Origin of the sequence: Shewanella sp. UCD-KL21, assembly GCF_001957135.1 — a bacterium.
Lineage (GTDB): Bacteria > Pseudomonadota > Gammaproteobacteria > Enterobacterales > Shewanellaceae > Shewanella.
In genome coordinates this window covers 115,343-456,582 of record NZ_MPHK01000001.1, presented here as the reverse complement: position 1 = coordinate 456,582, position 341,240 = coordinate 115,343, and the positions used below count along the sequence as shown (strand labels likewise).

Sequence of the window (341,240 nt, the reverse complement as noted above, 5' to 3'; positions counted from 1 at the left end):
GCAGACTTCTTTTATGGATTGATTACGGATTAATCCCATCCACAGCACGAGCCAGACGGCTTGCTGCGCAGGCAAACGACGATTACGGATACTTGCCTTGTTGGCTGAAAGTAATGATTGTTCTATCCACTGTGAATCGATAGCCTCCATTACAGAAGCATAATCTCCACTTTCTTCTACTGACTCATGAACTAACTCAAGCTCTTGCGCAAACATAAAAAAATCCCTACCAGAATACTGGTAGGGATTATCATTCATCTGCAGGATCGTTCAAGTGTTCTTAACCGATCGGCATTACTTCTTTGAAGTGCTTTTTTATTAGCAAATCATTATCACATTGCAGTTTTTTAATATTCTCAGCTGAAATAGCCCAGTCTTATCAAAGAAAGATTTTTCACGTCGAATAGCTTTTAACCAAGTTCAGTTAATATTTATTCGATACGTTTATTTATGCGGCAAACGCGCTGAAAACAACGAAAAAACTATAAAACTTCATTGACAGAATTGCTTAAAACAGTAAAAATGCATCCCGTAGTCAACGACAACACCTTGTTATTGATTCGGTAAAGCGACATTAGCTCAGTTGGTAGAGCGATACCTTGCCAAGGTATAGGTCATCGGTTCGAACCCGATATGTCGCTCCAATTCATTTAATGAATTACGGCGCGATGGCAGAATGGCTATGCTGCGGATTGCAAATCCGTCGACCTCGGTTCGACTCCGGGTCGCGCCTCCACAATTTTGTTTAGTTGTTATATTAACAATTAAAACAACACTTTTGCCCGAGTGGTGGAATCGGTAGACACAAGGGATTTAAAATCCCTCGCTTAATAGGCGTGCCAGTTCAAGTCTGGCCTCGGGTACCATTATTCTTAGTCTTTGCTTAGCAATGATGAGAACTTACATACGTAAGTATGGTGCGAAAAGCCTCAACATTAGTTGGGGCTTTTTTGTATCCAAAATTTGTTGAAATAAAACATATTACTCAAAATCCCTCGTCGTTTGTAAATAGACTACATCAGTTAAACTTTAACCAGTCTTTCTTTATTCGATGTACTCAATTAAGACTATCTGAAATAAAAAACACACAATACTGAACCATGAACTTAGTTAGAGTGCTTTTTATCAATAATATTTAGTTTTATGGGAATATTTTTAATGAATCTTTAAACTGTGATCTAATTATTACCAGAATGTCTTTTGTGACTACTTCCTAAAGTCATACAATGGTATAAATAGAAAAAAGTTGTTCACTTCAATAGTAGGAAAGATGTAATGATATTTTCTCAAATCTCTCAAGCGCCAGCAGATCCTATCTTAGGTTTAACCGATGCCTTTAAAAAAGATACTCGTACAGACAAAGTTAACTTAGGTGTTGGGATCTACAAAGATGAAGCAGGTCAAACTCCTGTACTGACATCGGTAAAAAAAGCTGAAGCCATTTTATTAGAGACTGAGAAAACAAAGAACTATCTTGGAATTGAAGGTGTAGAGCGTTATAACCAAGTGGTTCAAAGCTTATTATTTGGTAAAGACAGTGCCATCATCCGCGACAAAAGAGCATTTACCGCTCAAGCACCTGGCGGAACGGGTTCTTTACGAGTTGCTGCTGAATTTTTAGTAAACAATACTGACTCAAATACCTTGTGGGTGAGTAACCCGACATGGGCAAACCATCAAAATATTTTTCAAACAGCTGGTTTAGAGATAAAAGAATACGGTTATTACAAAGCTGAAACCCATGACATGGATTTCGATGCTATGGTCAGCGATCTAAACACTGCGCAAGCTGGTGACATCGTGCTTTTACATGGCTGCTGTCATAACCCTACCGGCATTGATTTGACTATCGAGCAGTGGCAAATCATCGGTCAACTCTGTAGCGACAAGCAATTGGTTCCTTTATTTGATTTTGCTTATCAAGGTTTCGGCGCCGGCATCGAAGAAGATGCACAAGGTTTACGTGCTGTAGCTGCTAAAGTGCCTGAATTATTGGTCGCTAACTCATTCTCAAAGAACTTCGGTCTTTATAATGAGCGTATCGGTGCAGTAACCGTTGTTGCTGAAACAGAAGTTGTAGCGCAAAAAAGTTTTAGCCAAATTAAAAAGACTATCCGTGCGAGTTACTCAAACCCTCCAGCTCATGGTGGCTTAATTGTGAGTACCATTTTATCTGATGATGGCTTACGTAAAGAATGGGAATCAGAGCTTAGTGCTATGCGTCAACGTATCGCTGAAATGAGAACCTTATTTGTAGATACCTTAAAGCAAGAAGGTGTATCACAAGACTTTAGCTTTATATCACGTCAAAACGGTATGTTTAGTTTTTCTGGTTTAAATAAGCAACAAGTCACTCGTTTAAAAGAAGAGTTTGGTGTTTATATTGTAGGCTCAGGTCGTATTAGCGTTGCAGGAATGACAAAACAAAATATCCCTGTGATTTGTAAAGCGATTGCACAGGTGCTTTAACGATAATGCATAATGGGCCTTTAAGGCCCATTATTTTTACTTAATCAGTTATCTAAACTTGATATAAAAAACCTTAAGATAGTACATTTTTAATCTCTATTATTGAAATATTTCAGTCTGTTAAAATAGCGATTAATCGCTTCAAGTCATCCCTTCTATTACGTGTAAATCTCGGTATAATCACTAAAAAAATTACATAAAGGCTTTTAATTGAAAACAGGTAGAATTGGAAAGTTTACCCTTGCTTTGGGGGTAGTCATCATGGTTATTTTTTTAATCAGAGCTTGGCTAGTACCAACGATTGAACAAATCTTGATAACCACTCCTGATATAAAAGAAAACCCACAGCTTTCAAATCAAGTGCCAGATTTTTCGAGCATTTCAGATATCCCGACTAAGAAGCAAACGTTTTTTGATTACATGACGCCTGCAGTCAAACATCAAAATGCAATTATTAGTGCAGAAAGAAAATTTTTGATCGTTATTCTCAATAACCTTAGTAATGGGCAACCGCTTACTGATGCTGAAATTTTTAAGTTACAAAAGCTAACTCAAAAATATCGATATCAAGTAAAAAAGTTTGATTTAATCACACTGACACCGTTACTTGAACGCGTCGATACTGTGCCAGTTAAAATGGTACTAATTCAAGCCGCCAATGAAACTGGTTGGGGCAGTTCGCGCTTTGCTACAGAAGGTAACAATTATTTTGGCCAATGGTGTTTTTCTAAAGGCTGTGGTTTGGTGCCGCAATCAAGAACCCCAGGGCTTAATCATGAAGTTGCATCGTTTGATACCCCAGAGGACTCAATAGCTGCATACCTGCTTAATCTGAATACTAATTCGGCTTACCATTTATTACGTTCAATCAGGGCTGATCTAAGAGCCCAAGATATCGAGCCTACTGCAGAAGAATTGGTCTTTGGCTTGTTACATTACTCAGAACGTAAGCATGAATATATCGACGAATTACTTCAAATGATGCGTCATAATAAAAATTATTTAGCTGGATTATAGTTAATGAAAATAATAACAAAATTAGCAATGGCCACAGTGGCTTTCTCGGTAAGCTTTTTTTCAATTGCCGATACGGTATCTATTCCTTATGCCGGTTTTTACGAAAGATTAAAGCAGGTCAACAAAGCTAATTATCAGTTAGTTGAGATTGTGTTTAGTGTTCCTAAAACTGAAGCTTGCACTATTTTAAGCGGGGATATCAGTACTGAAAAAAACCAATATCCATTAACTTTTAATAAGCAGCAGCGGCTTTTTTTACCTTATGATGCTCAGTTAAAATCTGATCGCGGTTTAATTAACTTAACCATGAAGGGTGATCCCACAGGATGTGGCGTGGCAATGCAGGTGAGGGCGAAGCAACAGCTTCAATCCTATAATCAGCAGCAAATCCTTGCCGTTAAAGATGATATGGATGCGTTATTGGATGGTCAGCAGGGTTTTCCGATGAAGTATTTTAGAAAACCAATATCTGGTGTTACTTTTAGTTTTAATGATACTGACTATCCGGTAACTGTTAGCATTGATAATAAACAGCAGCTTATTAATGAGCCGCTACAACTGGCTAACTTTACACTCAATGAATTAAATGACATTTCTTTTTCAGCTACTCCTGCAGTCATTAGCCCTTTTGTTGAGTAACACTTTTTAGATAGATTGAAAAAGCCCTCAATAGAGGGCTTTTGTATATCTACAGCACTTATTAAACTGCTGTATAATCAAACGTTATTCGATTACGGCTTGTAGGTACTCACAACATCAATTCTTGCTGCAGTATCAAGATTAATATGGCCGTTGTTATTCATATCAAGAAAATCAAATGCCGGTAGCTCTGATTCAGCCACAGCGCCAGACATCGGTGCGTCAGCATTTCTTTCAAGTGATAAGAAATCAAATTGGTTACGATCAACACCTTGCGACGGCGAGGTATTTTGCATCGCAGTGAAGATAGATTCGATTCTACCTGGAAAATCCACATCCCACTGTTTTAGCATGTCTTTAACTGCACCACGTTTTAAATTTTCTTGTGAGCCGCAAAGGTTACATGGAATAATCGGGAACTGTTTCAAGTCTGCGTATTCAGCGATGTCTTTTTCTTTACAGTAGGCCAATGGACGGATCACCATGTTAGCCCCATCATCAGAAAGTAATTTTGGTGGCATGGCTTTCATCTTGCCACCAAAGAACATATTTAAGAATAATGTTTCAATGATGTCGTCGCGATGGTGACCTAAGGCAATTTTAGTGGCGCCGATCCGCTGTGCGAAACCGTATAGGGTTCCTCTACGAAGGCGAGAGCATAAAGAGCAAGTGGTTTTACCTTCTGGGATCTTATCTTTGACTATCGAGTAAGTGTCTTTTTCTAAGATATGGTAGGCCACTTCTAAACTATCTAAATAGGCCGGTAAAATATCTTCTGGGAACCCAGGTTGCTTTTGATCTAAATTTACCGCGACAATTTCAAAAGAAATCGGTGCCCGTTTTTGTAAATTTAATAAAATATCAAGCATGGCATAACTGTCTTTGCCACCTGAAAGGCAACACATGACAATGTCACCTTCTTCAATCATTTGATAATCGCCGATAGCACGGCCAACTTCATGGCGGAGCTTTTTTTCGAGCTTATTTTGACGATCCAATTGTAGTTTGTTTTGTTGTTGCATTTGCGACATAAAAAAGCGCCCAGTAACCATTCGTTTCAGGGCGCGTATTATTCCAGCATTCTGGCTTAGGGTAAAGGATTTACTCTTCTAGAGGTGACTTATACCCATCTGGCTTGATAGCTAGTAAATCACAGTTGATGCTGTCAATAACATGCTCTGCGGTATTACCAATCAGTGCGGCAGAAAAACCAGTACGACCCACGGTACCTAAAATAACTAACTCAGCGTCTAACTTTGAGGCTAATTCAGGAATAATATCTTCAGGCAGACCTTCTTCAACATGGCAATTTTCTAATGGAATATCAAAGCTATGGGCGATAGATTGGATCCGTTGTTCATGCTGCATTCGCACCGTGTCGTTATAACTTGCGGCATCAAACTCGGGCAATTCTATGGCTAAATTGACAGGGGTGCCAGGATAGCCGTTAACCAAATGCACTTTGGCTGAAAACTTATCTGCTAAATTTAAGGCATTTTTAATGACTTTGGAATTAAGAGTCTGATGATCTTCATCTTCAGAGGCGACGTTTATTGCGCAAACAATATTACCTGCTACTGGCCAGTCGTGTTCTTTAACCATCAATACAGGAATTGGCGCTTTACGTAATAAATGCCAATCCGTAGGGGTGAAGATAATTGATTTAAGTTTGTCGTGCTCGTGGGTGCTTTTAACCAACAAATCGAAATTTTCATCGATAGCGTATTTGATAACACTTTCAAAAGGACGATTGTGCCAAACCACTTTCGCATCGATAGAAATTCCAGACTTGGTATAACTTTCAATGGCTTCATTTAACCAGGTTTCACGTTGATCGATAACGCCTTGGCGCATAGCTTCACGTTCATTACTGGATAAAATTGAGGTCATCTCGTAGGAGAAGTCAAAAATAGTGAGAAATGCAGTGATAGTTGCGTTGGACTTACTGGCTAGTTCTACAGCTCTAGCTAACGCAGGTTGATGGTCTGTCATAGGGTTTATGACAACGAGTATCTTATTATAATCCTTCATAAAACCTCCAAGCTAAAATGTTAAATTCTGTTAATTAACTATCACTGTTATTAGCATAAAATACCTTGAGAGAGATCAAACTTTGAAAAGTTAGTGAGCCTAGGTTGCAATCCGCGAATTACCCGCTAACTGACTCAGTGCTTTATGATCAACAATAGTGATGTATTTGCCTTTAACTTCAATAAAGCCTGACTTTTGAAAGCGCCCAAGTAAGCGGCTAATTGTTTCAACTGTCAGCCCAAGGTAATTACCAATATCACCACGGGTCATAGTTAATCTAAACTCATGTGGTGAGAAACCGCGGCTACCAAAACGGTTAGCTAGATTACTGATAAATGCGGCAAGACGTTCTTCGGCATTCTTTTTAGATAACAACAAAATCATTTCTTGATCGCTCATGATCTCATTACTCATGAGACGCATAATTTGCTGTCTAAGTTTTGGCATAGTGCCCGCTAAGGTATCTAAAGTATCAAACGGAATTTCACATACCATTGCTGTTTCTAATGCTTGGGCAAAACTCTGATGAATTTGAGAATGAATACCATCAAAGCCGATAACGTCACCAGCTAAATGAAAGCCAGTGATTTGTTCATCGCCTTGCTCTGTGATGGTATAGCTTTTAATGGTGCCAGATCGAATAGCAAATAAAGACTTGAGAGGATCACCAGACTTAAATATTTGGTCACCTTTTTGCACCGGTTTTTTACGCTCAATAATCTCATCGAGTCTATCTAACTCGTTGTTATTAAGCGAGAAGGGGATACATAATGATTCCATACTGCAATCATGACAATGTATCGCGCAACCTCCAGTTGATGCTCGAAGTTGTTTAGTTGGGTCTATAGGCATATGTACTCTCAATTAATTACTACTTAGCCATGTTAAACTAATAACAAAGTTACAGCTAGTTTAGCTGCATGATGGCGATATATATAGTTTGTAGCCCAAATACTACAATCAAGATCCCACTTATCATTCGGACCTGCTTTTTTTGTACCCATTGAGCTAACGTTTTCGCCGCTAAACCGGCACTGAGTAACGCGGGCAAAGTACCCAAACCAAAAGCGAACATGATTAAGGCGCCATCAAGGGCATTACCAGCCGCAACAGCCCAAGTTAAGGTGCTATAGACTAAACCGCATGGTAACCAACCCCATATTATACCAGCCATGACGGCTTGATGTTTATGTTTAATGGGTAACAATTTGTTAGCTAATGGCTTTAAAAAGCGCCATAACAGTTTGCCCACTTTTTCGATTTGCACAATACCAAACCAAAGTTGGGCGATGTAAAGCCCTGTGGCTATCATCATAATGCCTGCAAAAATACGCAGGCCGATAAGATAACTATCAAGGTCAAACATATAACCTAAGGCTGCGGTACTGGCACCAGCTAATGCTCCTGCTAGGGTATAACTGAGTATTCTTCCTAGATTGTAGCTTAATAAAAAACTCAACTGATTGGCGAGCTGATTCGATGCTGTATTGGGTAAGTTAGATGCAAATGCGCCAACTAAACCACCACACATACCGAAACAATGTGCCGCACCCATTAATCCGACTAAAAAAGCACCCCAGACATTGTATTCAATCAATTCTCTTTCTCTGATTTTGTTTTACTTGGTTTATCTTCATCAAATAAAATAGACACACTTTGACGGTCTAAATCGTCAAACTGCTCACTTTTTACTGCCCAAAAGAAGATAGCAACAGCAATAGCAACAAATAGCATTGCGATAGGAATTAGTACGTAGATGATACTCATATTTTTATCCTGAGTAAGCGTAAGCTGTTAGATACGACGATAATCGAACTAACTGACATACCAATCGCAGCGATATACGGTACAACATGACCGGTAACCGCTAGCGGTAGAATAATGACATTGTAAGCAAACGCCCAAATTAAGTTTTGTTTTATTATTTTATTTGTTAACTTTGAAACTGTAATCGCTTGATTAAACTTAGAGAGTTGATCACCAAGTAAAATCAAATCAGCACTATTTTTAGCGATAGCGCTGCCACTTCCCATCGCGACGGATAAATTGGCTCCGGCTAAAACGGGTGCATCATTAATGCCATCTCCAAACATTGCGACATCTTGTGTTTGTTGTAATTTGTTTATCAAATCTAGTTTATCTTTAGGATTAAGTCCTGCATAACTATTTTTAACATTAAGCTGTTGCGCGATAGCGTTCACATGGCTGGCACTGTCACCACTGGCAATACTGACATCGATATTTTGTTGTTGAAGTTGTTTTATGGTTGCTAGACTATCTACCCTGAGGGCATCCTTGAGGGAAAAACAGGCTGTAATAATGCCATTAACAGACAACCACAACAGTTTGCCGTTGCAATGATTGGCATCAACTCCCACAAAGTCAGCATTACCAATTTTAACGACATCAGTATTAATGTTACCCGATATGCCTAAGCCAACGTGATGCTGTATGTCGGTGGCACAAATATCAGTGTGAGCATGGGCTTTAAATGCACTGGCAATGGGGTGAAGTGAGCCAGTTTCTAATGCAGCGGCATAGGCTAAAACGGTTTGTTCATCTTGGCTATCGGTTAATACGATATTTTCAAGAGAAATAGTGCCGCAAGTTAAGGTGCCGGTTTTATCGAATACGACATGGTTGATACGAGGCAGTTTTTCAAACACATCAGCTTTTCGGGTGATAATACCCAGTTTGGTAAAAATAGCCGTCGCGCAAGTAATCGCGGTTGGCGTAGCAAGGGCGAGGGCACAAGGACAGGTTGCCACTAATACCGATAATGTCACCCAAAAAGCATCTTCTGGTGAAATTTGTAACCACACCACATAGGTTAACGACGCAATTGCTAAAATCGTACCTGAAAAATAACGCGCTAACCTATCGGCCAGTTTTGCAATAGCAGGTTTGGTGTTTGAAGCCACTTCTTGTAAGCGAATAATTTCAGCGACTAGTTGATCTTGCCCTAAAGCGGTGACTTTTACCGTAAGGGCTTGATCAATATTAATGGTGCCAGCAAATACACTGTCATTAATGGTTTTAATGAGCGGCATTTGCTCACCGGTGAGCATTGATTCATTAAGACCCGATTTTCCTTCAATAATATCCCCATCAGCGGCAACGATATCCCCCGGTCTAACAAGGATAATATCGCCTAATTTTAGTCGCTTAGCAGGTATTTCTGAAATATCGCCATCAAGATTTAAGTGAGCCGTTAATGGCACCAATTTATGAAGATTACTTGAATTGACGGATGCAGTTTGTTTGGCTTTTTGTTCAAAATAGCGGCCAAGTAATAAGAAGAAAGTAAACATGGAGACAGATTCAAAATACACTTCACCATTGCCATTAATCGTTGCAAAACAACTGGCAATATAAGCTCCGGCGATTGCAATCGATACCGATAAGTCCATATTGAGTTTGCCACTCAGTAAACTTCTTATGGCGCTGAAATAAAAAGGCTGAGCAGAATAAAATACCACTGGCGCGGCCAAGGTCATACTGACCCAGCGAAAGTAATCGCGCATTTGAGTATCTTGGAGGGTGAAGTAATCAGAGTACAAGGCCAATGCAAACATCATCACTTGCATGGTCGCAAAACCAGCTAAGCCTAAGCGCAATAAAAACTTTCTGCCTTCTGCTTTACTTTGCTTTTCTTGCTCATCTACTTGATAAGGCGCAGCTTGGTAGCCAATACGGCTTATCGCCGCAAGAATTTCACTGAGTTTGAGTGACTCTTCATGCCAACTAACTAAAGCGCGCTGAGTGGTAGAATTGACGCTTATGTTAGTAATAGCCGCTAATTGTTTTAGCTTATGTTCAATTAACCATGCACAAGCCGCACAGGTGATACCGTCAATCGAAACCGAAATGGTATTGATACCATCAACTTTATGGGTAAGGTCTTGTTGAACTTCAGGGATATCATAAGCTGAGTATTGGGCTAATTCAGCTGGGACCAGGGCAGTTTGTTTACTACCTGGTTCACTTCGATACTGGTAATAACTCGCCAGACCTGAATCAATAATAGCTTGTGAAACCGCCTGACAACCAGGACAGCACATAAGCTGATCTTGGTTGTCGATAAAAGTGGTGAATTCATTGCCAGTTAAAACAGGTTCATTACAGTGATAGCAGTTTTGCATTATAATTATTAATTCAACCAGTATTCGACATCATCATGAATTTCAATACGTTGCTGGATTCTCCAGCTTGCATCAAAGCCTTCAAGACGGACATTCCATGGCCCAGAAATCGCTTCTGATAAACCAATTCGATATGTGCCGTTACCATCAGCAGTGGCATTGATGTTGAAATCTTTTTCTTCAAGGGTTGGGTGAATAAAACTGACTTTCAATACGGCTTGGTACGCAGGACCGCCATGTTGCGATATTTTAAGTTCGTGATCGTCAACTTCAATTAAGTATTGCATGCCCAAGTTTTTAGCTTGCTTAATTTTACGCAAATCCATATTGATGGCTTTGCCTTCTTTGTAATAATCATCTGAAACCAACGAGTCAGCATTATCAATGGCGATACTCATCGCAACCATACTTTTAAGGACAACAACAAAAAGAAGAACAACGATAAACCAAGGCCAAAAGTGCTTATACCAGGGAAGAGGAGCAGACATAAAACGGTCCTAATTATTAACTTTTATTATTAATCTATTTTAACCTGAAAACCATTAATAATCACTTAAAAAAAAGGCCTCGTTTAAACGAGACCTTTTATGTTATCAAGCTGTAACTATTTGTTTGATAAGCTATAAACGTAAGCAGATACTACATGAACTTTTTCTTCACCTAAGATATCTTTCCACGCTGGCATAACACCTGAACGACCATTTGCAATTGATTGCATAACTTGTAAACGGCTTCCGCCATATAACCAAGCATCATCAGTTAAATCCGGTGCGCCCATAAACTTATTACCAGTGCCGTCCATACCATGACAAGCAAAACAGCCTTTCATGAATGAACCTTGACCTTGAGCTGCTAACGTAGCGTCATGATCACGTCCTGATAGTTTAAATACGTATTCAGCTAAGCCACGAATTTCACTATCTTCGATGGGTAATCCACCTTTAGGAGGCATCATGCCATTACGACCATTCATCAGCGTTGTCTTGATAGTTGCAGGATCGCCACCATATAACCAATTACCATCGGTTAAATCAGGGAAGCCAACACTACCACGAGCATCTGAGCCATGACATTGAGCACAGTTTTGTAGGAATAAACGCCCACCAACTTTAAGTGCTTCTTCGTCTTTAACTAGCTCTTCAATTGGCGTAGCTAAATAAGCTGCAAAGATAGGGCCGTATTGCTTATCGGCACTTGCGAGTTCACGATCGTACTGAGAAAGGCGTTGCTCTGCAGTAGCTAACTCAACCGCGGCTTTAGACTCTTCGATTGAACGAACACTTTGGTTCGAACTTGTCCAACCAAATAGCCCTTGATAGCTACCAAGACCGGGGTAAAGTGCTAGATAAATCAAACCAAACACGATACTGATGTAGAACATATAAGACCACCACTTTGGTAGTGGGTTATTGAGTTCTTCAATTCCGTCAAAGCTATGACCCATTGATTCACCTTCATCAATTCCTGTGTTGTTCTTAGAGCAAGCTCTAAGCAGGAAAAAACAACCGGCGATAACTAATAATGTTGGAAAAATAATCCAAACGTTCCAAAAGATACTCATTACTTATTATCTCCTGAATTATTAGCTTGAGTCGCGATTTCTTCTTCAGAAAAAATCAGATTGGCAGCTTCATCAAATTTGGCTTTGCTTTTTGAGCTATAAGCCCAATAGAAAATACCGGCAAATACCACCATAACAATAATGGTTAGAATGCCTTGTAATGTTCCATAATCCATAACTGCCTCCTTATTTCAGTGCATGACCTAAAGACTGAAGATAAGCGATTAACGCTTCAAGTTCAGTTTTGCCTTTAACAGCAGCTTCAGCACCTGCAATTTCTTCCTCGGTATACAAATTATGATCCGGGTGGAAATTACTTAAGATTTGCATTTTATTGCCCGTTAGTTTTCCATCTAATCTGGTATCTGCTAACCAAGGGTAAGCAGGCATATTAGATTGAGGTACTACACTACGTGGGTCGATTAAATGCACTTCATGCCATTTATCACTGTAACGACCGCCAACACGGGCTAAGTCAGGACCAGTACGTTTAGAACCCCACTGAAATGGGTGGTCCCAAACTGATTCGCCAGCAACAGAGTAGTGACCGTAACGTTCAGTTTCGGCACGTAAAGGACGGATCATTTGGCTGTGACAGTTATAACAACCTTCACGCACATAAATATCACGACCTTCAATCTGCAAAGCATTGTACGGCTTTAAACCTTCAACTGGTTCAGTAGTATCTTTTTGGAAAAGCAAAGGGGTGATCTGTACTAGACCACCGAAACTGATTGCGATTACTGTAAAAATACCAAGCAGACCGATGTTTTTTTCGATTATTTCATGATTAAATTTCATCGTTCTGCTCCTTATGCTTTGGCTTCAGCTAATGCTGGAAGAGTGTCTTTAGGGGCATAAACGGTACGTAACACGTTATACGCCATGATAAACATACCCGTTAAGAAGAACGCACCACCAATAAAGCGAACAAAGTAGAACGGATAAGATGCTTCTAAGCTTTCAACAAAGCTATAAGTCAAAGTACCGTCAGAGTTAACTGCACGCCACATTAGACCTTGCATCACACCAGAAATCCACATTGATACTATGTATAACACTGTACCGATAGTCGCTAACCAGAAATGAACGTTAACTAGACTAGTGCTGTACATGCGGCCATGACCAAATAGCACTGGAATTAAATGGTATAAAGAACCAATTGAAACCATAGCAACCCAACCAAGTGCACCAGAGTGAACGTGACCAACAGTCCAGTCAGTGTAATGAGATAAGGCGTTGACCGTTTTAATTGCCATCATTGGGCCTTCGAAGGTAGACATACCATAGAAAGATAATGAAACAACTAAGAAACGTAATACTGGATCAGTACGTAATTTATGCCAAGCACCAGACAGAGTCATAATACCGTTAATCATCCCCCCCCAAGAAGGAGCGAATAAAATTAGCGACATCACCATACCTAATGTTTGTGTCCAATCAGGTAACGCTGTGTAATGAAGGTGATGGGGACCAGCCCAGATATATAACGCAATCAATGCCCAAAAGTGAACAATTGATAAACGGTAAGAATATACCGGACGACCAGCTTGCTTAGGCACGAAGTAGTACATCATACCTAAGAAACCTGCTGTTAATAAGAAACCAACAGCGTTATGGCCATACCACCACTGCACCATGGCATCTACTGCGCCAGAATACATTGAATAGGATTTGAATAAGCTTACAGGTACCGCCATTGAGTTAACAATGTGCAATACTGCAACCGTAATGATGAAAGCACCGAAGAACCAGTTTGCAACGTAAATATGCGATGTTGTTCGTTTGATAATGGTACCAAAGAACACAATTGCATAACTCACCCAGACAATGGTAATGGCGATATCAATTGGCCACTCAAGTTCTGCATATTCTTTACCAGAGGTGAAACCCATTGGTAATGTAATTGCAGCAGAGAGGATAATGGCTTGCCATCCCCAAAACGTGAAAGCAGCTAATTTAGGTGCAAACAATTTGGTTTGACAAGTGCGTTGTACAATATAGTAGGATGTTGCGAAAAGGGCTGAAGTACCAAACGCGAAAATCACGGCATTCGTATGTAAAGGTCGTAAACGACTATACGTTAACCATGGAGTTTCAAAGTTTAGTTGTGGCCAGATTAACTGGGCCGCAATCAATACACCAACTGCCATACCAACGATTCCCCACAATACTGTGGTTAATGCAAATTGGCGAACAACGGTGTAATTGTAATCAGCGCCTGTAGGCTGGGAATGGTTCATCATAATGCTTCCACGGCTTATTACTTTTACTTTAAAATTAGTAAAGAAAGATCTTTACCTGTTTAGGGTGACAGTTGGTTAAAAAAGTATCTGTTTTAGAGTTGCTTTTTTAATTATTGTCAAGGTATTACCTCATATTTTTTATAACTATCACGAGGCAATTCAATGATACTTGAGCTAAGTCAAAAAAGATATATGTGAGCTAGGTGTAAACTTGATCTAGATCAATTTCCGAAAGATAATGTTATCAATATGAATCGAGAGGTTAAAAGTTGTGCGATTTTTAACAAAGTTGCTTGTAGGGTGTTTTTTTATCGTATATTTAGGGGGATGTAATCCACAATCAAACACTAAAACAGTAACAACTGATGTAATAGACAGCAGTTTATGCCAATTTCAACAAGGCGAATGTAAGTTAAATGTTAACGGTGTCGAGCTTGGGTTGATGATTAACCCGGTTTTTACCCCAAGTGAAAAACCTTTGAGTATTGATTTACATTTTTCCATCCCTGTCACTGATGTAAAAATGCGTATCGAAGGGCGAGACATGTTCATGGGGGTCATACCGGTAAATCTTACTGCAGAAAAAAACAGTAATAATAGCCACTTTAAAGGTAGTGCTATTTACGGTTCCTGTAGTAGCAATTATATGGTCTGGCGCGCACTGATTAACTATGTGGTTGACGGAGAGCCGCAATCAACTTGGTTTGACTTTTTAGCTGATAATAAATAATTGGCTTAAATCTTATTGATAATCATTCTCACTTAGTTATAATAGCCAAAAAATCAATTGAGAAAATAGTATGTCGCAATTAAACATTTCAATATCCATCGATAAACTTGCTGAGTTGATTCAATCAGGCCAATTATGCGTTGCTGACTTTAGAAGTTTAGACACCGAGACAAAACAACAGCTATGGCAGTTATGCCTGATCAGCTGCAAAGAGCGGATACACTGCAAGCATCCTGCCGATAACCCTAACAACTTAATCGAAATGTTTTCTGAAATCGCATGATTAGAGCCCTAAAAACCAAATAGCACGGTTAAGCAAGCTCGTAAACTTAGGCTGTTAACTGATAACGGCATTAGGCAATGAAGAGTAACATTCATCAAATGCCCGCATTAACAAGCCAACTGTTTAAGTCAGCGCATAAGGCTAAAATATCAGTTTGTTAATTTAGGTTTTGTTAGGCACCCAAATTGATGGTTGATAAAATACCCAATCAGCTATTTGATGCCGCCATAATCATTTTATTACGCAGCCACTTATTTGCCGGCTCTTTGTCGACATTCACATGCCAATATAAATGCACATCAATACCCGGTAATTCAACTGGCATGGGATATATATTGATATCGAATAATTGACTGTACATTTCTGCCGCTCTTTTGGGCAAGGTCAGCAACATATCGTTATTGGTGATAATGCGACATGCCGTAAAAGGATGTTGGCAGCGTAATGATATTTTACGATGTAAGCCCAAGCGTGATAATTCAAAATCTTCAAGTCCTGGCCCTGTTGAGCGCGAAGACACTAAAACATGCTGCAGATGTAAATATGTATCTAAGTCTAAGCTGCTATTAATAGAAGGGTGATCCTTGCGCGCCATTACCACTACTTGATCTAGTTCTAGTTGGGTATGCAGAATATTATTGCTAACAGGAATAAGTGCATCAATGGCTAAATCGATATCGCCACTGGCTAATTTATTTTCTAAATCACTACGCCTTACGCGTTTATTACTGCGTATATTTATCGTCGGAGACTCTTTAGATAAACTTTGTTGTAGTGGCGGTAAATAGTAGGGTTCTAATGAACCGTGCAATGACAGTGAAAAATTTTCACGGGAGGTTGACGGTTCAAATTGCCTTGATTGCACCAAGCAAACCTGCAGTTGATGTAAGGCTTCACGCACATCCGCAATAACATTCTTTGCCACCGGCGTTGGTCTCATTTCATTACCTTGCCGCACAAATAAAGCATCATCAAAGTGAGCACGCAACTTGCCTAAGGAATGACTGACTGCGGGTTGAGACAAATTTAGTACAGAAGCCGCTTTAGTTATATTTCCCTCACAATAAATGGCATCAAAAACGACAAACAAATTCAAATCTATTTTCATGCTGGCACCATTGCATCCTTGCTAAAAATCTACACTGCTAACGTTAATCAAAAAAATTCAACCGACACTGGCCAAATTTTATCAGTCTAACTATTTAAAATATAAATAGTAGGGTATAAGAACTATTCATTTGTTTAATCTAGGTTGTGACCTTAGCATAGTCAAGTCGATTTTAAACGGCTCGTTTACAAAGGTAACTGAACCACCAGCAATGGTTAGTCCTAAAACGTGCGGGTGGTAATTAAAAGCTATAAAACAAATTGAAGCATCAATAAACATTTTTTGTTTCGCTGCTTAAAACCGAATATCACACTGAGTATTTATATGGCTGCAATATATTTGATAAGGCATGGGCAAGCTTCTTTTGGAAGTGCTGATTACGATCAGCTGTCAAAAAAAGGCGAACAACAAGCACAGCTTCTTGGTGAATATTGGCGCGCAAGAGCCCAGCCAAGTAAGTTTTATTGTGGCGATCTGTTACGCCATGGGCAAACATTATCTGGATTTAGTGAAGGTTATCAAACCAGCACAGTACCAATGATTATTCACTCGGGCTTTAATGAATTTGACCATGTTGATATTTTAAAAAAACACCACCCTCAATGGCAAAACTTCGCCAAGATGAGTGAAGATATCAATAAACTACAAAACCCCAATAAAACCTTTCAAAAAGAATTCGCACTCGCGTTAGAACGCTGGATGTTCAGTGATAATCATGACGAATATAAAGAAAGCTGGCCGCAGTTCAAGTTACGTTGCATCCGTGCGCTACAAAATATAATAGATCAAGAGTTAGCCACTAAACGCCAGCTTAGTGCTAATGATGACAATGCAAAAAAATCAAAAGATATATTGGTATTTACCTCTGGCGGAACAATTTCAGTCATCATTCAGCATATTCTTAAATTAACAGACCAAGAATTATTAAAGATAAATCATCAGGTTAGAAATACCAGTGTCACTAAATTATTATTTTCAGAACAGATGCTAAGTATCGATTATTTAAATAACTATAGTCATTTAGAACAAGCAGGCGAAGATTGGGTAACCTTTAGATAACGCCGCCAAAAACAACTTAAAAATAGGTAGGGATTAAGCATGTCAGAGATTAACTTATTTGATTTAACAGGGAAAGTCGCATTAGTCACTGGCGCGAGTCGTGGTATTGGTGAAAGTATTGCTAAACTTTTAGGCCAGTACGGCGCGCATGTTATCGTTTCAAGTCGAAAACTGGATGCGTGTAATAAAGTGGTCGATGACATTGTTACCGCTGGCGGTAGTGCGGAGGCCATTGCATGCCATATTGGGGAGATGGAACAAATAGACTCGCTGTTTGCCACTATTACACAAAAGCATGGCAAGTTAGATATTTTAGTGAACAATGCCGCCGCTAATCCATATTACGGCCACATTATGGATACTGATTTAAGTGCCTTTCAAAAAACTGTCGACGTTAACATTCGTGGCTATTTCTTCATGTCTACCCAAGGCGCCAAATTGATGAAGCAAACGGGTGCAGGCTCCATTGTCAATGTGGCATCCGTTAATGGTGTTATCCCGGGTGATTATCAAGGTATATATTCGATAACCAAAGCTGCTGTCATTTCAATGACACACGCTTTTGCCAAAGAATGTGCCCAGTTTAATATTCGAGTTAATGCGTTACTACCTGGCGGCACAGATACTAAATTTGCATCAGCATTGGTAGATAACCCTGCAATTTTAAATAAATTAATGCATCACGTGCCAATGAAACGTGTGGCGCAGCCAGACGAAATGGCCGGCACAGTCTTGTATCTGGTCTCTAACGCTTCAAGCTATACCACAGGTACCGCGATTAATGTTGATGGTGGCTATTTAATCGGTTAATCAGCTCGATTATGGTTAAAGCCGTGATTAATAGCAGTCAATTGGAATCAAATAACCCATTACCAATTACCAATAACCAATAACAATAAAAAACCGTGTTAGGAAAAAATCATGAGCAGTCAAAACAGCACCATTGCAAACAACAGCAGCACGACTAATACCACTACCAATAGAGCTAATAGCACCAATAGCCCGAATAATAGTATCGATAAACTATTTGAATCTTTCAGCAGCAAAAGTTTGTCATTAAAAAATAAAACCGTTATGGCGCCAATGACACGCGCCTTTTCGCCAAACTATGTGCCTACTGCAGATGTTGCGGCTTACTATCGTCGCCGCGCAGAAGGAGATGTTGGTTTAATTATTACCGAAGGTACCTTTATTTCCCATAAAGCAGCTAACGGTTATGAAAACGTGCCCGCGATTTATGGAGAGAAGGCCCTTGCAGGCTGGAAACATGTCGTTGATGAAGTCCACGCCGTGGGTGGTAAAATTGCGCCGCAACTCTGGCACGTAGGTGCGGTTAGAAAACCAGGCATTGGCCCAGATAAAGACGCGCCAGCATACAGTCCATCTGGGTTATACAAACCTGGGGCTGAAAATGGTGTCGCGATGACTCAGGCTGATATTGATGAAGTTGTTGCTTCATTTGCCCAAGCAGCACTGGATGCGAAAAATATCGGCTTTGATGCTATCGAAGTGCATGGCGCTCATGGATATTTAGTGGATCAGTTTTTCTGGGAAGGCACCAACCAACGAGATGATCAATACGGTGGTTCTTTAGAAAATCGTACTCGTTTTGGTGTTGAAATTGTCAAAGCCATTCGCGCAGCTGTAGGTGAAGACTTTACGATTATATTCCGTTTTTCTCAATGGAAACAGCAAGATTACAGCGCCAAGCTTTGTCAGACTCCTGAAGAGCTAAACACTTTCTTGAGTTTACTTAGCAATGCAGGTGTGGATATTTTTCATGCCAGTACCCGCCGATTTTGGATCGCTGAATTTGAAGGCTCAGATCTCAACCTTGCTGGTTGGACTAAGAAACTGACCAATAAACCCGTTATCACAGTGGGCAATGTCGGTTTAGATGCTGACTTTATCGGTGAAGGTAACGCCGATCTTTCTCGCACATCTAACCCAACGGGTATTGATGAATTACTGATCCGTTTAAATAACGATGAGTTTGACTTAGTGGGCATTGGCCGCGCTTTACTTGTTGATCCGCAGTGGGTAAATAAGATTAAGTCCAATGCGATAGACGAAATTAAACCATTTAATAAAAAATCACTGATGTCGCTTAGTTGATTGTTAACTGACCATCTGCACCAGCGTACTGCACTGTTGTTATACACGGTTCGTAGTGAACGGTTTGTACTGCAATAAATAATGATCAGATTTAAAGGGGAATAAAATGGATTTTGAATACAGTCCTAAAGTTCAGCAGCTAATCGAACGTGTCAGCCAATTTATGGATTTGCATGTTTTTCCTAACGAAGAAGCAATGCATAAACAAGTTGAACTTGAACCTTGGTCAACCCCTCCTTTAATGGAAGAGCTCAAGGCAATGGCAAAAGCGGAAGGCTTATGGAATTTATTTTTACCGCTTACCTATGGCAAATATAGCGCAGGGTTAACCAACCTTGAATATGCACCATTGGCAGAGTTAATGGGTCGAGTCATGTGGGCGCCTGAAGTATTTAACTGCGCTGCACCTGACACTGGAAATATGGAAGTATTAGCCCGTTACGGTAACGAAGCCCAAAAGAAACAATGGTTAGAGCCATTACTGGAAGGCAAAATTCGTTCAGCTTTTGCGATGACAGAGCCAGAAGTTGCTTCAAGTGATGCGACCAATATTGAATTACGTATAGAACGTGACGGTGATGAGTATGTCATTAATGGTCGCAAATTCTATATCAGTGGTGCCTGTCGTAAACAATGTGAAATTATGATTGTGATGGGTAAAACAGATCCAACAAACAGTAATCGCTACGTGCAGCAGTCACAGGTGCTCGTACCAATGGATACCCCTGGTGTGACTTTAGTCAGGCCGATGAAGGTATTTGGTTTTGATGACTCACCAGAAGGCCACGCTGAAGTCACTTTTGACAATGTCCGTGTACCTGTTGCAAACATTATTGTGGGTGAGGGCAAAGGTTTTGAAATCGCTCAAGGTCGTTTAGGGCCTGGGCGGATTCATCACTGCATGCGCTCAGTTGGCATCGCCCAACGGGCATTAGATTTAATGTGTAAACGCGTCAGTGAACGTATTGTATTTGGTCAGCCGATGATAAAACAACAATCAGTACGTGAAGATATTGCAAAGTCAGCCTGTCAAATTGAACAAGCGCGTTTAATGACCTTAAAAGCAGCCCAAAAAATGGACACCGAAGGCAATAAAGCGGCTAAAGATTTAATCGCCATGATTAAAATCGTTGCCCCGAATATGTCCCTTGATGTCATTGACCGTGCAATCCAGTGCCATGGGGCTGTGGGGGTTAGCCAAGATACATTTTTAGCGCATGCTTGGGCAGGGCAACGTACCTTACGTTTAGCTGATGGACCCGATCAGGTGCATATGATGCAACTGGGACGTGACTTAGTTAAGAAAATCTCAAGTTAACATCAGGCATCACCCGACTGTAATTCAATGGGTGATGCGGTTTTAATTTGCCACACTAAATTAAGTTAACTGTTGACCCTTAAGTGGTCTGAAAGAGTATTGCCAATGTTAGACGATAATTTAATCGACCTTAATCAATTAACTCAGTATCTAGAGCGCCATATTACTGGTTTTCACGGTCCCATTACGCTTGAAAAGTTTGCCGGTGGTCAGTCTAACCCGACGTTTAAATTACAAGCGGCAACAGGTGTCTACGTGCTGCGCAGGCAACCACCAGGCAAGTTGTTAAAGTCTGCCCATGCGGTGGATCGCGAATATAAAGTGATCAAAGCATTGCAAGATACTAAGGTGCCCGTCGCTAAGGTATATCACTTATGTGAAGACCCAAGCATCATCGGCTCGATGTTTTACGTGATGGAGTATTGTGATGGCACTGTGTATTGGAGTGCATCTTTATCCGACATAGCCACCAATGGGCAACGTACCGAGATGTACGATGAAATGAATAAAGTCCTGGTTGCGCTGCATAGCGTTGATGTCGAGCAAGTAGGGTTAAGTGATTATGGTAAAGCTGGTAACTATTTTGAACGTCAATTAGCCCGTTGGACGTCACAATACCGCCAAACTGAGATGACCCCCATTAAAGCAATGGATGATCTAAGCCAATGGCTAGAAGCGAATTTACCTAATGATGACGGCCGTAGTTGTCTAGTCCATGGGGATTTTCGCCTAGACAATATGATGTTTGCCAAAGACTCAGCCAAGGTCATAGCACTGCTGGATTGGGAATTATCAACCTTAGGCCATCCCTATGCTGATTTAGCTTATCAATGTATGCAACTAAGAATGCCAGCAGGCATGGGCAGTATTGATGGCTTACAAGGCATTGATCGCGCTAGTTTAGGGATCCCAACTGAAGACGAATATGTCGCCAGCTATTGCCAGCGTATGGGGATTGAGCGCATCAACAATTGGACGTTTTATCTGGCATTTAGTTTCTTTAGGCTAGCAGCCATTGCTCAGGGGGTTGCAAAGCGTGCGACGCAAGGTAATGCATCCAATGAAAACGCTAACAAGGTGGGGGCATTTGTCGCGCCATTAGCTCAAATGGCGTTACAAATCATCAGTGCAGATAGCTGATAAGCGCCATTATTCACAGGTTTCATTTATATCACTCAGTACAATCAATAATTTAGAGGAAAGTTCTCATGGATCCATTATTAGATTTTAGCGGTAAAGTCGCCATCATTACCGGTGCAGCACAAGGTTTTGGGCAATTGCTCGCACAAGAGTTGGCCAAACGCGGCGCTAAATTGGTAATAAGCGATATTAATGAAGCCGGCGTACATAAAGTGGCAGATGACATTGCCGCTACCGGGGCTGAAATTCTCGCCATGAAATGCGATGTTTCAAAAATTGATCAATGTAAATTAATGGTCGACACCGCGATTGAGGTATTTGGACGTGTTGATATCGGCGTGAACAACGCCGGTGTTGCCCATGAATTTATGCCATTTCATGAAATAGATGAATCAATTATGGATAGCCAATTTGCGATAAATGTAAAAGGTGTGCAATTTGGCATGCGTTACCAAATAGAGCAAATGCTAACTCAAGGTGAAGGGATAATTCTTAATGTCAGCTCTATGGCGGGTATTGGCGGCGCGGCAAGAGGCAGTGCTTATTCAATGGCCAAACACGCGGTTATTGGCTTAACCAAAACAGCTGCCGTTGAATATGGTCGCGCAAATATTCGGGTTAATGCTATTTGTCCATTCTTTACGTTAACGCCTATGGTCACCAATTTTGCAGATGCAGAGCAGCAACAAAAAATGGGCCGCGGCGCACCTATGAAACGCCTCGGTGAGCCTAAAGAAATTGTCGCGGTGATGTTGATGATGTTATCGCCAGCAAATACTTATATGACTGGCCAATGTATCGCAGTGGATGGCGGAGTATCAGCCTTTTAAATGGCAACTTTTAGCCAGAGTGAGTCACTGTTTTACAGGATTGACAGCGAGTTTTTGACCAGTAAAGAGAACAAATTATGCCAGCTACTTTAATGAATCAACGCGATCTTGAATTTATGCTTTATGAACTCTTTGATAGTGAAGCTTTAATTAACCGTGAGCGTTATCAAGATCATGATCGCCAAACTTTTAATGAGGTAGTTAATACCGCAAAAGCCATTGCGGAAAAGCATTTTTTACCTATTCGTCAAAAACTTGATATTGAGCAACCGACTTTTGATGGGTCAAAAGTTCATCTGCTACCTGAGCTTAAACCTGCTATTGATGCGGTCAATGAATCTGGTATAGCGGCCGCCACAGCTGATTATGACCTTGGTGGTATGCAATTACCGCCTATTGTTGCCAGTGCTGCCAATGCTTATCTTAGTGTGGCAGGTGGGGTTGGTATGGGTTACAACATGCTAACGACGGCCAACGCCAACTTGTTGCAAGCCCATGGCAGTGACGAGCTCATCGACACTTGGGTAAAACCAATGCGAGAAGGGCGTTTTATGGGCACGATGGCCATGACTGAGCCTGGTAGTGGTTCAGGGCTAGGGGATTTAACCACTAAAGCGGTTAAAGCAGATGACGGCAGTTATCGAATTACCGGTAATAAAATATTCATTTCTGGCGGTGATCACGATCTTAGTGAAAATATCGTCCATTTGGTGCTTGCCCGTCTCCGTGGCGCACCGCAAGGGGTAAAAGGAATTTCTCTTTTTGTCGTCCCTAAATTTTTATTAAATGAAGACGGCTCTATAGGCGACGATAATGAAGTCGCGCTTGCGGGACTTTTTCACAAAATGGGTGGTCGTGCTCAAACGTCAACGGCATTAAGTTTTGGTGAAAAACAAGGTTCGGTGGGTTATTTAGTTGGCGAAGAAAACTGTGGCCTTAAATACATGTTTCATATGATGAATGAAGCGCGGATCATGGTAGGTACCAGTGGCGCAGTATTGGCCGTAGCAGGTTATCAATATTCAGTAGACTATGCTAAAAACCGTCCACAAGGTCGTTTACCTTCTTGCAAAGACCCGTTATCTCCAATGGTCAATATTATTGAGCATGCAGATGTAAAACGGATGCTATTAGCACAAAAGGCCATTGCTGAAGGGGCGTTAGCCTTAGTGCTTTATGGAACCCAATTAAGTGATGACGAACATACTGCAGCTACAATTGAGCAACGACAATATGCTCACACACTATTAGATTTTTTAACCCCTATCATTAAAACATGGCCATCTGAATATGGTCCCAAAGCTAATTCCTATGCCATCCAAGTACTCGGTGGGCATGGTTATACCAATGAACACCCAGTTGAAATGTTCTATCGAGATAACCGTCTAAACCCCATTCACGAAGGCACAACAGGCATTCAATCGTTAGATTTAATGACTCGTAAAGTGCCCATGAACAAGATGCAGGGCTATATAGCAACTTTGGATGAGATAACTAAAACCATCGCTGCAGCAAATATACACCCAAGTTTAAAAGTGTATGCGTGTCAGCTTAATGATGCTGTAAGACTATTAAGATTAACGACAGATTCAGTATTAACCGCGATGTCGACCCACAACATTGATTTAGCATTAGCCAATTCGGTTAAATATCTAGAGTTATTTGGCCACATTGTCATAGCATGGCTATGGTTAAAACAAGCGATAGTCGCCACTGAAGCACTCAGTCAAAAGCCGCATCAAGCAGATGAAAACTTTTATCAAGGTAAGCTGCAGGCTCAGCAATATTTTTATCGATTTGAACTACCGAAAATTGAGCACTGGTCAACCATTTTGTTAACGTCTGACAGTACAAGTTTTGATATGCAGCCTGATTGGTTTTAAAAGTTTTATTGTGTATGCGGCTGATTTCATATCTTAATTTATAAAATAATTTATAACACTCTTAAAAGCATGATTGATTTTATCAGTCATGCTTTTTTTATTCTCAGGGTTAATTCTCTTTCAAATTTTCTTTGTAACTCCCATAGCAACTATTCGCTAGGCTAATGTAAAGATATCAAAACTATTCATTTGTTTAATCTTGTTGCTCACATTAGCATGAGTTAATGCTTAATTTTTATTCATATAATTTAATGTGATGAGACAAGGGAATGACAACAAATGCCAACAGTAATTAATAGAGAAGATATTGCTCAGTATATTGGTTTCCAAGCTGAACCGACTCAGTGGCATACCATCACTCAAACGCAAATTAATCAATTTGCAGATTGCACATTGGATCACCAGTTTATACATGTAGATGAAGAAAAAGCCAAAGCGACGCCCTTTGGATGCACCATCGCCCACGGATTTTTATCATTATCAATGCTGTCTCATTTTGCTGAAGATTTCAGTGTCATTATTGACGGATTTTACATGGGGTTAAATGCCGGCTTCGATAAAGTGCGCTTTTTACAGCCTGTAACGGTTAATAGTCGCGTGCGAGCACATGCCAAAATTTTATCCATTGAAGAAAAGAAACCAGGCCAATTTAGATTATCCACAGAAGTGACTGTCGAAATTGAAGCTTGTGATACGCCAGCGCTAGTTGCCCAATGGATTTCAGTACAAATGGTTAAATAAAGACTCTTCTGTAACCACAATAACAAGAAAGAAATATAACAATTAGGAAATCATTATGACGATGAGTTTTGAAGGAAAAGTGGCAATAGTTACCGGCGCAGGAAATGGTTTAGGGCGTTCTCACGCATTAGAGTTAGCTAAAAGAGGCGCTAAAGTGGTGGTGAATGATCTTGGCGGCGCCCGTGATGGCAGCGGCGCTTCAAGTAAAGCCTCACAAGAAGTGGTTAGATTGATTGAGGACATGGGCGGTGAAGCCATAAGTCATGGTGCTAACGTGGCTAATTATAGCGAAGTGGAAGACATGGTGCAGCAGGCCATGGCTAAGTGGGGACGCATTGATATTCTAATTAACAATGCTGGCATCTTGCGGGATAAATCTTTTTCAAAAATGACCCTAGATGACTTTAAATTAGTCATGGATGTCCACGTTATGGGCTCAGTGAACTGCACTAAAGCGGTTTGGGAAATCATGAAACAGCAAAATTATGGCCGTATTGTGATGACCACATCTTCAAGTGGCATGTACGGCAACTTTGGTCAGTCTAATTATGGCGCGGCGAAAATGGCAGTGTTAGGTTTGATGAATACCTTAGTGTTAGAAGGCGCTAAAAATAATATTCGAGTCAATTCTTTAGCGCCAACAGCAGGCACACGTATGACGGAAGATTTAATGCCAGAAGAAATTGTAAAAGCGTTTGCACCTGAAGCCGTCACAGCCGGGATGCTGACCTTATGTGATGATGATGCACCGAATCGTTTCATCTTATGTGCTGGCGCTGGCGGGTATGCCAGTGCCAGTATTTTTGAAACCGATGGTTGCTTTTTACCACAATCTTCGCAATCACCTGAACAAGTCCGCGCTCATTGGGATGAGTTAACCGCGCAAGACAAGCAGGCAGAACTTGCCTCAGGTGCTAAACAAGGTGAAAAATTTGTCATGAAGGCAATGGCATTTATGAAATCTCAGCAGCAAGACTAATACTTGCAAGTGCCAATTTAAAAAATTGTTTACTTTCAATTAAATAAATACAAGCTAATAGTTATAAACGAGATTAATAATAGCTTACATTAATAATAAAAATAAGGGATTACCATGAGACAAGCCGTCATCGTATCTGCAGCAAGAACCCCCATAGGCAAAGCTTATCGTGGGGCGTTTAATGATTTGTCAGCGCCTACGTTATCAGCCGTTGCAGTAAATGCTGCCATCGACAGAGCTGGAATCGACCCCAATGAAATTGAAGATTGTATCTTTGGCGCCGCATTAACTCAGGGGAACCAAAGCATGAATTTTGGGCGTCAAGTTGCGATGGCGGCAAAACTACCAATTACGGTAGCAGGCATGACCATTGATCGCCAATGTTCATCAGGGTTAATGTCAATTGCCACAGCGTCAAACCAAATTGTGTGTGATGGCGCTCAAGTGATTGTTGCCGGTGGCTGTGACTCTATTAGCTTGGTACAGAACGACAAAATGAATATGTACCGTGCCGTCGATCCGAGCGTAAAAGATTATCGTCCCGCGATTTACATGCCAATGCTAGATACCGCGGAAATTGTGGCTAAACGCTATAACATCTCCCGTGAGGCGCAAGATGCTTACGCAGTTAAATCACAGCAACGAACCGCAAAAGCCCAAGCTGACGGTAAGTTTGATGACGAAATTGTCCCTGTGAGTTGCACTAAATTGGTTATGGATAAAGCCACTGGCGAGATCAATAAACAGCAAGTAACCCTCACTCAAGATGAAGGCAATCGCCCGTCGACAGACTACCAAAGTTTAGCCGCGTTAAACGCGGTAAAAGACAATGGCTCTATTACTGGTGGTAACGCATCACAGTTATCAGATGGCGCTGCTGCAGTGGTGGTTATGGATCGTGAACTGGCAAAGCAGCGTGGTATTGAGCCATTAGGTGCATATCTTGGTATGGTTGTTGTTGGCTGTGAGCCTGATGAAATGGGTATTGGTCCTATTTATGCGATTCCTAAATTACTCGAGCGTCACGGCTTAATCATGGATGACATCGGTTTGTGGGAAATAAACGAAGCTTTTGCAGTTCAAGTGCTGTATTGCGCAGAATACTTAAATATCCCAGAAGATCGTTTAAACGTTAACGGAGGTGCAATTTCTATCGGCCACCCGTATGGTATGAGTGGCACACGAATGGTAATGCATGCATTAATTGAAGGTAAGCGTCGTGGAGTTAAATACGTAGTCATAAGTATGTGTATTGGTGGCGGACAAGGTGCAGCAGGGTTGTTTGAAGTGCTTTAAGGTTTAACAATAATAAATAAGAGGCAAGTATTATGGAAAAGATTTGGCTTGAAAAAAGTTATCCACCTGGGGTTGCTCATGAAATTGATCCTGACAAATACAATTCATTAGCAGAGTTGTTTTTTAAATATACCCAGTTATATGAAGACAACACCGCATTCGTCAATATGGATGTTGCTATTAGCTATGCAGAACTTGAGCAACAGGCAACGGATTTTGCCGCATATCTACAACAAGATTTAGGTTTCGTTAAAGGTGACAAGTTTGCCATTATGATCCCGAATCTATTGCAATACCCTATAGCCTTATTTGGTGCGCTAATAGCAGGACTGACTGTTGTAAATGTTAACCCACTGTATACCCCACGGGAGTTAGAGCACCAGCTTAAAGATTCGGGTGCTAAAGCCATTCTTATTTTGGAGAACTTCGCCCATGTACTGCAAGCTGTTATTGATAAAACCGCTGTAGAACAAGTGATTATCACTGCTGTGGGTGACCGCTTAGGTACAATAAAAGGTGCGTTAATTAATACCGCGCTAAGACATGTAAAAAAACAAGTACCAGAATATAACTTACCTCAAGCAATAAAATTCAATAAAGCCTTAGCTTTAGGCAGTAAACTCACTTTCACTCCAGTTGACATTGTCGGTGCTGATTTAGCTTTTTTACAATACACCGGCGGCACGACAGGGCCATCAAAAGGCGCAATGTTAACCCATAGAAATATGGTAGCTAATATTGAGCAATCTAAAGCTGTGACTAAGAATGTTTATGAAGTAGGTAAAGAAATCATGATTACGGCTTTACCGCTTTATCATATCTTTGCATTGACTTCGAACTGCTTAGCCTTTATGCCTTTTGGCGGTAAAAATATTCTTATTACTAACCCGCGAGATATGGACGGCTTTGTTAAAGAGTTAGCTAAATATCCTTTTACTGCTATTACTGGGGTTAATACTTTATTCAATGGTTTATTACATACCCCAGGTTTCGACAAACTTGATTTTAGTTCGCTTAAAATGGGTTTTGGTGGCGGCATGTCAGTGCAACGACCTGTCGCAGAACTGTGGGAAAAAGTCACTAACACACGTTTGTTGGAAGGTTATGGATTAACTGAATGCGCCCCATTAGTCACTATGAGTCCATATAACCAACAAAGTTATAACGGCTCCATTGGCGTGCCTGCCTCATCAACGGATATCCGCTTAGTGGGCGCCGATGGTGAGGATGTTGCCAATGGTGAGCCCGGTGAGATGTGGGTTAAAGGCCCCCAAGTGATGAAGGGCTATCATAATCGCCAAGATGCTACCGATGAAATACTTATAGATGGCTGGTTAGCAACTGGTGATATTGCCACCATGGATGAAAATGGTTTCTTTACCATTGTCGATCGTAAAAAAGACATGATTATTGTCTCCGGCTTTAACGTGTTCCCCAATGAAATTGAAGAAGTACTGGTGAGTCATGAGGGCATATTAGAAGCCGCTGCTGTCGCTGCGCCAAGTGATGTAACTGGCGAAATGGTTAAAGTCTATGTGGTTAAAAAAGACCCTGATTTAGATGAAGCTGCAGTTTATGAACATTGCACCGAATTGCTGACGAACTACAAGCGCCCGAAAGAAGTCACCTTCTTAGATGAATTACCTAAAAGTAATGTCGGTAAAGTACTCAGAAAAGAGCTTCGATCATAGTCAATGTGTTACTAGTAAGTTTGTAATAGGACTGAAATAGTTAAATTTCAATACTTTATTAACAGATCAGGCGCATAATGCCCTGATCTGTTTTTACGCTCCCATGATTTAGCAATCATTATAGATATTCATTAATGACAAAGCTTAGTTTGTTAGCGTGACCCATTTGAAAATAACAAGAATTACAGGAACCAATATATGAAATTTAAAAAACTGCACATAAGCCAACTGTCAGTTTCTATTATGCTACTTTTAGCCGGCACAGTAACGTTACAAGCTAATGATTTAGAAGAAGTTGCTAATGAATTAGATGCAGCTAAACCTGCTATCAATATCAATGACGCCAGCTTTAGCTGTATCCGAGATATGACACCTGTAAGACATTTTTATGTCGATAACATACTGGGCGATCTTGATACCACGCTGGCAGTAGCCAGTGCCCCTGAGGGCGTAAAATATCCACCTGGCTCAGTAGTGCAGTTGGTTCCAACTGAAGTGATGGTAAAGGGCGAGGCGGGTTCATCTCCTGTTACCGGTGATTGGGAGTTTTTTGAGTTAGAAGTCAGTGAAGACGGCTCAAAAATCGTTAATCGTGGCTTTGTTGATGTCAATAACCGTTTTGGCGGCAATTGTTTTACTTGTCATTTACCAGCTCGCGATAAGTGGGATTTTATCTGCGAATCAGATCATGGTTGTGAACCGATTCCAATCGATCACAGTATGACGGGGGCGCTGCAACGCTCAGATCCTCGCTGCGGTGAAGAAGCACTTGAATCTGGCGACAGTATGGCGTTATTTAAATTAAAAACCATGGTTGTTATTGGTTCGGTTAAAAAGTGGTTTGAAGACCTTTTTTAACCACACAGCTATTAAAGAGTAAAGTGAATAAGCTTTGCTCTTTTTTATGGAAAAATTTTAAAAGTAAGATTAACCAAGTCAGGGATGAACATGAGTGAAGTTAAAACCCATTACCGAAATTGTAATATTTGTGAAGCCATGTGTGGCTTGGAAATTAAATATCAAGACAAACAAATCTTATCGATAAAGGGCGATCAAAACGATCCTTTTAGTAAAGGTTACAATTGCCCCAAAGCCACCGCGTTAGAAGACTTTTATTACGACGAAGAACGTTTAAAAACCCCCATTAAACGTACTGCATCGGGTTGGGTTGATATCTCATGGGAAGAGGCATTTGATGAAATAACCGAGAAATTCAAAGCGATTCAACATCAACATGGCAAGAACGCACTGGCAGTGTATTTGGGCAACCCTAATGCCCACAGCCTTGGCAATGCCATGATGCTAAAACCCTTTTCAAAGTCTTTGGGCACCATAAACCGTTTTAGCTCAGCTTCAGCTGATCAGCTGCCGCATCATGTAGCATCTAACTTCATGTTTGGTGCAGGCATGTTAATCCCAGTCCCCGATATCGACCGCACCGACTTTATGTTAATTATAGGCGGTAACCCTGTTGTGTCGAACGGTAGCATGATGACAGCGCCAAATGTGATCGGACGCATGAAAGCGATTCAAAAAAAAGGCGGCAAGGTTGTTGTCGTCGATCCTAAACGTTCCCGAACAGCCAAAATTGCCGATCAACATTTGTTTATTCGACCTGAAAAAGACGCTTTACTGCTATTTGCGCTGATCCATTGTGTGTTTGCCACTCAAAAAGTAAATTTACGCCATTTAGCCACCATGACGGATGGTGTTGATGAGCTTGAAGCTGTTGCTAAAGGCTATGCTCCTGAAGATGTGGCTGATTTTGTTGGTATTGATGCTGCAACTATTCGTCAGCTTGCTGATGATATGACCGCAGCCGATTCAGCGGTATGTTATAGCCGTATGGGCGCCTCCACACAAACCTTTGGTGGCTTATGCCTATGGTTAACTAATGCGCTAAATATCATCACAGGTAATTTTGATCGTGCTGGTGGCGCGATGTTTCCTCAGCCTGCTTTTGATTTACTCAGAAATCACGTAAAAGGCCATAAAACATCATTTGGCCAATACCAATCTCGAGTGAGAAAATTGCCATTCTTTAATGGTGAATTTCCAGTATCTACCCTAGCTGAAGAAATACAAACACCTGGTGAGGGGCAAATAAAAAGCTTAATCACTATTGCGGGTAATCCGGTGTTGTCAGCGCCCAATGGCAAGCAATTAGCCGATGCATTTAATGAATTGGATTACATGGTATCAGTGGATATTTACCTTAATGAAACCACAAAATACGCCAATATTATTTTACCCGGCACCACAGGTGTTGAAAATTCCCATTTTGATATCTTCTTTAACTCATTCTCAGTAAGGAACACGGTTAAATACTCACCACCGCTATTTGAAAAAAATGCTGATCAGCGTAGTGATTGGCAGATTTTAAAAGAAATATCGTCTCGTATGACCAATACGCCCATGGATCCTTATACTCCTGAGATGATCTTAGATATGGAATTAACCCATGGACCATACGGTGATCAAGGTATGAGTTTACAAAAACTGATCGAGAATCCACATGGAATTGATATCGGCCCACTGATGCCGTGTATTGAACAAAGGATTAAAACCGCAGCAGGTAAAATAGATTTAGCGCCGCAAATATACCTCGATGACTTATCACGCTTAAATGCCATTATCAACACTGCGCCCAGAGATAAAACATTCCCATTTGATTTAATCGGTCGCCGTTTAGTTAAAAGTCACAATACCTGGACACAAAACTCTGAGCGTTTAGTCAAAGGTAAAAATCCCTGCACTTTAGAAATCCATACCCTAGATGCACAAATGCTTGGTGTTAGCGCGGGGCAATTACTTAAAGTTAGCTCCAGTGTTGGTGAAATTGAAATCGAGGCAGCCATTACAGACGACATTCTCCAAGGCGTGGTGTGTATGCCACAAGGTTGGGGCCATAATCAACAAGGAACGCGTATGTCTATTGCCGCAAAGCAGCCCGGAGTGAGTATGAATGACTTAACGGATGCAAGTAAGGTCGACATGTTAACGGGTAATGCGGTACTTAATGGCATACCCGTTGCGCTTAAACTTGCGTAACTGTAGTGGAAACATGACAGATGAAATACTTTACACCGTTATTTGTTTTTATCGCTGGTTGGATACTGTTAATATTTAGTGATACGTTGTCGACAATTAGCATTGTTAATGGTTTGCTGCAATTACTCTTGTTTACCCTTGTGGTATGTATTCCTACATGGCGAACAGGCCGAATGTCCTACGTGGATATAGGCTGGCCATGGGGACTGACGCTTATTGGTATTATGACGTGGTGCTACAGTGACGGTAATTCAACCCGTGTTGCGTTAGTCAGTATGGCTTATATATTTGCTGGCAGCCGTATGGGGCTAGGGGCGTTAAAACTGTGGACATCAGGTCACCTGCAAACAGAGCTGCCACGTTATGAATACCAAAAACGTCGCTGGCAAAAAGTAGGTAAAACTAACGTCGCGTTAGCGCAGCAAATAGAGGCGATAATACAAGGTTTGGCCAATGCATCTTATTTGGCATTACCTGCATTTATTATTGCAACCAATACAGACTCACAAATTTCAAAATTTGAAATTATCGGCATTATTGTGTGGCTGGCGGCATTTGCGATGGAAACCATTGCCGATATGCAAAAGCTAGCTTTTTTGAAAGCGAAGAAATCGACAGGGGTTAACAATCAGGTTTGTAATGTAGGCTTATGGCGATTTAGTCGTCATCCAAATTACTTTGCAGAATGGATGGTGTGGAATGGATTGGTTATTGCCGCTATTCCATCGTGGCTAGCCTTATACCAACAAGAGACCGTGGTTGTGTGGGGATTACTAGGAGTAGGTTTACTGATTACCTCCAAAATAATGTACACCACTTTAGTCAGCTACACAGGCGCAGTCCCTTCAGAGTTTTATTCAGTTCAAAAACGCCCTGAATACAAGGCCTATCAGCAAACAACCAATATCTTTTTCCCGGGCCCGAATAAGACAGTAAATATAACTAAAAATAGCATTAGAACTAAAACTATCACCAATAGGTAAAAGCATGTTTAAAAGTACTGACAACTATATTGCTTCAAGTGATCTCACTATGGCTGTGAATGCCGCAATCGCATTAGAAAAACCGTTATTGATTAAAGGCGAGCCGGGTACCGGTAAAACTCAATTAGCGGAAGAGTTAGCTAAATCTTTAAATTGTAAGTTATATCAGTGGCATATTAAATCGACCACTAAAGCGCAGCAAGGCTTGTACGAATACGATGCGGTGTCGCGCCTAAGAGATAGTCAGTTAGGTGATGCACGCGTGCATGATATTTCAAACTATATCGTTAAAGGTAAGTTATGGCAGGCTTTTGAAGAACAGCAAAGACCCATCTTACTTATTGATGAAATAGACAAAGCTGACATCGAATTCCCCAACGATTTACTGCAAGAATTAGATAAGATGGAGTTTCATGTTTATGAAACTCAGCAAGTGATCAAAGCTAAACAAAGACCCATTATCATCATTACCTCAAACAACGAAAAAGAACTGCCAGATGCCTTTTTAAGACGCTGCTTTTTCCATTACATCAAATTCCCCACCAAAGTGGAAATGGAAAAAATCATCGATGTTCACCATCCTGATGTGAAACAAGAACTACTCAAGCAAAGCTTAGAGGTATTTTTTGAGCTACGAGAAGTGAATGGCATTAAGAAAAAGCCGTCAACCTCTGAGCTAATAGATTGGATCAAACTGTTAATATCAGATGATATTTCTCAAGCGAGTCTATTAGATAAAAATTCTGACGTCATTCCGTTATTTGGTGCGCTACTTAAAAATGAACAAGATGTGTCACTACTTGAAAAACTGGCTTTTATGAGTCGAAGAAATCGCTAATAGCTAAATAAAGGTAACAAAATCATGTTTATTGATTTTTTTCTTACGTTGAAAAAACATAACGTACCTTGCAGTTTGCGTGAGTTATTAGATCTCATTGCCTTATTAAAAAAAGGCGTCGTGTTTGCAGACGTTGAAGATTTTTATAATTTAGCCAAAATCGTGATGGTGAAAGACGAAATTTACTATGACAAATATGACAATGCTTTTGCGGAGTATTTTAAAGGTATAGAAAGCATTGATGTGTTTGATCAAATCTTGCCAGAAGATTGGCTACGTAAAGAATTTGAAAAGCATTTAAGTGCCGAAGAAAAGCAAAAACTCAAAGCCCTAGGCGGTCTTGAACAGCTGATGAAGGCACTAAAAGAGCGACTAGAAGAACAGAAAAAACGTCATGCTGGTGGTAATAAGTGGGTCGGCACCGGTGGCACATCACCTTTTGGCGCTTATGGCTATAACCCTGAAGGCATAAGAGTGGGGCAAGAGGGTAACCGTAATAACAGCGCGGTTAAAGTCTGGGATAAACGCGAGTTTAAAAACTTCGACCAAGACCGAGAGCTAGGTACCCGTAATATCAAGTTAGCATTAAAAAAACTACGAAAGTTCGCCCGAACAGGTGCCAGTGAAAAGTTAGATATAAACACCACTATTCGCTCAACCGCTCAAAATGGTGGCTTGTTAGATGTTCACATGGAGCCAGAGCGCCACAACGCGGTAAAAGTGCTGATGTTTTTTGATGTTGGCGGCTCAATGGATGATTACATTCAAACCTGTGAAGAGCTTTTTTCTGCAGCCCATACTGAATTTAAACAATTAAAATTTTTCTATTTCCATAATTGTTTATACGAAAAAGTCTGGCAAGACAACAGCAGACGCTATCAACAAACCATCGATCTCGAAGAAATTATCAGAACATACGGATCAGATTATAAAGTAATATTTGTTGGCGATGCGACAATGGGCCCTTATGAAATTGTCGCCCGCGGTGGCAGTGTTGAACACTGGAATGACAAACCAGGCAGTGATTACATGAATCGGCTATTAGGCCATTTCAATAAAGTGACGTGGTTAAATCCACAACCCGAGCAGCATTGGTCTTATCATCACTCGATATCGATCATTCAACAGCTAATGGATAACAAAATGTACCCTCTAACGGTTGATGGTATTGGAAGGGCGATTAAAGAGCTGAGTTAACTTAGTCTCTATTTCAAGTACCTTTCTTTATCTGGCTTGAACTGTAACCCTGACCTATCAAGACACTGTTGACAATTGTCTCGCGCCAAATACGGAATTTAATTTTTAAAAAGGACGCAAATATGGCGTATTTATACAGTATTTTAGGTTGGGGCTCGCCACTTGGTATTGGGTTGTTTTTGTTCTTTAGTGGTGCTGGCGCAGGGTTATTTTTTTGGGGGCTTGCTTGTTTAAAGAAAAGTCAGTAGCCCACATAACAAAACATTAAAATAAGCCGCTGGGCGGAGCTAAATCAGCACTTAATCGAGTTTATTAACCTCATTAAGTTAGGTCCACTTAAAAACTTGGATGGAACACAAAAGTGACAAGGGAATTTCAATAAAAATAGTACATATCAACGAATATTAACAATTTCAATCAGCCCAATAGCCCAGAGCCAGTATCAAAAAATCAAACCCCTATAGAATAAAGCACTGCCAACTAACGCTTATTTCGAAAATGGGCACTAGATTATCCTATAAAATCAGTAAACTTGGTTTATAATTTCAAAATTAATTGGCAAACTAACACTGAGTTTGGAGTGAATGTATGAATCGAACTTCGCCGTCTAAAGGTTTCACTCTTATGGAGTTAGTTGTTGTGATTGTTGTTTTAGGTTTGTTGGCAATAACGGCGCTCCCCAAGTTCATTAATCTAAGTGATTCAGCGCGTACGGCATCGTTTGAAGGCTTAACAGGGGCATTACATGCTGCTGCAGACATGGCCTATCTCCAGCAGCGTACCAAAGGCAAGCAACTCAATGATGATATTGTGATAGACGGTACTACAATCACCATGATTAATGGCTACCCCTCTCCTAGAAGCATGCGAGGCTTAGTTGTTGCTTCGGGGGGCAAATGGGAACTAGAGGACCCAAGTAACCCCAGCTCTTGGAGTGGAGCGGAAAATTTCGCTGAATACATGTGGGTGAAGTCTGATGGGACTTACAACAGAAAATGCCGTGTGTATTACTATATAGATGCAAATATGACCGAATATGTGGTTCAGATTGACGAATCGGGATGCTAAGAGTCCAAATGAAACCTTCGTTATAGAATCCAGCAATGAAGGATAGTCTGCGCGAAGTGGCATTGTTATCCCTTAGAACACCAGTAAGTTTACGAACATCAAATGCCAATGTCATCGCGCCGACTTATACTGCACTTTCTTTGCTCCTAAATCACATAAATATTGTTAAGTTATGAAAGATGAGTTTTTGTCAGTGCTATTTCTTCATAAGCTATGTCTGCAAGTGCTATACCTGCATAAGCTATAATAAAGTTATCATCTAAGGATTGGATATGAGTCATTTTTCTAAAGTTTGTTTTTGGATATCGTTAATCATCTTGCCGCTGTTAATTATCGGCGCTATTTACAATATTGGTTATTTAGTTGGCTATAATATTTATGCTGATGAATTTGGTTTACCTATAACATTCAACTCAATGGGGTTAATTGCTGCTGGAGTATGTTCATTTCAGCCATTTATTAACACGATTAAAGAGTTGCAAGAAAAAGCCTTCAAGTGTTCAAAAGGCTAAGTAACAGCAAACAACAAGTGTTACAAAGTAAATAGTGCTTGGTTTATTTCAATACGTCCAACATATAGCCAAGCACCAAGTTCTGTTTATCTGGCGTTAGCGTAATAAGCAAACTAAGGGGTGAAAGATGGAATTAGGTGCATTTTCAGTAAGTTTAGCGGTTAAGAATCTTGAAGAATCCAAACTTTTTTATCAAAAAATTGGATTTAAAGTCATTGGCGGAGAGCAATCGCAGCATTGGCTAATTCTCAGAAATGGCGATCATACTATTGGATTATTTCAGGGGATGTTTGAAGGCAATATGCTGACGTTCAATCCTGGTTGGGATAAAAACGGTAAGCCACTAGAATCATTTGCCGACGTTAGAGATGTCTTAAAAGAGTTCGAATCCCAAGGTCTGAATATAACCCAACACTCTATTTCCGGTGATACGGGGCCGTCGAGCTTTTCTTTACAAGACCCAGATGGTAATTCAATCCTAATCGACCAACATGTGTGAAGTCTTACAACTTTAAGTCGTTAACAACTTTATCAACTTAAACGTTTTCTGACTAAGGATAGATGTGTGAATACCTTACAAAAAATCGCTGGCGTTGCTGCACTTTTTGAAGCTGCCATTTACATATCAGCATTTATATTTTTTGGTGCATTTGGGGATTACCCAGTCAGTGCCGATGATACACAAAAACTCATTTATCTAACTCATCATCAATCAACGTTATCAATCATTAATTTTGCTATGTATGTCGCTTTTGGGCTTTTTTTAGCGATATTAGTTATAGCAATCCATCAAAGAATGAAAACCCGAGCGCCTCTTTTGTCACAAACGGCTGCAATCTTCGGTATCATTTGGGTTGGCCTTGTCATCGCAAGTGGAATGATTGCAAATGTTGGCTTAGCAGCTGTTATCGATTTGTCAGCCCAAAACCCACTGCAAGCAATGACCCTTTTATTGGTTATAAACACAATCGTTGAGGCTTTGGGGGGCGGCAACGAAATTGTCGGCGGCCTATGGGTACTATTATTGAGTGTTGCAGGCTTAAAAGCGATTGAATTACCGAAATGGTTACACTATTTCGGACTATTTATTGGAACTGTCGGTGTTCTTACAATTTATCCTGCTGAAATTCTGACAGAAATATTCGGCTTAAGCCAAATATTGTGGTTCTCTTGGCTAGGTATGGCAATGCTTGTAAAGCCTAACAGCGAATAGGGCGTTCAAACGGCTTAATCACCATTGCAGTCACTAAGTAAATTGCTATGGCGTTAACTTTAAAAATAAATATGCAAAAAATTGGGCACCTTGTAGTAAATAAAAATAGGCCGCCAGAAACTATGACTATTGTTAGCTTTACTTTATAAATAGAGCTGACTTATTTAGCTGCTATTAAGTAATAACAGTATTAATACCATTAGCCTTGTTACCAGTCCTTGACTATGGCTTTAATCATATTGGCAGTATTTTCTGGTTGCTCTAGGGGAAACATATGACCACCATTGGGCATCATAGATACTTCAATCTTGTTTAAGTTAGCAAAGCGAGTGAAATACTTAACCGGGAATACATCGGTTTTTTCGCCATAAATAAGCGCCGCTGGGATCTTAAGTTGGTTTTTATATCTGGCTAAGTTACAAGGTAAATGTCTGAAAATATCGGCTTCAACTTCCGGTAAAAAAGATAGCTCTAAGCGTTTGTTTTGCTGGGTTACACCATGATCAACGTAATCTTTTAAACACCTTGGGTCAAAGTTTTTAAAGAGTTTTTTCTGTGCGAAGTTACCAACTAAGTTGGTGTTTAGCGGCCAATGACGTTGACGGTTTTGCGCCCGACCTGCAGGAGACCACTTATCAATTAAACGGGTCTTTTTAACCACGTTGAGCACATGACTAAAAGGGCCTGTTACTACAGGCGGATCTAACATGACGACACCACGAAACAACTCTGGATGTTGGCATGCTGCAAGAAAAGACAGAATGCCACCAAATGAATGACCAATACATATCACTTTTTCATCTTGCTGTTTTAGATAATCAACCAACTCAGTAACCAAGTGCTGCCAATTAGTGTGTATAGGGTATTTATGATTATGCCCATATTGATCATGGGCTATGGTACTGAACTTTTCATTAAATTCACCGAGGAATGTTTTATAACTTCCAGCAGGAAATCCATTGGCGTGAACGAGGTTAATCAGTGGCTTAGTCATAGTTACTTCGATACCATCTTATTGATTACTTTTGGTTTAAAATCTTTTTATCAGAGTTTTGTTATGAAGGGTTATAAAAGACTATTGCCGCTTAAACATATTAAGTTAAACCAAGCGAGCAATAGCCTTATAGCCAGTTAGAATATTTTTGTATTATCAATGGGTGTGAGCTCTTGAAACTCAGGTGCTCGTTTTTGCGCTTTGGCAGTAAAGGTTTCCATCATGTCATTTTGTGGTTGGAACATGCCACTTTGCCAAGCTGCCATATAATTTAAGCTATCAGCGACTGAGTGGTCGCGGCCATAATTAATCATCTCTTTACAGCCGGCAATGGCTAGAGGCGAGCGCGCGGCGATTTCAGTGGCTATGGCCATTACGCCGACTATCATGCTTTGTTGATCTTCAAATACTTGATTGACCAAACCAGCATCTTTAGCCTCATTAGCTGGCATTCTGCGACCGGTATAGGCTAACTCTTTAACTAAGCCCATAGAGATTAACTTTGGTAAGCGTTGCAATGTGCCTAAGTCAGCAGTCATGCCCAATTTAGTTTCTTCAATACTGAAAAAGGCATCACTGGTACAATAACGGCAATCTGCAGCACTGACCATATCAACCGCGCCACCAATACAACCGCCTTGAACCGCCATTAGCACTGGCATTCTGCAATTTTCTAGTACATTAAAACAGTCTTGTAGTTTTAACACTAGGCGACGCAGTTGCTCATGTTTGCGACCTAACTCAATATTTTTATCACTGCTAGTTTGAGTAAATACCGCTAAGTCCATGCCAGCACAAAAATGCTTACCCGTTGATGAAATAACAATAACGCGGGCAGCTGCTTGATCATTTATTTGATGAATAACTTTTGGAAACTCCTCCCAAAAATCTATATTCATTGAATTTAATTCATTAGGACGATTAAGTTTTATATGAGCAACTTTGTTAGTTATCTCTAAGGTAAGGCTATTGAATTTTTCATCATTATTCATGTAATTACCTTTAAAACGTCAAGGTGCTTTGGGCATCGATTTCTATCGCTGCGTCTAAAGCTTCAAGGATTGATTGGCGCTCTTTTAGTTTAGTGCCGTGATGTGATTTCATATCAAGAGACTGCATATGTTTCGCCACACCATGAGCAGTTGCCATGAGGTGCTCAGCGTCTACGACTTGATCGAGAAATCCAGCAGTAACCGCTGTTTGAGGGGCAAAAAGTTCAGCAACTATCACTGAGCGAGTAAGATAATTACGTGGAATACGATTTCGCGCAAGCTCAATGCCAGCACTATGCATTGTCATGCCAATAGCCACTTCATTTAGACCAATTTTAAAATCGCCTGCACAACCGATGCGATAGTCGCAGCTGAGTAATAAAAATGCGCCTTTAGCGATGGCATGGCCGCTACATGCACCAATAATAGGGGTAGGGAACGCCAGCATTCTGCGTGCTAATTTAGAACCTGCGGTAACCAGCGCAATAGCAGCGTCTGAACTAGATTTCATGGTTTTAAGATCAAAGCCACCAGAAAATATGCCAGCTTGACCAGTTAAAATTACCACGGCTTGTTGCTGCTCAGCCGCATCTAAAGCTGTATTGATTTCAGTGATAATTTGCGGAGAGATTGCGTTTACTTTGCCATTATTAAGTGTAATAACATGTACGTTATTCTCAATGGCTACGTTGATAAGTTCCATTTACTACCTTTTGGGTCTGTTTTTGTTATTAGTAAGCTGTTATTTGCAGTTAACTTTGGTTGCCAGTTTGTTACTGCCTTTTGTTACTGTATACAGTATTTACTCTAAAAAAAAGTGTTATCCCTGTTTTGCTGCTAATTGATAGGCAGGTCTATTTTGCACTTTAGCTAAATAATTGACTATATGAGGTTTATCGTTGATTAGCTTTAAACTCATCGCTATCTCTAACATGATAGTCATCATGATATCTGCAGCACTAAAATTGTCTCCAGCAAAGTAACTATGCTGCGCTAGATATTGATTAATATAAGCAAAGTCCACCGCTAATTCTTTTGCAATATAGCCATCTAACGGGTAGTTAGCCTCACGGGGCTCCATTTGCAGTAATAAACTGGTGATTACGGGTAAAGCGAGTGAGCCTTCTGCAAAATGACTCCACTCAATATACTGGTAAAACTCAGCCGTATTGTCAGCTGGGCGTAATGACGACTCAGGGCTTTGGTTTAAGATATATTCCATAATGGCACCCGATTCGCAGATAGTTATGTCACCGTCCACAATGATAGGGGCTTTACCCAAAGGGTGAAGTTGTTTAAAGCTGTGTGGCGCGAGGTTTGTAAGTGGATCGCGATCATGACAGATTAACGAATAGGGCATGTTTAGTTCTTCCAGTAACCAAATGACTCGTTTTGAACGCGACTTTTTTAAGTGATGTACGGTGAGCATATGACATTCCTATTTATATGTAAGTTATTCCATTGGCGCAGCAGCAAGCTTGCGGTCTTCATGTTGATTTTTGAATTTCGATCCCAGTATTTTCACTAACACACCAGCGGTAAACAGCATAATTAGGGTATAAATAGCCGGGGTAAATGACATTTTATAATTGGCAAGTAGCGTTAATGCCATAAACATCGATAAGGTACTATTTTGCAAACCGACCTCAATGGTAATTGACGTGCGTTGCGCGAGGTTTAAGCCGAACCATTGACTTGAGTAATAACCCAGCGCCATGGTAGAAATATTTAATATTAATGATACTGGTCCGGTATTTATAAGCGCATCAATGACGATATCTTGTTGAATATATGTCAAAAATATAATCAGTAGCGTTAGAAAGAGTATGCCAAATTTTGATACATGAACTTGACTACTATCGGCGACTTTAGGCCAATATTTTTTGATAAGCATTCCAATTGTGATGGGAACTATGGTCAATTTCATTAAGCTGATCATGGTGCTGACAATGGGTAACTTAAATTCACTGCCTTCACCCATAAAATAAACTAGCGATAAATTAAGTACCACGGGGATAGTAAATACGGTGATCAAGCTGGCAATGGCGGTCATTGTGACTGACAGGGCCACATCACCTTTAGCAAGGTGGGAAAACATATTTGAGGTAGTGCCGCCAGGGCACAGCACCAGTAACATCACCCCAACAGCATATTCAGGTTCTAATGGCATAATATTAGCTAATGCAAAACCGATAATAGGCAGTAAAATTAATTGATTGGTTAATCCTATCGTCACAGCTTTGGGGTATTTAACCACGCGTTTAAAGTCATTGGGGACTAAGGTTAAACCCATTCCCATCATAATTAAAAAGATACAAACTGGAATAACTTGTGAGTTTACAAATGTCACTAATTCAATATTTTCCATAAACACCTCAGGTATAAAGGGCCATTCGTTGGCCTATAGATTGACAATAATGTTAGCTATAGCGAAACGATCTGCCCAACGGAGGGATCTGTTTTACCCGCTAATACCTGCTGATAAATAGTTTCCAGCTGATTGATGTTGTCAGTATGATTAATGGTTATCTTGCTGCGGCAAAATTCAATATATTGCAACAGTGACAAATTAATTTGCTGCATTGTTTGTGATGCTCCCCAATCAAGCGTGCGCTTTTTGATGTGAGTCGGAGCAAAAAAGAATGTTGGCACCGCGCCGGGTAAAGCATCATGTTTAAAATTATCATTGATATTAATGTCTTGGTGGTGTGTTGCACCGATAAGGCAAGAATATTTAATCTTGTCGGCAAAGTGCTGATGAATTGCGGTAAGTATTGTTTTACTACCCGCCATATCGACTAATATAGAGGCGGTATTTAGCTGTAAACTCGTTATTTGCTGGTAACTTATCACCTGATCGTAACAGCCCAAAGCTGCAACGAATTGGCAATTAGATTGCGAGGTGATCCCAATAGTTGGCAGATCATTTCGCCGCTTAATGGCAAAGGCAAGGGCGATACTGGTTTTACTTGATGCACTGGTGATTAGATATTGCTCAGCCCCAAAGTAATGATTATCAAACATGAAATCATCTACTAACCATGAAGTGGTAAATAAACCACGCAATAAAATATCAAAATCTTCATTGGTTTGTTTATAAAAAGGGTTGCTAGCAACTCGGTCAAAACGACTGTACACAGGTGCTAGGCCTTCACGGCATGGATTGCGATCTGAAAACCCAGAGGAATTAATATTTCCGGCAATAATTTTAAGGTGGCTAGCCATAGGAACAAATCCCCAGACGCGTTCACCCACCCGAATTTGTTGATTATTTGAAGCGACAACCTCAGCAAAGCCCATAACCGGAAGCTGGCCCCATTGTGCTTGCTCTGCGTTTTTTTCAGTAGGAAAAAATCGCCAGTAGCCCAGTGAGTCGCCAGTAATGCCATAACTAATGTTATTCGCTGTCAGGGCAAACTTATCTATTTTGAGTAACACTTCATCATCTGCCAAAGCTGTAGTGGTATTAAGCGATACAACTCGGGTCTTGGTTAACTTCGATTTAGCAACTTCAAATACGACTGCATGATTTAGCCTAGTGTGAGATTCCATTCTAGTAAGCCTTTTGGTAAGTACTTAGTTATGATTTAATGAAACAATTTATGGCTTGATTAACTTCATCAGGTCTTTCGTGTTGTAGCCAATGGCTAGTATTAGCAAAACGTTTAACCGTCACGTCTGCGACATATTGTTCGATGCCAGTTAAATTGTCATTTACAAAAGCAAGGTCTGCTTCGCCCCATAAAATCAGTGTTGGCACATTAATGCGTATATTGGGGATTTTGATACTCGATGTCGCTTTGACTGGGCTAGTCTGGTTTAGCTGTCTATTATTTAACTTGCTTTCATTTAACTGGGGATCTAGCTTAGTTTGATTATCCGTTTGTATAGGCTCTTCATTGGCTGCTAACTGCGGCATCGCGCGATAATATTGCAACATACCTGTAATCGCACCAGCTTGTTGCCATGCCTGTTGGTAGTCGGTCATTTTTTGGTGATCAAATACTTTATTGTTGCAACTCACCATTACATCATCTTTTAAGTACTTGAAGTTGTCACGGCTTAAAAACGACTCGCCCTGAGGACCGATTAATTGATGAATGTAAGCACTTTTTTGCCGCTGTAATGGGTTTGAAATCATTTCACGGGTAAATGTACTTGGGTGGGCGGCATTCAAAATAATCAACTGACTAACGAGTTGCGGCTTAAAGGCGGTTAATGGCCATGCGATAGCGCCGCCCCAGTCATGTGCCACTAAAATGACAGGCTTTGTAGGGCTAATAACCTTGATGAATTTTGCGATGAAATTAATTAAATTAGGTACGGCGTAGAAATCTAAATCAGCAGGTTTGTCGCTTAAGTTATAACCGGGTAAATCTGGTGCGATAACCCGATACTCCTTAGCGAAAAAATCTAATTGTTGTGCCCAGCTTCCCCAGTATTCTGGAAAACCATGTAAAAAAATCATTGTAGGCTTAGCATTATTCAAAGGATCATTGGCTAAGCCAGATTCAACATAGTGAATACGAACCTTGTCGATAATGGTGTAGTTATGCTCGAGTTTCATATTCTCCCTCATTTACAATGCTAATTAATGACCAGTGCAATAGGGTGGGTTAATCAAAAAAAGCCACAGCATTGTCAATCGATTCACGGCTGGTACGGGTGTTATTAGCTGCCGCTGTTTCATCGGCATAGCCAAATGACATGCCAAATAAAATGCCGCGTTCTTCTGGTAGGTTTAATACGTCTCTGACAGGATCTGGGAATTGCCCTAATGCACCTTGCATGCAGTTGGAAATACCATGCTCAGCGAGAATTAAAGACAGGGTTTGGGCATAAATCCCTAAGTCGACAGCGCCCATAATGTCCAAGTATTTATCCATAGTAAAAAATACCGCATGGGGCGCATCAAAGAACTGCCAGTTACGCAACATTGCCATTTGACGCGCTTGTTTATCTTCCCTAGCGATACCTAACTCAGTATAAAGCGCATTGGCTGAGCCAAACTGACGCTCACGATGAATACCACTGTATTGGGCTTTCCAATTAAAATCGGGATTAGGAATTGCTCCACTCATGAGCAATTCCACAAATTGATGCTGGAGTTTGTCTTTTGTTTTTCCTGAAACCACACAGGTTTGCCAAGGCTGAACATTACAATTTGACGGCGACAGTTGCGCTGTTTCAAAAATGTGTTTTAAGGTCTCTTGTGGCACTGGCTTATTGAGAAAAGCACGTGCCGAATAGCGTTGTTTTAATATGGATTCAATGGGCATATTGCAGACTCTTTGCTTAGTATAGAAATGTATCGTGTTAGTGATTCATTGCGTTAAACATTAAAGCCAATAGCGACAATGTGAATCATTGTTGCTATTGGCATCACTTATTTAAAATTCATAAGAAATGTTGGCGCCGAAAGTGCGAGGTTGATTTGGGTAGCCATTAAAACTACCTGCTTGAATAGGAGGCGGGAACGCTGACAATAAGTATTCATCATTGGTTAGGTTACGCACCCAAACCTGCAGATTAATACCATTGCTAAAGGCTAACCCGGTGCTGGCATTAACGGTATTAACTTCGCGTGTTAATGAATCAGGCACGTTTTCAGCTAATTTAGTGTCACTTTCATATAAGTAATCAACTCTAGCGAAACCATATATGTCATCACCTATCTCATAATTATAAGCAAGTCCTGCAGTGAGGCTTAAATCAGATATGCCTGCTGGTTTTTCCCCTGATAAATCTACAGGCCCCTCTAGGCCGGATGCGCCAACAAAGGAGTCGTATACAGGGTCAAGGTAAGTACCTGCAAGAGTGATAGACCAATCACTACTTAAATTATATTTAGAGTCAAACTCAATCCCTTGAGTACTTTGCTTACCCGCGTTAGCGAGCACAAAACCGGTACCGATAAAGTGATGATTGGAAGCCCTCAATGGTTTGATCAAACAAGGTTAGATTGAACGCACCATCTTCAAAACGTGTTTTAACACCAAGTTCATACACGGTTGCTTCTTCTGGTGATGCATAACGACCACCGTAGACTTGATTAGGTTGTGAGATCCCAGCTGTTTCTAATGCACCTTGATCTGCAGCAAAAGGGCTACTGTAACGGGATAAATTCCAAGATGTTGCTTTAAACCCCGTCGCTGCAGTGGCAAACACATTGACGTTATTATTGATTTCGTAAGCTAAACGAAATGACCAGGTTGTTTTGCTGTCATCTGTTTTATGGTTTTCAACCTCATTAGGTAATTCCATCATAGGCGGTAAAAACTGTAAGCCTTTCAATACTGGAACTGCAGGAGCTAATTGGGGGATCGAACCAATTGGCACACCAAACAAGGTAAGTTCATTATCTAAATCAATTGCAGAAAACACATCAGTATTAGTTTGTTCTATGGTGATGTCTTTTTGGTCATTGATATAACTGGCACCAAAAATAGCCGTTAGCAGTTCAGTGATATGGTAATCAAAGCTTGCGAACAATGAGTAAGCATCATTTTTTTGTTCAAACTCTGAGTTAATCGCAGATTGATTTGAGAAAAAGGTACCAGGTTCAAGCCCATACACTCCTTCAACACCACCTAATAACCCCGCAGCACCTCCAGCGGCGGTTAATACATCAAAGTAATTTCGAATATCATTACCGTAATATAAAGTATCGCCAGTAATCACTTCTTCATGGAATAGGTAGGCGCCTACCATCCATTCAAAGTCTCGTTCACCTGTTGAAGTTAAGCGTAACTCCTGAGTGATGGTTTCTATTTCAGTATGGCCGCCTTCAGTGAGAATATCTAAAGAAGTGTAATCAACATCATTCATAAATCCTGAATCATTACTGCGATATGCACTGATCGATGTTAATGCAAAACCATCAAAATCAACGTCGATTTGGAGTGATGCGCCGCCATCCTCTATGTTATTATCAGGATCTGAATTAAGGGCTGATTGATAAGAAAACGAATCATTTTCGTCAATAACAATGCCACCTAATGCGCGAACGGCTGCTGTTGTCGGGCCGTTAATTTCATCTTCAACAGCGCAACAGGCTTCTTGAATTTCACTGTAATCTGCTATTAATCGAAACTTAACATCTTCAGTGGGTTCATATAAAGCTTGCCCTCTGATGTTCCAACGGTCGCGATCATTCACATCTGAAAGACCAACAATACTTTCAGAATATCCATCACGAGCGTTATATCCGCCTGATAAACTCACGGCAAACGTATCAGACAGGCCATTAGTAATGTAGCCTTTAACAATTTGCTGATTGTAATTACCATAGCCCAATTCAACCATGCCCTCTAAATCATATGAAGGCTCCATGGTGGTTACGCTGATAACCCCAGCTGATGCATTTTTACCAAATAAGGTACTTTGTGGTCCGCTTAAAATCTCAATTTGTTGCACACGAGGTAGGTCACCTATTTGTGCCGCTGCACGAGAACGATAAACACCATCAATAAACACGCCAACAGAAGGTTCAATACCGGTATTATTGGTACCATTACCAAATCCACGAATAGAGAAGTTGGTATTGGTTGAGCGTTGTAATGGTGTAACTCGTAAAGTTGGTACCAATGTTTGCAGATCGTTTATATCTAAAGTATTTGATTGCTTAATGTCTGAACCGTCGACTACGGTAACGGCGACAGGTAGCTCTTGTAGGCTTTTTACACGTTTGGATGCCGTAACATAGATGACTTCAATATCATCTTTTTCTTCTTGTCCGTTGTTTACCTCTTCAGCCATTGCTGTAGAGTTCAGAACCCCAAAAACGGCTAAGGCGGTTAGCGATTGTTTAAACACTTTTTCTTTTTTTAAATTCATTTTTATCCCCAATACTGACTAATAGTTATTAAGTAACTGTGTCATCAAACTGATTTACTTATGACGCTTGTGCGCTCTAATTAATAACCGGTAAACATCTAGTTTTTTATTTGCGTTATTCAATAACAGCAAGGGGATAAATCAGAATCCAGCTTGATTCCTAAAATAACAAACTACCACTTTTCATGAACATGCAAACGCAGAATCATGCTATGACTAGTTTCAGTATTTAACCAATCAATTGTTTTAATAGATGACTATTCATTACGGGAATACAGGGCTATTTATATCGCTTACTTAAAGCGCTTGTAATCTCAAAAAAAACAACTATGACGAAAGTCTATATTCGTTGAAGGAGTGACATAGACAACTTTAAATCAAGGTATTCTCCATTTGAATAATGAGTCATAAGTAATATGCATTTGGATAATACCCTCAGTTCACATAGCATCGACTTAACGATAATGTTATTTGTGTGAATTATCATCCAAATACTCAGTTACCACATTATTTACCAATAACATATTTGGAGAATGACCATGCCAGAATATAAAGCGCCCATTCGTGATTTGAAATTTGTGATGCAAGAATTATTAGATTGTGAAAACCATTACCAACACCTTGGTTATGAAGATGCAAGTATAGATATGATTGATGCCATCATTGGTGAGGCAGCTAAATTAACTGAACAAGTCGTGGCACCATTAAACCAAATAGGTGACCAACAAGGCTGTACTTGGACTGACGGAAACGTCACAACGCCTGATGGCTTTAAAGATGCCTATAAGCAGTATGTAGAAGGTGGTTGGCCAACCTTATCCCAATCTTTAGAATTTGGTGGGCAAGGCTTACCTCATTCATTAAATATGAACATTGCCGAAATGTTCTCTAGTGCGAATCATAGCTTTGCCATGTATCCAGGCTTAAGTCATGGCACTTTGGCAACCATCGAAGCCCATGGCAGTGAAACGCAAAAGCAACAGTTTATGCCAAAACTTGTTGAAGGAACATGGACTGGCACCATGTGCTTAACTGAACCTCATTGTGGCACTGACTTGGGCATGTTACGCACTAAAGCCGAGCTTAACGAAGATGGCACCTATTCGTTATCAGGGACTAAAATCTTTATCTCTGCTGGTGAACATGATTTATCAGATAATATTGTGCATATTGTAATTGCGCGGATACCTAGTGCTCCAGCAGGTAATAAGGGCATTTCGTTATTTATCGTGCCTAAGTTTAATGTAAACCAAGACGGCAGTATTTCAGATCGTAATGGGGTGAACTGCGGTTCTATCGAACATAAAATGGGCATTAACGGTAATGCGACTTGTGTTATCAATTTCGACGGCGCAATAGGCCATTTAATTGGCGAGCCAAACCGCGGCCTTAAGTGCATGTTTACCTTTATGAATGCAGCCAGAATCGGTGTTGCCAGTGAAGGGGTTGCTGCAGCAGAAGCTTCATTCCAAGGCGCTTTAGCCTATGCCAAAGACCGCCTACAAATGCGATCAATTAGCGGAGTTAAAAATCCCCAAGGCCCAGCAGATCCTATTATTGTGCATCCAGATGTACGAAGAATGCTACTGACTCAAAAATCTATTGCTGAAGGTGGTCGCGCTTTATTATCATATCTTGCCCAATTGGTTGATATTGTTCATGCAGAAAAAGATGAAGCAATAAAAGTCGAAACTGAAACTAAATTGGCTTTATTAACCCCCATTGCAAAAGCATTTTTGTCTGAACTTGGTTTTGAAGCGACCAGCCACGGGGTGCAAATATTTGGTGGCCATGGATTTATAAAAGAGTGGGGCATGGAGCAACTCATGCGAGACACTAAAATTAGCTGTTTATATGAAGGTACCACCGGTATTCAAGCACTTGATTTATTGGCCCGCAAAATAATAGGCACTAAAGGCGAAATATTAAAACCATTTTCAAAAGATGTGACCCTATTTTGCCAACAGAATATGGATGATACTGCGATGGCTGAATTTATCCAGCCGATAATGGCATATGCTAAAGAGTGGCATCAATTGACCGTGACAATTGGCGCTAAAGCGGCGAAAAATCCAGATGAAATTGGTGGTGCATCAGTTGATTACTTAATGTTTGCCGGTTATGTCACCGTGGCCTATTTTTGGGCCAAGATGGCTAAAGTCGCTCAAGATAAACTGGCTAATGGTGCTGAAGATAAAGCCTTTTACGAGGCTAAAATTAAAACAGCACAATTCTTTATTCAGCGTATGTTGCCAAGAGCCAGTGGCCATGCTGCCTGCATTAACAACGGTGTAGATTCAATGATGTCTTTAGACAGTGAAGATTTTGCATTCTAACGACATTGGCCATTGTTAATAAAAAAAACCGTAACAGCAAACTGTTACGGTTTTTTATTGCGCTAACTTTTAACTTAAATCGGCGTAAGATAATATGTTATTTTTACCTGTTTATTGATCAAATTCTAAATAGTGTTGGAATAAGTCTTTTAAATAATACTCTGCTTACTTATTCGCTATTTGCTACACCAGTGCTGCCTCGAACAATTAAATCAGTCGCTAAAAAGTGAGGTTGCAATACTGTACTTTCATCAACATTTCCTTCAATGAGATCACACAGTAAAGCCATTGCGCAACTACCAAGCTCAATAGCGGGTTGGCGGATTGTTGTCAGCGGTGGATCACTGTATTTTGCAAATTCGATATCATCAAAACCCGCAACTGAAATATCCTCAGGCACTTTAATCCCTTTAGCTTTTAGCCCTTGAATTAGACCAATAGCCATTTTGTCGTTCATACAAAATATGGCACTTGGTCTTGGCATCATATCGGCAAATTTGTTCGCAGCACTTAGGCCACTGTCAGCTGAAAAGTTACCTTTAATAATGAGTTCTGGATTATAGGTTAATCCAGCTTTAGTTAACGCATTTTGGTAACCCAATTCTCGATATTGGGTTGCGTGGATAAAATCTAAGCCACCCTAGTGAACAAGGTGTAAAGCAAATACCTGACCCTTTCGTAGCACGCTTAAATCTATTATCAACTAATTAATTTAAAAGCAATATTTAAACTGTGCTGATAGCTGCACTTAATAGTTAAATTCATAAAAGTAAAAACCGCCAATAGCGAACTGATTGGCGGTTTTTTTGTTATGGCTGAATTACATCAGCCAATATAACAACTTTTAACTAGACTTTTTCATAAGGTAAGCCAACATATTGGGTCGCAATAACTGTCTGGCCTGCTTCATTATTCAGATAAAAATCCAGTTCAGAATTCATGAAGCGTTCGAATGTTTGACTGGTTTGGCTATCGACTTGTTCATCTTTAAATTCATGCAGCATGTTAGACATCCACCACGAGAAGCGTTCAGCATGCCAAACACGCTTTAACGCAATCTGTGAATAACGCTCAACTGCTGCATCATCGCTACCATCATAAACCTGACACAATAATCTAAATAATGTCGCTACATCAGATGCGGCTAGGTTAAGCCCTTTAGCGCCAGTAGGTGGTACGATATGGGCTGCATCCCCGACTAAAAATAAGCGCCCATACTGCATTGGCTCACAAACAAAGCTGCGCAGTGGGGCGATGCTTTTTTCTAAACTCGGGCCAGTCACTAAACGCTCGGCGGCATCTTGAGGTAAACGTTTTTTAAGCTCATCCCAAAAGTCAGCATCACTCCAATTTTCTACTTTATCGGTTAATCGCACTTGTAAATAATAACGTGAACGGGTGTTAGAGCGCATACTGGCTAAGGCAAAACCACGTTCTGTTTTACAATAAATAAGCTCATTGGCTACCGGTGGGGTGTCACTTAACAACCCAAGCCAACCGAAAGGATAAAGCCGTTCAAATTCAGTTTTATTCTCATCAGGGATGCTTTTGCGTGACACGCCATGAAAGCCATCACAGCCAGCGATATAATCGCAGTTTAAAGTAAATTGCTCACCATTGTGAGTAAAGCTAACTGAAGGTGTGTCGGAGTCAGCATCATTAATTTGCACATCACTAGATTCATAGTAGGTTGTTGCAGCTATATTTTCACGCGCTTGCATTAAGTCACGAGTCACTTCTGTTTGGCCGTAACACATCACAGCGCTGCCCTCAGTTAGCGTTTTCAAGTCAATGCGAAAACGTTTACCGTAATGGGCAATTTCAAAACCATCATGGAAATGACCTTGCTGCTTCATGCGCTCATCAACGCCAGCCTCGGCTAATAAGTCCACCAAGCCTTGTTCCAAAATACCAGCTCGAATGCGCCCCAATACATACTCGCCAGATACCCGTTCAATAATGATATTGTCGATACCTTTATTGGCCAGTAATTGGCCTAATAATAATCCTGATGGGCCTGCGCCAATAATTGCGACTTGAGTTGTTAATGTTTGCATATTTAGCTCGCTTGTTATACCAATCACGATAAATAAGTGATCAGAAATAGCGTAGAAAAAATGCTTGAGAACAAGGCATATTTTTTTATAAGTAGTTATTCTACAGTCAAAAAATATAACGCCGTTATCGAGTATTTCACAAGCTAGGGTGAACAGTTATTTATTACGATTGGTATTATTCATTATATCTAAATGATGCAAGCTAACTTAGGAAATATTAATTCACATTCTCGCTAACATATTGTACTTTTGAGTCACATTTCGGTTTTAATTTTCGGTAGTCCATGGCCAAATCTATTCCATTTTATGATTTATATGGTGACGCGTTTATTCGCAGTGAGCCGGAATTAGTCCATGTAGAAAACATCGCTCATCGTAGCAGTGGCTTACAATGGGAAATCGCCCCACATCGACACACTAAGTTAGCGCAAATGGTGATGGTGTTTGATAATGATTGGCAGGTTATGCTCGATGATAAAGTACATCGCTTATCGGGTAACTGGTTAACCTTGATCCCTGCTGGGATAGTACATGGGTTTCAATTTCAACCTTATAGCCAAGGTTTTGTGATCAGTATTAATAACGAATTATTCTCTGCCATTGACGGCATCGATGACGTAAACTGGCAGCCACAAGCGATTGAATTTAAGAGTGAAGTTCATTTGCGCCACTTAAGACATCAAATAGAGTTATTGATGTATGAACTTAATTATAATGAGATAGGTCAGGGCCAAGCTGTCAGTCAGCTAATCAGGCTGATATTAATTAATGTCCTGCGACAGCAAAAACGCCAAGATTTACAAGCCTCACCCAGTAATAAAGAGTCGCAAGTGATTATAAATTTCAGAGCGTTAATTGAAGCGGACTATAAACAGCATGCTAATGTGGCACAGTACGCCAAGAAATTACATGTTTCAGTGTCCAAACTAAATCGCTTATGTCAGCGTTTTTTTGCTGACTCTCCCAAAGCGATTATTCATAAAAGACTCATCATTGAAGCCAAACGGCGCTTACTTTATACCAGCCAAACGGTTGAAGACATTGCCGAGCAGTTGGGGTTTGCTGATAGCGGTTATTTTTGCCGTTTCTTTAAACAAACGACTGGCGTAACCGCTAATACCTTTCGTAAAAATGCCGATAATCTACCCTTGTTAAAATAAGCGTTAATTACCGATACTCTGCTCGGGAAATTTATCAATAATGTAGTTTATCAATGCCTGTGCTTAAGATGATAGGGGTTTTCTACGAGGATAAAGTAACCAGCCATGGCCTTGCTCCATTGGCTTATCTGCAAACACGCTGCTTATTTCGACCTGATGAGTCATCTGTTAGCCGTGTTAGACCGGTTTGTATGGCTGCGTTAACCACCATGCGGGGTATGTTGCCATTACTATCCGATCCATTCTTTATGTCAATGGCAGTCACAATTGTGTTTGGTTTAGGCTTTGCGACTGTATTAACGCTTATTGTGTTACCAGTGGCTTATACGCTGATTATTCAGAATAAAAGTAAACCGCATACTCTTTAATCGCAATCTTAAAAAACAACTCTCAGTTACACAAAAACGCGTTAGACACTGTAGTCTAACGCATTTTTTATAGTGATTGAGCGGCTAATTAGTCGAATATTCTTGAAACAATATTAAAGATACAGTATTCAAGACACAAATATCTTCAACATATCAAGTGTATATCGCCGTTTGCTGTTTAATAATGTGTAGAAATTGCGCCTGCATTTGCGTTGGCTGCCAGTTTTTACGTAGGGTTAAGCCAATACTGCGGTCGGTATCAGCCAACGTGATAGGGCAAACGGCTAATAAACCCGCAGCAACTTCAACTTCTACCTGTTTAGCCGGTAATAATGCCGCCCGTTCGCTATGCATTAAGATGCTGCGGATAGCCACTAACGAACTGCATTCAATGACATTGCTTGGTGGATTAAGGTTTCTCTCGTTAAATAACTGGCTAAACACATGCCATGCCGGTGTACTTTTATTAGGGGCAACCCATTGTAATTGCTGTAATTCGGTTGCTGAAAATATTGTCTTGTTAGCCAGAGGGTGTTTGGCTTTAACCACAATGCTGAGTTTATCGTTAAACAGTGGCACCTGACTGATATCAGTATTTTGCGAACCTGTACGTAATGCGCCGACGATTATATCGATTTCACCATGTAATAAGCTATGCAGTTGCTCTTGATAGGGGCCATCGATTAACGCCAAGTTAGCATCGGGAAACTCACTGTTTAACGCCAAAATTGCCTGAGGCACAATGGATGAGCGCGCCAGAGGCAAACAACCGACCTTTAATGAACCGTTCATTTTACCGTTAAATTCATTTAACTCTGCTATGCCTTGTTCAATCTCATTAAAAAATAACAATCCATATCTATACAGTTGCTTACCAAGCCATGTGGCTTCAATTCCTGCAGGCGAACGCATCACCAATTTATCATGACAAATTTGCTCGGCATCTTTAATGGTCTTGTGCAATGTGGGTTGTGATAAACCCAACACCGACGCTGCGCGGGTGTAACTGTTTTGCTGCACTAATGCCACTAAGCCCAATAATTGTTTAGTGGTAATAGAACGAGAAAATTGCCATTGGCGGGCTTTATCTTTGGTTAATGCCGTTACGGCAAATTCATCAAGGTAGCGAAAGGCTCTTTCAACCCGTGATAAAAAGCATAAGCCAACCGGTGTGGTTTGCATCCCTGATGGGGTTCTAACAAACAAACTGTAACCTAATTCGCTTTCAAGTTTATTTATACCTTGGGTAAGGGCAGACTGGGTTAAATGAATGGCGTTTGCGGCAAGGGTTAGTGTGCCAAGTTCCTTTATTTTAAGGGCGAACAACAGGTTTTTAATATTAATGTTCATTGTTTTTATTTATGCACTATCCAGTTGGTAAACTAATGCTATAGAAAAAACTAATGGCAATCGACAGTTTTTTAAAGTTATTTACTGTCATCGTTTTCATATACTCGAAGGACTGAATTTAACCCAGATTATGACAGAGGTAGATAATGGCGGTATGTATTACAGATATTGCGCGTCCGAGCCAAGAAATCTTAGCTATGTACGCTAACGCAGAAGTTGCGACAGTGCATGAAGCCCAAGGGCGGTTAGGGCTATTAGCTGATTACATGAAGCCGATTTATACACCTGCTCAAATTGCAGGTAGCGCAGTAACCTGTGAGGTTGCTCCAGGTGATAACTGGATGATCCACGTTGCAGTTGAGCAATGTCAGCCCGGTGATGTACTGGTTGTTACCCCAACCAGTGGCTGTATTGATGGATTTTTTGGTGACTTGCTGGCTACATCGCTACAAGCTCGCGGCGTTAAAGGACTCATCATAGATGGCGGTGTTCGCGATGTTGCGACCTTAACCCAAATGCAATTTCCTGTTTGGTCAAAAGCGGTATATGCCCAAGGCACAGTCAAAGAAACCTTAGGTAACGTTAATGTGCCTGTGGTGTGTGCGGGCGCGTTAATTTGCCCAGGTGACTTAGTGATTGCAGATGAAGATGGTGTGGTGGTCGTTAAGCAAGAACGCGCCTTAGAAGTGCATGACAAAATGCTTAAACGCATTGCCAACGAAGATGATAAACGTAAACGTTTGGCAGCCGGTGAGTTAGGGCTAGATATCTACGCCATGCGCGAACGCCTTGCAGCTAAAGGGCTTTGCTATGTAAAACAAGGCGAGGATAGCTAATATGCAGCGCGCCATACCTTGCTCAATTATGCGTGGCGGCACCTCTAAAGGCTTATACTTTTTAGCTGCCGATTTGCCCCAAGAGCCAACTCAGCGGGATCAGTTGTTATTAACGCTTATGGGCTCGCCTGATGAACGCCAAATTGATGGTTTAGGAGGCGCGCATCCGCTGACCAGTAAAGTGGCGATTGTCAGTCCATCAAGTCGTGATGATGCCGATGTTGACTACTTGTTTTTACAAATAACCGTAGATAAAGCCCAAGTTAGCGACAGCCAAAACTGCGGTAATTTGTTAGCCGGCGTTGGCCCCTTTTCCATCGAGCAAGGGCTAATTAATTGTACCGAACACGACGTAAGTAATGACTTTGCTGATATCCGTATTCACATGGTTAACACTGGCGCCATTGCTGTTGCCAGAGTCGCACTGCAGCAGGGCATGGTGACCTATCAAGGCGATGCGCGTATCGATGGCGTCCCCGGCACTAGCGCGCCCATCACCATAGATTTTTTAGATATTGCCGGTTCAAGTTGTGGGACGTTATTTCCAACCGGTAATGCCATTGATGACATTAACGGCGTGAATGTGACCTGTATTGATAATGGCATGCCTGTTGTGATCCTGTCTGCCAGTGACTTTGGCCTTAAGGGTGATGAAAGCCCCGCAGCGCTTGAAAGCAATCAACTGCTTAAACAACAAATTGAAGCCATAAGATTACAAGCGGGCTTAAAAATGAATTTAGGTGATGTGAGCAATAAAACCGTCCCTAAGATGTCATTAGTGAGCGCACCACAAAAGGCTGGCCATATTAATACCCGCACGTTTATTCCACACCGCGTACATGAAGCAATTGGCGTATTAGGTAGCGTCAGTGTGGCTACTGCTTGTGTGCTTAACGGCACTGTGGCAAACCAGTTTGCCTCGGCGCAATTTAGTGATGGCAATTTTGATGTGGTTGTTGAACACCCCACTGGGCAATTTAACGTTGAAATGCAAGTGACTGAAGCCAATGACATTAAAGGTTTTACTGTGCATCGCTCTGCGTTACTGCGCACCGCAAGATTATTGATGGTAGGCAGTGCAATGCTACCTGACTAGTGTTGGTTGTGAATACAAAAACACCAATAACAACATAATAAAAAACGCTTAACCCGACTTCAATTAAGCAAAGTGATTAAGACAAGTCGCTTAAGTAAAAGTTAAGCAAGGAGAATTCGATGATTATTGATTGCCACGGCCACTATACAACCGCACCTGAGCCATTACAGCTTTTCAGGCAAGCGCAAATTGAAGCACACAAGCAAGGTAAAGCTTTACCAGAAGTGCCATTTATTTCAGATGACCAAATTCGTGAAAGTATCGATAAAAATCAAATCAAGCTGTTAGATGAACGTGGTTTAGACATGACCATCTTTTCACCGCGTGCATCTGCAATGGCGCATCATATTGGTGACGAAGCCGTCTCAAAGCAATGGACATCAGCCTGTAATGATTTAATCGCCCGTGTAGTCGACTTATATCCAGAGCGCTTTATTGGTGTATGCCAATTACCGCAATCTCCTGGTGTGCCGATCCAAAACTCAGTGGCTGAGCTAGAGCGCTGCGTATTAGAAAAAGGCTTTGTTGGTTGTAATTTAAATCCTGATCCATCTGGCGGTCACTGGACATCAAAACCCTTGACAGATCCAAGCTGGTATCCATTTTATGAAAAAATGGTAGAGCTTGATGTACCGGCAATGATCCACGTATCAGGTTCTTGCAACCCTAACTTTCATGCCACTGGCGCACACTATATGAATGCCGATACCACGGCATTTATGCAGCTGTTAGAAGGCAACTTATTTAAAGACTTCCCAGAACTTCGTTTCATCATTCCCCACGGTGGCGGTGCAGTACCTTATCACTGGGGGCGATACCGTGGTTTAGCTGACATGCTAAAGCAGCCACCGCTGAACGAACATCTAATGAAAAATGTATATTTTGACACTTGCGTGTATCATCAACCTGGAATTGATTTGTTGTTTGAAGTTATTGATATTGAAAATATTTTATTCGGTTCAGAAATGATTGGCGCAGTGCGTGGCATTGACCCAACTACAGGCCAATATTTTGATGACACTAAACGTTATGTCGACAGCCTGAATTTGTCGCCACAAGACCGTGAAAAAGTGTATTCAGGTAATGCACGCCGTGTTTATCCACGTTTAGGTAAAAAATTACAGGGAATGGGACTATGAGTAAGTTTATAACTGACGCTGATTGGCTACATTGGCATCAATCACCAGTAACCCCCAGTTACCAGCCGCCTGCTGGCGCTGTTGATGCCCATTGTCATGTGTTTGGCCCTGCAAATGAATTTGGCTTTGCACCTGAGCGTAAATACACCCCATGCGATGCCTCTAAAGATCAACTATGGGCACTGCGCGATCACCTCGGTTTTAGCCGTAATGTTATTGTCCAAGCCACTTGCCATGGCGCAGACAACAGTGCCTTAGTCGATGCATTAAATAGTTCCAACGGTTTAGCTCGCGGTGTTGCCACCATCAAAGAGGATATCAGTGATGCTGAGTTACAAGCGCTGCATCAAGCGGGCGTGCGTGGCGTAAGGTTTAACTTTGTTAAACGTCTTGTTGATGCACTGCCTTTTGACTCGCTCACCAAAATTGCTCATCGGATCAAAAAGCTTGATTGGCACATCGTGATTTACTTTGAAAGCCAAGATTTACCTGAACTGTATGATTTTTTTACCAGCTTGCCCACGACCTTAGTGGTTGATCATATGGGACGCCCTGATGTGTCCAAGCCTATTGATGATGACGGTTTTCAACTGTTTTTGAAATTCATGGCTGAAAACCCGAATGTGTGGTCAAAAGTCAGCTGCCCAGAGCGCATCTCAGTCGTTGGGCCTGATAGCAATTATGCCGACGTAGTGCCATTTGCACGCACTGTAGTAGAGCAGTTTCCTGATCGAGTACTGTGGGGCACAGATTGGCCGCATCCAAACATGAAAAGTCACATGCCAGATGACGGCAAGCTAGTGAATATTATCCCGCAGATTGCGCCAACTGCAGCGCTGCAACAACAACTTTTAGTCGACAATCCAATGCGTTTGTATTGGTCTAAATAAGGGAAGGTTATGGCTATCGATAAACCGTATAAAAGTATCCCCGGCACCACCATATTTGATGCTGATATGGCAAGTATGGGCTTTCATTTAAACCAATTTTGCATGTCATTAATGAAAGCTGACAATCGTGCCCGTTTTAAGCACGATCAAAAGGCATATTTAGACGAATGGCCGATGACAGAACAACAAAAGCAATCGGTTATCGAACGTGATTACAACAAGATGATGAGCCTTGGCGGTAACGTGTATTTTTTAGCAAAAATATTTTCTAGCGATGGCATTAGTTTTCAACAGGCCGCCGCCAGCATGACCGGCATGACGCAACCTGAATACGCACAAATGATGCTAGATGGCGGCCGCTCACCGGATTGGGGCATGGATAAAAAGGAACAAAAATAACATGGCTAAAATTACTGCAGGTGTTGCTACCTCACATGTGCCAGCCATTGGCGCAGCAATAGACAATAACAAAACCCAAGATGACTACTGGAAACCACTATTTACCGGTTATGACTTCAGTAAAAAATGGATCAAAGAGGCTAAGCCTGATGTTGTTTTGCTGGTTTATAACGATCACGCCACAGCCTTTGATTTAAATTTTGTACCAACGTTTGCCATTGCCTGCGGCGATGAGTTTAAACCAGCAGATGAAGGTTGGGGCCCACGCCCTGTACCAAATGTAAAAGGTCATCCACAACTGGCATCGCATATTGCCCAGTCGGTTATTCAAGACGAGTTTGATTTAACCGTCGTGAATACCCTAGATGTCGATCATGGTTTAACTGTGCCGTTATCATTGATGTTTGGCGAGCCCGAAAACTGGCCATGTCAGGTGATCCCCATTGCCGTTAACGTAGTCCTTTTTCCGCCACCATCAGGTAAACGCTGTTATGCATTAGGCAAAGCATTACGTAAAGCCGTTGAAAGTTTTGATGACGACCTAAATGTACAAATTTGGGGCACCGGTGGCATGAGCCATCAACTACAAGGTCCAAGAGCAGGCTTAATCAACAAAGAGTTTGATAATGATTTTCTTGATCGCATTGTCGATGATGCCGACCAATTAGCACTAAAGCCCCATATGGATTATGTGCAACAGGCTGGTTCAGAAGGTATTGAGTTAGTGATGTGGTTAATCATGCGCGGCGCATTAAACGAGCAGGTAGATTTAAAACATCGTTTTTATCATGTGCCTGCATCGAATACCGCAGTGGGTCATCTTATTTTAGAAAACAAATAAATCTGGATAATGTTATGAAAGTTATAGTAGTAGGCCCAGGGGCATTTGGTATTAAACACCTTGACGGCATTAAAAATATCGATGGCGTCGAGGTTGTCGCTTTAGTCGGGCGCTCGTTAGAGAAAACCCAACAAGTAGCTGATGAATACGGCATCAAACAAGTCTTCACCGATCTAACCGAGGCACTAAAAATAGCCGCCGATGCAGTTATTTTATGCACGCCAACCCAGCAGCACGCCGCGCAATCAATTCAGTGCATGCAAGCAGGTAAGCATGTACAGGTTGAAATTCCATTAGCTGATAGCTGGGAAGATTCTTTAGCCGTTGTCGAAACCCAAAAGCAAACTGGTTTAACCTGTATGGTTGGTCATACGCGCCGTTTTAACCCGTCGCACCAATGGGTGAATAATAAAATTACTGCCGGTGAATTAAACATTCAGCAAATGGATGTGCAAACTTATTTTTTCCGTCGTAAAAACATTAATGCCAAAGGTGAGGCCCGTTCATGGACCGATCACTTGTTATGGCATCATGCGGCGCACACCGTTGACTTGTTTGCTTATCAAGCCAATTCAAAAGTGGTTAAAGCCAATGCGATACAAGGGCCAATTCACCCTGAGTTAGGTATAGCGTTAGATATGTCAATCCAGCTACAGGCAGAAAATGGCGCGATTTGTACACTGTCATTGTCGTTTAATAATGATGGCCCGCTAGGTACTTTTTTCCGTTATATCTGTGACAATGGTACTTATATTGCCCGTTACGATGACTTAGTTAACGGTAAAGAAGAGCCCATTGATGTGTCAAATGTTGCTGTGTCAATGAATGGTATTGAATTACAAGACCGTGAGTTTTTTGCCGCCATTCAACAAGGGCGCGAGCCTAATTCAAGTGTTGCCAAAGTGCTTGATTGTTATAAAGTACTGCACGATCTTGAATTACAGCTAACCCGTTAATTGCAAATAAAGAGGATGCTATGAGTAAACGAATGCTTAATGGTCAATCAGTCAACCCCATTGGACTCGGTTGCATGAATTTAAGTCATGCTTATGGTCATCCTCTTAGCGAGCAAGATGCCACACGCCTGCTACTCAGTGCCGTTGAGTTAGGCGTTGATCATTTTGATACTGCAGCCTTATATGGTTTTGGTAAAAACGAGCAATTAGTCGGTAAAGTGCTCAAACCGTATCGTGAAAAATTACTGTTAGCCAGTAAATGCGGCATGACAGGCGTTGATGGCAAAAAAGTCATTGATGGCCGTCCCGCCACATTACGACGTACCATTGAAAGTTCATTAACCAGCCTGCAAACCGATGTACTCGATCTGTATTATTTACATCGCTGGGACAAAAATGTACCCATTGAAGACAGCGTAGGTGAGCTGGGGTTAATGGTAAAAGAGGGTAAAATCAAATCTATTGGTTTGTCTGAAGTGTCAGCCACAACCCTTAAAAAAGCCCATGCAGAACATGCCATTGCCGCAGTGCAAAGCGAATATTCCTTATGGAGCCGCAACCCTGAAATAGCCGTGCTTGATACCTGTAAACAACTCGATATTGCCTTTGTGGCATTCTCGCCTTTAGCACGGGGCTTTTTAACCGATCAGGTGCCGTTAGCCCAAGTGTTAGTTGACGGCGATATCCGCCGTGGCATGCCCCGGTTTCAAAGCCCACATATCGAAAAGAATCGTTTATTGGTGGCTGAGTTAACTCAAATCAGTCAACAGCTCAATTGCAGTTTAGCCCAGCTAAACCTTGCATGGTTGTTACATCAATCCGACAACATTTTAGCCATTCCTGGTACAACTAATATCGCTCATTTACAAGACAACATGGGCGCAGATAAGGTGCAATTAAGCCAAGTCGTGCTAGCGCATTTAAACAAGGTGTTTGCCCCAAGTGCCATTAGCGGCGCACGGTATCCAGCCATGACCCAAACCGAAATAGATACCGAAGATTTCTAAACGGACTAAGCAGCATTGGACTTATTGCTTAACGAATTACTCAGCCCAACTATGGCCCTTGTATTAGTGATAGCCGCGTTTTTTAGCTCGTTTATCACCGCAGCAATGGGCGCTGGCGGTGGCTTATTGTTATTAGTTTTAATGGCATCATTACTACCTATGATGATAGTCATTCCGGTACATGGCTTAGTGCAGCTGGGCTCAAATGCTAATCGCGCACTGGCCACGATTAAGCATGTTGATCTGCCAATGTTACTGTATTTTTCACTAGGTGGCGTACTTGGCGCGGCGTTATCTACCACTGTGATTAGTCAAATTTCCCTTGAGCCAATGAAACTAGTGTTGGCTATTTTTATTTTATATTTGTTGTGGGGCAAAAAACCAACATTTATCGGCTCGTCACCCAGCTCTAGGGTCGTGGCAGGTGCGATTACCAGCTTTTTATCTTTTTTTGTCGGTGCTAGCGGGCCACTGGTCGGCAGCTATATGTATGTTAATTACCTTAATCAAACTGCACTGCAAGACAAACTGCGCTTTACCGCGACCTTTTCAAGCTGCATGACAATGCAACACAGCTTTAAAGCCATAATATTCACGCTACTGGGGTTTGGCTTCACGCAATGGTTACCATTAGTGTGTGCCATGGTAATAAGCGGCGCGCTTGGCACCTTTGCAGGACTGAAATTGCTTAATCGCATCACCACTACCAACTTTAGCAAGCTGTTTAAACTCACATTAAGTCTACTTGCATTGCAATTAGCCTATGTAGGAGCAGGGCACTTTATACATTAACAATGAAAATGAATTGAACTTAATTATTTTTTGTACGTACAAAGCTGTGGTCGCATTCTTGTCAAAATAGACTAAGTGCATAAAAAATTAGAATAATTACAATTGTAGAACGACCAGCATTAGTTTAAGTTGTATACAATTTATTTTAATAACATCCCCTAAGGAACAACAGCATGTACATGATGGTTAAGCATACCCACCTGACAATAATTGCGCTCACGTTTATCTTTTTTATTATTAATTTAGTATTAACAATGAAAGGTTCTGACAAGGTCAATAATAAGCTGCTGAAAACAGGGCCACACATCTTATATACGTTATTTATCGCAACTTTCCTTTACCTTGTTATTGTTAATCCACTGAATTTATACCCCTTCGTCAACGGTTGGGCATCGTCAAAACTAGCGGGGTTTGTGCTGTATGTACTTTCAATAACCTTTGCGCTTAAGTGGGCAAAATCAAATGTTTGGCGCATTGTCGGCTTTATCAGTGCCACATTTTGGATTGTAATGAGTGCCAGACTGGGGTTTGCTCACCATCTAAAAACCAAAGGGGTTGAAGATGCGAATGCCTACATTGAACTAGGTTACGTAATGTTAACAGCAAGCTGCTAGCTCATTGTTGCAAAAACTAAGCTAAGTAGACTCAGCAAAAAAGCTGCTTAGCTTTGGTGATTTTTAGGTTTTATGCCAGCCACCATTTTATTACTGCGTACATACAGTCCTTCACATAAGAATTAAAGATTAAAAAAAACAGCTAACCTCGGTTAGCTGATTTTTTGTATTAGATAAGTTTATGGGTAGGTACTTAAGAACCGGAATTACTTTTGGACAAAAATGGGTTAGAACGTTAGCTCTAATTGGCCTGATGTTGATTATAAAAAGTATCTTAATTCCCCCCAAAATCCCTTTTGAACCGTACAATCTGCCCACTCTTGATAAATTTTACACTGACCCTAATTACATCGAAGATACTAAGTTCATCGGCAATAGTTCTTCCGATTATGGTGGTGTAATCGATATATTAGGTTCAGCTGACTGCATAACCTCAACGGAACCACGGATAGTGGGGTGTAATCCATCACACGGAACCTTTATCAGTCCTGATTTTGATTTGGTTATTAAAAACTCAATATTTGATGGAAACTCATCACATCGAAGGGCTGCAATTTCATTGGCAAAAATACAGTTAGCACAAGGGTTTCAAAAAGGAAATGTATATCTAGAGAACACTACATTTAGGAATAATACTACCAAATCAAATCTCCCATCAAATGGTGATATTCCATACGATGAAGTAGAAACTAGTATTGTTGTTTCTGGTGGCGACTTAGAAGCTAAAGCATAACACTCGAAAATAACAGCGCTGATGTTATTTTCGAGTGTTAAGGGTAACCGAAGTTGTACGCCAAGTTGTTGATGTCCGTAATGTAAAACAGCAACAACTAAGTTCAGTTGTTGCTGTTTCTACACATCGTTTTTCAGTATAAAGATATTAAAATACAAGACTGCCTTAATCATGTGGTTCAGGTTGTGGACGTCTCGGAAAAGTAAAAGGGATTTGCGCATGAACTCAGAAAAGTAAAGTTCGTGATAAGTGTTTCGCTCCATCCCTTCGCGTGCAGGGTAAAAAGTGATTAATTGAGACGACTCTTTGTACGTATACTTGTAGTGAGCTATACCGTTTCTAATTTTGTTATCAATTGCGGACTCATTAAATCGAAAGAAAGAGTCATCGATGGCACCAGCTTTTCTTCCTAAGTCCATATTGGCGTAACTATCAATTGATTCGAATGCTTTGATTTTCTCTTGTTTTTTATTGAGCCTAACCGAGTCGTCAAATAAGTCGTAGTCGCCTCTTTTTATTAAGTTATTCAGGCCTGCGACCAGCGTCATCTGTCGAGCGTATACCTCTGCTAAGTCTTTATAGAAATTACAGCAAGCATCAAAGTCAGCGGTTGATATTCTCGCTGGCGTCTTACTTGTATCATCAACTTCTGCGTAGTCTTGATAAAACGTTGGTCTAAACGGGAGCTCTAACTCAATCATTTTTGGATAAAGACTTAGGCAGTCGTGATGAAGTGTTTTAATAAAGTCGTTGTCGATGACTTTGTTAAAGAACTCATTTGTTTTTTCTTGATGGTGACTATGTAGCCACCGAAGAATTTCAGGCATTTCTCTGCTCATCTCTTTATTTTGTTCGTAGATGGTGAACGGAGATGAGATGTTCGATGTTGTAGTATACAGAGCAGCTAAAACATCTTGCTTCTTATGGCTTTCAAGGGTTACTCCATCAAGTTTATTACAGGCTTGCTCAAAAGCGTCAATATCCCCTCTTTTGTATTGAGTTATTAGTCGCTGCAAATCGCGTTTCTTTGAATAAAGGTTGTTGAGAAGAGTTAACCTAAGATTCAAGTCACGAAAAGCTTCGTCACCTATTTCGTGGATTATCCTCATGAACGTCGTAACTTGCTCGTACGCTCCAAAAGAAACGGGAAAGTCTAAGTGCAGTTCAACAAAGGGGTTTTCACCGTTAAAAGGTCCCTTAAAGTCTAATATGTCAATAGCACCAGTTATGTCGCCTTCCTGAGTGCCAATGGTAAACGAGATAACTTCTTCGCAGTTTGGGCAAGCAAATTGAAATGGTTGAATATCACGGTTGGACATACCAATTCGGCAATCAATTAGTACTGTGCATGTTTCGCATTGAAAGCGTTTGCAGATATTCATTAACTAGAGGTCTTGCGTAGCGAGACTGGAAGAAATTTATCAATTTCTTCATCTGAGAAAGTAAGTTCTTCGTTTTGTTGTAGCGCTTCAGATGCCAACTTGTACGCTGAGCCAACATTGGTGCTTGGTGAGCCTTTATAGAGTTTGTGCAGACTTGCTTGTAGTGAGTCTCTTTTAGTTCTTGCCTCAGGCTCGTCAATGGACTTAGTGGTTAGGTCAGTTATTAGAGACAAATAGGATTCTCTAATATTCCAAAGCGAGGCCGCAGCGTCTCTGTGTTTTTGAGAGAGGCCACCCAAGTCGTACTTCTTCACGTATGTGGTCAATATTGTGAGAATTAATGAGATAACGGCTGAGATATACCCGATAAAAGGTTGGCTTCCAAATACGGCAGCGAAGATACCTGTTGTGGTTGCTGCTGATAGAATAATCTGGACTAGCTTTATCAGATTGTGACTATCATCAAGGATGTCAGCGCACTTCTCGTGGGTTTTATGGGTCCACACTACTCGGCCGTAGCATTCTCTAATTTGGTCGGTTAACTGGTTATGATGGGAATTTAGTTCCATAAATTTCTCGCCACTTTTGGTTCGCTGAGTAGGGCATACCGTTACTTTCATATTCGATAGCTTCAAGTGAGATATTGTAACAACGCAGGGCTTTATATTCAAAGCCACCAGTACGGTATACCTTTTGGTTACTACCAGGGGCGTACCAATATTTTTGGTCGCTATTTTGGTTTTTTACATATTCGAAAAAATCACGACTCATCCAGTCATAAAAGCTGAATGAGCCAGCTTTATGATTCCAATCTTTAAGGAAGTTATAGGCTAAAGTATCAATTAAGAGTCCACTAATCGGGACTTGCCACCTTTCTTTCCATGCCCTCGCCATCCTGCACAAACGTTTAAGGTTTTTATTGAAAGCGTTATTCGCATCGTTAATTGCTTTAATTTCATCTCGGGGCTTTGTTACTTTCCATGAGCCGCCATTATTGGTATCTGGGTAGGTATAAGACTTTAAGTCTTCGTTAATAAAAGCTGGAACAATTTCAAAACAGATACCATCAGAAAAGTTTAATTTTACTACTTGACCGTCACCACTGATATGAGTGGTTGAATAAGTGTTGGCGATTGATGTTCGAACAACTTGTAATAAAGCTGACTGGCCATTTGAGGAATAGGCGTTATATTTTTGATATTCTGAATATGGAAGCTGAACAATTAGATCAATATCACTTGTATGTATTTCTGTTCCGCGACCGTATGAGCCCACGAACAAACTATATTGAACTTCAGAGTTTAAATCTCGAAAGTCACTGTTTACACGTTTAGTTATTTGCTTTGTTCGATATGAAATTGTCGAGACAACCTGCTCCGACATTCGCAGATTGCTACAGAAATTGGAAAACTTGTCATAAACGCCCATTTTACCTCCACTACTAATTTCACTTAATGGATATATGGGCACCTGAATAAAAATCAACCACCAAAATACAATTATTTCATGCTGTTAACCGCTTCAGTTGTTAATTCTAGAGGAACGGGGTCAGGTCTTGTATTTTGCACCTCACATTAACTGAGATATGGAAAAAGCTGACAAACAGGATGTGAACAAACTTTCTCCCCAACTAATTTTGGGGCAAAAAAAAGCTAGGTAGGTTCTAAAACAGTGGCCAGTTTTCATTGGCCACTACGAGATGTAGTGGCTTATCACATATGGCCATTCTATTGGAGCTGGTATTACATTTTTGAGGGTGAATGCAACCACTTTTTCCTCAAGGGATATCAATCTTAAACACGTTTTGGGGCATAAATGAGTTACGGTTACCTACTATTTAATTAATTTATCTTTGCTCAGGAACTGAAGACCATAGCTTCAATCTAACCAATTGCTTGCCGCAGGCTTCCGTGCAAGGACGACTCTGACACGCTGCACTCTTTTATATAAATCAAAAGGTCCCTGAAAGCGCGGCCATGACGTCCATGTCATGGACGGTCACAGCCGCGCTTGCACTGGAATTATTACCTCTTCGATTTGACAGTAATTGTGGCAATTATAAAAAGCAAAAAGATAAGAAACCAATCAGCTAAAAGACTCAATTTGAATTGAGGACGTTGATGAAAATAGCGTGAGCCTGACAGGACGTCAGGCTAGCTTTCGCGGTGCAGGGATGCACCATCGAAAGCGTTAGCATTTTCGAATAAGGCCGAAGCGGTAATCAAACGAAGTCAGAAGCTGGATAAATCCCCATCGAAAACTATGCGCTTTTCAGCATTTTTCGTTAGGGGCGGCAGGGTGATCCAAGAGGGTATTGCTGTTGATACCCTTTTGGTCTGGTGTGGGCGAAGCACCACGACGTTTGTGGCCGCAGGCCATATTCCAAAGGTACTGTGGGGCATAAATGTGTTACGACTACTAACTTTATACTTTATTTTAATTGTCTCAGTTACAGCAGGCCATTACTTCAATCTAATCCGTTGCCTGCCGCAGGCTTTTATGCAGATACATCCAAGACACGCCGTAAACACATCCATGTGGGCTCTGCGAAAACGTCCCTGTTTTCGAAGGTCTTGAACGCATCTACACTGGGATTATAACCTCTTCGATTTAGCTTTATATATGGTGATAAGTAAAAGCTAAGAAGCTGAAAACTATTTGCTTCCGACTCAATATGGATTGAGGACGTTGATGAAAATAGCGTGAGCCTGACAGGACGTCAGGCTAGCTTTCGAGGTGCAGGGATGCACCATCGGAAGCGTTAGCATTTTCGAATAAGGCCGAAGCGGTAATCAAACGAAGTCAGAAGCTGGATAAATCCCCATCGAAAATCATGCGCTTTTCAGCATTTTTCGTTAGGGGCGGCTGGGTGATCCAAGAGGGTATTGCTGTTGATACCCTTTTGGTCTGGTGTGGGCGAAGCGCCACGACGTTTGTGGCCGCAGGCCATATTCCAAAGATACTTTGGGACATAAATGTGTTATACCCGCTAACTTTATACTTAATTAATATTGGCTCAATGATGGCAGACCATGACTTCAAACTAACCAATTGCTTGCCGTAGAAGTTGTATAAGGGGTTTGCATGTTCCTTTACTGCAATTTCCCTTATAAAGATCATAAAGGTCAGGGGGTTAGTTTTAGCGGCAATGGTCCAATCCTGTGAAAATGACGCCCCCATCGTCAATGCGCTTTACAACCAAGTTGTAGCGCATTGATGATGATAAATTATTAACCTGTTAATTCAGAAATAATGCGTCTAGCATGATTGGCACCGGTATCGACGTGAATATCAATTAATGGCTGCTCTCGGAAATGCTGCATATTTTTATATTGTGCTTCAATGACCACTTTGTCTTCGTTGAAAGTAAAGCTTGTTTGATCTATGACTTTTTGCTTAATTTCTTCAATATTATCAGTCGGATTTGTCGCAATTGTCCAAAAGTAATGGCACGTGGTTTCAGTTTCTGGTGTGATGCAATGTAGCCCACGCATATGAAAACCGCCACGATTAGCATCGGTAACTAACCCTGAGTTTGCATCAATGCCACCCGTCCAAATACGGATATGGGATGGATGAAATTCAATTTCTTGCCATCGGTCAATTTTGCCCTTAAATGGATAAGCAGCACAATAGGTAGGTGGAGGAGTCGAGTTAGGCATATAGCGTTTAACCGTAACCCTGTCGCCATCGCGTTCTACTTGCATTGCTGCATTCATGTGTGTTTTAGCATCACCACCAATGGTTTGTAGATGGACATAACCTAAATGACTTAAATCTAAAAGGTTGTCATGGATAAGTTGATAGGGCGCATCATAATGTACAACGTCGCCACCAAATACATAACCCGTTGCTGAATGAAATTCATAGCTTGGTGGATCGATATCCGGCGTTGAGTCATCTGTTTTGCCAAACCAAATCCAAATAAGCGAGTCTTGCTCTTTGATGATATAGGGGGACACTTTGGCTTTTCTCGGTATTTTAGCCTGCCCAGGAATGTCGACACACTTACCAACACCGTCAAATAACAAGCCATGATAGCCACAGCGAATTCCTCCCTCTTCAATAGTACCCATTGATAGCGGTAATTGACGATGACAACAACGGTCCTCTAAGGCATTTACTTGTCCGTCTGGCGTTCGATAAAGCACAATTTGATGACCCAATAAAGTACGTGCCACGGGTTTGTCGGTCAATTCTTTACTCAGTGCTGCTAAATACCACATATCAAGTGGGAATAGGTTTTTTGCAACATGTTCTTGACTAGATTGAGTTTGGCAGTCTTGTGTCATTTGACTCTCCTATTATTGTTATTAAGTCGTTTAAGTAACTGGTTAAAGTCTTATAAATCAACGGATAATGTGCTAGTTCGAGCTCGAGAACAACAAGGGGTAAATTGATCGTTTTTGGCTTTCTCTGTTGCAGTTAAAAACTCATCACGATGGTCGGGTATGCCATCAGTCACCTTGGTTAAACAAGTTCCGCACACCCCCATTTCACAAGATACTTCAATAAAAATACCGGCATCTTCAATCGCTTCTAGCGGCGTTTGATCGGCTGCGACCTCAATTTCTAAATTTGAACGCGTTAATATTAATTTAAAGGCTTGGTCTGCTGAAGTATCAACAGCGGCGGCTTTAAACACTTCTTTATGCAGATTGTTTTCATCCCAACCATGGGCTTTTGCACTGGAAAAAATGTAATCCATGTAGCCACCTGGGCCGCAGGTGTATAAATGACGGGTTGCGCTGAAGTTGGCTAGGGCATCATTAACCTTATTGGTGTCTAATTCTGGTTGGTCTTCAAAATAAAAATACACGTTTGAGGCAAAGGATGAATTTACAAGTTGTTGATAAAAAGCAGTATTAGATTTAGAACGGGTGTGGTAATGCAGTTCAAAGTCTTTACCTAGACTGTCTAGTTCAATGGCCATCGACATAATGGGCGTAATACCAATGCCACCAGCAAACAAGACGACTTTTTCACTCTCAAGATTAAGAGGAAATAAGTTACGTGGCGCGGATATTTTAATGACATCACCCACATTGACATCTTGATGCATAGCGATAGAGCCACCAGTGGAGTTGGCGTCTTTTAATACCGCAATTTTATAAAACTCTGCTGACTGCGGATGATTTATCAATGAATACTGGCGAACAATGTTGTCAGCGATATGGACATCAATATGACTGCCTGTGGTAAATGTTGGCAGGCTTGTTCCATTGACGGCGGCCAATTCGAAACTGGTAATGTTTGTGGTTTCTTGATTCTTATTTTTAATTACAACGTCAAACATAGTTATCTCACAATTCGTTAACATAAATATATGTTTGATCAATTTAGTTGATATATCAACTAAATTGTCAGTACATTTTATAAATTATTTATCGAATGCTGGATTGCGCTGCAGTGGCTAAGGGTTTGTCGTCAATAAATCGGAGTAGGCTAGGGTAGCCTGTGCATGTTCTTTCATCATATTTTCGGCTCGAGTGCCTTGACCTAATGTTAATGCTTCAACAATGGCGTGATGTTGTAAGTGTGCATAATTGAGCCGCTGATATTCTTTTTTCATATTATCAGGGTTAAATGTCAGCGCATTAACTGAAGCAAAAGGCAGGTGTTCACTTAATGCTAATGCTGCGTTAATCGCGCTATTATTGCTGGCAGATATAATCAATTGATGAAATCTAATGTTCATTTGCTGATATTTTTCAATATCTTGCTCAACTAAATAGCCTTTATCAAATAAATGGTCGCCTTCAGTTAAACATAATAACAGGGCATTTTTTGTGGCATCATCTAATCCTGTTTCGGCCGTTTGTCTGGCTGCTAACCCTTCTAATACACCACGCACCGCAACAGAGTCTGAGATTTGAGATAGGGTAATATTTCTAACGCAATAACCGCGCCGTGGTAGTTTTTGTAACAAGCCTTCATGCTCTAACGCCCGAAAAGCAATTCGCACAGGGGTGCGAGACACGCCCAAGTGTTCAGCGGTTGGAATTTCCGCTAAGCGTTCGCCTGCGGCAAACTCACCTGAGATAATTTTGTCTCTTAGTATGCGTATTACCGATTCTCTATCGCGGCTTATTTCAACTTCTGACACGTTATTACTCCTAATAGGGACGGTATCGTTACTGCGCCTTCAACAGCATAATGGATCCAAAACAATATTTCAGCAAAATCAAACAATCTAAATAGTCGTTATTAATCAGCGCTATTCACGCTTAACTAGGCTAATTATGGCTTAATTACAATAATATTGGATCCAATATTCGGTTTTAGCGTTGAAATAATCGCAGAGTTGTTACATATTGGATCCAATGTTAACGAATTGGGTTATTTTATGACAGCACAACACTTTTGCCTAAACACTTGGTATGTTGCGGCCACGCCAGATGAGATCACTGATAAGCCTTTAGCGAGAACCATTTGTAATATCCGTTTGGTTTTTTATCGTGATCAAGACAATCAAGCCGTTGCTTTGGAAGATTTTTGCCCACACAGGGGCGCACCTTTATCACTGGGAACAGTAGAAGATGGCAGGCTTGTTTGTGGCTATCATGGCTTAAAAATGGGCTCAAAAGGAAAAACTGAGTCGATGCCTAACCAACGTGTTGAAAAGTTTCCATGTATCACCGCTTATGCCGTAGAAGAACGACATGGTTTTATCTGGATTTGGCCTGGTGATCAATCGCAAGTGGACCGCAATCTTATTCCTGATTTGCTTTGGGCTAACAGTAACGATTGGGCTTATGGCGGCGGTTTGTATCATATTCATTGTGACTACCGTTTAATGATTGATAATTTGATGGATTTAACCCATGAGACCTATGTTCATGCCTCAAGTATTGGTCAAAAAGAAATTGATGAAGCGCCGGTATCGACCAAAATTGACGGTGAACAAGTGGTAACCAGTCGTTATATGGATGGTGTTTATGCGCCACCATTTTGGAAAATGGCATTAAGGGCAAATGACTTAGCTGATGATGTGCTAGTAGACCGCTGGCAAATCTGTCGATTTAATTTACCTAGTCAAATTTTAATTGAAGTAGGCGTCGCCCATCAGGGGCATGGTGGCTATGATGCGCCCAGTGATGTAAAAGCCAACAGTATTGTGGTTGATTTTATTACCCCTGAAACTGATGATTCCATTTTATATTTTTGGGGCATGGCAAGGCAGTTTAAAGCAGATGATCAAGCGCTTACAGATCAAATCCGTGATGGACAAGGTAAAATATTTGCTGAAGATTTAGAGATGCTTGAACAACAGCAACGTAATTTAACCTTATATCCCGATAAACAAATACTCAAACTTGATATTGATTCCGGTGGGGTTATGTCACGTAAATTAATCACTCGAGCGATTAAAAAAGAGCAATTAGCGAGCAGTTAGTGCTTTTTAACACTGCCTTAACAGCACAATACGTTCCAGCAATAACACTAAAAAAACGGCTAAATTTATTTAGCCGTTTTCTTCTGTCTACTGGCTTAGTAACATAGCGGCAAGATTCACTTGATGGATAACCGATGAAGAACCCAAAATCACTTGCCAATGGACATACACTTAATCTCAATTGTTATATCCCTGCCTTAATCACTTTTATGTCTAACAAATTGTCTAGTGGCGCTTCAGCATGTTACCGAGAGCAGTTTGGTGTGGGCGTGATGGAATGGCGCATAATGGCCACCTTAAAACTGCAATCGACTATATCGGCCAATCAAATAAGTCAGGTGATTGGCTTAGACAAAGCAGCCGTAAGCCGCACGTTAAAGCAATTACAGCAAAATGCGTTAGTGAGTTTTGTTAAAGATGAAAACGATGCGAGATCGACTTTAGTCACCTTGACCAATAAAGGGCAGGGCTTACATGACCGTATTTTAACGGTCGCATTAGCCAGAGAGTCTATTTTACTTGAAGGCTTAAGCAGTGAAGAAGTGAATCAACTTATTGGACTATTACAAAAAGTTAAAGCCAATATCCACGCGACTAATGCCTATCTACCTACACAAGGCGATAAGCCATTTGAAAATGCATAATCACCTCTGTCAGCCATATTGAATATCTAAACGCGCAGTGCTTTAGCTACAGATGACAGCTACAGATGACAGAGAGTGACTAAGGCTTAATATGCTTAAACGAATCGCATTTCAGTTACATTATCAGCAATCTGCAACTTACCGGCAGTTTTAGCGATAATTTCATCAATGCTTACGCCCGGTGCGCGCTCCAGTAACCAAAATGCGCCGTCTTTAATTTCTAAATAGGCCAGATCAGTCAGCACCTTTTTAATGCAACCTTTACCCGTTAACGGTAATGAACAATGACTCAGTAGTTTTGATTCACCTGATTTAGATGCGTGAGTCATAGTCACAATGATGTTTTCCGCACCGGCCACTAAATCCATTGCGCCGCCCATCCCTTTAATCAGTTTATTGGGGATCATCCATGAGGCGATATTACCGTGCTCATCCACTTCAAATGCGCCCAGTACGGTAAGGTCAACATGACCACCGCGGATCATGGCAAAGGATTCAGCCGATGAAAAGATAGACGCCCCTTTAATGGCAGTGACCGTTTGTTTACCGGCGTTAATCATGTCGGCATCTAGGTTTTCTTGGCTTGGGAAAGCGCCCATGCCTAACAATCCATTTTCTGATTGCAGCATCACACTGGTATTTTCAGAAATATAGTTTGCCACCAGAGTCGGGATGCCAATACCAAGGTTTACGTAAAACCCATCTTTTAATTCTTGGGCGACGCGCATCGCCATTTGTTCACGGGACAGTGCCATAGTGTTTTACCTTCTATTAGTTACCGCTGACGGTGGCTTGTTCGATGCGTTTTTCAAATTGACCCACAATAACCCTGTCAACATAAATGCCGGGGGTATGAATTTGCGTCGGTTCAAGCTCACCCACTTCAACCAGTTCTTCTACTTCAACCACGGTGATCTTGCCTGCGGTAGCCACTAATGGATTAAAGTTTTGCGCTGTGTGGCGATAAACCACATTGCCGTATCGGTCTGCTTTCCATGCTTTAACGATGGCAAAATCACCTTTAATGGCTTTTTCTAGTATGTATTCACGGCCATCAAACTGTTTCACTTCTTTGCCTTCTGCTATTAAGGTGCCGACACCTGTAGCAGTATAAAAGCCAGGAATACCAGCACCACCGGCGCGCAGTTTTTCCGCTAAGGTACCTTGTGGAGTCAGTTCAACTTCAAGTTCGCCACTTAATAGTTGCTGTTCAAATAAGGCGTTTTCACCGACATAGGATGAGATCATTTTTTTGATTTGTTTATTTTGCAGTAACAGCCCTAAGCCAAAGTCATCAACCCCACAATTGTTCGACACTATGGTTAAGTTAGTCGTCTGTTTTCGTTTGATTTCATTGATGAGATTTTCTGGAATACCGCATAGGCCAAATCCACCTGCTAACACGGTCATGCCATCTTCTAGGCCGTCTAATGCTTGTTGATAACTGCTGATGACTTTATCAAATCCAGCCATATTGATTACTCCTTAGTGATACCAATCAGCATGAATAACTGCACATTCTAGCGGGTGAAAACACCTGTTAGTGGCGTTTTTTATAGGCCACTTTGCGCACTTATTTACTGTGATTGGTATGATTACAAAACTTAAATCAGACGCTAAAGCTTGGTCGAAATAAGTTTCAAACAAAAAAATGGCCCGTAATGGGCCATATTATTTTTAATTAGCGTTAGCCTGTTGCTTTAGTATTTTGTGTGGCCAAACTCTTAGCACCACGCATTTTAATTAGTGCGAGTAATACACCGCTGAAACACAAAACAGCTAAAAGTAACAGCACGCTTGCAAGGCCTGACAGTGCATTTTGCAGCACTGTAATGATAATCGGTGCGGCGAATTGACCTAAAAAGAACACGCCGGTCCAAAGCCCTGTACCCTTACCACGTACTTTAGGAGGCAGAAGTTGTAACACCCAAGTCAACATGGTTGGCAGTAATATGCCAAAGCCTAAACAAGCGATGAATGCCGATATTGATGTCACAGTCAGTGATATTGTTTGAGATGCGCCAAAGTAACCAAGGGTGCTGAGTGATAAGCCGATAACGGTTAATAGTGGGCCGGAGTGCTGCTTTAATTTATTAAAGAGTAACGATCCAAGGGCGACGCCCACATTGGCCGCAGCACCAATCAAACCAATTTGTGCAGGGGTGACTTCGCTAGTTAACGCTAAAATTGCCCCGAGTTTAACGATCATCGAATAAAAAATTATGCCCACAAATAAGGTGGTTAGTAATAACGGTAGAATACGTAGCAGCGGGAATGTATGTAAATCTGGGATACTGGTATCACTATGATAGCTAGGTTCAAATAAGGTCGTTGCGACAAAATATGCCACTGGAATGGCAAGTACATATAATAGAAAAGGGCCACGAGAGCCTAAGGTTTCACCCAAAATACCGCCAATGGCAATCAATACAATGGCACTTAAACTGACGCTAGCGACTTGAATAGCAACCCAGCGTTCACGTTTTTTACCTTGAAAATAGTCAGCAATTAAGGCGGTTGCCACAGTCATAATTGCCGCTTCTGCTATCCCTAGCGCAATACGGGCAAATATAATATGAAATAAATCAGTTAAAAAATAGGGTAATACTCCAATAAAGCTATAAGCGATTAACGCATAAAATAATACCGGTTTGCGGCCGACCTTGTCAGATATCCATCCCGCTAATGGCGAAAATATAGCAACACACAAGGCTGGGATGGTCATGGCGATTGGCACTAATACTTCATAACCCTCCACCATTGAAAACTCCGCCATTAATAACGGTAAAACAGGCACTAAAGATATAATTGCCATGGCAGGCATCACGGCTGCAAGGATCAAAATGATCCCGTGCTTGGTTGATGCTGTCTGACTAATTGCTGTTGAATTTGCTTGCATGTGTTGTCCTTATTATTTTTATGATCACCATTATCTTGCCCCTAAGGTGATGGTTATTACAGTTGCGTTAATGTTGTGGATTAATGCAATAAAGGCAGAGTAGGTGTTTGATGTATTGTGACTAAAAGACATTGATCCCCAAAACCAAGGTCTCTTATTTAATGGTTAGTACCAGGGTAACGATACTAATAGTTTCGTTACGATTAACAGATATGGCTGTTTTAAAACTTGCTTTAATGCCAGCTTAAACAGCTTCGTCAATAACTAACCCCATTCTCAGAACTGCCATAAGCCCCCTTAACGATGTTATAAGAATGTAACACTTCCACTTATTGTGAAAATTGATTATTCCGATAGTAAATATCACTTAATCTGATGGTCTACATTAGTAGCGCTTATGTCGCTTTTTAGCTTTGTTGCCAATATTGTTTTTCAATTCAGTTTGGTTTTTTACAAAACTCTCGTTTATAAACCTTCAATAGTTTAGAGTAAAAACTCCTTATTTTCTGGCACTTGCAGCATCACTATAAGTCGTTGTTGTCTCTCAAAGTTATCTATTCAAACTTATTCTCTACTTATTAACTTCATACTTGACATTGTCACAAGGCATTGCAAAATACACGGCTTAAGTATTTACAAAACAGCTAGCTGGCATCTAAAAAATCAATTAACTCGATAGATTTAGATGCGCTACAGTAGATTTGTTGCGTAGTTGTTACTTCATTATTTGAAATAACCAAACACTTTTGGGGAAGTAGTTCGCAACTATTTAAAGAGGTCTTAGCTACTTTTTTAGCTGGCTTAGGCCGTTTGATTTGAATACATAATAATAAGGGAAGAACATGGAAAAAAAATCACTGCAATTTTGCGTGTTGACGGCCTGTGTTACACCGCTTTTAGTCAATGCTCAAACTTTAGAAGATGTTGTTGACACGACCGGTATCGAGCAGATTACTGTAACAGCACAACGAAAAACTGAGTCATTACAAGATGTAGCTGTGCCAATTGATGCTGCAACAGGTGAAGAATTAGCACGTTTTGGGGTAACAAACGCTAATGGCCTGAATAAAATATCACCCGCGTTAACTGTTGTTTCTGGTGGCGGTTCAAACAATGTGTTCTTTGTACGCGGTGTGGGTAACTTCGCCGTAAACGCTTACACAGATTCTGCGTTAGCATTTAACGTTGATGGTGTATTTTTAGGACGTCCAACGTCTACATCTGCATCTTTTCTTGATGTTGAACGTATTGAAGTACTAAAAGGCCCACAGGGTACTTTGTATGGACGTAATGCAACAGCAGGTGCAATTAACGTTATTTCAAAAAAACCAGAGTTGGGTGAAACCTTCGGGAAGGTGACTGCCAGTGTTGGTAACTTTGGTAATTTGGAAGGTTCAGCTGCCATCAATATTCCTCTAGGGGATGATTGGGCGACTCGACTTGTTATTGGTAAAACTAAAAATGACGGCTATAACGATGATGGCACGGCAGCCACAGACGATACTGCTTTTAGAGCACAATTTTACGGCGAGTTATCTGAAAACGTAAATCTTCGCATTGCAGGTGATTATTCCACCGTCAAAGGTAACGGTAATGCACCTAGCTTTTTAGGTAATTATGGTTTCCCTTTACAAGGTGACAACGGCAACCCAAATAATATCATTGGTTATAATTTTAACCCTGCACCTGACAATGTATCTGCGGCCCATACTGGTCCGTTTACTGATGCCGCAGTCAATTATTATACCTCTTTAAATACAACACCTGCTTTTACTCAAATTACACCCATGCTAGAACCTTATATCGACAATGTCTTTAAAGGGGTGTCAGCTGAGCTAAACGTGGCTTTACCTTTTGGTGATTTGGTTGTTATTCCGGCTTACCGTGAAAATGAAGTCGATTTCTTATTTAACAACCCGGGTTTCCAAGCGGCAATCAACCAAGAAAACCATTCTCAATCAAGTGTTGAAGCACGACTTTCAACCTCGACTGGCCCAGTTGATTGGATATTTGGTGCATTTTATTTCGATGAGAAAGTCGAAGGCCTAGCGTCATTTAACCAATATAGTTTGCAGTCAACTCAGCAAATTGATAATTCAAGTACTGAGTCAACCGCACTGTTTACTCAAGCTAAATACCACATCAGTGACGATTTACGTTTAGTGGGTGGTTTACGTTGGACGAATGATAAAAAAGAATTCCAAGGTCAAGCAAATGTATTTTTAAACCTTTGTATTCGTGATTTACCTGCTTATCCTGGTGGACCAGAAATTCCTAATTGTGAGGGCGCACCAGTCATTCCAGTTGGAACCACAGTAGAAGAAACACTTGCAGCAATGGATCCAGCAGATTTACCAGCTGGTGAGCCAGGTATTGGAACGGGACCTGTACCATATGGTCAAGTGCCATTATTCCCAGGTGCACCTGCAACATTAACCTCTAACTTGTTGTTTATTAATCCTACGGTTGTGGATCGTGAGCAAAAAAATGATGAAATAACCTATAGAGCGGCTATAGAGTATGATGTTGCTGATGCAAACTTACTATATGCAAGTTATGAAACCGGTTATCGTTCGGGTGGCTTTAGCCCAACGACAGGGCAAGAAGAGTTTCAGCCTGAATATATTGATGCCTTAACATTGGGTTCTAAAAACAGATTTCTTAACAATACTTTACAGTTGAATTTTGAAGCGTTTTACTGGGATTATCAAGATCAGCAAGCAAGTCACTTTGGTATCGATGGCCGCGGTAATTCAGCATTTTTTACTGAAAACATCGGTAAGTCTGATATCAAAGGTTTAGAAATTGATGCCTTGTACCAAGTTGCTCCTACCTTAAGGTTAACAGCGAACCTTCAATATCTTGATAATACAATTGAAGAGTTTAGCTACCTGCAAAAAACACCTGATGAAGCGGTACAGGTTGTCACCGGCTGTGACACTAGTGTTGTCTCAATGAATGATGACGGTGAGCCACTTTATTTAGTTGATTGTGGCGGCAAAGAAGGCCGTAACTCACCTAAATATACAGCTAACATTGGTGTAGAAAAAACTTTCGAATTCAACAATGGCTACGCATTAATGTGGTCAGTTGATGCACGTTACCGTGATGAACGTTGGATTGGTTTTGACTTCCTACCACATCAACGTGCTGAAGCAGTAACCACATTTGACAGTACGTTGCAGTTACTTTCACCTGATGCTGATTGGTCATTGCTCGCTTATGCAAGAAACATTTCTGATGAAGAAATTAAAGCAACGTCACAATTGTTTGCAAATGGTAGTAACTTAATGACAGCGACTTACGAGCAACCAAGAACCTTTGGTGTTCGACTAAATTACAACTTTTAACTGATGATGATTAAGCCACCTAAATACTCGGTGGCTTAATTTTTACTTTTACACAATGCCTATATCAGACTTTAAAGCACATCTTTTATAGGCGTTTAATCACAATAACGATAAGGGATATTTTGATGATGAATTTTAAATCAATAAGCAAATCCATGTTACTTTTGAGCAGTTTAGCTCTGTCTTCCATTACACTGACTTCAAACAGCGCCAATGCGGCAAATAATGAATGGATAACACTGGGGACTATGGCTGGACCCATTCCTGATGCGACTCATTCACAACCTGCAAATGCATTACTTGTTAATGGCAATACTTATGTTGTTGATGCTGGAGATGGTACCGCAGGTCAGTTAGCAAAAGCTGGATTAGATATTAAAAATGTAAAAGCTGTTTTTATTAGCCATTTACACTTTGACCATACAGGTGGTTTACCTGCGATTTTAAGTCTACGCTGGCAGACAAGTGCACAAAATGAGCTGGTTGTTTATGGCCCACCGGGTATTAAGGAAACCGTTGACGGTATATTTTCTTTCATGAATTATGGCGCAGCAGGAAACTACGGCGTACCGGGGCAAATTCCCAACCCTGCCAATACCAACGTTAAAGTGGTTGAAGTAGCAGATGGTACGACACTCAAGCTTGAAGATTTTACTTTTTCAGCTATTAGAAATACCCATTTCAGTTGGCCTGAAAATAGCCCTGAATGGAAAAAATTCCAAGCACTTTCATTTAAGTTCGAACTTGAAGATTATACCGTAGTCTTTACCGGTGATACTGGTCCAAGCAAAGCGGTTGAACAATTATCCCAAGGGGTAGATTTACTGATCAGTGAAATGATGGATATTGATCATACAGTCAATAAAATTAAATTAGCGAACCCTCGCATGCCAGAGAAACGATTTAAAGGCATTCATCGTCATTTATCTAAGCATCACTTAGCACCTGTTCAAGTGGGCGAATTAGCGGCCGCGGCTAACGTTAAAAAGCTGGTTATTACCCATATGGCGCCAGGTTTAAACACGCCAGAAGAGGTTGAGTTTTATAAAACGCAAGTGACTGCAGAATATAAAGGTGATACGACCTTAGCCAATGACTTAGATAGATTTGAACTGATTAGAAAATAGTAAATATTAGCGCGTAAAAGCACTGTTATTGATTAATAATAAAGCCCATTATCTTGTATTAATGGGCTTTTTTTATGGGCTTGTTTTATGATCGATTGTTAGCGCTATATTTGAAAATGACTTATAAAGCTTTAGCACTTGCGATGATTTTATCTCGCAACCAGCGATGCATGGGGTCATTATCTAAGGTTGTATGCCACATCATCGACATTTTCATTGTCGGTGCCTCAAAAGGCATGCCAACCACCTGTAGCATAGGATTATTGAGGTGTAACTCAACGAAACGCTTTGGCAGCATAGCGATTCTATTCGAATTAAGCATAGTGTGTAGCATGGTAGAAAAGTCATTGGTGATCACTTCGACTTTACGACTGATCCCCATGGTATCAACTAGCCAACGCTCGATACTTAAGTGACTCGCCTTAGCAAAACCCACTGATACATGTCCTAGGGTTTTAAATTTATCAATGGTCATTTCACCATCAATAAGAGGGTTATCTTTATTGGCGACACATACTAATTTATCACTGATAACCGGCACACTGGAGTAGTGACTTAACACCACTGTTTCTGGCGCAATCATCATGTCTGCACCGCCTCTATCAAGTATGTTGACCTCATGGGCAAACGGCGATAAAAATTCAAAAGTAATATTAGGCGCTACTTTTTCAAGCTCTGGCAGCACCTTCACCAGTAACGCTTGTATAACATAATCAGACGCAATCACCCTAAAATGACGATTACTTTGCTCGGGGTTGTTAATTTTTTTTCCGATGATTGCGCCGCGGATAGTGGCTAACACACCGGCGACAGGCCCCTGAAGCTCTAAAGCAAATGGCGTTGGAAGCATTTTTTTGCCGACTTGAACAAGCAGGTCGTCTTCAAAATATTCACGTAGTCTGGATAAAATACCACTGGTCGCAGATTGTGAAAGATGCAGCCTGGCTGCGCTTCGGGTGATATTTTGCTCTTCTAATAATATGTCAAGGGCGACAAGCAGATTTAGATCTAACTGTTCAAATCTCATTTTTATTCTCTTATTTTTATGTAATTTGTACGCTAATAAAAATCAAACCAACTATCAGTTTTGTGGATGCATTCTATCTAAACATTCAATTTCATCGATTGCAAGCAAGGTATTAGTATGTAACACAGTTGTTAACCATTTATTACTGGGTATTGTTTGTAAGCTTATGAAATTAGCATCATTAAAAACCAATCATCCTGATGGCGAATTAGTATTGATATCTCAAGATCAAGGCTCATTTATTAGCTTGTTAGCCATTGCGCCCACCATGCAAATCGCATTAGAAAATTGGGCTGAATGTTATCCCGCATTTGAAACTGTAAACAATCAACTCAATGATGGCCTATTAGCTGAAGCGTTACCGGTTTCAGGCTGTCAATTTACTGCGCCTTTACCTCGCACTTGGCAGTGGTTAGATGGGTCATTATTTTTGAATCATGGCCATTTAATGCAGCAAGCGTTTCATCTTGATCCTATTGCAGATGCTGATATTTATCCTTTGGTATATCAAGGCGCTGGTGACAATTTTATTGGTGGCAAAGATGATATTTGTGTCGCTGATTTAACTCACGGTATTGATTTTGAGGGTGAGTATGGAGTGATTGTTGATGATATCCCCCTAGGCAGTAGTGCTGAGTATGCCTTAAAACAAATCCGTTTAGTCGTGTTATTAAATGATATTAGCTATCGTGCCTTAGGGCCGCGAGAAATGAAAACAGGTTTTGGATTTGTACAGGCAAAGGGTGCAACCGCATTTGCGCCTTTTGCCATCACTCCAGACGAGTTAGGCGAATATTGGCAAGAGGGTCGTGTGTGTTTGCCATTAGAAGTTAAACGCAATGGCGCATTATTTGGTCAACCATCAGGTAAAGAAATGCACTTTGGTTTTCATGAGTTATTAGCTCATGTCGCGCAAACCAGAGCGATTAAACCAGGCTCTGTATTTGGATCCGGAACCGTATCTAATGCCGAGCCATCAGTAGGGCAAGCTTGTATTTCTGAATTGCGCGCTAAAGAAATGATCCAACACGGTAAACCTCAAACTCCTTTTATGGGCCAAGATGAAGTAGTCACTATAAATGTCGTTAATGCCGACGGCGACAGTGTTTTTGGTGTTATAGAGCAACGAATCACAGTGAGTAACTAATATGTTCAATCCTAAAAATTTTAACATTATTGATCTATCCGTAACCTTAGAAAATAACCCGCATTCGGACCCTAAACCCTTGTTACCGCATATTGATTACATGGATCACCAACAGGGTTGGCCAGAGATGGAAGCCATGTTCCCGGGGCTTAAGAAAGAGCAAATGCCTGGAGATGAATCATGGGCTGCAGAGCGTTTAAATATTACCACCCATAGCGGCACCCATATGGATGCACCTTGGCATTACGCCTCAACCACAGATGGCGGCAAACCTGCTTATGGTATTGATGAATTACCACTTGAATGGTGTTTTCAGCCAGGTGTAAAACTTGATTTTAGGCATTTACCTGATGGTTATGTTGTGACCGCAAAAGATGTTGAAAATGAATTAGCTAGAATCAACTATGAATTACAACCACTTGATATTGTAGTTATAAACACTAGGGCTGGTTCAGTATTCGGTAAGCCTGAATACCTTGATGCAGGTGTGGGCATGGGGCGTGAAGCAACCATGTATTTACTAGAACGTGGTATTAAAGTGGTGGGTACCGACGCTTGGAGTTGGGATGCACCGTTTAAATATACCCGTGAGCGTTTTGAGGAATCTGGTGACGCTTCCATTATCTGGGAAGGACATAAAGCCGGTAGAGACATTGGTTATGGCCAAATAGAAAAGCTCAGTAACTTAGAGTCATTACCTGCTTCGGGTTTCTTAGTGTCTTGTTTCCCCTACAAAATTAAACATGCTTCAGCTGGATTTATTAGGGCTGTTGCATTACTTGAAAAGTAATACATTTTAATAAAAGGGCATTAGCCCATGATAATAATAAGGAAATAATATGTTTAAGTACTTTCCAACCAATTATGTTTGGAACCTGTCGGTTGATTTAGCAATCGAAATGGGCGCCCGAATTGGCGAAATTGAAGAAATGTGTGCTCCGTTAAAGGACGCTGCAAATCAACCAGATAAAGAAGGCGTTCAAGCATTTAGAGATACTTGGGCCAAAATGGCTGACAAGCTATGTGTGTTGGCTGAAGAAGATGAATCTAAAGGACGTTTATTTTCAGCAGGTGAAAAATACAAGCGTGCGGCTTCTTATCTCATTACCTGTGAGCGCTTACAAGCACATAACTCTGAAGGGCGTTTAGATTTGTATAAACGCGAGTTAGCGTTATTCCAAAAATCAATTGAGCTTGGCCAAGAAAACTGCCAACGAGTTGAAATCCCTTATGAAGGTAAGCATCTTTCTGCCTTATATGTAAAAGCTGAAGGCGTAGACGGCCCCGCGCCAATTCTAATTCAGGTTAACGGCCTGGACTCAACCAAAGAGATGAAGTTTCGTGTTGGCTTACCAGAATGGTTAGCTAAGCGTGGCGTGTCATCGTTAATTGTTGACCAGCCTGGTACGGGTGAAGCACTGCGTTTACAAGGACTGCATGCTCGTTTTGACAGCGAACATTGGGCAAGCCCTGTTGTGGATTGGCTTGAAGCACATGATGAAGTAGACAACAGTCGCATTGGTATGGAAGGGGTGTCATTAGGTGGTTACTTCTGTCCTCGTGCTGTAGCAAACGAGCCACGTCTTGCTTTAGGTGTGTGTTGGGGGGCCAACCATGATTGGCGTGACGTGCAAAAACGTCGTTTAGAAAAAGAAGGTGACTTCCCTGTGCCGCATTACTGGGCGCATGTGCAATGGGTTTGGGGCGCTGACAACATGGAAGAATTTATGGCGCTTGCTGAGAATGTGCATTTAGATGGTCAAGTTGAAAAAATCAATGTGCCGTTTTTAGTTACCCATGGCTCTAAAGACTCACAAATTCCATTGAAGTGGGCACAACGAACCTACGATCAATTAGTCAATAGCCCTAAGCGCGAACTTAAAGTGTTTACCGAGCGTGAAGGCGGTGTACAACATTCAAGCTTCGATAACAGCATTAACGCAGGACACTATATTGCTGACTGGGTAGCTGAAACATTTAATGCTCGCACAGCATAAGAGGATAAATATAATGAAAATAATAGGTCCAGATAAATTAATCTTCGGTGTTGAAGACGTCGAAAACTGCAAGCAGTTTGCCTTAGATTATGGCTTACAAGCCCAAGACGAAATTAACTATGTTGCCCTTGATGGCACAGGTATTGAAATCCGCGCGAAGGACGATCCAAGTTTGCCCGCGCCATTGGCTTCTGGTGCGATGATCCGTAAAACCATTTATGGTGTTGCTGATCAAGTTAGCCTTGATGAAATTAATGCTGAACTTTCTAAAGATCGTCAAGTAAAAGTACTTGAAGACGGTAGTTTAGAAGCGGTTGACGATTTAGGCTTTGTTTTAGGTTTTCAATTAACCATTAGAAAGCCGCTTAATCTAGCAGCGGAAAAAGTGAATGCACCGGGTGATATTAACCGTGGTATTAACCAAGTTGGGGTAAATAAAGAAGGTAGCCCTGACGTTCGTTCATTATCCCATGTGGTTTATTTTGTTCCTGACTCAGTTAAAGCAGAAGCATTTTATAATCGTATCGGCTTTAAAACCACAGACAGATTTACCGGCGTTGGGCCATTTATGCGCCCAGCAGGTACAGAAGATCATCACACTTTATTCTTTATTCAAACACCGCCACATATGCAAGGTTGTGAGCACTTTACTTTCCATATGGGCGGGCCTACTGACGTGGTGCGTGCTGGCACTAATATGGTCAATAAAGGCTATCAAAGCTTTTGGGGCCCAGGTCGTCATATCTACGGTTCTAACTGGTTTTGGTATTTTAAAAGTCCATTTGGTTGCAACATGGAATATGACGCTGATATGGATCAACACGACGATGTTTGGCAAGAGCGTGAATCAATAATTGGTGCAGATAATTCCCAAGCATTTTTATTGCAATACCGTGAGAAATGGGCGCCTGCAGGCGGCCCACCACCAAAAGCATAACGATATGAAAAGGTTATTGTTAGGCAGCCTCGATGATATTGCCGATGGACAAGCAAAAGGGTTCGATCCTGATAACACAGGAAATGACACCTTATTTATTGTTCGTAAAGGGCGTGAGTTATTCGCTTATCGAGATATTTGTCCTCATTACAATGACACTTCATTACCGTGGAAACAGCACCAATATCTTGATGGTGCTGGTAACTACATAGTTTGCGCCGCACATGGCGCACTCTTTAATATCGATAATGGTGAATGTGTACAAGGTCCTTGTTTGGGGCAAGGCCTTGACAAAATACCCGTTCAAATTTCAGCTGAAAATGAAATATTTATTGAATCTACAATAATAAAGGAGTTCAAATTATGAACCCAAGTGTAAAGAATGTTTTGATTATCGGTGGTGGCTTTTCTGGAATGTCGGCTGCGATTGAATTAAGAAAGAACAATATTGAAACTGATTTGGTCGAAATCGACCCAAATTGGCGCACCGATGGTGCAGGGATCAGTATTGGTGGTGCGACTCTACGCGCGTTTAAAACCCTTGGGATTCTTGAAGAGTTCATTAAACAAGGTCATGCGCATAGTGGTCTAGATTTATATGCGCCTCACGGGCTGCATTTAGCGCATTTACCAACGCCTTTAATTGGCGACAAAGATATACCAAGTTCTGGTGCCATTATGCGTCCAGTTCTTGCCAAAATATTAGCTGATAAAACCCTTGAATCGGGTACGAATGTCAAACTCGGCTGCACTTATACTGACATGGTACAAACTGATGATGGCGTTGATGTTACCTTCACTGACGGCACTTCAAAACGCTACGATTTAGTCATTGGCGCCGATGGCGTATTTTCCCAAGTACGTAAAACCTATTTCCCTGAAGCCGCAGAGCCACAATATGTTGGACAAGGGGTTTGGCGCGCAGTGTTACCGCGGCTACCAGAAGTTGAAAATACCATGATGTGGGTGGGACCTAATTTAAAAGTCGGTGTAAACCCAATGTCAGCTGATGAAATGTATTTGTTTTTAACCGAAGACAAAAAAGAACGTCAACATGTTGAACCTGAAGAGTATGTTGAAAAGTTAACTGCGTTAATGTCTACCTTTCCTGCGCCGTTTATTCAGAAATTAACCGCGATGATTAACGAAGATTCGCTTATTGATTTCCGTGCCCTTGGTAATTTGTTAGTGCCAGCGCCTTGGTATAAGAATCGCTTAGTCATGATTGGTGATACGGTTCATGCCACTACGCCACATTTAGCATCAGGTGCCTGCATTGGTATTGAAAGTGCCATAGTATTAGCCGAAGAACTGGCTAAAGAAGTAACAGTTGAGCAAGCATTGGCGGCATTCCAAGCCCGTCGTTGGGACCGTTGTCGTATGGTAGTTGAAAACTCAGCACGATTAGCGCAAATAGAAATTGAAGGTGGCGATAAGCAAGAACACACCGAAATTATGCGCGACTCAATGAGACAACTGGCACAACCGATTTAATAGCATTTCCCCTATGCTAGCCCAGCGTTAAGCGCTGGGCTTTTTTTATGTTAATTAATGAGGTTGCTGTTATTTATGGCTAGCTAAAAGGATAGGGCATTGATATCTCCAGCCTTTTATTAATTTACAGCTTAACCTTTTATTGGCTTAGGTTTAAAAAGTAGGCCTTCACTTTCGAGTAATTTTGCAGCCTGTTCATCACGCGCTATGGCGCGCTGCACGGCAGGACGTTGTTCCATTTTTTTTGCGTGCTCACAATAGTTTGGAAATTTATCGACGTGATAACCAGCGCCTTGAACACGCCAAAAACACCAATACAGGTATGCGTCCATTGCTGAGTATTGTTCTTTATACCACCAGTCTTGATGGCTTAATCGGTCATCTATTAAGTGAAAAAACTCATCCATTGCATTGATTGCAATATCTTGCACCCGTTTAGCATTTTCATCTCCGGCAAAAAAACTTGGCATACGAATACGAGTCACGAGTGGATGCAGGGTTGAATTACAAAAACATAAGTCAGCAATTTGTTTTGCTGAATCGAGTTCGTTACCTGTTTCAGGTAATAGCTTGCCGTGTAATTTATTTAAATAAGTGATGATGGCAACATTTTCAGTGAGAGCCTGATCGTTATAAACCAGCGCCGGTACTTTACCTTTAGGATTATTTAGTTTGTATTGCGGCTGTTTATGTTCGCCTTTCATAAACCGCACCACCCGCGATTCAAATTCAAGACCAAGCTCTTCTAATACAATGGCGCTGACACGAGCGCAACTACCGGGCGACATATAAAGTACGATATTACTCATTGGTATTTCCCTGTTTAAAAAAAATTATCTGCTAAATCTAAATTTAACTTATGATTTAACAGCTTTTTTTATTCATTTTTGATAATAGAGCATAACGAATTAACATTGGAAACACTAAACGCCAATATCAATACCACCTATCTGAAATGCCAATAGTTTATATCAATTAAAGCAATTTTTAGCCTCAGCTTTAATAAAGTAACTTGTATTAATAACAGTATTTCTATGAGAAAAAATATGATTAAACTCTACCATAACGACATGTCGGTCTGCGCTCAGAAAGTACGCTTGGTACTCGCTCACAAAGGAATAGATTGGGAAAGCATTCATTTAAACTTGCGTGCAGGTGATCAATTTAAACCAGATTTTAGAAAAGTAAATCCTAAAGCCATTATCCCGGTGTTAACTCACGATGACCATGTCATCACCGAGTCAAATGTCATTTGTTATTACCTTGACGAAGTATTCATGCAGCAACCCTTAATGCCACAAAGCCCGCTGCAAAAAGCGGAATTAAGAGGGTGGTTAACCCGCTTAGATGCCGGTTTACATGAACAAATTGCCATTATTAGTTTTTGTCTGGCTTTTCGTCATCAAATATTAAATCGTCATAGCACTGAAGCCGCCTTAGAAGATTTTTTAGCTTCGATACCTGATCCTGCGAGGGCAATACTCATGCGGGATATGGTGACAAACGGTACCTCATCACCACGATTACAATTAGCGATTCTCGCTTATAAAAAGTTGATAAAAGACTTAGCTAATTCACTTGAAAATAGTGACTGGATCGTAAGTTCGGGGATTAGCTTGGCTGATTACTCGTATATCCCCTACATTGAACGTCTAGAACAATTGCAACTAAATGGTCTGTGGGAAGACTATCCTCAAATAGAGCAATGGATAGTAAGAGTCCGAGCAACTGATGCATACCAAACAGCAATGGTTGAATGGCATAATCAAGATTATATTCAACTAATGGCACAAGCAGATGAGTTACCACCTTTATCAATTAATCGATGAGGGGGTAATCAGCATTGAAGTTATCAGTCTCTAATATGTGATCAACTTTGCTGCCATGCAAAATGCCGTTCACTTAAGGTGAGCGGCATTAGTTTATATAAAAGGTTAACTTTAGTGCACCTCAACGTAACCGGTATCGCAAGCATGTACTGCTTCATTTTTATATCTTTACTCTAATTCCCGTTGATTGGCATATATGGCAATTACACTGACTGGTTAACCCATAGTTCCTGTTAGATATGTTCAATTTACATCATTTCCTTTTACGGTTTTAGTCAGTAATCTGCCTCATATATTCAACTTAATATTGTTGTTAATTCAGCTGTAGCCAGCAACACTGAGTTTAGCCAATTAACAGGCCATTTACTGCGCCAGATTGTGAGTTAGTCAAAGCCACTTTAACTGTAGAAGGCCCAGAGATAAGTGAAGATTTATACCTAGATGCAGTAAGTCTTAGACCACAAGCTTTAATGCCAAACACTGATAGTTTTGGAGATAGCCTTTTAGCTAACAGTGACTTTGAAATTGATGCTTCATGTTGGCATGGTTACGACACATCAGATGTTTCAATAACAACTAAGGTATTTGCAGGTACGCAAAGCTTAGTGGGTACTGCACGAACCCAAGAATACCAAGGTCCTTCAACAAATATATTGAGTCTGGTTGAGTCAGGCCAAACTTATCAATTGTTTGCTCAAACGGCAATTAGTGAAGGTTTAGCTCAAGTTAAAGCGACAATAAGTTCAACTTTTGAATCGGGGAAAATGGTTGGGCAACGTGGAGCAAATATTGAACAAAGCACTGATTTTGCGCATACCGGTGATAAGTCTGCGTTAGTTAATTCGCGCACCAATGATTGGCAAGGGCCTGTATACGACTTTTTTGGTCAAGGCGTTGCCAATACTACTTATGATATGAGCGGTTGGATAAGAGTTGCAGGTTCAGAAAGCGAAAATGTAAGTATTAACATCAAACAAACTTGTGAAGACTCAGAGGCAGTTTACACTGATGCAGGCCCTGCAGTTATAGTATCAGACAGTTATTGGACATTAGTAAGTGGCACATTTACCACCCCTGATTGTGAATTAACTGAGCTATCAGTTTATTTTTCTAACGCTACAGTTGGTGTCGATATATATTTAGACGACGCTGTACTTAAGTTGGCCTCTGTAGAATAAAATAGACTCTGTTTATATGCTAAATAAGTAAGCTAAAAATAATAATTAACATTAGTAAGCTAGTTTAGTTAATAACACCAAAATAAGCATGGGCTTATATCGAGTAGGGGGTATTAAAACAAGTTATGACCTCAGGCACTGTTTGTAGATTAATTGAAATCATCAGTTTTATTCTACATAACCTTTATAAGTCTATTTGTAATTTCATTAAAAGGAATGTTGATAATTAACCGTCAACATTCCTTTTATTTAAACTGGCAGCATTATGTTTTTATTAAAATCACATTATACTTGGTAAATATCGACATTAATCAAATGATAACAACGCAAAATATTCCATATTTTTAAATGATTAAAGCTATAGTGCTCGGGTTTTCATTCGTTACATTACGATTATTACCCAGTTTAACTTTATTATGCCGACCATAAATTTATTGTTTTTAGTTCTATTGTTTTCTGTGTGTTTACGAGATAATGGCGTTAAGTACTTAACAGAGAATTTATAATGGACAACCAGCAAGATAGTTACATGACTGAAGAAACTTTAATCGAAACAATCGAAAATCAAATCGTAGATGGTGAGCCCAAAAAGGTAAAAGAAACCTTAATGCGCTTAGTTATGACGGGCACACCACGTGAAGAAGCAGTTCAATGGATGGCCTGTGCCCTGGCGATTGAAGTATCTGATATTATGAAAAACAATAAGACATTCAATGGATTACGTTATATCCATTGAATGCGTTACCCAATTTGGATTGGATGACAGATGATTAGTATCAAAGCCTTATAAATACAAAATTAAATATAGCGGCCTAAATTGGGAACGTTAATATGCTCGATAAGCTTGATATAGTGCCCGGTTGACTCGGGGATGCTTAGCGTCTTGATAAGTTAACTTTGTAAAAAATGAGTGATACAGGCTCTAATCTAGTCTGTCATTTTCATTACCTTATAAATTTTTAACCATCTAATCATTAGGCTCCCAATAAGTTTATCTTCTATTGAGTATTCAAGGACACTTTACACAAATACAAGCGCATGTATTTTTTGCTAGTATTGTTAATTTTACTTTATGAAAATGTCAGTTAAATTTAATACTCAAATACTGTGCAAATAAAATGAACACGTATTATTTGTTTTTAATAGATCGTTCAGATGTAATAGATGAACATTATTCTAAAGTGTTTGTGAATTTTTAATTCATCAAGAAAAAATAGTTGTAGGATAGTAGAGGTTGTATGGTTGCGGTTAATAAATTATCTGACACGTTTTTACGAAAAATTTTGGGAAAACCCTATATAGGTAAATCTGTCATTGCTGATGGTGGTAGCTTATCTGTTCGTATTTCAAAGAAAGGTTTTATTGGTTGGGTATTTCGTTATAGGCTTGGTGGCCGAGAAACAAATCCTAAGTGGGTTAGTTTAGGGAAATATCCTGAAACGTCGATAAAGCAAGCTAGAGCTAAAAGGGATCAGTGTCGTAAATGGTTAGACAATGGTGAAGATCCAACTGTCGAGTTATCATTAGTTAAAGTTAAACGTAAAGAGGCTGTCACAGTTAAAGATGCGCTTGAATATTGGTTAGTGGAATATGCCACAGAAAATCGAAAAAATGTTGATAAACATAGAGCACAATTTTCTCGCCACTTATATCCTTATTTAGGTAAGTATCCATTAGAGAAAACAACCAAACCACAATGGCTGGAATGTTTTGACCGAATAAAAAAAGGTATTTCTAATGAACGAAAGGGAGCTCCTGTTGCTGCAGGTCAAGTCTTGCAAGCATCAAAACAAGCATTACTATTTTGTAGAAAAAGAGAGTATGCCAAAAGCTATGTTATTGATGACTTATCTATCACGGATGTGGGTAGAAAGCAGAATAAGCGGGATAGGGTACTTACTGAAATTGAATTACATGATGTTATTAACCAAGTTAAATGTGGATATTTTAAAGAATACTACAGCAACTTAGTTTGGTTGTTGATTGTATTTGGTGCACGAACACAAGAAATCAGATTATCAACATGGACTGAATGGGATTTCAACAAAGGACTTTGGACAGTGCCTAAAGTGAATAGTAAAACTTCAGAGTTGATTATACGTCCAATTCCAAAAAGTATTTATCCATGGCTTAAAACTTTGAAAGAAAAAAATCAAAAATCTGGGTATGTCTTAGGTGAGTTAAAACGATCAGAAGCAGTCAGCGCATATGGCAGTTCAATTTGGCAAAAATTAAATCATGAAACAAAGTGGACGCTTCATGATTTAAGGCGAACATTGGCAACTCGCCTTAGCGATATTGGTATAGCGCCACATATTGTAGAACACTTATTAGGCCATTCTATTAACGGTGTTGCAGGGATCTATAATCGCAGCCAGTATATAAATGAGAAAACAGTAGCACTTGAAAAATGGTTGAACATAATTTGTATATTAGAAGACTAACCAGTGATTATTCTGATCAAGCATAAACGGATATCTGACGTTGTCATTTTTCATAGTAAATTGGCATTTCTTTCCTGAATGTTACATGAAGTCGTTTATGCTTGTAATACTGGATATATTTTTAAATATCCACACTCATCATAATTTAGAATGGTAAAAATCATTCTACAACTGCGCTATTTAAACAAACACAAGGCTACTCATGCAATCGATTTTTCACTTATTCAGTAGCCGACACAATTGTACACTCGTATGGTGAAGTCTTGATCGTTATGGAACATTAATCCTGATTTTGGTTTTAAGCGATAAAGTAGTAGGCGAGTTGTAACGCAGAAAGCTGAATAACCTGGGTAGCGAATGCTAACGTTTGTGTTTTCAACTCAGTGGTATTAGTTTTGCTGACTCAATAATATATTCAGTTCTTTCACTTTTCTGTGTATAGTGACATTCTCATTATAGATAGGCCATAATGAGTGGGATCTATAAAGTCCTTTAATACTCTCAAAGCCCAAATATTGATCCAAAATCAAGTTGGAAGGTGTGTAGCAGCGTGTGTAGCACAACATTTCGATCGTATACATTTTCAGGTAAAATCTTATAAAATACAGTAAGTTAAAGTATCATAATTAGTTTATGAACAATGATCTAATTGATCCAGTTGATCTCATTACAATAGGGTTAGATCCTCTAAAAAGCTTAAAAAAGACTCTGAATAAGTTCTTCTAATAGATTTATGACATTCAAATATAGCGATTAAAAATCTCTCCTTTGACTTTAGATAATTTAAAAGACCACAAACTCTTTTTCAGCAGTAGTTAGTTTTAACCGCAGTTCATTTATAAGTCCATAACTGTAAACAAATCTCACGTTGACGTTCAAAATGTGTTTTTCACAAAATACATAACTCATTGAAATATGTGACAGTCAAAAGCCTGAGATTCTCAAGTTAAATGGCAGGTGTCACAATATGAAGTTGCGAATCCACAAAGATACACCTTATTTAACATAATATACATTGTGCGTAGTTATGTGTAGGAATATATGAAGGCTTTTAAAGCTACATTAGACAACTAACATAGCTTTTAAATATGCCCTTATTTTAAATTCTGAGCCACATAACCTTGATGACATCTTCAGATTTCACGTAGCGTTGCCTGTTAAATGTCCACATTTGATAACATTAATCAGCTAAATGATTAAATGGTTTATTTTGTGCACTTTGATCACGTTCAGTTTGACTAGTGTGCAAATATTGTGACGTGGTATCAATACTTTCATGGCCTGCATCAGCTTGAACATGTGATAATGGTCTTTGGTTTAAATTGATGTCATGAGTAATTCCGGTATGACGAATATTGTGTGCGGTCAGTTTTCTCATCAGTTGACTGTCATAATCAAAACCATCTTCAAACGCCTTATCTGCTGCGAGATTTATTAAGGTATTAATTTCTTCACGAATTTGTCTGATCCCTAGGTTAGCATTTAGCGTTCCAGAATCTCGACCATGACCCGCAGCTTTATGTCTAACAAAAATCGGATGCGTTTCATTGGCACTTGGTAATGCTGACAAGCCTAGATATTCTCTATAGGATTTAAGTCCTGTTAGTAACGATTTAGAAATAGCAATATTTCTTGCTTTGCCACTTTTAGAAAATGGTACATAAAAATACCAAACACCAGTATGCGGATTCTTTTTAAATTGACTCATTAATGGCGAGTATCCAGCTCTAGCGCTGATTTCAGAAATTCTAAGATAGCAGCTATATAGTAAATTAATTAAAAACAAGCTACGTTGATGTTTTTCTGGCTGTGATATTGCTAACTCAGAAACTGTTGAAACCACGTATGACCATTGTAGTTCAGTAAAAGCATGATGATTATCATCGTCATCTTTTATGTATTTTTTCTTAACTGCAAAACGACTGTGTTTGAGCCATAATTGTGCAGGATTTTTCTCAGTGTATTCTTCACTAATTAAATAACTATACATTGATGACACTATGGCTATTTTGGTTTTTAGTGCATTATCACTCAAACTATACGGTTGTGGTTTTCCTAGTATTTTTTTACCTACAAATGGCCGCCATTGTGGATTTGGAACTCTTTCATTTATGGTTTTTTCCAGCTTAAATTGTGGCACATTAAAATAACCGATTAGCTCATTGGGTGGCGTTTCGCAGTATGCAATATACCTGGCGATATCTTTTCTAGTTACCAGTATTGGCGATATAACAGCCACATCAAAACACCAATGTAGAAATGTGGTTAATTCACTTCGGTAGGCTTTATAGTTATTTTCGCTATGCCGTTGCTCATATAACCAATCGGAGCAATGTTCAATAATTAACCCGGCATCAGTTACATTATCAAGGGAAATTTGAGTGATGTACTGATTAACGACACTATTACCTTCAAGTAAGAAGTTAGCTGAGTCAAAAAGCGGTAAAACTGGTGGTAGAGTGTAATCCATATACTTTATATTCAATTAAAACATGTATTTATTCTAGCATTATCAAGATGCCGATAACGTTATTTATCGGCATTAAAATCAATTTTTTTACTACTAGAATCCCATGACGTACTTACGAATCTTTGATTTGTAAAATTCCACGTTTAACTAATAAGTCCTTTATTCTTAGTATTTCACTCTCAATTGTATGCAGTTTTTGTTTGATATCTTCAATGTTCGATGCGTTTTTCTCAATCCATTTAAACGTTTCCCCAATAACAGCAGCACCTGTCGAAAACGATATCCCTTTCAATGCATGTGCTCTGGTTCTTATCAAATCAGATTGCCCTTCCTCTACTGCTTCAACCAACTTTTTAGTGTCTTGGGTAACACTATTCCAATACATTAATAAAATTTCGTCAGTTATTGTTTTATCATTGGTACCAATAATTTTAATTAAGTGCTTAAAATCAATACTATCATTAGCCTTATTGCGCTCAGCACAATCTACAACCTCCCCTAAAGCTTGTGTATTTTTGTCCCGGCTCATATATTTACTCAGGGCAATTTTTAGCATTTTTAATTCAACAGGCTTAGCAATATAATCATTCATCCCTGCCCTAATACAATTTTCAAATTCACCAACTAGCGCATTGGCTGTGACGGCAATAATCGTCGTTGGGCTCAGCCCTTTACGACTTTCTTCTTTACGAATTTTTTTTGTTAGTGCAAACCCATCCATATTCGGCATATGACAATCAGTAAGTAATAAGCTGAACCTACCTGTTTTCCATAATTTATATGCAGCATTTCCATCTACTGCTATTTCATGTTCATAACCTAAACTTTCTAATTGATTGCTTAATACTAATCTATTGGTCGGTTGGTCTTCTGCGACCAAAATCAGCTTGTGATTCTGTTTTTTATGTACTTTAAGCGGTAGCTCTACCCTATGGGCTTCCTCGATTTCATCGTTTAGATCTAGCGTTGGGCTTTCAAGTTCACATAATACCGCTAAACCATGGATTAACTCGCTGGGTTTTAACGGCACACATTTGACCACATAGGTCAGTGGATCAATGTAGGCATTATTGTTTATCTGATGTGGATTCAAAATTAATGTTTTTAAGCTTGTTGATTCTAAAATATTATTTTTATCAGCTGCAGACGTAATCACTACAACTTGTTCATCTTTTATGGCGCACAAATTCTCTAGCTTATCAATTTCTATATGGCCAACATGCAAAGGGTTTAGTTGAGCGATTATGTCCTGACAACACTGGGAAAGTTCTTTCGATTCATGAACAATATAAAAACGGTATTCACTAAAATCTAAATGTTCAAATTCAGATTTCGCATTCTTATTTTTAGTGATGGGTATTGAAAGTCTAAAACAACTGCCCTTTCCTAATTGACTCGTTAATTTAATTTCACCACCCATTAATTCACTAAAGGATTTGCAAATACTTAATCCTAAACCTGTGCCACCGAATTTTCTTGTAGTCGATGTGTCAGCTTGAATAAAAGGTGTAAATAATTTTTCTTGCTGTAACTCTGAGATCCCAATACCGTTATCAATGACATCGACAACCAATGAAGTACTCATCCAATCAAATCTAGTTTTTAGAATTACTACTCCTTTTCTTTCTAAGCTAGAAAATTTTATCGCATTACCTACTAGGTTAAGAATTATTTGTCTGAAGCGTACGGCATCGATTTTTACCTTATCGGGGATTTTTAAGTCAGGACAAATATATAGCTGTATATTTTTTTTATTTGCATTGATACAGAGTGTATCTACCGTTCTTTCTATTAAAGAAAGAATGCTTACCGATGTCAGCTCTAGTTCGATTTGTCCTGATTCAATTTTTGAGAAATCCAGAATGTCATTAATAATATCTAACAATGAAAACGAGGAATCCTTTATCGTTGCCGTCATACGCTTTTGTTCTGTATCTAGGTGAGTTTGTCTGAGTAAATCAATCATGCCGATAACACCATTCATTGGTGTTCTGATCTCATGACTCATAGTTGCTAGGAGTCTAGATTTAGCTTCGTTAGCATGTTTTGCCGCTAGGGTTTCTTTTTCTAACTCGATTTGAATTAATTTTTCATGGGTAATATCAATATTGATGCCAAACATCATTGTTGGCGTATTATCTTCATTACAAGATACATTCGCCGCACACTGAACCCAAACTAATTCATTGGTTTCAACGTTAAAAACTCTAAACTCAATTTTAAAAGAGCACATGTTATGAATCGCAGCTAAAATATGATGTTTAATTTCTATAACGTCATCTGGATAAACAATGTTAAGCCAATCTTGGTAAACAAGTTGTTGGTCTAAATCAATCCCATATAGCAGGCGCGTACCTTCATCCCATTTTAATTTATTGGTAACTAAATCTAATGACCAATTATTTACACCTCCTGCTTCTGATGCGATAGTGAGTCCGGCTAATAGCTCTTCCCTTTCTTTACTTATATTAATTATTGCTGTTTCTATATTTTTACGATCTGATATATCTTCAATTACCGCGATCATATATATAGGTCGATTTGTGACATTATCACAGACTAATGATACTGATGTGTTCGCCAAAAACTTACTCTCGTCTTTCCTAACATACTGATTATCAGCATTAAAAGACTCAAGCTCTTTGTTAAGTAATTGCCTAATTAGCATTTCTGACTTTTCTATATCAGTATCTACTATCAAATCTTTTAATGATAACTTACAAAGCTCTTTTTCGTTGTAACCAAAAATTTCGCACAGCATTGGGTTAACTTCAACAATATACGAATCAACACTTACTCTTGCTATACCAATTGCAGCTTTATTAAAGGCTGATTTGTAAATCAATTCTTTATTAAATAGTTTTATATATAAATCTATTTCACGTTGTAATTGTTCTTGTTCACTGGTGATATCCCTTATTAGCGCGTGGTACAATGTTGTGTTTTTTTGTGGCAGCTTATTAATTGACATTTCGATAGGGATATATGAACCAACTTGATTCAAGAAATACAACCTTTCAGGTTTACTCTCTATTTTTTTAATTCGCTCAATCATTGTGTTAGTTGTTTTTTGATGAGTAGGTTCAGTAAAAAATAAAAATAGTGATAAATGACTGGTTATTATGTCTGCTTTACAATAACCAAAATAGCTTTCGACTTGTTTATTTACATTTAAAATAAAACCGTCTTTGTCTATTAAAATATAACCATCTTTACTTAATTGTGAAATGATATGTTCATTAAAGACATTAAATGTTTTTTCGATTTGCTCATCATTCAGATTTTTAGGTATAACTTCTTTTTTAGAGTGGGTACTTGGGCAGTCGTTAATAGCTAGTTCATGTTTATTAAACTTACTTAAATGTAGGTAAAAGATTAACAGCCAAGCAGTAACGAAACAAGTAAGTGCCATTATATTGCCAGCTAAAAAAACAGTAGCAGCAAGCAACAAAGTTCCATATATTATAAAAATAATAGCAAACTTTTTAAGCTCCTTCACATGTTAATTCCCTTTGAAATTTCACCCCGTAATCAAGCCCCTCCTTATTAATAGTCGCTATGATTTTATTGGCAGGGAAAGGTTTACAGAAATAAAATCCTTGAGCAATATTGCAACCCAGTTTCTTAATTACATCCACAGTTTCTTTTGATTCAACGCCCTCTGCAACAGCTGTCATTTTAAGATCATTGGCAAGTAAAATACTGCGTGTAAACAAAGCTTGAGACTTAGTATTGGTAACAATATTTTCAACAAAGCATCTGTCTATTTTCAGTTCATGAAAAGGTAACATATGTAATTGTTCTAGTGAGGCAAAGCCTGTACCAAAGTCATCGATTGATAGTTTAAATTTCATCATCCGTAATCTCAGTAAAGCTACAATCATCACCGATGGGTTTGAGGGGATCGCTGTTTCAGTAAGTTCGCAAGTAATTGAACTGCTTGATATATTATGTTTACTTGTTACTTCTTCTAACCAAAAAGGCAAGTCTTCTTCATCAAGAACTTTACCTGATATGTTAATTGATAAATTTAAAGTCCGGTATTTTACATCTAATTGAGAAAAGTTTTTTATGGCATCTTCAACAACAGCTTTGGTAATGCGTAGAATAAATTTATTTTCTTCTGCTGCATGTATAAATTGAGAAGGCGAAATCACTTTATCACCATCAACTATTCTTGCTAATGCTTCAAAGCCACAAATTTGCATTGTGTCAAGATTATATTGTGGCTGTAAATAAGCGAGCACATTACCTTTATTTAAGTGGTATTCTAATTGTTTCGATGTGAGGGTTGCGATGACTTGTGTTTGAGGCTTGTTATCAGCATTACAGGCTTTGACTAAAAACTCACTCAGCATTGTTGCGGTGATGGGTTTACGCACGACACCAAGAATATTAAGATGATAATAAGTTGCTAATACTTTAGCAGAATTAAGTAACGTTTCACCTTCTCCGCTAAATAATACAATAGGGCTGGTATATTGAATTTCGATGAGCCGTTGAAGTAAATATAATCCATCTTTAATGGGCATATTTAAATCACAAAATATCAAATCAAAATGTTTTTGTTTGATTAAATTAAATGCTTCTAATCCATCAGCAGCTTCGATGATTTCAAAAGATCCTAGTTGTTCTAGACTTCTTGTGAAAATTCGTCTAACTATTGGCTGGTCATCTACTACTAAAATTGAGTTAATATGCTTTTTCACTCAGTTCCACCCATCGAATGTCCATTTCTTACTATGAGTATAGACCACTTATACAAAACAGGTAGATAAACTAATTTCTATATTTTTAGTATTTTACAGACAGTAAACTTACGCTAGTATCCTTTAAATTAATTAGCGAATTGTCAAAAAGTTATTATTAATAACGTTATGTTATTAAACAGTTATTTTTCTAACCATGCTAACGCTTTTGCTTTTTCTTCAAAAAACTGTATCTCACCACTCATAAACCAAGCTGCAACTTTAGCACTATAATTTTGCCAATTTTTATTACCCCAAATAGCCACTTTTTTAAATTCATTATTATGTTGCAGGCCAAATTTTAAATCATCCCAGGCTGCTCTAAGTTCCCAGCCATCAAGTTCAGTTCCATCAATAAACACGTTTACTTTTGGGTGTTTTACCTCAGCTAACGCCGCATCGAGTAATGGCGTTATCACTAAATAATCGTTATGTGTTAAAGTGCCAGTCGCCTTTAATGATAAGTACACATCGTCGTTAACCCGTTCTATACCAATACTCAATCCATGTGTTTTTACAGATGACATAATAAACCCTTTTTTATTTGTGGGTATAATTAAATTTAGCAGCTTTCAAGCATAATAAAAGTTTTTGTCAGCTTTTATTGTTCATCTGATTAGATAGTGATTTATTTTACGAACTTATCTCTACTTGTTTATAAATCTTGCGTTTGTAACAAAAGGCTTGTGATTACTGTTAAGGGCTATGTTATTGAAAGATATGTTTTAGTTAAAATAAAAGCACTTACTAAAGCTGTGCCGCCTTGCAAGTTATAACTAAGTTACTTGTCTAGCTTAACAATATGGGTTCTTTCTTGTTCACACTCATAAGATCCCATTTCAAACTCACGGCAAATCCACGGTCTATTTTCATAAATAGTGCACATTAATGTTTCTCTATCTACCGCTGCACACCATCCATCATCTAATCGTTTCATGGTTTGGCTACCCCAGCTGTCTTCACTGATGTATTGTTCTGGTACACCGGTGTCAGAAATAATCATGACTTCAAGTTTACAGCAGCATGCTTGGCAACTTGAACAGGTGATTTCTGGATCAACAATGGTCATGATTTCAATAGTCATAATTTACAGCTTATAAGTAATGGCAAGGTTGAAGTGGCTTTTGAGGTTATGTTTTACGTTTTGGTTAAACCTAGAGTATTAACCTAACTATATACTGCGGATAATAGCTTAACGACGTGTTATTCACTATGACAATCGTCATTTAAAGACTCAATTTATCGATGTTATGCCATTCTTTGTCACTGACAAGCCAAGCTGATGAAACATCCATCAGCTATTGAACGAATTGACCTCTGCTTCAGTAAGGTAACGCCATTGATCACTGGCGGTATTTAATTTGATCTCACCTATTTGTTCACGATGAAGCTGGGTTACTTTATTGCCTACAGCAAAAAACATGCGTTTAACTTGATGGTAGCGACCTTCAGTAATACTGAGTAGTACCTGCCGTTCGTTTACTGTTGTGATTTTGGCTGGCAATGTCGGTTTTGTTTCACCGTCCAGTAAAATCCCCTGCTCTAACTGTTTAATCGCTTGAGTTGATAGCGGTTTTGCTAAACTTACCCGGTATAGTTTCGCGCAGCTCATTTCAGGGCGAGTAATATTAAAAGACCATCGACCATCATCAGTAATGAGCACTAAGCCCGTTGTATCGGCATCAAGCCTGCCAACAATATGTAACTCGTCTTTATTATCGATATCAATATCGTTAAACAATGAAGGATAATGGCCATCGACATTTGAACAAATCTTGTCTGCCGATTTATGCAAAAGTAGATATCGAAATGGCCTTGGAGTTAACGTCTGATGATTTAACTGTATGAGGTTATTCTCATGGACTTGGTGTTTTACATCCTTGATAACCCCATGATTAACACAAACTTGCCCAGCTTCAATCGCGGTTATCACCTGAGCTTTAGTCAGTGCAGTGCTTCTTAATACAAATTTATCTAAACGCATAAGGTCCTAATACAATTGCCAATAATCGCTTCAAATAACTCGTTTAATTCCAGCTTTGTTCAATTGCGGTCGATAATGCTGAAGAGTAAGTTGATAAAATTGCGGTGTGGCCCGCGGTAAACATAACAAACGAAGCGTCTGTCGGCTCTGTAATACCTGTGCTAGTTACATTGACGTCTAGGGTTGGGAATAACATGGTTTTAGATGCAATGATAATATCTTGCGCTTCGGTCAATGAGTATTCTGTATTGGTAAATTCTGCGGACGATAAAATGGACAACTCTGAATCTGACACTTCTTCAATTGTGGTGGCGTTTTCTAATGCAAGCACGGACGCTTCACTTGAGTCTGCTAAATTTGCAGTTGAAAAATCAGCGGGCTCAGACCATGTATAGCTATAACCGCTATCAAAATCATATAGCCGGCTATTTTCAAATTCAATTTTTGCTATTGCGCCATCAGCAGGCAAATGAAAAATCACTCGGCTAGCATTGGTACTTTTGGCATAACTATTTTTTAATAACACATCATTAAAAGTGTATTCTACTCTTAGTTCTAGGGCATTTTCGTCATTGTAAGTGCTGACACAATGAATGCTGATGTTGTCGGTCGCGTTACATAAACGTTTAATGGTCGTTTCAGACAACCCCAGTTGTTGAGCATCAGAGCTAAAGTTTTTGTCTATTTTTGAGTCTTCATCGTCGTCTTCGGGATGTAAAATACCGTCGATGAGATCACAACCGCCAAGGTTCAAACACAACACGCTAAAAGCAACCAGCTTAATTTTTACATCCATTTAACTTCTACTCCAATATCAAATATCACCTTATTTCGACACGGTAGCATTGTTTTTATAGGTTAAATAGTAAAACCTAGCTTTATCATGCACGTTTTTAAAGCTTTAAACTTAAGTCAACATTCATGGTTATTTCAGCTCAAACGTCATTAACCTTTAAACCTCATTGTTTAAGTATTGCACACCTCATTAAACATAGCCTGTATATGTAGGGTTCAATCCTTCATATGGCATTCAGCATAGCGTTGATGATTGATTATGATGTGTTTAAACAAATCATCATAAACACTTAAAACAGCAGTTAACGACCTATTTAAAGTGGTTTAAAACATATTTTACGAATAAAAATTTTAGGGTATTAGAATGAAAAAGACTTTGGTTGCAGCATTACTTATTTCACTATCTGCAGGTGTTTCTGCAACGACATTGAACCAAGCAGCCCATCATAAATTAGACTCAGCAATGGAGCAGTTAATCACACTGGATGAGCAAACTGATATTCTTATCACTGTTGATAAAAATGCTAATTTTGAACGCGTTACCTATCAAGGATTTGTCAAAGATGTTTATAGCGAAATTTATACCACAAGCCACAAAGCTAAACAGCTGGGGCTTGAAAAAGTCAACAAATTCTATGTTTACAATGAATCTAATATAGATAAGTTAAGTGATAAAATTGCCGTAAAAATTGATCAAGATAAACCAAAGGCATTCTCTGTTGATTTGTATCGTAACTATCGCAATGACTCTGGTAAATTTAGCTATATCGCTCGTATTATTGAATACAAATAGACTTTTATTTAGCGGTGATTTTTTATTTAGATTAAGCAGGCTGTTGTACATCAGTCTGCTATAACCTTAGCTATCAATGCCTCTTGCTTGCACATTCCATTTCGGCTCTAGCTTAATAACCTGTTCAGATAACGCTGTTAATTGCCCTTGTTGTTCTTGCTTCGGCTGGGTTTTATTTTGCATTAAAACCACTTGTTTTTGACTCCTCCACCAGCAAACCAGCATGAACTCTACTTTTGCTTCTACGTTTGCATCTTCTTGGGCACTAGCTTGAGGCTTAAGTGAGCGACGAGGCCTTAAAAGCTGGCAGTCAACTAAGCCCTTTGCTGAGTAGTTGTCAAAGTAAAGTTGCTGCAGTTGCGCCATTTTCGCTAAATCAGCCACATAATGACTAAGGCTGATAATCTCGGCGTTGGGGTTTGCCACAACTAAGTTTGACGATGTTGGCAACATTTCAAAATACTTAACCTGGCAGGTTTGGTAGGTTTTACCCTGATGATTAGCGGTAAATATCTGATCGTGCGTGGTTTCCATGAAGGCAGTAACATCTTCAGTTGACTGCCAAAACCCGAAAAACACGGCGGTATTGATGTTTTTATCATGCAATGGTGCAGCATGGTTTTGCAATGGTAATTGACTTAAATCAGCGCGCCAGCCACCTACTTGAGCTAAAAATCCGCTACAATTTTCTAATTGCTGCCAAGCACATTGGCTTGCTGTAAAAGCGGCAACATTATCATCATCTACAGTGCAGCTAATCAGTTTTACAATTGTCATTGCCCATCCTTAAGCATTAAATTTAATCAGTTATATTATTTTGCTAATCGCTCTGCATAGCGATTAGCTAACAGTGCACAATAAAAAATCTGTATTGGGTGATACAGCATGATGGGTAACAAAATCATTCCCAATGCGGGATCAGATCCAAAAATAACCTGCGCCATAGGCACACCAGCTGCCAAGGTTTTTTTCGTCCCGCAGAACACGGCGGCGATTTCATCTTCCTTATTAAACTGACAGCGCTTAGCGCCCCATTGGATCCCATGCACCATAAACAACATCACCAGGGTACAAATTGCAATACAATATAGCAGTAACCAAGCTGAAAACTCACTCCAAATACCATTAATAACCGAATCACAAAAGGCATTGTAAACAATTAAGATGATGACGATTTTGTCTATTTTGTTTATCACGGACTTATGTTTCTCAATAAAGCGCAGTAATAACGGCCTTAAAAGCTGGCCCACAATCATTGGAATTAGTAATAGTTTGGCGATAGATAACACCGAATCCATCAGGTTTAATTCGGCGCCATCGAGATTCATAAACAGCTGAATAAATAAAGGCGTTATAAATACGCCTATAATGCTTGAAAGCGATGCATTGAAAATTGCCGCAGGTATGTTGCCTTTGGCCACACTTGTCATCGCTACCGAAGAAGATATGGTACTTGGCAATACGAATAAATAGCAAAAACCAAACGCTAGCGCCGCAGGCATAAAGGCTAAAAGTGAATCCCCAAAAAGCAGCCACAGGATCGGGTAAGCAATAAAAGTGGCCGTTTGAATATAAAGGTGCAGTCGCCAGTTAGTAACGCCCGCTTTTATTGCCTTAGGTGACAGGTTAAGCCCATGTAAAAAAAACACCATGGCAATACCAATAGCCGTTACTTGATCGAGCTGTAATATCCCACCAGACTTACCCACATCCGCTGACACCATAGCCAATGCAATCGCTGCAACCATAGCGACTAAAAACCATTCTTGTTTTAATTTACTCATTATATTCATATCAAAAAATTTAACCTTAACAGCTCTAAAACGTAAACTTATTTAAAAACCTTATTGCTACAATGATTTTTAGGTTGAATTTTTTTCATAACTTTTAATGTGTCGAATCAAAAGCAAACCTAGGGAGATCAAACACTGTTAGCAAGCATGACCACCAGCAATTTAATTTAACAGCCAAAATATAAACTTACGACTATTAAAATTGCTCTTTTATAAACCATTTCCTCGTTGGGGCGTATAACCATGCATCTTCTCTCTAAACAGGATTCACCTATGTTTGGCTTATTCAAACGAGATCCCATTAAAAATTTACGTAAGCAGTATGATTTAACGCAAGAACAAGCCATGCAGGCTCAAAGAAAAGGCGATATAAAAAGCTATGCCTCTCTTACCTCGGCAGCAGAGAGTATTTGGCAGCAGATTGAATTAGCACAACGTCAAGCTAGCAAGTAGCTTTTAACGCTTAAATAGACATAAGCTATGCTTCATCATCTAAAATCATGGCTTGTTTAATTTCGTCACTATCAAAGCCTTTACGAGATAAGTAAGCATAGGCTTTGGACTTTTCTTTATAGTCCGATAAGTCATAACGCTTTTTAGCCAATTGATTTTTACAACTGAGATAAAAGTCTAACTCTTCAGTTAGGCTTAGTTGGTATATCAGCTCTTCGAAATCGCTAACATCAATAAGGCGCTGTTTTAATTCTTGCAATATCAGCGTTTTACCTTTGCCTTTATTATACAGCTTGATAATTTCAGACTTTACATCAGCTTTGTCGGCTTTAAGGGCTAATTTACTGCGCAGAGTGTCAACTTGAGGGTGTTGTGATAATGCGTAATCAATTTCAGCGCGAGAAAAACCTTTGGTGGTCATCTGTGAGTAGACTTTTTCTTTGTTAGTACCATGAAAGTGTTCAAATTTGTTTTGCAGTCGCGTAGCTGCCATCTCCAATGGATCTACATTTTGCTCATGCATTACTTGCTCTATGGCGCTATCAATATCAGTTACTGCGACACCACGTTGTTGTAACTTGCGTTTTATCGCTGCTTTTCCCAGCTCATGACTAAAAGCCAGTTCGCAATAACGTACTGCAAAGTCATAGTCACTTTTTAAGTAACCATTTTCTATGAGTTGGTTAAGTACGGTATCTATCCATTGCTGGTTTTCGGTTTTACGCTCAAGCTTGGTGCGAATTTCATTTATCGTAAAATCTTGCTGACCAAGGTGCCAATAGGCACTATTAAAAACATTCTCGATGGTTTTGGCTTGACGTAATGGCTTACTTTGCATAAAAATTTTTATCGGATTAGAAATGACAAAGGCAGTTTAGCAGACCACTACTCTGTTCAGAACTAGAAGTTCTTGCCACGGTAAAATGTCTGCCTTATTCGCGGTAAATATTAATCGCTTTATGAATATTAACTATGCCCGTACATCTTAATTGTGACCGTACATCTTAAATGTTGACGTAATGTACACAATCATTGTTTTTAGCCGTTTGTTGCAGTAGCTGTTTTAGCTCTGTTTCTGCGCCAGTTTTTGTTGTATCGATCTGCTGTTTAATGGTTTGTGATTGCATGACAATTTTTTCAATTGCGGTTTGCCTTGCGCCCTCTTCAGATTGGCCTGATAACACCAGTTGCGCTACTAGATCGGAATAGCGTTCGTAAGCCACGCCTTTGTAGTAATCCGCCTGCGAAGCCATCGGCGTATGCGAGTAGACAATTGAGCAACTCAAGGCGCTATTCATTTGGGTTAATGATTGCTCAATTTGAATCACAACCGGTTTTTGAGTTGATAGACTCGCATTCGCGGTAAAAGAACATATTCCCAACATTACAATGATAAAGCTTTTTTTCATCACATTGACTCCTATCTGTCAGTAAGCACTCAGCCTTGCTGAGCATCATGCGATTTCAAGTAATTGCTTGTTTAAATTACTGCGACAGCTATTTGATCATATGCTTATTGATACATCGCCTCCTCGAGATAGTTAAATCGCCGCAGTAAACTTAACCCTCATTTTACTTACTCAAGCTAAACCTAAGCTGAACAAACAATTAACTTTTAGTGTTTATCTTAACCAATGTGCTCAAGCGATTAATTACAGCTTTTATTGGCTGTTTTTAGTAACACATAAACACTGATGCGCACTGTAGGAATGAATGCCAGCTACAGAACTTTGTTAGCTTGACTCGAAACAGTACATATTCCCATCTAAATGCTGCTTTATTCAGCGCTTTTACGGAATTGATTGCCAATTTTACGGGGCCGGCTATAATACTGTATAAATATACAGTATTGGTGAGTGTCGATTTTTATGAAGGTTATTCCTATTTTTGCCTGCGCCGGTATCAGCGGATTTGAAAGCCCTGCGGCTGAATATCGGCAACTGCCACTAAGTTTAGATGAGCTATTAATTGAGCATCCCAGTGCCACTTTTATTGGCCAAGCCAGCGGTGACTCTATGGAGAAAGTCGGCATTTTTGATAAAGATATTCTCATTGTTGATCGCCATGTCAGTGTCGAAAACCACGATGTGATCGTGGCGAACTATAATGGCAACTTTGTCTGTAAGCTCATTGATACCCAGCGGCGATTATTATTATCAGCAAATGATCTTCACCAGAGTGTCACCATACAAGAGTATGACAACTTCAGTGTTGAAGGCGTAGTGGTCCGTTCGATCCGTTGTCATCGCCAAAGCCCGATATTAGTTAATAACTAATATTAGTTGATTAAACTAACGACTAACGGACAGTTAAATTATGTATGCACTGGTTGATGCTAACTCTTTTTATTGCAGCGCCGAGCAAGTGTTTCGCCCAGAGTGGCGTGGCCGCCCTATCGTGGTGCTGTCCAATAACGATGGCTGTATTGTGGCGGCTAACCGCCAGGCAAAAGCATTGGGAGTGGGTAAATTTGGCCCTTACTTTGAAGTGCGCGATTTTTGTGAAAAAGCAGGCGTGATTGCGCTTTCTTCCAATTACGAGCTATATGCCTCTTTGTCTCACTCTATGATGGAGGTGATTGGCCGCTTTGCACCTGAGCAACATATTTACTCTATTGATGAGTCGTTTCTATCGTTTAAACATTGTTACCCCGCAATACCTTGTTTATTAAGCCATGGCGCCATGATCCGCCGCGCGGTATGGAAAGAAACGCGTTTACCTGTGTGTGTCGGTATTGCTGCCACATTAACCCTTGCCAAAGTGGCCAATCATGCCGCTAAAAAGCTCCATGGCTATAACGGGGTATGTTATATCCAATCCATTGAGCAAAGAAATGCCATTTTATCGGCAATGAAAGTCACCGATGTATGGGGAATAGGCTCGCGGATCGGTAAAAAATTACATGTTATGGGGATCACCACCGCGCTGGATTTAGCTCAATTACAACTCGGTATTGCGCGTAGCCAATTTAGTATTGAGATCGAGTGTACAGTACGAGAGCTCAATGGTGAAGCGTGCAAAGGCTGGGATAGTGCCAGAGCGGATAAGCAGCAGATCTTTTCAACCCGTAGTGTCGGTGAACGTATTAGCGATATCGACTCATTATTACAGGCGCTCAGTAAACATGCTGGTATCGCGGCAGCCAAAGCCAGAAAGCAAGGCTCTGTGGCTAGCACCATACTGATCTTTGCCAGTAACTCCCCTTATGATGAACAGCCTAATGGCTTTAAATATCATTACCGCTGTGCATATCCAACCAATGACAACTGTGAAATCATCAGTTACGCCGCTGAGATTGCCCGTAAGCTGTACAACCCCAATACGCGCTACTATAAAATCGGGATTGGACTGTTAGATCTATCACCAGTTAAACATTTGCAAACAGACTTATTTGCCCCAGCAAAAGATCCTGCCTTAATGGAGGTTTTTGATAAGTTAAATCAACGCTACGGCAGCGATGCGATATTTGTTGCCGCCCAAGGCATTGGAGGTAAATGGCATATGCGCCGTGAGCTATTAACCCCGCAATACACTACCTGTTGGCAAGATATTCCGCAAATCCACTGTGGTTAAATTGGTGATAAATTGATTTGCGTGTGCTGGTTTTTATTCTGATCTGTTTCAGGTTTAGTTCTGACTGTAAATTAGCGTTAAATTGGCTATAAAAGAATAACGAATATCAAACCCAAACAGTACACTAACCGATCCTAACCCTAACAAAAATACAACTTAGCAAAAGTCAATTGTTCAAAAAACACTCGCCAGTTCACAGTTTTATATCTAATCACAAAAGCGAGGCTATTATGCGGTTTTAGCCATTGTGTTATTGCTGAAAAAAACGACAATACGCATCCTTAATTTTCTTGGATTGTGCTTGCCTGTGTTAGATTTTTCCGCATTTGATTTTCAGTTTATTGTCGACCCCCTGTTTTACTTTCAGCTTATTGGTTTTATCTCAATGGCCATTGGCTGGTGGGCAAATAGCCAAAAACAAGACTGCAAATTTATTCACGGCAATATGATAGCGTCAGTACTAACTGCAATTCATTTAGGCTTATTAGGCAGTTTTCTTGGCATGGCCAATCAACTGGTCAATGTAATCCGCTTTCGCTTATGTCAAAGCTTGAAAAACGATGACCAGCCAAAGCTGCCCAGTTGGTTAAGTTCACCTTTATTCATGTCTGTGTGCTTTAGTGCGGTTGCTATGGCGCAAGGTTTTTTATGGGCTGAGCATTGGAGTGAATGGTGTGCTGTTATCGCTGCCGTCGTGATGAGCTTTAGTTTATTCTTCTTAGCAGGCAGCCAGCTAAGATTAGCTATGGTTGCCAGTAATGGATTAAACCTAATGCTATCAATATATTTGATGTCATGGTCAGGAATACTCTACCAAGTGATGACAATAGCAATATTGGCACTGGGGCTTATGCGTGAATTTAGTGACTACTATAACGACCAACTTAACCAAAACGTTAATGAACACTTTAAGCAAAATAGTGCCCTTGCAAGCTGTAATGCAGCACAAATGGCACTCTCAAAAGACTAAAAGTTAAAGGCTAAAGACGTTAGCTTGAATCAATTCAATTAGGATGAATAAACCCTGCAGTAATAAGCAATAAAGAGCGAGTCATATAACTCAGTCTGCTAATGCTAGTGCTAGTGCTAAATTCAATGTCAATAACACAGGCTCGCAACGAAAGCGTATTCACTCGTACGCTTTCACTAAAGCGCATTAAGGTATGACTTTAACGCTTTAAGCCTAACAGTCGCCGCGCCAATGATATCCATAAAGCCTAATGCTGGATGAGGCTTCTCTGCTGAAATCCAGCCAGAACCTGTGGCGCCTATGGGTAAGGCATAGCCTTCTGGCTCTTCAAACTCAATTACCACAGTACGGCCATGTGAACCGCTATTGTTACCCACATGCTGGCGTACATCTTGACTGCCGCTCATAGGGTTAATCATGGCTTCACCCGTACCTGAAGTAATACTGTGCACTCGACCTCTAAAGATTTCTCCCGGATAAGCATCCACATAAAATTCAGCAAACTGCCCGGGTTTAATATAGCGATAGGATTGATCGGCAATACGCATTTCTAAAAACTTCTTACTGGTGTCAAACAAATGCATGTTACCTAAGCGCGTGCCTTCGGTGACATTAGTAATAGCAAGTTGACCATCATATTGAGCCCGTATTTCACGGCGAGAATCAGTCCATTTAGCTGATTCAATATCAGCCTCAATAGCTTGTATTTGCGCCGTTTGCGCGCCCAGCTGGGCTACATTGGCCGCCACTTGGGCACGATTAGCATCAATTTGCGCCTGTAAATTATCGCGGTCCACCTGACTTGCATGCTCTTTTAAGGCAGTTAGACGCGCTAAGTTACGTTCATCGTTATTGATACTGACGTTTAAGGCATTAATTTGCTCAATTGCGGCAGCATGCTGCGCTTGCACCGCATTTTTACTGGCTTCAAGCGCTTTGATTTGTTCCGTGCTATCCACTGATACTAAGGTGTAAATCAACTCCCCCTTTTGAACGAATTGGTTATGAGTCACATAAACGTTTTCGACTTCTTGTCCAATTAAAGGGCTAAGCACGGCATGAGGCGCTTTAATAGTTGAACTGTCAGTTAAATCGGCAGGAGACCAAAATCTATGACCGGTAAATAATGCAAAGGCAATAAACATCCCTAAACCAATGGTTCGCACCGCATTGGTGAGGTTCCATTGAATGACCCCTAATTTTACTAACAGCCAAATAATTAGCACGTAAGGCAACATGATCTCTTTCATGATTTATCTCCTTTGATGCCATTGCTGATGATGCTTGATAATCGCTTAGACAATACATCCCAACGACCAAAAGCAATGATGATCGCCAGTACCCACCAGGTTTTATCAATAAACAAACCACATAAAGATAAGGCAAACACAATTTGGGTATGGGCGCTCGACATCGCTTCAGCCTTGTGAACCGCCACTTCATGTAATTTCCAAAATAACAGCAGTACATAGCAAATGATCATAATGGTCACAACAAACACAAAGCCCATGAAAAATTCAGAATCTAGCAGGGTTAAAATGCTGGGGTAGCCATTAACAAAATAGTCTTCGACTAATTGCTTACCGTGTATTTGAGTAAGTAACGAAAAGCCATAACTTAACAGCCCAATAATAAACAGTGAAAAAACTAACAATGATAATTTTTTTAAAACTAAGACTAACTTATTTATCTTAGGTGGGTTTACCACCTCGTTAGCAACGTCATGACTCATAGACCTTCCAATAAAATGACCAGATATGCCAAGGATGTTATCAATATCTGCGATTACAAATGGAATAACCGATATTCCAAATGAACTATTTACTTTAGTCCCAATGTCCGTTGCGGATTTATAGTGTAATATATTGTTAAATTGCACTTATTTATCGGTATCTCATGGATTTGAATGCACTGAATGTGTTTGTCACCCTGTATAGATCAGGTTCGACCCAAAAAGCCGCCAAGCAACTGGGTCGCTCACAATCATTTGTCTCAAAAGTATTGGCTCAATTACGTGAAGAACTAAGCGATCCGTTATTTATTCGCACCGCTAATGGCCTACAACCCACCAGTTATGCCGATAAAATCGCCCCGCAAATCCAAAGCTCTATCGAGCAAATTAGCTTAGCCCTAGAGCCAGAATACTTTGACCCCAAAAACCTGCAGTTCATTTCAGTGCACTTAGGCGAACCCTTGATGGTATTAATGGGTAAAAGCCTAATCAATGAATTACGCAAACAAACCAATGCCACCGTAGAGTTAAGGCAATGGCGAAAATCCAGCAATGATGGCTTGATCGACGGCTCCATTGATATCGGCGTGCAATCATTGCGAGACAGACCGCAGCAGCTGTATCAGAAAAAAATCGCTTCAGGTTATGTTGCTAAAGTGGGCAATGAGCAAGGGGAATTTGTAAAGCTATTAGTTGATGATTTAAATGAGCATGTTGAATATTTTCGTGAATTAAATGAAAACCATAATCCAACAATCATTACCGACAACTATAGTTTGCATCGGCAATTACTGGCCGATCATTACTCCTATAATTTTAAAATCGATGCTGAATTGCACGATAAAGAAGTCGCCATAGACATGGCGATTATTTGTAGTTCATCGCGGCGCCATGAAGCCAAAATAGTATGGCTATCAGAGATATGTAAAAACGTTTTATTACAAGCAATTACCACGCGTTAATGATTATGCTGAGGGTATTATGAGCCAAAGAAGTATTCACACATTATTTAAACCCACTTCCATCGCCGTTATTGGTGCCTCAAATAGTGAAAAGCGCGCAGGGCGCGTGTTGATGAAAAACTTATTGGCCAGCGGCTTTTCAGGGCCCATTATGCCCGTAACCCCTAAATACTCTGCCGTTATGGGCGTATTGGCTTACCCCAATATTGAAGCATTACCCATCAAGCCCGATTTAGCCGTAATATGTACTCGCGCCAGTCGCGTACCAGATATTGTCGAAACATTGGCGCAGTTTGGCTGTAAAATTACGATCATTATGGCCTCAGGCATGGCTGATGAGTTTGATGAACATGGTGTTAGCCTGTTAACCCAAACACTGCAAAACGCCAAACGTTACGGCATGCGAATATTGGGTTCAAATAGTTTAGGGATGATTATTCCCACCATTGGTCTTAATGCCAGCCTAGCGCACACCGGCGCTAAAAAAGGCAAAATTGCATTTGTGTCACAATCTGCAGCCATTTGTACCACAGTGCTGGATTGGGCTAACAATAAAGACATCGGCTTTTCATCGTTTATATCTTTAGGTGATGCATCTGATATTGATTTTGATGAATTACTGGATTACTTAGGCCGTGATAGCCGCACCAGCGCGATTATGCTTTATATCGACTCTATCAGTGAGAAACGTCACTTTTTATCCGCAGCGCGCGCAGCAGCCCGTAATAAACCCATATTTGTGATTAAATCAGGTCGCAGCGCAGAAGGCGTTAAGGCCGCAATGTTGCACACCGGCGGTAAAGGCGGCAATGATGCTGTCTATGATGCCGCCTTTAAGCGTGGCGGTATGTTGCGGGTGCATGACTTAATTGAACTGTTTGCCGCAGTTGAAAGTTTGGCCCACTCGACGCCATTAAAAGGTGAGCGAGTTGCTATCATCAGTAATGGTGGCGGCCCTGCAGTATTAGCCGCTGATGAACTAATTATTAAAGGCGGTAAACTGGCGCAATTGTCCGATGACACCATCACTCAATTAAATGGCATATTGCCAACAACCTGGTCGGGTCAAAATCCGATCGATATTGTCGGTGATGCTGACAGTAAACGTTATGGCCAAGCACTAAGTATATTGATGGATAGCCAAGAGATGGATGCTATTTTAGTATTGCACTCACCATCGGCATTAGAAGAAAGTGAACAAATCGCCCAGAGCTTAATTGATGTAATTAAAGGCCATAGTAATCGAAATAAGTTAAATATTTTAACTAACTGGAGTGGTGAGGATTCCGCCTACACCGCAAGAAAGTTATTTAGTAAAGCGGGGATTCCTACTTATCGAACTCCAGAAGGCGCCGTGAAAGCCTTTATGCATATGGTCGAATACCGCCGAAATCAAAAGCTACTGCAAGAAGTGCCGCAATCTATACCTGATAATATTCCCACTGACACTAAAACCGCACGGGACTTATTACAAAAAGCCCAAGCCAATCATAGATATATTCTCGAAACCCATGAAGCCAGTGATATTTTAAAAGCCTATGGCTTAAATACCATAGACACAGAATTTGCCAGCAGCGCGGAGCAAGCGGTAAGCATTGCCAAAAAATTGGGCTTTCCTGTTGCCCTTAAAGTTCAATCGCCTGATTTGATGTATAAATCCGATGTCCATGGCGTGGTGCTAAACCTCAGTAATGCAGAAGAAGTGTTTCAGGCAGCGCAATCCATCAGCTCCAGAGTCAAAGATACTAATCCTGACGCTGAAATTGATGGCATGATAGTGCAAAAGATGGCGTTAACCGCAGGCGCTCAAGAAGTGCGAGTCTCTGTGATTAATGATCCCGTATTTGGGCCTGCGATTTGCCTTGGTGAAGGCGGCTCAGAATGGGACCCGACACGTGATGCAGCCGTTGCCCTACCGCCACTTAATATGGCGCTGGCGCGCTATATGGTTATTCAGGCGTTGAAAACCCACAAACTCAGAGACAGACATTTGCCTCTTGGTTTAGACATGAATGCATTGTGTGTGATGCTCACCCAAATATCGCACCTGATTATCGACTGCCCTGAAATCGCATCTTTGGATCTTAACCCTGTGCTCGCCGCGGGTGAGACTATTACCTTGCTTGACGTTAACATGAAGCTCAATTGCACTGATATTGATCCCAAAGCGCGCTTAGCGATCATGCCATACCCAAAAGAGTTAGAACAAAAAGCCACCTTAAAAAATGGACTTAAAGTGATGCTCAGGCCCATTCTTCCTGAAGATGAACCAAAGCATTTAGCCTTTGATAATTCACTCAGTGATGAAGACCGCTATAAACGCTACTTTGGCGTTCGCTCAAAAATGACCCATGAGGAAATGGCGGTTTTAACACAAATAGATTACGCCAGAGAAATGGCATTTATCGCTACAGCCGAAGATGAAAACGGTGAGGCTATCACCTTAGGTGCGGTGCGAGCATCGACTGATCCTGATAATACAGAAGCTGAATTTGCCATGGCGGTGCGCGGCGATTATCAAGGTATTGGTTTAGGTAAAATGCTATTAGAAAAACTGATTAACTATTATAAAACCACTAATACCCCAGTGTTAGCGGGCTTTACCATGTTTGAAAACCGCAGTATGGCAAACCTCGCCAAAGGGCTTGGCTTTACGGTATCTTTTGATATGGATGAGCACCTGATTAAGATGCATATGGATCTCCCACAACATCAAGCTGACCCGCAAGCTACAGCGGGTATTGACTCTGCTGACAAACATTAGCCTTTGACACAATTGCGACCTGATGATTTCGCTTGATACAGCATTTCATCAGCGCGGCTTAACCAGGTTTCACCATCATCTCCAGGGTGAATTTCTGCTGCGCCAATCGATACTGTGATATTGCCTAAGTGCTGCTTTTTCTCTTTACCTATGGTGAGCTGTTTATCTGCAATACGATTTTTAATTTGCTCAGCCACCGTTAAGGCATCTTGTAGCTCAGTATTAGGCAATAAAATCACAAACTCTTCACCGCCATAGCGGGCAACGAAATCATTACCTTTTACCGTTTGTTTTAATGCAAAAGCCACAAATGCCAGTACTTTATCGCCAACTAGATGACCATAAGTATCATTGAATTTTTTAAAGAAATCGATATCTACCATTAATAGGCAACAAGGTATATTGCTATGGCTAAACAAACTCACTTGCTCTAAAGCAAACACCTCATAGGCACGGCGATTATTTAACGAGGTTAATTCATCGGTCATTGCCACTTTACTTAAACTGGTCATTTCATCTTTTAAGGTGGTTAATTCATTACCCAGAGAGTCTATGTCGGCTTTCATTAAATCATTGTTTAATAGCACCTTCTCCACTTCAGCGCTAATATTGACGATTAACTCGTTGAGTAATTGTGGACTTGGATTTGACTGCAGCTCATCGTTTAAAGAATGTAAGCTTGATGAAAAGTCACTGGTACCAGAAGAAAGCTGACTTATCTTGCTGTATAAGCTATTAATGAGTAATTTAGTTTCAATTTGAACATTATCAATGACTTCAGGAGACTGCTCTTGAATAAAATTGTTATAAAGACCTTGGTTAACCGCAGCGGTAAACTCGACTTTATTGGCAATTAAACCATCGATCGCACGTTTTAAGTCTAAATTTGTTTCCGCATAATACTGATACCAAATGGCATAATTTTCTGGGGTAACCGGTATATTAAGCGCTGACATTTGCGGCACTGCCATTCTGAGTATTTGCGCAGAATTTTCTAAACTCGTCTTCAATTTCACATCCTATGATTTATATAAGTCAATGTAAGCCCAGCAAAGGTAACGCTATACTTAAATGCTAAAAAATTAAATTGAAAAAAATAACCCTTTTAAGCATTCGGTACGTTTAAAACAATAACAAGCACAACAATAACATTTTACAAAAGAGAAACCATATGAAAATTTCACTTAAAAACCAATTAAATAAGCTACCTATTGCAACGTTATTAAGTATGTGGGCGACAATAATAGTACCCGCTTATGCCACTAGCCCAGTGCCTAACCAATTTAGTCAACCCGCAATGATAACCATGCATAAAAATACTCATGAAAATTATCAGCTAATTGACAATGTAAAGATGTTTCCAAAGCCAGCGGCTAAGCAAGTCCAGCATATACTTGAATTAGCACAACGTGATGATGAGGCGAATTATAAAATTGAAATACAAATTGGCCAAAATAAGATGGTAGATTGTAATCACCATAGGCTAAGTGGCAAGTTGGTGGAGCAGAATTTATCAGGCTGGGGATATCCGTTTTATAGCGTTGATAATATAACGGCAGGGCCAAGTACTATGATGATGTGTAAAGAGCCTAAAACGGCTAAATTTGTGCCAATGGGACAAAGCTTGACCATCAATTATGATAGCCGTTTACCAAAGGTATTTTACCTACCTGAAGATGCAACGTTAAGATACCGTATTTGGCAAGCTAAAGGTGATTACCACTATTCAAATTAATGTGTGGGGACAAGGCTAAACAGCCTTATAACAAAGCGTCAGCAGATAACCCAAATAACCATGGTGCATCTGCTAACGCTGTTTAATATTTATCTAGATCCAAGGCAATAATTTAACAACGTTTAACCCGCACAACCTGCATAATCTCTACACTGAATCCAGCCACAGTTTGCTCTTCAGGGTAATAAACTAAACTCACAAGTTGATCCTGCAAGCTCTTATATTTTTTAGTTCGCTTAAATTTAAATGCGACATCGTAACCCGCTAACATCAAGGTATGGAAAACCCACTCTTCTTTTTCACGCTGAGTATGGGAAACAACTTTAACCCCTTCAATATGGTTAAGTTTTTCATGCTTTTTAAGTAGTGCGTCTACGGCTTTCTTCTTCATATTAACCTTGTCCCATATCTGAGTTATTACCGTTTATGTGATTGGTATAATCAACGATGTCTTGATATCGATACTGACTGCAATAACCAAAACCTGACAGTTGCTTTACTTTGTTGCGGGTAAAAATCGGCACACTAATACCTGCTAGAAATTTAGTTTGAACCGCAACAGATATCGGCATAATGCCTTTTGCGTTCATATGATTGCAAAACTCATTAAGATACTGCTGCAATGACGCTAATTGAGTGATTGGCGCTAATGCCTGTTGCGGCAACACTCCAATGTGCCCACGACAGACACTGCAATGGCCACATTGACTGGGTGCTTGCTGATCATCAAAATAACGTGCCAATTTAGCAGTAATACACTCAGTTGATTCAAAAAAGCTAATAAGCTGATTTAAACGCTTTATCTCTTTGACTTCATTACTTTGGAAATAATCAGACAAACTTGCAATAAGGTTTGGATTACTTAAAGCATTAATATCAACATTAAACACTTGGGTTATTTTTTTGGTTTCTAACTGGATATATTGTTTGTCTGCGAGGTATTCTAACGCCGCTACTACCCGTTGCCTGTCTGCGCCATATTGCTGATATAAGCTATCAAAATCCAGTTGGCCCCATATTTTCTTAAAACGGGTATGCTCAAATATTTGCTGCAAAAAGGCTTGGCGCTGGGGATCAAAACTGGCCAGCAGCTGCTGTTTATCAATTAAAAATTGATACTTAAACTCAGCAAAATAAGCAAAACTTGGTTGCACCACGTTGGCTAATTCAAGTTGAACTAACAAGGTTTTTAACGGCAACTGTTTAATGTTACAGCTCGTTGAAATGGCATACTCTTGCATTTCCCAGCGGCCATGTTCAACTTCAGCGCTGATATGTTCTATCAACTTGGTGATCGCTGAGGCTTCTGGCGTATCGCCATAAACAAAGTTTTCAATGGTATTTAAGCCATCTTTGTTGGCTAAAGTAATACAATGAGACAATTGCCCGTCTCGACCTGCGCGGCCAATTTCTTGGCTGTAGTTTTCGATAGATTTCGGTAAATCGTAATGAACCACAAAACGAATATTGCTTTTATCTATCCCCATACCAAAGGCAATGGTGGCAACAATCACGTTGATTTGACCATCCATAAATTGCTGTTGGATGCGATTTCTCAGATCTGAATCCAGTCCTGCATGATAAGCGGTGGCTTGAATATTGTTACCACTTAAAAAAGCCGCGATATCTTCTGCGGTTTTTTGCAAGGTGACATAGATAATCCCAGCACCTGTGCATTGCGATACTGTGTTGACTAACTCCACTTGCTTAGCGGCTTCAGCAACAGGTTTAATACTGATATCTAAATTAGAACGATAAAAACCCGTTTGTACAATTTGCTCCGGCAAAATAGCAAAACGGTTGGCCATATCCTGCTTGACCTTTTCAGTGGCGGTGGCGGTTAATAACAACACTTGGGCAATACTAAATTGCTGCACATACGCTGGGATTTTTAAATAATCAGGCCTAAAGTTGTGGCCCCATTCAGAGATACAATGAGCCTCATCAACCACTAATAATGAAATATCAATACTGCTAAGAAACTGCCTAAAACGTTCATTTTTAAAACGCTCAACTGACACCATTAAAATTTTTGTATGCCCACGGCGAACATCGCGCATAACCTGCTGTGTTTGCTCAAAAGTTAAGCTTGAATCTATGCTGGCGGCATTGATCCCCTTAGCATTTAAAAAAGCGATTTGATCTTTCATTAACGCAAGCAAGGGCGAGACCACTAAGGTGACATTAGCCAGTTGTAAGGCACTAAATTGATAGCACAGTGATTTACCTGAGCCTGTTGGGAAAATGGCTAAAGAAGATGCTCCTGACAAAATATGTTTAATTACATCAATTTGCCCTTCTCTAAACTGATTAAATCCAAATTGCTGCTCGAGCTTTTGCATTAAATCGGCGTTGTCATGTAGTAATGGCGAAGGACTATCAAACGGTGGAGTTTGCATACTGGAGCCTAGATTAATGATTAAAGCGAAGGCAATTATACGCTAATACGGATAAAATTGAAACTCTGAAGCTTATAAAACAACAACTTATAAAATACTCTCCTGAGGTGAGCACGGCTTTATTCCTCAACAGAATAAACAGTATTATCGGCGCCTAAAGCTGAAATTAACAAGCTAGGTTAGCGTTTACGAGACAGGTATTGATTGATTAACAAGGTTAATTTGTCTTCGAAGGCTTCTTGAGCTTGCTCTAAATCATCGCCAAAGCGAACCATAAATTTAGTGGCTTGCTCACGAGATAACATGTTATTGGCTAAACAGTACGCCATTTCATCAAGTTGTTTGTTGTAACGTGGCTCTAAAAGCCACTGACATGTTGCTGTATCAAGGCTTGCCAGCATTTGCTGTGCTAAATCACAAAATATTTGTATGTGCTCCAAGCCATCGGGGCCCAAACAACCGGGCTCTAGACGATATAACACAATCAACTTACTTTCTAACATAGAGTAACACTCGCATCCGCTGCTTTTATGGTGATATTTAAACGCTATTTAGCCGCTGCGTTTAGCATTGCTTGTTCAAACTGCTGAATATAATTTTCAATGGGAATGATATCTTCTTTTAAACGACGATTTCTTCCCAGTAACGACGACTCAACAAATAAATTAAACCACGAGCTCAATGCTTTTGAGTTTAATGGCTCATCAATTGCTTCAAGGGCCAGTGCAGCAACTTCAGCAGTGGATAGCTGAAAATCATGGCTGCCTTTTCTTAATTCGTAATTGGCTAAGGTTTCAGGGCTAAAAGAAAACAATGGCAAGGTATGTAAATACGGGCTTTTACGAAACATTTTGATCGCTTGACGCCAGCTACCATCTAATAGAATTAGCAGCGGTATTTTATCTGCAGCGGCATTATCACATTGACTAGGATGACTCACCACCAATTGCCCTTCTTGGGCATACTGCTGAGGAAATATCAGCATTGGCTGATATTTGGGGTCGTTGATCGCTGCAATCATTTGTTTATTGGGCTCAGTACGAGACCATAAATAAGCGCTAGTATTAGGGACTAAATCCGCAATTAAACGGCCACTGTTGGTTGGCTTTAGTACTTCATCGTCATACATAACTAGCATGAAGTGAGCTTCAGTATTGATATATTGTCTATGTTGGCAAGTACAGAAAATCTCTCCCAATAAGCACCACTGGCAGCGAATGAGTTTTTTCCCTCTGGCTGCAAATGGCTTAGTTGAAATAGATTTTCGGTATTGATACAAACGATGAACTGCGTGTTGCTGTTCAGGAGGTAACGCCAACATGGGATTATTCTCGGTTACACGTTATAGTTTATAACGTTCAAAAAAATTCATCACCCAGYTGGGTGATGAAGTTACTATAGAATTCTTTTTAGCAAAAAGTCAGCTTTCAAGCGCTTTATCCTGGTCATAATCTTTTTCACAGGAGCCGGATACTTTTGCAAGGTTTCAATTTGACTGTAATGGAACAGCTTTTCGGTATGCTGCAGAATAAATTCTTGTTCCGCCTCAAAGCTTTGCTTCCACACACCACTGTCATCATGCAGTAATAAACCATTTTCTAAATCTAACGCCCAGGCTCTTGGGTTTAAATTAGAACCCGTGATGAGATGCTTTTTGCCATCAGCACTAATCCCTTTTAAATGGTAACTATTGATACCGTCTTTCCATAAGTGGATCCGTAACTGACCGTTTTCAATCGCCCATTGCTGACGTTTTACAAACTTACGTAAGGTTTGTTCGTACATGTAAGGCAATGCACCAATGGTAGAAAAATCTTTCTCTGGTGGGATATAAAAATCATTGGCGGTTTTATCACCCACCACGATGTCAATACTCTTGCCATTACGTAAATGACGCGTCAATGCTCTCACTAAAGAGTTTGGAGGGTTAAAATACGGCGTACAGATAAACAGTGACTCGGTTGATTCATCAACCAATTTTATCACTACTTCGTTTAACTTATTCTTCTTGCGGCCTAAGCCTACAAGCGGCGTAACACGATTGCCAATACGGGTACTTTCAAACTGATAATCTGAACGTGACAAGCGAGTTTTAAAGGTGCGCATGTCATTTTTATCAGGGCATTTTTCGTCACTGCTGTCTTGAGTCAATGAACAAACAGCAGGATCGCTAATTAGATGTTGCTCAATGAACTCACCCATACTGCGAGCAAGCTCAGCAGATTCCAGCACATGATAACGATCAAAACGGTACTTATCGTTTTGTTTAAAATAAATATTATTAATGCTAGCGCCGCTGAATATGACTGCATCATCAATGATGAAGCCTTTAAGGTGCAATACCCCTAAAAACTCGCGAGACTTAACAGGTACACCTAAAATATCAAAAGGTGCTTTGGCAGCAGCCATGGCTTTGCGGTACATGATGTAATTACCACTATCACCTTTATGGCCGATTAGGCCACGCCTAGCTCTATGGTAGTCCACTAGGACAACTATTTTTAACTCTGGGTTAGCAGCTTTAGCTGCAAGTAACGCCTCAAGAACTTCTCGGCCCGCTTCATCATCTTCTAAATAAAGCGCAGCAATATAAATCGCATTCGTAGCATTAGCGATGCGAGTTAACAATTCTTGTTTAAATTGAACCGGGGTTAATAACCACTTTAACGATTCACTTTGTAATGCGATACCACCAAGCTTATCCAGCAAGGCAACCTCCTTGAACTTAAACAGTTAAATGCTATTAACGTCTATATAAATTGACTAGCTTAAGTATTTATCGTTTGTTGCTAATTTTGAAAAATAAATACTGTCACTTTGAAATTTATACTTTGTCATCGTTTTAACTGATTAACAAATAATATTAGGAGATAGAAATTACCGACTTAGCGGCTTATGAGCAAGGCTTTTCTGATGTTATAGCCCTATTTGATGGGTTTATGAGGCTCAAGTGAACGATTTTGGATCAAACTTTTAACCTGACTGTTCATGGCAGTTTAAAAATTAGTCAGCACAAAGTTATTTGAATTTATAAAAGTTAACCTTAGTGAATAAAGAATAAACACCAAATCGAGACTGTAACTAATGTTGTGTAACTGCTTATCAACACGTACTCTATAGAGAGTCAAGGATAGGCAGATACTCATGAACAAAAAAGATATTGAAGCTTTTGCTAAAGAAGCTGCTAAAAGCATTAAAACACCAGAAGGCTTAAATCAATTCAGTCAGATGCTCAAAAAGATAACGGTCGAAGCCGCTCTTAATGCCGAAATGGATGACCACCTGGGCTATGAGAAACACCATAAATCGACTTCTGCTAATAGCCGTAACGGTAAAACCAGCAAGCGCATTCAAACTGAAGATGGTCAATTTGAGCTTGATACGCCGCGAGACCGTGAAGGCAGTTTCGAACCTCAGTTAGTTAAAAAACACCAGTCCAGATTTACCTCTATGGACGATAAAATATTGTGGCTCTACGCTCAAGGCATGAGTACTCGTGATATCGTTCAAGCCTTTGATGAATGGTACGGCGCAGAGATATCACCCACGTTAGTTTCTCGCGTTACCAACGCCGTTCTAGAACAAGTTATTGAATGGCAAAGTCGACCTTTAGATGCCATTTACCCAATCGTTTACCTTGATTGTATCGTCGTAAAAATCCGTCAGGATAAGCGCGTTATTAACAAATCTATTTTCTTAGCGTTAGGCATTAACCTTGAAGGTCACAAAGAGCTAATGGGGCTTTGGATAGCTGAAAATGAAGGGGCTAAATTTTGGTTAGGTGTCCTCACTGAACTACAGCAACGAGGCGTTGAGGATATTCTCATCGCTTGTGTTGATGGCTTAAAAGGCTTCCCTGATGCTATCAATACCGTTTATCCAGATACTCATGTACAGCTCTGTATCGTACATATGGTCAGAAATTCATTAAAGTACGTATCGTGGAAAGACTACAAGGCAGTCACTGCGGACCTTAAAAGCATCTACCAATCAACAACGGAGGAGGAAGCTTTACTTGAATTAGACCGTTTCAGCGATACCTGGGATGAGCAATACCCCCAAATCAGCAAGTCATGGCATAATCATTGGCACAACTTAAATACGTTTTTCAATTATCCTCAGGATATTCGTAAGGCCATTTACACAACCAATGCTATAGAGTCGTTAAATAGCGTGATTAGACGAGCGTTGAAAAAACGTAAGGTATTTCCTAATGATGACTCGGCCAAGAAAATGATTTACCTTGCGATAAAAGAAGCCAGTAAAAAATGGACCATGCCCATCCGAAACTGGCGTACTGCGATGAGCCGATTTATTATTGAGTTCGAAGACAGAATTGTGAAGCATATTAACTAAATTGCAGTTACACAGAATCTGTTACACCCTCACCAAATCAAACACCAAGGTTCTAACGTCAATTTTTATCGCTTCATTACTGTAAAAGTTCATCAAATCACGTATTTTAAAGTGACTCATACTTTTACTAATGGCGCCTTATGTATTCACTGATATGTATATTAATTATTTCCTTGTTTAGCTTACCAGTGTGGGCCAATGAGGATATTGCCAATGCAATACAAAAAATTGCGCCCGTTCAATCACAACTGGCGATTAATATATGGGATATAGAAAGCAACCGCAGTATCTATAGCGTTAATGAGCATAAATTAATGCAGCCAGCTAGCATTCAAAAATTACTCACTGCCGTTGCCGCCACTAAGCAATTAGGCACAGATTTTTATTACGAAACCCAAGTTTATATTGATGGTGATGTGGCAAGTCAGCAACTCAATGGTGATGTGTATATAAAATTTAATGGCGATCCAAGCTTAGGTCGCGAGCAGTTAAAGCAGCTTATCAGCGCACTTAACGCCAAAGGCATTCAGCAAATTAATGGCAATGTAATCTTAGTATCATCGAGCAGTGAAAGTCTCAGAGCGCCCGGCTGGGTGTGGGTTGATCTCGGTATTTGTTACGCAGCGCCAGTGTCTGATTTTATTATTGATAAAAACTGTGTCAGAGCAAGCCTAAGCCCACTGGCAGATAACACAACTGCAATCATAATAGATACACAATACCCAGTTGAAATTAGCACCAAGGCGGTTTTTAAACCTAATATAGACGTTACTCAAGCTAAGGCACATTTTTGTGAGTTGCATATGCAACGCTTTGACGACAATCGCTATCAGATTTCAGGTTGTTACCCGGGTAATCAAGCCATAAGTTTAGCTGTTGCTGTAAATGATCCGTCTCGCTATGCCAAAGCTGTGGTCAAAGCCATACTCGATGACATAAAAGTCAATTACGCTAATTTTATCATAAGTAAGCAAAGCATCCCGCCGAGCGCACAGTTGTTAGCCAAGCATCAGTCTGAAAAGTTACCCCAATTATTAAAGATCATGCTGGAAAAGTCAGATAATTTAATTGCCGATAGCTTATTAAAAAAAATTGGCCAAGGTTTTTATCCGCACGCCTCTAATAGCGATAAACTAGAGGGGCTTGATATTCATGGTTTTGCTATGGGCGCTAAAGCATTACAATCGATTTTAATCCAATTAAACTTACCATTTGATGATGCCAATATCGTTGATGGCTCTGGCTTGTCTCGTTATAACTTACTGACTTCAGGGCAAATGTTATCTGTACTGCAACTCATCGACAGCGATAAACGTTTTCAATATCTAACTGCGCTATTACCTGTATCTGGCAAAAGTGGCACCTTAAAATACCAACAGTATTTCAATAAACCACCTTTAAAAGCAGCAATATCAGCAAAAACAGGCACCATGCTGGGAGTTGAAAATTTAGCGGGATTTATTGAGGCAAAAAATGGTAAACGCTATGCTTTCGTGATTATAGAGAATGGACTCACTCCTGATGCAAAACAAACAAGACTGGCCCCTTTTAGCGCGCTATTACTGCAAAGGTTATATGATTTACAGCCATAAAAAAGCGCATTGTAAACAATGCGCTTTAACTCTGTTCTTAAGCAGAAAATTGAGCCAGTTTGTGTTTAAAATAACTCTGCTGGCATAGCCATAATTGCATCATCACCTTGACTGACTTGAGCAATATGAAAATCTGCTTTTGGCAAAACTTTTTCCATATAGAATTTAGCCACATAACGCTTTTGCTCACTAAAGCTACTGTCATCATGGCCAACAGCACGCTCTGCCATCAGTAATGAGTAATAGCCATAAAGGATATAACCAAAGGCATCTAAGAAATCTACCGCACTGGCATTGATGAGTGCTGGTTGGCTTAACTTATTGTCATTGATGTAGTTTGCTAATGTCAGCAGATTATCAAAACGTGAACTGATAGCATTTTTGTCAGTTTCAGAAACATGCTCAAAACCGGCTAACTCAGCATTGATATCTGCCACAAACGCATTCAAAGTAGCAAGGTTATCACCAGTGACTTTACGGCCTAAGAAATCAATTGCTTGAATACCGTTAGTACCTTCGTAAATTTGTGCAATACGGGTATCACGCACAAACTGCTCAATACCGGTTTCACGAATATAGCCATGACCGCCAAACACTTGTTGCGCCATAATAGTTGCATCTAAGCCACGGTCAGTTAAAAACGCTTTTGAAACCGGTGTCAGTAGGCCTACATACTTAACAGCTTTTGCCTGTACATCACCTTGGGCATGTTTTGCTAAATCCAGTTGTTTGCCAGTAAATACTGATAATGCACGACCGGCATCGGTAACTGATTTAATGGTCAACAACATACGACGAACATCGCCGTGGACAATAATTGGGTCTGCAGCACTACCTGTTGGTGAACCGCCTGCTGCAATACCTTGCACACGTTCTTTAGCATAATCAGCCGCCATCTGATAAGCGCCTTGTGCACTACCAAGGCCTTGAATACCAATTGCTAAACGCTCGTAGTTCATCATGGTAAACATACAAACTAAACCGCGATCAGGACGTCCAACTAAGAAACCTTTGGCACCGTCATAATTCATTACACATGTCGCGGATGCTTTTAAGCCCATTTTATGTTCAATAGAACCGACCGTTACACCATTCGCTTCACCTAGACTGCCATCATCATTAACCGTGATTTTTGGTACTAGAAATAATGAAATACCTTTAGAGTTAGGGAGTTTTGCTAATACTAAGTGGATAACGTTTTCGGTAAGATCATGATCACCACCAGTGATGAAAATTTTACTACCAGTAATTGAGTAGCTACCATCATCTTGTGGCTCTGCTTTAGTGCGGATATTACGTAAATCTGAACCCGCTTGAGGCTCAGTCATGTCCATGGCGCCAGACCACTGACCTGAATACAAGTTTGGCAAATATTTAGTTTTTAATTCTTCTGTTGCATGGGCATTAATACACAGTGCTGCACCTGCGGTTAATGAGCTATACAGGGTAAATGAGTTACATGCACTGTAATTCATTTCGTCCACTAAAACCCCTAGCATTTTTGGCATGCCCATACCGCCAAAATCAGGTTCGCCGCATAAGCCAACCCAACCGCCTTCTGAGAACTGTTGATAAACCTCTTTAAAGCCATCTGGTGTGATGACCTTATCATCTTGGTGTCTAACACCTTGCTCATCACCGCTTCTATTTATAGGATGAATCAAATCACGACTAATCTTGCTCGCTTCATCTAAAATGGCGACCGCAGTGTCCATATCAACCATCTCAGCGATATTTGGCATAGATTGCCAAGTATTAGTCGCATCAAATACGTTTTCTAACAAAAACTGCATGTCCTTCAAAGGCGCTTGGTAAGGGTTCATAGAATGCTCTTAAACAGATAATTAAAACAGTTGTTTCAATTTATACAAAAAGCGCACGAAACACAAGATGATTCTAGTTTTGTTATACAATAAATTTTAGGGGAAAATGAAGAAGTATTTCGTTTAAAAATCCATAAAATAAGATAGTTATGATCAATTAAATCTGCCGCGGCTTTCAAATAATCGCCAACTTTAGAAATACTAAAAATAAACTATTTAGTCATTAAGCTTTCGCTCGAAAGCTACGCCTAATAAAGCAAAGTAATTGATCATCGCTAGGAATATTTGCGCTTTGTGCTGCGCTGCTGGATACATCAATTGTGTCGCCATATCCTTGTTTAAGGTACCAGAGACCAAGTAATTATTTTGTAGTTCACTACAAGCTTCAATAGACGATTCAAATGCCCGCGCCATTAACTCTGTTGGTTTTGAAAAATAATAACAGCCTTGCTGTTTATCGAGTTTAATTGCATTAGTGACATATTCACTGGGCTTCTCACCATCATCTGACAACAATACTACTTTAAACAAGGCTGATAACTTGTCATTGAGTTTATGGGGCTTTAGTAACTCATCATTTAGCCACAAATCACTCGCACACTGATATTTCTTAAATGAAAACCGGGGCGATACATCAAAAGCTTTATCAACAATATAATGATCAAATGCATGCCAAAACTCATGGGCTAATGCCCCTGCTCCCGCATTTTTAGCTAAGGCAAGCTCATGAGTGACTGGAGAATAATGGGCTTGAACGCCTTTTTGGCCACCTCGACCGAATAGCAAATTAAGGGTTTTACGTAGGCCAATAAGCTCACTGGGAACCTGTAATATTTGGGATAAATCTGCCATTGAATCAAAGACTAAATTTGCAGCAAGTTCAGATTCTTCGTTGGTCACCCATTTACCCACACTAATATGATTGAGGCCAAAACACTGTTTGATATCAATAAAATTAGCTTGTTCACCAGAGCGGTAATCGGCTCCATTACGAAAGTAGCGGGCTGTTTTTAGCAAACATCACCTCATAAATTTAATTTACTGCGAAACAAAAAACTGCAATAAAAAATGCCTCTTCATGAGGCATTTAATTTTTTATCCCAAGAGTCAGCTTGGTAAAAAACTTACCACATTAAATCATCTGGAATAGCGTAATCAGCATATGGATCGTTTTCTTCACTGGCCTGTTCAACTTTGTTATCGGCAGTTTCTTGCCATAAATAACCACACCACTCAGGTACCAACAAGTTAACTCGTTCAGCTAGTTTATGAGGCACGATATAACTCTTATCTTCATAGCGAATGATACCTACAACGCCAGTTTGTAATTGGCCTTGTAGTTTATCATCCACATAAACAGATAAAATTTTGTTCTCAACAGTAAAGTTGAATTTTATTTCAGCACCAGCCGGTGCTTTAATCGCGAATTTAGTAAATTCAGTGATTAATCCACGTACTTGGCCTTTCTCTGATGCCTCAGCAAAACGCTTTTCATTTAACGCTTTGTCTTTCGCTGCTTGCTCAAGTTTCTGTTGCGCAATTTGTTGTTTAAGATCAGCACTACCATCGTCTATTTTTGCTTTTTTTTGCTTACGCTTTTGTGTTTTCACATCGCGCGCTTTTTGCTTACTGGCAAGTCCTGCTTTTAGCAGCTGCTCTTGTAATGCGTTTGCCATTTAAATCACCTATAAAAATTATTCAGTATTACTGAGGTAAATGTTTTGCTAATGCATCCATCGCAGCGCCAGCACCACCTAAAGACCAACCACCATCTACTGGCAAAATTGTGCCTGTGATGTATGTGGCCATGTCAGAGGCTAAAAATAACGCTGCGTTGGCAATATCTTGTTTTTGACCATTGCGCTTTAATGGCACACTGTCTGCTATCATTGATTTTAAAGCTTTGCTGGGCGCTAAGCGATCAAAACCTTCTGTATCTTCGATTGGGCCTGGCACAATCGAGTTCACCCTTATACCTTCAACGCCCCACTCCATTGCTAAAGTGCGAGTTAACATATCAACGCCGGCTTTAGCAGCGCATACGTGTACTTGTAGCGCCATTGGCACATAAGCCTGAGGCGCAGAGATTTGTATCACGCTGGCATTGCCTTTAGTCAACAAAGGATAAGCTTGCTTAATAACTTGAAAGCTACCTAGTAAATCAATATCCATCACTGATTTAAAACCATTAACGGAAAGATCTTTTGCCCTTGAAGGGAAATTACCCGCAGCGCCACTGATGAGTATATCAATAGTGTTATATTGCTGAGCAATGGTATTGAAACCAGATGCAACTGCGTCTGAATCTCTGACATCAAAGCTCACTCCAATATGCATTCCTTTGGGATTGGTTTGCTGCAGTAAAGCTAGGGCAGCATTGACTTTATCTATGCTACGACTGGCAACAGCCACATTGGCCCCCGCTTTAGCAAAAGCACACGCTATACCTAAATTGATACCACTGGTGCCACCTACAACAACGACATTCTTTCCTTGATAATTAAACATTTTATGCTCCTGCATGTGTGTTATTAATCAGTTTAAAGTTGCGCTGCTATAGGCTTATACTGCGAAACATTCACCATTAACGGCTATTTTAGCGAGTTAACGATTGCCTGTAACGACGCTAATGGATCGGCCGCTTTAGTAATGGGTCTGCCAATCACTAAATAATCAGAGCCAGCCGCAATGGCTTTTGGTGGCGTCATAACGCGGTGCTGATCACCAACATCAGCGCCAACAGGGCGAATGCCTGGAGTGACTAGATTAAAGCCTGCACCAAATGTTTGTTTTAGCATAGTTGCTTCTTGGGCTGAGCACACTACACCATCAAGACCTGCTTGATGAGTTAACGCCGCTAAGCGCTTAACATGTTCTGAAGCAGGCACAGTGATCCCTAATAGCGCTAAGTCTTCATCACTCATAGAAGTCAGCACTGTCACAGCAATTAATAATGGCGCATCTTTACCATAATGACCTAATGCAGTTTTAGCTGCTTGCATCATAGCTAACCCGCCACTTGCGTGGACATTGGTCATCCATACACCGAGATCGGCTGCAGCTGATACCGCTTTAGCCACAGTGTTAGGGATATCATGGAATTTTAAGTCGAGAAATAAATCAAAATCACGGTCATGAATATCTTTAACAAATTGTGGACCGAATAAAGTAAACATCTCTTTGCCTACTTTGAGACGACACATTGTAGGGTCAAGCTTATCGATTAAAGTAAGCGCCTCATTTTTATTGTCATAATCTAAGGCCACTACAATCGGTTTATCTGCCATGTTCACTCCAGTAATATAAAAAATCAGTTATTCGCCATCGAGCCCTTTTACGCGTTTTATACTGCCCCACTCTTTACATGATGGACAATGCCAGTAAAGGCTGTGTGCAGGGAATCCGCATGAACTACAACGATAACTAGGACGAAATTTAATTTGTTGTTCTACTAACTTTTCAAGCATTGAAAGACTTTGTTTCGCTTGGCCATCTTCAGCTTGCTTGATATGCAATTGCATTAAATGCTGGAAACCTTTCATTGTCGGATGTCGATACAAATGATCGAGCACCATTTTTTCGGCATTTTCACTAAAGCCTTGCTCAATTTTATGCTGGGCTAATGCAATGATCACTGAGGCACTAGCACCTTCTTGTAAGGCTTGCTGCAGCAAGCTTTGGTAACCTTCAAGATCGTTACTGTCGCGGTAAACTTGCTTAGCAATACCAATGGCATCAGCAAATAACTCTATATCGGCAAGTTTTAACTCGACTAAGCTTTTTTTACATAGGCTTACTTGGTTAGCATCAAGATATATCTTCGCCAGCGTTAACCAGGCACGACCGCATTTATCATCTAATTTAATGCCTTGTTGGAGATATTTGATTTTTTCAGCGTTTCCTGACTCTTCATCAGCGAGTTGACAATAAAAATGAGCGGTTACATGTTTTAAAACTTGCTGGCGTTTGCGACTTAGGCGTTTAGTAATATTGATGGCGTTTTGCCATTCTTTAGTTACTTGATAAATTGATATTAATGCAGTTTCAGCTTCTTCGCTGTGATCATCTTGGCTGACAAGATTAATAAAGATTTCTTCAGCTCTATCGTAAAAGCCGGCGGCTAAATAGTCTTTACCTAACTCCATCATGGCAATATCGCGTTGCTCTGTGGTCAGGCTTGGTCTAGCGATGAGGTTTTGATGTATTCTAATGGAGCGGTCTACTTCACCGCGCTTTCTAAATAATGAACCTAAAGATAAATGGGTATCAATGGTTTCATCATCAACATCTAGCATAGTAATGAACAAATCAACCGCTTTATCTGATTCATTAGACAACAAAAAATTAAGCCCTGTAAAATAATCACGGCTTAGTTTTTTACTTTGTTGTTTTTGATTCTGTCTTATACTTCTTCGACCCATATACCAGCCATAACCGGCAGCGATAGGTAATAACAGAAAGAGGATTTCAAGCATATTACGCTACAGTATCCTGTGACATTGGTTGAGATTGTTGTTCTAACAGTTGCTCTGTTAATTGGGCAATTTGCTTTTTGTTTTTTCTTAATTTGATTTTGAATTTTAAAATATAATAAGCGGCAAATAACCAACTTATGACAAAACCACTAAAAAAAACAACAGCGAGTACGACGGGTAAACGATACTGACCTTCTGCAATAAAATAGCTTACAGTGACAATTTGTTCATTCTTAGCACCAAAAAGTAAAGCAAGGACAAAGAATAAACCAACAATAACAATGGCAATAAATGATTTCACGTGAGTCTCCATTCAACGTCGCAATATAATTGATTATCCAAGATATTTGCTAAAGTAACCAGCTTTGCAGTGCAATAGATACAAAAAAGCCTCCAAAAGGAGGCTTTTTAATCAAGCGTTAATTAAACATTAACCGCATCGACACGTTCACGCAGTTCTTTGCCTGGCTTAAAGTGCGGTACATATTTGCCTTCCAAGTCAACTGAGGTTCCAGTTTTTGGATTACGACCAACACGTGGTGCACGATAATGAAGAGAAAAACTACCAAAGCCACGGATTTCAATACGATCCCCGCCTTCTAATGTTGTTGCCATTTGCTCCAACATTTCTTTAATAGCACTTTCCACTTCTTTAGCCGACAACTGCGACTGCCCAGTGGCAAGCTTTTCGATCAGTTCGGATTTAGTCATCCTTTACCCTCTATAATCAAGCCAAAACAGTCGCCTAATGGGGAGCGAACTCCCCAAACAACAGGCGATATATTACTTACGAGCTGCCTTGAACGCTTCAGCCATTGCATTACTAATAACAGCATCTTCTTGCTTGTTAATAGTTGCCATAGCTTCTTTCTCATCTGCTTCATCTTTCGCTTTGATAGATAAGCTGATAGAACGATTCTTGCGATCTACGCCCATGAACTTAGATTCAACTTTGTCACCTACAGCGAATACTGTAGATGCGTCTTCGATACGCTCGCGAGAGATATCTGCAACGCGAAGGTAACCTTCAACAGTTTCAGCTAGTTCAATTGTAACGCCTTTAGCGTCAACAGCAGTAACTACACCATTTACAATAGTACCTTTCTTCTTATCTGCCAAGTAGGCATTGAAAGGATCGTCTTCAGTTTGCTTAACGCCTAAGCTGATACGCTCGCGCTCAGGGTCAACTGAAAGTACTACTGCGTGGATTTCGTCGCCTTTCTTGTACTCAGCAACAGCGTCTTCGCCAGTTCCGTTCCAAGAAATGTCAGAAAGGTGAACAAGACCATCGATGCCACCGTCAAGACCAATGAAGATACCGAAGTCAGTGATAGACTTGATCTTACCAGAAACTTTATCGCCCTTGTTGAAACGAGTAGCGAAATCATCCCATGGATTAGTCTTACATTGCTTAAGACCTAGAGAAATACGACGACGTTCTTCATCGATGTCTAGAACTAGAACTTCAACTTCATCACCTAAGTTAACAACTTTAGATGGGTGGATGTTCTTGTTAGTCCAATCCATTTCAGAAACGTGAACAAGACCTTCAACGCCTTCTTCGATTTCAACGAAACAACCGTAGTCAGTTAGGTTAGTTACGCGACCAGTTAAGCGTGTGCTTTCTGGGTAGCGCTTGCTGATTTCTAACCATGGATCTTCGCCAAGTTGCTTAAGACCTAGTGATACGCGTGTACGCTCACGGTCATACTTAAGAACTTTAACGTTGATTTCATCACCAACATTAACGATTTCAGATGGGTGCTTAACGCGCTTCCAAGCCATATCGGTGATATGTAGAAGACCGTCAACGCCACCTAAGTCTACGAATGCACCGTAGTCAGTAAGGTTCTTAACGATACCTTTAACTGCTTGACCTTCTTGAAGGTTCTCAAGAAGAGCATCACGCTCTGCACTGCTTTCTGATTCGATAACAGCACGACGTGAAACAACAACGTTGTTACGCTTCTGGTCAAGTTTGATAACTTTGAATTCTAATTCTTTGTACTCTAGGTGAGCAGTATCGCGAACTGGGCGAACGTCTACTAGAGAACCTGGTAAGAAGGCACGGATACCGTTTAATTCAACAGTGAAACCACCTTTAACTTTACCATTGATGATACCGATTACAGTTTCAGCATCTTCATACGCTTTTTCTAGAACAATCCAAGCTTCGTGACGCTTAGCTTTTTCACGAGATAATTGAGTTTCACCGAAACCGTCTTCAACAGAGTCAAGTGCAACATCAACTTCATCGCCAACAGCGATTTCTAAAACACCTTGAGCGTTTTTGAATTCGTCAGCAGAGATAGGGCTTTCAGACTTAAGACCAGCGTCAACAAGTACAGTACCGTTTTCGATGCGTACTACTACGCCACGTACGATAGAACCAGGACGGAACTCAAGTTCATTTAGGGATTGTTCAAATAGATCAGCAAAAGATTCAGTCATTTTATGATTACTTTCTTTTATAAACCACCATCCATCCTAGATGTGGAGTCAATTAATTGATTTACATCATCCGTGATATAAATGTTGTTTGATAACTTCTCAGAATTAAGAAATTACCTTAAGTTTTTATTGATGTGTTCAAGCACAAGCTCAAGCACGTCATTAATACCTATGCCACTAGTATCAATAACTAGCGCGTCATCTGCAGGCACTAAAGGTGAGACAGAGCGATTAATATCGCGGTCATCACGCTCAATGATTTCAGATAAAAGGCGATCGATATTAACATCGAAGCCTTTGTCCTGCAACTGTTTATAGCGTCGCTGCGCCCTTTCCTCTGCGGATGCAGTCAGGAATATTTTTGCGGGTGCGTTAGGAAAAACCACTGTTCCCATGTCACGCCCATCGGCGACTAAACCCGGTTCAGCACAAAAAGCACGTTGTCGTCTCAGTAATGCTTCTCTTACGCGAGGTAAAGCGGCAATTTTAGATGCTGCGTTACCGCATTCTTGAGTACGAATACTGGTTGAAACGTCTTCACCTTCTAAAATGACTTTTACAAGGTCACTGCCCGCTAAGAACTGCACGTCTAAATGAGAAGCAAGTAAGGTGATCGCCTCTTCATTTTCTAATTCAACATTGTGATGAATGGCTGCAAGGGCTAAAACACGATAGATAGCGCCGCTATCTAGTAAGTGCCAATCAAGTCGCTCAGCAACAAGTTGGCATATGGTCCCTTTTCCTGCACCGCTTGGTCCGTCGATTGTGACTACTGGAGCACGTTCAGACATAAATTCCTCCGAAAAAAACAATCTTCCATGAAAGTAAAAAAGGTTCATCAAAATGAGCGGGCGGCATTGTACAACAATTTACAGCAAAATACTGGAGAAAATTTACGATATTCAATCAAGATAAAACGACGGCAGTATATTGACTGCCGTCATTTTTAAGTCTTAAACCAAGCGCTTTACTCAGCGATACGTGCAAACTCAGTAAAATAGGTTGGGAAAGTTTTAGAGGTGCAATCTGGATCATTAATGGTAATGCCGCAATCTGCAAAAGCCAGCATTGAAAAACACATCGCCATTCGGTGATCGTTGTAGGTATCAATTGCTGCTGTATTTAAAACAGCTGGTGGAGTAACGGCAATATAATCATGCCCTTCGTCAACGGTTGCGCCGACTTTACGTAACTCAGTGGCCATTGCTGCGAGGCGATCGGTTTCTTTAATGCGCCAGTTGTAAATGTTTGTGATACGTGTGGTGCCTTCGGCAAATAATGCCGCTGTTGCAATGGTCATTGCCGCATCTGGAATGTGATTCATGTCTAAATCAACCGCGGTTAATTTTGCTTGGCGCGCGATAATATAATCATCGCCCCACTCGATATCTGCGCCCATTTGTTCAAGTACATCCGCAAATTTAACATCGCCTTGAATACTGAGCTTACCGACACCGGTTACTTTTACTTCGCCGCCTTGAATTGCGCCCGCAGCAAGAAAATAAGAAGCTGATGATGCATCACCTTCGACTAACACTTTACCTGGGGAAACATACTTTTGACCTGTCGGTATTTCAAATCGGCAATAGTCATGATTGATCACTTCAACACCAAAACGCGCCATTAGCGCGATAGTGATATCAATATATGGTTTAGACACTAACTCACCTTTAATGGTGATATTGACCGTGTCTTTGGTTAATGGCGCAACCATGAGTAAGGCAGTAAGGAACTGACTGGATAAATCCCCTGCTATTTCAACATCACCGCCATTTAAGCCATTGGCATTAATCGTCAGCGGTGGAAAACCATCATTTTTAAGATAGCTCACTTCAGCGCCGAGTTGACGTAGTGCATCAACAAGATCGCCAATAGGACGCTCTTCCATACGTGGTTCGCCCGTTAAGGTAAACTCGCCACTGCCCAGTGTCAGTGCCGCGCATAAAGGCCGCATAGCCGTTCCAGCATTACCTAAAAATAAACTTTGCGCTTGTGCTGCCGTAATCGGCTTACCTAAGCCTTGTAGCTCACATACGGTATTATTTTCAGATAATTGGTAATCAACGCCTAATTGCTTTAATGATGCCAACATATAGCGAATATCATCTGAATCAAGCAGATTTGTTAGCGTGGTTTTGCCTTCGGCTAAGGTTGCTAATAACAGCGCTCTATTCGAAATACTCTTAGAGCCAGGAATATTAACAACGCCATTTACTTTTTGGATCGGATCAAGACGCAATTGTTTCATTACAAGTTCTTCTTAAATGTCTTCTTCCTGCTACGAAAGAATAAATGTGTAAGGGCTAAAGAGAAAATGACGTCTTTGTCAATTTATCTATACGAATTAGATTGTATAAACTCAATAAATTATTCTTGAATACAAATTTACTGATTGCGGCAAATGATTCAAGGGATAACTGAAATTAAATGACAGTTTTTCACTGAAGTTGAATTATTTGCGTAAAAAAAGCGCAACTAGGCCATTTTTATAGCCCAAATAACCAACTTCACTAAGCAAATAAATGACTTTTCGATAAAAGTGTAAACTTTGGACTCAGTAAAATCGTTATTTTAAGTAGTTTCTATAAATAGCCATTTCAATCAGTATTTAAACCACGTTATGCTAAACAAAACCCTACTTTTATTTTTAATACTATAAGGTCAATGGCCATGTTTAACGCGTTAACTGCAATGCCTGCAGATCCCATTCTTGGTTTACTTACTCAGTACCGTCAAGACACCCACCCACAGAAGATTGACCTAGGGGTTGGCGTTTATAAAGACCCTATCGGCAACACACCCATTCTTGATTGTGTAAAAACAGCAGAGCGACTGCGCACTGAATCTGAAACAACCAAGGTTTATATTGGCCCTACTGGTTCTCCACAGTTTAATACTTTGATGACTGAGCTTGCATTTGGCAACACTCACAGCGCCTTAATTGCAGACCGTATTAGAACTGTATCGACACCGGGTGGCACAGGCGCCCTGCGCGTTGCTGCTGAGTTCATAAAAAGCTGTAACCCTAATGCTGTGTTATGGGTAAGCGATCCAACCTGGGCTAACCATACCGGCTTATTTGAAGCTGCTGGCATTACAGTTAAGACCTACCCTTACTATGACTACGATTCTAAATCGCTGAAATTCGATGAAATGAAAGCCGCATTAAATAATATCGGTAGTGATGATGTAGTACTGCTGCATGCTTGTTGTCATAACCCTAGCGGTATGGATTTAACCAATGACCAGTGGGATGAAGTCATCAGCATTACCGCTAAGCAAGGTTTTACTCCACTAATTGATATGGCATACCAAGGATTTGGTGATGGCGTTGATGAAGATGCTTACGGCGTTCGTCAAATGGCAGCTCAAGTTGAAGAAATGATCTTATGTAGTTCATGTTCTAAAAACTTTGGTTTATACCGTGAACGTATTGGTGCTTGTAGCATTATGGCTAAAGATAGCACTAAGGCGAATATTGCTTTTTCTGTACTCTTGTATGTAGTGCGTTGTATTTACTCAATGCCGCCAGCTCATGGCGCTGCCCTTGTTGAAACCATTTTAGGTGACGCACAATTAAAGCAGCAATGGTTAGATGAGTTAACCGTTATGCGTAACCGCATTAATGGCAATCGCCAAATGCTGGTCAACAAATTGATCGAACAAGGGGTTAAACAAGATTTCAGCTTTATTGCTAACCAAAAAGGCATGTTCTCTTTCTTAGGGATTAATGCAGAGCAAGTTGAAACCCTTAAAAAAGAGCATAGTATTTATATGGTCGGCTCAAGCCGTATGAGTATTGCGGGTATTAGCGAAACAAATGTTGATTACCTAGCAAAATCAATTGCGACAATTCTTTAATTAGCTAGTTTTAAGCCAATAATTGGGTTTAAAAAAGCGAATAATGACAGCTCATTATTCGCTTTTTATTCTGAAGAGCTAAAACTCAACAATTTAACTTCGTATTGGTTTAGCTATGCTGCTTTGCAAAAGCTTCCATAAAGTCAACCAGCGCCTGCACACCCACTAACGGCATAGCATTGTAAATACTGGCACGCATGCCACCAACTACCCTATGACCTTTTAAGGCGACCAAGCCTGCTAGCTCAGCTTGGGCTAAAAACTCACTATCTAAGCTACTATCGCTTAATTGGAATGTTACATTCATCCGTGAACGGTTTTGCTTACAAACACCGTTGGTATAAAACGGGTTGTTATCAATACAGTCATACAGCATTTGCGCTTTTTGCTGATTCAAGGCTTCCATTGCAGCTACGCCGCCTACTGATGTTAACCAGTCAAACACTTCGGCAGCTAAGTACCAAGCGAACGTGGGTGGTGTATTAAACATCGAGTCATTGGCTTGTGCGATACGGTAATCCATAATCGATGACTGCGGCAAACTGGGTAGCTGCAACATATCATCTCTGACAATCACGATAGATAAGCCTGAAGGGCCGATATTTTTTTGAGCGCCGGCGTAGATTAAACCATACTTACTGACATCGATTTTTCGCGACATAATGGTTGAAGATAAATCAACGACAACGGGCCAAGGACACTCAATTTCATCAAAAATTTCGATGCCATCAACGGTTTCATTGGCGCAAAAGTGCAAATAACGATAATCGTCACTATGCGCGCTAAAGTCAGGCAGCACTACCTGATTTAAACCATCGATATTTTCAATGATATTGACTTGATCAATGTTGTTTTCACCAACCAGTTTTGTCGCTTCTTTTACCGCGGCCGTTGACCATTGGCCATTAACTAAATACAAGGCTTTACCGTTGTCACCTAAGAAGTTATTAACAACATTGGTAAATTGACCTCGTCCACCGCCATGCATAAACAAAACGTGATAGTTTTGTGGAATATCCATCAAGGTACGTAGGGTTTTCTCGGCATGTTGGGTTAACGCCATAAACTCTTTACTACGATGACTAATTTCCATCACGGACACACCCAATCCATTCCAGTTAATTAATTCTTGCTGCGCTTTTTGCATCACAGCTTGAGGTAACATGGCAGGTCCAGCACAGAAATTATAGATAGCGCTCACAGCATTGTCCTTATATCGTTTTTAGTTAACACATTCATAATGTATCGAATTCTCAGCAGTATATCGCAACTGTTTGGCAGCTAAAATGAAAATTAATCATCAATGCTAACTCTGTCGAGCTTTATTGCTAGTTAATGGCAATAAACAACAACTCACTTTTAAAAATTTAGCGCTATTTATCACTAGTAAAGTGAGAAAAATTACACAACAATAGTCATACTAAAGCATTAGGTTAAAGTCTCTTTGAAGACTGGCCTTGTGTCAGTGTTAAATGGAATAATAAATACCGTAATGCGGTCATGGATTTTTACATGTTTTCAAAATCGGCCTTTATCGTAGGCACACTTTCTTTAGCAATAAGCACAGTCCTTGTCAGTCAGCCAACACATGCTTCAGCTTATAACGGCGTATCTGATAAATTTAAACAGCAATTTCATCAACAACTTAAAAAGAACAAAGTCCCGGGCGGTGCGTTTGTTATTGTCGAAGGCGACAAGATACTAAAGCTCAGTTATTACGGTAAGCGCAGCAAAGGGAGCCCTTTAAATGTAAATGCCAATACGGTGTTTAGACTGGCGTCTGTTTCTAAAACCTTTGCCGGTTCGCTGGCCAGTATGTTGGTTCAAGAAAATAAACTTGACTGGCAACAACCGATAAATGCTTATCTTCCAAATTTTGTATTAGCTGATCCAAAAGCCAGTCAACAAATTAACCTAGGCCATGTTATCGGTCAAAGCACAGGTTTAATGCCAAATAGCTACGATAACTTAGTCAATGCCAATGTCAGCAAGGATAAAATTCTTAATAAGTTTTCCGAGATAACCCCAATGTGCCGGCCGGGTGTTTGCTATAGCTACCAGAATGTGGCGTTTTCATTTATCGAATCTGCCATTGAGCAAAAAACAGGCCTCAGCTACGAAAACCATCTTGAAAAACGTATCTTTAAGCCACTAGAGATGAATACCGCCTCAACGGGCTATAGCGCATTCATGGCTGAAAAAAATCGCGCAGAGCCACACATTAAAACTAAATCAGGCTTTAAAAAAGTATCAGTAAAACCAAACTACTATGAACTGGCTCCAGCGGCTGGCGTTAATGCGAGCATTACTGATATGTCCAAGTGGTTAATAGCCAACTTAGGCGAGAAACCTGCTGTACTTTCAAGCGCTGTGATTAATGATGTAACCACGCCCGGCGTTAAAACAACCAAAGAGCTTCGCCGCCGAGATTGGCGTACTTACCTTGATAATGCTTATTACGGCAAAGGATGGCGGGTATATGAGTTTGAAGGCCGGCCATTAATTTATCACGCTGGTTGGGTAGCGGGTTATGTGGCAGAAATTTCTTACTCACCAGAGTTAAACATCGGCATGGTGATGCTACTAAATGGCGAATCTAGAGTAATTGCAAAACTCAGCTCTGAGTTTTGGCATGATGTGTTTAAACAGTAAAATTAACTTGAATTGTCATTTTCATCTATAAATGATAGGCAATAAAAAAGGATGCCAATTGGCATCCTTTTTTGTCACTAGACTAACTTATTCGTCATCTTGTGCCGGTGTATCTGTTGCAGGTGTTTCAGCATCAGTAGTACTTGCCACTACTTCGCCTTCTACCGCTTGGCCTTCTGCCTCAGCATCAAGTTCAGATTCATCCATTTGAATTTCTTCGATACGCTGCAGGCCAACGACTTTCTCGTCTTCTGCGGTACGAATAATCGTTACGCCTTGGGTGTTACGACCAATCAACGACACACCAGCAGATGGTGTACGAACCAAGGTGCCTTTATCACTAATTAGCATAATTTCATCAGTTTCAGTAACTTGAACTGCGCCTACTACAGCACCATTACGTTCACTTACTTTGATTGAAACCACACCTTTAGTACCACGGCTCTTAGCTGGATATTCAGCTAAATCTGTACGTTTACCATAACCGTTTTCAGTTACAGTTAGAATATCACCTTCTTCTTTCGGAATGATCATCGAAACAACTTTCTGACCATCTTCAAGTTTGATACCACGAACACCTGTTGCTGTACGGCCCATTGGACGAATCGCAATCATGTCTTCACCCGTTTCAGGATCTTTCTTCACTTCACCGGTTTCTGAATCACGTACTTTTTCGTTAAAGCGAACCACTTTACCTTCGTTAGAGAACAACATGATGTCATTGCTACCGTCAGTAATATCAACACCAATTAGTTGATCGTCGTCTTTAAGGTTAACGGCAATAATACCGTTCGCACGTGGGTTACTGTAAGCCGTTAATGCAGTTTTCTTCACTGTGCCGTGAGCGGTAGCCATAACAATATATTTGTCATCAGCATATTCACGAACAGGTAGGATTGCAGTAATACGCTCACCGTCTGACAATGGTAATAAGTTAATGATTGGACGACCACGGGCGGTACGGCTTGCCAGTGGTAGTTGATAAACTTTCAACCAATACATTTTACCAAAATCAGAGAAACATAAAATCGTATCATGGGTATTGGCAACTAATAGTTTTTCGACGAAATCTTCATCTTTTACTTTAGTTGCAGCTTTGCCTTTACCACCGCGGCGCTGAGCTTGATAGTCAGTTAACGGTTGGTACTTGGCGTAACCCATATGAGAGAGTGTTACCACTACATCTTCTTCATTGATTAAGTCTTCTAGACTCATATCAACTTCGTTTTGGTTAATAACAGTACGACGTGGATCGCCATATTGCTCAAGCATTTCTTCTAATTCTTCTTTAATCACTTCCATCAAGCGCTCAGGACTACGAAGAATGAATAATAAGCTTGCAATGAACTCAAGTAACTCTTCGTATTCTGAAAGAATTTTCTCGTGTTCTAAACCTGTTAGGCGATGTAAACGTAGCTCAAGAATAGCTTGTGCTTGTTGCTCAGTCAGGAAGTACTTTCCTTCACGGATACCATACTCTGGCTCTAACCATTCAGGTCGAGCAGCATCATCACCGGCTTTTTCAAGCATGCCTTGAACATTACCAAGATCCCAACCTTGTGCCACTAATTTTACTTTCGCTTCCGCTGGGGTTGGCGATTCTTTAATTAGCGCAATGATTGGATCGATGTTAGCTAATGCAATTGCCAATGCTTCAAGGATATGAGCACGTTCACGGGCTTTACGTAATTCAAATACAGTACGGCGCGTTACCACTTCACGACGGTGAAGAATGAAGCACTCTAGCATTTCTTTCAGGTTAAACAGTTTAGGTTGACCATTAGTCAAAGCCACCATGTTAATACCAAAAGAACATTGCATTTGGGTTTGTGCATATAAGTTGTTTAATACAACTTCACCGACTTCGCCACGTTTGATCTCAATAACGATACGCATACCGTCTTTATCAGATTCGTCACGTAAACCTGTAATACCTTCAATCTTTTTATCTTTAACAAGCTCAGCAATCTTTTCGATTAAGCGTGCTTTGTTAACCTGATATGGGATTTCAGTAACAATAATACGCTCACGGCCATTATTGTCTTCAATTTCAGCTTTTGAGCGCATAATCGCACGGCCACGACCGGTCTTATACGCGTCAATGATCCCTTTACGACCATTAATGCTGGCTGCTGTCGGGAAATCAGGTCCTGGAATGTAATCCATTAATTGCTCAATAGATAACTCAGGTTCTTCAATTAATGCTAAACAGCCTTTAATCACTTCTGAAATGTTATGTGGCGGGATATTTGTTGCCATACCAACCGCAATACCAGACGAACCATTAATTAATAATGTTGGTACACGAGTAGGTAAAACCGCTGGGATAAATTCAGTACCATCATAGTTAGGTACAAAATCTACGGTTTCTTTTTCTAAATCAGCTAATAAAGAATGTGCCAACTTACGCATACGAATTTCGGTATAACGCATCGCCGCTGCTGAATCGCCATCAACAGAACCAAAGTTACCTTGGCCGTCAACGAGCGTGTAACGCATTGAGAATGGTTGTGCCATACGAACAATCGTATCGTACACAGCCGTGTCACCATGTGGGTGATATTTACCAATTACGTCACCAACAACACGAGCTGATTTTTTATAAGGCTTATTGAAGTCGTTTTTCAACTCGTTCATGGCAAATAACACACGACGGTGAACAGGTTTTAACCCGTCACGAACGTCAGGTAATGCACGACCTACGATTACACTCATTGCATAATCTAAATAAGAATTCTTTAGTTCGTCTTCGATGTTAATTGGCGAAATTGATGATGCCAGATCAGTCATAAACTGCTCGTTCCCCTAAAATTAGCGCACAATAATTATTCCATTTTATTGTGTAGCTCAAAAACGTGATTTGGCATTCTAACACAGATATTTAAAGAGGCTAGACCCTAGAACAAGGAAATATTAATGCGAGGATAAAAGCTGTCAAAAAATCTTTAAATTCAACTATCTCTATTACAATAATTGCGTATTTCATTTCGATAAATTGCCACATAAAAAACTGATGTCGTTTTTATGGGCAAACATTGCTGGATATTCCATCAACCAAAGTAAAATCTTGCTTCATCTCACTATGTTTATTCAATCCAATGGTTATAATACCTGCAATATATACTAATAATTAATGGGTTCTCGACATGTCTAACCAAGAACAAACCACGCCGCAAAATGTAGATCATCAAGAAATAGAAAAATTTGCCCAAATGGCCCAGTCTTGGTGGGATCCTAATGGCAGTTTCAAACCTTTGCATCAACTGAACCCATTGCGTCTTAATTATATCGATCAAACCAGTGGTGGTATTTTTGGTAAGCAAGTATTAGATATCGGTTGTGGTGGTGGTATTTTGTCTGAAAGCATGGCAAAAATTGGCGCTAATGTAACAGGTCTAGACATGGGTGAAGCGCAAATTGAAGTGGCTAAACTGCATGCATTAGAAACTGGCATCGATATCCAATATCAAACCATGACCGCTGAAGAACATGCACAGCAACATCAAGGCTATTATGATGTGGTCACCTGCATGGAGATGTTAGAGCACGTCCCTGACCCATTATCAGTGATTAAAGCATGCTGCGATATGGTTAAACCTAACGGTTATGTTTTCTTTTCAACCATTAACCGTAACCTGATGTCATATATTCAAGCAATCGTTGGCGCTGAATATGTTTTAAAGTTGCTGCCAGTTGGCACCCATGACCACAGTAAGTTCATTAAACCGTCTGAGTTAATCAATTTGGTTGACCAAACAGAGCTTCATTGCCGTGATGCACTTGGAATAAGCTTTAATCCTTTAACGGGTGTATATAAGTACACCAATAAAGTTGACGTTAATTATATGATAGCCACCCAAAAGGCTGATTAGTACTACAGCGTCACCTGTAATAACCAGCCATAAATAGTAGAACAACTTTAAAGTAGTAATGCTGCAGTTAACCAGCGACATTACTGCTTTAATCCTTCACTTAATTCATAAACGTATTAAGTAACAGCTAATAACTTCAGCCCCCTTAGGATAACTATGAACAAGATTAAAGGTGTACTCTTTGATTTAGACGGCACATTAGCTGATACAGCCCCAGATCTGGTTCATGCATTAAATTTAAGTTTGCAAGAGCGCGGTATCGCTAGTAAAAGTATTGATAACTTACTCTACGCTGCCTCCCATGGTAGTTTAGCGCTTGTAAAAGCCGGTATACCAGAGCATTCCCATGAGTTACAAATCGAAGTTCAGCAAGCGTTGTTAGTGCATTACCAACGGGTCAATGGTGAAAAAGCATCATTATTTAGCGGTTTTGATGATTTTCTGTTGTTATTAGAGCAACGTGAAATCCCCTATGGCGTCGTTACCAATAAACAAGCCCGTTTTACTCGGCCATTGGTTAAAGCCTTAAACATCGAGCACAAACTCACTGCGATTATCAGTGGTGACTCCACCCTGCACTCCAAACCCCATACCGCGCCAATGTTACTTGCTGCCCAGCAAATTAATTGCCTGCCAAAGGACATCCTGTATATAGGTGATGCTGAAAGGGATTTAATTGCTGCCCGTAATGCTGGGATGAAAGGTGCTATTGCATTATGGGGATATTTGTCAGAGCAAGACAAACCCAATGAATGGCCGAGTGATTTTCAGTTCAGCAAGGTTGACGATTTACATCAGGCTTTCCTTAACAAATGTTAAATATAAATAGCAAATAATTTTGTTAACAAAACAATCGATCGCCGAATATTGTAGCGATCGAGCTCACGTTTTTTTTCGGCTAATTATTAACCTTTGCAATTTAGTTATCATATATTTTGACCTAGCAGGTTAGCTTTCACTAACATTGGCCTCTATACAGAAGATATCCACAACTTATTCACTAAATTGCTGCTTGCAAATCCCCCCAAACCTCACTATCTTGTATGTAAGTTTTAATTAAACACCATATCTTGTGTGTGACATCAGAACAAGACACAAGGCTTTTTCTGCTTTGTGTCTTCAAATAACACTCGTATTTTTTGGATATATGACGTTGTTAGTGCTTATGGATGATCAACTTACAAGGGAACGTATTGTGATTTAATGGCGATCGTAAACGAGACGATTAAAAAAGATCCAAAATTTAAATCACACAAACTATTTTACAATCAAGGCTTTTTTAATGAACAGCAATATGACAGTCACAAAACGCAGTGGCGAACGCGAAACAATCGATTTAGACAAAATTCATCGCGTTATCGAGTGGGCAGCAAAAGGATTGAAAAACGTTTCAGTCTCAGAAGTTGAATTACGTTCTCATCTACAATTCTTTGACGGTATTCCAACTGAAGCAATCCACGAAACCATTATTAAAGCTGCAGCAGATTTAATCTCGCCAGACGCGCCTGATTATCAATTCCTTGCTGCTAGACTTGCTGTTTTCCATTTACGTAAAAAAGCTTTTGGCCAATTTGAGCCACCTAAGCTAGTTGATCAAGTCACTCGCTTGGTTGAACTGGACAAATACGATAAGCATATTTTAGAAGATTACACGTCAGAAGAATTAACCATTTTAGATGGTTATATTGATCACTGGCGTGACATGAATTTCTCTTATGCTGCAGTTAAACAACTAGAAGGCAAATACCTAGTTCAAAACCGCGTCACTAACGAAATTTATGAAAGTGCTCAGTTCCTGTATATTTTAGTGGCAGCTTGTTTATTTGCGCGTTACCCAAAAGACACCCGTTTAGATTACATCAAACGTTTTTATGACGCAGCTTCAACATTTAAGATTTCTTTACCAACCCCAATCATGGCAGGCGTACGTACTCCAACACGCCAATTTAGCTCATGTGTATTAATTGAATGTGACGACAGCCTTGATTCTATCAATGCGACCGCGTCTTCAATTGTGAAATACGTTAGCCAACGTGCAGGTATTGGTATCAATGCCGGTCGTATCCGTGCCTTAGGCAGCCCTATTCGCGGTGGTGAAGCATTTCACACCGGTTGCTTACCATTTTACAAATACTTTCAAACGGCGGTTAAATCGTGCTCTCAAGGCGGCGTACGTGGTGGTGCAGCTACCCTATTTTACCCGTTATGGCATTTAGAAGTTGAATCGTTACTGGTACTTAAAAATAACCGTGGTGTTGAAGATAACCGTGTTCGCCATCTTGATTACGGTGTACAGCTAAACAAATTGATGTACCAACGTTTAATCAAAGGTCAAAACATCAGCCTATTCAGCCCATCTGATGTGCCTGGTTTATACGATGCTTTCTTCGCTGATCAAGACGAATTTGAACGTCTATACCTTCAGTATGAAGCTGACCTAAGCATACGTCGTAAAGAGATTAAAGCAGTTGAATTATTTTCATTGATGATGCAAGAGCGCGCATCAACAGGTCGAATCTACATTCAAAATGTTGACCACTGTAATACACACAGTCCATTTGATCCGCAAGTTGCGCCAATTAAGCAATCTAACCTTTGTTTAGAAATCGCCTTGCCAACTAAGCCGCTAAACAACATTGATGATCCAAATGGTGAAATTGCACTTTGTACTCTTTCTGCATTAAACCTTGGTGCTATTAAAGATTTATCAGAGCTAGAGCCATTAGCAGACTTAGCAGTACGGGCATTAGATAACTTGCTTGATTATCAAGATTACCCAATCATTTCTGCGCAGCTTGGTTCTATGAATCGTCGTACTCTGGGTATAGGCGTGATAAATTTTGCAAATTATCTTGCTAAGAATGGCATGAAATATTCTGATGGCTCAGGTAATAACTTGACCCATAAAACCTTTGAAGCGATTCAATTTTACTTATTGAAAGCATCAAATAATTTAGCAAAAGAGCAAGGCGCATGTCCTTTGTTCAATGAAACAACCTACGCTCAAGGTATTTTACCTATTGATACTTATAAGCGTGATTTAGATAAAATCTGTGACGAGCCACTACACATGGATTGGGAAGGTTTACGTGCCAATATTAAACAACACGGCCTACGTAACTCAACGCTGTCAGCATTAATGCCGTCTGAAACGTCATCACAGATCTCTAATGCAACCAATGGTATTGAACCACCACGTGGCCTGATCAGCGTTAAAGCCAGTAAAGATGGTCAATTAAAGCAAGTGGTACCTGACTTTGATGAACTTAAAGACAAGTATGAATTGCTTTGGAATATGCCAAATAATGATGGTTACTTACAGTTAGTCGGTTTGATGCAGAAGTTTGTGGACCAAGCAATCTCATCAAATACCAATTACGACCCGACACGATTTGATAATCAAAAAGTGCCTATGCAAACCTTACTGAAAGATTTGCTCACCGCTTATAAGCTAGGGGTTAAAACCCTTTATTATCACAACACCCGTGATGGCGCATCGGATCAGTTTGATGACATTACTGTCGTTGAAAAAGAAGACGATGGTTGTGCAAGCGGCGCTTGTAAGATTTAATCACTAATTAGCATATCAACGCGGGGAGTATTCCCCGCTTTTTTGGGATATAAAAATGGCTTACTCTACTTTCTGTCAAACTCCGAACAACCCAATGAATGAACCTATGTTCATGGGACAACCCGTTAACGTTGCACGTTACGATCAACAAAAATATGAAGTGTTCGAAAAGTTAATTGAAAAACAATTATCCTTTTTCTGGCGTCCAGAAGAAGTAGATGTAAGTAAAGATAAAATCGATTATCAAAGTTTACCTGAGCATGAAAAACATATTTTTATCTCAAACCTGAAATACCAAACCTTGCTTGATTCAATTCAAGGCCGTTCACCTAACGTCGCGTTATTGCCATTAGTGTCGTTACCTGAGCTTGAAACTTGGATTGAAACTTGGTCTTTCTCTGAAACTATTCACTCGCGCTCATATACCCATATTATTCGTAATATTGTTAATGATCCGTCAGTGGTTTTTGATGACATCGTCGTCAACCAAGAAATCTTAAAACGGGCCGGTGATATCGCTCAATATTATGATGACTTGATTGAATTAACCCAAGTGATGAACCTGCACGGTCAAGGCACGCACCTCATTAACGGTAAAGAAATAACCGTTAATAGCCGTATTCTTAAAAAATCATTGTATTTGTGCATGATGTCAGTCAACGCATTAGAAGCAATTCGTTTTTACGTTAGCTTTGCATGTTCATTTGCTTTTGCTGAACGTAACTTGATGGAAGGTAATGCAAAAATTATTCGTTTGATTGCCCGTGATGAAGCATTACACCTCAACAGTACTCAGCATATTTTAAATATTATGCAAGGTGGGAAAGACGATCCTGAAATGGGTGAAATTGCGGCTGAATGTGAGCAAGAAGCCTATGACATCTTTTATAAAGCTGCAGAACAAGAAAAGCAGTGGGCACAGTACTTATTTAAAGACGGTTCAATGATTGGCTTAAATGAACAGATTTTATGTCAGTACGTTGAATATATTACTAATCAGCGCATGAAAGCTGTAAATTTAAAACAGCCTTATGCTGAGCAAACTAATCCACTGCCATGGATGAAAAACTGGCTTGAAAGTGATGCGGTACAAGTTGCCCCACAAGAAGTAGAAGTCTCTTCTTACTTAGTAGGACAAATTGATTCAGCCGTTGATAGCGATGAGTTTTTAGATTTTGACCTATAATAGACAGTTTAAAAAAGCCCCCATTGTTAGCTTAAATGGGGAACCGGTGTTGCTGTTTAATCAGCAGCAACACACGCTTTTAGAAGTATTAGAAATAAAAAAAGTCAACGTCTTCTCTGAATGTCGACGTGGCTTTTGTGGTGCCTGTAAAACCAAAATCATTAGTGGTAAGGTGAGCTATATCACTGAGCCACTTGTTGAGTTAGAAGCTGATGAATGCCTGCCATGTTGCTGCGTACCCGATAGCAATATCGACTTAGATCTCACTACAGATGAACCCAGTAATATTTACGTTCAACAGCGTAGACATCTATTAGTGACTGAGTAACATCGCTAATCAACGCTAACTCATGACCTTATTAGTAATAGCATCTTTTACCATCATAATAATTGAATTATATTGTCTCTTTTTTAGCTTCGATAAACATTTTTTCCACCTCTCCAAACATCCAGTTCATTATGTGTCCTGCACCTTTATCCCGTCGTTTCACTAATCCCATCTCAATGGTGAGTGAATCCGATATGTGATAACAGCTTAACTCAATGATCTCACCCGTATACCAATCTGAATGGGCAATATGCTCTGGTACTAAGGCCCAACCTAAACCACGGGCAACGAGAGAAGTAATATAATAATAACTGTCCACGTGCCAACAATTAGCTGATATAGGTTTACCTGTGGTTTCTAAATCACAAATAACAAATTGTTTATACATGTTTAATTGTGAAATATTTGGCACTGGTATTGACGCTAACGGATGATGCGGTGCAACGATTAGAGATTGATGAAAACTATCAATGGTAAAGAACTCTAAACTGTCGCTAAGTTGTTCACCCAAGAACAAAATACCTAAATCAGCCTTTCCCATCTCTACCCACTGGGCAATATCGTCTCGGGTTCCATTTAAGATAGTCAGTTTTAATAATGGAAATTGGTGAGCGGTTTTATCAAAGAAATCTTCGAAAGTAGAAATAGGTACAGCTTCGTCAATGGCGATTGTTAGCGACAATTCATCATCAGTCATTACCGACATTGCTCTCGCGTTTAAACGTTCACATTGTGCGATAACGGCATTGGCTTCAATATACATTTGTTCGCCCTGCTCTGTCAGCACAGGTAAACGCCCAGATCTATCAAATAATTTAAAACCTAAATCAATTTCTAAGTTAGCTATAGCACTGCTTATCCTTGACTGGGCTTTGCCTAAACAACGCGCTGCAGCCGAAAATGATCCTAAATTCACCGCTGTAACAAACGCTTGTAATTGTTCTATCGACCAATTCATATCCATTCTCTTAATTGAATCATTAACAACCTATCCGATTTTCGGATGGTAACTAACTTTAGTCTATCTTATATGGTGCGATAATGATGCTTCATTCTCAACGAGCCTTAAAAAAATGTCGTTAATCGTATCTCAAAAAGTTAACCCTAATAATGTGAAACAACATTATTGGAAATATGCCATTCCATCGATTAGCGCAATGCTAGTCAGTGGCTTATATCAAATCATCGACGGTATCTTTGTTGGCCATTACATTGGTTTCGAGGGGCTTGCTGGGATCAACCTCGCCTGGCCAATTATTAGCGGTATTATTGGTGTTGGCATGATGATAGGCATGGGTGCAGGCAGCTTATTGTCGATCAGCCGTGGCGAGAATGACCCTATAAAATCAAAACGCATTTTAAATAATGCCATCGCCCTGCTCATTGGGTTTAGCATAATGGCTGCGCTGTTCATTCAATTTTTTGCTAAAGACTTATTGTTACTGCAAAAAGCTGAAGGTGAGAACTTATCTATGGCAATGGCCTATATAGACGTTTTTGTTTATGGCGCATTTTTTACAACCGCGGCGACTGCAATACCATTGTTAATTCGTAATGATGAAAACCCGGCTATCGCGACACTACTTATGGTGCTGGGTGCCTGTGTAAATATCATATTGGATTACCTGCTGATAGTCCTTTACCCAATGGGCTTGCATGGTGCAGCGATGGCCACCATGATTTCTCAAGCCTTAGTCCTGATATTGGGCGGCTGTTATTTTATGTCGAGAAAATCAAATACTAAATTACAATTTTCTTTGGATGTCATTAACCTTAATACCATGGGTTCCATAATGGCATTGGGCTTATCCAGTTTATTTATGTTCATGTATTTTAGTTTTATTATTGCCTTACATAACTACTCATTTATGGTTTACGGCTCGGCTGTGCATGTCGCTGCCTTCGCAATTATCGGCTATATCGCCACAATGTTTTATCTCATAGCAGAAGGGATCGCTGGCGGGATGCAGCCACCGGTAAGTTATTATTACGGCAAAAAACAGATAGCCAATATTAAAACAACTGTGATTTTGGCGACAAAAGTTGTTTGTATTTTCGCGCTGTTATTGGTTGTCGTATTAAACCTGTTTCCTAGCAATGTACTGCAGCTGTTCAGTCATGGCGATGGCGCTTTAATGGCTGAAGCCTTAATCGGAATTCGATTACATCTGTTTGCTTTAGTCTTGGACGGCATTATCTTTGTGGCCACAGTATATTTTATGGCTGTCAATCAAGGCCGTAAATCCTTAACTATTTCCATAAGTAATATGCTGATCCAACTGCCATTTTTGCTGCTATTGCCGTTAATACTTGGGGTCAATGGTATTTGGCTGGCTGTGCCACTGTCCAATATAAGCTTATGTCTTTTACTGATGCCTATGGTATTTAATGAACTAAAACGCATTAAAAATATCGACGAAGAACACCAGCCTGTCGCGGTAATACAGCCAAGTCCCCTTACAACAAGTGTGCACGGGTAAGCGCTATACAGATATACAAAAGGACTGCATATGCAGTCCTTTTTAGTTTATTCGATTGTAGGTTGATGACCTAAATCATTAAGCTGTTACCCGTAGGTGTAACTTGCACCAAGGCCTAATGGCAATCCAATTGACCAATAGATCAATAACCAAGCGCTCCAAATAGACAACAATGCCAAGCTAAATGGCAGCATCATTGAAATTAACGTCCCAATGCCTATGCCTTTCACATAGCGTTGACAGTAAACTACCACCAACGGGAAGTATGGCATCAATGGGGTAATGATATTAGAACTTGAATCGCCCACTCGGTAAGCGGCTTGGGATAAGTCTGGGCTAATATTGAGTTGCATCAACATAGGCACCAGTACCGGTCCAATCAGCGCCCATTTAGCTGATGATGAACCCACAAATAGGTTAACAAAACCCACTAAAATTACCATGCCAATTACGGTAACTTCCGCAGGCAAGTTCATGGCTTTTAAGCCACCAGCGCCTTCTACCGCAATTAAAGCACCAAGGTTTGACGCTGAAAATGCAGCGACAAACTGGGCACAGAAAAACGCCATTACAATATAGTGTGCCATGCCGCTCATGGATTTAGACATCGCCTGCACCACATCGGCTGAACTTTTAAAGGTGCCAGTCATAAAGCCATAAACCAAACCAGGCAATACAAAAAAGATAAAGATTAACGGCACAATTGATTGCATTAATGGCGCACTAAAGCTGGTTAACGAACCACTGGCATCGCGCAAGGTTGATGTTTCAGGGATCGTTAATGAGAAAAAGCCCACTATTGCAGCCAACATAACCGCCGATGCCACTCTAAATGCATTTATTTCTTTAGAAGTAACCTCTTCCATTGCTGGTAAATCAACTTCTTCACGCTTTACTTTATGGCTACGATTAAGTCTTGGCTCAAGAATTTTATCGGTTAAATACCAAATTGTTAAGGTAATTGGGATACATGATGAAGCCGCAAAGAACCAATTATTCAGTGGGTTGACTTGAATATCAGGATCGACAATTTGCGCCGCCGACTGAGTAAAGCTTTGTAATAGAGGGTCAATTCCTGAAGGAATAAAGTTGGCACAAAAACCACCTGATACCCCTGCAAACGCAGCGGCAATACCAGCTAAGGGATGACGTCCCACAGTAAAAAATATCACCCCAGCAAGTGGGATAACCACCACATAGCCCGCATCAGTTGCGGTATGAGAAATAATCCCCACTAGCACAACCGCTGGTGTCAAAAACTTCGCGGGGGTTATTTTAAGCATTTGTTTAAGTGCTGTATTAATAAAGCCTGATTGCTCAGCAACACCCACACCTAACATGGCCACAAGTACCACACCTAATGGTGCAAATGCTGTAAAGGTGGTCACCATTGAGGTGAGAAAGTGAGTTAACGCTTCTGCACTCAATAAATTATTCACCACAATTGGACTATCTGTTCTAGGATCAATTGCTTCAAAATTCACACCCGACAATAAAGCTGAGATAGCCCATACTGCGAACATTAAAATTAAGAACAGCATCGCAGGATCAGGTAACTTATTACCTACTCTCTCAATACCATCTAAAGCTCTACTTAAAAAGCCAGGTGCTTTTTCTGTAGATTCACTTGTCATTGTCATTCTATCCCTACCTTCATTGAGTCCATATCCACTTTCACAGCATAAATGCCATCTACATTTATGGCTAGTGGATATAAAACATCTGTATTTTAATTTTTTCTATTTTTAGTTTATTAAACGAACCTTTAAGCAAACTTAAAATAATGAAAAACTAGCTGTAATTCAGCCCGAAATTTATCCAACTAATAATCAATACCCTAGATTAACCTTAATCTTAAATTTCAATGTACGAGTTCAAACTGAATGGCTTAAGAAACAGTCAAAAACAATATATTAACATCAGTAACTTACAACAATAAAAACAACGAATATTGCATTCATTATCATGAAATTCTGCTAACCTCTGAGGTAAATAATTTAATAAAATAAATAATTGAGGGAAAATGAGTCAATCGAAAGACAAATACAGCATTAATAATACTGACTACGAAGTTGGACAAGATAATATTCAAAAGTGGGGCTTTGATGTCCACAATCCAGTTTTTGGTATCAGTGCAGGTTTAATTGGGCTTTTTTTAATCGCTTTGCTATCCGTAGAACCCAGTACTGCCAAAACCGCTCTCGATGGAATCAAATGGAAGATCATTAATCACTTCGATGTGATTTTTATGTGGTCAGCAAATTTTTTCTTAATATTCTGTGTTGTCTTAATTATTTCCCCCTTTAGAAAAATTCGCCTTGGCGGTCATGATGCCGTACCTGAATACTCCTTAGTTTCTTGGATGTCGATGTTATTTGCTGCGGGTATGGGCATTGGCTTGATGTTTTGGGGTTTAGCTGAACCTGCAGCTCATTATACAGGTTGGTTTGAAACACCTGGCGGCGTTGAGCCATACACTGATGCAGCCATTAAAGCTTCATTGGGCGCTACCATGTTTCATTGGGGCCTACATCCTTGGGCCATCTATGCTGTCGTTGCACTTTCTATGGCGTTTTTTACCTTTAATAAAGGGCTTCCGCTATCTATGCGTTCAGCCTTTTACCCCATTTTAGGTGACAGAACATGGGGCTGGTTTGGACATGTTATCGATATACTCGCCGTGCTTGCCACTTTGTTTGGTTTAGCGACCTCACTGGGCTTAGGAGCACAACAGGCAGCAAGTGGGATCAGCCATGTATTTGGTATTGAAAATGGGCTCTCTACCCAGCTATTCATTGTCGCATTTGTGACATCACTTGCTATTATTTCTGTTATTCGTGGTATGCATGGTGGTGTTAAAGTACTCAGTAATATCAACCTATTAGCAGCGTTTATTTTGTTGCTGTTTCTCATCCTAGTCACATTTTCTATTACTCTGACATATTTACCTATTACTATCATGGGCTATATAGAAAATATCATTCCATTAAGTAACCCACATGGTCGTGAAGATGAAGCTTGGATGCACGGTTGGACGGTATTTTATTGGGCTTGGTGGATCTCTTGGTCACCATGTGTAGGTATGTTTATCGCTCGTATTTCCCGCGGCAGAACAGTTAAAGAGTTTTTGCTTGGGGTGTTGCTGATCCCGACTATTATTACTATTTTTTGGATGGCAACATTTGGCGGCAATGCAATTGAGCAAATCGCGAATAAAGTAGGCCAATTAGGAGCAAATGGGCTTACAGATATAAGCTTGGCGCTATTTCAAGCCTATGATGTGTTGCCATTAAGTTCAATTCTTTCAGTCCTGTCAATTTTATTGATTATGGTTTTCTTTATCACCTCTTCTGATTCTGCTTCATTGGTGATAGATAGTATTACTTCTGGCGGCAAAATTGACGCGCCAGTGCCACAGCGTATCTTTTGGGCAACAACTGAAGGTGCTATTGCTGCAGTATTATTATGGGTCGGTGGCACAGAGGCAATTGAAGCGCTTCAAGCAGGGGCGATTTCAACAGGTTTACCCTTCACAGTGATATTATTAACCATGTGTATAAGCTTAATTATGGGCTTAAAATCCGAATTAAAATTCAAGGCGGCGGATTACGCTAAGTAGCGACTCATTAAACCATAATGGCTTGTTTTATCGTCAATTAATGTCACAAAAAAATCAGCACCTGATGCAATATGGGTGCTGATTTTTTATTGGTTCAAGTTGCGATATCAATTTGAGGATCAATTCCTAATATCCTATAAGGATACCTGGTCATTAGTTATTGAATGCTTTTACTTTCTAGACCTTCTGCTATGGGTAAGGTGTGTTCATCTTTAACGATATAACTAGTACGAAACCGCAAGAAAGGTTTTTCTATAAATCTGTAACTCATATAACCAGCTGGTACCATCATCAAAAAGCATAAAGCCGAAAACAGTAAGGCGTAGTAGATATTCGATAAATCAATAATATTAAGACTAATGACATTTGCCATGCTAAAAACCACAAAAAAGTGCAATAAATATATTGAATAGGAGTAAGTGCCAATTTTGGCAACAAACAGTGAGACTTTTCCTGTCGAATGCTTAAACGAATTATCATACCAGGCAATAAGCATTGCATAGGCTAAGCCTTCAATGGCTGGCAGGTATGCCCACAATAAACTGGGTGATGGATATGATGGGTACATATAAAATCCACCCAATGAGTCAAAATAGTGATAAAAAACCAGAAATAACCCCAAACAGCTAAAGATTAATAAATGCTTACCTGCAATCTTATGTCTAAATTGATATACAAGGATCCCCAATAAGAACTGATCGATACGACCTATAATCGTCCAATAGGACAAAGTTTGGATTTCACCTATATCTTGATGAAGCAGTACACGTATGACAACTGCGGCCAACAGCACAAATATTAGCGAGTATTGCCACTTACTTGAAAAAAACAATAAAGCAGGAAGAATAAGATAAAAATGAAACTCTGCCGTTATCGACCAGCCCCCATTGGGTAATGATGGTTTGATAATACCGGAAACAATTTTATTGAGGTAATAAAATAAATCCTCACCGGCAAAGTAGCGCTTAACACCGGCAATGATAATGACAACGAACAATTACGGGGCTAAACGTAAAAAGCGATTCCATATAAATGAGGTATAAATTATATTTTTACCGTCAAGTAACTTTGCAAACAGATAACCACTTAGCGCCATAAACAGAGCAACTCCAGTATGACCTTCTGTTAATATAGACAAAGGAAATATCGGCGGTGCGGCTTCATGACCATTATTGACATGGATAAAATGCCATGTGAATACTAAGAATGCAGCGACAGCCCTTATATGGTCAAGCCCTAAGAAATACTTACCTGATGATGACTTCAAATGTCCCCCTCGTATGCATAACTTTTAATTTCATCAGCGCTAAATCAGCACAATGAAAATGATGGTTCTGTCACAACGGAGCGGGAATTACGCTACTCTGTCCGTGAGTTACATTCCTTGCTTTAAAGGTTTATTCGAAAAATAGCTCTCACAGTTAAGTCTCTCTTCTGGCTAAATCGTGTTAAATAAACAGCTAATAGTTCAAACTAACATAAGGTTAGATATTCATCTATACATCCCTTAGGTTTCAGTATTTTGACTGACCCACCTATAGTAGCGTGAATATCTCTAGCCCTGAACCCTCAATCCTCAATCCTCAATCCTCAATCCTGACAAGTAACAAGTAACAAGTAACAAGTAACAAGTAACAAGTAACAAGTAACAAGTAACAAGCTATAGCGTTACAGAACATATTAAAGCGACAAATAATCATCCACTTTACAGTGCAATAATATGCCAGCTAATGTTTAAATTATTAGCGTATCAATCTATTGGTTGGCTACACCTTTGAAACAAGCATAACCAATGTCGCCGATACTGTTTTAATTGAGGATTGAGGATTGAGGATTAAGAGTTAAGGCTTAATCTTGCTAACAAGGCTAAATGATCATTGTTTCTACCTTGATGGCTGTTCAATAAACACCCCTTTACTACTTGCTCGAGTAATAAAAAACTTCATTAATACATCACCTATATTAAATATTCCGTGTATGTCCCAAGGCGCTAGATACTGCAGCTCGATCATCATCTTGATTAAATTGGTGATTTAAGCCTATCTACTGCCTTCATTTAACTATTTGTCGTCATTGGGCTATTTGTCATCATTTAACTATTTGTCGTCACTAAAGATAATCTCGAGTTTAATACGCTCGACTGTATTTAATTCAGGCGCCCCTCCCTGCATACCCGAGCCAGAAGCAATCCATAGCTAGCCATTTGCTGCAATGATCCCGCTGCCGTGTCTTCCTTGAATTAAAGACGGCTTTTTAAGCCATTGTTGGGATTGGCTATCAAATAAGTGAACTTCTTCATGGGCTGTATTGGGAGCGGCACTTTCTCCCCCAACAACAATTAATTTATTATGAGCTGCGAATATTGCCATCCCCGCTCTTGGGATGGGTAATGGGTTTACTGCAATGTGCCATTGATTAGTTTCAATATTAAATACATCAAGTTTGCCTTCAACTAACTCAAAAACTTGATTACGTTTACCAAATGTTCTGCGACCGCCTGCAACATCAATATGATTATTTATTAGCGCAGCCTGAGCATGAGCACAGCATGCGGAGCATCATTAAGCACAGTCCAGCTATCAGTAATAAAGTCATAACGATCGACCCAGTTAACATTGCCATCTAAATGACCATTGGTAATTCCGCCAATTAAATAAAGGTCGTCGTTTTTAACAATGGCAACGGCGCTGTCTCTTAACCTTGCTGGTGGAATAGCAGGACCTTGTTCCCATTTATTTTCATTTGGGTAAAAATAATAAATATGTTCAACTGGTTGTTCTGGGGGATAATCGCCAGTTAACGTACCTGCAATGACAATTTTGTTTTGCCAAACCGTTGGCTGAAAGTGGTGCAGTTCTATTGGCGATGCTTTAAGAGGCCGCCAAGTTAATACATTGAGGTCAAATTCATCAACCGCTTTTAAGCCTCTGCCAGCCAAACATTGCCACCTAAGATAATGTTTGGTTGATCTTTTTGATGATTCTATAAATAGAGTTTGTCTGTCGTTATGTACATCGGTCCAATTTTGTTTGAGCACCATATCAAATAATCAACTGGCCAATGGTTATCTACATAATCAATTCATTGGTTAACTTGCTTAAAATATCAAAATAACTAGCGACTTACTTAGCAGAACTACAATGTGTCACCTATGCTTTAGATAATCTGAATATAAATCTGTAGGTTGTACATGACTGTGAGAAAAAGCATACCCAAGGTTGCCGATACTGTTTTAGTTAATGGTCATTACATAGTTGAGCAACGATCTTATGTTGAGCGCCGCAAAAACAAATCGGCTATGGTTCGTTATGACCGCAGAAAACAGCGAGACCCACGTTTAGCGCAATTTAAATCTATTGACGAGGTGGTGTGACTTCAATAGCCGATAGGTCAACATAATCATTCCAACAACCATCCTCTAAAGACCAAATACCATGTCACCAAATCAAATTATCATTGTCATAATCCTATTCGTTACTATGGCGCTTTTTTTATGGGGCCGCTGGCGTCATGACTTAGTCGCTATGTCAGCCTTGCTTGTTTGTGTATTCACAGGTCTTGTCCCAAGCAGTGAAGCTTTTACAAGTTTCAGTCACCCAGCTGTCATCACTGTGGCCGGTGTGCTGGTATTAGGCTATGGCCTGCAACGCTCTGGCGCCGTCGATATATTGGCAAAATACTTATTACCCGCGTCAGCGGGGCCAACCTTGAGCATACTGGCGCTGATCAGTTTGGCAGCCTTACTATCAGGGTTTATGAATAATGTAGGCGCCCTAGCATTACTAATGCCTATTGCGATTCAAATGGCAGCTAAATATGACTTACCAGCAGGGAAAGTGTTAATACCACTGGCATTTGGTTCAATTTTAGGCGGGATGACAACTTTAATTGGTACGCCAACAAATATCGTCGTCTCTGGATTTCGTGAATCCAGCGGCTTAGGTAGTTTTACCATGTTTGACTTTTCGCCAGTAGGTGTTTGTATTGCTCTGGCTGGGAACGTGTTTGTCGGTTTATTTGGCTGGCGTATCGTTCCCAGTCGCAAACAATCTTCATCTGGCAGTTTTGATACCGGTAATTACTTCTGTGAAGTTAATATTGTGGCTGGCAGTATTGCTGAAAACATGAGCCTGCGAGAAGTAGATAAATTGCTTGATGAGGCTGATGCTCAAATTATTAGCATGATCCGTCGCGAGGTACACCTCACGGCCCCAAATCCAAATAGAGTGTTACAAACTGGTGATATCCTGATCATAGAAGTCGAGCCAGAATCTATCCCTAAAGCACTTTCTAGCCTAGGTCTAGAACTTGAACCAGAAAGCTCTATTACAGAAGAAGCGCAAACTGAAGCAGTGGTTGAAACTAAACTGCAAAAAAAAGCTGACGACACAACACCAGAATCTGCGGAGGATGATGATAATGACTCAAGTAAGCCTGGAGAAATTATCATGCAGGAGCTAGTCGTAATGCCTGGCACCGCGATAGTGAATCGCTCGGTATCGGATATTGAATTACGTAACCGCTATGGTATCAATTTACTTGCTATCTCTCGCCAAGGCCACCGCTCAGTAAAACGTTTACGATCTACCCCGATAAAAGCCGGTGACGTATTATTACTTCAAGGTGATCCTGAATCTGTATCAGGTTTTGCATCTCAGTACGGCTGCTTACCCTTGGCGGCGCGTGATATTCGTGTTCCCAAGAAAGGACAAGCACTCACCGCGTCACTGATCATGATAATCACCCTTGTTACTGTAGCGTTCGGAATACTGCCAGCGGCGATAGCTTTTGTAGCAGGCGCCCTTGCCTTTACTTTATTCGGCTTAGTACCAATCCGATCTATTTATACTTCAATTGACTGGCCTGTAATTGTGCTACTTGCGGCTTTACTGCCCGTTGCTAATGCTATGTACACCACTGGCACCGCAGATTTAATTGCCCAGTTTTTACTGGATAATATTGCTCAGAGCCATGCCATTGGCGCATTAGTATTGGTGTTAATTGTGACCATGTTTTTATCTGATCTTATGAATAATGTCGCCACCGCAGCAGTCATGTGCCCTATTGGGATCAGTACCGCTGCCCAACTTGGGGTTAACCCTGATACATTCTTAATGGCCATAGCGATTGGGGCATCATGTGCGTTTTTAACGCCCATAGGTCATCAAAACAATACCCTGATCCTCGGCCCCGGTGGGTTTCGCTTTGGGGATTATTGGCGACTGGGTTTGTTACTTGAACTTATTGTGGTGTCTGTGAGTGTACCGATGTTGCTTTGGGTGTGGCCATTTTAATCATCAAGCCTAGAGCCTTTCAAAGCTAAATAAAAAAGCGCGATGAAATTTCATCGCGCTTAGTATCACCAATGGTGAGCTGTAATAATCAGTGGTAATGTTTCGTCTTTTATTTTACCAAGGTAAAACTTGACCATTTGAATGCCTAAAGACGCCGGACTGACTCATATCAAGTTGTGCAATTAAACCTACTATACGCGCAGCTGATTCGGTTGCTGAAATATCCCCGCCATAATTAACCATGTCGGTTTGTACATAACCAGGATGGTAAATTCCTACTGCTATCTCTTTAGAAGCTAAGTCATGACTTAATGACATTGATGCTGCATTTAAAGCAGCCTTTGACATGCGATAACCATAACGGCCACCGGAAGTATTATCTTCGATAGAGCCCATTCTTGAGGTAATCATGGCAACTTTACCGCCAACATTAAGTTGTGATTGCAGCGCGGCAACAATACGCAGCGGCGCGAGTGCGTTAACTTCAAATTGTTGGCGGATGGTATCGATATTCAAATGAGCTAGCTGCTCATCACGTAAAATACCTGCATTACATACAAGTACATCTATCACAACACCTGCAAGTGACGTTTTCATATTATGAATACCTTCATCGGTAGCCACATCGATTTGCGTTATCACATTGATACCCAAATCATCGAGTTCATCTGACGTATGACGGCATAAACCAAAGACTTTATCACCTTGCTGCTTAAATAGTTTCGCGAGTGCTAAACCAATACCTCGGTTTGCACCGGTAATAACAACGTTTTTTGACATAGGAGAATCCTTAAATGCTGAGCTCCGCATGGAGAAATAGACTCCATACGTAATCCTAGTATTGATATTTAACACAGATATTGAATGTTATCAGTAAACAAAAAAACCTAGCAAATTGCTAGGTTTTTAATTGATACAAACCTTAGGCTTAAATCGCCATGGCCAGTTCAGCGCCTTGTCTAATAGCTCGTTTAGCATCTAATTCAGCAGCAACATCGACACCACCAATTAAATGAACAGGCAAGCCTGTTGCCTTCATTTCATCGACTAAAGTGCGGTTAGATTCTTGGCCTGCACATAACACTACGTTATCGACATCGAGAATTTCTGATTGTTCACCGACTTTAATATGTAAACCTTGGTGGTCAAATTTTTCATAACTAACACCGGTTTTCATATTTACTTGATGTTGCTTTAATACGCTACGATGGATCCAGCCGGTAGTTTTACCTAAGCCTTTACCCATTTTAGTGGTTTTACGTTGCAGTAAATACACATCACGACTCGGGTTATGATCAGCTTCTTCAGTTAAACCGCCAGCATGCTCATAGGTTTTATCGATACCCCATTGCTTTAGCCATTTATCAGGCTGCAAGGTTGATGACTCTTTCTCACACAAGAAGTGCGCCATATCAAAACCAATACCGCCAGCACCGATTAACGCGACTTTATCGCCAATCTCAACTTCACCACTTAACACTTTTTGATAATCAACCACTTTAGGACTGTCAAAACCGGGTAAGGATAGGCCTCGAGGAATAACACCTGATGCAATAATCACTTCATCAAACTTTTCAGTAGCTAATACCGCTGCATCTAAACGAGTGTTTAGACGTAAGTCAACATTGTGTAGCTCCATCTGATTTTTGAAATAACGAATGGTTTCGTTAAACTCTTCTTTGCCAGGAATTTTGCGTGCTAAGTTAAATTGACCACCAACTTCATTTTTAGCTTCAAACAATACCACTTCATGACCGCGAGAGGCAGCATAAACAGAAAACGCCATCCCTGCAGGGCCAGCGCCCATAACCGCTAAGCGTTTTTTGCCCGTAGTTGGTGTGAAATTAATCTCAGTTTCATAACATGCACGCGGGTTAACTAAACAAGTGGCACGTTTCATCGAGAAGGTATGATCTAAACAGGCTTGGTTACAACCGATGCAAGTATTGATTAATTCACTTTGATCCGCAGCCGCTTTATTAACAAACTCAGCATCAGCTAAGAAAGGTCGCGCCATTGACACCATGTCAGCCTGGCCCGATGCGATAATTGATTCACCAATTTCTGGGGTATTAATACGGTTAGTAGCAATTAATGGTACGTTTACTTCAGCTTTAAGTTTCTCGGTTACCCATGAAAATGCACCACGGGGGACACTGGTCGCAATAGTAGGCACACGCGCCTCATGCCAACCAATACCGGTGTTAATAATACTAACACCAGCACTTTCAAGCCATTTAGCCAGTTGCACCACTTCATCCCAACTTGAGCCGTTGTCGACTAAATCAAGCATAGAAAGTCTGAAGATAATAATGAAATCAGTTCCTACTTTGGCACGTATCGCATTGACAATTTCTACAGGGAATTTGGCACGTTGAGCAAAGTCACCACCCCACTCATCATCGCGTTTATTGGTACGTGAACTAATGAACTGGTTGATTAAATACCCTTCAGAACCCATGACTTCCACGCCGTCATAGCCGGCTTTTTTAGCCAGAGAGGCACTTGAGGCATAGTCTTTAATGGTATTGCGCACCTGTCTTGCAGACATTTCTGAAGGCGTAAAAGGGGTAATGGGTGATTTTATTTTGCTTGGTGCTAAAGAAAACGGATGATAGCTATATCGGCCAGCATGCAATATTTGCATACAGATTTTACCATCAGCATCATGTACTGCATCGGTGACAATTTTATGTTTACTCACTTGCCAAGGAAAACTCAATTGGCAAGCATGAGGCGCTAAGCGACCTCTGAAATTTGGCGCAATACCACCTGTGACGATTAAGCCACAGCCACCTTCGGCACGCTCTTTGTAAAATGCAGCTAGTTTCTCAAATCCGCCCTTTTCTTCTTCTAAGCCCGTGTGCATTGAGCCCATCAATACTCGATTTTTAAGTTGAGTAAAGCCTAAATCTAAGGGTTCTAATAAATGTGGAAAAGACATTCAAACATCCTTTTTAAACAAGTGATTTAAACCAGCATACAACGACATAATCATAAGCTCAATCATTTAGCGTTGCTATTGTTAAAAAACGTTACAATTCAATTTCCCCAAATCACTCAAGATCAGTTAGCATTGCAGCATTAGAATGTTAAAGGAGTGGCTAATGTCCGCTAAACCCTCATTAATTAAGAGATTCTTGGGATTTATTTGGAAAACCATTAACGGTATTCGTAAATTAATCCTCAATATCATTTTCTTCGGCATCATTGCCATGATCATTGTGGCTATGACATCTGAAGAAGAAATCACCATTGAAGATCAATCTGCCTTAGTCTTAAACCTGTCTGGCAGCATTGTGGAGCAAAAACGTCATGTTGATCCGATTGAAGCGATATTTAAACAAAGTAACACTGATGATCCTGAAGCAGAAATACTTTTAGCTGACATTCTTTACGTCATTGAAAATGCCACTCATGACAAACGTATTAATAGCATCGTATTGAAAATGGGCAATTTACGTAGTGGTGGGATCAGTAAAATGACCGCCATTGGTGATGCCTTAAACAAGTTTAAAGAAGCGGGTAAAACCGTGGTTGCTATTGGCAATTCATACGAGCAAAATCAATACTTCCTCGCAAGTTATGCGAATACCATTTATCTCAACCATAAAGGTGCTGTGTCACTTGAAGGCCTTAGCAGCTACCGTATGTTCTTTAAAACCGCGCTTGAGAAAATGAACATCAGCACCCATGTATTTAGAGTCGGCACCTTTAAATCAGCGGTCGAACCCTTTATCCGTGATGATATGTCAGCGCCGGCTAAAGAAGCCAGCAATGCCCTGCTTACTGACTTATGGCAAAACTTTGAAACAACCATTGCCACTAACCGTCAAATTACGACTGAAAATATCGTATTAAGCCCGCAAAGCTATCTAGCAGAACTTGATAGTGTTAACGGTGACTCTGCTCAATTAGCGCTAAAAATGAATTGGGTCGATGAATTAGTCTCCGATGAGGCATTTAGACTCGCCATGCTTAAAACTGTCGGACAAGAAGCTGATGGCGATTCATACAAGCAAATATCTTTTGCTAAATATTTTCATTTAGTTCAGCCAATTCCTTCTCTAATAGAGCAAGAATCTGTCGGCATTGTGGTTGCCAAGGGGAATATCCTCAATGGTAAACAACAAGCTGGGCAAATTGGTGGCGAAAGCACTTCAGCACTATTAAAGAAAGCCCGCTTTGATGACAAAGTTAAAGCAGTGGTGCTACGTGTTGACAGCCCTGGTGGTAGTGCATTTGCTTCTGAAAAGATCAGACAAGAAGTCATTGCACTAAAACAGGCTGGTAAACCTGTGGTGGTCAGTATGGGTAGCCTAGCGGCATCTGGCGGTTATTGGATTTCAGCAAGTGCTGACTATATTTATGCCACTCCAACTACCCTTACCGGTTCTATCGGGATCTTTGGCATGTTTGCCACCTTTGAAAAAGCCTTGTCCAATTGGGGCATAAACTCAGATGGTGTTTCGACCTCTGATTGGGCTGGCATTTCGGCGAGCCGTGAGTTAAACCCCAATATTTCTGCTGTTATACAACGTCATATTGAGCATGGCTATCATGAGTTTATTTCGTTAGTCGCCAACGAGCGTGATATGACGTTAGAGCAAGTAGACCGCATTGCCCAAGGTCGTGTTTGGTCAGGTACCCGCGCTGTTGAACTTGGATTGGTTGACGAGCTTGGCGATATGGATAGCGCCATTACTAAAGCGGCTGAAATGGCTGAAATGGTAAAGTTTGATACTAAAGTCATCGAGCAAGAGCTCACAACTGAGCAAATCTTCATGCAAAAAATGCTCGCATCTGCTGCAACATATTTACCTGTAGCAACCACACAATCACCTATGGTTGAACAATTTATGGGTCAATGGCGCACTGTGGTTGAACAAATGACTCAGTTTGATGATCCCAATGGCCTATACATGTATTGCGAACTCTGCGATTACTAAGCTATTGCGATTGTTTAATCTTGTTAGGCATGAAGTCAGAATAAGATCAAATTGAATTATCTTCAAAAAAGCCCGTTAATCGGGCTTTTTTATTGGGTTTTATTCAGCTCAAGCCGTATAATTTGCAGATTATATAATTTAAGTGGTTGAGAGTTCATTACAATGACAAAACGCTCCATATACGTTGCCTATACTGGCGGTACGATTGGTATGCGCAAAACCGACGATGGCTTTGCACCTGTGGCAGGATTTTTAACTGATTGTGTAAAGTCCATGCCGGAGTTTTACCATGAAGAAATGCCAACCTTTGTCATTAATGAATATTCACCATTGATTGATTCTTCAAACATGGCACCACCTGATTGGCAGCGCATTGCCAATGACATCAAAGCCAATTACCATAACTATGACGGTTTTGTGATCTTGCATGGCACTGACACCATGGCATACACGGCTTCTGCCTTGTCATTCATGTTACAAGGGCTATCCAAGCCTGTTATCGTAACCGGCTCGCAAATCCCGTTAGCTCAGCTGCGATCAGATGGGCAAACTAACCTGCTTAATTCACTGTATATTGCGGCGAATTATCCCGTCGCTGAAGTGTGTTTGTTCTTTAACAATAAGTTGTTTAGGGGCAATCGCTCAACCAAAGCCCATGCTGATGGTTTTGATGCTTTCGCGTCACCTAACTTTCCTATTTTGTTAGAAGCTGGGATTAAAATTAATTTACGTGCAGGTAAGATCACCGAGCCCACCACTAAGCCCTTAGAGGTGATTAATATCAGCCCGCAACCTGTAGGCGTAATAACCTTATACCCAGGTATATCTACTGAGATTTTTAACAACATCTTAATGCAGCCAGTTAAAGCATTAATCTTACTGACTTTTGGTGTTGGCAATGCGCCTCAAGATAAAGCCTTATTAGATACCCTTAAACAAGCTGATGAACGTGGCATTGTGATTGTTAATCTAACCCAGTGTTTTCAAGGGAAAGTCAACATGGGGGGTTATGCGACCGGTAATGCATTAGCCAAAGCTGGAGTGATCAGCGGCTCAGATATGACTATTGAAGCAGCATTGGCTAAATTACATTATTTGCTATCAAAAAATTTAACCTCAAATGAAGTCAAAATTGCAATGCAGCAAGACTTGCTAGGTGAGCTAACTGAGTAAAAGCTTGAATACAAGCATTTAACTACTTTAGACAATAAAAAGCCGCATCTGAGATGCGGCTTTTTGCTGAAATAAATTCACAAAAGCTAACTAAAAATCAGTTTATAGTTCTGGCTCTTTAAATTCTGCGATAGCTTCACCGCGAAATTGTTTTTTTAACTGTGATTTAGACAGCTCGTTTATCTCGCCACCAGCAGCAATAGTAAAGTGATCAGTTTGAGTTAACTTACGCGCTTGATACAACATCACAACTTGTAAGGTTGACTCTTTTTGCTCGCTAGATAGCGCAGTACCATCTTCCCATTTACCGGTTTCTGCCGCTGCGCGTAAACGCTGATAAACCTCATCAGGCATTTCATCTATGACTTTATTGATATCATTCATACACTTTTCCGCTTATGTATTAGACTTCTGACTCGAGTAATAATGTAGCCTACAAAGCCAAAAGCAAAACAACTACCTGCAATATATGCATCCGTTCCTGTGGCAACTTCACCGCCCCAAAAACCATATACAGCACCTGCAATAAATAGCGTTAGAAACAACATCATTTGATTCATCAATTTATTAGACTTCTGAATGTGTGAAATTGTTCTTTTTGAATCACTATCGCCATCAGCAGAAGCCTTACAGTATTGGCACTGTTTTGCTTTGCTCGAAATTCGCTTTTGACACACAGGACATTCGATTAACGCCATAAAACTGCCTATTCTGTTAAATTATCAACCACGGCCAACATCGCAACTAATGATGCTTCACCTAAATATTCACAGCGCGCCGGTGACCAACCAACCACAGGATCGGCTAAGTTGTCATTATCTTTAAATGGCATTTCTAAGGTATTAGCTAAACATTTAAATGTGTTGCCGACCCAGTTAGAACCTACAGTCAAATTCGCTTTACCGGGTTCATCTTTGTCGTAACCAAACTCTGTTTGAAAATCTGCACTGGCCATACTCAGCGCAGCTAAGAATTGCTGTTGTAATCCAGCCATATGCTCAGTGTAATTTGGCGCCCCTTCACAACCTGCGACAAACACATAAGGCAGACCTTCATCACCGTGGACATCGTAAAACAAATCAACCCCAGTCTCTTTCATTTTATTGGTCACATAAAAGACTTCTGGGCTTTTCTCTAAACTTGGGCTTTGCCATTCGCGGTTAAGGTTCACGCCCGCAGCGTTAGTACGTAAATGACCGCGGACACTGCCGTCTGGATTCATATTAGGCACGATATAGAAATTAGCTTTATCCAATAACAGTTTCGAGGTTGGACAATCACTGTCTAGTAATTGGTTTAGCAGGCCTTCAATTAACCATTCAGCCATGGTCTCGCCGGGATGCTGCCTTGCGGTAATCCAAATGTTTTTCTTTGAAGGATCGTTATCGCCAATAGTGAGCAGGCTCATATCACGACCATCAAGGGTTAAACCTAAATTTTCTAATTTAACCGATGGGTGAAGTTGTACTGAGCTGATCAGATCTAGGTGACGTTCGTAACTGTAAGGCGCAAAGTAAGCAATTTGAATGGCATCGCAATCTAAATCAACTTGGATTGATAATTTACCATCTTGATATGTTGTCGGTAATCGGAACCAATGCTGGCGATCGTAACTGGCAACGGCTTGATAATTTTCCCAACCTTTCGGGTAAGAAGCACTGCCTGCGTTAACGATATTCAATGTGTAAGTTTGACCAATTTGACCTTCCATACGGAAGTTAAACCATTGGTAAAACTCTCCACCTTCATCAGGTCTAATGGCGAGTTGAATGTCATCGTGCTTGTCTAAACTAATGGTCTCAATGTTGCCGCCATCAAAATTCGCGCTAATACGCATAGGACTTCCTTTATGTAAGGTTATAATCGACGTTATCCCTGCATCTTATCAAAAGCCGTTACGCAATAAAATCAAATCCACAGCATCTGCTCTACATCTGTTCAATTGTGCTCTACATCTTTTCAATATGGTGGCTTAATTTTCTGCAGATGAGGGTTATCGATACCTATACAATAAAAAGCCCATGTTGGATCACATAAGCTACCTGTTAACGGACACGTTAAATGAGGTTAGCTAAATAATGGACTAAAGCAATAGCCCTTACCTCTAACCGTATTGATGAGTTCTCTTGGTAGACTTTCTTTGGCCATTTTTCTACGGGTATTACTAATGTGCATATCAAGGTTACGGTCAAACTCGCCTAACTCTTTATGCAATACCCGCATTTGCAATTCTGATTTTGTGACAATTTCCCCTTTACGCTGGTACAAATATTTGAACAAACGATACTCTGTTTGAGTAAGATTTAATTGCTGCCCATTAAATGTTACCGCGTTAATGTCATCATCAAACTCCACATTGGCGCTTTGTTCAATATGTTGTTTTTCGGTAGTTTGCTTTATTTGTCCACTGGTTAACTGTGATTCGATAACAGCAAAATCAATATTGGCAATATGAGTCATTGAATCGTGAGTTTGCTTTGTTGTGCGTCGATTAAGCACATTCACACGCAGTAAAAGTTCTTTCACATTAATAGGCTCAGGTAAATAATCATCAGCGCCCAGTTCAAATGCAGCAATACGTTCATCGACACTGGCATTGTTGGTAATAACAATCACGGGTGTTTGACAATGCTTACCCATGAGTAACCAAAAAGCATCCATTTGCGGTACTGAAGAGTCCAGTAAAATCACTTCAAACTGATTACTTTCCATTGCAACTAAGGCATTAAAGCCGTTATCAACAATGGTAATAACATAGCCTAAAAGTTGTAATTGCTGACATAAGGGCAAGCTTTTTTTTAGCTGCTGGTCAATGAGGAGGATCTTTTTCATGACGACTTAATCTAAATGATAACTATTACTACTTAGATTAGCACTGTCATGATCAAAATACTACATGTGGAGTGTAAAGCTTCTGCACGGTTGTTGAATCTGGGTCACAAAAATTGAAAAAGACCTGATAATTCAGGCCTTTTTTAGGTATTACTAATGCAAATTTGCTTAATAAAGCAACTTGCAATGATGGCCTATTGCCATGATTAGTTAACCATTAATTGCTTAATATATTTTACTGGTGCACTGCCATAACTTAAAAATTGCTCATGGAAGTTCTTCAAATCGAAGTCTTCACCCTGTGTTTGTTTTAGTTCTTCACGTAAATCATAAATTTCACGATAGCCAGAATAGTAACTGGTTAATTGCACTTGGCTTAATGTTGCCCTGCGCCACTTTCCTTCAGCTTCAGCTTGCTGCTGGAACGCCTCGTTAGTCATTAACTCAATGGCTTGTTCTTCTGTCATGCCGTTAACCTGAATGCTGTAATCTAAAATAGTGTTGGCAATGACCCTTAAGTTCCACTTGTAGTACATTAGCCACATTTCAGGTTCAAAATTACCGTAGCCCTCTTCTAGCATCATGCGCTCGGTGTATACCGCCCAACCTTCAACCATAGCGCCATTACCAAATAAGCTTTTTACTAAGCTTGGTGATTCGTTTGAGTAAACCAATTGAGTGTAATGCCCCGGTATGGCTTCATGGATATTTAAAACTTGCAGGATCCAATGGTTATATTCTCGCAGGTAACTTTCAGCCGACGCATCATCCATGGCATCAAGTGGTGTCACGTTATAATAGGTGTTAGCTGATTTTTCGTATGGCCCAGGTGCACTGATCGATGCGCCAGCAAAGCCGCGCATATATTCAGGTGTTTCGCGCACCACCAACGGCTTAGATGGATCTAAAGTCATTAATTGCTTATCGTTAACGAACTTCACCAACTCAGGAATTTGCGCTCTGACTTCATCGACAAAGTCTTCACGTTTAACATGCTTAACCGATAACACATCAATCAATTGCTTAATGGCTTGGTTGTCATTTGCAGGCTTTGGGGTATCAATGTATTTTGACCAAATGTCATTGGTAATCTTAGCCATCTCTTTTTGTACACGGTTTTTATCTGCCACCGCTTTTTCATACAAGGCTTTAGCTGACATGCCTGCTTGAATATCAAGGGCAAACTTCTCTTCATATAAAGTTTCACCAATACGGAAACTTCGCCCGCCCTGTTGCTCAAGTTGTGCCTCAAGCTCAGTTAACCATTCAATATGCTGGTTAATGGCATTCACCGCGGCATCAAAGCGCGTGCTAAATAAAGCTTTATCTGCTGCGGTTAACCCTGACTGATTAACTTGTTCAACTAGTTTGTCTGACAGTACCGAAAATGCGCCTTTATTTTGCATGATGGCTAATTGGGTATGTTCAATGGTTGGATTGCTAATATTAGCTTGCGCCGCTTGATAATAGGCTGGCACATTTTCAAGGCGTGCAACAACGGACTGTAAACGCTCATCAAGGGGCGCAAAGTCTTCATTGATAATCTGTGCAAAGCCACCCGCTACATTATATTGAGCAGGATTCCACTGCCATGACTTAAAGCGCTGTTGCTCCCAGTGAATTTGACCTAATAAATTTGAGATCAATTCATAATCAATTAGCTCATTGGCTGTCAGACTCGTTTTATCAAACGCCATTAATTTAGCTTGCTGACTCTGCACAAAGGCCAAGGTGTTAACCCGTGCGTCTTCATTTGGTATCTCTAAATAGCCATCATTAACATGCTTACCGCTATACAAGGCCCAAGTCGGTGACCATTGCCATAACGCATCGATAAATGAATCAGAAAATTGACTAAAGTTTTGGTTAATTTTTTGCTCAGAAACGGCTGGCAGCTGAGCAGTTTCTGTAGAATGGGTATTGCAGCCCATCAAGCTCGTTAACCCCAATGTCACAGCCAGTGAAATTGATGCTTTTTTTATTATTTTCATAACCTAAACTCCTTGTTTAATGCTTACTCATTGTTATTATTATTTTTACTAATTGTTAATTTAAATGACTGTTAAAAATTATCGCTTTAGTAAATCATGAAGCTAACATTATTTCAGTAGTTATCATTACATGGACATGTTTTGTGACAACTTTTTACTCAGTTAATTGTTAATTAGCTGCTTATCAAACCCATTCTTAATCATTAAAGGACCCATTATGACAGTGAGAAAATTGTGCCTGATACTTAATGGTAAAAAGGCTGGTATCCCTGAAATTAGAACGGCCGTTTATGCATTAAGAAAAAAAGGCTTTGATATTGCAGTTAAAGTGACCTGGGAAAGCGCTGACATGCTTCGATTAATCACAGAGTCGATACAAAGTAATTGTTGTCGTATCATTATCGGTGGTGGCGATGGCTCACTAAATGAAGCAGTAACAGCCCTAATGCAGCTGCAACAAGCCCCTGATAATCAGCAAGCTAATAACTTAACACTTTACCTGAAATAGCCGTACTCCCTTTAGGTACAGCTTGTACAATACCTCGTACTATAACCGAAGCTTTAACTCTTGCCGTAAATGGCAAGTAAACTGGCAGTACAAAAGCCTAAACATCAATCAAGGCATTGCGCTTCTAATGGCTGGTGTAATCTCCAATCGAAGCCTATTGCGGCGGAAAACTAACTTAAAGTTGTAAACCATTTAGCAAAAATAGTCATATGCGTTATTAAGCTACTAATTTACCGCTGAATAAAATCATGCAATGTACAGTCAGCCGCTTTGGCTAGCCTTAATAAAAGATTGATGATATTTCACACTAATTCTTTTAAAACCATGAAAATAGTTGGATCTTGATGCCAGTCTGCGACCCACCAAGCTGCAGATCACCTATATATGCCATATACTAGTTAACATCTATTCAAATCCCCCTAATATCGAGCGAATAATGGAAGTCGAGCTACTTGAAATTCGTAACTTCATCCGCCAGTACCCACCTTTTGATCAATTGCCAGAAGAGGCATTAATCGAAGTATCACAAAGTGTCGAGATTTCCTATAGTCGTGCTAACAGTATGATCATTGATTTTAATGATAAAATACACGACCTCTATATGATCCGCAGTGGTGTGGTGGAAGTTTACCGACGTTCAGGTGAGCTGTATAACCGCCTTGATCAAGGCGGCTTGTTCGGTCAAATGGGGTTATTAACCAACAACAAAGTACGCTTACCTGCCAAATCCCTGAAAGACTCTCTTCTGTATTGCATCCCGGAAAGTATCTTCGAAAGCTTTTGTGAGCGTTATGATTCCTTTGCTGATTTTGTTGAAGTTGAAGGCAGTATCCGCTTACAGCAAGCCGTTGAAGACAATAGCGACGATGCTAACTCACTCACAACGTCAAAGGTTAAAACGCTACTGAGTCGCGATCCTGTGATGCTGCCCGTTACTACCACCATTCAAAACGTGGCTAAAACCATGTCTGAAGAGCATGTATCAGCAGCCATTATTAATGACCCTAATCTTGGCGATGAAGGTGGTAATAGCTTTGTGGGCATCATCACTGAGCGAGATCTGTGTGCAAAAGTTCTCGCCCAGGGGTTAGATGTGGAAACCCAAGTTGTTGAGGTCATGTCCACCGAGCTTATTTCTTTAGATCATAACGCCTATATTTTTGAAGCCATGCTACTGATGCTGAGGTATAACGTTCATCACTTACCAATATTGAAAAACAAACAACCGATTGGTTTAATTGAAGTCAGTGACATTATTCGCTATGAATCCCAAAACAGCTTATTGATTGTTAGCAGTATTTTTCAGCAAAACAGTATTGATGATTTAATTATCTTGTCACATCAGCTAAAAGATTGCTTTGTGCGTATGGTCAACGAAGATGCAAACTCACACATGGTGGGTCGCGCTATGTCTGAAATTGGTAGAAGTTTTAAGCAGCGTCTACTGGAATTGGCTGAAGAAAAATTAGGTCCGCCACCCGTGCCCTATTGTTTTTTGGCATTAGGCTCAATGGCTCGTGATGAGCAACTTATTGTAACGGATCAAGATAATGCGATTATTTTAGATAATCAATATCAAGAATCAGTTCATGGTGAATACTTTAAACAATTGGCCACCTATGTCTGTGATGGCTTAGCTGCCTGTGGCTACACCTATTGTACTGGTGACATTATGGCAACGAATCCAGAGTACCGAAAAACCCAATCCCAATGGGAGGAGTGTTTTGCCGACTGGATTGATAATCCAAAGCCTCAAGCACTATTAAATTGCTCGATCTTTTTTGATCTTTATGGGGTATACGGTAGACCCAAATGGGCAGAACAGCTCAACGCCTTTATACTCAGAAAAGCCAAAAAGAATAATCGCTTTTTAGCCTGCCTTGCGAGAAATGCTATTAATCGCACCCCACCACTGGGCTTTTTTAAAGACTTTGTAATGGAAAAAGACGGTCGCCATAACAACTCGATTAATTTAAAGCGCCGTGGCACCGCGCCATTGGCAGACCTTATCCGTGTCCACGCCCTTGCCATTGGCTCACAATCGCAAAATTCATTTGATCGCTTAGAAGACATTATCGAAGCCGGAATTTTACCGCCGTCAAAGGGTAAAGATTTACAGCATGCAATGGAATTTATCTCTTTAGTTCGCATTCGCCATCAAGCATTAGATATTCAATCGGATCAAGAACCCGATAATAATATCGAACCAGAAAACATGTCTGATTTCGAAAGACGAAATTTAAAAGATGCGTTTTTGGTACTAAGCAGTGCGCAAAACTTTTTAAAGTTCCGCTACAGTGCTAGCAGCATGCAAGGATAATCAATGCGACTTTTTACCAACCAAGAAATTTTAAACTGGAAAGCTTTTTTGCAAATCAAAGCCCAAGAAAGTAAAGATAGCCGATTAAAAAAATTCTATAATGCCAGTACTTACCATGAAGAAATCAAACTGAAAGATATTGAGTTTGTCGCTGTAGATTTCGAAACAACCGGCTTAGATGCCAATCAAAACAGCATTATCAGTATAGGTTTGGTGCCGTTTACCTTAGATCGCATCGCCTGTCGAAAGGCGAAACATTGGTTTATCTCACCAGAAGATAAACTCAAAGAAGACTCCATCATCATCCACGGTATTACCCATTCTGACTTAAAAGGCGCACCTGATTTACTGCGAATTTTAGAACAACTATTAGATGAGTTGGCAGGTAAAATTGTGGTGGTGCATTACCGCAGAATAGAACGAGACTTTCTAGACGCGGCACTTCGTAGCGTAATAAACGAAGGCATTGTATTTCCAGTGGTTGATACCATGCAGCTCGAAGCTAATATTCAGCAAGCAAAACCAAGAAGTTTTTTAGATTGGCTGAGAAACACTCGCCCAGCATCGATTCGACTTGCTAATAGTCGCAGCCGATACAACCTACCCACCTATCCGCCCCATGATGCATTAACCGATGCCATTGCAACCGCTGAGTTACTGCAAGCTCAAATTCACTACCACTTTAGCCCAGACACACCGATTAAAAAGCTATGGGTATAGATCTAAAAAGCCCAGTTTCACTTGTGTGGTAACAAGTGAAACTGGGCTTTGGTTTAGATTTAGGTTTAGGTTTAAGCTTAGCTGATTAAATAGCTATTTACCGTGGCCTTTTTTCAGTTCGCAGACCCATAATCAAACTGACACACATCACCAATAAAATAATGGTAAATGGTAACGCCGTTGAAATCGCGCCAGCCTGCAAGGCTTCAATGGCTTGTGTGCCACCAACCCAAAGTAGACCCGCAGCAATCGCACCTTCAATAAAGGCCCAGAATACACGCTGAGGAACGGGTGCATCCACTTTACCGCCTGATGTGATGCTATCAATCACCAGTGAACCAGAATCCGATGAAGTAACAAAGAACACCAAAACCAAAACAATCGCAAGTAGCGATAAAATGTTGCCCATTGGTAATGCATCAAACATTTCAAACATGGCTAGCGGTACTTCTGTTAAGCCTTTCTCACCTAAGGTGCCTATCTGGTTAACCACTTGATCAATCGCAACGCCACCAAATACTGACATCCATAAGGTTGTCACTATGGTTGGTACAATCAATACAGCCATCATAAATTCACGAATAGTACGGCCGCGAGAAATACGCGCAATAAACATCCCAACAAATGGTGACCACGAAATCCACCAAGACCAATAGAAAACAGTCCAACCATGCATCCAAGCTTCGTCATCACGGCCCATAGGGTTACTTAAAGGAATGATATTTTCAATGTAGCCCATTACGGTCATGGGAATGGTGCCCATAGAAACCGCAAAACTCACCAAAATAACAAATAGCATCAATGCCAGAGCCAGTAACATATTGACATTACTGATAACTTTAACACCACCATCAATACCGCGAACCACTGAAACCACAGCTATTAACGTCACTATCGCGATAATGCCAACTTGCAGCATTAAGCCATTATCCATACCAAATACATGGTGAAAACCACTGGCAGCTTGTTGCGCCCCAAGGCCAAGGGATGTCGCCAAACCAAACAGAGTGGCAAGTACCGCCAAAATATCAACAACGTGGCCTGGCCAGCCCCAAGTTCTATCGCCCAATATTGGGTAAAAAACTGAACGCATAGAAAGCGGTAAGCCTTTGTTGTAGGCAAAGAAAGCTAATGATAATGACACTACGCCATAAATAGCCCACGGGTGCAGGCCCCAATGGAACATGGTAGCGCCTAAAGCGAGCTTAGCGGCTTCAGGTGTGTTTGGTTCGACATTGAGTGGTGTTTCATACCAGCCAGTGAAATAAGCGACTGGCTCAGCAACCCCCCAAAACATTAAACCAATACCCATTCCTGCAGCAAACAACATTGCTATCCAAGACATCATTGAGTAATCGGCTTTGGCTTCATCACCGCCTAAGCGAATTTTACCAAATGGAGAAATGATCATTGCCAAACAAAACAACACAAACAGATTGGCAGACCACATAAATAGGCCATCAAAAGTACCAATGATCTTCCATTTAATACCGTCTAATACAGATTTAGATGTTTCAGGATCAACCAAGAGAATGGCTATTAAGAAGAGTCCAATTAAGGAAGCACTGATCCCAAAAACAGGGTTGTGGACGTCAAAGCCCCACTTTTGAATGTTATCTTGTCCGACTGTGTAATCGGTGTTGTCTATACTATATTTATCGTTATTGCTATTCATTAATCCTCATTTAGAACAAACTTCATTAGTACATGAAAGGTTATTTTACTTTATTTAACGGCAACTTGCTGACTAAAGTGTCAGAAATTGCCTTAGATGTGACCTAACACACTATGAGTTAAACGTTCTTGTATAACGGTCTAGTAAGGCTTTTAGTCGGATTAGCAACTAAGTTTAAAGTCTAGTTAACTTTAGCGCATAAATGCTCAAGCATTTAAATTTCTGCTTTTAGGGGGGGGATGAGGACTGATAAGCGGAATAACATTATCAACAGATTGCTTTCAAAGGGCTGCTCGGCCAACGCTAAATCAATCAATAACTTAAAGTGCGATTATGGCGAACTGTAAAAAGATCACTTTTGTAAGAGTGAGCCATCTTGTTCCTAGATGGCTATTCTCTGCATAATTGATATTTCACATCGATGAACTATCTATAAGCTAAGTGAAAAGAAGAGAAGAGAAGTTACTTTTTAGCTTTATGCTGCAATCGCCAAGTGAAATAACCATAAAAAATACCACCAATAGGAAAAGTAATTAAAGATAGCACTATGCCATCAAAAAACTGTTCTTCTCCTGTTAAGTACATAATCAACTGGAATAAAATCGCCGTTGAGATCCCCCAAAGAAAAACACCTTTGATTAAGATATGCAGTAGTAGATTTCTGTTGGTGATACTAATATTCATTTAAAACTTCCTTGTTGATCTAATAAAACTAAAAAACATTAATTATTTATAGGTTGTACCATCATGCTTTAACCAGCCTTCGGCGTGTCGCCCTGCAGGATCGGCATGGGTCCAATGGATCACCCCGCCTTTCTTACTCCATTCATATTCACCATAAAACTCAACATAGTCACCAACACGCAAATTTGAAACTCTCGGGGCTAAATCTATATTGTGGGCTACCAGCAAGGTTAAGCCACTATTGAGTTTTAGAATGAATTTTTGATGCCTTGAGCCTTGATTATCATCAGCGAGAATATGAACCACTCGACCACTGCCGTTGACCTGAACATCACCGTTTTTCGACTCATAAGCGCGCTGAATGACAGTATCATTTGCCCAGACGGGTAAAACAAACATACTGGTTATTAGCAATAAACCAGTTATTAGCCCAGTAAATAGCCATTTCATCATTTTGAACCTCAAAAGTATTTGCTTTGATCCTTCACCTAAATAGTTTATTTGGTGTTTTTATCACCGCCAAATACCTTACCCGTCTTAAGGCAATAGAGTGTTACAACCGAAGCAGTAAACATCATCAGCCCATAAATAGTCACCATCTTGTATACCTAAAACCAAACTGGCTAAGCCTACAAAAACGATAAAAATTTGTGCGAACATATAAAAATCCCCTTTAATTAAATACCTAAATCCATTTAACGTCGCAAAAAAATTGAAAGAAAAATTAGTTTAGCTAAACCACTGAGTCAAAACAACAAAATATTAACATACATAGTGGCTATATCACTTGAATGAGTGCCGACTTACAATGGTATAAATAACTGCAATGAGGCTAAATATAGCTGCAGAATTACGGATTGAGGCTTGCAAAGTTTTTATGCAAAGTTTTTATGCAGAGAGTTTTATGCAGAGCGTTTTATAGTTATGACTAATTACTGATGCGTAATCAATACTAAACACTTACAAAAAGTGGGATTATATTAATAATTGCGGGAATTTATAAAGTAAGTAAAGCTGGGAAATTTGGCGGTGACGGAGAGATTCGAACTCTCGAAAGGTTGCCCTTTACACACTTTCCAGGCGTGCTCCTTCAGCCACTCGGACACGTCACCTTATTTGTTGCAGTCATTTTAACGTGTGAGTGGCACGGTTCTATTTATCTATACTGCTATAAGCTAACACTATTGAATATAAGGTAATTATGAAAAACCTTACGATGTAGAACGAGCGGTACTTTACGCAAATGCGTATATCAGGTCAAGCAGAAATCGATGTTTTACAAACTCTTGAACGTTTGCTGTTCAAATCGAGCAATTCCGTCGCTCGATTGATTAAATAAAGCGCGTTATTAGCTTATAAGCTAACTCATTAGCGTTGGGAATAAACCTTTAATACCGGCAGCTATCACTTCAATACCAATTGAAAGCATTAACAGACCCATTAAACGTGTGATGACGTTAATGCCTGTAGTACCGAGTACCTTAAAAATAATCGGCGCCATTCTGAACAGTCCAAAACTCATTAAACCAAAAATGATCACGGTGATAGACATACCAATCATGTCCACTAATGAGTTATTAGTAGAAGAAAATACGATAACAGAACTAATGGCACCAGGGCCTGCCATTAAGGGCAATGCAAGCGGCACAACTGCAACCGAGTCCATGCCTGATGCTTCGCGATCTTCTTCTTGGTTACGTTTCACTTGGCTCAATTTACCCTGCAGCATCGACATTGCAATGATGGCAATCAAACTGCCACCGGCAATTCTAAAGGCTGATAAAGAGATACTGAACATATTTAAAATATGCTCTCCAATAAAAATCGTGGTCAGCAAAATAATCACCACGGCAAAGTTGGCAACTTTACCTGTATGGTTACGTTCTACCTCAGTTTGGTGACTGGTTAAGGTCACAAACACAGGCAATAAGCCCACAGGGTTGATAATTGCTATCAATCCTAAGAAAAACTTAACGTAAAGCATTAAATCCACGAGCTTACCCTCTATATCAATGGTTTTGTGGTCAAAAAAATAATCGCGCAACTCTACTGCTTTTTGGCCATTTTACAAATGAGATTTTTTAGCAAGTTTGACCTAGGTAATAATAAATCTAATCTGAGCCTTAATTAGCGTTTACCACCATAGCTTTCGGAGCCAACTAACAAAGTTCAATGCTTACAACTACTGCTAACGACATAAATGAAATTTAATGACGTAAATCAATAAAAATGGCTGCTAAAAGTCATCAGTAAGCATTTTTTTGATACAATAAACACCATTATTGAATGTTAGCTACTTAATGCGCCTAAAACCCTATATTAAGTAGATAGAGGTCACTATGGTTAAACGTAATAGAATCAGTCATAAAAACGGTCACCGTAAAATCACTGGTTCACGAAGAAGGTTAGCCTATCTTTTATGCATGACTAAAACGGGTCAAAAGTACCCTACTCCTGAACTCAATATAGTCGATAAAACCAACCACGATGCTATCTAGCTGATAAATTCCCAATATCAGGCTATTTTATTTTTAAAGCCCATAAAAAAAGAGATGCTAAATAGCATCTCTTTTTTGTTTGCTTAAGCGAAAACTATTTGTTTTCAGTCCAGCGATCCATCCAACCTAGTACGTTTTTGTACCATTGTTGTAGATTATCTTGATTTAAGATCCAATGGTTCTCATCAGGGAACATTAATAGCTCTGATGGAATATCGTTACGTTGCATGTAAGTAAATGCCGCTAGTCCTTGACCATAAGGCACGCGGTAGTCTTTCTCACCGTGAATCACTAACATGGGCGTGTTCCAGTTTTCTACATAGTTAACTGGATTAAACTTCTCGTATAGTTCTTTATTTTCAGTGTAAGTGCCACCAAATTCATACTCAGGGAACCAAAGTTCTTCAGTGACGTGGTACATGCTACGCATATCAAATAGACCAGCGTGGTTTACAAGACACTTAAAGCCATCGCTCCAATTACCTTGGATCCAGTTCATCATGTAGCCGCCATATGAGCCACCTAATGCACAAGCATTATCAGTATCTAGCCACTTTTGTTGCTGACCAACAGCCGCTAAGCCTTTTTGTAAATCTTCAAGTGGCTTACCGCCCCAATCTTGCGTGATTGAGTCAGTAAAGGCTTGTCCATAACCGGTTGAACCATGGAAGTCGACCATAACCACACCGTAGCCCGCGCCTGCCCAAAGCTGAGCATTCCAGCGACCACTGAATGAGTTACCAAATGAACCTTGCGGGCCACCGTGAACTAAATAAGCGATTGGGTATTTTTTACCGGCTTCATAATTAGCAGGTTTAATCCAGTAACCGTGTACCGTCTCGTTGTTCCAACCTTTGAAGTTAAACTGCTGGAACTCACCAAACTGAATTTCAGCTAATTTGTCTTCATTAACATTGGTTAAGCGAGTAAGGTTTTCACCTTCAAGGCTAATTTTATATAAATCGCCCGGCTCAACTAATGATTTGTTGCTGAAAATAAGCCCTGACTCTGTCACTGCGACAAGGTTGTTGCTGCCATCATTGTAAATAGGACGCACATCACCAAACTGAGTGTTAACTTCAAAGATGCTTACTTGACCTACATCTTGGGCTGTTACATAAAGCGTGCGGCCATCATCACTGAAAGTCAGTGAACTTGGACTGCGATCCCATAAAGGCGCCACTTCTTTTTCAGCGCCTGTGACTGTGTCACGTAACATAATGCGGTAACGGTCAGCTTCAAAACCAGGCTTACTCATCGCAAGATAAGCCAGTTGACGGCCATCTTTAGAATAAGTCGGCTGTGCATCCCACGCTTTGTTATCAGGGGTTAGGTTTTCAGCCGTGCCACCAGCAACAGACACTTTCCATAGATCATAGTTGGTCGTCCATGCTTGATCTTTGCTTGGGGCTTTGGCGCTATAAACAATGTGTTTACCATCTGCGGTAAAAGTCACCTCTTCCATGCCTGAAAAAGGCTTTGGCGGGGTTTCAGTATCTAAACCTTGAGTAACATCAACAACATCTGTTACTGGCTTGCCATTTAGCTGACCAACAAACAAATGGTTACGGGCATGATCTTCCCATGTATCCCAATGGCGAACCATGAGTTGTTTGTATTCACGACCCGTGGTCTTTTTGTTTTCTTCAGCCTCAATACGCTCAACCGTACAAGCTAAGTCTTTACAGTCAGGAAACACCCGCATGTTCATGACCACTTGTTTACCGTCATTTGATAACTTATAGCCATTGATATCCAATGGTAAGTCAGTCACTTGCATTGCTTCACCACCGGTAAGTGGCAAGTTAAACAATTGGCTTGAACCATTGCGCGCAGCTAAGAAGTAAATTGATTTACCATCAACACTAAAAGTCACGTCATGTTCAGTGCCTTTATGTGAGGTAATTTGAACTGGCTTGGCATTTTTATCACTCAGATCCAATAAATATAAATCTGAGCTACTGTCGCCCTGCTCGTCAATTAACTTAACGGCATATACTAACTTGCTGCCATCATTGGATACAGCTGCAGAATGAAGCTTATTCAGCTTTACAAGTTGTTGAACATTAAACGGGGTTTTAGCGGGCTCTGCTGCTTGTACTGACAAGGCAAAGCCTGCCGTTGCAATAGCGAGTAAAAGTGACGATTTTTTCATTTGATGAAGTTCTCTTTTTAATTTTTGTTGTGTTACCAATGCCTGTGTTATTTTTTATGGTCTAACATCACAGCAAAATAATTAATCAATGAATGCTGTTATTAAACAGTTTACAGACTGAAGCTACACTGTTTCAAAAAACCAAAATTAATTACTGATAGCACACTACCCAAACAAAAACGCTCAGGCAATAGGATTTTGACACAATCCAAACCTGAGCGAGATTATTTGTACTATTTGACTAAATTAACCACAAAAACCATAACGTGAAATCAAATTAACGCTTATTGGGCTTTTGCATTGGCAATATTAATTTTCCAAATTGCCGGGCCTGTTTCATGGGCGTTAACCCCTTGAGTATCCACAGCTACGGTAACCGGCATATCTTGAACATCAAATTCATAGATAGCTTCCATACCTAAGTCTTCAAAAGCCACCACACGTGATTTCTTAATCGCTTTAGATACTAAGTAAGCAGCGCCGCCGACAGCCATTAAATACACGGCTTTGTGTTTTTTGATTGATTCAACGGTTTGTGGCCCACGTTCAGACTTACCAATCATGCCCATTAAACCTGTTTTATCTAGCATAAGATCAGTGAACTTATCCATACGAGTCGCGGTTGTTGGGCCTGCAGGACCCACAACTTCATCGCCTACTGGGTCAACAGGCCCTACGTAGTAAATAAATTTACCAGTAAAGTCGACGCCTTCAGGTAAACCTTCACCTGATTCAATCAAGGTTTGAATGCGTTTATGAGCCGCATCACGACCTGTTAGCATTTTACCGTTCAGTAATAAGGTATCGCCGCTTTTCCAAGTTTCAATTTCAGCTTGAGTGACAGTGTCTAAATTAACACGATGAGTATTCTCACCGGCTTCACGGGTGATTTCAGGCCAATCAGCTAATGATGGCGGCACTAAGTCAGCAGGGCCAGTACCATCTAAGTGGAAATGCACGTGACGTGTTGCGGCGCAGTTAGGGATCATTACCACAGGTTTTGACGCTGCGTGAGTCGGCACTGATTTAATTTTAATATCAAGTACCGTGGTTAAGCCGCCTAAGCCTTGCGCGCCAATACCCGTATTGTTGGCACGTTCGAAGATATCTAAACGCAGCTTTTCTTCAGTGGTTTCAGCGCCGCGCTCCATTAGCTCATGGATATCAACCGGGTCCATTAACGACTCTTTGGCAAGTACCGCGGCTTTTTCAGCTGTGCCACCAATACCTATGCCTAACATACCTGGCGGACACCAACCTGCGCCCATAGTCGGTAAGGTTTTTTCAACCCACGCAGCAATATCATCTGACGGGTTTAACATCACCATTTTAGATTTGTTTTCTGAGCCGCCACCTTTTGCTGCGATCATCACTTCAATATGATTACCTGGCACCATATCAATATGAACCACAGAAGGTGTGTTATCGCGGGTGTTTTTACGGGTACCAGCAGGATCGGCAACGATTGAGGCACGTAAAGGGTTATCAGGATTCAGGTAAGCTTGGCGTACGCCTTCATCTACCATTTCTTGAACCGTCATATCGGTTTTGTCCCACTGCACTGCCATACCAATTTTTACAAAGGTAGTCACAATCCCAGTGTCTTGGCATAAAGGACGCTTACCTTCAGCTGACATACGCGAGTTAATCAAAATCTGCGCGATAGCATCTTTTGCTGCCTCGCTTTCTTCACGATCGTAGGCCTTAGCCATTGCATCAACGAAATCTTTAGGATGGTAGTACGAAATATACTGCAGAGAATCAGCAATGCTTTCAATAAAGTCAGCTTGCTTGATCACGACATTAGCAGATGAGTTTGTAGACATATAGGGGCGCTCCAGCAGCCATTGCGGCATAACTTGTGTTATTTTTATATGAACACAATTTTAAAATTGCATTCAATTAGCTATTAATCCTTTCAAGGACAATATGATACTCTTTCCAACGTTTTTGGGCTACATCACATTTTAAATAGGTTACAACATGCATTCTCGGGGCAAGCAATCACTGGCAATTCAGCAACTCGATTGGGATATTAGTACGCACACATTGTTTGAATATTTCAGCCACCAGCCTTGGGCTATGCTTTTAGATTCAGCCAATGCAGCTCACACTGATGCCAAATACGACATTATCGTTATTAGTCCAATTGCTTGTTTAACATATCAAAATAACCTCAGTAAACTCACTATTGTCGATGAAGCGTTAAGCCCGTTACTAGCGAGCCTTGATAGTAAGCAAGCTGTTTTTGATAATCTAGCTCAGCTGCAACAAACACTTTACCCGACAAAACAGCCATGCAAGTTCCCTTTTAGTGGCGGCGCATTAGGTAGCTTTAGTTATGACTTAGGAAGAGTGATAGAAAAACTGCCAGACAGTGCTAAACAAGATATTCACTTGCCTGAAATGAGCGTGGGTTTTTATGACTTTTGCTTGATTTATTGTTATCAGCAGCAAAGCTGGTTTGGTATACATTATCAAGGCCAAATAGCCCTTAATACTGCTTTGAATAAAATTGATGCCACTATAAAACAATTAGCTAATAACAAATCAATAAAGCCAGCATTTAAACTAAGTTCTCCTTGGAGAAATCAGACAACCAGTAAGCAATATCAACACAGCTTTAAGCGAGTGCAGCAATATTTACATTCCGGTGATTGCTATCAAATAAATTTGACTCAGCGATTTTCAGCTAACTATCATGGCAATGAATGGCAAGCGTATTGCGCCTTATCGGCAGCCAATAAAGCGCCCTTTTCAGCCTTCTTGAGATTGGATAATCACTGCATCATGTCAATTTCACCGGAGCGATTTATACAGCTTTCTGGTGATAAGATTTCGACTAAGCCTATTAAGGGCACTTTGCCGCGCTCAGCGAATGCAGAAATTGATAAACAAAATGCTCAGCAGTTACAAAACTCGATTAAAGATCGCGCTGAAAACGTGATGATTGTGGATTTACTGCGTAATGACATCAGTAAAGTGGCCACTGCAGGCTCAGTTAATGTGCCCAAATTGTTTGATATTGAAAGCTTCCCTGCGGTGCATCATTTAGTGAGCACCATTGAAGCTACCCTCGCGGCTAATTTGTCTGCCATCGATATTATCAAGGCAGCCTTTCCGGGTGGTTCTATCACTGGCGCGCCAAAAATTAGAGCTATGCAAATTATTGAAGAGTTAGAGCCATCAAGACGCAGTATTTATTGCGGCAGTATTGGTTATATCAGTCAAGATGGCACTATGGACACTAGCATTACCATTAGAACCTTGGTGACTGAAGAAGATAAGATTTATTGCTGGGCTGGTGGCGGCGTAGTGGCAGATTCTAATGCCGAGGCTGAATATCAAGAATGCTTTGATAAGATCAGTAAAATTCTGCCAATATTAGAAAAACTCTAATTCAAGCGTATTAATTCAAGCATAGTAACAGCTCAGTTAAGGGTTAAGTAAAATCTCACAAACAACACTGTGCGCTTTACTTAACCTTTAACTTAGTGTTTTACATGTTTTAACTGTATAGCTGCTGGCGATATTGCTTAGCCACCTGTTGCCAGCTAAAGCGTTCTTGACTGGCAGCAATCCCCATTTGACGATATTGCTCAGGTTGCTCATTACTCAAGCTTAAGGCGTTAATTAACACCTGAATAAATTGCTCCGCTTGGTGAGCTAAATTATGACCTTCAAATAACCATCCAGTTTGCTGATCTCTAATGGTATCCCGTAAACCACCTACCCCATGGGCAATACATACCTGACCTTGCTTCATGGCTAATAGTTGGCTGATACCACAAGGCTCAAAGCTACTTGGCATGACAAACAAATCACCTAACTGATAAAGTTCATCAGATAAATGCTGATCATAGCCATTAATAAACACAAAGTTACTGTGCCTTGATGCAACCAGTTGAAACTCTTTGGCTATGACATGATCGCCACTCCCCAGTAGCATAAACACCCCTTGGGGTTTTAATCGTTTTAACTCAATCAGCATAGCGTCTAATAGGCTTTGGCCAGCACTGTTTGCTTCAACGGGATAGGGTTGACGTAACAGCAACACCTTTTGATCTGTTAACCGCCCTACTGATGTCATTAAGAAATCAATCGAGCTCGCTTGGTTGATTTGTTGCATTTGCCATTGTTGTAAACGCGCTAAAGCTATTTGATCGACACTACGAGCAGAGTCTGTTTTGCCTAACCATTTAATGACTGCATCTTGTGATTTCACTAATAGCTGATTAATCGATTTGTTAGCGGTTTTCTTATCAGGTTTTGCAGTGGTCAATTCGCTTTCAGCTTTTTCATAAACACAGCCATTGAGTATTCCTACAATGTCGCCACGATTATGTTTGTCTAACATGGATGCTTCTAAGCCTTCACCACCAAAAAAACCATTTTGATGATCGGATGCCATTAACACCTCATTGGCATAGGTCGGCGACACTAAATGTACCTTGTCACTGAGCTCAATACCCATTTTCATCGGGTTTACACAATTAGGGTATCGTGGATCGCTTAAATGGGCTTTTTGCTCATCCGTTAAATGCTGCGTTAATTCAGGAAACCATGCAGCAAATGATGAAACATCATCACGTATGGGTCTTATGCCCTGCAGGGCTAAATTATGAATTGAGAATACACATTGGCATTGCTTTAACATGGCATATTGTGAGTCAAATGCCCGTAACATCACCAGCATTCCGGCGTGCCAGTCATGCATATGCATCACATCAACTTCGGGGATCAAACCATCAATATAAGCTTGGGCTACCGCTAAATTAAATAAGGCAAACTTAGTGGCGTCATCTGCAAAGGGCCTATCATTACTGCCTGCACTATAAACTTGATTACCCTCGCTATTAAATAAATGATGCTCGAATAAGTAAACTTGGCTATTAAGGTTTGTATTGCCATCAGGGCTGGGTCTGGGCATTTTCGCCACGCTGACGATTTCAATATTAGCGCCAAATTTTACCGCTACTGTGCCGATATCATCGGCATTATAGCTTTGTGCAATGTAGCCATAATTTGGCATAGCCACATCCACAATAATATCTTCACAGGCTAATGCTGGTGGCAAGTCGCGGATAACATCAGCCATACCACCGACTTTCGCGCCGGATATGGCATCGTTCTCAGCTGCGATCATTAATACTTTTTTCACTAATGAATACCTTTTAAATGCTATTAGGTTTTTTATTTGCTTTTACATAATATTAATTGCTGAGCCGCCAAGTTTAACCAAAGGGTTAAACCAGCAGCTCAACTAAATTGACTAAGCCGACTAAATTAAATAAACCGACTAAACCAATTACTCATAACCCGTCGGTAAACCGAGCATTTTTCTAGTAACTAGGGTTATGCCTTTTTCTGACACCCTAAATCCACGGGCAATATCTTGGGCGCGATTAAAGCCAATTTCCATACCATCAGGGATAATACAACCGCGATCAATAATGGCGTTTTGTATGCGGCAATTTTTAAGTACTACCACATCAGGTAACAACACCGAGTCTTTCACTAATGAGTATGAACACACCCGTACTTCATCAAACAGCACACTTCGCTTGACCTTAGCACCCGAGATAATACAACCACCGGAGACAATAGAATCCACCGCCATACCACGGCGATCATCGTCATCGAAAACAAATTTAGCGGGTGGAAGTTGTTCCTGATAAGTCCAAATTGGCCACTTAGCATCATATAAATTCAGTGCAGGTGTAGGTGACAATAACTCCATATTGGCTTGAAAAAATGAATCCAAGGTGCCCACATCACGCCAGTATGCTGGCTCATCAGGTACAGCACTGGTGAACGGGAAAGCAAATATATTGGCGTGCTCGATAATGGACGGAATAATATCTTTACCAAAATCTCGGTCTGAGTTTGCGTTATTAGCATCTTTTTTTAACTGTTCGAATAAAAACTTAGTGTTAAACACATAGTTGCCCATTGATGCTAAACAAAACTCTTCATTACCCGGGATAGATTTAGGCACGGCAGGTTTTTCTTCAAAGCCGACCACTCGCATATCTTCATCCACTTCCATTACCCCAAAGGCATTAGCCGCTTCAGGAATGGGCGTTTCTAAACAGCACACAGTCATATCTGCGCCAGATTCCGCATGAGCGGCCAGTAAACCGGCATAATCCATGCGATAAACGTGGTCCCCAGATAACACCATCACATATTTAGGTAACTCATGACGAATAATATCAATATTTTGAAATACCGCATCGGCAGTACCTTCATACCAGTTACCGGAGGTTTGCTGTGATGCTGGCAAGATTTCCACTGACTCGCCTAACTCTTTCTTAAAGTGGCCCCAACCACGGCTAACATGGCGAATTAACGAGTGAGATTTGTATTGGGTGACAACCCCAACTCGGCGGATCCCTGAGTTAATGCAGTTTGATAATGGAAAATCGATAATGCGGAACTTACCTCCGAAATATAACGCCGGTTTAGCACGCCAATCGGTTAACTCATGTAAGCGAGAGCCTCGACCACCAGCTAGAATTAATGCATAGGTATCACGGGTAAGATTACTAATATAACGAGCATTTGACATATATTAAGACTCCTAACTTTAAACTCAGCAACTTGCTGAAAATATAATGGCGTGATTATTTGGCAAACCAAATGTCGTCACGATACGCACTAATAGTGTTGTCACTAGAAAAACGTCCGCTGGATGCAGTATTTCTAATACTCATTTGAGTCCAGTGTTCTTGATTGGCATAGGCAGCAGCGACGTTTTCTTGTGCTACGCGATATGCATCAAAATCTGCGGCGATCATCCATTGATCATATGGGTCTTCAATGGCAGCAATAATGCTGTCAAAAATACCCGGTTCCACTAAATTGAAATGGCCACTTTTAAGCATCTCTAACACATGTTTGAGTGCTGGTGACTGTTGAATATATTGATGGGGGTTGTAGTGAGATTTAAGCTGACTAACCTCGTCAGCATTAAGACCAAATAAGAAGAAGTTGTCATCACCGACTTCTTCAAGCATTTCAACGTTTGCACCATCGAGGGTGCCTATGGTGAGAGCGCCATTCATCATAAATTTCATATTGCCAGTACCCGATGCTTCTTTACCCGCAGTGGAGATTTGCTCGGATAAATCTGTGGCCGGACAAATCTTTTCCATGGCGCTGACGTTATAGTTTGGCAAAAATGCAAAACGTAAATATGGCGTTACCACAGGATCTGAGTTCACCATATGGGCCACATTATTGGCGAGTTTGATGATTTGCTTGGCCATGGCATAACCGGGCGCCGCTTTGCCGCCAATCAGCACACAACGGGGCTGCATCCCTTGGGTATCACCCGCCACTATGCGTTGATATAAATGAATAACATGCAAGATATTCAGTAACTGGCGTTTGTATTCATGAATGCGCTTAACCTGTACATCAAACATCATCTTAGGGTCAAACTCAACTTCACACTCAGCTGCTACTAATTTGGCTAAATCTACCTTGTTATCAAATTTGACGCTTTGCCACTGCTTCAAAAAGGCTTTGTCATCGGTAAAGGCATTAAGAGCCGTTAGCTGAGTTAAATCGGTCACCCAACTATCACCTAAACGGCGAGTAATTAGCTGTGCCAAGCGCGGATTACAATGGGCCAGCCAGCGCCTTGGCGTCACACCATTGGTTTTATTATTGAATTTGTGTGGCCATAGCTGATAAAAATCATTAAACAAACCAGACTTTAATAGTTGGGTATGCAGCCCAGCGACGCCATTAACCGAAAAGCTAGCCACAATTGCAAGGTATGCCATTCTCACATGGGGTTCGTGGCCTTCTTCGATAACCGACATCGCCGCTAATTTGTCATTATCCCCTGGCCAATGGTGAGCAACGTCTTCAAGGTAACGGGCATTAATTTCATAAATAATGTCCAAAATGCGTGGCAACATGTGCTTTAGCATGCGCACAGGCCAGCGCTCTAGCGCTTCTGGTAACAAGGTGTGATTAGTGTATGCCACACTGCTTGAGGTAATCTCCCATGCTTGATCCCAATCCAAGCCATAGCTATCCATGAGTAAACGCATTAATTCAGGCACTGAAATACTCGGGTGAGTATCATTAAGTTGCATGGCATTAAGCTCACTAAAGCGGCTAAAATCGCTGCCATGAACCGCCACATAGCGCAGTAAAATGTCCTGTAAGCTGGCCGAAGATAAGAAATACTGCTGCCTTAAACGCAGCTCTTTACCATTTTCACTGGCGTCATTGGGATACAGCACCATGGTAATTTGCTCGGCCATATTTTTGCGGGCCACAGCCTCGGTATAATCACCATCATTAAATTCTGCTAAATCAAAATCATCAGTGGCTTCAGCTTTCCACAGCCTTAAAGTATTAATCCGACCGTTTTTATAGCCTGGAACTGGCATGTCGTGTGGCACAGCGTTGACATCTTGGGTATCAATCCACACATAATGGCGATGACCTTGTAGATCGACATAGGATTCTGTATGGCCAAAAAAGGGCACGGTAATGGTGTGATTAGCTAATCGCACTTCCCATGGATTCCCTTCTCTTAACCAGCGATCCGGTTGCTCTATTTGATAACCATCAACCACTTTTTGCTTAAACATGCCGTATTCATAGCGAATACCATAGCCAACAACCGCTAGGTCTAAACTGGCGCAGCTATCTAAAAAGCACGCGGCTAAGCGGCCTAAACCGCCGTTGCCTAAGCCAGCATCAAGCTCGGCTTCCTGTAAAGTTTCTAAATCTACTGCGTAGCTATTTAGCGCCTCATGAGTCTCTGTTGTTAAATCTAAACTGAGTAAAGCATTACCCAAGGTGCGGCCCATCAAAAATTCCAGCGATAAATAAGCCACTTGTTTTTGCTGATATTGGTTGTCTTTTAAGCGCGTTTCTCGCCATTGTTGCAATAAATTGGCTTTAACCGCTGACGCTAACGCGCCGTACATATCGTTGGTGGCATTTTCATCACGGCTTAACACCCCTTGAAGCTGTCGCTTAAAGGTGGCATCTAAACTGTCACAAGGATCGCAATCTTGGTGATCATTGCTTACGGCTTCACTTTTGACCGCCTGTTTGCTCACTTTCGTGTCAGATTTTTTCTCGCGCGTTTTCCTTTTAGTGACTGTCATCAATTGATTCCTTATCTTGAACTAGTTGAAAATTTGCATGAAATAACATCAGGCTTCGACTTTGAAGAACCGCCTTTCTTTCTTTAATCAATTCGCTTTGCGCTAAATTGTCGTTATTGAGGTTTTGGGTTGACAGCAAGCATTGCCAAGGGCCGTAACAATTTAAACTCGGTAAGGTAAATGATTGATTTTCAACATCAGCATTGAGTACCAGTAAGAGTGCGTGGGGTTGTTGCGCTAATTCACCGGAAGTTATCACCACCGCCAAACTGCGACAGCTTTGTTCACTCCATTGGCGTTTGGACATAGGTTCGCCATCACGGCCATACCAAACAAAACCGCTATCACGTTTATTATCAGGCACATGAATAAAGTCTTTATGGCATAAAATCGGGAAACGCTGACGTAAGTTAATTAATTGCGAGGTAAATTCAACTAACGACCAATCAATCGTTTTCCAGTCTATCCAGCTAATCTTGTTGTCTTGGCAATAAGCATTGTTATTGCCTTGCTGACTGTTTCCCATCTCGTCACCACACAACATCATGGGCACCCCTTGAGACAGCAATAAGGTGGCAAGAAAGTTTCGTTGCTGACGTTGACGAATTTGGTTAATCGCAACCTTGCTGGTTTCGCCTTCTTCGCCGTAATTGGCACTGAGGTTTTCATGATGGCCGTCGCGGTTACCTTCACCATTAGCCAAGTTATGCCGTTGGTTAAAGCTCACTAAGTCTTTTAAGGTGTAACCATCATGACTGGTAATGAAATTAATACTCGCCGATGGACTGCGGCCATGGTGTTCAAAAAAGTCATCTGAGCCATGAAAGCGTCTGGCAAATTCAGGGAGCATGCCATGATCGCCGCGCCAAAAACGGCGCATGGTATCTCTGTAGCGATCGTTCCATTCACTAAATGCAATAGGATAATTACCCAGCTGATAACCCCCAGGGCCAATATCCCAAGGCTCGGCAATCAGTTTCACCTGACACAACACGGGATCTTGCGATAAGGCATCAAAAAAACCGCAGCCGGGATCAAAACCATAGGTTTCACGGCCTAAGCAACTGGCTAAATCAAATCTAAAGCCATCAACGCCCATGACTTCAACCCAATATCGCAATGAGTCCATAATGAGTTGCAACACTTGCGGATGGTTGGAATTAAAGGTGTTACCGCAACCAGTATCATTGATATACAAACGCTGTTCGTTAGACACCAATCGATAATAGTTGGCGTTGTCGATGCCGCGAAAGCTTAAGGTGGGTCCCAAACGACTGCCTTCTGCAGTATGGTTATAAACCACATCTAAGATCACTTCGATACCCGCATCGTGCAGGCTATCAACCATATCGCGAAATTCAGTAATACTCTCACCACTCATATAAGCAGCGTTGGGGGCAAAAAATCCAATGCTGTTGTAACCCCAGTAATTACTGAGGTTCTTTTCAATTAAAAATGGCTCATTGAAAAAGCTCTGCACTGGCAGTAGCTCAACACAGTTAACCCCTAATTGGGTTAAATATTGAATACTGCTGGGGGCAGCAAGGCCAGCATAAGTGCCTTTAATATCATCATTTACTTCGGGGTTTAATACACTAAAACCTTTTACATGGGTTTCATAAATGATGGTTTGCTCTAAAGGAATATTAAGCCTTTTAACCGGTCTATTTCGTAGCGCTCTGTCATCGACAACACAGCATTTGGGCATGTATTTGCCGTTATCTTTGCTACAAAACGATAAATCAGAATCAGGGCTATCAATTTGATAGCCATAAGTTACATCGTTAACTTCAAGTTCACCAAACAGCTGCTTGGCGTAAGGGTCTAGTAATAACTTATGGTGATTAAAGCGGTGGCCAAGTAAGGGTTGATAGGGTCCATAAACCCGATAACCATACAAGGTGCCTGCTTTTGCTTGTGGCAAATAGCCATGCCAAATTTGTCTGGTTTTTTGGGTTAACGGAAATTGTTGTTCGTTAAGCCCAAACTCGTCAAAAACACATAGCACCACTTGGGTGGCGTTAGCTGAAAATAGCGTAAAGTTCACGCCATTATCATCAACGCTGGCACCCAAGGGGTAAGGCTTTCCTGTAAGCAAAGGGTTAACCGATTCCATAGTTAATCCTCTGCAGATTCTAGGGTTGAGTCAGCACTGTTAACACTAAGCACTATGGTGGCCAGTGGCGGTACAGTCACCAGACCACTTCGCGCCATGCCTTGCCAGTCAACATCGGTATTAATAATGGTGCCATTACTTACCGCACTGCCGCCATAACACGGGCTATCACTGTTAAGTACTTCGATATAATCATTTTCAGAAGGCAAACCGACCCTAAAGTCGTAATGCACTTGCGGGGTCATATTGACCACAAATATTAAATGCTGGCCACTGTCTTTGGCATAACGGATAAAACTAAAGATACTGGCATCACCATTATCACAATCAAGCCATTGAAAGCCTGATGGTTGATGGTCCAGTTCATATAAGGCTGGGCTTTCACTGTATAAACTATTGAGATCTTTTACCCAATCTTGCATGCCTTGGTGCGGCGCGTATTGCAGCAAATGCCAATCTAGGCTTTGGTTATGGTTCCACTCATCACGTTGGGCAAACTCAGTCCCCATAAACAGCAGTTTTTTACCAGGATGGCCCCACATAAAGCCTAAAAAGCTTCTTAAGGTGGCAAACTTTTGCCAATCATCACCGGGGATTTTATGCAGTAATGAGCCTTTACCGTGCACCACTTCATCGTGACTTAGCGATAAAATAAATTGCTCGGTATAGGCATACACTAAGCTAAAGGTCATTTCATGGTGGTGATGTTTACGATAAATAGGATCGCGACTAAGGTAACTTAAACAGTCATTCATCCAGCCCATATTCCACTTAAAGCCAAAGCCTAAGCCACCATTTTCTGTGGTGTCTGTCACTCCGCCCCAAGCGGTTGATTCTTCTGCCACCATGGTCACACCTGGGTAGGCAGCATAAATGCGCTCATTGAGTAGTTTCAAAAATTCAATGGCTTGAATGTTTTCGCGTCCGCCATACTCATTAGGTAGCCATTGACCAGATTCTCGGCTGTAATCGAGATATAGCATAGAGGACACCGCATCGAGTCTTAGTCCATCAAAGTGAAACTCTTCAAGCCAATAACAGGCATTACTGAGTAAAAAGCTTTGTACTTCGCCGCGGCCGTAATTAAAGATTAAAGTATCCCAATCAGGGTGCTCTCCTTGACGTGGATCTTGATGCTCATACAAACAACTGCCGTCAAACTTTGCCAATCCATGAGGATCTTTCGGAAAATGAGCCGGCACCCAATCTAATAAAACCCCAATATCATGTTGATGACATTCATCAATAAAGGCTTTTAAGCCAACGGGATCACCAAAGCGGTAAGTTGCTGCATATAAACCAACAGGTTGATAACCCCAAGAGCCATCAAACGGGTATTCACTGATTGGCATCAGTTGCAGGTGGGTAAAGCCCATTTCTTTAAGATATGGGATTAATTCATCAGCTAAGTCTTGATAACTGAGGTAACTATCGCCCCACTCACCTTTACGCTTCCATGAAGCGAGATGAACTTCATAAACAGACATAGGTAATTGATGTAGTTGCTGTTTCGCGCGCTGTTTAAGCCATTTTTTGTCTTGCCATTTATAATCGGTTTTGTGTGGAACAACCGATGAATTACCCGGCGCGGCTTGCATTTGAATCGCATAAGGGTCGGCTTTTTCAGTTAAAGCGCCATCTTGTGTCGTGACACTAAATTTATAAAATTGGCCTGCATCAGCATTGGGAATAAATATTTCCCAAATGCCATTACTAGGATGAAAGCGCATGATATGGGCTCTGCCATCCCAATGATTAAAATCACCGACTACGGCAACTTTTTGGGCATTCGGCGCCCAAACACAAAAATGAACACCTTCTACACCTGCGATAGTCTTCCAGTTTGCGCCCAGAAATTGGTAACTTTTTTGCTGCTTACCTTCTGCAAATAAGTAGATATCATCATCATCCAATAAACTACCAAACTGGTAGGGATCGATTATGGTTTCAACACTCATTGGATAAGTCACTTTTAAGCTATATAAAAATGGCTTAACCCGGCGTCCCATAATGCCGGCAAATAAACCCTGCTCATCAACTTGGGTTAATGAAGCGACTTTTTTACCGTCTTTTAGGCTGATAACTTCAACTTCTATTGCACCTTTGACGAAGCATCTGACGATCAAAGATTTGCCATTGTCGGCTTTATGCATACCCAGTAATGAAAATACATCAGTAAAATCACCACTCAGTAATGCGGTATCAGTTCCATGATTAAAATAAGGGGCATTATTAGTCATTTTGCATTGCTCCATTAATGTTTAAATTTAATTGATTACATTATTTGTTCATTGCCATTTCGATAATGGCACTAGTGGTTAATTGCCTTAGCCGTTAACAGCCCGTTCAGGCTTACTGTCATCCATATATTTACTGCGTCTGGTTTTATTAACGATATCAAGCCTGTTACTGACTGTGGCATCGGCAGACATTTGCTCTAAAGTGCGACTTAAGCGTCGACACCAATTAGGGTATTGTTTCCAAGTGCCGGGAATGTTTATCGGTTTGACTTCATCGATCAGATCGTCAATTTGAATGCTATATAGCGCTGAATTACCCGATGCCGTTAGCTGAAGCCAAGCAATCATTAATTTCTCAAAATCAACCTCATCCATCACAGTATTGTCTTTGATAAGATGATGCTGACTAAGTAAATCCAGTAGTTGTTGCTTCTCTATAAGCCTTAGCGATTTCGCCTCACCCAGCTGTTGCTCGTTGTCATACAGATTTAACTGATGCCGTAATTCAATATCTGCCGCAGTCCACCACGCCGTTAATGTCGGCACATCATGGTTTGCTAGCATCATCAAACTGTGAGACTTATAAAAGGCGGGGTTCATAAAGCCATCATGATGTTTAGCAAAGTAAAATAATTCGTTTGAAAATATTTTTGCTTTAGCTAGGTTGGCGACAATTTCTGGGGGCACTATGCCGAGGTCTTCGCCAATTAATACACATTGAGCTCGCTGACTTTCTAGGCATAAAATGGCTAATAAAGTATCCAATGGGTAATAGACATATGCCCCATTGCCTAATCCTTGCTGTTTAGGCCACCACCATAAGCGTAATAAGCCCATGACATGGTCGATTCGTAACCCGCCACAAGACACCATATTCGAGCGGATCAACTGAATGAAATGCTCAAATCTATGTTGGGTTAATTTGATAGGGTCAAAAGGGATTAAGCCCCAGTTTTGCCCTTGAGGGGCAAAGGAATCTGGCGGTGCACCAATATTGGCATTGGTACAAAAATTGTCGATATTAGCACTGACCTCTGCCCCCGTAGGCGACGCACCGACTGCCATATCACGAATTAGCCCTAGGGACATGCCTGCGGTTTTGGCTTTCGCCTGACACTGAAGTAATTGCTCATAGGCGACAAATTGTAAATAACACAGAAATTCTGGATCTGTAAAACACGGATTTTGCTGTTGCTGGTGGCTGACATATTGGCTTAAACCTTCACCCTGTTGTTGCTTAAATTCAACAAAGTCTAGGTAGCGTTTACTGTGGTTGTTTTTATGCGCTTTGATAAACGCGTTAAATAACATTTGATAAATAGAAAACTTAGTTTCATGTATCTCGCTGTAATCAAGCAATCTAGACTGAGCTAATTGATATTGTTTATTTCGCCAAAGCTTCGAGCTTATAACCCCTTCAATATCAACGTATTCAACCACTGATTCGATATGGATGTATAAGGGATTAAGTCGACGTCTATCTGATGGACTATAAGGGCTGACACTTTCTGGTAAATCCAGAGCGTGTAATGGGTTGAGTAAAATAAAATCGGCGCCTTTTACAGCAGCTAACTCGATGAGCTTTTGTAAATCATTAAAGTCACCAATCCCCCACTGGCTTTGGCTAGTAAGGCTATAAAGTTGGGTGCTAAGCCCCCATTTGGCGGTTTTATTGCCAGCATGAACATAGGCGCTTCGCGGCGCAATCATTAATTGACCGCTATATATTTCACTGGAGTTTGCAGATTCAACAGTGGCACTGATACCGTGATAACCAAGGCCTAGCTGAGCATTAATGTCATTATTTAATTGATACTGATATTTAAAATAACTGACACCATCAATACCGTAATCACCCACAACGCGCATTTGACCAAGGCTGATTGGAAAATGAAACTTATCACCATGTTCAATTTCAATCTCAACTTTTATGCTTCCAGTAAAATGATCAGGCAAATAGAACTCAACAATAGGATCATCCACATAGCTCCATTGGAATTTATGCAAAGGCAGTAACCAAGGCGCGGCATCTAGTTCAAATATCCGTTGCTGAATAAAGTCATCAGTTAAAGGCGAGCTAATAACAGGACAATTAGTAGCAATATTATTTAGCGCGTCAGTCATTGATGCATCATTAGTTGATGCATCATTAGCACACATGGATTGCAAAATTCCATTTCTATCTAGAGGCTGGATCTGTACATTGTTGCCAAAGCAATCAATAAACTCAGCGCCTACGCCTTGCAAATACAGTAACTTCCCTAGTCCCATATTTGTCGCCCTCGCGAATGTCTTAACTGATTAATAACCCAGCAGTTACCATGCCAGTACAACATCACAGTTTAACGACAGTTTAATTTCAATCAGGTTACAAAATAAAAAGACTTAATTTCAGCAACTTAAACAAAATACATTTTAAATTAAACTTACAATCTTGTTTAAAACGAGATTACAAGCGTAATTAAAAACAATCACTTTGGTGCATTAATGCACAGCAAGCGTGCAAAAAAGCCTCAAATTAAGCTGCTAACGGACCTATAAATTAAAAACAAAGTCATAAAACTTTGCTTAAAAGATGCTTAAAGGCGTCATACTGGCGGTTATTGTGCTAATTTAAAAGCAAGGCTAGCGCCATTTTATTTTTATAAGACCAATATGACTAACTGGGACGTTTGATGAATACTACGCAGTTCAATATTCACTTTTCATTGCAAACATTAACAAGCCATATTGTTTCCCCACCGAAAGAGCCCCGCTCTAGAAAAGCCGCGGTATTAGTGCCTTTACTCGAAATTGATGGCGAGCTTCAACTGTTACTCACTAAAAGAGCATTACATTTACGCGCCCACCCAGGTCAATTTAGTTTTCCTGGCGGTAAAGTAGATAAGCAAGATAGCAGTATGATTTTTACTGCCCTTAGAGAGGCCGAAGAAGAAATTGCCTTATTACCAGATAATGTTGATGTGATCGGTACCTTTCCGCCCCATACAACCTTTACCGGATTTGAAATAACCCCAGTTATCGGCATTGTGAAACAACCTTTTGAAATAACGCTAGATCCTGGAGAAGTCGCCGAGGCTTTTTGGGTGCCGCTTAAACACTTTTTAAACCCTAATAATCGACACAGTATTCAGTATCAACGTCATGGCAACTTTTATGATGTCCATTATATGCCCTATCAAGGTAAATTCATTTGGGGAGTAACAGCGGCAATCATTAATTTGCTTTGCTGTCATTTAAACAATTCAGCCAGAATTTTTAATGGTTAATAAAAGCAACTTAAGTTTAGTTTCCCCACATACGAGACAATACTAACCATTCAACTAAGCTCGCGAATATACAAACCCGCCACCGATGACATTTTCAAGCGTTACAGTTAAAACAGCCTCTCAGCATAGCCGGTTCTCAATCCTTTTTAACTCGCTATAACAGCAGCTTCTATTAGCTTAAGATTCACTAAAATCCACAAACCCCGAAACGGCTTGATAATCGACATATCAGCGCTCGTTACGTTTGCCAAGTTTTAAAAACAGCACTTTGTCATATGCTTATAACTGAATTTTCAGATCAAAAAGTAATAATCCCGCAATATTTTTAAGCAGATTCAGCTGGGTTTGTTAAAACTTGTGAAAATATCTGCCTGCAAGCGGCTTTTACCCTTGTGAAAAGCCCATTTCAAGGTAATATAAAGCCCCTATTTATATCATTGATTCATTGGAGAACTAAGCAACAATGAGCATTACATCTGTCGCTTCTGTATTTAAAGGTGACTTTGCGATCGGTTCGCAAGTTACGGTACGTGGTTGGGTTCGCTCACGCCGCGATTCTAAAGCTGGTATTTCATTTCTAGCCGTTTATGACGGTTCATGTTTTGATCCTATTCAAGGTGTTATACCGAATAATTTAGAAAATTATACTAATGAAGTGCTAAAGCTTACTGCTGGTTGCTCTGTGATCATGACTGGTGAAGTTGTTGAATCTCCGGGTAAAGGCCAAGCATTTGAAATGCAAGTGACCAAGGTTGAAGTCGCAGGTTTAGTTGAAGACCCTGATACTTACCCTATGGCAGCTAAGCGTCACTCAATTGAGCATTTACGCGAATTAGCCCATCTTCGCCCACGCACTAACATTATTGGTGCAATTGCCCGTGTTCGTAACTGTTTATCTCAAGCGATCCATCGCTTTTACAATGAACAAGGTTATATCTGGGTTTCTACACCACTTATTACTGCTTCTGATACTGAAGGCGCAGGTGAAATGTTCCGTGTATCGACGTTAGATTTAGAAAATCTACCTCGTAACGATCAAGGTACGGTTGATTACAGCGAAGACTTTTTCGGTAAAGAATCATTCTTAACCGTATCAGGTCAATTAAATGCTGAAACTTACGCTTGTGCATTATCAAAAGTGTATACCTTTGGCCCGACTTTCCGCGCGGAAAACTCAAATACTAGCCGTCATTTAGCTGAATTCTGGATGGTTGAACCTGAAGTGGCTTTTGCTGATTTAGATGATGCGGCCAAACTTGCTGAAGACATGCTGAAATTCTGTTTCAGAGCCGTTCTTGAAGAACGTCGTGATGACTTAGAATTCTTTGCCCAACGAGTTGAGAAAACAGCCATTGAGCGTTTAGAAGCATTCGTGACCAGTGACTTCGCCCAAATCGATTACACTGATGCCATTGAAATTCTTAAAGCTTGCGATAAGAAGTTTGAATTTGATGTTGAATGGGGTATCGACTTACATTCAGAGCATGAACGCTACCTTGCTGAAGAGCATTTCAAAGCGCCTGTTGTTGTTAAAAACTACCCTAAAGACATCAAAGCATTCTACATGCGCCTTAATGATGACGGTAAAACTGTCGCGGCAATGGACGTATTAGCACCAGGTATCGGCGAAATTATTGGCGGCGCACAACGTGAAGAACGTTTAGATGTTCTTGATGCTCGTCTTGCTGAAATGAATTTAGACCAAGAAGATTACTGGTGGTACCGTGATCTACGTCGTTATGGCACTGTGCCACACGCAGGTTTTGGTTTAGGCTTTGAGCGTCTAGTATCTTATGTTACTGGCGTGAGCAATATCCGTGACGTGATCCCATTCCCACGTTCACCTAAGTCAGCCAACTTCTAAATCTAACTGGCTCACTCAATAAAAACGCGCTTAATTAGCGCGTTTTTTTGTGGCTTTAATATAGCTATAAGATGATTGAATTTTATTCATCCAAAAGCCTTAAATAAACTAAACATCACTTTAAGTCGTTAGTTAATGATAGTGTTGGCGTACTAATTTTTTCATCGCTAACTGTTAATAATGATTTTATCTCGCAATTGTTTTACTTCATCTCTTAAAGCTGCGGCTTGTTCAAACTCAAGGTCTCGCGCATGTTGATGCATCTGCTTTTCAAGTATATCAATCTGCTTGGCTAACTCTGCAACACTTAGCACCTTAGTGTCTTTATCGCCATATTCAGGTGACTTCTCAGCAACTTTACCGAAGGCGGTATATTGATGTTTACTGTTACCACGGTGAGGATCGCCTAAGTCCATCACATCGGTGATTTTCTTAACTACCCCTTTAGGTACTTGGCCTAATTTAAGGTTATGCTCATGTTGTTTGGTGCGGCGACGTTCGGTTTCTTCCATGGCTTTTGCCATAGAATTGGTAATTTTGTCAGCATATAAAATCACTTTACCGTTAACATTACGTGCCGCGCGGCCAATGGTTTGGATTAAAGAGCGCTCGGAGCGCAAAAAGCCTTCTTTGTCTGCGTCTAAAATACACACTAAAGACACCTCAGGCATGTCGAGTCCTTCACGAAGTAAGTTAATCCCCACCAGTACATCAAATACCCCAAGCCTTAAGTCACGAATAACTTCGACTCGCTCGACGGTATCGATGTCTGAATGTAAATAGCGTACTTTCACCCCATGTTCATCGAGGTATTCAGTAAGATCTTCTGACATTCGCTTAGTTAAGGTTGTCACTAAAACCCTTTCATTTGCCGCGACACGCTTTGGAATTTCAGATAATAAATCATCTACTTGTATCGCCACTGGGCGCACTTCTAATTCAGGATCTAATAAACCTGTCGGCCTAACCACCTGCTCTGCAATTTCGCCATCACTTTGTTCAAACTCATAATCACTGGGCGTGGCAGAGACAAAAATGGTTTGAGGCATTAATTGCTCAAACTCTTCAAACTTAAGCGGCCGGTTATCTAACGCTGACGGTAATCTAAAGCCATATTCCACTAGGGTTGTTTTACGGCTTCTGTCACCTTTATACATAGCGCCAATTTGCGGCACAGTAACGTGTGATTCATCGATAATCAGCAGGCCATTTGCTGGTAGATAATCTAATAAGGTAGGCGGCCCATCGCCTTCTGTACGACCTGATAGATAGCGTGAATAGTTTTCAATACCAGAGCAATAACCCAGTTCGACCATCATTTCGATATCGTATTGCACCCGCTCAGAGATCCGCTGGGCTTCTATTAGCTTATTGTTATCTAATAGCTCCTGACGACGTTCTCTTAACTCTTCTTTAATATGTTCTGTAGCTTCTATAATCGTCTCGCGCGGAGTGACATAGTGGCTCTTAGGGTAAACAGTGGTTCTTGCTAAACGCTTAGTGACCTGCCCTGTTAATGGATCAAATTCACTGAGTTGCTCAATTTCATCATCAAATAATTCAATTCGTATTGCATCACGCTCTGATTCAGCAGGAAAGACATCAATTACTTCACCACGCACTCTAAAAGTACCGCGCTGTAAATCAATGTCATTGCGGGTGTATTGTAGTTCGCCAAGGCGAGTAATAATGTCTCTTTGGCCCATGAGATCGCCCTGTCGAAGATGCAATAGCATTTTCATATACAGTTCAGGATCGCCTAAACCATAAATTGCCGACACTGAGGCGATAAGCACCACATCCTTGCGTTCTAATAAGGCTTTGGTGGCAGAAAGCCGCATTTGTTCAATATGCGCATTGACCGAGGCATCTTTTTCAATAAAGGTATTTGACGCCGGAACATAGGCTTCTGGCTGATAATAATCATAATAAGAAACGAAATACTCTACGGCATTATTAGGAAAAAACTCTTTCATTTCGCCGTATAACTGCGCTGCAAGGGTTTTGTTTGGCGCCATGATAATCGTCGGGCGTCCTAAGGTTTGAATAATATTGGCGACCGTAAAGGTTTTACCAGAGCCCGTAACCCCTAATAAGGTCTGCTTAGCCACGCCTGCATCTAAGCCATCAACTAATTGCTTGATTGCCGTAGGCTGATCACCTGCAGGTGTATAGTCTGATACAAGATTAAAAACCGATTCTGACACTAGGTTATATCCTTCTTTGTTGAAGGTGCATTTTATACTGAAGCCATCCATCTTTGCGAATGCGATTTATAGAAAACAACACTTAGCAGTAATTTATTACATTTCAAGCGTAGAAATATGAAATATTGCTACAAACGGAGTTTTAGGCTGCATTAGGTGAACAAAGTGCCTAAATCCCTTCATGAATGCACCATTTAATACACAACATTAACTTAAGCTTGTTTACATTAAGGCTCGCTAAACAACATTCATCAGAATAAAAGCATTGCATTTCTTATCACTCTGAAATTAAACAGAATTTTATTTATGCTGAATATTGGTAGATTTTAAGTCACTACCAATGTTTATAAGGGCTTGAGGGCATATTTCAAGAGTAACACACAGGCTTATCCACAGATTTAGTGGATAAGTCATTCTAACCCAATACTGATGGGCTATTGCAATAGATGCGGTTTAATAAAATCGTAAAAAAAGTATCATGAAATAAAATTACATTTGAAAGTAAGACTTACGAACTAGAAAAAATTTACATAACAATTGCACAGTTTCGATTGTTAGCTTTTAGCAAATTAAATAGCATGTAATTAAGATCAAGCATTTAGCTTAAAATACCTGCTTGGGGCAATATCCTGACTTACTAGAATCAAGACGTTAGCTTAGTACACTCAAGCTGCATCTCACCCATTACTACTAGTGTACTTACTCCATTTTTAACTATTTAACCAAGAGTAAAACAAACTGCTGCGCAACATTTATGGGTATGCCCTTTTCGGTGGTGTTAAGAATTGTGGTTAAGTGCTAGTACCAGCGCTGCGACATAAGCAAAGCTTCAATTAAATTTAAATCCACTTAATAGCGTTACCAATAGCGCTAGCCCATGGATCATTTGGATGCCAGTTGTGACTAGAGATATCAAGCCAGCAAACGCTATAACTCAAGTCGCCAAGTAAAAATAAAACTAGCACTTTATATTAGTCGCTTGAGCAAGCAGTGGGATACGTCTTTATTTAATAACTTAGCTTGCATGAACTTAGCTATATAGAAGCGCTTAAGTAGCGTTAAGTTGCGACAAGAGGTTACAACAAGTACTAACTGCCCATGAATGACCATAAAGCTTAAATTGACCAGGCAGCACTAATTTGCAGATTCACTTGGGCACTAAAAAGTAATCTAAAAGTGACATTATGCGTATTGAACATTCAAATCAGCTTGTTTTAGCGCCGATATGAAAATATAAGCTTTAGAAATACCAAGCATTTATTTCTAAAAGCTGTTTTAATCAAAAAATAAGTTAACTAAAAAACACCCATAACGGCCATTTATAAGCCTCAATGTGTATTAGGTGAGCAGTTAACATCAATTTTTCACTTTTTTTTATATCTCGAGTTGACGGATTGATCAGGGCGTTTTACTATGCGCTCCGTTCTCAGCAATACATTGCTAAAGACGATTCCCCTGTAGTTCAGTTGGTAGAACGGCGGACTGTTAATCCGTATGTCACTGGTTCGAGTCCAGTCCGGGGAGCCAATTTAGTTTAGTTAGTTGAAAATAAAGATAAAATGCAATTCCCCTGTAGTTCAGTTGGTAGAACGGCGGACTGTTAATCCGTATGTCACTGGTTCGAGTCCAGTCCGGGGAGCCAATTTTATCTTAGTTTTAATCGATTCCCCTGTAGTTCAGTTGGTAGAACGGCGGACTGTTAATCCGTATGTCACTGGTTCGAGTCCAGTCCGGGGAGCCAATTAAAACAAATTTTGAAGTATCGATTCCCCTGTAGTTCAGTTGGTAGAACGGCGGACTGTTAATCCGTATGTCACTGGTTCGAGTCCAGTCCGGGGAGCCACTTCAAAATAGCGTAAAAAAATTAAAGTATCGATTCCCCTGTAGTTCAGTTGGTAGAACGGCGGACTGTTAATCCGTATGTCACTGGTTCGAGTCCAGTCCGGGGAGCCACTTTAATAGTAAGTTTATAAAAATGAAGTATCAATTCCCCTGTAGTTCAGTTGGTAGAACGGCGGACTGTTAATCCGTATGTCACTGGTTCGAGTCCAGTCCGGGGAGCCACTTCAATAAATCTTCAATTCCCCTGTAGTTCAGTTGGTAGAACGGCGGACTGTTAATCCGTATGTCACTGGTTCGAGTCCAGTCCGGGGAGCCAAGATTTACCTCTAGCATATCATCATGTTAAATCTCACGTTTTTAGTGTAAAACCCTCTCCTTATATATCTTTTTCTATTACAATTTAATACAGTTATATTTCTTTTTTAAGTTTATAATATCTTGAGCGCATTAATCTCATTAAACTCAAGCAATTAAGACAGGAAACGGATCATTCATGGGCTTATCAAAATCTTTCCAGTTAGTACTTTTTGTTATTTTTAGTCTGTTATTATTTCGTATTTATGACCTTGAAAATAAAGAAATGCAACGCCAAGGCCATATTGCAATTGAAAATTACACGCAACAAGTCAATTCGATTACAGAATGGAATAGTGATGGACAGGCACTCTTTCAGCAATTAAGTCAAATTTTTAGCTTTCAATTTTTCCAATACATCCACAGTACTGACAGTGATAATAACTTTACCTATGGGACGTTAGCTAAAACTGACGCCGATTTTGAAGATAAAATCTTTTCTATCGAATTAGGTCATATTAAAACCTTTGCTGACGCTCGCCTGCAAGTCAGGTTAAACACTAGTTCAGTTATCACCACAAGCTTTGTTAACCTTGAAAAAGCGGCGAGTCTGACCATTTTAGCCTATTTAGTTATTATGCTAAGTTTTGCGCTGTTAATGCATGTGCACCGCAAAGGGATAAAGTATGCATCTGATTATATTAATAATATTTCTAACCTGTCATTTCAAGCTGTAGAAACCTCAAGATTAAAAGGCTCACTTAAACCCATAGGTATTGCCCTTGAAAAGAGCCGTGGCGAATTAAAAGCCAGCATCGACAGTTTTCATCAAAAAAATGATACTCTTACCAAAGCCGCTTATCAGGATGCTGTCACTGGCTTTTCAACCAGAAGACGCTTTGACGATCAAATAAAATCTGTTTCAAAATCAGATAAGCAGCAATTTGGTGTGCTATGTATTGTTAAAGCAGCTGAACTTGCCAGTATAAATCAGTTGCAAGGACGTGAAGCTGGCGATGATTATTTGAACAAGATTGCAACTTGCATTCGAACAACTGGATCTAAGATGGGAGTCAACGAATTTTATCGAGTTTCAAGTAGTGATTTTGCATTATTTATTCATGGTATTACGGCAAAAGAATCTGAGCGGTTTTTAGATAACCTAAAAAGAAGCTTTGATGAATATGCCCAAACCATTGAACCCGATAATATTGCCAATGCCGGTTTAGTGCCTTTTGAAAACCAGTTTGACCCTCACGCGCTATTAGTGTTAGCGGATACCGCTGTCAGCATCGCGCAAACATCTGGCCTGAATAGATACCACATTCTTGAAAAATTTAATGGTAACGAACAGTTAGGCGATAACCACTGGAAAGTAACCATCAATGACCTCATTAATCGCAAAGGGGTTAAATTTTTTCAACAACCAATCTTACCTTGTAATAATCAAGTCGATGTTTATCGAGAGTTATTTGCCCGCTTCTTTAATAATGAAGGCTCCAATTTACCCACCGCCAGTGTAGTCGCAATGGCTGAGCGTCATCGCTTAAATATCGATTTAGATAAAATGCTCATTGTTCATTGCATACAATTACTCAGCACTAATCCAACTCTTAAGGGTAATTTTGGCGTCAATATTAGTGCCTCATCTGCTACCCATGAAGTCTTTGTCTCTTGGTTAACAGATATCTTATCTAGTCACCGCAGTGTCGCTGCAAGATTAATCTTTGAAGTCAATGAATCAGGTATGCAAAAAAACTTGAATGCAAGCCAACGCTTCGTTAATGAGATGCACAAAGTTGGGGTTAAGGTTGCCATTCAACAATTTGGGTTAGGTTTCTCATCTTTCAAATTCTTTAGAGAAGTTAAACCCGATTTTATCAAGCTTGACACCAGTTATAGCGATAAGATTGACCAAAACAACAACAATAAATTCTTCATCAGAATGATTGTTGATATCTCCAGAAGAATTGGCATAAAAGTGGTCGCTACTGGCGTAGAAAAGCAAGAAGAGAAGCTAACACTTGAAAAATTACTTGTTGATGGCTTACAAGGTTATTACATTGCCAGACCAGAAATTATCGCGAAAACAGATAAATAAATAACCAATGTAAGACCTTTATTCAAAAAAAGGGTTAATATTTACATAACCCTTTTTTTTATCCGTTGTTAAACCAGCCTAAACCTTAGATAATACAGCTAATCTCTTAAAGAACTCTCATATAGAAAAGTGTAGTAATGACAGACTATCTCTTACTGTTAATTGGCACAGTGCTGGTTAATAATTTTGTATTAGTAAAATTCCTTGGCCTATGCCCTTTTATGGGGGTATCTAGCAAGTTAGCTTCTGCCATCGGTATGTCCATGGCAACAACTTTTGTACTCACGTTAGCATCCATACTTAGCTACCTAACCAACGAATTTTTACTTGAACCTTTTGGTATCACCTATCTAAAAACCATGAGTTTTATTTTGGTCATTGCCGTTGTGGTGCAATTTACTGAAATGTTAGTGCAAAAAACCAGTGCATCTTTACATAGAGCATTGGGGATTTATCTCCCGCTTATCACGACCAACTGCGCAGTACTCGGTGTCGCGCTACTTAACGTCAATGAAGATCATAACTTTATTCAATCTGCAGTGTACGGTTTTGGCGCAGCGGTTGGCTTTTCTTTAGTACTAGTGTTGTTTTCAGCCATGCGCGAACGTTTAGCCGCGGCTGACGTACCTTTACCTTTTAAAGGTGGTGCTATTGCCATGATCACCGCAGGCATAATGTCGCTTGCCTTTATGGGATTTGCGGGGCTAGTTAAATAATCATGTCCAGTATTGCAATCGCTGTCATTGTGCTAACCATTTTAGCCTTAATATTTGGCTTAATTCTGGGTTACGCCTCAATTAAATTTAAAGTCGAAGGAAACCCTATTGTCGATCAAGTAGAAGCCCTATTGCCGCAAACCCAATGCGGCCAATGTGGTTATCCTGGCTGTCGACCATACGCTGAAGCTATCGCCAATGGTGATAACATCAATAAGTGCCCGCCCGGTGGCACTGCGACTATGGAGAAACTTGCGTCATTAATGGGAGTTGATCCAGAGCCATTAAACGAAGTAGCTCAGGAAACGGTTAAAAAAGTCGCCTACATCAGAGAAGATGAATGTATTGGTTGTACTAAATGTATTCAAGCCTGCCCAGTAGATGCCATTTTAGGCGCGGGTAAACTGATGCACACGGTTATTACGAAAGATTGTACCGGCTGTGATTTGTGTGTAGAGCCCTGTCCAGTTGACTGTATTGATATGATCCCAGTTGAACAAAACCTAAAAAACTGGGATTGGAAATTATCATCTATCCCAGTCACGCTTATTGATAGTGAGCATGTTAGTAGCTCAAAAGCAGCTAAAGTAAACGATGTAAATGAGGAATCTCAGTGCTAACTTTATTAGAACAAATTGATAAAGGGACTTTATGGCATTCTCCAGGTGGAATACATCCTCCACAACTTAAGACTCTGTCTAATACTCAAGCTGTACGCCAACTGCCCTTAGCAACTCAATATAGAGTACCCCTGCCTCAAGTCGGTGATTGCGCCCGTTTAACGGTAAAAGTCGGCGAGCAGGTACTCAAAGGGCAAATGCTCACTGAGGGTGAAGGCTTTATGTACCTTCCTGTACATGCGCCTACATCGGGTAAAATTATCAGTATTGAACAGCATGCGAGTAATCATGCCTCTGGTTTACCTTGTTTAACTTGCACCATTGCCGCTGATTGTAAAGATACTGCTGTGGCATTTTTGCCAGCGACATTGACAGAACTGAGTAACCAACAAGTTATTGAGAAAATTAAGCAAGCTGGCATCGCGGGTATGGGCGGCGCAACGTTTCCAAGTCATATAAAACTTAATCCAGCCAGTGAAATTGATCTTGTGATCATTAATGGCGTTGAGTGTGAACCTTATATCACCTCTGATGATGTGTTAATGCGTGAATACGCAACTGATATCATCAAAGGCATCGAAGTTATCGATTATTTGTTGAAACCTCAACGGATAATTATTGCTATCGAAGATAACAAACCGGAAGCCGCTGCAGCGATGAAGACCGCGTTAGCGCGCTTTGAATCCTTAGCTAAAATGACTCGCATCACCATCATTCCAACTAAGTATCCCTCTGGTGGCGAAAAGCAGTTGATTCAAATTGTGACCGGTAAAGAAATACACACAGGAAGCATTCCGGCTCAGCAAGGTATTGTGGTCCACAATGTCGGCACCGCCTTTGCTATTCAAGATGCGGTGTTAAACGGTAAACCTTTGATTGAAAGATTAGTGACCATCACGGGTAATCAAGTATCACAACCTGGCAACTATTGGGTACCTATCGGTACACCGATCACCCATGCTCTCAAGCAAACAAAAACTCCAGTTAAAGCCAGCAATAATACAAGTGCTAAAGTCATCATCGGTGGCCCTATGATGGGTTATGCTCTGCCTAATACTGATGTTCCAGTATTAAAAGGGACAAACTGCATATTGGTACCAAGCAGTGATGAAATCGCCCCTGATGTAGATGAAAAAGCCTGTATCCGCTGCGGAGAATGTGCAGTTGTCTGCCCTGCTCTGTTATTACCGCAACAATTATTCTGGCATGCAAAAGCCCAAGAGTACGACAAGGCCGCTAGCTTTAATTTAAAAGATTGCATTGAATGCGGCTGTTGCAGTTATGTTTGCCCCAGTGATATTCCACTGGTTGAGTATTATCGAATTGCCAAATCAGCACTCAAAAATGAAGCGGAAGAAAAATTCCAAGCTGAGCAGGCTAAAATACGTTTTGAAGCCCGCTTGCAACGCCTTGAAGATGAAAAGCGTGCCCGCGAAGAAAAATCAAGGCTCGCAGCAGAGAAACGTAAAGCCGCTATGGATAGCAGTAAAAAAGATGCTGTCGCAGAAGCAATGGCGCGTATTGCCGCCAAAAAACAAGCTGCAGCAACGCCCGCTGAAGAAACAAATAACAATACTGCCGCTACAGATAAAAGTGCAGCAGTTAAAGCCGCTATTGCCCGAGCAAAAGCCAAGAAACTCGCTAGTAGCGTTCCAGTTAATGCTGATGACACGCCTTTAACTACTAGCTCTGTAACTACTAGCACTGTTACTACTAGCAGTGAACCTAGTAACTCAGCTACAGACAAAAAATCACAAATAGCCGCAGCTGTTGCACGAGCCAAAGCGAAAAAGCTTGCTGCAAAAAATGCAACTGATGATGTATCAGCATCAGCTCAAGCTGCCAACGAACAAGTTGACGACAAAAAGGCTAAGATTGCGGCCGCCGTTGCACGAGCCAAAGCGAAAAAGCTCGCTGCTAAAAATGCAACTGATGATGTATCAGCCTCTGTTCAAGCTACTAACGTACAAGTTGATAGCGAACAAGTTGATAGCGAACAAGTTGTTAGCGAAGTTACAACAGTAACCTCAGAACCAGTTGACGACAAAAAAGCGAAAATTGCGGCTGCCGTTGCTAAGGCCAAAGCGAAAAAACTTGCGGCTAAAAATGACGCTGAAGTTGAAACTGTAGTATCAACGTCAACAACCGTCACAGAAGAACCTGCTCCAACAGATGCTATTGACGACAAAAAAGCGAAAATTGCAGCTGCTGTTGCTAAGGCCAAAGCGAAAAAACTTGCGGCTAAAAATGATCCTGAAGCTGAAGTTGAAACTGTAGTATCAACGACAACAACCGTCACAGAAGAACCTGCACCAACAGATGCTGCTGACGACAAAAAAGCACGAATTGCAGCTGCAGTTGCTAAAGCAAAAGCGAAGAAGCTTGAAAATCAGCGTAAGCTGAGTGAAAAGGAATAAACATGGCATTTAAAATAGCTTCATCTCCACATGTCAGTACCACACTGCAGACCAATAAAGTCATGCTGCGTGTTGCCTACTGTTTAATTCCAGGTATTTTAGCCCAAACCTACTTCTTTGGTATGGGGACTTTAGTGCAAATCATTATTGCCGTAGTAACAGCCTTAAGCGCTGAAGCTTGCATAATGAAGTTACGCAATAAATCAATTAAAACTGCCTTAGCAGATAATAGCGCCTTGGTTACCGCATTATTAATCGCCGTTGCCATCCCCCCGTTAACACCTTGGTGGATGACGGTTATAGGCAGTCTTTTTGCCATCGTAATCGTAAAGCATTTATATGGCGGGCTAGGTAACAATATCTTTAATCCTGCCATGGCGGCATATGTTCTGTTACTGGTTTCGTTTCCAGTACAAATGACCTCATGGGTTGCACCAGCAGAACTTGCTAGCAATCATGTGGGCATAATGGCGGCATTAAACTCAATATTTGAATTATCCAATGTGGATATTAATCTATATCGTCTTGGCATCGACGGTCATACCATGGCGACACCGTTAGACACCTTCAAAACTGATTTATCTATGGGGTTAACTAGCGCCGAAAGTTTACAGAAGAATGTTTTTGATGGCATAGCAGGTGTTGGCTGGCTTTGGGTCAATGTTGCATATCTATTCGGCGGCCTTGTGATGTTAAAACTCAAGGTGATCCGCTGGCAGATCAGTACTGGCATATTATTAGCGATATTTATCTGTGCAGGTGTGGGATTTTTATTGAATCCAAGTACCCATGCTAGCCCTTTACTGCACCTGTTTTCTGGTGGCACCATGTTATGTGCTTTCTTTATAGCCACCGACCCTGTTACCGCAGCAACCAGCCCTCGGGGCAGATTGTTATTTGGCGCTATCATAGGCGTGCTTATTTTTGTCATTAGAACATACGGAGGCTACCCTGATGCGGTCGCCTTTGCTGTTTTACTTGCCAATATGTGTGCCCCATTTATTGATTACTACATTCGTCCACGTTCATACGGCCATAGAGCAGGAAATTAAACAGGATTTATTATGTCTAATATTATTACGCGAAATGGCCTGATACTTGCGATATTTGCTTTGTGTTGCACTGGTTTAGTGGCAAGCGTGAACTATTTAACTGCTGACAGGATTATTGACCAGCAACGCAAACAACTTACAAGCGTACTGCAACAAATCATACCTCAAGCAATGCATGACAATGCGTTAACTGACGATTGTATTGCCGTGATTGATCAAGCATATTTGGGCAGCGACCAAGCGCTATCTGCCTATATTGCCAAACAGGGTGATTTACCCGTCGCAATAGCCATTAAAGCCATTGCCCCTGACGGTTATAACGGTGATATCAAACTTATTATTGGAGTCGATAACGACAACACTCTACTAGGCGTAAGAACCTTAGCCCATCAGGAAACACCAGGCTTAGGTGACAAAATTGATTTAAGAAAATCTGACTGGGTTTTAGCCTTTGCTGGGTTAGCTTTTAATTCAAACGATAAACCATTAGCTGTTAAAAAAGATGGTGGTAACATCGACCAATTTACCGGGGCGACCATTACCCCAAGAGCTTATGTCAAAGCGATTAATAATGCCCTAACCTATGTCAAAAACAACAGGCAAACGCTTTATAGCACCATAAACCAATGTGGACGAGATCATGACTAATTACCGCGAAATAGCTTGGCAAGGATTGTGGAAAAACAACCCCGGATTGGTTCAGTTATTAGGCTTATGTCCGTTATTAGCTGTTACCGCTACGGTAACTAACGCTTTAGGCTTAGGTGTTGCCACACTTCTAGTGCTGGTCGGTTCCAATGTACTGGTATCATTGGTGCGCAACTTTGTTCCAAAAGAAATCCGTATTCCAGTGTTTGTGATGATCATTGCCGCACTAGTAACCTGTGTGCAGCTGTTAATAAATGCTTATGCCTATGGCTTATATCTTTCTTTAGGTATTTTCTTGCCCTTGATTGTCACCAACTGTGTGATCATTGGCCGAGCAGAAGCCTTTGCATCACGCAACAATGTTAGCAGCGCTGCATTTGATGGACTTATGATGGGGCTTGGATTTACCGCCATTTTAGTGGTGCTTGGCGGAGTACGTGAAGTACTTGGCCAAGGCACTTTATTTGATGGTGCAGAGCTACTGCTAGGTGACTGGGCAAGCGCACTGACGATTCAAGTCTTTCAACTCGATAGCCATTTTTTAATTGCAATGTTACCGCCGGGGGCGTTTATCGCCATGGGACTGTTAATTGCCCTTAAAAATGTTATTGATGCAAAACTTGAAAGCCGTCAACCAAAACAACAAAGTGAAGCCATAGCTCGCGCCAGAATTACCAAGGTTAGCTAATAGATGAACAAACAAAAACGATATGAAATGTTAACCCGTCTTCGGGACAATAACCCTAAACCTGAAACTGAATTAAACTTTTCATCGCCGTTTGAATTGCTGGTTGCCGTCACCCTGTCGGCCCAAGCAACCGATGTCAGCGTCAATAAAGCCACTGACAAGTTATTCCCTGTTGCCAACACAGCTCAAGGAATTTACGATCTTGGCGTTGATGGTCTAAAAACTTACATTAAAACCATTGGGCTTTATAACAACAAAGCGATAAACGTTATTAAAGCCTGTAAAATCTTAATTGATCAACATGGTGGCGAAGTACCCGAAAATCGTGAGGCATTAGAAGCACTGCCTGGCGTTGGCCGTAAAACCGCCAATGTCGTACTCAACACCGCATTTGGTTGGCCTACTATTGCCGTTGATACGCATATTTTTAGAATGGCGAATCGCACTAAATTTGCGATGGGTAAAAATGTCGACCAAGTTGAAGAAAAAATGCTAAAAGTCGTACCGGCAGAGTTTAAAGTCGATGTACATCACTGGTTTATTCTCCATGGCCGCTATACTTGCATCGCCCGCAAACCCAGATGTGGTAGCTGTTTGATAGAAGACCTTTGCGAGTATAAAGATAAGGTTTACCCAGAAGATTAATAATCTAACATCTTATTATTTATCAATTTTTGTTAGTTTTTATTTTAGCCTCTCCACGAACCATTGCCTTCCAATTGGCAATGGTTTAACTGTTAAATAGCATCCCGTAAATACCATTTATCCCCCAAATCAGTTAATACTTTTGCACTAATAAAATGTTAATACTGTGATATGTTTTGCTTTCATTATAAGCTGTTGATAATTGCACCTGTTTGTCATAACCATTACAGCTAATTCATCTAAATGCTCAATATATAGTGAGAATTATTTGTGGCTTGGAGCACTGCTCAAGTCACTCAAAAACATTTCGAAAAGGATATTTCGTGACTCAAAAAGACACTGCTTGGGTTGAATACGCTAAAGCAATAGGCATTATGTTAGTGGTGTATGGCCATGTAGCCCGTGGCATTTATCATTCGGGCATAGATTTACCCGTTCCTTTTTACAAACTAGCCGATAGCCTAGTTTATAGTTTTCACATTCCGCTTTTTTTCTTTTTATCAGGGTTATTCTTTGTTACATCATTTCAAAAGAGAGGACCGAAAGAATTAGTTTTCAGTAAAATTGATACTATTTTTTACCCCTACTTATTGTGGTCAATATTACAAGGTTCATTAGAAGTACTTTTACCTAGCTACACCAATGGAAGTACCTCTTTTACTGACGTGCTTTCACTGCTGTGGGCCCCTCGAGCACATTTTTGGTTCTTATATGCTTTATTGTTAATTTTTGCATTAACGACGCTAGCATATCGTTTATTGCCACAACGCTTCAGCGCTGTGTTCGGCATTTTCAGCATTATTATGTATTTAACTAGTACGTTGATTTCAGATGATAAAATCATTAATTACATTACTGAAAACACAGCTTTTTTTGCGCTCGGCATTATTTTTTCACTGCATATAAAAACGCAGTGGCTTGATAGTAAATTAGCCCTTATCGGATTATTTTTGGCTTTCATATTAGGACAATGGATATTTCACGGTTATCTGTCATTAGAATATCGTGATAGAGGTATACAGTCTTTGTTACTGGCTATAATTTCAATTGGTTTTATCGTTTCTTTATCTATTCATCTGGCAAAATTTAACCTAAGTTTTTTTGCTTATTTAGGCCGCTCTTCAATGGCAATATATCTGATGCATGTTGTTGCGGGCGGAGCCGCTAGAGCACTACTAAATCAACTAGGCATACATGCTTTTGTCGAGCAACTTGTTATTGGTTTTATCTTTGCCCTGTTAGCACCGCTGGCTGTTTTAGTGCTGATCAATAAACTAAAAATGCCTTATATGTTTTCAGCGCCATTGTGTTCTGGCTTAGCTAACATATTTACTAAAGCTGCAAAATTTACCCATAAAAAGAAGCAAAAAGGCACTTCGTTTGACTAGGTCAAATTTAAGGCACAAAAAAACCGCTATAAGCGGTTTTTTTGTGAATATTTTCAGCAAGTTTTAAAACATTGATACAAAAAATGCGCTGAAACATACTGCGATTACTACTGAGGTACCAAGAGCCATTTTTAGTTCTGTTGTCATTATCTTGTCTCCAAATGAATATAAGTTAATTTTAGCTTTTAATAATTATTTTCCTATTCTTTAACAACAAAACTGTGAACTAAAACGTAAATTTTAACCTGAAATCAATTTTATATCTCAGATGAAAATTTGTTATGCTTGAACAGTTACTTACATACATTCAATTATCGAGAATATTATGTCACAACTTCTTCATACCATGATCCGTGTTGGCAACCTTGACCGTAGCATTGAATTTTATACCCATGTTATGGGCATGAAATTATTACGAAAATCAGAAAATGAACAATACCAATACACCCTCGCCTTTGTCGGTTACGGTGATGAATCAACCGGGCAAGCTGTAGTTGAATTAACTTACAACTGGGGTACTGAGAGTTATGACTTGGGTACAGGCTTTGGCCACTTAGCCATTGGCGAAGAAGATATTTACGCTCGCTGTGAAGCCATTGCTGCTGCAGGCGCTAATATCACTCGCGCACCTGGACCTGTTGCTGGCGGCAGTACTGAAATTGCCTTTGTTGAAGATCCTGATGGTTACAAAATTGAGCTAATCCAAATGAAGTCTGCGACTAAGGGCTTAGGTTAACGATAAGCTTGGTTATCTGAATGCAAACACAAAAAAGCCAGCGTTAGCTGGCTTTTTATTGAGTTCACCTAAGTTGTAATGGCTTAGAACTTAAATGATACACCTGCATAGATTTGACGACCAATGGTGTCATACACTTCAGGAACTGTACCCGCATCGTTTTCACTTGGGATCATCAGTGGCTCTTCATCGGTTAAGTTTTTAATACCAATATTAGCTGACACTGCGTCGCTGAAGAAATACGTTGCTGATATATTGTGGTAAAGAATTGAATCAATCGGAGCATCCGTGTTGATGTCATTCATTTCGCCGATATAACGGTTTGAATACATTACACTCCAATCACCCTGTCTAGCACTGATGTTAAAGTTGTTTTTGTATTCAGCGTAACCACCGAACATACCACCAATTGTACCTGTATAATTTTGACCATCTTGCTCAAACTTAATCAAGTGAGTTAAATCGTTATTGATTTTCCAATCTAAACCAAATGCTTCAAAGCTATAAGCCAAGTTAAAGTCAATACCGCTTGTGTCTTGGTAACCTACGTTTGTTAGTGGGTTACTTAGGTCAGATAAATCGCCATCTTGACCAATACTAAAAGTTTCACATGCACTTACATCGCCAGCAAAACAGTTATTTAGACCCGCTTGAACATCTAAACGTGCAATAGCGTTGTCAATCTTAAATCTCCACCAATCTAGGGTGATTGATAAACCATCAACATAGCTTGGTGAGTAAACTAAACCTGCAGTGTAAGATTCTGAAGACTCAGCGTCTAAATTTTCATCTGAGGTGTAGTTTACTAAAATTTGGTGATCTAACTCATTACCCCAAGGATCATCTAGGAAATCGAATGAACCTGAGTTGCCGCCGAATAATTCACTCACACTTGGTGCTCGGAAACCGGTGGCCGCAACAGTACGAAGCATTAAATCATCAGTGGCTTCATAGGTTAAGCCTACTTTCCAAGTAGCTGCATTACCGAAGGTCGAGTAATCATCATAACGTAGGGCAAACTCACCGGTTAGCTTTTCAGTGAAAGGTACACTGACTTCTTGGTATACTGAGAATACATCGAAGCTACCATCAGTTGGATCTTGTTGCGCTGCAGTACCTTCACCAGCAACAATCACTGGATCTGGGTTGTAGTAACCGCTTTCATGACGGTACTCTGCACCGATTGCGAAAGCCACGGCGCCGGCATCTAAATCAAACGCTTCGCCGCTGATCACACCAGCAATAACATGTTGATCGTTACCGCCATCTGTTTGCTCTGTGTAGCTAACGGCATTAATCATGTCTTGACTCATAGGGTCGCCACCAAACCATGCATCTTGATTAGCATTGATTGATTTTATCATGTTGCCTTCATGGATCGAATTATGTACCCAAGTATCAGCTTTGTTACTGCCGTAGGTATATGATACATCCCAGTCCAAACCGGTATTAACATCTAAATAGCCCGCTAAGCCGGCAGATACACGTAACGTATCCGTTTCTTGCTCATAGATACGGTTACCAACGTCATTCATACGTTTACGATAGTTAATAAAGCCCTTTTCATCAGCTCCGATTCCACCTGATATCATTGCATCATCTAGAGTAATACAATCATCTTGCTTAATATTACCTTCACAGACTTTTAAATCTAAGTTAGCAGGTTGAGCCGCCATCATTTGGCTAGATTTACGTTTTGTGTAAAGTAAATCACCGCTTAAAGTTAGGTCATTTGAAAATTCGTGGTGACCGTTAGCAAAGAAACTATAGCGTTTATTTGGCGTTTGTAACCAGCTATCTTGGGTGAAGTCATAGCCTTGCTCTTGAGCAATCCAATCACCGTTATCATAATTTTTGACTTCTGTGACATTGTTTCCTTTATCATCAAAAATAGGATTACCATCAGAATCTAGCTTATTACCAACGATGCCGCCTTGTGGCGTAAAAGAGCTATCACCTTTTGAAACCCAATCACGATCGCCCTGCATCACGCCTTTACGTTCTGAGTAAGCTAAACCAAAGGTCACATTACCCCTGCCTGTATCGAAGCCATATAATGCACTTAGCTCAATATTTTCAGCATCACCTTTGTCAGTTGCGCCACCATTAATGTCAAACTGGAAGCCTTCAAAGTCTTTCTTAGTAATGATGTTTACAACACCAGCAATGGCATCAGATCCATAAACAGCAGAAGCACCGTCTTTCAAGATTTCAACGCGAGCAATCATAGCAACTGGAATCGTGTTCAAATCTACTGCACTGTCAGCGCCAGAACCTGAGTTAACCATACGACGGCCATTTAATAGCACTAATGTTCTGTTTGATCCCATACCACGTAAATCAACTTGCGCGACACCATCAGACCCGTTGTTGGTGGTAGCACCTGCAGCCATACCGGCCATCGCAGGTTGAGATTGTAGAATTTCGTCTACAGAGTTATAACCTTCCGCTTTGATAGCACTGGCGTCAATCACAGTAACAGGCGATGCTGTTTCCATGTCTTGACGTTGAATACGGGAGCCCGTAACAGCAATTCTTTCAACGTTTGCAGATTCTTCTGCTGCATAAGCAGTTACCGATACGGCTGAAGTAGCAGAAACTGACGCTAATAAAGCGAAGTTGATACTGTTCGATAGTTTAGTTCTTTTAGTCATTTGTTGCTCCCTGGTGATATCTTTTCTTATTCTATGTACGCAATTAAATAAGTATTTAAATTTGCGTTGAACTAGATACTGTATAACCAGAGATATTTCGTCAAACCACTAACCTTTAACTTTTAAGCGTTATTTTGTTAAAGACTTACGACCATAAGTGTTAATACTCATAAGTAGCTATCGCACTAAAATAGAATTTATTTCACAAAGCAGTGAATAACACTGCCAACAAGCATTAAATAAAGAGTTATCATCTAGTACGAAAATAACATTTTTAATACTTATCAAAACAAATATATGTGACAATGATCACACAATATTATTGAACCTTGCGCAATATAAAACATATTTAGTCAGTTGCTATTCAGTTAATGAGCTGTTTACGATCCAAAACACTGTAACCCGCACCAGTACTGCATCTTTATAGGAACAACAACTGTGCTTACTATTTGAACAAGTATATTTATAACAATGAAAGGTAATTTTATCTGTAGGATTGTTTGTATAGCTCAATTAAATAGCATCAGCTTTTAACAAGTACAACACAAGCAGCTGTTAGGTTATTACAATTTAACAATTGAGTATTATGCCATCCGGTATGTTTTATTTTTAATCATTTATAAATGTTACAATTCTTCGATAAGTTAATAATGAATATTTATTCAATACTGCACCATTATTTATAAGCAAAAAAAAAGGAAAGCCTTAGCTTTCCTTTTTTTATTACAACAAATTAAACTGCTGGTTTTATGATATCAAAGTGCAGGTATGCTCTATCTGTTGCAATGCGGCCACGTGGGGTTCTTTGTATAAAGCCTTGTTGGATTAAAAATGGCTCTAATACATCCTCAATGGTTTCTCTGTCCTCACCAATAGCAGCGGCAAGGTTATCTAAACCCACAGGCCCGCCCATGAACTTATCAATGATGGCTAACAATAATTTTCTGTCTAGATAATCAAAGCCTTCTAAATCAACATCAAGTAAATCCAGCGCTTTTTGTGCAACCTCTGCAGTTACAAAGCCATCATGCTTTACTTCAGCGTAATCGCGAACACGTCTTAACAAACGATTAGCGATACGAGGTGTTCCCCTTGAGCGTTTTGCAATTTCAAAGGCGCCCTGCTCATCGATGGGTAATTCCATGACTTTGGCTGAGCGAGTCACAATGGTACAAAGATCTTTTACGTTATAAAACTCAAGACGTAGTGGAATACCAAAACGGGCCCGCAAAGGCGACGTTAACGCCCCCGCTCTAGTGGTGGCGCCAATTAGGGTAAAGGGGGGTAAATCGAGTTTAATGGAACGCGCTGCAGGTCCTTCACCAATCATAATATCTAATTGATAATCTTCCATGGCTGGATAGAGAATTTCTTCCACTACTGGGCTTAAACGGTGTATTTCATCGATAAATAGCACATCACCATGTTCAAGGTTTGTCAGAAGTGCAGCAAGATCGCCCGCTTTTTCAAGTACAGGCCCTGAAGTAGACTTAATATTTACGCCCATTTCATTGGCAACAATCATCGCCAGCGTAGTTTTACCTAAACCTGGAGGGCCAAATATCAACATATGATCTAAGGCTTCTTCGCGTTTAAGCGCTGCCTCAATAAACACTTTAAGCTGGGCGCGGGTATCATCTTGACCAGTATAGTCTTCAAGCATTTTAGGGCGCATTGCCCTATCAATATGTACTTCTTGCTCAAATTCTTGTGGTTGTATTAAGCGATCTGCTTCTATCATTTATATCTCTTTAATTAAGCAATTAAATACCGGAGTTAAAGCATCGATTTTAGCGCAGCTTTAATTAATACTTCGCTGGTCATGCCGTCTGAATAAGCTGTTATCACCGCTTTACTCGCTTGCGCGGGTTTGTAGCCTAATGACACTAATGCGGCAATGGCATCTTCTTCGGCATTGTTTTCAACCACTGCAGGTTGATAGTTACTTTGCAATGCAAACTCACGCTCGGAGCCCGCAGAGGCTTCGAGTAAACTTTTCAGTTTATCGCGCATTTCAATAACCAAGCGTTCTGCGGTTTTTTTACCGACACCGGGTAGCTTAACTAAGGTCACGATATCGTCACGCTCAACACAATTAACAAACTCGCCAGCGGTCATACCTGACAAAATGGTAAGCGCCAGTTTAGGGCCAACACCATTGGTTTTTATTAATAAACGAAATAACGCTCGCTCTTGCTTAGTAATAAAACCATAAAGTAATTGCGCATCCTCACGCACTACAAAGTGGGTGTATAGCATTGCGGTATGGTTTAGTTCCGGTAACTCGTAAAAACTGGTCATTGGTACCTGTAACTCGTAACCAACGCCATTAACATCAAGGACAATTTCTGGGGCCTGTTTCTCAACCACCAATCCGCATAATCTTCCAATCATTTGTATCTTCCATATGTGCGGCTTTGAGCTTTTCCGCCCATTGCAATTAAACTTTGATAAGTGTGATAGTGACAAATAGCAACGCCAAGTGCATCGGCTGCATCAGCTTGAGGCGCAGCAGGCAATTTAAAAATTTGCTGGATCATATGCTGAACTTGCGCTTTTTGCGCGCGCCCCGTCCCTACAACAGCACTTTTAATTTGGGTTGCACTGTATTCAGCAACCGGCAGATTAGCATTCATGGCCGCCACAATGGCTGCGCCGCGTGCTTGTCCAAGCTTTAGAGCCGAATCGGCATTTTTTGCCATAAAAACCCGTTCAATGGCAAATTGATCCGGTTGGTACTGCTTGATGATTTCAGTAATGCCGTCAAAAACTTGTTTTAATCGAGTCGGTAAATCATCTGCAGAGGTTCGAATACAGCCACTACCTAAATACAGTTGTTGTCTGCCTTGGCACTTTATGATTCCGTAGCCAGTAATGCGCGAACCTGGGTCAATGCCTAATATTGTTGTCACAGTTTTAAGATATCCTTAACCCAGACTTTCCATTACTTCGTCTGATATTTCTGCATTGTGATACACCTCTTGAACATCATCATGATCTTCAAGGTTATCAATCAAGCGCATAAATTTTGCGGCAGTATCAGCATCTAGATCAGCTTTTGTCCCTGCAATCATGGTGACTTCGGCATTTACAGCTTCAAACCCTGCTGCATCAAGGGCATCTTTTACACTGCCAAATGCATCAGGCGTGGTGAGCACATCAAATGCACCATTATCATGGGTAACCACATCATCTGCACCCGCTTCTAAGGCGGCGTCCATCAGTTGATCTTCATCGACGGTATTTGGATAAGAAATAACCCCTGATTTAGTAAACATGTAAGCGACTGAACCATCGGTGCCTAGGTTACCACCTGACTTACTGAATGCATTGCGCACGCCAGAGACAGTTCGGTTTTTGTTGTCGGTCATGGTTTCAACCATCACCGCTGTTCCGCCTGGGCCGTAACCTTCATAAATAATGGTATCAAGCTGCTGACCATCAAGCTCGCCGGCGCCACGTTTTACTGCGCGCTCGACTGTGTCTCGGGTCATATTATTTGATAAGGCTTTGTCTATTGCAGCCCGTAGACGCGGGTTAGCATCAGGATCTGAGCCGCCTTCTCGTGCTGAAACTGTTAACTCACGAATAAATTTACTGAATAGTTTGCCACGCTTGGCATCTTGGGCCGCTTTACGATGCTTAATATTGTCCCATTTACTGTGTCCAGCCATGGTAAGTCCTTTAAATTTCTGGTCTCAATACCTGTTAGATTACACACTTCGGTATTATAAAAACAGACCGAGGCATAAGCCTCGGTTTGTTATTTTATCAATGTAGCCAAACTTTAGATTACTCTTCAGTAGTTGGCTTCTCTTGTGGGATAACATTGATACCTAATTCAACTAACTGTTGCGGGTTAGCAAAACCTGGCGCATTGGTTAACGGACAAGCCGCTGTGGTTGTTTTAGGGAATGCCATAACATCACGAATAGAGCTTGCACCTGTCATTAACATGATGATGCGATCTAAACCAAAGGCTAAACCTGCATGAGGTGGTGTACCATAACGTAATGCTTCAAGTAAGAAGCCAAACTTCTCGTTCGCTTCTTCATCTGAAATACCTAAGATACGGAATACCGCACTTTGCATCTCTGCATTATGGATACGCACTGAACCGCCGCCTAATTCGCAGCCATTTAATACCATATCGTATGCATCTGAAATCGCAGCAGCTGGATCGGCTTCTAATTGCTCCGGCGTGACATCACATGCTGCGGTAAACGGATGGTGAACAGCGTGGAAACCACCGTTAATTTTCTCAAACATTGGGAAGTCAACAACCCACAATGGACGCCATTCGCCTTCAAGTAGGTCAAAATCTTCACCGGCTTTAAGACGTAGTGCTCCCATTGCTTCAGCAACAACATTGGCTTTATCAGCGCCAAATAACACGATGTCACCCGTTTGTGCACCTGTACGGTTGATAATTTCGTTAACGATTTCTTCGTTTAAGAATTTAAGTACTGGTGACTGAATACCTTCAATGCCAGCAGATAAGTCGTTAATCTTCATCCACGCTAGGCCTTTAGCACCGTAGATGCCAGCGTACTTAGTGTAGTTGTCAATTTGTTTGCGAGACAAAGATGCGCCTGTTGGAATGCGTAATGCCGCAACGCGACCTTCAACATCGTTAGCTGGACCACTGAATACTGCAAATTCTACGTCTTTAACCAAATCAGCGATATCCACTAACTCTAGTGGGTTACGTAAATCAGGCTTGTCTGAACCAAAACGTGCCATGGCTTCTGCGTATGGCATACGTGGGAATTCACCTAAATCGACATTTAATAAGTCGCTAAATAAACCACGAACCATTGCTTCAGTTTTCGCCATCACTTGATCTGACGACATGAAAGAAGTTTCGATATCAATTTGAGTAAATTCTGGTTGACGATCTGCACGTAAATCTTCATCACGGAAACATTTTACGATTTGGTAATAACGGTCAAAACCAGACATCATCAACAATTGCTTAAACAACTGTGGTGACTGAGGCAAGGCAAAGAATTGACCTTTATAGGTACGGCTTGGGACTAGATAATCACGAGCGCCTTCTGGTGTTGCTTTGGTTAAGATTGGCGTTTCAATATCTAAAAAGCCGCTGTCATCAAGGAAACGACGCACAGCGCTGGTCACTTTAGAGCGAAATACGATTCTGTCAGCCATTTCTGGGCGACGTAAATCTAAGTAGCGGTATTTTAAACGCTGCTCTTCACTATTGTTTTGGTAGTTATCCATGCTTAATGGTAGCGGCGCAGAAGCATTGATAATTACTAAGTCTTTACCTAATACTTCAATTTCACCGGTTTTCATTTGTGCATTGATTTGGCTGTCAGGTCTTGCACGCACCACGCCTTTAACTTGTACACAAAATTCACCACGTAAACTACTGGCAACCTTGAAAACATCTTCTAAGTCCGGATCATAAACAACTTGTACAATCCCTTCTCTGTCACGAAGATCTAAAAAAATCACGCCACCTAAATCACGGCTACGGTTTACCCAACCTACTAAGGTGACTTCTTGACCAAGATGAGACTTATTGACGTCTCCACAATATTGACTGCGCATTTAACTCTACCCTTAATTCGGTAATAGGTTCTAAAAAATAATTCTGTTAAACATTAGATAAATAATGCTAGCAACTATAGTACTTAAACAACGTCAACGACGTGATAAATAAATCCGAACATTATTTTACTACAAGCTTTGAAATAGTTTACTGCAATTAACGCGGCTTTAGGAAAAAGTTAGCACAATAAACGTGCAAAAAAGCATCATCCAATGCTTTTTTGGTGGATCTGCTGCATTTTTGGTTAACCGCTGCCAAGCCTTGAGTTTATTTGTTAGAGATAAATCAAGACTATTGAGCTTATTGGTAACCTAAGTTGTTAGCGCTTTTCTTCTTGCGATACATATTTTTATCGGCGCTCTTTAACAATGCAATGGCATTATCACCATCATCAGGATAAATCGCCACACCGATACTGGCAGTTAGCGTTAGACTGAGACCATCAATTTCCAGAGGCTCAGTTAGGTTAGCTGTAATGGTTTCAGCCACCTTAATTGCACTTTCGGCGTTATCGATATTATTCAGCAGTATGACAAATTGATCACCACCAAATCGAGAGACTGTATCTGATTTTCTAACCACTTTTTTCAAGCTATTTGCTATGGCAACTAATGCTTGATCGCCAACATGATGACCATAGGCCTCATTAACTGGTTTGAACTTATCGATATCAATAAACAAAATGGCAAATTTATGTTGCTCTCTTAGATGAGCAGTGACGGCACAAGCTAATCTATCATCAAGTAAACACCGATTAGGTAAATGCGTAACAGGATCATGCTCAGCGGCAAATTTACTTTCTAATTGTGCTTGTTTACGAAGATCCACTTCTGCCTTTAGTCGCCTGTTACTCAAAGTAACAAACAAGGTAATCGCGCTAACAACAACTAACCCTATTAACAGCATCTTGAACCAATGTTGATATTTATCTGCTTCGCTACTTAAGTCTATGGCCACCCAATGCTGGTACATTTGCTGCTGCTTTGTTTCATCAATAGTGTCGATGGCACGATCAATTAGTGGAATGAGCTTTTTAAGTTCTGAATAGACGCCAATATGACTTTTTTGCTCAGCTAAATCTGCTACCAGTGCTATTTTCAAATCAGGAAAGCCGCCTTCATTAAGTGCATAAGCCAAGGTAACCACTTGCTCAATAAATAAATCAGCTTGACCTGTAGATACGGCTTTTAAACCACTTTTGACATCAGCCACAGGCATGATCTTTAAGCCTGGAAATTGTTGCCTTAATTGATTATTGATGCTGTAGCCTTTAACCACCGCAATCCGTTTACCTGTGTATTGACTTAAATTAAATAGTGGTTGCTCAGTAAGTGAGGTGGTAATGGCCCAAGGAGATGGCCAGTAACCATCGGTAAATTCGAGCCTAGGCTGCTGCAATTTACTGTTGGCCATACTCGCGACCATGTGTATGGTGCCTGATTTAATGTCATTGTTAAGGCTATCCCAATCTTGATAAGCAACTGGAATAATATCAATGCCTAATTGGTTAGAGATAATTTCTGCAACGTCGCTGTTTACGCCTGAAAACTCACCCTGTTCATTTTGATATTCCATAGGTGCCCAGTCTTCTAGATAGCCCAACTTTAATGCACCTAAGGCGTCCAAATATTTTTGCTCGTTATGACTTAAAAATATTTGCTTATCACGGCTAATAAAAGTGCGATCGTCATTGTTAACTAGCCATTTACGTTCTATTTTATTTAGTTCATGCACACTAATCAGCTTGAATCCATTGGCGATACGCTCAGCCAGCTCTGTACTTTCAATATTGATGAGGTTATAAATCTCAGTGCTAAATTCAGTAGAAGTGAGCTGATAGAAATCTGCCCATTTTTTATTATTAAGTAAGTAATGTGACGTCGTCGCACTTGATGCAACAAAGCCGACAATATCACCGTCTTGGCTCGCTTTGACCATTTGAGCCATAGAGTCGTAATAGCGCAGTTGCGCATTAGGCAGTAATGTTCTCAGCTCAACAATATAAGGCGATGTAGCAAAAATACCAATGCGTTTACCATCAACCTGACTAATATTCGTTATCTGTTTTTGGTAACTAAAAAAGCGACTTTTTACTGTGTATAAATGATTAACTCGATGCAGGCCGGTATTCATGGTATCGCTTTCAGGATAGCCAATATGTACATCGGCTAACCCTTTTTTAACTAAATTAATGCTACCGTTCATATCACTGGGTATAAAGTTGATACTAATGCCGGTTTTTTCAGACCATAACTGCCAAATATCGACAAATAAACCATGGGGTTGACCATCAGGATTGATAGCAACAAGCGGCTCAAGTTCAACTTGCATCGCGATCATCAAGCCACCAGTTTCACGTCTAAAGCCAAACCAGCGTTTTTCAATATCATCGATTGCCTTCGCTGATATTTTCGCAAAACTTTGGTTAATTTCAGCAACCCAATGACGGTGTCGTTTGGCAACCGCTGGCGCTAAATTAACTGTATTAATTGGAATTCTAGCGGAAGTTTTAAAGTTATTGGCCAAATCAAAATTAACAGGAATACCTTGGTAATAACCTTGAATAGCTGCAAAAGCATATAGCTCACCATCAATTACCGCATCGACGAGTTCGCGTTTAGTTTTAAAGGTTTTGAATGTAAGTCTAGGTTCAATGGCTAATAAATCATCGAGATGAGCTGTGCCTTCAATGACCCCTATTTTGAAAGGTTTTAAATCTGTAATACTTTTTTTAGAGGCGATATCATTATGAAGGTAAACGTAATTGTTTAATGCTGTTATTTGATTAGCATAAGCAAATTTTCTCTCTCTTTTGGCGTTTACTGCCATACCGATATGAGCATCGACCTTACCTTGTTCAACTGCAGAGAGTGACTCCTTCCATGGCATGGGTTTAAAAATTACTTTGATGCCGCTCTTAACTGACCATTCATGCCATAAATCGACCATCAAACCCGAGGGCTTACCATTTTGATCTACAAATTGATAAGGGTAAGCGTCTTCACTCATTGAAATCGTTATCGTTTTCGGTAGTGAGCTTACTTGCATCTCATTTGTGGAGGCATTAGCCCAAGTAGTAGTAATGAGCACTAAACTGACTATGATGACAAATATAAATTGAGTGAACTTCAAGCGCTATCCCTTGTGCAAGATGTATTTTTTCTGAAGAAAAAGGTTATGTGTTTGTTGGTTATTTTTAATTTCTGTACATCATACCGTTTTATATCGACTAATTGTCTAACAAGATGAATAATTTACCGAGAAAATTGCTAATAAACAAAATAAATTACAAAAATACCAATGGGATACTTGCTGCTATTTGTTAGGATTAGCTAAAATGACAATATAATACCCCTAAGTTACTGCAGATGAACTCTCAACAAGACACAATTTACGCCACAGCAACTGACAAAATATCAGATTTTCAATTTGATAATCGCGTCGCTGGTGTGTTCAACGATATGATTAGACGTTCTGTACCAGGTTATGCACAAATCATTAATACTATAGGTGATTTTGCTGATAGGTATGTCACGCCAAATTCTAATATTTATGATTTAGGCAGCTCTTTAGGCTCTGCAACCTTAAGTATTCGTCGTCAAATTGAACAACGCCAATGCCGTATTATCGCAGTAGATAATAGCGAATCTATGGTTTCTCGATGTCAGGAAAATCTCGCTGCTTATGTCAGTGATACTGAGGTTGAGTTGATTTGTGGTGACATTAGAGATGTAGAAATCACCAATGCTTCTATGGTGGTGTTAAATTTCACCTTACAGTTTTTACCGGTGCAAGATAGAGATAGCTTAATCAAAAAAATATACCAAGGCTTATTGCCTGGCGGCATTTTAGTGATCTCAGAAAAGCTATGCTTTGAAGATGATGTTATTCAATCATTGCTGTATGAACAGCACCTCGATTTTAAACGTGCTAATGGCTATAGTGAGTTAGAAATCAGCCAAAAACGCAGCGCACTTGAAAATGTCATGCGCCCAGACAGTTTAACAATGCACCAACAACGCTTTACTGATAATGGTTTTAGCCATTCAACAGTATGGTTTCAATGTTTTAATTTCGCATCTATGGTGGCTATCAAGTGATTAGTTTCAGCTCCTTTTATCAACAAATTGCCGACTCATCGTTACAACACTGGTTGGAAGAATTACCGGCTATTTTAGGAAAGTGGCAACGTGAACATAAACACGGCAATTTACCTAAATGGGAAAAAGTCCTTAACAAACTTAATTACCCTACTCCAACAAGCATCGATTTATTCAACGGTGTCAAAATTGGCGATGGCAGCCAATTAACTGCTGGTCAAACTGAAAAACTTGAAAACCTTTTAGGCTTGTTTCAACCTTGGCGTAAAGGGCCTTTTAATATTCACGGCATTGATATCGATACCGAATGGCGCAGTGATTGGAAATGGGATCGAGTAAAACAACATATTTCGCCTTTAGATAATCGCACCGTATTAGATGTCGGTTGTGGCAGCGGCTACCACATGTGGCGCATGTTAGGGGCAGGCGCAAAACGTGTCGTCGGTATTGACCCTTCGCCATTATTTTTATGCCAATTTGAAGCCGTGAAACGTTTAGCAGGTAATGAGCACCCAGTTCATTTACTGCCATTGGGAATTGAAGAACTGCCGCCACTTGATGCGTTTGATACTGTGTTTTCTATGGGGGTGTTATATCACCGCCGCTCACCTATCGACCATCTAATGCAGTTACGTGATCAACTGCGTATGGGCGGCGAACTTGTATTAGAAACTTTGGTTATCGATGGTGATGAAAATGCGGTTTTAGTGCCAGAAGACAGATACGGCAAAATGAACAACGTATGGTTTTTACCCTCAGTTGATGCCTTAATGTTATGGCTTAAAAAATGCGATTTTACCGATATTCGCTGTGTTGATGTTGATGTCACCTCTATGGCAGAGCAGCGCTCAACGAAATGGATGAAAAACGAATCGTTAGTGGATTATCTTGACCCAAATGATGTTAGTTTAACGGTAGAAGGTTACCCAGCCCCAAAACGTGCAACGATTATTGCAATAAAGAACCAACCTAATCACGACTTAATTTAACCTAGATTATTAAAATAACAGGAATTATCATGTTAAAGCAGGTATTTATTTTATCTTGTACAGCCGCGTTAATCACCGGCTGTGCATCAACAGAAAAAGTAACTCCGGTTGGTAGTGAAGAGTTTACTTCAAATTTAGCCAGCTCTCAGGCCGCTATTATTGAAGCGATTAATACCCAATGTATTAGCGCCACACCTGAAATTGTTGCCTTAAATGAAGAAGTACAACAACTAAAGTTACAAATCACTGATACCCTAACTAAGCAGTCTGAAAAAATGGATGCGGATGCCGTCGCATTAGCACAATTAAATGAACCACCTCAGTGCCCTGAGTCAGCGATTACCGATAAGTTTGTTCTGGGTGAAGTAGAAAGTGTTTTTATTGACGAATTAAAGGCGGCTTTTGCTACGCGTATTGATACAGGGGCTGAATCATCGTCATTAGACGCCCGTAATATTGTGTTATTTGAACGTAATGGCGTTCAATGGGTTCGCTTCGATGTGATGGTCAATGGTGAAGATCAACCTGGTGATACTTTTGAACACAAAGTTGAACGTTTTGTGCGCATCAAACAAGACGCTGAACAACCTGAAGATCGTCGTCCCGTTATTCATGCCCACCTACAAATTGGTAAATACGCCGCTGAAACAGACTTAAACCTAACCGATCGTAGTCATTTAGATTACCCCTTACTACTTGGTCGTAAATTTATGAAAGATATTGCTGTAGTCGATGTCGGCCAGAGCTATATTCATGGAAAAAAAGACAAACAAATAACGACAAAAGTTAAATAGGACTTCTAATGCATTCACGTAAACCGTTTTTTATCTTCGTCGCGTTATTATTTATATTTGGCACTGCAGCCAGTATTTATCGCAGTGTTGAACACAACGTCCCTTTCCTTCCTGGTCAGCAGGTTCAAAGCTGGTCAGTGGAAGCCAAAGTGATGTTTAATGGTAATAATAACCCAACCGAAGTATCACTCTCTTTGCCACAAGATCCTGCATTTGATGTCCTTTCAGAAAATGCGACCTCACCTGGATATGGTCTAAATATTTCAGAAGGGGCTGACAGAAGAGCCGTTTGGTCAATTCGTGAATCCTCTGGACGTCAATCATTATATTACCGTGTAACACTGGTACCGACAGGTCAACTTGACGTCACCCAAGATGAAGTACCTGAAACACCTGAACCGTTTTTATGGCAAGTCACTGAAAAAGGCGCCGCTGACCAAATCATGAACGATGTATGGCAGCGCAGTGCTAATAACCTTTCTTATGCACAGCAGTTAATGTCAGTGATTAACGACACTAATCAATCGCAGAATTTAGCACTGCTATTATCAGTCAACACTCGCACCCAGTTGTTTTTACAAATGCTGCATTCAAAAGGCGTTCCTGCAAAACAAGTCAGTGGCCTAATGCTAGAAGACCAACGTCGTCGTCAGCAACTGAATCCTTATGTGCAGGTTTACCATAATGGCGAATGGGTTTTATTTGATGTTGAAGGCAATAAACAAGGCCGTCCTGATAACTTGGTTTTATGGCAACACAATAATCAGTCGGTGTTAGATGTTATTGGCGGCAGTAACTCGCAAGTTAACTTTTCAATGTTACAAGAAACACGCTCAGCACTTGCAACCTCTATCGATATGATGAAAAACTCTGATGCACTGGATTTTTCTTTGTACCAATTACCACTTGAGGAACAAAGTACCTTTAAAGGGATTTTATTGATACCAATTGGCGTGCTAGTGGTGGTGTTCTTAAGAGTGATTATCGGTATCAAGACATCAGGTACTTTTATGCCGGTACTGATCGCATTAGCCTTTATCCAAACAACTTTATTAACTGGCTTAATTGGCTTTTTGCTAATTGTGGCCTTTGGCTTAATGATCCGTTCTTACCTATCACAACTTAACTTACTGCTCATATCCCGAATATCCGCGGTTATTATTGTGGTGATATTTATTATCGGCTTGTTTACGCTTATCTCCTACAAAGTGGGCTTAAGTGAAGGCTTAACTATTACCTTCTTCCCGATGATCATTTTGGCATGGACCATTGAACGTATGTCAATTTTATGGGAAGAAGAAGGCCCTAAAGCTGTAGTTATGGCCGGTGGAGGTAGCTTGTTTGTCGCGACTTTAGCCTACCTTGCGATGAGTAACAGCTGGATCCAATATTGGGTATTTAACTTCTTAGGTATTCACTTAGTGATTTTGGCAATGGTGCTAGTGATGGGCCAATACACTGGCTACCGTCTCACTGAGCTTAAACGCTTTAAACCTTTGGCTGGAGATCAGTAATGAACTTTGCCTGGCCTTGGGAACTACGCCGTAAAGGCGTATTAAATATGAATAAGCGTAATATCGATTACATTGGAAAATATAATCCGCGTAAATATTACAAACGTGTGGATGACAAGCTGATTACCAAACAATTAGCTTTAGCCAATGGTATTGCGGTACCTGATTTAATTGGTGTTGTTGAAGAGCAGCACAAAATCAATGATATTCCACAAATGGTCATCGACCGTACTGGCTTTGTGATAAAGCCAGCAAAAGGGTCTGGCGGTAAAGGGATTTTGGTGATCACCAAAGTGGAAGGCGGTCGCTACTATAAACCTAATGGCGATGAAGTGACCCCGACTGAAGTTTATCGTCATGTCTCCAATATCTTAAGTGGGTTGTTTTCTTTAGGCGGTACCCCTGATGTCGCCATTGTTGAAGGCTTGATTGAGTTTGATCCGGTTTTTGATGGTTTTAGTTACGAAGGCGTGCCTGATATACGCTTAATCGTGTTTAAAGGTTATCCCGTAATGGGCATGCTACGCTGCTCAACAGCAGCTTCTGACGGCAAAGCTAATTTGCACCAAGGCGCTGTTGGTGTCGGGTTAGATATTGCTACAGGCAAAAGTTTATTTGCCGTTCAATTTGATGAACCTGTGTTAAAGCATCCTGATACTCAATTTGAATTGTCGCAAATTCAAGTACCTAACTGGGACACCCTGCTTCATACCGCATCCAGTGCCTATGAAATGTGTGAACTGGGTTATTTAGGAACCGATATGGTTTTGGATAAGCAGCGAGGTCCATTACTGCTAGAGCTAAATGCTCGACCAGGACTTGCAATTCAAACCGCAAACGGTAGAGGGATTTTACAACGTTTGCAACATGTTGAGTCTATCAAAGGCCCAGCCGTTTCAGTGGAAGAACGTGTGGCTTATGCCAAAAAGCATTTCTGTAGTAATCCTAACTTTTAGTTTATTGGCAACTGCGCAAGCAGTTGCCAATCCTCTTCAGCTGTTTGTGCAACAATGTTTGCAATACAAACCGTCTTTAGCATCCCTAGATTTAAAGCAAACAACCCCTTACCAAGCATTACAGTTTGAGCAATTAACCTTAGGCTTTAACAATTTTAACGATCGTTTAAATTACTACCGCCATTTAGCCACTCATCGCCAACGCGAAGGGCTATTAATGTGCCAATTACATTTAGCCGATGAATTATCAGCATTGTTAACAGCGCCTCAATTATCTAGTTTTATAGCAGAGCTTGAAGATAGCCACATGCCCTACTCTTTATTAGCTAATAAAGTTAAGGCGATTACACTAGCCCAACTTGATATCGATACCAAGTCACAGTTACACAATGCACAGGCAACCATAAGACGAAACCTTAGTAATAGTAATTTAAAATTGGTATTTAATAACGCACAATGCCAGTTAGATACCACCCACGATGATACAAACTCTGCTTTTGAAATCAGTTTAGCCAAATACTTACTTTTGCAAACTGATGAGCAATGCCGAAAAACCACTTGGCAGGCCTATCAAGCACGGGCAAAAAGTAAAAATCAGCAGTTGTTAGCGACAATTAAAACCATTAAGCAGCAAATTTCTGCCACAGAGCCCAGCATTGGCTCAGCAGCCCCCCAAAGCGCCCCATTACAGGCAACGCAATCATTATTATCAAAGCCGTTATTAACAACTGAGCTGTTATTATCCTTCTTAGAAAGCCAAACCAAGAATATTAATACAGCGCCTTGGAATATCGGTAAAACCCTTAGTCAGATAGAAAATACCCCTTATCTCGGCCCCAAAAATAGTAGTGATTTATTTCAGCAAGTTATCGATGCATTAACGCCTCTGGGGCTTACATTCGAAGCGATCCCCCTCCAAGTTCAAGCGGATATATCGTCCACTAATGAAACCAATGCCAGCGCGGGCACTGGCAATAGCTCTAGCAATGGCACCTCAACGGTCAATAAGCCATCAGAGCCAATTACAACTTATCGCTTGTGGCATCAGCAGCGTTTAGTTGGCGAACTCTATATCCACACGAGTAAGCATTCGATGGCGAATATCATTAGGTATCCGGTGATCGGTCAGCAATTTGCCCAAGCGAGCGTGGTTTTTCCAACAAATGTATCTAATCGGCGCCAAGCAATGCAACTGGTGAAAAGCCTCAGCGAAGCCATTACTGCTATGACTCGAGGCAGCCAATTCTATTTGGTAAATAAGCTGGGAGTATCAACAGATAATTACTTATTAGGTTATTATTGGCTAAGCAGTCATCTACAACAGCAATTAGCCTATTTAGCCCCTTCAGCGAGAGAGCAATTTGCCGAGTCTTATCGACAGCAACTTAGGGTGTTTCGCAGCAAAGTCGCTTGGTATTATTTAAACTCAGATCAACAATGGCATGCAGATAACGTCAAGATTCAACTGGATAGCGTCATTAATCAGGCTTTTCAGGCGAGTTTTAATCAACAATGGCCGGATGCGAAAAATATGGCCTATAGCTTTAACGGCATTGCCAATGAAGGGCTTGATTACTATCACCCACTTTGGCAACAAAATTTAGTTAATTTGATTAATACAGACACTAACGCTTCAATAACAAATCGCCAAGTTTTTGATATTTTAGTAGTTAATGAAGATAATTTATCCCTAATCCAACAAATGAGCATTATACTTAATCCACCGACTGATCCATCATCAATCATCAGGAGAGCCTTTAATGTTGGCAATTCGAAAATTTAAATCCTTAACCAGTTTAATCAGCTTTTCGTTGCTACTTACTTGTGCCAGCAGCTTTGCTGAAACCAGATCTAACCATCAATTAACTCACCAACAAGTTCGAAGCGCAATTCAGCTTAACCTTGAACAAAATATGTATTCCTTGCCACCGCGAATTCAAGGACATTATGGTTTACGTATGTATCGCATGACTGGTGATGAAAAGTACGCTAATGCCGCTTTAATTGATTTAATCACCATTACAGAAAGGCAAAACTATTTTGCCTGTAATATGGATAAGCCTAATTTTATTGAAGATGAAGCCGAACAAGCTATCAGCGTGTTAGGTAAAGGCCCTCGCGCTAAAGCGCGTAAAAAAGCCCTTAAGCCGTTTCCAGAGTTTATTTTCTATAGCGATATTTTATTGCGCTATGCCAGTCGCACCGATGAACTCGGTTTCACGGGGCCATGTCATGAGCAAATGGTTAAAGGCTTGAAAGCCTATGATTTAACCCCAGCTTTGACTGATCCTAAAATGATCACATCATGGGCCGCGCAATTAGTGAATTATGTTTACTGGGCTAAACAGCTAAATGTAGGTGATTATGTCGAGGTATATAAACAAGCGTTCATCGAGACTTATCCTGACGATAAAGACAAAAACCTTGATAAAAAACAGTACCGAAACAAACTATATGGCATGACACACTTTATTTTTGCCTCAAGTGGTTATTACCAAGAGCAAGTCGAAGCCAAAGATTATCAATGGATTTTAGATTACTTTAATAACAACATTGATCGGATTTTAACTGATGCTACTGATGACATTATTTCAGAAGTCGGCATTAGCTTTTTATTAGCTGGTCAGCCAAACCATCCGGTGGTTAAAAAGACTCAAAACCATATTGCGGCGTCATTTATCCCTGAGTATCAACTGATCCCATCACCTCGTGGTAATCCAAATATGGTGTCAGGCGAACACCGCAATGTATTGGCGATGATGCTTCTTGATTGGCCAGAAACGCTGCATAAAGGCCCTTACCTTGCTGAAATAAAAGCGACGAAAAAGTATTTGCCGGTACAAGTGACGCCTAAAGATCTCACGAAAGCTAACAGCAATGCAAAAAAACCTAGCGCTAAGTAATTAAGCGCGTTGTCGATTACCTTCAAGAGCGTATCACTGTGTGATAGGCTCTTTTTAATAATGACCTGTAAAATAATGAGTTTTGTATGAATAGAGCAAAATCCACGCTGGAGCAATGGCGTATTATTCAATCTGTGGTTGACTTTGGTGGTTACGCCCAAGCTGCAGAAAAGCTGAATAAAAGCCAGTCTTCGCTCAATCACGCTGTGGCTAAACTACAAAACCAACTTGGAATTCAACTACTTGAAGTTAAGGGGCGTAAGGCTTACCTAACCCAGCAAGGTGAAGTACTACTCAGGCGTTCACGCCACTTAACCCAAACCGTTGATGAACTTGAGCAACTTGCGAGCAATTTAGGACAAGGCTGGGAGCCCAACTTGACCATTGCCCGCGAAATCATCTATCCAATGCAATTTCTTGTGGATGCCTTAAAAGCCTTTTGGCCCGATAGCCGTGGAACCCGAGTAACTGTCATTGACTCGGTGATCACAGGCACCCAAGAGTTAATCGACAACAATATCGCCGATATCGCTATTTGCGGTATTCCTGCAAAAGGCCATATTGCCGAGTTCCTGTGTGAGTCAGACTTATACCTTGTATGCAGCCCGACCCATCCATTAACCCAGTGCGGTATTGTTGCCGATGAAACAGAGCTGGCGCAGCACTTACAAGTGGTCATCAAAGACACTGCAACTGAAAAATCAGTAGATACTGGTTGGTTAAAGTCAGAGCAGCGCTGGACAGTTTCAAACTTTCACGAAGCAAAAAACGTGTTACAAAGTGGCATTGGCTTTTGTTGGGCGCCCGCTTATTTGGTCGAGGATGATATTAGCCAAGGTAAGCTATCAAGGCTGATCCTTAAAGGCAGTAAAAGTCGTAAAATTGCCTTAAGCTTGGTTATTCCTAACCGAGATAATCAGGGGCCTGCCAGTAAACTGTTAGAATCTTTAATTTTATTACAGCACGATATTGATCAAAACAAGCCTTAATAGACATCTGATTTATTAAGCTTTAATGATAGTCAAAGCCATTAATGCCAGTTCAAGTTACATTGAGTTCTACACTGACACATCGATAATAGTGCCAATGTTTTCAGACGAGACATTTATCACCTCTGTTGCAACCTCGGCGTGAGAGATAGCTTGCTGAACATCAATCAGGGCCGCTGTTTGCGAGCTAGGCGTGACGCTATCTGCAGTTATTTGTACTGAGGCAGAACTTAGCGCTTCTGGGGTGGCTACCGCCGTGGTCGCCTGCGCTAAATCATTGTGCGCCTGTTGCAGCCCTTGAACACCGAGGGTAAAACTTGATGCTATTTCCATGATACAACGCCTTTTTAAACAACCTTATAGCAAGTTATACCACATTGGATAGACGAGATAAAAGGCATACCAACTTAAAACTAATACCAGTTTGTCTGCCAATCTTTCCACACTGGGTTTAACCCTGACTTTTGTATTTGCTGCACCATTTGCTCGGCGCTGCGCTCATCTGATATTTCAAATTGATCCAACTGAGTATTAGGGTTTTGATAGCCTCCGGGCTGAGTTGAACTACCGGCACTGATATGAGTCACCCCTAATGGCAATAAGTTGTTACGTAACTGCTGGGTTTCTCTGGTAGATAAGCTAATCTCAAGCTGGGGGTTAAACAATCTAAACGCACAGATCAATTGTACTAAGCCCACATCAGTTAACTCAACTTTAGGGCTTATTCCGCCAGTACACGGCCTTAACCTCGGTAAAGAGATACTGTAACGACTGCGCCAATGATGTTTTTCTAAATATGACAAATGATAACCCATTAATAACGCATCTACGCGCCAATTATCTAATCCCAACAATACCCCTAACCCCACTTTATCAACACCTGCAGTCGCAATCCTTTCCGGTGTAGTGAGCCGATAAGCAAAGTCTTGTTTTTTACCTCGCGTATGGTGCTTTGCATAGGTTTGGCGGTGATAGGTTTCTTGATATACCATCACTGCATCGAGCCCTAATGCCACCAGCTGGGTATATTCAGCTTGAGTCAAAGGCTGTACTTCGATTGCTACATAACTGAAATGCTGTTTTACCAGTGGCAATATGGTTTTAAAGTATTCAATGCCGACTTTGGTTTCATGCTCGCCAGAAACCAGTAAAATTGAATCAAAACCTCGCTGTTTAATAATGTGAATTTCAGCTAATAATTCGCTTTCAGTTAAGGTTTTTCGTTTGAGTTTATTACTCATAGAAAAACCGCAATAGTCACACTCATTTGCGCACAAGTTAGATAAATACAGTGGCAGGTATAAGCCAATATTAGCCCCAAAGCGTTGCCGGGTTAACTGATAGGCCCGCTGCGCCATTGTTTCTAAAAAAGGTATCACAGCAGGCGATAAAAGCGCGATTAAACTGTCTATATGACCTTTGGGGCGCTGCAATGCTTGCTGCACATCAGCTGCAGTGCAACTATTAATCTGCATTGATAAATCGATTAAATCTAGCTGTTTAAATTGTTCGACAAAACTCATGGTGCGCCACTCTAATAAAGTTAATTTTTTGAACCAACAGCATTCAAAGCTAAAATACTCAAGCCAAATAATTCGAGCCAAAGCATTCACCAGTCAGGGAATAGTCTGGCTTACAAATGTAAAAATTGCGTCAGCGGGCTAGTATGTTCAGCCAGCTTGGTAACACTGCCAAGTCCGGCGGTATAGGCATCACGACCGGTTCTAACCGCTAAATCAAAACAACGCGCCATCACTATGGGAGATTGACTACTGGCAATCGCAGTATTGACTAGCACGGCATCAGCGCCCAGCTCCATTGCTCGGCAAGCTTGTGAAGGTGCGCCAATTCCCGCATCAACAACCACCGGCACATTAGCTTGCTCAATGATCATCTCTAAAAATGGCTCAGTGGCTAAACCTTGATTACTGCCAATAGGGCTACCTAATGGCATCACAGCGGCGCAGCCCACCTCTTCTAGCCGGTAACACAGCACAGGATCAGCATGAACATAAGGCAACACAATAAAGCCTTTTTCACACAATACTTCGGCGGCTTTAAGGGTTTCAATGGCATCTGGCATCAAGTATTTCGGATCCGGATGAATTTCAAGTTTAATCCACTTTGTGCCAAGCATTTCACTGGCAAGCTCTGCTGCAAAAATGGCTTCTTTAGCGGTTCTTGCCCCTGCAGTATTGGGTAATAGCTTAACTCCCATTTGCTGTAATGGCGTCAGCAAATCATCATAGTTTTTACTATGATCAATACGCTTCATCGCTAAAGTCACTAATTGTGAATTAGAGGCCTCAATGGCTGCCAGCATGGTGTTTGCATCGCTAAACTTGCCTGTGCCAGTAAATAAACGAGACTCAAATTGATGTCCGGCTATAGTTAACATAATTAGCCCCCTGCTACAGCTGAAAACACGTCTACTTTATCATTAGGCTGGCATTGGATTGCCTGCCAGCGACTTCTTGGAACCACTTGTTGATTGAGCACTAATGCCAGTGCTTTAGGGTTAAGTTCTTTGGCTTCGATTAGCGCGAGTAAGCTTGACGCTTGTTGCAACTGCTCTGGCTGGCCATTAAATTCAATTTCAATCATGTTTAATCCTGCTGTTGTAAAGTTATCCGCATGAGTTGACGTCATTTGTAGACGCTGTAATAGCTGCGCTGCAACAGTTACATTTTGGGTCTTGATTCATTTGTATTATTCGCCATTGCAAGCTTTTAGCATTAAACACATGTAACTTACCCGCTAGCTGATCTTTGCCTAAGTCATCGGCTGTTAACCAATTTAGCCCCAATAAACTTTGCATGGATGCAACGGTTTGCACCGCAGCAGTATTAATCCCCATTGATGCACATGTTTGTGAAAGATGAGTATCTTGTGGGTAAAGGCATTGATAACAGCCCCTTTGGGGATAGTCAGTTGAGCTGCAAAATAATTGCCCGTCATTAGCGGAAACCGCTGCGCTAATGAGCCCTGTAGCGTGACGAACACAAACTGCATTAATCATTAAGCGACTAGTAAAGTTGTCAGTGCAATCAAACACCAGATCGACAGATTCAACTAATTCTGCACAATTAGTACCAGAACCATCTGTATCAGCACCATCCAAATCAGCGCCAAAGGCTTGCTCAATTGCCTGGATATTTACGTCTTCATAGGCTGTAGCTAACTTATCTTCGGCAAGCAGCGCTTTGCTTAAGCCAATATCTTGTTCGTTAAAAAGTAATTGCCGCGGCAGGTTAGATAGCTCCACCTTGTCATGATCCATCAATATCAGTTCTCCGACTCCCGCTGCGGCCAATTGCTGAGCAACACTGTGGCCTAAACCACCTATTCCGATGATCAGTACCCGGCTATTAAGTAATTTAAGCTGACCAAGCTCACCCATATCAGTCAGTAAAATATGACTGGCATACTTGATAAACTGCTTGGAAGTGAGCCCACTCTTATTTGCTTGACGCTGTTGTGTAGTTGTCATGACACTGGCTCACACTGCTGCTGTTTCACTGACGGCTTGTGGGGTTTTACATGTGGTTGCTGAGATTGTTGTGCGACCGCTAGATGCCATTGCTGCTCTAACAATGAATAAGCCTTGGCAGGGTTTTCTGCCTCTGTAATGGCTCTGACCACGGCAACACTATCAACCCCAGTGGCTTTGATATCCGATATAACACTTGCATCAATACCACCGATGGCCACGGTTGGGCATACGTTGTTAAGTAATGCACTGTAGCGTGCTAATTTTGCTAAGCCTTGAGGCTTTGACGGCATCACCTTAGTGGTCGTTGGGAAAATATGCCCTAAGGCGATATAGGATGGATTTAATTGCTGAGCTAATAGCATTTCAAATACGCTGTGGCTAGATAACCCAAGCGCTAAGCCTGCCGCTGAAATTGCGTTTAGGTCGGCTAACTCTAAGTCTTCTTGACCTAAGTGAACCCCAAATGCTCCAAGCTGTATAGCCAGTTGCCAATGATCGTTAATAAACACTTGGGCATTATATTGCTTACCCAGTGCTATGGCGCGGCTAATGTCTTTTACTAACTTTGTTTGCTGAGCATCATTGGAGACCTGATTGAAAGCTTTATTTTTAATCCGCAGCTGCACTGTAGTGCAATTGGCTTCTAACAAGCTTTGCAGCATAGTCACGTCATCCACGACAGGATAAACACCAATGCCCTTATGTAATGCTGGATAACGGCAATCTAGGTAACCCTGTGCTGTATTTATTAACCCATAGTTAAACTCTCCACCAGCAGCAGATTCTTGTAGTGTTTTGTCTACATGGTTAATTTCAGCGCCTCTTACAGCAGTAATTTCAGGGTAATAGTGTATTTCATCAGGCCAAGCGGTTTTAGCCACTGGCCCTGCGCCTTTACCAAAAGATTGACTGCACACCAGTCCCTTAAGTACATAAGCTTTAGCCATCACCACGGCATCATGGAGTACATAGTTATGGGCTAAAAAGCACGCTATCGCAGTGGATAAGGTGCAACCTGTGCCATGGTTATGACTGGTATTAACTCGCTCGCTATTAAGCCAATAGGCTTGATATTGATGGGCGTCACTCACGCCGTGAACTTTACGGCAAATGAACAAATCATTGGCTTGGGTTTGTTGCCATACTGCATCACCGCCTTTGGCGAGTACATGACAATGGAGCTGTTTAACCAACTGAGACGCAGCTCTATAAAATCGATCTTTTGAATTTAGGCTTTTAGTCTTAGTTGTTGACTGATGTTGAAATGGCAAGCAGTTAGTATCAGTCAGCGTGAGTAATTCCTTGGCATTAGGGGTAATTAAGCTAATTAAACCTTTGAAAGGGCTAAAATCTAGCTGCTTTTTTGCGTGCAGATTTAAGCTATCACCACTACTGGCAACCATGACTGGATCTAAAATGATCGGTATCAGCTGATTATGTTCACTCTGACTTCTAAATTTCTTTAACCAATGTGCAATAAGCATTAATTGTTGTTGATTGGCAATTAAGCCGATTTTTATGGCTGCAGGCGCTAAATCGCTGGCGAGTGTATTTAGCTGAGCTAATAGGATGGGTTCTGATACAGCCTCGACCAGTGTTACTGCCACAGAATTTTGCGCAGTAACAGTGGTAATGGTGCTGCAGCCAAAACACTGTAAGTCATTTATAGTTGCTAAATCTGCCTGTATGCCGGCGCCGCCGCCACTATCTGATCCGGCAATAGTCCAGACGATGGGCGACTTGATTTCTAAGCTATGTGGTTGTGAAACACTCATGGTTAAGCCTCTAATTCAGCAGTGGTCTTAACAGCTAAATCTGCGCTTGTTGCTGTGTCTGGCTTAGAAGGTAACGGATGGTAAATGGCAGAGCCTGTGGCTTTAAATTCAGCTGACTTTTGTGCCATGGCTGATTGGATATCTACGCCGCTATTAACGCTCATATCTGCACCACTATCTGTACTCATATCTGCACTTGCGTCTACGGAATTAACATTGTGACTAGAGTGCAGGTGTTTAAATTCGCCAGCATCAAGTACTTCCACCTTTTGTAACTGATCACGCGCTTGCTTAGCAGCGTATTCTCGAACCTCTTGAGTGATTTTCATTGAGCAAAATTTTGGCCCACACATGGAACAAAAATGCGCGACTTTGGCAGACTCTTGGGGTAACGACTCATCGTGATAAGCACGAGCGGTATCTGGGTCTAAGCCTAAGTTATATTGATCTTCCCAGCGAAACTCGAACCTTGCTTTTGATAAGGCATTATCACGAATTTGCGCACCGGGGTGACCTTTAGCCACATCAGCAGCATGAGCTGCAATTTTATAAGCGATAAGCCCTTGTTTAACGTCTTCTTTATTCGGTAACCCCAAATGCTCTTTAGGAGTGACATAGCACAGCATGGCCACGCCATACCAAGCCATCATGGCCGCGCCAATCCCTGAAGTGAAGTGATCATAACCCGGCGCAATATCGGTGGTTTGTGGGCCGAGTGTGTAAAAAGGCGCCTCATCACAATGAGCAAGCTGCTTTTCCATATTCACTTTAATAAGCTGCATAGGTACATGGCCAGGGCCTTCAATGATGGTTTGCACATCGTATTCCCAAGCAATTTTAACCAGCTCGCCTAAGGTTTCTAATTCTGCAAATTGCGCTTCATCATTGGCATCGGCAATACTGCCGGGCCGCATACCATCGCCTAATGACAACGACACATCATAGCCAGCGCAGATTTCGCAAATTTCTCTAAAGTGCTCATACAAAAAACTTTCTTTATGATGACTTAAACACCACTTTGCCATGATGGAACCACCACGAGAAACGATGCCTGTAAGACGTTTTGCAGTCATTGGCACATAACGCAGTAATACCCCAGCATGGATGGTAAAGTAATCCACGCCCTGCTCTGCTTGCTCGATCAAGGTATCTTTGAAAATATCCCAATTTAAGTCTTCAGCGACGCCATTTACTTTTTCTAACGCTTGATAGATAGGTACTGTGCCAATGGGCACTGGAGAGTTTCTAATAATCCATTCTCGGGTTTCATGAATATAGCGGCCTGTAGACAGATCCATTACGGTATCTGCGCCCCATCTTGTTGACCAAACTAGCTTTTCGACTTCTTCTTCGATGGACGAGGTTACCGCTGAATTTCCGATATTGGCATTGACCTTCACCAAAAAGTTACGCCCGATGATCATTGGCTCAGCTTCTGGATGATTAATGTTTAACGGGATAATAGCTCGCCCTCTGGCAACTTCATCACGGACAAACTCTGGCGTAATGGGCTGGCCAATATGAGCGCCAAAAGCTTCACCGGCGGCTTTTTGAGTCAAAATATCATCAGTGACTTGCTCTCTGGCCATATTCTCGCGAATGGCAATATATTCCATCTCAGGTGTGATAATGCCTTTACGAGCATAATGCATCTGCGTAACCCGGCGCCCTGACTTGGCTTTTTTAGGGGGTACAAGGGCTTCAAAACGTAAATGATCTAAACCATCGTCAACTAAACGCTGTTGCGTAAAGTCTGAACTAACTCCATCAAGTTGCTCTGTATCTTCACGCTCTTCAATCCATGCTTGGCGAAACTTGTTTAAGCCTAAACGGACATTAATTTCAGCATCAGGATCTGAATAAGCACCGGCGCAATCATAAACTTTAATGGCTGGGTTAGCTTCCGTTACTGGGGCATGATCACTACCGCCAAGAATGGTATCGCTTTGATGAATTTGACGCATGCCCACTAACAGATCAGAGCGGGATCCGCTCAGATAGATCTTTTCAGAATTCGGGTGTTGTAACGGTTTTAGGGTTTCAATAAAAGCTTGCGCTTGAGCGCGGGTTTGACGACGATTTGACATAAGCAACCTCAAAATTAAATGAATAGAGTTGCTTGTCTGGAGAATTGTTGATGACGAGCGAGTTATAATTAACTCTGTAATTGACTTAAATTCACACCTTAACTTTAGACCTTAACTTCAGACCTTAAATATCGGCAAATGGCGAGTTAAATCAACTTCAGCAATAACACTGGTTAAATTAATTCTATCTTTTATTTTGCACTAATATTTATGATCCAGCCACGCTGCCATTCACTATAAAATTGCTGCTGACGGTAGGGTAAAAATAAGCAAATTAACTGCTTGTTTCCTTCGCAGGTTCTAGCCTGATCAGGTTCAACGGATCCCGAATAAACGGTCTCAGCCATAAAGGCACTCCGACAAGATGGCTGCAGTATAGTCAGCTTATTTAACAAAATACAAGTCTATGACAAATTGACAATTGAAATGTGTGTTAAATTATTTCACTCATTAAAACACTGTTATGTATGATTTTAATTCACAATAATGCGCTTATTTACTCGTTAAGCTATAATTAATTTGATGAATAAATTTGATAAATATTATTCATTTTTGATGTTGTTGAAATAAATCTTTTGTGAAAGCGTGAACAATTCAAGGTAATTTAAGTTTCGATAATCGTTGTTGAATGGCGTTATTAAGTGCTTTTTTCATTTTGCCACCTTCGCAGGGTGTTCCTAAATCTAAACCTTCGGCATGAGGATTAATTTGGGTTGGTAACGCCACAACTCGATGGCAAGTTTCACCAATCTTAACAATTCTATTAGGGTCCAAACGGTGATTGAGTGTGCTTGGCTGGCGCTTATCTTCTATTAATATTAATTCTATATCATCCATGTCAGGAGTTAACTCGCTGATGCTTGCGCCACTAGATGACGTTGCTAAATCGGCTTGTTGACGAATTTGCAGCTCTACTTGCTGTTGATTGAGTTTATTTATAAAGGAATGGCTCACTTGATTGATAAGCGATAAATTGTCGCTGGTTATGGTATTGGTCTCTGAGATGGTTTCATTAAACAATTGTGGCTTAAACAGATGTTCGTTACTGCTATCTTTTTGCTGCTGCAGATAAATGCTATCAACTGAAGACCAATCGAACTGTTGCGTTTTAGCTTGCACTGAGTCTGCTATCGGCAATTTTTCAATTATGGGCTTATGCTCAATAGGCTTTTGGTTAATTGGTTTTTGGTCCATAGGCTTTGGTGAAATTACCTTGTGATTAACAGTATCTTTTGGGCTAGTTGCAACTGCAGGCGCTATTGAGCTTGTATCGACAGCCTTATTCGTACTGTGTTTGTTTGATACCGTTTGATCGATTTTTTCTTCATTAGTAATGACTTCACTGACGGCCTCTTCAATCAAGGCTTGTTCAGTTGGCAGGGTTTTAGCTAGCTGGCTAATTTGCTCAGCCGTCAAAAAGTAGGCTTTTATTTCTTGTCTGTTACTTTCAGATGTCACAGCTTTTACGGCTTGTTCACGGCTGGTTTCGACAAAATGGCTAATGGTGTTATCAGCTAAGGAGAATAAAACAAACACCAGCACAATATGTAGTCCTGCAACAATAATGCTCGATGGTGATGTCAGTATCTTTTTAAACTCGTTATCTGCACTTTGCTTTAAAAAGCGACTGTGATTATCTTGATTGTCGATAAGCGTAGAGAGCTGCGGTAATGTTCGGGCCTGTATTACATTAGTGCAAGTTACATCAGTGCTAGTTGAATCAGTACTAGTTACATCAGTGCTAGTTACGTATGTACTAGTAACATTCGCTGTTTGCAACATCATGACATGATCACTGAAATCTATTGCTTCAACCGCAGTTTGTTGACGGCTTGCATTTATACAAAGCTGCCCATGTTTAACTTGTGTGCCATTTAAGCCTGTTGAATTTCCACTAGCATCCTGTTCAAAATTAGTGTTTGCTGCCAATCCCTGTGTTAAATGTTTATCACCACCTTGGTTCATTACTCGCGCCTCCTGTCGCTTTGAATCACTGGATGTAAATAGTGCTAGATCAGACTTCAACCACAAGCTGAACATAAACTAGATGTTATCAAAACAATTAAGTTCATTTAATTTATGTTGATGACAGGCTACTCCCTACAAAATCAGTCAGTTATCATAACCACAAACTTTAGCTTACACGTGTACGCTAAAGTCGTAGCCTATTATGAATATTGCTGCTAGACTCGATGTAAATTGCTTAACAAGGTTGTATACAGGTATGTCACTTGAGTTAGATGCTAATCAAACATTAACAGCAACAGCTTCGCCAAAGTCAGATTACGGTGTGGTTGAAGAGTTAGCCAATAGTATCACTCATGGTATTGGGGTACTCGCGGGTATCGCCGCGCTCATTGCAATGCTAATAAAAGCAGATGGTCAACTCAATGCCGCTGACACTATCGGGCTTACTGTGTATGGCTTAAGTATTATTATGCTTTTTCTGGCTTCAACCTTATACCACTCCAGTAAAACGCCTTTATGGCGTAAACGCTTTAAAATGGCAGATCACTGTGCAATCTATTTGCTCATTGCCGGTACATACACACCTTTAATGTCAATCAGCTTACAAAATGACAGTGCTACGCTAATACTGACTGCAATATGGTTATTAGCCTTAGGCGGAATTATTTTTAAAACCTTATTTATTGGCCGCTTCAAAGGGCTAAGTGTTATTTTGTATCTTGTTATGGGTTGGCTTTGTGTCACCATCATGGGAGATTTAATCAAAGGCATGTCAGATTTAGGCTTTAACCTATTACTTGCAGGCGGGGCTTTTTATAGCATCGGGGTTATTTTTTATGTCAATAAACGTATTCCTTATAATCATGCTATTTGGCATTTATTTGTACTTGCAGGTGCCTTGTCTCATTTCTTGTGTATTTATTTAACTGTCATATAACTGGCTTATATACCTCAGTCATATAAGCCAGCTATATCTCCACAGTATTAAGCCTGTCATTATTCTCGTCTGACTATTATAAACTCACTCAAAAACTATCGCTCATTAACCATGAGCGATAACCCCCCTTCAAAATCCGGCAATTTAATACTTGCTATTATCCACTTAACTCACGACACCAAAACGGGTTACAATAAATTATTACCTCATACCCGATGGATAGCCATCAATGGAAAACCTGAATCCAAAGCAAAGAATTTGGTTTATTGTAAACATGATCCCCGCTGGTCATGTGTTAGCTTATGGTAAGGTGGCTGACTTAGCAGGGCTTCCTGGTAGAGCGCGATATGTGTCTAAAGCACTCAAAGACGCCCCCGATAATCTAAACTTACCTTGGTATAGAGTGATTAACAGCCAAGGGAAAATTTCTTTTAAAGTCAATTCTATTCATTTCCAAAATCAGCAACAGCGACTAAGATCAGATGGAGTAGAAGTGAACCAAGGCAAGGTTTCATTGTCAAAATATGAATGGCGCCCTGACATTGCAACCCTTGTTATGTCATTACCTTTTTAAATATTGCATGGGTAGGTATTACTTTGATTAAAAAATTCACCGCTTTATTAGCCAATATTATTGTCATTACATTGTCTCAGGCCCCTAATGCTGTTGCTTCTGATGACAATGAAAACCTTGAGTACCTCAAAGCATTAACCCCTCACTCTGCTGAATATCGGGTTTTCTATGGCAGTATCGAACTGGGTAAAGCTCGCTACCAGCTGCCTGAAAGTGATAATGGCTACTATAACTACCGCTTTGATAGCGATATCAGCTTATTAATGCTATCGGATGTGCGTAATCTTAATAGTGAGTTCAAACTCGAAGATGGCAAGGTTAAGCCCATCCGCTATATGAGTAAACGTAGCGGCACCGGATCTGACTACACAGAGCAAACTGCCTTTGCTGCTGGCCAAGGGGTTATCCATACCATATATAAAGACGAACGAGAAAAATTACCCTTTGCCGAGGATGTCTACGATCCCTTGTTATCGCAATTAATATTTAGAATGGATATGTACCGCCAACCTGAATTGCTTAAATACAAAATGGTCAAAGAAAAAGAGTTTGATGATTATGAATTTAAAGTTGTCGGCAAAGAACAAGTAATATTAGACAGTGGCACTTATCAAACCGTAAAAATAGAAGTGGTACGAAAAAGTAAAAAGCGCCAAACCTTTTTTTGGATGGCGCCAGAGTTAAACTACTTACCCGTGCGTTTAAGTCATTTTTCTAAAGGCAGTAAGCAGCTTGATATTCAGTTAGATAATTATCAAATTCAGCAAGCAATAGAATCCGATACAGCTGTTACTAAAGCTAACGCTGGACTAACTGTTAATCAGTAATTCCCCTTGCCGAAATAACTTCCATTCGCCCGGCTGTAAAATATGCCACTGTTCGTTTTTTGTCAGCGGACGAGTGGCAATCACAGTAACGACATCATTGGGTGTCGTTTCTTTATTAAAATCAATAACCACATCAGTATCAATTAATTTCGCTTTACCAAAAGGTGCACGGCGGGTAATGAAGCACAAATTATTGGTGCAATAACTCATTAAATCGACACCATCACTTAGGATCATATTAAAAACACCTAAAGCTCGGATCTCATCAGCCAGCGTTGCGACAAATTCAAACACTTGTTTCATATCATCGGGTGGCGTATGGCCAAATTCACCTAACACCTGTTCCATAATCCAGCAAAATGCCAGTTCACTGTCGGTGTCACCAACAGGCTGAAAATGACTTACTTGAAACTTGCTTTGGTAGTCTGATAACTGACCATTATGGGCATAAGTCCAATATCGGCCCCATAACTCGCGGGTGAAAGGATGGGTATTTTCCAGCGCAACACAGCCACGGTTTGCTTGACGAATATGGCTGACGACAATCTCACTTTTGATTGGATAAGATTTAATAAGCTGAGCAACATGGGATTCACTGCTAGGACGAGCATCTTTAAAGGTGCGGCTGCCCTTATCTTCATAAAAAGTGATACCCCAACCATCAACATGTGGCCCAGTGACACCACCTCTTTCCGCTAAGCCTGTGAAACTAAATACAATATCCGTTGGGACATTAGCGCTCATCGCTAGTAACTCACACATGAAACACGCCTTAAAAATATAATTAACTCAAAATATTACGTAATTTATATTGTACCTAGTGCAGAAAAAAATTGGCATTTTTATTAAACAAAATATTTTAAACAATTGTTTGAAAAAACTTGTAATCAGCGCCAGTTAGGTTTAATTTTATGTGATACAGGTCAGACCACGGTCAGTTCTGTGAATAGGATCATTAATTTGTAGGTGTTTAAATATTAAACACTTTTAAGGAGAAAGACAGTGGAGACACTTATTTGGATCATCGCCATGATCGCGGTACTCGGCGCAGCAACTTACTTGCGGGTGTCGTTATTAACAGCAACAATTGCAGCCGCAGTTGTAATGTTAATTGGTAGTGTATTAGATATTGTTGGCAGTCTAGCTTGGGTTGTCTATATCGTTTTAGCATTACCTTTGAATGTTAAATCATTTCGTCAAAATTTCATCTCACGTCCACTGCTTAAAGTATATCAAGGCATCATGCCTGAAATGTCTACCACTGAAAAAGAAGCCATTGAAGCAGGTACTACCTGGTGGGAAGCTGACTTATTCGCTGGTAACCCTAACTGGAATAAATTACATAACTACCCTAAAGCGCGTTTAACGGCTGAAGAGCAAGCGTTTTTAGATGGCCCAGTTGAAACTGTATGTAAAATGCTAAATCAGCATCAAGTGTCACATGAACTGGCTGATCTACCACAAGAAATTTGGCAATACCTGAAAGATGAAGGTTTTTTTGCCATGATCATCAAGAAAAAATATGGTGGTCGTGAATACTCTGCTTATGCTCAGTCACGTGTTCTGCAAAAATTAGCTGGCGTGAGTAGCGAACTTGCATCAACGGTTGGTGTACCAAACTCTCTAGGCCCTGGTGAGTTACTGCAACACTATGGTACGACTGAACAACAAGATCATTATTTACCGCGTTTAGCTAAAGGTCTTGAAGTGCCTTGTTTTGCACTAACTAGCCCTGAAGCTGGTAGTGATGCTGGCGCGATCCCTGATTTTGGTATCGTCTGTAAAGGTGAATGGCAAGGCGAAGAAGTGTTAGGTATGAAACTAACATGGAACAAACGCTACATTACCTTAGCGCCAGTGGCGACAGTATTAGGTCTGGCATTTAAATTACGCGACCCTGACAGCTTATTAGGTGATACCGAAGATTTAGGCATTACTTGTGCGCTTATCCCAACTGATATTCAAGGGGTTGAAACTGGTCGTCGTCACTTCCCATTGAACTGTATGTTCCAAAATGGTCCAACTCGTGGCAACGAAGTATTCGTACCGCTGAGCTTTATCATTGGTGGCCCTGAAATGGCCGGTCAAGGCTGGCGCATGCTAGTTGAATGTCTGTCTGTAGGCCGTGGTATTACTTTACCGTCAAACTCTGCAGGTGGCGTTAAAACCGCTGCATTAGCTACAGGTGCTTACGCTCGAATTCGTCGTCAGTTCAAACTACCTATCGGTAAATTAGAAGGTATTGAAGAGCCAATGGCACGTATTGGCGGTAATGCTTACTTGATGGATGCTGTAAGTTCATTAACGACTGTGGGAATTGGTCTAGGTGAAAAGCCATCAGTTATCTCTGCCATCGTTAAATTCCATTTAACCGATAGAATGCAAAAGTGTGTTATCGACGCCATGGATATTCACGGCGGTAAAGGTGTATGTCTAGGTCCAAATAACTATTTGGGTCGTGGTTATCAAGCAGCGCCGATTGCAATTACCGTTGAAGGTGCCAACATTCTAACCCGTTCTATGATTATTTATGGACAAGGCGCTATCCGCTGTCATCCATATGTATTAGCTGAAATGGAATCTGCTTTTGATACCACATCGGGTCAAGGCTTAAGTAACTTCGATGCTGCTATCTTCGGTCATATTGGCTTTGCGATGTCTAATTTTGTAAGAAGTTTCTGGATGGGCGTGACTTCTAGCCGCTTCACCAAATCTCCTTACAATGATAAAACCAAGCGTTATTATCAGCAGATGAATCGTTTCAGTGCTAACTTAGCCCTGCTTTCAGATTTAGCAATGGCGACACTGGGTGGTAACCTCAAGCGGAAAGAACGTATTTCAGCACGCTTAGGTGACTTATTAAGTCAGCTGTATTTAGCGTCTGCAACCCTTAAGCGTTACGAAGATGATGGCCGCTTAACTGAAGATTTACCTTTAGTTCAGTGGGCGGTTGAAGATTCTCTGCATAAATTACAAACATCTTTAGATGACTTATTGGATAACTTCCCAATGGGACTTGGCATTGCACTTCGCGCTGTTATCTTCCCGTTTGGTCGCCCACTAAAACGTCCTAGCGATGTATTAGACCATAAAGTGTCTAAAATTATGCAAACCCCATGTGCCAGTCGCGACCGTTTAGGCCAAGGCCAATTCTGGACAGCGTCAGAGCACAATGCGGTTGGTATTCAAGAGCAAACTTTATTAGATATTTTAGCGTCAGAGCCTTTATACGACAAAGTCTGTAAAGCTGCCGGTAAACGTCTACCATTTATGTGGTTAGATAAAGTCGCTGCACAAGGTAAAGCCTTAGGTGTGTTAAGTGATACTGAAGTTGCCTTACTTGAAAGAGCTGAAATAGGTCGTATGAAGTCAATTAATGTTGATGACTTTGACCCTGAAGAGCTTGAAGCAAAGGTTGTTAGTGAAGCCAAGCAAGTTAAAGCGGCTTAACTTAGTTTTTAAAGCGAGCTAAAAATACCAAAAAGGGAAAGCATTGCTTTCCCTTTTTTTATTTGTTGTAAACCCACGTTATGCTGCGCTAATGCCCCTACTGTTAAGCAAAATAATGACTTAAGTTAAACGCTTTGCCCAATTGCCGTCATCTTGACTATCACATGCCGCTTCACTGTCTAATATAATCTGCTTAGCACTTATTTCCACAGCAACAGCCTGTAAATAATGGCTTATCGCCTGCACAATAAACGCATCTTGCTTGGCTAATTTAACCTTGGTTATTTGCGACTCATTACTAAATACACAAATCACTTTTAATGATTTAGGAAAAGCGGCGTAGTTTACCGAATGCGTGAGCCATTGAAAGCCTTCACACTCTGACATTAATAAATCGCACACCAGAGTTAACTGCTGACGAATTTGGTTATCACGTTTCTTGTCGGTTTTTTTCATCGTAAACCCTCGATGAGCTTTTGATTATAGGCTTGTCACTGAGTTGTCAGTATACAGACATAAAAAAGCCAGTTGCGACTATTCACAACTGGCATTTTGGGGAGTAGCTTATGTCAAAATAGCGTTTATAGCATCTTAATCACTTAAGCAGATAGATCACGAACCCGTTAACTCTTGTTCTAGTTGCTTGGCAATCGCTTCGGGCGAGCTACTGTTTCGGGCAAAAATACTGTAAGCCACCGGGATCACTAACAAGGTGAAGAAGGTCGCTAATAAAATACCTGATAACACCACCACGCCAATCACAAAGCGTGTTTCAGAGCCCGCACCACTTGATAGCACCAATGGAATAGCACCAGCTGCAGTGGTAATCCCTGTCATTAGGATCGGTCTTAAACGTTGGGATGAGGCTTGAATGACTGCTTGCTCAAACTCAATGCCTTTGTCACGCAATTGGTTGGCAAATTCAACAATCAAAATACCATTTTTAGCCGCTAGCCCCACCAGCATAATAATACCGATTTGACTGTAAATATTGATACTTTGTCCGGTAAACCATAGGCCAATTAATGCCCCTAGCGTTGCCAGAGGTACTGTAAGCATAATCACCATCGGATGCACATAACTTTCAAATTGCGCCGCCAATACTAAGAACACAATACCTAACGCGAGGATAAACACAAAGTACATGGAGTTGCCTGAACTTTGATAATCCAGTGATTGTCCTTTGTAACTGATCACCGCTTCAGCAGGTAGATAGGTATAGGATAAATCATTAAGATAATCTAACGCTTCACCTAGGCTATAGCCATCAGCCAAGTTTGCCTCAATAGTAATCGCCCGCATGCGGTTATAGCGATTTAAAGAGCTGGCATCAGCATACTCTTCTACAGTGACAATATTCGATAGTGGCACTAACTCACCGGTTCGATCCGATCTCACATAGATATTTTCTAAATCCGTAGCGGTATTTTGATTTTCACGATTACCTTCAATGATCACATCATACTCTTCCCCTTCTCGCATGAAGGTCGTCACTAAACGTGAGCCCAGCATCGATTCTAAGGTTCTGCCCACATGTGAAATTGACACCCCTAGATCAGCAGCCCTGTCTTTATCAATTGACACTCTTAGCTGAGGTTTGGTTTCTTTATAATCATGATCAAGCCCAGTTAACATCGGATTTTCTTTGGCTTTTTCCATAATGATGTCGCGCCATAAGGCTAGCTCTTCATAGCTTGGGCCGCCTAATACAAACTGCACCGGCTTACCGACACCACGGCCGAAGGCTTGACGCATAATGGGAAATGCCCTGACCCCTGCCAAGTCCGAAATTCGAGCGCGAATATCGGTAATAATTTCATTGGCAGGACGACGCTCGGCCCAATCTTCTAGCACGATAATCGCCATGCCGTTTGAAAAGTTTGCTGAGCGACCAAAACCACGAGGGGCGCGGATCAATAAGCGTTTCACATCACCGGATTCAACTAACGGCATTAAACGGCCTTCAATTTCATCCATGTACTTTTCAATGTACTCAAAGCTTGCTCCTTCAGGGCCATTAACCACCAAAAACATGGAGCCTCTATCTTCGCGAGGGGCAAACTCCTGTGGTACTTGTTTAAGCAAGTAGCCACTTAACGCAAAAGCCACCACCACAATTACGCCGATTAGATAAGGCTTTTTAATGGCGCTCACCAAATGCGATTGATAAATAGCAGATAACTTATCCATAGCATCATCGACTTTGCGCACTAACCATGTGCTTTCACCGGCGGGTTTAAGCAACTTAGAGCACATCATTGGGCTTAGAGTTAACGCAACTAAGCTTGAGAAAATCACTGCAGCGCTCATGGTAACGGCAAACTCTTTAAACAGCTTACCTAAATCACCTTCTAAAAAAGTAATCGGCATAAACACCGCAATTAACACCAATGTTGTCGCAACTACCGCAAAAGCAACTTCACGGCCACCTAAGTAGGCAGCTTTAAGTGGTGAGTCACCTTGTTCAATTCGGCGATGGATATTTTCTAACATCACAATGGCATCATCGACCACCATACCAATGGCTAGGATCATCGCCAGCAAAGTCAATAAGTTAATTGTATAACCTAATGAATATAAAACAATAAAAGTCCCCATTAACGATACTGGAACCGTTAAGGCGGGGATTAACATAGCCCGCACACTGCCTAGGAACAGATAAATCACCACTATCACTAATAGCATCGCGATAAATAAGGTTTGGTACACCTCTTTAATTGACGCTTCGATGAATACTGAGCTGTCGTATGAGCGCTTAATCTCCATTCCAGCAGGTAATGTCGGATTAATGACATCCACTAACGCATTGGCAGCGCGGGCGACTTCTAAGGTGTTTGAGGTTGATTGTTTAGATACCCCTAAGCCAATCATTGATTCAGTATTACCGCGGAACATTATCCGCTCTTCTTCTGAGCCAATTTGCACTTTAGCCACATCACCAAGCTTCACTAAATAGCCATCATCACCTTGGGTAATAACTAGGCTGGCAAAGTCTTCAGCGGTTTTAAAACTTCTATCAACCCTGACGGTAAAATGGCGCTCTTTTGACTCGATAGACCCCGCCGGAAGCTCAACGTTTTCTGAGCGCAGCGCAGATTCCACATCTGCTACGGTAAGTTTACGCGCAGCTAAAGCTTGTCTGTCTATCCACACCCGCATGGCATAAACTTTACCGCCACCTAAACGGATGTTGGCAACGCCATCGACGACTGAAAAACGATCGACCAAATAGCGGCGGGCATAGTCTGTTAGCTGTAGGGTGTTCATTTGATCAGACACTAAGTTAAGCCACATGATCACTTCATCACCACCATTGGACTTTTCTACTTCTGGTGGATCTGCCTCTTCTGGTAAGTTATCCAGTAACCCTGAAATTCTATCTCGAACATCATTGGTTGCCGCTTCAATATCACGGTTGATATTAAACTCTAAGGTAATAGAAGAGCGTCCATCACGGCTACTTGAGGTAATTTGTTTGATCCCTTCAACGCCGCTAATTCTGTCTTCAATTAATTGAGTAATGCGGCTTTCAACCACAGAGGCACTCGCACCGCGGTAATTGGTATCAATCGATACCACTGGTGGATCAATGTTGGGATACTCTCTAAGAGGCAACTTATCAAATGACACCATGCCAAGAATAATAATTAAAATACTAATGACAGAAGCAAATACCGGTCGCTTTACCGAAATGTCAGTGAGGATCATGCCGCATTCTCCACATCAGCGACATTGGCAAAATTAAACGCCTCAGCAGCCTGAGTGGTGACTTCATCACCCGGTCTTACTTTTAATAGCCCGCGGATAATGACCGATTGGCCAATTCCGACACCATCAAGAATTTCAACCCAACCTCGATTACGAATGCCTATTGTGACTTCTTTTCGCTCGACAATATTGTCTTCGTTAACTGTGTATACATAGTGTTTTGATTGAATAGGAATGATGGCAGATTCTGGTAATAATAAGGTTTCACGATTTTGTTTAATCAGTTTAACTTTCATCAACATGCCGGGTAATAACGCGGCATCGTCATTAGCAATAATTGCGCGTACTACCACAGCACGTGTTGTTGGGTTTACCCGTGTATCAATGGATGTGACCACACCTTTAAAGATGCGATCTGGATAAGCTATCGCTTTTGCTTCAACGGTTTTACCTAATTTGAGCTGCTGGATAAAACGCTCTGGCACTGAGAAATCAAGTTTAATTTTACTAACATCATCTAAGGTCGATATTTGGGTACCTGGTGACACTAAACTGCCGACACTAACAAGCTTTAATCCCAAGCGGCCACTAAATGGTGCATGAATGGCGCGATCACCCAAAGCCGCTTTAGCTTGCTCAAGCTCGGCGCGGGTCGTATCGATTAAGGTTTGTAATCTATCACGCTCAAGTTCTGCTACCGTTTTACTGGTAACCAAACTACGGATTCTGTCGAGTTCACGTAAATTATCACTTACTTTAAACTCAGCAGCTTTAACTTTGGCTAGCTGCTCGCGGTTACGTAATTGAACCAGTAAATCGCCTTTTTTAACCACATCTCCATCGTTAAACTTAATGTCTGCGATTTTCTCAGTGATTTTTGGCGTAATAGTAATAGACTCAAATGCTTTGTTGGTTCCTATTGCCTCAACCTCATCTCTCACTGGCAACATCGCCACTTTAGCAACTACAACGTTGGGGATAGGTTTAGCTCGCACCTTGGCCTCTTCAGTAGGATTAATAGATTGGTATGCAAACCAGCCCATCAGTAACGCAACGAGGACAATTATTATTTTTTTCATCGGGATTCCATTCATCAAACTCAGAAACTATATGTTATGGGATTTAGCCAATCGTTAGTGTACTCAGCATCATGCTGGTATCAAGGCGTTTTACCTTTTCTTACAATTGACACACTTAGGAAACATTTGCGGAATATACGGGATATGAGTTCACCAAGATCAATCTTAGCGTTTTAATTGGAAAACAATCTATATAGAGGATTAAATGACTATTTTTACAGTTTTTTTAGCATAAAAAAAGAGACAGTAAATACTGTCTCTTTTTATCGATAGCCTAAAATACGAACAATTAGCTAATGTTAATTAAATACATTATCGTACTTTACGATCTTCTTTCATTGCTTCGCTGACGACGCGATAGATTTCAGTAATCGTTTCATTTTCTAATGGCTCACCAGCGGCATCTTTAATAAAGATTTCCGTTTGCTCTTTATCATCAGTTTCAACAAGCTCAATTCGATAGTTACCTTTTTCAAGTGATAACTTATCTTCGCCCCATAATGAACTCCAGAACCCACCGGTTTCTTCCAATACAATATAATACAAACCTTTGGCGCTGTTCATATCAACAATATCGAAACCTAGCTCAGGTAAGACAATACGTAATCGATCCCAAGTTTTATTAAAATCAACTTCTGAAATGTAATAAGCGCCTGTGGTTTCTGTTTCAGCCACTAAATCGACAGTAATACCTTTACTTTGTTGAATACGGTCAGCTTTAATTTGCTTGTCACGTTTTAAGCTGATGTAAGCAATAGTGTTATTGAGCATATCAACGGTATAACGGCGTTTATCTTCTGCCGTTAATAGCACTTGCTGATCATCACCATTGTAGCTTTCTTCATGCTTAATAAGATCAATACTCATGCTGCCTGAGCGACCATGAGGACTCACATCGACATCATAACGGTAACGTTGACGCAGTAAATACACTTTGTCTTCACCGAACCAGCTTGTTTCGATGACGTCTTGCGTGTCTATCCAACCTGTTTCAATAAAGCCTTCGTCATAATTTTCGTTTTCGATTGGTATTTCATGTTTTGCTAAGAAACCATGTAAATTATCAAAAACTTCTTGTTTTAGATCTTTTGTGGTCGCAATTGATTCGACAATAATTTTAATATTGTCACTGCCTTCTTCAATACGGGTACCTTCAGACATAGGTAAAACCAGTAATGGAGGACGAATATCCAGACGTTTTCCGACTAAGTCTTTATCAACTTTGTTACCTACTTTAGGAATCTCGTATTCACGGCCATAAGTAGGTTCAGTCAAGCCTTCAGGAATAACCAAAAGCGGAATTTCTTTGGCGTTAACGTATTCATCATTGCCATTGGCAACGCGACGATCTGTCGGTGAACTACAAGCAGAAACTGCTGCTATAAGTAAAATTGGAGTGACTTGCTTCAACATTTATTGAATTACCTCTATCTGGGCTTGTTTCATCGCTTCTAACAACTGACCATGAAACTGCTCAGAAAGTTCAGTTAAAGGTAAACGAATATGTCCTTGGCTAATTAAACCCATTTGATGCGCAGCCCATTTAACAGGGATTGGGTTAGCTTCGCAGAATAAATGCTCATATAAACCTTTAAGTGGTAAGTTTATTTTTTCGGATAAAGCATGGTCGCCTGCTAATGCTGCATCACACAGTTGTTTAAATGCTTTTGGAACAATATTATTAGCAACCGAAATAACACCATCACCGCCAAGTAATAAAAAGTCTCTCGCGGTGGCATCATCGCCACTATAAAGTTTGAAATCCTGACCGCAAAGCTCGCGTAATCGAGCTACACGGGTTAAATCGCCAGTGGCTTCTTTAACACCGATAATATTTTCCACCGCCACTAATTCAGCCACGGTTTCAGGCAACATATCCACTGAAGTACGCCCTGGGACGTTATAAAGAATTTGAGGGATATCTGTACTTGCAGCAACAGCTTTATAATGTGCAATTAAGCCCTTAGGTGAAGGCTTATTGTAATAAGGCGTGACCCCAAGCATGGCAACAATGCCAGAATCGGCCATTGACTGGGTAAGTTCTATCGCTTCGGCAGTGGCATTAGCGCCATTACCACCAATGACAGGAATACGCCCTGCGGCAAATTTAACAGTTTGCGACACAACTTGTGCATGTTCTTTAGTGGGTAAAGTGGCAGACTCACCAGTCGTACCGACTGCAACAATCGCATCTGTACCCTGCTCTATATGAAACTCTACCAGTCTTTCAAGACTTTTATAATCTACTGTGCCATCACTATTCATAGGAGTGATTAAGGCAACGATGCTTCCGTTTATCATCTAAATTCCCCAAGGTTTCAGGATTCGCTATGTTACTGATGCCTACAACTAATGACAAGCATTAACGGGGGCTCTCAAATGCATTTTTACTAAAGCACAAATTTACGTCGTCAGATGATTGTTTAATGGTTGAGCATATTTTTATATCATGACGTTAGGTACTTTATTTCATTGAAATCAATCTTACACCTAAGTTGTTATGCCAAGAAGTAAATTTTTAATATGAATTAACTTTCATAGTGACATACTTATGTGGTTTTACATTAGTTATGGTAGCATTAGTGCCCGCAAAAAAACTTTGCGTTAGCTCGCTAGTTTACGCTCCATGATATCGAAAAAGTGAGGAAAATCCATGACCAACTATCTGGTCGTTACTGCTATGGGTGCTGATCGCCCTGGTTTAGTAAGTCGTCTAGCCCGTTTAGCAAGTGAATGTGACTGTGACATCGTCGATAGCCGTATGGCGCTTTTTGGTAATGAATTTACCTTAATTATGATGATTTCAGGCTCTTGGGCAGCAATAACAAAGATAGAAACCCAGTTACCCAGCTTAAGTGTAGAGCTTGAATTACTCATGGTAATGAAACGTACTTCCAAGCATACACCACAAAATTACGTGTCACGTATCGAGGTCAGTGTTAACGGTCAAGATCAACGTGGCACCATGAAGCGAATAACCGAATTCTTAGCCGATCGCTCCCTTGATCTTGCTGCGGTACGATCTCACGCTGACGATGATAATTTAACGCAGCATATTTTATTTACTATCAATGTGCCGGAAAAAATTGATCTTATAAAGCTTGAAAAAAGTATTCATGAACTGGCAAAAGAACTATCACTTGAGTGCTCGATCAATCATATGCAAAACAGTGACAAATAGAATATAAAATAAGGACATAAAATGAATACCTTAACCCTTGGTGATTTAGCACCACAATTTACCCTACAAAATCAATTTGACGAATCAGTCTCTCTCAATGAAGCTTTAAAAACCGGCCCTGTGTTAGTTTATTTTTACCCTAAAGCATCAACACCTGGTTGCACAGTGCAAGCTCAAGGCTTGCGTGATAGCAAAGACCAGTTAGCAAATCATAATGTCACAGTATTGGGTTTAAGCCCTGATCCAGTTGCTAAACTGCTTAAGTTCAATGATAAGCAAGAGTTAAACTTTGCCCTACTCAGTGATGAAGATCATGCTGTTGCTGATGCCTTTGGCGTGTGGGGCGAGAAGAAGTTCATGGGCAAAATCTATGACGGTATCCATAGATTGAGTTTCCTCATTGGTCAAGATGGCAAAATCGTCCATGTGTTCGATAAATTTAAAACCAAAAACCACCATGAAGTGGTGTTATCGGTTTTAGAAACCCTTTAACTTGAGCCATAAGTAACATTTTCACCAAAAAAGCTTCGTTAATACGAAGCTTTTTTATAGCGGGTTTTAGTCAAACTTTAACTTAAGTATTGGCAACCGTTTCACCAGAGTCATCTTGCTCATTAGCGTCTTCATGTTCTGTTACTTCAGCTAAATTACGTTGAATGATATCTTGCTCTTGTGCCTCTTTCGGCAACAGGCTAATTAACTCGATACCGACCGGTAATTCATTAATTTCAGTACCTGAAATAATTTTTACTTTCTGATCTTTAGTCAGATAAATTAACGGCATCGCCGTTTCACCATAACGCTGTTTAAAGTGTTCAAATGTAAAATTATCCGTAATATTAGTGACTTTAATGACTGCGCCTTTTGCCATGTAACTGGCAATTTTGGCATAAGAAATTGATTCACCAAATAAACACAAACGTTTTAAATAAGACTCGGACAGTTGATGTCTGGCGCTTCCCCCATCGGCATTATTTAAGCCATAAACTTTATTGCTGCCGAATAAGTCTTGAAAATGAAAGCTCACTAAAGGGTTTAATTGACGATAGGGAGATAACACTAGCACTCGGCCTATGCCACTTAAATCCATAAAGTTTTCGGCGTGTTCAGAGGCCGGATTACCAAAATACACCGGGATATTCGCCATTCTCGCTTGACGAATGTTATCCCAGTTATTATCGGCTAATACCACTTTCACTTGCTTAGCGGTTAACACCTTAGCTAACTCACGTGAAAACTTAGAGGCACCAAACAACAGTAAGCCTTGTGATGAATCAGCTTTTACCCCTAAAAACTTAGCCCATGGGCCTGCTGTTAAGCTTTGTATTACCACTGTGCCAATAATAATTAAAAACACTAATGGCACTATCGAGCTGGCACCATTTACCCCTATAGCTTCAAGCTTAATGGCAAATAACGATGAAATTGCCGCTGCGACTATCCCTCTTGGCGCGACCCAACTTAAAAACCATTTATCAGCTCTAGATAAACTGGTACCAATGCCAGAGATCCAGATACTCAGTGGCCTTGCAACCAACAACACCACCACTAAGACACCGACACCGCCCCAACCTAAATCAAGCATCGCGGTGGAGTTAAGTCTTGCCGCTAATAAAATAAACAAGGCCGAGATCAGTAATACCGTAAGGGTCTCTTTAAACTCTAAAATATCGGCAATATCAACCCCACGCATATTAGCAAGCCAAATACCCATCACAGTCACGGTTAACAGCCCAGACTCTTCTTGAAGTAAATTAGAACCCACAAAGACGCCCAGCATAATGGTTAATACCGCGGTATTTTTAAGGTAATGAGGAAACACATTACTACGAAGTGCAATGCCAATGAGATAGCCTGCAAGCGCCCCAAGTCCAAAACCTAACAGTAAGGTCATGCCCAAAGCGAATAAAATATGGGTAGTGGGATCGGCAGCGGTCGCCACAGCGATATATTCATAAACTAATACCGCTAAAATTGCCCCGATAGGATCGATGACTATTCCCTCCCAGCGTAAAATACTGGCAAGGTTTGATTTAGGCCTTACTGTACGCAGCATAGGCACAATTACTGTTGGGCCTGTTACTACCACTAATGCACCAAAAAGTAGCGCCATGGGCCATTCAAAGCCTAATAGCCAATGAGCGGCTGGGGCAATACAAGCCCAAGTGATAAAGGCACCAAAGGTCACTAAGTTTGTCACCATTCGGCCGTGATCTTTTATTTCTTTAAAATTGAGAGTTAACGCGCCTTCAAAAAGAATAACCGCGACCCCCAATGAAATGATGGGAAACAGCAAATCTCCAAAGATGGCATCAGGGTCTAAAATACCGAGCCCGGGGCCAAGTAACAAACCGCATAACAGTAACGGTAATATTGCGGGAAGACGAAACTTCCAACCTAACCATTGACACAATAAAGACAGCACGCCAATCAACGCGAGCATGCCAGTTATGTGTTCTACCATGGACAATTCCTTTTTATATTTTCTGCGATACAGATCGCGAGTTTGTACCTTCAATAAAATACTAAATTGCACATCAGAGCAAGGCTTAATTAAAACATCTACCGTAATAATTTAACTTAACGTTAACCTTATAACCTGCTGATTTGAAGTATCTAAAGCTTAATAATTTTCCTTATAAAGCCGCTGAACAATAGACTCAGCTTAAGATAAGTACATTCAATGACATAAATACAGGTATGAAATTAGTAAAGGGCTTATGACAAGGACTTATGACAGGGGCTAATCTGTTTGGCACAGCTCACGGGACTCGAACCCGCGCCCCCCGGCGTGACAGGCTGGGATCACTAATAAAAAGTAACCAACTGCTACTTTCATTAAACTCATTTAACTAATTCATTAAAATAAGCACATCATCATAAATTTTAGGCACAAAAATGTATGGTCCGCCTCGTTATTGCAAATGATATTTTCGATAACGAGGTTGGTTTGCGCTAATGTATTCGGAGTCTTCATTAGGTGCTTACCACCCGCTCCACGATGAGTTCCGCGCTAGATTGTCCTCAAAAAGCCAAAAGCATACTGCGTTGCTGTTTTTTGTGTCAGGTCTTCAATCTAGTGGTCTGACCGTTCTGTCATCTTCTCTATCATCTGCAAACTCGGGTTAAACTCTAATTTCAAAGGCTCACTTGGTCGATAACACCGACCACGCTATTCGTACCAATTTATTCGCTAATGCTACGACTGCGACATTAAATGGCTTTCTCGCTCTAAGCTCAAGTATCCATTCACCAAACACCGCAACCGCAACGTCTGGCCTCGATAAAATTGACCGTGCTCCGTGGATAAACAAGGTCCTTAACGCTTTGTTACCACGCTTACTTATCCCCAACAACGTGGTTTTACCGCCTGTGGAGTATTGGTGCGGCACTAATCCTATCCACGCGGCTAACTGTCGTCCATTTTTAAAGTTACCTGCATCAGAGATATCGGCTAAACACTGACTCGCCGTTAAATCCCCCACACCTGGGATAGACTTCAGTAGTTGAGCATCTTCATTTTGCTCGACAAGCTGTTTCAGCTTTTTATCCTGCCCTGCGATACGCTTATTAAGCTGTAAATAGTACTCATGGTGCTCTAGCAATTCTTGCATCAACATGGCAGGAAGCGGTTCGCCGTTGTCAGCGAGCCATTGAAACAAAACTTTCATCTTGCCATGCCCTTTAGGAAAGCTCATACCAAATTCAAGCAAGATAGCCCCAATGCGCGACATGCATGCTGTACGTTCTTTAACATAGCTGGCGCGAATGCGTTGAATCACAGAGATAACTTGTGCGGCTTCAGTTTTTACGCCCACAAAGCGCATCGACGGGCGTGTTGACGCTTCTGCGATCGCATCAGCATCGATGTAATCATTTTTATTGGTTTTAACGTAAGGCTTAACGTACTGCGGGGGAATGAGTTTAACCTCATGACCGAGGGCTTGGCATTTTCTTGCCAACCAGTGGGAACCACCACATGATTCCATTGCTATCGTAGTTTGAGCTGTTTGTGATAAAAATTGAATGAGCTTTGAACGGCTTAAGTGTTGACGTAATTGTTCACGACCAGTGTGATCATGCCCAACAAGGTGAAAAGAAGATTTGCCTAAATCGATTCCAATGACTTTAATAGTAGACATGATGGTTCGCCTCTTTGATTGCCAAACTCTAAGTTTAGCTTAGGGGTGAGGCGGACCATCTAATTAAGCCCTTGTCTTATGACAAGGGCTAATCTGTTTGGCGGAGCGGACGGGACTCGAACCCGCGACCCCCGGCGTGACAGGTTGGGATCACTAATAAAAAGTAACCAACTGCGCTTTAATTCGACGTATTCATTTAGCCAATTCAATTAGCCAATTCAATTACTAATTCATTAAAATAAGCACATCATCATAAATTTTAGGCACAAAAAAGCCCTTGTCTTATGACAAGGGCTAATCTGTTTGGCGGAGCGGACGGGACTCGAACCCGCGACCCCCGGCGTGACAGGCCGGTATTCTAACCAACTGAACTACCGCTCCTAAACTGTGTCACCTGTAATACAGATAAACAAAATTTAAGTAACTTAACTGGCGGAGCGGACGGGACTCGAACCCGCGACCCCCGGCGTGACAGGCCGGTATTCTAACCAACTGAACTACCGCTCCACTTAAGTTGCACGAATAATAAGGTCGTCATCAAAAACCGTCAACAGTTTTTTTTAAGTTTTTATCCGTTTAGCTAAAAAATATACAGCAGCGATTAAGTTATAAACTTTTTGACTAAAAAGAGATCAACTCAATCTAAGCTCATAATAATTAGCAACAAACAATTATTTTTCATCTGGCATGGTTAAATCAAAATCATCAATAGAAGCGGTGATATCACCTTTTTTCGCAGCTTCTTGTTCAAGTCTTAATTTGGTTGTTGCCAGTGCTTTATTTAACGCAAGTTTCTTACGCCAAAAAATTAACCCTACCCCTCCTATGATTAACAGCACGCCATTAATCGATGCAATCCACACGATAGCCTTATCTTTTGCAGCTTGCTCTTCTTGCGCTGCTAGCTGCGCAGCTCTTGCGGCTAACTCTTCAGCGCTGGGTGGAGGTTGAGGCGGTTCAATTAAATTGAAAAACAATTCCGGTAAATCCAGTATTAACTCACGCCCTGCAATACTGGTTGAGGCAACGCTGCCTTTGATTCTATAACTGCCAAAATCGGTCACTTGTGGTATCGCGACTAAAGCTGGTGATTCAGTGAGCTCATTAACAACAATTGGTAACTTAAGCCCTGCTGGGCCTACGATATCGAATTGAATGTGGGTTTGCTCAAGTTTGAGTATTTCATCATCAACATTTATTTGAATCTGCCAAACGCCGGTTAATTTATCGGCGGGTTCAATTACTTCAACTTGAATGGGAATTTCTGATAAATAAATTGGGTAGCTAATTTCACGCTCAAATACATTATTTCGCGCGACAACACTTAAGGTGTAGCTTCCCCAAGGTTGGTTTAAATTATGTTTGCCCGTAAACACCCCATCATCGGGGGTCTCATCCAAACCTTCACCATTATCTCTGTAAGAACCAACTGTGACAGTGCCGGTAGTAAAGTTGGCTTCGGTATTTTTATGATGGCTGGCAAATTTAACCGTCCATTCAAGCATGTAATCAAGCCCAGGTAGACGAACCGTTAAGCCGTCACCAAGTAACTTAGCAGTGACTTTTAAGCGTTCACCTTGAAATAGAGGCTGCGGGATATGCTCAACGTCAATTTCAAGTTGCGATACTTTTTGGATAGTGGAATTAGGGGCTAAACTGCCGATTAATTGCCAAGGACCGGGCATCGGATTGTTGATTTTAATCATATCGCCAGTTAAGCCATCGACCCAATTGACATTATCAGGGTGCCTTTCGGAATACCATTTGGAACCGTCAGGCAACACGATTATCACTGGCGCAGAGCCATAGGTTCTTTGCACCAATAAGGTCACTTCATCGACCATATGATCAATACGAAATCTATTCTGTAACTCACTTGCTTGGGTATAAGGCACCGCGGTTGCCAATTGTGGCGTAACGGTAGCAACTAAGATAAAAATAACCGCCAGACAGTATGATTTCATTAAGCTCACTTTTATGCTTCACCTCTCCAGAGGCATTTCCCTGATTTTTTTACTAAATCAAGTCTTTCATCGTGTGATACTAATTCATCGGCCGTTGCTTGGATCACTTTAAGATTAAACTCATTTTGATCAATTAATTGTATGCCGCCACCTTCTTGACCCACTTTTTCATTTGATAAATTAAAGCCAATTTGTCCACCTGTCATCACTAAGTAAACATCAGCAAGGATTTCAGCATCCAATAGTGCGCCGTGATAGGTACGCCTAGAGGTATCGATACCGTAACGTTTACTGAGTGCATCTAGATTATTTTTTTGACCAGGATGCAGGTATTTTGCAATGTCTAGCGAATCGAGAATGGCACAGATATCTGCTGACTTGGGGCCTTGGGGCCTAAGCTGACTAAATTCATGATCCATAAAACTGATATCAAACGGTGCGTTATGTGCGACAATTTCAGCACCGGCAATAAAGTCGATAAACTCTTGTGCGATTTGATGAAACCGCGGTTCTTTAGCAACTCGCTCATCAGTAATACCATGTACTTCAATGGCTTCTGGATCAATTAACTGACCTGGATTGATATATTGATGATAAGTACGACCGGTTAGTTTACGGTCAATCACTTCAACACAACCAATTTCGATAATTCTATGGCCAATATAAACGGGGCCGCCTGCCTGATTCATACCGGTTGTTTCAGTATCTAAAATGATTTGGCGACTGGCGCCTGAAATAATATTCATAGGTAACTCAATTAATTGATAATAATTTAGGTATAATTGCCGAAATGTTTATTGCTGTGTATATGGTAACAATTTGATGTCAGAACTAAAACTTATCAATATCTTTACTGATGGCTCATGTCTGGGTAACCCTGGTCCCGGCGGATACGGTATTGTAATGAAATATAAGCAGCATACCAAAGAAATGTCTGATGGATTTAAGCTGACGACCAATAATCGGATGGAGTTGTTAGCGCCTATAGTGGCGTTAGAAGCGCTATATGAGCCGTGCAAAATCATCTTAACCAGTGATAGTCAATATATGCGTCAAGGGATCACCCAATGGATCCATGGTTGGAAGAAAAAAGGTTGGATAACTTCAACTAAAACCCCAGTTAAAAATGTCGATTTATGGAAAAGGTTAGATAAAGCTAGTCAACTACATCAAATTGATTGGCGCTGGGTTAAGGGACATGCTGGTCATATTGAAAATGAACGCTGTGATGATTTAGCCAGACAAGCCGCCGAAGCTAAACCTCAGCAAGCTGATGTTAATTATCTGCCTGAAACAAAAGCCTAAAGTCAAAAGCCCAAATCTGTCGTATAGCCAATACATTATTGGCTATACGCTGTAACTTATTTTGAGAGCACTTTAGAGTGTTTGCTGTGACCTGCTCTGCCTGCTGTCGGCGCTGTTGCCCATTGACGAGTACGTGCTTTTCGCTTTTCCCTGATGGGCGTTAATGGCGACTCCATTTTTCTGGCCACAATCAAATAGACACTGCCAACGCCTGGTAACCACTTTTCTAATCGGTTTTGCCACCAGCGACCTTGGTTCATTTGTCCAAGCAAAGGGTGATAAATAAATCGTTCATCCTGCAGGATTTGATACCCTAATAAACCTAACCAATCCTTTACCCTTGCAGGCATAAAAAACTGACCACACCAAGGTAATTGAGTTTGATATTTAGGTAGAAGCTTGCCCATAAAGGCAGTACTGACCGGGTTAAAACCACAAACAAAAATATAGCCGCCGGAAATCATTACTCGGTCAACTTCCCGTAATAAACGATATGGGTCATGTTCAAATTCCATCAAAAAGCTCATCAGCACGGCATCCATGGTGCTAGTTTGTAGGGGTAAATGATGGGGATCGGCTTGAATGGATGCGCCTTGGGCATCATGAATCGAAAAATGCCGCGCAATATTGCAATGTAAACTAGACACTTGAGCGCTAAGCGCACCTAGCTTTAATAAATGGTAACCAAAAATCCTCGGCCACCAATCAGTTAACTTTTGTTCTAGGGCCAATTGAATCTCATCACCACAGGGTAACTCTTGCCATGATTGTGGTTTTTGATTTATCGACATTAACCTGATACTCCCTTAATTTCAAAAGCCCTAGGTTGAGTATAACGACTTCTAGCTCTTTGTCGTTAGCATTTTTCCCATGGTCGTTATCATTTAAAAAAGGGACGAATAAAGTTTTAAATTTATTGTTAATTAGCGCCTTTACATAAGCTTATTTAGTCACTTCAGCCTGTTGTTTGTTGTAAATGTAACAGTATGCAAGACTAGTGCAGCCCAAGCATATTCCCTCTATTGGCCTTTTACATATAATCCGTTAACCTAGCGGTAAGATTTCACTTATGGATTTAATCATGCTTTCAGTCATCGGTATTTCAGCGTTTAATGACAACTACATTTGGCTTATACATCAAAAAAATAGCAATCAAGCCTATGTTGTAGACCCAGGCTGTGGCCAAAGTGTGCTCGATTACCTCAAGGGCTCGCCATTAGAACTGGCGGGGATACTGATCACTCACCATCATGCAGATCACACTGGTGGCATTGCGCAATTACAGCAAGCTTTTAATAATAAGCTCGAGGTTTATGGCCCTGAAACTGAACACATTGCCGGTATAACTTATCCTATTAAAGGTGAAGCTTTACTAACGCTTAATGGGCTTGATAACGCTTTAAGTGTCATTAGCGTGCCCGGTCATACTTCAGGTCATATTGCTTATTTTTATCAGCCGTTAACTAACACCAACAGTGACTCAAACGCTAGTGATGCAAATAGCAGTGGCGCACTATTTTGTGGCGATACCTTATTCAGTGGTGGCTGCGGTAGACTATTTGAAGGCACAGCTGAACAAATGGCAAACTCGTTAGCAAAACTTGCTGACTTGCCACCTAACACCCAAGTTTACTGCGCCCATGAATATACCGCAGCTAATCTTAAATTTGCGTTACAAGCAGAACCTAACAATAAAGCGTTGCAGCAATACAGTCAGTCAGTTACCTTATCTCGTAATAACAATATGGCTACAATTCCAACTACAATCGCAACAGAATTAGCCATAAACCCATTTTTAAGAACTAACAGTAAAGAAATAAAACAAGTCATCGCTGCTAAGTTTCAAGTTGAAAAACCAACAGCACTACAGACGTTTACTTTACTCAGAGAATGGAAAAATAACTTTTAAGCCTTTGAGCGCGGCGTCAGTTGCTAACTTAGCAAAGACATTAAAGCCATTTTACACTACAATGCCGCCTCAATTTTGACCAAACACATTTGGTAGACGCCTTTGATCTGCCAGCTTTGCAAGATTTAGGATTTTTTTTAGATGCATAAACCTTTATACCTTTTTGTTGGAAGCTTGGCATTTCTAACCGCGTGCCAAACTGCCACTCCAACAAAAGTCGAGCCTTCACCGATTGTTGTTCCTCAGCCAATTAAGCAAGAAAAAGTTGTAGAAGAAGTTGCAGCACCAGTGGAAATTACCGATGTTTGGCAACGGATCCGTTTGCAGCTCACCATGCCAATTGATGATGTAAAACTGGTGAATCAATATCGAGACTGGTATTTAGCGAACCCAAGACATCTAGAAATTGTCTCTCAACGTGCAGAGCCGTATTTACATTATATTGTCGAAGAATTAGAAAAACGTAATCTGCCGATTGAGCTAGCCTTATTGCCTATTGTTGAAAGCTCATTTGACCCAGCGGCCTATTCGGCCAGTGCAGCCTCAGGTTTATGGCAATTAACCACACCTATTTCTAATTACTTTGGTGTTAAAAGTGATTGGTGGTATGACGGCAGACGTGATGTTCCCGCATCAACCACTGCAGCACTGGACTTCTTAGAGTACTTATACGATAGAACCGGACAAAACTGGTTATACGCAATTGCTGCCTATAACACTGGTGAAGGTCGGGTAAACAATGCTGTTAGACGCAACAAAGCTGCGGGTAAAAGCACTGAATTTTGGGCGCTATCATTACCAAGAGAAACTCAACGCTACGTACCGCAACTGATTGCATTATCAGATGTGGTACAAAATGCTGACAAATATGGCATCAAACTCACCCCAATCAGCAATGAACCGCATATTGCCGTGGTTGATACCCAAAGCCAGATTGACCTTAAACTTGCGGCGGATTTAGCCAATATGCCGGTTAATGAATTAAAAGCATTAAACCCAGGTTTAGATCGCTGGGCAACATCACCAGATGGCCCTAATACATTGGTGGTGCCATTTGATAAAGCGCCGCAGTTTGAACAAAAACTTGCAAGCCTTGATCCTAAATCAAAATTAAACTGGCATAGATACCAAATTAAATCTGGCGATACCGTAAGCCATATTGCGAAACGTTTTGATACTTCGGCTTCTTTTATTCGTTCAAGTAATGGCTTGAAAAATAATAATATTAGAGCCGGAAAGTACCTTATTATTCCAGTTCCAGCTGAAGGCTCAACCCTCACAACTGAACAGTTATTAGCACAAGCAAAACCAAGCTCAGTTAAGGCTAAAACTTACACGGTTAAATCTGGTGATTCATTATGGGTCATTGCCAGAAAAAATAATGTCAGTGTTGATGATTTAATTCGCTGGAATCGTCTACCTAAAAACGGCACTTTAAGCATTGGTAAACAATTAAAGATTGGCGCAGTATCAAGTAGCAAAAACAATGCAGAAAGAACCGTTAATTACAAAGTTCGCTCTGGGGATTCATTGGCTAGAATTGCCAGTAAATTCAACGTTTCAGTCAATGATTTGATCGAGTGGAATAGACTTCAAAACAGTAAGTACATTCAGCCAGGACAGATGTTAAGATTGATTGTCGATGTCACCAAAGTCAATGCATAGTGAATCTATAAGCTAACGTCTTAGGGATTTCGCAGTAAGTATTTCGCGATTTAAAACAAAAAACGGCAAGGTGATCCTTGCCGTTTTTTATTATAAAGCGATTTTTAAACTTGATGTAATCACCCAATCTACACCAAGTTTAAAGCAATAAAACAACTAAAGCTGTGATAAAAATGATGCCTTGGGTATTTTTACATATGATAAAAATAGCCGCTGACTAAGCCCAGATAAGGCTTAATCGCCTCATTAAAAACCTAATTTCTTAAATAACTTACCTTTAAGCTTATCGGTTTCGTCTTTAATTTTAGAATCTAGTAATGCACTGGTATCGATACCAAATTTAGGATCTTTCATGCTGCCGGTTATGGTAAGGGGAATATCCACGCCAGCTAAGGCATCTTCGCCCCCCTGACCCGCTAAAGAGCCCACCACTGACGTCGTTAGCTTATAGTCCACGGTTTCATTATCAATGTTGGCACTGCCATTACCGCTAAGGCGAATGAGTGGCGACGCCATTGCTAAATCAGGGTTAGTCGCAACAGCATTTTTCAAACTAAAACTACCGGTTAAACTAGTAAAGTCAGTTTTAAGTTCTTCAGTATTATTAGCAGATAAATCCCCTTTTAACTTATCTTGAGCACTACGGATCATTTGTGGGATATTCACTCCGTATAACGACCCATCGGCAATTTCAAAATTACCCTGTGCCAGTAGGTTTTTCTTTAAGTTATCTGGAATTAAGCTTTTACCAGAACCAGAAATTTTAAAATTAGCCGCCCCTGAAATTAAATCAATATCCGCAGCATCTTTCAGCAGTGGTCTAAATTGCACACCTGTTAATGTTTCATCAAAGCGATAACTCGGTACTGATTGACGACCATCGAGCTGTGCTGTGGCTTTCATACTACCTTCATATAAATTGGCAGAAAACTGAGTTAAATCGGCGACGCCATCTTTGACTTTAGCTTTCATTACCCAGTTTTGAGTGAGTAGATTTGCGACCTTGATTGATTTAACCGTCATGCCTAAGGTTAAATCTATGGTTTTTAATGCGGACAAATCAGGCTCTACAGCAGGCTTGCTCGCGGCAACTTGCTCAGTTTCTTCTGCTTTAGCTTCAGTCTCTGATGGCGGCAGTAATTTATCAACATCAATATCCCCGACATCTAATTGCAGGTTGATTTTAGGGATTGTGGCGCCGTAATTTACGGAAACATCACCGCTCGCACTAATGTCCATCGCAGTTAATTGTTTTATAGCAACATCTAATGTTTTGGCATCTAAAGCGACATTAATGTCGCTGATTAGCTGACTGCTAACACTTTTATTAGGGATAGCCTCGCCGGTCACATCAGTATTAATGGTTAAGTCTGCCATAATAACCTGAGTCAAATCTTTACTAATGGTTAATTGACCCTTGCCAGAACTTGCCAGCATCATATCAGGCATTTGCGCCGTAAATTCATATGCAAAATCTGCAGCGCTTCCTAATGAAAATTCACCAAGAGTTAAACTGTTTAAACTAAATATTTGTTGGGTATCTGCCGCTTCATCAATTACGTTGATGGTGGTATTAGTAATAGACACGCCGCCGATTTGTAAACTTTGAAATTCAAGTTTATTACCTGATGATGCAGGCTCTGACGCGGTGGTGGTTTCAGGGGCTTGTGCACCACCTAAACCATCAAAACTGGTTGAACCGTCTTTTTTAGTGACGATATTCATAGTCAAACCATCAAGGGATAATTGCGCAATTTCCACTTCTTGGCTTAAAAGCGGCATTAATGCCACACTGGCGACCGCTTGGTTTACTTCAACTAATGTCGTTGGAGAAAAGTTCTCAGGGTTTGATAGTGAAATGCCACCGAGGTTAATCCCAAGTGTCGGAAAAAAGCTCCAACTGAGATCTTGGCTTATGACAAAGTCACGACCAGTTTGCTTTTTAACGGCATCGACAATTTGTGGTTTAAAACTATTTGGATCAAAAAATACCGTTAAATAAATCACCAGCAATAAGATTACGCTAGCGACTATAGCTAATAGCCATTTAAGTGCCTTCATGTTTGCATCCTTGTAAGCAAATTGATTTTTAATGTAAAAATAAATTAATTTATCTAAGTTTAGCTTAATACCGCTAAATCTAAAGGCTTTTCAGTAACGGCTATGCCATTTTCATCGGCATAGATCATCATGGCAGGTTTTACTAAGACGCCGGCAATCTCGATATTTATATTCACTAGGCCAACATCTTTTTTTTCTGTTTTAATGGGATTAGCACTTAGCGCCTGCACACCAATACCAATGGTGGACAATGTGCCCACATCTCTTACCGCACCAAAAATGATGATACCTTCCCATTCATTATTGGCCGCCGACTCTGCAATCATGTCACCTAGTAAAGCACGCCGACACACGCCGCCGCCATCAACCACTAACACTTTACCTTTACCAGCGGTTGCTAACGTTGACTTCACTTTAGAGTTATCTTCAAAACACTTAACCGTAACCACTTCACCATAAAATATCCGTTTGGCGCCGTAACTTTGCCAATTGGCGGGTATCAAGGTTAATTCAGAACCATAGTGGTCAAATAAATCAGGTAATAAATCTAGCATTTTGCACATCCTGTACTAAAGTAAATAAATTAATGTTTAATATAAACGTCATGCTCTATTGAAACAAATCATTAATCTGAATAAACTAACAATAATGCTCTGTTACTATTCATGGAAGATAGAGAGTACCCATGCTAAATAGCATTCATTTACTCATAATCCTAAGTAGTTATCCATATGACTGATATTAATTTACAAAATGTAATTAACGCCTTTGATGAATTAGATTTCGAAAACAGAACAACAAAAAGTCTCGAAAGTGCCCGTAACAAACTGCAAATGAAAACTTATCTTGATTCTCTTGATTACAGTTTACGTCGTTTAAACATTTTAAATGAAGTCGTATCAGAAATGGTTGAGCAAAAAAAATCAGCCTTAAAGAAGCAAGAGCAAGTTCAAACCTACAAATCTAAGGTAATACAGCTGTCTAGAGAGTATCGTATTTCTTACCAAGAAGTACTTGAAATCATGGTTTCACTCAAACAAAAATAATTAATCTAGAACCAAAATTAAATAGTAAAATCTTCATACTAAAAGACTCAAGTTCAATACAAATTGATACTCTAACTATTTTTATTGGCTGATTTAATTGTCCAATCTTATAATCGCATTACTTTATATAATTTTTAGGTTTACTTGGGGGTAAACCTAATTTATATAAAATATGCCCATTGAAAATACCTATACTTTCGATCTATCTAAAAAGTTTGCTGCATAACCATTCTATTGAGCATATCAACATAACTCGAAAATATTTTCATTTTGCTTGTTATTTTCTACGGACATATCATTAATGGGAGTTAGATTCGTATTAAACTTCATATGAGCATCTATCACCACGCTTCTACAGATTGTATAACGACTTTCTCAATTGACAATGTCCTTTGGGGATCAAGCAAAACTAAAAAGGCACCAATAATACATGGTGCCTTTAACTCGTACGCTATGACTTATTTAATGGACAATTGATGATATTTACTCAGTCGTGCCTTTCATTATAATCAAAATAACTAAATTCAGCATTTATATTGCTGCCCGTCATATCTTGAGCACACACACCCACAAACGCGCCAGTAAAATTAGCGCCCTCACCTTTACCCGCCTCGTCTGAAATAAACCGATAATCTAATTCAGATAATGTTTGCCACTGCTGACCATCTAACGAGTATTTAAAGATTAATTGCCCATAATGCACATCAGCTCGTAAGTATATTTGTGATTGCTTTACTGCCAACCTATTTTCAAAAATTGGAAATTTAACCGCTAAACTTTGGTCTCCCTCACAGCTCATTACATCAAGATGTAATCCGAGAGATTCATCATAAGAAAGGTACCTATAGTGAAACTTGTGGGCGTTGTAATAACAAATTACAAAAAATTAACGGTTAAATTATGCAGAAAAAACAGCGACATGAAGCTTTAAGATATAGGAGCTAGCTTGCAAAATAATCATTTTACAAGCGAGATTAGAATGGATTAAGGCAGCAGAAAATGGCTAAACTAGATGTTAGATAATTAGCAGCTAGATTTTCAACACTAGATAGTCAAGAGCTAGATTTTTAGCGCATAGCTCATTCAGTTAACGCTCAAGAAAGAAACTTAAGTAAATTCAGTCGTCGAATCACGCTCTTTTAATTCAAAGTCTAAAACATGACGTAAATTTGAAAGGTTATCACCGGCTAACTTATCCATTTGTCCTGATGTCAGTAATGCGATAGCGGTTTCAGCCATGGCGTTAATGGGCTGCTTAACCGTGGTGATATGTGGCCAAATTGTGGTGGCTAAAGGGGTATCATCATAACCAACGACACTTAAATCTTTAGGTACATTTAAGCCTAACGAATTAGCCACAGATACCACAGCAGCGGCCATATCATCATTACTTGCAAATATCGCACTTGGTCTATTGTCTTGGGTCAATAAGGTTTTAGCAGCCCCAAGCGCTGATTTATAACTGAACATACCCTGCTCAATAAACTCTGGCGGTATGTTGAGTTTTTTTGAACGCATAGCATCTAAAAACCCTTGATAGCGCAGACGACTGGCTCCCACGTCAGGGTGACCGATAATAAAACCTATATCCTTATGACCTTTATCAATCAACAAATTGGTCATCTCATAAGCGGCTTGATAATCGTCCATACACACAAAGGGAGATAAGGTTAACTCGACATCGGGTGATACTCTAACGTATGGGATATTTAACAGTTTGAGCTCATTAAGAATGTCGATGTTATTACAAAAAGGCGGCAATAAAATAACCCCATCGACTCGTGTTTCTTCGACTAAATCACGGGTGATTTTAAGCTTCTCAGCCTGAGTACCTTCACACTCATCAACAACTAAGTGATAACCACGTTGGCGGCAGCTTTTTAATGCCGACATCATGAATTGACTCACATAGCCACCTTCACTGGGGTTTTCGTAGAGTAAGCCAATAAAATAAGATTTCGAACTCGCTAAACGTCTAGCTGAAATGTTAGGCCGATAGTTGAGTTGATCTGCTGCTTGCTGCACTTTTGCACGTGTTTTATCACTGACTTTTTCATCATTATTTAATACTCGAGAAACCGTCATTTTTGAAACACCAGCAATTTTAGCCACATCTTGAATTGTGGTTTTAGCGCTAGACTTGGTCTTATTTATTGGGCTCATTAAAAAACTCATTGGAAAGTCAGTTAAATGTTACAAAAGTAGTTGTAACATTAGAAAGAGTAGAATAACAGATATAGTCCTTAAAACTCTAGCTGTATAATCTAATTAATTATCACGCGACAAAATAAATATTTATCACGTAAAAACAGTATTTAAGGCCATTAACTACGGCCTTACACAAGCGATTTAAATAAGCCAGCTTGCCTAGTTAATATTGATTTGTTATCGATAACTTAATAACAAACCTTGCCCATGCCAATTAGTCTATAAACGCTTAAGCATCCAGACATCGCAGCCACCATGAATGGTGCCATCCAGAGGTTTATCTAAATGTGTAAAACCGAGATTTTCATAGAGTGCTATTGCCGCAGTCATAGTCGCCAAGGTATCAAGATAACAATGTTCAAAACCATTTTGTTTTGCAAATTTAAGACATTGCTCTGTAAGACGCTTACCCAATCCCAGGCCTCGAGTTTCAGGAAGTAAGAACAGTTTTCTTAACTCACAAACCTTGTCATCACCATTAAACTTAGCGATGCCAGCACCGCCTACCACTTGATTATCAACACAAGCAACCAAATAAATGCTGCTGTCTTTTGCATGATAATATTGGCTCATATTTGCGACTTCAGCATCTGATGGGCCAAAGCCTTCGCCAATTGCACCAAACTCTTTGCCAACCGATTTAATGATGGCTGCCACTTGTGGATCTTGCTGCGAAATTATTGGTTCAATTACAATTTTCATAAACTTTTTATGTTACTTAACTGGCCGGTATTTAAACTAGATTATCAAGTAAATCCGCAATAAAAGACATTACATTTGTTTAGGCGTAAATCTTTGCTCTAATTGCTTCTATATATTTTTGAAATATGAGTGAATTTGCAGATGTTACGGTAGATGAACCCAGTTTCCCCTCAAGTATGTCAGCAGCAACGGCTTCTATTTCATAATTAAAGCCTATTGTTTTTCGTTTATCGTCAAACTGGGCCACTTTTTCATCAAGCTGATATAGATGGCATTCACTAGCACGCCAAAAGTCGGGAATGGCAATATAACCATCACCTATGATATAAGCCCAGTTTGGTAATTTACACCTAAAGGAGGTGCCCAAGGTGGCGGTAACTTGTTCATATTTAAATATCAAGCTGGCATCATCCTCGACGCCATTAGCAGCTAAGTGTGAATTAACAAACATCGACTTAGGTTCTTGAGCCATAAATAATTGAACCAAAGCAATGGGGTAAATCCCCATATCAATACACAACCACCAGCCAGTTCAGCTGCGTATTCTCTTGAGTTAGGGCTGTACTTTTGGGGATAGCCAAAATCGGCTTTGATATGCCTTCATTTACCAATACGGCCTTGGTTAACCCATTGTTGAGCTTGTTGTATTGCAGGTAAAAAATAGGTCCACATTCCTTCGACTAAATACAGCTGCTTTTCTGCGGCTAACCTGTATAAAATTTTTTCTTCTTCGACAGAAACAGTAATGGGCTTTTCACATAACACTGCCTTGCCTGCTAAAATTGCCGCTTTAGCTTGTTCAAAATGAAATTGATGCTCGAGGAAATGTAGCCATGCGCGAATGCAACATGGCTAATGCAACATGACTGATTCAATAAGGTGATACAAGATGAGAAGTGCAATAAGCATGAAAGAGAGTTTGTTAGTCTGATTGATAAACCGCTACAGCTGAGCATGTATCGCCACAGTCATTCGGGTTATTACATAATATAGCTGAGTGTTTTATAGGCAGGTATAACTGACACGGCACTTTCTAATTAATCTATTTCTTGATTGAAAGTAATACCCAACAAGAGACAAGTAAATTAAACACGAACTAACAAATATTGTTTAGGCCGCAACGACATGCCTGGACTTCTTTAGGGGATTTAAGCGATTGTGCATAACTTTAATGGTATCAAATTGCTGTAATACTTTAGATTCCGTTAAAGGGCACTCACTTGATAACACCATCACTAACGCTGCCTGCAAGCTGTTTTCAACCACTAAAACTAAAACAGAGGTTCCATTGGCATTTAACGAAAATAACTTACCTACTTCGCAGTAAACACATTCTTGACTGATTTCAAAAAACCAAGATTTTGGCATTTGTGGTTTGATCATAAAATGCGCAGCTGTGGCATTGAGCGCTGTTTGTACGACTGCAGCATCAGACATTTTTAACGCTTTAGGCAGGCTTTCAAGTAGGTTGATATAGAATTTAGCGTGATCCACACTAAATTCTGATGTCATTAATGCATCAGGGATAAGAGATTTGGTTTTATATGGGGTTAAGAACTCCATCTCGGAACCTAATGAAATACTTAATTGCTTAAACGTTTCATTATATTCCCACTGCCAGTCCTTATTTGGCATTAATAACATTTTTAAATACCTACTTTGACAATACAATCTGATAATAGTTTATATTTCAGACAATATCAAAATATTATTTAAAAACTTTGATATATTTATCATTAAGTTATAACGATCGAAAGATCGTAATTGCGATCGCCACAACTTAATTAGATCTGATTTATTTGATCAAAAGATCTATTTTTAGATCAACTAATATTATTTAGCTTTATAAGCATTCACAATATCTTTTATTAAACCCGGTCCCTGATAGATAAATCCAGTATATATTTGTACTAATTCTGAACCAGCATCAAATTTAGCTAAAGCATCTTCAGCACTATTAATACCACCGACGCCAATAATCGGGATCTCACCGTTCAAATATCCTGCTAATTGTTTGATCACTTGAGTAGAAAGATCCGTCAACGGCTTACCACTTAAGCCCCCTGCCTCATTGGCATTGTCTAAGCCAACAACCGCATCACGGGTTAAAGTGGTATTTGTCGCAATCGCGCCATCAAATTTACTTTTTAATAGCGATTCGGCAATCTTCTCAATTTCTTCAGCGGTTAAGTCTGGGGCAATTTTTAGTGCTATTGGTACATACTTATTGTACTTTGTCGCGAGTTCTGTTTGCTTTTCTTTTAATGAAGAAAGTAAATCATCTAATAACTCACCATATTGCAGCGTACGTAGACCAGGGGTATTAGGCGATGAAATATTGACCGCAATATAATCCGAATATTGGTAGACTTTTTCCATGCAGATTAAATAATCATTCTTACCTTCATCTACTGGGGTATCTTTATTTTTACCAATATTAACACCAACAATAATATCGGTTTTCTTCGCCATTAAATTTCTGACTAAATTATCAACACCTTTATTGTTAAAACCCATTCTATTAATGATTGCTTTTGCAGGTTTTAAGCGAAATAAACGCGGTTGATCATTACCCGGTTGTGGGCGGGGCGTTACCGTACCGACTTCAATATGACCAAATCCCATCGCATGAAATGCATCAATTGATTCGCCATCTTTATCCAATCCAGCCGCTAAGCCAACTGGGTTTGTAAAGTTAATGCCCATACAAGTCACAGGCGCTGAGGCAACTTTTTGACTGTAAAATAGGTTTAAAGGGTTGTTTCCAGTATTTTTTAAACTTCCGATAGCGATATTATGCGCGATCTCTGGATCCATCTGAAACATTACTTTTTGTGCAACTTTATAAAAAAACATGCTTTCTCCTAAACCTAAAAAAAGCCCCGGCTATCGCCAGGGCTCGTTCACTTATTATAAATAATTATCTCGGTCCTTCGCAATGAAGGATCAATAAATTAAGTTCTCGCAGTGCCACTGAGAATTTAGCAAAATCATGGCTTTGAGACACCTTAAATTCAGTCAGTAGGTTAAACCAGCGTTCTAACAACTTTTGATTATTATCAATCCACTGATTAATGATTACATCTGCATCGCAAGAGTCTGTACAGGCTCGAAGGACTGTAGAGCTTAATGAGCGCTGTTGCCAATCTAACTCTTCTCTGAAGGCTGCGCGGGCTAATCCTTGCCAATGATTAGACACTGGTTGAATACTGATCTGTTCTAAGAACCAATGTAATTCAACTTTTGCACCTAATCTGAAATACGTTTCAGCAACCAGTTTTACTGATTTGTCTTCAAGTTGGGCAATTTGAGCAATATCTAATGCTGAGAATAACGTACTCATTTTAGCAATAACATGCGCTAAAGACTCTGGTACTTGTTGTTCCTGGAGTAATTTAATTTCAGTTGAAATAGCCATCACTTCTGCAGAAATCATATATTGATCAACGTTAGCTTTTAATTCATCAAAAACAGGCTTGAAGAATGCTACCGTTTGCTCAATATTTTCACCTTTCTTGCGGTGACGAATTAACCAGCGACAAGCTCTACGCATGTTACGACGCAATTGGTGCAACATTTCACTTTGAACGTCAGCAGACACAATTCCATTAAGCTTGGTAATTGACTGTGTGAGCTCAGTTAAGCTAAATATTTCTCGAGCCATAGTGTAGCAAATTGCCGCTTCAGCGACTGAGGCACCGGTCTCATCTTGCATACGCTGTACAAAGTTAAAGCCCATATCATTAACCAGTTCATTGGCTAATGAAGTTGCGATAATTTCGCCGCGCAAAGGATGCGAAATCATCTTATCTGCATATTTATCTTGCAATTGCTGCGGGAAATAGTTCGTTAGCAATTTACTTAAAAAACTATCTTCAGTGATTTCAGCTGTGACCAATTGCTCTTTTAGCACCATTTTTCCATAAGCAACCAATACTGATAGCTCTGGACGAGTCAGCGCTCGGTTATTTGCTAAGCGATCGGCTAACTCATCATCTGTTGGTAAAAACTCTAGAGCGCGATCCAATTTTCCATCTTTTTCAAGATACTGAATGTATCGGATATGCTCTTTTAACTGAGCAACACCGTGTGCCAGAGTCACTGATATGGTGCGGGTTTGATCGTTACAGTCTTGCAGAACAATCTCACCGACTTCATCTGTCATTGACTCTAGCAAACGGTTACGCTGTTTAACCGTCAGCTCACCATCTGCAACAATCGTATTAAGTAAGATTTTGATGTTCACTTCGTTATCTGAGCAATCAACCCCACCAACATTGTCAACAAAATCAGTATTAACTCGGCCACCATTGGCTGCAAATTCAATACGACCCAATTGGGTTGCACCTAAGTTACCACCTTCACCAATGATTTTAGCGTTGAGTTCATTACCGTTGACTCGAATAGCATCATTAGCACGATCGCCAACTTCAGCATGACTTTCAGTTGTTGCCTTAACGTAAGTCCCAATGCCGCCATTCCAAATCAAATCTACACGCATTTTTAGCAATGCTTGCATCAGTTGATTTGGCGTCATGGTGTTTTCGGTAGTATCCAGCATCAGCTTGATTTCTTTAGTCAATTTTAATGACTTAGCTGAACGTTGGAATATCACCCCGCCTTTTGACATTAGCTTGGTATTGTAATCTTCCCAACTTGAACGCGGTAAATTAAATAAACGCTCACGCTCGATATAACTGGCTTCAACATCTGGATTGGGGTCGATGAAAATATGCATATGGTTAAATGCCGCCACTAACTTAGTATGACGAGATAACAACATGCCATTACCAAATACGTCACCAGCCATGTCGCCAATTGCCAGACAGGTAAAGTCGGTTGTTTGACAATCAATACCTTCCTCACGGAAGTGACGTTTGACAGACTCCCAAGCCCCTTTGGCGGTAATGCCCATTTTCTTGTGGTCATAACCGTTACTGCCGCCAGATGCAAATGCATCACCTAACCAAAAGTTGTATTCAATGGCGATTTCATTGGCAATATCTGAGAATGTTGCAGTGCCTTTATCGGCTGCAACCACTAAATAGGCATCATCTTCATCATGACGAACCACATCTTTTGGCGGTACAACATTGCCTTCGATGATATTGTCACTGATATCCAATAACCCGCGAATGAATAAGCGGTAACACGCTTGCCCTTCGTTAAAGAAGGCTTCACGGCCGCCGTCTGTAGGCAGCTGCTTACACACAAAACCGCCTTTTGCACCAACAGGAACAATCACGGTATTTTTAACTTGTTGCGCTTTGACTAAGCCTAGTACTTCAGTACGGAAATCTTCACGACGATCTGACCAACGTAAGCCACCCCGAGCGACTTTACCACCACGCAAATGCACCCCTTCAAACCTTGGTGAATACACAAAGATTTCAAATTTTGGCAATGGACGCGGCATCTCAGGAATATCTTCAGGTAAAAACTTGAATGAGATATAAGGTTTAACATCAACATCGTTAATAGTTTGATAGAAGTTGGTACGCAGCGTTGCGTTAATCAAATCTAAGTAACGGCGAATAATGCGGTCATCATCAAGGCTAGAGACATCTTCTAGGCGTAAATCGATTTGCTCATAAAATTTACTGAGTGTGCGGGTTTTAAGCTTAGGGTTAAACTTACGAATAAACATTTTAACCAATAAATCAGCAATTTGTGGATAACGATTAAAGGTTTCTTCGATATATGATTGGCTAAATGTTGCATCAATTTGACGCATGTATTTAGCATAAGCACGTAAAATAGACACTTCACGGCCGGTCAGGCTGGTTGCCAATACCATGCGGTTAAAGCCATCATCTTCAAGTTTCTTTTGCCACACTTGAGATAACGCATTTTGGAATCGATCTTGGCTATCTGCCAAGTTTTCAATTGCCGCGCCCTGCACCATCATTAAGAAATCAAGGATCCAATAGGTGGCACCATCTTCAGTTTTCACTTCATATGGACGCTCGTTGATGACCCGTAATCCAAAGTTTTCTAGCATTGGCAGTACATCAGACAGATGTATCGGTTCATCTTTATGGAACAATTTTAAACGTACTTTATTATCATTTAAGGCAGTTTCTTGCGGCTGATAAAATAGCATGCCTAGTTTATGATCGTCGTTTAACGCTTCAAGGTGCTGAATATCTACCACGGCTGAGCTCGGTAATACATCTTCTTTATAGCTTGGCGAAAACGCATTGAGGTAACGTTTAACTAAGCCTGTACCCGATTGCTCACCTAATGAGTTAGTTAATGAACTCTGTAATTTGTCTTCCCAAGAGCGCGCCGCTTCAATTAGGTTTTTCTCAATAGCAGCCACATCGACATCCATATTATTATTATCAACTTTAACGATGTAGTGCGTACGCGCCAACGTTGATTCTGAGAAGTAAGTGGTAAATTCAACATCTTCAGTGCTGTTAAAATGCTGCGCTAAAATACGTTGAGTGTCTTGACGTAATTTAGTGTTATAGCGATCTTTTGAAACATACACTAAACAGGACAAAAATCTGCCAAAACCGTCTTTACGAACAAATACTTTTAATTTGTCGCGATCTTGCATATGTAATACACCACGAGCAACGCTGGCTAATTCATCTTCTTTAGACTGAATTAACTCATCACGAGGTAAATTCTCTAGGGTATTCATCAACGCTTTGTAGTCATGTGAACGTGGCGCTAAACCAGAGCGCTCCATAATCCGTTCAACTTTTTCAGCTAACAGCGGTATTTCTCTCGGGCTACGGTTATAAAGGTTGGACGCGTAAAGTCCTAAAAAGCGATCTTCTCCAATCACGTTACCTTTTTTATCGAAGCGCTTAATACCGATGTAGTCCACATAAGCAGGCCTATGAACTCGGCTTTTAGTCGAGCTTTTCGTCAGTACTAACAGACTCTCATCGAGAGCTTCTTTTCTTGCTGATTGAGAAAGCGAAGACAGTAATAAGCCACGCTCGCTGTGTTTATTCACAGAGCGGCTCATTAATCCTAAACTTGAATCTAAATCTGGTACTAACTCAACATCGCCTTCAACACGCTTTAACTCGTAATAGCGGTAACCTAGTAAGGTAAAGTGATGGTTATTGAGGTAGGTTAAAAAGCTAATTGCTTCTTCTTTTTCACATTTCGCGCCTGGAAAAGGCTGCTTAGGTAATAATTTTACTGTTTCTGACAATTTGTCAGACATTTTTTGCCAGTCAACAACTGACGACACCACATCAGCAAAAACGGATTCAAGCTCTTTGCCAATGGCTTTAATGTCGGCTTCACTGCTTTGACGATCAATTTCAATCAAAAACACCGCAACATTTTCTGTGTTTTCATCTGCATCTTTAATAAAAGACACTTCTTTAACTAATTCTTTTTCACGCACCAACGCCATTGGTGTGTGCAGCATCATATGAGCGGTAATCCCCATACGATTTAACGCCATAGCAACTGAATCAACCAAGAATGGCATATCTGGTTGAATAATTTCGATAATACTATGACTTGACTGCCAGCCATGTTTTGACTGACTTGGATTAAATACCCGAATATGGCTATTGGTTGCAGCAGATTTGTTTAAGGCATTCCAAAGGCTTAATACTGCACCATACAAATCGCTGTCATTACGAGCGTTTAAGTCGTCTTCTGACATATGGGCGTATATACAATGGGCAAATTGCTCAACTTGTTTTGCTTGAGTATTAGGGATTTTTTTATGAATTAAATTGACTACATTTTCTAGTAGTACTGAAGGCATTGCATCTTTAAAGGCCATGTTGCAGTTTCCTTAAGCGTTTATGGCAGCGCTTTTATCATTATATTGGATGCTTCGGCTTGTTGATCCCGTCTAAACTGAGATCTGCCGCAAAGTTTATTACTAATTTCATGCTATTTCGAGCTAAATTTTAGTGGTAGATCCTCTAAAACCCTTGTTAATTCAAGAATTATAGTCACTAATTGACCAATCAAGCGTTTAGATAGACTAACTATGCAAAAAAAAAGAGGAGCTAAGCTCCTCTTTAATTCATAAACCCTTTAACTTACTTAGGTTTGCGCCAGAAAACCGCCGATAATGCGGGCAAAATAATTATCGCTCCCAACATATTCACTAAAAACATGAATGTTAACAAAATTCCCATATCCATTTGGAATTTCAGCGCAGAAAAGAACCAAGTACTCACACCAATGGCTAAAGTCAGCCCGGTAAAGATAACCGCACTGCCTCGCTCAATTAACGCTTCAAAATAGGCTTGCTGCACCGCCATACCATTGTTGAGCTTGCCTGCCATGGTAGAGAGAATATAAATACCATAATCAACACCAATACCAACACCTAATGCAATCACAGGTAAAGTGCTCACTGCAAGGCCGATATCAAGCCAAGTCATTAATGCTTGCGCTAATGTTGACACCACATATAGCGGCACAATCACTGCTACCGTTGCTTTAAGTGATTTGAAGCTAATTAAACATAGGATAAATACAGCGCCATAAACATAAATCATCATAGGTAACTGCGCTTCACTAACAGCTTCGTTAGTCGCAGCCATGACACCAACAGGGCCAGATGCTAATTTAAATTGTAATGTGTCGGTGTTTAGCTTTTCTGTCACATCTTTGACTTTAGCAATCACCACTTCAATGGTTTCAGCCTTATGATCTTTTAAAAATAAGAAAATAGGCATCACCGAACAATTACCGTTTAATAAACCTGATGTCGTTGGTACTCGTCCTACCGCTTGCACTAAACTTGCGGTCGTTCTTGGCAATATTTGCCACTTAGGATTACCTTCGTTAAAGCCGGCATTCACCTGTTTAGCCACTGACGCTAAACTGGCTGTGGATTCAACTCCGGGGGTATTGGCTACCATCCATTCGAATTGATCGATCTCAGCTAATATTGAATGATAAGTACAAGCTTCAGGGGTTGCTTCAACAATCACCGTCATATAATCAGTGGTAATTGAATAATTATCAGTAATATAAAAAGTATCTTGGTTGTATCTTGAATCTAAATGCAAGGCCGGCGCACCGCCTTGGAGATCACCAATTTTCATATTACTGGCTTGTTGCAAGCCAAAAGCATATAACAGTGCAGTACAAATCAGCACAATGACGGCATATTTAGGCGTGGCAAATTTAGATAGGCTGCGCCAAATTGCTTCAATTTTATCTTTTTGCGCTTGGTTCTCTTTAACCGGTTTAATCTTGGTGTAAGAAATAACCAGTGGCAATAAAATCAAATTGGTCAAAATAATAACTGCAACACCTAATGATGCCGATATTGCTAACTCTCTAATAATACCAATATCGATTGCAAGTAAGGTTAAAAAGCCAACGGTGTCTGATAATAATGCAATACCACCTGGCACTAATAAGCTACGAAACGCGGATGCAGCGGCAGCTTTAGTGGCTTGTCCATCACCAACACGGCGTCTAACCGCATTAATCATTTGAACCCCATGGCTAACGCCAATTGCAAACACCAAAAATGGTACAAGAATTGACATTGGGTCTAAACCAAAGCCTACTACTGTTAACAATCCAAGTTGCCACACCACCGCAATTAAGCTGCATACTAAAGGCAAAATCGTCAGCATTAATGACTTAGAAAATAAATAAACCATCACAGCTGTGATTGCGATAGCAATCAAGAAAAACAGCAGTACGCCCTTGGCGCCTTCAGCAACATCACCAGCCATCTTAGCAAAACCAATAATATGGATTTTGATGGTATCGGTTTCATATTTTGCACGTAATTCATTTTCAAGCTGCTGAGCAAATTGAATGGTATTTAACGGCTTAAAAGTAACGTCCTTTTCAGCGCCTTCTGATGCGGCCATTTCTTCATCTGTTTTTGCCACAAACTCCATTAACTGCGCCGTTAACATCGCTGATGAATAATCATTGGACACTAAGCGGCCAACAATACCGGCTTTTTCGATATTGTCTCTGACAGTATTTAAGCCATATTCATCATTACGAAAGTCAGCAGGAATAACCGGCCCGCCAGCAAAACCATCTTCAACGACTTCGGTAAATCGAGTCGAAGGTGAATACAATGACTTAACTTGAGAGCGCTCAACCCCAGGAATGAAAAAGAGTTGATCATGGACATTTTTGAGGGTTTCAAAATACTCAGGGTTAAAAATATTACCACTGGTATCTTCTACTGCCACCATGATCCTATTGGCACCACCAAAATCTTTTTGATGCTTGGTATAGGTTTTCATGTATTCATGATTTAGCGGAATATTCTTACTAAAAGCGGCATCCATTTTTAAGTGGCTAGCTTGGTAACCTAGAAAGAAGGTAATTAATATAAATGAAAATATTACCCACATCCTGTGTCTAAAGAGGTAACTTTCAAATCCATTGACCAGTTTTTCTAACATCTTATCGGCCCTATTATTGTTGTTTTAATTTTAGTTATCATTGTGTGATGGCTATTAGTGATGGTTACTTAAGTTGGAATAAGCCTTTGGTACCTGCAAACCAAAGTTCCCCTTGATTATCACTGGCTACAGCAACAATGTTTTCACCTTGTCTGCGGGCTATGACTTTGGCCTCAAGCTTATTATTGAGTTCAATAATCATGCCTGCGTTACCAACTAAGTAAAGTGAACCATCTGTATTGAGATAAGCGTTATGTATTGTTGACTTAACCGGTAATTGGATTTCACTCCATTGTGAAAATTGTTTATCGGTAACAAAAACATGACCGCGTAGCCCCATCAAAAAGATATTTTTATCCGTTTCAATGGCATTAAACATTGAACCGTCATAAATAAACTCATGTGCAGTAAAGGTTTTACCATTATCAATTGATGTGGCCACTAACCCCAGTTCGCCAACCATTAATAAACTGTTGTCAGCTAATTGAATAACGCGGTTAAAATGCGGTAGTAAGGCGGCGCGTTCAGATAAATACAGCGCTTCATCTTCAGCTTTTAAATCCGCTAAATAGCCAATATCTTCTTCAAATAAAAGCTCTTCGTGGAATTCTTCTTGCCAGTTTTGACCGCCATCATCGGTGCGATAAAACAAGCCATATGCCCCTACCGCAATGCCATTTTTATCATCAAAAAATAAAATATCTAATAACGGCTTTTCAATTTCATATGACTGAAATTGTAAGGTCCAAGTTGAACCCCCGTCTTGGGTATGGATGATGGTTGCATCGTGACCCACGGCCCAACCTTGCATCTCATCGAGGAAAAATACTTTGGTTAAGTGTGCGATAACAGGCGTAGTCACTTGTTGCCATTGTTGTTGTTTGACTAATACATGGCCACGTTCACCCACAGCAACAAGCTTATCGCCAGCGTTAGCAATATCTAACACTAAAGATGATTGAGCAAGGGGTTGGAGTTGAACGCTGAGTGGATCAAATTGAGCATTTGCGGATGCAACACTGAAAAAACAGCTAAGGCTGATTACGGCTACATTGCGAAGTGTGCGAAACGACATACAAACTTCCTTAAGAATAACTGGGGCGCATGAGCGCCCCATAACGGTCTTAGCGAATACCTGCGCGACGCAGCGCATCAGGTGTGAAATTAGCTTCAGAAAGCTTGGCATCAAAATTATACATGCGGCCTTCGTTGTCTAATCCCATTGCTAAGTAGCGACGAGATTGTAAATCGTGGAAAATTTCTAACGTACTCCAATGAGTCGGGACTTCATAGTAGTTGATAGAATGTGCTGTACCCACACGATAAAGCTCATCACGGTTATCATACATATCGGTTAACGATACTTGCCATGAATCTTCATCGATATAGAAAACACGGGTTTTATAAATATGGCGCATACCTTCTTTAAGGGTTGCTTTTACTTCCCAAACACGGTGTTTTTCCCAACGAGCATATTCCGGATTGATGTGACCAGGCTTTAGGATTTGATCATATTCAAGTGCATCAGAATGAAGTTTGTAATCATTGTAAGGAATATAAACTTCTTTCTTACCAACGAGTTCCCAGTTATAACGCACTGGTGAGCCGTTAAACATATCAAAATCATCTGTAGTTCTTAAACCATCAGAAACAGTACCCGGCGTATCAAAAGCAACATTTGGCGCTTTACGAACGCGGCGTTGGCCAGTGTTGTAAGTCCATGCTTGACGAGGTAATGCTTCTTGATCCATGGTTTCTTTTACTAACAGTGCAGTACCCGCAAGACGTGCAGGCTGACGTACAACTTGTTTAAAGAAAAACAAGGTATTCGTTTCAGCAAGTTTATCTAGCGTGATCTCTGGACGGCTATATTCAAAACGGATCTCTTCAGCTGTTTCGATCAAGGTGTAAGAGCCACTTTTTGTTGGTGAAGCTTGGCTACGATAAGTTTCCACATCAACCCCGCGATAACGCAAGATATGGTTCCAAATCACCTCTAAACCATTTGATGGGATAGGAAATGGCACACCAATAGATGCCCCACTCACGCCATTACCATTTGAGACTAATTCAGCGTTTAACGCATTCGCTTTAGTGGCATCGTAAACATACTGAGGAACAGACGCAGTACGACGAGTCTCATAGACATTCATTTTGTAAGTATCTGGATAAAGCTCAAATAACTTCACCTGACCCGGTGTTAAAAACTCAGCGTATTGTGCTTTGTTAGCATTGGTTATGGTAAACAGTATTTTATCACTTGGAAAAGGGTCTGGGTGGTGCATGCCCTTCTCATATCCAGCTGGTGCTGATGTAATACCCTTATCCCATGCAGGGATAGAGCCATCAGCATTAGCTGCCATAACAGCCCCTAAAGGGGTTAATTCAGTACCTAATTTGGCAGCTTCGGCTTCTGATACTTTCGCCATCGCTACTGGTGCAGTCAGCGATAACATGACAGCAGCCGATAATATCGTCAGTTTCTTCATTATTATTATCCTTTTAGATCGAATACTTGACGTTGAAAGAGACATAATCTCTATCAGTCATTGCATTAGTTGTGCCTACGCCACCAAAGAAGCTGTTATAGGACACATCTGCCCCCCAGCGACTGCGATAGTCAAAGTTTAGACCAACAGCCACAGACTTACGCCCTTCAGTGAATAAGAACATTGGATCTGGTGTAATACCGTCAACATCGTGAGAGAAAATCACCCGAGGTGACATATTCACACCGGCAAAGACATTGTTAAAGTCAGCCTTGGCAACTAAACGATATCCCCAAGCAAAATCAGTTGGGAACGGATTAGTTTCAGGGCCATCATGCAGTGCTTCGATAATGCCAGGCATATCAGGGTTACCACCAGAACGCGAAGTTCCAGGCCCGTTCAAACGAAGCTCATCAAAGCCTGGCATGTCATGGATCCACACACCACCAACCTCAGCGAGCATGACTAAATTATCAGTCCCCCAAGTTGGACCAAATAAATGAGTTAAGGTGAACTGAGCTTGAGTGGTATCAGATAAAATGAAACCATCAATAGTCTCACCAGGCTGTACACCTTCGATTTGCGATAGGCCTTCTAGATCAGGACGAAGTCCAGCATTTGCAAGCTGCTCAGGCATACCAGCAAATAACAATTCAACATCATCAATTTGTAAAGGCTCATCAATACGATGAGAGACTTCACCGGCAACTGAGGTGTCGCCCACTAAAGTGTTAAAACTTGCGCCATATAATTGAATATCTTCAGGATAAACAATCTGAGCTTTAGTAAATGTTTCCATGCTCAGCATAAGTTCGCGGTCAATTTCACCGCCACTTGCAGCTAAACGGCCATAATCACGAGCCACAGCTTCACTGGTAAAGTTTGATGCTGTACCACTGATGATAGGGCGGCGACTATGATAATTCATGTAATACAAGCCAAATTCAGTTTCACCGAAATTAGGCGCGTAATAACCTAGCTTGATACCATATTGGCCATCATCTGCAGGCTCTTCTTCATCCTGTATTAATGCAACTTTAGTTGCGTATGGCACCATATAAGCAGCAAATGCAGGGTCAAAATTAGCTGCAGCTGCTGCACCATAAAGTGAAGCATACTCAGACATTAAGAATTCAAGGTTAATATCAGGGTTAGCATTAAAACCTAACTGTGCATTTTGGCTATAACCACCAAAACCGGCAAAATCGTTTGTCGCGAAGTTAGAACCTGGTGTTGGTACCCAAATTGGCTCCCAATCATATTGGTAATAAGCTTCAACGTTTAAATTTTCAGTTAGACCTAATGAAGCCCAGACCATGCCTTGCGGGCGGAATGCTTCTTTAAGCTCGGCACCTGGTGCATTAAGAATATTTAAATCGACTGGGTTAATCACACCAATACCATGGGGTATTAAGGTACTTTCCCCCCAAGATACAACTTGGTTACCTACTCGCACTGATAATGGGTTTTTACCATCATTTAAATCGAAGTTACCGTAAACAAAAGCATCTAATAAGCGAATGTCTTTACATTGCACTTCTGATGCGCGGCTATCTTCACATGGATCAAATTCTTTGCCAGTTAGCGGGTCATTAAAGTCATAATCACCATCGCTGATTTTAGTATCGTAGAAGTACATACCACGAACAAACAAGCCGAAGTTTTTATACTCTAGAGACAGTTCATGTAACCCTTTGAAACGTTCAGAGGTAGTATCCCCTTTCGAATAAAGTAGGTTACTCAAATCGTTGTTACTTGAGTAAGAACCTGCTTGGTCCCAAATTTGAGCCGTGCTATAGATGGGTGTTTGGCCAAATGGTGCGCCAAATGCTGAGTAGCCAGACCAATCCATTTGAGGTTGGTTGACCTTACCGATCTGTCCTTCCCAATCTCTATCAGACACACGCCAGCTAGCTCCGACAGTCCAAGTAGAATCGAAAGTACCACGTACTTCTCCCCAATCAAATGAAACAGCATTAACGCTACTGCTCATCCCCAAAGTTAATGCCGACACCACCCCCAAAGCGAGTGCCGACTTGTTAAAGCGTCTTTTAACAATATTCATTATGCTTCTCTCCGTAACCTGCCGGATTCGTTGTTATAGGATTTAAACCAACATTTTGTTAGCCTACAGGCAACACCATTGTTACAGCAATTAACATGGTTCGGCAAGTTCAAAAAAAAGAAAATTTATGAATGAATTGGTGCAGTTAGGTGATTTTATGGATAAAAAAAGTCAGACTAATTTGAATTGAATGGCTTAAATATATGAGTAACGAGTAAAAATTAAATGTAATTGTTAACTTTCAATAAGTTAGAGGTGATAATTTTTCGCTAATTTAACACCCTCTAATCAATCGCTCGTTTGAAGTAAATACTCTAAATCTTGTTTAGTGAAATGAAATTACCTGAGGTATTGAGGCGTAAAATGAAACTGCCATGGATGCCTGAAGCCGTTACAAATGGTCTGAAATACTTACCATTAATATGTAATACTTTGCCGTTACGGTCTCGAACTTCAACGTTTTTTACCACGCCCTGATAAAAAGGCAGAAAATCATTAAAGCTTACATAGATTGAAAAATAAAATTCCATGATGACTCGGTAAAACCCTATAAAAAAGCCCACAATAATTTACTAAAATCCTTGTGGGCGATAATTGTTATAAACGATAGTTAAGCTTGCTCTAACGCCTTTTCAACTTTCTCGAATAAATCTTTCGATAAATTCGGTAATGCTTTTAATCGCTGTAACGATGCTTTCATCAGTTGCTGACGGTTTTCGTCAAACTTGCTGTATTGAATAAGCGGAGTGATCATTCTTGCCGCTATTTGTGGGTTTAACTCGTTAAGCTTGATCAACACATCAGTGAGATACTGGTAACCTTTACCTGAAGGATCATGGAATTGATAGGTGTTCGCCGCTACGAAAAATCCAATTAATGAGCGTACACGGTTAGGGTTATTGAAACTAAAACTTTCATGCTCAGTGAGCCCTTTAATAACCTCCAACACATCTGGGATATTTTGCGAGGCCTGTAAGCTAAACCACTTATCCATCACCAGTGGTGTCGTTAGCCATTTCTGCTCAAAATCTTGCATTAATGACTGCTGACAAGTCAACTGCCCCGAGACGGCCGCTTTTAATGCGCCTAAGCTATCTGTCATATTTGAAGCTTGCTGATATTGGTTAATCACTAAGTCTTCATATTCAGATGACACTTTAGACAACAAACTTAAGCAAATATTTTTAAATGCACGACTTGCCGCATTATCTTTATTAATCAAGCTACGGTAGCGCGTTACCAGCTCGTCTAAACAAGACTCTGCAATTTCATTAACCACAAACTCTCTTGCTGCCGCCAAGGCATCTAAGTTCACTGATTCTACTTGTTCAATTAATGCTGCAGCACTTGGGAATGCCAAAATCTCAGCCACTAGCGCTTTATCGATGCTTTCATCGAGGATAATACCTCTAACAGCTTCAATGACTCTGGCATCTAAATGCATTGTTTCTTTCGCTTCAAGACTGGCGACGTTTTGCCACACCGCTTGGCTAAATAACCCAACAGATGCTTCCCAGCGAGCCACTTCGCTTGATGCGTAGCGCGTTAAGTGCACTAACTGATCAACATTAAATTGATAATCAAGTCTTACTGGCGCTGAGAAGTCTTGTAATAATGATGGAATTGGCGCTGATGCAATATTGTCAAACACAAAGGTTTCCTGTGCTTGTTTTACATCTAGCACGGTATTAGCAACTGACTGACCTTGAGTATCGAGTAGCTCAATGCTGAATGGGATATGTAATGCCTCTCCTGCTACACCTTTAGACACCACAGATTGTGCAACAGTCAGAGAATATTGCTTAGTCGCAGCATTATAGTGATCTGTGACTTTAAGCACCGGAGTGCCAGCTTGACTATACCAGCGTCTAAATTGAGACAAATCAATACCGCTTGCTGTTTCCATCGCATTGACAAAGTCATCACAGGTTACAGCTTGACCATCATGGCGCTCAAAATAACACTTCATGCCTAACTGGAAATTAGCTTCACCTAAAATGGTGTGCATCATGCGAATGACTTCTGCGCCTTTGTTGTAAACGGTCACGGTATAAAAGTTATTCATTTCAATGACAGATTCAGGGCGAATAGGATGGGACATAGGTCCTGCATCTTCGGCAAACTGTTGATTCTTCATGACACGAATAGCTTGAATGCGGTTAACAGCGCGAGAACCTAAATCAGAGCTAAACTCTTGATCTCTAAATACCGTTAGCCCTTCTTTAAGGCTTAATTGGAACCAATCACGACAAGTCACTCGGTTACCTGTCCAGTTATGGAAATACTCATGGCCAACAACAGATTCAATGCCATGATAGTCTTCATCTGTCGCGCTAGCTGTATCTGCTAATACATACTTGGTATTAAATACGTTGAGGCCTTTGTTTTCCATTGCACCCATGTTGAAAAAGTCTACCGCGACTATCATGTAGATATCTAAGTCATACTCTAAATCAAAACGCGACTCATCCCATGCCATCGACTTTTGCAATGACACCATGGCATGATTGGCTTTATGTAAATTGCCTTTATCTACAAATACTTGTAGCTTTACTTCTCGTCCGCTACGAGTGATAAATTTATCTTGTAATAAATCAAAATCACCTGCAACTAACGCAAATAAGTAACTCGGTTTTGGAAAAGGATCTTGCCAACGAACAAAGTGGCGACTTTCATCAGCACATGTGCCCTGCTCGACTAAATTACCGTTACTCAATAAAAACGGAAACGCTGCTTTATCGGCTTCAATTCTGACGCTATAAATGGCCAAAACATCGGGGCGATCGAGGAAATAAGTAATGCGTCTAAAGCCTTCAGCTTCACACTGAGTGCAATAAGCGCCATCAGACATATACAAACCTTCTAGGCTTGAGTTAGCTTCAGGATCTTGTTTTGTCACAACAGTTAATTCAAACTCAGATAGCTCGGTGTCAATGATAAGCTCATTGCTGTCTACTTTATAGTTAGCTTTTTGACCGTTAATCAATACTGAGGTTAACTGTATTTGCTCACCGACTAAATGCAAAGCGTCTTTGTGCTCACCAACTCTTTGAATTTTACTCGTTGCAACGACCTCAGTTTCAGCACCTTTTAAGTCAAAATCTAATGCAATATGGCTAATGGTAAATAAAGGTGATTTATAATCTTTAAGATGTTTTGCTTGTGCTTGAGTCATAGGTAATCCTTGAATAACACTGCTCTTGTTAGAGCTAAAATTCACTTAATAAAAAACGCGCTTAGAGCGCGTTTTTTTGGCACGAAATAAAGTTTACTTCACTGCGAGTTTCTTTGCATCAACCATATCTAAGGTGATTAATGCTGTTTCGTCTAAGAAAGCATCTGGCACAACTAACTCATCTTCTGTTTCTTCGTCAGCCTCATTGGCTTGTGCCACTTCAGTTGCCTCAGTGCTAGTATCTGCACTGTCTTCGATTTCTTCATCGTCATCTAAAGAGGCTAACGGCTCTAAACCATTTTTAACACGACGTTCATTGGTTCTATCAAGTAAACGTTTATCATCATCTTCACGTGAAGCGATTCGCTCACTTTCAACTAATGAAATGGTTTTATCATCGTGGTGCTTCTTAAACTCTGCGATATCTTCAAAGATATAGCCAAACTCAACATCTGCTTTAATACGCTGCTGATGCTTTTCGTCAAGCTTAGTCACTAACTCTGGTTTGATATTACCTAGAGTGCCGTATTGCGCGACAGGAACCTTGTCCCATGGCAGTGCATTCTTCTCTTCAGATTCACCGTATTCACCCGGCTCTAATGCACTTGGGAACATAATATCGGGTGTAACACCTTTAAGCTGGGTACTGCCACCATTAATGCGATAGAACTTAGCAATGGTGTATTGCACGTGACCAATCGGTTTTTCGTACATGTCATAAATTCTGCCAAGGCTCTTGTGCTGCTGCACTGTGCCTTTACCAAAACTGGCTTCACCAACAATTAACGCTCTATCGTAATCTTGTAATGCCGCAGCAAAAATTTCAGACGCTGATGCACTATAACGATCAACCATGACAGTTAACGGGCCATCATATGCACTCTTACCATCATTATCACGGTTTTGAGTAACTCGGCCGTTGGCATCACGAATCTGAACCACAGGGCCCATATCAATAAACAAACCGGTTAATAATGTGGCTTCTGTTAAGGCTCCGCCGCCATTGCGACGTAAATCAATGATAACGCCTTCAACGTTTTGCTCTTTTAATTTAACCAATTCTTTTTCTACATCAACTGACAAGTTCATGTAAAAACCAGGAATTTGAATCACACCGACTTTACGGTTGGCGTAGTCGCCTTCTGTTGGCTCAATCACTTTTGATGTTGCTGCGCGATCTTCTAAACGAATTTTGTCGCGAATGATGGTCACTTCAAATGCTTTTGCATTGGCGCCACCTTTTTTCGGTAGAATTTGTAAGTTAACTTCACTGCCTTTTGGCCCTTTAATTAACTCTACAACATCGTCTAATCGCCAACCGATAACATCAACAATCTCACCGTCTTTTTGGCCTACGCCAATAATTTTATCTTCAGGTGATAATTTTTCACTGGTAGCAGCGGGGCCACCAGCAACTAAACTTTTAATGACAGTGTAGTCATCATCCATTTGCAGTACAGCGCCAATGCCTTCAAGGCTTAGGTTCATTTCCATTTGGAAACGTTCTGCATTACGAGGAGACAAGTAACTGGTATGAGGCTCTACCGTGCGAGCAAAGGCATTCATCACACCTTGGAATACATCTTCGCTTTGTGTTTGACTTAAACGCTTGATGGCATTGTTATAACGCTTGCCTAATACTTCGACGGTTTCTTTCCAATCTTTACCGGCAAGTTTTAGATTCAGTGCGTCATATTTAACGCGTTGACGCCATAGCTCATTGAGCTCAGCTTCATCTTTTGGCCAAGCAGCTTCTTCACGGTCAAACTCGTAAGCATCGCCGGCTTCGGTAAAGTCGAATTCTTTATCAAGTAAAGTAAGCGCATAAGCAAAACGTTCATAACGACGTTTTTGCACTAGGGAGTACATATCAAAGGCGGGTTCGATATTGCCAGATTTGACCATATCGTCAAACAAATGCTGATACTGTTTAAAAGTATCAACATCAGCTTGAGTTAGAACATTGCGACGAAAATCAAGTTGTTGCAAATATCTTTCGTAAATCAACTCAGAAAAAGCATCATCAAGGTCAAAGCGATGATAGTGAGAACGAGTAAATAAATTCGTTACCCGCTTACTCGCAACCTTGTGTTGAGGCTCTTGCTCAAGTTTAGGTAACTCGTTGATTTGAATCGTTGGTGTTATTGCCCAAGCCGAAAAACCGACAAATAAAGTGGCAATCGACGCAGCCAAAGTGAGTTTTCGCATCAACAAGTTACTCCTTAAATGATCACGATAATAAAATATGCTCTGCACGAACTTTTACGATTAATCCAGTATCTAGCTGTACATGGATATCTTCTTTCTTGATGTCAGTGATAACACCAGGTACAGGGTTTTGCCCTAACTTGACACTAACACGTTGTTTTTGCTTAAGCTCGTCAAATTTAGCAGCAACATAATTAATTTTAGGTGCGGCAGGTTTTGCAGGCTTAGCTGGACGGTCTTTTTTAACCGGCGCTTTAGCAGCAGGTTTTCTTGCTGGCTTTTTAGGCGCCGCTTTTGCCGCAATAGCTTGACGCTTAGCTTTGGCTTTTTCTTGACCTTCTTTCAACGTTTGTTGAGCGTGGTCAATATGTTCTTGCTCTAATTCGCCACAATCTTGGCCGTCAAGATCGATACGTTGAACACCCGCTTTAACGCCTTTCAAGTAGCGCCAGCTGCTTGTATAACGTCTAAGTGCTACACGTAATTGTGTTTTACTTACTTTAGAATCATCAGCCAACCTTGCAGCTAAATCTTGAAACAACCCAATTTTTAATGGCTTAGTTTCACCTTCTGCAATAAAGCATAAAGGAAATGTTTCATATAAATACGCTAAAACTGCGTTGGTGTCGGTCAACTTGTCTGTTGATTCCATTTTTACTTCCACGTTATAAAAGGGACTGAGTCTCAGCTTTCTTTGCGAGTACAGTCGTTTATCTTTCGTTAAACAGATCTTGCTTAACGTTCAAATTAGCACTTCTTAATCGATTGCTAAAGCAATTGAAACATGCCTTAACAAATTAACTCACTTAGCTGTAATTTTACAGTAAATAAATTTTATCCATAGCAATGCGCGCTGTTCGGTATTATAAAGCTCATGGCAGCGATTGCGACCCGCAATTTGCTATATTTGGTCGCTAATTAAGCAAATAGGCAAGATTCAAAGCTTTTTACCAGCATTTCTAAGCCTTTTTTGTCGTCTGTATCAAAACGATTCAATGATGGGCTATCAATATCTAATACTGCAACTACGTCATTGCCTTGGCGAACAGGGACTACAATTTCAGAATTACTGGCTGCATCACAAGCAATATGTCCTGCAAATTGATGCACATCTGCCACTAATTGTGTTTCATCATTTGCCGCTGCTGTGCCGCATACCCCTTTACCGATCACAATACGTGTACAAGCAACTTTTCCTTGAAACGGACCAAGAACCAGTTGTTCTTCACGCTTAATATAGAAGCCAACCCAATTTATATCATCTAAGTTGTCATTTAATAACGCTGAAAAGTTTGCCATTCCTGCAATAAGGTCGTCTTCACCGGCCATTAACGCCAGTACTTGGCGGTTTAATGTGTCATAAAACTCAGCTTTCATTGTCCATCCTAAATGAGGTTTTTATTATTCTGCAGCCGCTTTTTTAGTGGCTTTTTTGGTTGTTGTTTTGGGCGTAGCCGCTTTAGGCTTAACGATCCCTTTTAATAAATTTGCAAGTTCATCCTTGTTAGATGCAAGATAAAAAGCAAGTTTTTCGACACTATTTTCCTCTATTTCCAGCTCGGCGCCAGTAATAAAAGGCACTAAGTTATCCGCAATGTCGAGCATTTTGTCGTAGGCGTCAGCTTCTTTCTTAGATGTAAAAGTCATCTTCTCAACCCCTTCTCTTACCACGACAAACTTTGTTATTACAGCCATGATTAACCTCTCACTGTTTTTATATACAGTGCATAGAGTGTCATAGAACTAACTTCTGATGCAAGTATTCTGATTATTCTGGTATTATTAGGTTTTATTGTAACTTGATAAATAATATTTCCACTGTGTTTTTAATCAAAACAAAGCGTTTTTTATTATTTTATTGCTCGTTAATATTTCACTACATGGACGGTTTGCCTTTATCTATGCCGAAAAGTCTTGACCCGAACACCATTATATTGTGCCGCTCCTGTGACTTAGCCGTTCAAAAGCGCGCCTTACCGTCTAATGTTCGCGCATTATGCCCTCGCTGTCATACGGCACTTTACGACGTTCCTTACTGCTCAATCAATGGCATGCTTGCCTTGTGTATCGCGGCATTATTATTTTATATTCCGGCTAACTTTTTACCCATCATAGAAATCAACTTTTTAGGCAGTGTGCGAACAACAACAGTTTTTGAAACGGCTGTGGCGGTGTGGCAGCAGGGTTATTGGATAGTTGGCGTTGCTGTGATGGCGGCAGCGGTCATTGCCCCGGGATTATTAATTTTATCGATTTTATTGCAAGTCAGCATTGTTAAACTTAAATTGCACTCCTGTTTTTGGCAAAAGACATATCGCTCACTGCTTAAAAACCATGCCACTTTATCGCAACTGACCATGCTTGAAATTTACGTTATTTCATTTTTGGTGGCTGCGTTTAACTTGTCTGACTTCTCAGATATTTATTTAGGTATGGGAACCTTCTGTTTTTGTATGTTATTTTTGGTCATCTTGTTTTTACAACGAGAATATAATTTAGAGCATATGTGGGGGATGGCCGATGAGCGTTAACACTGCAGCTCAGCAAGGAAAACAAATCGGTTTTTGTTTATGTACGGTTTGCCGAAAAATTAACACTATTAATAGTCGCAATTGTCGTCGCTGTGATTCTAAAATTCAACCCCGTAATCTTGCCAGTTTACAGCAAAGTTGGGCCTTGTTGATCACCGCAGCCATTTTGCTGATCCCAGCCAATATTTACCCTATTACAATGCTCACCAATCAGGGCAAAGTCACCTATGACACCATATTTACCGGTATTGTGCATTTGGTTCACTCTGACATGATCCCCATTGCTATTATTGTCTTTACTGCCAGCATACTTGTGCCTTGGCTTAAAATTGTTGGCTTAGCGATTTATTTAACCGCTATTAGTTTTCACTTGCCGGTTTCAAAAAAGAAACTCATGGTAGGTTTTCATATTATTGAATGGATTGGCAGATGGTCGATGCTGGATTTATTCGTTATTGCGTTAACTGTCGCCGTCGTTAATATGGGGCAATTGCTTGATGCTAAACCCGCACCTGCAGCAACCGCATTTGCTTTAGTTATTTTACTGACTCAGTTAGCTGCAAAGGTATTAGATACTCGTTTACTTTGGGATCGCTTGGAAAAAAACAATGACACAAATTGAATCACCAAAAGTTGTTAAAAAGAAATTATTCTCGCCGATTTGGTTATTACCGATTGTTGCCTTGGCTCTTGGCGCTTGGCTTGGTGTAAAAAGCATCAAAGAATCAGGTATCGAGATTATTGTGCACTTCCCTAATGCCGTTGGTATCGATATCGGTAAAACCTTAGTCAAATACCAAGGTTTGACCGTTGGTAAGGTAACGGATATCAGTATCGACAATGAATTGTCTGGCGTTAATGTCAAAATTATTATGGATTATCGCTCTGATCCGTTTCTCAATAAAAACTCCAAGTTCTGGTTGGTCACGCCTAAAGCCAGTATCACCGGTATTGAAGGTTTAGACACCTTGTTTTCAGGTAATTATATTGCCGTTCAACCCGGTGATGGCAGCTCAGCCACGGAATTTATCGCCTTAAAAGATGCGCCGACTATGCTTCCCGATACCGATGGGGTTCTAATTACGCTGACCACCTCAAAGTTAGGCTCACTGGATATCGGCTCAATGGTGTTTTACCGTCAAATACCTGTCGGAAAAGTCGTAAACTATCGCTTAATCGACAGCGACACCATCAATATCAGCACGTTTATCGAGCAACAGTATGCCCATTTAGTGACACAAGACTCCCAGTTCTGGAACGTGTCGGGCCTAAAAATCGATGCGTCTATGTCGGGCATTAAAGTCAATACTGAAAGCTTGGCATCGCTGCTGGCTGGCGGGATAAGTTTTAATTCAGTCGCTAATTCTGCCGCGGTGCAAAATGGTGACAACTTTGTGCTTTACCCTGATGAAGAAAGTGCTGTAAAAGGCATCGAATTCACTCTGATAGCCGATAATGCTGATGAGATTAATCAAGGTTCAGCGTTAGTGTATCGCGGCATTGATGTGGGTAAAATTCATCAAACCCAACTAACTAAAAACGGCGTGAAGTTTTTAGCTAAGTTTGATAGTCAATACCAACACTTATTAAACGCAGATACCCAATTTTGGATTGCCGGTGCTGATATTTCTTTAGAGGGCGTCAAGCACGCTGCAAGGTTGATCACAGGTAGTGTGGTCAATGTGCTACCTGGTGTAAGTGACAACGCGTTGCCACCAGAGTATCAATTACAATCGCAAGCACCAGACCTTATGCAAGCAAGCCAGTTAAGCATCAAATTAACCTCAGATGAACACAGCGGTTTAAGCGCTGGGGCTGAGGTGCGTTACAAGCAAATGGCTATTGGTGAGATTACCCAAGTAAAATTATCTGATGACTTTAGCCGTGTCGAATACTCAGTGGACATTCAGCCTGAATATTCATCATTACTCACTGTGGACAGTTATTTTGTGTCTGAGTCCGCGCTTGCCATAGATGCCTCCTTAGATGGCGTAAAGGTCAAAACCCGAGATATTAATACCCTGCTTGCTGGCGCGGTTTCTTTAGTGCCAGGTAAAGCTAAGGCTGTAGTTAAACCCCAAACAAAATTTTCGTTATATCAATCTGCAGATCAAGCCTTAACGGCATTAAATAAATCATCAATGAGCACCTTAGCGCTAGACAGTATTGATGGCGCAGGTTTAGCCCATGGCTCACCGGTTTATTACAAAAAAATGCGTATTGGCTCTGTGTCAGAAGTAAATTGGAGCAGTCAAACTGATAAGTTTTCAATCAAGGTAGCCATTCAAAAAAGGTTTACTAACTTGGTTCGAAGTAACAGCGTATTTTGGCGAAACGATGCCGCCAGTATCAATGCCAGTTTATCTGGCATTGATGTTGATATCGCTCCATTAGAAGGCGCCTTAAAAGGCAGTATTAGCCTAGGTTTGTTGCCAGAAAACCAACAAGGCAATCAAACTCGTTTATATGATTCAAAAGAGCTGGCCCTAAAACAGGCCAAAGCCATCACACTATCACTACCAGCTGATGCCAAAGTTGCTGCAAAAGCAGCGATTCGATATCAAGGCCATCAAGTGGGTGTGATTCAACAAGTTAAACTCAATCAAGATTTAGCCAACTTAACCGTGAGTGCTTATCTTTATGGTGAATACGCCCAACATTTCACCAAAGAAGACAGTGAATTTTTTGTCGTCGATGCACAAATTTCGTTAGTGGGTATTAAAGCGCCAGAAACCTTGATAACAGGCCCTTACATTGGCGTGCTACCTGGCAAGTCAGAACGCCAAGCAACACAGTTTGATGGTCACTTAGCTGCACGTTACGATGCGGATATCGATGAAGATGCATTAAAAGTGACCCTTGTTGATAGTCAGTTGGGTTCGATAAAAATTGGCACCCCTATTTTCTTTAGAGGCATTGCTATTGGGCAAGTGGATGGATACTCATTATCTTATAATGGCAACCAAGTATTAATGTATTCACACATTGAAAAGCAATATGCCCACTTAGTGAATCAAACCAGTCAGTTCTGGGATGCATCTGGGATTAAACTTGAGGTAGGTATTTTCTCTGGCGCCCAAATTGAAACCGGCTCTCTTGAAACGCTGCTTTCAGGTGGTATTTCAGTCGTAACTGAAGAAGTAACGGATGAATCGAATCAATTAGCTCTGGGTGAAAGATTTACCTTACATAACAAAATGAAAGCTGAATGGCGTAAGTGGAAACCTGAACAACTGAAGCCTTTATAATCTTGCTGCTCATAAATAACATCCAATAAAAAATCGGCATTTGCCGATTTTTTATTGCTCGTTTTACCGCAATTGCGCTTAGCCATAAAACCAATAACAAACGGCGATTGCAGCCATTATGCCGCCGACGTCTGCCGCTAAACCACAGCCCAGTGCATGGCGGCTATTTCGAATACCGACAGAGCCAAAGTACACAGCAAGTACATAAAAGGTGGTTTCTGTGCTGCCTTGAAAAATCGCCGATAAACGACCCGCAAAAGAGTCAACCCCATGATGCTCCATCGTTTCTAACATCATCGCCCTTGCACCAGAACCACTAAATGGTTTCATTAACGCCGTAGGCATGGCATCGACAAAACGGCTGTCAAACCCCAACAAACTCACTAGGCCTGCTAAGCCTTGTAGGGCAAAATCAAGGGCGCCCGATGAACGCAATAAACCAATGGCGAGTAACATTGCCAACAAATATGGAATTAACATTATTGCTTGGGAAAAACCGCTTTTTGCCCCTTCGACAAACTCATCATAAATGGCGACTTTGCGGTAACCTGCAATCAGGATAAAACTCATAATTAAGGCTAATAATATGCCATTACCTAATAACGTCGATAAAGTACCAATGGCTTCAGCAGATAGGGTTAATAAATAAAACACACCCGCAATTAATATACTAAACAGAGTTGCGCCATAAGCCAGCACCACACTATTGATTAAAGAAATACGCTGAACAATTGCCACAACAGATAAACCCACTAAGGTTGATGCCACTGTGGCTAATAGAATAGGTAAAAACACATCTGCAGGATTAACAGCGCCTTGCTGGGCTCGATACAAAAATACCGTCACTGGCACTAAAGTGACTGAGGAGGTATTGAGTACTAAAAACAAGATCTGTGCGTTAGTCGCCACGTCTTTATTTGGATTTAGGCTTTGTAAGTCTTGCATCGCTTTAAGACCAAGCGGCGTGGCAGCATTGTCTAGGCCTAACATGTTTGCGGTGAGATTCATGGTGATACTGCCGTAAGCTTTATGCCCCCTTGGCACCTCTGGCATTAACTTTGATAATAACGGCTCAAACAATTTAGCAAATACCGCGACCACACCGGCTTTCTCACCCACTTGCATCAGCCCCATCCACAGCGCTAACACACCAATTAAGCCAATGGATATTTCAGCAGCTAACTTGGCGCTACTAAAAATAGCGTTAACCGACTCCCCTAATACCTCAACATGGCCATTAAACAATTGCACGATTATGGCGATTGCTGCCGTTAAGAAAAAAAACAACCAAACTCTATTTAGCACTGAATACTCCGTTATTTTACACAGCTGTTGTTTTCAACATCACCGGTTAGCAAATGTGTTGGTTGCGCTTTCTTTAACAGGGTGAGCGACACCGTGGAAATGCATGATATAATCTACCGTATTATTACACAGTTGTTTTATCGATATTTTTACTATGGCTCAAATAAATCCGCAATACTTAACCCATATTGCTACAGAACTCCCCGCACACCTTAATATGGACGACTTTATTGCTGCCTGTAATCGTCCTTTACGTAAATCAATCAGAGTAAATACGTTAAAGATTTCCGTGGCGCAGTTTACCCAAATAATGACTGATAATGGCTGGCAGTTTGAAGCTATCCCTTGGTGCGCTGAAGGTTTTTGGATTTCAGTCAGCGATGATGTGCAAATTGGTAATATGATTGAGCATATTCAAGGCTTATTTTATATCCAAGAAGCCAGTTCGATGTTGCCGCCTGTTGCACTGCTACAAAATGATAACCAAAGTAAACTGATCCTCGATGTCGCCTCAGCGCCTGGCTCAAAAACGACTCAGTTAGCCGCCTTAATGGATAATCAAGGCTTATTAATTGCTAATGAGTACTCTGCCAGTCGCGTTAAAATTTTGCACGCCAACGTGCTTAGAATGGGCGTAAAGCAATGTGCTCTAACCCATTTTGATGGCAAAGTCTTTGGTGAGTATTTATTTGAAAAGTTTGATGCTGTGTTGCTCGATGCACCATGCGGTGGCGAAGGTACGGTTAGAAAAGACGTTAATGCGCTTAAAAACTGGCAATTAGATGATGTTGTTGATATTGCTGAGACTCAAAAACAGCTGATCCAATCCGCCTTTTTAGCCTTAAAGCCCGGTGGCACATTGGTTTATTCCACTTGCACCTTAAGTCAGATTGAAAATCAGCAAATTTGTCATTTTTTAAAACAAACCTATCCCGGTGCTGTTGAATTTATTCCGCTAACTGATTTATTCTCTGGCGCAGAACAAGCCTGTACCGAAGAAGGCTTTTTACACGTTTGGCCGCAAATTTATGATAGCGAAGGATTCTTCATCGCTAAAATCCGTAAAACCGCATCGGTTGAACGAATTAAAAAGCAACCTAAGCCTCAGCGTAACTTCCCGTTTTCTGTTGCAAGTGCCAAACAAGTATCCGCCATTGAACAATACTTTAGCGCCACCTTTAATCTCACGTTACCAACAGATCATACGGTAATGATCCGTGATGATGAGTATTGGTTATTTCCTGCTGAATTTAACGATTTCACCGGTTTAATGCGTTATCAACGCATTGGAGTCAAATTGGCCGATGTAATGAAAAAAGGCTTTAAGGTAAAACATGAAGCCATTATCGGCCTTAGCCGCTATATCAACTCAGACGATAAAATTATCGAACTTGATGCTCAACAAGCGAAAGACTTTTTAATGGGCCGTGATATCGCCACCGATAGCTTTAGCGATTTAGACTTAACCCCAAAGGGCGAAATGATTGTCACTCACCATAGCAGTCCATTAGGGGTGGTAAAACATTTAGGCCATCGATTGAAAAATAATTTACCCAGAGAATTGGTAAAAGATAAAATAGAGTAGATACACTTTATTGCCGACAATTCAGCGACTTTTATCGTTTACCAATAATCAGTCGACGCTAGTTGTTAAGCTATTGCAGCATATACACACCGGCTAATTGCGCAATTTTCAGGCAGAGTCTGATTTACCTGTCTATACTGAGAAGTAAGATTTTTAGTGAAATTGGTTTTCGACAGTAGCGCAAGGCTCTTTTCTAAAAGAGCCGTTCCCCTAGACCCAGAACAACTGGATAGTTTTGGGTCTCTTTTTGCCTTAAATTCAGCCTAAAATTAATGCTAACATTTAACACAAAAGCGTAAATTAACGCTTGGCTAATATTGCTGCCTCTTTGAACAAGTTAAAAAAGTTCTCCGAGGTATATTCGGCTAAATCGGTATACTTTTCACCGCGTAACTCAGCAACAAACTCTGCAACATCACGCACAAAAGCAGGTTGATTCTCTTGCCCTCTATGTGGCACTGGCGCCAAATATGGTGAGTCAGTTTCAACCAGTAATCTGTCTTTAGGCACTTTACGGATCACGCTGCGAAGCTCTCCGGCATTTTTAAAGGTGACAATACCTGACACTGAGATATAAAAACCTAAATCAATTGCCGCTTTGGCCATTTCCCAGTTTTCAGTAAAACAATGCAATACCCCACCCACTTTGTCGGCATGACCGGCTTTTAGCATGTTAATGGTATCTTCACGGGCATCACGAGTGTGAACAATCAGCGGCTTATTCACCTCTACGGCTAAGGAAATTTGTTGTTCAAAGCATTGTTGCTGCAATATTTTCGTTTCAGGGGCATAAAAATAATCAAGGCCGGTTTCACCAATTGCCACGACTTTTTTATCTGTGGCAAATTGCTTAATTTCACTGACATGGAGACCGTCTTGAACGTCAAGCGGATGCACCCCTGAAGATAAGAATATATTATCAAAGTCGGCCATTTTATCGCGCATGGCTTCAAAACCTTGCTGGCGAACATTAACACAAAGAAGATATTCAACGCCGCGAGATTTTGCAGCATCAACGATAGTGTGCAAACTAGCTTGATCTGGCGCGGCTTTTAAGCGGTCTAGATGACAGTGAGAGTCGATTAACATGATGATTCTTTAAAGGCTTAAACAAGCCAGCAAGAATACCTAGGGGAGGATTATCTTTCAAGCTGATTTTCATCTCAGCGGTTACCACAGTTTAATCAAAGGTTAGATTTGGTTGTGACATTTTTTGTTTAGCTTAATTGTATTAGCCAAATCAAACCTATGATGGAGGATGAATCTTTACAGTACCCTTGTTTAACCGTTACATGGTACAAGTCATATCACTTGAAGATAACTGAGTTGAAAGCAGCTTTTCAATATGATGTTTATGACTTTCAGGGTCGGTTTTTATTTTTACGCCAATACCTGCAGGTCGGCCACCTGATGCACCCAGTGGGTTAATCCACACCACCACACCTTGAAAATCAGCCATTTGTGAAGTACCAGGCAACTTATAAGCTATGGATAACTCCTGACCCAGAAAGTGGCTTTCTGTGGTCGAAATAAACAAACCCGCAGGTTTAATGAATGGCATATATGCTCTGTACAATTGGTGCAGAGTATCAAAATTTACAACAAGATCGGTCATAGTGTAATTCTATTGTCTGTGATGAATAAGTTGTCTAAATTCAAGAATGTAATCTTGACATAATGCAGGCGCGTTTATACTCGCCATCGTCGCTAATTTTTGGCACATTTGCGCGACTTTCGATGAGAAACCAATGATGTTACTCGCAGCTAATGCGTCGAGCTCCTTACTTTTTAACACATATTGCCTTAAGTACAAATATAAAACATTAAGTGCATCAATAATTTGTTGCTCTGACAACTTGATTAAACTGCCTGTCAAATGTCCAGATTTAATACTGTTTGCCCAATCGACTCGATATTGCAGTAGTTGTTGGTAATGTTGATTACCTAGGCTTTCAGCTAATTTTAACGGCCCACCAATCATACTTAAACACCAAGTCACATCATGGGCTTTCTCGCCATAAGGAGGTTGTGGTAATAATTGATGGGAAGACAGCCAAGCTAATACTTGGCGTCTATCGGGGGCATTAAAGGCCACATTCTGGCAGCGACTTTTTATGGTTGCTAACAATCTTGAAGGCACGTCTGTTTGTAAAATAATTAAAATATTATTACCCGGCTCTTCTAAGGTTTTTAATAGCGCATTGGCTGATGCTAGATTAAATTGCTCGCAGTTTTGAATAATGGCGACACGTTGACCGCCTTGCTGGGCTGTGACCGTTAATTTTTGACATAAATCGCGAATTTGATCGACCTTAATTTGATTGCCATCGGCTTTAATCACATGACAATCAGGATGTGTTCCCGCGTTAAATAACAGACAGCTTTTACATTGACCGCATGCGCCCACAGGGGTTAAGTGTTGGCACATAGCAGCATGGGCCATTTCATGAGCAAATAAATGCCCTCCTAGACCGGTATCTATGGTTAACAGTTGTGCGTGGGCACTATGCCCATTAGCTAACTCATTTAAGAATCGCTGAAACGGTTCATCTAACCAGGGCAACTGATTTAATCCAAAAGCTTGCATCAATGACTCACTTTACGCTGTTATTAATCAAGGTCATTAGCATTACACAAGATTGGCAGCTAATGCGACTCGGATCTGTTCATGGACTTGTTCAATGGGTTTACTGGCATCGATAACTAAAATTGAGCTATCTTCAGCAGCAAACGCTAAAAAGGTTTCTCGAGCGCGGATAAAGAAATCCAATTCTTGTTGCTCGATGCGATCTAACGCACCACGTTTGGCTGCGCGGGCTAAGCCTAATTGCGGTTCGATATCTAAATACAGGGTTAAATCCGGTTTAAAGCCCTGTAAACAAGCATCACTAATGGATTTTACTAATGGCATTAATCCTCTACCGCCGCCTTGGTAAGCTAACGACGAGAGGTTATGTCTATCGCCTAAGACCCAAGTTCCGTTGGCTAAAGCGGGCTTAATGACATTGGAAATTAACTGAGTACGGGCAGCGTAAAACAGCAAACATTCAGCCTCATCACACAATGGATCGCTATCATCAGCAATTTTGACTAAATCTCTAATTTTTTCTGCTAATGGCGTACCACCTGGCTCACGAGTACATATTGGCGCTTGATGACAATGATCTGTAATAATTTGTTTTACTAATTCAACTGCGCTGGATTTACCTGCACCTTCTAATCCTTCAATTGTAATGAATTTAGCGTTGTTTTTACTCATTTTCTATTTCTCTGATATTCGTTAACTGCACGGTTATGTTGTGCAAGTGTCTTTGAAAAAACATGGCTGCCATCATTTCTTGAGACAAAATATAAATAATCGACTTCGGCAGGTTTGGCGGCGGCAAACAAAGCGGCTTTACTTGGGGCTGCTATCGGTGTTGGCGGTAAACCATTTATGCGATATGTATTAAATGCCGTGTGCTCACGTAAATCACTGCGAGTGATATTACCTTGGTAACGATCGCCCATGCCATAAATCACGGTAGGATCTGTTTGTAGGCGCATGCCTAATTTTAAGCGATTATTAAATACTGCTGCGACCCAATCGCGCTCTTCTGGCTTGCCCGTTTCTTTTTCGATGATTGAGGCAATGATCAATAACTCATAGGGTGTTTTTAGTTTAAGATCTTTATCTCGCTGTTGCCACGCTGCCTCTAAAGTGGTTTGCATTAACGCATAACTGCGTTGCAGCACCGACTCTAGATTATCGCCTGCATGATATTGATAAGTCTCAGGAAAAAACTTACCTTCAGGTAAATTTGAATCGTCACCATTTTTCAATAACACTCGATTGAACACTTGCTCATCAAAAGTTAGGTGCGGCGATGTGGCCAACACTTGTTGCCATTCCTTAATGGTCTTGCCTTCGATTAACGTTACTGAAAAGCTGATTTGGTCACCCGAATTAATCTTATTCAGTAAAGATCCCAAGCTGTCACCCGGCTCAATTTGATATAAGCCTGTTTTGATATGAGCATATTCAGGTTTAAGCTTAACCAGATATTTTAATTTCCAGCTATCAGTTAGCCATTGTTTATGCTCTAAATCTTTAGCAAGCTTTGTGACATTCATGCCCTGTGAAATAGTTAACTCAACAGGCGCATCCACGGTGAGAGTCTGATTGGGATAAGCGATGATCTGTTGATATCCCCAGTAACCGACAATGCAAGCCACTGTGGTTAGGGTCATCAAAAATGCGAGTAAAACGGTCAGTATTTTTTTCATATTAGAGTGATAATTGTAACTGTTTAATTAAGTTATGGCTCATAGGCCAGCTGGAATATTGGTTATCATCAAGATTATTAATATTAATAATGCCCAACAGGCTGTTGCTGATAAAAACATGATCTGCTTGCTTAAGCCTAGATAAGCTGATTGGTTCAGCGTAAACGTTAATGTTGTTTTGTAATAACGCGATAATAAGTTGTTGTCGCATCACCCCTGATACACCGCTGTGGCTAATTGCTGGGGTATAAACATTTTGGCCTTCAACAATAAAGACATTGGCCATTGATGATTCAACTACATTGCCATCGGTGTCAAGTACCAACCAATCATCACAACCTTGGGGTAATGAGTCTTGCTTAATCAGCACTTGCTCAAGCCGATTAAGGTGCTTCATTCCTGCCAGTAATGGTTGGCGCGCTAACGTAACCGCCGCCAAAGATAAACTGATCCCCTGCTGCTGCCATTGCTGATAGTGAGCGGGGATCTCATGTAAGGAAATGACGCTTGTTTGCTCCACGATGTCAGGGGCTGTGTAACCTCGCCCACCTACGCCGCGGCTAATAAGTATTTTGATACAGCCTTGGTTTATAATCTGGCCGTGCTGCTCAAGCTGATTTATTAACTCAAGTTGATTTTGTAATGCAAAGCCCAAACGCAAACACGCTTGCTGCAATCGCTCAATATGTTCATCAATGAATAACACCTTGCCCTGCAACACACGCATGGTGGCAAATGCACCATCACCGTAGGCTAAACCTCTATCCAGTGGGTTAATTTGCTGTTGTGGTAATCCATTAACAAATACTGATGCCATTCTCGTTCCTGAGTGTTATCTGACTGCCAGCTTGATATTAGCATGTCGATTCAAGCGGTTTTACACAAAAGAATGGCCCCATTTGTAGGAGCCGTTCTGTGTCATCATTTTATCTTAATACAATTTTAATCCGCAAAACACGGCTACATTAAGCGTGCTAATAATTAGCGTGCTAATAAATGCTGTATTCTTGCTTTAAGGATATCGGTTGCAATACGGTTTTTACCGCCACGAGGCACGATAATGTCAGCATGTTGCTTAGATGGCTCAATAAATTGTAAAAACATCGGCCTAACGGTCGCTTTATACTGAGAAATCACAGATTCCATGGTACGGCCGCGCTCAGCAACATCACGTGATAGACGACGTAAGAAACAGATATCTAACGGCGTATCCATAAATACACTGGCATCCATTAATTCACGCAGTTTAGGATCCGTTAATAATAAGATACCTTCTAAGATAATCACCTTTTTAGGTTGCATATCTAAGGTCTTGCCAATACGAGTATGTTCCTTATAGCTGTAGCAAGGAATATCAACCGACTCGCCTCGTTTTAGCTGTTTTAGATGCTCAGCTAACAACTGATGATCTAACGCTTTAGGGTGGTCATAATTGGTTTTAACACGATCATCCATTGATAAATGGCTTTGGTCGCGATAATAGGCATCTTCATTGATTACGCCAATTTGGTCGGTACCTAAATCACGCTTTAACTCTTCAAAAATAGTTTGAGCAATTAAACTTTTACCTGATGCTGACGCACCCGCGATACCGATAATGACACATTGCGGAGAATTCATTATTTAAAACCTTACTCGTCGTCTGAAATACTAATTGATACTGTCTTTTTACTTTGTTGCTTGGCTAGTTGAGCCCCAACTTTACGAGCGATCTCACGATAAATCCCAGCTACGTCTGAATCAGGCTGACTCACAACTGCAGGGTTACCTTCATCCATTGATTCACGAATGTTGATATTAAGCGGCAACGCGCCTAATAACGGTACTTCATAACGCTCGGCAATTTTACTGCCACCATGAGTACCAAATGGGTGTTCTTTATGGCCACATTCAGGACATAAATGAAAACTCATGTTCTCAATAATCCCTAACACTGGGATGTCCACTTTTTGGAACATGGTAATGCCTTTTTTCGCATCTTCAAGGGCAATATCTTGCGGTGTAGTCACCACAACGGTGCCACTCACAGGAAACTTTTGCGAAAGGGTTAATTGGATATCACCGGTTCCAGGTGGTAAATCGATAACCAAATAATCAAGTTCTGGCCACTGGGTTTCAGTTAATAACTGATTTAAAGCACCAGCCGCCATTGGACCACGCCATACTGCAGCTTCGCCATCACCCAACATAAAGCCGATTGATTGGGCAGTAATGCCATGGGCACTGGCTGCAGTCATCATTTTCCCGTCTGGTGAAGTCGGTTTAAAACCTTGTAAACCTAACATCATAGGAATAGAAGGTCCGTAAATGTCAGCATCTAAGATGCCCACTTCAGCGCCTTCTGCTTTTAAAGCTAATGCAAGGTTAACTGCCGTGGTTGATTTACCCACGCCGCCTTTACCTGACGCCACAGCAATGACTTGCTTAATATTGGGCAATGGCGCTACAGAGCTAACCGCAGAAAAGACTCTTGGCTGAAAATCAATTTCGCACTCTACTTCATCAATAGCATCAAGTACGGCTAATTTTTTAGTCACATCCATGACAGTATCGCGATATTGCGTCATACATGGGTATGGATAAACTAACCCAAGAGATAAACGTTTGCCTTCAATTGAAAGCTTAGTGACACAACCTGCAGATACTAGCCCTTCGGCTAAATATGGATCTTGATATGCATCTAAAATACTCAACACAGGACCTAATAGGTCAGCACTTAATTGATAATCTGTATGCGAAGTAGACAAAAGCAGAACTCCCAGCGATAAATTTGTTCAAGTGTACCAGAATTCAAGAAAAATGAGCGCAAATTTAGCCCATTTTGTTGTTGTTTGATGAAATAATCACTTTGATCGGTTAGTATCATCAACATATATTTGGTGTAATCGATTGTTGAGACAAAATGACAAATTCACAACGTAAAATTCTGGTGACAAGTGCCCTCCCATATGCAAATGGTCCTATCCATTTAGGTCATATGCTTGAGTATATTCAAACTGATATTTGGTCTCGTTACCAAAAACTTCGTGGACATGAATGTCACTATATTTGTGCAGATGATGCCCATGGCACCCCAATCATGCTGAAAGCCCAACAACTGGGTATTACACCAGAAGAAATGATTGCTCAAGTTCAAAAAGAACATGAACAAGATTTCGCTGATTTCAATATCAACTTTGATAACTTCCATAGCACGCACTGTGAAGAAAACCGTGAGCTTGCCAGCGATATTTATCTGAAGTTGCGTGATGGTGGCTACATTAAAACCAAAACCATTTCTCAATTATTCGATCCTGAAAAAGAAATGTTTTTACCAGACCGCTTTGTCAAAGGCACTTGCCCGAAATGTAAGAGCGAAGATCAATATGGTGATAACTGCGATAACTGTGGTGCGACTTATAGCACCACAGATTTAATCAATCCTTACTCGGTCGTGTCAGGTGCTACGCCAGTAATGAAGGACAGTGAACACTTCTTCTTCGACTTACCTGCATTTGAAACCATGTTAGGTGAATGGCTGGCATCAGGTTCACTACAACCTGAAATTGCCAACAAGCTAAGAGAATGGTTCGAACAAGGCCTGCAGCAATGGGATATTTCCCGTGATGCGCCTTATTTTGGTTTTGAGATACCTGAGCAACCAGGTAAGTTTTTCTACGTATGGTTAGACGCACCTATCGGTTACATGGGCTCGTTTAAAAACTTATGTGATAAACGTGGCGACCTTGATTTCGATGAATTTTGGAAAAAAGATTCTACAACAGAGCTTTATCACTTCATTGGTAAAGATATTGTCAACTTCCACGGCTTATTCTGGCCTGCAGTACTAGATGGCGCAGGTATTCGTAAACCTACCGCTGTTTATGCACATGGTTATGTCACGGTAAATGGCGCCAAAATGTCTAAGTCAAAAGGCACGTTTATTAAAGCGCGTACTTATTTAGATAATTTAGATCCTGAGTATCTTCGCTATTACTACGCGGCGAAATTAAACAGCCGTGTTGATGACTTAGATTTAAATCTGGAAGACTTCGCACAGCGAGTGAACTCTGATCTAGTTGGTAAATTAGTGAACTTAGCCTCACGTACCGCTGGTTTTATCAGTAAACGTTTTGACGGTAAGTTGGCTAAAATCAACGATATGACTTTGACTGAGGCCTTTTTAGCTAAACAAGATGTCATTGCTGATTTATATGAGACCCGTGAGTTTGGTAAAGCTATGCGCGAAATTATGGCCTTAGCAGACATGGCAAATGCCTATGTTGCTGATGCCGCGCCTTGGCAGTTAATCAAACAAGAAGACAAGCAAGACGAAGCCCATCAAGTGTGTAGTAACGCACTTAACCTGTTCCGCATCTTAGTTACTTACCTTAAACCGGTACTACCTAAGCTGGCTGACAATGTTGAAGCTTTCTTACAGACGCCATTAACATGGGATAATTTAGCTGTAGATCTAGCAGGCCATGAAATTGCTAAGTTTAAAGCATTAATGCAGCGCATTGAGATGAAAAGCATTGAAGCTATCATTGAGGCATCAACTGAAAACTTACAAGTAACCGCAACTAAAGTGGCTGATGCTGCCCCAGAAGCGGCTCAAACTGAGCTTGAGAAAGAGCCCCTAAGCCCAGAAATTACTTTTGATGATTTTGCCAAAGTTGATTTGCGTATCGCGCTTATTTCAAAAGCTGAGCATATTGAAAAAGCCAACAAACTACTTCGTTTAGAATTAGATTTAGGCGGCGAAACTAAACAAGTATTTGCTGGCATTAAATCTGCTTACGCACCTGAAGATTTAATTGGCAAGCATACTGTTATGGTCGCCAATCTTGCGCCACGCAAAATGAAATTTGGTGACTCTGAAGGTATGGTACTGGCAGCAGGCCCTGGCGGAAAAGACATCTGGATTTTAGAGCCTCATGCAGGCGCGAAACCTGGCATGCGAGTGATGTAATTAGCCACAAAGCTTAAATAGTAAGGCCATCGAAAGATGGCCTTTTTTATGGTGCAAGCACTATGATTTTAGCCTGTGTTTTAGACTGGATTTTGACTTGAGTTTTGACTTGAATCTTGACTTGGATTTTGGCAATCATCAGGGCTGTCACAAGGCGCTTCTTTGGCAAAGTTACGGCTATTATAAGCCTCGGTATCTGCTTCAATGGCTTGCTTCATTCGCTCTTCGTACAGCATAAACAGACTGATAAAATCATTGCCATAGCGTTCACCTTCAGGTCGCTTCAACCATTCTTTATATAAGGCATCTGCCGCTTCTTTTTCAACTCTTTGATATGTTAGCTTTTGCTGACTGACTAATTCATCAGAAAACCCCATTGCTCGCATCGACGCTGCGCCAACTTTCAGGGCGGAGTGGAAGGTTTCTGACTCGACAAAATCTGCGCCAGCTTCTCGCAATAAGTGCCCATGACCACGGTCAAAAGCACGACTGATGACTTTAAGCTGTGGGTATTTATGTTTAAGGTACTTAACCAACTCAATACTGCTTTGCTGATCATCAATGGCGACGACAAAGGCGGCAGCGTTGGCAACACCTGCGGTTTCTAATAAATCAGCCCTAGTGGCATCACCATAAAAGGCTTTGGTTTTAATTTTTCTCAATGTATCCACTTGGGATGCCTGACGGTCTAGTACTACCGTTTTCACTCCGTTAGATAATAATAATCGATTAACTATTTGACCAAAGCGGCCAATACCAGCAATGATCACCACACCTTGCTCATCAACCGTATCTTGTTCCCTCTCGTTTGAGTTCATTTCATATTTGGGCACAATAATTTTTTCATAGAAGATGAATAAGCCAGGGGTCAAAAACATCGACAAGGCAACCACAATAGATAATGGCTGGGCGATATGAATGGGTAATACATCATTTTGTTGGCTAAAGCTTAATAACACAAAACCGAATTCACCCGCTTGAGCAAGACTTAGGGTAAACAGCCACCTATCACTTCCCGTAATTCGGAATATAAAAGACAACATAAATAACACCAATGCCTTTAACAACATCACTCCAAAAGTAATGGCTAAAATGGGCCCTAGATATTGCCATAAGATGTCAAAATCAATCCCTGCACCCACGGTAATGAAAAATAGCCCCAGTAATAAACCTTTAAACGGCGCAATATTCGCCTCAAGTTCATGCTTAAACTCACTATTAGCCAATACCACACCGGCTAAAAATGTGCCTAAAGCAGGTGAAACCTCAACCAAACTCATTAATGCCGCAATACCAATAACTAACAATAATGCTGCAGCAGTTGAAATCTCTCTGACACCAGAATCTGCAACAAATTTAAAAATGGGTCGAGTTAAATAATGGCCGCCAAAAATAACAAAAGCGATTGAGAGCACTAAAACGATGGCATACACACCACTGGAGAGTTCTGCCACTAACGATAGCGATTCATTATGGGCCGCAGCCTCAGACACCGCGGCTTGTGTCACTGCGACTAATTCAGGTAACGCTAGCAATGGGATTAACGCCAGCATGGGGATCACGGCGATATCTTGAAACAGAAGCACTGAGAATGCATTTCGACCGGCAGGCGTTTTTGTTAAGCCTTTCTCATCAAAGGTCTGCAATACAATTGCAGTTGAAGACAATGAAAAAATCAAACCTATGGTTAATGCAATTGACCATTGAATATCAAATAACATCGCAATGGCCATCACACCGCCCACTGACAAGCCAACCTGTAAGCCGCCCATGCCAATAAGACGATGCCGCATGGACCACAGCATTTTAGGCTCTAACTCTAAGCCCACCAGAAATAACATCATCACCACACCAAATTCAGCAAAGTGCTGAATGGTGCTGGTTTCACTGCCAACAAGGCCGATAACGGGACCAATGACCAGTCCGGCAATTAAATAGCCAAGCACTGAGCCAAGCCCTAAACGCTGAGCCAATGGTACAGCGATAACTGCAGCTGATAAATATATAAACGCTTGTAAAAAATACTCAGTCATCCATTTATTCCTTATCTGCAGTTACTTTTGCGCTCAGGTGACAAACATTACACAGGGTTCACAATATCAATATAGTGATGGGTTAAACCAAATTCATTGGCTAAATGTTCACCTAACGCTTTTATGCCAAATTGCTCTGTTGCATGATGACCGGCAGCAAAGTAATGGATCCCTTGCTCCATCGCGCAATGAAAGGTCCTTTCTGACACTTCACCACTGATAAAGGCGTCAACGTTCAAGCCTGCAGCATGATCAATATAATCCTGCGCACCGCCTGTACACCAAGCAATCGATGAAATAGCTTCAGTCCCGTCACCAATGTGTAATGGCGCTCGATTAAGCTTCTCAGTTAATAATGCGTTAACTTGTGCAATAGTTAATGGCTGAGGAAATTTCCCCTGCCACAGTAAATTTTGCGGTATATCGGTACACACCTTTACATCGATAATGCCTAACTTGTTGGCAAGTTCTGCGTTATTGCCAAGGCTTTGATGTGCATCTAAAGGTAAATGATAGCCGAATAAATTCATATCGTGAGCCATTAGCGCCTTTATTCGATTGTATTTCATGCCGGTAATGACTTCGGGCTCATTTTTCCAAAAAAAACCATGATGCACTAAAATCGCGTCTGCATTTAATGCAGCTGCTTGATCGATTAATGCTTGGCAAGCGGTAACACCAGTCACAATCGTGCTGATGTGCTCAGTGCCCTGCACCTGTAGCCCATTGGGAGCGTAATCTTTAAACTGACTCACATTTAGAAAATCATTGAGATATTTAGATAATTGTTGGCGAGATACAGACGTTAATGACATAAAACTAACCCTAAATTTATTGATAGTAATAGTGTAACGCAGACCAATACTTATTGAAAAACCCTTGTTAAGATTGGCTAATAGCTGAGCGATTTTTGCATAAATTGGACTTTTAAGTGCATTAAACATTAAAATTAGCCCACGGGATGTTGAACACATTAAATAAACTATTCAATAAATAAAAATAGGTCTCAAAATGTCAAACTTGACAAAAGAAGCGCTTATCGCTGAATTAACCGCTGCTCTTGAAAATCAAACTGGTAAAGCTGTTGAAATTGAACAGAAAGGCAGTTGGTACAAAATTGATGGCGGCAAGTCGATACGCTTTAGCGAACTTGAGAAAATGCACCTTGAAGCCACACAAGGTCAAACCGCTGTTGCGCCTGTAGCAGACAAGCCGGTTAAAGCAGTTGTCGCAAAAAAAGCAGTTGCTAAAAAGCCTGCTGTTAAAGTTGCAAGTAAACCAGCAGCGTCAACTTCTGGTGGTAAAACGCCAAAAGAATTATGGCGTGAAAAATTAGCTGCGGCAGGTAAAAGTACCTTACCTCGCGGTTTCTAGTTTCAGGTGCGTTTACACAATAAAAAAGGAGCTTAGGCTCCTTTTTTATTGGCAAATCACATCCAGACTTACATGGCTAAATCAACTCTGACATAGCCTTCTAGGTATACCACCCGCACTTCGTCACCTGCGTTAAATGTCATGCCAGGATCTTGATCTTGAATCACCATCACTTGGCTACCATCATCAAGGTTTATCATCATTTCAATGAGTTTGTATTCTAAGGTTCTGGTCGTGTTTCCATACTGATTCGCTGCAGCGCCGCCCACTAACGCACCAAGCACAGTTGCAATATCTTGGCCTGAGCCACCACCAAATTGATGGCCAATAACGCCGCCTACCAAGGCGCCGCCAAATGTTTTCCAGCCAACATTTCTATCTTCCACCAACTGGGTTTGAGTGACATGTTTAATTGATTCAACTTGGCCGTAGACAACCTTTTCTACTGGCACAGCTTGATTTCGGTCGTAGGCCGCACTTGCTGGCGCTGAGGTTAAGATAAACAAAATCGCACTAAAAAGTGCTCGAGAACAGTTTGTGAGTTTCAACATAAGCAAAATTCCGCTAACGTATGCATAAGGTCTACTCATTAATATACTGAATTGTGAACTCACTGTCCTATTTAAATAAACTGCCTTTGTTTCCTGATCCACAACAAGCATTGTCAGATCCCAATGGTTTACTGGCTGTGGGCGGTGATTTAAGCCCGCAACGCCTTGTGGAAGCCTACTATCAAGGCATATTCCCATGGTTTAATGAACACGACCCTATCTTATGGTGGTCACCGGACCCTAGAGCCATTTTTATCCCCAAGCGCCATGCAGTAAATAAAAGTATGTTGAAGCTGCTCAAAAAAAGTCCATGGCGCTTTAGTATTAATAAAGCTTTCACTGAGGTTATCCATGCTTGCTCACAACCCCGACTCACGCAGCAAGGCACTTGGATCTCATCTGACATACAGCAAGCCTATATACAGCTGCATAAACTGGGAAAAGCACATTCTATTGAAGTTTGGGATAATAACGAGCTTGTCGGCGGCTTATACGGCATTGCAGTGGGAAGCGTGTTTTGTGGCGAGTCAATGTTTCATCGTCAATCTAATGCCTCAAAAGCGGCGTTTGCTATGCTCAACCAGCATTTATACGACAAGGGGTTTAAACTCATTGATGCACAAATTATGAACCCTCACCTAGCCAATTTAGGCGCCGTAGACGTTCCCAGAAAAGCATTTTTAGCTCAACTAAAGCAATTACGAAATCAAGTTATTAACGATGATACTTGGTTACCACAAGAGGTCTATTTTGAGTTCTAGAAGCATTAGCGTTGGCCTAACCCAGCCGTTTGATTGTAATTATATTGCAGGTTTACAAGAGCAATTACTTGTTATTCAAGAGTCTGAACTTGACGCAAACTTATTCGAACAATTGTTAGGAATGGGTTTTAGACGTAATGGTAGTTCAATTTACAAACCCAGATGCCCTAGCTGTCAGGCTTGTCAGTCCATTCGAGTGGATGTTGGCCAGTTTAAGGTATCCAAAAGACAAAAAAGAACCTTAAAGAATAATCAAGATTTAAGCTGGAAAGTCACGCACGAGCGTACGGCGGCACATTATCAATTATATGAAAAATATATTATTGGTCGCCATTTTGATGGTCCTATGTATCCTCCCTCTGAAAGTCAGTTTAACGACTTTCTGGCTTGCCAGTGGCTACCTGATACCTTTATTGAAGTTTATGACCAACAAAAGCTCATTGGCGTTGCTGTAACCGATATGATGTCGCATTCAATGTCAGCAATTTACAGTTATTTTGACCCCGATTATGCAAAACGTTCTTTAGGGTCATATATGATTTTATTGCAATGCCAGCTCGCGCAGCAAAAACATAAGCAATTTCTTTATTTAGGCTATCAAATTGATGAAAATCGTAAAATGAATTACAAGCGTTTATATCGTCCTTATCAAATCTTAACAGCTCAAGGATGGCAACATATTGAAAAAGAACCTATGCTTTAGTGTTTCAAGCCTTTACAGCACGCGCTTTTTACGGCATGATACGGCGAATTTTTTTATATTTGAAGGCATAAAGGTAACCAATTAATGGCGAAAGAAGACAACATTGAAATGCAGGGCACTATCCTTGAGACCTTGCCAAATACAATGTTCCGCGTAGAACTTGAAAATGGTCATGTAGTGATAGCACACATTTCTGGCAAGATGCGCAAAAACTACATCCGTATTTTAACGGGTGATAAAGTCACTGTTCAGTTGACTCCTTACGATTTAAGTAAAGGTCGTATCGTCTTCCGCGCACGTTAATCCTGCCTCATATATTAAAAACCCGGCTTTAATGTCGGGTTTTTTATTTGCTAGCTATCCTGGCAAATACTAAGAATTAGCAGTAATTTTTAGTAATAGTAATTAGGCGATTAACGTCAAGAAAAAATGGCTATCTGAAAACAGATAGCCATTTTTATTTGAGCAAAATTATTGAAAAGGTTTACAAGACTTTCTCTTCACATTCGCAACTGATCACCAGCTCATTATCTTTGACATCCACTTTTGCAATCCCACCAGCTTCAAGCTTGCCAAATAAGATTTCATCAGCCAATGGTCGTTTGATTAACTCAGTTACGACACGGCTCATCGGGCGAGCCCCCATATTTTTATCGTAGCCCTTTTCAGCCAATAAAGTGCGCGCTTCATCAGTGACCTCGAGGGTGACACGCTTCTCATCTAACTGCGCTTGCAGTTCAATAAGGAACTTATCGACGACCTTGGCAATAATGGTCATATCAAGATGATTAAACCAAATAATCGAATCTAAACGATTTCGAAACTCTGGTGAAAACACTTTATTGATTTCTGACATCGCATTGAGGCTGTTGTCTTGTTGCTTAAAGCCAATTGAAGAACGGATAGACTCTTGAACGCCAGCATTGGTGGTCATCACCAAGGTCACATTTCTAAAGTCTGCCTTACGACCGTTATTATCGGTTAAGGTGCCATGATCCATAACTTGCAACAGCAAATTATAAATATCAGGATGCGCTTTTTCGATTTCATCTAACAGCACCACACAATGCGGATTTTTAATTACAGCATCGGTAAGTAAACCGCCTTGCTCGTAGCCAACATAACCGGGTGGTGAACCTATTAAACGTGAAACCGTATGCCTTTCGGTATACTCAGACATATCAAAACGGATAAGCTTCATGTTTAAACACGATGCTAACTGATTGGTCACCTCGGTTTTACCCACCCCAGTAGGGCCGGCAAATAAGAAACTGCCCACAGGCTTTTTCTCAGCACCTAACCCGCTTCGAGATAAACGTATGGCAGAGCTAAGGCCCTCAATGGCTTTGTCTTGACCAAATACCAACATCTTAAGGTTACGTTCAAGGTTCTTAAGTAAATCTTTGTCAGTGGACGATACGGACTTCTCCGGTATGCGGGCGATTTTGGCAATAATGGCTTCAATTTCTGGCTGTCCGATGGTTTTTTTACGTTTGCTGGCTGGCAGCATAACCATTCTAGCACCCGCCTCATCAATCACATCAATGGCTTTGTCAGGCAAGTGACGGTCATTAATGTGCTTCGCTGACAAGCTGGCCGCTGAACTGATCGCAGCCTGAGTGTAACGAACGCCGTGATGTTGTTCGTATTTTGATTTCAGTCCCAACAAAATCTTGGTGGTTTCAGCCACCGAAGGTTCATTAATATCAATTTTTTGGAAACGACGGGCTAAAGCCCTGTCTTTCTCAAAAATACTTTGGTATTCCTGGAATGTGGTTGAGCCCATACATCGAAGTGAGCCGTTGGATAACAAAGGTTTTAACAGATTTGAGGCATCCATTACCCCTCCTGAAGCTGCACCTGCACCAATGATGGTATGAATTTCATCAATAAATAAAATCGCATGTTCATTTTTGGCCAGCTCTTTTAATAGCCCTTTAAAGCGTTTTTCAAAATCACCACGGTATTTAGTGCCCGCGAGTAATGAGCCTAAGTCTAACGAATACACAGTAGCATCTTTGATAACATCAGGTACTTGCTCATTAACGATACGGTAGGCTAAACCTTCAGCAATGGCTGTTTTACCCACACCAGCCTCACCGACCAATAATGGGTTATTTTTACGACGACGACATAAGGTTTGAATCGCTCGTTCAACTTCATCATCACGGCCAATGAGTGGGTCTATGACCCCATCTTTAGATAATTGATTTAAGTCTGTAGCAAATTGAGCCAATAAACTTCTATCTTCACCGGCTTCAGTGCCTTCTTCGCTGGCTTCTGGGTTATTTATCTCTTCGTCACTATCGTCTTTTGGTAAACCGTGGGAGATATAGTTAACCACATCTAAACGCGTTATTTCGCAGCGTCGCAGTAAATATACAGCCTGAGACTCTTGCTCACTAAAAATAGCAACTAAGACATTGGCACCTGTGACTTCATTACGACCTGATGACTGCACATGAAATACTGCACGCTGAAGCACACGTTGAAAGCCTAAGGTAGGCTGAGTTTCACGTTCTTCTGTGGTGTCAGCGATTAATGGGGTTGTTTGTTGGATGAAGTTAGATACTTCCTCGTGTAAACGAGACAGATCTGCACCACAGGCTAATAGTGCTTCTTTAGCCGATGGGTTATTAATTAATGCTAATAATAAATGTTCTACTGTCATATATTCATGACGTGAATCTCGAGCTTGTTGAAAAGCGAGATTCAAGGTGACTTCAAGATCTTTGTTTAGCATAGCACCCCCTAAAAATACTCAAATACTGCAGAGTTACCGGTTGTGAACAGCAAGTTCACTATGCGGCTTCTAATGTACACAGCAACGGATGTTCGTTTTCTCTGGCAAATTGATTTACTTGTAAGACTTTGGTTTCAGCGATCCCAAATGAAAAAACACCACATATTCCTTTACCTTGGTGATGGATAGCCAACATGATGTCTGTGGCTTGCTGTTCATCCTTGTTAAAAAAGCGTTGAAGCACTTCAATAACAAAATCCATCGGTGTGTAATCATCGTTATTTAACATGACCTTATACATTGAAGGTGGTTGTAGCTCCGATTCAACACGCTCTTTAGTGTGCTCTACGCTGCCTAATCTACCCATGTGTTAATACTAGCCTCTAGTTTGGTACAAGACCAATTGATATTATTAAATTAATTAAATGTTGTCATTTTGTTAATTTTTACTTGACATCTTTTCGTACAAATTTCATTCTGTTTGCAGGCGGCACATGTAGACCGCTCTTAATAAGTTTTACTATCTTACTGGTAAGTAGGCAACAGAAGGAAGTGGAAGTATGGCAAGCGGAACTGTTAAATGGTTCAACAACGCCAAAGGATTCGGGTTTATATGCCCAGATCAGGGTGGCGAAGATGTTTTTGCACATTATTCAACTATTGAAATGGAAGGCTACAGAACGCTAAAAGCGGGTCAGCCTGTCGATTTCGAAACTGAGCAGGGCCCAAAGGGCATGCATGCTTCAGCCATTTCACCAACAAAATAGTCGGTGAAACTATAAATCAAAAAGGCAGAGATTTTAATCTCTGCCTTTTTTATTGGGCAAATAAAAAGTAAATATTAAACTGTTTGCCCAAAAAAACACCTAATCGTAAATAAAACTGAGGTTCAATTCATCTTAACTCAAGCAACTTCAACCTCCGGCGTTAACAAATTTGCTGACAGAGGCTAAATCTCACTGAGCCTAGTTTCAGTATTCAAGCCTTGAAAGCTTATCCCATTAACTGAGTGCGATTAAAATCAGTCAAACTAGCTATGCCGGCAAACAGACACAAAAAAGCAGAGAGCGAGCCCTCTGCTTTTTACGGCATCAATTTTATGGCTTCAATTTAGCCACAAATAAACGATTAATGTGTAATAAATTGATTTAGTAATGCACTTGGACGCATAGCAGCTTCAGCTTTTGCTGCGTCTAAACGATAGTAACCGCCTAAATCAACAGCAGGGCCTTGTGATGCATTCAATTCCGCCACAATTGCCGCTTCGTTAGATGTTAGCGACTCAGCAAGTTCAGTAAACTGTGCAGCTAATTCCGCATCAGCAGTTTGTACTGATACAGCCTGAGCCCAATACATGGCTAAATAAAAGTGGCTACCACGGTTATCAAGCTCACCAACACGACGTGAAGGTGATTTATTGCTATCAAGGAATTGGCCGATAGCGATATCTAATGTATCCGCTAGCACCTGTGCTTTAGGGTTATTTGCCGTTTGGCTTAAATGCTCTAAAGACGCCGCTAATGCCAAAAACTCACCTAATGAATCCCAACGTAAGTGCCCTTCTTTTTCAACTTGCTGAACATGCTTAGGTGCACTACCACCCGCGCCTGTTTCAAATAAGCCGCCGCCATTCATTAACGGCACAATTGACAGCATTTTAGCACTGGTGCCTAATTCAAGAATTGGGAAGAGATCCGTTAGGTAATCACGTAATACGTTACCCGTTACAGAAATGGTATCTAAACCTTGTTTAACACGATCAAGTGTCACTCGAGTTGCTTCAACTGGCGCAAGGATTTGTATATCTAAGCCGTCAGTATCATGATCTTGAAGATAGGTTTCAACCTTAGCAATAAGTTGAGCATCATGAGCACGCTTGCTGTCTAACCAGAAAATCGCTGGTGTGTTACTTAAACGAGAGCGTCGAACAGCTAACTTAACCCAGTCGCGGATCGGTGCGTCTTTCACTTGGCACATTCTGAAAATGTCACCAACTTCAACATTATGCGTCATCAACACCTTGCCAGCACTGTTCACAACGTTAACAACACCCGCTTGTGCAATTTCAAATGTTTTATCATGACTGCCGTACTCTTCGGCTTTTTGAGCCATCAAACCCACGTTTGGTACACTGCCCATTGTAGTTGGGTTAAATGCGCCATTGGTTTTACAAAATGCAATTGTTTCTTGGTAAACACCGGCATAACAACGATCAGGGATCATTGCTTTGGTGTCTTTAAGTTGGCCATCAGGGCCCCACATTTTACCTGAAGAACGAATCGCTGCAGGCATAGATGCATCAATAATAATATCACTTGGTACGTGTAAGTTAGTGATGCCTTTATCTGAATCAACCATCGCTAATGCTGGACGTTTGGCGTAAACCGCAGCAATGTCAGCCTCGATTTCTGTGCGCTGGGCTTCTGGTAATGTGGCAATTTTTGCATAGACATCACCAAAACCATTGTTAACATCAACGCCTAATTCATCAAACAGCACTTGGTGCTTATCAAAAACGTCTTTGAAAAATACTTTTACAGCATGACCAAATAAAATAGGGTCTGATACTTTCATCATTGTTGCTTTAAGGTGCAATGATAATAGTACATCTTTGGATTTAGCCGCTTCAATTTCGCGCTCGTAAAAGGCAACTAAAGCTTTGTTGCTCATTACTGCGGTATCAATCACTTCACCGGCTAATAAAGATAGACCCGTTTTCAACGCTACTTTTTGGCCATCAGCTTGGGTTAGCACGATATCAACAGTATCAGCATCAGTCAGGGTGACTGATTGCTCACTACCGTAAAAATCACCTTCATTCATATGGGCAACGTGTGATGCTGAATCACTTGCCCATTTACCCATTGAATGCGGGTTTTTCTTAGCATAATTTTTAACTGAGGTTGGCGCGCGGCGATCGGAGTTACCTTCACGTAATACCGGGTTTACAGCACTGCCTTTAATCTTGTCATAACGTGACTGAGATTCACGCTCTGCGTCAGTAGATGGCTCATCTGGGTAGTTAGGAATATCGTAACCTTTCGCTTGAAGTTCAGCGATACAGGCTTTTAACTGTGGAATTGACGCACTGATGTTAGGTAACTTGATGATATTAGCTTCAGGCGTGTTCGCCATTAGCCCTAACTCAGTGAGTGCATCAGAAATTTTTTGCTCTGCGGTTAACTTTTCAGGAAAGTTGGCAATAATACGGCCAGATAAAGATATATCTCTAGTCTCGACTTTTACACCAGCGGCATTGGTAAATGTGCGGATGATAGGGAGTAATGAAAGCGTAGCTAATGCGGGGGCTTCATCAGTTTCTGTATAAATGATCGTTGGAGAATTATCTTTCATGCTTTTTCCTACATTATTGAAATAAATAGTTTTTATAAATTATTATTGTAATAAGTATCTACCTAAAAAGACCCTTAATCTATTGTTAAGGTGAAATTTTGCGGCACAAATCCATATGAAATTTGAAAAATAAATAGTGGCTGCTTGTTTTAAAAAACGGGTACAGATCACATTTTTAGGCCAACATCATAGACCATTATGTGCAAGATTCAAATTCCACTAAGGCCCAATGCCGAGTAAACTATACAAAATGAATCAATTTCATCATTAAAGGCTTTTATATGTCAGTCAATGGCAAACCAAAACGTTTCAGTAATAAATTTGCATCTCCAACATCCACTCGCCCAATGAAAAAAGGCTTCAAACGCACGCTAGCTAAGCCCGTATCCGATCCCGTCATTGTGTTGTTTAACAAGCCATTTGATGTTTTATGTCAATTTACCGATGAATCTGGTCGCCAAACCTTAAAAGATTTTATTCCAGTAAAAGACGTTTATGCTGCAGGACGTTTAGATAGAGACAGTGAAGGCTTATTACTACTGACTAATGACGGTAAGCTGCAGGCGAAGCTGACCCAGCCAAAAAAGAAAACCTTTAAAACCTATTGGGCGCAAGTTGAAGGTGAGCCAGATGCTGCGTCAATAAAAGCACTCTGCCAAGGGGTTGAGCTAAAAGATGGCATGACCTTGCCCGCAAAAGTAAAAGTAATCGATGAACCTGCAATTTGGGAGAGAACCCCGCCAGTGCGCGAGCGAAAGTCTATTCCAACAACCTGGTTAGAAATTCAAATTTGTGAAGGCAGAAACCGACAAGTGAGACGCATGACAGCGCATATCGGCCACCCTACTTTAAGATTAATTCGCTATAAAATAGGTCAATGGAGTTTAGATGACATTAATTGTGGTGAATATAAAGTCCACAAACAAGAAAGTTAATCTGTCACTCTAGGGCAATAGGCAATAGGCAATAGGCAATAGGCAATAGGATAAGTCATGGTGAAACCACGTTATAAACCCAATACCACTGTTGCTTGTGTTATCCATTGTGATAATAAATTTTTACTAGTTGAAGAAATTATTGACGGTGAAGTGCGCTTTAACCAACCTGCTGGGCATTTAGAAGCCAATGAAACCATCATTGATGCCTGTTTACGTGAAGTAAAAGAAGAAACCGGATTAAATATTACGATTTCGGCACTGGTTTGCATCTACCAATTTAGTGCATCAGACACATTGTCCTTCATGCGATTTACTTTTTGCGCACAAGTAAACAAATGCGCTGAATGCACCCCAATAGACCCTACTATTAGTGGCTGCCATTGGTTAACTCTAGAACAGGTAAAAGCCCGTCAAAATCAACTTCGCAGCCCATTAGTGCTCAAATCTATCGAAGACTATTTACATAAACCCCACAGCCCATTATCACTGATTAATAGTGAACTGCAGATCATAGCCGCAACCAATAATGCATGATAGAATATGCGCCGCACATTTTGGAGATTTATAGGTTCATTTGTCAGCGCACTTGAAATGCACTAACGGCGACCACATTATGATCTCTAACTACCCAAACACTCATGGTTTCTAGGTTTTATGACATTAAGTACTCCCAATCCAAATGGTAAAAAAGTCATCGTTGGCATGTCCGGCGGTGTAGATTCTTCTGTTTCTGCTTATTTGCTTATGCAGCAAGGCTACGAAGTTGAAGGATTGTTCATGAAGAACTGGGAAGAAGATGATACCGATGAGTATTGTGCGGCTTCTGAAGACTTAAAAGATGCCCAGTCCGTCTGTGATAAATTAGGCATTAAACTTCATACAGTTAACTTTGCCGCAGAGTATTGGGACAATGTATTCGAGTATTTCTTAGCGGAATATAAAGCAGGTCGTACCCCAAATCCCGATATCATCTGTAACAAAGAAATCAAATTCAAAGCATTTTTAGAGTTCGCTGACGAAATTCTTGATGCTGACTATATTGCTATGGGCCACTACGTTCGCCGTTATGACAGTGCTGACGGAACTCAAATGTTACGTGGTGTTGATGGCAATAAAGATCAAAGCTATTTCCTCTATACCCTTAGTCATGAGCAAGTGGCTAAAAGTTTATTCCCTGTGGGCGAATTAGAAAAACACCAGGTTCGTGATATCGCCAAAGAAATGGGCTTAATCACCCATGATAAAAAAGACAGCACTGGCATCTGCTTTATCGGTGAGCGCAAGTTTACTGACTTTTTAGCAACCTACTTACCTGCTCAGCCTGGTGATATTGAAACCGCTGATGAAGGTGAAGTCATTGGTACCCACCAAGGTTTGATGTACCACACACTAGGCCAGCGTAAAGGTCTGGGTATTGGTGGCTTGAAAAACAGTAACGATGATCCTTGGTATGTGGTTGATAAAGATTTAACCCGCAATGTGCTCGTTGTGGCCCAAGGTGGTAAGCATCCAAGGTTAATGTCTACTGGCATGTTGGTGAATCAATTACATTGGGTTGACCGTAAAGGCCCAAGCGCGCCAGCAAAAATCACCGTTAAAACCCGTTATCGCCAACAAGATGTGCACTGCACTGTAACTTATGACGATGACAGCAACTTAAGGGTTATTTTTGATGAACCCGTTGCTGCGGTAACGCCGGGGCAATCTGCAGTATTTTATGATGGTGAAGTCTGCCTTGGCGGCGGAATCATTGATTGTTTAATTAGAGGATAGTCTGTGAGCCAAGTCTTATTTGAACGCACTATGGCGTTTGCCGGAATATTACAAGCTATTGCTCAAGTACAACATATTGCTCGTCATGGTGATTCAGATGAAAGCGCACTTGCTGCAAGTCTGAACACCATCATGGTCACAGATCCTGATTCTATTAGTGATATCTATACCGATAAGCAAGCACTCAATAAAGGTTATCAGTTGATTGAAAATCAATTGGGTGATGGTAATAGCAAGGATGTGGAAACCACCCGCTACCTTGTCGGTATGTTAGCACTGGAGCGCAAACTGGCTCGCTCAGCAAATGGCTTAGGCATGTTAGCCGAACGCATCAACCAAGTGCATCGACAACTACACCATTTTGCCATTACTGATGAACAAATCATCGCCAGTCTTGCCAGTATTTACAGTGATACCATCAGTGAACTGGGACCTAAATTGCAAATTTCTGGCAATCCAGCTTATTTGCAACAACCGCAAGTACAACAAAAAATTCGTGCTTTATTGCTAGCAGCTATGCGCAGTGCCGTTTTATGGCGACAACTGGGTGGCAAACGCCGTCACTTAGTTTTTGCCCGTAAAGCCATTGTGGATACCGCTATCAGTAGCCGTAAAAATAATTAACGATTCACCCTACAAATATTCCAACTTACAATAAAAGTTCATCAAGGAGCTTCAAATGGATCTTTCTGCACTGACAGCTATCTCTCCGATAGACGGTCGTTACGGTAGCAAAACCACCTCTCTACGAGGTATTTTCAGCGAATTCGGTTTAACCAAGTACCGCGTTCAAGTTGAAATTAACTGGTTAAAACTACTTTCTAGTTGCCCAGAGATTGAAGAAGTTCCGCCATTTAGTGAAGACGCATTAGCGTTACTAGATAGCATCAAGGATAACTTCAGTGAAGAAGACGCTTTGCGCGTTAAAACAATTGAAAGAACCACTAACCATGACGTTAAAGCGGTTGAGTACTTCATCAAAGAACAAATTGCTGACAATGCCGAATTAGTCGCCATTGACGAGTTCGTGCATTTTGCTTGTACTTCTGAAGATATTAATAACTTATCTCACGCATTAATGCTTAAAGAAGCACGTGAATTAGTATTAGCGCCTCAGTGTCTAGAAATTGTTAATGCGCTTAAGCAATTAGCAAGAGACAACAAATCAGTACCATTGATGTCACGTACACATGGTCAACCGGCTTCGCCTTCTACGCTGGGTAAAGAAATGGCTAACGTAGCCGTTCGTTTAGAACGCCAACTAGACCAAATGAATGCGGTAGAAATCATGGGTAAAATCAATGGCGCTGTAGGTAACTACAATGCTCACCTTTCTGCTTACCCAGAAGTTAACTGGCATGAGCTGTCACAACGCTTTGTGACAAGTTTAGGTATTAACTGGAACGCATACACCACTCAAATTGAGCCACATGATTACATCGCTGAGTTATTTGATGCTATTGCCCGTTTCAACACCATCTTAATCGATTTCGATCGTGACATTTGGGGCTACATTGCACTAGGTCACTTCAAGCAACGCACTATCGCTGGCGAGATTGGTTCATCAACCATGCCGCACAAAGTTAACCCAATTGATTTTGAAAACTCTGAAGGTAACTTAGGTATTGCTAACGCGTTAATGCAGCATTTAGCCGCAAAGCTTCCGGTATCAAGATGGCAGCGTGACTTAACTGACTCAACAGTGCTACGTAACTTAGGTGTTGGTATGGCGCATTCATTAATTGCTTATCAAGCAACAATGAAAGGCATCAGCAAGCTTGAAGTGAATGAAGCAAACCTTCGCGCAGAGTTAGATAAAAACTGGGAAGTATTAGCAGAGCCAGTACAAACAGTGATGCGTCGCTACGGCATTGAAAAGCCATACGAGAAATTAAAAGAGTTAACCCGTGGTAAGCGTATCGACGGCGATCAACTTGCAGTCTTTATCGATGGTCTAGAGTTACCTGATAACGTTAAAGCTGAACTTAAAACAATGACGCCAGCCAACTACATTGGTCGTGCTGAAGCATTTGTTGACGAGTTAAAATAATCTTCCACTCAATAACAACTATTGATTGTTGAATAAGGATAGGCGGCAGCTCCATAAGGATTGCCGCCTTTTTTAATACTATGTATACATTAAATTTTGATACTGCTGAGTTCATCAGTAAATATTGGCAACAAAAACCTATAGTCATCAAAAATGCCTTTAACGCATTTGAAGACCCAATATCAGCTGATGAACTTGCCGGCCTTGCCATGGAAGAAGATATCGCTTCTCGTATCGTTAAAACTGAAACCGATGGCTGGAAGGTGATTCAAGGTCCATTTGAGGACTATGACGAACATGGCGATGACAAATGGCAGCTACTTGTACAAGCAGTAAACCATTGGTATCCGGAGTCTCAACCACTGGTTGAAGCATTCAGATTTTTACCTGATTGGCGTTTTGATGACTTAATGGTGTCGTTTGCTACCCCACAAGGTGGCATCGGGCCACATATTGATAATTATGATGTGTTCTTGATCCAAGGCGAAGGTGAACGCCGCTGGAAAGTGGGCAACAATGGTGAACATCAATGCCGTGGTGGCGATGTAACAAGCCCATTAGTCGATGACTTTGAACCTATTATTGATGTGGTGCTCAGCAAAGGCGATATGTTATATATTCCCCCTGGTTACCCTCATTGCGGCGAAACCTTAAGTATAGCAATGAGTTATTCTATTGGTTTTAGAGCGCCGAGCCAGCAAGAGTTATTAACTGAACTGGCTGACTCGCTTATTGATAACAGTGCTGGCCAACAAAGATTTACCTCTAGCGAAGAAGCTGCAAGCCATGGACTCGTCAGTCAAACACAGCAGCAAGGGATCATGGATTTACTGGCTCAATTAGCAACGGATCCTGCCCAATACCAAACTATGCTAGGTAAGTTACTCAGTCAAAATCGTTTTGAACTCGATATCAATCCATTTGAAGCGCCAATTACAATAACAGATGTTATGGAAGCCATTGAAGATGGCGCTAACATGCAACGTATTGGCGGCTTAAAGGTATTAAGCCTAGAGGCTGATACCCAAGCGCAGTTGTATATCAATGGTGAAGTGGTTTGCGCCGCAGGGATTGAACAAGACATCATCGCCGAGATCGCCAATAATCACCTACTCACTCAATCGCAGCTTCAAAACTGGCTCAATGATCAGCAAGTCATGACGGTATTAACCCAGCTTATCAATCAAGGTTGGTATTACTTTTCAGAGTAACCGTTAATTAAAGTGACATCTTAGCGCCACACTAATTTTCCTTAAACCCAAAAAGCACTCATCGAGTGCTTTTTGGGTTTATTAGTTATTCAAATTAATAGATTTTTGCTTGCCCTTCTGGACGCGTTTTCAAAAACTTCAAAAACCACATATATTGCTCAGGGTAAGCTTGAATAACTTGCTCAACCATTTTATTCAAAGCAATGGCTTCGTTTTCCTTACCTTGCATATCTTCAGGCTTAACTTGCGGCATCACGGTCAACTTAAACTGGTAAGCTACTTTGTCATAACCAATTTTTACCGGTAAAACCTGCGCCTTACCCGCTTGCGCTAATCGCCCTACTACCGGTAAGGTGGCTTTTTCTGTTGCCAGCAATGGAGCAAATACACTTTGTTCTGGGCCTAAATCTTCGTCTGGTAGATAAAAGAAGCTATTATCTTGCTTTAATTCAGTGATTAGCGCGCGTATGCCCGCCTCTCGCATGTAAACGCGGCCATTCTTACTACTGCGTAGTCGATTACTAAACCAATTGAATAAGCCGTTGTTATGAGCTTTGGCCATGGTAACCATAGGCAATTCGATATTTAAACGCAGCCCGGCATAATCAATCGGCCAAACATGGGGCATGATAAAAATAATCGGCTGGCCAGCATCGCGCGCGGCTTGTACATGTTCAAAACCTGTAATACTGACTCGACGCCTTAGATGCGCATCTGAGCGAATTAATAACTCAGCTTGAGATACCAAGGTTAAAACAAACATATCGACGTTGGCTTTAATTAACTCATCCACCTCAGCCGCTGACTTCTCAGGAAAACATGTTTGAATGTTAATACGCGCAATACTGATGGGCTTTTTGGCGTAAGACATCACCAGCTTAGCTAATAGTCGCGCGATAGGATCTCGCAACCAAGCAGGCATGACCCCAAACATAAATAACACCATAATGGCTAGCCATGTACCCCAGTATTTCGGGTGCAATAAAGATAGGGTAAAGCGACGATCGAAATGTTTTGCTTGTCTAGCCAAAAGAAACCTCAAAGATTACATTAACGCAGTGAAACGAAGAGCCTAAGGAATTGGTCATAATAACAATTTATCAGCAAGACCACATCTGAATATTGTAAAATTGCTACTTTGAATCTTGCTTAATTTGTTAAAAACAAAAAAGCCACTCAATGAGTGGCTTTTTTATTAAACAGTGAAATTATTTCTTATCAGCATTTGCTTCTTCTACACGTGTTTTTAGTTTTTGTCCCGGACGGAACGTCACTACACGACGAGCAGAAATTGGAATATCTTCACCAGTTTTTGGGTTCCTTCCCGGTCTTTGGTTTTTATCGCGCAAATCAAAGTTTCCAAAGCCAGATAACTTGACCTGCTCACCACTTTCAAGTGCTTCTCTAATTTCTTCAAAGAAAGACTCAACCATCTCTTTGGCTACACGTTTGTTCATGCCAAGTGTTTCGAAAAGATGTTCTGCCATTTCGGCTTTGGTAAGTGCCATACTTTTAATCCCTCAACAATGCGTTGAACTCGCTCTTAAGTGCCGAGACAACTGAATCAACAGTTTCAGTGATGTCTTTTTCTTCAAGTGTACGAGTAATGTCTTGTAATGTAAGTGCGATTGCAAGGCTCTTTTTGCCAGCGTCAACACCTTTACCCCGGTATACATCGAACAAGTTTAAGCCAACCAACTGATTTTCGCCAACTTTTCTTATCAAATCCATAACATTAGTTGCAGAAACTTCTTCATCTACAACAACTGCAATATCACGTCGATTAGCAGGAAACTTAGATACAGCCTGGGCTAGCGGCAAACTGGCTTGCAGTAAAGCGTCCAGTTCTAACTCAAAAACAATTGTTTTGCCATTAAGGCCAAAAGGCTTCTCCAAACTAGGATGGATAGCACCAATGACACCAATGACTCGATTATTTCTCAATATTTCAGCACATTGCCCTGGATGAAGAGCTGAATGTGTTGCACTTCTAAAAGTAAATTCAGAAGTCGAAACTGTCAAGCCGATAATTGATTCTAAATCGCCTTTTAAATCAAAGAAGTCGACAGTTTTAGATTCCATAGACCAATGTTCATCATTTTGAACACCAGAAATGACTGCACCAATCATCGCTTCTTGTCTAACACCAGAATCTGCTTTGGCATCAGGAACAAAGCGTAAACCGGTTTCAAATAAACGTACACGACCTTGTTGACGGCTTTGGTTATAACCAACAGAAGTTAACAAACCGGTGAACATAGATAAACGCATCGCAGACATTTCAACCGAAATAGGATTCGGTAAAATCATTGCAGGCTCACCTGGATGAACAATGTTTTGTAACTTAGGATCAACAAAGCTATAGGTTACCGCTTCTTGGAAACCGCGAGCCACTAATACACTGCGCACTTTGCTTAATGGAATATTCGCTTCTTTGTGATCTGACATACTTAATGAAGCAACAGGTGCAATATTTGGGATATTGTTATATCCATAAATACGGGCAACTTCTTCAATTAAATCTTCTTCAATGGCCATATCAAAACGGTAAGTGGCCGTAGTCACATTCCAAGCTTCAGCAGTTACCTCAACAGTAAAGCCTAAACGCTCAAGAATTTCTGTTACATCAGTATCAGGAATATGATGACCTAAGATCTTATCTAACTTGCTGCGACGCAAAGTGATTTGTGCCGGCTTTGGTAAATGCGCTTCAGACACAGCTTCAGCAACAGGACCAGCTTCACCACCACAAATATCCAGTACTAAGCGCGTAGCTCGGTCCATCACTTTATGTTGAAGCTCAGGGTCAACACCACGTTCAAAACGGTGTGACGCATCTGTGTGTAAGCCTAAGCGGCGCGATTTACCCATAATGGCTAAAGGCGAAAAGAATGCACACTCTAATAAAATATCTTGGGTCTTTTCAGTTACGCCTGACGCTTCACCGCCAAATACACCCGCTAAGGCAACGGCTGCTTTATCGTCAGCAATCACTAAGGTGTCACTTGGTACTGTTATTTCGTTACCGTCAAGTAATGTAAGCTTTTCAACGCCATCGCTTAAACGCACTTGAATAGCACCATTTAAGGCTGCTAAGTCAAAAGCATGCATTGGCTGACCGTATTCAATCAATACGTAGTTAGTAATATCAACAATAGGATCGATTGAGCGAATACCGCTACGACGTAACTTCTCTTGCATCCATAATGGCGTTGCTGCCGCTAGGTTTACACCCTTAACCACACGGCCTAAATAACGCGGACAAGCATCTGCTGCTATAACGTTAATTTCAACTTTATCATCGATAGTTGCAGTAACCGCATCCCACGTTGGCTCAACAACCGCTTGGCGGTTTAACACACCAACTTCACGCGCTAAACCAGCCATGCCTAAACAGTCTGCACGGTTAGCCGTTAAATCAACATCGATGATGGCGTCGTTTAATTCAAGGTATTCACGAATATCTTTGCCAATTGGCGCATCTGCAGGTAATTCAATAATACCGTCACTTTCGATATCAATACCGATTTCACCGTATGAACACAACATACCAAATGATGGCTGGCCGCGTAGTTTGGCTTTCTTAATTTTAAAATCGCCAGGTAAAACCGCACCCACCATTGCAACCGCAACTTTTAAGCCTAAACGGCAGTTTGGTGCGCCGCAGACGATATCAATTAACTCATCGCCGCCAACATTAATTTTAGTTACACGTAGTTTGTCAGCATCTGGATGCTGACCACACTCAACCACTTCACCTACAACCACACCGCTAAATTCGGCTGCGACAGGGTCAATACCGTCTACTTCAAGACCGGCCATTGTGATTTGGTGTGATAATTCTTCACGACTTACTGATGGGTTAACCCATTCCCGAAGCCAAGATTCACTGAATTTCATCTTTATATTGCTCCGTTATTTGAATTGCTTAAGAAAACGTAAATCGTTTTCAAAGAAGGCACGTAGGTCGTTAACGCCGTAGCGCAGCATAGTTAAACGCTCAACACCCATACCAAAAGCAAAACCAGAGTATTTTTCTGGGTCGATACCGACACTGCGAAGTACATTAGGGTGCACCATGCCGCAACCTAATACTTCAAGCCACTTACCGTTTTTACCCATAACATCAACTTCAGCTGAAGGCTCAGTAAATGGGAAGTAAGATGGACGGAATCGCACTTCTAAATCTTCTTCGAAAAAGTTACGTAAGAAATCATGCAAAATGCCTTTCAGCTCTGCAAAATTAACTTTTTCATCAACCAATAACCCTTCCACTTGGTGGAACATTGGCGTGTGGGTTTGGTCGTAATCGTTACGATAAACACGACCTGGAGAAATGATACGTAAAGGTGGCTTTTCATGCTCCATGGTACGAATTTGTACCCCTGAAGTTTGCGTACGCAACATCACCTTTGGGTTGAAATAAAAGGTGTCATGATCAGCGCGAGCTGGATGATGCTCAGAAATATTCAATGCATCGAAGTTATGAAAGTCATCTTCGATTTCAGGACCATGCTTAGTGGTAAAACCAAGCTCGCCAAAGAAAGTTTCAATACGTTCAATCGTACGTGTTACTGGGTGTAAACCGCCCATTTCAAGCGTACGACCTGGTAAGGTTACATCGATTTTATCTGCGATAAGTTGCGCTTCTAATTCAGCAGCCTTTAAGCCTTCAATACGCTCAGAAAGTTGCTTCTGTACCGCTTGCTTAGCTTGGTTGACTGCTTGTCCAAAGGCAGGTTTCTCTGCTGGACTTAAGCTACCCATCATTTTCATCATGTCAGTGATCTTACCTTTCTTACCAAGGTAGTCGACACGGATATCATCCAGTGTCTTTAGATCACTGGCCTTACCTATTACTTCTAAGGCTTGTTCTACGATCTCTGTTAACTGCTGCATTTTCTCATCCACTGCATTTTTGCATATCAAATGCTATTGGGCGCCTGATTATCAGGCGACATAGTAGTCTAGGCACAAAGTCAACTTTATGCCTAAAGCATGGGGGTAAAACAAAAGCTGGAATTTTACGTTAGCTAAGCTGAATTTACTAGCATTTATTACGATTTTATTGAGCAAAATGCGGCATTTAAATTAAATCGAATTTATATTTTCGATAGCATAATTTAATACAAATTAATGACGTATTAACTTAAGCGCTATTTTATGAGCAACAAATGCTTATAAGCTAATCAATCACCTTGAGTACCAATGAACATTATTACAACGAGTGATAGTTAAGCATTGAATTTTCTGAAAATACCAAGGGCTGATACGATAATAAAAAGCTCACTGGCAATAGTAACTGTCAGTGAGCTTTTATGTTACCAACAGACTAAATTGACAACTTAAACGACAAAATTATGCAATGGCGAATAAAGCATCACCATTAAGAGCGTCTAACGGTTTTTTTCTAATCGCGCTAACAAACTTGACGTATCCCAGCGGTTACCTTTCATGGTTTGTACTTCAGAATAAAATTGATCCACCAAGGCAGTTACCGGTAAGTGGCTTCCATTACGGCGCCCTTCTTCTAAAGCAATCGCTAAATCTTTACGCATCCAGTCAATGGCAAAGCCAAAGTCATACTCACCTTGCCACATGGTTTGATAACGATTTTCCATTTGCCAGCTTTGAGCTGCGCCCTTGCTGATCACTTCAACCACTTTAAAACCATCAAGACCAGCACTTTTAGCAAAGTGTAAGCCTTCAGCAAGCCCTTGCACCACTCCTGCGATACAGATTTGATTGACCATTTTGGTTAGCTGGCCCGCGCCAACCTCACCTAATAATTCTGCGCAGCGACTATAGGCCTCAATTACCGGTTTTACTTGGTTAAAAACGACTTCTTTTCCGCCCATCATCACCGTTAACACGCCATTTTCAGCACCCGCTTGACCACCAGATACTGGTGCATCAAGAAACTCGACGTTTTGTTTTGCTAAAATAGCAGCAAGTTCACGAGCCACATCGGCAGACGCAGTGGTATGATCCACTAATATTGCGCCAGATTTAATACCATGAATCACCCCCTCTTCACCCAATACCACCTGACGAAGATCGTCATCATTACCCACACAGGTAAATACAATGTCTTGCTCCATCGCGGCAAGTGTAGGTGTTAACGCATATTCTGCATTATGTTCTTTTGCCCATTGCTGCGCTTTAGCCGTTGTGCGGTTATATACTGTCACTTGGTGACCTTGTTTAACCAAATGCCCAGCCATTGGGTATCCCATAACGCCTAAGCCAATAAATGCTACCTTAGCCATATCATTCCTTTGTTGTTTATTATTGTGATGTTTTAACAAAAGTAGTTTTGCTTACTCTTTGCTGTAAAGTCTTTTTAGTTTGTTCAAACAATGTTGGCTTCTAAAATACACTGTTGAAATTAGTAACTCATGAACACATTACAATGCCGGTTTTACATGAGCTTCCATTTCAGAGCCAATTTTTTTACGCATATCCATTAATCGTAACGCTGAGTCCCTTAAACGAATATCATCTTCAGTTTGAGGGTTCCACTCAGGCACTGAAGTTGGTTTACCATCATCATCAACGGCAACCATAATCACAATACAGTGAGTCGTAAGGTGACGTTCAGGCTCTTTAGGATCGCCGGCTTTAACTGCTATGCCTAGATGCATTGACGATGTGCCGGTATAAATAACTTTAGCACTCACTTCAACAATATTGCCCACATGAATAGGTTTTACAAAACGAATACCGCCAGCATAAACGGTAATGCAATATTTACCACTCCAACCCGCAGCACCTGCATATGCCGCTAAATCAATCCATTTCATCACCGCGCCACCATGCACTTTGCCACCAAAGTTTACATCTGCTGGTTCGGCTAAAAACCTTAAGGTAATTTCTCTTTCTAATCCGGCCATAACGACTCCTAATTCAGCTAATTAATGCCAGTTTACGATAATTAATCAAAGAAATGAGTAAAAATAATGTCTAAATGAAGATATTTGATGAAAGAGCACTTAATTGTTATTAAATGGCTTAAAAAAGACCTGTAGTGCTATTTAAAAGGCATAAAAAAGCACAACTTTTAAAGTTGTGCTTTATCAAGTTTTAACGATATAAAATTAAACTAAACTAAAAAATGACCGGTGTGTTGATACCTAGTAAATCAGAAATGATAACCAAAGTTTAAGGTAAATGAACTTCTACTTTCACCTTTATTATAAATCCCTGTTAAATTCAAATTACGACCAATCTGTTTATTAAAACCAATTAAATAAGCCCACTCTTTAATTTCAACATCTACATCATAGGTAAAATCTTGCCCTATTCCTAAAACGTCACCCAGGTTACCAGTCATTCTAGATTGAAGACCTTGGTATTCAGCGCCAACAAAAACCTGAGCTC

At 40.7% G+C, this 341,240-nt stretch carries 289 protein-coding genes, 13 tRNA genes, 2 pseudogenes and 1 riboswitch (1 of these 305 cut by a window edge); of the genes and pseudogenes, 137 read left to right on the top strand and 167 right to left on the bottom strand.

Annotation, left to right across the window (positions count from 1 at the left end; all coding sequences use genetic code 11):
* Positions 1–216 (bottom strand): transposase domain-containing protein (locus tag BM739_RS02000; protein ID WP_175609480.1); only part of this gene is annotated, 216 nt, incomplete at its 3' end.
* A gap of 352 nt (positions 217–568) precedes the next feature.
* Between BM739_RS02000 and BM739_RS01995 the strand changes: the two genes are divergently transcribed.
* From BM739_RS01995 to BM739_RS01970, 6 genes are all read left to right on the top strand, one after another.
* A tRNA-Gly gene (locus BM739_RS01995) sits at positions 569–644 on the top strand.
* 18 nt (positions 645–662) lie between these two features.
* A tRNA-Cys gene (locus BM739_RS01990) sits at positions 663–736 on the top strand.
* A gap of 44 nt (positions 737–780) precedes the next feature.
* Positions 781–866, top strand: a tRNA-Leu gene (locus BM739_RS01985).
* 409 nt (positions 867–1,275) lie between these two features.
* Complete coding sequence (locus BM739_RS01980; protein ID WP_076536729.1) at positions 1,276–2,469, top strand: amino acid aminotransferase; 1,194 nt, start codon at positions 1,276–1,278, stop codon at positions 2,467–2,469.
* A gap of 210 nt (positions 2,470–2,679) precedes the next feature.
* Positions 2,680–3,486, top strand: coding sequence for a glucosaminidase domain-containing protein (locus BM739_RS01975; protein WP_076536726.1), 807 nt, complete (start codon positions 2,680–2,682; stop codon positions 3,484–3,486).
* Positions 3,487–3,489: 3 nt separating this feature from the next.
* Positions 3,490–4,125 carry a DUF2987 domain-containing protein gene (locus tag BM739_RS01970; protein WP_083698037.1) on the top strand — a complete coding sequence of 212 codons (636 nt, stop codon included), beginning with the start codon at positions 3,490–3,492 and terminating at the stop codon, positions 4,123–4,125.
* Positions 4,126–4,217: 92 nt separating this feature from the next.
* On the opposite strand, the gene ttcA is transcribed toward BM739_RS01970, so the two are convergent.
* The 11 genes from ttcA to ccoN form a co-directional block, all read right to left on the bottom strand.
* Positions 4,218–5,156 carry a tRNA 2-thiocytidine(32) synthetase TtcA gene (gene ttcA, locus BM739_RS01965; RefSeq protein ID WP_076536723.1) on the bottom strand — a complete coding sequence of 313 codons (939 nt, stop codon included), beginning with the start codon at positions 5,154–5,156 and terminating at the stop codon, positions 4,218–4,220.
* A 70-nt stretch (positions 5,157–5,226) separates the two neighbouring features.
* A complete protein-coding gene (gene uspE / locus BM739_RS01960; RefSeq protein WP_076536721.1) occupies positions 5,227–6,156 on the bottom strand; it encodes a universal stress protein UspE in 930 nt (309 codons plus the stop codon).
* Between the two features lie 99 nt (positions 6,157–6,255).
* Positions 6,256–7,008, bottom strand: a complete 753-nt coding sequence (gene etrA, locus BM739_RS01955; RefSeq protein ID WP_076536719.1) for an electron transport transcriptional regulator EtrA — start codon at positions 7,006–7,008, stop codon at positions 6,256–6,258.
* 55 nt (positions 7,009–7,063) lie between these two features.
* Positions 7,064–7,753 carry a sulfite exporter TauE/SafE family protein gene (locus tag BM739_RS01950; protein ID WP_076536717.1) on the bottom strand — a complete coding sequence of 230 codons (690 nt, stop codon included), beginning with the start codon at positions 7,751–7,753 and terminating at the stop codon, positions 7,064–7,066.
* Positions 7,750–7,923 carry a cbb3-type cytochrome oxidase assembly protein CcoS gene (gene ccoS, locus BM739_RS01945; RefSeq protein ID WP_076536715.1) on the bottom strand — a complete coding sequence of 58 codons (174 nt, stop codon included), beginning with the start codon at positions 7,921–7,923 and terminating at the stop codon, positions 7,750–7,752. The genes BM739_RS01950 and ccoS overlap by 4 nt, the downstream gene beginning before the upstream one ends.
* Positions 7,920–10,304: a heavy metal translocating P-type ATPase metal-binding domain-containing protein gene (locus tag BM739_RS01940; protein WP_139326791.1), complete on the bottom strand. Its 2,385-nt coding sequence runs from the start codon at positions 10,302–10,304 to the stop codon at positions 7,920–7,922. Before BM739_RS01940 ends, ccoS begins: the two co-directional genes overlap by 4 nt.
* A 2-nt stretch (positions 10,305–10,306) precedes the next feature.
* Positions 10,307–10,786 (bottom strand): FixH family protein, encoded by a 480-nt coding sequence (locus BM739_RS01935; RefSeq protein WP_076536711.1) that lies wholly within the window; start codon positions 10,784–10,786, stop codon positions 10,307–10,309.
* A 116-nt stretch (positions 10,787–10,902) separates the two neighbouring features.
* The gene (ccoP, locus tag BM739_RS01930; RefSeq protein ID WP_076536709.1) at positions 10,903–11,859 is read right to left on the bottom strand and encodes a cytochrome-c oxidase, cbb3-type subunit III; all 957 of its coding nucleotides are present in this window, start codon (positions 11,857–11,859) and stop codon (positions 10,903–10,905) included.
* Complete coding sequence (locus BM739_RS01925) at positions 11,859–12,035, bottom strand: cbb3-type cytochrome c oxidase subunit 3 (protein ID WP_076536707.1); 177 nt, start codon at positions 12,033–12,035, stop codon at positions 11,859–11,861. Before BM739_RS01925 ends, ccoP begins: the two co-directional genes overlap by 1 nt.
* Positions 12,036–12,045: 10 nt before the next feature.
* Entirely contained in the window at positions 12,046–12,660 is a 615-nt protein-coding gene (gene ccoO / locus BM739_RS01920; RefSeq protein ID WP_076536705.1) for a cytochrome-c oxidase, cbb3-type subunit II, read from the bottom strand.
* Positions 12,661–12,671: 11 nt separating this feature from the next.
* Entirely contained in the window at positions 12,672–14,105 is a 1,434-nt protein-coding gene (ccoN, locus tag BM739_RS01915; protein ID WP_076536703.1) for a cytochrome-c oxidase, cbb3-type subunit I, read from the bottom strand.
* A gap of 271 nt (positions 14,106–14,376) precedes the next feature.
* On the opposite strand from ccoN, the gene BM739_RS01910 reads away from it, so the two are divergent.
* Together BM739_RS01910 and BM739_RS01905 are read left to right on the top strand one after the other, a co-directional pair.
* The gene (locus tag BM739_RS01910) at positions 14,377–14,835 is read left to right on the top strand and encodes a hypothetical protein (protein WP_076536701.1); all 459 of its coding nucleotides are present in this window, start codon (positions 14,377–14,379) and stop codon (positions 14,833–14,835) included.
* 70 nt (positions 14,836–14,905) lie between these two features.
* A complete protein-coding gene (locus tag BM739_RS01905; protein ID WP_076536699.1) occupies positions 14,906–15,118 on the top strand; it encodes a hypothetical protein in 213 nt (70 codons plus the stop codon).
* 208 nt (positions 15,119–15,326) lie between these two features.
* Here the strand turns inward: BM739_RS01905 and BM739_RS01900 are convergent, their stop codons facing one another.
* Positions 15,327–16,226, bottom strand: coding sequence for a LysR family transcriptional regulator (locus BM739_RS01900; RefSeq protein ID WP_076536697.1), 900 nt, complete (start codon positions 16,224–16,226; stop codon positions 15,327–15,329).
* A 324-nt stretch (positions 16,227–16,550) separates the two neighbouring features.
* Here BM739_RS01900 and BM739_RS01895 point away from each other — a divergent pair, with 324 nt between their 5' ends.
* From BM739_RS01895 to BM739_RS01800, 21 genes are all read left to right on the top strand, one after another.
* Complete coding sequence (locus BM739_RS01895) at positions 16,551–17,285, top strand: histidine phosphatase family protein (RefSeq protein WP_076536695.1); 735 nt, start codon at positions 16,551–16,553, stop codon at positions 17,283–17,285.
* Between the two features lie 39 nt (positions 17,286–17,324).
* Positions 17,325–18,095, top strand: coding sequence for an SDR family oxidoreductase (locus BM739_RS01890; protein WP_076536692.1), 771 nt, complete (start codon positions 17,325–17,327; stop codon positions 18,093–18,095).
* Between the two features lie 111 nt (positions 18,096–18,206).
* Entirely contained in the window at positions 18,207–19,400 is a 1,194-nt protein-coding gene (locus BM739_RS01885; RefSeq protein ID WP_254843443.1) for an NADH:flavin oxidoreductase, read from the top strand.
* Positions 19,401–19,506: 106 nt separating this feature from the next.
* Positions 19,507–20,718: an acyl-CoA dehydrogenase family protein gene (locus BM739_RS01880; RefSeq protein ID WP_076536690.1), complete on the top strand. Its 1,212-nt coding sequence runs from the start codon at positions 19,507–19,509 to the stop codon at positions 20,716–20,718.
* Positions 20,719–20,823: 105 nt separating this feature from the next.
* Positions 20,824–21,858 carry a phosphotransferase family protein gene (locus BM739_RS01875; protein WP_076536687.1) on the top strand — a complete coding sequence of 345 codons (1,035 nt, stop codon included), beginning with the start codon at positions 20,824–20,826 and terminating at the stop codon, positions 21,856–21,858.
* Positions 21,859–21,926: 68 nt separating this feature from the next.
* On the top strand, positions 21,927–22,688 hold the full coding sequence (locus tag BM739_RS01870) for an SDR family NAD(P)-dependent oxidoreductase (RefSeq protein ID WP_076536684.1): 762 nt from the start codon (positions 21,927–21,929) through the stop codon (positions 22,686–22,688).
* A gap of 77 nt (positions 22,689–22,765) precedes the next feature.
* Positions 22,766–24,571 carry an acyl-CoA dehydrogenase gene (locus BM739_RS01865; protein WP_076536681.1) on the top strand — a complete coding sequence of 602 codons (1,806 nt, stop codon included), beginning with the start codon at positions 22,766–22,768 and terminating at the stop codon, positions 24,569–24,571.
* Between the two features lie 279 nt (positions 24,572–24,850).
* The gene (locus BM739_RS01860) at positions 24,851–25,312 is read left to right on the top strand and encodes a MaoC family dehydratase (RefSeq protein ID WP_076536678.1); all 462 of its coding nucleotides are present in this window, start codon (positions 24,851–24,853) and stop codon (positions 25,310–25,312) included.
* A gap of 55 nt (positions 25,313–25,367) precedes the next feature.
* A complete protein-coding gene (locus tag BM739_RS01855; protein ID WP_076536676.1) occupies positions 25,368–26,291 on the top strand; it encodes an SDR family NAD(P)-dependent oxidoreductase in 924 nt (307 codons plus the stop codon).
* A gap of 114 nt (positions 26,292–26,405) precedes the next feature.
* Positions 26,406–27,587 (top strand): acetyl-CoA C-acyltransferase, encoded by a 1,182-nt coding sequence (locus BM739_RS01850; protein ID WP_076536674.1) that lies wholly within the window; start codon positions 26,406–26,408, stop codon positions 27,585–27,587.
* 32 nt (positions 27,588–27,619) lie between these two features.
* Positions 27,620–29,278 (top strand): AMP-binding protein, encoded by a 1,659-nt coding sequence (locus BM739_RS01845; protein ID WP_076536672.1) that lies wholly within the window; start codon positions 27,620–27,622, stop codon positions 29,276–29,278.
* Positions 29,279–29,476: 198 nt separating this feature from the next.
* On the top strand, positions 29,477–30,136 hold the full coding sequence (locus BM739_RS01840; protein WP_076536670.1) for a hypothetical protein: 660 nt from the start codon (positions 29,477–29,479) through the stop codon (positions 30,134–30,136).
* A 90-nt stretch (positions 30,137–30,226) separates the two neighbouring features.
* Complete coding sequence (locus BM739_RS01835) at positions 30,227–32,329, top strand: molybdopterin-dependent oxidoreductase (protein ID WP_076536668.1); 2,103 nt, start codon at positions 30,227–30,229, stop codon at positions 32,327–32,329.
* Between the two features lie 20 nt (positions 32,330–32,349).
* The gene (locus BM739_RS01830) at positions 32,350–33,312 is read left to right on the top strand and encodes a DUF1295 domain-containing protein (RefSeq protein WP_076536666.1); all 963 of its coding nucleotides are present in this window, start codon (positions 32,350–32,352) and stop codon (positions 33,310–33,312) included.
* Between the two features lie 4 nt (positions 33,313–33,316).
* On the top strand, positions 33,317–34,150 hold the full coding sequence (locus tag BM739_RS01825; RefSeq protein WP_076536664.1) for a MoxR family ATPase: 834 nt from the start codon (positions 33,317–33,319) through the stop codon (positions 34,148–34,150).
* A gap of 24 nt (positions 34,151–34,174) precedes the next feature.
* Entirely contained in the window at positions 34,175–35,347 is a 1,173-nt protein-coding gene (locus BM739_RS01820; protein WP_076536662.1) for a VWA domain-containing protein, read from the top strand.
* A 122-nt stretch (positions 35,348–35,469) separates the two neighbouring features.
* Positions 35,470–35,595, top strand: a complete 126-nt coding sequence (locus BM739_RS20625) for a hypothetical protein (RefSeq protein WP_303046081.1) — start codon at positions 35,470–35,472, stop codon at positions 35,593–35,595.
* A 340-nt stretch (positions 35,596–35,935) separates the two neighbouring features.
* The gene (locus BM739_RS20620) at positions 35,936–36,415 is read left to right on the top strand and encodes a prepilin-type N-terminal cleavage/methylation domain-containing protein (RefSeq protein ID WP_076536659.1); all 480 of its coding nucleotides are present in this window, start codon (positions 35,936–35,938) and stop codon (positions 36,413–36,415) included.
* Between the two features lie 272 nt (positions 36,416–36,687).
* Entirely contained in the window at positions 36,688–36,927 is a 240-nt protein-coding gene (locus BM739_RS01810) for a hypothetical protein (protein WP_076536656.1), read from the top strand.
* A 127-nt stretch (positions 36,928–37,054) separates the two neighbouring features.
* Entirely contained in the window at positions 37,055–37,426 is a 372-nt protein-coding gene (locus BM739_RS01805) for a VOC family protein (protein WP_076536655.1), read from the top strand.
* 66 nt (positions 37,427–37,492) lie between these two features.
* Complete coding sequence (locus BM739_RS01800) at positions 37,493–38,140, top strand: DUF4386 family protein (RefSeq protein ID WP_076536653.1); 648 nt, start codon at positions 37,493–37,495, stop codon at positions 38,138–38,140.
* Positions 38,141–38,348: 208 nt separating this feature from the next.
* Here the strand turns inward: BM739_RS01800 and BM739_RS01795 are convergent, their stop codons facing one another.
* The 10 genes from BM739_RS01795 to BM739_RS01755 all read right to left on the bottom strand — a co-directional run bounded on the left by BM739_RS01795 (position 38,349) and on the right by BM739_RS01755 (position 47,962).
* Positions 38,349–39,134: an alpha/beta fold hydrolase gene (locus BM739_RS01795; RefSeq protein ID WP_076536652.1), complete on the bottom strand. Its 786-nt coding sequence runs from the start codon at positions 39,132–39,134 to the stop codon at positions 38,349–38,351.
* 137 nt (positions 39,135–39,271) lie between these two features.
* On the bottom strand, positions 39,272–40,126 hold the full coding sequence (locus tag BM739_RS01790; protein WP_076536650.1) for a crotonase/enoyl-CoA hydratase family protein: 855 nt from the start codon (positions 40,124–40,126) through the stop codon (positions 39,272–39,274).
* Positions 40,127–40,136: 10 nt separating this feature from the next.
* A complete protein-coding gene (locus BM739_RS01785; RefSeq protein WP_076536648.1) occupies positions 40,137–40,829 on the bottom strand; it encodes a crotonase/enoyl-CoA hydratase family protein in 693 nt (230 codons plus the stop codon).
* A gap of 117 nt (positions 40,830–40,946) precedes the next feature.
* The gene (locus tag BM739_RS01780; protein ID WP_076536646.1) at positions 40,947–41,555 is read right to left on the bottom strand and encodes a glutathione S-transferase family protein; all 609 of its coding nucleotides are present in this window, start codon (positions 41,553–41,555) and stop codon (positions 40,947–40,949) included.
* Between the two features lie 24 nt (positions 41,556–41,579).
* On the bottom strand, positions 41,580–42,494 hold the full coding sequence (locus BM739_RS01775; protein ID WP_076536645.1) for a bile acid:sodium symporter family protein: 915 nt from the start codon (positions 42,492–42,494) through the stop codon (positions 41,580–41,582).
* Positions 42,495–42,550: 56 nt separating this feature from the next.
* Positions 42,551–43,678 (bottom strand): DUF2855 family protein, encoded by a 1,128-nt coding sequence (locus BM739_RS01770; RefSeq protein ID WP_076536643.1) that lies wholly within the window; start codon positions 43,676–43,678, stop codon positions 42,551–42,553.
* 28 nt (positions 43,679–43,706) lie between these two features.
* Positions 43,707–44,693 carry an alpha/beta fold hydrolase gene (locus BM739_RS01765; RefSeq protein WP_076536642.1) on the bottom strand — a complete coding sequence of 329 codons (987 nt, stop codon included), beginning with the start codon at positions 44,691–44,693 and terminating at the stop codon, positions 43,707–43,709.
* Between the two features lie 49 nt (positions 44,694–44,742).
* Complete coding sequence (locus BM739_RS01760; RefSeq protein ID WP_076536640.1) at positions 44,743–45,405, bottom strand: nitroreductase family protein; 663 nt, start codon at positions 45,403–45,405, stop codon at positions 44,743–44,745.
* Positions 45,406–45,516: 111 nt separating this feature from the next.
* Positions 45,517–46,026, bottom strand: coding sequence for a TonB-dependent receptor (locus BM739_RS20405; protein ID WP_254843442.1), 510 nt, complete (start codon positions 46,024–46,026; stop codon positions 45,517–45,519).
* Positions 46,016–47,962 carry a TonB-dependent receptor gene (locus tag BM739_RS01755; protein WP_254843441.1) on the bottom strand — a complete coding sequence of 649 codons (1,947 nt, stop codon included), beginning with the start codon at positions 47,960–47,962 and terminating at the stop codon, positions 46,016–46,018. The genes BM739_RS20405 and BM739_RS01755 overlap by 11 nt, the downstream gene beginning before the upstream one ends.
* 539 nt (positions 47,963–48,501) lie before the next feature.
* Between BM739_RS01755 and BM739_RS01750 the strand changes: the two genes are divergently transcribed.
* Positions 48,502–50,298, top strand: a complete 1,797-nt coding sequence (locus tag BM739_RS01750; protein ID WP_076536638.1) for an acyl-CoA dehydrogenase C-terminal domain-containing protein — start codon at positions 48,502–48,504, stop codon at positions 50,296–50,298.
* Between the two features lie 169 nt (positions 50,299–50,467).
* Here the strand turns inward: BM739_RS01750 and BM739_RS01745 are convergent, their stop codons facing one another.
* A complete protein-coding gene (locus BM739_RS01745) occupies positions 50,468–50,923 on the bottom strand; it encodes a substrate-binding domain-containing protein (RefSeq protein WP_083698036.1) in 456 nt (151 codons plus the stop codon).
* 223 nt (positions 50,924–51,146) lie between these two features.
* Entirely contained in the window at positions 51,147–52,355 is a 1,209-nt protein-coding gene (pobA, locus tag BM739_RS01740) for a 4-hydroxybenzoate 3-monooxygenase (protein WP_076536632.1), read from the bottom strand.
* A 284-nt stretch (positions 52,356–52,639) separates the two neighbouring features.
* On the opposite strand from pobA, the gene BM739_RS01735 reads away from it, so the two are divergent.
* A complete protein-coding gene (locus BM739_RS01735; protein WP_076536630.1) occupies positions 52,640–53,515 on the top strand; it encodes a helix-turn-helix domain-containing protein in 876 nt (291 codons plus the stop codon).
* Between the two features lie 158 nt (positions 53,516–53,673).
* Positions 53,674–53,883, top strand: a pseudogene (locus BM739_RS01730) (hypothetical protein); the annotation flags it as partial.
* 153 nt (positions 53,884–54,036) lie between these two features.
* Here BM739_RS01730 and BM739_RS01725 read toward each other — a convergent pair.
* Complete coding sequence (locus tag BM739_RS01725; protein WP_076536628.1) at positions 54,037–55,233, bottom strand: LysR family transcriptional regulator; 1,197 nt, start codon at positions 55,231–55,233, stop codon at positions 54,037–54,039.
* Between the two features lie 146 nt (positions 55,234–55,379).
* Here BM739_RS01725 and BM739_RS01720 point away from each other — a divergent pair, with 146 nt between their 5' ends.
* From BM739_RS01720 to BM739_RS01670, 11 genes are all read left to right on the top strand, one after another.
* Positions 55,380–56,069 (top strand): 4-carboxy-4-hydroxy-2-oxoadipate aldolase/oxaloacetate decarboxylase, encoded by a 690-nt coding sequence (locus tag BM739_RS01720; protein ID WP_076536626.1) that lies wholly within the window; start codon positions 55,380–55,382, stop codon positions 56,067–56,069.
* A gap of 1 nt (position 56,070) precedes the next feature.
* On the top strand, positions 56,071–57,165 hold the full coding sequence (locus BM739_RS01715; RefSeq protein WP_076536624.1) for a 4-oxalomesaconate tautomerase: 1,095 nt from the start codon (positions 56,071–56,073) through the stop codon (positions 57,163–57,165).
* Between the two features lie 119 nt (positions 57,166–57,284).
* On the top strand, positions 57,285–58,304 hold the full coding sequence (locus BM739_RS01710) for an amidohydrolase family protein (RefSeq protein ID WP_076536622.1): 1,020 nt from the start codon (positions 57,285–57,287) through the stop codon (positions 58,302–58,304).
* Positions 58,301–59,194: an amidohydrolase family protein gene (locus tag BM739_RS01705; protein WP_076536620.1), complete on the top strand. Its 894-nt coding sequence runs from the start codon at positions 58,301–58,303 to the stop codon at positions 59,192–59,194. The genes BM739_RS01710 and BM739_RS01705 overlap by 4 nt, the downstream gene beginning before the upstream one ends.
* A 9-nt stretch (positions 59,195–59,203) precedes the next feature.
* Positions 59,204–59,593, top strand: coding sequence for a protocatechuate 4,5-dioxygenase subunit alpha (ligA, locus tag BM739_RS01700; RefSeq protein ID WP_076536618.1), 390 nt, complete (start codon positions 59,204–59,206; stop codon positions 59,591–59,593).
* A gap of 1 nt (position 59,594) precedes the next feature.
* Positions 59,595–60,434, top strand: coding sequence for a class III extradiol dioxygenase subunit beta (locus tag BM739_RS01695; RefSeq protein ID WP_076536616.1), 840 nt, complete (start codon positions 59,595–59,597; stop codon positions 60,432–60,434).
* A 14-nt stretch (positions 60,435–60,448) separates the two neighbouring features.
* Entirely contained in the window at positions 60,449–61,390 is a 942-nt protein-coding gene (locus BM739_RS01690; RefSeq protein ID WP_076536613.1) for a Gfo/Idh/MocA family oxidoreductase, read from the top strand.
* A 20-nt stretch (positions 61,391–61,410) separates the two neighbouring features.
* Positions 61,411–62,397: an aldo/keto reductase gene (locus BM739_RS01685; protein WP_076536610.1), complete on the top strand. Its 987-nt coding sequence runs from the start codon at positions 61,411–61,413 to the stop codon at positions 62,395–62,397.
* A 15-nt stretch (positions 62,398–62,412) separates the two neighbouring features.
* On the top strand, positions 62,413–63,189 hold the full coding sequence (locus tag BM739_RS01680; RefSeq protein WP_076536607.1) for a TSUP family transporter: 777 nt from the start codon (positions 62,413–62,415) through the stop codon (positions 63,187–63,189).
* 173 nt (positions 63,190–63,362) lie between these two features.
* Positions 63,363–63,803, top strand: coding sequence for a SirB2 family protein (locus BM739_RS01675; RefSeq protein ID WP_076536605.1), 441 nt, complete (start codon positions 63,363–63,365; stop codon positions 63,801–63,803).
* A 181-nt stretch (positions 63,804–63,984) separates the two neighbouring features.
* Entirely contained in the window at positions 63,985–64,536 is a 552-nt protein-coding gene (locus BM739_RS01670) for a hypothetical protein (protein ID WP_076536603.1), read from the top strand.
* A gap of 119 nt (positions 64,537–64,655) precedes the next feature.
* Here BM739_RS01670 and BM739_RS01665 read toward each other — a convergent pair whose 3' ends face one another.
* From BM739_RS01665 to BM739_RS01635, 7 genes are all read right to left on the bottom strand, one after another.
* Complete coding sequence (locus BM739_RS01665) at positions 64,656–65,855, bottom strand: hypothetical protein (protein WP_217697819.1); 1,200 nt, start codon at positions 65,853–65,855, stop codon at positions 64,656–64,658.
* 62 nt (positions 65,856–65,917) lie between these two features.
* Positions 65,918–66,487 carry an SLATT domain-containing protein gene (locus BM739_RS01660; protein ID WP_076536599.1) on the bottom strand — a complete coding sequence of 190 codons (570 nt, stop codon included), beginning with the start codon at positions 66,485–66,487 and terminating at the stop codon, positions 65,918–65,920.
* The gene (locus tag BM739_RS01655) at positions 66,465–67,346 is read right to left on the bottom strand and encodes a nucleotidyltransferase domain-containing protein (RefSeq protein ID WP_076536596.1); all 882 of its coding nucleotides are present in this window, start codon (positions 67,344–67,346) and stop codon (positions 66,465–66,467) included. The genes BM739_RS01660 and BM739_RS01655 overlap by 23 nt, the downstream gene beginning before the upstream one ends.
* A 1,374-nt stretch (positions 67,347–68,720) precedes the next feature.
* Entirely contained in the window at positions 68,721–69,098 is a 378-nt protein-coding gene (locus BM739_RS01650) for a hypothetical protein (protein WP_076536594.1), read from the bottom strand.
* A gap of 50 nt (positions 69,099–69,148) precedes the next feature.
* Entirely contained in the window at positions 69,149–70,210 is a 1,062-nt protein-coding gene (locus tag BM739_RS01645) for an aromatic ring-hydroxylating dioxygenase subunit alpha (protein WP_076536592.1), read from the bottom strand.
* Between the two features lie 50 nt (positions 70,211–70,260).
* Positions 70,261–71,214 (bottom strand): PDR/VanB family oxidoreductase, encoded by a 954-nt coding sequence (locus BM739_RS01640; protein WP_076536590.1) that lies wholly within the window; start codon positions 71,212–71,214, stop codon positions 70,261–70,263.
* 117 nt (positions 71,215–71,331) lie between these two features.
* The gene (locus BM739_RS01635) at positions 71,332–72,024 is read right to left on the bottom strand and encodes a GntR family transcriptional regulator (RefSeq protein WP_254843440.1); all 693 of its coding nucleotides are present in this window, start codon (positions 72,022–72,024) and stop codon (positions 71,332–71,334) included.
* 240 nt (positions 72,025–72,264) lie between these two features.
* Here BM739_RS01635 and BM739_RS01630 point away from each other — a divergent pair, with 240 nt between their 5' ends.
* Complete coding sequence (locus BM739_RS01630) at positions 72,265–73,314, top strand: aromatic ring-hydroxylating dioxygenase subunit alpha (protein WP_076536589.1); 1,050 nt, start codon at positions 72,265–72,267, stop codon at positions 73,312–73,314.
* 134 nt (positions 73,315–73,448) lie between these two features.
* Positions 73,449–73,958, top strand: a complete 510-nt coding sequence (locus tag BM739_RS01625) for a MarR family winged helix-turn-helix transcriptional regulator (RefSeq protein WP_076536587.1) — start codon at positions 73,449–73,451, stop codon at positions 73,956–73,958.
* A gap of 95 nt (positions 73,959–74,053) precedes the next feature.
* On the opposite strand, the gene BM739_RS01620 is transcribed toward BM739_RS01625, so the two are convergent.
* The 3 genes from BM739_RS01620 to BM739_RS01610 form a co-directional block, all read right to left on the bottom strand.
* Positions 74,054–74,713: a 3-oxoacid CoA-transferase subunit B gene (locus BM739_RS01620; protein ID WP_076536585.1), complete on the bottom strand. Its 660-nt coding sequence runs from the start codon at positions 74,711–74,713 to the stop codon at positions 74,054–74,056.
* 16 nt (positions 74,714–74,729) lie between these two features.
* Positions 74,730–75,431 (bottom strand): CoA transferase subunit A, encoded by a 702-nt coding sequence (locus tag BM739_RS01615; protein ID WP_076536584.1) that lies wholly within the window; start codon positions 75,429–75,431, stop codon positions 74,730–74,732.
* A gap of 214 nt (positions 75,432–75,645) precedes the next feature.
* Positions 75,646–76,857 carry an MFS transporter gene (locus BM739_RS01610; protein WP_076536582.1) on the bottom strand — a complete coding sequence of 404 codons (1,212 nt, stop codon included), beginning with the start codon at positions 76,855–76,857 and terminating at the stop codon, positions 75,646–75,648.
* Between the two features lie 842 nt (positions 76,858–77,699).
* Here BM739_RS01610 and BM739_RS01605 point away from each other — a divergent pair.
* Both BM739_RS01605 and BM739_RS01600 read left to right on the top strand, forming a co-directional pair.
* Positions 77,700–80,207: a TonB-dependent receptor gene (locus BM739_RS01605; protein WP_083698035.1), complete on the top strand. Its 2,508-nt coding sequence runs from the start codon at positions 77,700–77,702 to the stop codon at positions 80,205–80,207.
* A 125-nt stretch (positions 80,208–80,332) separates the two neighbouring features.
* On the top strand, positions 80,333–81,334 hold the full coding sequence (locus tag BM739_RS01600) for an MBL fold metallo-hydrolase (protein WP_083698034.1): 1,002 nt from the start codon (positions 80,333–80,335) through the stop codon (positions 81,332–81,334).
* 121 nt (positions 81,335–81,455) lie between these two features.
* Here the strand turns inward: BM739_RS01600 and BM739_RS01595 are convergent, their stop codons facing one another.
* Positions 81,456–82,361 (bottom strand): LysR family transcriptional regulator, encoded by a 906-nt coding sequence (locus BM739_RS01595; RefSeq protein WP_076536579.1) that lies wholly within the window; start codon positions 82,359–82,361, stop codon positions 81,456–81,458.
* 166 nt (positions 82,362–82,527) lie between these two features.
* On the opposite strand from BM739_RS01595, the gene BM739_RS01590 reads away from it, so the two are divergent.
* From BM739_RS01590 to BM739_RS01565, 6 genes are read left to right on the top strand one after another with little or no spacing between them, the layout of a single operon-like run.
* Positions 82,528–83,508, top strand: a complete 981-nt coding sequence (locus BM739_RS01590; RefSeq protein WP_076536578.1) for a fumarylacetoacetate hydrolase family protein — start codon at positions 82,528–82,530, stop codon at positions 83,506–83,508.
* Position 83,509: 1 nt separating this feature from the next.
* On the top strand, positions 83,510–84,298 hold the full coding sequence (locus BM739_RS01585) for a cyclase family protein (protein WP_076536576.1): 789 nt from the start codon (positions 83,510–83,512) through the stop codon (positions 84,296–84,298).
* A 49-nt stretch (positions 84,299–84,347) separates the two neighbouring features.
* Positions 84,348–85,505, top strand: coding sequence for a S9 family peptidase (locus BM739_RS01580; RefSeq protein WP_076536574.1), 1,158 nt, complete (start codon positions 84,348–84,350; stop codon positions 85,503–85,505).
* Positions 85,506–85,518: 13 nt separating this feature from the next.
* The gene (locus tag BM739_RS01575) at positions 85,519–86,442 is read left to right on the top strand and encodes a VOC family protein (protein ID WP_076536572.1); all 924 of its coding nucleotides are present in this window, start codon (positions 85,519–85,521) and stop codon (positions 86,440–86,442) included.
* A 4-nt stretch (positions 86,443–86,446) separates the two neighbouring features.
* On the top strand, positions 86,447–86,809 hold the full coding sequence (locus tag BM739_RS01570) for a Rieske 2Fe-2S domain-containing protein (protein WP_076536570.1): 363 nt from the start codon (positions 86,447–86,449) through the stop codon (positions 86,807–86,809).
* Positions 86,806–87,936, top strand: coding sequence for an FAD-dependent oxidoreductase (locus BM739_RS01565; protein ID WP_076536568.1), 1,131 nt, complete (start codon positions 86,806–86,808; stop codon positions 87,934–87,936). The genes BM739_RS01570 and BM739_RS01565 overlap by 4 nt, the downstream gene beginning before the upstream one ends.
* Before the next feature lie 131 nt (positions 87,937–88,067).
* Here BM739_RS01565 and BM739_RS01560 read toward each other — a convergent pair whose 3' ends face one another.
* Positions 88,068–88,745: a glutathione S-transferase family protein gene (locus tag BM739_RS01560; RefSeq protein WP_076536567.1), complete on the bottom strand. Its 678-nt coding sequence runs from the start codon at positions 88,743–88,745 to the stop codon at positions 88,068–88,070.
* Between the two features lie 237 nt (positions 88,746–88,982).
* Between BM739_RS01560 and BM739_RS01555 the strand changes: the two genes are divergently transcribed.
* From BM739_RS01555 to BM739_RS01540, 4 genes are all read left to right on the top strand, one after another.
* A complete protein-coding gene (locus tag BM739_RS01555) occupies positions 88,983–89,765 on the top strand; it encodes a glutathione S-transferase family protein (RefSeq protein ID WP_076536565.1) in 783 nt (260 codons plus the stop codon).
* Positions 89,766–90,235: 470 nt separating this feature from the next.
* Entirely contained in the window at positions 90,236–90,943 is a 708-nt protein-coding gene (locus tag BM739_RS01550) for a carbohydrate binding domain-containing protein (RefSeq protein ID WP_076536563.1), read from the top strand.
* Between the two features lie 505 nt (positions 90,944–91,448).
* Positions 91,449–91,679, top strand: coding sequence for a hypothetical protein (locus BM739_RS01545; RefSeq protein WP_175609476.1), 231 nt, complete (start codon positions 91,449–91,451; stop codon positions 91,677–91,679).
* A gap of 502 nt (positions 91,680–92,181) precedes the next feature.
* Entirely contained in the window at positions 92,182–93,387 is a 1,206-nt protein-coding gene (locus tag BM739_RS01540) for a site-specific integrase (RefSeq protein WP_076536561.1), read from the top strand.
* A gap of 1,180 nt (positions 93,388–94,567) precedes the next feature.
* Here BM739_RS01540 and BM739_RS01535 read toward each other — a convergent pair.
* The 7 genes from BM739_RS01535 to BM739_RS01505 all read right to left on the bottom strand — a co-directional run bounded on the left by BM739_RS01535 (position 94,568) and on the right by BM739_RS01505 (position 103,385).
* Positions 94,568–95,857, bottom strand: coding sequence for a site-specific integrase (locus tag BM739_RS01535; protein ID WP_076536559.1), 1,290 nt, complete (start codon positions 95,855–95,857; stop codon positions 94,568–94,570).
* Between the two features lie 112 nt (positions 95,858–95,969).
* Positions 95,970–99,356 (bottom strand): PAS domain S-box protein, encoded by a 3,387-nt coding sequence (locus tag BM739_RS01530; protein WP_076536557.1) that lies wholly within the window; start codon positions 99,354–99,356, stop codon positions 95,970–95,972.
* The gene (locus tag BM739_RS01525) at positions 99,343–100,566 is read right to left on the bottom strand and encodes an EAL domain-containing protein (protein ID WP_083698032.1); all 1,224 of its coding nucleotides are present in this window, start codon (positions 100,564–100,566) and stop codon (positions 99,343–99,345) included. The genes BM739_RS01530 and BM739_RS01525 overlap by 14 nt, the downstream gene beginning before the upstream one ends.
* A 182-nt stretch (positions 100,567–100,748) precedes the next feature.
* The gene (locus tag BM739_RS01520; protein WP_076536555.1) at positions 100,749–101,132 is read right to left on the bottom strand and encodes an STAS/SEC14 domain-containing protein; all 384 of its coding nucleotides are present in this window, start codon (positions 101,130–101,132) and stop codon (positions 100,749–100,751) included.
* Positions 101,133–101,386: 254 nt separating this feature from the next.
* Positions 101,387–101,689, bottom strand: a complete 303-nt coding sequence (locus tag BM739_RS01515; protein ID WP_076536553.1) for a YkgJ family cysteine cluster protein — start codon at positions 101,687–101,689, stop codon at positions 101,387–101,389.
* A gap of 210 nt (positions 101,690–101,899) precedes the next feature.
* Positions 101,900–102,589, bottom strand: a complete 690-nt coding sequence (locus BM739_RS01510) for a pseudouridine synthase (protein ID WP_076536551.1) — start codon at positions 102,587–102,589, stop codon at positions 101,900–101,902.
* Positions 102,590–102,632: 43 nt separating this feature from the next.
* Entirely contained in the window at positions 102,633–103,385 is a 753-nt protein-coding gene (locus BM739_RS01505) for a hypothetical protein (RefSeq protein ID WP_076536549.1), read from the bottom strand.
* Positions 103,386–103,748: 363 nt separating this feature from the next.
* On the opposite strand from BM739_RS01505, the gene BM739_RS01500 reads away from it, so the two are divergent.
* Entirely contained in the window at positions 103,749–104,177 is a 429-nt protein-coding gene (locus BM739_RS01500; RefSeq protein ID WP_076536547.1) for a hypothetical protein, read from the top strand.
* Between the two features lie 66 nt (positions 104,178–104,243).
* On the opposite strand, the gene BM739_RS01495 is transcribed toward BM739_RS01500, so the two are convergent.
* Positions 104,244–104,954, bottom strand: coding sequence for a DUF4937 domain-containing protein (locus BM739_RS01495; RefSeq protein ID WP_076536545.1), 711 nt, complete (start codon positions 104,952–104,954; stop codon positions 104,244–104,246).
* A 35-nt stretch (positions 104,955–104,989) separates the two neighbouring features.
* Complete coding sequence (locus tag BM739_RS01490) at positions 104,990–105,961, bottom strand: bile acid:sodium symporter family protein (RefSeq protein WP_254843439.1); 972 nt, start codon at positions 105,959–105,961, stop codon at positions 104,990–104,992.
* 282 nt (positions 105,962–106,243) lie between these two features.
* Here BM739_RS01490 and BM739_RS01485 point away from each other — a divergent pair, with 282 nt between their 5' ends.
* Complete coding sequence (locus BM739_RS01485) at positions 106,244–106,423, top strand: DUF6435 family protein (protein WP_076536542.1); 180 nt, start codon at positions 106,244–106,246, stop codon at positions 106,421–106,423.
* Between the two features lie 25 nt (positions 106,424–106,448).
* On the opposite strand, the gene BM739_RS01480 is transcribed toward BM739_RS01485, so the two are convergent.
* Entirely contained in the window at positions 106,449–107,261 is an 813-nt protein-coding gene (locus BM739_RS01480; protein WP_076536540.1) for a RecX family transcriptional regulator, read from the bottom strand.
* A gap of 166 nt (positions 107,262–107,427) precedes the next feature.
* The gene (locus BM739_RS01475) at positions 107,428–107,832 is read right to left on the bottom strand and encodes a hypothetical protein (RefSeq protein ID WP_076536538.1); all 405 of its coding nucleotides are present in this window, start codon (positions 107,830–107,832) and stop codon (positions 107,428–107,430) included.
* Positions 107,833–108,291: 459 nt separating this feature from the next.
* On the opposite strand from BM739_RS01475, the gene BM739_RS01470 reads away from it, so the two are divergent.
* From BM739_RS01470 to BM739_RS01460, 3 genes are all read left to right on the top strand, one after another.
* Positions 108,292–108,699: a LexA family transcriptional regulator gene (locus BM739_RS01470; RefSeq protein ID WP_076536537.1), complete on the top strand. Its 408-nt coding sequence runs from the start codon at positions 108,292–108,294 to the stop codon at positions 108,697–108,699.
* Between the two features lie 40 nt (positions 108,700–108,739).
* A complete protein-coding gene (locus BM739_RS01465) occupies positions 108,740–109,996 on the top strand; it encodes a Y-family DNA polymerase (RefSeq protein ID WP_076536535.1) in 1,257 nt (418 codons plus the stop codon).
* 307 nt (positions 109,997–110,303) lie between these two features.
* Entirely contained in the window at positions 110,304–110,966 is a 663-nt protein-coding gene (locus BM739_RS01460; RefSeq protein ID WP_254843438.1) for a YgjV family protein, read from the top strand.
* A 176-nt stretch (positions 110,967–111,142) separates the two neighbouring features.
* Here the strand turns inward: BM739_RS01460 and BM739_RS01455 are convergent, their stop codons facing one another.
* Both BM739_RS01455 and BM739_RS01450 read right to left on the bottom strand, forming a co-directional pair.
* Positions 111,143–112,216: an HlyD family secretion protein gene (locus tag BM739_RS01455; RefSeq protein WP_076536532.1), complete on the bottom strand. Its 1,074-nt coding sequence runs from the start codon at positions 112,214–112,216 to the stop codon at positions 111,143–111,145.
* Entirely contained in the window at positions 112,213–112,698 is a 486-nt protein-coding gene (locus BM739_RS01450) for a magnesium transporter (protein ID WP_076536530.1), read from the bottom strand. Before BM739_RS01450 ends, BM739_RS01455 begins: the two co-directional genes overlap by 4 nt.
* Positions 112,699–112,862: 164 nt before the next feature.
* Here BM739_RS01450 and BM739_RS01445 point away from each other — a divergent pair, with 164 nt between their 5' ends.
* A complete protein-coding gene (locus BM739_RS01445) occupies positions 112,863–113,660 on the top strand; it encodes a LysR family transcriptional regulator (RefSeq protein ID WP_076536528.1) in 798 nt (265 codons plus the stop codon).
* 19 nt (positions 113,661–113,679) lie between these two features.
* On the top strand, positions 113,680–116,424 hold the full coding sequence (locus tag BM739_RS01440; RefSeq protein ID WP_076536526.1) for a bifunctional acetate--CoA ligase family protein/GNAT family N-acetyltransferase: 2,745 nt from the start codon (positions 113,680–113,682) through the stop codon (positions 116,422–116,424).
* Here BM739_RS01440 and BM739_RS01435 read toward each other — a convergent pair.
* The gene (locus BM739_RS01435; protein ID WP_083698041.1) at positions 116,421–117,395 is read right to left on the bottom strand and encodes a GGDEF domain-containing protein; all 975 of its coding nucleotides are present in this window, start codon (positions 117,393–117,395) and stop codon (positions 116,421–116,423) included. The genes BM739_RS01440 and BM739_RS01435 overlap by 4 nt on opposite strands.
* 200 nt (positions 117,396–117,595) lie before the next feature.
* Between BM739_RS01435 and eco the strand changes: the two genes are divergently transcribed.
* Positions 117,596–118,159 (top strand): serine protease inhibitor ecotin, encoded by a 564-nt coding sequence (gene eco / locus BM739_RS01430; RefSeq protein ID WP_076536523.1) that lies wholly within the window; start codon positions 117,596–117,598, stop codon positions 118,157–118,159.
* Positions 118,160–118,271: 112 nt separating this feature from the next.
* Here the strand turns inward: eco and BM739_RS01425 are convergent, their stop codons facing one another.
* The 5 genes from BM739_RS01425 to pssA all read right to left on the bottom strand — a co-directional run bounded on the left by BM739_RS01425 (position 118,272) and on the right by pssA (position 123,267).
* Complete coding sequence (locus BM739_RS01425; protein ID WP_076536521.1) at positions 118,272–118,550, bottom strand: hypothetical protein; 279 nt, start codon at positions 118,548–118,550, stop codon at positions 118,272–118,274.
* A gap of 1 nt (position 118,551) precedes the next feature.
* Entirely contained in the window at positions 118,552–120,558 is a 2,007-nt protein-coding gene (locus BM739_RS01420) for an ATP-dependent DNA helicase RecQ (protein WP_076536520.1), read from the bottom strand.
* Between the two features lie 179 nt (positions 120,559–120,737).
* Complete coding sequence (locus tag BM739_RS01415) at positions 120,738–121,061, bottom strand: hypothetical protein (RefSeq protein WP_076536518.1); 324 nt, start codon at positions 121,059–121,061, stop codon at positions 120,738–120,740.
* A gap of 44 nt (positions 121,062–121,105) precedes the next feature.
* Positions 121,106–121,876, bottom strand: a complete 771-nt coding sequence (locus tag BM739_RS01410) for a tRNA-uridine aminocarboxypropyltransferase (RefSeq protein WP_076536773.1) — start codon at positions 121,874–121,876, stop codon at positions 121,106–121,108.
* A 77-nt stretch (positions 121,877–121,953) separates the two neighbouring features.
* Positions 121,954–123,267, bottom strand: a complete 1,314-nt coding sequence (pssA, locus tag BM739_RS01405; protein ID WP_076536516.1) for a CDP-diacylglycerol--serine O-phosphatidyltransferase — start codon at positions 123,265–123,267, stop codon at positions 121,954–121,956.
* 435 nt (positions 123,268–123,702) lie between these two features.
* Between pssA and BM739_RS01400 the strand changes: the two genes are divergently transcribed.
* Together BM739_RS01400 and dacB are read left to right on the top strand one after the other, a co-directional pair.
* Positions 123,703–124,914, top strand: a complete 1,212-nt coding sequence (locus BM739_RS01400; protein WP_139326790.1) for an IS256 family transposase — start codon at positions 123,703–123,705, stop codon at positions 124,912–124,914.
* Between the two features lie 140 nt (positions 124,915–125,054).
* Complete coding sequence (gene dacB, locus BM739_RS01395; RefSeq protein WP_076536513.1) at positions 125,055–126,506, top strand: D-alanyl-D-alanine carboxypeptidase/D-alanyl-D-alanine-endopeptidase; 1,452 nt, start codon at positions 125,055–125,057, stop codon at positions 126,504–126,506.
* A gap of 65 nt (positions 126,507–126,571) precedes the next feature.
* On the opposite strand, the gene BM739_RS01390 is transcribed toward dacB, so the two are convergent.
* The 11 genes from BM739_RS01390 to aroA form a co-directional block, all read right to left on the bottom strand.
* Positions 126,572–128,329 (bottom strand): acyl-CoA dehydrogenase C-terminal domain-containing protein, encoded by a 1,758-nt coding sequence (locus BM739_RS01390; RefSeq protein WP_076536511.1) that lies wholly within the window; start codon positions 128,327–128,329, stop codon positions 126,572–126,574.
* Between the two features lie 216 nt (positions 128,330–128,545).
* Positions 128,546–129,346 carry a CLCA_X family protein gene (locus tag BM739_RS01385; RefSeq protein WP_076536510.1) on the bottom strand — a complete coding sequence of 267 codons (801 nt, stop codon included), beginning with the start codon at positions 129,344–129,346 and terminating at the stop codon, positions 128,546–128,548.
* 107 nt (positions 129,347–129,453) lie between these two features.
* Complete coding sequence (locus tag BM739_RS01380; RefSeq protein WP_076536508.1) at positions 129,454–130,005, bottom strand: DUF2058 domain-containing protein; 552 nt, start codon at positions 130,003–130,005, stop codon at positions 129,454–129,456.
* Between the two features lie 28 nt (positions 130,006–130,033).
* A complete protein-coding gene (locus BM739_RS01375) occupies positions 130,034–130,837 on the bottom strand; it encodes an SDR family oxidoreductase (RefSeq protein WP_139326789.1) in 804 nt (267 codons plus the stop codon).
* An 83-nt stretch (positions 130,838–130,920) separates the two neighbouring features.
* Positions 130,921–131,616 (bottom strand): orotidine-5'-phosphate decarboxylase, encoded by a 696-nt coding sequence (pyrF, locus tag BM739_RS01370; RefSeq protein ID WP_076536505.1) that lies wholly within the window; start codon positions 131,614–131,616, stop codon positions 130,921–130,923.
* Positions 131,617–131,643: 27 nt separating this feature from the next.
* Positions 131,644–132,804 (bottom strand): lipopolysaccharide assembly protein LapB, encoded by a 1,161-nt coding sequence (gene lapB / locus BM739_RS01365; protein WP_076536504.1) that lies wholly within the window; start codon positions 132,802–132,804, stop codon positions 131,644–131,646.
* Position 132,805: 1 nt separating this feature from the next.
* On the bottom strand, positions 132,806–133,105 hold the full coding sequence (locus tag BM739_RS01360) for a LapA family protein (RefSeq protein ID WP_076536502.1): 300 nt from the start codon (positions 133,103–133,105) through the stop codon (positions 132,806–132,808).
* A gap of 122 nt (positions 133,106–133,227) precedes the next feature.
* Positions 133,228–133,515, bottom strand: a complete 288-nt coding sequence (gene ihfB / locus BM739_RS01355; RefSeq protein ID WP_076536501.1) for an integration host factor subunit beta — start codon at positions 133,513–133,515, stop codon at positions 133,228–133,230.
* Positions 133,516–133,587: 72 nt separating this feature from the next.
* A complete protein-coding gene (gene rpsA, locus BM739_RS01350; RefSeq protein ID WP_303046083.1) occupies positions 133,588–135,276 on the bottom strand; it encodes a 30S ribosomal protein S1 in 1,689 nt (562 codons plus the stop codon).
* A 92-nt stretch (positions 135,277–135,368) separates the two neighbouring features.
* On the bottom strand, positions 135,369–136,046 hold the full coding sequence (gene cmk, locus BM739_RS01345) for a (d)CMP kinase (RefSeq protein ID WP_076536498.1): 678 nt from the start codon (positions 136,044–136,046) through the stop codon (positions 135,369–135,371).
* A 176-nt stretch (positions 136,047–136,222) separates the two neighbouring features.
* Positions 136,223–137,503: a 3-phosphoshikimate 1-carboxyvinyltransferase gene (gene aroA, locus BM739_RS01340; RefSeq protein ID WP_076536496.1), complete on the bottom strand. Its 1,281-nt coding sequence runs from the start codon at positions 137,501–137,503 to the stop codon at positions 136,223–136,225.
* Positions 137,504–137,925: 422 nt separating this feature from the next.
* On the opposite strand from aroA, the gene BM739_RS01335 reads away from it, so the two are divergent.
* The gene (locus tag BM739_RS01335) at positions 137,926–139,116 is read left to right on the top strand and encodes an amino acid aminotransferase (protein WP_076536495.1); all 1,191 of its coding nucleotides are present in this window, start codon (positions 137,926–137,928) and stop codon (positions 139,114–139,116) included.
* A 109-nt stretch (positions 139,117–139,225) separates the two neighbouring features.
* Here the strand turns inward: BM739_RS01335 and serC are convergent, their stop codons facing one another.
* On the bottom strand, positions 139,226–140,317 hold the full coding sequence (serC, locus tag BM739_RS01330) for a 3-phosphoserine/phosphohydroxythreonine transaminase (RefSeq protein ID WP_076536493.1): 1,092 nt from the start codon (positions 140,315–140,317) through the stop codon (positions 139,226–139,228).
* A 311-nt stretch (positions 140,318–140,628) separates the two neighbouring features.
* On the opposite strand from serC, the gene BM739_RS01325 reads away from it, so the two are divergent.
* Positions 140,629–141,768 carry a serine hydrolase gene (locus BM739_RS01325; RefSeq protein ID WP_076536491.1) on the top strand — a complete coding sequence of 380 codons (1,140 nt, stop codon included), beginning with the start codon at positions 140,629–140,631 and terminating at the stop codon, positions 141,766–141,768.
* An 87-nt stretch (positions 141,769–141,855) separates the two neighbouring features.
* Here BM739_RS01325 and gyrA read toward each other — a convergent pair whose 3' ends face one another.
* A complete protein-coding gene (gene gyrA / locus BM739_RS01320) occupies positions 141,856–144,558 on the bottom strand; it encodes a DNA gyrase subunit A (RefSeq protein ID WP_076536490.1) in 2,703 nt (900 codons plus the stop codon).
* Between the two features lie 356 nt (positions 144,559–144,914).
* On the opposite strand from gyrA, the gene ubiG reads away from it, so the two are divergent.
* The 5 genes from ubiG (at position 144,915) to yfaE (ending at position 150,725) form a co-directional block, all read left to right on the top strand.
* Entirely contained in the window at positions 144,915–145,640 is a 726-nt protein-coding gene (gene ubiG, locus BM739_RS01315; protein WP_076536488.1) for a bifunctional 2-polyprenyl-6-hydroxyphenol methylase/3-demethylubiquinol 3-O-methyltransferase UbiG, read from the top strand.
* Positions 145,641–145,790: 150 nt separating this feature from the next.
* A complete protein-coding gene (locus tag BM739_RS01310) occupies positions 145,791–146,459 on the top strand; it encodes an HAD family hydrolase (protein ID WP_076536487.1) in 669 nt (222 codons plus the stop codon).
* Between the two features lie 463 nt (positions 146,460–146,922).
* Complete coding sequence (gene nrdA / locus BM739_RS01305; RefSeq protein ID WP_076536485.1) at positions 146,923–149,211, top strand: class 1a ribonucleoside-diphosphate reductase subunit alpha; 2,289 nt, start codon at positions 146,923–146,925, stop codon at positions 149,209–149,211.
* Positions 149,212–149,266: 55 nt separating this feature from the next.
* Complete coding sequence (gene nrdB / locus BM739_RS01300) at positions 149,267–150,397, top strand: class Ia ribonucleoside-diphosphate reductase subunit beta (RefSeq protein WP_076536483.1); 1,131 nt, start codon at positions 149,267–149,269, stop codon at positions 150,395–150,397.
* A complete protein-coding gene (gene yfaE / locus BM739_RS01295) occupies positions 150,387–150,725 on the top strand; it encodes a class I ribonucleotide reductase maintenance protein YfaE (protein WP_083698030.1) in 339 nt (112 codons plus the stop codon). The genes nrdB and yfaE overlap by 11 nt, the downstream gene beginning before the upstream one ends.
* Before the next feature lie 67 nt (positions 150,726–150,792).
* On the opposite strand, the gene BM739_RS01290 is transcribed toward yfaE, so the two are convergent.
* Positions 150,793–151,683: a LysR family transcriptional regulator gene (locus tag BM739_RS01290; protein WP_076536479.1), complete on the bottom strand. Its 891-nt coding sequence runs from the start codon at positions 151,681–151,683 to the stop codon at positions 150,793–150,795.
* 115 nt (positions 151,684–151,798) lie between these two features.
* On the opposite strand from BM739_RS01290, the gene BM739_RS01285 reads away from it, so the two are divergent.
* The gene (locus tag BM739_RS01285) at positions 151,799–153,205 is read left to right on the top strand and encodes an MATE family efflux transporter (RefSeq protein WP_076536477.1); all 1,407 of its coding nucleotides are present in this window, start codon (positions 151,799–151,801) and stop codon (positions 153,203–153,205) included.
* 86 nt (positions 153,206–153,291) lie between these two features.
* Here BM739_RS01285 and BM739_RS01280 read toward each other — a convergent pair whose 3' ends face one another.
* Complete coding sequence (locus BM739_RS01280) at positions 153,292–154,839, bottom strand: AbgT family transporter (RefSeq protein ID WP_175609479.1); 1,548 nt, start codon at positions 154,837–154,839, stop codon at positions 153,292–153,294.
* Between the two features lie 389 nt (positions 154,840–155,228).
* On the opposite strand from BM739_RS01280, the gene BM739_RS01275 reads away from it, so the two are divergent.
* Complete coding sequence (locus BM739_RS01275; RefSeq protein WP_076536473.1) at positions 155,229–156,824, top strand: BCCT family transporter; 1,596 nt, start codon at positions 155,229–155,231, stop codon at positions 156,822–156,824.
* Between the two features lie 157 nt (positions 156,825–156,981).
* On the opposite strand, the pseudogene BM739_RS01270 reads toward BM739_RS01275, so the two are convergent.
* The 3 genes and pseudogenes from BM739_RS01270 to BM739_RS01260 all read right to left on the bottom strand — a co-directional run bounded on the left by BM739_RS01270 (position 156,982) and on the right by BM739_RS01260 (position 159,762).
* Positions 156,982–158,091: pseudogene (locus BM739_RS01270) on the bottom strand (acyltransferase family protein).
* 928 nt (positions 158,092–159,019) lie between these two features.
* On the bottom strand, positions 159,020–159,193 hold the full coding sequence (locus BM739_RS20075) for a kelch repeat-containing protein (RefSeq protein ID WP_076536471.1): 174 nt from the start codon (positions 159,191–159,193) through the stop codon (positions 159,020–159,022).
* Positions 159,194–159,345: 152 nt separating this feature from the next.
* Positions 159,346–159,762, bottom strand: coding sequence for a kelch repeat-containing protein (locus tag BM739_RS01260; protein WP_076536469.1), 417 nt, complete (start codon positions 159,760–159,762; stop codon positions 159,346–159,348).
* 252 nt (positions 159,763–160,014) lie between these two features.
* Between BM739_RS01260 and BM739_RS01255 the strand changes: the two genes are divergently transcribed.
* Positions 160,015–160,197: a hypothetical protein gene (locus BM739_RS01255; protein WP_076536467.1), complete on the top strand. Its 183-nt coding sequence runs from the start codon at positions 160,015–160,017 to the stop codon at positions 160,195–160,197.
* Between the two features lie 61 nt (positions 160,198–160,258).
* Positions 160,259–162,118: an SLC13 family permease gene (locus BM739_RS01250; RefSeq protein WP_076536465.1), complete on the top strand. Its 1,860-nt coding sequence runs from the start codon at positions 160,259–160,261 to the stop codon at positions 162,116–162,118.
* 114 nt (positions 162,119–162,232) lie between these two features.
* On the opposite strand, the gene BM739_RS01245 is transcribed toward BM739_RS01250, so the two are convergent.
* Both BM739_RS01245 and BM739_RS01240 read right to left on the bottom strand, forming a co-directional pair.
* Positions 162,233–162,898 carry an SDR family oxidoreductase gene (locus tag BM739_RS01245; RefSeq protein WP_076536463.1) on the bottom strand — a complete coding sequence of 222 codons (666 nt, stop codon included), beginning with the start codon at positions 162,896–162,898 and terminating at the stop codon, positions 162,233–162,235.
* A gap of 148 nt (positions 162,899–163,046) precedes the next feature.
* A complete protein-coding gene (locus BM739_RS01240; protein WP_076536461.1) occupies positions 163,047–165,062 on the bottom strand; it encodes an FAD-dependent oxidoreductase in 2,016 nt (671 codons plus the stop codon).
* Between the two features lie 163 nt (positions 165,063–165,225).
* Here BM739_RS01240 and sppA point away from each other — a divergent pair, with 163 nt between their 5' ends.
* Positions 165,226–167,067, top strand: a complete 1,842-nt coding sequence (sppA, locus tag BM739_RS01235; RefSeq protein ID WP_076536459.1) for a signal peptide peptidase SppA — start codon at positions 165,226–165,228, stop codon at positions 167,065–167,067.
* Positions 167,068–167,229: 162 nt separating this feature from the next.
* Positions 167,230–168,240, top strand: a complete 1,011-nt coding sequence (gene ansA / locus BM739_RS01230; RefSeq protein ID WP_076536457.1) for an asparaginase — start codon at positions 167,230–167,232, stop codon at positions 168,238–168,240.
* Positions 168,241–168,342: 102 nt separating this feature from the next.
* Here ansA and BM739_RS01225 read toward each other — a convergent pair whose 3' ends face one another.
* From BM739_RS01225 to BM739_RS01205, 5 genes are all read right to left on the bottom strand, one after another.
* A complete protein-coding gene (locus tag BM739_RS01225; protein WP_076536455.1) occupies positions 168,343–168,624 on the bottom strand; it encodes a YeaC family protein in 282 nt (93 codons plus the stop codon).
* On the bottom strand, positions 168,621–168,938 hold the full coding sequence (locus BM739_RS01220; protein WP_076536453.1) for a zinc ribbon domain-containing protein: 318 nt from the start codon (positions 168,936–168,938) through the stop codon (positions 168,621–168,623). The genes BM739_RS01225 and BM739_RS01220 overlap by 4 nt, the downstream gene beginning before the upstream one ends.
* A gap of 8 nt (positions 168,939–168,946) precedes the next feature.
* Complete coding sequence (locus BM739_RS01215) at positions 168,947–170,077, bottom strand: M14-type cytosolic carboxypeptidase (protein WP_076536451.1); 1,131 nt, start codon at positions 170,075–170,077, stop codon at positions 168,947–168,949.
* Between the two features lie 230 nt (positions 170,078–170,307).
* Positions 170,308–171,072 (bottom strand): response regulator transcription factor, encoded by a 765-nt coding sequence (locus tag BM739_RS01210; protein WP_076536449.1) that lies wholly within the window; start codon positions 171,070–171,072, stop codon positions 170,308–170,310.
* A 206-nt stretch (positions 171,073–171,278) separates the two neighbouring features.
* The gene (locus tag BM739_RS01205) at positions 171,279–173,054 is read right to left on the bottom strand and encodes a DUF885 domain-containing protein (protein ID WP_076536771.1); all 1,776 of its coding nucleotides are present in this window, start codon (positions 173,052–173,054) and stop codon (positions 171,279–171,281) included.
* Positions 173,055–173,280: 226 nt separating this feature from the next.
* On the opposite strand from BM739_RS01205, the gene BM739_RS01200 reads away from it, so the two are divergent.
* The 3 genes from BM739_RS01200 to BM739_RS01190 all read left to right on the top strand — a co-directional run bounded on the left by BM739_RS01200 (position 173,281) and on the right by BM739_RS01190 (position 176,611).
* Positions 173,281–173,571: a diacylglycerol kinase family protein gene (locus BM739_RS01200; protein WP_076536447.1), complete on the top strand. Its 291-nt coding sequence runs from the start codon at positions 173,281–173,283 to the stop codon at positions 173,569–173,571.
* Positions 173,572–174,007: 436 nt separating this feature from the next.
* Entirely contained in the window at positions 174,008–175,891 is a 1,884-nt protein-coding gene (locus tag BM739_RS01195) for a DUF294 nucleotidyltransferase-like domain-containing protein (RefSeq protein ID WP_076536445.1), read from the top strand.
* Positions 175,892–175,894: 3 nt separating this feature from the next.
* Positions 175,895–176,611, top strand: a complete 717-nt coding sequence (locus tag BM739_RS01190; RefSeq protein ID WP_076536443.1) for a 3'-5' exonuclease — start codon at positions 175,895–175,897, stop codon at positions 176,609–176,611.
* A gap of 97 nt (positions 176,612–176,708) precedes the next feature.
* Here BM739_RS01190 and BM739_RS01185 read toward each other — a convergent pair whose 3' ends face one another.
* From BM739_RS01185 to BM739_RS01155, 8 genes are all read right to left on the bottom strand, one after another.
* A complete protein-coding gene (locus tag BM739_RS01185; protein WP_076536441.1) occupies positions 176,709–178,286 on the bottom strand; it encodes a BCCT family transporter in 1,578 nt (525 codons plus the stop codon).
* A gap of 462 nt (positions 178,287–178,748) precedes the next feature.
* A complete protein-coding gene (locus tag BM739_RS01180) occupies positions 178,749–178,970 on the bottom strand; it encodes a hypothetical protein (protein ID WP_076536439.1) in 222 nt (73 codons plus the stop codon).
* A gap of 42 nt (positions 178,971–179,012) precedes the next feature.
* Complete coding sequence (locus tag BM739_RS01175) at positions 179,013–179,420, bottom strand: DUF3465 domain-containing protein (protein ID WP_076536437.1); 408 nt, start codon at positions 179,418–179,420, stop codon at positions 179,013–179,015.
* Between the two features lie 87 nt (positions 179,421–179,507).
* Positions 179,508–179,630, bottom strand: coding sequence for a hypothetical protein (locus BM739_RS20615; protein ID WP_303046080.1), 123 nt, complete (start codon positions 179,628–179,630; stop codon positions 179,508–179,510).
* 364 nt (positions 179,631–179,994) lie between these two features.
* A tRNA-Ser gene (locus BM739_RS01170) sits at positions 179,995–180,082 on the bottom strand.
* A 248-nt stretch (positions 180,083–180,330) separates the two neighbouring features.
* Positions 180,331–180,963, bottom strand: a complete 633-nt coding sequence (locus BM739_RS01165; protein ID WP_076536769.1) for a YchE family NAAT transporter — start codon at positions 180,961–180,963, stop codon at positions 180,331–180,333.
* A 599-nt stretch (positions 180,964–181,562) separates the two neighbouring features.
* Positions 181,563–183,623 carry a S9 family peptidase gene (locus BM739_RS01160; RefSeq protein WP_076536435.1) on the bottom strand — a complete coding sequence of 687 codons (2,061 nt, stop codon included), beginning with the start codon at positions 183,621–183,623 and terminating at the stop codon, positions 181,563–181,565.
* 284 nt (positions 183,624–183,907) lie between these two features.
* Complete coding sequence (locus tag BM739_RS01155) at positions 183,908–185,449, bottom strand: fumarate hydratase (protein ID WP_076536433.1); 1,542 nt, start codon at positions 185,447–185,449, stop codon at positions 183,908–183,910.
* Positions 185,450–185,606: 157 nt separating this feature from the next.
* On the opposite strand from BM739_RS01155, the gene pabB reads away from it, so the two are divergent.
* Entirely contained in the window at positions 185,607–187,022 is a 1,416-nt protein-coding gene (gene pabB / locus BM739_RS01150; protein WP_076536431.1) for an aminodeoxychorismate synthase component I, read from the top strand.
* Between the two features lie 109 nt (positions 187,023–187,131).
* On the opposite strand, the gene BM739_RS01145 is transcribed toward pabB, so the two are convergent.
* From BM739_RS01145 to malQ, 6 genes are all read right to left on the bottom strand, one after another.
* Positions 187,132–188,769 carry a glycogen synthase gene (locus BM739_RS01145; RefSeq protein WP_076536767.1) on the bottom strand — a complete coding sequence of 546 codons (1,638 nt, stop codon included), beginning with the start codon at positions 188,767–188,769 and terminating at the stop codon, positions 187,132–187,134.
* A gap of 162 nt (positions 188,770–188,931) precedes the next feature.
* Positions 188,932–190,194 (bottom strand): glucose-1-phosphate adenylyltransferase, encoded by a 1,263-nt coding sequence (glgC, locus tag BM739_RS01140; protein WP_076536429.1) that lies wholly within the window; start codon positions 190,192–190,194, stop codon positions 188,932–188,934.
* A 55-nt stretch (positions 190,195–190,249) separates the two neighbouring features.
* Entirely contained in the window at positions 190,250–192,763 is a 2,514-nt protein-coding gene (locus tag BM739_RS01135) for a glycogen/starch/alpha-glucan phosphorylase (protein WP_083698028.1), read from the bottom strand.
* Positions 192,750–194,879, bottom strand: coding sequence for a glycogen debranching protein GlgX (glgX, locus tag BM739_RS01130; protein ID WP_076536428.1), 2,130 nt, complete (start codon positions 194,877–194,879; stop codon positions 192,750–192,752). The genes BM739_RS01135 and glgX overlap by 14 nt, the downstream gene beginning before the upstream one ends.
* 2 nt (positions 194,880–194,881) lie before the next feature.
* Complete coding sequence (gene glgB, locus BM739_RS01125) at positions 194,882–197,119, bottom strand: 1,4-alpha-glucan branching protein GlgB (RefSeq protein ID WP_076536426.1); 2,238 nt, start codon at positions 197,117–197,119, stop codon at positions 194,882–194,884.
* 87 nt (positions 197,120–197,206) lie between these two features.
* The gene (malQ, locus tag BM739_RS01120) at positions 197,207–199,390 is read right to left on the bottom strand and encodes a 4-alpha-glucanotransferase (RefSeq protein ID WP_076536424.1); all 2,184 of its coding nucleotides are present in this window, start codon (positions 199,388–199,390) and stop codon (positions 197,207–197,209) included.
* Positions 199,391–199,794: 404 nt separating this feature from the next.
* On the opposite strand from malQ, the gene BM739_RS01115 reads away from it, so the two are divergent.
* A complete protein-coding gene (locus BM739_RS01115) occupies positions 199,795–200,388 on the top strand; it encodes a CoA pyrophosphatase (protein ID WP_076536422.1) in 594 nt (197 codons plus the stop codon).
* Between the two features lie 463 nt (positions 200,389–200,851).
* Entirely contained in the window at positions 200,852–202,252 is a 1,401-nt protein-coding gene (gene asnS, locus BM739_RS01110) for an asparagine--tRNA ligase (protein ID WP_076536420.1), read from the top strand.
* Between the two features lie 167 nt (positions 202,253–202,419).
* Here asnS and uvrB read toward each other — a convergent pair whose 3' ends face one another.
* On the bottom strand, positions 202,420–204,459 hold the full coding sequence (uvrB, locus tag BM739_RS01105) for an excinuclease ABC subunit UvrB (protein ID WP_076536418.1): 2,040 nt from the start codon (positions 204,457–204,459) through the stop codon (positions 202,420–202,422).
* Positions 204,460–205,910: 1,451 nt separating this feature from the next.
* Here uvrB and BM739_RS01100 point away from each other — a divergent pair.
* From BM739_RS01100 to gloA, 17 genes are all read left to right on the top strand, one after another.
* Positions 205,911–205,986: transfer RNA gene (locus BM739_RS01100), tRNA-Asn, on the top strand.
* Between the two features lie 39 nt (positions 205,987–206,025).
* Positions 206,026–206,101: transfer RNA gene (locus BM739_RS01095), tRNA-Asn, on the top strand.
* Between the two features lie 23 nt (positions 206,102–206,124).
* A tRNA-Asn gene (locus BM739_RS01090) sits at positions 206,125–206,200 on the top strand.
* A 26-nt stretch (positions 206,201–206,226) separates the two neighbouring features.
* Positions 206,227–206,302: transfer RNA gene (locus BM739_RS01085), tRNA-Asn, on the top strand.
* A gap of 34 nt (positions 206,303–206,336) precedes the next feature.
* Positions 206,337–206,412, top strand: a tRNA-Asn gene (locus tag BM739_RS01080).
* 35 nt (positions 206,413–206,447) lie between these two features.
* Positions 206,448–206,523, top strand: a tRNA-Asn gene (locus BM739_RS01075).
* Between the two features lie 18 nt (positions 206,524–206,541).
* Positions 206,542–206,617 (top strand) — tRNA-Asn (locus BM739_RS01070).
* 177 nt (positions 206,618–206,794) lie between these two features.
* Complete coding sequence (locus BM739_RS01065) at positions 206,795–208,696, top strand: GGDEF domain-containing protein (protein ID WP_076536416.1); 1,902 nt, start codon at positions 206,795–206,797, stop codon at positions 208,694–208,696.
* A 137-nt stretch (positions 208,697–208,833) separates the two neighbouring features.
* On the top strand, positions 208,834–209,412 hold the full coding sequence (gene rsxA, locus BM739_RS01060; RefSeq protein WP_076536414.1) for an electron transport complex subunit RsxA: 579 nt from the start codon (positions 208,834–208,836) through the stop codon (positions 209,410–209,412).
* A 2-nt stretch (positions 209,413–209,414) separates the two neighbouring features.
* Complete coding sequence (gene rsxB, locus BM739_RS01055; protein WP_076536412.1) at positions 209,415–210,032, top strand: electron transport complex subunit RsxB; 618 nt, start codon at positions 209,415–209,417, stop codon at positions 210,030–210,032.
* Positions 210,026–212,449, top strand: coding sequence for an electron transport complex subunit RsxC (rsxC, locus tag BM739_RS01050; RefSeq protein ID WP_076536410.1), 2,424 nt, complete (start codon positions 210,026–210,028; stop codon positions 212,447–212,449). The genes rsxB and rsxC overlap by 7 nt, the downstream gene beginning before the upstream one ends.
* A gap of 2 nt (positions 212,450–212,451) precedes the next feature.
* Positions 212,452–213,501, top strand: a complete 1,050-nt coding sequence (gene rsxD, locus BM739_RS01045; RefSeq protein WP_076536408.1) for an electron transport complex subunit RsxD — start codon at positions 212,452–212,454, stop codon at positions 213,499–213,501.
* 12 nt (positions 213,502–213,513) lie between these two features.
* Complete coding sequence (gene rsxG, locus BM739_RS01040; RefSeq protein ID WP_139326787.1) at positions 213,514–214,149, top strand: electron transport complex subunit RsxG; 636 nt, start codon at positions 213,514–213,516, stop codon at positions 214,147–214,149.
* Positions 214,142–214,837, top strand: a complete 696-nt coding sequence (locus BM739_RS01035) for an electron transport complex subunit E (RefSeq protein ID WP_076536406.1) — start codon at positions 214,142–214,144, stop codon at positions 214,835–214,837. Before rsxG ends, BM739_RS01035 begins: the two co-directional genes overlap by 8 nt.
* 3 nt (positions 214,838–214,840) lie before the next feature.
* A complete protein-coding gene (gene nth / locus BM739_RS01030; protein ID WP_076536404.1) occupies positions 214,841–215,482 on the top strand; it encodes an endonuclease III in 642 nt (213 codons plus the stop codon).
* A 323-nt stretch (positions 215,483–215,805) separates the two neighbouring features.
* Positions 215,806–216,870, top strand: a complete 1,065-nt coding sequence (locus BM739_RS01025; protein WP_254843437.1) for an acyltransferase family protein — start codon at positions 215,806–215,808, stop codon at positions 216,868–216,870.
* Between the two features lie 325 nt (positions 216,871–217,195).
* Positions 217,196–217,606 carry a lactoylglutathione lyase gene (gene gloA, locus BM739_RS01020; RefSeq protein ID WP_076536402.1) on the top strand — a complete coding sequence of 137 codons (411 nt, stop codon included), beginning with the start codon at positions 217,196–217,198 and terminating at the stop codon, positions 217,604–217,606.
* 83 nt (positions 217,607–217,689) lie between these two features.
* Here gloA and BM739_RS01015 read toward each other — a convergent pair whose 3' ends face one another.
* The 7 genes from BM739_RS01015 to BM739_RS00985 all read right to left on the bottom strand — a co-directional run bounded on the left by BM739_RS01015 (position 217,690) and on the right by BM739_RS00985 (position 228,844).
* Entirely contained in the window at positions 217,690–220,260 is a 2,571-nt protein-coding gene (locus tag BM739_RS01015; protein WP_076536400.1) for a TonB-dependent siderophore receptor, read from the bottom strand.
* Positions 220,261–220,993: 733 nt separating this feature from the next.
* Positions 220,994–222,001, bottom strand: a complete 1,008-nt coding sequence (ruvB, locus tag BM739_RS01010; RefSeq protein ID WP_076536398.1) for a Holliday junction branch migration DNA helicase RuvB — start codon at positions 221,999–222,001, stop codon at positions 220,994–220,996.
* Between the two features lie 35 nt (positions 222,002–222,036).
* The gene (ruvA, locus tag BM739_RS01005) at positions 222,037–222,654 is read right to left on the bottom strand and encodes a Holliday junction branch migration protein RuvA (protein WP_076536396.1); all 618 of its coding nucleotides are present in this window, start codon (positions 222,652–222,654) and stop codon (positions 222,037–222,039) included.
* Positions 222,651–223,172, bottom strand: a complete 522-nt coding sequence (gene ruvC / locus BM739_RS01000; protein WP_076536394.1) for a crossover junction endodeoxyribonuclease RuvC — start codon at positions 223,170–223,172, stop codon at positions 222,651–222,653. Before ruvC ends, ruvA begins: the two co-directional genes overlap by 4 nt.
* Positions 223,173–223,187: 15 nt before the next feature.
* The gene (locus BM739_RS00995; RefSeq protein WP_076536392.1) at positions 223,188–223,934 is read right to left on the bottom strand and encodes a YebC/PmpR family DNA-binding transcriptional regulator; all 747 of its coding nucleotides are present in this window, start codon (positions 223,932–223,934) and stop codon (positions 223,188–223,190) included.
* 118 nt (positions 223,935–224,052) lie between these two features.
* Entirely contained in the window at positions 224,053–225,834 is a 1,782-nt protein-coding gene (gene aspS / locus BM739_RS00990) for an aspartate--tRNA ligase (protein ID WP_076536390.1), read from the bottom strand.
* A gap of 301 nt (positions 225,835–226,135) precedes the next feature.
* A complete protein-coding gene (locus BM739_RS00985; protein ID WP_175609474.1) occupies positions 226,136–228,844 on the bottom strand; it encodes a transporter substrate-binding domain-containing protein in 2,709 nt (902 codons plus the stop codon).
* A gap of 359 nt (positions 228,845–229,203) precedes the next feature.
* Here BM739_RS00985 and cmoA point away from each other — a divergent pair, with 359 nt between their 5' ends.
* From cmoA to BM739_RS00945, 8 genes are all read left to right on the top strand, one after another.
* Positions 229,204–229,935, top strand: coding sequence for a carboxy-S-adenosyl-L-methionine synthase CmoA (gene cmoA / locus BM739_RS00980; protein ID WP_076536388.1), 732 nt, complete (start codon positions 229,204–229,206; stop codon positions 229,933–229,935).
* The gene (gene cmoB / locus BM739_RS00975) at positions 229,932–230,924 is read left to right on the top strand and encodes a tRNA 5-methoxyuridine(34)/uridine 5-oxyacetic acid(34) synthase CmoB (protein WP_076536386.1); all 993 of its coding nucleotides are present in this window, start codon (positions 229,932–229,934) and stop codon (positions 230,922–230,924) included. Before cmoA ends, cmoB begins: the two co-directional genes overlap by 4 nt.
* Before the next feature lie 29 nt (positions 230,925–230,953).
* The gene (locus BM739_RS00970; RefSeq protein ID WP_076536384.1) at positions 230,954–231,718 is read left to right on the top strand and encodes an ATP-dependent zinc protease; all 765 of its coding nucleotides are present in this window, start codon (positions 230,954–230,956) and stop codon (positions 231,716–231,718) included.
* 8 nt (positions 231,719–231,726) lie between these two features.
* Positions 231,727–233,232, top strand: a complete 1,506-nt coding sequence (locus tag BM739_RS00965; RefSeq protein WP_076536382.1) for an inactive transglutaminase family protein — start codon at positions 231,727–231,729, stop codon at positions 233,230–233,232.
* Positions 233,232–234,188 carry an alpha-L-glutamate ligase-like protein gene (locus tag BM739_RS00960; RefSeq protein WP_076536381.1) on the top strand — a complete coding sequence of 319 codons (957 nt, stop codon included), beginning with the start codon at positions 233,232–233,234 and terminating at the stop codon, positions 234,186–234,188. Before BM739_RS00965 ends, BM739_RS00960 begins: the two co-directional genes overlap by 1 nt.
* Complete coding sequence (locus tag BM739_RS00955) at positions 234,151–235,971, top strand: hypothetical protein (protein WP_076536379.1); 1,821 nt, start codon at positions 234,151–234,153, stop codon at positions 235,969–235,971. Before BM739_RS00960 ends, BM739_RS00955 begins: the two co-directional genes overlap by 38 nt.
* Positions 235,949–237,091: a DUF3541 domain-containing protein gene (locus BM739_RS00950; RefSeq protein ID WP_076536377.1), complete on the top strand. Its 1,143-nt coding sequence runs from the start codon at positions 235,949–235,951 to the stop codon at positions 237,089–237,091. The genes BM739_RS00955 and BM739_RS00950 overlap by 23 nt, the downstream gene beginning before the upstream one ends.
* A gap of 86 nt (positions 237,092–237,177) precedes the next feature.
* Entirely contained in the window at positions 237,178–238,080 is a 903-nt protein-coding gene (locus BM739_RS00945) for a LysR family transcriptional regulator (RefSeq protein ID WP_076536376.1), read from the top strand.
* 69 nt (positions 238,081–238,149) lie between these two features.
* Here the strand turns inward: BM739_RS00945 and BM739_RS00940 are convergent, their stop codons facing one another.
* From BM739_RS00940 to BM739_RS00905, 8 genes are all read right to left on the bottom strand, one after another.
* Positions 238,150–238,413 carry a hypothetical protein gene (locus BM739_RS00940; protein ID WP_076536374.1) on the bottom strand — a complete coding sequence of 88 codons (264 nt, stop codon included), beginning with the start codon at positions 238,411–238,413 and terminating at the stop codon, positions 238,150–238,152.
* An 80-nt stretch (positions 238,414–238,493) separates the two neighbouring features.
* Positions 238,494–239,603 carry a 2-iminoacetate synthase ThiH gene (gene thiH / locus BM739_RS00935; RefSeq protein ID WP_076536757.1) on the bottom strand — a complete coding sequence of 370 codons (1,110 nt, stop codon included), beginning with the start codon at positions 239,601–239,603 and terminating at the stop codon, positions 238,494–238,496.
* Positions 239,604–239,713: 110 nt separating this feature from the next.
* Positions 239,714–240,478 carry a thiazole synthase gene (locus tag BM739_RS00930; protein WP_076536372.1) on the bottom strand — a complete coding sequence of 255 codons (765 nt, stop codon included), beginning with the start codon at positions 240,476–240,478 and terminating at the stop codon, positions 239,714–239,716.
* A gap of 2 nt (positions 240,479–240,480) precedes the next feature.
* Positions 240,481–240,684: a sulfur carrier protein ThiS gene (gene thiS, locus BM739_RS00925; protein ID WP_076536370.1), complete on the bottom strand. Its 204-nt coding sequence runs from the start codon at positions 240,682–240,684 to the stop codon at positions 240,481–240,483.
* A 22-nt stretch (positions 240,685–240,706) separates the two neighbouring features.
* Positions 240,707–241,570, bottom strand: a complete 864-nt coding sequence (locus tag BM739_RS00920) for a HesA/MoeB/ThiF family protein (protein WP_076536368.1) — start codon at positions 241,568–241,570, stop codon at positions 240,707–240,709.
* A complete protein-coding gene (gene thiE / locus BM739_RS00915; protein ID WP_076536366.1) occupies positions 241,567–243,348 on the bottom strand; it encodes a thiamine phosphate synthase in 1,782 nt (593 codons plus the stop codon). Before thiE ends, BM739_RS00920 begins: the two co-directional genes overlap by 4 nt.
* A gap of 2 nt (positions 243,349–243,350) precedes the next feature.
* A complete protein-coding gene (gene thiC, locus BM739_RS00910) occupies positions 243,351–245,435 on the bottom strand; it encodes a phosphomethylpyrimidine synthase ThiC (protein ID WP_076536364.1) in 2,085 nt (694 codons plus the stop codon).
* 269 nt (positions 245,436–245,704) lie between these two features.
* A riboswitch (TPP riboswitch) is annotated at positions 245,705–245,804 on the bottom strand.
* A 225-nt stretch (positions 245,805–246,029) separates the two neighbouring features.
* Positions 246,030–247,400, bottom strand: a complete 1,371-nt coding sequence (locus tag BM739_RS00905) for a hypothetical protein (protein WP_076536362.1) — start codon at positions 247,398–247,400, stop codon at positions 246,030–246,032.
* A 259-nt stretch (positions 247,401–247,659) separates the two neighbouring features.
* On the opposite strand from BM739_RS00905, the gene BM739_RS00900 reads away from it, so the two are divergent.
* From BM739_RS00900 to BM739_RS00890, 3 genes are all read left to right on the top strand, one after another.
* Positions 247,660–248,340, top strand: a complete 681-nt coding sequence (locus tag BM739_RS00900) for a hemolysin III family protein (protein WP_076536360.1) — start codon at positions 247,660–247,662, stop codon at positions 248,338–248,340.
* Between the two features lie 229 nt (positions 248,341–248,569).
* Positions 248,570–248,914 (top strand): MGMT family protein, encoded by a 345-nt coding sequence (locus tag BM739_RS00895; protein ID WP_076536358.1) that lies wholly within the window; start codon positions 248,570–248,572, stop codon positions 248,912–248,914.
* 23 nt (positions 248,915–248,937) lie between these two features.
* A complete protein-coding gene (locus tag BM739_RS00890) occupies positions 248,938–249,741 on the top strand; it encodes a DUF3108 domain-containing protein (RefSeq protein ID WP_076536357.1) in 804 nt (267 codons plus the stop codon).
* On the opposite strand, the gene BM739_RS00885 is transcribed toward BM739_RS00890, so the two are convergent.
* Complete coding sequence (locus tag BM739_RS00885) at positions 249,724–250,503, bottom strand: class II glutamine amidotransferase (RefSeq protein WP_076536355.1); 780 nt, start codon at positions 250,501–250,503, stop codon at positions 249,724–249,726. The genes BM739_RS00890 and BM739_RS00885 overlap by 18 nt on opposite strands.
* Positions 250,504–250,743: 240 nt before the next feature.
* Here BM739_RS00885 and fadE point away from each other — a divergent pair, with 240 nt between their 5' ends.
* Positions 250,744–253,191 (top strand): acyl-CoA dehydrogenase FadE, encoded by a 2,448-nt coding sequence (gene fadE / locus BM739_RS00880; protein ID WP_076536353.1) that lies wholly within the window; start codon positions 250,744–250,746, stop codon positions 253,189–253,191.
* A gap of 120 nt (positions 253,192–253,311) precedes the next feature.
* Here the strand turns inward: fadE and BM739_RS00875 are convergent, their stop codons facing one another.
* The 5 genes from BM739_RS00875 to dapA all read right to left on the bottom strand — a co-directional run bounded on the left by BM739_RS00875 (position 253,312) and on the right by dapA (position 260,279).
* Positions 253,312–253,647: a hypothetical protein gene (locus BM739_RS00875; RefSeq protein ID WP_076536351.1), complete on the bottom strand. Its 336-nt coding sequence runs from the start codon at positions 253,645–253,647 to the stop codon at positions 253,312–253,314.
* Positions 253,648–253,803: 156 nt separating this feature from the next.
* Positions 253,804–256,899, bottom strand: coding sequence for an efflux RND transporter permease subunit (locus BM739_RS00870; protein ID WP_076536349.1), 3,096 nt, complete (start codon positions 256,897–256,899; stop codon positions 253,804–253,806).
* Positions 256,896–257,978: an efflux RND transporter periplasmic adaptor subunit gene (locus tag BM739_RS00865; RefSeq protein WP_076536347.1), complete on the bottom strand. Its 1,083-nt coding sequence runs from the start codon at positions 257,976–257,978 to the stop codon at positions 256,896–256,898. The genes BM739_RS00870 and BM739_RS00865 overlap by 4 nt, the downstream gene beginning before the upstream one ends.
* Before the next feature lie 312 nt (positions 257,979–258,290).
* The gene (gene bamC / locus BM739_RS00860) at positions 258,291–259,391 is read right to left on the bottom strand and encodes an outer membrane protein assembly factor BamC (RefSeq protein WP_076536345.1); all 1,101 of its coding nucleotides are present in this window, start codon (positions 259,389–259,391) and stop codon (positions 258,291–258,293) included.
* Positions 259,392–260,279 (bottom strand): 4-hydroxy-tetrahydrodipicolinate synthase, encoded by an 888-nt coding sequence (dapA, locus tag BM739_RS00855; protein ID WP_076536343.1) that lies wholly within the window; start codon positions 260,277–260,279, stop codon positions 259,392–259,394.
* Positions 260,280–260,631: 352 nt separating this feature from the next.
* On the opposite strand from dapA, the gene BM739_RS00850 reads away from it, so the two are divergent.
* Both BM739_RS00850 and bcp read left to right on the top strand, forming a co-directional pair.
* Positions 260,632–261,159: a glycine cleavage system protein R gene (locus tag BM739_RS00850; protein ID WP_076536341.1), complete on the top strand. Its 528-nt coding sequence runs from the start codon at positions 260,632–260,634 to the stop codon at positions 261,157–261,159.
* A gap of 21 nt (positions 261,160–261,180) precedes the next feature.
* A complete protein-coding gene (bcp, locus tag BM739_RS00845; protein WP_076536340.1) occupies positions 261,181–261,651 on the top strand; it encodes a thioredoxin-dependent thiol peroxidase in 471 nt (156 codons plus the stop codon).
* Positions 261,652–261,733: 82 nt separating this feature from the next.
* Here the strand turns inward: bcp and BM739_RS00840 are convergent, their stop codons facing one another.
* The 6 genes from BM739_RS00840 to dnaQ form a co-directional block, all read right to left on the bottom strand.
* Complete coding sequence (locus tag BM739_RS00840) at positions 261,734–263,623, bottom strand: sodium:proton antiporter (protein WP_076536338.1); 1,890 nt, start codon at positions 263,621–263,623, stop codon at positions 261,734–261,736.
* Positions 263,624–264,305: 682 nt separating this feature from the next.
* Positions 264,306–265,301 (bottom strand): IS110 family transposase, encoded by a 996-nt coding sequence (locus BM739_RS00835; protein ID WP_076536337.1) that lies wholly within the window; start codon positions 265,299–265,301, stop codon positions 264,306–264,308.
* A gap of 304 nt (positions 265,302–265,605) precedes the next feature.
* A tRNA-Asp gene (locus tag BM739_RS00830) sits at positions 265,606–265,682 on the bottom strand.
* 49 nt (positions 265,683–265,731) lie between these two features.
* Positions 265,732–265,808: transfer RNA gene (locus tag BM739_RS00825), tRNA-Asp, on the bottom strand.
* A gap of 164 nt (positions 265,809–265,972) precedes the next feature.
* Entirely contained in the window at positions 265,973–267,265 is a 1,293-nt protein-coding gene (locus BM739_RS00820) for a TIGR03503 family protein (protein WP_076536335.1), read from the bottom strand.
* A gap of 11 nt (positions 267,266–267,276) precedes the next feature.
* Complete coding sequence (dnaQ, locus tag BM739_RS00815) at positions 267,277–268,011, bottom strand: DNA polymerase III subunit epsilon (protein ID WP_076536333.1); 735 nt, start codon at positions 268,009–268,011, stop codon at positions 267,277–267,279.
* Between the two features lie 76 nt (positions 268,012–268,087).
* On the opposite strand from dnaQ, the gene rnhA reads away from it, so the two are divergent.
* Positions 268,088–268,570 carry a ribonuclease HI gene (gene rnhA, locus BM739_RS00810; RefSeq protein WP_076536330.1) on the top strand — a complete coding sequence of 161 codons (483 nt, stop codon included), beginning with the start codon at positions 268,088–268,090 and terminating at the stop codon, positions 268,568–268,570.
* A 56-nt stretch (positions 268,571–268,626) separates the two neighbouring features.
* Here rnhA and BM739_RS00805 read toward each other — a convergent pair whose 3' ends face one another.
* Entirely contained in the window at positions 268,627–269,361 is a 735-nt protein-coding gene (locus BM739_RS00805) for a class I SAM-dependent methyltransferase (protein ID WP_076536328.1), read from the bottom strand.
* A 290-nt stretch (positions 269,362–269,651) separates the two neighbouring features.
* On the opposite strand from BM739_RS00805, the gene gloB reads away from it, so the two are divergent.
* The gene (gene gloB, locus BM739_RS00800; protein WP_076536755.1) at positions 269,652–270,479 is read left to right on the top strand and encodes a hydroxyacylglutathione hydrolase; all 828 of its coding nucleotides are present in this window, start codon (positions 269,652–269,654) and stop codon (positions 270,477–270,479) included.
* 141 nt (positions 270,480–270,620) lie between these two features.
* Positions 270,621–272,144 (top strand): LysM peptidoglycan-binding domain-containing protein, encoded by a 1,524-nt coding sequence (locus BM739_RS00795; RefSeq protein ID WP_076536326.1) that lies wholly within the window; start codon positions 270,621–270,623, stop codon positions 272,142–272,144.
* A gap of 246 nt (positions 272,145–272,390) precedes the next feature.
* Here BM739_RS00795 and BM739_RS00790 read toward each other — a convergent pair whose 3' ends face one another.
* The gene (locus BM739_RS00790; protein ID WP_076536324.1) at positions 272,391–274,205 is read right to left on the bottom strand and encodes an AsmA family protein; all 1,815 of its coding nucleotides are present in this window, start codon (positions 274,203–274,205) and stop codon (positions 272,391–272,393) included.
* A gap of 59 nt (positions 274,206–274,264) precedes the next feature.
* Entirely contained in the window at positions 274,265–274,759 is a 495-nt protein-coding gene (locus tag BM739_RS00785) for a putative 4-hydroxy-4-methyl-2-oxoglutarate aldolase (protein ID WP_076536322.1), read from the bottom strand.
* A 177-nt stretch (positions 274,760–274,936) separates the two neighbouring features.
* Between BM739_RS00785 and BM739_RS00780 the strand changes: the two genes are divergently transcribed.
* Entirely contained in the window at positions 274,937–275,251 is a 315-nt protein-coding gene (locus BM739_RS00780; protein WP_076536320.1) for a hypothetical protein, read from the top strand.
* 487 nt (positions 275,252–275,738) lie between these two features.
* Here the strand turns inward: BM739_RS00780 and BM739_RS00775 are convergent, their stop codons facing one another.
* The 18 genes from BM739_RS00775 to BM739_RS00690 form a co-directional block, all read right to left on the bottom strand.
* Positions 275,739–276,128 (bottom strand): hypothetical protein, encoded by a 390-nt coding sequence (locus BM739_RS00775; RefSeq protein WP_175609478.1) that lies wholly within the window; start codon positions 276,126–276,128, stop codon positions 275,739–275,741.
* A gap of 230 nt (positions 276,129–276,358) precedes the next feature.
* The gene (locus tag BM739_RS00770) at positions 276,359–277,414 is read right to left on the bottom strand and encodes a LacI family DNA-binding transcriptional regulator (RefSeq protein WP_076536316.1); all 1,056 of its coding nucleotides are present in this window, start codon (positions 277,412–277,414) and stop codon (positions 276,359–276,361) included.
* A gap of 264 nt (positions 277,415–277,678) precedes the next feature.
* Positions 277,679–278,161 (bottom strand): GNAT family N-acetyltransferase, encoded by a 483-nt coding sequence (locus BM739_RS00765; RefSeq protein ID WP_076536313.1) that lies wholly within the window; start codon positions 278,159–278,161, stop codon positions 277,679–277,681.
* Positions 278,162–278,240: 79 nt separating this feature from the next.
* On the bottom strand, positions 278,241–278,633 hold the full coding sequence (locus BM739_RS00760) for a hypothetical protein (protein WP_139326785.1): 393 nt from the start codon (positions 278,631–278,633) through the stop codon (positions 278,241–278,243).
* A 128-nt stretch (positions 278,634–278,761) separates the two neighbouring features.
* Positions 278,762–279,004, bottom strand: coding sequence for a Gfo/Idh/MocA family protein (locus tag BM739_RS19975; protein WP_083698026.1), 243 nt, complete (start codon positions 279,002–279,004; stop codon positions 278,762–278,764).
* Positions 279,005–279,271: 267 nt separating this feature from the next.
* Complete coding sequence (locus BM739_RS00750) at positions 279,272–279,805, bottom strand: cell division protein ZapC (protein ID WP_076536309.1); 534 nt, start codon at positions 279,803–279,805, stop codon at positions 279,272–279,274.
* Between the two features lie 189 nt (positions 279,806–279,994).
* Positions 279,995–281,017, bottom strand: coding sequence for a quinone-dependent dihydroorotate dehydrogenase (gene pyrD / locus BM739_RS00745; RefSeq protein ID WP_076536306.1), 1,023 nt, complete (start codon positions 281,015–281,017; stop codon positions 279,995–279,997).
* 64 nt (positions 281,018–281,081) lie between these two features.
* Positions 281,082–285,926, bottom strand: a complete 4,845-nt coding sequence (locus tag BM739_RS00740) for an NAD-glutamate dehydrogenase (RefSeq protein WP_076536304.1) — start codon at positions 285,924–285,926, stop codon at positions 281,082–281,084.
* Positions 285,927–286,191: 265 nt separating this feature from the next.
* On the bottom strand, positions 286,192–288,546 hold the full coding sequence (locus BM739_RS00735) for an RND family transporter (protein WP_076536302.1): 2,355 nt from the start codon (positions 288,544–288,546) through the stop codon (positions 286,192–286,194).
* A gap of 64 nt (positions 288,547–288,610) precedes the next feature.
* Entirely contained in the window at positions 288,611–289,621 is a 1,011-nt protein-coding gene (locus BM739_RS00730) for a YCF48-related protein (protein ID WP_076536300.1), read from the bottom strand.
* Between the two features lie 49 nt (positions 289,622–289,670).
* Complete coding sequence (locus BM739_RS00725) at positions 289,671–291,035, bottom strand: DUF1329 domain-containing protein (protein ID WP_076536299.1); 1,365 nt, start codon at positions 291,033–291,035, stop codon at positions 289,671–289,673.
* 13 nt (positions 291,036–291,048) lie between these two features.
* Positions 291,049–293,100 (bottom strand): DUF1302 domain-containing protein, encoded by a 2,052-nt coding sequence (locus BM739_RS00720; RefSeq protein ID WP_076536297.1) that lies wholly within the window; start codon positions 293,098–293,100, stop codon positions 291,049–291,051.
* Between the two features lie 314 nt (positions 293,101–293,414).
* On the bottom strand, positions 293,415–293,630 hold the full coding sequence (locus BM739_RS00715) for a DUF2835 domain-containing protein (RefSeq protein ID WP_076536752.1): 216 nt from the start codon (positions 293,628–293,630) through the stop codon (positions 293,415–293,417).
* Positions 293,631–293,710: 80 nt separating this feature from the next.
* Positions 293,711–296,275, bottom strand: coding sequence for an aminopeptidase N (gene pepN / locus BM739_RS00710; protein ID WP_076536295.1), 2,565 nt, complete (start codon positions 296,273–296,275; stop codon positions 293,711–293,713).
* A gap of 93 nt (positions 296,276–296,368) precedes the next feature.
* Positions 296,369–298,483, bottom strand: coding sequence for a carboxy terminal-processing peptidase (gene prc, locus BM739_RS00705; RefSeq protein ID WP_076536293.1), 2,115 nt, complete (start codon positions 298,481–298,483; stop codon positions 296,369–296,371).
* A 22-nt stretch (positions 298,484–298,505) separates the two neighbouring features.
* The gene (gene proQ / locus BM739_RS00700) at positions 298,506–299,135 is read right to left on the bottom strand and encodes an RNA chaperone ProQ (protein ID WP_076536291.1); all 630 of its coding nucleotides are present in this window, start codon (positions 299,133–299,135) and stop codon (positions 298,506–298,508) included.
* A gap of 266 nt (positions 299,136–299,401) precedes the next feature.
* Positions 299,402–299,860 carry a GAF domain-containing protein gene (locus BM739_RS00695; RefSeq protein ID WP_076536289.1) on the bottom strand — a complete coding sequence of 153 codons (459 nt, stop codon included), beginning with the start codon at positions 299,858–299,860 and terminating at the stop codon, positions 299,402–299,404.
* A 24-nt stretch (positions 299,861–299,884) separates the two neighbouring features.
* A complete protein-coding gene (locus BM739_RS00690) occupies positions 299,885–300,178 on the bottom strand; it encodes a YebG family protein (RefSeq protein ID WP_076536287.1) in 294 nt (97 codons plus the stop codon).
* Between the two features lie 206 nt (positions 300,179–300,384).
* On the opposite strand from BM739_RS00690, the gene BM739_RS00685 reads away from it, so the two are divergent.
* Genes BM739_RS00685 through BM739_RS00675 form a run of 3 tightly spaced genes read left to right on the top strand, consistent with a single transcriptional unit; the run spans position 300,385 to position 304,262 of the window.
* Positions 300,385–301,014 (top strand): paraquat-inducible protein A, encoded by a 630-nt coding sequence (locus BM739_RS00685; protein WP_076536750.1) that lies wholly within the window; start codon positions 300,385–300,387, stop codon positions 301,012–301,014.
* Positions 301,004–301,636 (top strand): paraquat-inducible protein A, encoded by a 633-nt coding sequence (locus tag BM739_RS00680; RefSeq protein ID WP_076536285.1) that lies wholly within the window; start codon positions 301,004–301,006, stop codon positions 301,634–301,636. The genes BM739_RS00685 and BM739_RS00680 overlap by 11 nt, the downstream gene beginning before the upstream one ends.
* On the top strand, positions 301,623–304,262 hold the full coding sequence (locus BM739_RS00675) for an MlaD family protein (protein WP_076536283.1): 2,640 nt from the start codon (positions 301,623–301,625) through the stop codon (positions 304,260–304,262). The genes BM739_RS00680 and BM739_RS00675 overlap by 14 nt, the downstream gene beginning before the upstream one ends.
* Before the next feature lie 78 nt (positions 304,263–304,340).
* Here the strand turns inward: BM739_RS00675 and BM739_RS00670 are convergent, their stop codons facing one another.
* The gene (locus BM739_RS00670; RefSeq protein WP_076536281.1) at positions 304,341–305,567 is read right to left on the bottom strand and encodes a nucleoside recognition domain-containing protein; all 1,227 of its coding nucleotides are present in this window, start codon (positions 305,565–305,567) and stop codon (positions 304,341–304,343) included.
* Positions 305,568–305,721: 154 nt separating this feature from the next.
* Here BM739_RS00670 and rsmF point away from each other — a divergent pair, with 154 nt between their 5' ends.
* On the top strand, positions 305,722–307,152 hold the full coding sequence (gene rsmF / locus BM739_RS00665) for a 16S rRNA (cytosine(1407)-C(5))-methyltransferase RsmF (protein WP_076536279.1): 1,431 nt from the start codon (positions 305,722–305,724) through the stop codon (positions 307,150–307,152).
* A 300-nt stretch (positions 307,153–307,452) separates the two neighbouring features.
* On the opposite strand, the gene BM739_RS00660 is transcribed toward rsmF, so the two are convergent.
* From BM739_RS00660 to apbC, 8 genes are all read right to left on the bottom strand, one after another.
* Positions 307,453–308,241 (bottom strand): TatD family hydrolase, encoded by a 789-nt coding sequence (locus BM739_RS00660; protein ID WP_076536277.1) that lies wholly within the window; start codon positions 308,239–308,241, stop codon positions 307,453–307,455.
* A 199-nt stretch (positions 308,242–308,440) separates the two neighbouring features.
* A complete protein-coding gene (locus tag BM739_RS00655; protein WP_076536275.1) occupies positions 308,441–308,767 on the bottom strand; it encodes a PilZ domain-containing protein in 327 nt (108 codons plus the stop codon).
* A 9-nt stretch (positions 308,768–308,776) separates the two neighbouring features.
* On the bottom strand, positions 308,777–309,739 hold the full coding sequence (gene holB / locus BM739_RS00650) for a DNA polymerase III subunit delta' (protein WP_076536273.1): 963 nt from the start codon (positions 309,737–309,739) through the stop codon (positions 308,777–308,779).
* A 42-nt stretch (positions 309,740–309,781) separates the two neighbouring features.
* Entirely contained in the window at positions 309,782–310,411 is a 630-nt protein-coding gene (tmk, locus tag BM739_RS00645; RefSeq protein ID WP_076536271.1) for a dTMP kinase, read from the bottom strand.
* A complete protein-coding gene (gene mltG / locus BM739_RS00640) occupies positions 310,408–311,418 on the bottom strand; it encodes an endolytic transglycosylase MltG (protein WP_076536269.1) in 1,011 nt (336 codons plus the stop codon). The genes tmk and mltG overlap by 4 nt, the downstream gene beginning before the upstream one ends.
* 1 nt (position 311,419) lies before the next feature.
* Positions 311,420–312,235: an aminodeoxychorismate lyase gene (gene pabC / locus BM739_RS00635; RefSeq protein WP_076536267.1), complete on the bottom strand. Its 816-nt coding sequence runs from the start codon at positions 312,233–312,235 to the stop codon at positions 311,420–311,422.
* A 164-nt stretch (positions 312,236–312,399) separates the two neighbouring features.
* Positions 312,400–313,038, bottom strand: coding sequence for a uridine kinase (udk, locus tag BM739_RS00630; protein ID WP_076536265.1), 639 nt, complete (start codon positions 313,036–313,038; stop codon positions 312,400–312,402).
* An 11-nt stretch (positions 313,039–313,049) separates the two neighbouring features.
* Entirely contained in the window at positions 313,050–314,165 is a 1,116-nt protein-coding gene (apbC, locus tag BM739_RS00625; RefSeq protein WP_076536263.1) for an iron-sulfur cluster carrier protein ApbC, read from the bottom strand.
* A 155-nt stretch (positions 314,166–314,320) separates the two neighbouring features.
* Between apbC and metG the strand changes: the two genes are divergently transcribed.
* Positions 314,321–316,369: a methionine--tRNA ligase gene (gene metG / locus BM739_RS00620; RefSeq protein ID WP_076536261.1), complete on the top strand. Its 2,049-nt coding sequence runs from the start codon at positions 314,321–314,323 to the stop codon at positions 316,367–316,369.
* Between the two features lie 80 nt (positions 316,370–316,449).
* Here the strand turns inward: metG and BM739_RS00615 are convergent, their stop codons facing one another.
* Positions 316,450–318,402, bottom strand: a complete 1,953-nt coding sequence (locus tag BM739_RS00615) for a monovalent cation:proton antiporter-2 (CPA2) family protein (RefSeq protein ID WP_083698025.1) — start codon at positions 318,400–318,402, stop codon at positions 316,450–316,452.
* Between the two features lie 47 nt (positions 318,403–318,449).
* Complete coding sequence (locus tag BM739_RS00610; RefSeq protein WP_076536748.1) at positions 318,450–319,217, bottom strand: Nif3-like dinuclear metal center hexameric protein; 768 nt, start codon at positions 319,215–319,217, stop codon at positions 318,450–318,452.
* Positions 319,218–319,413: 196 nt separating this feature from the next.
* Here BM739_RS00610 and BM739_RS00605 point away from each other — a divergent pair, with 196 nt between their 5' ends.
* Positions 319,414–319,776, top strand: coding sequence for a hypothetical protein (locus BM739_RS00605; protein WP_076536259.1), 363 nt, complete (start codon positions 319,414–319,416; stop codon positions 319,774–319,776).
* Positions 319,777–319,844: 68 nt separating this feature from the next.
* Here BM739_RS00605 and BM739_RS00600 read toward each other — a convergent pair whose 3' ends face one another.
* On the bottom strand, positions 319,845–320,327 hold the full coding sequence (locus tag BM739_RS00600; RefSeq protein WP_076536257.1) for a glycine zipper 2TM domain-containing protein: 483 nt from the start codon (positions 320,325–320,327) through the stop codon (positions 319,845–319,847).
* Positions 320,328–320,380: 53 nt separating this feature from the next.
* On the opposite strand from BM739_RS00600, the gene aat reads away from it, so the two are divergent.
* From aat to infA, 3 genes are all read left to right on the top strand, one after another.
* The gene (aat, locus tag BM739_RS00595) at positions 320,381–321,088 is read left to right on the top strand and encodes a leucyl/phenylalanyl-tRNA--protein transferase (protein ID WP_076536255.1); all 708 of its coding nucleotides are present in this window, start codon (positions 320,381–320,383) and stop codon (positions 321,086–321,088) included.
* Positions 321,048–321,791 carry an arginyltransferase gene (locus BM739_RS00590; protein WP_076536253.1) on the top strand — a complete coding sequence of 248 codons (744 nt, stop codon included), beginning with the start codon at positions 321,048–321,050 and terminating at the stop codon, positions 321,789–321,791. The genes aat and BM739_RS00590 overlap by 41 nt, the downstream gene beginning before the upstream one ends.
* Before the next feature lie 84 nt (positions 321,792–321,875).
* A complete protein-coding gene (gene infA, locus BM739_RS00585; RefSeq protein WP_011496276.1) occupies positions 321,876–322,094 on the top strand; it encodes a translation initiation factor IF-1 in 219 nt (72 codons plus the stop codon).
* Between the two features lie 181 nt (positions 322,095–322,275).
* Here infA and clpA read toward each other — a convergent pair whose 3' ends face one another.
* Both clpA and clpS read right to left on the bottom strand, forming a co-directional pair.
* Entirely contained in the window at positions 322,276–324,534 is a 2,259-nt protein-coding gene (clpA, locus tag BM739_RS00580; protein ID WP_076536251.1) for an ATP-dependent Clp protease ATP-binding subunit ClpA, read from the bottom strand.
* A 58-nt stretch (positions 324,535–324,592) separates the two neighbouring features.
* Complete coding sequence (gene clpS / locus BM739_RS00575) at positions 324,593–324,901, bottom strand: ATP-dependent Clp protease adapter ClpS (protein ID WP_076536249.1); 309 nt, start codon at positions 324,899–324,901, stop codon at positions 324,593–324,595.
* A 193-nt stretch (positions 324,902–325,094) separates the two neighbouring features.
* Between clpS and cspD the strand changes: the two genes are divergently transcribed.
* The gene (gene cspD, locus BM739_RS00570) at positions 325,095–325,301 is read left to right on the top strand and encodes a cold shock domain-containing protein CspD (protein ID WP_055024439.1); all 207 of its coding nucleotides are present in this window, start codon (positions 325,095–325,097) and stop codon (positions 325,299–325,301) included.
* A 361-nt stretch (positions 325,302–325,662) separates the two neighbouring features.
* On the opposite strand, the gene BM739_RS00565 is transcribed toward cspD, so the two are convergent.
* Positions 325,663–327,888: an NADP-dependent isocitrate dehydrogenase gene (locus BM739_RS00565; protein ID WP_076536247.1), complete on the bottom strand. Its 2,226-nt coding sequence runs from the start codon at positions 327,886–327,888 to the stop codon at positions 325,663–325,665.
* A gap of 281 nt (positions 327,889–328,169) precedes the next feature.
* Here BM739_RS00565 and BM739_RS00560 point away from each other — a divergent pair, with 281 nt between their 5' ends.
* The 6 genes from BM739_RS00560 (at position 328,170) to BM739_RS00535 (ending at position 333,860) form a co-directional block, all read left to right on the top strand.
* Complete coding sequence (locus BM739_RS00560; protein WP_083698024.1) at positions 328,170–328,823, top strand: rRNA large subunit pseudouridine synthase E; 654 nt, start codon at positions 328,170–328,172, stop codon at positions 328,821–328,823.
* 60 nt (positions 328,824–328,883) lie between these two features.
* Positions 328,884–329,360, top strand: coding sequence for an NUDIX hydrolase (locus tag BM739_RS00555; RefSeq protein WP_139326794.1), 477 nt, complete (start codon positions 328,884–328,886; stop codon positions 329,358–329,360).
* A gap of 120 nt (positions 329,361–329,480) precedes the next feature.
* A complete protein-coding gene (gene mnmA / locus BM739_RS00550) occupies positions 329,481–330,599 on the top strand; it encodes a tRNA 2-thiouridine(34) synthase MnmA (protein WP_076536243.1) in 1,119 nt (372 codons plus the stop codon).
* Positions 330,600–330,602: 3 nt separating this feature from the next.
* Positions 330,603–331,223, top strand: coding sequence for a high frequency lysogenization protein HflD (gene hflD, locus BM739_RS00545; protein WP_076536241.1), 621 nt, complete (start codon positions 330,603–330,605; stop codon positions 331,221–331,223).
* A 55-nt stretch (positions 331,224–331,278) separates the two neighbouring features.
* Positions 331,279–332,649, top strand: coding sequence for an adenylosuccinate lyase (purB, locus tag BM739_RS00540; protein ID WP_076536239.1), 1,371 nt, complete (start codon positions 331,279–331,281; stop codon positions 332,647–332,649).
* Between the two features lie 80 nt (positions 332,650–332,729).
* Positions 332,730–333,860, top strand: a complete 1,131-nt coding sequence (locus tag BM739_RS00535; protein WP_076536237.1) for a cupin domain-containing protein — start codon at positions 332,730–332,732, stop codon at positions 333,858–333,860.
* A 94-nt stretch (positions 333,861–333,954) separates the two neighbouring features.
* Here BM739_RS00535 and lpxM read toward each other — a convergent pair whose 3' ends face one another.
* The 7 genes from lpxM to BM739_RS00500 form a co-directional block, all read right to left on the bottom strand.
* Positions 333,955–334,890 carry a lauroyl-Kdo(2)-lipid IV(A) myristoyltransferase gene (gene lpxM / locus BM739_RS00530; RefSeq protein WP_076536235.1) on the bottom strand — a complete coding sequence of 312 codons (936 nt, stop codon included), beginning with the start codon at positions 334,888–334,890 and terminating at the stop codon, positions 333,955–333,957.
* 178 nt (positions 334,891–335,068) lie between these two features.
* Positions 335,069–335,368, bottom strand: coding sequence for an integration host factor subunit alpha (gene ihfA / locus BM739_RS00525; RefSeq protein ID WP_076536233.1), 300 nt, complete (start codon positions 335,366–335,368; stop codon positions 335,069–335,071).
* A 4-nt stretch (positions 335,369–335,372) separates the two neighbouring features.
* Positions 335,373–337,760, bottom strand: coding sequence for a phenylalanine--tRNA ligase subunit beta (gene pheT, locus BM739_RS00520; protein WP_076536232.1), 2,388 nt, complete (start codon positions 337,758–337,760; stop codon positions 335,373–335,375).
* Positions 337,761–337,775: 15 nt separating this feature from the next.
* The gene (pheS, locus tag BM739_RS00515) at positions 337,776–338,759 is read right to left on the bottom strand and encodes a phenylalanine--tRNA ligase subunit alpha (RefSeq protein ID WP_076536230.1); all 984 of its coding nucleotides are present in this window, start codon (positions 338,757–338,759) and stop codon (positions 337,776–337,778) included.
* Between the two features lie 497 nt (positions 338,760–339,256).
* Positions 339,257–340,168: an NAD(P)-dependent oxidoreductase gene (locus BM739_RS00510; RefSeq protein ID WP_303046079.1), complete on the bottom strand. Its 912-nt coding sequence runs from the start codon at positions 340,166–340,168 to the stop codon at positions 339,257–339,259.
* A 99-nt stretch (positions 340,169–340,267) separates the two neighbouring features.
* Positions 340,268–340,753 carry an acyl-CoA thioesterase gene (locus tag BM739_RS00505; RefSeq protein WP_076536226.1) on the bottom strand — a complete coding sequence of 162 codons (486 nt, stop codon included), beginning with the start codon at positions 340,751–340,753 and terminating at the stop codon, positions 340,268–340,270.
* 248 nt (positions 340,754–341,001) lie between these two features.
* Positions 341,002–341,240: the end of a hypothetical protein gene (locus BM739_RS00500; RefSeq protein ID WP_217697816.1), read on the bottom strand. It continues 1,459 nt past the right edge of the window; only the last 239 of its 1,698 coding nucleotides appear in the window; its start codon lies off the right edge, out of view — the gene reads right to left on this strand; it ends in the stop codon at positions 341,002–341,004.

What these genes read in the sequence shown, in the direction of transcription:
- BM739_RS01765 (WP_076536642.1), bottom strand. Translation starts at nt 44,693, where the DNA reads ATGAAACTCGAGCATAACTACACCATTATCGACAAGGTTCGTATTCAC.
- holB (WP_076536273.1), bottom strand. Translation starts at nt 309,739, where the DNA reads ATGCAAGCTTTTGGATTAAATCAGTTGCCCTGGTTAGATGAACCGTTT.
- BM739_RS00955 (WP_076536379.1), top strand. Translation starts at nt 234,151, where the DNA reads ATGCCAAAAAGCATTTCTGTAGTAATCCTAACTTTTAGTTTATTGGCA.
- BM739_RS01780 (WP_076536646.1), bottom strand. Translation starts at nt 41,555, where the DNA reads ATGCTCACCGTACATCACTTAAAAAAGTCGCGTTCAAAACGAGTCATT.
- BM739_RS00870 (WP_076536349.1), bottom strand. Translation starts at nt 256,899, where the DNA reads ATGATCCTCACTGACATTTCGGTAAAGCGACCGGTATTTGCTTCTGTC.
- BM739_RS00720 (WP_076536297.1), bottom strand. Translation starts at nt 293,100, where the DNA reads ATGAATATTGTTAAAAGACGCTTTAACAAGTCGGCACTCGCTTTGGGG.
- ruvA (WP_076536396.1), bottom strand. Translation starts at nt 222,654, where the DNA reads ATGATTGGAAGATTATGCGGATTGGTGGTTGAGAAACAGGCCCCAGAA.
- BM739_RS00565 (WP_076536247.1), bottom strand. Translation starts at nt 327,888, where the DNA reads ATGAAAGATAATTCTCCAACGATCATTTATACAGAAACTGATGAAGCC.
- BM739_RS01890 (WP_076536692.1), top strand. Translation starts at nt 17,325, where the DNA reads ATGTCAGAGATTAACTTATTTGATTTAACAGGGAAAGTCGCATTAGTC.
- sppA (WP_076536459.1), top strand. Translation starts at nt 165,226, where the DNA reads ATGTCCGCTAAACCCTCATTAATTAAGAGATTCTTGGGATTTATTTGG.
- BM739_RS00805 (WP_076536328.1), bottom strand. Translation starts at nt 269,361, where the DNA reads ATGTCGATAAATCAAAAACCACAATCATGGCAAGAGTTACCCTGTGGT.
- nth (WP_076536404.1), top strand. Translation starts at nt 214,841, where the DNA reads ATGAACAAACAAAAACGATATGAAATGTTAACCCGTCTTCGGGACAAT.
- ruvB (WP_076536398.1), bottom strand. Translation starts at nt 222,001, where the DNA reads ATGATAGAAGCAGATCGCTTAATACAACCACAAGAATTTGAGCAAGAA.
- BM739_RS00655 (WP_076536275.1), bottom strand. Translation starts at nt 308,767, where the DNA reads ATGACCGATCTTGTTGTAAATTTTGATACTCTGCACCAATTGTACAGA.
- BM739_RS01725 (WP_076536628.1), bottom strand. Translation starts at nt 55,233, where the DNA reads ATGAACATTAATATTAAAAACCTGTTGTTCGCCCTTAAAATAAAGGAA.
- BM739_RS01805 (WP_076536655.1), top strand. Translation starts at nt 37,055, where the DNA reads ATGGAATTAGGTGCATTTTCAGTAAGTTTAGCGGTTAAGAATCTTGAA.
- BM739_RS00615 (WP_083698025.1), bottom strand. Translation starts at nt 318,402, where the DNA reads ATGACTGAGTATTTTTTACAAGCGTTTATATATTTATCAGCTGCAGTT.
- BM739_RS01550 (WP_076536563.1), top strand. Translation starts at nt 90,236, where the DNA reads ATGCCAAACACTGATAGTTTTGGAGATAGCCTTTTAGCTAACAGTGAC.
- BM739_RS01650 (WP_076536594.1), bottom strand. Translation starts at nt 69,098, where the DNA reads ATGGGGGCGTCATTTTCACAGGATTGGACCATTGCCGCTAAAACTAAC.
- pyrD (WP_076536306.1), bottom strand. Translation starts at nt 281,017, where the DNA reads ATGTTTTTTTATAAAGTTGCACAAAAAGTAATGTTTCAGATGGATCCA.
- BM739_RS01675 (WP_076536605.1), top strand. Translation starts at nt 63,363, where the DNA reads ATGTACATGATGGTTAAGCATACCCACCTGACAATAATTGCGCTCACG.
- BM739_RS00715 (WP_076536752.1), bottom strand. Translation starts at nt 293,630, where the DNA reads ATGGAATTTTATTTTTCAATCTATGTAAGCTTTAATGATTTTCTGCCT.
- BM739_RS01590 (WP_076536578.1), top strand. Translation starts at nt 82,528, where the DNA reads ATGAAATTAGCATCATTAAAAACCAATCATCCTGATGGCGAATTAGTA.
- BM739_RS01160 (WP_076536435.1), bottom strand. Translation starts at nt 183,623, where the DNA reads ATGAAAAAATCGTCACTTTTACTCGCTATTGCAACGGCAGGCTTTGCC.
- BM739_RS01820 (WP_076536662.1), top strand. Translation starts at nt 34,175, where the DNA reads ATGTTTATTGATTTTTTTCTTACGTTGAAAAAACATAACGTACCTTGC.
- pheS (WP_076536230.1), bottom strand. Translation starts at nt 338,759, where the DNA reads ATGCAGCAGTTAACAGAGATCGTAGAACAAGCCTTAGAAGTAATAGGT.
- BM739_RS01970 (WP_083698037.1), top strand. Translation starts at nt 3,490, where the DNA reads ATGAAAATAATAACAAAATTAGCAATGGCCACAGTGGCTTTCTCGGTA.
- BM739_RS01280 (WP_175609479.1), bottom strand. Translation starts at nt 154,839, where the DNA reads ATGACAAGTGAATCTACAGAAAAAGCACCTGGCTTTTTAAGTAGAGCT.
- cmoA (WP_076536388.1), top strand. Translation starts at nt 229,204, where the DNA reads ATGAACTCTCAACAAGACACAATTTACGCCACAGCAACTGACAAAATA.
- BM739_RS01885 (WP_254843443.1), top strand. Translation starts at nt 18,207, where the DNA reads ATGAGCAGTCAAAACAGCACCATTGCAAACAACAGCAGCACGACTAAT.
- proQ (WP_076536291.1), bottom strand. Translation starts at nt 299,135, where the DNA reads ATGGAATCAACAGACAAGTTGACCGACACCAACGCAGTTTTAGCGTAT.
- BM739_RS01500 (WP_076536547.1), top strand. Translation starts at nt 103,749, where the DNA reads ATGAAAAAGACTTTGGTTGCAGCATTACTTATTTCACTATCTGCAGGT.
- BM739_RS01685 (WP_076536610.1), top strand. Translation starts at nt 61,411, where the DNA reads ATGAGTAAACGAATGCTTAATGGTCAATCAGTCAACCCCATTGGACTC.
- BM739_RS01645 (WP_076536592.1), bottom strand. Translation starts at nt 70,210, where the DNA reads ATGACACAAGACTGCCAAACTCAATCTAGTCAAGAACATGTTGCAAAA.
- BM739_RS01515 (WP_076536553.1), bottom strand. Translation starts at nt 101,689, where the DNA reads ATGACTATTGAAATCATGACCATTGTTGATCCAGAAATCACCTGTTCA.
- BM739_RS01980 (WP_076536729.1), top strand. Translation starts at nt 1,276, where the DNA reads ATGATATTTTCTCAAATCTCTCAAGCGCCAGCAGATCCTATCTTAGGT.
- BM739_RS01015 (WP_076536400.1), bottom strand. Translation starts at nt 220,260, where the DNA reads ATGACTAAAAGAACTAAACTATCGAACAGTATCAACTTCGCTTTATTA.
- BM739_RS01595 (WP_076536579.1), bottom strand. Translation starts at nt 82,361, where the DNA reads ATGAGATTTGAACAGTTAGATCTAAATCTGCTTGTCGCCCTTGACATA.
- gloA (WP_076536402.1), top strand. Translation starts at nt 217,196, where the DNA reads ATGTCACAACTTCTTCATACCATGATCCGTGTTGGCAACCTTGACCGT.
- tmk (WP_076536271.1), bottom strand. Translation starts at nt 310,411, where the DNA reads ATGAGTAAAAACAACGCTAAATTCATTACAATTGAAGGATTAGAAGGT.
- BM739_RS01220 (WP_076536453.1), bottom strand. Translation starts at nt 168,938, where the DNA reads ATGGCGTTAATCGAATGTCCTGTGTGTCAAAAGCGAATTTCGAGCAAA.
- BM739_RS01440 (WP_076536526.1), top strand. Translation starts at nt 113,680, where the DNA reads ATGAGCCAAAGAAGTATTCACACATTATTTAAACCCACTTCCATCGCC.
- BM739_RS01925 (WP_076536707.1), bottom strand. Translation starts at nt 12,035, where the DNA reads ATGGATTATGGAACATTACAAGGCATTCTAACCATTATTGTTATGGTG.
- BM739_RS01770 (WP_076536643.1), bottom strand. Translation starts at nt 43,678, where the DNA reads ATGGAATCTCACACTAGGCTAAATCATGCAGTCGTATTTGAAGTTGCT.
- bcp (WP_076536340.1), top strand. Translation starts at nt 261,181, where the DNA reads ATGAATACCTTAACCCTTGGTGATTTAGCACCACAATTTACCCTACAA.
- BM739_RS01850 (WP_076536674.1), top strand. Translation starts at nt 26,406, where the DNA reads ATGAGACAAGCCGTCATCGTATCTGCAGCAAGAACCCCCATAGGCAAA.
- BM739_RS01875 (WP_076536687.1), top strand. Translation starts at nt 20,824, where the DNA reads ATGTTAGACGATAATTTAATCGACCTTAATCAATTAACTCAGTATCTA.
- glgB (WP_076536426.1), bottom strand. Translation starts at nt 197,119, where the DNA reads ATGACTAATAATGCCCCTTATTTTAATCATGGAACTGATACCGCATTA.
- BM739_RS00850 (WP_076536341.1), top strand. Translation starts at nt 260,632, where the DNA reads ATGACCAACTATCTGGTCGTTACTGCTATGGGTGCTGATCGCCCTGGT.
- BM739_RS01335 (WP_076536495.1), top strand. Translation starts at nt 137,926, where the DNA reads ATGTTTAACGCGTTAACTGCAATGCCTGCAGATCCCATTCTTGGTTTA.
- BM739_RS01865 (WP_076536681.1), top strand. Translation starts at nt 22,766, where the DNA reads ATGCCAGCTACTTTAATGAATCAACGCGATCTTGAATTTATGCTTTAT.
- BM739_RS00985 (WP_175609474.1), bottom strand. Translation starts at nt 228,844, where the DNA reads ATGAGTGAAGACGCTTACCCTTATCAATTTGTAGATCAAAATGGTAAG.
- BM739_RS20625 (WP_303046081.1), top strand. Translation starts at nt 35,470, where the DNA reads ATGGCGTATTTATACAGTATTTTAGGTTGGGGCTCGCCACTTGGTATT.
- BM739_RS00605 (WP_076536259.1), top strand. Translation starts at nt 319,414, where the DNA reads ATGTCAAACTTGACAAAAGAAGCGCTTATCGCTGAATTAACCGCTGCT.
- BM739_RS00660 (WP_076536277.1), bottom strand. Translation starts at nt 308,241, where the DNA reads ATGTTAATCGACTCTCACTGTCATCTAGACCGCTTAAAAGCCGCGCCA.
- BM739_RS00680 (WP_076536285.1), top strand. Translation starts at nt 301,004, where the DNA reads ATGAGCGTTAACACTGCAGCTCAGCAAGGAAAACAAATCGGTTTTTGT.
- etrA (WP_076536719.1), bottom strand. Translation starts at nt 7,008, where the DNA reads ATGCCTATAGACCCAACTAAACAACTTCGAGCATCAACTGGAGGTTGC.
- BM739_RS01115 (WP_076536422.1), top strand. Translation starts at nt 199,795, where the DNA reads ATGAATACTACGCAGTTCAATATTCACTTTTCATTGCAAACATTAACA.
- BM739_RS00995 (WP_076536392.1), bottom strand. Translation starts at nt 223,934, where the DNA reads ATGGCTGGACACAGTAAATGGGACAATATTAAGCATCGTAAAGCGGCC.
- asnS (WP_076536420.1), top strand. Translation starts at nt 200,852, where the DNA reads ATGAGCATTACATCTGTCGCTTCTGTATTTAAAGGTGACTTTGCGATC.
- BM739_RS01855 (WP_076536676.1), top strand. Translation starts at nt 25,368, where the DNA reads ATGACGATGAGTTTTGAAGGAAAAGTGGCAATAGTTACCGGCGCAGGA.
- BM739_RS00725 (WP_076536299.1), bottom strand. Translation starts at nt 291,035, where the DNA reads ATGAAGAAACTGACGATATTATCGGCTGCTGTCATGTTATCGCTGACT.
- BM739_RS01585 (WP_076536576.1), top strand. Translation starts at nt 83,510, where the DNA reads ATGTTCAATCCTAAAAATTTTAACATTATTGATCTATCCGTAACCTTA.
- cmk (WP_076536498.1), bottom strand. Translation starts at nt 136,046, where the DNA reads ATGTCTGAACGTGCTCCAGTAGTCACAATCGACGGACCAAGCGGTGCA.
- pobA (WP_076536632.1), bottom strand. Translation starts at nt 52,355, where the DNA reads ATGCAAACATTAACAACTCAAGTCGCAATTATTGGCGCAGGCCCATCA.
- ligA (WP_076536618.1), top strand. Translation starts at nt 59,204, where the DNA reads ATGGCTATCGATAAACCGTATAAAAGTATCCCCGGCACCACCATATTT.
- glgX (WP_076536428.1), bottom strand. Translation starts at nt 194,879, where the DNA reads ATGGAATCGGTTAACCCTTTGCTTACAGGAAAGCCTTACCCCTTGGGT.
- BM739_RS01455 (WP_076536532.1), bottom strand. Translation starts at nt 112,216, where the DNA reads ATGAAAGAGATCATGTTGCCTTACGTGCTAATTATTTGGCTGTTAGTA.
- BM739_RS00945 (WP_076536376.1), top strand. Translation starts at nt 237,178, where the DNA reads ATGAATAGAGCAAAATCCACGCTGGAGCAATGGCGTATTATTCAATCT.
- BM739_RS00875 (WP_076536351.1), bottom strand. Translation starts at nt 253,647, where the DNA reads ATGAAAAAAACCGACAAGAAACGTGATAACCAAATTCGTCAGCAGTTA.
- BM739_RS00785 (WP_076536322.1), bottom strand. Translation starts at nt 274,759, where the DNA reads ATGCTAGATTTATTACCTGATTTATTTGACCACTATGGTTCTGAATTA.
- mltG (WP_076536269.1), bottom strand. Translation starts at nt 311,418, where the DNA reads ATGAAAAAAATACTGACCGTTTTACTCGCATTTTTGATGACCCTAACC.
- BM739_RS00690 (WP_076536287.1), bottom strand. Translation starts at nt 300,178, where the DNA reads ATGGCTGTAATAACAAAGTTTGTCGTGGTAAGAGAAGGGGTTGAGAAG.
- BM739_RS01475 (WP_076536538.1), bottom strand. Translation starts at nt 107,832, where the DNA reads ATGAAAAAAAGCTTTATCATTGTAATGTTGGGAATATGTTCTTTTACC.
- eco (WP_076536523.1), top strand. Translation starts at nt 117,596, where the DNA reads ATGAAAATTTCACTTAAAAACCAATTAAATAAGCTACCTATTGCAACG.
- BM739_RS01880 (WP_076536690.1), top strand. Translation starts at nt 19,507, where the DNA reads ATGGATTTTGAATACAGTCCTAAAGTTCAGCAGCTAATCGAACGTGTC.
- BM739_RS01760 (WP_076536640.1), bottom strand. Translation starts at nt 45,405, where the DNA reads ATGCCCATTGAATCCATATTAAAACAACGCTATTCGGCACGTGCTTTT.
- BM739_RS01240 (WP_076536461.1), bottom strand. Translation starts at nt 165,062, where the DNA reads ATGTCTTTTCCACATTTATTAGAACCCTTAGATTTAGGCTTTACTCAA.
- BM739_RS01535 (WP_076536559.1), bottom strand. Translation starts at nt 95,857, where the DNA reads ATGGATTACACTCTACCACCAGTTTTACCGCTTTTTGACTCAGCTAAC.
- clpS (WP_076536249.1), bottom strand. Translation starts at nt 324,901, where the DNA reads ATGGGTAGATTAGGCAGCGTAGAGCACACTAAAGAGCGTGTTGAATCG.
- BM739_RS01545 (WP_175609476.1), top strand. Translation starts at nt 91,449, where the DNA reads ATGGACAACCAGCAAGATAGTTACATGACTGAAGAAACTTTAATCGAA.
- BM739_RS00900 (WP_076536360.1), top strand. Translation starts at nt 247,660, where the DNA reads ATGTCACTTGAGTTAGATGCTAATCAAACATTAACAGCAACAGCTTCG.
- BM739_RS01860 (WP_076536678.1), top strand. Translation starts at nt 24,851, where the DNA reads ATGCCAACAGTAATTAATAGAGAAGATATTGCTCAGTATATTGGTTTC.
- udk (WP_076536265.1), bottom strand. Translation starts at nt 313,038, where the DNA reads ATGAATTCTCCGCAATGTGTCATTATCGGTATCGCGGGTGCGTCAGCA.
- BM739_RS01670 (WP_076536603.1), top strand. Translation starts at nt 63,985, where the DNA reads ATGGGTAGGTACTTAAGAACCGGAATTACTTTTGGACAAAAATGGGTT.
- mnmA (WP_076536243.1), top strand. Translation starts at nt 329,481, where the DNA reads ATGACATTAAGTACTCCCAATCCAAATGGTAAAAAAGTCATCGTTGGC.
- BM739_RS01495 (WP_076536545.1), bottom strand. Translation starts at nt 104,954, where the DNA reads ATGACAATTGTAAAACTGATTAGCTGCACTGTAGATGATGATAATGTT.
- BM739_RS01065 (WP_076536416.1), top strand. Translation starts at nt 206,795, where the DNA reads ATGGGCTTATCAAAATCTTTCCAGTTAGTACTTTTTGTTATTTTTAGT.
- BM739_RS01540 (WP_076536561.1), top strand. Translation starts at nt 92,182, where the DNA reads ATGGTTGCGGTTAATAAATTATCTGACACGTTTTTACGAAAAATTTTG.
- dacB (WP_076536513.1), top strand. Translation starts at nt 125,055, where the DNA reads ATGTATTCACTGATATGTATATTAATTATTTCCTTGTTTAGCTTACCA.
- BM739_RS01555 (WP_076536565.1), top strand. Translation starts at nt 88,983, where the DNA reads ATGATTAAACTCTACCATAACGACATGTCGGTCTGCGCTCAGAAAGTA.
- ihfB (WP_076536501.1), bottom strand. Translation starts at nt 133,515, where the DNA reads ATGACTAAATCCGAACTGATCGAAAAGCTTGCCACTGGGCAGTCGCAG.
- BM739_RS01580 (WP_076536574.1), top strand. Translation starts at nt 84,348, where the DNA reads ATGTTTAAGTACTTTCCAACCAATTATGTTTGGAACCTGTCGGTTGAT.
- BM739_RS00835 (WP_076536337.1), bottom strand. Translation starts at nt 265,301, where the DNA reads ATGTCTACTATTAAAGTCATTGGAATCGATTTAGGCAAATCTTCTTTT.
- cspD (WP_055024439.1), top strand. Translation starts at nt 325,095, where the DNA reads ATGGCAAGCGGAACTGTTAAATGGTTCAACAACGCCAAAGGATTCGGG.
- dnaQ (WP_076536333.1), bottom strand. Translation starts at nt 268,011, where the DNA reads ATGAATATTATTTCAGGCGCCAGTCGCCAAATCATTTTAGATACTGAA.
- BM739_RS00920 (WP_076536368.1), bottom strand. Translation starts at nt 241,570, where the DNA reads ATGACAACTACACAACAGCGTCAAGCAAATAAGAGTGGGCTCACTTCC.
- BM739_RS01465 (WP_076536535.1), top strand. Translation starts at nt 108,740, where the DNA reads ATGTATGCACTGGTTGATGCTAACTCTTTTTATTGCAGCGCCGAGCAA.
- rsxG (WP_139326787.1), top strand. Translation starts at nt 213,514, where the DNA reads ATGTCTAATATTATTACGCGAAATGGCCTGATACTTGCGATATTTGCT.
- nrdA (WP_076536485.1), top strand. Translation starts at nt 146,923, where the DNA reads ATGAACAGCAATATGACAGTCACAAAACGCAGTGGCGAACGCGAAACA.
- pabB (WP_076536431.1), top strand. Translation starts at nt 185,607, where the DNA reads ATGCATTCTCGGGGCAAGCAATCACTGGCAATTCAGCAACTCGATTGG.
- BM739_RS00760 (WP_139326785.1), bottom strand. Translation starts at nt 278,633, where the DNA reads ATGGCTCAAGAACCTAAGTCGATGTTTGTTAATTCACACTTAGCTGCT.
- BM739_RS00765 (WP_076536313.1), bottom strand. Translation starts at nt 278,161, where the DNA reads ATGAAAATTGTAATTGAACCAATAATTTCGCAGCAAGATCCACAAGTG.
- BM739_RS00820 (WP_076536335.1), bottom strand. Translation starts at nt 267,265, where the DNA reads ATGAAATCATACTGTCTGGCGGTTATTTTTATCTTAGTTGCTACCGTT.
- BM739_RS01275 (WP_076536473.1), top strand. Translation starts at nt 155,229, where the DNA reads ATGAGTCAATCGAAAGACAAATACAGCATTAATAATACTGACTACGAA.
- BM739_RS01425 (WP_076536521.1), bottom strand. Translation starts at nt 118,550, where the DNA reads ATGAAGAAGAAAGCCGTAGACGCACTACTTAAAAAGCATGAAAAACTT.
- BM739_RS01185 (WP_076536441.1), bottom strand. Translation starts at nt 178,286, where the DNA reads ATGAATAGCAATAACGATAAATATAGTATAGACAACACCGATTACACA.
- BM739_RS00770 (WP_076536316.1), bottom strand. Translation starts at nt 277,414, where the DNA reads ATGAGCCCAATAAATAAGACCAAGTCTAGCGCTAAAACCACAATTCAA.
- BM739_RS00610 (WP_076536748.1), bottom strand. Translation starts at nt 319,217, where the DNA reads ATGTCATTAACGTCTGTATCTCGCCAACAATTATCTAAATATCTCAAT.
- BM739_RS01560 (WP_076536567.1), bottom strand. Translation starts at nt 88,745, where the DNA reads ATGAGTAATATCGTACTTTATATGTCGCCCGGTAGTTGCGCTCGTGTC.
- BM739_RS00840 (WP_076536338.1), bottom strand. Translation starts at nt 263,623, where the DNA reads ATGGTAGAACACATAACTGGCATGCTCGCGTTGATTGGCGTGCTGTCT.
- BM739_RS01415 (WP_076536518.1), bottom strand. Translation starts at nt 121,061, where the DNA reads ATGTTAGAAAGTAAGTTGATTGTGTTATATCGTCTAGAGCCCGGTTGT.
- rsxA (WP_076536414.1), top strand. Translation starts at nt 208,834, where the DNA reads ATGACAGACTATCTCTTACTGTTAATTGGCACAGTGCTGGTTAATAAT.
- BM739_RS00695 (WP_076536289.1), bottom strand. Translation starts at nt 299,860, where the DNA reads ATGAAAGCTGAGTTTTATGACACATTAAACCGCCAAGTACTGGCGTTA.
- BM739_RS01135 (WP_083698028.1), bottom strand. Translation starts at nt 192,763, where the DNA reads ATGACAGTCACTAAAAGGAAAACGCGCGAGAAAAAATCTGACACGAAA.
- BM739_RS01605 (WP_083698035.1), top strand. Translation starts at nt 77,700, where the DNA reads ATGGAAAAAAAATCACTGCAATTTTGCGTGTTGACGGCCTGTGTTACA.
- clpA (WP_076536251.1), bottom strand. Translation starts at nt 324,534, where the DNA reads ATGCTAAACAAAGATCTTGAAGTCACCTTGAATCTCGCTTTTCAACAA.
- BM739_RS00940 (WP_076536374.1), bottom strand. Translation starts at nt 238,413, where the DNA reads ATGGAAATAGCATCAAGTTTTACCCTCGGTGTTCAAGGGCTGCAACAG.
- pheT (WP_076536232.1), bottom strand. Translation starts at nt 337,760, where the DNA reads ATGAAATTCAGTGAATCTTGGCTTCGGGAATGGGTTAACCCATCAGTA.
- BM739_RS01695 (WP_076536616.1), top strand. Translation starts at nt 59,595, where the DNA reads ATGGCTAAAATTACTGCAGGTGTTGCTACCTCACATGTGCCAGCCATT.
- BM739_RS01615 (WP_076536584.1), bottom strand. Translation starts at nt 75,431, where the DNA reads ATGGCTGGATTTGATAAAGTCATCAGCAGTTATCAACAAGCATTAGAC.
- BM739_RS01200 (WP_076536447.1), top strand. Translation starts at nt 173,281, where the DNA reads ATGACAGTGAGAAAATTGTGCCTGATACTTAATGGTAAAAAGGCTGGT.
- BM739_RS00735 (WP_076536302.1), bottom strand. Translation starts at nt 288,546, where the DNA reads ATGTTAGAAAAACTGGTCAATGGATTTGAAAGTTACCTCTTTAGACAC.
- BM739_RS00950 (WP_076536377.1), top strand. Translation starts at nt 235,949, where the DNA reads ATGTTGGCAATTCGAAAATTTAAATCCTTAACCAGTTTAATCAGCTTT.
- BM739_RS00780 (WP_076536320.1), top strand. Translation starts at nt 274,937, where the DNA reads ATGACTGATATTAATTTACAAAATGTAATTAACGCCTTTGATGAATTA.
- BM739_RS01180 (WP_076536439.1), bottom strand. Translation starts at nt 178,970, where the DNA reads ATGAATATTAGTATCACCAACAGAAATCTACTACTGCATATCTTAATC.
- aspS (WP_076536390.1), bottom strand. Translation starts at nt 225,834, where the DNA reads ATGCGCAGTCAATATTGTGGAGACGTCAATAAGTCTCATCTTGGTCAA.
- thiC (WP_076536364.1), bottom strand. Translation starts at nt 245,435, where the DNA reads ATGTCAAATCGTCGTCAAACCCGCGCTCAAGCGCAAGCTTTTATTGAA.
- BM739_RS00590 (WP_076536253.1), top strand. Translation starts at nt 321,048, where the DNA reads ATGATACTTGGTTACCACAAGAGGTCTATTTTGAGTTCTAGAAGCATT.
- BM739_RS00795 (WP_076536326.1), top strand. Translation starts at nt 270,621, where the DNA reads ATGCATAAACCTTTATACCTTTTTGTTGGAAGCTTGGCATTTCTAACC.
- BM739_RS01900 (WP_076536697.1), bottom strand. Translation starts at nt 16,226, where the DNA reads ATGAAAATAGATTTGAATTTGTTTGTCGTTTTTGATGCCATTTATTGT.
- thiS (WP_076536370.1), bottom strand. Translation starts at nt 240,684, where the DNA reads ATGATTGAAATTGAATTTAATGGCCAGCCAGAGCAGTTGCAACAAGCG.
- BM739_RS01035 (WP_076536406.1), top strand. Translation starts at nt 214,142, where the DNA reads ATGACTAATTACCGCGAAATAGCTTGGCAAGGATTGTGGAAAAACAAC.
- BM739_RS00930 (WP_076536372.1), bottom strand. Translation starts at nt 240,478, where the DNA reads ATGTTAACTATAGCCGGACATCAATTTGAGTCTCGTTTATTTACTGGC.
- ccoO (WP_076536705.1), bottom strand. Translation starts at nt 12,660, where the DNA reads ATGAAATTTAATCATGAAATAATCGAAAAAAACATCGGTCTGCTTGGT.
- rsmF (WP_076536279.1), top strand. Translation starts at nt 305,722, where the DNA reads ATGGCTCAAATAAATCCGCAATACTTAACCCATATTGCTACAGAACTC.
- thiH (WP_076536757.1), bottom strand. Translation starts at nt 239,603, where the DNA reads ATGAGTTTTGTCGAACAATTTAAACAGCTAGATTTAATCGATTTATCA.
- BM739_RS01750 (WP_076536638.1), top strand. Translation starts at nt 48,502, where the DNA reads ATGCCAGAATATAAAGCGCCCATTCGTGATTTGAAATTTGTGATGCAA.
- BM739_RS00740 (WP_076536304.1), bottom strand. Translation starts at nt 285,926, where the DNA reads ATGGCCTTTAAAGATGCAATGCCTTCAGTACTACTAGAAAATGTAGTC.
- prc (WP_076536293.1), bottom strand. Translation starts at nt 298,483, where the DNA reads ATGCGAAAACTCACTTTGGCTGCGTCGATTGCCACTTTATTTGTCGGT.
- BM739_RS01480 (WP_076536540.1), bottom strand. Translation starts at nt 107,261, where the DNA reads ATGCAAAGTAAGCCATTACGTCAAGCCAAAACCATCGAGAATGTTTTT.
- BM739_RS01290 (WP_076536479.1), bottom strand. Translation starts at nt 151,683, where the DNA reads ATGAATTGGTCGATAGAACAATTACAAGCGTTTGTTACAGCGGTGAAT.
- gloB (WP_076536755.1), top strand. Translation starts at nt 269,652, where the DNA reads ATGCTTTCAGTCATCGGTATTTCAGCGTTTAATGACAACTACATTTGG.
- nrdB (WP_076536483.1), top strand. Translation starts at nt 149,267, where the DNA reads ATGGCTTACTCTACTTTCTGTCAAACTCCGAACAACCCAATGAATGAA.
- BM739_RS01245 (WP_076536463.1), bottom strand. Translation starts at nt 162,898, where the DNA reads ATGTCAAAAAACGTTGTTATTACCGGTGCAAACCGAGGTATTGGTTTA.
- BM739_RS01255 (WP_076536467.1), top strand. Translation starts at nt 160,015, where the DNA reads ATGACTGTGAGAAAAAGCATACCCAAGGTTGCCGATACTGTTTTAGTT.
- BM739_RS01795 (WP_076536652.1), bottom strand. Translation starts at nt 39,134, where the DNA reads ATGACTAAGCCACTGATTAACCTCGTTCACGCCAATGGATTTCCTGCT.
- BM739_RS01400 (WP_139326790.1), top strand. Translation starts at nt 123,703, where the DNA reads ATGAACAAAAAAGATATTGAAGCTTTTGCTAAAGAAGCTGCTAAAAGC.
- BM739_RS00535 (WP_076536237.1), top strand. Translation starts at nt 332,730, where the DNA reads ATGTATACATTAAATTTTGATACTGCTGAGTTCATCAGTAAATATTGG.
- BM739_RS01620 (WP_076536585.1), bottom strand. Translation starts at nt 74,713, where the DNA reads ATGGCACTGTCCCGTGAACAAATGGCGATGCGCGTCGCCCAAGAATTA.
- BM739_RS01250 (WP_076536465.1), top strand. Translation starts at nt 160,259, where the DNA reads ATGTCACCAAATCAAATTATCATTGTCATAATCCTATTCGTTACTATG.
- gyrA (WP_076536490.1), bottom strand. Translation starts at nt 144,558, where the DNA reads ATGACTGATCTGGCATCATCAATTTCGCCAATTAACATCGAAGACGAA.
- purB (WP_076536239.1), top strand. Translation starts at nt 331,279, where the DNA reads ATGGATCTTTCTGCACTGACAGCTATCTCTCCGATAGACGGTCGTTAC.
- BM739_RS01845 (WP_076536672.1), top strand. Translation starts at nt 27,620, where the DNA reads ATGGAAAAGATTTGGCTTGAAAAAAGTTATCCACCTGGGGTTGCTCAT.
- BM739_RS01190 (WP_076536443.1), top strand. Translation starts at nt 175,895, where the DNA reads ATGCGACTTTTTACCAACCAAGAAATTTTAAACTGGAAAGCTTTTTTG.
- BM739_RS20615 (WP_303046080.1), bottom strand. Translation starts at nt 179,630, where the DNA reads ATGTTCGCACAAATTTTTATCGTTTTTGTAGGCTTAGCCAGTTTGGTT.
- BM739_RS01445 (WP_076536528.1), top strand. Translation starts at nt 112,863, where the DNA reads ATGGATTTGAATGCACTGAATGTGTTTGTCACCCTGTATAGATCAGGT.
- lapB (WP_076536504.1), bottom strand. Translation starts at nt 132,804, where the DNA reads ATGCTTGAAATCCTCTTTCTGTTATTACCTATCGCTGCCGGTTATGGC.
- BM739_RS20075 (WP_076536471.1), bottom strand. Translation starts at nt 159,193, where the DNA reads ATGGCAATATTCGCAGCTCATAATAAATTAATTGTTGTTGGGGGAGAA.
- BM739_RS00750 (WP_076536309.1), bottom strand. Translation starts at nt 279,805, where the DNA reads ATGTTATTAATGCCAAATAAGGACTGGCAGTGGGAATATAATGAAACG.
- BM739_RS00790 (WP_076536324.1), bottom strand. Translation starts at nt 274,205, where the DNA reads ATGAAGGCACTTAAATGGCTATTAGCTATAGTCGCTAGCGTAATCTTA.
- BM739_RS01575 (WP_076536572.1), top strand. Translation starts at nt 85,519, where the DNA reads ATGAAAATAATAGGTCCAGATAAATTAATCTTCGGTGTTGAAGACGTC.
- BM739_RS01155 (WP_076536433.1), bottom strand. Translation starts at nt 185,449, where the DNA reads ATGTCTACAAACTCATCTGCTAATGTCGTGATCAAGCAAGCTGACTTT.
- BM739_RS00730 (WP_076536300.1), bottom strand. Translation starts at nt 289,621, where the DNA reads ATGTCGTTTCGCACACTTCGCAATGTAGCCGTAATCAGCCTTAGCTGT.
- BM739_RS01145 (WP_076536767.1), bottom strand. Translation starts at nt 188,769, where the DNA reads ATGATCGCAGCTGAGAACGATGCCATATCCGGCGCGAAAGTCGGTGGT.
- BM739_RS01375 (WP_139326789.1), bottom strand. Translation starts at nt 130,837, where the DNA reads ATGTTTAATTATCAAGGAAAGAATGTCGTTGTTGTAGGTGGCACCAGT.
- BM739_RS01755 (WP_254843441.1), bottom strand. Translation starts at nt 47,962, where the DNA reads ATGAATTTAAAAAAAGAAAAAGTGTTTAAACAATCGCTAACCGCCTTA.
- uspE (WP_076536721.1), bottom strand. Translation starts at nt 6,156, where the DNA reads ATGAAGGATTATAATAAGATACTCGTTGTCATAAACCCTATGACAGAC.
- BM739_RS01870 (WP_076536684.1), top strand. Translation starts at nt 21,927, where the DNA reads ATGGATCCATTATTAGATTTTAGCGGTAAAGTCGCCATCATTACCGGT.
- BM739_RS01325 (WP_076536491.1), top strand. Translation starts at nt 140,629, where the DNA reads ATGTTTTCAAAATCGGCCTTTATCGTAGGCACACTTTCTTTAGCAATA.
- BM739_RS01490 (WP_254843439.1), bottom strand. Translation starts at nt 105,961, where the DNA reads ATGAGTAAATTAAAACAAGAATGGTTTTTAGTCGCTATGGTTGCAGCG.
- BM739_RS01510 (WP_076536551.1), bottom strand. Translation starts at nt 102,589, where the DNA reads ATGCGTTTAGATAAATTTGTATTAAGAAGCACTGCACTGACTAAAGCT.
- aroA (WP_076536496.1), bottom strand. Translation starts at nt 137,503, where the DNA reads ATGAAACAATTGCGTCTTGATCCGATCCAAAAAGTAAATGGCGTTGTT.
- BM739_RS00675 (WP_076536283.1), top strand. Translation starts at nt 301,623, where the DNA reads ATGACACAAATTGAATCACCAAAAGTTGTTAAAAAGAAATTATTCTCG.
- BM739_RS00865 (WP_076536347.1), bottom strand. Translation starts at nt 257,978, where the DNA reads ATGAAAAAAATAATAATTGTCCTCGTTGCGTTACTGATGGGCTGGTTT.
- malQ (WP_076536424.1), bottom strand. Translation starts at nt 199,390, where the DNA reads ATGGGACTAGGGAAGTTACTGTATTTGCAAGGCGTAGGCGCTGAGTTT.
- BM739_RS01810 (WP_076536656.1), top strand. Translation starts at nt 36,688, where the DNA reads ATGAGTCATTTTTCTAAAGTTTGTTTTTGGATATCGTTAATCATCTTG.
- BM739_RS01565 (WP_076536568.1), top strand. Translation starts at nt 86,806, where the DNA reads ATGAACCCAAGTGTAAAGAATGTTTTGATTATCGGTGGTGGCTTTTCT.
- BM739_RS01775 (WP_076536645.1), bottom strand. Translation starts at nt 42,494, where the DNA reads ATGGAAAATATTGAATTAGTGACATTTGTAAACTCACAAGTTATTCCA.
- ihfA (WP_076536233.1), bottom strand. Translation starts at nt 335,368, where the DNA reads ATGGCACTTACCAAAGCCGAAATGGCAGAACATCTTTTCGAAACACTT.
- BM739_RS01665 (WP_217697819.1), bottom strand. Translation starts at nt 65,855, where the DNA reads ATGTCCAACCGTGATATTCAACCATTTCAATTTGCTTGCCCAAACTGC.
- BM739_RS00960 (WP_076536381.1), top strand. Translation starts at nt 233,232, where the DNA reads ATGAACTTTGCCTGGCCTTGGGAACTACGCCGTAAAGGCGTATTAAAT.
- pyrF (WP_076536505.1), bottom strand. Translation starts at nt 131,616, where the DNA reads ATGGCAGATAAACCGATTGTAGTGGCCTTAGATTATGACAATAAAAAT.
- BM739_RS01450 (WP_076536530.1), bottom strand. Translation starts at nt 112,698, where the DNA reads ATGAGTCATGACGTTGCTAACGAGGTGGTAAACCCACCTAAGATAAAT.
- BM739_RS01470 (WP_076536537.1), top strand. Translation starts at nt 108,292, where the DNA reads ATGAAGGTTATTCCTATTTTTGCCTGCGCCGGTATCAGCGGATTTGAA.
- bamC (WP_076536345.1), bottom strand. Translation starts at nt 259,391, where the DNA reads ATGTTGAAGCAAGTCACTCCAATTTTACTTATAGCAGCAGTTTCTGCT.
- BM739_RS01655 (WP_076536596.1), bottom strand. Translation starts at nt 67,346, where the DNA reads ATGGGCGTTTATGACAAGTTTTCCAATTTCTGTAGCAATCTGCGAATG.
- BM739_RS01435 (WP_083698041.1), bottom strand. Translation starts at nt 117,395, where the DNA reads ATGGCAGTGCCGCAAATGTCAGCGCTTAATATACCGGTTACCCCAGAA.
- BM739_RS01175 (WP_076536437.1), bottom strand. Translation starts at nt 179,420, where the DNA reads ATGAAATGGCTATTTACTGGGCTAATAACTGGTTTATTGCTAATAACC.
- BM739_RS01905 (WP_076536699.1), top strand. Translation starts at nt 14,906, where the DNA reads ATGTCGCAATTAAACATTTCAATATCCATCGATAAACTTGCTGAGTTG.
- BM739_RS01390 (WP_076536511.1), bottom strand. Translation starts at nt 128,329, where the DNA reads ATGAACCCTTACCAAGCGCCTTTGAAGGACATGCAGTTTTTGTTAGAA.
- pepN (WP_076536295.1), bottom strand. Translation starts at nt 296,275, where the DNA reads ATGACTCAAGCACAAGCAAAACATCTTAAAGATTATAAATCACCTTTA.
- ccoN (WP_076536703.1), bottom strand. Translation starts at nt 14,105, where the DNA reads ATGATGAACCATTCCCAGCCTACAGGCGCTGATTACAATTACACCGTT.
- BM739_RS01715 (WP_076536624.1), top strand. Translation starts at nt 56,071, where the DNA reads ATGCAGCGCGCCATACCTTGCTCAATTATGCGTGGCGGCACCTCTAAA.
- BM739_RS01660 (WP_076536599.1), bottom strand. Translation starts at nt 66,487, where the DNA reads ATGGAACTAAATTCCCATCATAACCAGTTAACCGACCAAATTAGAGAA.
- BM739_RS01705 (WP_076536620.1), top strand. Translation starts at nt 58,301, where the DNA reads ATGAGTAAGTTTATAACTGACGCTGATTGGCTACATTGGCATCAATCA.
- BM739_RS01735 (WP_076536630.1), top strand. Translation starts at nt 52,640, where the DNA reads ATGGCCAAATCTATTCCATTTTATGATTTATATGGTGACGCGTTTATT.
- BM739_RS00965 (WP_076536382.1), top strand. Translation starts at nt 231,727, where the DNA reads ATGCATTCACGTAAACCGTTTTTTATCTTCGTCGCGTTATTATTTATA.
- BM739_RS01215 (WP_076536451.1), bottom strand. Translation starts at nt 170,077, where the DNA reads ATGCGTATTAGCGCGAATTTTGATGGCGGCAACATTGAGACCATTAGT.
- BM739_RS20620 (WP_076536659.1), top strand. Translation starts at nt 35,936, where the DNA reads ATGAATCGAACTTCGCCGTCTAAAGGTTTCACTCTTATGGAGTTAGTT.
- BM739_RS01790 (WP_076536650.1), bottom strand. Translation starts at nt 40,126, where the DNA reads ATGAATAATGATGAAAAATTCAATAGCCTTACCTTAGAGATAACTAAC.
- rnhA (WP_076536330.1), top strand. Translation starts at nt 268,088, where the DNA reads ATGTCAGAACTAAAACTTATCAATATCTTTACTGATGGCTCATGTCTG.
- BM739_RS01935 (WP_076536711.1), bottom strand. Translation starts at nt 10,786, where the DNA reads ATGTCTGCTCCTCTTCCCTGGTATAAGCACTTTTGGCCTTGGTTTATC.
- BM739_RS00505 (WP_076536226.1), bottom strand. Translation starts at nt 340,753, where the DNA reads ATGGCCGGATTAGAAAGAGAAATTACCTTAAGGTTTTTAGCCGAACCA.
- pabC (WP_076536267.1), bottom strand. Translation starts at nt 312,235, where the DNA reads ATGGCATCAGTATTTGTTAATGGATTACCACAACAGCAAATTAACCCA.
- BM739_RS01640 (WP_076536590.1), bottom strand. Translation starts at nt 71,214, where the DNA reads ATGTTTGACGTTGTAATTAAAAATAAGAATCAAGAAACCACAAACATT.
- ansA (WP_076536457.1), top strand. Translation starts at nt 167,230, where the DNA reads ATGACAAAACGCTCCATATACGTTGCCTATACTGGCGGTACGATTGGT.
- ccoS (WP_076536715.1), bottom strand. Translation starts at nt 7,923, where the DNA reads ATGAGTATCATCTACGTACTAATTCCTATCGCAATGCTATTTGTTGCT.
- BM739_RS01570 (WP_076536570.1), top strand. Translation starts at nt 86,447, where the DNA reads ATGAAAAGGTTATTGTTAGGCAGCCTCGATGATATTGCCGATGGACAA.
- BM739_RS01505 (WP_076536549.1), bottom strand. Translation starts at nt 103,385, where the DNA reads ATGGATGTAAAAATTAAGCTGGTTGCTTTTAGCGTGTTGTGTTTGAAC.
- BM739_RS01710 (WP_076536622.1), top strand. Translation starts at nt 57,285, where the DNA reads ATGATTATTGATTGCCACGGCCACTATACAACCGCACCTGAGCCATTA.
- thiE (WP_076536366.1), bottom strand. Translation starts at nt 243,348, where the DNA reads ATGAGTGTTTCACAACCACATAGCTTAGAAATCAAGTCGCCCATCGTC.
- BM739_RS01830 (WP_076536666.1), top strand. Translation starts at nt 32,350, where the DNA reads ATGAAATACTTTACACCGTTATTTGTTTTTATCGCTGGTTGGATACTG.
- BM739_RS00685 (WP_076536750.1), top strand. Translation starts at nt 300,385, where the DNA reads ATGCCGAAAAGTCTTGACCCGAACACCATTATATTGTGCCGCTCCTGT.
- BM739_RS01835 (WP_076536668.1), top strand. Translation starts at nt 30,227, where the DNA reads ATGAGTGAAGTTAAAACCCATTACCGAAATTGTAATATTTGTGAAGCC.
- BM739_RS00895 (WP_076536358.1), top strand. Translation starts at nt 248,570, where the DNA reads ATGGAAAACCTGAATCCAAAGCAAAGAATTTGGTTTATTGTAAACATG.
- BM739_RS01610 (WP_076536582.1), bottom strand. Translation starts at nt 76,857, where the DNA reads ATGCAAGCAAATTCAACAGCAATTAGTCAGACAGCATCAACCAAGCAC.
- BM739_RS01720 (WP_076536626.1), top strand. Translation starts at nt 55,380, where the DNA reads ATGGCGGTATGTATTACAGATATTGCGCGTCCGAGCCAAGAAATCTTA.
- BM739_RS00905 (WP_076536362.1), bottom strand. Translation starts at nt 247,400, where the DNA reads ATGAACCAAGGTGGTGATAAACATTTAACACAGGGATTGGCAGCAAAC.
- BM739_RS01380 (WP_076536508.1), bottom strand. Translation starts at nt 130,005, where the DNA reads ATGGCAAACGCATTACAAGAGCAGCTGCTAAAAGCAGGACTTGCCAGT.
- BM739_RS00600 (WP_076536257.1), bottom strand. Translation starts at nt 320,327, where the DNA reads ATGTTGAAACTCACAAACTGTTCTCGAGCACTTTTTAGTGCGATTTTG.
- BM739_RS01485 (WP_076536542.1), top strand. Translation starts at nt 106,244, where the DNA reads ATGTTTGGCTTATTCAAACGAGATCCCATTAAAAATTTACGTAAGCAG.
- BM739_RS00885 (WP_076536355.1), bottom strand. Translation starts at nt 250,503, where the DNA reads ATGTGTGAGTTACTAGCGATGAGCGCTAATGTCCCAACGGATATTGTA.
- BM739_RS01520 (WP_076536555.1), bottom strand. Translation starts at nt 101,132, where the DNA reads ATGTCATCTGTAAAAACACATGGATTGAGTATTGGTATAGAACGGGTT.
- BM739_RS01690 (WP_076536613.1), top strand. Translation starts at nt 60,449, where the DNA reads ATGAAAGTTATAGTAGTAGGCCCAGGGGCATTTGGTATTAAACACCTT.
- metG (WP_076536261.1), top strand. Translation starts at nt 314,321, where the DNA reads ATGACAAATTCACAACGTAAAATTCTGGTGACAAGTGCCCTCCCATAT.
- ubiG (WP_076536488.1), top strand. Translation starts at nt 144,915, where the DNA reads ATGTCTAACCAAGAACAAACCACGCCGCAAAATGTAGATCATCAAGAA.
- BM739_RS01210 (WP_076536449.1), bottom strand. Translation starts at nt 171,072, where the DNA reads ATGAAAAAGATCCTCCTCATTGACCAGCAGCTAAAAAAAAGCTTGCCC.
- BM739_RS01895 (WP_076536695.1), top strand. Translation starts at nt 16,551, where the DNA reads ATGGCTGCAATATATTTGATAAGGCATGGGCAAGCTTCTTTTGGAAGT.
- BM739_RS00560 (WP_083698024.1), top strand. Translation starts at nt 328,170, where the DNA reads ATGTCAGTCAATGGCAAACCAAAACGTTTCAGTAATAAATTTGCATCT.
- BM739_RS01840 (WP_076536670.1), top strand. Translation starts at nt 29,477, where the DNA reads ATGAAATTTAAAAAACTGCACATAAGCCAACTGTCAGTTTCTATTATG.
- BM739_RS01420 (WP_076536520.1), bottom strand. Translation starts at nt 120,558, where the DNA reads ATGCAAACTCCACCGTTTGATAGTCCTTCGCCATTACTACATGACAAC.
- BM739_RS01825 (WP_076536664.1), top strand. Translation starts at nt 33,317, where the DNA reads ATGTTTAAAAGTACTGACAACTATATTGCTTCAAGTGATCTCACTATG.
- infA (WP_011496276.1), top strand. Translation starts at nt 321,876, where the DNA reads ATGGCGAAAGAAGACAACATTGAAATGCAGGGCACTATCCTTGAGACC.
- BM739_RS01285 (WP_076536477.1), top strand. Translation starts at nt 151,799, where the DNA reads ATGTCGTTAATCGTATCTCAAAAAGTTAACCCTAATAATGTGAAACAA.
- dapA (WP_076536343.1), bottom strand. Translation starts at nt 260,279, where the DNA reads ATGATAAACGGAAGCATCGTTGCCTTAATCACTCCTATGAATAGTGAT.
- ccoP (WP_076536709.1), bottom strand. Translation starts at nt 11,859, where the DNA reads ATGAGTATCTTTTGGAACGTTTGGATTATTTTTCCAACATTATTAGTT.
- BM739_RS00970 (WP_076536384.1), top strand. Translation starts at nt 230,954, where the DNA reads ATGTTAAAGCAGGTATTTATTTTATCTTGTACAGCCGCGTTAATCACC.
- BM739_RS01225 (WP_076536455.1), bottom strand. Translation starts at nt 168,624, where the DNA reads ATGAATGATATCAATAAAGTCATAGATGAAATGCCTGATGAGGTTTAT.
- BM739_RS01630 (WP_076536589.1), top strand. Translation starts at nt 72,265, where the DNA reads ATGACAGCACAACACTTTTGCCTAAACACTTGGTATGTTGCGGCCACG.
- rsxD (WP_076536408.1), top strand. Translation starts at nt 212,452, where the DNA reads ATGGCATTTAAAATAGCTTCATCTCCACATGTCAGTACCACACTGCAG.
- glgC (WP_076536429.1), bottom strand. Translation starts at nt 190,194, where the DNA reads ATGTCAAATGCTCGTTATATTAGTAATCTTACCCGTGATACCTATGCA.
- ttcA (WP_076536723.1), bottom strand. Translation starts at nt 5,156, where the DNA reads ATGTCGCAAATGCAACAACAAAACAAACTACAATTGGATCGTCAAAAT.
- rsxB (WP_076536412.1), top strand. Translation starts at nt 209,415, where the DNA reads ATGTCCAGTATTGCAATCGCTGTCATTGTGCTAACCATTTTAGCCTTA.
- BM739_RS01785 (WP_076536648.1), bottom strand. Translation starts at nt 40,829, where the DNA reads ATGGAACTTATCAACGTAGCCATTGAGAATAACGTACATGTTATTACA.
- BM739_RS01600 (WP_083698034.1), top strand. Translation starts at nt 80,333, where the DNA reads ATGATGAATTTTAAATCAATAAGCAAATCCATGTTACTTTTGAGCAGT.
- BM739_RS01625 (WP_076536587.1), top strand. Translation starts at nt 73,449, where the DNA reads ATGAAGAACCCAAAATCACTTGCCAATGGACATACACTTAATCTCAAT.
- BM739_RS01195 (WP_076536445.1), top strand. Translation starts at nt 174,008, where the DNA reads ATGGAAGTCGAGCTACTTGAAATTCGTAACTTCATCCGCCAGTACCCA.